The sequence below is a fragment of the Geobacillus sp. FSL W8-0026 genome (genome assembly GCF_037966255.1).
In the GTDB taxonomy this organism is placed as follows: Bacteria; Bacillota; Bacilli; order Bacillales; family Anoxybacillaceae; genus Geobacillus; species Geobacillus icigianus.
Map to the genome: position 1 here is coordinate 1,510,001 of NZ_CP150194.1, position 461,373 is coordinate 1,971,373.

The 461,373-nt window shown below is 51.9% G+C and carries 407 protein-coding genes, 16 tRNA genes, 2 rRNA genes, 1 other RNA gene, 32 pseudogenes, 1 CRISPR repeat array and 2 riboswitches (2 of these 461 only partly in view); of the genes and pseudogenes, 283 read left to right on the forward strand and 175 right to left on the reverse strand.

Annotated elements, in window-relative coordinates:
- From NST29_RS07640 to NST29_RS07670, 7 genes are all read left to right on the forward strand, one after another.
- A 23S ribosomal RNA gene (locus NST29_RS07640) occupies positions 1–1,784 on the forward strand (it extends 1,146 nt beyond the left edge of the window).
- Between the two features lie 174 nt (positions 1,785–1,958).
- Positions 1,959–2,030: transfer RNA gene (locus NST29_RS07645), tRNA-Gly, on the forward strand.
- A gap of 9 nt (positions 2,031–2,039) precedes the next feature.
- Positions 2,040–2,113, forward strand: a tRNA-Arg gene (locus NST29_RS07650).
- A gap of 102 nt (positions 2,114–2,215) precedes the next feature.
- Positions 2,216–2,286, forward strand: a tRNA-Gly gene (locus tag NST29_RS07655).
- Positions 2,287–2,476: 190 nt separating this feature from the next.
- Positions 2,477–2,553, forward strand: a tRNA-Arg gene (locus tag NST29_RS07660).
- A 721-nt stretch (positions 2,554–3,274) separates the two neighbouring features.
- Entirely contained in the window at positions 3,275–3,574 is a 300-nt protein-coding gene (locus NST29_RS07665) for a contact-dependent growth inhibition system immunity protein (protein ID WP_033018634.1), read from the forward strand.
- A 505-nt stretch (positions 3,575–4,079) separates the two neighbouring features.
- Positions 4,080–6,890, forward strand: a complete 2,811-nt coding sequence (locus NST29_RS07670) for a tetratricopeptide repeat protein (RefSeq protein ID WP_033018633.1) — start codon at positions 4,080–4,082, stop codon at positions 6,888–6,890.
- 368 nt (positions 6,891–7,258) lie between these two features.
- Here the strand turns inward: NST29_RS07670 and NST29_RS07675 are convergent, their stop codons facing one another.
- On the reverse strand, positions 7,259–8,500 hold the full coding sequence (locus tag NST29_RS07675) for an aminopeptidase (RefSeq protein ID WP_033018632.1): 1,242 nt from the start codon (positions 8,498–8,500) through the stop codon (positions 7,259–7,261).
- Between the two features lie 287 nt (positions 8,501–8,787).
- Between NST29_RS07675 and NST29_RS07680 the strand changes: the two genes are divergently transcribed.
- On the forward strand, positions 8,788–10,224 hold the full coding sequence (locus NST29_RS07680; RefSeq protein WP_033018631.1) for a sodium/proline symporter: 1,437 nt from the start codon (positions 8,788–8,790) through the stop codon (positions 10,222–10,224).
- 143 nt (positions 10,225–10,367) lie between these two features.
- Here the strand turns inward: NST29_RS07680 and hpaB are convergent, their stop codons facing one another.
- On the reverse strand, positions 10,368–11,813 hold the full coding sequence (gene hpaB / locus NST29_RS07685; RefSeq protein ID WP_033018630.1) for a 4-hydroxyphenylacetate 3-monooxygenase, oxygenase component: 1,446 nt from the start codon (positions 11,811–11,813) through the stop codon (positions 10,368–10,370).
- A gap of 534 nt (positions 11,814–12,347) precedes the next feature.
- Here hpaB and NST29_RS07690 point away from each other — a divergent pair.
- From NST29_RS07690 to NST29_RS07700, 3 genes and pseudogenes are all read left to right on the forward strand, one after another.
- Positions 12,348–12,632, forward strand: coding sequence for an autorepressor SdpR family transcription factor (locus tag NST29_RS07690; RefSeq protein WP_033018629.1), 285 nt, complete (start codon positions 12,348–12,350; stop codon positions 12,630–12,632).
- Between the two features lie 115 nt (positions 12,633–12,747).
- On the forward strand, positions 12,748–13,530 hold the full coding sequence (locus NST29_RS07695) for a YhfC family intramembrane metalloprotease (RefSeq protein ID WP_081917006.1): 783 nt from the start codon (positions 12,748–12,750) through the stop codon (positions 13,528–13,530).
- Between the two features lie 39 nt (positions 13,531–13,569).
- Positions 13,570–13,671 (forward strand): annotated as a pseudogene (locus NST29_RS07700) (glyoxalase); the annotation flags it as partial.
- A 50-nt stretch (positions 13,672–13,721) separates the two neighbouring features.
- Here NST29_RS07700 and NST29_RS07705 read toward each other — a convergent pair.
- Positions 13,722–13,907: a small acid-soluble spore protein H gene (locus NST29_RS07705; protein WP_031408827.1), complete on the reverse strand. Its 186-nt coding sequence runs from the start codon at positions 13,905–13,907 to the stop codon at positions 13,722–13,724.
- Between the two features lie 207 nt (positions 13,908–14,114).
- Here NST29_RS07705 and bioF point away from each other — a divergent pair, with 207 nt between their 5' ends.
- On the forward strand, positions 14,115–15,287 hold the full coding sequence (gene bioF, locus NST29_RS07710; RefSeq protein ID WP_033018627.1) for an 8-amino-7-oxononanoate synthase: 1,173 nt from the start codon (positions 14,115–14,117) through the stop codon (positions 15,285–15,287).
- 79 nt (positions 15,288–15,366) lie between these two features.
- On the opposite strand, the gene NST29_RS07715 is transcribed toward bioF, so the two are convergent.
- Positions 15,367–15,440: transfer RNA gene (locus tag NST29_RS07715), tRNA-Pro, on the reverse strand.
- Positions 15,441–15,988: 548 nt separating this feature from the next.
- On the opposite strand from NST29_RS07715, the gene glsA reads away from it, so the two are divergent.
- The 9 genes and pseudogenes from glsA to NST29_RS07760 all read left to right on the forward strand — a co-directional run bounded on the left by glsA (position 15,989) and on the right by NST29_RS07760 (position 25,231).
- Positions 15,989–16,960 (forward strand): glutaminase A, encoded by a 972-nt coding sequence (gene glsA, locus NST29_RS07720; protein ID WP_051985055.1) that lies wholly within the window; start codon positions 15,989–15,991, stop codon positions 16,958–16,960.
- Positions 16,929–17,333, forward strand: a complete 405-nt coding sequence (locus NST29_RS07725; RefSeq protein ID WP_033018624.1) for a hypothetical protein — start codon at positions 16,929–16,931, stop codon at positions 17,331–17,333. Before glsA ends, NST29_RS07725 begins: the two co-directional genes overlap by 32 nt.
- A 170-nt stretch (positions 17,334–17,503) precedes the next feature.
- Complete coding sequence (locus tag NST29_RS07730; RefSeq protein ID WP_339232889.1) at positions 17,504–18,925, forward strand: polymorphic toxin type 35 domain-containing protein; 1,422 nt, start codon at positions 17,504–17,506, stop codon at positions 18,923–18,925.
- Positions 18,926–18,927: 2 nt separating this feature from the next.
- Positions 18,928–19,362, forward strand: coding sequence for a hypothetical protein (locus NST29_RS07735; protein WP_033018600.1), 435 nt, complete (start codon positions 18,928–18,930; stop codon positions 19,360–19,362).
- 174 nt (positions 19,363–19,536) lie between these two features.
- Positions 19,537–19,782, forward strand: a pseudogene (locus NST29_RS07740) (transposase); the annotation flags it as partial.
- Positions 19,783–20,551: 769 nt separating this feature from the next.
- A complete protein-coding gene (locus NST29_RS07745) occupies positions 20,552–21,865 on the forward strand; it encodes an ABC transporter substrate-binding protein (protein ID WP_339232890.1) in 1,314 nt (437 codons plus the stop codon).
- Positions 21,866–22,047: 182 nt separating this feature from the next.
- Positions 22,048–23,355 (forward strand): sugar ABC transporter permease, encoded by a 1,308-nt coding sequence (locus tag NST29_RS07750; protein ID WP_339232891.1) that lies wholly within the window; start codon positions 22,048–22,050, stop codon positions 23,353–23,355.
- A 13-nt stretch (positions 23,356–23,368) separates the two neighbouring features.
- Positions 23,369–24,196, forward strand: a complete 828-nt coding sequence (locus NST29_RS07755; RefSeq protein WP_033018604.1) for a carbohydrate ABC transporter permease — start codon at positions 23,369–23,371, stop codon at positions 24,194–24,196.
- Between the two features lie 462 nt (positions 24,197–24,658).
- Positions 24,659–25,231 carry a DL-endopeptidase inhibitor IseA family protein gene (locus NST29_RS07760; RefSeq protein WP_051962687.1) on the forward strand — a complete coding sequence of 191 codons (573 nt, stop codon included), beginning with the start codon at positions 24,659–24,661 and terminating at the stop codon, positions 25,229–25,231.
- 625 nt (positions 25,232–25,856) lie between these two features.
- On the opposite strand, the pseudogene NST29_RS07765 reads toward NST29_RS07760, so the two are convergent.
- Together NST29_RS07765 and NST29_RS07770 are read right to left on the reverse strand one after the other, a co-directional pair.
- Positions 25,857–26,182: pseudogene (locus NST29_RS07765) on the reverse strand (IS982 family transposase); the annotation flags it as partial.
- Positions 26,183–26,254: 72 nt separating this feature from the next.
- Positions 26,255–26,328 (reverse strand) — tRNA-Pro (locus NST29_RS07770).
- A 207-nt stretch (positions 26,329–26,535) separates the two neighbouring features.
- Between NST29_RS07770 and NST29_RS07775 the strand changes: the two genes are divergently transcribed.
- From NST29_RS07775 to NST29_RS07825, 11 genes and pseudogenes are all read left to right on the forward strand, one after another.
- Entirely contained in the window at positions 26,536–27,798 is a 1,263-nt protein-coding gene (locus tag NST29_RS07775) for a NosD domain-containing protein (protein WP_033843651.1), read from the forward strand.
- Positions 27,795–28,328, forward strand: a complete 534-nt coding sequence (locus tag NST29_RS07780) for a nitrous oxide reductase accessory protein NosL (RefSeq protein WP_033018607.1) — start codon at positions 27,795–27,797, stop codon at positions 28,326–28,328. The genes NST29_RS07775 and NST29_RS07780 overlap by 4 nt, the downstream gene beginning before the upstream one ends.
- Before the next feature lie 36 nt (positions 28,329–28,364).
- On the forward strand, positions 28,365–29,174 hold the full coding sequence (locus NST29_RS07785) for an ABC transporter permease subunit (RefSeq protein ID WP_033843653.1): 810 nt from the start codon (positions 28,365–28,367) through the stop codon (positions 29,172–29,174).
- A complete protein-coding gene (locus NST29_RS07790) occupies positions 29,165–29,875 on the forward strand; it encodes an ABC transporter ATP-binding protein (protein WP_172418809.1) in 711 nt (236 codons plus the stop codon). The genes NST29_RS07785 and NST29_RS07790 overlap by 10 nt, the downstream gene beginning before the upstream one ends.
- A 702-nt stretch (positions 29,876–30,577) precedes the next feature.
- Positions 30,578–33,907, forward strand: coding sequence for a glycosyltransferase (locus NST29_RS07795; protein WP_081897293.1), 3,330 nt, complete (start codon positions 30,578–30,580; stop codon positions 33,905–33,907).
- 329 nt (positions 33,908–34,236) lie between these two features.
- A pseudogene (locus tag NST29_RS07800) lies at positions 34,237–34,412 on the forward strand (transposase); the annotation flags it as partial.
- A gap of 431 nt (positions 34,413–34,843) precedes the next feature.
- Positions 34,844–35,842, forward strand: coding sequence for a LacI family DNA-binding transcriptional regulator (locus tag NST29_RS07805; RefSeq protein WP_033843656.1), 999 nt, complete (start codon positions 34,844–34,846; stop codon positions 35,840–35,842).
- Between the two features lie 224 nt (positions 35,843–36,066).
- Entirely contained in the window at positions 36,067–37,146 is a 1,080-nt protein-coding gene (locus NST29_RS07810; protein WP_033843657.1) for a Gfo/Idh/MocA family oxidoreductase, read from the forward strand.
- 118 nt (positions 37,147–37,264) lie between these two features.
- Positions 37,265–38,014: a ThuA domain-containing protein gene (locus NST29_RS07815; protein ID WP_033843659.1), complete on the forward strand. Its 750-nt coding sequence runs from the start codon at positions 37,265–37,267 to the stop codon at positions 38,012–38,014.
- Complete coding sequence (locus tag NST29_RS07820; RefSeq protein ID WP_033843661.1) at positions 38,011–39,165, forward strand: Gfo/Idh/MocA family oxidoreductase; 1,155 nt, start codon at positions 38,011–38,013, stop codon at positions 39,163–39,165. The genes NST29_RS07815 and NST29_RS07820 overlap by 4 nt, the downstream gene beginning before the upstream one ends.
- Positions 39,166–39,283: 118 nt before the next feature.
- Entirely contained in the window at positions 39,284–40,255 is a 972-nt protein-coding gene (locus tag NST29_RS07825; RefSeq protein ID WP_033843663.1) for a sugar phosphate isomerase/epimerase, read from the forward strand.
- A gap of 723 nt (positions 40,256–40,978) precedes the next feature.
- On the opposite strand, the gene NST29_RS07830 is transcribed toward NST29_RS07825, so the two are convergent.
- Entirely contained in the window at positions 40,979–41,311 is a 333-nt protein-coding gene (locus NST29_RS07830) for a hypothetical protein (protein ID WP_033843665.1), read from the reverse strand.
- A gap of 68 nt (positions 41,312–41,379) precedes the next feature.
- Positions 41,380–41,841: a CBO0543 family protein gene (locus NST29_RS07835; RefSeq protein WP_033843667.1), complete on the reverse strand. Its 462-nt coding sequence runs from the start codon at positions 41,839–41,841 to the stop codon at positions 41,380–41,382.
- 236 nt (positions 41,842–42,077) lie between these two features.
- On the opposite strand from NST29_RS07835, the gene NST29_RS07840 reads away from it, so the two are divergent.
- Positions 42,078–42,404, forward strand: a complete 327-nt coding sequence (locus NST29_RS07840; protein ID WP_033843668.1) for a nucleoside triphosphate pyrophosphohydrolase — start codon at positions 42,078–42,080, stop codon at positions 42,402–42,404.
- Positions 42,397–44,844, forward strand: coding sequence for a DEAD/DEAH box helicase family protein (locus tag NST29_RS07845; protein WP_033843669.1), 2,448 nt, complete (start codon positions 42,397–42,399; stop codon positions 44,842–44,844). Before NST29_RS07840 ends, NST29_RS07845 begins: the two co-directional genes overlap by 8 nt.
- 419 nt (positions 44,845–45,263) lie before the next feature.
- On the opposite strand, the gene NST29_RS07850 is transcribed toward NST29_RS07845, so the two are convergent.
- The 3 genes from NST29_RS07850 to NST29_RS07860 all read right to left on the reverse strand — a co-directional run bounded on the left by NST29_RS07850 (position 45,264) and on the right by NST29_RS07860 (position 48,547).
- Positions 45,264–45,398 (reverse strand): hypothetical protein, encoded by a 135-nt coding sequence (locus NST29_RS07850; RefSeq protein WP_255358727.1) that lies wholly within the window; start codon positions 45,396–45,398, stop codon positions 45,264–45,266.
- A 721-nt stretch (positions 45,399–46,119) separates the two neighbouring features.
- Positions 46,120–46,584 carry an exosporium glycoprotein BclB-related protein gene (locus NST29_RS07855; RefSeq protein WP_231559826.1) on the reverse strand — a complete coding sequence of 155 codons (465 nt, stop codon included), beginning with the start codon at positions 46,582–46,584 and terminating at the stop codon, positions 46,120–46,122.
- Positions 46,585–47,446: 862 nt separating this feature from the next.
- Positions 47,447–48,547, reverse strand: a complete 1,101-nt coding sequence (locus tag NST29_RS07860) for a glycosyltransferase (RefSeq protein ID WP_033843673.1) — start codon at positions 48,545–48,547, stop codon at positions 47,447–47,449.
- Positions 48,548–48,872: 325 nt separating this feature from the next.
- Here NST29_RS07860 and NST29_RS07865 point away from each other — a divergent pair, with 325 nt between their 5' ends.
- Genes NST29_RS07865 through NST29_RS07880 form a run of 4 tightly spaced genes read left to right on the forward strand, consistent with a single transcriptional unit; the run spans position 48,873 to position 52,465 of the window.
- The gene (locus NST29_RS07865; RefSeq protein WP_033843675.1) at positions 48,873–49,502 is read left to right on the forward strand and encodes a YhbD family protein; all 630 of its coding nucleotides are present in this window, start codon (positions 48,873–48,875) and stop codon (positions 49,500–49,502) included.
- A gap of 3 nt (positions 49,503–49,505) precedes the next feature.
- Entirely contained in the window at positions 49,506–50,210 is a 705-nt protein-coding gene (locus NST29_RS07870) for a polymer-forming cytoskeletal protein (protein WP_033843676.1), read from the forward strand.
- Between the two features lie 5 nt (positions 50,211–50,215).
- Positions 50,216–50,938, forward strand: a complete 723-nt coding sequence (locus NST29_RS07875; RefSeq protein WP_033843678.1) for a polymer-forming cytoskeletal protein — start codon at positions 50,216–50,218, stop codon at positions 50,936–50,938.
- A 15-nt stretch (positions 50,939–50,953) separates the two neighbouring features.
- On the forward strand, positions 50,954–52,465 hold the full coding sequence (locus NST29_RS07880) for an MDR family MFS transporter (protein WP_033843680.1): 1,512 nt from the start codon (positions 50,954–50,956) through the stop codon (positions 52,463–52,465).
- A 517-nt stretch (positions 52,466–52,982) separates the two neighbouring features.
- On the opposite strand, the gene NST29_RS07885 is transcribed toward NST29_RS07880, so the two are convergent.
- Both NST29_RS07885 and NST29_RS07890 read right to left on the reverse strand, forming a co-directional pair.
- Positions 52,983–54,101, reverse strand: coding sequence for an acyl-CoA desaturase (locus NST29_RS07885; RefSeq protein ID WP_033843682.1), 1,119 nt, complete (start codon positions 54,099–54,101; stop codon positions 52,983–52,985).
- A gap of 334 nt (positions 54,102–54,435) precedes the next feature.
- Positions 54,436–54,855 carry an EamA family transporter gene (locus tag NST29_RS07890; protein ID WP_231559827.1) on the reverse strand — a complete coding sequence of 140 codons (420 nt, stop codon included), beginning with the start codon at positions 54,853–54,855 and terminating at the stop codon, positions 54,436–54,438.
- Positions 54,856–55,170: 315 nt separating this feature from the next.
- On the opposite strand from NST29_RS07890, the gene NST29_RS07895 reads away from it, so the two are divergent.
- The 12 genes from NST29_RS07895 (at position 55,171) to NST29_RS07950 (ending at position 69,073) form a co-directional block, all read left to right on the forward strand.
- Entirely contained in the window at positions 55,171–56,031 is an 861-nt protein-coding gene (locus NST29_RS07895) for a Cof-type HAD-IIB family hydrolase (protein ID WP_033843683.1), read from the forward strand.
- 1,349 nt (positions 56,032–57,380) lie between these two features.
- A complete protein-coding gene (gene csx2 / locus NST29_RS07900) occupies positions 57,381–58,706 on the forward strand; it encodes a TIGR02221 family CRISPR-associated protein (protein ID WP_033843684.1) in 1,326 nt (441 codons plus the stop codon).
- On the forward strand, positions 58,693–59,595 hold the full coding sequence (cmr1, locus tag NST29_RS07905) for a type III-B CRISPR module RAMP protein Cmr1 (RefSeq protein ID WP_033843685.1): 903 nt from the start codon (positions 58,693–58,695) through the stop codon (positions 59,593–59,595). The genes csx2 and cmr1 overlap by 14 nt, the downstream gene beginning before the upstream one ends.
- Positions 59,592–61,388, forward strand: a complete 1,797-nt coding sequence (cas10, locus tag NST29_RS07910; protein ID WP_339232897.1) for a type III-B CRISPR-associated protein Cas10/Cmr2 — start codon at positions 59,592–59,594, stop codon at positions 61,386–61,388. The genes cmr1 and cas10 overlap by 4 nt, the downstream gene beginning before the upstream one ends.
- A complete protein-coding gene (gene cmr3 / locus NST29_RS07915; protein ID WP_033019040.1) occupies positions 61,385–62,554 on the forward strand; it encodes a type III-B CRISPR module-associated protein Cmr3 in 1,170 nt (389 codons plus the stop codon). Before cas10 ends, cmr3 begins: the two co-directional genes overlap by 4 nt.
- A 457-nt stretch (positions 62,555–63,011) precedes the next feature.
- The gene (locus tag NST29_RS07920; RefSeq protein ID WP_033019041.1) at positions 63,012–63,518 is read left to right on the forward strand and encodes a hypothetical protein; all 507 of its coding nucleotides are present in this window, start codon (positions 63,012–63,014) and stop codon (positions 63,516–63,518) included.
- A gap of 21 nt (positions 63,519–63,539) precedes the next feature.
- The gene (gene cmr4, locus NST29_RS07925) at positions 63,540–64,529 is read left to right on the forward strand and encodes a type III-B CRISPR module RAMP protein Cmr4 (RefSeq protein ID WP_033019043.1); all 990 of its coding nucleotides are present in this window, start codon (positions 63,540–63,542) and stop codon (positions 64,527–64,529) included.
- A 23-nt stretch (positions 64,530–64,552) separates the two neighbouring features.
- The gene (gene cmr5 / locus NST29_RS07930) at positions 64,553–65,044 is read left to right on the forward strand and encodes a type III-B CRISPR module-associated protein Cmr5 (RefSeq protein WP_339232898.1); all 492 of its coding nucleotides are present in this window, start codon (positions 64,553–64,555) and stop codon (positions 65,042–65,044) included.
- Positions 65,025–65,909 carry a type III-B CRISPR module RAMP protein Cmr6 gene (gene cmr6 / locus NST29_RS07935; RefSeq protein WP_033019048.1) on the forward strand — a complete coding sequence of 295 codons (885 nt, stop codon included), beginning with the start codon at positions 65,025–65,027 and terminating at the stop codon, positions 65,907–65,909. The genes cmr5 and cmr6 overlap by 20 nt, the downstream gene beginning before the upstream one ends.
- Before the next feature lie 652 nt (positions 65,910–66,561).
- Positions 66,562–67,335: a type I 3-dehydroquinate dehydratase gene (gene aroD / locus NST29_RS07940; RefSeq protein ID WP_339232900.1), complete on the forward strand. Its 774-nt coding sequence runs from the start codon at positions 66,562–66,564 to the stop codon at positions 67,333–67,335.
- A 60-nt stretch (positions 67,336–67,395) separates the two neighbouring features.
- The gene (locus NST29_RS07945) at positions 67,396–67,962 is read left to right on the forward strand and encodes a shikimate kinase (protein WP_033019052.1); all 567 of its coding nucleotides are present in this window, start codon (positions 67,396–67,398) and stop codon (positions 67,960–67,962) included.
- A gap of 493 nt (positions 67,963–68,455) precedes the next feature.
- Positions 68,456–69,073, forward strand: coding sequence for a hypothetical protein (locus NST29_RS07950; protein WP_033019054.1), 618 nt, complete (start codon positions 68,456–68,458; stop codon positions 69,071–69,073).
- Positions 69,074–69,229: 156 nt separating this feature from the next.
- Here the strand turns inward: NST29_RS07950 and NST29_RS07955 are convergent, their stop codons facing one another.
- Positions 69,230–69,640, reverse strand: coding sequence for a hypothetical protein (locus NST29_RS07955; protein ID WP_033019055.1), 411 nt, complete (start codon positions 69,638–69,640; stop codon positions 69,230–69,232).
- A 345-nt stretch (positions 69,641–69,985) separates the two neighbouring features.
- Here NST29_RS07955 and NST29_RS07960 point away from each other — a divergent pair, with 345 nt between their 5' ends.
- The 3 genes from NST29_RS07960 (at position 69,986) to NST29_RS07970 (ending at position 73,602) form a co-directional block, all read left to right on the forward strand.
- Positions 69,986–72,028 carry a glycosyltransferase family 39 protein gene (locus NST29_RS07960; RefSeq protein ID WP_033019056.1) on the forward strand — a complete coding sequence of 681 codons (2,043 nt, stop codon included), beginning with the start codon at positions 69,986–69,988 and terminating at the stop codon, positions 72,026–72,028.
- A gap of 229 nt (positions 72,029–72,257) precedes the next feature.
- Entirely contained in the window at positions 72,258–73,220 is a 963-nt protein-coding gene (locus tag NST29_RS07965; protein WP_033019057.1) for a glycosyltransferase family 2 protein, read from the forward strand.
- Positions 73,192–73,602 (forward strand): GtrA family protein, encoded by a 411-nt coding sequence (locus tag NST29_RS07970; protein ID WP_033019058.1) that lies wholly within the window; start codon positions 73,192–73,194, stop codon positions 73,600–73,602. The genes NST29_RS07965 and NST29_RS07970 overlap by 29 nt, the downstream gene beginning before the upstream one ends.
- Positions 73,603–73,804: 202 nt before the next feature.
- On the opposite strand, the pseudogene NST29_RS07975 reads toward NST29_RS07970, so the two are convergent.
- From NST29_RS07975 to proB, 3 genes and pseudogenes are all read right to left on the reverse strand, one after another.
- Positions 73,805–74,104: pseudogene (locus tag NST29_RS07975) on the reverse strand (beta-eliminating lyase-related protein); the annotation flags it as partial.
- Between the two features lie 77 nt (positions 74,105–74,181).
- Positions 74,182–75,426 carry a glutamate-5-semialdehyde dehydrogenase gene (locus NST29_RS07980; RefSeq protein WP_033019060.1) on the reverse strand — a complete coding sequence of 415 codons (1,245 nt, stop codon included), beginning with the start codon at positions 75,424–75,426 and terminating at the stop codon, positions 74,182–74,184.
- On the reverse strand, positions 75,423–76,547 hold the full coding sequence (gene proB, locus NST29_RS07985; protein WP_033019066.1) for a glutamate 5-kinase: 1,125 nt from the start codon (positions 76,545–76,547) through the stop codon (positions 75,423–75,425). Before proB ends, NST29_RS07980 begins: the two co-directional genes overlap by 4 nt.
- 523 nt (positions 76,548–77,070) lie before the next feature.
- Here proB and NST29_RS07990 point away from each other — a divergent pair.
- The 14 genes from NST29_RS07990 (at position 77,071) to paaX (ending at position 90,805) form a co-directional block, all read left to right on the forward strand.
- Positions 77,071–77,277, forward strand: a complete 207-nt coding sequence (locus NST29_RS07990) for a hypothetical protein (RefSeq protein ID WP_131385675.1) — start codon at positions 77,071–77,073, stop codon at positions 77,275–77,277.
- A 92-nt stretch (positions 77,278–77,369) separates the two neighbouring features.
- A complete protein-coding gene (gene ilvD, locus NST29_RS07995) occupies positions 77,370–79,049 on the forward strand; it encodes a dihydroxy-acid dehydratase (protein ID WP_033019062.1) in 1,680 nt (559 codons plus the stop codon).
- Between the two features lie 629 nt (positions 79,050–79,678).
- Complete coding sequence (gene paaK, locus NST29_RS08000) at positions 79,679–81,004, forward strand: phenylacetate--CoA ligase PaaK (protein ID WP_033021308.1); 1,326 nt, start codon at positions 79,679–79,681, stop codon at positions 81,002–81,004.
- Positions 81,005–81,096: 92 nt separating this feature from the next.
- Positions 81,097–82,065 (forward strand): 1,2-phenylacetyl-CoA epoxidase subunit PaaA, encoded by a 969-nt coding sequence (gene paaA / locus NST29_RS08005; RefSeq protein WP_339232901.1) that lies wholly within the window; start codon positions 81,097–81,099, stop codon positions 82,063–82,065.
- Between the two features lie 12 nt (positions 82,066–82,077).
- The gene (gene paaB / locus NST29_RS08010) at positions 82,078–82,431 is read left to right on the forward strand and encodes a 1,2-phenylacetyl-CoA epoxidase subunit PaaB (RefSeq protein ID WP_033021312.1); all 354 of its coding nucleotides are present in this window, start codon (positions 82,078–82,080) and stop codon (positions 82,429–82,431) included.
- Complete coding sequence (gene paaC, locus NST29_RS08015) at positions 82,407–83,234, forward strand: 1,2-phenylacetyl-CoA epoxidase subunit PaaC (RefSeq protein ID WP_339232902.1); 828 nt, start codon at positions 82,407–82,409, stop codon at positions 83,232–83,234. Before paaB ends, paaC begins: the two co-directional genes overlap by 25 nt.
- Positions 83,235–83,378: 144 nt before the next feature.
- A complete protein-coding gene (paaD, locus tag NST29_RS08020) occupies positions 83,379–83,855 on the forward strand; it encodes a 1,2-phenylacetyl-CoA epoxidase subunit PaaD (RefSeq protein WP_031408971.1) in 477 nt (158 codons plus the stop codon).
- A gap of 24 nt (positions 83,856–83,879) precedes the next feature.
- A complete protein-coding gene (locus NST29_RS08025; RefSeq protein ID WP_033021317.1) occupies positions 83,880–84,191 on the forward strand; it encodes an EthD family reductase in 312 nt (103 codons plus the stop codon).
- The gene (locus NST29_RS08030) at positions 84,184–84,960 is read left to right on the forward strand and encodes an enoyl-CoA hydratase-related protein (protein ID WP_033021318.1); all 777 of its coding nucleotides are present in this window, start codon (positions 84,184–84,186) and stop codon (positions 84,958–84,960) included. Before NST29_RS08025 ends, NST29_RS08030 begins: the two co-directional genes overlap by 8 nt.
- Positions 84,961–84,973: 13 nt before the next feature.
- Positions 84,974–85,747, forward strand: coding sequence for an enoyl-CoA hydratase-related protein (locus NST29_RS08035; protein WP_033021321.1), 774 nt, complete (start codon positions 84,974–84,976; stop codon positions 85,745–85,747).
- Between the two features lie 16 nt (positions 85,748–85,763).
- Positions 85,764–87,281: an aldehyde dehydrogenase family protein gene (locus NST29_RS08040; RefSeq protein WP_033021323.1), complete on the forward strand. Its 1,518-nt coding sequence runs from the start codon at positions 85,764–85,766 to the stop codon at positions 87,279–87,281.
- Between the two features lie 303 nt (positions 87,282–87,584).
- The gene (locus NST29_RS08045; protein ID WP_033021324.1) at positions 87,585–88,448 is read left to right on the forward strand and encodes a 3-hydroxyacyl-CoA dehydrogenase; all 864 of its coding nucleotides are present in this window, start codon (positions 87,585–87,587) and stop codon (positions 88,446–88,448) included.
- 26 nt (positions 88,449–88,474) lie between these two features.
- A complete protein-coding gene (locus NST29_RS08050; protein ID WP_033021339.1) occupies positions 88,475–89,686 on the forward strand; it encodes an acetyl-CoA C-acyltransferase in 1,212 nt (403 codons plus the stop codon).
- A 261-nt stretch (positions 89,687–89,947) separates the two neighbouring features.
- Positions 89,948–90,805 (forward strand): phenylacetic acid degradation operon negative regulatory protein PaaX, encoded by an 858-nt coding sequence (paaX, locus tag NST29_RS08055; protein ID WP_033021341.1) that lies wholly within the window; start codon positions 89,948–89,950, stop codon positions 90,803–90,805.
- A 53-nt stretch (positions 90,806–90,858) separates the two neighbouring features.
- On the opposite strand, the gene NST29_RS08060 is transcribed toward paaX, so the two are convergent.
- Complete coding sequence (locus NST29_RS08060) at positions 90,859–91,413, reverse strand: gamma carbonic anhydrase family protein (RefSeq protein WP_033021343.1); 555 nt, start codon at positions 91,411–91,413, stop codon at positions 90,859–90,861.
- Between the two features lie 69 nt (positions 91,414–91,482).
- On the opposite strand from NST29_RS08060, the gene NST29_RS08065 reads away from it, so the two are divergent.
- From NST29_RS08065 to NST29_RS08095, 7 genes are all read left to right on the forward strand, one after another.
- Positions 91,483–92,433 (forward strand): DUF561 domain-containing protein, encoded by a 951-nt coding sequence (locus NST29_RS08065; protein ID WP_033021345.1) that lies wholly within the window; start codon positions 91,483–91,485, stop codon positions 92,431–92,433.
- Positions 92,434–92,619: 186 nt separating this feature from the next.
- Positions 92,620–93,762 carry a Glu/Leu/Phe/Val dehydrogenase gene (locus NST29_RS08070; RefSeq protein ID WP_033021347.1) on the forward strand — a complete coding sequence of 381 codons (1,143 nt, stop codon included), beginning with the start codon at positions 92,620–92,622 and terminating at the stop codon, positions 93,760–93,762.
- A 115-nt stretch (positions 93,763–93,877) separates the two neighbouring features.
- Positions 93,878–94,891: an ABC transporter substrate-binding protein gene (locus tag NST29_RS08075; protein WP_033021349.1), complete on the forward strand. Its 1,014-nt coding sequence runs from the start codon at positions 93,878–93,880 to the stop codon at positions 94,889–94,891.
- Between the two features lie 14 nt (positions 94,892–94,905).
- Positions 94,906–95,898, forward strand: a complete 993-nt coding sequence (locus NST29_RS08080; protein WP_033021351.1) for an ABC transporter permease — start codon at positions 94,906–94,908, stop codon at positions 95,896–95,898.
- Complete coding sequence (locus tag NST29_RS08085; RefSeq protein WP_033021356.1) at positions 95,873–96,667, forward strand: ABC transporter ATP-binding protein; 795 nt, start codon at positions 95,873–95,875, stop codon at positions 96,665–96,667. The genes NST29_RS08080 and NST29_RS08085 overlap by 26 nt, the downstream gene beginning before the upstream one ends.
- A gap of 40 nt (positions 96,668–96,707) precedes the next feature.
- Positions 96,708–97,778: a pyruvate dehydrogenase (acetyl-transferring) E1 component subunit alpha gene (gene pdhA, locus NST29_RS08090; protein ID WP_339232905.1), complete on the forward strand. Its 1,071-nt coding sequence runs from the start codon at positions 96,708–96,710 to the stop codon at positions 97,776–97,778.
- Positions 97,775–98,770: an alpha-ketoacid dehydrogenase subunit beta gene (locus tag NST29_RS08095; protein WP_033021360.1), complete on the forward strand. Its 996-nt coding sequence runs from the start codon at positions 97,775–97,777 to the stop codon at positions 98,768–98,770. Before pdhA ends, NST29_RS08095 begins: the two co-directional genes overlap by 4 nt.
- 168 nt (positions 98,771–98,938) lie before the next feature.
- Here the strand turns inward: NST29_RS08095 and NST29_RS08100 are convergent, their stop codons facing one another.
- Together NST29_RS08100 and NST29_RS08105 are read right to left on the reverse strand one after the other, a co-directional pair.
- Positions 98,939–99,463 (reverse strand): gamma carbonic anhydrase family protein, encoded by a 525-nt coding sequence (locus NST29_RS08100; protein ID WP_033021362.1) that lies wholly within the window; start codon positions 99,461–99,463, stop codon positions 98,939–98,941.
- A gap of 498 nt (positions 99,464–99,961) precedes the next feature.
- Entirely contained in the window at positions 99,962–101,131 is a 1,170-nt protein-coding gene (locus NST29_RS08105) for an IS256 family transposase (RefSeq protein WP_014194791.1), read from the reverse strand.
- A gap of 213 nt (positions 101,132–101,344) precedes the next feature.
- On the opposite strand from NST29_RS08105, the gene NST29_RS08110 reads away from it, so the two are divergent.
- The 5 genes from NST29_RS08110 to NST29_RS08130 all read left to right on the forward strand — a co-directional run bounded on the left by NST29_RS08110 (position 101,345) and on the right by NST29_RS08130 (position 107,286).
- The gene (locus NST29_RS08110) at positions 101,345–102,835 is read left to right on the forward strand and encodes a peptide MFS transporter (protein ID WP_033019399.1); all 1,491 of its coding nucleotides are present in this window, start codon (positions 101,345–101,347) and stop codon (positions 102,833–102,835) included.
- A 269-nt stretch (positions 102,836–103,104) separates the two neighbouring features.
- Complete coding sequence (gene ugpC / locus NST29_RS08115) at positions 103,105–104,205, forward strand: sn-glycerol-3-phosphate ABC transporter ATP-binding protein UgpC (protein WP_033019397.1); 1,101 nt, start codon at positions 103,105–103,107, stop codon at positions 104,203–104,205.
- Positions 104,202–105,143, forward strand: a complete 942-nt coding sequence (locus NST29_RS08120) for a sugar ABC transporter permease (protein WP_033019394.1) — start codon at positions 104,202–104,204, stop codon at positions 105,141–105,143. Before ugpC ends, NST29_RS08120 begins: the two co-directional genes overlap by 4 nt.
- Positions 105,140–105,952: a carbohydrate ABC transporter permease gene (locus NST29_RS08125; RefSeq protein WP_033019393.1), complete on the forward strand. Its 813-nt coding sequence runs from the start codon at positions 105,140–105,142 to the stop codon at positions 105,950–105,952. Before NST29_RS08120 ends, NST29_RS08125 begins: the two co-directional genes overlap by 4 nt.
- Positions 105,953–105,969: 17 nt before the next feature.
- A complete protein-coding gene (locus NST29_RS08130) occupies positions 105,970–107,286 on the forward strand; it encodes an ABC transporter substrate-binding protein (RefSeq protein WP_033019391.1) in 1,317 nt (438 codons plus the stop codon).
- Positions 107,287–107,583: 297 nt separating this feature from the next.
- Here the strand turns inward: NST29_RS08130 and NST29_RS08135 are convergent, their stop codons facing one another.
- Entirely contained in the window at positions 107,584–107,985 is a 402-nt protein-coding gene (locus NST29_RS08135) for a hypothetical protein (RefSeq protein ID WP_081917020.1), read from the reverse strand.
- An 874-nt stretch (positions 107,986–108,859) separates the two neighbouring features.
- Here NST29_RS08135 and NST29_RS08140 point away from each other — a divergent pair.
- The gene (locus tag NST29_RS08140; protein ID WP_033019386.1) at positions 108,860–109,843 is read left to right on the forward strand and encodes an MBL fold metallo-hydrolase; all 984 of its coding nucleotides are present in this window, start codon (positions 108,860–108,862) and stop codon (positions 109,841–109,843) included.
- Positions 109,844–110,056: 213 nt separating this feature from the next.
- Complete coding sequence (locus NST29_RS08145) at positions 110,057–111,034, forward strand: bile acid:sodium symporter family protein (RefSeq protein WP_033019384.1); 978 nt, start codon at positions 110,057–110,059, stop codon at positions 111,032–111,034.
- A 120-nt stretch (positions 111,035–111,154) separates the two neighbouring features.
- On the opposite strand, the pseudogene NST29_RS08150 reads toward NST29_RS08145, so the two are convergent.
- Positions 111,155–111,661, reverse strand: a pseudogene (locus tag NST29_RS08150) (rhamnogalacturonan acetylesterase); the annotation flags it as partial.
- Between the two features lie 87 nt (positions 111,662–111,748).
- On the opposite strand from NST29_RS08150, the gene NST29_RS08155 reads away from it, so the two are divergent.
- The 3 genes from NST29_RS08155 (at position 111,749) to NST29_RS08165 (ending at position 114,606) form a co-directional block, all read left to right on the forward strand.
- Positions 111,749–112,999: a lipase gene (locus tag NST29_RS08155; RefSeq protein ID WP_033843744.1), complete on the forward strand. Its 1,251-nt coding sequence runs from the start codon at positions 111,749–111,751 to the stop codon at positions 112,997–112,999.
- 528 nt (positions 113,000–113,527) lie between these two features.
- A complete protein-coding gene (locus NST29_RS08160; RefSeq protein ID WP_031409044.1) occupies positions 113,528–113,833 on the forward strand; it encodes a 4a-hydroxytetrahydrobiopterin dehydratase in 306 nt (101 codons plus the stop codon).
- Entirely contained in the window at positions 113,830–114,606 is a 777-nt protein-coding gene (locus tag NST29_RS08165; RefSeq protein ID WP_033019377.1) for a 3-hydroxybutyrate dehydrogenase, read from the forward strand. The genes NST29_RS08160 and NST29_RS08165 overlap by 4 nt, the downstream gene beginning before the upstream one ends.
- A 219-nt stretch (positions 114,607–114,825) precedes the next feature.
- Here NST29_RS08165 and NST29_RS08170 read toward each other — a convergent pair whose 3' ends face one another.
- Positions 114,826–115,353 carry a YceI family protein gene (locus tag NST29_RS08170; protein WP_033019375.1) on the reverse strand — a complete coding sequence of 176 codons (528 nt, stop codon included), beginning with the start codon at positions 115,351–115,353 and terminating at the stop codon, positions 114,826–114,828.
- Between the two features lie 163 nt (positions 115,354–115,516).
- On the opposite strand from NST29_RS08170, the gene NST29_RS08175 reads away from it, so the two are divergent.
- The 4 genes and pseudogenes from NST29_RS08175 to NST29_RS08190 all read left to right on the forward strand — a co-directional run.
- Positions 115,517–116,374, forward strand: coding sequence for a MurR/RpiR family transcriptional regulator (locus tag NST29_RS08175; protein ID WP_033019401.1), 858 nt, complete (start codon positions 115,517–115,519; stop codon positions 116,372–116,374).
- A 134-nt stretch (positions 116,375–116,508) separates the two neighbouring features.
- Positions 116,509–117,396, forward strand: coding sequence for an N-acetylmuramic acid 6-phosphate etherase (gene murQ / locus NST29_RS08180; protein WP_324699155.1), 888 nt, complete (start codon positions 116,509–116,511; stop codon positions 117,394–117,396).
- A 24-nt stretch (positions 117,397–117,420) separates the two neighbouring features.
- Positions 117,421–117,561 (forward strand): annotated as a pseudogene (locus NST29_RS08185) (PTS transporter subunit EIIB); the annotation flags it as partial.
- A 1-nt stretch (position 117,562) separates the two neighbouring features.
- Positions 117,563–117,772 (forward strand): annotated as a pseudogene (locus tag NST29_RS08190) (DUF871 domain-containing protein); the annotation flags it as partial.
- A 250-nt stretch (positions 117,773–118,022) separates the two neighbouring features.
- Here the strand turns inward: NST29_RS08190 and NST29_RS08195 are convergent.
- The 6 genes from NST29_RS08195 to NST29_RS08220 all read right to left on the reverse strand — a co-directional run bounded on the left by NST29_RS08195 (position 118,023) and on the right by NST29_RS08220 (position 123,440).
- Complete coding sequence (locus tag NST29_RS08195; protein ID WP_033019139.1) at positions 118,023–118,928, reverse strand: response regulator; 906 nt, start codon at positions 118,926–118,928, stop codon at positions 118,023–118,025.
- Positions 118,929–118,966: 38 nt separating this feature from the next.
- Positions 118,967–120,217 carry a sensor histidine kinase gene (locus NST29_RS08200; RefSeq protein WP_235207595.1) on the reverse strand — a complete coding sequence of 417 codons (1,251 nt, stop codon included), beginning with the start codon at positions 120,215–120,217 and terminating at the stop codon, positions 118,967–118,969.
- A gap of 216 nt (positions 120,218–120,433) precedes the next feature.
- Positions 120,434–121,084 (reverse strand): amino acid ABC transporter permease, encoded by a 651-nt coding sequence (locus tag NST29_RS08205; RefSeq protein WP_033019134.1) that lies wholly within the window; start codon positions 121,082–121,084, stop codon positions 120,434–120,436.
- Positions 121,085–121,100: 16 nt separating this feature from the next.
- Positions 121,101–121,754 (reverse strand): amino acid ABC transporter permease, encoded by a 654-nt coding sequence (locus tag NST29_RS08210; protein WP_031409063.1) that lies wholly within the window; start codon positions 121,752–121,754, stop codon positions 121,101–121,103.
- Positions 121,755–121,838: 84 nt separating this feature from the next.
- The gene (locus NST29_RS08215) at positions 121,839–122,684 is read right to left on the reverse strand and encodes a glutamate ABC transporter substrate-binding protein (RefSeq protein ID WP_033019132.1); all 846 of its coding nucleotides are present in this window, start codon (positions 122,682–122,684) and stop codon (positions 121,839–121,841) included.
- A gap of 27 nt (positions 122,685–122,711) precedes the next feature.
- Positions 122,712–123,440: an amino acid ABC transporter ATP-binding protein gene (locus tag NST29_RS08220; RefSeq protein WP_031409067.1), complete on the reverse strand. Its 729-nt coding sequence runs from the start codon at positions 123,438–123,440 to the stop codon at positions 122,712–122,714.
- 301 nt (positions 123,441–123,741) lie between these two features.
- On the opposite strand from NST29_RS08220, the gene NST29_RS08225 reads away from it, so the two are divergent.
- The 3 genes from NST29_RS08225 (at position 123,742) to NST29_RS08235 (ending at position 128,552) form a co-directional block, all read left to right on the forward strand.
- Positions 123,742–125,457: a sigma-54-dependent Fis family transcriptional regulator gene (locus NST29_RS08225; RefSeq protein ID WP_033019131.1), complete on the forward strand. Its 1,716-nt coding sequence runs from the start codon at positions 123,742–123,744 to the stop codon at positions 125,455–125,457.
- Positions 125,458–125,711: 254 nt separating this feature from the next.
- Positions 125,712–126,899, forward strand: a complete 1,188-nt coding sequence (locus tag NST29_RS08230) for an iron-containing alcohol dehydrogenase (protein ID WP_033019130.1) — start codon at positions 125,712–125,714, stop codon at positions 126,897–126,899.
- A 189-nt stretch (positions 126,900–127,088) separates the two neighbouring features.
- On the forward strand, positions 127,089–128,552 hold the full coding sequence (locus tag NST29_RS08235; RefSeq protein WP_033019129.1) for a CoA-acylating methylmalonate-semialdehyde dehydrogenase: 1,464 nt from the start codon (positions 127,089–127,091) through the stop codon (positions 128,550–128,552).
- 413 nt (positions 128,553–128,965) lie between these two features.
- Here the strand turns inward: NST29_RS08235 and NST29_RS08240 are convergent, their stop codons facing one another.
- Together NST29_RS08240 and NST29_RS08245 are read right to left on the reverse strand one after the other, a co-directional pair.
- Positions 128,966–129,472: an IS630 family transposase gene (locus tag NST29_RS08240; protein ID WP_235207594.1), complete on the reverse strand. Its 507-nt coding sequence runs from the start codon at positions 129,470–129,472 to the stop codon at positions 128,966–128,968.
- A complete protein-coding gene (locus tag NST29_RS08245; protein WP_324699148.1) occupies positions 129,459–130,022 on the reverse strand; it encodes a winged helix-turn-helix domain-containing protein in 564 nt (187 codons plus the stop codon). Before NST29_RS08245 ends, NST29_RS08240 begins: the two co-directional genes overlap by 14 nt.
- A 276-nt stretch (positions 130,023–130,298) precedes the next feature.
- Here NST29_RS08245 and celB point away from each other — a divergent pair, with 276 nt between their 5' ends.
- The 16 genes and pseudogenes from celB to NST29_RS08325 form a co-directional block, all read left to right on the forward strand.
- Positions 130,299–131,606, forward strand: a complete 1,308-nt coding sequence (celB, locus tag NST29_RS08250) for a PTS cellobiose transporter subunit IIC (protein WP_339232913.1) — start codon at positions 130,299–130,301, stop codon at positions 131,604–131,606.
- Between the two features lie 152 nt (positions 131,607–131,758).
- A complete protein-coding gene (locus NST29_RS08255) occupies positions 131,759–133,207 on the forward strand; it encodes a PTS mannitol transporter subunit IICB (protein ID WP_033843759.1) in 1,449 nt (482 codons plus the stop codon).
- A gap of 369 nt (positions 133,208–133,576) precedes the next feature.
- A complete protein-coding gene (locus tag NST29_RS08260; protein WP_033843760.1) occupies positions 133,577–135,670 on the forward strand; it encodes a BglG family transcription antiterminator in 2,094 nt (697 codons plus the stop codon).
- Positions 135,671–135,675: 5 nt separating this feature from the next.
- Positions 135,676–136,119 carry a PTS sugar transporter subunit IIA gene (locus NST29_RS08265; protein ID WP_033843761.1) on the forward strand — a complete coding sequence of 148 codons (444 nt, stop codon included), beginning with the start codon at positions 135,676–135,678 and terminating at the stop codon, positions 136,117–136,119.
- Entirely contained in the window at positions 136,119–137,279 is a 1,161-nt protein-coding gene (locus NST29_RS08270) for a mannitol-1-phosphate 5-dehydrogenase (protein WP_339232915.1), read from the forward strand. The genes NST29_RS08265 and NST29_RS08270 overlap by 1 nt, the downstream gene beginning before the upstream one ends.
- Positions 137,280–137,459: 180 nt before the next feature.
- A CRISPR array of direct repeats spans positions 137,460–139,220; the repeat unit is 30 nt; unit sequence GTTTTTATCGTACCTATGAGGGATTGAAAC.
- Positions 139,221–139,320: 100 nt separating this feature from the next.
- Positions 139,321–140,250 (forward strand): Rpn family recombination-promoting nuclease/putative transposase, encoded by a 930-nt coding sequence (locus NST29_RS08275; RefSeq protein WP_025039293.1) that lies wholly within the window; start codon positions 139,321–139,323, stop codon positions 140,248–140,250.
- Between the two features lie 278 nt (positions 140,251–140,528).
- Positions 140,529–141,776, forward strand: a complete 1,248-nt coding sequence (locus tag NST29_RS08280) for an RNA-guided endonuclease TnpB family protein (RefSeq protein ID WP_069304302.1) — start codon at positions 140,529–140,531, stop codon at positions 141,774–141,776.
- A gap of 270 nt (positions 141,777–142,046) precedes the next feature.
- Positions 142,047–143,087, forward strand: coding sequence for a tripartite tricarboxylate transporter substrate binding protein (locus NST29_RS08285; RefSeq protein ID WP_025039006.1), 1,041 nt, complete (start codon positions 142,047–142,049; stop codon positions 143,085–143,087).
- Between the two features lie 54 nt (positions 143,088–143,141).
- Complete coding sequence (locus NST29_RS08290) at positions 143,142–143,606, forward strand: tripartite tricarboxylate transporter TctB family protein (protein ID WP_020279064.1); 465 nt, start codon at positions 143,142–143,144, stop codon at positions 143,604–143,606.
- 13 nt (positions 143,607–143,619) lie between these two features.
- Positions 143,620–145,146, forward strand: a complete 1,527-nt coding sequence (locus NST29_RS08295) for a tripartite tricarboxylate transporter permease (RefSeq protein WP_020279065.1) — start codon at positions 143,620–143,622, stop codon at positions 145,144–145,146.
- 72 nt (positions 145,147–145,218) lie between these two features.
- Positions 145,219–146,817, forward strand: a complete 1,599-nt coding sequence (locus tag NST29_RS08300; RefSeq protein WP_339232918.1) for a sensor histidine kinase — start codon at positions 145,219–145,221, stop codon at positions 146,815–146,817.
- 72 nt (positions 146,818–146,889) lie between these two features.
- The gene (locus NST29_RS08305) at positions 146,890–147,576 is read left to right on the forward strand and encodes a response regulator (protein ID WP_339232919.1); all 687 of its coding nucleotides are present in this window, start codon (positions 146,890–146,892) and stop codon (positions 147,574–147,576) included.
- 61 nt (positions 147,577–147,637) lie between these two features.
- Entirely contained in the window at positions 147,638–148,573 is a 936-nt protein-coding gene (locus NST29_RS08310) for an AEC family transporter (RefSeq protein WP_014196016.1), read from the forward strand.
- Between the two features lie 520 nt (positions 148,574–149,093).
- Positions 149,094–150,110: a LacI family DNA-binding transcriptional regulator gene (locus NST29_RS08315; protein ID WP_339232921.1), complete on the forward strand. Its 1,017-nt coding sequence runs from the start codon at positions 149,094–149,096 to the stop codon at positions 150,108–150,110.
- Positions 150,111–150,127: 17 nt separating this feature from the next.
- The gene (gntK, locus tag NST29_RS08320) at positions 150,128–151,672 is read left to right on the forward strand and encodes a gluconokinase (protein ID WP_339232922.1); all 1,545 of its coding nucleotides are present in this window, start codon (positions 150,128–150,130) and stop codon (positions 151,670–151,672) included.
- Between the two features lie 134 nt (positions 151,673–151,806).
- Positions 151,807–153,144, forward strand: a pseudogene (locus NST29_RS08325) (GntP family permease); the annotation flags it as partial.
- 345 nt (positions 153,145–153,489) lie between these two features.
- Here the strand turns inward: NST29_RS08325 and allB are convergent.
- The 3 genes from allB to NST29_RS08340 form a co-directional block, all read right to left on the reverse strand.
- Positions 153,490–154,875, reverse strand: a complete 1,386-nt coding sequence (gene allB / locus NST29_RS08330; protein WP_055358144.1) for an allantoinase AllB — start codon at positions 154,873–154,875, stop codon at positions 153,490–153,492.
- A gap of 41 nt (positions 154,876–154,916) precedes the next feature.
- Positions 154,917–156,332 (reverse strand): NCS1 family transporter, encoded by a 1,416-nt coding sequence (locus tag NST29_RS08335; protein ID WP_061580988.1) that lies wholly within the window; start codon positions 156,330–156,332, stop codon positions 154,917–154,919.
- Positions 156,333–157,020: 688 nt separating this feature from the next.
- Complete coding sequence (locus NST29_RS08340) at positions 157,021–158,640, reverse strand: PucR family transcriptional regulator (RefSeq protein WP_339232923.1); 1,620 nt, start codon at positions 158,638–158,640, stop codon at positions 157,021–157,023.
- A gap of 162 nt (positions 158,641–158,802) precedes the next feature.
- Between NST29_RS08340 and NST29_RS08345 the strand changes: the two genes are divergently transcribed.
- The 16 genes and pseudogenes from NST29_RS08345 (at position 158,803) to NST29_RS08420 (ending at position 173,879) form a co-directional block, all read left to right on the forward strand.
- Positions 158,803–160,041 (forward strand): allantoate amidohydrolase, encoded by a 1,239-nt coding sequence (locus tag NST29_RS08345; RefSeq protein ID WP_055358533.1) that lies wholly within the window; start codon positions 158,803–158,805, stop codon positions 160,039–160,041.
- A 13-nt stretch (positions 160,042–160,054) separates the two neighbouring features.
- Positions 160,055–161,302: an ArgE/DapE family deacylase gene (locus NST29_RS08350; RefSeq protein ID WP_055357883.1), complete on the forward strand. Its 1,248-nt coding sequence runs from the start codon at positions 160,055–160,057 to the stop codon at positions 161,300–161,302.
- 458 nt (positions 161,303–161,760) lie between these two features.
- Positions 161,761–163,158 (forward strand): methyl-accepting chemotaxis protein, encoded by a 1,398-nt coding sequence (locus NST29_RS08355; RefSeq protein WP_339232924.1) that lies wholly within the window; start codon positions 161,761–161,763, stop codon positions 163,156–163,158.
- Between the two features lie 289 nt (positions 163,159–163,447).
- Positions 163,448–164,704 (forward strand): urea ABC transporter substrate-binding protein, encoded by a 1,257-nt coding sequence (gene urtA, locus NST29_RS08360; protein WP_062898667.1) that lies wholly within the window; start codon positions 163,448–163,450, stop codon positions 164,702–164,704.
- Between the two features lie 55 nt (positions 164,705–164,759).
- Positions 164,760–165,659, forward strand: coding sequence for an urea ABC transporter permease subunit UrtB (urtB, locus tag NST29_RS08365; RefSeq protein WP_339232987.1), 900 nt, complete (start codon positions 164,760–164,762; stop codon positions 165,657–165,659).
- A 9-nt stretch (positions 165,660–165,668) separates the two neighbouring features.
- Positions 165,669–166,726: pseudogene (gene urtC / locus NST29_RS08370) on the forward strand (urea ABC transporter permease subunit UrtC).
- A complete protein-coding gene (urtD, locus tag NST29_RS08375; RefSeq protein WP_339232926.1) occupies positions 166,701–167,465 on the forward strand; it encodes an urea ABC transporter ATP-binding protein UrtD in 765 nt (254 codons plus the stop codon). The pseudogene urtC and the gene urtD overlap by 26 nt, the downstream one beginning before the upstream one ends.
- A complete protein-coding gene (urtE, locus tag NST29_RS08380; protein WP_031409122.1) occupies positions 167,444–168,145 on the forward strand; it encodes an urea ABC transporter ATP-binding subunit UrtE in 702 nt (233 codons plus the stop codon). The genes urtD and urtE overlap by 22 nt, the downstream gene beginning before the upstream one ends.
- 80 nt (positions 168,146–168,225) lie before the next feature.
- Entirely contained in the window at positions 168,226–168,531 is a 306-nt protein-coding gene (locus NST29_RS08385) for an urease subunit gamma (RefSeq protein ID WP_031409124.1), read from the forward strand.
- 43 nt (positions 168,532–168,574) lie between these two features.
- Positions 168,575–168,901, forward strand: coding sequence for an urease subunit beta (locus NST29_RS08390; RefSeq protein ID WP_144974744.1), 327 nt, complete (start codon positions 168,575–168,577; stop codon positions 168,899–168,901).
- A 4-nt stretch (positions 168,902–168,905) separates the two neighbouring features.
- Positions 168,906–170,615 carry an urease subunit alpha gene (gene ureC, locus NST29_RS08395; protein ID WP_339232930.1) on the forward strand — a complete coding sequence of 570 codons (1,710 nt, stop codon included), beginning with the start codon at positions 168,906–168,908 and terminating at the stop codon, positions 170,613–170,615.
- 11 nt (positions 170,616–170,626) lie between these two features.
- On the forward strand, positions 170,627–171,073 hold the full coding sequence (gene ureE / locus NST29_RS08400) for an urease accessory protein UreE (protein WP_033019108.1): 447 nt from the start codon (positions 170,627–170,629) through the stop codon (positions 171,071–171,073).
- Positions 171,066–171,743 carry an urease accessory protein UreF gene (locus NST29_RS08405; protein WP_033019107.1) on the forward strand — a complete coding sequence of 226 codons (678 nt, stop codon included), beginning with the start codon at positions 171,066–171,068 and terminating at the stop codon, positions 171,741–171,743. Before ureE ends, NST29_RS08405 begins: the two co-directional genes overlap by 8 nt.
- 65 nt (positions 171,744–171,808) lie before the next feature.
- Positions 171,809–172,423 (forward strand): urease accessory protein UreG, encoded by a 615-nt coding sequence (ureG, locus tag NST29_RS08410; protein WP_031409133.1) that lies wholly within the window; start codon positions 171,809–171,811, stop codon positions 172,421–172,423.
- Complete coding sequence (locus NST29_RS08415; RefSeq protein WP_033019105.1) at positions 172,420–173,235, forward strand: urease accessory protein UreD; 816 nt, start codon at positions 172,420–172,422, stop codon at positions 173,233–173,235. Before ureG ends, NST29_RS08415 begins: the two co-directional genes overlap by 4 nt.
- A gap of 20 nt (positions 173,236–173,255) precedes the next feature.
- Positions 173,256–173,879 (forward strand): urease accessory protein UreH, encoded by a 624-nt coding sequence (locus tag NST29_RS08420; RefSeq protein WP_033019103.1) that lies wholly within the window; start codon positions 173,256–173,258, stop codon positions 173,877–173,879.
- Positions 173,880–173,990: 111 nt separating this feature from the next.
- On the opposite strand, the gene NST29_RS08425 is transcribed toward NST29_RS08420, so the two are convergent.
- Complete coding sequence (locus tag NST29_RS08425) at positions 173,991–174,470, reverse strand: GNAT family N-acetyltransferase (protein WP_033019102.1); 480 nt, start codon at positions 174,468–174,470, stop codon at positions 173,991–173,993.
- Between the two features lie 87 nt (positions 174,471–174,557).
- Between NST29_RS08425 and NST29_RS08430 the strand changes: the two genes are divergently transcribed.
- Together NST29_RS08430 and NST29_RS08435 are read left to right on the forward strand one after the other, a co-directional pair.
- Positions 174,558–175,919: a D-serine ammonia-lyase gene (locus NST29_RS08430; RefSeq protein ID WP_033019101.1), complete on the forward strand. Its 1,362-nt coding sequence runs from the start codon at positions 174,558–174,560 to the stop codon at positions 175,917–175,919.
- A gap of 15 nt (positions 175,920–175,934) precedes the next feature.
- A pseudogene (locus tag NST29_RS08435) lies at positions 175,935–176,454 on the forward strand (sugar O-acetyltransferase).
- A gap of 62 nt (positions 176,455–176,516) precedes the next feature.
- Here the strand turns inward: NST29_RS08435 and NST29_RS08440 are convergent.
- From NST29_RS08440 to NST29_RS08465, 6 genes are all read right to left on the reverse strand, one after another.
- Positions 176,517–177,167 carry a cyclase family protein gene (locus NST29_RS08440; RefSeq protein WP_033019099.1) on the reverse strand — a complete coding sequence of 217 codons (651 nt, stop codon included), beginning with the start codon at positions 177,165–177,167 and terminating at the stop codon, positions 176,517–176,519.
- 7 nt (positions 177,168–177,174) lie between these two features.
- The gene (locus NST29_RS08445; RefSeq protein ID WP_033019098.1) at positions 177,175–177,996 is read right to left on the reverse strand and encodes a carbon-nitrogen hydrolase family protein; all 822 of its coding nucleotides are present in this window, start codon (positions 177,994–177,996) and stop codon (positions 177,175–177,177) included.
- Position 177,997: 1 nt separating this feature from the next.
- Positions 177,998–179,371: a cytosine permease gene (locus NST29_RS08450; RefSeq protein ID WP_200878274.1), complete on the reverse strand. Its 1,374-nt coding sequence runs from the start codon at positions 179,369–179,371 to the stop codon at positions 177,998–178,000.
- 79 nt (positions 179,372–179,450) lie between these two features.
- A complete protein-coding gene (locus NST29_RS08455; RefSeq protein WP_033019096.1) occupies positions 179,451–180,911 on the reverse strand; it encodes an aldehyde dehydrogenase family protein in 1,461 nt (486 codons plus the stop codon).
- A 33-nt stretch (positions 180,912–180,944) separates the two neighbouring features.
- Positions 180,945–181,919: an agmatinase gene (speB, locus tag NST29_RS08460; protein WP_339232932.1), complete on the reverse strand. Its 975-nt coding sequence runs from the start codon at positions 181,917–181,919 to the stop codon at positions 180,945–180,947.
- A gap of 166 nt (positions 181,920–182,085) precedes the next feature.
- A complete protein-coding gene (locus tag NST29_RS08465) occupies positions 182,086–183,480 on the reverse strand; it encodes a sigma 54-interacting transcriptional regulator (protein WP_033019093.1) in 1,395 nt (464 codons plus the stop codon).
- Between the two features lie 160 nt (positions 183,481–183,640).
- Here NST29_RS08465 and gabT point away from each other — a divergent pair, with 160 nt between their 5' ends.
- The 4 genes from gabT to NST29_RS08485 all read left to right on the forward strand — a co-directional run bounded on the left by gabT (position 183,641) and on the right by NST29_RS08485 (position 189,794).
- Positions 183,641–184,987 (forward strand): 4-aminobutyrate--2-oxoglutarate transaminase, encoded by a 1,347-nt coding sequence (gene gabT / locus NST29_RS08470; RefSeq protein WP_033019092.1) that lies wholly within the window; start codon positions 183,641–183,643, stop codon positions 184,985–184,987.
- A 371-nt stretch (positions 184,988–185,358) separates the two neighbouring features.
- On the forward strand, positions 185,359–186,696 hold the full coding sequence (locus NST29_RS08475; protein ID WP_033019091.1) for an aspartate aminotransferase family protein: 1,338 nt from the start codon (positions 185,359–185,361) through the stop codon (positions 186,694–186,696).
- Positions 186,697–186,842: 146 nt separating this feature from the next.
- Entirely contained in the window at positions 186,843–188,252 is a 1,410-nt protein-coding gene (locus tag NST29_RS08480; RefSeq protein ID WP_033019090.1) for a sodium:solute symporter, read from the forward strand.
- Between the two features lie 105 nt (positions 188,253–188,357).
- Positions 188,358–189,794, forward strand: a complete 1,437-nt coding sequence (locus tag NST29_RS08485; protein WP_033019089.1) for an aldehyde dehydrogenase family protein — start codon at positions 188,358–188,360, stop codon at positions 189,792–189,794.
- 94 nt (positions 189,795–189,888) lie between these two features.
- On the opposite strand, the gene NST29_RS08490 is transcribed toward NST29_RS08485, so the two are convergent.
- Positions 189,889–191,349 (reverse strand): glycosyltransferase family 39 protein, encoded by a 1,461-nt coding sequence (locus NST29_RS08490; RefSeq protein ID WP_033019088.1) that lies wholly within the window; start codon positions 191,347–191,349, stop codon positions 189,889–189,891.
- Between the two features lie 176 nt (positions 191,350–191,525).
- On the opposite strand from NST29_RS08490, the gene NST29_RS08495 reads away from it, so the two are divergent.
- The 12 genes and pseudogenes from NST29_RS08495 to NST29_RS08550 all read left to right on the forward strand — a co-directional run bounded on the left by NST29_RS08495 (position 191,526) and on the right by NST29_RS08550 (position 200,516).
- Entirely contained in the window at positions 191,526–192,290 is a 765-nt protein-coding gene (locus NST29_RS08495; RefSeq protein ID WP_033019087.1) for an enoyl-CoA hydratase, read from the forward strand.
- 181 nt (positions 192,291–192,471) lie between these two features.
- Positions 192,472–193,488: a LacI family DNA-binding transcriptional regulator gene (locus NST29_RS08500; protein WP_033019083.1), complete on the forward strand. Its 1,017-nt coding sequence runs from the start codon at positions 192,472–192,474 to the stop codon at positions 193,486–193,488.
- A 298-nt stretch (positions 193,489–193,786) separates the two neighbouring features.
- Complete coding sequence (locus NST29_RS08505) at positions 193,787–194,263, forward strand: Gfo/Idh/MocA family oxidoreductase (RefSeq protein WP_235207593.1); 477 nt, start codon at positions 193,787–193,789, stop codon at positions 194,261–194,263.
- Positions 194,264–194,308: 45 nt separating this feature from the next.
- Positions 194,309–194,899 (forward strand): annotated as a pseudogene (locus tag NST29_RS08510) (IS4 family transposase); the annotation flags it as partial.
- A gap of 330 nt (positions 194,900–195,229) precedes the next feature.
- A complete protein-coding gene (locus NST29_RS08515; RefSeq protein ID WP_033019081.1) occupies positions 195,230–196,264 on the forward strand; it encodes a nitronate monooxygenase in 1,035 nt (344 codons plus the stop codon).
- Positions 196,265–196,367: 103 nt separating this feature from the next.
- On the forward strand, positions 196,368–197,555 hold the full coding sequence (locus NST29_RS08520) for an iron-containing alcohol dehydrogenase (protein WP_033019079.1): 1,188 nt from the start codon (positions 196,368–196,370) through the stop codon (positions 197,553–197,555).
- Positions 197,556–197,799: 244 nt separating this feature from the next.
- Complete coding sequence (locus tag NST29_RS08525; RefSeq protein ID WP_033019077.1) at positions 197,800–198,201, forward strand: thioesterase family protein; 402 nt, start codon at positions 197,800–197,802, stop codon at positions 198,199–198,201.
- 442 nt (positions 198,202–198,643) lie between these two features.
- Complete coding sequence (locus NST29_RS08530) at positions 198,644–199,045, forward strand: DnaA N-terminal domain-containing protein (protein WP_033019076.1); 402 nt, start codon at positions 198,644–198,646, stop codon at positions 199,043–199,045.
- Positions 199,046–199,057: 12 nt separating this feature from the next.
- Positions 199,058–199,414: pseudogene (locus tag NST29_RS08535) on the forward strand (MFS transporter); the annotation flags it as partial.
- Between the two features lie 54 nt (positions 199,415–199,468).
- Positions 199,469–199,591: pseudogene (locus tag NST29_RS08540) on the forward strand (IS701 family transposase); the annotation flags it as partial.
- Between the two features lie 162 nt (positions 199,592–199,753).
- Entirely contained in the window at positions 199,754–200,143 is a 390-nt protein-coding gene (locus tag NST29_RS08545) for a hypothetical protein (RefSeq protein WP_033017767.1), read from the forward strand.
- Position 200,144: 1 nt separating this feature from the next.
- Positions 200,145–200,516 carry a hypothetical protein gene (locus NST29_RS08550; protein WP_013399920.1) on the forward strand — a complete coding sequence of 124 codons (372 nt, stop codon included), beginning with the start codon at positions 200,145–200,147 and terminating at the stop codon, positions 200,514–200,516.
- 377 nt (positions 200,517–200,893) lie between these two features.
- On the opposite strand, the gene NST29_RS08555 is transcribed toward NST29_RS08550, so the two are convergent.
- Both NST29_RS08555 and NST29_RS08560 read right to left on the reverse strand, forming a co-directional pair.
- Complete coding sequence (locus NST29_RS08555) at positions 200,894–201,031, reverse strand: hypothetical protein (RefSeq protein WP_165570902.1); 138 nt, start codon at positions 201,029–201,031, stop codon at positions 200,894–200,896.
- Positions 200,991–201,206: a Fur-regulated basic protein FbpA gene (locus tag NST29_RS08560; protein ID WP_081916983.1), complete on the reverse strand. Its 216-nt coding sequence runs from the start codon at positions 201,204–201,206 to the stop codon at positions 200,991–200,993. The genes NST29_RS08555 and NST29_RS08560 overlap by 41 nt, the downstream gene beginning before the upstream one ends.
- 180 nt (positions 201,207–201,386) lie before the next feature.
- On the opposite strand from NST29_RS08560, the gene NST29_RS08565 reads away from it, so the two are divergent.
- The 4 genes from NST29_RS08565 to NST29_RS08580 all read left to right on the forward strand — a co-directional run bounded on the left by NST29_RS08565 (position 201,387) and on the right by NST29_RS08580 (position 205,577).
- Entirely contained in the window at positions 201,387–201,692 is a 306-nt protein-coding gene (locus NST29_RS08565; protein WP_033017766.1) for a MerR family transcriptional regulator, read from the forward strand.
- A gap of 282 nt (positions 201,693–201,974) precedes the next feature.
- Positions 201,975–202,832 carry a metallophosphoesterase gene (locus NST29_RS08570; protein WP_033017765.1) on the forward strand — a complete coding sequence of 286 codons (858 nt, stop codon included), beginning with the start codon at positions 201,975–201,977 and terminating at the stop codon, positions 202,830–202,832.
- A 227-nt stretch (positions 202,833–203,059) separates the two neighbouring features.
- Complete coding sequence (locus NST29_RS08575; protein WP_033017764.1) at positions 203,060–204,565, forward strand: Na+/H+ antiporter NhaC family protein; 1,506 nt, start codon at positions 203,060–203,062, stop codon at positions 204,563–204,565.
- Positions 204,566–204,629: 64 nt separating this feature from the next.
- Positions 204,630–205,577: an endonuclease gene (locus tag NST29_RS08580; protein ID WP_033843809.1), complete on the forward strand. Its 948-nt coding sequence runs from the start codon at positions 204,630–204,632 to the stop codon at positions 205,575–205,577.
- Positions 205,578–205,692: 115 nt separating this feature from the next.
- On the opposite strand, the gene NST29_RS08585 is transcribed toward NST29_RS08580, so the two are convergent.
- Complete coding sequence (locus NST29_RS08585) at positions 205,693–206,652, reverse strand: bile acid:sodium symporter family protein (protein WP_033843810.1); 960 nt, start codon at positions 206,650–206,652, stop codon at positions 205,693–205,695.
- A 224-nt stretch (positions 206,653–206,876) separates the two neighbouring features.
- On the opposite strand from NST29_RS08585, the gene NST29_RS08590 reads away from it, so the two are divergent.
- The 10 genes and pseudogenes from NST29_RS08590 (at position 206,877) to NST29_RS08635 (ending at position 217,969) form a co-directional block, all read left to right on the forward strand.
- Positions 206,877–207,098, forward strand: a complete 222-nt coding sequence (locus NST29_RS08590; RefSeq protein WP_033843812.1) for a FeoA family protein — start codon at positions 206,877–206,879, stop codon at positions 207,096–207,098.
- A complete protein-coding gene (gene feoB / locus NST29_RS08595) occupies positions 207,098–209,092 on the forward strand; it encodes a ferrous iron transport protein B (RefSeq protein WP_033843813.1) in 1,995 nt (664 codons plus the stop codon). Before NST29_RS08590 ends, feoB begins: the two co-directional genes overlap by 1 nt.
- Positions 209,093–209,107: 15 nt before the next feature.
- Positions 209,108–209,257 carry a FeoB-associated Cys-rich membrane protein gene (locus tag NST29_RS08600; protein WP_108209760.1) on the forward strand — a complete coding sequence of 50 codons (150 nt, stop codon included), beginning with the start codon at positions 209,108–209,110 and terminating at the stop codon, positions 209,255–209,257.
- A gap of 412 nt (positions 209,258–209,669) precedes the next feature.
- Entirely contained in the window at positions 209,670–210,269 is a 600-nt protein-coding gene (locus NST29_RS08605; RefSeq protein ID WP_033843814.1) for a DUF5317 domain-containing protein, read from the forward strand.
- Between the two features lie 197 nt (positions 210,270–210,466).
- A pseudogene (locus NST29_RS08610) lies at positions 210,467–212,267 on the forward strand (diguanylate cyclase).
- Between the two features lie 282 nt (positions 212,268–212,549).
- A complete protein-coding gene (locus NST29_RS08615; protein ID WP_033843816.1) occupies positions 212,550–213,302 on the forward strand; it encodes a DeoR/GlpR family DNA-binding transcription regulator in 753 nt (250 codons plus the stop codon).
- Entirely contained in the window at positions 213,299–214,210 is a 912-nt protein-coding gene (pfkB, locus tag NST29_RS08620; RefSeq protein ID WP_339232936.1) for a 1-phosphofructokinase, read from the forward strand. Before NST29_RS08615 ends, pfkB begins: the two co-directional genes overlap by 4 nt.
- A gap of 24 nt (positions 214,211–214,234) precedes the next feature.
- A complete protein-coding gene (locus NST29_RS08625) occupies positions 214,235–216,106 on the forward strand; it encodes a fructose-specific PTS transporter subunit EIIC (RefSeq protein ID WP_339232938.1) in 1,872 nt (623 codons plus the stop codon).
- A gap of 132 nt (positions 216,107–216,238) precedes the next feature.
- On the forward strand, positions 216,239–217,105 hold the full coding sequence (locus NST29_RS08630) for a permease (RefSeq protein ID WP_307898361.1): 867 nt from the start codon (positions 216,239–216,241) through the stop codon (positions 217,103–217,105).
- A gap of 15 nt (positions 217,106–217,120) precedes the next feature.
- Positions 217,121–217,969 (forward strand): TIGR03943 family protein, encoded by an 849-nt coding sequence (locus NST29_RS08635; protein ID WP_339232939.1) that lies wholly within the window; start codon positions 217,121–217,123, stop codon positions 217,967–217,969.
- A gap of 43 nt (positions 217,970–218,012) precedes the next feature.
- Here the strand turns inward: NST29_RS08635 and NST29_RS08640 are convergent, their stop codons facing one another.
- Positions 218,013–219,020: an MBL fold metallo-hydrolase gene (locus NST29_RS08640; protein WP_014195934.1), complete on the reverse strand. Its 1,008-nt coding sequence runs from the start codon at positions 219,018–219,020 to the stop codon at positions 218,013–218,015.
- Positions 219,021–219,110: 90 nt separating this feature from the next.
- On the opposite strand from NST29_RS08640, the gene NST29_RS08645 reads away from it, so the two are divergent.
- The gene (locus NST29_RS08645; protein WP_014195933.1) at positions 219,111–219,512 is read left to right on the forward strand and encodes a secondary thiamine-phosphate synthase enzyme YjbQ; all 402 of its coding nucleotides are present in this window, start codon (positions 219,111–219,113) and stop codon (positions 219,510–219,512) included.
- A 126-nt stretch (positions 219,513–219,638) separates the two neighbouring features.
- Here the strand turns inward: NST29_RS08645 and map are convergent, their stop codons facing one another.
- Together map and NST29_RS08655 are read right to left on the reverse strand one after the other, a co-directional pair.
- Complete coding sequence (gene map / locus NST29_RS08650) at positions 219,639–220,388, reverse strand: type I methionyl aminopeptidase (RefSeq protein ID WP_014195932.1); 750 nt, start codon at positions 220,386–220,388, stop codon at positions 219,639–219,641.
- A gap of 263 nt (positions 220,389–220,651) precedes the next feature.
- The gene (locus tag NST29_RS08655; RefSeq protein ID WP_014195931.1) at positions 220,652–221,956 is read right to left on the reverse strand and encodes an ATP-binding protein; all 1,305 of its coding nucleotides are present in this window, start codon (positions 221,954–221,956) and stop codon (positions 220,652–220,654) included.
- A gap of 269 nt (positions 221,957–222,225) precedes the next feature.
- Here NST29_RS08655 and NST29_RS08660 point away from each other — a divergent pair, with 269 nt between their 5' ends.
- From NST29_RS08660 to NST29_RS08675, 4 genes are all read left to right on the forward strand, one after another.
- Positions 222,226–224,592 carry an immune inhibitor A domain-containing protein gene (locus NST29_RS08660; protein WP_339232941.1) on the forward strand — a complete coding sequence of 789 codons (2,367 nt, stop codon included), beginning with the start codon at positions 222,226–222,228 and terminating at the stop codon, positions 224,590–224,592.
- Between the two features lie 159 nt (positions 224,593–224,751).
- Positions 224,752–224,997, forward strand: a complete 246-nt coding sequence (locus tag NST29_RS08665) for a hypothetical protein (protein WP_062898637.1) — start codon at positions 224,752–224,754, stop codon at positions 224,995–224,997.
- Between the two features lie 208 nt (positions 224,998–225,205).
- Positions 225,206–226,000: a uroporphyrinogen-III synthase gene (locus tag NST29_RS08670; protein WP_339232943.1), complete on the forward strand. Its 795-nt coding sequence runs from the start codon at positions 225,206–225,208 to the stop codon at positions 225,998–226,000.
- 384 nt (positions 226,001–226,384) lie between these two features.
- Positions 226,385–226,912, forward strand: coding sequence for a hemerythrin domain-containing protein (locus NST29_RS08675; protein WP_021322595.1), 528 nt, complete (start codon positions 226,385–226,387; stop codon positions 226,910–226,912).
- 217 nt (positions 226,913–227,129) lie between these two features.
- On the opposite strand, the gene narI is transcribed toward NST29_RS08675, so the two are convergent.
- Genes narI through NST29_RS08695 form a run of 4 tightly spaced genes read right to left on the reverse strand, consistent with a single transcriptional unit; the run spans position 227,130 to position 233,585 of the window.
- Entirely contained in the window at positions 227,130–227,834 is a 705-nt protein-coding gene (gene narI / locus NST29_RS08680; RefSeq protein WP_339232944.1) for a respiratory nitrate reductase subunit gamma, read from the reverse strand.
- Positions 227,810–228,385: a nitrate reductase molybdenum cofactor assembly chaperone gene (gene narJ, locus NST29_RS08685; protein WP_339232945.1), complete on the reverse strand. Its 576-nt coding sequence runs from the start codon at positions 228,383–228,385 to the stop codon at positions 227,810–227,812. Before narJ ends, narI begins: the two co-directional genes overlap by 25 nt.
- Before the next feature lie 54 nt (positions 228,386–228,439).
- Complete coding sequence (gene narH / locus NST29_RS08690; RefSeq protein ID WP_021322596.1) at positions 228,440–229,909, reverse strand: nitrate reductase subunit beta; 1,470 nt, start codon at positions 229,907–229,909, stop codon at positions 228,440–228,442.
- Positions 229,899–233,585: a nitrate reductase subunit alpha gene (locus tag NST29_RS08695; protein WP_339232947.1), complete on the reverse strand. Its 3,687-nt coding sequence runs from the start codon at positions 233,583–233,585 to the stop codon at positions 229,899–229,901. The genes narH and NST29_RS08695 overlap by 11 nt, the downstream gene beginning before the upstream one ends.
- Before the next feature lie 171 nt (positions 233,586–233,756).
- Here NST29_RS08695 and NST29_RS08700 point away from each other — a divergent pair, with 171 nt between their 5' ends.
- The 5 genes from NST29_RS08700 (at position 233,757) to yidC (ending at position 240,553) form a co-directional block, all read left to right on the forward strand.
- Entirely contained in the window at positions 233,757–234,260 is a 504-nt protein-coding gene (locus NST29_RS08700) for a metal-dependent hydrolase (RefSeq protein ID WP_339232948.1), read from the forward strand.
- Positions 234,261–234,347: 87 nt separating this feature from the next.
- The gene (locus tag NST29_RS08705; RefSeq protein WP_014195917.1) at positions 234,348–235,100 is read left to right on the forward strand and encodes an alpha/beta fold hydrolase; all 753 of its coding nucleotides are present in this window, start codon (positions 234,348–234,350) and stop codon (positions 235,098–235,100) included.
- Positions 235,101–235,246: 146 nt separating this feature from the next.
- Positions 235,247–239,407 (forward strand): tetratricopeptide repeat protein, encoded by a 4,161-nt coding sequence (locus NST29_RS08710; RefSeq protein ID WP_339232950.1) that lies wholly within the window; start codon positions 235,247–235,249, stop codon positions 239,405–239,407.
- Between the two features lie 85 nt (positions 239,408–239,492).
- The gene (locus NST29_RS08715) at positions 239,493–239,759 is read left to right on the forward strand and encodes a hypothetical protein (RefSeq protein WP_011231313.1); all 267 of its coding nucleotides are present in this window, start codon (positions 239,493–239,495) and stop codon (positions 239,757–239,759) included.
- A 44-nt stretch (positions 239,760–239,803) separates the two neighbouring features.
- Positions 239,804–240,553 carry a membrane protein insertase YidC gene (yidC, locus tag NST29_RS08720; RefSeq protein WP_339232952.1) on the forward strand — a complete coding sequence of 250 codons (750 nt, stop codon included), beginning with the start codon at positions 239,804–239,806 and terminating at the stop codon, positions 240,551–240,553.
- A 57-nt stretch (positions 240,554–240,610) separates the two neighbouring features.
- On the opposite strand, the gene NST29_RS08725 is transcribed toward yidC, so the two are convergent.
- Positions 240,611–240,895, reverse strand: a complete 285-nt coding sequence (locus tag NST29_RS08725) for a hypothetical protein (RefSeq protein ID WP_014195913.1) — start codon at positions 240,893–240,895, stop codon at positions 240,611–240,613.
- A gap of 124 nt (positions 240,896–241,019) precedes the next feature.
- Between NST29_RS08725 and NST29_RS08730 the strand changes: the two genes are divergently transcribed.
- Positions 241,020–241,571: an isochorismatase family cysteine hydrolase gene (locus NST29_RS08730; protein WP_014195912.1), complete on the forward strand. Its 552-nt coding sequence runs from the start codon at positions 241,020–241,022 to the stop codon at positions 241,569–241,571.
- An 86-nt stretch (positions 241,572–241,657) separates the two neighbouring features.
- Entirely contained in the window at positions 241,658–243,127 is a 1,470-nt protein-coding gene (locus tag NST29_RS08735; protein ID WP_014195911.1) for a nicotinate phosphoribosyltransferase, read from the forward strand.
- Positions 243,128–243,270: 143 nt separating this feature from the next.
- Here the strand turns inward: NST29_RS08735 and pepF are convergent, their stop codons facing one another.
- On the reverse strand, positions 243,271–245,127 hold the full coding sequence (gene pepF / locus NST29_RS08740) for an oligoendopeptidase F (RefSeq protein ID WP_014195910.1): 1,857 nt from the start codon (positions 245,125–245,127) through the stop codon (positions 243,271–243,273).
- 93 nt (positions 245,128–245,220) lie between these two features.
- On the opposite strand from pepF, the gene NST29_RS08745 reads away from it, so the two are divergent.
- Both NST29_RS08745 and NST29_RS08750 read left to right on the forward strand, forming a co-directional pair.
- On the forward strand, positions 245,221–246,111 hold the full coding sequence (locus NST29_RS08745) for an aldo/keto reductase family oxidoreductase (RefSeq protein WP_339232955.1): 891 nt from the start codon (positions 245,221–245,223) through the stop codon (positions 246,109–246,111).
- Between the two features lie 12 nt (positions 246,112–246,123).
- Positions 246,124–248,280: a DNA topoisomerase III gene (locus NST29_RS08750; RefSeq protein WP_061912125.1), complete on the forward strand. Its 2,157-nt coding sequence runs from the start codon at positions 246,124–246,126 to the stop codon at positions 248,278–248,280.
- On the opposite strand, the gene NST29_RS08755 is transcribed toward NST29_RS08750, so the two are convergent.
- Both NST29_RS08755 and NST29_RS08760 read right to left on the reverse strand, forming a co-directional pair.
- Positions 248,262–248,432 (reverse strand): hypothetical protein, encoded by a 171-nt coding sequence (locus NST29_RS08755; RefSeq protein ID WP_156102716.1) that lies wholly within the window; start codon positions 248,430–248,432, stop codon positions 248,262–248,264. The two genes, NST29_RS08750 and NST29_RS08755, sit on opposite strands and share 19 nt — an antisense overlap.
- Before the next feature lie 98 nt (positions 248,433–248,530).
- Positions 248,531–249,412, reverse strand: coding sequence for a glycerophosphodiester phosphodiesterase family protein (locus NST29_RS08760; RefSeq protein ID WP_033843832.1), 882 nt, complete (start codon positions 249,410–249,412; stop codon positions 248,531–248,533).
- Between the two features lie 503 nt (positions 249,413–249,915).
- Between NST29_RS08760 and rraA the strand changes: the two genes are divergently transcribed.
- The 20 genes from rraA to cobO all read left to right on the forward strand — a co-directional run bounded on the left by rraA (position 249,916) and on the right by cobO (position 268,770).
- Positions 249,916–250,401, forward strand: a complete 486-nt coding sequence (rraA, locus tag NST29_RS08765) for a ribonuclease E activity regulator RraA (RefSeq protein WP_033843833.1) — start codon at positions 249,916–249,918, stop codon at positions 250,399–250,401.
- 59 nt (positions 250,402–250,460) lie between these two features.
- Positions 250,461–250,656: riboswitch (cobalamin riboswitch) on the forward strand.
- A 185-nt stretch (positions 250,657–250,841) separates the two neighbouring features.
- Positions 250,842–251,249: a (2Fe-2S) ferredoxin domain-containing protein gene (locus NST29_RS08770; protein ID WP_033843834.1), complete on the forward strand. Its 408-nt coding sequence runs from the start codon at positions 250,842–250,844 to the stop codon at positions 251,247–251,249.
- Complete coding sequence (locus NST29_RS08775; RefSeq protein ID WP_081897211.1) at positions 251,246–251,989, forward strand: energy-coupling factor ABC transporter permease; 744 nt, start codon at positions 251,246–251,248, stop codon at positions 251,987–251,989. Before NST29_RS08770 ends, NST29_RS08775 begins: the two co-directional genes overlap by 4 nt.
- A 4-nt stretch (positions 251,990–251,993) precedes the next feature.
- Entirely contained in the window at positions 251,994–252,287 is a 294-nt protein-coding gene (locus NST29_RS08780; RefSeq protein WP_033843835.1) for an energy-coupling factor ABC transporter substrate-binding protein, read from the forward strand.
- A complete protein-coding gene (locus NST29_RS08785) occupies positions 252,271–252,999 on the forward strand; it encodes a CbiQ family ECF transporter T component (protein WP_033843836.1) in 729 nt (242 codons plus the stop codon). The genes NST29_RS08780 and NST29_RS08785 overlap by 17 nt, the downstream gene beginning before the upstream one ends.
- Before the next feature lie 5 nt (positions 253,000–253,004).
- Complete coding sequence (locus NST29_RS08790) at positions 253,005–253,820, forward strand: ABC transporter ATP-binding protein (protein ID WP_339232957.1); 816 nt, start codon at positions 253,005–253,007, stop codon at positions 253,818–253,820.
- The gene (gene cobJ / locus NST29_RS08795; RefSeq protein ID WP_033843837.1) at positions 253,810–255,528 is read left to right on the forward strand and encodes a precorrin-3B C(17)-methyltransferase; all 1,719 of its coding nucleotides are present in this window, start codon (positions 253,810–253,812) and stop codon (positions 255,526–255,528) included. The genes NST29_RS08790 and cobJ overlap by 11 nt, the downstream gene beginning before the upstream one ends.
- A 454-nt stretch (positions 255,529–255,982) precedes the next feature.
- Positions 255,983–256,816 carry a sirohydrochlorin chelatase gene (locus NST29_RS08800; protein ID WP_033020763.1) on the forward strand — a complete coding sequence of 278 codons (834 nt, stop codon included), beginning with the start codon at positions 255,983–255,985 and terminating at the stop codon, positions 256,814–256,816.
- 15 nt (positions 256,817–256,831) lie between these two features.
- On the forward strand, positions 256,832–257,608 hold the full coding sequence (gene cobK / locus NST29_RS08805) for a precorrin-6A reductase (protein WP_033020764.1): 777 nt from the start codon (positions 256,832–256,834) through the stop codon (positions 257,606–257,608).
- A 179-nt stretch (positions 257,609–257,787) separates the two neighbouring features.
- Positions 257,788–258,435, forward strand: coding sequence for a precorrin-8X methylmutase (locus NST29_RS08810; protein WP_033020766.1), 648 nt, complete (start codon positions 257,788–257,790; stop codon positions 258,433–258,435).
- A 6-nt stretch (positions 258,436–258,441) separates the two neighbouring features.
- Entirely contained in the window at positions 258,442–259,560 is a 1,119-nt protein-coding gene (locus tag NST29_RS08815; protein ID WP_033844907.1) for a cobalt-precorrin-5B (C(1))-methyltransferase, read from the forward strand.
- Complete coding sequence (locus tag NST29_RS08820) at positions 259,526–260,731, forward strand: bifunctional cobalt-precorrin-7 (C(5))-methyltransferase/cobalt-precorrin-6B (C(15))-methyltransferase (RefSeq protein WP_033843841.1); 1,206 nt, start codon at positions 259,526–259,528, stop codon at positions 260,729–260,731. The genes NST29_RS08815 and NST29_RS08820 overlap by 35 nt, the downstream gene beginning before the upstream one ends.
- The gene (cobI, locus tag NST29_RS08825; protein ID WP_033843842.1) at positions 260,728–261,429 is read left to right on the forward strand and encodes a precorrin-2 C(20)-methyltransferase; all 702 of its coding nucleotides are present in this window, start codon (positions 260,728–260,730) and stop codon (positions 261,427–261,429) included. Before NST29_RS08820 ends, cobI begins: the two co-directional genes overlap by 4 nt.
- Entirely contained in the window at positions 261,426–262,214 is a 789-nt protein-coding gene (cobM, locus tag NST29_RS08830; RefSeq protein WP_339232961.1) for a precorrin-4 C(11)-methyltransferase, read from the forward strand. The genes cobI and cobM overlap by 4 nt, the downstream gene beginning before the upstream one ends.
- Positions 262,201–263,373 carry a cobalt-precorrin 5A hydrolase gene (locus tag NST29_RS08835; protein ID WP_339232963.1) on the forward strand — a complete coding sequence of 391 codons (1,173 nt, stop codon included), beginning with the start codon at positions 262,201–262,203 and terminating at the stop codon, positions 263,371–263,373. The genes cobM and NST29_RS08835 overlap by 14 nt, the downstream gene beginning before the upstream one ends.
- Entirely contained in the window at positions 263,319–264,683 is a 1,365-nt protein-coding gene (locus tag NST29_RS08840; protein ID WP_339232965.1) for a cobyrinate a,c-diamide synthase, read from the forward strand. The genes NST29_RS08835 and NST29_RS08840 overlap by 55 nt, the downstream gene beginning before the upstream one ends.
- On the forward strand, positions 264,676–266,178 hold the full coding sequence (locus NST29_RS08845) for a cobyric acid synthase (protein ID WP_033843845.1): 1,503 nt from the start codon (positions 264,676–264,678) through the stop codon (positions 266,176–266,178). Before NST29_RS08840 ends, NST29_RS08845 begins: the two co-directional genes overlap by 8 nt.
- 240 nt (positions 266,179–266,418) lie before the next feature.
- Positions 266,419–267,477: a nicotinate-nucleotide--dimethylbenzimidazole phosphoribosyltransferase gene (gene cobT / locus NST29_RS08850; protein WP_172418558.1), complete on the forward strand. Its 1,059-nt coding sequence runs from the start codon at positions 266,419–266,421 to the stop codon at positions 267,475–267,477.
- A complete protein-coding gene (gene cobA, locus NST29_RS08855) occupies positions 267,474–268,244 on the forward strand; it encodes a uroporphyrinogen-III C-methyltransferase (RefSeq protein WP_033843846.1) in 771 nt (256 codons plus the stop codon). Before cobT ends, cobA begins: the two co-directional genes overlap by 4 nt.
- Positions 268,225–268,770 (forward strand): cob(I)yrinic acid a,c-diamide adenosyltransferase, encoded by a 546-nt coding sequence (gene cobO, locus NST29_RS08860; protein ID WP_033843847.1) that lies wholly within the window; start codon positions 268,225–268,227, stop codon positions 268,768–268,770. The genes cobA and cobO overlap by 20 nt, the downstream gene beginning before the upstream one ends.
- Before the next feature lie 43 nt (positions 268,771–268,813).
- Here the strand turns inward: cobO and NST29_RS08865 are convergent, their stop codons facing one another.
- The 3 genes from NST29_RS08865 to metA form a co-directional block, all read right to left on the reverse strand.
- The gene (locus NST29_RS08865; protein WP_172418557.1) at positions 268,814–268,963 is read right to left on the reverse strand and encodes a hypothetical protein; all 150 of its coding nucleotides are present in this window, start codon (positions 268,961–268,963) and stop codon (positions 268,814–268,816) included.
- 152 nt (positions 268,964–269,115) lie between these two features.
- Positions 269,116–269,211: a YjcZ family sporulation protein gene (locus tag NST29_RS08870; protein ID WP_081897213.1), complete on the reverse strand. Its 96-nt coding sequence runs from the start codon at positions 269,209–269,211 to the stop codon at positions 269,116–269,118.
- A gap of 203 nt (positions 269,212–269,414) precedes the next feature.
- Positions 269,415–270,323: a homoserine O-succinyltransferase gene (gene metA, locus NST29_RS08875; RefSeq protein WP_033843848.1), complete on the reverse strand. Its 909-nt coding sequence runs from the start codon at positions 270,321–270,323 to the stop codon at positions 269,415–269,417.
- A 118-nt stretch (positions 270,324–270,441) separates the two neighbouring features.
- Here metA and NST29_RS08880 point away from each other — a divergent pair, with 118 nt between their 5' ends.
- The 16 genes from NST29_RS08880 (at position 270,442) to NST29_RS08955 (ending at position 282,625) form a co-directional block, all read left to right on the forward strand.
- Complete coding sequence (locus NST29_RS08880; RefSeq protein ID WP_033843849.1) at positions 270,442–270,954, forward strand: hypothetical protein; 513 nt, start codon at positions 270,442–270,444, stop codon at positions 270,952–270,954.
- 63 nt (positions 270,955–271,017) lie between these two features.
- The gene (locus NST29_RS08885) at positions 271,018–271,509 is read left to right on the forward strand and encodes a glutathione peroxidase (RefSeq protein WP_033843851.1); all 492 of its coding nucleotides are present in this window, start codon (positions 271,018–271,020) and stop codon (positions 271,507–271,509) included.
- A 3-nt stretch (positions 271,510–271,512) separates the two neighbouring features.
- Positions 271,513–272,667 (forward strand): conserved virulence factor C family protein, encoded by a 1,155-nt coding sequence (locus tag NST29_RS08890; RefSeq protein ID WP_033843852.1) that lies wholly within the window; start codon positions 271,513–271,515, stop codon positions 272,665–272,667.
- Between the two features lie 140 nt (positions 272,668–272,807).
- Positions 272,808–273,245 (forward strand): BrxA/BrxB family bacilliredoxin, encoded by a 438-nt coding sequence (locus NST29_RS08895; protein WP_033843853.1) that lies wholly within the window; start codon positions 272,808–272,810, stop codon positions 273,243–273,245.
- A 148-nt stretch (positions 273,246–273,393) separates the two neighbouring features.
- Positions 273,394–273,525, forward strand: a complete 132-nt coding sequence (locus NST29_RS08900) for a YuzL family protein (RefSeq protein WP_081897296.1) — start codon at positions 273,394–273,396, stop codon at positions 273,523–273,525.
- A 346-nt stretch (positions 273,526–273,871) separates the two neighbouring features.
- A complete protein-coding gene (locus NST29_RS08905; protein ID WP_081897297.1) occupies positions 273,872–275,056 on the forward strand; it encodes an LL-diaminopimelate aminotransferase in 1,185 nt (394 codons plus the stop codon).
- 15 nt (positions 275,057–275,071) lie between these two features.
- Entirely contained in the window at positions 275,072–275,656 is a 585-nt protein-coding gene (locus NST29_RS08910; protein ID WP_033843857.1) for a YpjP family protein, read from the forward strand.
- 99 nt (positions 275,657–275,755) lie between these two features.
- Positions 275,756–276,457, forward strand: coding sequence for a toxin (locus NST29_RS08915; RefSeq protein WP_033020844.1), 702 nt, complete (start codon positions 275,756–275,758; stop codon positions 276,455–276,457).
- A 145-nt stretch (positions 276,458–276,602) separates the two neighbouring features.
- Complete coding sequence (gene thyA, locus NST29_RS08920; RefSeq protein ID WP_033020788.1) at positions 276,603–277,397, forward strand: thymidylate synthase; 795 nt, start codon at positions 276,603–276,605, stop codon at positions 277,395–277,397.
- Between the two features lie 13 nt (positions 277,398–277,410).
- On the forward strand, positions 277,411–277,905 hold the full coding sequence (locus NST29_RS08925) for a dihydrofolate reductase (RefSeq protein WP_033843859.1): 495 nt from the start codon (positions 277,411–277,413) through the stop codon (positions 277,903–277,905).
- A 113-nt stretch (positions 277,906–278,018) separates the two neighbouring features.
- On the forward strand, positions 278,019–278,468 hold the full coding sequence (locus tag NST29_RS08930; protein WP_033020791.1) for a YndM family protein: 450 nt from the start codon (positions 278,019–278,021) through the stop codon (positions 278,466–278,468).
- Between the two features lie 215 nt (positions 278,469–278,683).
- On the forward strand, positions 278,684–279,955 hold the full coding sequence (ilvA, locus tag NST29_RS08935) for a threonine ammonia-lyase IlvA (RefSeq protein WP_033020793.1): 1,272 nt from the start codon (positions 278,684–278,686) through the stop codon (positions 279,953–279,955).
- A gap of 95 nt (positions 279,956–280,050) precedes the next feature.
- Positions 280,051–280,302 (forward strand): YpmP family protein, encoded by a 252-nt coding sequence (locus tag NST29_RS08940; RefSeq protein ID WP_033020845.1) that lies wholly within the window; start codon positions 280,051–280,053, stop codon positions 280,300–280,302.
- A 138-nt stretch (positions 280,303–280,440) separates the two neighbouring features.
- Complete coding sequence (locus NST29_RS08945; RefSeq protein WP_033020794.1) at positions 280,441–281,013, forward strand: SCO family protein; 573 nt, start codon at positions 280,441–280,443, stop codon at positions 281,011–281,013.
- Between the two features lie 72 nt (positions 281,014–281,085).
- The gene (locus NST29_RS08950; protein WP_033020795.1) at positions 281,086–281,886 is read left to right on the forward strand and encodes an SGNH/GDSL hydrolase family protein; all 801 of its coding nucleotides are present in this window, start codon (positions 281,086–281,088) and stop codon (positions 281,884–281,886) included.
- 136 nt (positions 281,887–282,022) lie between these two features.
- Positions 282,023–282,625, forward strand: a complete 603-nt coding sequence (locus tag NST29_RS08955) for a YpmS family protein (protein ID WP_033020796.1) — start codon at positions 282,023–282,025, stop codon at positions 282,623–282,625.
- Between the two features lie 122 nt (positions 282,626–282,747).
- Here NST29_RS08955 and NST29_RS08960 read toward each other — a convergent pair whose 3' ends face one another.
- On the reverse strand, positions 282,748–284,115 hold the full coding sequence (locus NST29_RS08960) for an RsmF rRNA methyltransferase first C-terminal domain-containing protein (protein WP_033020797.1): 1,368 nt from the start codon (positions 284,113–284,115) through the stop codon (positions 282,748–282,750).
- Between the two features lie 28 nt (positions 284,116–284,143).
- A complete protein-coding gene (gene plsY, locus NST29_RS08965) occupies positions 284,144–284,737 on the reverse strand; it encodes a glycerol-3-phosphate 1-O-acyltransferase PlsY (RefSeq protein WP_033020798.1) in 594 nt (197 codons plus the stop codon).
- Between the two features lie 175 nt (positions 284,738–284,912).
- Between plsY and NST29_RS08970 the strand changes: the two genes are divergently transcribed.
- Both NST29_RS08970 and NST29_RS08975 read left to right on the forward strand, forming a co-directional pair.
- Positions 284,913–285,338 carry an OsmC family protein gene (locus NST29_RS08970; protein ID WP_033020800.1) on the forward strand — a complete coding sequence of 142 codons (426 nt, stop codon included), beginning with the start codon at positions 284,913–284,915 and terminating at the stop codon, positions 285,336–285,338.
- A gap of 361 nt (positions 285,339–285,699) precedes the next feature.
- Positions 285,700–287,322 (forward strand): 5'-nucleotidase C-terminal domain-containing protein, encoded by a 1,623-nt coding sequence (locus tag NST29_RS08975; protein WP_033020805.1) that lies wholly within the window; start codon positions 285,700–285,702, stop codon positions 287,320–287,322.
- A 154-nt stretch (positions 287,323–287,476) separates the two neighbouring features.
- Here the strand turns inward: NST29_RS08975 and pepT are convergent, their stop codons facing one another.
- A complete protein-coding gene (gene pepT / locus NST29_RS08980; protein WP_033020806.1) occupies positions 287,477–288,712 on the reverse strand; it encodes a peptidase T in 1,236 nt (411 codons plus the stop codon).
- 406 nt (positions 288,713–289,118) lie between these two features.
- On the opposite strand from pepT, the gene NST29_RS08985 reads away from it, so the two are divergent.
- Entirely contained in the window at positions 289,119–290,339 is a 1,221-nt protein-coding gene (locus tag NST29_RS08985) for a threonine synthase (RefSeq protein WP_172418556.1), read from the forward strand.
- A gap of 94 nt (positions 290,340–290,433) precedes the next feature.
- Positions 290,434–290,566, forward strand: a riboswitch (FMN riboswitch).
- Between the two features lie 154 nt (positions 290,567–290,720).
- Entirely contained in the window at positions 290,721–291,305 is a 585-nt protein-coding gene (locus tag NST29_RS08990; protein ID WP_244319365.1) for an ECF transporter S component, read from the forward strand.
- Positions 291,306–291,382: 77 nt separating this feature from the next.
- Here the strand turns inward: NST29_RS08990 and NST29_RS08995 are convergent, their stop codons facing one another.
- A complete protein-coding gene (locus NST29_RS08995; protein ID WP_172418554.1) occupies positions 291,383–292,000 on the reverse strand; it encodes a sulfite oxidase-like oxidoreductase in 618 nt (205 codons plus the stop codon).
- Positions 292,001–292,544: 544 nt separating this feature from the next.
- Here NST29_RS08995 and NST29_RS09000 point away from each other — a divergent pair.
- The 9 genes and pseudogenes from NST29_RS09000 to NST29_RS09040 form a co-directional block, all read left to right on the forward strand.
- Positions 292,545–293,231, forward strand: coding sequence for a DUF969 domain-containing protein (locus tag NST29_RS09000; RefSeq protein ID WP_061912129.1), 687 nt, complete (start codon positions 292,545–292,547; stop codon positions 293,229–293,231).
- Positions 293,232–294,191, forward strand: coding sequence for a DUF979 domain-containing protein (locus NST29_RS09005; protein ID WP_061912130.1), 960 nt, complete (start codon positions 293,232–293,234; stop codon positions 294,189–294,191). It abuts the gene before it with no gap.
- 32 nt (positions 294,192–294,223) lie between these two features.
- Positions 294,224–294,871, forward strand: coding sequence for a pyroglutamyl-peptidase I (gene pcp / locus NST29_RS09010; RefSeq protein WP_061912131.1), 648 nt, complete (start codon positions 294,224–294,226; stop codon positions 294,869–294,871).
- A 458-nt stretch (positions 294,872–295,329) separates the two neighbouring features.
- Positions 295,330–295,920 (forward strand): TetR/AcrR family transcriptional regulator, encoded by a 591-nt coding sequence (locus tag NST29_RS09015; RefSeq protein ID WP_197055022.1) that lies wholly within the window; start codon positions 295,330–295,332, stop codon positions 295,918–295,920.
- Positions 295,921–296,168: 248 nt separating this feature from the next.
- Complete coding sequence (locus NST29_RS09020; RefSeq protein WP_033843015.1) at positions 296,169–297,356, forward strand: IS701 family transposase; 1,188 nt, start codon at positions 296,169–296,171, stop codon at positions 297,354–297,356.
- A 103-nt stretch (positions 297,357–297,459) separates the two neighbouring features.
- On the forward strand, positions 297,460–297,951 hold the full coding sequence (locus NST29_RS09025) for a tetratricopeptide repeat protein (protein WP_131385688.1): 492 nt from the start codon (positions 297,460–297,462) through the stop codon (positions 297,949–297,951).
- Entirely contained in the window at positions 297,924–300,176 is a 2,253-nt protein-coding gene (locus tag NST29_RS09030; RefSeq protein WP_339232970.1) for an MMPL family transporter, read from the forward strand. Before NST29_RS09025 ends, NST29_RS09030 begins: the two co-directional genes overlap by 28 nt.
- The gene (locus tag NST29_RS09035; protein WP_033017628.1) at positions 300,173–300,451 is read left to right on the forward strand and encodes an SDR family NAD(P)-dependent oxidoreductase; all 279 of its coding nucleotides are present in this window, start codon (positions 300,173–300,175) and stop codon (positions 300,449–300,451) included. Before NST29_RS09030 ends, NST29_RS09035 begins: the two co-directional genes overlap by 4 nt.
- Before the next feature lie 6 nt (positions 300,452–300,457).
- Positions 300,458–300,601, forward strand: a pseudogene (locus NST29_RS09040) (DUF6044 family protein); the annotation flags it as partial.
- 183 nt (positions 300,602–300,784) lie between these two features.
- On the opposite strand, the gene NST29_RS09045 reads toward NST29_RS09040, so the two are convergent.
- On the reverse strand, positions 300,785–301,417 hold the full coding sequence (locus NST29_RS09045; RefSeq protein WP_061912254.1) for a DUF2238 domain-containing protein: 633 nt from the start codon (positions 301,415–301,417) through the stop codon (positions 300,785–300,787).
- A 508-nt stretch (positions 301,418–301,925) separates the two neighbouring features.
- Between NST29_RS09045 and NST29_RS09050 the strand changes: the two genes are divergently transcribed.
- From NST29_RS09050 to NST29_RS09120, 15 genes are all read left to right on the forward strand, one after another.
- Complete coding sequence (locus NST29_RS09050; protein WP_223812045.1) at positions 301,926–302,015, forward strand: putative holin-like toxin; 90 nt, start codon at positions 301,926–301,928, stop codon at positions 302,013–302,015.
- 339 nt (positions 302,016–302,354) lie between these two features.
- Positions 302,355–302,471 (forward strand): 5S ribosomal RNA (rrf, locus tag NST29_RS09055).
- Between the two features lie 8 nt (positions 302,472–302,479).
- Positions 302,480–302,554 (forward strand) — tRNA-Val (locus tag NST29_RS09060).
- Between the two features lie 4 nt (positions 302,555–302,558).
- A tRNA-Ala gene (locus NST29_RS09065) sits at positions 302,559–302,630 on the forward strand.
- 7 nt (positions 302,631–302,637) lie between these two features.
- Positions 302,638–302,720: transfer RNA gene (locus NST29_RS09070), tRNA-Leu, on the forward strand.
- Positions 302,721–302,737: 17 nt separating this feature from the next.
- Positions 302,738–302,830: transfer RNA gene (locus NST29_RS09075), tRNA-Ser, on the forward strand.
- A 162-nt stretch (positions 302,831–302,992) separates the two neighbouring features.
- Positions 302,993–303,065: transfer RNA gene (locus NST29_RS09080), tRNA-Thr, on the forward strand.
- A gap of 10 nt (positions 303,066–303,075) precedes the next feature.
- Positions 303,076–303,157, forward strand: a tRNA-Tyr gene (locus NST29_RS09085).
- Positions 303,158–303,175: 18 nt separating this feature from the next.
- Positions 303,176–303,249: transfer RNA gene (locus NST29_RS09090), tRNA-Ile, on the forward strand.
- Positions 303,250–303,627: 378 nt separating this feature from the next.
- Positions 303,628–303,927, forward strand: coding sequence for an ATP synthase subunit B (locus NST29_RS09095; RefSeq protein ID WP_031409465.1), 300 nt, complete (start codon positions 303,628–303,630; stop codon positions 303,925–303,927).
- A gap of 51 nt (positions 303,928–303,978) precedes the next feature.
- The gene (locus NST29_RS09100; RefSeq protein ID WP_339232972.1) at positions 303,979–305,643 is read left to right on the forward strand and encodes an AarF/ABC1/UbiB kinase family protein; all 1,665 of its coding nucleotides are present in this window, start codon (positions 303,979–303,981) and stop codon (positions 305,641–305,643) included.
- Positions 305,644–306,080: 437 nt separating this feature from the next.
- Positions 306,081–306,500 (forward strand): CoA-binding protein, encoded by a 420-nt coding sequence (locus tag NST29_RS09105; protein WP_033019880.1) that lies wholly within the window; start codon positions 306,081–306,083, stop codon positions 306,498–306,500.
- A 160-nt stretch (positions 306,501–306,660) separates the two neighbouring features.
- The gene (parE, locus tag NST29_RS09110; RefSeq protein WP_339232065.1) at positions 306,661–308,598 is read left to right on the forward strand and encodes a DNA topoisomerase IV subunit B; all 1,938 of its coding nucleotides are present in this window, start codon (positions 306,661–306,663) and stop codon (positions 308,596–308,598) included.
- Positions 308,599–308,654: 56 nt separating this feature from the next.
- Entirely contained in the window at positions 308,655–311,090 is a 2,436-nt protein-coding gene (parC, locus tag NST29_RS09115; RefSeq protein ID WP_033019876.1) for a DNA topoisomerase IV subunit A, read from the forward strand.
- A gap of 2 nt (positions 311,091–311,092) precedes the next feature.
- Complete coding sequence (locus NST29_RS09120; RefSeq protein WP_033019875.1) at positions 311,093–311,437, forward strand: PilZ domain-containing protein; 345 nt, start codon at positions 311,093–311,095, stop codon at positions 311,435–311,437.
- Between the two features lie 370 nt (positions 311,438–311,807).
- Here the strand turns inward: NST29_RS09120 and NST29_RS09125 are convergent, their stop codons facing one another.
- Positions 311,808–312,533 carry a MerR family transcriptional regulator gene (locus tag NST29_RS09125; protein WP_033019871.1) on the reverse strand — a complete coding sequence of 242 codons (726 nt, stop codon included), beginning with the start codon at positions 312,531–312,533 and terminating at the stop codon, positions 311,808–311,810.
- A gap of 596 nt (positions 312,534–313,129) precedes the next feature.
- On the opposite strand from NST29_RS09125, the gene treP reads away from it, so the two are divergent.
- The 7 genes from treP (at position 313,130) to NST29_RS09160 (ending at position 322,580) form a co-directional block, all read left to right on the forward strand.
- Entirely contained in the window at positions 313,130–314,545 is a 1,416-nt protein-coding gene (treP, locus tag NST29_RS09130) for a PTS system trehalose-specific EIIBC component (RefSeq protein ID WP_033019869.1), read from the forward strand.
- Positions 314,546–314,654: 109 nt separating this feature from the next.
- Entirely contained in the window at positions 314,655–316,346 is a 1,692-nt protein-coding gene (gene treC / locus NST29_RS09135) for an alpha,alpha-phosphotrehalase (protein WP_033019867.1), read from the forward strand.
- Positions 316,347–316,368: 22 nt separating this feature from the next.
- Complete coding sequence (gene treR / locus NST29_RS09140; RefSeq protein WP_033843872.1) at positions 316,369–317,082, forward strand: trehalose operon repressor; 714 nt, start codon at positions 316,369–316,371, stop codon at positions 317,080–317,082.
- Positions 317,083–317,288: 206 nt separating this feature from the next.
- On the forward strand, positions 317,289–318,701 hold the full coding sequence (locus NST29_RS09145) for a Na+/H+ antiporter NhaC family protein (RefSeq protein ID WP_033019787.1): 1,413 nt from the start codon (positions 317,289–317,291) through the stop codon (positions 318,699–318,701).
- Positions 318,702–319,130: 429 nt separating this feature from the next.
- Entirely contained in the window at positions 319,131–319,574 is a 444-nt protein-coding gene (locus tag NST29_RS09150) for a thioesterase family protein (protein ID WP_033019786.1), read from the forward strand.
- A 110-nt stretch (positions 319,575–319,684) separates the two neighbouring features.
- Positions 319,685–321,184 (forward strand): aminotransferase class V-fold PLP-dependent enzyme, encoded by a 1,500-nt coding sequence (locus tag NST29_RS09155; protein WP_033019785.1) that lies wholly within the window; start codon positions 319,685–319,687, stop codon positions 321,182–321,184.
- Positions 321,185–321,404: 220 nt separating this feature from the next.
- On the forward strand, positions 321,405–322,580 hold the full coding sequence (locus NST29_RS09160; RefSeq protein WP_033019784.1) for an acyl-CoA dehydrogenase family protein: 1,176 nt from the start codon (positions 321,405–321,407) through the stop codon (positions 322,578–322,580).
- Positions 322,581–322,680: 100 nt separating this feature from the next.
- Here NST29_RS09160 and speE read toward each other — a convergent pair whose 3' ends face one another.
- From speE to nsrR, 3 genes are all read right to left on the reverse strand, one after another.
- Positions 322,681–323,556, reverse strand: a complete 876-nt coding sequence (speE, locus tag NST29_RS09165; protein WP_033019783.1) for a polyamine aminopropyltransferase — start codon at positions 323,554–323,556, stop codon at positions 322,681–322,683.
- 53 nt (positions 323,557–323,609) lie between these two features.
- Positions 323,610–323,765 (reverse strand): FAD-binding protein, encoded by a 156-nt coding sequence (locus tag NST29_RS09170; RefSeq protein ID WP_131385691.1) that lies wholly within the window; start codon positions 323,763–323,765, stop codon positions 323,610–323,612.
- A 91-nt stretch (positions 323,766–323,856) separates the two neighbouring features.
- Entirely contained in the window at positions 323,857–324,303 is a 447-nt protein-coding gene (gene nsrR / locus NST29_RS09175) for a nitric oxide-sensing transcriptional repressor NsrR (protein WP_033019782.1), read from the reverse strand.
- 172 nt (positions 324,304–324,475) lie between these two features.
- Between nsrR and hmpA the strand changes: the two genes are divergently transcribed.
- The 7 genes from hmpA (at position 324,476) to NST29_RS09210 (ending at position 332,108) form a co-directional block, all read left to right on the forward strand.
- Complete coding sequence (hmpA, locus tag NST29_RS09180; protein ID WP_033019773.1) at positions 324,476–325,711, forward strand: NO-inducible flavohemoprotein; 1,236 nt, start codon at positions 324,476–324,478, stop codon at positions 325,709–325,711.
- A 483-nt stretch (positions 325,712–326,194) separates the two neighbouring features.
- Positions 326,195–327,097 carry a formyltetrahydrofolate deformylase gene (gene purU / locus NST29_RS09185; protein WP_033019770.1) on the forward strand — a complete coding sequence of 301 codons (903 nt, stop codon included), beginning with the start codon at positions 326,195–326,197 and terminating at the stop codon, positions 327,095–327,097.
- A 114-nt stretch (positions 327,098–327,211) separates the two neighbouring features.
- Entirely contained in the window at positions 327,212–327,586 is a 375-nt protein-coding gene (locus tag NST29_RS09190) for a helix-turn-helix transcriptional regulator (protein WP_033019768.1), read from the forward strand.
- Between the two features lie 130 nt (positions 327,587–327,716).
- Positions 327,717–328,592, forward strand: coding sequence for a MoxR family ATPase (locus NST29_RS09195; RefSeq protein ID WP_033019766.1), 876 nt, complete (start codon positions 327,717–327,719; stop codon positions 328,590–328,592).
- Positions 328,593–328,602: 10 nt separating this feature from the next.
- Complete coding sequence (locus tag NST29_RS09200; protein WP_339232067.1) at positions 328,603–330,513, forward strand: hypothetical protein; 1,911 nt, start codon at positions 328,603–328,605, stop codon at positions 330,511–330,513.
- A 17-nt stretch (positions 330,514–330,530) separates the two neighbouring features.
- Positions 330,531–331,775, forward strand: coding sequence for an oligoribonuclease (locus NST29_RS09205; protein ID WP_339232988.1), 1,245 nt, complete (start codon positions 330,531–330,533; stop codon positions 331,773–331,775).
- Positions 331,776–331,913: 138 nt separating this feature from the next.
- Positions 331,914–332,108: a hypothetical protein gene (locus NST29_RS09210; protein ID WP_033019761.1), complete on the forward strand. Its 195-nt coding sequence runs from the start codon at positions 331,914–331,916 to the stop codon at positions 332,106–332,108.
- Positions 332,109–332,526: 418 nt separating this feature from the next.
- Here NST29_RS09210 and NST29_RS09215 read toward each other — a convergent pair whose 3' ends face one another.
- From NST29_RS09215 to NST29_RS09250, 8 genes and pseudogenes are all read right to left on the reverse strand, one after another.
- On the reverse strand, positions 332,527–333,705 hold the full coding sequence (locus NST29_RS09215) for a type II restriction endonuclease (RefSeq protein WP_033843874.1): 1,179 nt from the start codon (positions 333,703–333,705) through the stop codon (positions 332,527–332,529).
- The gene (dcm, locus tag NST29_RS09220) at positions 333,692–334,681 is read right to left on the reverse strand and encodes a DNA (cytosine-5-)-methyltransferase (protein ID WP_033021830.1); all 990 of its coding nucleotides are present in this window, start codon (positions 334,679–334,681) and stop codon (positions 333,692–333,694) included. Before dcm ends, NST29_RS09215 begins: the two co-directional genes overlap by 14 nt.
- 150 nt (positions 334,682–334,831) lie before the next feature.
- Positions 334,832–336,850: an ABC transporter ATP-binding protein gene (locus NST29_RS09225; RefSeq protein WP_033021838.1), complete on the reverse strand. Its 2,019-nt coding sequence runs from the start codon at positions 336,848–336,850 to the stop codon at positions 334,832–334,834.
- Entirely contained in the window at positions 336,847–338,607 is a 1,761-nt protein-coding gene (locus NST29_RS09230) for an ABC transporter transmembrane domain-containing protein (protein WP_033021840.1), read from the reverse strand. Before NST29_RS09230 ends, NST29_RS09225 begins: the two co-directional genes overlap by 4 nt.
- 218 nt (positions 338,608–338,825) lie before the next feature.
- Positions 338,826–338,876, reverse strand: coding sequence for a YrzI family small protein (locus NST29_RS09235; RefSeq protein WP_231559896.1), 51 nt, complete (start codon positions 338,874–338,876; stop codon positions 338,826–338,828).
- A gap of 342 nt (positions 338,877–339,218) precedes the next feature.
- Positions 339,219–339,791, reverse strand: a complete 573-nt coding sequence (locus tag NST29_RS09240) for a Uma2 family endonuclease (RefSeq protein ID WP_033021842.1) — start codon at positions 339,789–339,791, stop codon at positions 339,219–339,221.
- A gap of 301 nt (positions 339,792–340,092) precedes the next feature.
- Positions 340,093–340,386 (reverse strand): annotated as a pseudogene (locus tag NST29_RS09245) (YdeI/OmpD-associated family protein); the annotation flags it as partial.
- Positions 340,385–340,807, reverse strand: a complete 423-nt coding sequence (locus tag NST29_RS09250) for an NUDIX domain-containing protein (RefSeq protein ID WP_033021844.1) — start codon at positions 340,805–340,807, stop codon at positions 340,385–340,387. The pseudogene NST29_RS09245 and the gene NST29_RS09250, both read right to left, overlap by 2 nt.
- 478 nt (positions 340,808–341,285) lie before the next feature.
- Between NST29_RS09250 and NST29_RS09255 the strand changes: the two genes are divergently transcribed.
- Both NST29_RS09255 and NST29_RS09260 read left to right on the forward strand, forming a co-directional pair.
- Entirely contained in the window at positions 341,286–342,026 is a 741-nt protein-coding gene (locus NST29_RS09255) for an ABC transporter ATP-binding protein (protein WP_033021847.1), read from the forward strand.
- 156 nt (positions 342,027–342,182) lie between these two features.
- Positions 342,183–342,953, forward strand: a complete 771-nt coding sequence (locus NST29_RS09260) for an ABC transporter permease (protein WP_033021849.1) — start codon at positions 342,183–342,185, stop codon at positions 342,951–342,953.
- A gap of 42 nt (positions 342,954–342,995) precedes the next feature.
- On the opposite strand, the gene NST29_RS09265 is transcribed toward NST29_RS09260, so the two are convergent.
- From NST29_RS09265 to uvsE, 3 genes are all read right to left on the reverse strand, one after another.
- Positions 342,996–343,421 carry an NUDIX domain-containing protein gene (locus NST29_RS09265; RefSeq protein ID WP_033021851.1) on the reverse strand — a complete coding sequence of 142 codons (426 nt, stop codon included), beginning with the start codon at positions 343,419–343,421 and terminating at the stop codon, positions 342,996–342,998.
- Positions 343,422–343,611: 190 nt separating this feature from the next.
- The gene (gene katG / locus NST29_RS09270) at positions 343,612–345,822 is read right to left on the reverse strand and encodes a catalase/peroxidase HPI (protein WP_339232069.1); all 2,211 of its coding nucleotides are present in this window, start codon (positions 345,820–345,822) and stop codon (positions 343,612–343,614) included.
- Between the two features lie 378 nt (positions 345,823–346,200).
- Positions 346,201–347,166 carry a UV DNA damage repair endonuclease UvsE gene (gene uvsE / locus NST29_RS09275; protein ID WP_061912076.1) on the reverse strand — a complete coding sequence of 322 codons (966 nt, stop codon included), beginning with the start codon at positions 347,164–347,166 and terminating at the stop codon, positions 346,201–346,203.
- 398 nt (positions 347,167–347,564) lie between these two features.
- On the opposite strand from uvsE, the gene NST29_RS09280 reads away from it, so the two are divergent.
- On the forward strand, positions 347,565–348,047 hold the full coding sequence (locus tag NST29_RS09280) for a hypothetical protein (RefSeq protein WP_033022565.1): 483 nt from the start codon (positions 347,565–347,567) through the stop codon (positions 348,045–348,047).
- Positions 348,048–348,263: 216 nt separating this feature from the next.
- On the opposite strand, the gene NST29_RS09285 is transcribed toward NST29_RS09280, so the two are convergent.
- Positions 348,264–348,839, reverse strand: coding sequence for a hypothetical protein (locus NST29_RS09285; protein WP_339232071.1), 576 nt, complete (start codon positions 348,837–348,839; stop codon positions 348,264–348,266).
- Positions 348,840–349,008: 169 nt separating this feature from the next.
- Positions 349,009–349,647: a hypothetical protein gene (locus tag NST29_RS09290; RefSeq protein WP_033022575.1), complete on the reverse strand. Its 639-nt coding sequence runs from the start codon at positions 349,645–349,647 to the stop codon at positions 349,009–349,011.
- Positions 349,648–349,845: 198 nt separating this feature from the next.
- On the opposite strand from NST29_RS09290, the gene NST29_RS09295 reads away from it, so the two are divergent.
- Positions 349,846–351,702, forward strand: a complete 1,857-nt coding sequence (locus tag NST29_RS09295; protein ID WP_339232073.1) for a hypothetical protein — start codon at positions 349,846–349,848, stop codon at positions 351,700–351,702.
- A 52-nt stretch (positions 351,703–351,754) separates the two neighbouring features.
- Here NST29_RS09295 and NST29_RS09300 read toward each other — a convergent pair whose 3' ends face one another.
- From NST29_RS09300 to NST29_RS09310, 3 genes are all read right to left on the reverse strand, one after another.
- Positions 351,755–351,880, reverse strand: a complete 126-nt coding sequence (locus NST29_RS09300; protein WP_268746100.1) for a hypothetical protein — start codon at positions 351,878–351,880, stop codon at positions 351,755–351,757.
- Between the two features lie 378 nt (positions 351,881–352,258).
- The gene (locus NST29_RS09305) at positions 352,259–353,707 is read right to left on the reverse strand and encodes a PH domain-containing protein (protein WP_033022580.1); all 1,449 of its coding nucleotides are present in this window, start codon (positions 353,705–353,707) and stop codon (positions 352,259–352,261) included.
- Positions 353,697–354,179 (reverse strand): PH domain-containing protein, encoded by a 483-nt coding sequence (locus NST29_RS09310; RefSeq protein ID WP_033022582.1) that lies wholly within the window; start codon positions 354,177–354,179, stop codon positions 353,697–353,699. Before NST29_RS09310 ends, NST29_RS09305 begins: the two co-directional genes overlap by 11 nt.
- A 215-nt stretch (positions 354,180–354,394) precedes the next feature.
- On the opposite strand from NST29_RS09310, the gene NST29_RS09315 reads away from it, so the two are divergent.
- Positions 354,395–355,768 (forward strand): amino acid permease, encoded by a 1,374-nt coding sequence (locus NST29_RS09315; protein WP_061912081.1) that lies wholly within the window; start codon positions 354,395–354,397, stop codon positions 355,766–355,768.
- A gap of 480 nt (positions 355,769–356,248) precedes the next feature.
- Here the strand turns inward: NST29_RS09315 and NST29_RS09320 are convergent, their stop codons facing one another.
- The 4 genes from NST29_RS09320 to NST29_RS09335 are packed head-to-tail and all read right to left on the reverse strand — an operon-like array spanning position 356,249 to position 359,159.
- Positions 356,249–356,815, reverse strand: coding sequence for a YdhK family protein (locus tag NST29_RS09320; protein ID WP_033843878.1), 567 nt, complete (start codon positions 356,813–356,815; stop codon positions 356,249–356,251).
- A 49-nt stretch (positions 356,816–356,864) separates the two neighbouring features.
- On the reverse strand, positions 356,865–357,071 hold the full coding sequence (locus NST29_RS09325) for a hypothetical protein (RefSeq protein WP_172418429.1): 207 nt from the start codon (positions 357,069–357,071) through the stop codon (positions 356,865–356,867).
- A gap of 31 nt (positions 357,072–357,102) precedes the next feature.
- The gene (locus tag NST29_RS09330) at positions 357,103–357,783 is read right to left on the reverse strand and encodes a response regulator transcription factor (protein WP_033844918.1); all 681 of its coding nucleotides are present in this window, start codon (positions 357,781–357,783) and stop codon (positions 357,103–357,105) included.
- Between the two features lie 2 nt (positions 357,784–357,785).
- Complete coding sequence (locus NST29_RS09335; RefSeq protein ID WP_033843879.1) at positions 357,786–359,159, reverse strand: ATP-binding protein; 1,374 nt, start codon at positions 359,157–359,159, stop codon at positions 357,786–357,788.
- Positions 359,160–359,357: 198 nt separating this feature from the next.
- Between NST29_RS09335 and NST29_RS09340 the strand changes: the two genes are divergently transcribed.
- The 3 genes from NST29_RS09340 to NST29_RS09350 all read left to right on the forward strand — a co-directional run bounded on the left by NST29_RS09340 (position 359,358) and on the right by NST29_RS09350 (position 362,760).
- Entirely contained in the window at positions 359,358–361,448 is a 2,091-nt protein-coding gene (locus NST29_RS09340) for a DNA topoisomerase III (protein ID WP_061912082.1), read from the forward strand.
- 269 nt (positions 361,449–361,717) lie between these two features.
- Positions 361,718–361,915: a hypothetical protein gene (locus tag NST29_RS09345; protein WP_033022588.1), complete on the forward strand. Its 198-nt coding sequence runs from the start codon at positions 361,718–361,720 to the stop codon at positions 361,913–361,915.
- Positions 361,915–362,760 carry a serine/threonine-protein kinase gene (locus NST29_RS09350; RefSeq protein ID WP_061912083.1) on the forward strand — a complete coding sequence of 282 codons (846 nt, stop codon included), beginning with the start codon at positions 361,915–361,917 and terminating at the stop codon, positions 362,758–362,760. Before NST29_RS09345 ends, NST29_RS09350 begins: the two co-directional genes overlap by 1 nt.
- Positions 362,761–363,042: 282 nt before the next feature.
- Here the strand turns inward: NST29_RS09350 and NST29_RS09355 are convergent, their stop codons facing one another.
- The 7 genes from NST29_RS09355 to chrA all read right to left on the reverse strand — a co-directional run bounded on the left by NST29_RS09355 (position 363,043) and on the right by chrA (position 369,444).
- On the reverse strand, positions 363,043–363,828 hold the full coding sequence (locus NST29_RS09355) for an ABC transporter ATP-binding protein (RefSeq protein WP_061912084.1): 786 nt from the start codon (positions 363,826–363,828) through the stop codon (positions 363,043–363,045).
- Positions 363,825–364,904, reverse strand: coding sequence for a nitric oxide synthase oxygenase (locus NST29_RS09360; RefSeq protein ID WP_033022633.1), 1,080 nt, complete (start codon positions 364,902–364,904; stop codon positions 363,825–363,827). The genes NST29_RS09355 and NST29_RS09360 overlap by 4 nt, the downstream gene beginning before the upstream one ends.
- A 53-nt stretch (positions 364,905–364,957) precedes the next feature.
- Positions 364,958–365,122 carry a hypothetical protein gene (locus NST29_RS09365; protein WP_197055023.1) on the reverse strand — a complete coding sequence of 55 codons (165 nt, stop codon included), beginning with the start codon at positions 365,120–365,122 and terminating at the stop codon, positions 364,958–364,960.
- A 156-nt stretch (positions 365,123–365,278) separates the two neighbouring features.
- Positions 365,279–367,408: a YhgE/Pip domain-containing protein gene (locus tag NST29_RS09370; RefSeq protein WP_033022592.1), complete on the reverse strand. Its 2,130-nt coding sequence runs from the start codon at positions 367,406–367,408 to the stop codon at positions 365,279–365,281.
- Between the two features lie 93 nt (positions 367,409–367,501).
- Positions 367,502–367,936, reverse strand: coding sequence for a DMT family transporter (locus NST29_RS09375; protein ID WP_339232074.1), 435 nt, complete (start codon positions 367,934–367,936; stop codon positions 367,502–367,504).
- 301 nt (positions 367,937–368,237) lie between these two features.
- Positions 368,238–368,498 (reverse strand): chromate transporter, encoded by a 261-nt coding sequence (locus NST29_RS09380; protein ID WP_235207638.1) that lies wholly within the window; start codon positions 368,496–368,498, stop codon positions 368,238–368,240.
- Positions 368,425–369,444, reverse strand: coding sequence for a chromate efflux transporter (gene chrA / locus NST29_RS09385; protein WP_339232076.1), 1,020 nt, complete (start codon positions 369,442–369,444; stop codon positions 368,425–368,427). The genes NST29_RS09380 and chrA overlap by 74 nt, the downstream gene beginning before the upstream one ends.
- 77 nt (positions 369,445–369,521) lie before the next feature.
- Here chrA and NST29_RS09390 point away from each other — a divergent pair, with 77 nt between their 5' ends.
- Entirely contained in the window at positions 369,522–370,025 is a 504-nt protein-coding gene (locus tag NST29_RS09390) for a QueT transporter family protein (protein WP_033022634.1), read from the forward strand.
- A 107-nt stretch (positions 370,026–370,132) separates the two neighbouring features.
- Here the strand turns inward: NST29_RS09390 and NST29_RS09395 are convergent, their stop codons facing one another.
- From NST29_RS09395 to NST29_RS09430, 8 genes and pseudogenes are all read right to left on the reverse strand, one after another.
- Complete coding sequence (locus NST29_RS09395; RefSeq protein WP_033022595.1) at positions 370,133–370,390, reverse strand: hypothetical protein; 258 nt, start codon at positions 370,388–370,390, stop codon at positions 370,133–370,135.
- Positions 370,387–371,388: a multidrug resistance efflux transporter family protein gene (locus NST29_RS09400; protein ID WP_033022597.1), complete on the reverse strand. Its 1,002-nt coding sequence runs from the start codon at positions 371,386–371,388 to the stop codon at positions 370,387–370,389. The genes NST29_RS09395 and NST29_RS09400 overlap by 4 nt, the downstream gene beginning before the upstream one ends.
- A 550-nt stretch (positions 371,389–371,938) precedes the next feature.
- Positions 371,939–372,224, reverse strand: a pseudogene (locus tag NST29_RS09405) (ethanolamine utilization protein EutJ); the annotation flags it as partial.
- A gap of 64 nt (positions 372,225–372,288) precedes the next feature.
- Positions 372,289–372,693, reverse strand: coding sequence for a MaoC family dehydratase (locus tag NST29_RS09410; RefSeq protein WP_033022601.1), 405 nt, complete (start codon positions 372,691–372,693; stop codon positions 372,289–372,291).
- Positions 372,690–373,139 carry a MaoC family dehydratase N-terminal domain-containing protein gene (locus tag NST29_RS09415; protein WP_033022602.1) on the reverse strand — a complete coding sequence of 150 codons (450 nt, stop codon included), beginning with the start codon at positions 373,137–373,139 and terminating at the stop codon, positions 372,690–372,692. Before NST29_RS09415 ends, NST29_RS09410 begins: the two co-directional genes overlap by 4 nt.
- A gap of 18 nt (positions 373,140–373,157) precedes the next feature.
- Positions 373,158–373,922: a 3-oxoacyl-ACP reductase FabG gene (gene fabG / locus NST29_RS09420; RefSeq protein ID WP_061912094.1), complete on the reverse strand. Its 765-nt coding sequence runs from the start codon at positions 373,920–373,922 to the stop codon at positions 373,158–373,160.
- Positions 373,923–373,957: 35 nt separating this feature from the next.
- Positions 373,958–374,438: pseudogene (locus tag NST29_RS09425) on the reverse strand (acyl-CoA dehydrogenase family protein).
- A gap of 349 nt (positions 374,439–374,787) precedes the next feature.
- Positions 374,788–375,309, reverse strand: a complete 522-nt coding sequence (locus tag NST29_RS09430; RefSeq protein ID WP_339232079.1) for a hypothetical protein — start codon at positions 375,307–375,309, stop codon at positions 374,788–374,790.
- A 128-nt stretch (positions 375,310–375,437) separates the two neighbouring features.
- Here NST29_RS09430 and NST29_RS09435 point away from each other — a divergent pair, with 128 nt between their 5' ends.
- On the forward strand, positions 375,438–376,028 hold the full coding sequence (locus tag NST29_RS09435) for a TetR/AcrR family transcriptional regulator (protein WP_033022608.1): 591 nt from the start codon (positions 375,438–375,440) through the stop codon (positions 376,026–376,028).
- Between the two features lie 371 nt (positions 376,029–376,399).
- Here NST29_RS09435 and nfsA read toward each other — a convergent pair whose 3' ends face one another.
- Entirely contained in the window at positions 376,400–377,149 is a 750-nt protein-coding gene (gene nfsA / locus NST29_RS09440) for an oxygen-insensitive NADPH nitroreductase (RefSeq protein ID WP_031409645.1), read from the reverse strand.
- A gap of 373 nt (positions 377,150–377,522) precedes the next feature.
- On the opposite strand from nfsA, the gene NST29_RS09445 reads away from it, so the two are divergent.
- On the forward strand, positions 377,523–378,659 hold the full coding sequence (locus NST29_RS09445; RefSeq protein ID WP_033842531.1) for an IS110 family transposase: 1,137 nt from the start codon (positions 377,523–377,525) through the stop codon (positions 378,657–378,659).
- 319 nt (positions 378,660–378,978) lie between these two features.
- On the opposite strand, the gene NST29_RS09450 is transcribed toward NST29_RS09445, so the two are convergent.
- The 3 genes from NST29_RS09450 to NST29_RS09460 form a co-directional block, all read right to left on the reverse strand.
- Positions 378,979–379,071 (reverse strand) — tRNA-Ser (locus NST29_RS09450).
- Positions 379,072–379,080: 9 nt separating this feature from the next.
- A tRNA-Ala gene (locus tag NST29_RS09455) sits at positions 379,081–379,153 on the reverse strand.
- Positions 379,154–379,162: 9 nt separating this feature from the next.
- Positions 379,163–379,236, reverse strand: a tRNA-Pro gene (locus tag NST29_RS09460).
- Positions 379,237–379,499: 263 nt separating this feature from the next.
- Here NST29_RS09460 and NST29_RS09465 point away from each other — a divergent pair.
- Positions 379,500–380,264, forward strand: coding sequence for a hypothetical protein (locus tag NST29_RS09465; RefSeq protein ID WP_033843884.1), 765 nt, complete (start codon positions 379,500–379,502; stop codon positions 380,262–380,264).
- Positions 380,265–380,278: 14 nt separating this feature from the next.
- Positions 380,279–380,749 (forward strand): hypothetical protein, encoded by a 471-nt coding sequence (locus NST29_RS09470; protein WP_033843886.1) that lies wholly within the window; start codon positions 380,279–380,281, stop codon positions 380,747–380,749.
- 144 nt (positions 380,750–380,893) lie between these two features.
- Here NST29_RS09470 and NST29_RS09475 read toward each other — a convergent pair whose 3' ends face one another.
- The 9 genes and pseudogenes from NST29_RS09475 to NST29_RS09515 form a co-directional block, all read right to left on the reverse strand.
- Positions 380,894–381,874 carry an ABC transporter permease gene (locus NST29_RS09475; protein ID WP_033843887.1) on the reverse strand — a complete coding sequence of 327 codons (981 nt, stop codon included), beginning with the start codon at positions 381,872–381,874 and terminating at the stop codon, positions 380,894–380,896.
- Positions 381,867–382,781 (reverse strand): ABC transporter ATP-binding protein, encoded by a 915-nt coding sequence (locus tag NST29_RS09480; RefSeq protein WP_033843888.1) that lies wholly within the window; start codon positions 382,779–382,781, stop codon positions 381,867–381,869. The genes NST29_RS09475 and NST29_RS09480 overlap by 8 nt, the downstream gene beginning before the upstream one ends.
- Positions 382,781–383,572 (reverse strand): SGNH/GDSL hydrolase family protein, encoded by a 792-nt coding sequence (locus NST29_RS09485; RefSeq protein ID WP_033843890.1) that lies wholly within the window; start codon positions 383,570–383,572, stop codon positions 382,781–382,783. Before NST29_RS09485 ends, NST29_RS09480 begins: the two co-directional genes overlap by 1 nt.
- A 15-nt stretch (positions 383,573–383,587) precedes the next feature.
- Positions 383,588–383,893, reverse strand: coding sequence for a transporter suffix domain-containing protein (locus NST29_RS09490; protein ID WP_033022624.1), 306 nt, complete (start codon positions 383,891–383,893; stop codon positions 383,588–383,590).
- A gap of 519 nt (positions 383,894–384,412) precedes the next feature.
- Positions 384,413–384,742 (reverse strand): annotated as a pseudogene (locus NST29_RS09495) (MBL fold metallo-hydrolase); the annotation flags it as partial.
- Positions 384,743–384,747: 5 nt separating this feature from the next.
- Positions 384,748–385,632: a sulfite exporter TauE/SafE family protein gene (locus NST29_RS09500; RefSeq protein WP_033843895.1), complete on the reverse strand. Its 885-nt coding sequence runs from the start codon at positions 385,630–385,632 to the stop codon at positions 384,748–384,750.
- 467 nt (positions 385,633–386,099) lie between these two features.
- The gene (glnA, locus tag NST29_RS09505) at positions 386,100–387,458 is read right to left on the reverse strand and encodes a type I glutamate--ammonia ligase (RefSeq protein ID WP_033843896.1); all 1,359 of its coding nucleotides are present in this window, start codon (positions 387,456–387,458) and stop codon (positions 386,100–386,102) included.
- A 225-nt stretch (positions 387,459–387,683) separates the two neighbouring features.
- The gene (locus tag NST29_RS09510; RefSeq protein ID WP_033843897.1) at positions 387,684–388,073 is read right to left on the reverse strand and encodes a gamma-glutamylcyclotransferase family protein; all 390 of its coding nucleotides are present in this window, start codon (positions 388,071–388,073) and stop codon (positions 387,684–387,686) included.
- Positions 388,074–388,331: 258 nt separating this feature from the next.
- Positions 388,332–388,895, reverse strand: a complete 564-nt coding sequence (locus tag NST29_RS09515; protein ID WP_033844920.1) for a thioredoxin family protein — start codon at positions 388,893–388,895, stop codon at positions 388,332–388,334.
- Positions 388,896–389,090: 195 nt separating this feature from the next.
- On the opposite strand from NST29_RS09515, the gene NST29_RS09520 reads away from it, so the two are divergent.
- Together NST29_RS09520 and NST29_RS09525 are read left to right on the forward strand one after the other, a co-directional pair.
- On the forward strand, positions 389,091–390,095 hold the full coding sequence (locus NST29_RS09520; protein WP_033843899.1) for an LLM class flavin-dependent oxidoreductase: 1,005 nt from the start codon (positions 389,091–389,093) through the stop codon (positions 390,093–390,095).
- A gap of 4 nt (positions 390,096–390,099) precedes the next feature.
- Entirely contained in the window at positions 390,100–390,747 is a 648-nt protein-coding gene (locus tag NST29_RS09525; RefSeq protein ID WP_033843902.1) for an MOSC domain-containing protein, read from the forward strand.
- Between the two features lie 103 nt (positions 390,748–390,850).
- Here NST29_RS09525 and NST29_RS09530 read toward each other — a convergent pair whose 3' ends face one another.
- The 9 genes from NST29_RS09530 to NST29_RS09570 all read right to left on the reverse strand — a co-directional run bounded on the left by NST29_RS09530 (position 390,851) and on the right by NST29_RS09570 (position 401,893).
- Entirely contained in the window at positions 390,851–392,650 is a 1,800-nt protein-coding gene (locus NST29_RS09530; RefSeq protein WP_033843903.1) for an ABC transporter ATP-binding protein, read from the reverse strand.
- Positions 392,634–394,370 carry an ABC transporter ATP-binding protein gene (locus NST29_RS09535; RefSeq protein ID WP_033843905.1) on the reverse strand — a complete coding sequence of 579 codons (1,737 nt, stop codon included), beginning with the start codon at positions 394,368–394,370 and terminating at the stop codon, positions 392,634–392,636. The genes NST29_RS09530 and NST29_RS09535 overlap by 17 nt, the downstream gene beginning before the upstream one ends.
- A gap of 494 nt (positions 394,371–394,864) precedes the next feature.
- Complete coding sequence (locus NST29_RS09540; RefSeq protein ID WP_033843906.1) at positions 394,865–395,311, reverse strand: STAS domain-containing protein; 447 nt, start codon at positions 395,309–395,311, stop codon at positions 394,865–394,867.
- Positions 395,311–395,481, reverse strand: a complete 171-nt coding sequence (locus NST29_RS09545; protein ID WP_156102720.1) for a hypothetical protein — start codon at positions 395,479–395,481, stop codon at positions 395,311–395,313. The genes NST29_RS09540 and NST29_RS09545 overlap by 1 nt, the downstream gene beginning before the upstream one ends.
- Positions 395,474–395,917, reverse strand: a complete 444-nt coding sequence (locus NST29_RS09550; RefSeq protein ID WP_339232081.1) for an ATP-binding protein — start codon at positions 395,915–395,917, stop codon at positions 395,474–395,476. Before NST29_RS09550 ends, NST29_RS09545 begins: the two co-directional genes overlap by 8 nt.
- 13 nt (positions 395,918–395,930) lie before the next feature.
- Positions 395,931–397,370, reverse strand: coding sequence for a SpoIIE family protein phosphatase (locus NST29_RS09555; RefSeq protein WP_339232082.1), 1,440 nt, complete (start codon positions 397,368–397,370; stop codon positions 395,931–395,933).
- Between the two features lie 216 nt (positions 397,371–397,586).
- On the reverse strand, positions 397,587–398,690 hold the full coding sequence (locus NST29_RS09560; protein WP_033020662.1) for a GerAB/ArcD/ProY family transporter: 1,104 nt from the start codon (positions 398,688–398,690) through the stop codon (positions 397,587–397,589).
- A gap of 375 nt (positions 398,691–399,065) precedes the next feature.
- Positions 399,066–400,271: a Ger(x)C family spore germination protein gene (locus NST29_RS09565; RefSeq protein ID WP_033020660.1), complete on the reverse strand. Its 1,206-nt coding sequence runs from the start codon at positions 400,269–400,271 to the stop codon at positions 399,066–399,068.
- Positions 400,268–401,893, reverse strand: coding sequence for a spore germination protein (locus NST29_RS09570; protein ID WP_033020658.1), 1,626 nt, complete (start codon positions 401,891–401,893; stop codon positions 400,268–400,270). Before NST29_RS09570 ends, NST29_RS09565 begins: the two co-directional genes overlap by 4 nt.
- Before the next feature lie 129 nt (positions 401,894–402,022).
- On the opposite strand from NST29_RS09570, the gene NST29_RS09575 reads away from it, so the two are divergent.
- Complete coding sequence (locus tag NST29_RS09575) at positions 402,023–402,250, forward strand: hypothetical protein (protein ID WP_033020657.1); 228 nt, start codon at positions 402,023–402,025, stop codon at positions 402,248–402,250.
- Between the two features lie 41 nt (positions 402,251–402,291).
- Here NST29_RS09575 and NST29_RS09580 read toward each other — a convergent pair whose 3' ends face one another.
- The 4 genes from NST29_RS09580 to NST29_RS09595 form a co-directional block, all read right to left on the reverse strand.
- A complete protein-coding gene (locus NST29_RS09580; protein ID WP_033020656.1) occupies positions 402,292–403,998 on the reverse strand; it encodes a multidrug ABC transporter permease in 1,707 nt (568 codons plus the stop codon).
- The gene (locus NST29_RS09585; protein WP_033020654.1) at positions 403,973–404,872 is read right to left on the reverse strand and encodes an ABC transporter ATP-binding protein; all 900 of its coding nucleotides are present in this window, start codon (positions 404,870–404,872) and stop codon (positions 403,973–403,975) included. Before NST29_RS09585 ends, NST29_RS09580 begins: the two co-directional genes overlap by 26 nt.
- Complete coding sequence (locus tag NST29_RS09590; protein WP_033020652.1) at positions 404,838–405,245, reverse strand: GntR family transcriptional regulator; 408 nt, start codon at positions 405,243–405,245, stop codon at positions 404,838–404,840. Before NST29_RS09590 ends, NST29_RS09585 begins: the two co-directional genes overlap by 35 nt.
- A 159-nt stretch (positions 405,246–405,404) precedes the next feature.
- Positions 405,405–405,758 carry a hypothetical protein gene (locus tag NST29_RS09595; RefSeq protein WP_339232085.1) on the reverse strand — a complete coding sequence of 118 codons (354 nt, stop codon included), beginning with the start codon at positions 405,756–405,758 and terminating at the stop codon, positions 405,405–405,407.
- 694 nt (positions 405,759–406,452) lie between these two features.
- Here NST29_RS09595 and NST29_RS09600 point away from each other — a divergent pair.
- Positions 406,453–406,758 (forward strand): annotated as a pseudogene (locus tag NST29_RS09600) (MFS transporter); the annotation flags it as partial.
- A 107-nt stretch (positions 406,759–406,865) separates the two neighbouring features.
- Positions 406,866–408,158 carry a HAMP domain-containing sensor histidine kinase gene (locus tag NST29_RS09605; RefSeq protein WP_339232087.1) on the forward strand — a complete coding sequence of 431 codons (1,293 nt, stop codon included), beginning with the start codon at positions 406,866–406,868 and terminating at the stop codon, positions 408,156–408,158.
- A gap of 151 nt (positions 408,159–408,309) precedes the next feature.
- Here NST29_RS09605 and NST29_RS09610 read toward each other — a convergent pair whose 3' ends face one another.
- From NST29_RS09610 to NST29_RS09640, 7 genes are all read right to left on the reverse strand, one after another.
- Positions 408,310–408,516: a DUF6501 family protein gene (locus tag NST29_RS09610; RefSeq protein ID WP_033020648.1), complete on the reverse strand. Its 207-nt coding sequence runs from the start codon at positions 408,514–408,516 to the stop codon at positions 408,310–408,312.
- Positions 408,517–408,635: 119 nt separating this feature from the next.
- Positions 408,636–408,839: an NETI motif-containing protein gene (locus NST29_RS09615; protein ID WP_033020647.1), complete on the reverse strand. Its 204-nt coding sequence runs from the start codon at positions 408,837–408,839 to the stop codon at positions 408,636–408,638.
- A 104-nt stretch (positions 408,840–408,943) separates the two neighbouring features.
- The gene (locus NST29_RS09620; RefSeq protein WP_081917044.1) at positions 408,944–409,093 is read right to left on the reverse strand and encodes a DUF2639 domain-containing protein; all 150 of its coding nucleotides are present in this window, start codon (positions 409,091–409,093) and stop codon (positions 408,944–408,946) included.
- Positions 409,094–409,336: 243 nt separating this feature from the next.
- Positions 409,337–413,749, reverse strand: a complete 4,413-nt coding sequence (locus NST29_RS09625; protein ID WP_339232088.1) for a hypothetical protein — start codon at positions 413,747–413,749, stop codon at positions 409,337–409,339.
- Positions 413,733–414,479, reverse strand: a complete 747-nt coding sequence (locus NST29_RS09630; protein WP_033020644.1) for a DUF6063 family protein — start codon at positions 414,477–414,479, stop codon at positions 413,733–413,735. The genes NST29_RS09625 and NST29_RS09630 overlap by 17 nt, the downstream gene beginning before the upstream one ends.
- Positions 414,476–415,978 carry a hypothetical protein gene (locus NST29_RS09635; RefSeq protein WP_033020643.1) on the reverse strand — a complete coding sequence of 501 codons (1,503 nt, stop codon included), beginning with the start codon at positions 415,976–415,978 and terminating at the stop codon, positions 414,476–414,478. Before NST29_RS09635 ends, NST29_RS09630 begins: the two co-directional genes overlap by 4 nt.
- The gene (locus NST29_RS09640) at positions 415,960–416,976 is read right to left on the reverse strand and encodes a Wadjet anti-phage system protein JetD domain-containing protein (RefSeq protein ID WP_339232089.1); all 1,017 of its coding nucleotides are present in this window, start codon (positions 416,974–416,976) and stop codon (positions 415,960–415,962) included. The genes NST29_RS09635 and NST29_RS09640 overlap by 19 nt, the downstream gene beginning before the upstream one ends.
- Before the next feature lie 100 nt (positions 416,977–417,076).
- Here NST29_RS09640 and NST29_RS09645 point away from each other — a divergent pair.
- Positions 417,077–417,178 (forward strand): annotated as a pseudogene (locus NST29_RS09645) (transposase); the annotation flags it as partial.
- A gap of 62 nt (positions 417,179–417,240) precedes the next feature.
- On the opposite strand, the pseudogene NST29_RS09650 reads toward NST29_RS09645, so the two are convergent.
- A pseudogene (locus NST29_RS09650) lies at positions 417,241–417,784 on the reverse strand (IS701 family transposase); the annotation flags it as partial.
- A gap of 671 nt (positions 417,785–418,455) precedes the next feature.
- Here NST29_RS09650 and NST29_RS09655 point away from each other — a divergent pair.
- The gene (locus NST29_RS09655) at positions 418,456–419,010 is read left to right on the forward strand and encodes a hypothetical protein (protein WP_324699065.1); all 555 of its coding nucleotides are present in this window, start codon (positions 418,456–418,458) and stop codon (positions 419,008–419,010) included.
- 250 nt (positions 419,011–419,260) lie between these two features.
- Here the strand turns inward: NST29_RS09655 and NST29_RS09660 are convergent, their stop codons facing one another.
- Positions 419,261–420,139, reverse strand: coding sequence for an IS982-like element ISGsp1 family transposase (locus NST29_RS09660; protein WP_011232378.1), 879 nt, complete (start codon positions 420,137–420,139; stop codon positions 419,261–419,263).
- 224 nt (positions 420,140–420,363) lie between these two features.
- Here NST29_RS09660 and NST29_RS09665 point away from each other — a divergent pair, with 224 nt between their 5' ends.
- Positions 420,364–421,113, forward strand: coding sequence for a S8 family peptidase (locus tag NST29_RS09665; RefSeq protein WP_339232989.1), 750 nt, complete (start codon positions 420,364–420,366; stop codon positions 421,111–421,113).
- Positions 421,114–421,225: 112 nt separating this feature from the next.
- Here NST29_RS09665 and NST29_RS09670 read toward each other — a convergent pair.
- A pseudogene (locus NST29_RS09670) lies at positions 421,226–421,557 on the reverse strand (transposase); the annotation flags it as partial.
- Between the two features lie 227 nt (positions 421,558–421,784).
- Positions 421,785–423,443, reverse strand: a pseudogene (locus NST29_RS09675) (IS1634 family transposase).
- Positions 423,444–423,778: 335 nt separating this feature from the next.
- Between NST29_RS09675 and NST29_RS09680 the strand changes: the two are divergent.
- Positions 423,779–423,963 (forward strand): annotated as a pseudogene (locus tag NST29_RS09680) (transposase); the annotation flags it as partial.
- 316 nt (positions 423,964–424,279) lie between these two features.
- Here the strand turns inward: NST29_RS09680 and NST29_RS09685 are convergent.
- The 12 genes from NST29_RS09685 to NST29_RS09740 all read right to left on the reverse strand — a co-directional run bounded on the left by NST29_RS09685 (position 424,280) and on the right by NST29_RS09740 (position 436,363).
- Positions 424,280–425,989: a DHA2 family efflux MFS transporter permease subunit gene (locus NST29_RS09685; protein WP_033843926.1), complete on the reverse strand. Its 1,710-nt coding sequence runs from the start codon at positions 425,987–425,989 to the stop codon at positions 424,280–424,282.
- A 10-nt stretch (positions 425,990–425,999) separates the two neighbouring features.
- Positions 426,000–426,638: an HlyD family efflux transporter periplasmic adaptor subunit gene (locus tag NST29_RS09690; RefSeq protein WP_033843927.1), complete on the reverse strand. Its 639-nt coding sequence runs from the start codon at positions 426,636–426,638 to the stop codon at positions 426,000–426,002.
- A gap of 3 nt (positions 426,639–426,641) precedes the next feature.
- Positions 426,642–427,082 carry a MarR family transcriptional regulator gene (locus NST29_RS09695; RefSeq protein WP_033843929.1) on the reverse strand — a complete coding sequence of 147 codons (441 nt, stop codon included), beginning with the start codon at positions 427,080–427,082 and terminating at the stop codon, positions 426,642–426,644.
- A gap of 184 nt (positions 427,083–427,266) precedes the next feature.
- Positions 427,267–427,455, reverse strand: a non-coding RNA gene (ssrS, locus tag NST29_RS09700) — 6S RNA.
- Positions 427,456–427,518: 63 nt separating this feature from the next.
- Positions 427,519–429,072 (reverse strand): acyl-CoA carboxylase subunit beta, encoded by a 1,554-nt coding sequence (locus tag NST29_RS09705; protein WP_033843931.1) that lies wholly within the window; start codon positions 429,070–429,072, stop codon positions 427,519–427,521.
- A gap of 153 nt (positions 429,073–429,225) precedes the next feature.
- Positions 429,226–430,008, reverse strand: coding sequence for an enoyl-CoA hydratase (locus NST29_RS09710; protein WP_033843932.1), 783 nt, complete (start codon positions 430,006–430,008; stop codon positions 429,226–429,228).
- A gap of 11 nt (positions 430,009–430,019) precedes the next feature.
- Positions 430,020–430,919, reverse strand: coding sequence for a hydroxymethylglutaryl-CoA lyase (locus NST29_RS09715; RefSeq protein WP_033843933.1), 900 nt, complete (start codon positions 430,917–430,919; stop codon positions 430,020–430,022).
- A gap of 194 nt (positions 430,920–431,113) precedes the next feature.
- Positions 431,114–431,326, reverse strand: a complete 213-nt coding sequence (locus NST29_RS09720) for an acetyl-CoA carboxylase biotin carboxyl carrier protein subunit (protein WP_033843934.1) — start codon at positions 431,324–431,326, stop codon at positions 431,114–431,116.
- A gap of 22 nt (positions 431,327–431,348) precedes the next feature.
- On the reverse strand, positions 431,349–432,701 hold the full coding sequence (locus NST29_RS09725; RefSeq protein WP_339232090.1) for an acetyl-CoA carboxylase biotin carboxylase subunit: 1,353 nt from the start codon (positions 432,699–432,701) through the stop codon (positions 431,349–431,351).
- A gap of 64 nt (positions 432,702–432,765) precedes the next feature.
- Entirely contained in the window at positions 432,766–434,400 is a 1,635-nt protein-coding gene (locus tag NST29_RS09730) for an AMP-binding protein (RefSeq protein ID WP_033843936.1), read from the reverse strand.
- 59 nt (positions 434,401–434,459) lie between these two features.
- Positions 434,460–435,602 carry an acyl-CoA dehydrogenase gene (locus tag NST29_RS09735; protein ID WP_033843937.1) on the reverse strand — a complete coding sequence of 381 codons (1,143 nt, stop codon included), beginning with the start codon at positions 435,600–435,602 and terminating at the stop codon, positions 434,460–434,462.
- Between the two features lie 134 nt (positions 435,603–435,736).
- Entirely contained in the window at positions 435,737–436,363 is a 627-nt protein-coding gene (locus NST29_RS09740) for a TetR/AcrR family transcriptional regulator (RefSeq protein ID WP_033843938.1), read from the reverse strand.
- A 381-nt stretch (positions 436,364–436,744) separates the two neighbouring features.
- On the opposite strand from NST29_RS09740, the gene NST29_RS09745 reads away from it, so the two are divergent.
- Positions 436,745–436,993 carry a hypothetical protein gene (locus NST29_RS09745; RefSeq protein ID WP_033019930.1) on the forward strand — a complete coding sequence of 83 codons (249 nt, stop codon included), beginning with the start codon at positions 436,745–436,747 and terminating at the stop codon, positions 436,991–436,993.
- 6 nt (positions 436,994–436,999) lie between these two features.
- Positions 437,000–437,134, forward strand: coding sequence for a hypothetical protein (locus NST29_RS09750; protein WP_268746086.1), 135 nt, complete (start codon positions 437,000–437,002; stop codon positions 437,132–437,134).
- Positions 437,135–437,183: 49 nt separating this feature from the next.
- On the opposite strand, the gene NST29_RS09755 is transcribed toward NST29_RS09750, so the two are convergent.
- The gene (locus tag NST29_RS09755) at positions 437,184–437,975 is read right to left on the reverse strand and encodes a GNAT family N-acetyltransferase (protein ID WP_033019933.1); all 792 of its coding nucleotides are present in this window, start codon (positions 437,973–437,975) and stop codon (positions 437,184–437,186) included.
- 138 nt (positions 437,976–438,113) lie between these two features.
- Here NST29_RS09755 and NST29_RS09760 point away from each other — a divergent pair, with 138 nt between their 5' ends.
- Positions 438,114–438,371 carry a DUF6154 family protein gene (locus NST29_RS09760; protein ID WP_033019935.1) on the forward strand — a complete coding sequence of 86 codons (258 nt, stop codon included), beginning with the start codon at positions 438,114–438,116 and terminating at the stop codon, positions 438,369–438,371.
- A 143-nt stretch (positions 438,372–438,514) separates the two neighbouring features.
- On the opposite strand, the gene ilvA (NST29_RS09765) is transcribed toward NST29_RS09760, so the two are convergent.
- Positions 438,515–439,723 carry a threonine ammonia-lyase gene (gene ilvA / locus NST29_RS09765; protein ID WP_033019960.1) on the reverse strand — a complete coding sequence of 403 codons (1,209 nt, stop codon included), beginning with the start codon at positions 439,721–439,723 and terminating at the stop codon, positions 438,515–438,517.
- Between the two features lie 380 nt (positions 439,724–440,103).
- Here ilvA (NST29_RS09765) and NST29_RS09770 point away from each other — a divergent pair, with 380 nt between their 5' ends.
- Entirely contained in the window at positions 440,104–441,366 is a 1,263-nt protein-coding gene (locus tag NST29_RS09770) for an ATP-binding protein (protein ID WP_033019936.1), read from the forward strand.
- 98 nt (positions 441,367–441,464) lie between these two features.
- A complete protein-coding gene (locus tag NST29_RS09775) occupies positions 441,465–442,832 on the forward strand; it encodes an MATE family efflux transporter (protein WP_033019937.1) in 1,368 nt (455 codons plus the stop codon).
- Between the two features lie 126 nt (positions 442,833–442,958).
- Here NST29_RS09775 and NST29_RS09780 read toward each other — a convergent pair.
- The 4 genes and pseudogenes from NST29_RS09780 to NST29_RS09795 all read right to left on the reverse strand — a co-directional run.
- Positions 442,959–443,105, reverse strand: a pseudogene (locus NST29_RS09780) (putative peptidoglycan binding domain-containing protein); the annotation flags it as partial.
- On the reverse strand, positions 443,092–443,247 hold the full coding sequence (locus NST29_RS09785; RefSeq protein ID WP_153017137.1) for a DUF1028 domain-containing protein: 156 nt from the start codon (positions 443,245–443,247) through the stop codon (positions 443,092–443,094). The pseudogene NST29_RS09780 and the gene NST29_RS09785, both read right to left, overlap by 14 nt.
- 108 nt (positions 443,248–443,355) lie before the next feature.
- Entirely contained in the window at positions 443,356–443,502 is a 147-nt protein-coding gene (locus NST29_RS09790) for a YjcZ family sporulation protein (RefSeq protein ID WP_081897218.1), read from the reverse strand.
- 33 nt (positions 443,503–443,535) lie between these two features.
- The gene (locus NST29_RS09795) at positions 443,536–443,634 is read right to left on the reverse strand and encodes a YjcZ family sporulation protein (RefSeq protein WP_011231081.1); all 99 of its coding nucleotides are present in this window, start codon (positions 443,632–443,634) and stop codon (positions 443,536–443,538) included.
- A 60-nt stretch (positions 443,635–443,694) separates the two neighbouring features.
- On the opposite strand from NST29_RS09795, the gene NST29_RS09800 reads away from it, so the two are divergent.
- On the forward strand, positions 443,695–443,862 hold the full coding sequence (locus tag NST29_RS09800) for a hypothetical protein (protein ID WP_156102723.1): 168 nt from the start codon (positions 443,695–443,697) through the stop codon (positions 443,860–443,862).
- Between the two features lie 206 nt (positions 443,863–444,068).
- Here the strand turns inward: NST29_RS09800 and NST29_RS09805 are convergent, their stop codons facing one another.
- The 3 genes from NST29_RS09805 to NST29_RS09815 all read right to left on the reverse strand — a co-directional run bounded on the left by NST29_RS09805 (position 444,069) and on the right by NST29_RS09815 (position 445,749).
- Positions 444,069–444,155, reverse strand: a complete 87-nt coding sequence (locus tag NST29_RS09805) for a YjcZ family sporulation protein (RefSeq protein WP_153017139.1) — start codon at positions 444,153–444,155, stop codon at positions 444,069–444,071.
- Between the two features lie 91 nt (positions 444,156–444,246).
- On the reverse strand, positions 444,247–444,579 hold the full coding sequence (locus NST29_RS09810) for a Loki-CTERM sorting domain-containing protein (protein ID WP_231559835.1): 333 nt from the start codon (positions 444,577–444,579) through the stop codon (positions 444,247–444,249).
- Positions 444,580–444,870: 291 nt separating this feature from the next.
- Positions 444,871–445,749: a cation diffusion facilitator family transporter gene (locus tag NST29_RS09815; RefSeq protein ID WP_172418547.1), complete on the reverse strand. Its 879-nt coding sequence runs from the start codon at positions 445,747–445,749 to the stop codon at positions 444,871–444,873.
- Between the two features lie 187 nt (positions 445,750–445,936).
- Between NST29_RS09815 and NST29_RS09820 the strand changes: the two genes are divergently transcribed.
- The gene (locus NST29_RS09820; protein ID WP_033843945.1) at positions 445,937–446,659 is read left to right on the forward strand and encodes a class I SAM-dependent methyltransferase; all 723 of its coding nucleotides are present in this window, start codon (positions 445,937–445,939) and stop codon (positions 446,657–446,659) included.
- Between the two features lie 381 nt (positions 446,660–447,040).
- Here NST29_RS09820 and NST29_RS09825 read toward each other — a convergent pair whose 3' ends face one another.
- The 3 genes from NST29_RS09825 to NST29_RS09835 form a co-directional block, all read right to left on the reverse strand.
- Positions 447,041–447,931: a M15 family metallopeptidase gene (locus NST29_RS09825; RefSeq protein ID WP_033843946.1), complete on the reverse strand. Its 891-nt coding sequence runs from the start codon at positions 447,929–447,931 to the stop codon at positions 447,041–447,043.
- Between the two features lie 41 nt (positions 447,932–447,972).
- Positions 447,973–448,683 (reverse strand): purine-nucleoside phosphorylase, encoded by a 711-nt coding sequence (deoD, locus tag NST29_RS09830; RefSeq protein WP_033843947.1) that lies wholly within the window; start codon positions 448,681–448,683, stop codon positions 447,973–447,975.
- A gap of 282 nt (positions 448,684–448,965) precedes the next feature.
- Entirely contained in the window at positions 448,966–449,373 is a 408-nt protein-coding gene (locus NST29_RS09835) for a hypothetical protein (protein ID WP_033019945.1), read from the reverse strand.
- Between the two features lie 112 nt (positions 449,374–449,485).
- Between NST29_RS09835 and NST29_RS09840 the strand changes: the two genes are divergently transcribed.
- Positions 449,486–449,644 carry a hypothetical protein gene (locus NST29_RS09840; protein ID WP_165570926.1) on the forward strand — a complete coding sequence of 53 codons (159 nt, stop codon included), beginning with the start codon at positions 449,486–449,488 and terminating at the stop codon, positions 449,642–449,644.
- Positions 449,645–449,766: 122 nt separating this feature from the next.
- On the opposite strand, the gene NST29_RS09845 is transcribed toward NST29_RS09840, so the two are convergent.
- Together NST29_RS09845 and NST29_RS09850 are read right to left on the reverse strand one after the other, a co-directional pair.
- Positions 449,767–449,931, reverse strand: a complete 165-nt coding sequence (locus NST29_RS09845; protein ID WP_165570927.1) for a hypothetical protein — start codon at positions 449,929–449,931, stop codon at positions 449,767–449,769.
- A 153-nt stretch (positions 449,932–450,084) separates the two neighbouring features.
- A complete protein-coding gene (locus NST29_RS09850) occupies positions 450,085–450,402 on the reverse strand; it encodes a hypothetical protein (protein ID WP_033843948.1) in 318 nt (105 codons plus the stop codon).
- Between the two features lie 159 nt (positions 450,403–450,561).
- Here NST29_RS09850 and NST29_RS09855 point away from each other — a divergent pair, with 159 nt between their 5' ends.
- On the forward strand, positions 450,562–451,668 hold the full coding sequence (locus tag NST29_RS09855; RefSeq protein ID WP_033843949.1) for a DUF2515 family protein: 1,107 nt from the start codon (positions 450,562–450,564) through the stop codon (positions 451,666–451,668).
- Between the two features lie 48 nt (positions 451,669–451,716).
- On the opposite strand, the gene NST29_RS09860 is transcribed toward NST29_RS09855, so the two are convergent.
- Positions 451,717–451,896: a YozD family protein gene (locus tag NST29_RS09860; protein WP_033019951.1), complete on the reverse strand. Its 180-nt coding sequence runs from the start codon at positions 451,894–451,896 to the stop codon at positions 451,717–451,719.
- A gap of 129 nt (positions 451,897–452,025) precedes the next feature.
- Here NST29_RS09860 and NST29_RS09865 point away from each other — a divergent pair, with 129 nt between their 5' ends.
- Entirely contained in the window at positions 452,026–452,154 is a 129-nt protein-coding gene (locus NST29_RS09865) for a hypothetical protein (RefSeq protein WP_255358704.1), read from the forward strand.
- Here the strand turns inward: NST29_RS09865 and NST29_RS09870 are convergent.
- From NST29_RS09870 to bioB, 3 genes are all read right to left on the reverse strand, one after another.
- Entirely contained in the window at positions 452,120–452,767 is a 648-nt protein-coding gene (locus tag NST29_RS09870; RefSeq protein WP_033019961.1) for a hypothetical protein, read from the reverse strand. The two genes, NST29_RS09865 and NST29_RS09870, sit on opposite strands and share 35 nt — an antisense overlap.
- A gap of 153 nt (positions 452,768–452,920) precedes the next feature.
- The gene (locus tag NST29_RS09875) at positions 452,921–453,154 is read right to left on the reverse strand and encodes a YozE family protein (RefSeq protein ID WP_033019954.1); all 234 of its coding nucleotides are present in this window, start codon (positions 453,152–453,154) and stop codon (positions 452,921–452,923) included.
- Positions 453,155–453,401: 247 nt separating this feature from the next.
- Positions 453,402–454,415, reverse strand: coding sequence for a biotin synthase BioB (bioB, locus tag NST29_RS09880; protein WP_033019957.1), 1,014 nt, complete (start codon positions 454,413–454,415; stop codon positions 453,402–453,404).
- Positions 454,416–454,765: 350 nt separating this feature from the next.
- Here bioB and NST29_RS09885 point away from each other — a divergent pair.
- The 3 genes and pseudogenes from NST29_RS09885 to NST29_RS09895 form a co-directional block, all read left to right on the forward strand.
- Positions 454,766–454,942: pseudogene (locus tag NST29_RS09885) on the forward strand (IS110 family transposase); the annotation flags it as partial.
- Positions 454,943–455,070: 128 nt separating this feature from the next.
- Positions 455,071–455,351: pseudogene (locus NST29_RS09890) on the forward strand (IS701 family transposase); the annotation flags it as partial.
- Positions 455,352–455,595: 244 nt separating this feature from the next.
- Positions 455,596–456,144, forward strand: coding sequence for a hypothetical protein (locus NST29_RS09895; protein ID WP_051985128.1), 549 nt, complete (start codon positions 455,596–455,598; stop codon positions 456,142–456,144).
- Positions 456,145–456,271: 127 nt separating this feature from the next.
- Here the strand turns inward: NST29_RS09895 and NST29_RS09900 are convergent, their stop codons facing one another.
- The 5 genes and pseudogenes from NST29_RS09900 to NST29_RS09920 all read right to left on the reverse strand — a co-directional run bounded on the left by NST29_RS09900 (position 456,272) and on the right by NST29_RS09920 (position 460,235).
- Positions 456,272–456,472, reverse strand: coding sequence for a transposase (locus tag NST29_RS09900; protein ID WP_235207659.1), 201 nt, complete (start codon positions 456,470–456,472; stop codon positions 456,272–456,274).
- Positions 456,473–456,759: 287 nt separating this feature from the next.
- Positions 456,760–457,473, reverse strand: a pseudogene (locus NST29_RS09905) (AAA family ATPase); the annotation flags it as partial.
- 81 nt (positions 457,474–457,554) lie between these two features.
- Positions 457,555–458,593: pseudogene (locus NST29_RS09910) on the reverse strand (DUF4277 domain-containing protein).
- 284 nt (positions 458,594–458,877) lie between these two features.
- The gene (locus NST29_RS09915; RefSeq protein ID WP_011232378.1) at positions 458,878–459,756 is read right to left on the reverse strand and encodes an IS982-like element ISGsp1 family transposase; all 879 of its coding nucleotides are present in this window, start codon (positions 459,754–459,756) and stop codon (positions 458,878–458,880) included.
- A 35-nt stretch (positions 459,757–459,791) separates the two neighbouring features.
- Entirely contained in the window at positions 459,792–460,235 is a 444-nt protein-coding gene (locus NST29_RS09920) for a DUF4288 domain-containing protein (protein WP_339232099.1), read from the reverse strand.
- Positions 460,236–460,594: 359 nt separating this feature from the next.
- Here NST29_RS09920 and NST29_RS09925 point away from each other — a divergent pair.
- Positions 460,595–461,373, forward strand: a pseudogene (locus tag NST29_RS09925) (IS701 family transposase); it runs 407 nt beyond the window's last position.

Genomic DNA, 461,373 nt, shown 5'->3' on the forward strand with positions numbered 1-461,373 from the left:
GCTCACTGGTCGAGTGACTCTGCGCCGAAAATGTACCGGGGCTAAACGTGCCGCCGAAGCTGCGGGATGACCGTTGGTCATCGGTAGGGGAGCGTTCTAAGGGCAGAGAAGCCAGACCGGAAGGACTGGTGGAGCGCTTAGAAGTGAGAATGCCGGTATGAGTAGCGAAAACAGAGGTGAGAATCCTCTGCGCCGAAAGCCTAAGGGTTCCTGAGGAAGGTTCGTCCGCTCAGGGTTAGTCGGGACCTAAGCCGAGGCCGAAAGGCGTAGGTGATGGGCAACAGGTGGAGATTCCTGTACCACCTCCTTCCCGTTGGAGCGATGGGGGGACGCAGGAGGATAGGGCGAGCAGGCGGCTGGAAGAGCCTGTCCAAGCAGTGAGGCTGGCCAGTAGGCAAATCCGCTGGCCGGAAGGCCAAGCTGTGATGGCGACGGAGTCATCCGGAAGTCCCCGATTTCACACTGCCAAGAAAAGCCTCTAGCGAGGGAAGAGGTGCCCGTACCGCAAACCGACACAGGTAGGCGAGGAGAGAATCCTAAGGCGCGCGGGAGAACTCTCGTTAAGGAACTCGGCAAAATGACCCCGTAACTTCGGGAGAAGGGGTGCTCTTTCGGGTGAAGAGCCTGGAAGAGCCGCAGTGAAAAGGCCCAAGCGACTGTTTATCAAAAACACAGGTCTCTGCGAAGCCGAAAGGCGACGTATAGGGGCTGACACCTGCCCGGTGCTGGAAGGTTAAGGGGAGCGCTGAGCGGAAGCGAAGGTGCGAACCGAAGCCCCAGTAAACGGCGGCCGTAACTATAACGGTCCTAAGGTAGCGAAATTCCTTGTCGGGTAAGTTCCGACCCGCACGAAAGGTGTAACGACTTGGGCGCTGTCTCAACGAGAGACCCGGTGAAATTATACTACCTGTGAAGATGCAGGTTCCCCGCGACAGGACGGAAAGACCCCGTGGAGCTTTACTGCAGCCTGATATGGAATTTTGGTATCGCTTGTACAGGATAGGTGGGAGCCTAAGAAGCCGGAGCGCCAGCTTCGGTGGAGGCGCCGGTGGGATACCACCCTAGCGGTATTGAAATTCTAACCCGCACCCCTTCAGCGGGGTGGGAGACAGTGTCAGGTGGGCAGTTTGACTGGGGCGGTCGCCTCCCAAAAGGTAACGGAGGCGCCCAAAGGTTCCCTCAGAATGGTTGGAAATCATTCGGAGAGTGCAAAGGCACAAGGGAGCTTGACTGCGAGACGGACAGGTCGAGCAGGGACGAAAGTCGGGCTTAGTGATCCGGTGGTTCCGCATGGAAGGGCCATCGCTCAACGGATAAAAGCTACCCCGGGGATAACAGGCTGATCTCCCCCAAGAGTCCACATCGACGGGGAGGTTTGGCACCTCGATGTCGGCTCATCGCATCCTGGGGCTGTAGTCGGTCCCAAGGGTTGGGCTGTTCGCCCATTAAAGCGGTACGCGAGCTGGGTTCAGAACGTCGTGAGACAGTTCGGTCCCTATCCGTCGCGGGCGTAGGAAATTTGCGAGGAGCTGTCCTTAGTACGAGAGGACCGGGATGGACGCACCGCTGGTGTACCAGTTGTCCCGCCAGGGGCACCGCTGGGTAGCTATGTGCGGACGGGATAAGCGCTGAAAGCATCTAAGCGTGAAGCCCCCCTCAAGATGAGATTTCCCATCGCGTTAGGCGAGTAAGATCCCTCGAAGATGACGAGGTCGATAGGTCCGAGGTGGAAGCGTGGCGACACGTGGAGCTGACGGATACTAATCGATCGAGGGCTTAACCTAGAAAAGTGGAGGACCCCGCCGATCGGCGAAACGCGCTGGAGGGTCTGCGAGGAGGCTATGCCGCCATAGCAGGACCGAAGCGTCGCGAGCCGATGGCGGCCGGAGCTAGACAGTACGAAGCGCGGCTTCTTCCGACGGTTATCTAGTTTTGAAGGAATGAATTTCTCTCATGATGCGGAAGTAGTTCAGTGGTAGAACACCACCTTGCCAAGGTGGGGGTCGCGGGTTCGAGTCCCGTCTTCCGCTCTCAATGATGCGCTCGTAGCTCAATTGGATAGAGCATCTGACTACGGATCAGAAGGTTAGGGGTTCGAATCCTCTCGAGCGCGTCCGATCAACTTTGTAAAAAGGTATTGACAAAATAACTGTTAATGATTATATTTTTATTGCAACCCTTCCTCTTGGTTGTGAGGACAAATTAATGAAATCATGCGGGTGTAGTTTAATGGTAAAACCTCAGCTTCCCAAGCTGAAGTCGTGGGTTCGATTCCCATCACCCGCTTTTCTTTATTTAAAGAAACGGTGAAGGATGTCAGGCCATCACTTGCATTGCATTCCCGCAGCTCAGCGAGATAGAGCAACGAGCGAGACATCCTCGAATGGGCTGCGAGTTGCCCCGACGCATCGTGCTTCTTTGTGTGAGCTGGTAGAGGAAGGGGCAGCGATGAAGATTAGAGTGTCATCTTGGTTATGTCCCAGTAGCTCAGTAGGATAGAGCAGCGGCCTTCTAAGCCGTCGGTCGGGAGTTCGAGTCTCTCCTGGGACGCCACTTACATACGATTGGTTCGGGTTAACAGTGCTGAAACCCTTGATATGACCGCAAATGCGGTCATTTTTCATTTTTTGGGAATCCCGAAAAAACGATAGAATCCGAAAAAATCTTGTACGGCTATTACGCTTTTTAGGCAGGGTGAAAAGGGTGCATACAGGAAAGCAAAAGAGGAAGTTAAACAAAGACAGGCTAAAATGCCGGAATTTATTAAAGAGACGGGGAGAATAAGGCAATATCTTCGTGAGCAAATTACTCCGCTTGATGAAAAAACAAAGGAGCATTTGCGTTGGCCTAGTGTATGCACATCAGATTTTGCACGACTTGGATGTTAAATTGAACGGGACGAAGACGTGCAAATTCAGGATGAGTTCATACTATCATGGTGGCGAGAATCGTCCAGAACTACGGAAATATATCAAACAAAAAACGGAAGAGAGCGCCCACTTTCTTGGAATGAACAAAAAAGCAAGAGGTGATACGGAATGAATATCGTTGCAATCAGAATATTTTTACGCTTGCAGCTCTCGCGACATTAATCAAAACAGCGCTAGAGATTGAGGAAATGGTCGCGAAGTGCAAGCGTAAGAAACAAAAAAGCGATAAGCTAACGAGGGGGGAAGGTTACCGCCAACCTCACCCTCTCAAGAATATTATATCCGTTCTTCCACACAAATTCCATATGAAATAGGTAAAAAAACGAAAGTAAGAGGTGTAAGAGATGGATATAAGAAAAGAGTTTGAGACCCTCCAGTATTTTTTCGATTCATATTATAATCAGACATTTTTCGATGCAAAATTAGAAGATAAATTTTTAGAATTTCTTAATGAAGAACCTAAATGGGTACCAAAAGCTCTAAAACAGGAAATTCAAAAGTTAGAACAAATATATAATAATAAAGATCTTGAGACATGGAAAAAAATAGAGGAACTAGTGCATGAAAATAGTATGCGATATTTTCCATACGAAGATGGTAAAGAGTTTATTGAAATAGCTAGTAAATTATTAAAGAATGTGTAATGTTACAGATTAGAATAATGTTAAGCCTACCCGCTTTGCGAAGCCTCCTTTTTATCCCTATCTCTTCAAGCGGTTTCTTCAGTTTCATAGGGATCAACATAGGTTAGGTGGAACGGAAAATTTCCATGGGCAGCGTGATCTGCCCTCCACCCGGGGATGAAAATCCGCGTCAGTTCAGCATTTTCACAGAAAATTCAACGGGCAGCGTTTTCCCTCCATCCAGGGCTGAACATCACGCGCCAGTGCGGCCTTTTCACGGAATACTGGAAAGAGAAAAGGCGGATCGCTCCGCCTTTTGGTACGGGATAGACGAACATGCCATTCATCCTTGAACTAATAATTTTGGGAGACAGGCAGTTTGATTTGGGCCTGAATTCAAATTTCTCGTTTACCGCAACCGCAGAAGCTTTTTGTCTTGCAAATGAAAACAAATTGAAACGTTCATGGTCGTGAAAGTTTGTTAAAATGTATAGGATAGAAATAAAATGACCAAACAAGCCATACAATGAACATGCATGGCAAATCAGTAAGTCGGGTGATGGACATGGAGTTTGAACAACGGCTTGTTCATAAAACGTTTTATGAAACGCTAATTGACGAAGGGGAGGGCGATGTGGTTGGCGCGCTCGGCGACGTTTTTTTCGCCGCGCACCGCGATGGCGCGGATCTATCGTCCATTCGCTTTGCCCAAGGGGAAGTCTATTTTCATCGCCGCGATTATGAGGCCGCCATTTTTAAGTGGGAAAACGTTCATAACGAGCTGCGCCCATGGGCGCAAAAGAACATGGCGGACAGCTACTATGAGCTCGGGCAGCTAAGAATGGCTGAGGAGCTGTACCGTTCGGTCGAGACGGAAAGTGAGACGCTTCAAGCGGAGCTCATTTTGTGTTTGTTTTCCCTCTATCGCGAGTTGGGGGAAACAGAAAAGGCAGATGAAATGGTCAAGCGCGGCGTGACGTTGTATCCGGATTATCCGAACATGACCGAATGGGCGCGCGCCTTTTTCGAGGAGCAAGGTGATTGGGAAAGCGCCATTGAGCTCGCTTTGGGGGAGGCGGTGCGGACTTCATCGCGGCGCTGGGCAGACATTTTGACCGGTTATGTGGAACAAGGACATGCGCGGACGATGGCGCCGGCGCGGTTTTCACGCTGCCTAGCGCTGTTGTATGAAACGGATCGCGTAAAGTTTGAGCGGCTTGTGCAGGCGCTATGGAACGGTTATCGAGATGGAGATCTCTATTTTTCGTGGCTCGCGGAGTGGAATCGCCTCGATGATGAGTTGGCGCTAGGTCGAGACTATGAGTGGAAGAGGATTCCTGCTCTTTTGGCCGAGGCGTACGAAGGGTTAATGAAAGGACCGTATCGATGGAAAGAGCTCGTGGAAGTGATCCCGCCGCTGTTAAAAAGCTGGGTGAATATGGCGGAAGGTTCCGCGGCGGCGGTGGCTGCGGCTGCCTTGTTGGCGTGGAGCGAGAAAGTTCCCGAGGCGTTTGCCGAAGACATCATTCGTGATGCGGCCAAGCGGCTTATGGGAACAAGAGGAAAAACACGGGAAGCAGCGCTAGCCCTGTTTGAAGAAATGGCCGAATGGGCAGAAGCGCAGCGGGCGGGGGCTCATTTCCGATTTCGCTGGCTCATGCGGCGCCTAGCGGATGCGCAAGGACATTGCGTGTTGATTGCCGGGGCGTCGCGCCATGAGCGGTTGGCGTTTTTGCGGACGCTGGTTGGTGAGGCGGCGCTGGCGGCGCCATCTGCCCCGGTGCTCGTGTGGAAACACGGGGAAGAAGCCGAAATAGTGAAAATCAGCGATGAACAGTTTACGGTTTTCTCAAACATTGAAGAGTTTCAACAAGCATCAGGAGGTCGCGGAAGCCGGTTCCCCGATGATGCGGTCATTGAATGCACAGCTCCGTTTTCCCTTTTGCCGCAGGGAGTTTCCTTGCTCGATATCGGTCCGCTTGGCGGGCGCGCTTCCTTCGACCATGAGGCGCTGATCTCTATTGCGCTTGCCGATAGCGTTCTTTTTCTTCTAAACGGAGACGATCCGTTTTCCAGTGTTGATGAGCAGCTGGTATTCCAGCTGCGCGAACGGATTCCGCAGGCGCCGATTCACTTTTTGCTTCCTCCAGGAGACGGGATGGTCGATGAGCAGGAGACAATGAGTATTGTTCGGGAAATAGAGGCGCATATCCGCACGGTTGTTCCGGAAGCCAATGTCATCGTTTATTCGCCGCATGCCCCAAGCCGCAGCCAGCAGCAAACGCTCGTTGACTGGCTCGGCGAATTGGGCCGTCATCGGTCGATAGAGCGTCGGGAAACGGCGCTATTAGCGACGATCCGCCAGTTCATTGCTCATTTGTTCCGGCAGCGAGCGGAGGCGGAAAGCCGGTTGGCCGAGTCGATTGTCTGGAAAAAAGAGATGGCGGCCAAGCTGAACGGGGCGATTCATCAGCTCGGTGATCAGCAAGAAGAAAAGACGGCGAGGATCGTCAAATCGTTCCGCGCGGTGTTGGAAGAGACGCGGACGGCTTTGGCAACGGCGATTCCCGACATGTTGCGCCAAGCGGCTGACTTCGTGGACGACGACAGCGATTTTGCCCGTCTTCACCTTGAGTTGAATGAGCGGGTGAACGAGCGGATTCGCGCCTATATCGACGGCGAGGTGCTGCCGCGGTTGCATTGTGCTCTAAACGAGTGGATTGCTGGAGCCGAGGAAGAATTCAATGAATGCCAAGCGTTTTTATATGAAATGGCCGAAGGATTGAATGCCATGTTTGGCGAGGAACGGCTGAAGCTTGAATGCGATTTTCGCCTTCTCGCCGATTGGCGGCGCGATACGGATCGGTTGATCAACGGAGTACAAATAGATAAGGTGAACGTGTTTTTGCGGAGAACGCCAAGTCAGCTGCTGTTGAAAGGGGCGGGCAAACTGCTCGGTGCGTTTCCGCAAAATAAGGCGATGCTCGCGCAAAGGTATCGACAGTGGATGCAAACGCAAGATTATAGCGATGTGGCGGAAACGGTCGCCCAGCAGTTGCTGATGCCGTTTGCATGGTTTGCCAAATCGCTTGAGCGCGATATGGCTCGGTTTTTCCAAGCGCCATCCGCCGTTTTAAATGAAACGTTGGAACGGTTGGAGCTCGAAACGGTCGCCCAAGAAAGAGAATTAAAACAGATGCGCACCCATCCGGAGGCGTACCGCGACCCGCTCGTTCTCTTTAGCATTCGTTTGCGGCAATGCGAGCAACTGGCGCAGGCGGCATCGGCCGCTGTGCATTTGCGGCAAGATATAAACAACCCTATCGGTTCGCTTTGATCGTTGCATGTGAATCCGTGCTGGAATCGAATCAGGCTGCACCAACGGTCGGGTCTGCCCGCCTGTTGGACGCAGCCTGATGGCTTAGGAGGCCGGTGATTTCATCATGGGTACGGCTTGACGATGTTATTTCTCAATGAGAAATACTTTATTGCATCGATCGTGCTTTTCGTTCCCATTAATGAAGGGAATCAACCGTTTTTCACCAGCCTTTTAGAAGGCGGTGATTTAATCCTAGATACGGCTTTGCAATGGCATTTCTCAACTAGAAAAAACCTGATGCATCGGTCCTGCTTTTCACACGCTCTCCCATTAATGAGGGGAATCAACCGTTTTTCACCGGCCTTTTCGAGTGAAGGGAAACCAGCTTACGACAATTCGAACGCCCAGTTGCCGCGGCGGAAAATCGGTTCGCGCTTGCCGTCTTTCGTGACGCCGTCGATGTTCAGTTCGGCCGAGCCGATCATAAAGTCGACGTGGACGAGGCTGTCGTTGACGCCGCGGCGGTCAAGCTCTTCTTTGGACAGCGCCGCGCCGTTTTCGATGTTCGTCGGGTACGCTTTGCCAAGCGCAAAATGGCAAGCGGCGTTTTCGTCAAACAGCGTGTTGTAAAAAATGAGATTGGACAGCGATACGGGCGACTGATGCGGCACGAGGGCGACTTCGCCGAGGCGGCGCGCCCCGTCATCGGTGTCAAGCAAATGCTTGAGCGTCTCATATCCTTCTTCGGCGCTGAAGTCGACGACTTGACCGTCTTTAAAGGTCAGCGTAAACCCATCGATGACGTTGCCGTTGTAATTGAGCGGCTTCGTGTTGCGGACGGTGCCGTTGACGCCGTCTTTATGCGGCATCGTAAACACTTCCTCGGTCGGCATGTTCGGGTTGAAGCGCACTCCGGTTTGGCTGGTCGCGGCGCCGCCGTGCCAAACGTGTCCGTCGACGAGCTCGACCGTGATGTTGGTGCCCGGCGCTTCGTAAACGAGCTGTTTGTATTGCTTGTTGTTTAAGTAAGCGACGATGCGGGCGAGCCGATCGTTATGTTCGCGCCAAGCCGCGATCGGGTCCTCCTGGTCGACGCGGACGATGCGGAAAATCGCTTCCCATAATTTGTCGATGGCTTCTTCATCACGCAGATCGCCAAATACTTTTCGCGCCCATGCGGCCGTCGGGACGGACAGGAGCGACCAACAGTTCCGGTCGGCCATGATGGCGCTCCGGTAGTTGGCGAGCGCTTGGGCCGCTGTTTTATTGGCGGTCGCGATCCGCTTCGGATCGACGTCTTTCAATAAGTCCGGGTTCGGGGCGTAAATCGACAAAAAGGCCGCTCCTTGTTCGACGAGCTCTTCCATCGCTTTGGCCCGCCACATCGGATATTCGGAAAACGCTTCCTCAGGGGCGTGATGAAATTTGATGTATGTAAGCGCCTCATCGTTCCACTCGACATACACGTGTTTCGCCCCGGTTTCGTACGCCGTTTTGGCGATTTTGCGGACGAGCGGCGCCGCCTCGAGCGGGGCGTTGACGAACAGCGTCTGCCCAGGCTGAATGTTGACGCCGACTTTCACGGCCAATTCAGCGTATTTGTTTAGCTCGTTTTCCCAGCGATCCATATCGTTCACTCCTTTTTTTGGTGTCAAGTCCACTTTATTACATAACGTTGTTTTTTGCAACTTTTTGAACAGCGAGAGGGAAAGGTGACAACGAGTGGAGCAAGAATTTCAGCATAAACCGCTTCTCATCATCATAATGATAGTAATGAACCAAATAATTCAGAAGCTGCACTTTTCTTGGCTGTACCGGCATTGTCGTCTTCGTTCGATGGCAATGCCGGTTTTTTACGGGGGAAACGGCGGGCGGCGGTGTCGTGAGATGAACAAGATCACGAGGGGGAGAAACGATGAATGGCGTCATCTTAGCGGAGCTCGTGCTGTATTGTCTTGTGATGGCGGCGCTTGGTTATTGGTATGGAAAAAAAGAGATGAGCCATAGCGATTTCTTGCTTGGCGGAAAAAAGCTTCCGGGTTGGGCGCTCGCTTTTTCTGAGCGGGCGACAGGAGAATCGGCGTGGCTGTTGCTTGGCTACACGGGGTTTGTGTTTGCGAGCGGTCTTTCTGCGATTTGGGTGGCGGTGGGCATTATCATTGGCATCGTCTGCGCTTGGCTTTTTTTGGCCGACCGGTTTCGTCAAGAGGCGGAGCGGTACGGTGCGCTGACGTTGCCCGGCTATTTGGCGAAACGGTTCGGCGCGCACGGGCAAACGATTTTATGGCTTGCGACCGTCCTTATTTTTAGCTTTATGATGTTTTATTTTAGCGCGCAAATTGCCGGAGCGGGCAAGACACTGTTTGCCGTGTTTCATATCGATCCGCAGCTTGGCATGGTCATCAGTGTGGCGATTGTCATTATCTTGTCATACACCGGTGGGTTCGTCAGTGTCGTTTGGACGGATATGATTCAAAGTATGCTCATGCTGGCGACGCTCGTGATTTTACCCATTGTGGCGTTCGTGGAAATTTATAGTGGTGGCTTGTCGATCAGTGAAGCGCTTCATCACGCGAAGCCGGGCCTTGATTCATGGACGGGGGGAGTGACCGGTGTTGCGCTTGGGCTATTGTTGTTTAACAATTTTGCTTGGTTTTTCGGCTATCTGGGTGGACAGCCGCAGCTGAGCGTCCGCTTCATGGCGTTGAAAGACGCCCGCGAGGCGAAAACGGCCAAAACGGTGGCGATCATTTGGACGCTGCTGGCCTATGGCGGCGCGTTTTGCATCGGTCTTGCGGCGATTGCCCTTTATCAGGGCCATTCCTTTCCCGACGTGGAAACGGTATTGCCGCATATGGCGCTCGATTTGTTGCCGCCGTGGCTCGCGGGGGTATTGCTGTCGGGCATTTTGGCCGCCATCGTGACAACGGCCGATTCGCAGCTGCTGGTGATCACGAGCGCCATTAGCGAAGACATTGCCCGGCGTTCTTTGCGCCTTCGTCTGTCGGAAAAGCAGCTTGTCGCGCTTTCCCGCGCGGTGGTGGTCATCGCTGGACTGCTCGGTTTGGTGCTGGCGATAACATCCGAGTCGCTTGTGTATTTCATTGTCAGTTGGGCATGGGCTGGAATCGGCTGCACGTTGTCACCGGCGATTTTGCTCTCTTTCTTCTGGAAGCGGTATTCCGGTATCGGCGTCATCGCCACGATTCTGGCTGGGTTTTTCAGCACGGTTATCTGGATTTCCTCGCCGCTTGAGGCCATCATCAGTTCACGATTTACGACGTTTGCCATTGCGCTGGCGGCCGGGGTGCTGTTCAGCTTGTTGTTTCCCGACCGTCAGCGGACGATGTGATCGATCACGTGTCCATTCGCATGAGGGTGTCCCGAAAGAGGCGGGACACCTTTTTTCTGGACGGAACGCTTGATGATCTCCCGCCTCTTTGAAGAAAAGGCGGGCGTTTCGGCCAGCCCGGTGCGGTGGTTGTTGCCGTTTTGTCAACGTTGTTCGCTGTCTAAAAACCGTCGCACCATTTGGGCGCATGCTTCCCGGTCGCAGCGATGGTAAAAAGTTGTTGCAAACCGGGCTGGATCGCCGAAGAAAAACCGTTCGTACAGCGTCTGCCGCGTCCCGAAGGCGCTCATCGCCAGATCCCAGGCGAAGCGGAACAGCTGCACCCGCTGTTCGGCTGGAAGCGTCGCTGCCTGCAAATACCGGTCCAAATCCGGGCGGAGCGGGGAAGAAAAGTCTGCTTCCGTCGGCAGGCAGACAAGCCCGCTGGCGCCAAGCAGCTGAACGATGTCGGCAAAGCGCGGGTACAAGCGCGGATACAAAAAGGCGGCAGCGTAAAGCGGGGCAGGATCGGGCACCATGGTGCCGCGCCGGTCCGGTTTCGCGTGGAGCTCGGCGGCGAGAAGCATCCCCCGCAGCGCTTCAAGGGCGGCGGCGATTTCCCCGATTTTTTCTTGCACATGCTGGTATCCGCCAATTTGGATGGATTCGCTGAGCAGCTCCACCGTTCCAAGGAAAAATTCAGTTTTTACGATGCGCCGCGCCAGCACTTGGTGCAGCAGCATAATGGCCAAATGGGTTTCTTCATCCAGCTCTTTGGCCATCCATGCGTTTTTGTAGAAAAAGATCCGATCCCACGGAACGAGCACATCATCAAATACGACAACGGCGTCGATTTCATCAAAGTGCGCGCTGAGCGGGGCGTCAAACGAAGAGGCGCCAGCGGCAAAAGAAGGGCGGCAGATGAACTTCAACCCCGGCGTGTTGCTCGGAATCGAAAACGCGTACATGTATTCATCGCCAAGAAGCGTCCCGCCGGCCGGCAAAACGAGAAGTTCGTCCGTCATGCCGCCTTGAGTGGCGAGCAGGCGCGCGCCTTTGATGACAAGTCCGTCTGTCGTTTCGCGGATCACTTTGGCGGCGATCGGCTCGCCGTCTTCTTCCATATAGCCGAGGGAACGGTTCACTTGCGGGTTGACAAACGTATGGGTGAATGACAAGTCGTTGTTGATCGCCCGCTCATAGAGGCGTTCAATATGTTCGGCGTAGGACGGGTGTTGCTGCCCGAAAAAATCGGCCGCGGAAGCGAGCGCCATCACAGCGGTGTTCATGTAGTCGGGAGATCGCCCCATCATCCCCGCTGTCAAGCGCGCCCATTCTTGGAACGCCAAGCGCCGGTGTTCGAGATCGTCTTTTGTCGTCGGCCGCAAAAACGCCGCGCCGGCCAGCTCCCCCGTCGATGTGCGGAACGTCAGCACCGGCTGTTTGTTTGGATCGTGCTGGGCGTCATATAAGCGCGCTTGGCTTCGCATCACGCCGGCAAAAGCCGGGTGTTCCGACAGCTTTCCCTCGACCTGAGCGCCGTTGATCCATACATTCGACCGAAGATTATCAATGCGCTCGATATATTGGGTTCCGTTACTAATGGCCATAGTCTCCATCTCCTTTTTCCGTAAAGACCGTTTATGGCCATTGTATGCGCGCCCAGAAAAAAGGGGGACCATGGTGGAGAATTTGCGGCAATGAACAGGCGAACTGATGGTGAAAAAAGCGAGCGCTTGCTCGCCGCTTGGCCGGCAAGGTTTTAACGAAAGTCAGTGGGAAGACAACAAATAATGACTGCTTCCTGCCGTTTCTTCTCGTCTTCGCATTTTAAAGAAAGTCAGTGGGCTAAACCCCACGTTACCATCGATTCGGGGGCGCCTAGCTGCGCGCCCACCTTTCCACTGATATCTACGGGGAAAACGGGAAAAGGCATTGACAGTCGAATGACAATGGAATATTCTTTGATTAATAGAAAATTGTTTATCGGATACTTAGATGTTTTCCTAACTATCTAACTATATACGTATGCATGTATGAAAACTTGTTCACATTGGCCCATACGAGGCAACGCCGACGCTCTTCCGGTGTCTTCCTAACTCCGTAAGACGCATCGAAACATCGTTCACAAGGTGGGATGACCATTGTCGTTCAACGAAGCGTTTAAAGCGATTGCTGATCCGACGCGCCGGAAGATTTTAACGTTGCTGCGGGCAGGAGAGCTGACGGCAGGAGAAATCGCTTCGCATTTTGCTATGCAAAAGCCAAGCGTATCGCATCATTTGAAAATTCTCAAGCAGGCTGATTTGGTGCAAGACCGGCGCGAGGGACAGCATATCTACTACTCTCTGAACACGACGGTGTTTCAAGATTTGCTTCGCTGGTTTTACGATTTTGTCGAAAAGGGGGAGGGACATGATGAACGTTAGTCGGCTGACGATCGTGTCATCGTTGTCGGCAATTTGTATCTCATCATTCGATCGTTTCTTTATGAGCAGCAAGAACAACGTAATCGTTCATAAATAAGCGGGAGGGGGAGAGGTCATAGGAATGATCGGTGTGGCGGTGCAGCTCGCCATTTCACTGTTGGTTCCAGTTGGTCTCATATGGTACGGAAGAAAAAAAGGATGGCTTTCGTGGAAAGCGCTCGGCATCGGTGCGCTGATGTTTCTTATGTTTTCACAAGTGTTGGAAAAAGCGCTTCACATCGCTGTCCTTGAACCGGGACGGCCGGCGCTGAAAGGGACAGACAACGTTTGGCTCTTTGTGTTGTACGCCGCGCTGGCTGCCGGCGTGTTTGAGGAAATCGGCCGTTATGTCGGGTTTCGCTGGCTGTTGAAACAAAACCGGACGTATGGCGACGGCCTGTCATTCGGGCTTGGGCACGGCGGGGTGGAAGCAGTGCTGCTTGGCGTGTTTGGCGCTGTGAACACGATTGTGCTTCTGATTTTAATCCGAACAGGCGTCTTCGACAAAACGATTGCCCCATCGCTTTCCATCGGGCAGGCGGAGCTGATCAAGGAACAAGTGCTGCACACGCCGTTGGCGATGTATGTGGTTGGTGGCATAGAACGATTGTTTGCTTTGGCGGTGCATGTGGCGCTGTCGCTCCTCGTTTTGCTTGGCGTTCGCCAGCGCCGGTTCCGCTATGTCCTGTACGCGATTTTGCTTCATGTGGCGATGGACGTCTTACCGGCGCTTTATCAAGCGAAAGCCGTCACCAACATTTGGATGATCGAAGGCGGGCTGCTCATTTGGGCGGTTGCGGCGGTTTCGTTCATCCGCCGGATCAAACCGGCGTTCGCACAGGGGGGAGAGGAACGATGATTCGTATCAAACAAACAGCTTGATCATGTGCAAATTTGCATGCCATTTGGCGCTGAGGATGAGGCGCGGGCGTTTTATACGGATGTGCTCGGTTTTCAGGAAATCGAAAAACCTGAGTCTCTGCAGGCAAACGGCGGACTTTCGATTAACAAACACGCGGGAGAAAGGACGATCCCTTTCTCCCGCGTTTTTTATGACGAATGCTCCTCTAAGCTGGCGACCGGTACGCTTTGTTTTTGATTCGGATTGTCAAGCGGATGGATTGTTGCCATTCCTTTTTGCTGGTCGACATGCTCAATGTAAATGCGCTGGCCGTTGTATGTGACGTTCGCCATCACCGGTGATGAGGCGATCTCTTGCGCCCGACGGACATCCATTTCTAATACCTCCTTTTTTGCCGATAACACGTATAGTATGACATGTCTGCGGTTGGACTATGCATGGAGTCGAGGGTGGAAATCAATAATTAACAGAACTATGTGCTAAATAATCAACAAGCGAAACTGACCATCTTTTCCTAGCCGATTCGCGGTTTTTAATGTAAACTATTTTTTATAAAAAGTTTACATATAAGGGGGATAGGGATGAAAACCGAACTAATCGCCAAACTGCACGAATGGGAACAAAAAGCGCAAAAGCGCCAGCTGCGCCGAGCACAAACCTCAGGCGCTTCGGTCATCCTGAACGGAAAGCCAATGTTAAATTTAGCGTCCAATAATTATTTAGGGTTGGCGGATGACCAGCGGCTCATTGAAGCGGGCTGCGAGGCGATGCAAAGATACGGGGCTGGGGCAGGGGCATCGCGGCTCGTCGTCGGCAACCATCCGCTCTATGAGCGGGCCGAAGCCGCGTTGAAACAGTGGAAACAAGCGGAGGCTGCGCTCATTTTCAACAGCGGTTATACCGCGAATATCGGTGTGCTGACGGCGCTCATTCGCCGCGATGATCTCGTCTTTAGCGACGAGTGGAACCATGCAAGCTTAATTGACGGGATTCGCCTGAGCAAAGCCACCTGTTTCCGCTATCGACATAATGACGTCAATCAGTTGGAAGCATTATTAAGGCAATCTCCGCCGGGCAAACGAAAATGGATCGTCACCGATGCTGTTTTTAGCATGGACGGCGATCTGGCGCCATTATCGGAGCTTGTCGAGTTGAAACGGCGCTACCGCGCGATATTGATTGTCGATGAAGCGCACAGCGGCGGGGTGTTTGGGCCGAACGGCGAAGGGCTGCTTTGTCATTTCGGGCTCGAGAAAGAAGAAGATGTGATCGCCATCGGCACTTTCAGCAAAGCGCTCGGCAGCTTCGGAGCGTATGTCACCGGCGAGCCGTGGCTGATCGACTACTTGATAAACAGCGCTCGCAGCTTCATTTTTACGACCGCCTTGCCGCCTGCTGTCCTTGCTGCCAATGAAGCGGCCATTCGTATCGTCCAATCCGAGCCGGAGCGGCGCGAGCGGCTGCACGCCTTCAGTGAACGGTTCCGCACGAAACTGACACAGCTCGGCTTTGACACCGGCGGCAGCGAGACGCCGATCGTTCCCGTGATCGTCGGTCCGAACGACCAAGCTGTGGCGATGAGCGAGTCGCTGCAGGAAGCGGGCCTTGCCGCCATCGCCATCCGGCCGCCGACCGTCCCTGAGGGAACGGCGCGCATTCGCTTTTCTATCACCGCCGCCATGACGGCAGAAGATGTTGATGTGGCTGTTGACCGTATCGCTTGGGCAGGAAGGCAGATCGGGTTGATTTCATAGGGAAAAACGGCGTTACGAGAAGGAAATGGGTGAGAGAACAAAAAAACCAGCCGGATGTTTTTCGGCTGGTTTCCTTCGATCGGGATGACAGGATTTGAACCTGCGACCCCACGCACCCCATGCGTGTGCTCTACCAAGCTGAGCTACATCCCGAAGAGGTTGGTCAGACATACTTCATTATACAAGAAAAACAGGATAAGATCAATGGCTAATTTTTCATGAAGGCAGAAAAAGATGCCATTGAAAGTTGGCATGGACTTTTTCCTTTGATCATGGAAACAAGATTGTCGCAAACGATTTGATGTTCCCATGACGGGGACGGGGACATGTTGATGGCTTCTTGCATGCTCCTCACCTCTTTTTTATTATACTTGAAACCGTTCTCCTTTGCCTACAACGAGGTTGTTGGAGAAAGACGATGGATGTCTATGTGCTCGAAGAAAGGAGATTCCGCCATCAAGGGATGTATGTTCGCGATGAGACGATTCCTGTCCCCCCCCCTTTCCCGGATTTGCGATCGATTTGAGAAACATATTTGCGGAGGGGAACAAGAAAAACGGCTGTTGTTCAAACAGCGGAGGCAACTTGAGGGGAGCAGGGCCGTTATTTGCCGGCGGTCCGCTTGGCGAGGGCAAAGCGCTCCCGTTAGTGAACCGTTTGGGCATAGAAACGGAAAAAATAGGCGATACTAACGATCGGTGATGCTTGTGTACAATCAAGAAGAACTGGCCCGCTTTGTCGAAGAAGCGAAGCCGTACGCCTGCTATGGCAAAGTGGCCGATTATATTCCCGCTCTAGCCAAAGCGAATCCGAATGAACTGTCAGTCGCCGTTTACACCCCGGACGGCGAAGTAGTAAGCGCCGGCGATGTGACGGTGAAAGTAACGCTGCAAAGCATTTCCAAAATTCTTGCCCTCGCCCTTGTGTTGATGGATCACGGAGAAGATGAAGTGTTCCGCAAAGTTGGCATGGAGCCGACGGATTATCCGTTTCATTCCATTGCCAAGTTAGAGGAAAAACCGGCCAAGCCGCTGAATCCGATGATTAACGCCGGCGCGCTTGTCGTCACGTCGATGATTGAAGGCGGCTCGGTGCCCGAACGGCTGAACCGGTTGTTGGCGTTTGTCCGCCGTCTTGCTGGCAACGAACACATCTCGTACTCCGACGAAGTGGCCCGCTCCGAATTTGCAACCGCGTTTTTAAACCGGTCGCTTTGCTATTTTTTGAAGCAACACGGCATTATTGATGAAGACGTTGAAGAGTTGATCGACTTGTACACGAAGCAGTGCGCCATCGAAATGACGTGCGTTGACTTGGCGCGCATCGGCTTGGTGTTCGCGCTTGACGGGCGCGATCCGCATTCGGGCAAGCCGCTCATGCCGCTCGATGTCGCCCGCATTTGTAAAACGTTCATGGTCACGTGCGGCATGTACAATGCGTCGGGTGAATTTGCCATCAAGGTCGGCATTCCGGCGAAAAGCGGCGTCTCGGGCGGCATTCTCGCCGCCGTGCCCGGGCGGTGCGGCATCGGCATTTTCGGCCCGGCGCTTGACGACAAAGGGAACAGTCTAGCCGGGGTGAAACTGCTCGAGCGGCTGTCCAAAACGTATTCATTAAGCATTTTTGGAGGAGGGAATGACGTTGAAAACGTTTACGGTCCAGTTTCACCGTGAAGATGATGTGGAAGCGATGAACGTCGGCAAGTTGAGCCAAGAGGATTTTGACAAGGCGACCGAAGGCGGAACGCGGCATTTGTTTGATCTTGACACGAACATCGGCTATTTTGTCTTTTTCGATGCCGAGGATCGCGAAGGTAACGTGTCGTATTTAATGCTTCAATACGAAGAAGATAGCGAAGACCCAAGCGCGTGCTACAGCTTTGAGCTGAAAGACTTTTATGAGTTTATGGCGCTCTACTTAAACGACCTCGAATTCGCGGAAGAAGAGGAAATGACGGAAGACGGCGAAGAGGAATACGGTCCGATTCACCATTTGGCGCATTTGCTGTATCATGTCGTTGAGGAAGGAAAGGTGGTCGAGGTATAAAAACCGGGCGCGCGCCGCTCGTTTCGGGGAAAGGCCGGACAGGGGTCACCGGTTACGGGAAGTGATAGAGGGGGCGTTTCAGCCCATACCCGTCAAGGTTACCGGTAGAAAAACTTTAAGACGAGACTCGTGTGATAGGCTTGGATCGTGAACCAAAGCAACGGACGTTGATGCCGGCCAAAGAAGTAAAGAAAGATGTCGTGCACATCAGCCGCGAAGCGAGAGAAGCGTTTCATCACGCGGAAAAGAAAGCAGAACAAGTGGTCAAACATGCGACGCACAATGTGAAAAAAGCCGAGAAGGCCGTGCATCAGGCGGTGCATCAAGTTGAAAAGACAGTCGAACACGCGGCCAAAGAAGTAAAGAGAGATGTGGTGCACATCAGCCAAAAAGCGAAAGAAGCGTTTCATCACGCGGAAAAGAAAGCGGAACAAGTGGTCAAACATGCAACGCACAATGTGAAAAAAGCCGAGAAGACCGTGCATCAAGCGGTGCATCAGATTGAAAAGAGAGTTGAACACGCAGCCAAAGAAGTAGCGAAAGACGCGGGGCATATCGGCCATAAGGCCAAGGAAGTATTTCAGCATGCAGAAAAGAAAGCGGAACAAGCTGTACAGCATGTGGCCCACGATGTAAAAAAGGCCGAGAAGGCGATTCATCGAGCGGCTCACCACATAGAGCACAAACTCGGACACGAAATCAAAGCTTTAGCGAAAACCGCTGATCGCGGCGCACACAAAATAGAACAGAAAGCAGAGCATATCGCGAAACAAACCGTTCATGATATAATACATGCAGGAGAAAAAGTCGAACAAACGGCTCGGCAAGTAGCGAAGAATGCAGAAAAATCATGGCATGGATTGACCAAACACCCCATTGAAAGCACAGTGGAGTTTGTGAGAGGAGCGGGAGAGGCGGCTTTACAGGACGTGACATACAATCTGGCACACCGTCCTTATCACAGTCCGCATCCCGTCGCCTACGAATGGGGACAAATGACAGGACACGCGGTATCGACTGTAGCCGGAGTAGTCGAAACAGCCGGGTCCATCCCTTTAGCCGCAGCCGGGATCGCCCTTAGCGGCACGGGAGTAGGAGCGGCGATCGGAGCTCCAGCCACTGCCATCGCTGTTGCCGGAGCCGCTCATGGAGCCACTTTAGCGACAACAGGAAGCTCCCACTTCGTCCAACACGCGAACGAACTGTACCAGCGAATGAGCCGGGGCGAACGGGTCTCGGAGAAAGCGGTTAAGGGGACGGACGAAGCTGAGAGGCTTGCTAAGGGTACGGGTAAAGTTAAGCTATTGCCTTCTTCTAAAGTACACGATGCAATAGAGAAACTTAACAGTAATCAGATAAAGCATATTATAAATGGAAGTAAAAAATCTAATCATCAATGGGAAAAACTTGTACCTGATAAGAATTGGGGGAAAATAAAAGAAATTATCATCGATGTAATGCATAATGGTGCAGACATACCTTATAAATCTGTTTCTTCTAGAGTTAAAATGGTTAATGAACAATTGGTGCAGGTGACATACAAAAAACTACCTGATGGAACAATAAGAATATCTGATGCGTGGGTGAAATAACTATGAAGGAAAAGATAAAGCAATTAATAACAACGGGTGATTTTCAAAAAGCAAAAGAATATATTGAGAGTGAAGATAGAAATGCTTTAGAGCAAGTTGTTCTTGAATTAGGATTTGATGAAGAGAGTATAAGTGCTTATTCATTTGTCTGTTATTTGATAAATAATAATGAGACTGCATATTATCATTACTTAGCTTCAGAGTTATTAAGTACTGCATTTTGTCATTTACCAGACGCTTACGCAAGTGCATTATACCATGCTAAAAGAGCAGTTGAATTAAGCCCTGAAGATGTTAGCTTGAAAGAACATTTGTTGTTATTCCATGAAATTCCAGAAAAGTTAATTAGTAAAGAAGAAGCGAAAGCAATTGCTCAAGAAATATTAAAAATAATGCCAAATAGCGAAGCTGCAAAAAATGTGTTACACAATGCATAAATTTAAACGGGGTGTCCCAAAAGGATTGGGATACCCTCTTTCGTTGCTATATATACGTACTGACTGCTTCTACCACACTATATGTTGTGCCTATCTTGAAGGCAGACAACCTTTTGGGTCAGCTCCTTTTTATAGGGTGTGTAGTGCCGAATAACTCCCTTTGTAGTACAACATATTCATCGTTTCACTAATTCCGACAAACTCGCAAGATATGCAGGTATAGCCCCTGTCAGAATGGGTTCGCGCAGCAAGGAAACTATTCAGAAAAGCAAACAAGGAAACAGGAAATTATACACTATCTTTTATAACTTGGCTGTTCAACAAATACATATTTGTAAAAGCAGTAAAACTCCTCGAAATCCTTTGTTTTACGAGTATTATCAGAAAAAGCTAGCAGAAGGTAAAACCAAACAACAAGCTTGACCCCGAGTTCGAGAGTGGCTAGACAAACAAAATGCCTCTCATCCCTTGATAGATCAAAGGGACGAGAGGCATATTTTGGCATACTTCGGGCATGTATCTAGGAGACCGGTGATTTAAGGGGACAAGCCGCTTATCAAGACCATTTCTCAAATAGAAAAGTCTTGTCGCATCAGGATTACCTTTCAAACGATCCCCCATTGCTCAAAAGGAACAACCGTTTTTCACCGGCCTTCTAGGAGGCTGGTGATTTCATCGTGGATACGGCTTTACCATGTCATTTCCCAATTAGAAAAGCCTTGTTGTAGGGGTCCTGCTTCTCATTCATTTTACCATATAATGGCGTTTCAGCCCCTTTTTCTTTGTTGGCAAGATAAAAAAAGAATTTAGGGACTTGACGAGCGATTTTGCAACAAGGTAAGATAATTTTGTAATCGATTACATAGAAAATTTATCCGAAAAAGTCGGAAGGCGCGCGCGACCTAGACAGGTGGCGTTGGCGGAAAAGCTGGGCGCGCCAAGCGTTCCTTGCCCCTAGCTGCGGCAGCGGCGGCAAGGGGCGGCAAGGGGCGGCAAAACGAGGGGAATGTGACACTTTGATGTAATCGATTACAAAGCATCGTTGTATAGACAAGAAGCCATGGTTGCCTAGGCGGAAAGCGGTAGATGTTTCATCAAGGAGGTGGTTCGTCAGTTCGAAGCCGCATTGATGCGAGAAGTGAATTGACGATTGGACAACTCAAACAAAGGCAAAGGGGGAGAAACAAAGATGAAAAAAGTTTTGAAATCATCCGCGCTTTTGTTAGCGCTTACGATGGGGCTCGCGGCATGCTCCGGCGGCCAAAGCGAGAGCCAGACGGGCCAAGACAGCAAAAAAGAAGCAGGAAACACGGGCGAGTCGGAAAAAGTGAAAATTGTCTATGCCCGCGGCCAAGATTCGACGAAAGCGACCGAAAAAATCATCGAAGCGTTCGAAAAAGCGCATCCGAACATCAATGTTGAATTTCGTGAAATGCCGGCTGACACCGGGAAGCAGCATGATGCTTACGTTACGATGTTAAATGCGCAGTCATCGGAAATCGATGTCATGGATCTTGACGTCATTTGGCCGGCGGAGTTTGCACAAGCGGGTTATACGCTGCCGCTCGACCGTTTTATTGAGAAAGACGGCATTGACCTCAGCAAATACAACCAAGGGGCGCTTGCGGCCGGCAACTTTAATGGCAAGCAATGGGCAATGCCGAAATTTATTGACACCGGTATGCTGTTTTATCGCACCGACCTCGTGCCTGAGGAGAAAGTGCCGAAAACATGGGATGAATTGTTAAAGACGGCAAAAGAGCTGAAAGGAAAAGGCGGCACGAAGTTCGGTTATTTGATGCAGGCCAAGCAGTATGAGGGGCTCGTCTGCAACGCGGTAGAATTTATCGCTTCGTATGGAGGGAAAATTGTCGACGAAAACGGCAACGTCGTCGTCAACAGTCCCGAAGCTATTAAAGGTTTGAAAAAAATGGTCGAAATCGTTCAATCGGATGTCGTGCCGAGCAACGTGACAACGTTTATGGAACCGGAATCCCATACCGCGTTCATTGAAGGGCAGTCGCCGTTTATCCGCAACTGGCCATACCAGTACGCTTTAGCCAACGATCAAGAGCAATCGAAAATCGTTGGCAAAGTCGGCGTCGCGCCGCTTCCAGCCGGCGACAAAGGGTCGGCTGCTGCGCTGGGCGGCTGGATGACCGCCATTAACAAATATTCGAAACATCCGAAAGAAGCATGGGAATTTGTCAAATTTATGACGGGGCCGGAGGGGCAAAAAATTTCTGCGATTTATGGCGGTTTAGCGCCAACGCTTCCGGAATTGTTTAAAGATCCGGATGTCTTAAAAGCCAATCCGTTCTTTGCGGAAGAAGGATTTGTCAATGCGTTGAACGCCGCTGTGCCGCGCCCGGTCGTCCCGAACTACCCGGAAATTTCGGAAATCATCCAAATTAACGTATCCAAAGCGCTGGCCGGGGAGCTGACGGTCGAACAAGCTGTGGCCAATATGGAAAAAGAAATGAAAGCAGCCTTGAATAAGTAAGGCGAATGACTGGGCCGGCGCGCCGCAGCCGATCCGAATCCGGCCAACGCCGGCCAATGCCCCATCAGCCAAACAAAGAACGCAATTTTGTTTGACCATTTTCGGTTCATTAGCCTTCAGGCCGCCATCTGCCCGGTGCTGAAGGCTAATATCCTTTTCCAAGCAGAAGGGAGAGAACAGCGATGAGGAATGAAAAGCGAATGGAGCGCCTATTAGGCTATTCGCTTGTCGCGCCGGCCATGCTGCTCATTTTGGCGATTGCCATTTGGCCTGTCATCCAGTCCTTTTATTACAGCTTGTTCGACTATCGGCTCAACGACCCGACCAAATCGTCGATTCACTGGAGTTACAGCCTCGATCTGGAAGGATATCTACAAAACTATCCGTTCCTCAAAAGCGCTCTTAAGCAGGAAATGGCGGCTGCGGATGGACAAACGAAACAAACGTTGGCGCAAATCGAACAAAAACTCGCGAAACTGGACGAGGCGATCCGTTCCAACGATCAAGTGGCGAAGCAATATGACAAAGTGAACGAAGTGCTCGACAATTTCGAGACGCCAAGCGATGAGCTGAAGATCGCCGAGCTGGACAAACAGACGGCCGAGCGGCTGACCGACACGGTTCATGATGTCGTCCGAGCGCTGAAGGAGATGAAAAAAGCGGGCGAACTGCAGCAGGCGGATAAAGTCGTCGGCTTGGCCGAAGGGCTCGAAGGGGTCGTGATCGAGCCGAACTTTGTCGGCCTCAAGCATTATAAGGACAGCTTCAGCGACATGCGCTTATGGAAGGCGTTATGGAATACGACGTTCTTTACGGTGGTGTCGGTCGCCATTGAGCTAGTGTTAGGGCTCGGAATTGCGTTGCTCATCAATAAGGCCTTTTTTGGACGAGGGGTGGTGCGGGCGACGATTTTGATTCCGTGGGCGATTCCGACTGCCGTATCGGCGCTGATGTGGAAATTTTTATATGATGGACAAAACGGCATTGTCGCCAAATATTTCGAAACGGTCGGCCTTGTCGACCGGATGGGGGATTTGTTGACGACGGAAGCGGGGGCGATGTTTGCGGTCATTTTTGCCGATGTATGGAAGACAACCCCTTATATGGCGCTTTTGCTGCTGGCCGGGCTGCAAACGATTCCGAGTTCGTTGTATGAAGCCGCCTCGATCGACGGGGCTACCAAATGGCAGCAATTCACCCAAATCACGCTGCCTCTGTTAAAATCAAGCATTTTAGTCGCATTGTTGTTCCGCACGCTCGATGCGTTCCGCGTGTTCGACCTGATTTACGTCTTAACCGGCGGAGGGCCGGCGAACTCGACGGAGACGATTTCGATTTTAGCGTATAAAGTCATGTTCTCGCAGACGAATTTCGGCGCGGGATCGGCGCTGGCTGTGATTGTCTTTCTTTGTGTCGCCATCATTTCCATGATATACATCCGCTGGCTTGGAAAAGACTTATTGTCCGACGGCGCCGGCGCGAAACGATAAGCGGGGTGAGATGATGCAGAAAAAAGCAGGGCCTCTCTTTTATCTCTTCCTACTCGTATTCGTCTTTTTTGTCATGTTTCCATTTTTATGGGTGCTGCTTAGTTCGATTAAGCCGCTCAGTGAACTGTTTGGCGACAAAGCGTTTAATTGGTTTACGAGCCATCCGACGTTGAAGTCGTATGTATCGGTTTTTGTCAATTACCCGTTTTTGCGCTACTTATGGAACAGTACGGTGGTGGCGACGATCACGACCGTGTACACCGTGTTTGTGGCCGCATTTGCCGCTTACGCCATCGCGCGGTTACAATTCAAGGGCAAAACCGTCATTCTTGGCCTTGTGTTAGCGGTATCGATGTTTCCGCAAATTGCCACTATTTCGCCGATTTACATGTTTGTGAAAACGTTCGGGTTGACGAACAGCTACTTAGGATTGATCATTCCGTATACGACGTTTGCGTTGCCGTTGTCGATTTGGCTGCTCGTCACCTTTTTTCGCAAAATTCCGTTTGATTTGGAAGAAGCGGCGAAAATGGATGGGGCGACGCCGATGCAGACGTATTTTAAAGTTATTTTGCCGCTTGCGGTGCCCGGGGTGTTTACGACGTCCATTCTCGTCTTCATTGCCGCGTGGAACGAATTTTTATTTGCCTTGACGATCAATACGGCGGAAAAATACAAAACCGTTCCGGTCGGCATCGCCATGTTCCAAGGCCAGTATACGATCCCGTGGGGCGAAATTTCCGCGGCGACCGTGGTGGTCACTGTTCCGCTTGTCATAATGGTGTTGCTGTTCCAGCGGCGGATTGTATCCGGGCTGACATCCGGCTCGATCAAAGAATAAGGACAAACCGAAAAAGGGGCTGGCCCAAAAGGCGATCTCCCCTCCAGAAAGGCACAACCTATAAGGGTGACATGAGGGGGTCCAGTTCTTTTGGGACGCCCTTTTCTTTGTCCCGTTGACGACGGAAAGGAACACGAAATCCGTCAGTGTTGATGAATGAAGCTGGAAAGGAACCTAACGCGAACTTCGGCACGGCGAACGAACGGAGACCACGGCCGATTCGTAGGTCGGAACGAAACGCCCCTAAAGGGCTGGTGAACCACCGCTGATTCCCTTCATTAATGGGAGAATGAGTGAAAAACAGGACCGATGCAACAAGGTTTTTCTCATTGAAAAATGAGATGGGAACGCCGGATCCGCAAAGTCTTGACTGACTCCCTCGTTTTTTCTATCTTTTAGGATGCGACGAGATGTGATATAATTAATCAAATTGAATAGTCCAAGTGAAAGGAGTATAGAAGTATGAAGAAGAAAATATTAGCAGGTTGTTTAGCTGTTTCTTGTGGTTTACTTTCAATTCACCCTGTTATGTCGGTGCCTGTTTTAGCCGCTGTTGTAAAACAAAAAGAGGCAGATCCTACACGAATCACGGCACTTAACGAAAAGAATCTCATTTCGTTAATAGTAGAAGCAGAAAAACGTTATTTTTATGCTGATGGAGGCGGTAAAGGGGAAACAAAAACCTTTTATATAAAAAAAATACAATATAGGTATCTTTCTGTTGATATCGGCACAAGAAAAAAGCTGCTTGAATACTTGATGATGACATTCACCAAAGAAGCTAGTGAATCATATATAAGAAAGCGCTTTATTGAATACAAAGGAAGAATGGCGCAAATCAACGCGGATACAGGAAACAGTTTGGAATTTAAGAAAACAACAGCCAAATTGATTAAAAGCTCTTCGACATCTAAGGAATATCAATTATCGGTCCCATATTCTGATAACCAATCAAAACCAGAAAGGAAAATAGTAAAGCTAAAGAAAGTAAACGGTGTATGGCGAATTGCTACGCCGCCGGAAATACTTTTTTGACGTAATTTCCGACAGAAGTCGCACACCTTAAGTGCAGGGCAACGCCCAATGAGTTGAAGGCTGGTTGTTGATAGAAGATGGATGTGTGGTCATCTAATGTTCGAACGAACGGCTGCGGAGCGAAGGAAAGCGTAAAGGATTTTGGTGTGTGGCTTACCGTTCGGCGAAGCAGATCGTTCACATCAATAAAAAACGTTTTTGCACATTCTTGCAGAGCCAATTCTTCCCTTCTGCAGAATGTGCACGTTTTATATGGAATAATCTTAAATGAAGCCGTTGGTTTTTAGGACAGAGTAAAATCCTACAATTTTCGTATTGATCGTCAAGAGGCTAGTGTAAAACATTGAAAGATGGCATTCCTCTTGAGTTCCCAATCTCTCGAACATGCCCTCTTATATCTTCATTGTAAAACTTTGCTTTTCTTGTTTCACATCGACCTCTTATTGAGAGCAGGAAATGCGTGTCTTGTCCATACATGGTGATCATTCTTTACCGCTACCCGTGGTGCTATATAAGTTGCAATAAAGAATTTCCGATTTTTCGTTGAGGGTTTCATCTAAGTACAAGCCGATATGAGAGTAATCAGCGGGATGTAAAATAAAATTTCAACTTATATAGTTGAGCGCTAGCGCTCAACTAGCCCGAGTGTTACAAGTGAATACACCAACAAGATGCCATCGAGTGCCACTTCAAACCCTGAAATCGAATTCGCACGAATGTCTGCCATACGATACTGGTCCAATAAGGACGGAGAACACCGTTTTCATCACTTTCCGTTTTTGTTTGAGCCATTTTTCTCCCATGATTCCGATGGGCGGTGGTTCTGATTTTTGTGAGATGGCGTCCAAAAAGCGATTTGGTACTCTTTTGCCGTTCACTACTGATGAAGCCTTTGTCACCTAAGTTATAGGGATGAGGAACTGGAGTCATGACGGTTTCAGCAGTCATTTTCATCACCGACCTCATAGGAAAACGCCATGTGGAAAAACACGAGCCGGACGTTTTTCAGCTGGTTTCCTTCGATCAGGATGACAGGATTTGAACATGCGACCTCATGCATCCCATGCGTGTGCTCTACCAAGCTGAGCTACATCCCGGAGTGGCATGTCGGACATAAATAATCAGACAAGAAAAACAGGACAAGATCAACGATTAATTTATCATTTTGCACAGTGCGTATCATTGAAGAACCAAACTAATGTCATGAGTATCGATTTTTGCTCGTTGTCAACAAATTGACAAATCAACTTCATTATTTTCACAAAATGGTTTGGTATTGTAAGTTCAAGAAGGGGGGGAGGAAGATGAGAACGCTAGGGTGGATCTGTTTTTTTGTGTTTGTTTTGCCGTTATCTGTACATGCTAAAGAGATCCAAACTATCATTGATCAAACACCTGACTACGGGATTGTGAAAATGGCTAGCGGGGTCTATGATGAATCATTGATACTATCGAAACCGCTTACGTTAGAGGGAGTAGGGAGGGTGACGATCCGGTCGTGCCGTTTACCGGCTGTAGTTATTACTGGTCACCATGTTGTGTTGCGAAATATAATGATTCAACAGTGTAGGAGAGCTGAAAGCGCTGCACTAGTTGTAACGGGTCATGACCACATCATTGAATATGTACAAATAGTTGCAGCCAAACGAGGTATACAACTGAATCAAGCAAGCAGAACATCTATTGCTCATTGTCTCATTCGAGGGACAAGACAAGAGAACGGCATTGACTTATGGGACTCATCCCAAAACATCATAAAATACAATACAATTAAGCAAGTAAAAGATGGGATCTACATAGAGAACAGCAATAAAAATGAAGTGAACGCCAATTGTATTCATAATTCTCGGTACGGTATTCATGTCATGTTTTCGGACGATCTTATGATTAAGAGAAATTTATCTGAGCATAACCTCGCAGGTGCCATGATAATGGGAACGAAGCGGACGGTGATTGAGCACAATTCATTTCGTCAAAACAATCGTCATGTCCATTCCCAGGGTCTTCTTTTATATAATGCGATGAAAACAAGTGTTACGAAAAATGTCATTGCTGCGAATCGTGTTGGCGTTTATGCTGAGAATGCTTACAATGTCCAACTTACAGGAAACTATTTCCTCCGCAATGCGATTGGGATGCAATGGAATATCTCGAAAAAAAATTATATAGCGGACAATTCATTTGTTGGTAATGTTTATGATGCACAGGCCATTCGATGCTTCAACAATACCATCATCCATAATTATTGGGATACTTCGTTGAAACTCGATCAAACAGGCCGCGGATTTAGCGCCATTCCGTATCGGGCTGATCCCTTTTTTTTGGCACTGACGGCAAATGTGCCTGAGTATCAGCTGTTTTTTCAGGCACCAGGCATGCTTGTTTTACAAAAACTATTGCGTAGTCCTGATGACGAAGTGATGATTGATCATGCTCCGCGAATGAACGCGTTGAAAATTGAGCAAACACATCGTTTATCCACTGATCCATTAAACGTAAATAGGATGAGTTTGGTAATGATAGTTGGAAGCATTAGTCTACTAATTATGGGGAGGAAACGCGGATGAGAAAAATATGGATTTTTTCTATATTGATGATCATGTTGTTCATGATGAGCGGTTGCAGTCAAAAAGCGAAACCAGTTGCGATTGATGAAAAAAATGATAAATGTGATACCTGTCATATGGAGGTAGGAAATAATTCGTTTGCGACAGAATTAGTGTTAAAAAACGGAAAAACGCTTAAGTTTGATGATATCGGTTGTATGTATGCATGGGTGAATGAACATAAAAAAGAAAAAATCAATACGATGTTTGTTCGAGATTACAAAACAAGCGCTTGGCTAGAAGCAGACAGCGCCACGTATGTATACGATAAAAACATTCACACGCCAATGGCTTATAATGTTATTTCATTTCAAGATGAAAAAGCGGCCAAACGGTTTATCCAAAACAATGGTGGTACGCTTCTTACGTATGATCAATTAGCGCATCATACATGGGAGAGAAATAAAGAGATGATGATGAAAATGAAACACAAAAAAATGAAGCATGGAAAAAAGGAAATGAACAAACATGACAATCATATGGGCAACTGAGCGACAGTTGTCCTTTTTCTGTCGGGAGGAGATAAAATGAAAACGATCGCGCGGTTGGAGTGGCGGCTGGTCATGCGGCAACATTCCTCCTACGGATTCATTTTATTATGGGTCGTAGTACTGTCATTATTGTTTTTTATTGCACGAGATACTATAGATTTTGCTGGCTATACGAATATGACAGCAACGACTGCCAATATGATGCTTTATTTGTTGCCGCTATTTATGTTGATTTCTGGTTCATTTACCATTGCGAGCGAGATCGAAAACGGACAATGGCGGTTGTTGCGAACGTATCCGTTGTCACCTGCGGCATATATAGCTGGAAAGTGGTTGGGGCAATGGTTTGGACAGATGATTTTGTTTACGCTTAGTTTTGGCCTGAGTTTGATGTTTAGCCTATCGACGGGTGTGGCGTTACCGATGAAATGGATCATTGTGTTATATCGTTTTTCATCGGCTTTGATTGCCTTTTTTCTTATGATTGGCTTAGCGGTCGGTTCATTCGTTTCGACTCGATGGCAGGCGTTGATCGTCTCTGTTAGCATTTGGTTTTTATTTGTTATGATCTGGCCAACAATGTTGATTGCCGTGTTGAATGTCGTTCCTTATCCGTTCATTGCTCCTTTGTTAAAAAGTGTAACGCTTTTGAATCCGGCGGAAGTAGTACGAGTAGCCTTTGTCGTACAAATGGGAGGAAGCGCTGTTTTTGGACAAGTGTATGATCATTTACTTGGGCAATGGCAGAAGCCATTCGGCTTCATTTTGTTGGTGTATGCCACGATCTATGGTAGTGCAATATGGCTTATTGCCGCGACGCAATTGGCAAGGAGGAGATCGATATAATGGGACTGAAGGTAGGAAAAGTGACGAAAAAATATAAGCAAAAACTAGCGCTTCTGTCCGTATCGCTTCAAGTGGATCGAGGGGAATGCTTGGTGTTGTGTGGAGGAAATGGGGCCGGAAAAAGCACGCTCCTTCAGATTTTAGCAGGTGTGCTTTCTCCGACCACCGGTACGGTAACGCTTGATGGAGTATCACTACACGAACATCGCGAAGCGTACATTTCACAAATCGGATATATGCCTGATGATTTTCATGCTCGATCAATGATAACCGTGCAAGAGTTTTTGGCTTTTTATGCGTCATTGCGGAACGCTTCAGCAGCACAGGTGGAAGAAATACTGCATGACATAGGGCTAGAAAAACATAAAAAAGAATGGATCAAGCAGTTATCAAAAGGAATGAGACAGCGCTTATTATTGGGACAAGCGTTGTTAGGAGAGCCAACGCTTCTGCTCCTTGATGAGCCGACAAACGGTCTTGACCCGTTTTGGATCGATCAGTTTATCGATATGTTGAAGAAGAGAAAGAAGAAGGGAGGGATCATCGTGTTTTCAACACATATGATGGACGTGGCCGCTGAAGTAGGTGATCACATATTGTTTATGAAAAATGGTGAGATTGTAAAACAAATCGATACCAGTCACGTCTGTGACAAGGAGAAAATGATAGTGCAACTTTTAAACTGGCATCGGAAGATCTAGAGGGGCGGTGAAAAAACGCTGTTTGCCTTGATCGATGATGGAACGCGTGAACATAGAAGCTGATGCAGCCGGTTTTTCTATTTGAGAAACGATTGCGAGAAGCGGTTGTGTGAGTAAATCACCGCCCCCCTAGGAGGCTGGTGAAAACGGTTGTTTCTGTTGAGCAATGGGGGGATCGTTTGAAAGGAGATCCTGATGCGACGAGGCTTTTCTATTGGAGAAACGGACTTGACAAGCGGCTTGCTCCCTTAAATCACCGACCTCCTAGGAGGCTGGTGATTTAATCTTGGATCCAGCTCTGGAATGTCACTTCTCAACTAGAAAAACCTTGGTGCATTGATTCTGCTTTTCGCATGTTCTCCCATTGATGAAGGAACTCAGCTGTTTTTCCCCGCCCTTCTAGCAATTGAGTGATGTACCGGTCAACGTATTTATATCGATTGGCTCATAAAAAATGTCCATGGACAGCGCGATCTGCCCTCCACCCGGGGATGAAAATCTCGCGCCAGTGTGGCATTTTCACCGAAAAGATGGTTTTTATCATTTTCTCATGAAAGATTAACGCAATCAGAATCAATCTTACTAGATATTTTTAAGTCATTCATGCTATACAAGAGGATGTATCGCAGCCCGAATGGTTACGTAGAACCATTCAAAGTATTTTGGCCGGAAAAGGGAGTGAAACTCTAGGTGAGAAAGAACATGCATCCTCAAGAAGCGGTGTCTCCATTGATTTTTTATGATGCGAAAGGAAGAAGGAAAGTAATCGTTAAGGCCGTGCTTTTTGTGAGCATCATCGTTACTGTCATTGTTTTCTACGCTTTCTTTCGCAGCATTTTTTCGCCCATCCATCTTCCATATGAAAATGTCTTTCCAACAACTACTAAAAAAATGATTTCGTCAGATGAAAAGATTGGTGATTGGCAATTACAAGAAGAATTAAAACTAGACAAAAACCGTAATTATCACCATTGGAAACAGTGGAAACAAAACGCAGATCATAGTAAACCTAATGAAGTTTACGGATTTTACGTTAATTGGGATGAAAATAGCACGTCTTCGTTAAAAGATCACATCCGTTCGTTAACAGTGTTAGTTCCTGAATGGTATCATTTGAATCGAGATCTTACAATTACTAGCGAAAAGAGAGCGGATATTGTCAAACTAGCCAAAGATCATCATGTCAAAATTGTTCCTTTAATTAATAATTTTACTGCCGAAAGTGCAGGGCCAGATAGTTCTATCGTAGATCGATTGTTGCGAGCCCCTACTGATCAGCAAAAACAAGTTATCGCGAATTTAGAGAAACAAATTGAGGACAATCACTTCGCAGGTGTAAATATTGACTTTGAATCCATCCCTGTACAAGATCGACAAGCATTGACAAAGTTTATGAAGGAGCTTGCTTTTGCGTTTCATCAACACCGTTTGCTTGTAACGCAAGATGTGCCGGCCGATGACCGTGCTTTTGATTACCGCGCTTTGTCTAAAGAAGTAGACCGCCTCATTGTCATGATGTATGACGAACATTATACAGGAGGAGACCCAGGTCCAATCGCTTCTATCGGATGGTTTCAACATACGCTCGAACATTTACCCATTCCTCCGGAAAAGCGAATTATTGCTCTTGGAAACTACGGATATGACTGGACAATTGGCGGCAAAACTCCAGCGGTGTCGCTCACCTTTTCTGATATTATGGATATCGCCGGTGATGGAGATTTAAAAATTAAATGGGATAAACTGAGTGAAAACCCGTATATTGAGTATGAAAATGGAAAGGACAAGCATATCGTCTGGTTTTTAGATAGCGTGACTTTTTATAATGAAATGAAGCTAGCGTCTGAGAACGGCACAAGAGGATTTGCGCTTTGGAGAATAGGGGCAGAGGATCCAACTGTGTGGGAATTGTTAAAGAACGGTGTAAAAAAAATCAGTCTGTTACGCACAATTCCTAGCACGGATCGGGTCGCTTATTCCGGAAAAGGGGAAATATTAAGAGTCGTTCATGTGGGGCGAAATGGCTCAAGAGAATTTCATCTGGATCCAAGCGGGAATCTTACTGATGAAAGATATCAGTCATTTCCATTATCCTATGATGTTGAGCGATATGGGCAACCAAAAGAGAAAAAAGTAGTCTTAACATTTGATGACGGTCCAAATCCTAAGTACACGCCGGAAATTCTCGACATTCTGAAACAGTTTCATGTAAAAGCTGACTTTTTTGTCGTTGGAGAAAATGCTGGAGAATATCCCGATATAATGAAAAGGATGTATAACGAGGGGCACGAGATAGGTAATCATACGTTCACACATCCGAACATTGCTGAGACGTCTCCGCTGCGTACAAAGCTAGAGCTAAACGCAACCCAGCGGCTTATCCAAGAAGTGACCGGCCATTCTACGGTGTTGTTTCGGCCGCCGTATGAAGCGGATGCAGAGCCTTATTTAGCGAGTGAAATACTGCCGATTTTGCGTGCACAAAAGATGAATTATATTATGGTTGGGGAAAAAGTAGATCCGCAAGATTGGACCCGGCCAGCTGTGAAAGAAATAGTGAAGCGTGTGGTCACTCCGATATTGCGTGGAGAAGGAAACGTTATTCTTCTTCATGATGCAGGAGGGGACCGGACTCGTACAGTGGAAGCACTGCCAATCATTATAAAAACGCTCAGAGAGCATGGATATCGCTTTGTCACTATTGCTGGGCTATTAGGAAAAAAACGCGACGATGTAATGCCGAGTGTGTATTCTTATGATGCATTATGGCTACCGTATGATCGAGCTGTTTTTTCTGGAATGGAGTATTTTACAAAGATAGTAACAATTATCTTTTACGTTACTATTGGATTAGGGATTTTTCGTTTGTTATTTTTCGTGTATTTTTCGTTTAAACAAAAAAGAAGGAGTCAATCTCACTCCATAACAGATGATCAGCCTTTGGTCAGTGTTGTCATAGCAGCGTATAACGAAGAAAAAGTAATAGGCAATGCAATCCATTCGATACTGGCCAGCGACTACCCGTCCTTAGAAGTGATTGTAGTGGATGATGGTTCACGCGACAACACCGCTAAAGTTGTCGGAGCAATTGGCCGTAAGTATCCGAATGTCCACTTAATTCAAAAAGAAAACGGTGGAAAAGCTTCTGCGATCAACCGAGGATTTCTAGAAGCACGTGGAGATATTATCGTTTCATTAGATGCGGATACAATTCTTGCGCCTAATGCGATTTCGTTGATGGTCCGTCACTTTGCCGATCCTCATGTTGCCGCTGTTTCTGGAAACGTAAAAGTGGGAAATCGGCGCAAACTACTTACTGTATGGCAACATATTGAATATGTTACGGGCTTTAATTTAGAACGCAGGGCATTTGATGAGTTGAACTGTATTACTGTTGTGCCGGGTGCCATTGGAGCATGGAGAAAACAGCTAGTGAAACAAGTAGGATATGTAAGTGAAGATACATTAGCAGAAGATACAGATTTGACATTAACCCTTTTGCGTCAAGGATATCGAATTGTTTATGAAGATCAAGCATACGGCTATACTGAGTCTCCAGAAGATGTAAAAAGTTTAGTTAAACAGCGATACCGCTGGTCGTATGGTACGTTGCAGTGCTTATGGAAGCATCGAAAAGCGCTGTTTAATCCAAAGCATAAATCGTTAGGATTTATCGCTTTGCCGAATATGTGGATATTCCAATTTTTGTCGCAGTCTGTCTCTCCCTTCGTTGATTTATTGATGGTGATTAGTTTGCTTAGTAACCATCCGTTCAAAGTATTAGGATTTTATCTTCTATTTGTAGCCATTGACTTGTTTGCTTCGCTTTTTGCTTTTTCGTTAGAAAAAGAAAATCCCAAGCCGCTGCTTTGGTTGGTAGTGCAACGGTTTATTTACCGTCAGATAATGACATATGTTGTCATAAAATCCATTCTGTCAGCCATTCAAGGTGTTGAGGTAGGGTGGAATAAGCTAAAACGATTCGGTAGTGTTGAACGATCGTTTAGTCAAAACAAAACATCGATCTCTTAGATTAGTAATGATTACTGCGAGGCCGAGCCGTAGGAAAAGCTGTGAACAGGCTTTCTGTGGCTTGGCCGTTTTCGAATGCTCCTAGTGGGGGGTGAATCGAACCCGAGTTCGACAGTTTTGAGGTCATTTTAGGCAAACGAAAATGGCCAAAATGCTGCAATATCAAGGATTTCATGATGCAGATCCTAGGAAAAAACGCTGAATTTCATAGGCACACGACTTTCCTACTTTAACTTTTAAAATGGATGGATATTGGTTATAATATAGGCATGTACACACGACGAGTCACACCAAAAAAGAACGATGGAATCACCTTAGCTTACCTCCATCATGAATCGTGACCGAACGTAAGGGACGAATGCGAACGTCTCATGCTTGGACATTTTTCTTCAAAAAACGGCGACCTTGGTCAACAACCGAACTGACGGCCAAACAAGCGCAACTCTTTGTAGCTCTAGGGCTGGAGCCTCCTCCGAAGATTCTAGGCATTCATCCTCGCACCTAGATACACGCCCAACGTATGCCCAAATGCCTCTCGTCCCTTTGGTATCAAGGGATGAGAGGCATTTTGTTTGCCTAGTGACTGTCGAACTCGGGTCGAAACGGGCGATGAAAAACCGCTGATTCCCTTCATTCATGGGAAAATCAATCAGTGAACAGCAGGATCGATGCAGCAAGGCTTGTCTCATAAGTCCGGTGAAAAACGGCTGCCACGAGCAACTCAGCGGCATTTCGCCAAAAAAAGAAGGCTGATGTCGCCGGTCTTTTCTAACTGAGAAATAGATCGACATCATAAAAAAACGTTTTTTGTCAAGTACATTTTGCCCTAAATCACCAACGTTCTAAGACAGATGGAAAAAACAATGCTTGACAACCAACCAGCCTTTTCGATACGATGGAGATGTAATCGATTACATAGATGAGAGGACAAAACGAATGGCAAGCATAAAAGATGTAGCGAAACGGGCGAACGTGTCGACGGCGACCGTGTCGCGCGTGCTGCGCAACGCTGGCAACGTCACCGAAGAGACGAGGCAGCGCGTGCTCGAAGCCATTGAAGAGCTGAACTACCAGCCGAACGTGCTCGGCCGGTATTTGCGTCGCATGGAAACGGAAACGGTGCTCGTCGTTGTGCCCGATATTACGAATCCGTTTTTCTCGAAAGTGTTGCGCGGCATCGAAGCGGTCGCTCTCGAGCACGGCTATCAAGTGCTGCTTGGCGATACGCAAAACGATGCCCGGCTTGAGGAGCAGTATTTAAATGTGTTGCCGCAGCGGCAAGTCGACGGGATGATTTTTTTGACCGCCCGCATCCGCAAAGAGCTGATGGAAGAGATGGCGCGGCAGTTTCCGATCGTCCTCGCGTGCGAGTATTTGGAAGGGACGGACATCCCGACCGTGTCGATCGACAACATTAGCAGCGCCCGCAAGGCGACAGAACATTTGATTCGCCTTGGCCATCGCCGCATCGCCCACCTGTCCGGGCCGATGAACATCATTTTGAGCCGCGATCGGCTGCGCGGCTACTACCAAGCATTGGCGCAGCATGACATCGATGCCGATCCAGCGCTCGTGCAGGAAGGCGATTTCACTTATGAATCCGGCTATAATGTCACATTGAAGCTGCTCGCTCTCGAAGAGCCGCCGACGGCGATTTTCGCCGCCAACGATGAGATGGCCATTGGGGCGATCAAAGCGGTTCGCCATCGCGGCGGCCGTGTTCCGGATGATGTCGCTGTCGTCGGGTTTGACGATATTCAAATGGCCTCGATTTTTGAACCGAGCCTCACGACGATCGCCCAGCCGATGTTTGAAATCGGCCAAAAAGCGATGGAACTTTTGCTTCAGCTGATCGAAGGGGGCGATGTCGGCCGCCGCCAGTTTGTGTTGCCTGACCGTCTCGTCGTTCGCGATTCATGCGGGGGAAGCGCTTGAAGGAGTGAAAGCGCTCCCCTACAACAGCCGGGCTCGGCTGTCTCGTTTTTGGTGATGTAATCGATTACATCGCAAGCGATGCTGCTTCAGATGATAAGCAACAAAAGAGGCTGATCGTCGGAAAAGATGCATGGGCAGCGCGCTCTGCCCTCCACCCGGGGATGAAACTTGGGTCAGTTCGGCATTTTCATCAGAAATAAAAGGAAAGGCAAGGGGGAAATCATATGGAACGCGCACGTCCAATCCGCCTCGGATTGATCGGGGCTGGCGGGATTTCCAAAGAACATCTTCAAGCGGCGCTCAAACTTCCGGAGCGCGCCGTTTTGCAAGCGATTTGCGACGTCAACGAGCAGGCGGCCGCGGAAAAAGCGAAAACGTACGGCATTCGCGACGTGTACGGCGACTACAAAGAGCTGCTCGCCTCGCCCGATGTGGATGCGGTCATCATCACGGTGCCGAACTTTTTGCATGCCCGAGTGGCGGTCGACAGCTTGCGGGCCGGAAAACACGTGCTTTGCGAAAAGCCGATGGTGACGAAAGCGGAAGAGGCGGACGCCATCATCCGCGCCCGCGACGAGTCGGGAAAACAGTTTATGGTAGCGCTCAACAATCGATTCCGCCAAGCGGCGCAATGGCTTCATGAGCGAATCCAATCCGGCGCGTTCGGCGAGATTTATTACGCGAAAACAGGCTGGGTGCGCCGCCGCGGCATTCCCGCATGGGGGGCATGGTTTTTTGACCGTGAGCGCTCCGGGGGCGGCCCGCTCATCGATTTGGGCGTCCATATGCTCGATGTCACGCTCTGGCTGCTCGGGAATCCGAACCCGGTTGCCGTGACCGGGAAAACGTACGCCAAATTCGGCCCGCGCCATCAAGGAGCATGGCCGGGGACATCGTTTGTGCCGAACGCTGCATATACGGTCGAAGATTTTGCTTCCGCGTTCATCCAGCTCGAAAACGACGCGACGGTGCTCCTTGAGACGAGCTGGGCGTCGCACATTGAAGAAGAGCGGGCGTATGTCGAGTTTCTCGGCACGGAAGGCGGCGTGCGCTGGGAGTGGAATGTGGCCGGCAACCGCCAAGAAGTGAAATGGTTCCGCAATGAATCCGGCGTCCCGGCTGATGTCACGCTCCATTTTGACGATCAAGGCGAACGGGTGGCGCTACTTGACCATTTCTTAACGAGCATCGCCGAGAACACAACGCCGCTTTGCACCGCTGAGCAAGGGCTTACGATCGCCAAAGTGTTGGAAGCGATTTACGAATCGTCTGAACAAGGGCGGCAAGTCCGCCTCGAATGGTGAGAAACGCTCCATGAATCGCGCTGGCGTCCCAACGAGTCGCGAACATGGAGAAACATTCCAAAAAACACTCCGCCTAGCCGCGTACAGGCAGGCTGAAAAAACAAGGGGGAGCGAACGGATGACCACACCGATCCGCGTCGTCGTTTGGAACGAATTTCGCCATGAAAAAAAAGATGAACAAGTCAAAGCGATTTATCCGGAAGGGATGCATGCCGTGATCGCGAGCTACCTGGCTGAAGCCGGGTTTGACACGGCGACCGCTGTGCTCGACGAACCGGAGCACGGCTTGACCGACGAGGTGCTCGACCGGTGCGACGTCCTCATCTGGTGGGGGCATATCGCCCATGATGAAGTGAAAGATGAAGTGGTCGAACGCGTCCACCGCCGCGTGCTCGAAGGAATGGGGCTCATTGTCCTTCATTCCGGCCATTTCTCGAAAATTTTCAAAAAGCTGATGGGGACGACATGCAATTTAAAATGGCGCGAAGCCGATGAAAAAGAACGTCTCTGGGTCGTCGCCCCGGGCCACCCGATCGTCGAAGGGATCGGGCCGTACATCGAGCTCGAGCAGGAAGAAATGTACGGCGAGTTTTTCGATATTCCGGAGCCGGACGAAACGATTTTCATCAGCTGGTTTGAAGGCGGGGAAGTGTTCCGCAGCGGCTGCACGTTCACGCGCGGGAAGGGGAAAATTTTCTACTTCCGCCCTGGCCATGAAACGTACCCGACGTACCATCACCCGGACGTGCTGAAAGTGATCGCCAACGCCGTCCGCTGGGCCGCGCCGGTCAACCGCGGGGAAATCGTCTTCGGCAACGTCAAGCCGCTGGAACCGATCAAAGCGAAACAAGGGGGAGTGACGCTGTGAAACCGATCAATGTCGGCATCATCGGCACCGGCTTTTCCGCTTCATCCCATATCGAGGCGCTCCGCCGCTTGCCGTTGGTGAACATTGTCGCCATCGCCTCAAGCAGCCAAGAAAAAGCGGAAGAAGCCGCGCGCCGGTTCGGGATTCCGAAAGCATACGGCGACTACCGGGCGCTGATTGACGACCCGGACGTGGAAGCGGTCCATAACTGCACGCGCAACGTCTTGCATTTTCCAATCAACAAGGCCGTGCTCGAGGCGGGGAAACATTTGTTGTCGGAAAAGCCGCTCGCCATGGACAGCGAACAGTCGGCCGAACTGAAACAACTGGCGGAAAAAAGCCTAGGTTTGAGCGCTGTCTGCTTCAACTACCGCCATTATCCGCTTGTTGCTGAGGCGAAAGAGCGGCTCGCCCGCGAAGCGAAGCGCGTCCATTTCGTCTATGGCGGCTATGTGCAAGATTGGCTGCTTTATGACACCGACTACAACTGGCGGCTCGACCCGGCGCAAAACGGCCCGTCGCGCGCCATCGCCGACATCGGCTTGCACTGGTGCGACACAGTGCAATACGTGCTCGGCAAATGCATCGTCGAAGTGTTCGCCGATTTGCGCACCGTCCATCCGGTTCGCTACAAGCCGAAACAGGAAGGAAGCACGTTTACATCCGGGCGCGCTCAAGACGCTGAACCGGTCCAGATTGATACGGAGGACGGCGGCAGCGTGCTCGTCCATTTTGACGACGGCACCCACGGCGCATTCACGATTTCCCAAGTGAGCGCCGGCCGGAAAAATCGGCTCTATTTTGAAATCGCCGCCGATGCCATGACGCTCGCTTGGGACCAAGAGCACCCGAACCGTCTCTGGGTCGGGCGCCGCAACGGCCCGAACGAAGAAGTCGTCCGCGACCCGGCGCTTTTGTCGCCGCGCGCCGCCTCGCTCGCCCATTACCCGGGCGGCCATGAAGAAGGCTGGCCGGACGGGCTGAAAAACTTGTTCCTGGACTTTTACAGCGCCATCAGCCGGAAACAGCGCGGCGAGGCGCTCGGCGAGCTACCGTTCGCGACGATCGCCGACGGCCATCATACGATGACGATCGTTGACGCCATTTTGGAAAGCCACCGGACGAAACAATGGGTGCGGGTGGCGGAATAAACAGCGTTGGTTTGGACGCCGCCAGCACGGGCGCGAACGGCGCGCCAAAACGAAATGAAACGTTGGGGCCGGCCGCCGACTGACCGGCCCTACACGGCAAGAAGGGGGAGAAAAACAAATGAAAGTAGGCGTATTTACCGTCTTGTACCAACAGTTGCCGTTTGAAGACATGCTCGACAAAGTGGCCGCGATGGGCATTGAAGCCGTCGAGCTTGGCACCGGCAATTACCCGGGCAGCGCCCATTGCGATCCGGACGCCCTGTTAGATCAGCCGGACAAAATCAAGGCGTTGAAAAAAGCGGTTCACGACCGCGGACTTATCATCAGCGCGCTCAGCTGCCACGGCAACCCGCTCCATCCGGACAAAGCGTTTGCGAAACAATCGCATGACACGTGGCGGAAAACGGTCAGGCTCGCCGAGCAGCTCGAAGTCCCGGTCATCAACGCCTTCTCCGGCTGCCCGGGCGACCATCCCGGTGCCAAATATCCGAACTGGGTCACGTGCTCCTGGCCGCCGGATTATCTGGAAATTTTAAAGTGGCAATGGGACGAAGTCGTCATCCCGTACTGGCGCGAAGAAGCGGCGTTCGCCAAGGAGCACGGCATCACGCAAATCGCCTTTGAAATGCATCCGGGCTTTGTCGTCTACAACCCGGAAACGCTCCTCAAACTGCGCGAGCACGTCGGCGAAGCGATCGGCGCCAACTTCGATCCGAGCCACCTGCTTTGGCAAGGCATCGACCCGGTTGAAGCGATCAAACTGCTCGGCCGCGAAAAAGCGATTTTCCACGTCCATGCGAAAGATACGTACTTGGACGAAGCGAACATCCGCAAAAACGGCGTGCTGGATACGAAGCATTACAGCCAAATTCTCGACCGCTCGTGGGTGTTCCGCACTGTCGGCTACGGGCAAAGCGAAAAACGGTGGCGCGACATCGTCAGCGCCTTGCGCGCCGTCGGCTATGACTATGTGCTCTCCATTGAACACGAAGACATGCTCGCCTCGATCGACGAAGGGCTGTCCAAAGCAGTGGCGCTCCTCAAACACGTGCTGTTCAAAGAAGAACTGCCCGAGATGTGGTGGGCATAAACAGAAGGCGGCAAGGAACAGGGCTCTTTGCCGCCGATCGTTTTTTGCGCTAGAAGGTCGGTCATTTAGTGCAAAATACTACCGATTTTATCTGTTTCTCAATTAGAGAAACCTTGCAGAGCGAGCTTTCTTTTCTGAATGAAAATGCCGAACTGGCGTGAGATTTTCATCCCCGTGTGGAGGGCAGGCCGCGCTGCCCATGGATCTTTTTTGAATGAAAATGCCGCCGATTCGTGTGTGACAGCGGTTTCCCCACCCTCCTAGAAGGCCGGTGAAGAACGGCTGTTTCTTTTGAGCAATGGGGGAGCGTTTGAAAGGCGATCCTAATGCGACAAGGCTTTTCTATTTGCGAAATGAGCTTGATAAGCGGCTTGCCCCTTCAATCCCCCTCCTAGAAGGGTGGTGAAAAATCGCTGATTCCCTTCATCAACGGAAGAATGATTGAAAAGCAGGCCGGATACAACAAGGTTTTTCTAATTGAGAAATGACATTGGAAAGCTGTATACCCCGTTAAATCCCCCTCCTAGAAGGTTGGTGAAAAAACAGCTGGTTCCCTTTATCAATGGGGAAATGCGTGAAAAGCAGGACCGATGGATTAGGGTTTTTCTAGTTGAGAAATGCCGTTGCAAGGCTGTATCTAGGATGAAATCCCCCCTCCTAGACACGCCTTCCTAGAGCCGCTCGCGTTCTCCCGAAAAGGGGCGGAGCGATGGGGCTACGCTCTTACCCAGCGAGCGCCGCTTGGCGGCGAATGCGCCCTTTCATGAACAGAAGCTGATGTCCGTCGACGGTCAAATCGATCATCGCCCCGGCGAGCACCTCGTGTTCCGACTTCCGCTCATTCGCCTGCAAATACGCGACCCGATACCACTTTCGCCCGTATTCAAAGTACATGTACCGCCCGCGGCGGAAATCGATCCAAAACTTCACCGTCTCCCCATTGACCGTCTTCCAGACATACCCCCACGCCCGGTCTTGGCGAATTGGCGCCATTTTCGGGCGCGCTGAATTGACCGCTTCGTAGTACAACCGATGTTTCACGTCAAACAGCATCACGATTTCCCGTCCCCTTTCCAATAGGCTGATACTTATATGTATAGCCCTTCACGAAAAAATAGACATGCCTATTTCTCCGCCTTCCCTATTACCCGTCCCGCAAGCAGCCGGACGGCGAACGTTAAGAAAAACATGGTGACGAAAGAGTACCCCCATGTCCAGTGGCGGTACTCAATCAAATCCGTATACCGCTCAAATACTACCTCTACTCCCGTCAACACCGCCGCATACCCCGCACATTGCGCCGCCACGCCCAACCAGCCCGAACGCCTTGATGTCGCATACACATAGACGCTAACGACCGGATAGAGAAGATATTCAAAAATGACACTATTGTCCGTATAAGCGGCCAAAAACCGAACTGGATACTCGAGCAGCCCAGCCCCAGCCACGATCGCGCCAAAAAAACTCGCCGCATACGCATTGAGCAAAAACGAGATCGACACTTCCCGCAACGACAACAAGCGGAAACTAAACAAAAGCAATCCGATGCCCATTGCCACGAGCAGCCAAAGAACGAGCCATTCCATACAAGCCTCCACGCACAGAAACTGTCGACTTTACCCCAATCACGTTGAGTTTCCTTTAGTATGGCACGGAGGAGGTGGGAGTATGTGAAGTTTTTGGCCTAGCATTTTATAACACACAGTTGATTTAGCCAGAAACAAATAGTCCTTAGGACAAGGGTCTTCTGCCTGTTCTTTCTATGAAAAAAAGGCGAGATTTTGTAAAATAATCGTATAGTCTCGTAGATGGAGGAATGGATATGCCGATATACAATAAGCTCGTTCGCGACCGCATCCCAGCCATTATCGAACAAGCCGGAAAAACGTTCACTACTCGCATACTCGACGCGGAAGAATATAGGAAAGAACTACAGAAGAAAGCGTTTGAAGAGCTTGAGGAGTATGTTCAGTCAGCGACCGACGAGGCCGCCCTCGAAGAGCTTGCGGATGTGTTGGAAATTATTCGTGCCTTAGCCGCATGTCATGGCGCTTCGATCGAACAAGTGGAACAAATCCGGACGAAAAAAGCAGAAGAGCGCGGCGGCTTCCGTGAAAAAATTTTTTTAGTCGAGGTTCATGATGAGTAAAGTCGAGTTGATTTCCCGGTGGCTCATTGACAAGCTGCAGGAACAAATAGGCCGCTCATCGACGATATACATATTGACGTCGTTTGCCATGAAATCCGGTGCCCGCCTATTGAAGGACAGTTTGCGGGTAGCGGCAGAGCGGGGTGCAGACATCAAAATTTGTGTTGGCGATTATTTGTTTGTCACCCAGCCGGAAGCGTTGCGTGAACTGATTTCGATTCATCCTGACATCGAAGTGCGCCTGTTTAGAAGTGATGGGATTTCGTTTCATCCGAAGGCTTATCTGTTTGAGGACAGCAAACAAGGCTACTTTATCATCGGGTCTTCTAATTTATCTCATTCAGCTCTCACAGACGGCATCGAGTGGAATGTGGGGCTGGATAAAAGTGTTGATGAAGATGTATTTGCTGAAGCGATGGAGCAGTTTTTAAAGCTGTTTTACGCTCCGGAAACGGTGGCGGTCAACGCCGAAACGATCGCTGACTACGAAAAACAGTATCAAGATAATCACCAACGCCATCCCAACTTATCTCGTACATGGGCTGAGAGAGAGGAAATCGAGTTAATGCTTCCGTCGGAAACGGAAAAGAAGCAAGATGGAGAGACGGCGGACAAGGCCGATGTTGTTCATGAAACGACGGCGCCCTATGGAACGATTCAGCCGCGCTTTGCCCAAGTTGAGGCATTGGAGCGGTTGGAAGCGGCCTATGAAGAAGGATACGATAAAGCCATGGTTGTCATGGCGACCGGGTTGGGAAAAACATACTTGGCCGCTTTTTTTGCCCGCCGTTTTTCGCGAGTGCTGTTCATCGCCCATCGCGAGGAGATTCTTCGTCAGGCAAAACAATCGTTCGAACGTGTGATCCCGGCTCGAACGGCGGGTATATACGACGGCAATCAAAAAGACGGAAATGCGGATATGGTGTTTGCCTCGATCTTTACGCTGAGCATGAAAAAACATTTGCTTTCGTTTCGTCCTGACTCATTTGACTTGATTATTGTCGACGAGTTCCACCATGCGGCGGCTCGCTCATATGAGCGCGTCCTTCACTATTTCCGGCCGGAGTTTTTGCTTGGTATCACCGCCACCCCAGATCGGAATGACAATAAAGATGTGTACGCGATTTGCGATGGAAACGTTGCCTACCGCATAGACTTTATTGAAGCAGTGCAGCGCGGTTGGCTTGCGCCGTTTCGCTATTATGGTGTGTACGATGACACCGATTATTCGCAAATCAAATGGCTCGGCAGCCGCTATGATGAGAAAGAATTGCTTCAAGCGCAGCTTCGCGAGGAGATGGCGGAAAACATTTTGCGAGCATGGGAGCAATATAAGAAAACAAGAACACTTGTTTTTTGTTCATCGATTCGGCAAGCCGATTTCTTGTGTGAATATTTCCGCCGCCATGGCTACCGAACGATCAGTCTTCACTCGAAGCAAACAGACATCCCGCGCCAACAGGCCATTGCCATGTTGGAACACCGTGAACTGGACGCTATCTTTACCGTCGACTTGTTCAATGAAGGGGTCGATATTCCTTCTGTCGATACCCTTTTGTTCGTGCGGCCGACGGAATCGTTGACCGTCTTCACCCAGCAAGTCGGGCGTGGCTTGCGGCTGTATGAGGGCAAGGACTACTGCGTGATTATTGATTTAATCGGAAACTACCGCAATGCTGATATCAAACTGCGCCTGTTTGATGCACAGCGGGGCGAAACGAAGAAAAAAGCGAGGGAATCCGTTGTGCCAACGGTTCCGGAACCATGCGAACTGCATCTTGATGTCCAAGCCATCCATCTTCTCGAGGAGATGCAGAAAAAACGCCAACCGCGCAAAGAACGGCTGCTGGCCGATTACAGACAGCTCAAGCAAGAGCTTGGACGTCGTCCGAGCTACATGGAGTTGCACTTACACGGCAGAAGTGAAGCAGCGGAATATAAATCAGAGTTTAAGTCGTATTTTGGCTTCCTTTATTGGGCCGGGGAGCTGTCAGATTTAGAGAAGGAAGTGTTTCTCAAGCATGAACCGTGGCTTGTTGAGGTTGAGCGGACGGTAATGTCGAAAAGTTATAAAATGGTTGTCTTAAAAGCCATGCTCGAGCGCGGACCTTCGGGCTGGCATGAGCCCATCACTCCGCAACAAGCGGCACCGTTCTTTCACCAGTATTTAACAGAAAAAGAATACCGGAAGCGCATCGATTTTTCCGATGGGGAAACGAAATGCCTTTGGGAGTACGATGAGGAAAAGGTAAGCAAACTGATCGCCCGCATGCCGATGACGAAATGGAGCGGCAGCTCAAAGGGACTGATTTCTTTTGTAAACAATGTGTTTGCGCTCCAATTTTCCATCGCCCATGAACATGAAGAAATGTTGTACAATTGGACGAAAGAAATTTGCGAGTATCGGTTGCATGTGTATTTTGAGAGGAAGGAGAAATGAAAAAATTGATATATACACGTTGTTTCATTGAATGTTAAAAATCTGCAGTGAACCTCATTTTGATGGATAAATGGGGAAAACCTTGATTTATCAAGGAAAGTACCTCATTATTTGTATAACATGGAAAACACGATTACCGCTTTACTGCAAAATAAGGTATAATGGGCTGTGTAGGCGATACCCCAAATTGCCTACTGCATCAATAATTTTGCTTTGTAGTCGACAGGGGTTTTGTCTGAACGTAGAGGAATTTAAACAAAAGATTGTTTTCATACAAAACAGTTTATTGCAACTCACATTTCACACCCTAGCAGAATGGAAAGAAAGAACTTTTTATTTCGTTTTTCAAAATACCATTTCGACCAACACGACTAGCGATGGCAATCCTTTTTTACCATCGCTAGTCGTTCCGTATGACGTTACACGTCAATGCTCTCGTCCATGCCCAATCCCTGCAGGGTCCTTCGCTGATCAGGGGTGAGCGCTTTCCCTAACGCGCGTTGGATGTGCCCATCCGGCAGCTCCAGTAGGACGACTTTCACATACCGGAACAACTGAAAGATCGCCTGATCGGGCGGGCGGGTCAGTTTCCGGTATCCCAAGCCCTTTCATAGCGGCCGCTCAAGATATCCAAGTGATTAGACCGACAACGTCGCTGGCTCGAGTTGGGCATTGTGGATTCACGGGAACCAGATGATCAATCAACTGTGGAATGTCAAGATCCTTGAACAGGGTGCTTATTATATTCAAATAAGAACTTTCATAAATGGCCCGAATTCGAACGTCCATGATGGGCAAACTCCTTTGCTTTCCTTGGGTGTCAAAAACATAAATTTCACTTCATTTCCAAAAGAAGTATCCCGCCTCAAGAAAACGTGAAGGATGCACCCAATGAGGAGGCGGGAGATGGATGTTGGTAGGCTTTCATCAATGAATAGGATCATCTATGGGTAGAACGGATGTCTTTGGAACGAAGGGAAGCGGAACGTGTTCTGGTGTGCGGGCTTACCGTTCGACCGATATGCACAAGTCGCTTGAAGCCCCCGCCACTAAGCGAAGCGTAGGTGGCCGGGGCACAGAAACTTGGCCACAATGATTTGAACGTAATTATGGGTTGTCATCAAAAATAGCGCAAATGGTGTGAAGCCAATGGAAGTTTGGATGATTGGGTCGGCGAACAACGGGTAAGATCATTCTGGTGAAGTGAGCGGCAAACTATTTTCTCTGTCTTGCTGCAGGACGACGAGTAAAGATGTGGCCAGCGGCACATGAAATCTAATTAATGGCTACCCCTGCTCCAGCGTATCCAGTGACAGAAGCGGCGATAGAAAGCCCGGAAGTGGTGGTGAAAAATACCATGAGTAATCGATCTCCCGTATTAACAGGGATGTTTAATCCTGTGACAATTCCTGCGGCATTTTGCGGTGCGGAGATTGGGAATGTAATGATTGGAGCCAAGGTGACGAACGTGCTGGGAAGGGGAGAAAATACGTTGCTAGATGGGGAAGTAGCGATATAAAGTTGAGCGCGAATTGTAGCTGTTCCTAAAAGTGCTGTGCCTGTGGTAGCCGAAAAGTTAGCTGCTACAGCGGTAATGATTCCAGAGCGTGGAACAGTAAAAGCGATGTTGGATGTGCCGCCGAGGTTTATAGTTCCTCCAATTAAACTGATGTTGGAAGTTGCACTCCCGAAGCCAATTAAGCTCGCTGTATCGGCTAAACCTGCTACGGTAGCAGTCAAGACCACAGTGTTTCCAGATGCAAATGGGATGATGGCGCCAGCACCAGCAGGCCCTGTGGGTCCCGTGGGTCCCGTGGGTCCAGCAGGTCCTGTGGGTCCCGTGGGTCCAGCAGGTCCTGTGGGTCCTGTGGGTCCAGCAGGTCCCGTGGGCCCCGTGGGTCCAGCAGGTCCTGTGGGTCCCGTGGGTCCAGCAGGTCCTGTGGGTCCTGTGGGTCCAGCAGGTCCCGTGGGCCCCGTGGGTCCAGCAGGTCCCGTGGGTCCTGTGGGTCCAGCAGGTCCCGTGGGCCCCGTGGGTCCAGCAGGTCCCGTGGGCCCCGTGGGTCCAGCAGGTCCCGTGGGTCCTGTGGGTCCAGCAGGTCCCGTGGGTCCTGTGGGTCCAGCAGGCCCTGTGGGTCCCGTGGGTCCTGTGGGTCCAGCAGGTCCCGTGGGCCCCGTGGGTCCAGCAGGTCCCGTGGGCCCCGTGGGTCCAGCAGGCCCTGTGGGTCCTGTGGGTCCCGTGGGCCCTGTGGGTCCCGTGGGCCCTGTGGGTCCAGCAGGCCCTGTGGGTCCTGTGGGTCCAGCAGGTCCCGTGGGTCCAGCAGGTCCTGTGGGTCCTGTGGGTCCTGTGGGTCCAGCAGGCCCTGTGGGTCCTGTGGGTCCAGCAGGTCCTGTGGGTCCTGTGGGTCCCGTGGGTCCCGTGGGTCCTGTGGGTCCTGTGGGTCCTGTGGGTCCCGTGGGTCCTGTGGGTCCCGTGGGTCCTGTGGGTCCTGTGGGTCCATATAATTTTATGATTGGCGTCTGGATACAGCATAAAGGGGAAAGACATTTTATCCGAATAGGATGGCGGTTAGACAAATAACAAAACCTCCTTATCATTAAAGTGTTATTGATCCGTTTGAGGGAACGTACTATGGATAGAAAGGATAGACTCTAACAAGCATTGATTGTGCAGCACGTCTGGATGATCGGGAACATATTCCTTGGCTTTTTCATTATGTTTGTATGCCAGTTCATATTCACCTAAATAGAAGTAGCATACACAGAGTTGCAAGTGGGGAAGCCAAGTCCAGCAAGCGTGATGAATGAATCCCCAGCTGTCGGAGGGTATCGTCAGTTGAGTTGCTAAATTATACCAGAACACTGCAAGGCGATATTTTTTCTTCTTGAGAAAATAGTAACCTAATCGGCAGCAACACTCAGCGCGGGGGGTGTCGTATTCAAAAGATTGGTACACATATCGTAGCGCTTGTTTTTCATCTCCAAGTGCATAAAAACAATCCGCTAGTCTTCCACAGGCTGCGATGCAATCTTCCACCCATCCTTTTTTTGTTTGCAAAAATTGTTCATAATATGAGATAGCTCGCTCATATTGTTGTTGGTCGAATAGCTCATTGGCGAAGTAAAACAAATCCCTTGGTGATAGTTCCTTTCCCTGTGCTAGTTGTTTTTCGTAAATTTTTAAATTTCGATCGGAATGATTATGAATTGGTTGATGAAGCACCGTGATGTCACTGTTAAGAATCTTTCCCCATACTTCTAAGTATTCATGAACCATGCCATGCCATCTGAAATGATTGGAACGCTTGACTAGACGGTTGCGCCGAACGCTGGAGATGGTTGTCCCGCGTTCATCTCTGGCTAGGCTGTAGATCATAGTTACAGAATCGATATCAGATGGAAGTGTGCATTTCAATGAAAGAAATTTTTCTTGGTCTTCGCTCAATAGCACGTCGTCAGCATCCAACCAAAAAATATAATCCATTGTAGCATGAGAAAACGCGAAGTTTCTGGCGGCGGAAAAATCATCATTCCAAGGAAAATCGATGATTCGCGCTCCGTAGCCTTGAGCGATTTCTTTAGTGCGATCAGTGGATCCTGTATCCACAATAATGATCTCGTCCACTAAATGTCGAACGCTATCTAAACAGCGGGCAAGCACGCTTTCTTCATTTTTGACAATCATGCAAAGGCTGATGGTGATCATCCATCTTGCACCTCTCTTTCAACGATGGATAACGGTGTGTTTAATCATATGAAACGTACAACAAAGTGCTTATGCGAATGCCATGTGTGATTTTGGAAATCGGGAAATGGGCTAGACCGTGAGGGGATACATGTGGGAGTGGAAAGGGGAAGACTCAGGCATAATGTCCTATACGTAAACATGAAAAAGAAAGGGTGTCCCGTCCAATTTTCTTGTCTTGATTGTCAGGTGAGGCGACAATGTTTTTTGGAAAGGATGATCTTTTTTTATTTACAACGTAACAATGTTATGTTACATTTATGGTTGTGAGGGAGGTGAGCTGCTCATGGAACAGGAATTGATTTCGAAAAAAGAACTGCTTGAGCTGACCGGCATTTCATACGGTCAGCTGTATCGCTGGAAGCGGAAAAAGCTGATTCCGGAAGAATGGTTTATTCGCAAATCGACATTCACTGGGCAGGAGACGTTTTTTCCGAGAGAAAAAATCTTGGCTCGCATTGAGAAAATCAAGGAGCTGAAGGATGAGCGGTCTCTCGATGAGTTGGCGGCGATGTTTGCCCCTGATCCGGCGACGGTCGTCATGACGAAAGAAGAAATCGTAAAACGTCACATTGTTTCGGATGTCGTGCTGCAATTATTGAACAACCAGTTGAGCGATCGAAACGACGTTTCGTTTGTGCAGCTTCTTTCTCTTTATCTTGTTGATCGGCTGCTTCTTTCCGGCGAGATCAGCATGGAAGAGGGAAAAACCATATGGAAGATGTTTGAGAGCCATTATCCAAAACTGCAAGGAAAATCATGCGAGCTGATCGTCCTCCGTAAAATGGGAGTGGCGACTTGCTTTTTGGCGGAAGGGGCAGTCAACTTGTACATCGAAGAAGGAGCAAAGCTCGCAGCGCGGCTGCATGTGCCGGCATGCATTGAAGAGTTAAAGCTGAAGCTTTCGGAGGGATGAGAAATGGAGCGGCGTGATTTGGTCATTGCCGGAACGGGGCATGCGTCCGGCGGGCTGTACAGCTTGGTGAAATTATCGGGGAATGGAAAGCTGTATGGCGATCTCGATTGCTTGGAGATGCAAGTGCAAGGAAATGCGACCGTCGAAGGAAGCGTGAAAGCCAACAACGTTCATATTGCCGGGAAAGGCCATGTGACAGGTGGGATGGAGTGCGAGTGGATGAAAGTGAGCGGGAGTGTGAAAATTGGAGAACATGTGCAATGCCAGGAGGCGACGGTTCGCGGCCACGGCTTGGTGAAAGGCTCATGCACGGCGGAGACGATCCGTGTCCATGGCGAGCTCGACGTTGGCGGTGACTGTTCGGCCGAGCGGATGGAGGTCGAAGGGCATTTCTCCGTTGGCGGGCTGTTGAACGCAGGCTATATCGAAGTAAAGCTGTTTGGTCCGAGCCGCGCTACGGAGATCGGCGGGGAAACGATTATGGTAAAGAGGCAAGGAGGTTCGCTGTTCAAAAAATGGTTTTTTCCAGCGGAGTTGACCGCCGATGTGATCGAAGGGGATGTCATTCATCTCGAACATACTACGGCGAAAACGGTGCGCGGCAACCGCGTGACGATCGGGCCGGGATGTCACATCGAGCGGGTCGAGTACCGAGAAGCATTGGAATGCGATGAAGAGGCGAAAATCGGAACCATAGAGAAAGGGTGAGAACGATGGCGGCGAGAAATTTGACCATTAACGGATCGGCGTTTTCGGGCGGCGGCACGTTCCATCACGTGACGGTCCGCGGCGATGCGACGATTCGCGGCGATGTCGAATGCGACCGCTGCAAAGTGTTTGGCTCGGCAGACATGAAAGGAGCGCTCACCGCCCGCCAGCTTCGCCTGTTTGGCCAAGCGAACATCGACGGTCCTGTGCGTATGGAGAAAATGGATGTGTTCGGGGAAGCAGACATTCGCGGCCATGCCCATCTGCAGCATCTTCAGCTGCGCGGGATGGTGCAGGTGGAGGGGAACGTGGAAGCGCATGCGATTCGCGGCTATGGCGAGCTGTCGGTGTCGGGAAGCTGCGAGGCGGAAAAGGTCGCGTTGACCGGCGTCGTGCGAGTGGGACAGACGCTGAATGCCGAACAGGTGGAATTGTCGCTCTATTTTGCCGACAGTTCGGTCAAGGAAATTGGCGGCCGGACGATTTCCGTCAAGCGAAACAAAACGTGGAACGCCATTCACTGGCTGACGCGTTTTTCTTCCTTATCCGCCACGTTGGAGGCGGACACGATTGAAGGCGATGAGATTTATTTGGAATATACGAAAGCCGCGATCGTCCGGGGAGAGCGGGTGACGATCGGCCCCGGCTGTGAGATCGGGCTTGTTGAATATCGGGAGGCGTTTGCCCAAGACGAACATGCCATGGTGAAAGAAAAAAGACAGAGGTAGAGGGAGAGGGAACGGATGAAGAATAAGGAAACGAAAACGGGATTGGTCGTGATCGCGCTGTTGCTCGGCATTTTTGTCGCCTCGATGGACAATACGATTGTGGCCACAGCGATGGCGACGATTGTCGCCGATTTGGGCGGGCTCAAGCAGTTTGTTTGGGTGACGTCGGCGTATATGGTGGCCGAGATGGCGGGGATGCCGATTTTTGGGAAATTGTCCGACATGTACGGACGGAAGCGATTTTTCTTATTTGGCATCATCGTGTTTTTAATTGGGTCGGTGTTGTGCGGCATGGCGCAAACGATCGTGCAGCTCAGCATTTTCCGCGCCATTCAAGGCATCGGTGGCGGGGCGCTCGTGCCGATCGCGTTTACGATTATGTTTGACATTTTCCCGCCGGAGAAGCGCGGGAAGATGGGCGGGCTGTTTGGTGCGGTGTTTGGCTTGTCAAGCATCTTTGGCCCGCTGCTTGGCGCGTATATCACCGATTATCTCAACTGGCGCTGGGTGTTTTACATTAACATTCCGCTTGGGATTGTCGCGTTTTTCTTGCTTTGGATCTACTACCGCGAGTCGCCGAAGCATGCGAAGCAAAGCATTGACTGGCTTGGCGTGATGACGCTTGTTCCGGCGATCGTCTGCCTGATGTTTGCGCTGGAGCTTGGCGGCCAGAAGTACGCGTGGGACTCGGCCGTGATCATCGGGTTGTTTTCGGCGTTTGCCTTGCTCTTTCTCGTGTTTTTGTATGTAGAAACGAAAGCGCAAGAGCCAATCGTCTCTTACCATATGTTTCGCGAGCGCCTGTTTGCGTCAACGACGTTGGTCGCCTTTTTCTCCGGCGCGACGTTTGTTGTCGCCACCGTGTACATCCCGATTTTTATCCAAGGGGTGACGGGCGGTTCGGCGACGAATTCCGGATTGATTTTGTTGCCGATGATGCTTTCGACGACGGTATCAGCCCAGCTCGGCGGCTTTTTGGCCGGGAAAACGAGCTACCGCAACGTGATGTTCGGGTTTATGTTGCTGTTTACGGCTGGGATCGGGCTGCTTGGCACGATTGATGAGCATACCACGCGGCTTACGGTGACGTTGTACATGATGATTGTTGGGTTAGGGGTTGGAGCATCGTTTTCGGTGCTCGGCATGGCGGCGATCCACCATTTTTCTGAAGCGGAACGGGGAGCGGCCAGCTCAACGAACTCGTTTGTCCGGTCGCTCGGCATGACGGTCGGCATTACCGTGTTTGGGATCATTCAGCGCAACTTGTTCACCGATCAATTGGCCGAGCAGTTTCGCGGCATGGCGCAAGGGGCCCATGGAGCGAATATGCACGATCCGCGCGCGATGTTGTCGCCGGAAGCGCGGGCGCACATCCCGGCCCCTGTGCTCGACCGTTTGACCGAAGCGCTCGCCTCGTCGATTGCCGATACGTTTTTATGGGCGCTCCTCCCCGCGGCGCTGACGATCGTTTGTGTGCTGTTGATGTCCAACGATCGGCTCGCTGCGCCAATGAGGATGAAAGAGTAAGAGAGGGGGAAAAGGGTGTCTCAAACGATGCGGGACACCCTTTTCATCTAGGAGGCTGGTGATTCACTTGCGCAACCGTTTCTTGAGTAGAAAAAACTTGTTGCGTCAGCCTCTATGTTCACGCGTTCCATCATCGATCAAGGCCACCAACCTTATCGGCAAGTAGGAGAAAGGAAAGAGGGGGCCTACAAGCGGTGAGCCCCCTCTTTTTCACTGCCTATCTGTATCCGCTCCACCAAGAAAACGTGTCTCGGAAGTTGTTGATTTAATCTTGGATACAGTTTTGCAATGTGATTTCTCAATTAGAAACCCCTTGTTGCGTCGGTCCTGCTTTTCATGTGTTCTCCCATTGAGGAAGGGAATCAGCGGTTTTTCATCAGCCTTCTTGGCCGCATGTCGCGGTCGTTTCGCCCGGTTGCAGATCGGCTTGCGCCCGCCAGCGCTTTCCCCGGCGGCGGGTGCAGCGGCATCGGGCGCTGATGATTCCGGGAATGGCACATCGTTTGGTGAGCGGTTTTTATGCCTTGCCCGCTCCGGACGCGTTTTTCCATTTTGCCTTCCGGGTCGCCGGCGATGCTTCGGCGTCTTCTTCCCGCCTGCGGGGCGCGATCTCATCGGGATCGAGTCCGTTGCCAAGCGTGCCGTACACATGACCTTGCTTCGGTTCGATGAGCTCATTGTGCTCGTAGTAGACGCGCGGCGTTTTCCAAAGCGCGGCCAGCGCTTTGGTCATCGGCATCTCGTGGTAGCGGTCCGGCCACATCTGTTTGATCTGCTCTTTCACGAGCGGGTAGTATTTTGAGCTCATCGCCGGAAAAAGATGATGTTCGGTATGATACGAGAAATGGAAGTGGAGAACATCCACCCACTTCGGCACGGTGACCGACAAGCTGTTCGCCAACGGGTCGTTGACCGGCACCAACGGATTGAGGCGGTGGTTGGTCGAAATGTAGCCCATGACGATCATGTTGGCGACAAGCAGTGGAAGCAAAAAGGCGAATAGCCACTTTTCCCAGCCGACAAGCCATAACAACCCGATCCACGTCGTCCACGGCAAGAGAAATTGACATAGGACAACGATGCGATTTTTCCAGCGGAAGTCTTGCCAAAACAAAACGAGCATCCGAATCGAGTGGACGGTAAACATCACCGACAAGGAGGCAAACGCGAAACTAGCGCGAACTGGGAACGGAATGCGGTAAACCCAGCGAAGCAGGCGGCTTTTCGCCAATTGTTCCATGCTTGGCCAGGCGTCAGGGTCTTTTTCTTCATGTTGGGTATGCACATGGTGGGTGGCGTTATGCCATTTTCGCCATAGCTTCGGCCCGGTGCAGAGCGGCCAAAAGGCGAGCGCCCCGAGAAGATCGCGCAGCCACGGCGTTTTGACGACCGTGCCGTGCAAAATTTCATGGCCTAAAAATCCTAGCGCCGCAAAACTGAAACCGAGCACAATGGAAATGAGGAGGTTCCATACAGGATGGAAGTCGAAAAGGGACACAGCGAGGATGCCGCCAGTGACTACCAGCAAATAAGCCAAACCTCCCAACAGACGGGATCGCACAGGCTGAAACGCTTTTTTCGGCAAATGCGGGGAAATTTTCGCCGCATACCAGCCGAACGGGTGAAAATCATTCATTCAAAAATCTCCTTCCACATCACTCTTCGCTCGATGTGCCGCGCGATCATGCAAGCGCGGGTTCATCGCCGCGACCATTCATTAGAATGAAGGTGATCAAATGCCGAGTGGCTTTTCATCATAGTGAAGACCATCATATCATCTTTTCCTTCGTCCTGTCTATAAAAAAGTAAAAAAATTGTGGCACCAAGCGAGAATGAGGCGTTTCTCCGTTAAACGGCGGGCTCGTTCGCGGAGCTTGGCAGGGGGTGGAGAGGAGGGCTAGGGCGCATCGTTCCCATGATGGCCGGCTGGCAGCCGGGAGGGAAGACAAGGCGCCCGCGAGACGGACGGGCTACAACATCATCAGCAACGTCCCCGCGGTGATGAGCAGCACCCCGATCACGACCTTTGCGGAGAGCGGTTCGCCGAGAAACATCGCCGCAAACAAAATCGTCAGCACCAAGCTCGATTTGTCAATGGCCGAGACGCGGGACACATCACCGATTTGGATCGCTTTGTAAAAACAAAGCCACGACAATCCGGTCGCCGCCCCGGACAAACATAAAAACCACCAGCTCTTGGGAGAGATCGATTTGATGCCATGGTGGGCGCCGGTCAACCACACGATGGCCCACGCGAGCACAAGCACGACCGCGGTGCGAATGGCGGTCGCCAAGTGAGAATTGACGTTTTCAATCCCAATTTTCGCCAGCACCGATGTCAACGCCGCAAACACCGCCGCCAACAAGGCGTAAACGATCCACATGGGCATCCCTTCGCTTTCATTGAGAATTTTTTTCATCTATTATACTATGAAAAGCGGGCAGATTTCACGTTTTTGCCATCACTTTGGTATAATAGGGGAGCGCCTATGAGGACGGCTCTAGGAGGCCGGTGATTTCGTGCAAAATACTACTGCTTCCACCTATTTCTCAATTAGAGAAACCTCGTAGAAACAGCCTTCTTTTCTGAATGAAAATGCGATGATTGGGGTGTGACAGCGGTTTTTCACCAGCCTTCTAGTGGAAAGCGAGCCCTTGGTTTACGGGCCGCGGTGTGGAGAACAGCGAAAGAGAGGGATGGATCGATGCTTATTGCCTTAGATATGGATGGAACGCTATTGAACGGGGAGGGGAAAATCAGCGAACCAAACCGAAAAGCGATCGCAGCCGCACAAGCGCAAGGCCATATCGTCGCCATCGTCACCGGCCGGGCGCGCAAAGATGCACTCGCCCCGCTTCGCGAGGTGGGGCTCGTCTGCCCGATCGCCAGCTTAAACGGGGCGATCGTCACGCTCGAAGACGGCACTGTCATCAGCGAGGCGCCGCTTGAGCGGGCGACGGTCCGCCCAGTGCTTGAGTGGGTGCGCGAACAGGCGGACTTGTATTGTGAGACGTACACGGGCGATGCGGTCTATGTCGGCTTGCATAACCGCGCTCAGTGGGAAGCGCTCGCTTCGGAGATGGCCGAGGCGGCGCCAGAGGTGAAATGGCTTGTGAACAAACAGTTCCAGCAGGCGCGGGTGACGTACGTCGACGACATCCGCACCGTGTGGGACGACCCGGAGCGGGTGATGTATAAGCTGCTGATTTTCGCCCTTGACCGCAAGCGGCTTCTTGATGCGGCGTCCCGTTTCGCCCTGCTCCCCGGCGTCACGGTCACCTCGTCACATCCGCACAACATTGAGATGAACAACGAACGGGCGACGAAAGGGGAGGCGCTCAAGCAACTCGCCGCCCATTACGGCATCGATATGCGCGATACGGTCGTCTTTGGCGACAGCCATAACGATTTGTCGATGTTTGGGGTGGCGGGCTGCCGCGTCGCCATGGCCAACGCCGCCCCCGAATTGAAAGCGAATAGTGATTTCGTCACCCTCTCCCATGAGGAAGACGGCGTGGCCGTGGGGCTTGAGCGGGTGTTGGCGCGGCGAGGAACAAGCCGATGACCTTCCCTAGCTGCACACCCCAAAACAGCCGCAAAAACGGCAGGGGTGTGCAAGCCTCTTTTTCTTTCGATTCACGAAACATGGTATTGATAGATCAATAGTTTGAACGTTTGACAGATTCGGTCAGCTGTACAAGTTGACATAATCAATTTTTATGATTTGAGGGGATGTGAGGGGTTTGCAAAATGGCCTCTTGCCGCCTTAGAAGGCTGGTGAAAAACAGCGATCGCCCCTAGCTGACGTCGGATGACGTGAAACGAGAAGCTGATGTCGCAAAGTTTCTCAATTCGAGAAACAAGGCGGTGAAGCAACCTGTTCCTTTTGTCACCATCCTTTTAAAGAGTCAAGGGTAAAATGAAGGTGCTGTTGAAAGTAGTGGGCTTCGTGGAGAGGATTCTTTACCCCTTCGAAAAAATGCTAGAAGGTCGGTGATTTAAGGGAGCAGGCCGCTTACCGACCTCGTTTCTCAAATAGAAAAGCTCTGTCGCATCGGTATCACGTTTTACACCCCCCATCGTTCAAAAGAAATAACCGTTTTTTCCTAGCCTTCTAGAAGGCCGGTGAAAAACCGCTGATTCCTTTCCATCAATGGGAGAATGAGCGAAAAGCAGGACCGATGTAACAAGGCTTTTCTAAATGAGAAATAACATTGTAAAGCGGTATCCACGATTAAATCACCAGCCTCCTAGGGAATGTTTCCCCGGTTTGTCCTCAGTTGACGCTTCACGCGGGATAAAGCCGCAGGAGTCTTGAATCGTTAACGCCTTCACCTGTTTCACGTTCGATCCCTCCTAGGTTCAAAGATGTGTCGTTGGCTTGTTAAAGTGTACAGTTCCGTAAGCTGATGGGCTTTCGCTTATGCTTAGGCATGTTTATTATGTTAATGTCCTCCGCGTAATGGCGATGGGGTGTATCTACAAGCTTGAAAGCAATATGGACAGACTTTTGCTTATGAAACAGCGACAAACTTAGACGCCTTATTTTGCCTCTAAAAGAAGCGGGCTGTTACGTCGACTTTTGGTGATGAGAGATGGAAAATGGGGAAGATTCTCCTAATTTGACACAAAAATAATTAAAGAATAGTGAAAATTAACTTTTTTTATGGTATGATAACCATGTCAATCTAGAAATTTCTTTGTGTGGAAGAATTGCCCTTGTGCGATGCAAGCAAGTTTTGAGGTGGGTTTGACTGTGTGGAGGGCAGAAGGTGATTAATGTTCTCTGCACCCCGCTGTTCGATTGTGTACATAAGGGATGGATGCGGCAAAGTAACTTATGATAATTAGAAATTCTGTATTTCCTTGGCGTTTGACTATGAGAGACTCCAAGGGCGGCAGAGGGGGAGAAGAATGATCAAATTTTTATCCTTTTTAGGGACTGGTCGTTATTTGTCTGGCGTATACCATCTCGAAGGAATCAAGTCAGAGACAACACCTTTCGTGCAAAAAGCAGTATTGGATATATTGCGGCAGCAAGGAATCATGGTTGACCGTGCGTATATTTTCGTCACAGAAAAAGCGGAAAGCACAAACTGGGCTGGTTTAGCTTCTGAATTAGAGCAGCTGCGCAAGCAAATGGACGGCTTTCGATATGACGCGGTGCGTATTCCGACAGCGGTATATCCGCAAGAAGTATGGGAAATGTTTGAAATCGTGACGAACGTGTTGGAAGAGGAGAATGAGGTGATTTTTGACATCACCCATTCATTCCGCTATCAGCCGATGTTGGCGCTTCTTACTCTTCATTACGCCCGGATTACAAAACGTGTAAAAGTGTTAGGAATCTATTACGGGTTGTTTGAACAGGAAAACGGGGAACATCCAATCATTGATTTAACGGCCTTTTCCGATATGCAGGACTGGGTGACGAACGTATACTCCTATATCCAGACAGGCAATGCCAACGCTCTGAGTCAATGGGTGTTGGAGCGTGGAAAAATGATCCGAAACCAGGAAAAAAGGAGTACTGAAGATTTAAGCAAGTTAAATAGCGCCACCCAGAAACTTAAAGAACTGACAAGTGCGCTGCAAGCGAGCCGTGCTCCGTTAGTATCGAAAATAGCAATGGAAGCGTCCCAATCATTAAAAGAGTTGCAGGAAGTCAGCGGCAGCTTGCGGCCGATGTTCCGTCCATTGAAAGTGCTGTACCAAAAAATGGAGGAAGATATTAGTGACTTGGCTGTTCAAGACGACATCTTGTCTGGTTTGGCTGCGATTGAGTGGTGCATCAACCATGGGCTCACACAACAAGCATATACACTTGCCAGTGAACTTTATACAACGGCCATATGTTTGAAATATAAATGGAATCCATATGGCAAAAAGGAGGAGGGGGAAGAGATCAGTAAGAGAGAGTTAGTCGATCGGGCGTTGACTGCCGCGATGAAAATTATTGAAAAGAAACGTTCAATGGATCAATACCGCGAACAATATCGTGATGAGAAATATTTGTCACTGATTGAAATGGTGCTTTCACATAGACCGTTGCTTGATATATTGCACAAGATCAGAGATTATCGCAATGACTTGAACCACGGCGGATGGCGACCGGCTCCGTTGTCAAGCGAAACGCTAGAGAAGAAAATAGTGGAACTGTTCGGCCAATATCGCTCTCTGTTGTTGGAATTTTGGCAAAATCATGTTGAAAGCGGGGAGAACAATCTTGCTGCAAAATGAGTATACGTGTGAAATAATTACGCCGCTTGTCGCTAAGGGAGCCGACAAGAGCATACTGGAACTTCGCGCCTCGGCTTTGAAAGGGGTGATGCGATTTTGGTGGCGGGCGTTGCATGGCCATCTTTCGTTCGAGGAACTGCGAAAGAGGGAAGGGGAACTATTTGGAGAAAGCGGCATGAGCCAATCCCCATTGACTGTTCGTGTTTGGAGTATTTTTCCTAGCGGAGAGACGTATTTACTTCCGCACAAAAAGCAGGTGAGAACGAGAAGTTACAAGTGCGGCCAGTCGTTCAAGGTGGTGTTGAAGGCAAGAAAACATCTAGAACTATATGATCGGCTATTCAAAATAGTTGTTCTGCTTGGGGGATGGGGGATGCGAAGCCGGAGAGGATTTGGGAGTATAACGATTAGGAAAATAAATGGGAATCCCTATGCCTTACCGAGCGACTTGCTAGGCATTAAGTGTTTGCTAGACGATTTTTATGACAAATCAGGCATCGCAAGGCCGATGATCGATGTGCGGGAGTCTGCCATTGTTGTTTCATCTAACCGCGATAATCGGTTTCCTTATATTTCATCTAACCGCGATAATCGGTTTCCTTATATAAAGATGATTGAAGTAGGGGATGTGTGGACAAATGCTGATTCCCTCCTCCAAAGGATTGCTCAAAGTGCCAGCGATCATAATCACGAACATAAAAGAATTGCTAAGTCCGGCCGTCGTTTTGCTTCCCCTATCGTCGTTTCAGTTATTGAAGATCATTCCTGTCAAGTTAATCGGAGCGGCCGGTTGCGGCCGATTATTACGACATTGAATTCTGTTCCACCTTTTTCTTTAAAAGGGGAGGTGGATCAGTTCCAAGCATTCAAGGAGGCGATTTTGACATGAACAGATCCCTGCTTTATGTGACCATCGGCCCGGTACAGAGTTTTATCGAGCAGGCACGGAAAACACAAGATCTTTATATTGGCAGCTTGCTTTTGTCGCATTTGTCGCAAACTGGGATGAATTTGATCCGTTCCCAGTATGGGGGGACGATTATCTTTCCCAATCCAGAGAACGATTCTGCTCCCAATCGATTTGTAGCCAGCCTTTCTGGGCATTATTCAATCGATGAAGTAGGTGGACAAGTCGAGCGGCATATTCACGAAGAGTTTATGAGAATTGGCAAAAGCTTGATTGGACCGGATAAACTCTCGTTTTTTGTGTCTGATTCCTTTCGACAGTCGTATTTTGAACAGCTAGAAGCTCATCTGCAAATTTTCTGGGTCGGTATCCCGTATGATGATTATCATCGCTCATATGCCAAGCTGGAAACATTGATGGGGCAGGTAAAAAACATCCGTCCGTTCCGCCAGATTGAGGAGCAGGGAAGAAAATGCAACTTGACGGGGGAACACAATGTATTATTCTATCGTAATCCGAGAGTGGATAAAGAAGGAAAGAGAAAGTTTTTTATCCCGGAAGAAGCGATCCCTTTAAATGGGGAGCGATACGTTTCCTATATCCGTGAAGGGGAGTATTTAGGAGCTCTTGGTTTTATTAAACGGTTTGCCTTTATGGATGAAGCATTCAAAAACAAGAAGATCCAATTTCCATCGACTGCTAAGGTGGCCATGCTCGACATCTTGACAGATGAGGAAATAGAAAACGATCATATCGATTATGCATATGTATTTGACATACTAAACGAAAATCCACCAGCTAACGACATCACCGAGCAGCAGCGCAGGGAAAGCGATAAGCTCATTCAACGGTTGAAAGCAGAGAAGAAGCGACCGAACCCATACTATGCCATGATCGTATTTGACGGTGACAGCATGGGAGAGTGGTTCGGCGGGGGGAAACTCGTGCATAAAGAGCAGCTTGAAGCGTTCCAGGAAAAGTTTACGTTTTGCCTAGGGGAATACGCCAAATGGGCGAAACGATATTTGAACGGGTCAAGAGGAAAAACGGTGTATGCCGGCGGGGATGATTTGTTTGGCTTCATCAACCTCGGCTGTCTGTTTGAGGTCATTGACCAACTGCGGCAAGAGTTTGACAGGCAAGTGAACCAAAAGTTGCAGGGGGAGTTTGAGCTGAGCGGGCAGCTGACGTTTACGGCTGGCATCTGCATCGGCCATTACAAAGAACCGCTTGCAGATGTCGTCAGAGGAGCTCGTTATGCAGAAAAAATAGGAAAAAAAGTTGAACCGAAACGCCCCGATGAACAAGAAAAAGATGCTTTTTGCATCAGTGTTTTGAAAAGAAATGGGGAACATCTGATTTCAGCACTGAAGTGGGGCGTCTCCAGCCAAGAAAATGAAAGCACACCTCGATTGTTGCAGCAAATTCTTGCTTTAATGACAAAACATTTTTCCGATACGTTTTTGCAAGTGTTGTCCCGTGAATTGTTTGCCTTCACCCGGAAACCATTCCGGGGAATGATGGAGGCGGAGCTGAGAAGGCTGCTCAACCGAAGTTTCAAAAAGGTAGACGGGGTGTCTAGAGAGGAGACTGTTGAAGAGTTGCTCTCCCTGCTGATGAAATTGTGGAAGATCAGCGACTATCTTCCGACAATCAACCAAAAAGCAGTCGGAGTGCAGACAGAGAATCATTCGATTTTGAATTTTATAAATACACTGTATATCCTTTCGTTCCTTAAACGACATCAAGCTGATGGAAAGGGAGACGGGCAATGAGAGTTCTCATTCAGCCGCTTGACCTTCTCTTTGTCCGGGATGGGAAGCCGTTTTCGATGGGGGAGGATGTCACGGCTCAAAGCGTTTTTCCACCGCCGCCTAGCACGTTTTATGGGGCGTTGCGCAGCGCCTATTTTGGAACGAATCCAAATGAATTCACCCCCAGGCAGCTCAACACCGACGATGATCCTACTGTTTCACTGACGGTCAGGGGAGTGCATGTATATGACGTGGAAAAAAAGCACTTTATTTTTCCGATTCCGTTAGATCTCGTCATTAAGGAAGATGACAGCGAGAGGCAAGCATATGAATTACAAATGAAAGAAAGGAATTTTTCTTCAAACTATCCGTTTCGAACGATTCTCGCCCCGCCGGATGAGCAAAACATGTACCGCTCGGCAGAAGGAAAATACATAAACGAAAAAGAGTTAAAAAAATATTTGCAAGGTTTAAGAAACAATGAGCATATTCGTTATTTGCCTCCGGAAGAGGGAGCGGATGAACAACCTATAGCCAAAACGGAAATGAAAATCGGCATTGCTATCGACCGCCGAACGAGAACAGCGGAAGAGTCCAAACTTTACCGTATGGGGATGAAGCGCCTTCATCCAGCCTATCGTTTTTTCGTTGATTTTGATGGGCTCGATGGGTTAAAAGATTCAGGACTGCTTCGTTTGGGGGGAGAAGGAAGAACGGCCTTTTACTCAAAAACGGAAATCGAGCCGCCTACGTTTGCGTGGCCTGACTATCATCCGAATTCTTCGTCCTCTCCCTCTAGGCAGCTCTTTAAGCTGTATTTTGCTGCTCCTACTTACTTTGCCAACGGTTGGCTGCCAAGTTGGATTGATCCGGAAACGATGTCCGGTGAATATCAGGGAATCAAGCTCGACTTGGTGACGGCCGCTGTCGGCAAGTACATGGCGCTTGGCGGATTCGATATGAAGGAGCGTTATCCTAAGCCGATGCGGCGTTTTGTTGGTGCAGGGAGCGTCTATTATTTCGCTGTTTCGTCTGAACACATCGAAGAGGTGACCACGATCTTTCATGATCAATGCATATGCGATGAGCCCCAATGGACAAAGCCAACATACGCTCAACAAGGGTTTGGTCTTTGTTATGTCGGAAAGGTGGCGGCCAATGAAACGGATGAGACATCGGTCGTGTAGATGAAGGGAGTTATGAGGAGAAATTTGTAAACTCTAGAAGGGCAGTGATTTAAAGGGAAATACTGCGCTCTAACAGTGTTTCTCAAATTGAAAAAACCTTGTAACGTCATCATTTCATTCCTTGTAATTTCCCACAAATCGATCGAATCTGTTATTTTTCACCAGCCTTCTAGGAGACCGGTGATTTAAGGGGACAAGTCGCTTATCAAGCCCGTTTCTCAAATAGATAAGCCTTGTCGCATCAGGATCGCCTTTCAAGCGTTCCCCCATTGCTCAAGAGAAACAACCGTTTTTCACCAGCCTCCTAGCGATTGATTGGAATACGTTTGAAAAGTATGCGAGTGTAATTAGGGATTTACACGCAGGAATCGACGCTTGGGAAGAGTACAAACGAAAGCATAACATTAGCTACGACTTCAGTGCTTGTATTTCTACGACGGATGGAAAAGACGCCTTCTTGAATGCGATTGGCGAAATGTTTTATCGCATATATCAAAAGTTTCAACTCGTTTACGTCTTGCAAAATGGCCCGTTCTCGCAAGACGAGGCTCATCGGAATCGTCAAATTTTGCGTCAAGAAATAGGAAAACTGATATCCGCTTTAACTAACTATATCAAAAGCAATGGTTTAACAAAAGCAACAAAAGAAGAAATCGTTCAACGCATGACGATGCCAGAACAAACAGACGGAAAGGATGCGGGAGAGCTTGTTCACGCCTGCCGCCCAGGGGACGAGCATTTTATTTTTAAAGCCCCGCGCTCGGGCATAGAAGTGCGTCTGTTGTATTCGTTTGATTATGACCATATCCAAGAAAAGCTTACGAAAGTGGTCATTTATGATTTTCGCGTTGGCCAATTTAATCATAGCAGTTATATTAAGGAATTCCGCACATTTTATCAACTTAACAAAGATCGTGAGTTAATTCCGTATTTGCTTGAGCCAAATAACTATATAACTCAATGAACTAGGAGGAGTTCAGTTAAGATGTATCAGTTAGCGAAACCGTTAATCTTCATCAGTGCAACCCCATCCCATGTTGGGGCGGGGACGGACTTAGGAGTTGTCGATTTGCCAATTCAACGGGAACGTTACACGGGATTTCCAAAGTACGAGGCTTCCAGTGTGAAAGGCAGCCTGAAAGATGCTTTTTATGCATTAGCCGCTAAAAGCAAGGAAGATGTGGCGGATCGTGCCGAACTTCAGCACCCGAATGGCCGATTCGGCAAAATAAACAAGCAAATGATTGAAGATGTGTTTGGAAAAGATGAACAGGCGGATCACGCTAGCGCTATTGCGTTCACCGATGCCCGAATTTTATTGTTTCCGGTCAAATCGCTGAAACATGTGTTTGTTTGGATTACGTGTCCGCAAATTCTCAGCCGTTTCAAACAGGAAATGCAGCTATGCGGGATTGACCTTTCCACATATGACCACAACCTCGAGGGAACAATCCCTCAAGGAAGTGATTTGATCATATCGGGGCAGGGGGTTTTGCTAGAGGAGTATTTGGTCAACGTTCAACAGAGCGATGAGTGCACCAAATGGGCAAACTGGTTTTCAGAGAATCTATTTCCTTCCTCCGATGAGTATCAGTATTGGCGCAATAAATTAACACGCGATTTAGTCATCGTTCCAGACGATGTATTTCGAGATTTTGTCATGTTGTCAACCGACATCGTGACAAGGGTGAGAATCGACCGGAGTAAAGGAATTGTCAAGGAGGGGGCTTTATTTACAGAAGAGTATTTGCCAGCTGAATCGGTTCTTTATTCACTGGTGATAGCCTCCCCTGTTCTGAAATCGAAAGACGAGGGGCTGTCTGATGAACGATTCGCGAGCGCGCAAGGGGTGATCGATTTCTTTGCACAGTTTTTGCCGAGAGTCATTCAAATCGGTGGCAATGAAACGATTGGCAAAGGGATCACTCGCACTCACCTTATCGAAGACGGCAGGAAACAGACGATTGAGGTCTAGTGAGAGAAGAGGGAGGAAATAAAGTGAGCAAGCTCATTGATATCGAACAAGAACGGGCGAAATTTGCCTACGATTGTGCGAGCTTTGGCATTTCCATTGCAGAGGAAAAGAAAGCGTACAATGATGAGTATTATTTTGATGAGAACTATGCATCTTACGTAAAAAAGATCCCGGCATTAATCAAAACGAACGGACTCAGCGCCACGTTTGCTTATGTATTTGCTAAAAGAAAAAAGGAAGACAAGAAACAAAACGGAACGGTAAAACTACCTGGAAGCAAAGATCATCCGAAAAATGCATACGATTTAATTTACGAGCAAACGCGGCGATGGCTGGCTGACAATCCTGTCGTTTCTTTCCCAGAGTTGAAGAGAAAAGACACGGAGCTTATGAAATTGCTGCTTTCTTTAAATTCCGAACAATATCGCCAAGTAACGTTAGAAATTTTGCGCCTTTTCCAATGGTTGCGTCGTTTCGTCGAGGGAGTGAAGTTAAGTGGTAAAATACCGTCCTAATGAAAAAAAAAATAAAAAACGGAATGACGCAAAGAAAAACGAGCAGATGTTTGTGGAGCGACTTTGTCTGCCAGCAGATACAAGAAGAGTATTGGTTACCGAAAATGATATTTTTTCATCAGGAGCCGATAATTATTGGCTTCAGTATCATCGGCTCGTTGAACAGCCTAATGACCAAGAAAAGGAACGACTACGTCCCTCAGTCTTCCACTTTAAGCCTGCTTTCCAACAGGAACTGTTTGACAACTTGGTCAAACGTCAAAAAAAGATCATTGCAGATAGTGGATGGGAAAGTCAATGGTTTCAAGTCAGTTTTGAATGGCGGCTGGCTCTCGGTTTAGGGGATGCATCTGTCTATGAAACATCCATTACCCTGCATCCGTTGTATGGGTATCCGTATTTGCCGGCTCAGGCCATTAAAGGCGTTTGCCTCTCTTATATGATTTTTGAATATTTTGATGGCGAGGAGAAGAAAGCGGAACAATCCCAAGCCTTCCGTTTCCTTTTCGGCGATCAAGACGAGCAGGGGAGTGTCATATTCACGGACAGCATCCCTGTGCAAATACCAAAAATCAAAGAGGACATCATTAACGTTCATTACAAAATGTATTACCAACAGCAAAAATGGCCTGTAGACTATGATACACCATCGCTTGTGTCATTCCCTGTCGTCGAGAAACCGAGATTCCAGTTTGGCGTTCTGTTGAAAGAAAATGTGACATTTACTGAAGAGCCATTTAGAGACGAAACAGCCACCCAGGTATTGAAGAAGCTTGTTTCCGGTGCATTTTCCGAGCACGGAATCGGCGCAAAAACGGCTGTCAATTACGGATACGGAATCGCGCAATCGATAGAAGGATGGTAAAAAACCAGTATCTCACCCTGTCTGGGGCGCTTGGAAGGAATGGGAAGTGTAGCTGGTCAAATCGGATGACGTGAAACGGAGAAGCTGATGTTGCAAAGTTTCTCAATTTGAGAAACAAGGCGGTGAGGCAACCTGTTCCTTTTGTCACCATCCTTTTAAAGAGTCAAGGGGAAAATGAAGGTGCTGTTGAAAGTAGTGGGCCTCGCGGAGAGGATTGAAACAAAAGACCTCTTTCTCTATGCTTGCAATCTTTCTTTTTTGTTGAAAGAATTGGGCCTCGCGGAGAGGATCTAAATCGGCCATCCCGCCGGATTGCTTGACAAAGGATAGCGCATTTTTCGGCGGTTTGGTCTATGGAACACCTAGGAAGGGCGATGTTGCCGTTTTCTTGGGTGTTTTTTGTTTGGCTGAATGGCTGTTGTGTCACTGTGCGGAGGATGTTCGGCTTGCGCAACGGGCGGGAGTTGGCTTATGATGAAGGAAAGATGACATATCACCGTGTTGGCGATCAAGCAATTGGTGAATGACCGATTGGGTGACGCATGGCCACACGGTTGATGATGAGCGGACGATCTTCGTTTGCGGAAGTTGGTCTTTTCAACGGCTGGCCGCCGTGTTGGATTGGGCAAGGTGATGAATGGGGGAGCGATGAATGGGGATTTCAGCGAACGTGATCAAAGTTAGAAATGTCATCATTGGCGGCGATAAACCATGCCTTTGCGCGCCGGTTGTCGGGGCGGATGCAGAGCAGGTGCTGCGCGAGGTGGAGGAGGTTTGCCAAAAGAAGCCCGATTTGATCGAATGGAGGGCCGATTTTTTTCATCACATCGGCGATCAAGAGCGCGTGTTGGCCGTAGCGAACGAGCTGCGGCATGTGGCGGGAGACATTCCGGTTTTGTTTACCATCCGTTCGGAGCGGGAAGGAGGGCAGCCGATTCCGCTTGATGAGGAGGGAAAGCGGCAATTAATGAAAGCGGTGTGTGAAAGCGGAGCCATCGATCTTATTGACTGCGAACTCGCTTACGGGGAGTGCATCACCGACGTGCGCCGCGTCGCTCATGATTGCGGGGTGCGGCTTGTTGTCTCGAGCCACCATTTCGATGGTACGCCGCCGGAAGAGGTGCTGGTGGACATGATGCGTCGAGCCGCGCAGAGCGGTGCGGATATAGCGAAAGTGGCGGTCATGCCGTTGTCGCCGGAAGATGTGCTTGTATTGCTTGAGGCGACGCAGCGGGCGCGGTGGGAGCTTTCCATTCCGCTCATTACGATGTCGATGGGGGGATTAGGCGCGATGACGCGGCTTGTCGGATGGCTGTTTGGTTCGGCGGTTACGTTCGCCGTCGGCCAACAAAGCTCCGCTCCAGGGCAAATCCCGATCGAAGACGTGCGGGCGGTGCTGTCGGTATTGCAAAAATATAGCCGTTGATTTGTTGTTACATACGGGAAGACGATGAGATGCTGGCTGAAGGAGAAAGGGGAGTTCATCGTGAACAGGCAAACCGCCATCCCGCTCCGCGAGCGGAACATCATATTGATCGGCTTTATGGGGGCGGGAAAAACGACGATCGGGCAGCTGGTGGCGAAAAAGCTGTACCGCGATTTTATCGATGTCGACGCGGAAATCGAGCGGCGGCAAGGGATGTCGATTCCGGAGATCTTCGCGCAAAAAGGGGAAGCGTACTTTCGCAAGGTGGAGCGCGAGATAATCATCGATTTATGCACGAAGACAAGGTTGAAAATTTTATCGCTTGGCGGCGGTGCATATTTGCAGGAGGAGGTGCGGCGCGCCTGCCTCGCTCATGGGATCGTCTTTTTCCTTGACTTGTCATGGGATCAATGGAAAGAAGAGCGCCTGCCGCTCATTGTCGACAGCCGGCCGGTGTTGAAAAATAAAACATTGGAAGAGGTAGAGCAGCTGTTTTTCCAGCGGCAGTCGGCTTACGCCCTCCATCATTCCCGCGTGGTGCTGAATGAGCTTGAAGCCGAACAGGCGGCCCAGCAAATCGTCGAGTCGATCAAATGGACGTGGGATGTATATGAACCGAATCGATAGATGGTCATGACGAAAAGGCAGGCTCTTGTCGGGAGCTTGCCTTTTCGTGTTGGATGGCCGCGGCGAGAGCCGGTGGCGGAGCGGGAATCTGACGGTAATGATGCAGGCCGACTTCGTGCCTCGGTTGGATGGCCGCATCGAAAGCTGGTGACGGAGCGGGAGAGGCCGGCGTTGTCATCGCGGTTTTTCCAATAAGCGGGGTTGGCGGGCGCGGTCAAAGCGGTTCGGGGGCCAGATCCGCTTGTCCTCGCCTTGCGTTCAGTCTCGCATCCTTGATCGGCAAGGGTGTGGATGTGAGTGATGGACGGACTCGTTTCTCAAGCGAGGCCTGTTTCGGTGTTGGGGATCGGACATGGGGCGCGTTCAGCGAGCGGGGGAGGACGAACGGCCCGGCGTTTCTTTTCTTTTTTGGACAGAAATGCCTGTTTGTGCTTGCCGGACAAGCGCTCCTTTTGTTATAAGGAAGATACCGGGTGTGAGGGAGAGTGGGGAGATGGAGAAAAGGGCGTTCCGCTGGCTTTATGTGTATATTGTCTTGGTGGTGCTGCTTCTGTCGGCGCCGTATTGGCTTTGGTGGCTGAAGCCGGAAACGAAGCTTGAGCTGCTCATTGTCGATGATACGGTGCCGGATCGGTCGTACCGCGAGCACCAAGGGCTTGTTTGGCTGCTCCGGGCGCAAAAGTACGTGCACCGGAACGGTAAGACGTATGATGCGGCGCGCGATTATGTCGGATTTGTGCCAAAGGGCGGCGGGGCATACGAAGTGCGCCCGCTTCCGAACACGATGGATGGCTATGATGCCGTGTATGTCGCCGACACGTACGGCGTCTATGAAGAAGAATTTGTTCGCCAGCGGACGGACGGAGCGCGGTCGGCGAAAGTGCACGGCGGGCTGGACGGCATCCGCCTTGGCGTGTACGTCGCCGACGGGGAGCGCTCATTTTCGTTCCCGGCGCTGGAAGGGAATGTGCTGCCGGCTCGGCAGTTTTACACGTACACGTGGCCGACGTGGGAGACGCCGCGCTACCACGAGCGGCTGAAGCCGTCGTATGAAGCGATGAAAGCGGCGTTTTCCGGCGCGGACATCGCCAAGCGACAAGGAAACGAATAAGAAGCACGCCCCGCAACATTGGCCGCTGTTCGACACAACGATGATCGATCAAGGCGGTTGACTGTCCAAAAATTTGGCAAGCACGAGACAAAAGCCCAACCGGCCGTCAAGCAAAAAACATGCTGGCGGCCGGTTGGCTTGTTTCTTTTTCAGTTTTCAGGAGATTTCGTTTTGTTCAGCCCGGGAACGGAGTTTTCGTTCATGTTGGAGAGTTTTGCGGGCGAGGAAGTCAACCGTTTCCTGCGTTTCCGACCATTCAAGGCGCCAATAGTTCATTTTCGTTTCCAAGCGCTCAAATCGAGCATCCGTGCGCTTTTCCAAATCCAAAAGTTTTTGGTGCAACCGGTCTTCCGTCTCTCGAATTTTGGCATACAGCCGATTTTCGGTATCCTGAATCTCGGCGCGCAATCGGTCTTCTGTTTCTTGAAGTTCAGTACGTAATCGGTTTTCTGTATCTTGGATTTCGGCGCGCAATCGCTCTTCCATTTCCTTCATTTGTTGACGGAGTTGATCGGAATGCAAGTCAAGCGCCTTTAGAATTTGTTGCACGATCGTTTCGCCTTCCATGAGTTTCACCTCCTTTACCTCTGATCATAGCACATGGCCGGCATCGGGAAAATGAAAATCTAGTCCACTCGTTTCATTTTTTCACCAAACTTTCACCAACATTATGTAACGTAACTATAGAAAACGGGTGATGATAAGAAGCATGTTGCACAGGCTCATTCGAGTGTGACGTGCTGTCAGACGAGAGTGATGATAAGAAGCATGTTGTATCACCCCCTTGTTTTTCAAATGAAGAGACCTTGGGTGGGATCGGCTTCTCGTTCCATGTCATCTGGCGTCGGTTAAGGGGCATCGCTGCGGTTCCCCCTTAGTAGAAAAAAAGAAAACGAGAGAAAGGGAGCGTTCATGAAGAAAAAACAATGGAAATTGGATGGATGGATCATTGCAATCATAGCTTGGTCGGCTTTTTTGCATCTCTATCAAATAGGAAACAGCGGTTCTAACGTCTATTACACAGCAGCGGCGAAAAGCATGGCGGCAAGCTGGAAGGCGTTTTTCTTTGCCGCCCTCGACCCAGAGGGATTTATTACCGTTGATAAGCCCCCAGTCGCTCTTTGGTTGCAGGCGCTCAGTGTGAAACTGTTTGGCGTTAGTGATTGGAGTGTTTTGCTTCCGGAAGCGGTGGCGGGGATCGCGGCCACATGGATGATTTATGTCATCGTCCGGCCGTGGGCCGGACAGACAGCGGCGCGGTGGGCAAGTTTCGCCTTTTCTTGCACCCCGGCGTTCGTCGCTGTGGCGCGGACGAACAATATTGATGCCGTTTTGGTGTTCACATTGCTCTTTGCGACTTGGATGCTGATGAAGGCGGTGATGACGCAACGATGGACGTGGCTGGTTGGCAGTTTTGCGGTCGTCGGCATCGGATTCAATATGAAAATGTTGCAGGCGTACATGGTGCTCCCGGCGTTTTACTTATTTTACTGGCTCGCTGGGCGGGGGCCGTGGAAAAAACGGGCCGGGCATTTACTGGTGGCGACGATCGTGCTGCTTTCGGTTTCGCTTTCGTATGCAGCTGCGGTAGCGCTGATTCCTGCTGACAAGCGTCCGTATATCGGGGGCAGTCAGACGAATTCTGTGTTAGAGTTGGCGCTCGGATATAACGGAATTGAGCGGTTGACCGGGGAAGCTGGACCGGGTGGCGGAAAGGGGAGGGCGGATGTTAATGGCAACGCGCAGCCACCTGCTGATGACAGGGTACCGTTCAACGGCAAAGCAGGGACGGCGTTTCCGGATGGGTCAGGAGGCGAGCCGCCAACGGTGGGCAGTCAACTGCAAAGTCCGCCATCTGTGCCTAGAGGTGGGATGGGTGGCATTGGTGGCGGCGAGATTGGTGACCCGGGCGTCTTTCGTTTGTTTCAGCTGCCGCTTGCCGGACAGGCGAGCTGGCTGTTGCCGTTTGCGGGCGTCGTAGCGATCGGCTTGGGAATAGACGTATGGCGACGCCGGCAGATGACTTCGTTTCATCAATTCTTGCTCTTTTGGTTCGCCTGGCTTGGTCCGATGCTCGTATTTTTTAGCATTGCCGGATTTTATCACCGCTATTATTTAAGTATGCTGGCGCCGGCTATAGCGGTATTAGTGGGAGCGGGAGGAGCGATGTTGGCGTCCAGCGAACGGGGGACGAGATGGTTGTTCCCGGCCGCCTTGGTGGCGACGTATGCGTTTGAAGGATGGACAGCTTGGCAGTACCGTAGTTCGTTCTCCCCAGTATGGCCGCTCGCTGTCGGATTTTACGGACTTGCAATGGTTTGCCTTTGGTTCGCGATGGAAGGCCGCGAGCATGTGAGGCGGATCGTCTATCGAGCGGCGCTCATTGGCGTGCTGGCATTGCCGGCCTATTGGTCGCTGACGCCAGTGCTATATGGGACAAACAGCACCATTCCATACGCTGGACCAGATTTACAACGAGATAGAGGCGCGCCCATGCCGACAGCCGCGATGCCGGATGGACAAGAGGAGCGTTCGCTGAGAGGAGAGACGGGCCAACCTGGCGATGGAGCGGGGCGGTGGCAAACTTCGCGCTCGTTGACAGCGTTAGTGTCGTATTTGGAGCAGCGTGCGGGTAAAGCCAAATATTTAGCGGCCACCATCCGCGCGACCGAAGCGGCGGAGTTGATGCTTCACACCGATCGAGCGGTGATGGCGATGGGCGGATTCGGCGGAACGGATCCCGTACTAACGCCGAAGAAGCTAGAGAAAATGGCTCGCAACGGTGAGGTGAAGTATTTTCTCCTTTCCGGTGAAGGGCGAGGAAATCAGGAGCTTGTTCAATGGATTCAAACACATTGCAAAGAAGTTCCATTTTCAGAATGGAGTGGCGGAGAAAAGGCCTTAAACGGTGGAATGGAGCGCAGAGAAATGACGCTCTACGTATATAACGGATAAAGGGCTCGAGAAAAACAGCCGACATCCATCGCTGTTTTCATTAGTAGAAAAGCGTTTTTTATGGGATTCTCTATTAAAATAATTGAAGCTGATTCAAGCCGATCATTGGCGGGTGATCTGCTTCGTAGCCGAGGAAATTCATAGAGGAAAACGTAAAGCAGCCGGTGGCAAAATTGGTGAGGGTGTTCGTAGCCGAAGAAATTCATAGAGGAAGCAAGGAGGGAAATCAATGGCGACCTATTCTGTCATTATTCCTGTCTATAATGAAGCGCTTGTGATCCGTGAGACGTACCGACGGCTGAAAACAGTGATGGAGCAAACAGGTGAGCCGTACGAATTGTTGTTTGTGAATGACGGCAGCACCGATGGGACGCTCGATATCTTGAGGGAACTGGCCGTGAAAGATGAAACGGTGAAGTACATTGACTTCTCCCGCAATTTCGGCCATCAAATCGCGATTACAGCAGGAATGGATTACGCCTCTGGCCAAGCTGTTATCATCATTGACGCCGACTTGCAAGATCCTCCTGAACTGATTTGGGACATGATCGCGCGATGGAAAGAAGGGTATGATGTTGTCTATGCCCGGCGCGTCAAGCGGAAGGGGGAGACGTTGTTCAAGCGATGGACAGCGTATGTGTTTTACCGCTTGCTGCGGGCAGCGACCGAGATCGACATTCCCACTGATACCGGCGATTTTCGTCTCATTGACCGGAAAGTGTGCAATCAGTTACGCTATATGAGGGAGCGAAATCGTTTTGTCCGCGGGCTTGTCAGCTGGGTCGGTTTTCGGCACATAGCGGTGGAATACGAGCGAGAGCCGCGGCTGGCTGGGGAGACAAAGTATCCATTGAAAAAGATGATTCGTTTTTCGTTAGACGGCATTACGTCTTTTTCGCATAAGCCGCTCAAATTGGCGAGCTGGCTTGGGTTTGCTTTGTCGGCGGCAAGTGCAGTCGGCATGATGGCGGTATTGTACTTGAAGTGGTTCACCCATTCGACCGTGGCCGGATGGGCATCGCTGTTGATGGTCATGCTGTTTTGCAACGGAGTGACGATGACGATGCTTGGGATTACCGGTGAATACATCGGCCGCATTTACGATGAAGTGAAAGAGCGGCCTCTGTATATTGTCAATGAAACATGGGGAGTCGGAACGAGACATGAACGAAAGCCTTCCTACATTCCGTAAAGAAAAACAAGCCTTATGGCGGTTTGCCGTCGTCGGGGTGGGCAATACGGCGGTCGACTTCGCTGTCTTTTTTCTGCTCACCGCCGCAGGCGTTCCTGCGGCCGCGGCGCAAGTCGCTTCTTATGGCGCCGGGGTGGCAAACAGCTACGTTTGGAACCGGCGCTGGACGTTTCAAATGAAGCAAAGGGCGAATATCGGGGAACTGCTTCGGTTTCTTGCCGTCAACGGGCTGTCGCTCGGAGTGTCGCTTGTCGTCTTGTTGGCGGCCGAACGGCTCGGCCCGCTTTGGCTCGCGAAAGGTGTGGCCACGGTCATGGGCATGGCGGTGAACTTCGTTGGCAGCCGCTGTTGGGTGTTTGCGGCACCGCGAAGCGAACGTTGACAGAAAGCAGGGAAGGAGGACAACGAAAACGACCCGAAAGCCATAGGCGGTCCGGGTCGTTTTCTGGTTAGGAGGGACTGTAAAGGAAAACGATATTTTCCCAAGTGTACTGCTTTTCAGAAAAAGGAATAAAGGTGCTTCCAAATCGGGAAGCGAGGCGGTCGACCATTGTTTCAAGGGCAATGATGCCCGGCGCAGCCAAGACGCCGGCGAGCGCCGCTGCTGCTCCCGCCTCAGACAAGAAAATGTGCGATTCGGCTTCCAATATCACCTCATCTCCCGGGCGGCAATGCGTCAAGATGGCGACTTCGTTTCCTTGCGTGCCGCTTGTGACGAACAAGGCGTCTTCTTTTCCAAGCATTTTGGCCGCCAACGCTTCTCAACGGTTGACGGTCGGATCTTCGCCGTATACGTCGTCACCGACTTCGGCTTCTGACATCGCCCGGCGCATCTCTGGCGTCGGTTTGGTCACGGTATCGCTGCGAAAATCAATGAACGGCATCGTGGCCCCCCTTCTTTCCTGATCGTTGTGTGCATCGAAAGAACGGGAGTGCAGGGGGTCCCGCTTCCCGCCTTTGGTTACACGGTTCGAATTTGCCCGGTCCCGTACACGAGCGATTTCGTTGTCGTGATGGCCACAAGCCCCATCGGCCCGCGGGCATGCAGCTTTTGGGTGCTGATGCCGATTTCCGCCCCGTAGCCGAACTGTTCGCCATCCGTGAAGCGGGTGGACGCGTTATGGTACAAGACCGCCGCGTCGACCGCTTGGAAAAAGCGGCGGACGTGCGCCTCGTTTTCGGTGATGATCGCTTCCGAATGTTTCGTCCCGTAGCGGCGGATATGCTCGATCGCTTCATCGACATCGGCGACGAGTTTCACGGCTAAAATCGGCGCCAAATATTCCGTATGCCAGTCTTCTTCTGTCGCTTCGTTGACAAACGGATGCATAGCGGCAAGGCGGCGGTCGCCGCGCAGCTCGACGCCGCGAGCGTGAAGCGCCTCAAGCAGCTCGCCGGCGTGCGGCCACTGTTCGTGAATGAGCACCGTTTCGACGGCGTTGCAGACGGACGGACGCTGCAGTTTGGCGTTTACGACGATATCGACCGCCATCGACCGCTCGGCTGATTCGTCGATGAAAATATGGCAGTTGCCGACACCGGTCTCGAGCACTGGCACGGTGGCGTTTTCGACGACCGAGCGGATCAACCCCGCTCCGCCGCGCGGAATGAGGACATCAAGATAGTCGTTGAGGCGGAACATGCGCTGGGCCGTTTCCCGGCTCGTGTCTTCGAGCAGCTCAATGGCGGTTTCCGGGATGGCCGTTGTGCGAAGCGCCTCTTTCATGACGGCCACAAGCGCTTTGTTGGAATGAAGCGCCGATGAGCTGCCACGGAGCAAGACGGCATTGCCCGTTTTTAGGCAAAGGCTGGCGGCATCGACCGTCACGTTCGGGCGCGCCTCATACACCATGCCGATCACCCCAAGCGGCACGCGCACCGTTTGAATGCGAAGCCCGTTCGGCCGCGTCCATTCGGCTACGATTTCCCCGACCGGGTCAGGCAATGAAGCGACTTGGCGGACGCCACCGATGATTTGATCGATCCGTTCATTCGTGAGCTGCAGCCGGTCAAGCAAAGCCGGCGACAGCCCTTGCGCGCGGCCGGCGGCCATATCGTTTTCGTTTGCCGCCAAAATGACGGCCCGTTCGCGGTCGATGGCTTGGGCGATCTGTTCCAATGCCGCGTTTTTTTCTTCGGTAGACAGCATGGCTAACGTGTGTGCCGCCGTTTTCAACCGTTCGGCTTTTTCCAGCAGTTCGTTCATCTTTGGACACGCTCCTTTCGCAAAGTGACCCAATTGTCGCGGTGGATGACTTCCGGGCGGTGAAGGTAAGAGTATTGCCGGGCCTCTTCGCTCGGCCGCCCTTTCACTTTTTTCAAATCGGCGGCGGCGTAATACACTTGGCCGCGGCCGATGGTAATGCCTTTTTCATTGACGACGTCGACGACATCCATCGCATGGAAGTCGCCGGAAACGGCCGTGACGCCGGCGGGAAGCAAGCTTTTCCCGCGCACAAGCAGCGCTTCCTCGGCGCCGCTGTCAACGGTGATCGTGCCGGAAACGGGGGCGTGATAGGCGATCCATTGCTTGCGCATTTGCATTGGTTTCGGAAACGGAACGCCGATGTACGTACCGTCGCCTTTTCCAGCCAAAATATCGGCGAGCTTTTCTTTGCCGCTTTCCGTGCCGATGAAGACGCTGACACCGAACGAGAGCGCTTTTCGGGCGGCCAACAGCTTTGAGCGCATGCCGCCGGTGCCGACCGCTGAGCCGCTGTCGCCGGCTGAGGCGAGCATCTCGCTTGTAATCTCCGGCAAAAAGGCATACTTTTTCGCCTGCGGGTTCGTTTTCGGATTGGCGTCGTACAGCCCGTTAATGTCGGTGAGCAAAACGAGCGCATCGGCGTGCAAAAAGCCGGCGACCAAGGCGGAAAGCATGTCATTGTCGCCAAACGTCAGCTCCTCAGCGGAAACCGGATCGTTTTCGTTAATGACTGGGACGGCGCCGTGCTCAAGCAATGTCGTGATCGTCGTAAACAAGTTGCGAAACCGCTCGCGGCTGTAAAAATCGCTGCGCGTCAACAACAATTGGGCGGCGGTGAAGCCGAATCGGGCGAACGCCGAACTGTACGCCTGCATGAGCAGGCTTTGTCCGACGGCGGCGGCCGCCTGTTTGCCGGCGAGCGTCGTCGGCCGCGCCGGGTAGCCTAACGGTCCGAACCCGGCCGCGACCGCCCCCGAAGTGATGAGAATGACGTCATGGCCAAGCTGTTTCAGGTGTGCCATGGCTTCGACGTGATCATGAAGTTTGTCAAGGCATAGGCCGCCTTTTGGATCGGTGAGCGAGCTGCTTCCGATTTTGACGACGACGCGCTGCCGTTTCATGGCGTTCCCTCCTTTGCGAGTTTTGCCGCTGTCGATTCCATTGTTGTTTGCCGCCCGTTGGAAAGGCGGCCAACAAAAAAAACGCTTCTCCTCCTTTGGCAAAAGGACGGAAAAGCGTTCCGCGGTACCACCTTTTTTGGCGCACAAAGCGCCCACCTCTGGCCTATAACGCAGGCATGCGGCTTATGTTTGCATAAGCGGCCGTCTAGGGCAGGTTCAACCGGCTTCCCGCGAGGAACCTTCCAGCCTATGGGTTCCACTCTCTGGCGCGTTCCCTCGGTTTACTAGTCCCGTGCCGTTCCCGTTGATCCATTGTCATCGTCCAGAACGATAGATAGTTTGTAAGAAATTATGCCGGCAAATTCGGCTGTTGTCAAGAGAGAAGGAAACGGAACGATCAACGCAGCGCAAACCGCTCGTTGTCCTCCATCGGGAAACCGGGCGACCAATGTGTTCCGTGCCGCCTTCCCCGCTTGCGGCCGTTGTCCTCCGCCGGGAAACCCGGTGACCGCCGTTCCGTTGGGTGGAAGCATGGAGAAAAAGCGCAAACCGTCTTTATTTCCCAGCGAACGCTGGCCATGGTACGAACAGCATTTTCACCAGCTTTTCCGGTCTGTTTGGCGAGGCGATCGGGATACAGCCGCTTTCGCTGGCGCAAAGGAATGGCGAACGGCCGGAGCTTGGCTGGGAAGCGGCGCTGCCGCTGACTTGGATTGCAGGCAGCAAATGAAAACGTATTCAAAATAAAGATAATTGTCTTTCTATTAGAAAAAGTGGTACAATACTAGCAACCTAGCACTTTGTACGATGGAGGGACAACAGATGAAAAAACGGCGCAGTGACATGATCAAAAAAGGGTTTGACCGTGCTCCGCATCGGAGTTTGCTGCGGGCGGCTGGCGTGAAAGACGAAGATTTTGACAAACCGTTTATTGCCGTGGTCAACTCGTACATCGACATCATTCCGGGGCACGTCCATTTGCAAGAGTTTGGAAAAATCGTCAAAGAAGCGATTCGCGAGGCGGGCGGCGTCCCGTTTGAAATGAATACGATCGGCGTTGATGACGGCATTGCGATGGGCCATATTGGGATGCGCTATTCGCTTCCGAGCCGGGAAATCATCGCGGATTCGATTGAAACGGTCATTTCCGCGCACTGGTTTGACGGTATGGTGTGCATTCCCAACTGTGACAAGATTACGCCGGGGATGATGATGGCAGCGATGCGGCTCAACATCCCGACGATTTTCGTCAGCGGCGGGCCGATGAAAGCCGGTGTCACGAAAGATGGGCGCAAAATCTCGCTTTCGTCCGTGTTTGAAGGCGTCGGCGCGTATTTGGGTGGAACGCTCGATGAAAAAGGGTTGGAAGAGCTCGAACGCTACGGCTGTCCGACGTGCGGGTCGTGTTCCGGCATGTTTACCGCCAACTCGATGAACTGTTTGGCTGAAGCGCTTGGGTTGGCTTTGCCGGGCAACGGCACGATTTTGGCGGTCGACCCGGCGCGCAAAGAGCTCGTCCGCCGCTCAGCGAAGCAGCTCATGTATTTGATTGAGCATGATATTAAGCCGCGCGACATCGTGACGGAAAAAGCGATTGACAACGCGTTCGCGCTCGATATGGCGCTCGGCGGCTCGACGAACACGGTGCTGCATACGCTGGCGATCGCCAATGAAGCGGGCATTGACTACTCGCTCGAGCGGATCAACGAAATCGCCGCCCGCGTGCCGCACTTGGCGAAGCTCGCACCGGCCTCCGATATTCATTACATTGAAGATTTGCACGAAGCCGGCGGCGTCTCGGCGGTGCTGAATGAATTGGCGAAAAAAGAAGGGACGCTGCATTTGGATACGCTGACCGTCACCGGCAAGACGCTCGGTGAAAACATCGCCGGCTGTGAAGTGAAAAACGATGACGTCATTCGGCCGATTGACAACCCGTATTCGGAAACGGGGGGCCTCGCCATTTTGTTCGGCAACTTGGCTCCGGACGGTGCCGTCATTAAAACGGGCGCGGTTCAAGGCGGCATTACCCGCCATGAAGGCCCGGCGATCGTCTTTGATTCGCAGGAAGAGGCGCTGGAAGGCATCGCCAGCGGCAAAATCCAACCGGGTCATGTCGTCGTCATCCGCTATGAAGGGCCAAAAGGCGGTCCAGGCATGCCGGAAATGCTGGCGCCAACATCGCAAATTGTCGGCATGGGGCTTGGCACCAAGGTGGCGCTTGTGACCGACGGCCGCTTCTCCGGCGCCTCGCGCGGCCTGTCGGTCGGGCATGTGTCTCCGGAAGCGGCGGAAGGCGGCCCAATCGCCTTCATCCAAGACGGCGATATCATTGAAATCGACACAGTGAAACGGACGATCAACGTCAAGCTGTCCGACGAAGAGCTCGAACGGCGCAAAGCGAACTGGAAAGGCTTTGAGCCGAAAGTGAAAACCGGGTACCTCGCCCGCTACTCGAAACATGTCACCTCGGCGAGCACGGGCGGGATTATGAAAATTTAGTAGTTTGTCGTATGGATGGATCGAAATCCGTTCACGCAACGCTTCTGAGGATGATGAAAATTTAGTGGTTTGTCGTATACCGCGTTCGCTTGATAAAGCGCGGCAAGATGTCGAGGAGATGATGAAAATTTAGCAGTTTGTCGCCTAGCAGAGGCGGAAGCGCATATGATCACGAAGGGGATCCAGCCGTTGACGGATCCCCTTTTTTATTTTGTCGCGCCGATTTCACGATATGAAAAGCGTATTCGACTATATAAGTTGCAATTTGGGTTTACATGGCATTGTTCAATCTTCTTGTCACCGTGCCAGCTTGTCAGGTGATAAAGCCGGGACATGGAGGTCGGAAATTCTTTATTACAACCTATATCGTATGAAGCACGGGAGCGCCGCAAACAACGCCTTTGGCGCGGACTTCGGCTGCGGGGCGCCTGTTTCTGCGTGCCTTTGTCAGAAACGAAGAACCGAAAGCGGCTGCTTTTTTCTTGGCGGATGAAGGCAAAAACGATATTGACATTTTATAATATTTAGACTATTTTAAGATTAGATATGATATTTTATATATATTACGTTTATATAACGTTATATATTTTTGTATTTTTGGAAGCGCTTTAAAAAGGAGGGCGGAAACGATGATTTTCCATGACATCGAGACGGCTGCACGCTGGGAGCTTGAGGCGCTCCAGCTCGAGCGGCTGCGGGTGACGGCAGAGCGGGTGTATGCGCGGGTGCCGTTTTATCGGCAACGGTTTGATGAATGCGGAGTGAAGCCGGAGGACATCCGCACGCTTGAGGATGTGCGCAAACTCCCGTTTACGACAAAGCGGGATTTGCGGGACCATTATCCGTTTGGTTTGCTCGCGGTCGATCTTTCCCAATGTGTCCGTGTGCACGCTTCAAGCGGCACGAGCGGCAAACCGACGGTGGTCGCTTACACGAAGAAGGACATTGAGCACTGGGCCGATATTGTGGCGCGGGCGATTGTCATCGCGGGCGGAAAACCGGGGGATGTGATTCACAACGCCTATGGATACGGGCTGTTTACGGGCGGGCTCGGGCTGCATTATGGCAGCGAGCGGCTTGGCGCCGTGACGGTGCCGGTATCCGGGGGCAACACCGACCGGCAAGTGATGATCATTGAAGATTTTCAGCCGACCGTCATTTGCGCCACGCCGTCCTATGTATTGAACATTGCCGAACGGATGAAGGAGCTGGGCAAAGATCCGCGGCAAACATCGCTCAAATACGGCATCTTCGGGGCGGAACCGTGGTCCGAGGAAATGCGGCGCACGCTTGAAGAAACGTTTGATATGAAGGCGTGCGACATTTACGGGCTGAGTGAAGTGATCGGCCCGGGGGTGGCGATGGAATGCCACGAAGCGCAAAACGGCCTCCATATCGCCGAGGACCATTTCCTCGTGGAAGTGATCGACCCGAACACGCTCGAGCCGGTGGCGGAAGGAGAAGAAGGAGAGTTGGTGTTTACGAGCTTGACGAAAGAGGCGTTTCCGGTCATCCGCTACCGGACGGGCGACATCGCTTCCGTGACGAGAGAGCGGTGTGCTTGCGGGCGGACGACGGCGCGCATGTCGCGGGTCAAGGGGCGGGTTGATGATATGATCATCATCCGCGGCGTCAACGTGTTCCCGTCGGAAATTGAACACCATCTGCTTCGTGTCTCGGAACTGGCTCCGCACTATCAGCTGCACCGTCTCCGAAACGGACATTTGGAAGCGGTGGAATTGCATGCCGAAGTGACCGAGCAATTTTACGGTGAGACAGGCGGAAAGTTGCAAGGGGAAGCGGTCGACCGACTCATCCACCGCATTCAAGCGCTGCTGAAAACACACTGCCTCATTTCGATCGACGTTCATCTCCATCCTCCAAAAACGCTCCCGCGCTCGGAAGGAAAAGCGGTGCGTGTCGTTGACCGGCGCGGACAAGAGCATGCGGTGTAACGATTGAAAAAATAGTTGCTAATTTTATAACGTTAAAATATAATAACGTTAAATAAACGTTATATATTATGATTTTAACAGGGGGAGGAAGGATGGCAGCGATGATGACGTTCACCCGCCTGTCCAATGAGGAGAAATACGAACGGTTTATGCAGCGCATCGAGGCGGGGGAAAAGATCGAAGCCGATGACTGGATGCCGGATGAATATCGAATGACGCTCATCAAGCTGATTGCGATGCATGCGGTGAGCGAAATTATGGGAGCGCTTCCGGAAAAAGAATGGGTGCCGAAAGCGCCGTCGCTGCGCCGGAAGCTTGGCATCATGGCGAAGGTGCAGGACGAGATGGGGCACGGCCAGCTGCTGCTGCGGGTGGCAGAAGATTTGCTGGCGCCGCTTGGGAAAACGCGGGAAGATTTGATCGAAGATTTATTGAACGAACGGTTGAAGTTTCATAACGTGTTTCATATGCCGGCGCCGACATGGGCGGACGCCGGGTTGATCGGGTGGCTTGTCGACGGGGCGGCGATTATGACGCAGACGAATATGCTGGATGCCTCATACGGACCGTACGCACGGGCGCTGAAGCGCATTTGCGCCGAGGAAGTGTTTCACGCCCAGCACGGCGAGTCGATCATTTTGGCGCTCGCCGAAGGGACGAAGGAGCAGAAGGAGATGCTGCAAGAGGCGCTCAACCGTTGGTGGGAGGCGTTGCTCATGTTTTTCGGCCCGCCGACGGCCGACACGACAGGAACCTCGAAGCAAGACATCACGATCAAATACCGCATCCGCACGAAAACGAATGAACAGCTGCGCCAAGACTTTTTTACAAAATATGTGCCGCGCATTGGGGCGCTTGGTCTGAAGATTCCGGATGAGACAATGCATTTTGACAAAGAGAAGGGCCAATGGATTTACCGGCAGCCGGACTGGGAGAAGTTTAAACAAATCATTCGCAACAATGGTCCAAAATCGCAAGAGCGGCTGGAGCTGCGGCGGACGGCATATAAGCAGAACGCCTGGGTGCGCGAGGCGCTCAGTGCGGTGCGGACGGCCGGATGAGGAGGGATGGCCATGGCGGGGAAAGAACAAGGATTTTATCAAGTGTTTGAGGTGTTCAGCCGCAAAGCGCCGGATGCACCGATGCAGCATCAATTCAGTCTGCTTGCCCCCAATGAGGAGATCGCGCTCGTGATGGCGCAGGAAAACTTTATGCGCCGTGAGCCGGTCGCTGACCTTTGGGTCGTAAAGCGGGACTATATCCGGCGGATGAGTGAAGACGAAAAAGCAGCGCTCAAGCGGCTTGACAACAAAGATTACCGGCTGACGCGGGGATATGGGGATTTGAAAAAGCGGTGGCGCAAATATGAACAACAGGCGTTTGACGAAAAAGAAATTTTGTCATGGAAAGGCGAGATTCAACGATGAGTGAAAAGCATGTCGATGCGAACGGCCGGGAGGCGTTGACGGAGCTGTTGTTCCAGCTGGCCGACGATGACTTTTTGCTTGCCTACCGCGGCTCGGAATGGCTCGGCTTGGCGCCGCATATTGAGGAGGACATCGCGTTTTCTTCCATCAGTCAGGACACGATGGGCCATGCGGCCATGTATTATCAGCTGCTTGAACATCTTGGCTGTGGATCAGCCGACGAACTGGCGCACGCCCGCCCGGCTTCGGCCCGGCGCAATGCGGTTTTGCTCGAACGGGCGAACGGCCCGGGGCATTATTTGCGCGAACCTCGCTATGATTGGGCGTTCACCGTTGTTCGCCACTATTTTTATACGCAGGCCAAACGCGTCCGTCTCGAATCGCTGACCAAAAGCAGCTATGCCCCGCTCGCGGAAGTAGCGGCGAAAATTCAAGTGGAGCTGCACTACCATTTGCTTCATTGGCATACGTGGTTTGTCCAGCTGACGAATGCCCCTGGGGAAGCGCGGACGCGAATGACCAAAGCCATTCAAGACGTGGCCGCTGATTTTGCCGGTGTGTTGACGCTCGGAGCGAAAGGAACGGACATGGTGCGGTGGGGGCTGATTGATGAGGAAAAGGTGCTGACCGAAAACACCATTGCCGCGCTGGCGCCAGCGTTTGCCGAAGTGGGACTTGAGTGGCCGATGCCGTTTGGCATGAAGCATGGCAACGGCCGCAACGGCGAACATACGCCCGATTTGGACGAAGCGCTGGCAACGTTGTCAGAAGTATACCGCGCCGTCCCGCATGCGATATGGTAATGCCGGAGCCGCTGTTTGCCAACGTGCGGCGTTGGGCGTGACGCCTCTTGATGACGGACGAAGTGTTTGTTCAAGGAGCAAAACGGTGCACTAGGCAGCCCAAGCGGGAAAGCGGCAGCGGGTTGGAAAATGTGAGGGAGAGCCATGACAAATGAAGAGGTGTGGAAAGCGTTAGAAACGGTGAAAGACCCAGAGATTCATTCGATTAGCATTGTCGAGCTTGGGATGGTGGAGCAGGTTGACGTTCGGGATGAAGCAGTCTCGGTCTGTTTGCTGCCGACGTTTCTCGGCTGTCCGGCGCTTGATATCATCCGCACGCGGGTGGAGGAAGCGGTGAAGCAAGCAGGGGCTTCGGCGGTGACGGTTGAGTTTCTCCGCCATCCGCCGTGGACGTCCGATCGGATCAGCGAAGCCGGACGGGAGCGGCTGAAGCAGTTTGGCATCGCTCCGCCGCCGCGGCAAATGCCGTCAGGGGCGTGGCAAGTCGAGTGTCCGTATTGCGGGGCGGAGCGGACCATCATGGAAAATTTGTTCGGCCCGACCGCCTGCCGCAGCATTTTCTACTGCAAACAATGCAAAAATCCGTTTGAGGCGATGAAGCCGGTATTGATTTCGGGATAAGAAAAGGGAAAGGAGACGTTCGTGATGTTTAAAATGATTGCCTTGTACAAACAGCCGAAAGATAAGGAACAGTTTGACGCCCATTATTATGGAACGCATGTGCCGCTGACGGAAAAAATTCCTGGCCTCCGAAAAATCGAGGTGACGAAAATTACCGGGACGCCGATGGGGACGGAAAGCGAGTATTATTTGTTGTGTGAAATGTATTACGACAGCCAAGAGGCGTTCCAAGAGGCGATGAAAACGAAAGAAGCGAAGGCATCGGCCAAAGATGTCATGTCATTTGCCGGCGATCTCGTCACCTTTATGGTCGGTGAGGAAGTGGAATATGAGTGAGTGGACGTTCCTTGCGGTGCGGCAAGAGGGAGCGGTTGGCGTCATTGAACTGGCCCGCCCTGATGTGTTGAATGCGCTCAGCCGTCAGATGGTGGCGGAAATCGTCGCCGCCGTCGAATCGTTCGACCGGGATGAAGCCGTGCGTGTCATTGTGCTCACCGGACGCGGGCGGGCGTTCGCCGCTGGGGCCGATATTCAAGAGATGGCGGACGATGACCCCATTCGTCTTGAGTGGCTGAACCAGTTTGCCGATTGGGATCGCCTGTCCCTCGTGAAAACGCCGATGATTGCCGCTGTCAACGGCTTAGCGCTCGGCGGCGGCTTCGAGCTGGCGCTGTCATGCGATTGGATCATCGCTTCGGCCGCAGCGGAATTCGGTTTTCCAGAAGTCAACCTCGGCGTCATGCCAGGAGCGGGAGGCACGCAGCGGCTGACGAAGCTCATCGGGCCGAAGCGGGCGCTCGAGTGGCTTTGGACCGGGGCGCGCATGTCGGCGAAAGAAGCCGAGCAGCTAGGGATTGTCACCCGCGTCGTCAGCCCGGAGCTTTTAATGGAAGAAACGATGCGGTTGGCCGGGCGTCTCGCTGAACAGCCGCCTTTGGCTCTTCGGCTGATCAAAGAGGCGGTGCAAAAAGCGGTCGACTACCCGCTGTATGAAGGCATGCAATTTGAGCGGAAAAACTTTTACCTATTGTTCGCCTCGGAAGACCAAAAAGAAGGAATGGCGGCCTTCCTCGAAAAACGAAAGCCGCGCTTCCAAGGAAAATAAGGGGGGGCGTCCGATGTCCGAAACGATCCGTTATGAAGTGAAGGGGCAAGTCGCCTGGCTGACGCTCAACCGCCCGGATCAGCTCAATGCGTTTACGGAACAAATGAATGCGGAAGTGACAAAGGCGCTGAAGCAAGCAGGAGCGGATCAAAACGTCCGCTGCGTGGTGATCACCGGCGCCGGCCGAGCGTTTTGCGCCGGCGAAGACTTGAGCGGCGTGACGGAAGAAATGGACCATGGCGACGTGTTGCGCACCCGATACGCGCCGATGATGAAAGCGCTTCATCATCTGGAAAAGCCGGTTGTCGCCGCGGTGAACGGAGCGGCGGCCGGCGCGGGCATGAGCTTGGCGCTGGCGTGTGATTTCCGGCTTCTCTCGGAAAAGGCGAGTTTCGCTCCCGCGTTTATTCACGTCGGTCTTGTGCCGGATGCGGGGCATCTGTACTATTTGCCGCGCCTCATCGGGCGGGCAAAGGCGCTTGAGCTTGCGGTGCTCGGGGAAAAAGTGGCTGCCGAGGAAGCCGTTGCTCTTGGGCTGGCCACCAAGGTGATTCCGCTCTCGTCTTGGGAAGAGGAAGTCAAGCAGTTTGCCGAGCGGCTGGCGGCCATGCCGACGAAGGCGATTGGACTGATCAAACGGCTGCTTCGCGAAAGCCAAGAAGCGACGTTTGACCGCTACCTCGAACGGGAAGCGGAATGCCAGCGCATCGCGGGATTGACATCCGACCACCGCGAAGGCGTTAAGGCATTTTTTGAGAAACGGAAACCGATTTTCCAAGGAAACTAAGCAAGGGGGAAAAACGATGGCGACTGTCAAGCAAAAGAAAATGGAACCGATGCCGACGAAACGCGATTTCTATCATTTGATTATCAATGGGGAGCGGGTCGAAAGCGCCGCGGGCGAAACGTTGGTCGTCACCAATCCGGCCACGGGCGAACCGGTCGCTCGCGTCGCCAAAGGGACGCGCGAGGATGCCGAGCGTGCGGTGCAGGCGGCGCGGCAAGCGTTTGACCGCGGGAAATGGCGTCATTTTCCGGTGCAAAAACGGGCGCGCATCTTATACCAAATTGCGTCCATCATGCGCGAACGTTTCAATGAATTGGTGGAGTTGGAAATTTTGAATACCGGCAAAGCGTTGTCGGCGGCTCAAGGGCAAGTGATGCAGGCGATTGAAGACTTTGAATTTTTCGCTGGGGCGATCATTGGGCACCGCGGGGCGGTCAACCCGATGCCGGGGGCGTTTCACAACTATACAGAAAAGGAGCCTGTCGGCGTGTGCGCCCAAATTATTCCTTGGAACTATCCGCTCATGATGGCAGCTTGGAAAATTGCACCGGCCATTGCCGCGGGATGCTCGGTTGTCGTCAAACCAGCGTCGCTGACGCCGCTCACCTGCCTTGTGCTGGCGGAAATTTGCCATGAGGCTGGCGTGCCGGAAGGGGTCGTCAATGTGGTGACAGGCGCCGGAGCGGAAGTGGGGGACGATTTGGTCGAACATCCGCTTGTCGACAAAGTGGCGTTTACCGGATCGACGCCGGTCGGGAAGGAAATTATGGAGAAAGCGGCGAAAACATTAAAACGGGTGACGCTCGAGCTGGGTGGCAAATCGCCGAGCCTTGTGTTTGCGGACGCTGATTTGGAAGCCGCTGTCGCCGGCTCATTGTTCGGCATTTTCTACAACAGCGGCCAATCGTGCGAGGCGCGCTCCCGTTTGTATGTGCATGAAAGCATCTATGATGAGTTTATGGAAGCGTTCGTGGCCAAAACGAAACAGCTGAAGCTCGGCGATCCGTTTGATGCCGGCACGCACGTGGGAGCGATCATCAGCCGCGGTCAGCTCGAAGTGATCGATGAGTATGTGCAGTCCGCGGTCGCTGATGGAGCGACGATCGCCGCCGGCGGAAAAGAGGCGGTCGTGGCCGGCTTTGAAAACGGTTACTGGTATGAACCGACGATTTTGACGAACGTGAACCAGCAAATGAAAGCGGTTCGCGAAGAAATTTTTGGACCGGTTGTCGTCGTGATGAAATTCCGCGATGAAGCCGAAGCCGTTGAATTGGCGAACGACAGCGACTATGGACTGGCCGCCGCGATTTGGACAAAAGATCATGGCCGCGCCGTTCGTGTAGCCAAACAGCTGCGTTCCGGCATTGTCATGGTCAACAGCCCATTCTCCGCTTTCCCAGGCACGCCGTTTGGCGGCTACAAACAGTCCGGATTTGGGCGCGAGCTGTCTGTCGAGGCGCTTGATTTGTACACCGAAACGAAAAGCGTGCTGTCGTATTATGGTCCGCGTCCGCTTAATCCGTTTGGCGTCTAAGGCTTTTCACCGTTTTGCATTTGTCACGATACGAGAGCGTGTCGCGTCCTTGGAAGCAGCGTCCAGTTTGTCGCCCTTGCAGGCAAAGGCCGGTTAGGGCGAGCGATGGAGAGATACGTCCGCCCGATTGATGCGTTTCCATTTTTGGTGGCGGGCGGCCATGGGGCAGATCTATCTGGCTATCGAGCACCCCGTCGCTCGTGATGGGGTGCCCATTCATTTGGCGGCGTCCGCTGCTTGGTGAAAGGCACACCGGCTTGAGGCATCCGCCATGATATGCGAGAGCAGGAGAGGGGGAAGACGATGATCGAACGCCTTGTTGTCGTCGGCAGCGGCGTGATGGGGAGAGGCATTGCCTATGTCGGCGCTGTCGGCGGATTCCAGACGATCGTAGTGGACATTCAGCAAGAACAGTTGAAGAGCGCCCAGAAAGAGATTGCTTCGCTGTTCGAACAAGCCGTTGCTCGCGGGAAATTGACCGACAGCGAGCGGCAAGAAGCCGAGGCGCGCCTGTCGTATTCGCTTGATTTAGCGTCCGCTGTGCGCGATGCCGATTTGGTGATCGAGGCGGTGCCGGAAAAGCTTGAATGGAAAAAACAAGTGTTCGAGACGATGGACGCCCATGCGCCGGCGTCGTGCTATTTTGCGACGAATACGTCCACCATGAGTCCGACCGAAATCGGTTCGTTTACAAAGCGGCCGGAGCGGGTGATCGCCATGCACTTTTTCAATCCGGTCCATAAAATGAAGCTGGTGGAAATCATTCGTGGCCTTGAGACGAGCGACGAGACGGTGCAAGTGGCGAAAGAAGTGGCCGAGCGAATGGGGAAAGAGACCGTTGTCGTCAATGAATTTCCGGGATTCGTCACCAGCCGGATCAGCGCCCTTGTCGGCAATGAAGCGTTTTACATGTTGCAAGAAGGGGTCGGGACGCCGGAAGAGATCGACAAGGCGATCAAGCTCGGCCTCAATTTCCCGATGGGGCCGTTTGAGCTCGCAGATTTAGTCGGGCTTGATACGCGACTGAACAACTTAAACTATTTGCACGAAAAACTCGGAGAAAAATACCGCCCGGCGCCACTTTTGGAGCAATACGTCAAAGCGGGGCGGCTCGGCCGCAAAACCGGCCGCGGCGTCTATGACTATACGAATCGGGAAAACAGCTAATCCGCGAGAAAAGGAAGGGAGAGAACATGGGCAGAGAAGTCGTGATTGTCGATGCCGTGCGCACCCCGATCGGCCGCTATAAAGGGGCGTTGAAAGACGTACGGCCGGACGATTTAGCCGCCGTTGTCATCCGGGCGCTCATGGAACGCAACCCGAACGTGCCGCCGGAGCAAATCGACGATGTCGTATTGGGAAACGCGAACCAGGCGGGGGAAGACAACCGCAACGTCGCCCGCATGGCGGCGCTGTTGGCCGGGCTGCCGATGGAGGTGGCGGGGGTGACGGTCAATCGGCTGTGCGGTTCGGGGCTTGATGCGGTCAATTATGCGGCGCGGGCGATTTTGGCCAATGAGGCGGACATCGTGATCGCAGGCGGCGTGGAAAGCATGACGCGCTCTCCGTTTGTGATGGCCAAACCGTCAAGCGATTTTCCGCGCGGCAATATGGAGATGTACGACACGACGATCGGCTGGCGCTTTATCAATCCGAAGATGCACGAAATGTACGGCACCGACAGCATGCCGCAAACGGCGGAACATGTGGCGAAGCGATTCGGCATTGCACGCGAGGCGCAAGATGAGTTTGCTTACGAAAGCCAAATGAAAGCGAAACAAGCGTTCGAAACGAACCGGTTTGCCGATGAACTCGTGCCGGTCGTTTACCACGACCAAAAAGGCAACCGGATCGTTGTTGACAAGGATGAACATCCGCGCCCGGATACGACGTTGGAGAAGCTGGCCAAGCTGCCGCCGCTGTTTGAAAACGGCACCGTAACGGCTGGCAATTCCTCGGGCATTAATGACGGGGCGGCGGCGCTGTTGTTGATGAGTGCCGATACAGCGAAAGCGCTCGGTTTAAAGCCGTTAGCCAAATACGTAACGTCCGCTGTCGCCGGCGTGGAACCGGCGGTGATGGGAATCGGCCCGATTTTTGCGACGCGCAAAGCGCTGCGGCGCGCCGGGCTGTCCATCGATGACATTGGGCTTGTCGAGCTGAACGAGGCGTTTGCCTCGCAAGCGCTGGCATGCATCCAGCAGCTTGAGCTTGATCGGGCGAAAGTGAACGTCAACGGGGGGGCGATTGCGCTTGGCCATCCGCTTGGCGCGAGCGGCGCCCGCATTTTGACGACATTGATTTACGAAATGCGAAAACGCGGTGTCACCTACGGCTTGGCGACGATGTGCATCGGCGTCGGCCAAGGAATCGCGACGATGGTGAAAAACGCCGATGAACGGTGAGAGCGCTTTGCCTTGGTTCGGCGGAAAGGCTGGTTATGTTTCAGACGACGACCCGTCATCCAGCCAGCTCAAATGATGCCTGTCTAAGTTAGATGAAAATACCGAAGCTGTGGCCGCATGTTTTTATCTCATCGAGAGCCGCCTGCCTTTTTAGTGGTGCGGTTCTTTTTTTATTCCTTTTGTTTTTTCGTCCGTCTTGCCAGCGTGATAAAAGTTTGTTACGATTATAGTTCGAAAACAAGATAAAGGGAGCTTCGTCAGATGAATACGCGCTCACTCATTTTCACGATTTACGGCGACTACATCCGCCATTATGGCGGCGAAATTTGGATCGGCAGCTTGATCCGCCTTCTTCGCGAGTTCGGCCATAACGACCAAGCGGTGCGGGCAGCGGTGTCGCGCATGAGCAAACAAGGCTGGATTCGCGCGGAAAAGCGCGGCAACAAAAGCTACTATTCGCTCACGGAGCGCGGCGTCAAGCGGATGGAAGAAGCGGCGCGGCGCATTTACAAAACGCGCCCCGAGCATTGGGACGGGAAATGGCGCATTCTCATCTATACGATTCCTGAGGATAAGCGGCATTTGCGCGATGAACTGCGAAAGGAACTTGTTTGGAGCGGATTCGGCACGATTTCCAACAGCTGCTGGATTTCACCGAATAATTTAGAACAACAAGTGTACGACTTGATCGACAAGTATGACATCCGCCCGTATGTCGACTTCTTTCTTGCTGAATACGATGGACCGCATACGAATAAGCAACTTGTGGAAAAGTGCTGGAACTTAGAAGAGATCAACCAAAAATATGAACAGTTTATCGCGGTCTACAGTCAAAAATACGTCATTGACAAACATAAAATTGAGCGCGGCGAAATGTCGGACGCGGAATGTTTTGTCGAGCGGACGAAGCTCGTCCATGAATATCGAAAGTTTTTGTTCATCGACCCGGGGCTGCCCGAGGAATTGTTGCCGAATGAGTGGATGGGAAGCCATGCGGCCGCCTTGTTCAACGATTATTACCAACAACTCTCAGCACCAGCCAGCCGTTTTTTTGAAGCGGTGTTTCAAGAAGGAGCGGAGCTTGGCAAAAAGGAAGAGGAAGCATGTTCGCTTGAATGAACACGGATGCACGGCGGAAGTTCCGTCGTGCATCCGGTGGACAAGCGGCGGACTCAAAGCGCCTCGCCGCTCGGTGAAGGGCTGTGTTGTTTCATGCCGGTCAACTCGTTTCGATACTCTTTTCCTTTTTGGACGTATGTAGCCACCGACAGCTCAATGAGCGCCAAATCGCGGTCCGTCAATTCGCGCACCACTTTCCCAGGCGAGCCGATGACCAGTGAACGGGGCGGAATTTTTTTGCCGGATGGAATGAGGGTATGGGCGCCAATGATGCACTCCTCGCCGATTTCCGCCCCATCTAAAATCGTGGAGCCCATGCCGATGATCGAGCGGCAGTGGATCGTGCAACCGTGCAGCACCACGTTATGTCCTACTGTCACTTCATCTTCCACCACAAGCGGAGAGCCTTCGTACAAATGGCACGTCGTATTGTCTTGAATGCTCGTGCGCGCCCCTATCGTGATCGGTCCTTCATCGCCGCGAAGCACGGCATTGAACCAAACCGTCGACTCCGCGCCGATGGTGACATCGCCAATCACGCGGGCTCCCGGCGCGATGAAGGCGGTTTCATGAATGCGCGGTTTTTTGCCTTTATACGGATAAATCATTCCCATCCCCCCAAGCATTGTGATATAGTTATAGTAAGTATAACACATTTTTCACGGAGTGGGAACAAAATGAATGATGTTTGCCGTTTGCTTGGCCTTCGTTATCCGATCATTCAAGGGGGGATGGGCAACATCAGCAACGCCGAGCTGGCGAGCGCCGTATCGGAAGCGGGGGGGCTTGGAACGATCGGGGCAGGAACGATGCCGCCCGCTGAGGTGGAGGCGCTGATTATCGAAACGAAGCGGCGCACGAGCCAGCCATTTGCCGTGAACATCCCGCTGCAGGTGACGCCGCACGCTGCAGAGATCGCCGAGCTTGTCATCAAACATCAAGTGCCAGTCGTTTCGCTTTCCGCCGGCAATCCGGCGCCATGGATTCCGCGTTTTGCCGAAGATGGCATCAAGGTGATCGTCGTTGTTGCCTCGGTCCAGCAGGCGAAAAAAGCCGAGGCGGCTGGGGCGGATCTCATCGTGGCCGAGGGATATGAAGCGGCCGGGATTAACTCGCCGCTCGAGCTGACGACGATGACGCTCATCCCGCAAGTCGCCAGCGCTGTCCGCGTTCCGGTTATTGCCGCCGGCGGCATCGGCGATGGGCGCGGGCTGCTTGCCGCGCTGGCTCTCGGCGCCCAAGGGGTGCAGCTCGGCACAAGGCTGGTGGCCACGAAAGAAGCGCCGTTTCATGAAGCGTATAAACAGCGGCTTGTCGAGGCAAAGGAAAATGAAACGGTGATTGTCGGCCGCTCGGTCGGGCGCATTCGCCGCGTCATGCGCACGCCATATGCCAAGAAGCTGCTCGCGTATGAACAGCAAGGCATGCCGCTCGAGCAGTTTCAAGAATATACATCGGAGGAGCGCCATCGCCGCGGCGCGCTTTCCGGCGATTTCAGCGAAGGATTCATCAACGCGGGGCAAATCGCTGGCCTCATCGATGACGTGCCAACGGTGGCCGAGCTGTTTGAGCAAATGATGACGGAAGCGAAAAGGCAGTGGCAATCATTATCCAAGCAATTTCGCTGATCGAACGAAGACGCCTGTCAAGCGGCGTCTTTTTTTGGCGATGAAAAATTGGTTGACAGAGGATTGACACTAATAATGAACACCGTTACTATAAAAATAGTATTACGTTATTTTAACGTGATAATATTTTTTGTTATATTAACTTGAAAACGCTTTCAAGCAGTAAAGCAAAGGAGAGAGGAAGAAGTGAATATCATGTTGTCTGCAAATGAATCACAAACTTTGGACCTGTTTTTTCAAATGCGTGAACATGAACAAGTGGTGTTTTGTCTCGATGAAGCGACCGGTCTAAGGGCGATCATTGCCATTCATAGCACGGCTCTTGGGCCGGCGCTCGGCGGCTGTCGGATGCATCCGTATGCCACGACGGAAGAAGCGCTCGCCGATGCGCTTCGGCTGTCAAAAGGGATGACGTATAAATGCTTGGCTGCTGATGTCGATTTTGGCGGCGGCAAAGCGGTGATCATCGGCAACCCGCGCAAAGACAAATCACCCGAGCTGTTTCGTGCCTTCGGGCAGTTTGTCGAGTCATTAGGCGGCCGGTTTTATACGGGCACAGATATGGGGACGACGCCGGATGATTTCGTGCACGCGCTGAAAGAGACGAATTGTATTGTCGGCGTTCCAGAAGCATATGGCGGAAGCGGAGACTCATCGGTGCCGACCGCCGCGGGCGTTGTTTACGGCATTCAGGCGACGAACGATGTGGTGTTCGGCAGCAAGCACTTGCATGGCAAAACGTATGCAGTGCAAGGACTCGGAAAAGTCGGAAAAAAAGTGGCGCTTCGTTTGCTTGAAGAAGGGGCGGATCTGTATGTGTGCGATTTGAACGAAGCGGCAGTGGAAGAGGTCGTAGCGTACGGCAAGCAAATCGGGGCGTCCGTCAAACCGGTAAGCGGAACGGATATTTATCGCGTCGAAGCCGATGTGTTCGTCCCGTGCGCATTTGGCGGCGTCATCAACGATGAAACGATCGCCGAGCTGCGGGTGAAAGCGGTCGTTGGCTCGGCAAACAATCAGTTGGCTGACAAACGCCACGCCCGCATGTTGAAAGAAAAAGGCATCGTGTATGCCCCTGATTATATCGTCAACGCCGGCGGGCTCATTCAAGTGGCCGATGAACTGTATGGAGCGAACAAAGAGCGGGTGCTTTCGAAAACGAAGGCGATTTACGATACGCTGCTCGCCATTTATGCGCGGGCCGAATCAGAAGGAATGACAACGATCGAAGCAGCCGACCAATTTTGTGAAGAGCGGCTCGAAAAACGCAAACGCCGCAATCACTTCTTTACACATCAAAAGCGACCCAAATGGGTTGTTCGTCACTAAACGAACCATTAGCTCATTTTGTTGATTTATTTATCTGAAAATATATACTATGCGAATTTAAAAGTTTATTCAGATAATCATTAATTGAAAATAAAGGAATGGGGAGGATCTATTCATGAACATAGCCATCAGACGCTTGACCATCCCGCTCATTCTTGGAGTTTTGGTGCTCTCAGGCTGTGAGGGAGAAAAGGAGGTGGCGACGAACGGTGTGAAAGAAAACGGAAAGCAAAAAACGTTTACGATTGGCGTCACCCAAATCATTCAACATCCGTCGTTGGACGCCGCCTTCAATGGATTTAAAAAGGCGCTTGAAGACGGCGGATTGAAAGAGGGAAAAAACGTTCGGTACCATATTCAAAATGCCCAAGGCGACATGAACAACAGCCAAACGATCGCGAATAACTTTGTATCGGACGGAGTTGACCTCATTTTTGCCAACTCGACTCCGAGCGCGCAAAGTGCGCTCAATGCCACGAAAGACATTCCAATTGTGTTTACATCTGTGACGGATCCGGTCAGCGCCGGTTTAGTCCCAGCCATGGACAAAGCAGGGGAAAACATCACGGGAACAACGGACAGCCATCCCGATGCGATTGGCAAAACGATTCAATTCATCGATGAGCAAACGGATGCGAAAACCGTTGGGCTTATTTATAACGCAGGCGAACAAAACTCAGTGGCGCAAATTGAAAAAGTGAAGGAAGCGGCGAAACATACGGATTTGAAGTTGGTGGAAGCCTCCGTTTCGACCACAGCCGAGGTGAAACAGGCGGCAGAGTCGTTAGTTGGCAAGGCAGATGTGTTTTACATCGTGACGGACAACACCGTTGTATCTGCCATTGAATCGGTTGTCAGCGTTGCCAATGAGAAAAAAATCCCTGTTTTTACGGGAGAGCTCGATTCATTAAAACGAGGTTGCTTTGCGGCGTACGGGTTTGATTACTACGATATCGGCTATCAAGCGGGGCAAATGGCAGTCGCCATTTTAAAAGGAGAAGCCAAACCGTCAGAAATCAAACCAGAATATCCAAAAAAATTAAAATTGGTGATCAATAAACAAGCAGCGGAAAAGCAAGGAATCAAACTGAAGCCTGAATGGGACCAAATGGCAGAATACATCGAATGAAAGGAGGAACGGTTTTGTTGACGGCAATGACAGGAGCGGTGGAATCAGGGCTGATTTATGCCATCGTGGCATTAGGCGTCTATTTATCGTTTCGTATTTTAGACTTTCCGGATTTAACGGTGGACGGCAGCTTTGTGACCGGGGCTGCGGTGGCGGCGACGTTGATCGTCAATGGGGACGATCCATTTATGGCGACGTGTCTGGCCCTTTTCGTTGGATTCGCTGCAGGGTGTATGACCGGGCTTCTGCATACGGCGGGGAAAATCAATCCGCTTTTGTCGGGCATTTTAATGATGATCGCGCTGTACTCAATCAATCTTCGTATCATGGGACGTTCGAATGTACCTCTTTTAAATCAAAAGACCGTCTTTACAACCATTCAAGAATGGGGGACAACGTGCGGACTTGACTCAGCCGCAGCGAAAACATGGGGGATTCTCCTGTCGATGACGTTGCTTGCTCTTTTATTTAAATGGTTCACAGACTGGTTTTTGCAGACGGAAATAGGGCTTGCGATTCGGGCGACGGGCGATAATCCGCGCATGATTCGCAGTCTGTCGGCGAACACCAACTTGCTCATTGTCTTCGGGTTGGGCCTTTCTAATGCCATGGTTGCGTTCTCGGGGGCGCTGGTTGCCCAGTACGGCGGGTTTGCCGATGTCGGGATGGGAATCGGCATGATCATCATCGGTTTGGCTTCTGTGATTATCGGCGAAGCGGTATTTGGAACGAAAACGATCGCGCGAGCCACGCTTGCCGTGATTGGTGGAGCGATCATGTACCGCATTGTCGTGAGTCTCGCTTTGCGCGTCCAATTTCTCGAGACAGGGGATGTGAAGCTCATTACGGCATGCATTGTCATTTTGGCGCTCGTTGTCCCGCAAATGGCTCGTCAACAAAAAGAGAAAAAACGCAAAGAAGAAAAAAGACGGAATCGGGCGCAGGTGATGGCCGTGGCCGCAACAGGAAAGGGTGAGGCGGATGTTGCAGTTAAAAAGGATTTATAAAGTGTTTCACGAAGGAACGCCTGATGAAAAGATCGCGCTCCAAAACATTCATTTAACGCTTCGAAAAGGCGATTTTGTCACTGTGATCGGCAGCAACGGAGCAGGCAAATCGACCTTGATGAATGTGATTTCAGGAGTGTTGTTTCCTGATGAAGGAACGATTTGGATTGACGGTCAAGATGTCACCATGATGCCGGAATACATCCGCTCCCGTTATATCGGAAGGGTGTTTCAAGATCCGATGGCCGGAACGGCGCCAAACATGACGATCGAGGAGAATTTGGCGATGGCGTATACACGCAATCAAAAGCGCACGCTCCGCCGCGGAGTGACGAAAAAACGGCGCGATGAGTTTCGCGAGTTACTCTCCACCCTTCATCTCGGTTTAGAAAACCGCCTTCAGGCGAAAGTCGGCTTGCTCTCGGGCGGAGAGCGGCAGGCGTTGTCTTTGCTGATGGCGACGTTTACCGAACCTGCCATTTTGCTGCTCGATGAACATACAGCGGCCCTCGATCCGGCCAGGGCGGAGTTGATCACCAACTTAACAAAAGAGATTGTGGAGCGATATCGATTGACGACCTTGATGATCACCCATCATATGCAGCAAGCCATCGATTTAGGAAACCGTCTCATCATGATGGATAAAGGGCAGATCATTTTGGAAGTGGATGAGAATGAAAAGAAACGCTTAACGGTAGAAAAGTTGCTCGCGGAATTCCAACGCATTCGCGGGGAACAGCTCGTGAGCGATCGTGCGGTATTGAGCTGATGGATCGGCCATTCGACACCATGGAGAGGAGGAATAGGATATGGAACTCGATTTTCCGATGGTGCAAGTATTGAATGAAGAAGGAGCGATCGTGCAGCCTGCATATCGTGAACAAATCACGAAAGAATTGACGATGTCGATGTATCGCCATCTGATTCGCACGAGAATGGTTGACCGAAAATGTGTCAGCCTGCAGCGGCAAGGGCGCATCGGGACATACGTGCCGTACGAAGGGCAAGAGGCGTGTCAAGTCGGAAGCGCTCTTGCCCTCAACGACGGCGATTGGATGTTTCCGACTTACCGCGATCATGGAGCGATGATGACGTTCGGCCGTTCCTTAACGCAAACGCTTTTATACTGGAAAGGTCGGACGGAAGGGTGTGTTCCACCTGAAGGGAAAAAAATCGTTCCGCCGAGCGTTCCTATTGCTACGCAACTCCCTCATGCAGCGGGGGCGGCGTGTGCTGAAAAATGGAAGGGGACGAAAAATGCAGTGATTGTGTACTTTGGTGATGGAGCGACATCGGAAGGAGATTTCCATGAGGGATTGAATTTTGCGAGCGTTTTCCACGCGCCTGTCGTCTTTTTCAACCAAAACAACCAATATGCGATTTCCGTTCCGATGACCCGTCAGATGAAGACAAAAACGATCGCGCAAAAAGCGTTGGCGTACGATATTCCCAGCCTTCGCATCGATGGAAACGACGTGTTTGCTGTGTATTTCAAAACAACTGAGGCGCTCGAGCGGGCGAGAAATGGAGAGGGGCCAACGTTAATTGAAGCGGTGACATGGCGTTATGGCGCCCATACGACGTCCGATGACCCGTCCAGATATCGCGATCAGGAGGAAAGCAAGAAACGGCGTGAAACAACCGATCCAATCAAGCGGGTCGAGCGCTTCATGCAGCGGGAAGGGTGGTGGGATGAAGAATGGGTGAATCAAGTGCAAGGGGAAGTGAACGCCGAAATCGAGCAGGCGGTTGCGGAAATGGAACGTTACCCAAAAGCCAATATGTCGGACATGTTTGATTTTGTGTTCGCCCAACCGACATGGACGATTGCCGAGCAGAAAGAAGCGTATCTTCAGTGGAAACGGGGGATGGAAAGATGATCACCAAAGCAGGCGTCAAATCGCTCACCATCGTGCAAGCGGTCAATGATGCGCTTCGCACCATGCTCAAAGAGCGTGAAGATGTCATTCTGCTTGGGGAAGACATCGGAAAAAATGGCGGTGTGTTTCGCGCGACCGAAGGATTGCTGGAGGAATTTGGCGAGGAGAGGGTGGTGGACACGCCGCTAAGCGAAGCCGGATTTACGGGTGCGGCGATTGGAATGGCGCTGAATGGATTTCGTCCTGTCGTCGAAATTCAGTTTTTAGGTTTTATCTATCCAGCCTATGAACAAATCATGACCCATGCGGCGCGCATGCGTGCGCGGACAAGAGGGCATTTTACCGTGCCCTTGGTCATTCGCGCTCCGTACGGCGCGGGCGTGCGAGCCCCGGAAATTCATTCGGACAGCACGGAAGCGCTGTTTACCCATATGCCGGGAATCAAGGTCGTCTGTCCCGCGTCGCCGTATGACGCCAAAGGGTTGCTCATCGCCGCGATTGAAGACCCGGACCCTGTCCTCTTCTTAGAACCGATGCGCAGCTATCGCGCGTTTCGCGAAGACGTTCCGGAAGGAAAATATACGGTTGAAATCGGCAAAGGAAAAAAACGGCGGGAAGGGGACGACGTGACCGTCATTGCGTGGGGGGCCATGGTGCCCGTTGCGATGAAGGCGGCGGAAGAAGCGGAGAAAAAAGGGATTTATGCCGATGTCATCGACTTGCGTACGCTTTATCCGCTTGACAAGGACCTCATCGCCGAGTCGGTGCAAAAGACAGGGAGAACCGTGATCGTTCAGGAAGCGCATGCAACGGGTGGATTGGCTAATGACGTTCTTGCTGTCATCAACGATACTTCGTTTTTCTATCAAAAAGCGCCGGTTGAACGGGTGACGGGATTTGACGTTCCGGTGCCGTTTTTCGCTTATGAAGACGATTATTTGCCAACGCCAGCGCGCGTTTTGCATGCCATTGAAAAAGTGATGAACTTCTGAAAATGGAAGCAAAACCGCGTGATGAGTGTGGAAGTTGATTGTGCAAAACGCGGATGAATCATAAACGAAGAGCCATGCCCTCTGGCTGGCTCTTTTTCTTTTAACGATAAGGTGTACAGACAGATGGCTGTGAATATCGTTTTTTGTGCAACCAGCTGTGTTATGGCGTTATTGCCGATGATTGGCCAGCTGTTCGCGATACTCTTTTCCTTTTTGAACGTATGTATCAATCGACAGCTGGATGAGCTCAAGGTCTTTGTCCGTCAGCTCACGCACTACTTTTCCAGGGGAGCCGATGACGAGCGAGCGGGGCGGAATCTTTTTGCTGGATGGAATCAATGTGTTGGCGCCGATGATGCATTCTTCGCCGATTTCGGCTCCATCTAAAATCGTCGATCCCATGCCGATGATCGAGCGCCGGCGGATCGTGCAGCCGTGAAGGATTACATTATGACCGACCGTCACTTCATCTTCCACAACGAGCGGCGATCCTTCGTACAAATGGCATGTTGTATTGTCTTGAATGCTCGTCCGTGCGCCGATCGTAATCGGCCCTTCATCGCCGCGCAACACGGCGTTAAACCAAATCGTCGATTCCGGCCCGACGGTGACGTCTCCGATCAAATAGGCGCCGGGAGCGATGAAAGCAGTTTCATGAACATTCGGACGTTTTCCGTTATACGGATACAGCATCTCCACATCCCCTTCCGTCGGTGATCGGTATAGCAATAAGTATAACACGTTTCGTACGAGAACGGAAGCTTGCCTAAAACCAGATGCTACGTCTCGCTCATAGGTAACATCCTTTCTTATGCTACCAATTAGGATTTAGAATGCGGTGGAAGCAAGAAAAAAGATAAACGGTGTTGTTTAGGAAATCATGGTTCCTTGTCATTGATGATACATGGATCCACGAGGATTGAAAAAAGCGTTTCCTTGAACGAAAAAAAGAAACGGGAAAAATCCTTCCGATACCTTTATTTTAAAATAATAGTATTTTTTTAATTTTGTTGGTTTAGCAATGGGTACCGTCAAGAATTTTGTGTAATGTAAATGGGGTAGGGTTTCTCTGAAATGGATTTGAATTGATAGGGGACTGATTTTCTCCACACAGGAGACTGAATATTCAGTCTCCTGTGTGGACAGAGGAAATCCCCTTTCTTTGCTTATTTGTTTATTTACAATATTTGGTTAATTGTAGCGTTCTTCAAACATTCGTTGAAGGGCTTCATGCGCTTCGGCAAATCCTCGTAACTTTCGCCCTGCCCATTTCTCATTAAAATCTTGAATGGTCAAATACACGACTTTTTCAGCGGCTTCTAAACTGCTCAAACTGTTCATCGGCTTTAGGCGTTTCCGAATCTCCTTGATCGTTCGTTCGATGGCATTCGTCGTGTAAATCACACTTCGAATACTGCTTGGATAATCCATAAATGTAAGGAGGACATCCAACTCATTGGCCCAAGATTGAACTTCTCTTGGATATTTGCTGGACCATTTCGACTCAAACTGTTGAAACATCTGTAACGCTATCTTCTTATTCGGGGCGCGATAAATCAGTTTGAGATCCTCTGCCACTTCAAATTGATCTTTTTTCCGAACACGATGTAAGGTATTACGTACTTTGTGAACGACACAACGCTGCACATCGGCTTTCGGATAAACCGAGCGAAAAGCTTCCTCCAGCCCCGGAAGACCATCGAATACGCCCAGAAGCACTTCCTTGACGCCTCTTTGGTAGAGGTTTTGAAGAATTTCTTGCCATACATAGGCACTTTCTTGTCCTCCCACAAAGAAATCAAGAATTTCGCGATATCCTTCTTCGTTCACCCCTAACACCACATAAATGACTTCTTTCTCCACGGTTTCGCGACGAAGTTTTACGTATAAACCATCCAAATATAAGACCGAATAACGCTGATGTAGAGGACGATTGTGCCATTTCTCGATGTCTTCCTTCACGACATCGGTAATCCGGCTGATCGTCGCTGGAGAATAAGCATTTCCTAGAATTCGTTCGATAAACTTGCCAATTTCCCGTGTACTCATGCCACTTTGATACATCCTAATGATGGCTTCCTCCAGCCAGCCGGTGTGGCGTTGATAAGGGGCAAACAACTGTGTTTGAAATTCCCCGTTTCGGTCTCTTGGAACCAAAAGACCCTCAATCCGGCCATATTGCGTATCTAGATTTCGCTGATAGTAGCCGTTTCTCATATTCGGCGTTCCAGCCTGTTCGATTTCGAGGAAATGTTTGATTTCTTCCCGCATAATCAGCTCTAATTTTTCCTTCACAAACTGACGAATGACGCTTTCCAGTTGATTTGCCCAGTCGACATTCGGTATATTTCTTTTAGACATAGGTAGGGTACTCCTTTCTCTGGAATGTGTTTTTGTCCAAATCAGAGAATACCCTACCTTTTTTCTTTTGATCTAGTAAAATGCTTTACACAAAATTTTATACATCATCTAGCAATGAATGTTTGAGTAAATATCATACAAAAAAATTTTGACAATATAAACATAATGAATTATTATTATTAAAGAATTTATAGAAGGGGTAGGTTAGTTGTGATGGTATCTCTTGATAAAAAAGAAATCGCTTCCAGTGTTCCTCAACGGGGGTTTTTTGGTCACCCGAAAGGACTATTTACGCTCTTTTTTACTGAGTTTTGGGAGCGTTTTTCGTACTATGGCATGCGCGCCATTTTAGTGTATTACATGTATTATGAAGTGTCGAAAGGCGGGTTGGGGCTCGATGAGCATCTAGCGCTCGCGATCATGTCGATTTACGGGGCGCTTGTGTACATGTCGGGAATCATTGGCGGCTGGCTTGCCGACCGTGTATTCGGTACGTCGCGCGCGGTCTTTTACGGCGGCCTTCTCATTATGGCTGGCCATATCGCGTTGGCCGTTCCGGGCGGGGCGGCGGCGCTGTTTGTGTCGATGGCGCTCATCGTTCTTGGCACCGGGTTGTTAAAGCCGAACGTCTCGAGCATTGTCGGCGATATGTACAAGCCTGGCGATGACCGCCGCGACGCCGGGTTCAGCATTTTTTACATGGGCATCAACCTCGGGGGGTTTTTGGCTCCGCTTATTGTTGGCACAGTGGGGATGAAATACAACTTCCATCTCGGTTTTGGGCTCGCTGCTGTTGGTATGTTTCTTGGGCTAGTTGTGTTTGTGGCGACAAGAACGAAAAATCTTGGGCTGGCCGGGACGTATGTCCCCAACCCGCTGACGCCGGAAGAAAAGAAAAAAACGGCGGCGGTCGCCGGGGGCGCAGCGGTCGTGATTGCTGTGCTGCTCGCGATTTTGATTCCCAACGGTTGGTTTACGGTGGAAACGTTTATTTCCCTTGTCGGTATTTTAGGCATCATCATCCCGATCATTTATTTTGTCGTGATGTACCGCAGCCCGAAAACGACGGCCGAAGAGCGGTCGCGCGTCATCGCCTACATTCCGCTGTTTGTCGCTTCGGCGATGTTTTGGGCGATTCAAGAACAAGGGTCAACCATTTTGGCGAACTATGCAGACAAGCGTACGCAGTTGGATGTAGCAGGCATCCACTTGTCGCCTGCATGGTTCCAGTCGCTGAACCCGCTATTTATCATTATTTTGGCTCCGGTGTTCGCGTGGATGTGGGTGAAGCTCGGCAAACGGCAGCCGACGATCCCGCAAAAATTCGCTCTTGGCCTGTTGTTTGCCGGCCTGTCGTTTATCGTTATCCTCGTGCCTGGGCATTTGAGCGGTGGTGAGCTCGTCCATCCGATTTGGCTTGTGTTGAGCTATTTCATCGTCGTGCTCGGCGAGCTTTGCTTGTCGCCGGTCGGTCTGTCGGCGACGACGAAACTCGCCCCGGCGGCGTTTTCGGCGCAAACGATGAGCCTTTGGTTTTTGTCAAACGCGGCGGCGCAAGCGATCAACGCCCAGCTCGTCCGCTTTTACACGCCGGAGAATGAAACGGCGTACTTTGGCACGATCGGCGGGGCGGCGCTCGTTTTAAGCTTGATCTTATTCGCCCTTGCGCCAAGCATCCAGCGGTTGATGAGAGGGGTCCGATAATTGGGCGGATGGTTGCCGCTGTTTAGGAAGACAATCGTATTTAAAGACAGGACGCTCTGCGTTGGCAGGGCGTCTTTTTTATTGCCCTCAACATAAGTCCCAGTGACAGCTTAATGAACCGTGTGCCGGAGAACGAGAGGAGGAACTTTGAAGTGGTAACGTAGGGGATTTCATTACGAAATATTTACATAAATCAAAACGTACGTTCAGACTGTATTTACAAAAATGGATTACGATGGAATAGAAAACGGAAAAAGAGGAGGAAGGCAATGGCGTTTCTTGAGCTTATTGACGTGACGAAATCGTATGATGGCAAAAAGCAGGTTGTGGAGAATGTGAGTGTGGCGATTGAATCAGGGGAGTTTTTTGTGCTTGTCGGCCCATCGGGATGCGGTAAAAGCACGCTGCTGCGGCTTATTGCTGGCCTTGAATCGCTGACGTCCGGTTACATATTGATCGACGGGCAGGTAGCGAACGATTGGCCGCCTCATGCGCGCCGATTGTCGATGGTTTTTCAAAACTATGCGTTATATCCGCATTTGACCGTCGAGCAAAACATGCGCATCGTTTTGCAGGCGCAAAAGGTGCCGAAAGAAGAGCAAAGGCGCCGTTGCCTAGAAGCGGCGGAAATGCTCGGGCTGACGGATGTATTGGGACGAAAACCGCGGGAACTGTCGGGAGGACAGCGCCAGCGCGTCGCTTTAGGGCGGGCGATTGTAGCGAGAACGCCGCTTTGCCTAATGGACGAACCGCTCTCCAATTTGGATGCGAAACTGCGAGCGACCATGCGTGTTGAGCTCCGCCGTTTGCAGCGGCAGCTCGGCATGACGGTGATTTACGTCACCCATGACCAAACCGAGGCCATGACGATGGCGGATCGGGTCATGATTTTGCGGGCTGGGCATCCGCAGCAAGTTGGCGCCCCGCTTGACATATACAATCATCCGGCCAATACGTTCGTGGCTTCGTTTGTCGGAACGCCGCCTATGAACTTGGCAGAGGCGCACGTGCTTGAACATTCGCTTCTTTTGCAAAACGAGCGCCCCGTTCGCTTGATGCGCCGCCCTTTGCCGAAGACAGAACGGGTGACGATCGGCCTTCGTCCGGAGCATATTCATCGGGTAGCGCTCGGGGACGGGCATGTAACGGCTAGCATCGTCCATGTAGAGCGGCTTGGCAGCGAAACGCTTGTAACGTTTGAATTGACGAAACAAATTCATTGGACGGCGCGTTGGAGCGGACAAGCAAATGTGACTGTCGGCGAAGTGGCGTCATTTTCGTTTGATGAACATGCCCTCCACTTTTTCGATGGCCACAGCAAGCGGATCGGGCCGCCGACGAGAAGAGAAGAGGAGGCATTTGAGCGATGAATGACCGGGTTTCATCCCCCATGCCATCAGCATGGCCCGTTCCAACCCAGCCGACGGTGCGGCGGACGGCGATGAAGGCATGGATGGAAGGGATGGTCTATCTTTTGCCTTCCTTGCTGTTGTTTGGCGTCTTTCTGTTCTATCCGTTGGCAAGAACGTTGTACTTAAGCATGTTTTCTACGAATTACCAAGGAGCTCCCATCCGTTTTGTAGGTTGGGCGCATTTTGCCGCCCTGTTTCAAGATGAATCGTTTTGGCACAGTGTAAAGACGACGTTTTTCTTTGCCGCCCTTACCGTTCCGACAACGGTCGCCATTGCTTTCTGCCTAGCGCTGCTCGTCCATGAAAAGCGGAAAGGAATCGGGATCTTTCGAACATTGTTCGCTTCGACGATGGGAATGAGCGTGGCCGTAGCTTCTATTATTTGGATGTTTATGTACAACCCAGCCATCGGGATCATGAACCGCTTGCTGTCTGCGCTTGGCTTTCCCGCTGTTTCGTGGCTCCTTGATCCCGATACGGCGTTGTATGCGGTGGCGATCGCAACGATATGGATGAATATTGGTTTCACCTTTTTGTTGTTGCTGGCCGGCCTGCAAAACATCGATCCGTCCTTGTACGAAAGCGCGCGCATCGCTGGACTTAGCTATTGGCGCCAATTATGGACGGTGAGCGTGCCGCTGCTATCGCCGACTTTGTTTTTTGTCACGACCGTCTCGCTCATCCAAGCGCTGCAAACGTTCGGACAAATCGACTTCTTAACGAAAGGCGGGCCGGTGGATGCCACCAATGTGTTCGTGTATGCCATTTACCGGGAGGCGTTCGTCAACTATCAGTTCGGTTTCGCCAGCGCCCAGGCGATCGTACTGTTTGTCATCATCGCCGCGATTACATTTTTGCAGTTTCGGTTTGCCGAGAGGAAGGTGCATTATCAATGAAAACGGTCCGGTTTGTTGCTTATTATGGGGGGCTATGCATATGTTCAGCGCTTCTTTTATTTCCGATGGTCTATGCTCTGTTGATGAGCTTTATGGATAAAGCCGATATCTTTGCTGGGCGCCTGTGGCCTGAGCGGTGGGAGTGGACCAACTATCAAGCGGCGTTCAAACAGGCGCCGCTCGGGTCGTATTTGCTCAACAGTTTGTTTGTCGCTTCCGTGATCACGATCGGTCGCCTGATCGTTTCGAGCTTGGCTGCTTTCGCTTTTGTGTTTCTCCGCTTTCCCGGCCGCGATGCCTGGTTTTACATTTGCATTGCAACGATGCTCGTTCCGTGGGAGGCGACGGTCATTCCGAATTTTTTAACGGTCCAGCAGCTCGGTTGGACGAACCATTATTTCGGATTAACGATTCCCTTTTGGGCGATGGCGTTTGGCATCTTTTTATTGCGGCAACAGTTTCGCCAAATTCCTTACGAGCTGTATGAGGCGGCTCGTCTGTCCGGCATCGGGAATTTCCGCTTTTTTTGTCACATTGCGTTGCCGCTTTCCAAAACCGGCTTGGTGACACTGGCGGTTTATAGTTTTTTGGATGCTTGGAACATGTACTTATGGCCGCTGCTTGTCACGAGCGATGATCGCGTCCGCACTGTGCAGATCGGGCTGAAGCAGCTGCAGACGCAAGAAATGGCGAACAGTTGGGGCGTCGTCATGGCAGCGGCCGTTGTGGCGATGCTGCCGACATTGGTACTGTTGTTTGTCGGCCAGAAGCAGTTGCGTAAAGGATTGATGCAAGGGGCCATCCAATAACGGGGGAGGAGAACAACGTGAAAAATGTTTTGCTTGGATTACTACTCGCTTTCGTATCGATCATCGCTGGATGTTCAAGTGTGGATTCCAAGGGGGAGACCGCCAATCGAAAAACGGAAGTGGTGTTTTGGCACTCGATGAGCGGGGATTTGCAGCCGGTGTTAGAGGAAATTGTCAACGATTTTAATCAAACTCATTCAGACATTGAGGTCAAACCTGTGTTTCAAGGTACATATGAAGAAGCATTGACGAAATGGAACGCGGTGGCCGGAACGAAAGAAGCGCCGACGATCATGCAGACGTTTGAAGTCGGGACGAAGCATATGATCGACAGCAGGCAAATCGTTCCGGTACAAACATGGATCGACAAGGACCAGTACGACGTTTCGCAATGGGAGAAAAACATTGTTCGTTATTATACAGTCAACGGGCGAATTTACTCCATGCCGTTCAACTCATCGACGCCGGTGCTAATTTACAATAAGGATGCGTTCCGAAAAGCGGGGCTCGATCCCGAAAAACCACCGCTCACTTACAGTGAACTGAAAGAAGCGGCGAAAAAGCTGACAAAGAAAAGCGGAAAGGAAACAAAACAATATGGATTCTCGATGTTGAACTACGGCTGGTTTTTTGAAGAGATGATCGCCGTGCAAGGCGGATTGTATGTCAACCATGACAACGGCAGAAGCGCGGATGCCACCGAAGCGGTGTTTCATGGACAGGAAGGAAGACGAGTGTTTGAGCTGATCCGCGATATGTATCGGGACGGCACGTTTTATAACGCCGGGCAAAATTGGGACGATATGCGCGCGGCGTTTCAAGCAGGAAAAATAGCCATGTATTTGGATTCATCGGCCGGCCTCAAGTCGCTAATCGACAACTCACCGTTTTCGGTCGGGGTTTCGTATTTGCCCGTTCCGGACGGGATTGAGCGCCAAGGGGTGGTCATCGGCGGCGCTTCTCTTTGGATGATGAAAGGAAGCAGCGAGAAGGAGCAGAAAGCGGCTTGGGAGTTCATGAAATACGTAACCAGTCCTTCCGTTCAAGCCAAGTGGCACGTGCGCACAGGGTATTTTGCCATCAATCCCGCCGCCTACGATGAACCGCTCGTTAAAGAAGAGTGGAAAAAGTACCCACAATTGAAAGTGGCTGTTGACCAGCTCCATGAAACGAAGCCGACGGCGGCGACTCAAGGGGCGCTCATAACGGTATTTCCGGAATCGCGCCAACACGTAGTAAAGGCGATGGAGCAGCTATATGAAGGGGTAGATCCGCAAGAGGCGCTCGATCAGGCGGCTAAGGAGACGAATCGGGTATTGCAAAAAACCAATTGATCGAATGGTCATATGGAGATGCAAACAAAGCCACACAACATTTACCGGTGTGGCTTTGTTTATCGTCCGAATTCGTTCTTTTGCTGGCCAAAGGCTGGATGGACGTCGAAACAACCATCGCAGCCCAAGCGATGGACCGAGCCCGGAGAGGATATGATAGCTCGCATCGTAAAGTTGGCAGCCAAACAAAAAGCGAAAGGAAGATGTTCGCTTAGACTATTGTGCTCCTGAAACGCCTTGACGGAATTGACGAACGAGCCGCGGAAGATGTTCACTTAGACGTGCTCACCATGCCTGCTAGTTTGCCGCCTTCAACAAGTGGATTTCCTCTTCCACCCGCGCGATGCGGCCAAGTTGATAATCAAGACGCTGATGAATGAGGGAGATGTCTTCTTTGGTCGCCATGTTTCCGCGAATGTCGACGACTTCGCCGCGAAGGTTGGCAATTTCATGGCGCATGCCGTCTTGAATGCTTCGCTGCTCGAGTTGATTGTCGCGGATGGCTTTGATCATCTCCGTATTTTCTTTTGTTTGCTCTTTTAGCCAGCGCAGTTCTTCTTCTTGTTTGTCCATCCGTTGTTCAAGCCGATCCATGCGCCGTTCGAGCTTGTCTACCTTTTGTTTCACGAGCTGGATTTCCTGTTTCATGGCATCCATGTCTTTTTTCATAGTATCCATGTCTTTTTTCATGGCATCCATATCTTTCTTCATGATGTCCATGTCTTTCTTCATGATGTCCATATCTTTCTTCATGATGTCCATGTCTTTTTTCATGATGTCCATGTCTTTTTTCATGATATCCACGTCTTTTTTCAGCGTATCGACATCTTTTTTCAACGTATCGACATCTTTTTGAAGGGTGGCGATGTTTTGCACGACCGTTTGCAAATTTTGTTTGACTCCGGTCATGTCGTGAACGAGATGCTGCACGAGTTCTGTCAATTGACGCAACAGTTGTTCCTCCATCAGGAAAGGCAACCTCCTTGATCCGATTTGGTGAGTGAAAGGGCATTTCCGACAGTGCAGTGGAAGGGATGTGTGAGGTGTGAGAGTGAGGAAGGAAATGCCTGTGAGGCCATTATATCACGAAACATGGAAGCCATCACGCAAAAAAATTTGCTAGTCAGAAAGGAAAGAACGGGAAAAGTGTCGAAGGATATACAAAACGGCAGGGAAAAAGATAGGAGAAGGGATATGGACGTACAGGGAAAAGAAAGAGGCAGAGTAGTCAGTTTTGCCGACAGAAGAGGCGTACAAATGACCAGGAGAATGATCAATCGCGTTCACCGGACTTGTAAACGTCTCACAGCTTCAGACCACAGGTTGGCCATACTTGAGCAACAGACATTGCACTCTTCTTGACAACACGCTGCACATCCTCGCGCGCATGTCATTTCCGAAAGAAGTCTCCCAAGAAACGTGAAAGGCACAACTCTGGCAAGCAGGGAAGGCGATTATCGATTGGCCAACACCGTCCGATCTTCCATCCATTGAACGAACAGCTTTGAATTGAAAGAATGGGTAGAACATCCCAGTTCTCAAGAAATGGCGAAAGGCAAGGGGAGGGGAAGAAATGGCGTCTACGCTGGTGGAAACGATCGGGGAGGGGATGTACCGTGTTCCGATTCCCGTCCCGTTTCCGATGAAATATGTCTACTGTTACGTATGCCAGGAGGCAGACGGCTGGAGTATTGTGGACGTTGGGTTTCGCGATCGCGAGGCGATGCGCGCCTGGGAGTCAGCGTTTCGAGAGCTGGGAATAAAGCCTCGCCATGTTCGTGCCATTTATCTTACCCATTTTCATCCGGATCATTTTGGCTTGGCTGGCTGGATGCAGCAGCAAACCGAGGCTCCTGTGTGGATCAGCGCGCCCGATTATCACATGGCAGAACGGGTCTGGGGGGAAGAAGGCATCCAAGCAGGCGAGGTGGCGGCTTTGTTTCGCCGCCATGGTGCGCCAGAGGAACTGACAGCGCAAATGGAGAAAGACATGTGGAAGCTGTCGATGCGTGTGAGTCCGCTCCCGGTGCTCACTGTCTTGGACGCTTCCGACATTGTGCTTGGACAGCGGCGGTGGACGATTGTCCCGGTTCCCGGTCATAGCGATGGACTCATCAGTTTTTATCAGCCCGAATTGCGTCAATTGGTCGCGTCGGACCACGTGCTTGATCGCATTACCCCGAATATTGGTGTATGGCCGGGAGCCGACCCGAACCCGTTGCAGCAATATTTCACTTCTTTGCGCAAAGTCGAGGAGTTGGAAGTGGATATCGCTTGGCCTGCCCATGGCGGGGCCATCCACCAGTTTCGCGAGCGGGTCAGCGCTATTGTCCGCCACCATGGACAGCGGTTGCAAGCCATAAAAGCGCTTGCGACGGCTCGGGTAACCGCCTACGACATCGCGCGGCGTTTGTTTGACCATAAGCGATTGAATCCGACCCAATGGCGATTGGCGATTGCCGAGACGCTCGCGCATTTAGAGTATTTAGTATCGACTGGAGAATTGGAAAAAGAGGAGTATCAGCACGTCGTCTTCTATCAGCAACCCGTTCGCTGACTTGGCTGGCGCTGTGATGAAGGACCCTTAAGAAGCAAACAGGCGAAATCCAGCAAGCGAGCGTCATGTCGGAAAGTGGACGGCAACAAGCGGCTAGGTTCATCGTTGTCTGTCGGTTTCAGGGAAAATATCCCTCTATGGCGCGATAGTGGTATATAATGAGAACGTGTAGATTAGAAGATCAGGGAAGGGCCGAATGAGGAGATGAAACCGATGTGGCAATCGATCAACCGTCGGCTTGAGAAGGCGCTGCCGTTTCTTACGCCGGCGAGTGTGGCAACCGGCGTCTGGCTAGCGGACGAACTGCACCGCTATGCCGCACTTGTGCCATGGCTGTTTGCGTTCATGACGTTTAGCGGCAGTTTGCGCTTGCGCTTGAACGATTTGAAAGCAGCGCTGATCCATCCTGCTCCGATCGTTGCGGCGCTGTGCCTCCTTCACTTTGTCATCCCGCTCTGGGCGTTTGGGCTTGGCCATCTGTTTTTTGGCAGCGACCGTTTGACGGTGGTCGGGTTTGTGTTGGCGGCTGCCATTCCGACCGGGGTGACGAGTTTTATTTGGGTGTCGCTCGGCCGCGGAAACTTGGCGCTTGCCCTTTCTGTCATTTTGATTGATACGTTTTTATCGCCCATCATTGTGCCGCTGACATTGCTTGTATTAGCCAAAAGCGTGGTCGAGCTCGACGTGGGTCAGATGATGCTCGGTTTGTTTTTGATGATTATTTTGCCGTCATTCGCCGGCATGTTCGCGAGCGAACGGCTGTCTACTCAAGCGAACGAGCAGTTGGCGGCGGTGCTGTCGCCGTTTTCCAAGCTGGCGCTGGCGTTTGTCGTCATGATCAACAGCGCGGTCGTTGCCCCGTATTTTGGCCGTGTTGACGCCCGGCTGTTTTTCATGGCGTTGCTCGTCTTGGCGATCGCGAGCTCCGGTTATGTTCTTTCTTGGATGGCGGCCCGATGGCTCGGGTTTGCCCCTTCGGATATTATTGCGTTAACGTTTATCGGCGGAATGCGTAACATTAGCGCCGGTGCGGTGCTGGCCATGACCTATTTTCCACCGCCAGTGAGCGTGCCGGTCGTGCTCGGCATGCTGTTTCAGCAAGTGCTTGCGTCCCTATACCACCGCTTGTTGAACAAAATGTACCATTCACCATCGAGCGGCAAAGCGCCATACGTCGGAAGCGCCCGGTAGAGATGGAAAGGGCAGGTGGTATGCTGGCTATCAGACAGCGCCTAGCGGGAGTAAAAAGTGAAAAAACACCCGTCCTAGGTGGGGCGGGTGCGGGAAAAAGCAGGTGAGGTGCTGCCGGCGTTACGGCGTTTCAGCGCTGAGGCGGTCTAGTGATCGCCTGGCTGAACGGTCTCGTATAGGTTCTCGTTCCGGTGAACAGATGAGGTGGCGGCGAAGAGGAAGGTTGAGTTCGACAATCCCTTCAGCGACGAGCCGGGCGATTTCTTTCGCCCCCCGCCGGTGAAAGTGGGTGTTGTCTTTGATGCCGTTTGGGTAATTACGGTGTTCGCCCGGCTCAAGCCATAAAAAGAGCCGTTTCGTCTGTTCCGGGCCGAGCTGTTCAAACCGTTGTCTGCTTTTGGCCGCCAAATCGATGACCGGCACGTGCTCTCTCTCCCCAAGTGCCTTCATGGCTGCAGGATAAAGTCCATGCGAGTTGAGCGCCCGCCCATCCGCAGAAAAGCGCCGCCGCTCGACCGAAGTGATGAGGACGGGAATCGCTCCTTTCATCCGGGCGCCGTCAATATATTGTTTTAAATAGGCTTGGTAAGAGGGGAACGGTTCGGTGTAACGCGCTGGCTTGTTCATGTCGAAATCCCGACAATTGCGGGGATTGAAGGGGAATGGTTTTATAGATAAAATATTCAGGTAATTCAGAATGATGGGGGGAGCATAATGAAACGCTGTCGGGTTCTGTTTCTGTTGCTCGGATTATGGTTTGTGTTCGGCCTATCGGTCGCGGGAGGGCGGGCCGAAGCGGCAGCTTCGCGCGCCAATGATGCCCCCATCGTGCTTCTCCACGGTTTTACCGGTTGGGGAAGGGACGAAATGGTTGGATTTAAGTACTGGGGCGGCGTGCGCGGCGATATCGAGCAATGGTTGAACGACAACGGTTATCGAACTTATACGCTGGCGGTCGGACCGCTCTCAAGCAATTGGGACCGAGCGTGTGAAGCGTATGCTCAGCTTGTCGGCGGGACGGTCGATTACGGGGCAGCCCATGCGGCAAAGCACGGTCATGCGCGGTTTGGCCGCACGTATCCCGGCCTGTTGCCAGAATTGAAACAGGGCGGCCTCATTCATATCATCGCCCATAGCCAAGGAGGACAGACGGCCCGCTTGCTTGTCTCACTCCTAGAGAATGGCAGCCAAGAAGAGCGGGAGTACGCCAAGGCGCACAATGTGTCGTTGTCACCGTTGTTCGAAGGCGGCCATCGTTTCGTGTTAAGCGTGACGACGATCGCCACTCCTCATGACGGAACGACGCTTGTCAATATGGTCGATTTCACCGCCCGCTTCTTTGACTTGCAAAAAGCGGTGCTGAAAACGGCGGCTGTCGCCAGCAATGTGCCTTACACAGACAGCGTGTACGACTTCAAACTCGACCAATGGGGACTGCGCCGAAAGCCGGGTGAATCGTTCGACCATTATGTGGAACGGCTCAAGCGCTCCCCGGTTTGGACGTCCACAGATACCGCCCGCTACGATTTATCCATCCCCGGCGCTGAAGCGTTGAATCGGTGGGTGCAAGCGAGTCCCAACACGTATTATTTGAGTTTTTCCACCGAGCGAACGGAGCAAGGTGCATGGACCGGAAACCATTATCCGGAGCTCGGCATGAACGCGTTTAGTGCGGTCGTTTGCGCTCCGTTTCTCGGTTCGTACCGCAATCCGGCGCTCGGCGTTGACGATCGCTGGCTTGAAAACGACGGCATCGTCAATACGGTTTCGATGAACGGTCCAAAACGTGGGTCGAGCGATCGAATCGTGCCGTATGATGGGACAATACGAAAAGGGGTTTGGAATGACATGGGAACGTACAATGTCGATCATTTGGAAGTCATTGGCGTTGACCCGAATCCGTTGTTTCCGATTCGTTCCTTTTATTTGCGCCTTGCCGAGCAGTTGGCAGGCTTGCGGCCTTAAAACAAGCGTTGGGCGAAAAAGCCATCCCGATCGGATGGCTTTTACTGTGAAAACTCGCCGGTGTATCGTGATTTTCATGCTTGGGTGGAGGGCAAAGCGTTGCTCATAGATCTTTCGTGAACATGCGCTGCCTTGATCCGTCATTTTTATGCGAAGCTATATAAGTTGAAATTTTATTTTACATCCCGCTGATTACTCTCATATCGGCTTGTACTTAGATGAAACCCGCAACGAAAAATCGGAAATTCTTTATTGCAACTGATATAGGAAGCAAGGGCTTATGAATGTTTTTTGCGGAGCAAGCTCTTAAGCTGTATGACGGCCGCGGATGTCCGATGGTATAATAAGGGGAAAGCAAGCGGATGGGGAATGGGCGCGAAGCCGATCGAGCGGCAAAAGAACGGTATACGTTTATGGCAAGTGGGATGGAAGGTGGAAGATCATCAACGGCGCGCCCTACAACATGACACCAGCTCCTTCATTTGTCCATCAGTATTGCAAAGGAATCATAGAAAGTGAGGGATCACAGTGCGGTTAACCGAAGAGGAAGTGCAAGCGCTGCTTGCCAAAGCAGACGGCTGGAAGCTCACCGACGAGCGATGGATCGTGAAAAAATACCGCTTTCAAGACTACTTGCAAGGCATTGAGTTCGTCCGGCGAATCGCCGCCATTTCCGAAAACGCCAATCACCATCCATTCATTTCCATCGACTACAAGTTGATCACGGTGAAGTTGTCTTCGTGGCGTGCGAAAGGGTTGACGACGCTCGATTTTGACTTGGCGAAGCAGTATGATGAGGTGTATGAGCAGATGAAGCAGGGGGAAGGGGAATGATGGTGCATCGCACAGCCCTCGTCACCGGAGCGGCGCGGGGGATCGGCTATGAAGTAGCGAAAACGTTGGCAACCAACGGCGTGAACGTCGTGCTTGCCGACTTGAAGCAGGAAGAGGTGGAACAGGCGGCAGAGTCGTTGCAGCAGCTAGGTTGCGAGGCCGTCGGCGTCAAGTGTGATGTGACGGCGGAAGAAGAGGTGAAGCAAACGATCCATGAAACGGTCAAACGGTGGGGGCGCCTCGATATTGTCGTGAACAACGCCGGTTTGCAATATGTCGCCAATATCGAAGATTTTCCGACCGAGAAGTTTGAGCAGTTGATCCGCGTCATGCTCGTCGGCCCGTTTTTGGCCATTAAGCACGCGTTTCCGCTGATGAAGGAGCAGCGCTACGGCCGCATTATCAACATGGCGTCGATCAACGGGTTGATCGGGTTTGCCGGAAAAGCCGCCTACAACAGTGCAAAACACGGGGTAATCGGCTTGACGAAAGTGGCGGCGCTAGAAGGGGCACCGTACGGGATTACGGTGAACGCGCTTTGTCCGGGGTATGTCGACACAGAACTCGTCCGCAATCAGCTCGCTGATTTGGCGGCGACAAGCAAGGTGCCGCTTGAGAAGGTGCTCGAGGAAGTCATTTACCCGCTCGTGCCGCAGCGGCGGCTCTTGTCCGTTGAAGAAGTCGCCCATTATGTTCTCTTTTTGGCAGGCGAACAAGCGAAAGGCGTCACTGGGCAGGCGGTTGTGATCGATGGCGGATATACGGCGCAATGAGGCGAAACAAAATGTTGGCATCGCACAGCGGTTTCGTTTCAAAGCCGAAAAGGGTTGACTCTGAAGGTGATCCGCCAGAACATGTGGTCGAAATGGTTTTGTGCGCGTCTTATTAGGAAAAGGGGATTCGCCTTCAATGCAGCATCGTGTTGTTCGATGTGTATATAGCCGCAAAAGAAGGTGTCCCGAGGCAACGGGACACCTTCTTCGCTAGGCCGCTCAGCTGAGGGCGAACTCAAAGCTGGCGTTGAGTTTTACCTCTTTTCCGACGAGGAATCCGCCAGTTTCGAGCGCGACGTTCCACACCAATCCGTAATCTTCACGATTAATCGTTCCTTCGACGTCAAAGCCGACGGTGATGCCGCCGGTAAGCGGGTTTTTCACTTGACCGTTGTATTCGACTTTGAACGTTTCCGTTCTCGTCACGCCGCGAATCGTCAGCTGTCCGGTCACTTCGTATTCAGTGTCGGACCGTTTGCGCACCGAGTCGCTGACAAAGGTGATGGTCGGATAGTTCTCGACGTCGAAAAAGTCGGCCGAGCGGAGGTGGTTGTCGCGGTCGGCGTTTTTCGTATCGATTGAAGCGGCATCAACTGTTACCTTTACGTTCAGCGACTCCAGTTCATTCACATCGCCTTGTACGTCGACGTCAAAGTTGGTAAATTCCCCTTTTGCTTTGGAAATCATCATATGCCGGACTTGAAAAGTGATCGAGCTGTGCGCTTTGTCAAGTTGGAATGTCGTCATTGTTCTCCCCCTCTTGGTTACTTCATCATCCCATCATTATCATAGCAAATATATATCTTGAATTCAAACATTTTTTTATTCAAGTTTTTTGTGGTGTAGAGTCCAAAGGGATATCCATGATAAGATGGAAATAGCAACAGTGGCCGGAAAGGATGGGACCATGATGAATGAAATAGGGATCTTAGCGAAAATCGAACAGCAGCTCGAGCAATTGTCACCGGCGGAACAAAAAGTGGCTGCCTATCTTCTTCGTCATGCGGAGCTGATTCCGACGATGACCACCAAAGAGTTGGCGCGGGCAGCTGATACAAGCGAGGCGAGTGTCGTTCGCTTTTGCAAGGCGATCGGCATCGGCAGCTTTCCGGGATTGAAGCTGGCGCTTGCCCGTGAGTTGGCGATGGCGGATATGAACATTAATGATTTTTCCATCATTGACAAGCCGAATGCGCCGTATGAGCTGTTTATGAAAGTGACCTATGTGAATAAGGCGGCCATTGAGGCGACGACGACAACACTCGATAAGCGCGAGTTAGAAAAAGCCGCTGAGGCGATGATCAAAGCCAAGAAGATGGTTTTTTACGGAGTAGGCGGCTCCGCGGTCGCAGCGGTGGACGCTAGTTATAAGTTTACGAAGCTTGGCTACATGGCGGCAACATCGCCTGATTTTCATACGATGCTGCCACTGGTGGCCCATTTGCAAGAAGGAGATGTGTTCGTGGCCATATCGACGTCAGGGCGGACGAAAGATGTATTGGAGATCGCCCGGTTTGCCAAAAAGCAGCAGGCGACGGTCATTGCCATTACAAAGCTTGATCCTTCATCACCGTTATATAAGGAAGCGGATATTCGACTTGCGCTGCCGGACGTTGAGCAAGATCATCGCATTGGCAGTATGGCATCGAGAATGGTGCAGCTCAACGTGATCGATGCCTTGTATTTGATTACGTTCCATCGGGTGGGAAGCCGGGTCATTGAACGATTTCATCAAACAAGAGAAGAAGTGGTGCGGTTGCGGAGGTAAAGCGGGCCTGAGACGGGCCCGCTTTTTTTGTGGGAATGTTTCAAACAAAAAAGAATACATTGATATTTTATTTCATAAATTTATAATATAATTATGAAATATAATTTCTTAAAACGTGCAAAGAGGTGACAAAATTGCTTGAACATCTTGCGACAGAACAACGAAACGAAAAAACGAAACATTTGGATGAAATGACGACAAAAGAAATTTTGCACGTCATGAACGAGGAAGATCAGGCCGCAGTTGCCGCAGTAGCTGAGCAACTTGATTGTATTGAAAAAGTCGTCCATCTTGTCATCGCCGCATTTCGGCGCGGCGGGCGGTTGATTTACGTCGGGGCGGGGACGAGCGGCCGGCTCGGATTGCTTGATGCGGTCGAATGCCCGCCGACATTTGGAACTGAACCGTCCATGGTGCAGGCGGTCCTTGCCGGAGGACCGGAAGCGATTGCGAAGGCGGTGGAAGGAGCGGAAGATGATGAAGAGGCTGCTGTTCGCGATTTACAGGCAGTCGGCTTGACGGAAAACGATGTTGTCATCGGCATTGCAGCAAGCGGCCGAACGCCATATGTGATTAGCGCCCTTCGTTATGCCAAACAAATCGGGGCATCGACCGGAAGCATCGCCTGCAATAAAGGAGCCCCCATCAGTCAGTATGCCGATGCGGCGGTGGAAATCGAAACAGGGCCGGAAGTGTTGGCTGGTTCAACGAGGTTAAAAGCTGGGACAGCGCAAAAAATGGTGCTCAACATGATTTCTACGGCAGCGATGGTCGGTATTGGCAAAGTGTATGGGAACTGGATGGTCGATGTACAGGCGACAAATGAAAAGTTAAAAGAGCGGGCCAAGCGCATTTTAATAGAGGCGACAGGAGTCAGCGCCGAAGAGGCGTCCCGTTATTATGAACAGGCCAAAGGGGAGGTGAAAACGGCGATCGTGATGATTTTGCGCCAATGCGGTTATGAAGAGGCGAAAAAACGACTGCAACAAGCAAAGGGGTTTGTGCGTAAAGCGCTTGAATAACGAAATAAGGGGGAGAGAACGATCATGACTCGAGAACAACAAATCGCCATATCGATACTTCAGTACGTTGGGGGAAAAGAAAACATCATCCGCATTGCCCATTGCATGACGCGGGTGCGCGTGTCGCTGCGGGATCCGGGCAAAGCGAACATGGACGCCTTAAAAGTTGCAGCCTCTCCCCCCGGTGCCGCGTCGGGCAGGCCGCATCACGATCGATAACGAACGTTATGGACGGTATGCCGGTGAACTGCAAATGACTTTGGTTGACCTCCCGCCCGATGACAGAGTCAATGTGATCGGTGAGGTGATTGAGGAAGATGTATCGCTGCTTCGCTTCGTTCATGGCGGCCGCCGCTTTTGTCTCATTCGTTGGTAGCAGGAAGACTCCATCGGTTGCTAGCGTGATGAAGATCTGATTCTTTGTCGCACCTAGAAGGCTGGGGAAAACGGTTGTTTCTCTTGAGCAATAGGGGAGCGTATGAAAGGCGATGCTGATGCGACAGGGCTTTTCTATTTGAGAAACGAGGTTGGTAAGCGGCCTGCTCCGTTAAATCACCAGCCTCCTAGGGGCAACGAGGGCAAGCCGATGGCCTGCCCTCGACCTTGAAAAGGCGTATCATCACCCGCTAGATTCGTTTCAGTTCGAGAAAAAAAGCGGTTAAAAACTTGCGCACATTCATGCGGCATTCCGTCTCGTTCTGGCCTCGTTCGAGTTCTTTCATGCGCCGGCGGATGTCCGCAAAATCAAACAGTCTGGGCGCGAAATGCTCAAACGTCGGATTGGTGTAATCGGTGAGGCCGAGGGAGGCGAGATGGGTGAACGCCTGCAAGACAAGCCGACGGATGCGCTGTTCCATCGCTCGCGCTTCTTTGCTTGTTTCCACAGGCGACAGTCCATATTCCCGCCTAACGAGTTCCGCGTACAGCTCTTTCAACGGTGGCAGTTCCCGCACTGGACGGCCTTTTGCTTCCTGTTCGGCCAGCCAGCGCATCACAAGAAGCACATCCGCGCTGCCCGCCTCGCCGGCGACGCCAAGAAGAAGGAGAAGCTGCTCGGCCTGCTGTTCAATGGCGGCTTGGTTCGGAATGGATTCACGAGCGGCCGACGGCGGCTCAAAACCTTTCAGCACTTGGCGGATCGACTCGAGCGAACGGATAGCTGACATATGATCGGCGACCCGCTTGAGCACGGACAGCACTTCGTAGCGGTTGATCGGTTTTTGAATGTACGTGTCGATGCCTTGCAAATAGGCGTGGCCGATCATTTCTTTGTTTTCGACTTGAGAAATCATGATAAAGGTTCCGGCAAATCCTTCTTCCCGCAGCGCCTTGATCGTTTGAATGCCGTCGCGCCCCGGCATGAGTAAATCAATGAGTACGACATCGACGTCAAGCAAATCGGCGGTGCGGACGTTCAAGCCATCTTCAGCGCAGCCGACCACCTCGCCGAGCCCCGATTCATGGATTAACTTTTCCAGCATCTTTCGGACTGCGGGGTCGTCTTCGATGAGAAAAAAGCGAAGTCCTCCCATCCCTTTGTTCTCCCCTTTCTTGATGGTGCCGCGGCCGTTCAAAAATGTGCCCCTTGCGGCGGTACAGGTGGATGCTCGTTCTGAAAGGCATCGGTTTGCGCCTGCAGTAGGCGGGACGTCGGAACAACGAAGCGAAAGACGGTCTGGCCGGGTTCGCTTTTGACGAGCTGCAGATGACCGCCGAGCGCCTGGGCGATGTCACGGGCATGGGTCAGTCCAATTCCTGTGGATGGATTGCCTTGGTGGTCGTATTTCGTCGTAAAGCCTGGTTGGAAAATCCAGGCGATATCATCAGCGGAGATGCCGGGGCCGTCATCTTCCACTTCGATGACCAACCCGTTTCCTTCCAAGCGCGCCCGCAGTTCGATCGCTCCGTTTTCGCGAATGGCTTCGACCGCATTGGACACCAAATTGTTCAATACGGAAAGCAGTGGATAGAGCTGATCAGTGGTCAAGTCGATCTGTCCGTGATAGGAAAACGTGATCGCTTTTCCGGACAGGCTGGCGTATTTTTCATTGGCACGAATCACCATCGCGCACAATTCGGTGATGGGAATGCGCCCCCTTCCTGACTGGCGGCCGATCAGTTTGGACAGACCGGCGAAAATGCGCTGCATATCTTTTTTTGTTTCATGAATATGTTCGGCAAGGTCGAGGGCGATGCGCGGTTCAACCGGTTTGCCTTCCACAAGGCGCGAGTACAGATCATAACTTTGGCGCGTCATGTCTTCCATGAGCGCCATCGATTTTTGCAAGTAAACCATCTCTTCGTAAAGCCCGCTATTGACCATCATCAGCCGCTCAAGCTCTTCTTTTCTTGCCTCGGCCAGCGAGCGGACATGTTTGGTTACCCACATATTGTAAACGCCAATGACACAGAAACTGCGCAAAATGGCAAACAGCGACAGCACGACGAGCATGTGGCCGCTAAACAGGAACGATTCTCCCATTCCATAGCGAATGGCAAGCTCGCAGCCGTTGGCGAGAAAGTCCAGCGCCGCTCCCATCACTCCTGCGCGGATGGGCGCCGCCATTTGCCGGCGAAAGTGAACCATGGCCGCCATAGCCGCAAAGCTGATGTAATATCCGGCAGCCGGAAGGTGAGTCCATAGGCTTTCTGATGCGGAGGTTTCCCCCGTTAAGATGTCGAGAAAAACGCGAAACCCGACGACCACCGCTCCGGTGCTTACGCCGATGACAAGCGGGGGAAGGGAAGAAAAGGCGACCAACCCAAGAACAAAAACGGCGCTGCCGAGCGAGACGCGAAACGGGCTGTCAAACGGGTTCATTTTCATTTCGCCCAGAAACGCGGTCGCCGAAAGCAAAAGCAAAAGAAGCCAAACAGGTTCTTTTTTCGCGAGTGTCAGTGGACGTCACCGCCTTTGTGAAAGTCATGGCCTAGTTTGCAACTCTATTATATAACAGAAAAGCGAAAACAACGGCCTTTTTTCAAAGATAGCAAGAAAAAACCGTATGCCCCAGCTGAAGAAGGGGATACGGTTCCATCACCGCTGGCGGTATTCCAACCGCCGCGAGACGAGTGACAGCGAATAGTTGACGATAAAATACATGAACGCAACGAGAAGAAAAATCGGAATGACGAAATTGACGTTGCGCCCGTTAATGATTTGCGCATGGTTCATCAATTCGGGCAAGGAGATGACAATGGCCAGCGATGTATCTTTTAATAAGGAAATAAACTGGCTGACGATCGGCGGCACCATGCGTCGCAACGCTTGTGGCAAAATGATGTACCATAACGTCTGCCCATACGTAAGCCCCGATGAACGCGCCGCTTCGATTTGCCCTTTATCGATCGACTGCAGGCCGCTGCGGACAATTTCTGACAACATGGCCGATTCAAAAATGACCAAGGCCGAAATGGCTGCGTATAGTTTATCGAGCTTCAAGCCGACTTCCGGAAGGGCGAAATACGTAAAGAAAATGATCAAGAGCAGCGGCAAATTCCGGATTGTTTCGACCAGCACGGCGAGCAGTTGAGAAAGCACCGGGATTTTTGTGTAGCGAATGACCCCGATGATAATGCCGAAGATAAAACTCAAAGCAATGGAAATGAACGCCACTTCCAATGTGACGAGAAACCCTTGAAGCAAAAACTTCAAATGGGCGGGCGTGTAGGCACCGGCAAAATCCATGATGCACCCTCCTTTCCTACCGCGCCTTGAGCAGCCGGCGTTCTAAGTAGCCGACACCAAGGCTGAGCGGGATCGTTAAGACGAGGTAAAACAAGGCGACGAAAATATAGACGTCAAAGGTGACGAACGTTTTCGAGGAAATGAGATCGCCGAAATACATCAAATCAAGCCCGGCAATGACGCCCAGAACGGACGAATTTTTTACCAAATTAATGAACTGATTGCCAAGCGGCGGAATGACGATTTTCACCGCCTGCGGCAAGATGACGTAACGCATCGCCTGCAAATAGGTCAACCCGGACGAGCGCGCCGCTTCCATTTGTCCTTTCGGCACTGCTTGGATGCCCGAGCGGATCGCTTCGGCAATAAACGCAGCCGTATACACCATCAGCCCGAGCGTTCCGGCGGTAAACGAGTCAAAGCGAATGCCGATGGCGGGCAAGCCCATAAAAAAAACGAAAACGATTAAGACAAGCGGAATGTTGCGGATGAATTCTACGTACGCCGTTCCGATCCAATTGAGCGGACGAATCGGCGCGATGCGGAAAATGGCGATGATGGTCCCAAGGGCCAAGCTGCCGATGAGAGCCAGCACGCTGGCTAAAATCGTATGGCCAAATCCTTGCATATACAAATCCCAATGTTCCACCAAAATGGAAAAGCGCAGCACGGCGATCAGCCTCCTTTCTTCGCTGAATGAAGGGCTTTGGGCAAACAGGTGGGCGGAGGCGTTCCGCCCACCGTGTTTTGCCTGTCATTGTTGCGGTTTTTTGCCGATCCATTTTTCGTAGATCTTATCGTATTCGCCGTTTTCTTTAATTTCTTTTAAGTATTCATTGATGACTTGCAGCAGTTCTTTGTCCCCTTTGCGGACGGCGATGCCGTACGGCTCTTCGGTGAACGTTTCATCAAGGACGCGGTAGTTCGGGTCTTGTTTCGCCATCCCCCAAAGCAGCGCGTTGTCCGTTGTCAGCGCATCGCCTTGGCCGGCTTTTAACGCGGTAAACGCTTCGGCGTAGTTTTCAAATTCAAGCACGTTGACTTGCGGCGCTGCTTTGCGGATGTTTTCCGCCGATGTCGAGCCTTTCGCCGTCAGAACGGTCATGCCTTTTTTCAAGTCTTTCACGCTGTTGATCGGGCTGTCCTTTTTGACGAGCAGCGATTGCCCCGCCATAAAGTACACATCCGAGAAATCCACTTCTTTTTTCCGTTCTTCATTGATCGTCATGGTGGCGATAATGGCGTCAATTTCCCCGTTGTTCAGCATCGGGATGCGCGTTTTGGATGTCACTTCTTTCAATTCAATTTTGTTTTCATCGCCGAGAATTTTTTTCGCCAACCCTTTGGCAATATCGATATCAAATCCTTCCACTTTGCCGGTTTCCGGATTTTTCAATCCAAATAAGTTCAAATCGTATTTGACGCCAACGACAAGTTTGCCGCGTTGTTTAATTTTTTCAAGCGTATTGGTCGATTTTGCCGTTTTGGACGATGTTCCGCCTTCTCCTTTGTCCGTCGTGCTGCAGCCTGTCAAGGCGATAGCGCTCAATAAGGCCGTTAAGGCGACGGTAATCCACCATTTCCATGCTTTCTTTCTCATGAGAAAACCCCCTTTGATTGACCGGAATTAATGGTTTAAAATGCGGCTTAAAAAGACACGCGCCCGTTCCTCTTTCGGGGCCGCGAAAAACTCCTCAGGCGGCGCTTCCTCTAAAATGCGCCCTTGATCCATAAAGACGATGCGATCGGCCACCTCGCGGGCAAACCCCATCTCATGGGTGACGACAACCATCGTCATCCCTTCTTTCGCCAGTTGCTTCATGACATCCAACACTTCGCCGATCGTTTCCGGGTCAAGCGCCGATGTCGGTTCGTCAAACAGCATGATTTTCGGTTTCATCGCCAATCCGCGGGCGATGGCGACGCGCTGCTGCTGGCCGCCGGAGAGCGCGGACGGGTAAGCGTTTGCTTTATCTGGAATGCCGACTTTTTCGAGATAATACATGGCGATGTCATTGGCCTCTTTTTCCGACATGCCGAGCACTTTGCGCGGCGCCAACGTGATGTTTTGCAAGACGGTCATATGCGGGTATAAGTTGAAATGTTGGAACACCATGCCGATATTGCGCCGCAGTTCATTGATGTTGATCTGTTTGTCATTCACTTTGACGCCGTCAACGATCAACTCGCCGCTTGAGATCGTCTCGAGCCGGTTGATGCAGCGCACAAGCGTGCTTTTGCCTGAGCCGGATGGCCCGATGATGACGACGACTTCTCCTTGGTTGATCGTCAAGTTAATGTCTTTGAGCACATGAAAATCGCCGTAGTATTTGTTGACCTGGTGGAAATAAATCAATATCCCCCCTCCTTTGTGACAAATTTGTGAATGTTTTTCGAATTGATTGTAAATATGCGTCTACGAAAATCTACGGAAATCTACAAAAAATTTTGCTTGTTTGCAAAAAATCATCGATTCCAACACTTCTTGCCAGCTTGCGGTTTTCACGAAAAAAAGGTCCATGGGTAGCGCGGTCCGCTCTCGACACGGAGATGAAAATGACTGCTTGCTGACGGGATTTTCACGAAAAAAAACAGAAGGATTTTTTGAGGCCAGTAGCGAACGGTACGTGAAAAGGGAACAGGGAAGGGGGATCACGATGACGGTGGGTCATGGCGCATCAGTGACCCTTGGCCGCCATCAAACATTGCAGCAGGCGGCTCAGTTGCTGGCGACGCACGGGATGGACGCCGTTGATGTCGTCGATGAATGCGGGGGCTCGGTCGGCCGATGCACGTGGCGGATGCTGCTATGGGCGGTGGCGCATGGAATGGATCGCATGATGACAGTGGAAGATGTATTGGCGGCATGTTCGATCGATGGCGGGACGGAGCCGAAAGAGGACGGCACGGAAGCACCCGACGCCAAAGAGGATTCAAAGGCAACGGCCGAGCTTGAACGACTGCGGCGTGAGTTGGAAGAAACACACCGCTTGGCGGAAACGATGAAAACGGTGCTGGATGCGGCGTATGAAGGGGTCGTCGTCGTTGATGGAGATGGCGTCGTTCGGGAAATCAACCGGGCGTACTGCCAGTTCCTCGGCATCCGCCGAGAAGACGCGATCGGCAAGCATGTGACGGAAGTGATCGAAAATACTCGTTTGCATATTTGCGTGCAATCCGGCATTCCAGAGCGGGGATATATTCAAAAAATTTACGGCCAGCCGATGGTCGTGCACCGCATTCCGATTTGGCGTGACGGCGAAGTCATCGGGGCGATCGGCATGCTCATTTTCCAAGGGGTGTCGGAAGTGTACGAAATTTTCCGGCGCCTGCAAGAGCTGTCGCGCGAGGCAAGCCGGAAGGAGAAAAACGGGACGGCAGCGCCAAAACAAGAGGCGGCCACCTCCGCCGCCGTAGGAGTGGAGCGCATCATCGGCCGCCATCCGACGATTGCGGCGGTGAAACAAATGATTCAGCGGGCGGCGCGTGTGCCGTCGACCGTGTTCATTACCGGCGAAAGCGGAACGGGGAAAGAGGTTGCGGCGCGAGCGATCCATGAGGCGGGTCCGCGTGCGGACGGGCCGTTTGTCAGTATCAACTGCGCCGCCATCCCGGAAGCGCTTTTGGAAGCAGAACTGTTTGGCTATGAGGACGGAGCGTTCACCGGTGCGAGAAAAGGGGGGAAACCGGGCAAGTTTCAGCTTGCCCATGGGGGGACGCTGTTTTTAGATGAAATCGGTGATATGCCGCTTGCGATGCAGGCGAAGATGTTGCGCGTGCTTGAGGAAAAGAAAGTGGAAAAAGTGGGCGGGGTATCGGGGACAGAGGTGGACGTGCGCATTATTGCCGCGACGAACAAACCGCTCGAGGAGATGGTGCGAGGCGGAACGTTCCGGGAAGATTTGTTTTACCGCCTGAACATTATCCGCATCCATCTCCCGCCGCTGCGTGAGCGGAAGTCGGATATCCCCGCCCTCATCGCGCATCATATGGAACGGCTTTGCCAGCAGTATGGGGTTGGGGGGAAATCTTTTTCAAAAGAGGCGATGGAAGTATTGATCGGCTATTCATGGCCAGGCAACATTCGCGAGCTGGTCAATGTCATCGAGTGGCTCATTAGTATGGTGGAAGGGGAGAAGATTGAGCGCGAACATTTGCCTGCCTATTTGTCCGCCATTCAGCCGATGGCGGCATCTATGTCATATGGCGGTGCGAACATTGCCGACCGGTGGAAAGAAATGGTCTACCAATCCGAACGCGAACGCATCGCTGCCGCCCTTGTCGCGGCGAACGGCAATAAGGCGGAAGCGGCGAGGAGACTCGGCATTCACCGATCTACATTATATGAAAAATTAAAAAAGTATGGATTTTGAGCGTTCTCCGCTGAGAAGGGGGGTTCTCGGTCCATGATGATCAACAACGGCAGACTGACCGTTGTTTCTTTTTTGTTGAGGGGAAAAGGGTGTCGGGAGAATGTCGGGTAATGTAGGGGATGTGTAGGTAAAGTGTGGGTGGGATTCCGTTAAGGAGATGGAAAATTCCTAATCATAACACGTTTCTAGTTTGGCATAAAGTTTGCATATAGAAGATATTGAAAACGATATCAAAGGAAGAGGGTGACGGAACAATGTACGAGCTGTTGGTGCCGAACCGGGTTATTTATGGGTGCGAAACGTTTCGTGAAGTCGGCGGGCAAGCGAAAGCGCTCGGGTCGAAAGCGTTCATTGTCAGCGATCCGGTGATGGAGAACATCGGTCTGGTCGCCCGCTGTGAACAATATTTGCAGGAAGCGGGGGTGCCATTTGCCAAGTATACAGGGGTCGACAAAGAACCGACGGATGTCCATGTAAATGAGGCGCTTGACGTCTGCCGGAGCGAACGATGTGACGTCATCATCGCTCTTGGCGGCGGCAGCAGCATCGATGCCGCGAAGGCGGTGGCAGTGATGATGACGAATGAGGGAACGATCAGCGACTATGTTGGCAACGCTAGGATGTTCACGAAAAAACCAGTGCCGCTCATCGCCATTCCGACGACGGCCGGCACCGGTTCCGAAGTGACGAAAGTGACAGTCATTATTGATACGAAGACAGACGTCAAAATTATGATTTCCCAGCCGGCGCTCCTTCCGGCCGTGGCGATCGTTGACCCGCTTCTTACTGTCTCATGCCCGCCATCCGTCACCGCGGCGACCGGTGTCGATGCGCTTTGCCACGCGATCGAGGCGTATATTTCCCGACGCGCCCATCCGGTGACCGATGTGTTGGCGCTATCCGCCATTGAGGCGATCATCGGTCATTTGCGCCGGGCGTACGAAAACGGTCAAGACATCGAAGCGCGGGAGAAAATGGCGATCGCGGCGATGAAGGCCGGCATGGCGTTCTCGAACGCCTCGGTGACGCTCGTGCACGGCATGTCGCGGCCGATCGGCGCGCTTTTCCACGTGCCGCACGGCGTGTCCAATGCGATGCTGCTGCCAGGGGTGCTTGAATTTACAAAAGACAGCGCCAGAGAACGGTTGGCGGTGATTGCCCGGCTCATCAACCCGCAGCTGAAGGACGTTTCTGATGCCGAAGCGGCCGATGCGCTTGTTGAAGAAGTGAAACAGCTTTGCCGTGATTTGCACATCCCGAATATGAAAACATGGGGCATTGACAAAGCGGCATTCGACAAAGCGGTTGATAAAATGGCGGCTGATGCGCTGGCAAGCGGCAGTCCAGCGAATAACCCGAGAGTGCCGACGCACGAGGAAATTGTGGCATTGTACCATTATTGTTACGACTATGAGTACAACACGAAAACCGTCAGTTCGTGAATCAGATGGCGATTGCAGGACGCATGACAGCGGCCAGCCGCAAACAGACGGCAAAGGACGCCGCTTTTTGGAAGCGTTCAGCTTGCCAACTGTTCCCGCACAAGGCAGCATTCGCCGCTGAATCGATCACGCTTGTGCGCGTTCATGAGCCAATCTGTCGAAAAACCGATGAGAAAGGTGGTTTCATTCATGAGTTCTGTCACCGAAACAAAAACATTGAAAAACTTCATTGCCGGCCAATGGGTCGCTTCGACATCCGGAAAAGAAGAAATCGTGCCGAACCCGGCGACGGGAGAAGTGTTGGCCAAAGTGCCTCTCTCTTCGCGCGAGGAGCTGGATGCGGCGGTGGCGGCTGCGAAGGAAGCGTTCCGCGAATGGCGGAAAGTGCCGGTTCCGCGCCGCGCCCGCATTTTGTTCCGCTACCAGCAGCTGCTTGTCGAGCATTGGGAAGAGTTGGCTAGAATGGTGACGCTAGAAAACGGCAAAGTATACGAGGACGCGTACGGCGAGGTGCAGCGCGGCATTGAATGCGTCGAGTTTGCGGCAGGGATTCCGACGCTCATGATGGGGCAGCAGCTGCCGGATATCGCGACCGGCATTGAATCGGGCATGTATCGCTATCCGCTCGGCGTCGTCGCTGGGATTACGCCGTTTAACTTCCCAATGATGGTGCCGTGCTGGATGTTCCCGCTCGCCATCGCTTGCGGCAATACGTTTGTACTGAAGCCGTCCGAGCGGACTCCTATGTTGGCCAATCGTCTGGCGGAGCTGTTCACCGAAGCCGGCCTGCCGCCGGGAGTGCTGAATATTGTCCACGGAGCGCACGAGGTCGTGAACGGCATTTTAGAACATAAAGACATTAAAGCCGTCTCGTTCGTCGGCTCGCAGCCGGTTGCGGAGTACGTATACAGGACAGCCGCCGCCCACGGCAAGCGGGTGCAGGCGCTCGCCGGTGCGAAAAACCATTCGATCGTTATGCCGGACACCGATCTTGATCTGGCGGTGACGAACATCATCAACGCCGCCTTTGGTTCGGCGGGTGAGCGGTGCATGGCGTGCTCGGTCGTTGTCGCTGTCGGTGATATCGCTGATGAGTTGGTGGAGCGGCTCAAACAGGCTGCTGACCGCATCCAAATCGGCAACGGGCTTGACCAAGGCGTCTTTTTGGGCCCGGTCATCCGCGAGGCGCATAAAGAACGGACGATCAAATACATTGAAATCGGCGAAAAAGAAGGCGCGCTCCTTGTCCGCGACGGCCGCCGCGACTCGGCGACAAGCGGCAAAGGCTACTTTATCGGCCCGACGATTTTTGACCATGTCAAGCCGGGCATGACGATCTGGACGGATGAAATTTTCGCTCCGGTTCTCTCGGTCGTCCGGGCCCGCGATTTGGACGAAGCGATTGAGATCGCCAACCGGTCGGAGTTCGCCAACGGCGCCTGCATTTACACCGACAGCGCCAAAGCGATCCGCCAGTTCCGCGAAGAAATCGACGCGGGCATGCTTGGCGTCAACGTCGCCGTCCCCGCGCCGATGGCCTTTTTCCCGTTCTCGGGCTACAAAAACTCGTTCTATGGCGACCTTCATGCCAACGGCCGCGACGGCGTCGAGTTTTACACGAGAAAGAAAATGGTGACGGCGAGATATCAGTAAGCGAATGATGAAGAAAGGGTGTCCCAAATGTAGCAGGGCACCCTTTTTTACTACATATGTCCCTCCTCTCACCACTACTCATTTATTCTAGTTTTTTAATGGAGGTACCGTTGAGTTAGACTCTTTTCGCGAAAATTCTAATTTGGTGAGTGGCGATTTTCGTGCCCGGGTGGAGCACAGAAGGTAGCCCATAGGTCTTTCGGTGAAAATCCCGTGCCGGTGAACAGTGATTTTCATGCTAGGCGGGAGCGAAATTTACTCATGGATGTTTTGGATCATGTTTGCTTCTTTCGAGTTGTTTTTATGTTTGTTGAGGCATGGAATACAAAAAAACAAGTAAAGATGTCCATAGTTAAAGGGTGTTTAGCTGTTCGGATGCTATATAGATGCACCTTGAAAAGTTCATTTCTCGATTACGCTGCACACCCCAAGCGTTGCAGCACTTCCCCGGGGCGTTCATGAATGTAGTCCACAAACCGGGCAATGGCTTGGGCGATATCGTTTCGATCGTTGTGAAACACATTGGCGATGAGGGTGTCTTTCAGCCATTTCCACAAGCGTTCGATCGGATTCAGTTGCGGAGAATACGGAGGAAGGGAAATGAAGTGAAAACACGGTCCTTCTTCCCGCAAACACTCTCTCACCATTTTGGCATGATGAATTCGGGCGTTATCCAGCACCAAGACGATGAACCGATCCGGGCAACGCTCGTTGAGAACTCGCAGGAAATCCAAAAACGTTGTCGCGTTGGCCGCCCCTGCTGGATGAAGAACCGTTTCGCCATCATGGACGTGAACCGCGCCAAACAGCGATACGTGGGCATGATGGCCGAACGTCGGCACTTGCTTTTGACGGCCAACCTCCGACCATGTCGCACGTAGCACATGATACGACCGGATAGGCGTTTCATCGATGTACAACAGGACGGAATCCGGATCGATTACGTTTTTTTATCAGATCCATTTGTCTCTCGAAGTTTTTTTGCCGGTCCGGGTCCCCTTTTGCCAACGTGTAGGTCGGCCGGGTCCAAGAAAGCCCTTTTCGATGCAAGAGTTTTCGCAAGGCTTCGCGGGAAATGGAGATGCCATAACGGTGGTGCACATAGGATTGAAGGATCTTCGTATTCCACGCCGAAGCGATGTCCCAGCCCAGCTCCGCAGGGGTCGTGGTCAACACGAGGTGTTTGACCTCTTCCTGCTGTTCTTCGGTGAGAAACGGCTCCCGCAAAGGGGCAACATCCCGATGAAGCAGGAGTTCAAGACCGCCTTCGTTAAACAGCGACACATAATGGGAAACGGTTTGGCGGCGCACATGGACCATGGAAGCAACCTCTTTGCCCAACGATCCTTCCATGACTAGGCGGACGGCCATCACGCGTTGGCGGAGAGGAGCGTTTTTGATCTTCCGTTCCTGCTTGCGGAGTTTCCGGGGCGTCCATCCGTGATGGTCGGTGATTTTGAGACGTTTCATGCCGAATTCCGCTCCTTTCCCATGCTTTTCCTTAGGAGCAGTATCACCGGAGTGGGCACCATTTATACGAAGGTGAATCTTTTAATGAGCATGTATATAGATTGCCTTCAGAGATTATTAAAAGATGTCAACAATGCTCAGGACAAAATTGTAATATTTAGCAATCATAATTGTAAGCGTTTTATTATAAAATTCTACGTGATAAGGATATGATTGGTAGAAGTGTTTGTTGGGTTATGGGTATGACCAGACTATAAAGAGTAGGGAGGCGAATACATGAATACGTTCATGAGATTTCTAGATGAAAAGTTTATGCCTGTTGCGGCAAGGGTAGGAGAACAGCGGCATCTACAGGCGATCCGCGATGGTATCATTATGACAGTCCCTTTAGTCATTATTGGATCACTTTTCCTGATCATCGCCTTTCTTCCTATTAAGGGGTATGAATCATTTATGTCAAGCTTGTTTGGGGGTAACTGGCAAAAAAACCTACTTTACCCGGTTGGTGCGACATTTGACTTGCTTGCTATATTTGTAGCTTTTGGAGTTGCCTATCGACTGGCTGAAAGATATAAATTAGACTCAGTATCCATTGCGATCGTTTCAGTCGCCTGCTTTCTGTTAGCGACACCTTACAAAATCTCCTTCACTCCTCCAGAAACAGACAAAGTTTATCAAGTCGATGGAATTCCAACTGCACTAACGGGGAGCAAGGGAATGTTTGTCGCTATTATTATCGCTATTTTAACAACAGAAATTTATCGTATTGTTGTCAAGAGAAATATGGTCATTACGATGCCAGCCGGTGTACCCCCAGCTGTAGCTAGGTCATTTGCTGCCTTGTTACCAGGGATGGCGGCCATAATAACCGTTTGGTTGTTGCGGTTGTTGCTTCAAGTTACCCCGTTCGAAAACATGCACAACATTGTCTTCACTCTCTTAGGAAAGCCTCTTTCTCTCCTTGGAGGTTCGTTGGCCGGGGCCGTTATCGCAGTGGTTATCGCGCAGATGTTGTGGGTAACAGGCATCCACGGACAGGCCATTGTGTGGGGAATTATGTCGCCTGTTTGGTTGGCGCTTGTAGATGAAAATCGGCTTGCCTTTACGTCCGGAAAAGAAATCCCCCATATCATAAATGTTCAGTTTATGGATATCTTTTATTCTATTGGAGGTTCAGGGACAACACTCGGTTTGGCACTCTTGCTTTTATTTAAGTCACGCAGCAAACAGGTAAAGCAACTAGGAAGGCTGGCAATTGCCCCGGGATTGTTCAATATTAATGAACCAATTATTTTTGGGCTGCCTATGGTGATGAATCCGGTTATGATGATACCGTTTATTCTCGTTCCAGTGGTTATTGTTACAGTTTCGTACTTTGCAATGGATTTAGGTTTAGTCGCAAAAACAGCTGGAGTGATGGTCCCTTGGACAGCACCTGTAGGAATAGGGGGATTTCTAGCTACGGGGGGTAAATTTTCAGGAGCGGTATTGCAGTTATTCAATGTGGCTTTATCAGCAACATTATATTATCCATTTTTTAGAATATGGGATAACCAAAAATATAAAGAAGAACAACAATCTTAAATATAAATTCAAATTGACTTCATATTCATCGCATGTGTTTTTTTTAAAGTGTCAACAACCCCCTTGACAAAGTCGCGTTTACTTCTCATTGAAGGCCGGTTGTAAGCGTTTTAAGATAAAGGTACAGTCAAACAAAAAGGAGGAACAGACTTATGACGCATACAACCGGAAACGAAACAAGCTTCCGTGTGAAGGTTCAACGGTTTGGTGGTTATTTGAGCGGCATGATTATGCCAAACATCGGAGCGTTTATCGCCTGGGGGTTGATCACGGCGTTATTTATCCCGACCGGCTGGTGGCCGAATGAGACGTTTGCCAAGCTGGTCGGGCCGATGATTACGTACTTGTTGCCGCTATTGATCGGGTATACGGGCGGCAAAATGGTGTACGACGTCCGCGGCGGTGTCGTCGGGGCGACAGCGACGATGGGGGTCATCGTCGGTTCGGAAATCCCGATGTTTTTAGGCGCGATGATCATGGGGCCGCTCGGCGGCTATGTGATCAAAAAAGTGGACGGCCTCTTCCAAGGAAAAGTGAAACAAGGGTTCGAGATGCTTGTCAACAACTTCTCGGCCGGGATTGTCGGCGGCGTGTTGACGTTGCTCGCCTTTAAAGGGGTGGGCCCGATCATTTCTTTGATTAGCCAAACATTAGCGGCAGGGGTCGAAAAAATTATCGCTTGGCACTCGTTGCCGCTGGCGAACATTTTCATCGAGCCGGGGAAAGTGCTGTTCTTGAACAACGCGATCAACCATGGGATTTTAAGCCCGCTCGGCGTCGAACAGGCAGCGCAAACCGGGAAATCGATTTTGTTCCTGTTGGAAACGAACCCTGGGCCAGGACTTGGCATTTTGCTGGCGTACTGGCTGTTTGGCAAAGGGATGGCGAAACAGTCGGCGCCAGGGGCGGTGATTATTCATTTCTTAGGCGGGATTCATGAAATTTACTTCCCGTACATTCTCATGCGTCCGATCTTGATTTTGGCGGCGATGGCCGGTGGAGTGAGCGGAGTGTTCACGTTTACGGTATTCCATGCCGGGCTGGTGGCTGTGCCGTCGCCGGGAAGCATTTTTGCCTTGCTTGCGATGACGCCAAAAGGAAATTACCTCGGCGTGCTCGCTGGTGTGTTCGTCGCCGCAGCGGTGTCGTTCCTTGTCGCGTCGGTTTTCTTAAAAGCGGCGAGGCAAAACGAAGAGGAAGAAGATTTGGCGAAAGCGGCGGAGAAAATGGAGCAGCTGAAAGGGAAAAAGAGCCAAGTCGCTGCCGCGCTGCAACAAAATGAAGCGGCTTCGCCAGCGGTGGCTCAAGCCGTTCCTAGCCGGGTGAAAAAAATTGTGTTTGCCTGTGATGCGGGAATGGGGTCGAGTGCGATGGGAGCATCGATTTTGCGCAATAAAGTACAAAAAGCCGGCCTTGATATTGAAGTCACGAACACGGCGATCAATCAGCTGCCGGCCGACGCCGATATTGTCGTCACCCACCAAAATTTAACCGACCGGGCGAAAGCGAAACTGCCGAACGCGTATCATGTGTCGGTGGAAAACTTCCTCAACAGCCCGAAATACGATGAGTTGATCGAGCAATTGAAAAAGAATGCCTAAATCTTGAATAGAACGCAGGGGAGTCATGGTCCCCTGCGTTTTTTCATCAGAAACAGAAGAAGTTCTCTGCGTCTCCCGTTGGCGCAGGCGGTGGGAAGATGTCATTGGTGAAGGCTCCCGCCCGGATTTGTCTTTGACCGTGCTGATGAGCTCGGCCGTGGATCTGCCCCTATCTTTGTCGTAGGCGGTCATGCGTCTGGAACAACGGAACGTATGACCAATTAAAAACTGTCAACAATAACAATGACGAAAACGAAACATCTATTCATTGTCACATCAAGAAAAAAGCCCTTACAATAAGAAATGGAAAGAAGATCAAACATTTTAAACGTGTCAACAGTATGGCCCTAGGATCGGAGGTGAACAGCGATGTACGTATCGGCACGGGAGCGAAAGCTGCTTGAGCGTTTGTTGGCCGATGAACGGGAAATGACGGTCGGCGAACTGGCTGAGGAGCTGAATGTCAGCGTCCGCACGATCCACCGTGATTTGCAAGGCCTTGAGTCCGTTTTGCGGCGCTACGGGCTCGAGTTGGTGAAAAAAGCGGGAGTCGGCATTCGTGTTATCGGGGAAAAGAAACAGAAGCAGGCGCTGGCTGTAGAGCTGCTTCATCTTTCTCATCGTGAATATACGCCGGAAGAGCGGCAGCTGATGATTTTAATCGCCTTGTTGGAAGCAGACGAGCCGGTGAAACTCGTCTCATTGGCGAATGACCTAAACGTTACGGTCGCTACGGTCAGCTTGGATTTGGATAAACTGGAGAAAACGGTTGAAGCGTACGGGCTTTCGCTCATTCGCAAGCGCGGGTACGGCGTCGAGCTTACCGGTTCTGAATCGGCGAAACGGCGCCTCATTGGCGAACTGCTATTTCGCCATGTCGATGAACACGAATTTTTGGCGCTGATGAAAGAGACGATCCAGAGACGGCCGGACGACCCACTCGATACGGTGGCGGAAAAACTGCTCGGGCTGGTCGACCGGAAAAAGTTGGCCGTCATTGAACAACAAATCGCGCAGGTGAAAGAAACGTTCCCGTTTACGATGGCCGACAGTTCGTACATCGCCTTCGTCGTCCATTTGGCGCTCGCCATCGAGCGCATCAGACGGGGGGAAGCGATTCATTTCGACCCGCGTGATTTGCAGGCGCTTCAGGCGACGAGAGAGTATGAAATTGCGGAAGCGCTGGCCGAATCGTTAGAAAGAGCGTTTGGCATTGACATCCCCAAAGAAGAGATCGGCTATATGACGATGCACTTAATGGGAGCGAAATGGCGCAGCCGCCAAGGAATGGTGATGGAGGAGCCGAGTTTGGCCATCGGTATGAAAGCGCAGCAGCTCATTCGTTTCGTCAGCCGCGAGCTCGGTGTCGATCTGTCCGCCGACCGGGCGCTATACGAAGATCTCGTCGTTCACTTGAAACCGGCCTTATACCGACTAGAACACGGGATGGGGGTCGCCAACCCGCTGCTTGATCCAATTAAGCAAGACTACGCGGAACTGTTTGCGATTGTCGCCGCCGGAACGAAGCAGCTGTTTGGCGATGTTCCGGTGCCGGAGGAGGAGATCGGCTATTTAGTGCTTCATTTTGCGGCTGCACTCATGCGCGAGAAAAAAGGCTGGCGGGCGCTCGTCATTTGTTCAAGCGGGCTCGGGACGGCAAAAATTTTGGCGACAAGGCTGAAGAAAGAGATTCCGGACATCGCTGTCATCGAACAAGCGTCCGTGTTTGAATGGAAAACGAAAGACGTAAGCGCGTACGACCTCATCATTTCCACCGTGCCGCTTGCGGAGGAACACGGCCCGTATTTCATCGTCAGCCCGATGTTGCGGGAGGAAGAAGCGCGGGCGATCCGCGCGTTTTTAGCGCGAAAATCGGCCGCTGTGGCGAAACCAGTAGAACGCGGGCAAGACGCACAGCCTAACCGACAGACGCTGAAAACGATGAAAGCCATCAGGCGCATCAGTGAGACGATCATCGGCATGTTAGAAGGATTTTCGCTGCGGGTCGTTAAGCACTGCACCGTTCACGGGCTCTTGTCCGACGCTTGCCGCCGGCTTGAACAAAGCGGCGTCATCGTCGATGCCGAAGCCGTCATCGGGGAGCTGCGGCGGCGGGAGTCGCTTGGCGGGCTCGGCGTCCCTGGCACGTCGCTCGCGCTTTATCACGCCCGCAGCTTCGCGGTCCTTCGCCCTTCGCTGACGATGTATCGGCTTGATGAGCCGCAGACGGTGGCAGGCATGGACGGGAACCCGATGGAAATCAACACTGTTGTGCTGCTTCTTGGCCCTGCTGATGCAGACGAGGAGACGCTTGCTGTTTTAAGCCATATCAGCGCGCTGTTAGTCAAAGATGAGCAAAGCATCACCGTCTTGGCGCACGGCGATGAGGAACAAGTGTATTCGCTCATTAGCACCCACTTGGAACAATTTTTTGATCATTATTGGACATCGGCGAAGGAGTGAAATGTATGTTGACCCATTCAATTTTAAACAAAGAAAACATTGTGCTAAATGCACAACCAAAAACGAAAGAAGAAGCCATTCGCCTAGCCGGCGACGTGCTCGTCAAGCAGGGGTATGTTGATCCAGCCTATGTGGACGCGATGCTGGAGCGGGAGGAACTGACCTCCACCTATATCGGCAACAGCGTCGCCATCCCGCACGGAACGGAAGCAGCGAAATCGCTCGTTAGGCATTCCGGCATTTCGATCGTGCAAGTTCCGGGCGGTGTTGACTTTGGCGGCGGCAACGAGGCAATGATCGTCATCGGCATTGCCGGCAAAGACGGGGAACATTTAGATATTCTTTCGAAACTGGCGCTTGTTTGCGCGGAAGCGGACCATGTCGCCGCCATGGCGAACGCCAAAACGGCCGAGGAAATTCTTGCGCTGCTTCATGAGGTGAACGGCTAATGCGGGCCGTCCACTTCGGCGCCGGCAACATCGGCCGCGGCTTTATCGGCAGCCTACTGGCGGCGTCGGGATATCAGGTCGTGTTTGTCGATGTCAACGAACAAATCGTCCGTTTGTTGAAGGAGCGGGGAGCGTATCGCGTCATCGTTGCCGGCGAACGGCAGGAAGAACAGTGGGTGCGCGGCGTTTCCGCTCTCAACAGCCAAACGGAACGGGAACATGTCATGGAGGCGATCGCGGCCGCCGACCTCGTGACAACTGCGGTCGGCCCGCACATTTTGCCGGCCATTGCGCCAGTCATCGCCGCTGGGCTCGAGCGGCGCTTCACGGTTCATCAGCAGCCGCTTCACGTCATTGCCTGTGAAAACATGATCGGCGGCACGGAAACGCTGAAAATGCACGTCTTTGCCCATCTTTCCACGGCTGGGCAGCAGCTGGCAGATGAAAACGTTGGTTTTCTCAACTGCGCGGTCGACCGCATCGTGCCGAATCAGACGAATGACGATCCACTCGCTGTCACGGTGGAACCGTTTTTCGAATGGACGATTGAAACGCGAAACGTCATCGGCACTGTTCCGCCGATTCAAGGGGCTCATTTTGTCGCTGACTTAGAGCCGTATATCGAGCGCAAATTGTTTACGGTCAATACCGGCCATGCGTTGGCCGCTTACTTAGGGTATCTGCGAAACTACAAAACCGTCCAGGAAGCGATGAACGATGAAGGTATTCGATTGAATGTCGAGCAAGCGCTCAGTGAGTCGGGAGCCGTCTTATTGAAAAAGCACGGATGGCATGAGGAAGAGCACCGTTCCTATATCAAAACGACGATCGGGCGTTTCACCAACCCGTCCCTTTCCGACGATATCGTCCGTGTCGCCCGTTCGCCGATCCGCAAGCTCGGGCCGAACGACCGGCTCATCGCTCCGGCGACGCAATACTGCACACTATTTGGCAGCGTTCCTGCTGGTCTCGCCAAAGGAATTGCCGCGCTGTTGCGCTTTGATGATGCGAGCGATGCAGAAGCCGCCGCTCTGCAACAAACGATCGCACACCACGGAATCGAAGGAGCGCTTCGGCAATACGCGGGGCTTGAGAGTGCGCACCCGCTTGTGGCCGCGGTGAGGGAAGAGTACGGGAGAATGGAGAAAAACAAAAGCTGACCGCCTTTCAAATGTCGTCGACCTCCAATCGTGCAAAAACCCCGGGGGATCGACGACAATATTTTTTTGCGTCAAAATCCTACAACCAACACGGCTCAACAGTATTGACAGAATTTTTGAAACGTGATATTCTGAAAACAGCCAAAAGGGGAAAAGCTTGATTTTATGCGAATGGTTTGGGTTTTTATCGTACCTATGAGGGATTGAAACATGTATGGTGCCGGTACAACGGTCCGCAGCTACAAGGTTTTTATCGTACCTATGAGGGATTGAAACTATACATACACAGCCAAACAACGCAGCGAAGCAGTTGTTTTTATCGTACCTATGAGGGATTGAAACTTTATTATATTCTCTTTATATTTTTCAGACAACAGTTTTTATCGTACCTATGAGGGATTGAAACGCCATCCATGATATACAAGTAGTTCTTCATTAGGCAGGGTTTTTATCGTACCTATGAGGGATTGAAACGACATTAATTCATATCTTGTTTCCATTTCATTTACGTTTTTATCGTACCTATGAGGGATTGAAACACGAGACAATGAAGATTGATTATAACGGGCGGCTGTGTTTTTATCGTACCTATGAGGGATTGAAACCACCGGAAGAGTGGCTAGCGGCTTTGTAAGAAAACCGCGTTTTTATCGTACCTATGAGGGATTGAAACAAATAATCCTCATACGCATCATCCAATTCACGTAAATGTTTTTATCGTACCTATGAGGGATTGAAACATTTTCAGCGCTCGTTGGACCCGCTCCACGTCCTTGCGTTTTTATCGTACCTATGAGGGATTGAAACGCAGCCCCGTAGAGGCGTTCGAATCGCTCCGGAGGGTTTTTATCGTACCTATGAGGGATTGAAACCTCAAATACACCAAACACAGCAAGAAACGTCGGAAACAGTTTTTATCGTACCTATGAGGGATTGAAACTAAAGCGTCTGAAAGCCGTTTTTTCGCGCCTTTACGTTTTTATCGTACCTATGAGGGATTGAAACGTTGCTCCGGCTATTAGTAAATGTGGGGCTTTTGTTAACGTTTTTATCGTACCTATGAGGGATTGAAACTTCAAATGATTTCCGACACCTTGTCATCAATAAAGTTGTTTTTATCGTACCTATGAGGGATTGAAACGCAACGGGATCACACTTTGTAAAACATGTCACGATAAGGTTTTTATCGTACCTATGAGGGATTGAAACTCCCCTCTCCTTTTTGACTAAAATAGCGATCAAGAGTTTTTATCGTACCTATGAGGGATTGAAACCCCGATTTGCAGAGAGACTAATAACATTTTGCCGTCATAGTTTTTATCGTACCTATGAGGGATTGAAACGCAACGGGATCACACTTTGTAAAACATGTCACGATAAGGTTTTTATCGTACCTATGAGGGATTGAAACAATTGGTGAAAGCTAAAGTGATTGAACCGCAAACGTTTTTATCGTACCTATGAGGGATTGAAACCTAGCACAAAAAATTGAAGAGGAGGAAAAAGTGCTATGGTTTTTATCGTACCTATGAGGGATTGAAACTTGACGGCGACGGAGTAGAACAGTACCTCATGAACGCGTTTTTATCGTACCTATGAGGGATTGAAACTTGAGCAAGTACCGCGCCCCGCAATCCCGATACATTCGTTTTTATCGTACCTATGAGGGATTGAAACCACAATGACTGCCTGTCGATTGTAAAGCGCGGACTTGGTTTTTATCGTACCTATGAGGGATTGAAACAATGGGGAAGCAGGGGAAGCGGCGGACATTTTGAAGTTTTTATCGTACCTATGAGGGATTGAAACGCTCTCGCTCAAACAACGGGTCTTTGCGCCAGTTGGTTTTTATCGTACCTATGAGGGATTGAAACATCTGTTCAACAGTTAAATCACGTGGTACAGGAATACGTTTTTATCGTACCTGTGGGGGACTGAAGCGCTATACAGTACGGTACAACTTTTTCTGTCCCCGATGCAGGATTTTCACCCCCTGCTTGCGAATGGATAGAATTGAACACGTTCAAAGAGGGGTGATGGAATGGCTATTGACCACGACCGGTTGTTTAAAGAACTGATCCAAACGTTCTTCGAAGAGTTTCTTCTCCTCTTTTTTCCCGACATGCATGAACACATTGATTTCAGCCATTTGTCCTTTCTGTCCGAAGAACTGTTTACCGATGTCACGGCAGGTGAAAAATACCGCGTCGATCTATTAGTCGAGACGAAGCTGAAAGGGGAGGATGGGCTGATCATCGTTCATGTGGAGAATCAAAGCTACGTGCAACCATCGTTTCCAGAGCGCATGTTTATCTATTTCAGCCGTTTGTTTGAAAAATACCGCACCCGCATCGTTCCGATCGCTGTCTTCAGCCATGACACCCTCCGCGAAGAACCGTCCGTGTTCTCAATCGAGTTTCCCTTTGGCGACGTGCTGCAGTTTCGCTTTTTCCCGGTGGAGTTGCGCAAGAAACATTGGAGAGACTATATCCGGCATGACAATCCGATTGCGGCTGCCCTCCTTGGCAAAATGGGGTATACTGAAAGTGAGAAAATTGAGTTGAAAAAAGAGTTTTTGCGCATGTTGGTGCGATTGGAGCTGGATGAAGCGAGGCAACGGCTCTTGTTGGGCTTTTTTGAAACGTATGTGAAGCTGTCGGAGGAGGAAGAGCAACAACTGCAAAGAGAGGTGAAGGAGATGGAAACGACAGAAAAAGAGAAAATGTTGGAGCTGATCATTTCCTATGAGCAAAGGGGAAGAAAACAGGGGTTGGAAGAAGGAATTAAACGCGGGATTGAACAAGGGATCAAACAGGGAATGAAACAAGGAATGAAGCAAGGAATGAAGCAAGGAATGAAACAACTGATCCGCAACATGGCGCGCAAAGGAATGAAGGTGGAAGATATTGCTCGGTTGGTGGATCTTCCAGAGCAAGATGTTCGGGAATTGCTTGAAGAGCAGGGAAATTAAACACAAGAGGCGGCTATCTAACGAGGACGGTTGGCGGCGACAAAAGAGGCAGATGAAATCATTGATTCGTAAGTGATAGATTGTAAAAAAACGGATGATTGTCCTGTCACATAAAATATGTACTGTACCAAAGTTTTATCTTAATTAGGCGAGAAGACTCCCACTTCAACGAAGCGAAGCGGAGTAAGTGGGAGATGAATCGCCTTAACTATATTTTGCTGAAAATAGGATAGATTCAGTAAAATATAGTATAATATAGTTAGATGGGAGGTGAAAAAATGTATTTTTGTATCAAACAACAGCTAAATGGTTTGACCAAAGAAGAATACTTGACTCTTCGAGAACTGTGCCATATTGCCAAGAACATGTACAACGTCGGATTGTACAATGTCAGACAATACTATTTTGAACACAAGGAATTTCTTAATTATGAGAAAAACTATCATCTTGCAAAAACTAACGAAAACTATAAGCTGTTAAACAGCAACATGGCACAGCAAATTTTAAAAAAGGTCAATGAAGCCTTTAAATCTTTCTTTGGTTTGATCAGTCTTGCCAAACAAGGAAAATATGACCACAAGGCTATCAGTATTCCAAAATATCTTAAAAAAGATGGCTTTCATTCACTGATCATTGGCCAGATTCGTATAGACGGCAACAAATTCACGATACCGTATTCTCGCCTATTTAAAAAGACTCGCAAGCCTATCACGATAACGATTCCGCCTGTGTTACTGGACAAAAAGATTAAGCAGATTGAAATCATTCCTAAGCATCATGCCAGGTTCTTTGAGATTCAGTACAAATATGAAATGCCTGAAGATCAAAGAGAATTAAATGACCAAAAAGCACTGGCAATTGATTTAGGATTAAACAATTTTGCCACTTGTGTCACATCAGACGGCAGATCATTCATCATTGATGGGCGGAGATTAAAAAGTATAAATCAATGGTTTAACAAAGAAAATGCCAGACTTCAAAGCATAAAAGATAAGCAAAAAATCAAAGGCACCACTCGTAAACAGGCTTTGCTTGCTATGAATCGCAATAATAAAGTGAATGATTATATCAACAAGACTTGCCGTTACATCATTAACTACTGTATTGAAAATCAAATTGGCAAACTTGTCATTGGCTATGCGGAAACATGGCAACGCAATATTAATCTAGGAAAAAAGACAAATCAAAACTTTGTCAATATTCCTCTCGGTAACATAAAAGAAAAACTAGAATATCTTTGTGAATTTTACGGCATTGAATTCTTGAAACAGGAAGAATCATATACGTCTCAAGCCAGCTTTTTTGACGGCGATGAGATTCCTGAATATAATGCCGACAATCCAAAAGAATATAAGTTCAGCGGCAAACGTATTAAGCGCGGCTTGTATCGAACAAAGTCTGGCAAACTCATTAATGCTGATGTCAATGGCGCATTAAACATCTTAAAGAAAAGTAAAGCTGTAGACCTGAGTGTCTTATGCTCTAGCGGCGAAGTGGACACGCCTCAAAGAATAAGGATTGCTTGAAGCAGTCAAACTTCTTTGGAAGCCCCCACTTCAAATTTTCGCTAGAAAATTAAGTGGGGGTAGTTCACGTACCGTCTGCTTTGAAGGCTGGCGGTCTTTTTTTGCTTTGAGACTCCAGCGTTCCGCTAGGTGCTTGATATCAGGTCTGATTATACCTCCATGAACAAAATGCACAAAATTCATTTTATTTTCAAAAACTTCACGCTCATCCCGCGGCATGGTAAGGTTGTGATTGAAAACGTTATCAAAAAACAAGGGGGCAAGGGAGAAATGAAGAAAACGAAATGGTGGGGATTGCTCGCCGCAGGGATGATGACACTGGCTTTGGCGGCCTGTGGGGGCAATGAATCGGCGGGGTCGAAATCATCCGGTTCGAACTCTGGCTCATCGGCCTCAAACTATCCGACGAAGCCGATTACGATTGTTGCTCCGTCTGGGGCGGGCGGCGGCTGGGATTTAACGGCCCGCGCGATTACGAAGGTGTTGGATGAGACGGGGCTCGTCAAACAGACCATGACGGTTGAAAACAAACCAGGCGGCGGCGGGGCGGTCTTTATGGCCGAATACGCCACCCAAGATGTGAAAAACGATTACAAACTATTTGTCAACTCCCCGCCAATTATTATCAACAACTTGAAAAAAGAAGGGAACAGCCCGTTTGGCTACAAAGACACGACACCGCTCGCCCAGTTGACGAAGGACTTTGGCGCGATTGTTGTGAAGGCGGATTCGAAATTTCAAACGTTAACCGACTTGCTTAATACCATTAAACAAGATCCGAAATCGGTCACGGTAGCCGGGGGATCGGCGCCAGGTTCGATGGATCATTTAGTCGCGATTTTGCCGATCTATAAGTCGGGCATCGATCCGAAATCAGTCAAGTATGTTTCGTACGATGGCGGCGGGGAAGCGATGGCTGCGCTGCTTGGCGGCAATGCCGATGTGATTGCAACGGATGCCTCTTCTGTTGGCGAATATCTCAAAGCCGGCAAAGTGCGGGTGTTGGCGGTTTCCGCTCCAGAACGCCTCGGCGGAGTGCTGAAAGACGTGCCGACGTTGAAAGAGCTTGGCATTGATGCGGAATTTACGATTTGGCGCGGGGTTTTTGGGCCGAAGCAAATGTCCCGAGAGGCAAAAGCGTTTTGGGAAGAAACATTGAAAAAGTTGTCTGAACACGAGAAGTGGAAAGAAGAACTGCAAAAACAAGGCTGGGCGGCGGAATATCGCAATTCGGACGAATTTACGAAGTTTTTGCAAGAGCAGGAGCAGCAAATCGGCGACCTTCTGAAGTCGCTTGGCATGCATAAATGAAGCAAGGGGGAAGAACATTCTTCCCCTTTTTTGTAAAGAACAGGAGGAAGAACCATGAACAAAACGGCTGATCGGATCGCGGCGGTGGCATTCTTGGCGGTTGGTTCCTTGTTTATGGCGGAAAGCTTGCGCCTATCGAAAAGCGCCTACGGCAGTGCGGTAGGACCGAACGTATTTCCGTTTTTGCTTGGACTTGTTCTGGCATTATTAAGCATCAAGCTGTTGTTTGAAACGAGAGGCTATAAGGATTATAAGGATTCAGTGGGAGAGAAGCCGCCGCGGCAGTACAAAAAGTTTCTCATCATTTTCATTGCTGCTGTTTTCTATGCGACGTTGCTTGAAACGGTTGGGTATGTAATCACGACGTTTCTGTTTCTTGTTATCGGCTTTCAAACGATGGAAAGAGGGGCGCTATGGAAGTCGATCGCCATTGCGGCTGGCTTTTCGCTTGGCGTATATGGCCTTTATGTGAAGCTGCTGCAAGGAACATTGCCAAGCTGGCCGATTTGGTTCCAATGAAGGGAGGGGCATCATGAGCACACTATCGTTTTTGCTTGACGGATTTCAGACAGCGCTTCAGCCGCATAACTTGCTGTTTGCCTTTATCGGGGTGTTGATCGGCACAGCGGTCGGTGTGCTTCCTGGGATTGGCCCGATGAGCGGGGTGGCGTTGCTTATTCCGGTGACGGCGTCGATGACGTCCGGCCTTAGTCCGGAACAGGCGGCAGCCAGTTCGATTATTTTGCTCGCCGGCGTGTATTACGGGGCGATGTATGGCGGTTCGACGACATCGATTTTGTTAAATACGCCTGGGGAATCGTCATCGGTTGTCACAACGCTGGACGGCTATCAAATGGCCCGGCAAGGAAGGGCGGGGGCGGCGCTTGCCATTGCCGCGATCGGTTCCTTTGTCGCCGGAATTGTTTCGCTAATCGGCCTCGTCTTATTGGCCCAACCGTTGTCGAATGTGGCGCTGAAGTTCGGCCCGGCTGAATATTTTTCGCTCATGCTGCTCGGGTTGGCGGCGGTGAGCGGACTGGCTGGCAAATCGATGACGAAAGCATGGATCATGACAGTGTTCGGCTTGTTGCTTTCCACGATTGGGCTCGACAATGTTTCCGGCGTGGCTCGCTTTACGTACGACATTTCCTATTTATATGGAGGTCTCGAGTTTTTAACCGTAGCGGTCGGGCTATTTGCGTTAGGAGAGGTATTCAAGTCCATTCTCCATCATGAGACGAACGACGGGGACATCGCCAAAATCGGGCGCGTGTTGCCGACGAAAGCGGATTTGAAAGAAAGCGCGGGGCCGATCGCCCGTGGGTCGCTGCTCGGTTTTTTCATCGGGGTGCTGCCGGGAGCCGGGGCCACGTTGGCATCGTTTTTCTCCTATATTCTTGAAAAGAAAGTGAGCAAACATCCGGAAAAGTTCGGGCAAGGGACGATCGCCGGTGTGGCGGCGCCGGAGTCGGCGAACAACGGGGCTTCTGGGGGCGCAATGATTCCGCTTTTGACGCTGGGCATTCCTGGTTCAGGGACGACAGCGATCCTCATGGGTGCACTCATTATGTACAACGTCCAGCCAGGTCCACTGTTGTTCGATGAGCATCCAGCTGTCGCCTGGGGATTGATCGCCAGCATGTTTATCGGCAACGTCATGTTGCTCATTCTCAACATGCCGCTCGTCAAAGTGTTCGCGAAAATTATCCAGACGCCGACGAAATATTTGTTGCCGCTTATTATTGCCATTTCCGTGTTCGGTGTGTATGCGGTGCAAGTGACGACGTTTGATGTGTTCCTGTTGCTGGCGTTTGGTCTGCTTGGCTACTGGCTTGCAGAGCACGACTATCCATTGGCACCGCTTGTGTTGGGGCTTGTTCTCGGGCCGATGATCGAAAACAATATGCGCCGGGCGTTGACGGCATCAAACGGGGACTATCTCGTTTTCTTTGAAAAGCCGATTTCGCTCGTCTTGTTGGTCATTGCCTTTTTATGGATTGCCGTGCCGTTTGTCATGAAACTAAGAGGAAAATCGGTCGTCATCAACGAAGATATGTAATAATAGAAAGAAAGACGTTCCGCCTAACAGGCGGACTGTCTTTCTTTATTTGCTGTTTGGGGAGCGAGCCCTATGAAGCTTCAGACACGGTTAATGGTCATTATTTGTTCATTGTTGCTGCTGGTGATCGTGGTTTTAACGTTTTTGTTTCAGCATATGTTTGCGACGACGCTCAAACAACAAATTGGCATGCGAGCGCTGAATGTGGCCGAGACGGTCGCGTCGACTCCGCTCGTGCGCGAGGCGTTCCGCGACCCGAATCCGTCAGTGCGCTTGCAGCCGTTTGCCGAACATATTCGCCGAAAGACAGGGGCGGAGTACGTAGTGATTGGCAACCGTAAGGGAATCCGCTACGCTCACCCACTGCCAGATCGGATTGGAAAGCATATGGTAGGGGGCGACAACGGCGAAGTGCTGAAAGGCAAAGCGATTATTTCCGAGGCGGTCGGTTCGCTTGGTCCGGCGATCCGGGGAAAAGCGCCGATTTTTGATGAAAACGGACATGTGATCGGCATTGTTTCGGTTGGTTTTTTGCTAGAGGATATTCAGCGTACAGTATGGTCGTATCGTATGAAGATGTTTCTCTTCTCCGTTTTTGCCCTCTTTCTCGGAGCGGTGGGTGCAATGGCGATCGCCAGCACGGTGAAAAAATCGATTCATGGTCTTGAACCGGAAGAAATCGGTTTGCTCTACCAAGAAAAGCAGGCGATTTTAGAAGCGATTCGCGAAGGAATTGTGGCCATCAATCAAGAGGGAACGATTACAATGGTCAATCAAACCGCGTTGAAGTTGCTTGGGTATGAGAACGAACGCGGTGTATTGGGAATGCCTATCTTACAGCTTATTCCCCACTCGAGGTTGCCTGAAGTCATTCGGACGGGACAGGCGGAATTTGACGATGAAATGGTGTTAGGTGAAGAAACGGTCATTGCGAACCGAATCCCGATTAAGGATAAAACTGGGCGTGTCATTGGAGCGGTGTCGACGTTTCGCAACAAATCGGAGCTGTATCGCCTCACAAAAGAGCTGTCCCAGCTCCGGGTGTACGCGGATGCGCTGCGGGCGCAAACACATGAATTTTCCAATAAGCTGTATTTGATCTCTGGGTTGATTCAACTTGAGTCGTATGAAGAAGCGCTTGAGCTTATTACGAAAGAAACGAACTTACAACAAAATATCATTCGTTTTGTCATGAAAGAAATCCCGGATTCGATCATCGGCGGGCTGCTGATTGGCAAGTTCAACCGCGCCCATGAGCTGAAAATCACCTTTGAAATTGATCGGGAAAGCAGTTTTCGCGATGTGCCGCCATGGATTGATCGCGACCATTTGGTGACGATTATCGGGAATTTGTTGGATAACGCCATGGAAGCGGTCCTCCACAACGGAAAAGAAGAGAAACGAGTGACCATTTTTTTGACCGACCTCGGCGATGACTTGATTATTGAGGTCGAGGATAACGGATTAGGCGTTGATCCGGATGTGGCGGAACGGATATACGACCGCGGCTTTTCGACCAAAGCCAACGGCCTCCGTGGGTATGGGCTTGATCTTGTCAAGAAGGCGCTGGCGATGCTTGGTGGGCAAATCACCTACCAGTCGAAACAAGGAGAGGGAACGGTGTTTACCGTCATTATTCCGAAGCGGTCGGGCCGTGCCAACCCATGCTGAAAGAAAGCATTTCCCATAAAAGGCCTCTACACCTTTATGCATCAATATTTCGGAGGGAGGGAAGCAGGGGGGATGATTCGTGTACTTATTATTGAAGACGACCGCCGCATCGCTGAAATTAATCGGCGCTTTGTCGAGAAAGTGAATGGGTATGAAGTGGTCGGCATTGCCACGAACGCCGAAGAGGCAAGTGAATTGACAGAGGTGCTGCAACCCGACGTGTTGTTGCTTGATGTCTATTTTCCGGATATGAACGGCCTCTCTTTTTTAAAATGGGTTCGGGAACGCTTTTCCAATATCGATATTATTATGATCACAGCAGCACGAGAAGTGGATGCCTTGAAACAAGCGCTGCATGGCGGGGTGTTTGATTATATTATCAAGCCGATTATGTTTGATCGATTTGCCGAAACCTTGCATCGATATAAAGAATATTATGATAAAATGCAGCAGTGGATGAAAGAAAAAGAGTGGATCGATCAAGAGGATGTCGACAAACTGATCGGGCGGGAGGCCCCGGTTAGGGATCAGCCTATGCTTCCAAAAGGCATTCAGCCGCTAACCCTTGAAAAAGTGCTGATGGTTGTGAAACGGTGTCAAGATGGAGTGACGGCCGAAGAAGTCGGACGGCAAATTGGCACAAGCCGGACGACCGCCCGTCGATATTTAGAATACCTTGTCTCCACGGGACAAGTGCTAGCCGATATTGTCTATGGATCGGTCGGACGTCCGGAGCGGATCTATAAGAAAAGAGGATGAGCGAGATCCGTTTCAGAGAATAGCGGCTTCCGTATGCATAAAGAAAGCGGGGGAAAACATCTTGTACATTTTTGTGAGTATCTTGCTTCAAGTCATGATTCCGATGTTGCTGATCGTCGGCTTGGGAGCAGGGCTTCACCGTTTCTTTCGTCTTGACCTCAATACATTATCCAAATTGAACATGTATGTCCTGCTGCCGGCAGTCGCATTCATCAACGTGTACGACAGTGAGTTGAATGGAAAGGTGTTAGCGGCTATCTTAGGGTTTCTTCTGTTGCAAAACGGCGGGCTGATGGTTTTGAGTAGGATCATGGCGAAACTATTCAAACTGGAGCGAAGTATGGCAGCGGTGTTTCAAAATACGGTTGTGCTGAACAATTCTGGCAACTTCGGCATTCCTGTCAGCCAGCTGGTGTTTCACCAACATCCGCTCGGGGCGACGATTCAAATCATCGTGACCATTTTTCAAAACTTCTTGACCAATACATATGGAGTGTATCAGTTCGTGTCAGGAAACGGGAAAAGTGGGAAATGGGCTGCTGAGATATGGAAAAATCCCGTTCTTCACGCGCTGTTGTTCGGTGTGGTCTGCCGATGGCTTCACGTCCCAATCCCATCATTTTTATGGACGCCGCTTCGGCGGGTTGCCGACGCGTTTTTAGCCATCGCCCTCTTTACGTTGGGGGCGCAAATCGCCTACGCCCGTTTTAACGCCTTGCCGCCGCTTGTGTATGCAAGTGTGTTTGGGCGTCTCGTTTTGTCGCCGCTGTTGGCTGCGTCTTTGATCTTTCTATTAGGAATTGATGGAGTGACGGCTCAGGCGTTGCTCATTGCTAGTTCCTATCCGTGCTCGCGCAATACGGCGCTGTATGCACTCGAGTATGACTGCCACCCAGATTACGCCGCCCAGGCGGTGTTGGTGTCGACTTTGTTGAGCGCCATTACCGTTACAGGCGTTGTGTATGCGGCCCGGCTGTTGTTTCCGATCGCTGGATGAAAACGAGGGCAAGCTGTCGTCGACTCCCAATCATGCAAAAATCATGGGGGGATCGACGACAATGTGCTTTCGTGTCAAAACCCTACAGCTTACATTGCAGGTTCAGTTAGAAACAGCTACCATACTTTAATGGCAGGTGCAAGTACATCTTTTGGTGATGAACCAATATCGGCTCTTCACCACAAGTTGTACTTGAGATTTTAAGATAGGTATGCATAGGAAAAATAGAGGGTGCAAAAAATGCGAATGTTCCTGTATGGTAAAGGTGACCAAACCAACCCATTGGAGGAACATTCGCATGTATTCTCCGTTTATCAAAGAACTCATCGATTGACCAGACGTTTTGATTCAAAAGGTGCGAAAACGAAGAAGAACGTTGGATTTTCGAACTTTCTCTGACGCTTTAGGATTTCAATCCAAAACTATTGTAAACCGCTTTCATTTGGTTTATAATAAAGCTAAACCGGTTTATGAAAACGCTTTTGAACTAAATCGATTTAGTACGAGAGAGGGATCCCTTTTGAAAAAAGTAACGATGGCCGATGTCGCGAAATTGGCCAACGTTTCGAAAAGTACGGTGTCACAATACTTAAATAAGCGCTATGAGTATATGAGCGAGGAGACGAGAAAACGCATCGCCGAGGCGATTGAAGAGCTTGGGTATCAGCCGAACATCATCGCCCGCAGTTTGAAGCAAAAGACGACAGCGACCATTGGCGTGATTGTTTTTAATATGCTTCATATGATGACAACGCAAGTGCTGCACGCCATTGAAGAGGAATGCCAAAAGCGCGGGTTTCAAGTCATTGTCTGCAATTCCGACGATGATCCGGATAAGGAAAAAACATATGTTGATACGCTGCTGGCGAAGCAAGTGGACGGGTTGATCGTGTTTCCAACAGGGAAGAACGAGGATGTCTATCGCCGTCTTGTCGAGGAACGGTTTCCACTTGTGTTTGTCGACCGGATGGTGCCGGGAGTGGAGGCAGACAGCGTGCTGCTTGATAATGCAGGTGCAGCGGAAATGGCGGTTCAGTATTTCGCTTCCCAGGGCCGCGATCGGATTGCGATTGTCACCCCGCCGCTTGTCTCTTACAACGTGCCGCGGATGGAGCGGTTGGAAGGGTTTCGGGCGGCTATGGAGAAAAGGGGATTTGAAGTTGGCGATCAAAACGTCATCGCCGCTGAACCTGCCGCGCTGCCTGGGGAGCTGAAGAAGCGGTTCATGGAATCGGAGCGGCCGAACGCCTTGTTTGCGATTAACGACTTGACGTTAATGGGCGTTTTGCGGTTTGTGAAAGACGCAGGGGTTCGTGTGCCGGATGAGGTGGCGATCATCAACATCGATGATGTACCGTTTGCCGACATTTACACGCCGGCGCTGACAACCATCGCCCAGCCGACGTTTGCGATGGGGAAGAAAGCAGCTGAGCGCGTGTTTGAACAAATGAAAGCGAAAAAAGCCGACGGTCCGCGCGTATTTCGTTTCTCCCCGGTATTGATGGAACGGACATCGATCAAACGGGAGAAGGCATGAGGAAGGGAGGAGAAACGATGGCGATTTATGGGGACGTCGTCATTGGGATTGATATTGGAACGACAAGTACGAAAGCGGTCGTGTTTGACGGGCGGGGGAAGGTGCTGGCTTCTCACGCTGTCGACTATCCGATCATCCAGCCGCATCCGGGATTTGCCGAGCAGGATCCCGATGAACTGTTCGCGGCGGTCGTTCAAGCGGTCGGGGCGGTGACGGTCCGCCACGGCATCCGCCCAGAACAAGTGAAAGCGATGGGTTTGAGTGCGGCGATGCACTCGATTATGGCGCTTGACGAGTCGGGCCGGCCGCTCACCCGCCTCCTCATCTGGGCGGACAACCGAAGCGTGGCTCAAACGGAGCGGCTGTGGAAAGAACAGAACGGGCTTGATATTTATCGGCGGACGGGGACGCCGATCCATCCGATGTCGCCGCTATCGAAATTGCTTTGGCTCAAGGAAGAGCAGCCGGACGTATTTCAGCAAGCACGGCGGTTTGTGTCGGTGAAAGATTACGTGTTGCACCGTCTGTATGGCGACTATGTCGCTGACCATTCCATGGCATCGGCGACGGGTTTATTCCGATTGGACACGCTCGATTGGGACGAGGAGGCGCTCGCCCTTGTCGGCATCCGCCGCGAGCAACTTCCGCGGCTCGTTCCCGCCACGCATATTATGACTGGCATGAAAAGAGAATGGGCGGAAAAAATGGGAGTCGCTCCGGATGTGCCTGTTGTCGTCGGAGCAAGCGACGGCGTGCTCGCCAACGTCGGCGTCGGGGCGGTGCTCCCAGGTGAAGCGGCCATCACGATCGGAACGAGCGGGGCGGTGCGGACGATTGCGGCAAAACCGACGACCGATGAAAAAGGGCGGACGTTTTGTTATGCGTTGACGCCCGGCTATTGGGTCGTCGGCGGACCGACGAACAACGGCGGCATTTTGCTTCGCTGGCTGCGCGACGAGTTCGGCGCCCACGAGCGGGAAGTGGCGAAAAAGCTCGGCATGGATCCGTATGACTTGTTGACGAAATACGCGGAACGCGTCCCGCCGGGGGCGGAAGGGCTTGTGTTTTTGCCGTTTTTGTCGGGCGAGCGGGCGCCGTACTGGAATGCGAACGCGCGTGGGACGTTTTTTGGCCTTGGCCTTCATCATAAGCGCGAGCATTTCATCCGCGCTGTCATGGAAGGCGTCTGCTTCAGCATTCTCTCGGTCGCTTTAGCCATTCGCGACGTCACGGGGCCGATGTCGGAAATCCGCGTCTCGGGCGGATTCGCCAAGTCGCCGTTTTGGCGGCAAATGCTTTCTGATATGCTCGGCAAACCGCTCATCGTGCCGCAGACGCACGAGGCGTCGGCGCTGGGGGCGGCTGCGGTGGCGCTTTACGCGTTAGGCGAGCTGCCGTCGCTGGAAACGGTGAAAACATGGATCGACACAACAGCCCGTCATGAACCGAAGGAAGAACATACGCTCATTTACGCTGAACTGTTTGATTTGTATGCCCGCTTGTATGAGCGGTTGAAAGAGGAGTTTAACATCATCGCCGCGTTTCAGCGGCGGAGTGGGTAAAGGGAGGAAGACTAAATCGATTTAGCTGGCTATGATCGGGCGCTAAATCGATTTAGCCCTTTCCTTCAAAGATCTGAAAACGTTTGCTTTGTTCACTAAATCGATTTATCTCAAAGATAAAGGGGGAGCTTGTGATGGAAATCGCCATTGTTGTTGCTGCTATTATCGTGTTATTATTGCTCATTACTATGGCGAAAATGCATCCGTTTGTCGCACTCATTTTAGTGTCCGTCGGCGTCGGACTGGCGATGGGGATGCCGCTTGTCGCTCCGTCTCCAGAAACGCCGGGGATCATTGATTCGATTAAAGCGGGGCTTGGCAATACGCTTGGCTTTTTAGCGATCGTCTTGGCGCTCGGGACGATGCTCGGCAAAATGATGGCCGAATCAGGCGGCGCCGAGCGCATTGCGAAAACGTTGATCGACCGCTTTGGCCAAAAACGCGTCCATTGGGCGATGATGGTCGTCGCCTTTTTAGTCGGCATTCCGGTCTTTTTCCAAGTCGGGTTTGTCTTGCTTATTCCGCTCGTCTTTACGATCGCGATGGAAACGGGCATTTCACTTGTGACGATCGGCATTCCGCTTGTCGCTGGTTTGTCTGTCGTGCATGGGCTTGTCCCGCCGCACCCAGCCGCGATGGCGGCAGTCGGCATTTTTAAGGCGGATGTCGGAAAGACGATTCTCTATTCAATCATCGTCGGTCTGCCGACGGCGATCATTGCTGGGCCGCTGTACGGAAAATGGATTGGCTCGCGCCTGTATAAAAAAGTGCCGGCGGAAATCGCCGAACAGCTTGTGCAGCATAAAGAAGCACGTGAACTCCCTGGCTTTGGCAATACACTGTTTACAATTTTGCTTCCGGTCATTTTGATGTTGATTGCCTCTGTCGCAAACGTGACGCTTGATCAAAAGTCAGAAGCGGCGAAAGTGCTGCGCTTTATCGGCGACCCGATTGTTGCGCTCTTGATCGCGACGGTTTATTCGTTCTTCAGCTTAGGCTACGCCCGCGGCTTCAACCGCGACGCTGTCTTGAAATTTGCCAACGACTGCCTCGGCCCGGTCGCGAACATCCTGCTTGTCATCGGGGCGGGCGGCGCATTCAACAAAGTGCTGCTTGATTCCGGCATCGGCGAACAAATCGCTGAAGTGGCGAAACACTCGCACTTATCTCCGTTCCTGTTAGGCTGGGGCATCGCTGCTCTCATCCGCGTGGCGACCGGGTCAGCGACTGTGTCGATGATGACTGCTGCTGGCATTGTTGCGCCGATTGCCGCCACCATGCCGGGTACGAACGTGGAACTGCTCGTCTTGGCAACCGGAGCCGGATCCTTGATCTTGTCGCACGTCAACGACTCCGGCTTCTGGATGATCAAAGAATATTTCGGCATGACCGTCAAAGAAACGCTCATGACATGGACGGCGATGGAGACGATTATTTCGGTGGTGGCGTTTATTTTCGTCTTGCTGTTGAATGTGGAACGACACCCGCCCTGCATCGTTAAGGGGCGGGTGTTTATATTGTCCATAGCTTTCTGCAACCATTGCCTTTGCTTTGCTATCCCTCTAAAATTATTAGACGAGTTTGATGTCGGCCTGTACAAAAGGTGTATTGGAATGGTCGAAAATGGAGCAATCGCATACAAGCGAGCAAATAGATTTGTCATTTGAAATCTAAAAGGCCGCTGATTTAACGGAATGGCTCAACAGTAAGGTTTTTCTATTTGAGAAACTATGCGACACCTGTTCCTTTCTTCACGCAATAACCCTCGATTTAAGGAACAAGGTTGTTTTGCACTAGCCTTCTAAAAATGCACTCATTTACCCTATGCTTTGCAATGTTTTTCTGCTTCTCAGCAACTGTCCAACCGGTTTTCCCAAAATGCCTTTTTCAACGTCGTAGACGAGATGACCACGAACAAATGTTTTTGTTACTTGGCAATGGATGGTGCGGCCGATATACGGGCTATGCTTATGGCGGTAGTATAAATGTTCGTCAGACACAGTATAGGACCGGTTCGGATCAATTAGGATGATGTCAGCGTCCTTCGATATAGCAATCTCGCCTTTTGTCGTTAGATTGAACCGTTTGGCCGGATTCGTCGCAATCATCCGGGCAAAAAGAGGAACTGGAACATGGCGCCTTTTGACGGCTTCGTCAAACATTAAGTCCACAGTGTTTTGGCAACCGGAAATCCCGCCCCAAACTTCAAACATATTATTGGTATTGCTCTGTTTCATTTCCGGTGGGCATGGAGAGTGATCGGATGCCAACATATCAATTTTTCCTTGTTTCAACGCTTCCCATAGTTTTTTCTGTTCTGCTTCATCCCGCAAAGGGGGAGCACATTTGGCGATAGCGCCCAGCTCTTCGAATTGTTCGACCGTCAATGTAAAGTAATGCGGGCATGATTCAAGCGTGACATCCTGGCCTTCGTTTCGTGCTTTCACAATTTCTTCGACCGCTTCTCTGCTGCTGATATGGACAAAATGCAACTTGCATCCCGTCTCTCTTGCGAATAACAAGGAGCGTTTCACCGCCTCTACTTCTGCAATAACGGGGCGCGAGTCGACGTAGTCTTTGGCCGTCACTTTTCCTTGTTTTATTTTTTCTTCAGCCAGGCGATCTGTGATCGATGGGTTTTCAGCATGAATTAATAATACATGGCCCAGTTCGGCTAATTTCTTCATCCCTTGATAGAGCGTGTAGTCGTCTACGTTTTTAAAATCGCCGGGGATGTCGCTGCCACAAGTGGATAGAAAACATTTGAACGCGACGACCCCGCTATCGGAGAGTTCTTGAAGATGAGCGAGGTTTCCAGGGATGAGGCCGCCATGAAAAGCATAATCTATATAGTTTTTCCCCTCGGCTGCCTTGATCTTTAACTCTAATGCCTCTTTTGTGGTAGTTGCAGGAAGGGCATTTAAAGGCATGTCGACATAGGCGGTCGTGCCGCCGGCGGCGAGCGCCATGGATCCCGTTCGGAATCCTTCCCATTCCGTGCGTCCGGGTTCACATATATGAACGTGGATGTCAATCATGCCGGGCAGCACGTATTGTCCTTTAGCATCGACGATTTCTGCGCCGTTCCCGTTGATCTCTTCTCCGATACCGCAAATTTTTTCGTCCCGGATGGCAATATCAGCCTTTTTGACTTCATCATGGAAAACAACCAGCCCGTTTTTTATAATAAGATCAAACTGCATATGCGAACCCTCCTTGATAATTTAAATATTATTAATTATATTCAGAATTTTTTCGGTGCAATATCCTGATCTTCTACTTCGAAGATCGTTCCCTTTTTGAATTTCGAATCTTTAAAAGCGAACTTCATAAGAAGGAAATAAGCAATTCCAGCCACAACAAAGCCGATGATCCATGCCAAATCCACTTCGATAAACGCTGCGCCAGCACCAATAAACATAGCGAGGATTGCGGCTGGATTATACCCGGCAAATGGGCCGTCTTCTTTGTATAAATCTGAAACATTCACTTTTTGTCTTCTCAATATATAATATTCAACTAATAATATAGAAACAATCGGCCCTAAAAACGCAGAATAGATGAGAATGAATATTCCTAGACCTTTAGAGGATGAATCTTGTACGAGTACCCAAGGAAATGAGCATAACGCAAGCAATCCGGTTATGGCTACAGCCGGTTTATACTTTAGTTTTGTCAGCAACTGAATGACATAGGTGGGCGGAACAATATTGGCAACCATATTCACCCCAATAGACCCGAGAATAATAAACGCGGATACAAAGAATGTAATGTATGAGTTGTCTACCACAATCGCAAATGCTTTAACCGGATTGGCGACACCAGTTGCGGAAGCAAGCATGGCACCGATTGTGAGGGTCAAGCCGTATGCTGCAAAAATGGGCAAAAAGTATAAAAAGCCACGTTTTGTGTTGCTAATGCCGGGCTTCAATTCCCGCGAGTAGTCCGCGGCGCTTAAGAAGATTGCTGCATAGTTGCCCATAAACATCATGATAAAGGCAAAGAACGGCAATCCCCATGACCCTTCTGTATGCACCCATTTTTCGACAATCACATTGCTATATGATGTAAGAAGAACAACAAATACATAGATAAGGGCTAATCCAATGACAACTGATACGACGGTTTCCACCCATTTAATAGCGTGAAAGCCATACAGTGAAAGTACAATTTGCACGATTTGGAGTACCACAAAACAGATGGCTACGTTGTCAAAAGATCCGCCTGTGATAATCTTCATAATTTCGTTCAGGGCGGTACCGCCGATCCAGCTTTGGAAGCCGTACCAAACGATGGCCGGGATGCCTCGGCAAAGGGATGAAATGACAGAGCCTTTCAGGCCAAAGGACATTCTGAGCTGCACCACATAAGGGATTCCCGTTCTGTACCCGAGTCGGTCATTTAAGGCGAAAATGGTTGAAATAATCCCGATGGCAATAATTGCGGCGGCAAAAGTTTGGAAAATGTTAAGTGTAGCTGTCCCAGCTACTATCAAGCTAGCTCCAAGTGTCATATTGCCCAGGTTGACACCGTCGCCAATCCACATAAAAACGTAACTTAGCGGTCCGACTTTTCGATCTCTATCGGTCTTTGGCTGCAGTGATTCATCTACATGTTCCGCAAGTTGAATCACGGATTCCACATTTGTATTTACGGACATTGTATTGTCAACTCCCTCTAGAAATATTGATGTATCAAGGCTTGATGCCCTCTCAGGGGCGTCAAAAAATATTTTTTTGACAAAACACCCTTTTTTTGAATGTTTGTGCATTTCTGCTGTCATTGTCTGTTTTTTGGCCAAGGTCGCCTAACATAAAGATAAGAAAGAGGCGAGCCTATAACGGCCAGCCAGTAGCGACAATCGGAAAACTCATTCTCCCTCATTCATCAGTGCCATGTGCTACACGTTCACTTGATTCAGTATGATTGAGGGATGTAGCCGCCTTGGATCTTCCAGTCATAGATTAAGAAACGAACTTGTTTCAAGTATTATGAATTGGTGAATGTTGCACGTTTTCAATCCATAGACGACACAACATGGCGTCAACGTACATTAAACATACAAACGGTGAGAAGAACGACTTTCTAGGTTCACGATTCACGATCTGCCCCCTTTTTTCATCACATTTGGTGTTACTTTATATAACATATTAAAACGCGGAGATGGCAATGTCATTAGTCAACCTATCCAATCTTTACTTAAAGGAAAAGTTAAGGTGCATAATGTAAATTTATCTGTTGTTATTAAACCAATATCGGTATTTGTCAAAAAATATAACAATGATAATTTAACACTATCCCCGAGAGAGCTCCCGCCTTCGAATAGAGTGCAGGCGGGAGAGATTCATTTACAGGTGAAGCAGGTGTTTGATCCGAAAAGCTAGGCGGAGGCGGAATGTCGTCTCAGGATCTTTCAAATCTTTCTGGATCAGTTCTTCGCATTTTTCCAGTCGATAAATGACTGTATTCCGGTGAACATATAGTTTTTTCGCAGTTTCTGAAATTTGTCCATGGTTTTCTAAAAACACGAATAACGTTTGTAACAACATATCCCGTTCATTTGTTGAAGAAAGAGCCAACTTTTGAAATGTTTCATAATAGAAGGTTTTTAAATAATCCGGAGGAATCATTTGCAATAGTTCGGAAATGTCTTTTCGGCGATAAATTTGGATGAACTGGTGATGGTTTGCTAATTGGCCGATTTGCAACGCTTCTAATGCTTCTTTAAACCCTTTTTGCACGTCTAAAAATTGTGTGCATAAGTTGCTAACACCAAACGAAATGGTTCGATTGTATGTGTTCTTAATTTTGTACTGCAATTCTTTCAAAAATGGAAAAACGGTTGTGTGGAACTCGTTCCACGATTGGGAGATCGGAAATAAGGAAACGCATGTCGTTCCTTTCACAAAATGATGAACAGATGGAAAACAAACCTTCGTTTCGTCTTCGATCCATTCAAAAATCATATCTATTTCCTTCTGTGATTGGATGAAACTCAACGATGCTAGGTTCTCATCGAGCTTGCCAACGACACAAACATATGGCTGTTCATTTTCAATTTGGAATTCTTTGGCTTTTATCACGATTTCTTCTTGCGAGTGGAAAGCCCCCTCTATGATGTTGTTAAAAAATTCATTGCGCACTCTTTTTCCGTACTGCTTCAATGCTTTTTCTTTCATGAACTCAAAAGCGATAACGTTGGTTGCTTGTTCAACCGTTAAAACAAGCGATGGTTTTGAAAAAGGAATTGTTCCTACGATGATTAAGCAACCGCTTTTCTCTTCGTGAGTATAAATTGGGAAAGCAGAAAAAGTTTTTTTATTGCCTAATAGCGAAAAACAAGAATAGGGTGTTTTTTGCAAAAACAGGCGATATCCGTTTTTATGCAGATCTGTTAAATCCACAAGAAGATGGAAATCAGGATGCGATGAACTGATGACGCGAAGGTATTTATCTAACAATAGAACAGGATGGCGAATAATAGACGATAAGTTTTTTAATAAAGAAGAAATGCCTTTTCCGCTCATAATATGCTCGGTAAACTTTTGATGGGTTTCAATCGCTTGCAACAGCTCGTTTGTTCGTTTATCAAGAATACGGCTTAATGTTTGCGTAACGACGTCGCCTAAGGCGATATGAATAGGCAGTTCGATAAGAGGGAATTCCATTTTATTCGCAAAAGCAAGCACCTCATGCGGAATTTCATGTAAAAAGCGTTTTGTTTTGATAGCAAGTCCTGCGCATTGTCGATTGACCATGCTTTGGACTAATTCGAGCAAATCGTTCGGTTTATCCTTTAAGTGGTAGGCGGTTGTGACAAGCAGCTCGTTTGGTTTTAAGTAATCAGCAATATCGGGGGCGTCCATCATGTTCACGCTATATACTTCGCGGTCTTTTCCTTTTTGTCCGGCTACTAATCGAGCTGACTGGAAGGCAGGGACTGAGCGGAATAAATCAGAAATTTTCATTAGCGTTCGCGCTCCTTTTTAGTCAAGTTGTATAAAAAAGTGTTGAATTTATAGCGATTTTACCAATGAATATCTTTCAATGGCAAGATAAAATAAAATCTATATTACAAGTCTTGCGATCTTTTATGACAATTCATGTTTTTAAGCAGAGGTGTACAGCAAATGACGATGCCTAATCTGCAAGTCGATCCTAGCCGAATTGTACAGAGAATTGAGGAGTTGGCCCGGTGCAGTGCAACAAAAGTAGGAGTGACACGCCTTTCATTTTCCGAAGAAAGCGAACGGGCTAATCAATTGGTCGCTCAATGGATGAAAGAGGCAGGAATGGATGTTAGAAAAGATGGAATGAACAATCTGATCGGCCGATACGAAGGGAAAGATCGCGATGCGCCGATTTTGCTTGTCGGATCGCATCTCGATTCAGTTGTTGAAGGCGGAAAATATGACGGCATTCTTGGGGTCGTAGCGGCGATTGAGGCTGTTCATACACTGCATTGGCATGGCATACGGCCCAACTGCTCTATTGAAGTCGTCGGTTTTTCGGATGAGGAAGGAGCAAGATTTCATACGACACTGCTTGGAAGCCGGGCGATGACAGGCCATCTTCGTCCGGAAGAACTGTTGGCCAAAGATGACCAGGGAACGACGCTAGCGGAAGCGATGGAACAGCTCGGGATGAATCCGCATCACTATCGCGCCGCTGTCCGGGATCCTCGCACCATTCGTGGCTATATTGAACTACACATTGAACAAGGGCCGGTGCTCGAGCAAATCGGCCAAGCGTGCGGAGCGGTGTCTGGCATCGCTGGACAGTCGAGGTATACGTTTCGGATCGAAGGAAAATCAGGACATGCGGGTACGGTTCCTATTCAATGGCGGAAAGATGCGCTTGCCGGAGCGGCGGAAGTCATACTGGCAGCCGAACAAATGGCGAGCCAATGTGATCAGCTGATGATGACAGTAGGGAAATTATCTGTGTTTCCGGGCGTAAGCAATGTCATTCCTGGAGCGGTGGAAGGGACGGTTGATATTCGTTCCATTGATGATGAATTGCGGAAGAGTGCGATCAATGAATTCGTAAGGAAATGTGAAAATATTGCCCAACGACGGGGACTCGTTTGCCGATTTACGGAAGTGATGGATTCTCCGGCTGTATTATGTTCGGGTCATCTCACAAATGTGATTACCGATGTCTTAAAAGAGCACGGAATGGCTCCGGTTAAGCTTGTCAGCGGGGCTGGGCATGATGCGATGGCGTTAGCTTCCATTACCGATGTGGGCATGATTTTTGTACGATGTAAAGATGGACTGAGCCATCATCCGGACGAGTTTGTGTCTGTGGAAGATATTGAAACAGGCACGAATGTTTTATTAGATGTCATTCGGAAACTAACAGCATAAAGGAGGCCGTATTATGCTATCTCACGAGAAACAAAACATAATCGATTGGATCGAGATGGAGAAAAAAGAAATTATTGAATTTCTCCGCGAGTTGGTCGCCATTCCTTCAGACAATCCACCTGGTGATTGCTATGCCATTGCCCAACATATCTATAAGCGGTTGCAGCAATTTTCCTTTTATGATGCCGAGCTGCTGGAGGTGGAGGCCGAGAAAGTAAGGGAACGAGGGATGATACGGGTAGCGAACGTCGTAGCAAAAACGACGTTTGGATCTGGCGATGGCCCAGAAATTGTCCTCAACGCCCACGGGGATGTCGTAGCCCCGGGGCTTGGCTGGACGTATGATCCGTATGGCGGGGAAATTGTCGACGGGAAAATATACGGGCGCGGAGCAGCGGTATCGAAATCGGACATTGCCGCCTATACGTTTGCAGTCATGGCACTTCGGCAAGTGGGTGAAAAGCTTTCGGGGACCGTCTCGCTTGCCTTTAACTTTGATGAAGAAACAGGCGGAGAAATTGGCCCGAAATGGATGATAGAAAACGGGTATATTCAGCCGTCTATGGCGATTTCAGCTGGATTTACGCATTCGATTGTCAACTCTCATAACGGTTGCCTTCATCTTGAAATTCGCACGAAAGGCAAGTCGGCCCACGCAGCGGCGCCATATACAGGGTATGATGCCGTTGAGGCGATGACGGGCGTATTGCAGGCCCTTTATGCTTATCGGGAAACGTTGCAACAGAAACGTTCGGTGGTTCCGGGGATTGATTCCCCTACTTTAGTTGTCGGGTTGATTTCGGGGGGGATTAACACGAACGTTGTGCCTGACCAATGCGCTATTCGCATTGATCGCCGCTTGATTCCTGAAGAAGACGGAGAGCAAGTGGAAATGGAGATTCGACAGTTAGTCAAACGGGCAGCCGAGCGCTATGAGGGGATTGAAGTAGAATGCGATCGAATTCTTTTGGCCAAAAGTTTTGAGCCGACACCGTCCGATTGCCCGCTCATTCAAACGCTTGTGGCAAATTGGAAGGAAATCATGACAGGAGAACCAGAAATTCATGGAATTCCGCTCTACACTGATGCACGGCACTTTGCGGAAGCGGGTGTTCCGGTTGTACTATTTGGCGCTGGTCCGCGCACGTTGCTTGAAGCGAACGGCCATCGGGCGGATGAACACGTTCGGATAGATGATTTGATTGCAGCAACCAAAATCGTGGCTCTTACGTTGTATGACTTGTTGCGGAAAGAGGAGTAAACGAGTCCGTCTTATCAGCGTGGAGCAGTTCGGAATAGTATTAAATAAGGGAAAAGGCCATCACGCGGAGGTTTCTTGCTCAAGAGTATCCGTCGTTTTTTGAAAAGCCGGTTGACTTCTTCATGCTATAGAAGTGGAGAGATAAACTTAGTCAGAAAACGGTGAGGAAAGGCAGGCGAAAAGGGGCTGGCCCAAAAGGGGAATTTTCCTCAAACAAAACACGACATATTGTTTCTTTTCTTAGTGATTGCTTTATGCCTATATACAGTAATAAGAAAGGGTGTTCCAATCCTTTTTGGGACACCCTCACTTTTTTTGTACGCTTGGTATGGTGCGGCGTTACAAAAGAAAAGTCTTCAATGGAGGATGGTGAGTGCCTATCATTAGTTGAAAGTTTGTTTTGTATTCATTTTATGTTATAATCATGTAATAAAATATTACATAAGGAGTGACACTCATTGATTTTTGCGAGACGTGCGGAACGAAAAATAAAGCGCGAACTGGATCAGCCTCGACGTGAGGAAACGCAGGGAGGACCGCAACAAATTGCAAGGCAAATTGTTGTGGCGGTTGATCAGCTCAAAGCAGCGATGGAACAGATGAAGATGGCGGCACTTTCGCTGAATGACATTTCCGATTCAAGCCGGAATAGTGCGGCAGAGCTGATGGACCATAGCGAGAAAACGGTGGAGTATACGGAAAAAGTGGCGAACAAAATGCGAACAATCGAGGAGGCGGCTAGGGAAATCGCTGCATCTTCGCGTGATATGTATGCGAGCAGCCAGCAGTTTTCCGAACATTGGCTGCATTCATGGAATTCATTGGAGACGTTGCAAAAAGAAATTCGAACACTGCGCTCCCACCATGAAACGTTATTGGAACAAATGGACCATCTCGTTCATCATTCGCGACGCATCAATGAAATTATATCAGCGATCGGCGAGATTTCGCAGAAAACGAAAATTTTGTCGCTCAATGCCAATATTGAGGCGGCTCGTGCGGGAGAACATGGGCGCGGGTTTGCGGTCGTCGCGCGGGAAATCGGCATGTTGGCGAATCAAACGTCGGAAGCTGTCCAGCAAACACAGGATATTTTGTCCCTTATTCAACGCGAAATCGCAGCGGCAACCGATATCGTTCGCGAAGAAACAAAGCAAATCGATGTCGAAGAGAAAGAAATGGAAGCGATTATGTCGTTCCTTCATTTGCTGCAGCGACAGCTGAATGATATGACGGACCTCGTCTCCTCTTCTGTCCGGTCAGCGTCTGGGCAGTCGGACAGCGTGAAAGAAATCGCCGTTCTCCTAGAAGAAATCGTGCAATTGAGCCAGGAAAATCAACGGTTTGTCGAGCGAGTGACGGCGGATATGAACGAACAGCATGAAAGCGTCGAACAGATTTTGCGCATTAATGAAGCGCTGCAAAAGACAGCGGAGGAGCTGCAGCAAACGGTCGGACGTGATTGGATGAGAGAAACGATTTCTGTCGATGATGCGGTCGTGAAAAACACGATTCAGAAACTATCGGCTTTGCTTCAGTCAGCTCCGTTGGAACAAATGGATGAGGCCATGCATCAACGCGTGCTGGATCGATTTTTATCTGAGAATGGAGAGATTGAGGCTGTCTGGTCGAATCGTCTTGATGGGGCGTTTGTCTATTCGAATCCGCCGGCGGGCTTGGTCAACGCCAAAGTCCGGTCGTGGTTTCAGGAAGCTTGTAGAGGAACAGTGTATGTTTCCGATCCGTATGTATCGGCATTGACGAAACATCTTTGCGTCACGGTGTCCGCTCCCATTAGGGATCATAACGGTCAAATTGTCGGGGTCATTGGAGTGGATTTGTCGCTTGTGAAATGAACGCTGCCCCAAAAAGGTGCATGTGTGCCTTTTTGGGGCATGTTTTGTTTTTCGACCTGGCTGATTGGTCGAAAGATGATTGATAATAAATATAACAAAAATATGTAATAAAATATGACAAATATGTTGAGTCCGTGAAACGTGGGCCTTATACTGCTAATCAAGAACAAATCCTCAACGTGGAGAACATGCATCGCTTTTGAGGAACAAGGGAGGGATGCGCTCTTTTAGATGAACGAGGGGCAGGAATTCATCGATGTTTCAAATGAATAGGGGGAAGGGTGTGCGAATGAAACCAGCATTCATGTGGAAATTATGGCTGCTTTTATGCGTCAGTGTTTTTGCTCTTGGGGGATGTGCGGCGTCATCAGCAGTGGATCAAGCCAAAAACGAGAATCAAAATGATTCATCTTCGGCTGGCAAAGAAGGGGATGTGGTCAAAGTAGGAATCCTGCACTCGTTAAGCGGAACGATGGCCATCAGTGAAGTGTCGCTGCGCGATGCCGAGTTAATGGCCATTGAGGAAATCAATGCATCGGGCGGGCTGCTCAGCAAGAAGATTGAACCGGTTGTGGAAGATGGAGCGTCCGACTGGCCGACATTTGCCGAAAAGGCGAAAAAATTGCTGCAAAAAGATCAAGTGGCCGCCATTTTCGGCGGTTGGACATCGGCGAGCCGCAAGGCGATGCTTCCGGTTGTGGAGCAAAACAATGGGCTGCTTTGGTATCCGGTGCAATATGAAGGGATGGAGTCGTCGCCGAACATCTTTTACACTGGGGCGACGACGAATCAACAAATCGTTCCAGCGGTCAGCTGGCTCTTGAAAAACCGCGGCAAGACGTTTTTCTTGCTTGGATCGGATTACGTCTTTCCGCGGACAGCGAACAAAATCATCAAGGCCCAGTTGAAGGCCGAAGGTGGGCAAGTGGTCGGGGAAGAATATACGCCGCTCGGCCATACCGATTATAGCACGATTATCAGCAAAATCAAACAAGTGAAACCGGCTGTCGTCTTCAATACGCTCAACGGCGATAGCAATGTCGCCTTTTTCAAACAGTTGAAAGACGCTGGCATCACACCGAAAGACGTGACGGTGATGTCCGTCAGCATCGCGGAAGAAGAAATACGCGGGATCGGGCCGGATGTGTTGGCTGGTCACTTGGCTGTGTGGAACTATTTTCAGACGACCGATACACCGGAAAATAAGGCGTTTGTACAAAAGTATAAAGAAAAGTACGGGCAAGACCGCGTGACCGATGATCCGATTGAAGCGGCGTATACGGCCGTTCATTTATGGGCCGAAGCGGTGAAAAAAGCCGGTTCCTTTGATGTGGATCAAGTGAAAAAAGCTGCGGCCGGCCTTGAATACAAGGCGCCGGAAGGAACGGTGAAAATTGACGGGGAAACGCAACATCTATGGAAAACGGTGCGCATTGGCGAAATCCAAGCGGACGGACAATTCAAAGAGTTATGGAATTCCGGCCAGCCGGTGAAGCCAGATCCGTATTTAAAGAGCTACCCATGGGCGAAGGGATTAAGTGAATAGTTCACTTGGAAGGAAGGGGTTTCCTTCCTTCTCGCCCAGCGGACATGAGAGGGGGATAGCGATGTTCATCGACCAATTATTCAACGGGCTGAGCCTCGGTTCAATTTTGCTTTTGATTGCCATAGGGTTGGCGATCACGTTCGGGCTGATGGGTGTCATCAATATGGCGCACGGTGAATTGATGATGGTCGGAGCGTATACGACTTATGTGATCCAACAATGGTTTGCCAACGATATGCCGCACTCGGCAGGACTGTATTTTGTCGTTGCCATTCCGTTGTCATTTTTGATCGCCGCTCTGCTTGGCTGGGGGTTGGAAAAAAGTTTAATCCGTCATTTGTATCGCCGTCCGTTGGACAGTTTGTTAGCGACATGGGGGATCAGTTTGATTTTGCAGCAGACGGCCCGCCTCATCTTTGGGGCGCCCAACGTGGCCGTTGTGCCGCCAAGCTGGCTCGATGGCGGAATCCGCTTGTTCGGGGCGGTGTTTCCGTATAAACGGTTGTTTATTCTTTGTCTTGTGTTGGCGATCGTTTTCTTTCTCTATCTGTATTTAATGAAAACACAAACTGGCCGACGCATTCAAGCTGTTACCATAAACCGGTCGATGGCGGCCTGCCTCGGCATTGCCACGCAAAAGGTCGATGCTTACTCGTTTGCCATCGGTTCAGGGTTGGCGGGAGTGGCGGGATGCGCGTTGACCTTGCTTGGGCCGATCGGGCCGACGATCGGCACTTACTATATTGTCGATGCGTTTATGGTCGTCATTTTAGGGGGAGTAGGAAAACTGGCCGGGACGCTGCTGGGGGCATTTGGCATTGGCTTGATTTCGACGTTCGTCGAGTATTCCACAAGTGCCACTATGGCCAAAGTCATTGTGTTCGTTTTGATTATTGCGTTCTTGCAATGGAAACCATCCGGTCTTCTTAACGTGAGAACGCGGTCGCTTGATTGAGGGGGGAGCATGGTGAATCAACGTTGGGGATACTGGCTGTTTTTTGCCGCCTTGTTTCTTGCGCCGTTTTATTTGACTGAGTTTCGCTTGTCCCTGCTCGGCAAATTTCTTTGCTTGGCCATCGTGGCGGTCGGCATCTCCCTCATTTGGGGTTATACCGGCATTTTGAGCCTTGGCCATGGGGTGTACTTCGGATTAGGCGCTTATTGCATGGCGATGTATTTGAAGCTCGAAGCTTCGCGAGGGCATTTGCCTGATTTTATGGAATGGAGCGGCGTACGCGAACTGCCCTGGTTTTGGAAGCCGTTTTCGTATCCTATGGTGGCCATTGCCGCCGCGATCGCTCTTCCTACGTTGCTAGCTGCGCTATTAAGCTATTTCACATTTAAAAATCGGATTAAAGGCGTCTATTTTTCTCTTCTCTCCCAGGCGGTGGTCGTCGTATTGGTGACATTGTTTATCGGCAAGCAAGAATGGACAGGTGGAACGAACGGCTTGACCAATTTTTCAACTGTATTTGGTTTTTCGCTATCATCGCCGCTCACGCAAATCGTTTTGTATTGGCTGACAACAATCTGTCTCGCTCTCATTTTCGTCGCGGCGCGCCGCTTGACGTCCGGACGATTGGGGAAGGTGCTTATCGCGATTCGCGACGCGGAAAACCGGGTCCGTTTTTTAGGATTCAATCCGACCGTCTATAAAGTGTTTGTGTATAGTTTGTCGGCAGCTTTTGCCGGGGTGGCCGGAGCGTTGTTTGTCCTGCAAGTCGGGCTCATTTCCCCAGAGATGATGGGGATTATTCCTTCAATTGAAATGGTGTTATGGGTGGCTGTCGGCGGACGCCACTCGCTCATGGGCGCGATCGTTGGCGCGATTGTCATGAACACGGCGAAAAGTTTTTTAAGCGAAAATTATCCCGACCTATGGTTGCTTTTGTTAGGCGCGCTGTTTGTCGTTGTTGTGTTATTCGTGCCGAAAGGATTGGCGGGCATTTATGAATCGCTCGTTGCTGTTCGCATCAAAGCAAAAAGGGGCATGAACATGAAGCCCGTGTTGATGTGTCGTGATGTGATTGTTGACTTTGATGGATTTCGCGCTTTGCAAGGTGTTGATCTCGCCGTTTACCCTCATGAAGTGCGGTTTTTGATCGGCCCGAATGGAGCGGGGAAAACAACACTTCTCGATGTCATTTGCGGACGGACGAGAGCGATGGACGGTCGAGTGATGTTTTTCTCCCATGACATCACGAAACAGCCGGAATACGAGATCGTGCAAATGGGGATTGCCCGGAAGTTTCAAAGCCCTTCCATTTTTCCGTTTTTGACAGTATGGGAAAATATGGAGTTGGCCATTCGTCAAGATCGGCGCCTGCGTTCTGTTTTGCGGGCGAAGCGGACCGAAGAAGAGGAAGAGATCATGGCAGCCCAACTAGAGAGAATGGGATTGCTTGATGAACGTCATCGCTTAGCCGGCACTCTGTCTCATGGACAAAAACAGTGGTTGGAAATCGGCATGCAACTGATTCAGCGTCCGCAACTTCTCCTATTGGATGAGCCGATTGCTGGCATGAGCGCAGCGGAACGGGAGCGCACGGGGGAATGGCTTCATGAAATTGCTGAACATTGTGCGGTGATCATTGTGGAGCATGATATGGACTTTGTCCGCCGCTATTCGAAACAAGTGACGGTGATGCATGAAGGAAAAGTATTGTGCGAAGGCTCGATTGATGAGGTGCAGCAAAACGAACAAGTCATCGATGTGTATCTTGGAAGGAGGAAAAACGCATGTTATGTCTCCGGAATGTAACCGCTGGCTATGATGAAAGTGTTGTGCTCGATCAAGTTCGCATGGACATTCCTCTCAGCCGGGTGACAGCGGTGTTAGGCAGAAATGGGGTCGGCAAAACGACGTTGATGAAAACGATCATCGGGTTGATTCGCCCGATGTCAGGCGTGATCGAATGGGAAGGAGAAGATATCACGCGATGGCCGCCGGAGCGGCGGGCGCGGGCAGGGATCGGTTATGTGCCGCAAGGGAGGGAAATTTTCTCTGCGCTGACAGTGGAAGAAAATCTCCTTCTCGGGTTGGAAGCGCAGGCCGAGAACGTCCGTCCTCAGCCGATCCTTGAGGAAATATATGCATTATTTCCAGTCTTAAAAGAGATGCGCCAGCGAAAGGGAGGGGATTTAAGCGGCGGACAGCAACAACAGTTGGCCATCGCCCGCGCGTTAGCCGGCGAGCCGAAACTGCTCTTGCTTGATGAACCGATGGAAGGCATTCAGCCGTCGATCGTTGAGTTGATTCATGATGTGATTATGAAAATCGCCGAAGAAAAGCAGGTCGGCATCGTGTTGGTCGAACATAACGTGGAGCTGGCGTTTTCTTGTGCCGATCATTTCTATATTTTGGATTGCGGCACTGTCGTGGCGAAGGGGGATGTCGATGAGGCGGATTTGACTTATATTCAATCGTTTCTTGCTGTTTAAGCCACAGGCCGCGGGTTAGCGATGAGAGATTTCTTGAACCTGCGAGAATAGGTGGGGACATTTAAGAGGGGGAGAGATGAGTGAAACTGACTCCGCGCGAACAGGAAAAGCTGTTGATCGTCGTGGCCGCCGATTTGGCGCGCCGCCGGAAAGAACGAGGATTGAAACTGAATTATCCGGAAGCGGTGGCGCTCATTACGTATGAGCTGTTGGAAGGTGCCCGCGACGGACGGACGGTGGCGGAGCTGATGCAATACGGCGCAACGATTTTGACGCGGGACGATGTGATGGAAGGAGTTGCTGACATGATTGAAGAGATTCAAGTGGAAGCGACGTTTCCCGACGGTACGAAACTCGTCACCGTCCATCAGCCGATCCGGTCGTAACGACGCCGGTCGATTCAATGAAGATGGATAAAGGAGTGGTCCTATGATCCCAGGAGAATATCGATTGCGTGACGAACCGATTGTTTGCAATCGGCAGAAACCAGTCACGAAACTGACGGTCATCAACCGCGGCGACCGCCCGGTGCAGGTTGGTTCCCATTTTCACTTTTTTGAAGTCAACGCATTTCTTGAATTTGACCGGCAGGCGGCGTATGGAAAGCATTTGAACATTCCAGCCGGGACAGCGGTTCGTTTTGAGCCCGGAGATGCGAAGCAAGTAGAGCTTGTTCCGTTCTCCGGCGAACGCCGGGTGTACGGATTAAACAATATGGTCAACGGCCTCCTTGATGGCAGCAAGAAGGGAGAGTAAGAGAATGAGTTTTTCTATGTCAAGACGGCAATACGCGGATATGTTTGGGCCGACGACTGGGGACTGCATCCGGCTAGCGGATACGGACTTATGGGTTGAAATTGAGCATGACTATACGGTTTACGGCGATGAAGTGAAATTCGGCGGTGGGAAGGTGATTCGCGACGGGATGGGGCAACATCCGCTCGCAACCCGCGACGAAGCGGTCGATTTAGTGCTGACGAATGCTGTCGTCGTTGATTACACTGGCATTTACAAAGCCGATATCGGGATCAAAGACGGGAAGATCGCCGCTATCGGCAAAGCTGGGAATCCGCTGTTAATGGACGGTGTCAATATTGTCATCGGCGCCTCAACGGAAGTGATCGCGGCGGAAGGAAAAATCGTGACCGCCGGCGGGGTCGACGCCCATATCCATTTCATTTGCCCGCAGCAAATCGAAACAGCTTTGTCATCCGGCATTACGACGATGATTGGCGGCGGGACCGGACCGGCGACTGGAACGAATGCCACGACGTGCACGCCGGGAGAGTGGAACATTTACCGGATGCTTGAAGCTGCTGAAGCGTTCCCAATGAATATCGGTTTTTTAGGAAAAGGCAACGCATCGGCGAAAGAACCGATCACTGAACAGGTCTGCGCTGGAGCGATTGGGCTCAAACTTCATGAAGACTGGGGAACGACGGCGGCGGCGATTGACGCATGCTTGCAGGTGGCCGATGAGTACGATGTGCAAGTCGCCATTCATACGGATACATTGAATGAAGGCGGGTTTGTCGAGCATACGCTAGAGGCCATTAACGGGCGCGTGATTCATACATACCATACGGAAGGAGCCGGAGGGGGGCATGCGCCCGATATTATGAAAGTTGCCAGCTTCCCGAACATTTTGCCTTCTTCCACGAATCCGACGCGGCCGTATACAAAAAACACGCTTGATGAGCATTTGGATATGCTAATGGTGTGTCATCATTTAGATCCATCTGTTCCAGAAGACATTGCGTTTGCCGATTCGCGCATTCGCAAAGAAACGATCGCTGCTGAAGATATTTTACACGACATCGGCGCGTTCAGCATGATCAGTTCCGATTCCCAAGCGATGGGGCGCGTTGGGGAAGTCATTTTGCGTACATGGCAAACGGCGGACAAAATGAAAAAACAGTTTGGCCGCTTGCCGGAGGAAACGGGGCGGGGCGATAATGTCCGCGTCAAACGGTATGTCGCTAAATACACGATCAATCCAGCCATTACTCATGGGATTGCCGAATATGTCGGTTCGGTGGAAGTCGGAAAATTCGCAGATTTGGTCGTTTGGCATCCCGCTTTTTTCGGGGTCAAGCCTGAGCTCGTCATCAAAGGCGGGATGATCGCCTACAGCGTGATGGGCGACCCGAACGCCAGCATTCCGACGCCGCAGCCCGCTCTGTACCGCCCGATGTTCGCCAGCTATGGCGCCGCCATCGCGAAAACGTCCATCACCTTTTTATCCAAAGCGGCGCTTGAACGTGGCATTCCTGATAAGCTGGGGCTGCAAAAAACGGTGAAACCGGTCGGGAATATTCGCCGTTTATCGAAAAACGATATGGTGTTCAACAACGCCATGCCCCACATCGATGTTGATCCGCAGACGTATGAAGTGAAGGTCGACGGGCGGCTCATTACGTGCGAGCCGGCCGAAGTGGTGGCCATGGCGCAACGATATTTTCTTTTTTGAGGTGATGGCAGATGATTATTGAAACGATTGTCGGCAATATTCAAACCATCTCTTCTCTTCCCCCGCATATTGAACGGGTGTACATGGCGAGCGACGATTTAGTGAAGCGAATCCAGCGGGTCGTGACCGATCATGGGCGGGAACTTGGCATTCGCCTAAAGGAAGCGAAAGAATTGGCGGATGGAGATGTATTGTGGATGGATGACTATAACGCGATCGTTGTTTCCGTTCTTCCTGAGGATTTGCTTGTTATAAAGCCGGTTTCGTTGAAACAAATGGGGGAGATCGCTCATCAGCTTGGCAACCGCCATTTGCCCGCCCAATTCGAGGAAGGGGAAATGCTTGTCCAATACGACTATTTAGTCGAAGAGCTGCTCAAACAGCTGCACATCCCGTACAAGCGGGAAAAACGGAAAGTAAAACAAGCGTTTCGTCATATCGGCCACCGCCATGACTGACCAACAGCTATTGTGGCTGTTGCAGCTCTCGGATTCGAATTTTCCATCTGGAGCATTTTCCCATTCCTTTGGGTTTGAAACATACATGTACAATGAGCAAATTTGTGATGCCAAAACATTTCGTCAATCACTTATCGTTTACATTCAAACCCAGCTGACGTATACGGATGGATTAGCGTGCCGGATCGCCTATGAGCAGTTGAAAGCCAACAGCATCGAAGGACTGCAACGGTTGAACGAAACGCTGTTTGCTCTCTGCCTAGCGAAGGAAACGCGGGAAGGAACGAGAATGATCGGAGAGCGTTTATGGAAACTTTGCCGCCACATTTATTCGGTCGATGAACTCGATGAGATCGTACAAACGAAGCAGTCCATTCATCCGGCTATCGCGTTTGCGGCAGTCGGTCGCAAAATCGGGGCAACCAAACAAACGACGGTGCTGACGTATTTGTTTACTTCTGTACAAACGATGGTGCAAAACGCGGTCCGCGGCATTCCCCTCGGCCAAACGGACGGGCAACAGCTGCTCGTCATGGTGCAGCCATATTTGATTCATGCCACGAACATCATCGAGATGCTCGGCGAAGAGGAGCTCGGGGCGGCAGCCATTGGCTTAGAAATCGCGCAAATGCAACATGAACGCCTTCCGGTCCGGTTGTTTATGTCATAATACTGGACAAACAAAAAAGCGCCTATTTGGGTTGGAATGAAAAACGAAGAAGGGGGAATATCATGATCGAACCGGTACGAATCGGCATCGGCGGCCCCGTTGGCGCCGGCAAAACGATGCTTGTCGAGAAACTGACGCGGGTGATGCACCACCGCTTTAGCATCGCGGTCATTACGAATGATATTTATACAAAAGAAGATGCCCAATTTTTAATTAAACATAGCGTTCTGCCGGAAGATCGGATTATCGGCGTCGAAACGGGCGGGTGCCCACATACCGCCATTCGCGAAGATGCATCAATGAATTTTGCAGCCATTGATGAACTGAAGCGGCGCCATCCGGATGTTGAGCTCATTTTTATCGAGAGCGGCGGCGATAACTTGGCGGCGACCTTCAGTCCGGAGCTTGTTGATTTCTCCATTTACGTCATCGACGTCGCCCAAGGGGAAAAAATACCGCGCAAAGGCGGACAGGGGATGATTAAGTCGGATTTGCTCGTGATTAATAAAATTGATCTTGCCCCTTTCGTCGGTGCCAGTCTGGAAGTGATGGAACGGGATGCCAAAGCGGCGCGAGGGGCGAAGCCGGTCATTTTTACAAATTTAAAAGAAGAGATCGGGCTTTTTGACGTTGTGGATTGGATCGAAAAACAGGTGCTGTTGGCAGGGTTGGACGAATGAGCTGGACGGGGCGTTTGCAATGCACAGCGGTCGTGAAAGACGGCCGCACTGTCATTTCTGACACTTATAATGAAGGAGCGCTGAAACTGATGCGCCCTGTTTATCTCGATTCTGCTCATCCGACATTATATCTTGTTCACGTTGGAGGAGGATACGTCAATGGCGACCGCTACGAGATCAATATGAAGTTAGAGTCTCACGCCAGATTGATGGTGACGACACAAGCGGCGACAAAAGTATACAAAACCCCGTATGCGCCTGTTGGGCAATATACGCAATTTTCCTTGGGTGATGAAAGTGTTCTCGAATATTTTCCCGATCCTCTCATTGCCTACGAACAAGCCCGTTTTATCCAAGAGACCGTCGTTCATGTAACAAGCCGTTCGACATTTATGTATGGGGAGATCATCACGCCGGGTTGGTCAGAGAGCGGCCAACTGTTCCGCTACGATTGGATTCGTTCGAAACTGAAGGTGTATCAAGACGAGGCGCTCGTTCTGTTTGATCATCTGTACTTGGATTCGCGGCAGCACTTAACGAGCATGCTGCAGCTTGGCGGCTATACGCATGTCGGATCATTGGTGGCTCTTTCTCCGTTCATCACAAAGGAAGTGTTAGAACAGTTCAACCAATTCATGGAAGAGATGCCGCAAGAGGTTCGCTGCGGTTTTTCAGCGGCAGCCGTTCCAGGCTTTTCTGTACGTATATTGGCGTATGAAACATCGGCCATCGAAGCGATATTTCAACGTATCCACCAGTTTATTCGCCACCAATGTGGTGAGAAAGCGCCAGTTTGCTGGAGGAAATATTGACAAGAGAAAGGAAGAAGACAATGGGAACGATATGGCCTGTGCTCTTGTTTGGATTGCTGCTAGGAATGAAACATGCGACAGAACCGGATCATGTTATTGCGGTTTCTACGATTGTCAGCCGAACAAAAAAACTTTCCCTTTCGTCGCTGGCCGGCATGTTTTGGGGAATCGGCCATACGTTGACGCTGCTCATCGTCGGGATGGCGATGATCGCTTTTGAGCGACAAATTCCTGAACGGGTTGCTTCTTACCTTGAAATGGTCGTTGGCGTTATGATCGTCATTTTAGGAATTGCCAGTTTTCGCTCGCCAATGAGCATGGATCATCATCGCCGTGGCGATATTCATCATTTTCATATCAAATCGACATTGATCGGCATTGTTCATGGTTTGGCCGGAAGTGCCGGAATGGTGTTGTTGACGATGACGACGGTCAAAGGAACTTGGATGGCCTTTTCCTTTATTTTGCTTTTTGGCTTAGGGACGGTCATCGGCATGATGTTGTTCACCACACTTCTTGGCGTTCCGTTCGTTTGGATGAAAGTGAAACGGCAAGCCATAAGCCAATGGATGGTGAAAACCGTCTCCCTCATTAGCATCGCCTATGGAGTATATTACATTTATCATATAACCACCGAGCTTTAATACTCCTAGCGACTAGCTTCATAGGTGAGGAGTATAAAATATTGAAAGAAGCACTAGCCTTGGGAGAAGGCTGGTGTTTCTTTTTCAAGAAGACGTCATCATTGCACCGTGTCACCCTAGTCGTTTCACAAGCAATAGCTCATCCCGAATCGGAATGCCCTCAGCGCTCATCAGCGGAATGCTTGGCTTGATTTGCCGCGCCTTGTCGACGGCGTTCGGAAAGACATTTACGATTTGATAGCCGCGCTTTTGGTAGAAACGAAGTGCATGCAAGTTGTCATTCGTCGTGATCAGTCGAACCACGGTGCACCCTTGTTGCCTCGCCCATGTTTCTGCCTCATGCAAAAGGGCGCTGCCGACGCCGCGGTTTTCCATTATGCTGTCTAGCGAGATGATCTCGCATTCGTTTTTGCGAATAAGGAACGTAACAAGTCCGATGATTCGTTTTCCATTTTCAACAGCCGCAAATCCGTCCAGCTCGCTGCAGTCATAAACACCAGTCGACACTACCATTTGTGGACTTCCCCAATGTTCGATAAAAAACTGGTTGACTAGAGCGCGGTCTAATTGTTTTGTTGGGACGATGTTCAAGACCGTTTTCCTCCCCTATACCAGCGATTCACGTTTTCTATTATACTGGAAGTAGATGCTTTTTACATATGGATGAGGAGGAAAGACATGGAGAACCGAATCGTAGCGGGGAAAACGATTCGACAATGGATGAGGGAACTTCCGTTGTTGGAGAATATGATCAGAACAGAAGAAGTGTTTTGGCCGAATCCAAACATTTGTTCATTTGATCAAGCCACCCGACATCTTCCGCTCGGTGAACGCGATGTCAAGGAAGCTGAAGAACGGTTGGCGCGCTTTGCCCCGTATATCGCCAAGGCGTTTCCGGAAACGCGGGACAGTGGCGGAATCATTGAATCGCCGCTAATAAAGATTCCGAAAATGCAACGGTATTTGGAAGAGATGAGCGGGCAGCCGATTGAAGGGGAAGTATGGCTCAAATGCGACAGCCATCTCCCCATCTCCGGATCAATCAAGGCGAGAGGGGGGATTTATGAGGTCTTGAAACATGCCGAAGACCTCGCGCTCGCAAACGGTTTGATTTCCATAGAGGATGACTACGCAGTCTTCGCTGACGAGGAGTTTCGGAAGTTCTTTTCCCGCTATTCGCTTGTCGTTGGTTCAACGGGAAATTTAGGCCTGAGCATCGGAATCATCGGCGCGCGGCTTGGATTTCATGTGACGGTGCATATGTCGGCGGACGCGAAACAGTGGAAGAAAGATTTGCTGCGAAGCAAAGGGGTGACGGTGGTCGAACATCTCACCGATTACAACAAAGTGGTCGAAGAGGCGAGAAGACAATCGGCTGAAGACCCCGCCTCGTATTTTATCGATGACGAGAATTCGATTCATTTGTTTTTAGGATACGCGGTGGCGGCGTTGAGGTTAAAGCAACAGTTAGAAGACAAGAACATCATCGTCGATGAAGATCACCCGCTGTTTGTCTACCTTCCTTGTGGAGTTGGCGGCGGACCGGGCGGGGTGACGTTTGGTTTGAAACTCGTGTACGGGGATCATGTGCATTGCTTTTTCGCCGAGCCAACCCATTCGCCTTGTATGCTGCTTGGGCTGATGACGGGTGAACACGATCGCGTCTCGGTGCAGGAGTTTGGCATAGATAACCGAACCGAAGCCGACGGGCTGGCCGTCGGCCGCCCTTCGCGACTGGTCGGAAAGATGCTCGAACACGTCATCAGCGGCGTCTATACAGTGGATGATTCCACCCTTTATCGGCTGCTCGCGGCGATGATCGATACGGAGGAGATCCGCTTGGAACCGTCGGCATTGGCAGGGGTCGCAGGGCCTGTTCGTTTGTGTCAAGACCAAGCAGCGCGCATGTATCTCGAGCAGCACCATTTGACAGAAAAAATGAACAAAGCCACCCATATTTGCTGGGCCACAGGCGGAAGCATGGTGCCGAAGGACGTGATGGATGCTTACTATCAGGAAGGGAAACGTCGGCAAGGGTGATGCCGCCGAAAGAGCATGACGGCTTTTTCGGCCGATCCGCTGCTTGTGAAAGAGCGGGCGAGACGGCTCGTTCGCTTATATTAATGAAACATTGGAAACGGAATATGAAAAGCGGGTTCAATTGTTAAGGGAACTGTTCGGCTCAACAGGAAAACAGCTGTACATCGAGCCGAACTTCCGCTGTGACTATGGGTATAACATTCATGTTGGCGAACATTTTTTCATGAACTTTGATGGCGTCATTTTAGACGTCTGTGAAGTGCGGATCGGCGATCATTGTTTTATCGGTCCCGGCGTGCACATTTATGCGGCGACGCATCCGCTTGACCCGCACGAGCGGAACAGCGGCCGCGAATACGGGAAACCGGTCACTATCGGGGATAACGTTTGGATCGGCGGACGAGCTGTGATCAACCCAGGTGTCACGATCGGTGACAACGCTGTCATCGCCTCAGGCGCTGTCGTGACAAAGGACGTTCCCGCTAACGCGGTCGTTGGCGGAAACCCAGCGCGAGTCATCAAGTGGATAAAATAACTAGAGAGAGGGCGCCCCGCATCGAAGAAGATACGGGGCGTTTCGTATGTCCGATCGACTGGTCACCCCCATTGCACCGCCACCGCCCGAACAGGCGAGCCGTCGCCGCTGGGCAAGGAAAGGGGCAGAGCGATAATGTATGGGTCATCAAAATCGATTTGATCGAAGTTGGTGAAGTTTTCCCCGATCACCCCGTTGGCGCCGAGAATAAGTTCATGAGCGCGAAACGAGGAACCATCCGACGGATCGATGTTCAGGGCATCGATCAAAAACGTGCGAACGCCCCGTTCGAGCATCGCTTCAATGACATCCGGCGCGACGTACGGGTGGCGAAAATACTGCTCCGTTCCGACGTACGACGACCAGCCGGTGTGAAACAAAACGATCATTCCCGGCGACAGCTTCGGCATATACACGGCAGCATCCGCCATCGTCACCGCTTCCCCTTCCGTTTTCCCCGTGGCATCGATCACAACGCCGCGGCCGAGAAAATAAGAGAGCGGCACGTCATCCAACCGCCAGCCGTGCTCGCAAAAATGGAACGGCGCATCGACATGGGTGCCGCTATGCGAACCGAGCACAAGGCGGCTGACATGGTAGCCGTCAGCGGCGAACGTGGCCGCCGGTTCGATGTGCGGCTTCGGATCCCCGGGGTAAACCGGAGTTTGGGCCGTGATCGGCATGGAGAGGTCGATGAGTTTTTTGATGATCATTTTCTCGTCATTCCTTCCAAGTCCATTCTCGGTAAAGGTCTGTCCGTCGTTCGTCCATCATTGTATAAAAGTTTTTCTTTAACTCTTGGCGTTGGTTGTGATCGATCATTGCGTGTATGATTTCTTCCCGTTCGTCCATGTTGGCTGCGGCTATTTCACTTCCATCCGGCCCATAAATAGAGGATAAACCAAAGAAATGGAAAGAAGAAGGCCGTCCGATTTGATTGCATGCAGCAACATAAACCGTATTATCGATCGCTCTGGCCATGGCTAATTTTTGAAACGGTGCATGAAATGGAGATTCCCAAGCACATGGAACGAGAAGAAGCTCGGATCCATGGACGGCTAGGTATCTTGCTAGTTCCGGAAAAGCTAAGTCCCAACAAATCATCAGACCGATACGGCCAAGGTCGGTATCCACCAGCACCGGCTCGGCTCCCGAAGAAAACCAGGCTTTTTCAAAAGGAGTCAAGTGGATTTTTCGGTAATTTCCGATACATTGTCCATTGGGATGAATCAACATAAGAGAGTTGTATATATTTTCTATATCGTCCTTTTCAACGTATCCGTAAGCAATGTACAATTGAAATTGTTGGGCCATCCGGCTCATATACTGGAACGTAGACCCATCAGGTGTCTCAGCCAGTTCTTTTAGTACTTCTGACAGTACATAACCAGTAGTGCAAAGTTCCGGGAACAGAAGAAGGCGGACATTAGGGAACTGTCGTTTGCACTCATTGATGATCACTTTCATTTTGGCCAAGTTGGCGCCAATATCACCAGTTACTGATGCCATCTGCGCCAACGCGATGTCAAACGATAGGTTCATATCATCCCTCCAGTTTAGTAGGAGATTCAAGTTCGACAGAATTCATGTTTGCAGCGATTTGTTTTGTCCATCTCATCAACACAAAATAAACCGTCCCTGATAAAAGAAATGTCAGCATGGTGGAGCCGACGGCAAGCGGATGAATGTACGTAAAATAATAGGCGAAGACAGCTCCGACGATATAGGTGAAGTAGGCGGCGATGTTGACTCCTTTTTGATAGCGATAGTGACCTTTTGTATCGTACAAAATATCTTCAGCATCATATACCCCTTTTTTGATAAAAAAGTAATCAACGAGCACAATCGCAAACACAGGAATGAACAACGTGGCAATCAGCATAATGAAGTTAAAGAACTGAGACATTAGCACTTCTTTCAGCAAGGCGCCAAGTGTGCAAATCACTCCCATGATCAATGTCGGTTTCCAAAAGCCTGCGCGTGGGAAGATGTTCATAAACGACATCGTGGCGCTATATAAGGCCATGACATTGGTCGAGAGTACAGAAAAGAAAACGACGATGGATGAGATCAATCCAAACCCGTAAGCGGCAAGGAGAATGGTAGGATCATACGTCCTTTCCATGTTGGAGGCAATGCTAAAGCCGCTGACGACAGCGCCGAGCCCCATTGCGACAATGGAAGCGACAAGATAGCCAAAATACGTTCCCCAAAACCCGCTTGTTTCTGAGCGGCAGTTGCGATTGAAATCGCAAACCGTCGACATCCAAGAAAAGGCGGTGGCGACGACGATGTCAAAGGCGATGATCGTGGTGATGGATGGATGCTCGCTCAATTTCATTTCGACGAGTGTTGAAATGTCGTAAGTCGTAAAAATTTTGTAAAAAACGAGGAACGATAAAATCAGCATAGCAATCGATATATATTTCTCTATCCGTTCCACACCTCGGTGGCCAAAAATTGTAATGACTACAACAAGAAGCTCTGTCAAGATCACAAATAGATTAATATTACTGTATCCAGTGGTGTAATGAACGGCATAATTCAGACTAAGGCCAGCCATATAGGCTTGAATCCAGCTCCAGCCGATTAAAATGATGGTGTTGACAAGGGCGGGAAGGATGGCTCCTTTTTGTCCAAAGGCCGCTCTTGTGATCACCATTGTAGGGAGCCCGGTGCGGATGCCGATGTTTCCGGTAAGGGCGAGCGGAATAGCACCGATCGCCGAACCGACAATGATCGCCAGCATGGCGTTGGAAAAGGAAATGTCAGGAACAAACATCATACCCGTCATGACAGTCGTAATCACCACATTTGCCGCAATCCAAAGGGTAAACGTGCTAAAGAAGTTCATGCTTCGTTCGTTCATCGGGGTGGGGCGAATATCATCATGGCCCAACCGTTCTATCCATTTCATGATGATCGGTCCTCCTTGTTTTTTATATTTTTAATATTCAGAATAATAACCTTACACTGATTTCGTCCTAAGGACGAAATCAGGAGCGTGATGGATACCATCCGAGTGGTTTGCCGTGTTGGCTGATGTTCACATGCTTTGTTTCCGTAAAAGCGGCGAATCCTTGCGGCCCAAGCTCCCGACCGATTCCGCTTTGTTTCATGCCGCCCCAAGGAGCATCGACATAAGGAGTGTGATAACTGTTAATCCAAATGGTTCCAGCTCTCAATTTTCCGGCGATTTGTTCCGCCCGTTCGAGATTGCGGCTGAATATGCCAGCTGCTAGTCCGTATATTGTCTCGTTCGCCAGGCCGATGGCTTCGTTGTCATGTTCAAACGGTTGCAAAGTAATGACAGGACCAAAGATTTCTTCTTGGACGATACGCATGTCTTGACGGACATGGGCGAAAACAGCAGGGGTGAGATAATACCCCCGTTCCTTGATTCGTTCTCCACCCTGTAGCAGCACCGCTCCTTCCTGCAAGCCAATCTGGATATATGTTTCCACTTTTTCTAAATGTGAGGAGCTGATTAGTGGTCCCATCTCCGTGTTTTCCGCGAAAGGATCGCCAATACGGAGGGAAGCCAGTCTTTGGGTTAGCTGATCAATCAACGAATTATAAACACGCCGTTGTACAAGAATGCGCGAAGCAGCCACACACACTTCCCCTTGATTGAAGAAGGAGGCAAACAGTGCCCACTCGACGGTGCTAGTAAGATCGGCATCGTCAAAAATGAGCAGCGGGGATTTTCCGCCGAGTTCCAAAGACACTCGCTTCAACCCACGAGCACATTGTTCGTAAATCCATCGTCCGGTTTTCGTTCCGCCAGTAAACGATATTTTTTCCACATCAGGATGTGTCACTAATGTTTCTCCAACCGGCGAACCACTGCCAAGCACGAGATTAAACACGCCCGGCGGGAGACCGATGGAATCGATCAGCTTCGTCAGCTCTATGAATGATAGCGGCGTCAGTTCTGATGGTTTAAATACCACTGTATTTCCCGCCGCAAGCGCCGGGGCCAATTTCCATATCCCCAATAAGAGGGGGAAATTCCAAGGCACGATGAGAGCGCATACCCCGATCGGTTCCTCAATGACTTTGCTTGTCGTGCCATCGGTTCTTTTCTTTTCCTCGATGGTCCGTTGCTCAACAAAATCGGCGTAGTAACGGAGGCATTGGATCGAATCACTGACATCGAGGCGCGATTCGCGAATCGGTTTCCCTGTATTCAACGTCTCAATGGCAGCGAATGTTTCCGCGTTCTGTTCCAACAAATCAGCCAGTTGCCGAAGGACGGCCATTCTTCTTGCCGGATTCGATGGCCAATCGGTGTATTGAAAGGCATGACGGGCCGCTTGGATTGCTTCTACTGTTTGTTGTTGGGATGCTTCATTGATTTCTATGATGACTTCCTCATTCGAAGGATTGATCACCGCCCTTTTTTCTCCTTCTCCTTTGTACCATTTTCCGTTGATATACACATGGTCCTGAGCCATTGAAAGCCGCTCCTTTTTGTTTGTGACATGTTTTTAGGATGTTGTCGTTGTCGATAGGTTGTTGGCCTGTGACCGCTTTTTCTTCAACGCCACAAGTGTAATCATCTCATACATAATCGCAGAAGCCAATAGAGCGGTCACTTCTCCGCTGTCGTAAGCAGGCAAAACTTCGACGAGATCAAACCCGACAATATTTAGTCCATCGAGTCCCCTTACGTATTCGAGTGCCTCGTAGCTGGTTGGTCCGCCCACTTCCGGTGTGCCAGTCCCCGGGGCAAAAGCAGGATCGACAAAGTCAATATCGTAAGAAACGAAAACCGGTTTGTCACCGACGCGTTGATGGATGCGGCGCATTACTTCCGAAAAGCCCATTTGCCGGACCTCTTTCATCGGAATGACTTCAAAACCAAGCCGTCGGGCGTCCTCGATATCATCAGCACTGTAAAGCGGTCCGCGCATCCCGACTTGAATGGAATGATCCACATCAAGCAGCCCTTCCTCGACAGCGCGGCGGAACGGCGTGCCATGCATATATTTTTCTCCGTAGTAATGGTCCCACGTGTCGCTATGCGAGTCAAAATGAACGAGCGCGATGGGGCCAAAGCGTTCGTAAAAAGCCCGCAAGTGTCCCAATGTAATGGAGTGATCGCCGCCCATCAGAATCGGAACGATATCTTTCTTCAACAATGGTCGCAGCTCTTCGACGATACGATCATACGTGCGCAACGCATTGCCGGGAATGACATCAATATCCCCGTAATCGACGCCGGAACAATAGGCAAAAATATCAATATCCATATCTGGATTGTAAGGGCGAAGCAAGACAGAGAAATTGCGAATGTGCTGTGGGCCATATCGTTGTCCGGTTCGGTTTGATGCCGCGGTGTCAAAAGGAACGCCAACTATGACAAAATCGACATCGTCTGTTGTTTTGATCTGTTCCAACCGCATAAAGGTGCGAACCCCACAAAAACGGGGTGATTGGGAAGAATCTTTCGGTTGATACATGTCAAGACCTCCTTGGGCAGTGAAAAATGGTTCGCGATGGTTTTAGAAGCAAAAAGTGTGCCAAAAAGGGGAAGCAGACAAGAAATACGCAAACAAGGCTGCTTTTACGTCCATCCTTGCTTGCGTATGTTCAAAAATGAGCGAACGCTTCATTCAAAGATGAATCTTAATTCGTTTTTGAATCAACACCGTATTTTTTCAGCTTTCGTACGACCGTTGGCTGGCTGATGCCAAGATAATCAGCCATCTCGTATGTTGTTTTGCACTGTTTGGCTGCACGCAGGAGCCATTGCCGTTCCACTTGTTCAATGGCTTCTTTTAATGTCGACGGTTCGTTCCGTTTTTCCAACGATTGATGGGGAGTGATCACCTCTGGATATTTCTGGATCGAAAAAGGAAGATATTCCGGATAAATGGCTCTCGTTTCAGAAGTAATGACTAACCGTTCGATCATATTCTCCAGCTCACGCACGTTGCCTGGCCAGTCGTACTGAACGAGATGGTCGACAATGGATGGATGAAAGTATTTATCCATTTGATATTTTTGGTTGAATTTTTTCAAAAAGTATTGGGCCAGCATGAAAATATCTTCTTTTCTCTCACGCAAAGAAGGAACGTAAATCGGAATCACATGCAAACGATAAAATAAATCTTGGCGGAACTTTCCTTGCTTCACCATCTCTGCTAGGTTCTGATTTGTCGAGGCGATCAGGCGAAAATTGACCGTTCGTTCTTTAATCCCTCCAACACGTATGACTTTTTTCTCTTGCAAAACTTTTAGCAGTTTCGCTTGCATCGAAAGGGGAAGCTCGCCAATTTCATCAAGGAAGAGAGTTCCTTTGTCGGCCAGTTCGATCAGCCCCGGTTTTCCTGTTTTTTGCGCACCGGTAAAGGATCCTTTTTCATAGCCGAACATTTCCGATTCAAACAGTGATTCAGGAATGGCGCTGCAGTTGACCTCAATAAACGGTTCATTCCGCCTCGGGCTATGGAGGTGAAGGGAACGGGCGAATACGTTTTTTCCGACTCCAGACTCGCCGAGGAAAAGAACCGTCGCGTCCGATTGGGCCACGCGGTGCACGAGCTTCCAAATTCGTTCCATCGCCTTGCTTTGAATAACGATATGTTCCGGCTTCAACTCCTCTATTTCCATTTGATAATGTTCCATCTGCTTTCTCAGCTTTTCATAGTCTTCTTTCAAACGCTCTAACTCTGTTAAATCATGGGAAAAACTGATGATCCGGACAAGGCGGTTTTGGTGGTCAAATACAGGCACGCCTGTCGCCATGACAACTCGTCCGGTGGCGGTTTGCTGCATCAATTGGACCTCTTTTTTCTCCCGTAATACTCTCGCTGTAACTGAAGGGCAAAAGACGTTTTCTTTTTCTAATTGATAAACCGATTTTCCGACTAAATAAGAGACGTCCTTTCCGTATATGGACAAGCAATTCGGGCTGGCGCGAAGAATGATCCCGTTTTCGTCTGCGATCACAATATTGTCGTTTGATGATTTCAATATCGCGTCCAACTCGAATTCCAAAACATCAGCTGTACGGTGCATACTTTCCCTCCTAGCAGTCTGTGAGGCTTCTATTACTAACTTTATCAAAGAGGCGAAAAAATCCTTTTTCCTTGTTATATGATTTTGCATGAAGTTTTTGGCATGTTTTTTGCATATCTAAAAAGATGGATCATGATACACAATGGGACGGAGGGAGAAGATGAAGGCAGAAACAAAAAAATATATCCAAGTAAAAACAGCGATTCCGGGACCAAAAGCAAAGGAGCTATTAAGAAAAAAAGAACAGAATGTTCCGCGGGGACCGTTTAACACGGTATCGACGTTTGCGGTAAAAGGAGAAGGAGCGCTCTTAACCGATGTGGATGGAAATACGTTTATCGACTTGGCCGGGGCGATTGGAAGCCTCAATGTCGGCCATTGCCCGCCGAAAGTGGTGGAAATGATCCAAAAACAAGCGGAGCAGTATATTCATCCGTGTTTCCATGTGATGATGTATGAGCCGTATATTGAGTTGGCCGAGACGTTAAACCGCATCACGCCAGGTGCTCATCATAACAAAACCTTTTTCTTGAACAGCGGGGCAGAAGCAGTCGAAAATGCCGTCAAAATTGCACGAAAGTATACAGGGAGAAAAGCCATTCTCTCTTTTGAAAGAGGGTTTCATGGGCGAACCTTGTTGGCGATGTCGCTGACAAGCAAAGTGAAACCATATAAATTTGGTTTTGGACCTTTTGCCCCGGATACGTACAAACTTCCGTATCCCTATTATTACCGAAAACCAGCAGGCATGACCAACGAGGAATTGGACGCCGAGCTTTTGCGGCGGCTTGAGGACTTTTTTCTCTCAGAAGTCCCGGCGGACGAGGTAGCTGCCATCATTATGGAGCCTGTGCAAGGAGAAGGCGGGTTTATTGTTCCGTCAAAAACATTCGTTCAAGGGGTCAAACAAATTTGTGAAAAATACGGGATTTTGTTTATCGCCGATGAGATCCAGACCGGATTTGGACGAACAGGGAAGATGTTCGCCATTGAACATTTTGACGTTGTGCCTGATTTAATAACCATGTCGAAGTCCATCGGAGCGGGTGTGCCGATCAGTGCGGTGACGGGAAGGGCAGAAATCATGGATGCACCCAATCCGGGAGAAATCGGCGGGACATACGGGGGCAGCCCGCTTGGTTGCGTGGCCGCTTTGGAAGTGATTCGCATGTTGCAACAAGAAGGATTGGTAGAACGGGCCAATGACATTGGACAAATCGTTATCAATCGGTTCAGACAGCTGCAGGAGAAGTATGAGGCGATCGGGGATGTACGGGGACTTGGGGCTATGGTGGCCATCGAATTTGTCACTGACGCAAAGACAAAAGTACCGAATAGGGAATTAACGGCCGCCATTTTGCGAGCATGCCATCAACGTGGTGTCATCATCATGAGTGCGGGCCTATACAGCAATGTCATTCGTCTATTAACGCCGCTTGTCATCACAGATGAACAGCTGGAGGAAGCATTGGATGTCATCGAAGAGGTCATTGCTGAATTGGCGTGATCAGTGGTTCCTAGTCAAACTACTTGTGGAAACTTCGTGATGCAGTCGAAAAAGTGATGGCGATATTATCTTTTTGAGACCGTGCCACCTTTTTGTGGTGCGGTTTTTTGATTTGAGACTTTCTACTCCGAGAGAATGTTTTCTGAAGGAAGAGCAATCCGTGTCGATTCAAAAATAAATTATTTGATTTAACAATGAATTAGATCCGTTGTGGAATTCTAAACAAAGCTGTCATGATAGGAACCGGTTAAAACAGAGGGATAGAATCAACGATTATAATTAACTAAAAATAAAGAATAGTTTTAAAGGTGGCACAGAACTTGCAAATCCGTTTTCGATGAACAAAATGGCTTGGCTGAAGGGGGATGTACATGACACAAGGCAACTGGCTACCTCTCTTTCACAAAATGCATGATTTGCTCGCGCCAACGATGGCGAAAGACCACCCGAATTTGCCGGTTGTGAAGGAAGAAGGATGTTACTATTACGGACTGGATGGAAAAAAATATCTTGATTTCACTTCCGGTATTGCTGTGGCCAATACGGGTCATCGCCATCCAAAAGTCGTGCAGGCTATCAAAGAGGCCGCAGACCGCCTGATGCATGGGCCGAGCGGTGTCATCATGTATGAATCAATTTTGCGTTTGGCCGAAGAGCTGACAAAAATTTTGCCGGAAGGGCTTGACTGCTTCTTTTTTGCCAACAGTGGAACAGAGGCGATTGAAGGAGCAATCAAATTAGCGAAACATGTGACACGACGACCATACGTCATTTCGTTTACCGGATGTTTTCATGGCCGTTCGTTAGGGGCGCTTAGTGTCAGCACATCGAAAAGCAAATATCGGAAATACTTGCAGCCCAACGGCTTGACGTACCAACTTCCATATGCTAATCCAAAACATTGTCCGGTAGGAGAGGATTCTGATGTGTACTTCGCTCGTAAGCTTGAACAGGATGTAGAGTCCTTGTTTGCCCATCAAGTGACTCCGGAAGAAGTGGCGTGCATGATTGTCGAGCCAGTGTTGGGAGAAGGAGGATATATCGTTCCTCCGAAAGGATGGCTGCGCAAAATAAGGGAAATTTGTGACCGCCATGGTATTTTGCTTATTTTTGATGAGGTGCAGACAGGATTTGGGCGCACAGGGGAATGGTTTGCCGCTCAAACATTTGGCGTTACCCCAGATATTATGGCCATTGCGAAAGGCATCGCTTCTGGGTTGCCGCTCAGCGCAACAGTTGCTTCGAAAGAATTGATGAAACAATGGCCACTCGGCAGCCATGGGACAACGTTTGGCGGCAACCCCATTGCATGCGAAGCGGCGCTAGCAACTTTAGACGTATTTAGGGAAGAAAAATTGTTGGAAAATTGCAGGGAAGTTGGGGAATACGCACGCAAAAAACTGGGATTGTTAAAAAGGAAGCATCCCGTCATTGGAGACGTGCGTTCGATCGGTCTGATGATCGGCATCGAGATCGTCCACCCGCATACTCGCGAACCGAATGGGGAGGGAGTGATGAATATTTTGAATCGTTGTCTGCACAAAGGTGTTCTTTTCTACCTATGCGGCAATCAAGGAGAAGTGGTCCGCATGATCCCACCACTGATCGTGACAAAAGAACAGATTGATGAAGGATTAAGCATGTTCGATGAGGCGTTGACCGAATATGAAGAGGAAATCGGTGTGCATTCGTTCGCTTCTGGAAAATGAAAAAAAGAGGGAGGCACATGTCGATTACCATTTCGATACTGGATGTATTCACCAACTGATGTCGTGTCGTTGAAGGAATGTTTGCCTTTTAGGAAAGGATCGCGAAGGACATGAATTTGTGATTATAAGAGGATGGGGGAATGGGTATGAACGCACTAGATACTGGAGTTCTCTTATGTTATTTTCTCGTATTGATCGGCGCAGGGATTTTGGGGGCGAAGCGGGCGAAGACGGCTGAAGATTTTGCGTTGGCAGGCCGCAATCTTGGATTATTTGTTTATCTTGGCTGCCTGTCTGCTGTGATTTTGGGAGGCGCCTCAACGATCGGGACAGCAAAATTAGGGTATCAATTTGGGATTTCAGGTATGTGGTTTGTGTTTATGATTGGTTTGGGCATTGCTGTGCTTGGCCTGTTTTTTACAAACCAAATTTATGGCGCCAACGTGACGACCATCAGCGAACTGCTTGGCCGCCGTTACAATCAGGAAACGCGTTTGATCAGCGCGTTGGTGGCAGCGATCTATACGTTGATGGTTTCGGTAACACAAGTCATTGGGATGGGCACAATCATTCATGCGGTTTTAGGTTGGAGCATGACCGTTTCGATGTTAGTTGGCGGGGGGATCGTGTTGTTTTATACGATTCTCGGAGGAATGTGGAGCGTGACGATGACGGATATCATTCAGTTTATCGTCATGACTGTTGGCATTTTCCTCGTGATGCTGCCGATGAGTTTGTCCTATGTCGGTGGATGGACATCACTTTTGGACCGATTGCCAGCGTCACATTTTGATCTGACATCGATGGGATGGGCAAATATTTTTCAATACTTCTTGCTCTATACATTAGGAATGGTGGTATCACAAGATATTTGGCAACGGGTGTTTACGGCCAAAACACCGAACATTGCTCGAGGTGGCGCAGTATATGCGGGTCTTTACAGCATCGCTTATGCCGTGGCGTTAAGCGTCATTGGCATGTGCGGGGTGATCGTTTTTCCGAATATAAACGATCCACAAAACGTATTTGCCAATATGTCATTAGAGATTTTGCCGCACGGCTTGTTAGGGCTCATTTTGGCCAGTGTATGTTCTGCTCTTATGTCAACGGCCTCCGGAACATTGCTTGCCTCATCTACTCTGTTATCACATGATATTTTGAAGCAATATTGGTTTCAGAATATAAGTGATCGACAGTTTGTCCTATTATCCAGAATGATGACGCTAGCAGTGGGGATTGTCGCCATTATCTTTGCTATTTGGATTCAGGATGTGCTTGTTGCATTGGATGTCGCCTATGCCATTTTGTCAGGCGCCATTTTCGTACCAGTGATTTTTGGTTTCTTTTGGAAGCGAGCAACGGCGAAAGCTGGCTTTTACTCTATCGTTATTAGTTCCATCGTTGTGCTGGTTGGTTTAGCGATGGAGGGATTAAGCTCAACCTATCCGATTATATATGGAATTGGGGCGAGTATCGTTTCGATTGTGATTTTTTCCTACCTTTTCCCATCCGCCAATCTAAAAGAGGAGATAGAGGATCAGCAACATGTCCTATAAATGGATCAGAAAAGAGGATTCTAACAAATTTGCGACGAAATAAAAAGTGTTATTAACACAGGCAATGTTTGGATTGCAAATACTAGTTAGGGAAAGGATGAGAACATGGTGGAAAGAAAAAAACTATACATCAACGGCGAATGGCGGGAAGCGAAGTCTTACACCGAACTGAAATCACCGTATTCACGCGAGACGATTGCCGAAATTCCGATGGCTACCGAACAAGAAGGTGATGAGGCGATCGCCGCGGCGTATGCGGCGCGGCAGACGATGGCCGCCATGCCGGCGCATGAACGGGCCGCTATTTTAGAGCGGGTCGTCGAACAGTTGAAAGAGCGGCAAGAAGAAGCGGCGAAGTTGATCGCCTTGGAAGCCGCCAAGCCGATCACCACGGCGAAAGGGGAAGTCGCCCGCACGATCCAGACGTATACATTCGCCGCCGAAGAAGCGAAGCGCATCCATGGCGAAACATTGCCGCTTGATGCGGCGCCGGGCGGGGAAAACCGCATCGCCATCACCGTCCGTGAACCGATCGGCGTCATCGGAGCGATCACGCCGTTTAACTTCCCGATGAACTTAGTCGCCCATAAACTTGGTCCGGCTATCGCTTCAGGCAACACCGTGGTGTTGAAACCAGCGAGCCAAACGCCGCTGTCGGCCTACTTTATCGCCGAGCTGTTCGAGAACGCAGGCTTGCCGAAAGGGGCGCTCAACGTCGTCACCGGAAGCGGCCGCACGGTCGGCGACCAAATCGTCGCCGATCCCCGCATCAGCATGATCACGTTCACCGGCAGCCCGGAAGTGGGCATCGCGATCCGCAATAAAGCAGGTTTAAAGCGGGTGACGTTGGAGCTTGGCTCGAACTCCGCCGTCATCGTTGACGAGCAGGTCGATCTTGATCGCATCATCCCGCGCTGCGTATTTGGCGCGTTCACGTTCCAAGGGCAAGTGTGCATTTCGCTCCAGCGCATCTATGTCCATGAAAAACGCTATGACGAGTTCGTTGAAACATTCGTCGCTGCCGCGAAACAGTTGAAAACAGGTGACCCGCTCGATCCAGCAACGGATGTGTCGGCGTTAATCACGCCAAACGATGTCGATCGCGCGCTTGCTTGGATTGAAGAGGCGAAACAAGGCGGCGCGAATGTCGTCCTTGGCGGCGAGCGCGACGGCAACATTTTGCTTCCAACGGTCATTGTCGATGCCCAACCGACAATGAAAGTGTCATGCCAAGAAGTGTTCGCCCCGATCGTCTTGATCAACCGTGTCCGCTCGATCGACGAAGCGATTGCGCTTGTCAACGACTCGCGCTACGGTTTGCAGGCGGGCATTTACACCGATAACGTCCATACCGCGTGGAAAGCGGCGAAGCAGCTGCACGTTGGCGGCGTGCTCATCAACGACATCCCGACGTTCCGCGTCGACCATATGCCGTACGGCGGCGTGAAAGAAAGCGGGTTCGGCCGCGAAGGGATCCGCTATGCGATCGAAGAAATGACGGAGTTGAAGTTGATTATTTTCAACGAGAATGAAGCGAGATGAGAAGAAGAGGGAATAGAATTTTATCCCAAACACTTTTCACATAGAAAGAATGGTTGCGCAGCCTTGGAGAGAGTGATACCCCAAGGCTGCCTGTTTATGCTTGTTTCTCTAAAATATATCCCCAACGGTTCGAGGCGAGAACAGACAAGTGGTATTTATGCTCGAGCTGTTTGCTAAACCATGCTTTTTTCACGAGAAGCAGGCTTCGATTCGTATGCAAGAACGTTTTCAGCCCTCCATGCCGAGGTTTAAGGTCATTCGCCAGCTTTGCCGTTAAGACCGCATTTTGCGGCCAGTGATCTTTCCGATGCAATGGATGGTACATAAAGAGTTCGTACCCGTGAACAGGCATTTGGGCGGTCTGCTGAAGTAATGCCAGTTCCCAATTTGGTTTCGGATGATGAATATACTTTTGAATATTCATTTCGTAAAACGATGCGACAAACAACAGACCGGCAAGCAACAACCCACGTGCTCTCCACGTTCCTTTTCTCCACAATTGACTGGCGCAAATGCCAATCAGCATACAAAGCGGTGGGTAAACAGGGAGAATGTACCATCTGATTTTCGTCTTAGCTAGGGTAAACATGAGAAGCGGGACGCAAATCCATACTAAAATCCCGACCACATCCGCTTTCAAACGATGATTCGCTTGATCAAAGGTTAAAAGACGAACGTCTTGTATATAGCTGATGACCATGATGCCGATCAAGAGTGCGAGCCACCAAAAGAAAAAATGAACAAGAATGATGCCGTAGTAGGTTTCATCGCCAATATGACCCTCAATAGGCCGGGAGGAGCGTAACAACAAATCATAGGCGATCATTTGCTTCAAAAACCGCCATCCATCATAGTGGTAGCGGGCAAGAACCCAAGCGAGCACAGGAACAGCGAAACTGAGGGCTGCCCTCCACCAAGCGCGCCAATGAAATGCCCCCCATTGTCGAGTAAGTAAGAAATACACAGCCATGATCAACAAAATGTTCCCTGCATGCCAACTTTTCGTTAAAAAAGCGAGTGAACAGGCAAGGCCAGCTGCATACAACCATCGCGTCTGCCGTCTGGCCGACAGCAAAGAAATGATGGATAACGTAAAGAAAAATACAAAGAGCGAATCTGCATCTCCTGTGCGAGCGCAATGGTTGAGAAGATATTGGGTGCTAGTCGACAAGGCAAGCAATGATATGATAGCAGCCATGCGGCCAAATCGTTTTTTCATAAATAAAACAATGACTATAGCCATGAAGATCGCGCAAACGCCAGACATCAGTCGCAAGCCAAGAGCGTTCAGCCCAACCAACTTATAACCAACCATAATAGCCCAATAACTAAGGGGAGGTTTTAAATTCCAGTAATCAGGGTGGCTAAGATATGTGTTGACGATAAAATTTCTATTTTTTAACATTTCATAAGCATTGACGCCATGTCGCGCTTCGTCCCAGCTGGAAATAGGGAATTTTCCGAGATTATAAAAGACATTGTAAACCATCATAGAAAATATCAATCCCGCCAATACATAAAACGACACGTTTCGCAAATAGCCTGTCTTTCTCATTATACCGACCCCTTCATAGGCAAACGGATGTAATAAAGTAACGCCGTGATAGAACTTATTACAAATCAATGAATATGTCAAGCACTGATGTTTTCACAATATTTTTGTTAGCTGCAAGGAGTTAAGAGCCTCTATAGAGAATGAATAAATGAATCATCATTCAGAGGGGGAGAGCAATGGAAACAGTTGTGCTGACATTTGACCAAAACAAAGCAATATTGGAACTGAACCGCCCGCAGTCACTCAATGCGATGGATGGACAAATGTTAACAGAACTTGTCGGCGCATTGCGGCAAATCGAAGAAAGTGATGCTTCGATCGTCGTCATCCGCGGCAAGGGAAGGGGATTCTCGGCAGGCGGCGACATTAAGACGATGCTTTCCGTGAATGACCCGAGTCAATTTCAGACGGTGATGAACACGATCCAAGAGATGATCATGCGATTGTATACGATGCCGAAAATCACTGTTTCGCTCATCCATGGGCCCGCTGCTGGCCTTGGGTTCAGCTTTGCGTTGGCAAGCGATTACCTGATCGCTACAAAAGAAGCACGCCTCGCCATGAACTTTATCGGCATTGGCCTCGTCCCTGACGGCGGCGGGCATTTCCTCTTGGCGCAGCGCGTCGGTACGGCAAAAGCAAAACAGATCATTTGGGAAGGAAAACCGATGAGCGCCGACGAAGCGCAGCAGCTGGGCCTCGTCGATTTCGTTGTCGATCATGAGGAGCAAGCGGAACAATGGATCGCCTCCTTGCAGGAAAAACCGCTCCAAGCCATGATCGCCACGAAACAGCTGTACGTCGAGCAAACAAAGGCGGACTTGCTTCGCGTCCTAGAGCTTGAAACCGACGCCCAACAGCGCATGCGGCAAACCGAAGATCACCGCGAAGGCGTCCGCGCCTTTTTAGAAAAACGGAAACCGGTGTTTCGGGGGAGGTAGGAGAAACGACGATATTTTTGCTTAAAACCGGTCAATTCAGGCCGGTTTTTATATGGGCTTCATTTATTATGAAATCGAAAAAAGCATTGAAAGAAAGTGGAAAAAGAATTAGAATAACATTAAAAGGGCAAGCGCTTTACTTAACAAGGTTAACTATAATCAATGGAGAGATTGGTAAACGATGAAAGTGACAATCTACGATGTAGCGAAAAAAGCTGGTGTATCTATTTCAACGGTATCAAGAGTGCTCAATAATACGGGACGTATAAGTGAAAGAACGAGAAAAAGAGTCCTTCGAGTAATGGAAGAGTTGCATTATCAACCGAGTATGGTCGCCTCGGCGTTGACCGGGAAGCGGACAAGAACGATTGGCCTTGTCATTCCTGATGTAGCAAACCCGTTTTTTTCTGAAATCGCTAGGAAAGTGGAAGATCGAGGAAGAGAACAAGGGTTTAACGTTCTGATGTGCAATACGGATAACAACCCGGAGACGGAAGAAATGTATCTTTCTTTGTTACGTCAAAAAAGCGTGGATGGCATCATCATCGGAACGACAACGAACAATTATACAATGATCAAAGAGTTGTTGGAAGAGAATTTCCCTTTGGTTTTTATTGCTCAAGATATCCCAGAGCTAGCCATTAACGTAGTGAGAGTTGATGATTTTTTAGGAGGGTATCAAGCCGTCTCGCATCTTGTTTCCCTAGGTCATCGACAGATCGCGATCATGCTAGGGAATTTAAGTCGCACAAGTGATAAATACAGATTGCAGGCCTATCAGCAGGTGCTTCAAGAGAACGGCTTGAAATGCGAAGAATCTTGGATTGTATATACGGACTATTCGATGGCTGATGGAAAAAAGGCGGCGATGGAGCTGTTGCAGTCGACCCCAAGGCCGACAGCGATTTTTGCCTGTTTTGATTCTCTTGCCGTTGGCACTTATCAGGCGGCCAAAGAGTTGGGACTCCGCATTCCCGATGATCTGTCAGTGGTTGGATTTGATAATACGATTTTATCGGCCATTATCGATCCACCGTTGACGACAGTCGCCCAACCTATTGAACAAATGGGAAGGCAAGCGGTTGACCTGCTAATCGCCCAAATTGAAGAGACCAATCATACGAAACAGCGGATCATTTTGCCGCCTCATCTAGTGGTAAGGAAATCGGCCTGTCATATCGCTAAAGTGAAATCGTAAGGATGTGAGCAGATTGTTTTTATGGAATAATAGATGTTACTGGAGAAAACGTTGAATTTAATGAGAAGAACAGCTGTAAGTAGCTGTTCTTTTATTTTTTAATAAAAATTCTATAAATTTAGAAAAAACACTTGATAAAATAATAGGTTGAGGGTAAAATAAAAAACAAAAGGAAAGCGCTTGCTCAAAAAGTTCGATGGAGATTAGATTGCACTATTATTAATGGACATGATAACCATTGTTTTCGATGTATTAGAAAGCGCTTCCCTGCTACAACGGAGATGAGGAGGAGAAAATAATGACTCGGGTGAAAGTAGGGATTTTGGGAGCCGGAGGGATTGCCAAGGTACATACGTCGATCCTAAAGAAAGATGAGCGGGTTCAAATTATTGGGGTAGCGGATATTGTGGAAGAAAGAGCCGCTTCATTGGCGAAGGAAGCCGGGGAAGCAAAAGCGGTCAAAAGCCTCGAGGAATTATTTGATCTTGGTGTAGATGCTGTTTACGTGACGACGCCAAACACGATGCATGTTGAGCCGGTACTAAAATGTCTGGAAAACAATGTGCATGTCTTCTCAGAAAAACCGATGGCAACTTCTTTGGAGGGGGCAGAGCAGATCAGGCAAGCGGCTGAACGATCAAAGGCGATTTACAACTTGGGAATGAACCGCCGGTATGCGTCGGTGTATAAAAGAGTCAAGGAATTGGTTGATTCCGGGGAGGTAACCCATAGCCATCAAGTTAAGAAAACAGGAATAAATCTATGCCTCATTTGACCATCCTTTTGAAGACTTCATCATGTCTTAGAAAGGGTGGTTTTTTTGAAGACGTCCTTATCTCTCCAAGAGGAATGGCATTGTTTTTTAGAGGGATTACGAAGCGTGTTATCGTGTGATGAGCTGGAACAGATGGCCTGAGATCATCGATTTATTCAACGAAAGGGGAAGTTGCGCGCCCATGATTTCGTGGCACTTTGCACATTTCTCCAGGAAGAAGGCGGTCAAAAATCATTGGTGCAGCTCTGCAGTGCTCTAGCTCTTAAGCAAAACACCTCTCTGAGTGCGGAAGGGCTCAATCAACGGTTTCATGAAAAAGCGGTGAGTTTCCTCAAAGCGGTGTTCGAAAAACTGCTGATTCATCAGACGCAGGAGGCCCGTCACGTGTGTCAAAGACATTCGCTGTTTCGCCGGATTCGCATTCTCGATTCCACGTCGTTTCAACTGCCTCCTGAGATCCAAGGGATTTACGAGGGATGTGCGGGGCCTAGGGTGAAAATTCAGTTAGAATATGAATGGCTAGAAGGGAAGGTTCTCCATGTGGACGTCGAAGATGCCCGTCATCATGACGCCGCCTACGGAGCGTCCCTTCGATCGACCATTCAAGAAGGAGACCTTTGTTTGAAAGACTTAGGAGGACGGTGATTATTAGTACACACCGATTCCTAGAAGCATTTCTCAAATAGAAAAACATTGTATCATCAGCGCTTCTTTTCACACGTTCATCCAAGGCCTACGAAAAACAACTGCTTCGCTGGATGGGCGAGCAGCCGAAAGGGATAAGGTTACGGTGTCGCAAGGTTTTTCAATTTAAGAAAAGCTGTTAGGAGCAACATTTCCCCTTACATCGCTGTCCTTCTAGACATATTGATTCACTAAGAGGCAGGAATTCCTTGGGCGGAGCACGAAAGAGTAAAGAAGTCAGCGAGGATACGGCAGTTACGGATAGGAGAGGGGAGATCAATCGTGTTTTCTACACTTCCCGTCCCCATCATCCAAGCACCGATGGCAGGCGGCGTGTCAACACCTGAACTGGCCGCGGCGGTGTCGAATGCCGGAGGGCTTGGATTTTTGGCTGGCGGGTACAAGACGGCGGAAGCGATGAGGGCAGAAATTCACAAGCTGCGGGCGCTAACGGATCGTCCGTTTGGGGTGAATGTGTTTGTGCCGGGGGATAAAACGGTGGATGAAAAGGCGCTCGAACGCTACCGCGCCGTATTGGCGGCTGAGGCGGAACGGCTCGGCGCAACAGTCGGCGAGCCGAAATGGGAGGACGATGATTGGGAAGCGAAACTGGATGTGCTGCTTCAGGAGCAGGTGCCGGTCGCGAGCTTTACGTTTGGCTGCCCGGACAAAGCGGTGATCGCCGCCTTGCAGAAAGCTGGGTCGTTTGTAATCGTGACGGTGACATCGGTGGAAGAGGCCCACATTGCATCTGAAGCCGGCGCGGACGCCCTTTGTGTGCAAGGGGCGGAAGCGGGCGGGCATCGCGCGTCGTTTGGCAACGATCCAAAGCAGGATGAGGCGATCGCGTTGTTCCCGTTGTTGGCCGACGTGCGCGCTTCGGTTCGGCTCCCGCTTGTGGCGGCGGGCGGGATCATGGACGGGCGCGGCATCGCGGCGGCGCTCAAAGCGGGGGCGAGCGCGGTGCAGCTCGGGACGGCGTTTTTGCGCTGCCCAGAAAGCGGGGCGCATCCGCTCCATAAGCAAGCGCTTGCCGATCCGCGGTTTACCGAAACGGCTGTGACACGGGCGTTTACCGGCCGGCCGGCGCGCGGGCTGGCGAACCGCTTTATGGCCGAATATCGCGATCTAGCGCCGGCGGCGTATCCGCACGTGCACCATATGACGAAGCCGCTGCGCGCTGCCGCCGCCAAGGCGGGCGATCCGGAGCGGATGTCGCTTTGGGCTGGAGAAGGATACCGGCTGGCGCGGGAACTTCCGGCGGTGGAGCTTGTCGAGGAACTGAAGCGGGAGCTGGAGGAGGCGCAGGGCCGCTAAATTAGCCCTTGCATTTGTCTGATGGAAAAAGCGGGTCGCGTCGTTTTGAGCGAGTGTCTAAATGGCGCTGTTTGATCAACGAATAGAAAGGATGGGGAGAACCATGACTGTAGCTCGCATTGTGTTTCCGCCGCTCAGCCATGTCGGCTGGGGGGCGCTTAAGCATTTGGTTCCGGAAGTGAAGCGGTTGGGAGCGAAACAAATTTTAGTGATTACTGACCCAATGCTTGAGAAAATCGGCCTTGTCGAGCAAGTGACGTCTCCGCTCCGGCAAGCAGGGTACAGTGTGCACGTCTATACCGACGTTGTGCCCGAGCCGCCGCTTGCGACAGGGGAAAAGGCGGTGGCGTTTGCCCGCGATGGGGAGTTCGATCTTGTCATCGGCGTCGGTGGCGGTAGCGCGCTCGATTTGGCAAAACTGGCCGCTGTTTTGGCGGTGCATGACGGTTCGGTTGCCGACTACCTAAACTTGACGGGAACGCGGGCACTCGAGAAAAAAGGGCTGCCGAAAATTTTGATTCCGACGACATCAGGCACCGGGTCGGAAGTGACGAATATCTCTGTCTTGTCCTTAGAAACGACAAAGGATGTCGTGACGCACGATTGCTTGTTGGCTGATGTAGCCATCGTCGATCCGCAGCTGACCGTTTCCGTTCCGCCGCGGGTGACGGCCGCAACCGGGATTGATGCGCTCACCCATGCGGTCGAAGCGTACGTGTCGGTCAACGCGAGCCCGACATCGGATGGGTTGGCGATCGCGGCCATGCGCCTCATTTCTCGCTCATTGCGCAAAGCGGTGGAAAACGGAACGGACAAACAGGCGCGCACGGATATGGCGAACGGTAGTTACCTAGCGGGTTTGGCGTTTTTCAACGCCGGGGTGGCCGGCGTGCATGCGCTCGCGTATCCGCTCGGCGGGCAGTTTCATATCGCCCATGGCGAATCGAACGCCGTGCTTTTGCCGTATGTGATGGGCTACATCCGTCAAAGCTGCACGAAACGAATGGCTGATATTTTAAACGCGCTCGGCGGCAACTCGAGCTTTTTGTCCGAAGTGGAAGCATCATATCGGTGCGTCGAGGAACTGGAACGGCTTGTCGCCGACGTCGGCATTCCGAAGACGCTGGGCGGATTCGGCATCCCGGAAAGCGCGTTAGAAAGCTTGACGAAAGATGCTGTCCAACAGAAACGGCTGCTCGCCCGCAGCCCGCTGCCGCTGTTGGAAGCCGACATCCGCGCGATTTACGAAGCCGCGTTTGCCGGGACGATCGTCGAACCGAACCATGAATAAGGAAGAAATACAGGGGCTGTTGGTTGGCTCCTGTATTTTTTGTTTGGAAAGCGAAAGTGGTTTTCCATGTTTAGGTTTACGGCTTTTTTCGCTCAAAAGGCAACATTTTCCGCATTTTCTTGACGGTGAAGAAGGAATTTTCGCCTCTTGAAGCGAACGAATATACATCAATCGTCTCGATTCGACAAAAAGAGAACGACAGCGAACTGGAATACATTTGAGGTGTTTTTAGGGAGGAAAGAGGATGTTTACGACGGTCATCACGCCGCGCGTGTCGGAAACGGACGGTGTCGGTCATATTAACAACACGACGGTGCCTGTTTGGTTTGAAGCCGGTCGGCATGAAATTTTCAAACTGTTTACGCCGGATTTGTCGTTTCGGCGCTGGCGGATGGTAATCATTCGCATGGAAGTCGACTATGTCCATCAAATGTATTACGGACAAGATGTGACAGTGTACACCGGTATTGAGCGTATTGGCAACACAAGCCTGACGATTTATGAGGAGATCCATCAAAACGGGGTGGTTTGCGCCAAAGGACGGGCGGTGTATGTCAATTTCAATTTTGAGACGGGACGTCCTGAACGGATTCCGGATGACATTCGCAGCGCATTGCGTGAGCATCTTTGGCAGCCGAACGAATAGGGAAGAAGGGGGCTGCTCAAGAGGTTTTGATCCGCCTTCTAGAAGGCTAATGAACCGATGGTTACCGGACGCCAAGCAGCGGCATCTTGTCCAAAAAAAACGGATTCGATAAGGTTTCTTTCGGTGAAAAATAGTGACGTCTGGCCGTATGTTACCCAACATGCCCCGCTTTCTAGAAGGCTGGCGATTTCATCGGGGATACGGCTTTACAATGTGATTTCTCAACTAGAAAAACTTTGTTGCATCGGTTCTGCTTTTCACTCATTCTCGATTAATGAAGGGAATCCGCGGTTTTTCACCAGCCTTCGAGGGGAGCGAGTGGTGAACTTCGCCCATAGCGCGACGCAAACGTCATGTTTTCTCATCACGAATTCTTCGTTTTGCATCGTTTCGCTCTGTCACTGTTGAGTGTGGCCTATTTTTAACGGAAGGAGGAGGAGCGGTGAAGGAACATTTATGGGAGCAGGTCAAAGCTAAGCTCGCGCAAAAATTGTCTGGCGCCTCTTTTGATGCTTGGTTCGCATCGACGTCCGCGACGGTGGATGAAGACTGGCTGATTATCGAATGCGTGAACGAGATTCAATGTGAATGGCTGCAAATCAGATACGGCGAACTGATCGGCGAGACGGTGCGCGAGGTGTTTGGCCGCGATATGCGCATTTTCGTGTCCGTCTGCGGCGAGCGGCAGCAAATCGAGAAGCGGCTTGAACAGCGGCACGGGGTGCCGATTACGTTCCGGCAATATATGACGCAGTTGGAGAAGCAAGTCGATGAGCTCGAACGGCGCGTTGACCATTATTCACGAATCATCGATGAATTGCTTGCTTCGCGGCCGATCCACTGATGGTGGCGATGAGCGGTTTTGCTTGCGTTCATCGGCGCATTGCCGCCCCTTTTTATCGTGTTTGGATTGATGGTCGTTCTTTTCCTTTGCTTTGGTGCGGCAAACGGTGCTTTGTTCCAAGTCGTTCCAACTTGGTTTCCGAAAGAAGTCGGATTGCTGACCGGCATCGTCGGGGCGGCCGGCGGGTTGGGAGGGTTTTTGCTGCCGAACGTGCTCGGGGCGATGAAGCAGTGGCTCGGTTCCCCGGCATACGGATTTTGGCTGTTTGCCATTGTTCTTGGAGGGGCTATGCTGACGGCGCGCCGTTTACAAGCGCAGGCGGTTGAGGATGTCCCCCGTGCGAACGGTATGGTGGAGCGATCCGGATAAAAGGCTGCAATCAAACAACAGACGGCGAAAAGGTGTCCGGAGCTTAGGGACACCTTTTCGTGTAAACTGGGGTTGCTTCGATCGCGGAAAGGTCAGAGCATCGCCCAGTTCATCAATGACGACGCGAAGCAAGATATATCCATTGATGTGATTAAAAAACAGCTCTATGTCGCCTAGGGGATACCCTGTTTGTCTCTTAGGGCATAGAAATTACTGTAATGAAAAATGTTCATCTACAGAAATGAAATATAGGCCGTAAATAAATGTGTTGTTTTTTGTGTAAACTTACGTGTATAATATAGATGATAATGCATATACTAAAGATAAGGAGGATGGAAAGTGGGGGTTCATACATTGACAAAAGAACAATATCCTATTGCCAATACAAACACATTGAATTTTTTGAAAACTAATGTTTTAAGTGTTACGGATATTTCTAGAACAAAAAAATTATCAGAAATACTTGATCGTTTTTCAAATGGAGTCTCAGATGAGGTATTTGTTATTCAAAATGCAAAAAAGAAAGATGCATTGGCTGTAATCGTCGATATAGATTATTTTAAGCAACTGCTTCAAATAAAAGAAGTTGTAGAAGAAGCGCTTGATCAAATTGTTATGGAAGAGGCATATGCACGTAAGAATAAACCTGTAAATCAAACTTTATCAGATATTTTTGATGAAGCAGATATTAATGTAAACGAATTAATGAAATTATTAGAGGAAGATTGATGTGAAAACACTTGAAGATTTGCAGGAGCTTATTTTAGAAAAATATAACGTTGAACTGAGGTTTGTTGAGGATGTAAAGCAAGATATTAAAGCAATTAATAAAGGACATAGACAAACCGTTTTATTAGAAATTTTAAGAAGGGCAAAGCAAGGCCCCTTATTTAAGCCGGATGGAGTTGCTGAATCGTTACATGGGGACTTGCATGGTTTTGCAAAGATTAAGTCAAAGTCACTAAATATTAGAATTATTTATCGCCCAGTTGAAGGACAACCGATCAGAATGGAAATAATTGCAATAGGTCCTCGTGATAAGAAAAAGGCATATCGAATGGCTGCGGAACGTTTACAAAAATTCTTCATGGAAATGGATTAGATACAGACTTTCACGTAATTTCCGACAGAAGTCTCCCACCTCGAGGAATGTGCTAGGCAAAGCTCAATGAGTAGGTGGGAGAGGAATGTCGGTTGGCGATCTCCGACGGATGTGGTCATCGATTGTTCGAACGGACGCCTTCGGAGCAAAGGAAAGACGTAAAGGTTCTTTCATGTGTGGCTTATCGTTCGGCGAACACGCTTGAAGCCTCCACCTCTAAAGGGGAGGTGATTTAAGGAAACAGGCTGCTTACCAGCCTCGTTTCTCAAATAGAAAAGCCCTGTTGCATTAGAGCATCTTTCACACGCTCCCCCATTGTTCAAAAGAAATAACCGTTTTTCACCAGCCTTCTAAGCGAAGCGTAGATGGAGGGCGGTTCACAGTCGGTTTTGGAAAAAGCGGAGCAGCTCCTCAGCGCGGTTTCCGACCAGTTGAATCAGCTGTTCAAACATGGCGTCGCGCTGCAGATCGAGCTCAATGATGCGTTTCGCCAGCTCGAGCGCTTTTTCGTTCATGGAACTGGCCCCCTTTCATGGTCCAAATGGGTCTAAATCGTTCGTATTCGCGGCGCAATTCCTCTAACGTCCAGTGTTCGAGCTGTGCTGGATCATCGGTCAAACCCACTCGCAGCAGGTGGTTAATATAAAACTGTTTTTGTTGTTTTACTGCCTGTTGCATCCATTTCCCCATGTCGCTCCCTCCCTGTTTTTACCTTTACGATACCACCTTTTTCTTTAGTGTACAGCGAATGTGTTAAGCACATTTACAGGAAATTTAAAAAATGTGTTAATTTTATTTACAAAAGTTAACGAGATACCATGATTTTTTGTATAATTGCGTTAGAAAATGTAACGTATAGAGGTGAGGAAGATGACTGCTCATCCACAAGAGGATCATTACAAATATAAAAAAGTCATTTCGATCGGTGTCGTCAGCGAACTGACCGGGCTGTCGCAGCGGCAAATTCGTTATTACGAGGAACGGAAGCTGGTGTTCCCTGACCGTTCCAAAGGAACTCGCAAATATTCATTCGCCGATGTGGAGCATTTGATGAAAATTGCTAATCAACGCGAGGAAGGTGTATCGACTTGGGAAATTCGTCAAGAGATGACGAAAGAGCTGCGCGAGCGAATGTTAAAAGGGCAAATGAACGCCCATTTTCGGAGGCGTTCGTGAAAATCCTACCTTTCAAAACAATGGGCTGTGGAAAAAGTTGGCTTGGAGGGCAGGGGCAAACCTGCTGTTTTCCTTGATCAATGGTGAATCCCGGCTTGAATATGTCGTGGAGGGGAATGGCGGACGACGCGACGTTTCATTTTTCGCGTCCGCCCGCCGAAGTATTTGGTGATGTCAAAAGAAAAGCTGGTTTCGCTCTACGGTTGCCATCTTATCCACTAACTCCCTCTTTCTTCTCTCCTCCATTTCACTATAATGGGTATCGAGGGAGGAGAGAAGACGATGACCATCTTTTTTGGCGTTCTTGCCATCTTGTTATTGCTTGCTTTCATCATTCGTAAAGCCCACCGCAACACGTATGAAGCGGTTTTGCATAAAGTCCAAGTCGGCGGCTGTCCAGAGGGTGGGGACGGAGCCCTTCGGATTTTGCAGCTGTCGGATTTGCATCTTGAAAAACTGTCAATCACCCCGGACGATGTATACAACAAGCTGAAAGACGAAGCGATCGATTTGATCGCGTTGACGGGCGACTTTTTGGACCGTGAGGAAAGCATCGCCAAGCTCGGTCCGTATTTGGCTGCGCTCAATGCATTGAAACCGACGTACGGCATGTATGCGGTGTTTGGCAACCATGATTACGTGCTTCAAGGTGAAGCGTTTGAGCGCTTGAGAGCGACGCTTGAGGCGCACGGCTGCACCGTCTTGCAAAACGAGACGAAAACGATCACGGTCAACGGTCAAACCGTCAATATCATTGGCATCGATGATTTTTACACGGGGCGCAGCGACATCAAAAAGGCATACGCCGGCGTGAAAGACGGCATCAACCTCGTGTTGACGCACGATCCAGACATCGTGCCGCATATGAAAGATTATCATTTTGATTACTTGCTGTCGGGTCATTTCCACGGCGGGCAAATTCATTGGCCGAAGCCGTACCATTTGGCGAAAATGAGCAAAACGCTCACCGAGCGGAACATGATCAAAGGTTATCATGAATGGGAAGGAAAACCGTTTTATATCAACGAAGGGCTTGGGCAAACGGGAGTGAACATCCGGATCGGCTCGAAGCCGGAAGTGACGCTCCACGTCATGGCGTTGCCGCCTGTGGCGGGAACGGAAGCGGTCAAGGCTGTCTAAATGGGCAGCTTTGGCCGCTTTTTCATCGCTATGGGAAACGCGTCTTGCGCTGAAGCTTGTATTCATCGCAGAACGTTTGGCGCCGGCAGTAGGACCGTCCCTTAGCCGAACGGGAAGCGGCAGCGAAATATGGTTAACATCTAGGCGCGAGCGACAAAGATTGATGGCGGGCTGAATAGAAACGAGAAATCATTCCCATAATTTTAGAAAGAAAGGAGTGGTAGTGTATGGAGCCGTCGTGGAGAGCGCTGTTGCCGTTTCTCGTTGTCATTCCCGTTTCGATTTGGACGAAGCAAGTGATTCCCGGTCTGTTTGTCGGGCTGTTGGTCGGAAGCTATTTATTGACGCCGTCGCTGCTCGGCGGATTGCGAACGATGCTTCATTACGTCGTCGATAACTTGATGCAGACGAACAACATTCGCATCATCATGTTTTTATACGTGTTTGCCGGTCTTGTCAGCATGATCAAATATACCGGGGGAATCAAAGGGTTCGTCCATCTCGTCAGCCAAAAAGTGAAATCGGCCAAAGCGGCCATGCTGCTGACGTGGATCTCGACGATGGTGACGTTTAGCGACCCTGATTTTCGCATCGTCACCGTCGCGCCGATCATGAAGGCGCTGCGCAAACGGCTTGGGCTGTCGTCCCAGCAAATCGGCTTTGCCATTGAGGTGACCTCCAACCCGGTTGTCGCGCTCATCCCAATTGCCACCGCGTTCGTCGGCTATATGGTGTCGGTCATCGACAAGGCGCTTGATACGGCCGGCATCGGGGCGGAGCCGTACATCGTGTACGTCCGCAGCATTCCGTTTAACTTTTTCTCGTATGCCATTCTCGCCGTCGGGCTGTACTACAGCTTTTTTGTCTACTCGCGCAAAAAACAGGCGGAGATCAGCAAAGAGCGGGGGGGAAAGCCGATCGAGCGTTGGGATCCGCGTTTGGCGCTCGAAATGGCGGAAGAACAGCGACCGGCTGACCATCCGCCCAACGAAGCGCAAGGGGAAGAAGGAGACGCGATGCAGACATGCCCGCGCGCGTATCAAAAAGAAACGCCGGTCAAGCCCTGGAATTTGATCGTTCCCCTTTCGATCGTGCTCGTTTTGACGTTGTTTTTAAGCTGGTGGGACGGTCACCGCGGGGCGAGAACGTTTTGGGAGGCGTTTTTGCAAAGCGATGCGCTCGGGGCGATGTTGGAGGCGCTTTTGTTTACGGTCATGATCACCGTTGCGTTCTTCCTTTGGCAGCGGTTTCGCTTGACGGATTTGTTGACTCATTTTGTCAAGGGCGGCAATGAACTTATGTCTGTCATTTTGATGCTGGCGCTCATTTGGGCGCTGTCAGCTGTGGCGGAGGATTTAGGGTTTTCGCAATACATTACGGGCCATGTTAAAGAATGGATTCCGCCGTTTTTTGTCGCCCCGATTTTGTTTTTGCTTGGCGCCGTCATTTCCTATTTCATCGGCTCGTCGTGGGGGACGTGGGGGATGTTGATGCCGCTTGGCGTAACGCTCGCGAGCCAGTCAGGAGCGAACATTTTGCCGGTCATCGGCGCGGTGTTTGCGAGCGGGACGTTCGGGGCGTTCGCGTCGCCGCTCAGCGACAATACCGTGACGCTGTGCACCATTTTGGATTTGCCGGTGATCGAGTATGCGCGCACGAAGCTGGTTCCGTCGCTCATCGCCGCCGGCATCGCCGCCGTTTTGTTCGGCGCCACGTCATTTCTTTTGCATTAGCGCTGCTGTCGCCTCTCCTCCTTTCGTGATACACTAAAAGAAAAAGGAAGAGAGGGGAGCGGCGATGGGGGAGACGGAACGGCAGCTTGACGAGCTCAGCCGATGGCAAACGGAAGATGTGGCCGCGCAGCTCGAGCCGTTGCACGAGCGGCTCGCTCTGGAGGACGCGTATTACCAGGCCGCCGAAGATGAGAGGGCGCGCGCCCGATATTATCGTCATCTGCCGCTTGACGGGGACGGATGGATGTTGTTTGTCCGCTATCACGAACTGGTGGCGCGTACCCATAAGCGGCGGCTGCCGTATTTTTTCAGCAAGGACGAATATTTGTACACATGGGTCGACTTGCAGCCGGACGGAACGGTGCGAAGCTTGTACTCCGGCGAGCGAAAAGACCCGAAGATGTTGATCGTCCAAGATGTCGAAACGATGAAACGGCGCTACGATGAATTTCGCCAGTTGTTGAAAAACATGAAGCATGGGCTCGGCGATGTGCACGAGCGGGTGAAAACGATCGAGCAGCAATGGAAATTCAACGCTGAACATGTCGTGCCGCAGTCGTGGTTTGGCGCCCGCGAACCGATGAAAGGCGATTTGCATCATTTGTTCGTCTGCCAGCCGGATTGCAACACGATGCGGTCGAATTTTCCGTATGCGGATTTTCCGTTTTACAATCCGGAAGACCCCGGCGAGCAAGTGCAAAACCGTTGCGGCGTTGCCTATAACGGCTATTTCGAGCCCGAGTACGGCAAAGGGACGGCGGCAAGGGCCATGCTGTACTTTCTGCTTCGCTATCCGAAGGCGATCGCCAAGTCGTTTCGGCGCAAAATCGATATTCCGCTCCTTGTCCGTTGGCACGAGCAATTTCCGCCGACGGTGTATGAACATCATCGCAACAGCGCGATTTTTTTCATCCAAGGCAACCGCAACCCGTTCATTGATTTCCCCGAACTGGCGGGGCGAATGGTGTTTCCGTTTGAAGGGACGATGGCAAACGGAGCGTTGTCTGAATAGCGCCTAGCCGCTTGAGCATGGCGGTGAACAAAAAAGCGGCGCCCGGAAGACGAGCGTTTCTGCCGGGAGGCCGCTTTTTTGTTTCCTGCCGTTGGACAAGGCACAAGAGGGAAGGTTAAGCGGAAACCGTCTTGCCATCCGGTGGTTGGCGGTCCGCTTGTTTGCGGAAGTATGTGGCGACCATCGGGCCGGAAATATTGTGCCAGACGCTGAAAATGGCGCTCGGAACGGCGGCGAGCGGCGAAAAATGGGCGGTCGCCAAGGCCGCGCCAAGCCCGGAATTTTGCATGCCGACTTCGATGGAAATCGCCTTTTGTTTGGGCGGTGACAGGCGAAACAGTTTGGCAAACCAATAGCCAAGCAGCAAGCCCAACCCGTTATGAGCAACGACAATAAGGAAGATGAGCAGGCCGCTTTTGGCAATGGCCACTTGGTTTTGCCCGACGACGGCGGCGACGATGGCCACGATGGCGATGACCGAAACGAGCGGCAACGCCGGGATGCATGCTTTGACTTGCTTTTGGAACAGCGCCTGGGCGATGAGGCCTAAAACGATCGGAATGAGCACGACTTTGACGATCGACCAAAATAAGGCCGCGGCCGATACGGACAGCCATTTCCCGGCGAAAAGCAAAATGAGCGAAGGCGTCAAAATCGGCGCTAAAATCGTCGAAACAGACGTGACGGCGACCGACAGAGCCGTATCTCCTTTTGCCAAATACGTCATGACGTTGGACGCTGTTCCGCCCGGGCAGCAGCCGACTAAAATAATGCCGAGCGCCACTTCGCGCGAAACCGGCAGAAAGTAAGCGAGCAAAAACGCGACAAGCGGCATGATCAGAAACTGGGCAACGACGCCGATCAACACATCAAGCGGACGTTTGAATACTTCTTTGAAATCATCTGCTGAAAGCGTCAATCCCATGCCAAACATCACGATGCCTAACAGCGGCACAATATACGGGGCGATCCACGTAAACGCGCCGGGGACGAAAAAAGCGAGCGCGCCGAACAGAAGCACCCAGATCGCAAACGTATTGCCGACAAAGTTGCTGATTCTTCCTAGTGTATTCACTGTACTCACTCCTTGAACAAAGATGGGAAAGATATACAAGAAATTATATACATTTTTTGAAAAGTTCAACTAATGAATCGCCAAATTTTGAAGAAACGTTGACAATATGGAGTCGCTGTGAAAAAATTCACTCCCTTTTTCTTCAGTTGTGCTATGATAGGAATTGAGAAAAAGAATCATTATTGGCATCAATAAGCGTAGACAGGGAAATAGGGGGAAAGACGATGGTGCTGACCGATTTGCATAAAGGAGAGACAGCCTTCATCGTCCGTTTGGCTGTTGACAATGAGGCACTGAAACAGCGCCTCCTTCATCTAGGGGTCAAAGAAGGAAAAAGAGTGCGGTTAAAAGCCGCGATGCCGTTTGGCGGACCGGTGATGATCGAAGTCGACGGGCAGGCCATCGGCTTGCGGCGCAAAGAAGCGTCGGCGATTGAGGTGAAATGATGGCGTACGTAGCGCTGTTTGGCAACCCCAATACTGGCAAAACGTCATTGTTTAACTGTTTAACCGGCTCTTATGAATATGTTGGCAACTGGAGCGGAGTGACGGTTGAGAAGAAAGTAGGAGTGCTTCGCCAGCACGGTGTGCCGGTCGTCGATTTGCCCGGCCTTTACTCGCTCCAGCCGCTGTCCCGTGATGAAGGAGTGGCGACTGATTTTTTATTGACCGAGCCGTGTTCAGTGATCGTCAATATCGTTGACGCGTCGCAACTCAAGCGCAACTTACATTTGACGGTTCAGCTATTGGAATTTGGCCGGCCGCTCATCATCGCTTTGAACATGGTCGACGTCGCAGAAAAGCGCGGCATCAACATCGATGCCGCCAAGCTGTCACGCCATCTCGGCGTCCCGGTTGTTCCGGTCATTGCGCGGACGGGAAAGGGGATAAAGGAGTTATCACACACCATTTTGTCGACAAAAGACGGACGCCATTCCAGCATTTTTATTGATTACGGCATCGAAGTGGAACGCGCGATTCGCCGCATTGCCGAGCAGCTGCCGGATGACGTGCCGGGAGATAAGCGCTGGATGGCGCTGCAATTTCTAGAAGGAAACGAGCGCATCGCCGCTTATTTGCGCAACCGTTGCGATTTGTCACTGCTTGTAGCGATTCGCACGGAGACGGAACAGGTGCTTGGCTGCCCGGTGGCTAAGCGTATTTATGAAGCGCGCGACCGCTGGATCAGTGAAACGATCGCGGCGGCGGCCATCGAGTTTGCGCCAAAGCCGCTGACGTTAACGGAAAAAATCGACGCGGTGGTGACAAACCGTTATGCTGGGCTGCCGATTTTTTTGGCGCTGATGTATATCGTGTTTATGCTCACGTTCAACTGGCTCGGCACGCCGCTTGCCGATCGGCTTGACGCCTTTTTCTCCGGGCCGCTCACCGACTGGCTGTCGCGCTTGCTTGATTGGGCGGGAGCATCGCCGTTTATCGAAGCGCTTGTGTTGGATGGCATTGTCGCCGGGGTCGGCGGTGTACTTGTATTTGTGCCGCAAATTTTCATTTTGTTCTTTTTCATTTCATTGCTGGAAGACTCCGGATACATGGCGCGCGTCGCGATGGTGATGGATCGAATCATGGAAGCGATTGGGTTAAACGGCAAAGCGTTTATTCCGATGATTATCGGCTTTGGCTGTAACGTTCCTGGAGTGATGGCGGCGCGCACGATCGAACAGCCGAAAGAACGGCTGTTGACGATGTTGCTGTTGCCGTTTATGTCGTGCTCCGCCCGCTTGCCGGTGTACGCGTTGTTTGCGGGGACGTTTTTTGTTCGCGAACAGGCGCTTGTCGTCTTTTCGCTTTACGTGCTTGGCATCGTAGTAGCCTTAGGGCTGGCCAAATTGTTTTCATCGGCCGTATTCAAAAATGAAAGCTCGCTCTTTGTCATTGAATTGCCCCCATATCGTGTGCCGCAGGCGCTCACATTATGGCGCAGCACATGGGAGAAAGGGAGAGGGTTTGTCCGCAAAGCCGGAACGTTTATTTTCGGCGGCTCGGTCGCCATTTGGCTGTTGACGTATATCGGGCCGCATGGGGTTGGGGTCTCAATGGATGACAGCCTGCTGGCGGCCATCGGCGGGATGATTGCGCCGCTGTTGGCGCCGCTTGGTTTTGGCGCTTGGCAGGCCGGGGCTGCGTTAATTACCGGCTTTTTGGCGAAAGAAGTTGTTGTATCAACGATGAATATTATTTATCACGTCCATGAGGCGGCCGGATTGAAATCGGTGATCACGTCCCATTTCACTTCGCTGTCGGCATTTAGCTTTATGGTGTTTGTCCTTCTATATACACCATGTTTAGCGACGGCAGCGACGATCCGTAAAGAAACCGGATCGTGGAAGTGGATGCTGTTGTCGATCGGCGTTGCCTTAACAGTCGCTTATATGTTGTCATTTGTTGTTTACCAAGCTGGAATGATATTCGGTTTTCAATGAAAGGAGGAGAAGATGATGATTGCGAATCTCGTCATTGGCGGTGCGATTTTCTCCTATGCTGGGTGGACGCTAGTCCGTCACGTGAAAAAAAGCGCCAAAGGAAGATGCGCTGCATGCCATGCGGCCGACCGCTGCGCTGGCAGCTGCGGACCAGAGCGGCAATGATCGGCAGGGGAACGGATTCCTGATGGTGATCGGAATCCGTTTTCTTGATTGTTCGACGGAAGACGTTCCTGTTGTCTAAGTGGGTGGTGAAAAACGGCCGTCACACACGAATCGGCGGCGTTTTCATTCAGAAAAGAAACTTCGCTCTGCAAGGTTTCTTTAATTGAGAAACGGATAAAATCGGGTAGTATTTTTCCTTAAATTACCAACCTTCTAGATGCACATTACACTGTTTTGTCGCTTTTTTTGCGAAAAACAATGAAGCCAAGGGAAATAAGGCGATATTTATTAAAATTTTTTCACAGTTAGGACGAATAGCCTATTTACATGGGATGAAAAAAACGGTAAAAATAGAAGTGAAGACGTTGGTTTTAGAAAAGATAGAAAATTCGGTGTATAAGGGGACGGCGTTATGGTTTACGATGGAATCATCTTGTCGTTGTTGATCGGCTGGTTTCGCGGCGGCAGCTTGAAAGGGCTTGCTACTATGAAACTGCGCGGCGGTTGGTTGTTTCCACTGCTGCTGGTGGTGCAGATGGTCATCTTTTTCCTTCAGGAAAACGTGACATGGATCGCGAAAATAAGCAATGAGATTTTTCTTCTCGTCTACATCACCGGGCTTGTCTTTTTATGGCTCAACCGCCATCAACCAGGATTTTCAGTGATTTTCGCCGGCGTGCTGCTCAACTTTATCGTGATGGCTGTCAACGGCGGGCGAATGCCGGTATCCGTCGAAGCTGCGCAATTTCTTGGCCGCGAATACATTGAAGCGTTAAAAGCCGGTCTGTACGGCAAGCATCAGGCGATCACATCGGACACGTTGCTGCCGTTTCTCGGCGACATCATCCCGCTGTCTCCGCCGTACCCGCGCCAACAAGTCATCAGCATCGGCGACGTTGTGATGAACGTAGGGGCGTTCGTCTTTATCCAGCATCTGATGCTCAGCGCACCGCGGCATCGAGCAGATGATGCGGAGAAAGAAACCACGACCGCTCCTGCGATCAACAAATAAATCCAATTTTTAAGGAGGAGAAGAAAATGAAAGTCAAAGCAAAACAAGTGTTGATCAATCTCTTTATCCTCGGTTCGGTGATTGTGGCGTTGACGTCGGGTTATAGATTTGGAAGCTAAAATCACCCTCTATTTTTTCCTTATTTTTTCCTTTCTGTATATAAAGATTATAGAATAAAAATGTGAGTGATTATTATTATGAATTTTACAGTAAAATGGCAAGGTAAAGTATATCTGTGTTTCATTACTCTAATAACGCTATTTATTTTCTGGGCGGAGGATGTTTTTGTGACTCAATCTTCTATCATCGGCAGTTCTTTTACTTAGTTACTTTTCAATTCATCTTCCGCCAAAAGATAACTCATTTTCTATGGATTCGGCCATTTATTTAGCTGTTGTATTTTTATATGGTATTGATATGGCACTAAAGGTTTTGTTTATCAGTATTTTAGTAGAATTTTTATATAAGCGGAAAATGGAGTGGTGGAAGCACTTATCCAATTTCTCAATATACTCATTAATGATTGCTGGATCATATTATTCCTTTCTATTTTTTGGTGGGGATATTGGTGAAATTAGAACAGATAATCTGTTTCCTTATGTGGCTAGTTTGTTAACATACTTCATAGTAAATATAACTTTAATCTTTACTTTTTTCTTTTTTTTAGGGCGCGTTTATAGAGGGGCATTTAACTTAGGGGTGTTGCTAGAATCAGTAGTAGGTTATTTAGTAACTTTAATATTATCTTTAGTTTTAGCCATCTTACTTACCAAGGAACAATATTTTGGACTATTTTTATTTACTATATTAGTTATTGTATTTTCAGTTGTTTTTCGTAAATTTTTATACTTACACCAATTAGTATCCAACCGTGCCAACAAAGACCACCTCACCGGTCTTTGTAACCACGGCTATTTCAAAGAAACGCTCAAGCAACAGTTCTCCGACTGCAAGGTGCTGAAGCAGCCGCTGACGTTGGCGTTTCTTGATCTGGACGATTTTAAAAAATATAACGATCGCAACGGCCATTTGCAAGGGGATCGGTTGTTGACGTTTTTTGGAAAGCTGCTGCAAAACGCGGTAGAGGGGACCAACTTTACGGTTGCCCGCTATGGCGGAGAAGAGTTTGCCATTTTGATGCCCAATACCATAAAGGACGAGGCGTACGTGTTTTTAAACCGGCTGCGCAAGGAAGTGAACGATACATATTTTGAAGGCGTTGAGCATATCCCGTACCGTTGTTTGTCGTTTTCGTGCGGCATCGCCGAGATGGAAAAGGATATGTATGAAAGCGAGGAGCTAATTCATCGAGCCGATCAGGCGCTCTATTATGCAAAAGCGCAAGGAAAAAATAACGTGCAGCTGTACGATAAGCATCATATGAGATTGGATGAAATTCGTTTTAAACAAGATTTGGAAGCGCTCGAGCAACAAGTGAAGTTTTTCCTTTCAAAAGATGTGTATACATACCGCCATAGCAAACGAGTGTTTAAATATGCGCTTGAGTTTGGCAGCCGTCTCAGCGAGTTGACTGACCATGAGCGGCAGACCTTGATCTTGGGGGCGCTGATTCACGATATCGGCAAAATCGAGGTGCCGCGCGATATCTTAAATAAGCGCGGAAAGTTGGAAAAGCATGAATGGGAAATTATTAAAAAACACGTGACGTGGGGACGCGAAATCGTAGCGGAGGAGAAGCGGTTTGATGACCTGCTTCCGCTGATTGAGCTTCACCATGAGCGGTATGATGGAAGAGGATATCCGTACGGGCTGAAAGGGGAAGAAATCCCAAAATTGGCCCGCATTTTGTGTATTATCGACTCGTTTGACGCCATGACGACGGAGCGGCCGTATCAGCCGACGAAAACGTTTGAAGAAGCGCTTGAGGAAATCAAACGTTGCGCGGGGACGCAGTTTGACCCGGTATACGCGGCGAAGTTTATCGCGTTTGTTCGTGAACATTGTTTGCCGCTGATGGAACTGCAACAGTTGGAGTAGAGGGAGGCACTTGCCGATGGCAAGTGTTTTTATTTTTTCGGAAGCGGTTTGCCCTCCACTTGACCATGAATTATGACCGTTTGCCAATAGGATGTCCGCCGAAAGTTTCCAGTGGTAGTTAGAAGAACATCGGTTTGGAAACGGAATGTTGATTGATTTTGATTGGTTTGTTTTTATTTTTGATTGATATTGATAGAAATTGAATGTTTTTGATTGATTTTTTCTCGCCTTTGGCGTATGATAGAGCTGTAAGCGATATCGCCCTTCACGGGAGGTGGGAACGTGTTGACCGAAGAACGCCACCGCCTCATTTTGGAGCTTTTGGCGCAAAAAGGGGTCATCAAGCTGCAAGAGCTCGTTGACGCGACCGGAGCGTCGGAGTCGACGATTCGCCGCGATTTGACGCAGCTTGAAAACGAAAAGAAGCTGCGCCGCGTGCACGGCGGGGCGGCGTTGTTGCAGCAAAAACGTGAAGAGTTAAGCGTGTCGGAAAAATCGCTGAAGTATATCGAAGAAAAACGGCGAATCGCCGCCTATGCGGCCAGCTTGGTGCAAAAAGGGAACTGCATTTATTTGGATGCGGGGACGACAACGTGGGAAATGATCCCGCACTTGGCGGGCAAAGAAGTTACTGTTGTTACGAACGGTGTGATGCATGTCGAGCGGTTGCTTGAGCATAACGTGACGACGTATTTGATTGGCGGCATGATCAAGCCGAAAACGAAGGCGTTGATCGGTCGCGGCGCTATCGAGTCGCTGCGGCAGTACCGCTTTGACCAATGCTTCATCGGCGCCAACGGTGTTCATTACGACTACGGGTATACGACGCCGGATCCGGAAGAGGCGTTGGTGAAATATACGGCGATGCAGCTGGCGCAACGCGCGTATGTGCTGGCTGACCATTCAAAGTTGAATGAAAGCGCGTTCGCGAAAATTGCCGATTTGCATGAGGCGGTTTTGATTACCGATCAGTTGGATGAAGATTGGCAGCAGTGGTATGAGGCAAAAACGACGGTAGAGGTTGTGACATCATGATTTACACGTGTACGCTCAATCCATCGGTTGATTATATTGTCCATATGGATGAACTGCGCGTCGGTGAACTGAATCGCGCTTTGAAAACGTTGACATTTCCGGGTGGGAAAGGCATTAACGTGTCGCGGGTGCTCAAACGCCTCGGCGTCGACAGCACGGCGCTCGGGTTTGCCGGCGGATTTACCGGCGCGTTTATCGAAAGTGAGCTCCGGAACGAAGGGATCGCGTGCGATTTCGTTCACGTTCCCGGCCCGACGCGCATCAATGTGAAGCTAAAAGCCGGGCTTGAGACGGAAATTAACGGTCAAGGCCCGGTGATCTCCAGCGAGGAGGTGAGGCGGCTGATCGCGAAAATCGCAGCGCTTTCCGCCGGTGACGTCCTTGTGTTGGCGGGAAGTGCCCCGCCTTCGTTGCCAGTGGAGGCATATGAACAGCTGGCTGCGGAGGCAGCGAAGCGGCAGGTCCGTCTTGTCATCGATACGAGCGGTCCGGCGCTCGAGGCGCTGCTCGCCTGCCGGCCGTTTCTTGCCAAGCCGAATCACCATGAGCTGGCCGAACTGTTTGGCGCTGCTGTGCTGACGAAAGAAGAAATCATCCTCTATGGCCGCCGGTTGGTTGAAAGAGGAGTGGAGCATCTCATCGTCTCGATGGGCGGCGCGGGGGCGTTTTACTTCGGCCGGGAAGCAACGCTGTTTGCCGAAGCGCCACAAGGAACGGTGAAAAATTCGGTCGGGGCGGGCGATTCGATGGTCGCTGGATTTTTGGCCGCCTGGGCGAGCGGAACATCCATTGAGGAAGCGTTCGCTTACAGTGTCGCCGCCGGAAGCGCGACCGCGTTTTCGGAAGATTTATGCACGAAAGAGGAAGTCGAAGCGCTCGTCGACCGCGTCCGCGTCGCACGTTTATAGGAGGAAATAAAGGGGGGCGTACAGATGAATGTCACGGATTTGTTAACAAAGGAAACGATGATTCTTGAACTTCGGGCAAAGACAAAAGAGGAAGTGATTGAAGAGTTGGCCGCGAAACTCGCCGAGGCGGGAGCGGTCAGCGATATGGAGGCGTTCAAACGGGCGATTTGGGCGCGCGAAAAACAAAGCACGACCGGCGTTGGGGATGGCGTCGCCATTCCGCACGCCAAAACGGCGGCGGTCAAGCGCCCGGCGGTGGCGTTTGGCCGTTCGGCTGCCGGCATTGATTACGAGTCGCTGGACGGCCAGCCAAGCCATTTGTTTTTCATGATCGCGGCCCCGGAAGGCGGGGAACAGACGCATTTGCAGGCGTTGGCGAAACTATCGTCGCTGTTGATGGATGCCTCGTTCCGCGCCCGGTTGGAGCGTGCTTCGGATGAAGAGGAGATCCTCCGTTTGTTCAAAGAGAAAGAGAACAAAGAGGAAGAACCGTCTCTGCAAGGCGCGCCATCTGGCGGCCGACGGAAAGTGCTGGCGGTGACCGCTTGTCCGACAGGAATCGCTCATACGTATATGGCCGCTGATGCACTGAAAGCGAAAGCGGCGGAAATGGGGGTGGCGATCAAAGTCGAGACAAACGGCTCCGATGGAGTGAAAAACGCTCTGACGGCGCAGGAGATTGAAGAGGCAACGGCGATCATTGTCGCAGCCGATAAACAAGTCGAAATGGACCGCTTCAACGGCAAACACGTCATTCAAGTGCCAGTCGCCCAGGCGATTCGTCAGCCGGAGAAGCTGATCGAGCAGGCGTTGCGCCAAGATGCACCGATTTATCGGGCGAGCAGCACGGCGCGAGGCAGCGCGGGAGCGGCGAAACCGCGAACCGGTTTTTACAAGCATTTGATGAACGGTGTATCGAATATGCTTCCGTTTGTCGTCGGCGGCGGGATTTTGATTGCGCTTTCCTTCACCTTCGGCATTAAAGCGTTTGATCCGAAAGATCCGTCGTATCATCCGTTTGCCAAACTGTTAATGGACATTGGCGGCGGCAATGCGTTTGCGTTAATGGTTCCTGTGCTGGCTGCGTTCATCGCCATGAGCATTGCCGACCGGCCGGGGTTTGCGCCGGGGATGGTCGGCGGTTTTCTGGCGGCGAACGGCGGGGCGGGTTTCTTGGGCGGATTGATCGCCGGCTTTTTGGCCGGGTATTTGGTCGTCGGGCTCCGGAAACTGTTCAGCCGCTTGCCGCAGTCGCTTGAGGGGATTAAACCGGTGCTGCTCTATCCGGTATTCGGTATTTTCCTCACCGGCATCATTATGATGTATGTGGTCATCGATCCAGTCAAGGCGTTGAATGAAGGGATGAAACATTGGCTTTCCGGCATGGGCACCGCAAACTTAGTGCTGCTTGGTGCGGTGTTGGGCGGCATGATGGCGGTCGATATGGGCGGACCGATCAACAAAGCGGCGTATACGTTTGGGCTGGCGATGATTGAAGCTGGCAACTTTGCGCCGCATGCAGCGATTATGGCTGGCGGGATGGTGCCGCCGCTCGGATTGGCGCTGGCGACAACGTTCTTTAAAAAGAAATTCACGAAAGCCGAGCGGGAAGCCGGAAAAACGTGCTATATCATGGGCGCTTCGTTCATTACCGAAGGGGCGATTCCGTTTGCCGCGGCTGACCCGGTGCGGGTCATTCCATCGATTATCGTCGGATCGGCCGTTGCGGGAGCGTTGACGATGTGGTTCCATATCGGGCTGCCGGCGCCGCACGGAGGGATTTTCGTCATCCCGATCGTCAAAGGCAGTGCATGGCTTTATATATTGGCTATTTTGATTGGTTCCATCGTAACCGCATTGATGGTCGGGTTGTGGAAAAAAGAAGTGGAAGAATAATAGAAGAAGAGGCGTTTCGCCAAAGGCGGAGCGCCTTTTTTGTTATGGAGTTTGCTATTTTTCTTACCAAATTTTCATGACAATGGTCATTTATCATGATAAAATGAACGGTTGTAAATGAGAGGAGAACCCATGATGAACACGTTTTTGCAGCTGAATACGATTTTTATCAGCATATTGATTGAATCATTGCCGTTCGTTGTGCTCGGGGTGTTTGTTTCCGGAGTCATTCAAATGTTTGTCAGTGAAGAGGCCGTACAACGGTGGGTGCCGAAAAACCGCCTTTTGGCCATTGTTTATGCCACATTGCTTGGGGTGTTTTTCCCTTCATGCGAATGCAGCATCGTGCCGATCACTCGGCGGCTCGTCGCTAAAGGGGTGCCGCTTTACGCGGCCGTGCCGTTTATGTTAACGGCGCCCGTCATCAATCCGGTTGTGCTGTTTTCGACATATATCGCTTTCGGAAGCAGTTGGACGATGGTATTGTGCCGGGCGCTATTCGCTTGCGCCGTCGCCGTCGCTGTCGGCGCCGTGATGGCGATTCGGCATGAAGGCAGCGAGTTGCGCCATGAACGGCGCGAGATGCCGATGATGCCCCGTACTTGGAAAGAGAAAATCGTTGGCACCCTGCGCCATACGATCGATGAATTTTTTGCGACCGGGAAGTATTTGATCATTGGGGCGTTCATTGCTTCGGCGATGCAAACGTATGTGAAAACGTCGGCGCTTGTGGCGATCGGCAATGGGAAAGTGGCGGCCTCTTTGGTCATGATGGCGCTCGCCTTCGTGCTGTCGCTCTGTTCCGAGGCGGACGCATTTATCGCCTCGTCGTTTCAAAGCACGTTTCCGTTTCACGCGCTGGCAGCGTTTCTCGTTTACGGGCCGATGCTCGATGTGAAAAATACGCTCATGTTGTTTCAGTCATTCCGAGCCCGGTTTGTGTGGAAACTGATTTCCTATATCACGTTGTTTGTGTTTGCCGGATCGCTATTGATCTAGCAAGGAGGTGGCGGCATGATTCGCATGTATATTTTGCTTGGGTTTGCGTTTTTGTTTTTTCATTTATATATTACTGGAGAGTTGAGCAAATACATTAATATGCGGTATTCGTATATTTCGTTTAGTGCGATGTTTGTGTTTGCTTTTTTAACGATCGTGCAATTTGTGCTGGCAAGCCGCAACGAGGAACCGCACGATCATGGGGAAGAATGCTGCGGCCATCATCATCATGAGCCGTCCGCGCGCTGGAAGCGGGCGGTGAATTACCTTATTTTTGTTTTTCCGCTTGTTTCCGCCTTCTTGTTTCCCGTTGCGACGCTGGATTCTGAAGTCGTAAAGGCGAAAGGGATTCATGTTCCTGGGATGGCGGCTGACGGCAGCGATCCGTTTGCCCAGCGGCAGTTTTTGCGTCCGGATACGAGCATGTATTATGGGCGGGACGATTATCAAAATGCCATGGAAAAAGAGCTGAAAAAATACGGTCGTCTTGCTCGCTTGGAGTTGAATGATCAAAACTATTTAAATGCCATGGAAACGATTTATCAGTTTCCCGGTGCATTCGCCGCCCGCGACATTGAATTCACCGGGTTTGTTTACCGTGAGGAAACGACGCGCGCCAATGAGGCGTTTCTCCTTCGCTTTGGAATCATTCATTGTGTTGCGGATTCAGGGGTGTACGGGCTGCTCCTTCAGTTTCCAAAGACGGTGCCGCTGCAAAATGATGAGTGGGTTCATGTGAAAGGCACGTTATCGACTATGTATTACCAGCCATTTCATCTGACGCTCCCGTATGTCAAGGTGACGTCATGGAAGCGGGTGGAAAAGCCGAAGGAGCCGTACGTATACCGCCAATTCAATGAATAAGAGCGAGCCGCGGACTGGCTTGCTCTTTTGGATAAAGTTGCGCTCATTCCTTTTGCCGCGCTTGTTTCACCATGGTGATTGCGCTTGTTTGGCTGAACGAATTGTCGAATTGGGAAAGGGCCGTCAACGCTTGGGCGGCATCGATCACCTCGCCGAGCTTCAAGCAAAGCAAGCGCTCCTCTTCCAACCCGCGCCGCCGCCACTCGGTCCATAGACGGTCGAGCGCTTCTTTCGGCGTATCGTCCGCGAGGCGGAACGCCCCGTAATGCATCGGCACAAACAGCCGGGCGCGGCAGTCCAAAAACGCCTGCACCGCTTCTTCCGGTGTGGTGTGCTGCGGCCCCATGAACCATTCCGGTTCGTACGCGCCGATCGGCAAGAGCGCATAGTCGATGGAAAAGCGTTCGCCGATGTCGCGAAAGCCGCGGAAGTAGCCGCTGTCGCCAGCAAAATAAACCGTCGGTGCGTCGTCCGCTTCAATGACCCACCCGCCCCAGTGCGACGTATTCGTATCCCAAAGCGTTCGCCGCGTCCAATGTTGGGCGGGAACAAATGTGAGCGATACGCCGTGAAAGGAGGCCGTTTCCCACCATGACAGTTCGGTGACACGGCGATAGCCGCGGCGGCGGAACAAGCGGCCGAGCCCCTCGGGCACGAATATGTGCGGGTCACCGTGCAAACGGCGGAGGCTGCCGAAATGCAAATGGTCATAGTGGCCGTGGGAAATGAGCACAACGTCCACGGGCGGCATCTTGTCAAGCGGAACACCAGGAGCCGTCAAGCGTTTGGCCGCGCCCATCCAATTCGCCCAGACGGGATCGGTGACGATGGTGATGCCATGAAGTTGAACGACAAAGGTCGAATGGCCGACCCAGCAGAGCTGCGGCCGTCCGTTCGGCTTCTGAAGCCGCTCGTATTGAGGCGGTGAAACATGCGGCACGACGTAGGACAAATCTTTTTGTTTTTGTTTCCGCTCCCGCTGCCAGCGGCGGAAATCGGCCCATGTTTTGTGCGTCGAGACGCCGTCTAAGTTTTCATAGCGCTTGGCCAATGATTTCTCACTCCATTTTTTGTATTATATTATTTAGAGTAGCAAACCTTTTTTGCGAAGTACAAAATGTTTGCCCAGGTGGTGGAATGTATGCTTCGTTCGTTTACAATCCGCACGGCAAAGCGGGATGACATGATCGACATTACTTCATTCGTCGAGGAGACGGTGCGCCAGGCTAACGTGACGGAAGGGATCGCTGTCGTTTATTGTCCGCATACAACGGCTGGCATCACCATTAACGAAAACGCGGATCCAGATGTCAAGCGCGACATGATGCGCCGTTTTGATGAAACGTATCCGTGGGAGCATCCGCTTGACCGCCATATGGAAGGAAACACGGCCGCTCATATGAAAGCGAGCACGGTTGGCGCGTCGCAGCACGTCATTATTCACGAAGGCCGGCTGCTGCTTGGACGCTGGCAAGGTGTGTATTTTTGTGAATACGATGGGCCGCGCCAGCGGACGTTGTATGTGAAGGTGATCGAAGGTTAGCAACCATAATTTTATTATGTAAACAAAAGGAAAAGAATAAGGCGGAGAGACGATAGATAGGTTAGCAAGAAGTTTGGGCGAATTATGGATAACCCCCGGACAAAGTGTTTTGTCCGGGGGTTACCGTTACGCCGGCGTCGTTAAAATGAGCGGCCCGTTTTTTGTAATGGCGATCGTATGTTCATATTGCGCTGAATACGAGCCGTCGATCGTTCGCGCCGTCCAGCCGTTCGGATCCATTTTGCTTTGCCATGCCCCCATGTTGACCATCGGTTCGATCGTGATGACCATCCCCTCCTTTAAACGCATCCCTTTTCCTTTTTCGCCGAAGTGGGGGACATACGGCTCTTCGTGAATCGTCGGGCCGATGCCGTGTCCGGTGAAATCGCGTACGACGGAAAAACCGTGCGCTTCGACGTACGTTTGAATGGCGTGGCCGATGTCGCCGATCCGATTGCCGAGAACGGCTTGCTCGATTCCTTTATAGAGCGACTGCTCGGTGACGTTAAGCAGCTTTTCCACGTCTTTGCCGACGTCGCCGATGGCGTACGTCCAGGCGGAATCGGCGAGCGCTCCGCGCAAATTGACGACAAAATCGATCGTGACGATATCGCCTTCCTTGAGCGGCTCATTGCGCGGAAACCCGTGGCAAATTTCATCGTTAATGGAAGCGCATGTCGCATACGGATAGCCGCGGTATCCTTTTTGTTCCGGTTTGGCGCCGTATTTGGCCAAAAACGTTTCAACGAACCGGTCGATTTCCATCGTTGTGACGCCCGGTCCGATGCGTTTGGCGATCTCTTGATGACAGGCGGCGAGCAGCTTCCCCGCCTCGCGCATCAATTGAATTTCCCGTTCCGTTTTGACGTGAATCATGCAACTGTCTCCTTTTCCCTCGATGTGTTTCGCTTCGATAGTATTGTAGCAGAAACCGCTGTGATGTTAAACTAGGGCGATCCGTTCGCAACTGGGGATCTATTCCTGAATTTTACCCAAAAATAGTTTACTCATCTGTGCGAAGGGCGGCTAAAGGAAAAGATGCCCAGACCAAAAGAAAAGGCCCTTTGATGGCTGGGCATACAGGATATCGATATGTTGACCTTTGTTCACAAGAGCCCTTGCGGCTGGTCTTCGCTATATCATAAGGCGGCAAACAGCTGTTTTTCTTTATCAGAAATCGTTGAGGAAGAAGGAGACGGTGCGAGCGGCAAATAAATCGACACCGTCGTTCCTTTATGTATTTCGCTTTCGATGCGAATCGTTCCGTTCATCGATTCAATGATGCGGTAGACGACCATCATTCCGAGCCCCGTGCCTTTGACGCCTTTCGTCGTAAAATACGGTTCGCCAAGCCGTTCGAGCTGTTCTTTCGTCATGCCAACGCCGGTATCAGCGATGCGGATGAGCACACGTCCGTTGTCAATGGAGACGTATACTTGCAACGTCCCGCCGTTAGGCATCGCTTCGATGGCGTTTTTCATTACATTGAGCAAACATTGACGGAATTTTTCGCGCTCACCGATGACGGAAAATGGGGCAAGCGTCGCTTGAATATCGACGCAGCTCATATTGGCGAGCGGGCGGAGGATGTCAATGACTCGCTCGATTTCGAGCTTCACGTTCAGCTTTTCCGGCGTCTCGGGCGCCGGCTTGGCAAACGTCAAGTAATCGGTGATGATCGCTTCAGCTCGGTCAAGCTCCTCAATGGCGATGCGCGCATACTGGCGTCGTTTGTCGGCAGCGAGCGGCTGCTCTTCGATCAGTTGGATAAACCCACGCGCCGCGGTGAGTGGGTTGCGAATTTCATGAGAGATGGAAGCAGCTAAATGGGTGACGGCTTCCATTTTCTCGGCGCGAATCACTCGTTTGCGCAGCGCGATGTTATGGTGCACCATTTCCTGAAACGAACAAACGATGAGCATGCTGATGGGCTGTACAAACAAAAAGATAAGCGCAACGGAAGGCGGAGGAGAAACCGCAGCAGCCATCCACTCCGCTATGGCGACGGTCAATAGGCCAGAGCCGAAGCTGAGCGATGCAGCGAACAGCGTGCGCTGTTTGGTTGGCAGCTCGACAAACCGTTTTGTCAATAAACTGCTTGTTGCAGCGATGGCGATGGAAACGACGACGGTGACGAAGACGCCAGCTCCGCCGAACAGCGAGCGGTAGGCGATCGCCGTAAACGCTAAAACCGTCGCCGCCCCCGCTCCGCCGTACAAACCGCCAAGCCACAGAGGAATTTGCCGCAAGTCGAAGATGAAATCGCTCTCTGTTCCGACCGGGAGGGTGATGCATAACATGATCACGACGGCGTAACAAATGGTCGGCAAATAAAGGCGGAATCGTTTTGGCCTCTTCTCCTGCTCCGTACAGAGGGGAACGAGGAACACCGGCAGAAGGATGAAAAACAAGTTGAGCAAAAAGTCTTTGAAAATATTCAGCATCGCGGCACCTTCTTTCCCATCGTCAAGCTGCATAACCAGAATTTCTACAAAAACTGCGAATATATTACATTGTAACTGGAAAACTGTCTGGATGTTAAGGTGAAATCGATAGCCTTTTTTTGCTATAAATCTCGTTTTTTCGACAAATATAGGTAAAAAGAACTATTTTGTTCTTGATAAAAAATACCCTTTATTTTTTTATATTATTCTATAATATTTTAATTGTATATATTTTCTATCAACCTTTTATTTGATATGGAGGGATATTTTTGAAAAAACGGTCGATTCCATCACTTGTTGCGGCGCTGTCGCTCGGCATCGGGCTGTGGGCATCTCCGGCGGAAGCGCCGAAAGCGGCTAACGCCCCCGGCATTCCAGCTGTGAAGCAAGGGGGACCGGTCGATTTTGCGATTGCCAATGAGGAAAAGCTGGCGGAAATGTTGAAACGGAGCGGAAAGCTTCGCGCTGATGCGACTCCTGCTGAGGTGGAACAAGCAGTGCGCGACTATTTGCGGCAAAAGGCGATTCATATGCCGCGGGGAAAAGGAGAATTATACGATAAAGAGGCAAAGCGCGCCGAGGCGATGCAGGACGGACAGCAGACAAATGGCGTGCTGAACGGGAAAGGGAAAAAGCTCGGACAATCGAAAACGGCTTCCGTGCCATCCGTCAAGCCGGAGCCATGGAACGGCGGCAAGCGGGTCGACCGTGTACTCGTTTTGCTCATCGAGTATCCGGACTTTCCGCATAACAACATTCAGCCAACTGAAACGGATATGTATTATAAAGATTATACACGCGAACATTATGAAGATATGATTTTCGGCGGCGATGACGGCTATTACGATGGACCGAATGGCGAGAAGCTTATCTCAGTAAAAAAATATTATGAAGAGCAATCAGGCGGCAGCTATTCCATTGAAGGAAAAGTGGCAGGCTGGTATCAGGCGAAGTATCCGGCTAAATACTATGGCGGAAATGTACCGGCGCCGGATGGCAATGACGTCAATCCACGGGCGCTTGTGCGCGAAGCGCTGGCGGCAGCCGCCCAGGATCCGACCATTGATTTGCGTGAGTTTGACCAAGAGGATCGCTACGATTTAGACGGCGACGGCAATTATCGCGAACCGGACGGTTTGATTGACCATTTAATGATCATTCACTCCAGCGTCGGAGAAGAATCGGGCGGCGGTTCGCTCGGCGGCGATGCCATTTGGTCGCACCGCTGGAATTTAGGATCGGTGTACCGCATTCCGAATACGACGACGGATGTGCCGTATTGGCGCGGCCAACTGGCGGCTTACGATTATACGATTGAGCCGGCTGACGGGGCGGCAGGAGTGTTTGCTCACGAATACGGCCACGATTTAGGGCTGCCGGATGAATACGATACGATTTACTCCGGTCTGGGCGAGCCAGTTGCCTATTGGTCGATTATGTCAAGCGGAAGTTGGGCGGGACGCATTCCGGGCACCGAGCCGACCGGCTTCAGCGCCTGGGCGAAACAGTTTTTGCAGTCGACCATGCCCGGCAGCAACTGGCTGAGCGGAACGACCGTTGAGTGGAACGAAGTAACGCCAAACGGTGTTGAAGTCGTGCTCGATGAAGCGAACACGAAAGGGACGAACAACGATGCCGTGCGCATCAACTTGCCGGACAAAGAAACGGTCATCACGACCCCGCCAAGCGGTGCGTATGCCTATTTCTCCGGCAGTGGAAACAACTTAGATCATACGATGTCAACGACGATCGATTTGACGAGAGCGTCCAAGGCGACGCTGGCATTTGATACATGGTATGCGATTGAGAAAGACTGGGATTATGGGGCGGTAGAAGTAAAACCGCATGGCAGCAACGAATGGACAACAATTCAAGGAAACATTACGACGACCAACAATCCGTACGGGCAAAACCCGGGCAACGGCATTACCGGTACGTCAAACGGCTGGGTGAAGGCGGAATTTGACTTGTCGGCCTATGCAGGACAAACGATTGACCTTCGCTTCCATTATATCACTGATGTAGCGGTGTCGGAAGCTGGCTGGTATGTTGACAACATTCAAGTGACGGCAGATGGAACAATCGCGCTCACAGACGACGCAGAGGGCGACAGCGCTTTCGCGTTGGACGGTTTTGCGAAAAGCGACGGCATCGCGCGCTCGAAGCATTATTATTTGCTTGAATGGCGCAACCACCGCGGCGTCGATGAAGGGCTCGCCCATATTTTGCGCGGCGACCGGCTTCTTTCGTACGATCCAGGGCTTGTCGTCTGGTATGTGGATGAAGGCTATGACAACAACTGGACGGGCGTCCATCCGGGCGAAGGGTTTCTTGGCGTTGTGGATGCCGACCAGCATACGTTAAAATGGTCGGGCAATACGACAGCGTCGACTCGCTATCAAGTGCACGATGCGGCGTTCAGCCTGCAAAAAGGAGCCCCATTCCGCGTGGCAATCAATGGCTCACAGCTGATCGACAACGATACATCGCCGACGCCGGTGTTTGACGACAGCCGGTCGTATGACAATAAAGGGGCCGTCGACGCCGGCCGGAACGTGCCCAACTATGGCCTAAAAATCCGCGTCATCGGTGAAAGCGCTGACCGCACGGCAGCGCGTGTGTTGATCCACCGCTGACCACCTCCAAAGGCGCACGGAACATTTCCGTGCGCTGAACATTTATCGACACGGTTTGTCATCCCTTCGTCGAATTTGTTGATTTTTCTTTCCCCCTTTTTTCCGCTTTTTCCGTTTATAATCATAAGTAGGATCGGATGAGAAGGGGGAACAATCAGAATGGAATGGTATGAACAGCTGTCGGCGTGGATTGCCGAGAAGCAGCCGGTGCGTGTAAAAACCTATCAAGGGGAAGCGGTCGTGCTGCCGGTCAAGCTGTATCAGGACACGCGCAAACTGTTTGTTTACAACCGGCAAATGCGTCTAATGGACATTCCGTTGGACCGGATCATTTCCGTCGAGCCGACGCGCATCATCGGTTCCTTTGACCGTCGGGGAGAAGAGGCCATGGTACATACTCGTTGAACGGAGGGCACGCGTCTTTGGGCGCGTGTTTTTTGATGGTGGTCGGCTGTTTCTGCCTGCGGTCTGTTCTGTTGCGCTGGGCTCTATACCCAATGAAGGCGGCATTCGCGTTGCGATGTGCCAGGGAGCGGAATGGTTTTTGTTGCATAGGCAAAGACCATCTTTTAGAATGGAAAGGACGAACGACTGACCATAAGGGGGAAGGGACATGCATGGCAAACGGATTGCCTTGTGCGCGTCACGCAAACTGGACGAAATGACAACGCTTATTGAAAAGCAAGGAGGAACGGCCATCATTCGTCCGGCGCAAGGGACCGTCTTTTCAAAGGGAAGCGAACTGGGAGAGGAAATGCGAACCGTCATCGCCATGCGGCCGGACTGGATCGTATTTACGACGGGAATCGGCTTTGAGGCGCTGTTGGAAGCGGCCGACCGGGAGGGAATGGCTGCCCAATGGCATCGAACGATCAAGGAAGCGAACGTGGCTGCCCGCGGCTATAAAACGGTGACGGCGTTGAAACAAATCGGCGTCACCCCGGTGGCCGCAAGCGAGGACGGGACGACGAAAGGGTTGATTGCTGCTCTTTATGGGCACGACTTTGCGGAAAAAAACGTTGTTGTACAGCTGTACGGCGATACCGCGCCAGCCTTGAAGCAGTTTTTTCTTGAACAAGGCGCTTTGTATACGGAATTGTTGCCATACCGGCATATCGCTCCGGATGAGGAGACACTGGCGACATTGTATAAAGAAATCGTCGGGCGCGAAGTCGATGCCGTCTGTTTTACATCGGCGATGCAAGTCCGCTTTTTCTTTTCGTTCGCCCGCGAGAAAAAAGAGATCGCACCGCTGCTTGACGCGTTTCGCACCGATGTCGTGGCCTGCGCCGTTGGCAAAGTGACAAAAGAAGCATTGGAAGAAGAGGGAGTCGATCGCGTCATCACCCCGGAACATGAGCGGATGGGAGCGATGATTGTGACGCTTGCCCGTTATTTTCAACAATAAGCCCTGTTGAGGGTTGTTTTATATCAATTGTCCAACCTGCTATATAAGAGATCATCTTTTTGTTAAATGTTTTATATTATGTGTTTCATCAAAAATGCTAAACTGTTTATTTTTGTCACAGTTTTTCGAACATTTTCCGCTTATAATAAAACTGGGTATGTATTTTTCATATGAAAGGGCGGGGCGAGCATGAAACGAAGCTCATTCCAGCAGATGGCGAGCACGGTTCGGCGGGGATTTGCTACGGCGCGTCGCTCATGGGGGCGAGCGTGCTGTTTTTTTTTGCGCTTGCCTGTCGGCGGTGTGATATGACTCACAACGATGGAGATGCTGCACACAGTATAATGGAAACAACGGACGGATCATAAAAAGGAGGAATTGATGATGCATTCATTTTGCCATATGGGCGGCCCTGAAGGGGTGAAATTATGCGCCGGTCTGGCGCAATTAAAACAAGAACACGGCCCGCTGCGCGCTCAAATGGAGCAGCTGCTTGCCGCAGCGGAGGCGATCGGCCGCGGGGAAAATGACCGCAACTGGCGTGAGCCGCTCGCTGATTTGAGAGAAAAAGTTGAATCGTTCGTCGCCGCCCTAGATCCGCATTCGGAGCGGGAAGAAGGCGTATTGTTCCCAATGATGGCTCGGTACATCGGGCGGACGACCGGCCCTATCGCCGTTATGGAATACGAACACGAACAGGCGAAAACGCGCCTTTCCATGTTTTTAGAAAAGACCGCCCAGCTGCCGGAGAACATCGACAGCAGGCAGGCGTTGACGCTTGCCGGCGCGGTGATTGAGGCGTATCATATTTTGGATGAGCACTTCATGAAAGAGGAGAACGTGCTCTTCCCGATGGCCGAGCAGTTGTTGTCCGATGCGGAGAAAGAGGAGCTGTTTGCGCGCATTAACTAAGTAACAAATGGAAAACAGGATGCCCCAAACGACGGGCATCCTGTTTTTTATTATTGGTTCATTTGTTGGCAGGTTGTTATGCGATCGTTAGGGTATGCGGAAGCGCACGTTGTTTCGTTCCCGCCGCCGTTAAAGTTGACAGGCCGGCTGTTAGGCAATCGGTTTGCCCCCTCCGCCTGTTCAGTTTAGGGTTCCTGATGTGACGCCCGCCGCTCGCTTACTTGGCGCGGTTGACCGGCTCTGCTTGTTTTGGCATTCGCTTTCGATAGACGACGTAGCTGCGCTGCAAGTAGCGGAGCGGGAAGCTGAATACGTGAACGAGACGGGTGAACGGCCAGACGGCGAACAAACCGAATGCAGCGAGAATATGAATCTGAAACCAAAGCGGCACCGCTTCCATATAAGCTGGGTTCGGACGGAACGTAAGAAGGCCGCGAAACCACGGGCCGATTGTCGTCCGGTAATCAAACCCGCGCGAATCGATGTTCAGAAACGTCGATGACAACCCGCTGGCGATCACGACAAGCAAAAATCCGAGCGCGACCCAGTCGCCGGTGCTGCTTGTCACCCGTACGCGCTTGACCGTCAAGCGGCGGCGAAAAAGGATCACGAAACCAACGAAGGCCGCCAAACCAGCGGGAATGCCGCCCGCCAAGGCGATGACGTGGTACATCTCCTCCGTAACGCCTAACGCCGTGTAAAACGGTTCCGGAATGAGAATGCCCATCACGTGGCCGACAAACACGAACAAAATGCCCCAGTGAAAGAGAAGGCTTCCAAGGCGCAACTGCCGTTTTTCGAGCAGTTCGCTTGATTTGGATGTCCAGCCAAACTGGTCGCGCTGGTAGCGCCAAATATGGCCGGCGATAAAGAGCACAAGCGACAAATAAGGAACGATCACCCAGAGAAATTGGCTAACCATGCCGTTGCACCTCCTTTCGGGAGCGGCGTCACGCCGAGTTGAGTGAATGTGTGATTGAGCGCGTCAAACAGCTGTGCATACGGGCTGCCTGCCGCTGCCAGCCGGTCGCCGATTTCGCGGATATGGCCGGCATAATCGGCGAGCAAGGCGGTCGTATGCTCTTGATCTGCATAGGCCATCCATTCAAGCATGAGCGGCAAGTAGTCGGGCAGCTCGTGATCGGAGACGGCGAATCCGGCCGCCTCGTAGCGCGCTTTTAAGGCAACGAGTTCGATTCCGCGCTCCCGCTGCTCGCCGTTTGTCATATACGTCAAGTACAAATTCGTTTTTTTGCCGAAATCAAATGTTTCGACATATTGCTCCATCCGCTCTCGAGCCGGGGTGACCGCGAGCTGTTCGGCCACTGCCAAAAGCGGCGCGCGGACGGTTTCATCGTCAAGCGAGCGGATGGCGTCTAGGCAGTCAGGAAGCGATTCGGCCCACTGTTCGTCCGGGTAAGACAACAAATACGATACACATAGAAAGACCGTTTGTTGTTGTTCGCTGTTCATCGTAAATCCTCCATTTCATTATTGAAGGGGGCGGGGCTCGCCTTCTTTCTCCTTTTACAGCGTGCCGCAAGCGCCCGGGCCGCCGGCAAATGCAAGCCCGCAGCTGCCTTGTTCGGCGTAGAGGTCAGCGACTTCTTCGCGGTGCGATGCTGGAATGACGAAGCGGTCTTCGTATTTGGCAATCGCGAGCAAACGGTACATCTCTTCAATGTCTTCACGGCTTAAGCCGAGCGATTCAATGAGGCGGATGTCCGGCTGTTTGTTCGTTTGTTTCGCCCGCATGTATGAGCGCATGGCCGCCATTTTTTTCAATGTCGTGCGGATGTGCGCCGTATCGCCCGCCGTCAGCAAATTCGCCAAATATTCGATCGGAATGCGCATTTCATCAATGGCCGGGAAGATGTCATCGGCGCTCGCTTGGCTTCCTTTTCCTTCGATCGTATTCATGATCGGGCTCAGCGGCGGAATGTACCATACCATTGGCAGCGTCCGGTATTCCGGATGCAGCGGCAAAGCGATTTTCCAGTTGACGATCATTTTGTAAATCGGCGAGCGCTGCGCCGCGGCGATCCATTCGTCCGGGATGCCGGCTTCTTTCGCGGCGGCGGCGACGGCTGGATCGTTTGGATCAAGGAAAATATCAAGCTGGGCGTGGTACAGCTGTTTCTCATCTGTGACGCTCGCCGCTTCTTTCACTTTGTCAGCGTCATACAGCATCACACCGATGTAACGGATGCGGCCGACGCACGTTTCCGAACAAATCGTCGGCATGCCGGCTTCGATGCGCGGGAAGCAGAGCGTGCATTTTTCCGCTTTGTTCGTTTGCCAGTTGAAATACACTTTTTTGTACGGACAGCTTGTGACGCAATACCGCCAAGCGCGGCAGGCGTTTTGGTCGACGAGGACGATGCCGTCCTCGTCGCGTTTGTACATGGCGCCTGACGGGCAGCTCGATACGCATGACGGATTGAGGCAATGCTCGCAAATGCGCGGCAAGTACATCATAAAGACATTCTCAAATTCCGCTTGGATCGCCTGCTCCATTTTGACAACGTTCGGATCACGCAAACCGGTGATATGGGCGCCGGCCAGATCGTCTTCCCAGTTCGGCCCCCATGACAGCTCCATCCATTCGCCGGTGATGCTTGATTTCGGCCGCGCCACTGGCTGGTATTGTTTTAGCGGGCTGTTCGTCAACGTTTCATAGTCGTAATTCCACGGTTCGTAGTAATCGTCGATCGTAGGCTGGTACGGATTGTAGAACAAGTTGACGAGCCGCATCGCTTTCGAGCCGGATTTGAGCCGCAGTTCGCCGTTTTTCAACTCCCAGCCGCCTCTATACTTCTCTTGGTTTTCCCATTGTTTCGGATAGCCGATTCCGGGTTTCGTTTCAACGTTGTTAAAGTACATGTATTCAGCGCCGGGGCGGTTCGTCCATGTGTTTTTGCACGTGACGCTGCACGTATGGCAGCCGATGCATTTGTCCAAATTCATCACCATGCCGACTTGCGCTTTAATCTTCAAGCCAATCAACCTCCTCGAGTTTGCGGATGACGACGTACAGGTCGCGTTGGTTGCCCGTCGGTCCGTAATAGTTGAATCCGTAGCTTAACTGTGCATATCCGCCGATCATATGCGTCGGCTTTACGTGGATGCGCGTCGGGCTGTTGTGCGTGCCGCCGCGGTTGTTTGTCAGCTTCGTGCCCGGCACGTTAATATGGCGGTCTTGCGCGTGGTGCATAAACGCCATGCCGCGCGGCAGCCGGTGGGAGACGACGGCGCGGGCGACGACGACGCCGTTTTCGTTGAAACATTCGATCCAGTCGTTGTCGTTGATGCCGGCTTCGGCCGCATCATCTTTGTTCATCCACACGGTCGGCCCGCCGCGGAAAAGCGTCAACATCGGCAAGGAGTCGAAATACATGCTGTGGATCGACCATTTGTTATGCGGCGTCAAATAGTTCAAGATGACTTCCTTTCCGTTTTCTTTCGGGCGTTTGTTTGAAAACGGACGGTGCGGCAACACCGGCTTGAACGTCGCCATCGTTTCGCCAAACTCGCGCATCAGTTCATGATCGATGTAAAACGACTGCCGGCCGGTCAACGTCCGCCACGGGATGAGCCGTTCGACGTTCGTCGTAAACGGCGAGTAGCGCCGCCCGCCTTTTTCAGAGCCGCTGAACGCCGGCGAGGTGATGACCGTTTTCGGCTGGGCGGTGATTTGTTCAAACGTAAAGCATTCTTCCTCGCGTTCTTTCGCTAAATCGGCCAATTTCAAATCCGTCTTTTTCTCAAGCGCCTCCCACGCTTTCACCGCCATTTTGCCGTTTGTAGTTGATGACAGCGTCAAAATCGCTTCAGCCGCTTTTTTCGCTTCGCTGATATCCGGGCAGCCGTCGGCGATGGAAGCGCGCCGGACAGTGCCGAGCCGGCGTTTCAACTGTTCATACTCGTCTTTCGCTGACCAGGCAATCCCTTTTGTGCCGATCGGCTGGCGGGCGACGTTCGGACCCAGGGCGGTCATTTGATCGTAAATGAGCGTATAGTCGCGCTCGATGACATGAATGTTCGGCATCGTTTTGCCCGGAATCGGTTCAGTTTCGCCTTTGCTCCAGTCTTTCACTTCACCGAACGGCTGCGCCAGCTCTTGCGCCGTATCGTGCAACAGCGGAGTGGCGACGACTTCTTTCATCGGCTTTAAGCCGGCTTGTTTGGCGACATCAGATACGGCTTTCGCAAGTGATTTGAAAATATCCCAGTCCGAGCGCGCTTCCCAGAGCGGAGGCACGGCTGGATTGAACGGATGGATGAACGGATGCATATCCGTGCTGCTTAAGTCATGTTTTTCATACCATGTCGCTGCCGGCAGGACGACATCGGAGTAGAGCGCTGTGCCGGCCATGCGGAAGTCCAAGTTGACAAGCAGATCGAGCTTGCCTTCCGGCGCTTCATCGCGCCAGCGGATTTCTTCCGGGCGCAGGCTGTCGCGGTCATCGTTTAACAAGCCGTTCGTCGTGCCAAGCAAATGTTTTAAGAAGTATTCGTGCCCTTTGCCGGAGCTTGAGATTAAGTTGGCGCGCCAGACGATCAAGTTGCGCGGAAAATTCGCCTCGTTGTCCGGATCTTCGATCGCAAACTGCAATTCTTTCTTTTTCAGCTGTTTCGCGACGTAGGCGCCGATCTCTTCCGGCGTGCGGGCTCCATGGCTTACTGCTTCGTTATACAGCTCGATGCCGTTTTTGTTAAACGTCGGGTACGACGGCAGCCAGCCAAGCCGCGCGGCCAAGACGTTGTAATCGCCAGGGTGTGAATAGCGCGCTTTTTTGGCCAGCGGTGAGATGAGCTCATCGACCGGCCGCTCTTCATAGCGCCATTGGTCGGTCGCAAAGTAAAAGAATGACGTGCCGTTTTGCAATTTCGCTGGTCCGACCCAGTCGCGGGCGGTGGCGATTGTCTGCCATCCTTCCACCGGCCGCAGCTTTTCCTGCCCGACGTAATGGGCCCAACCGCCGCCATTCACCCCTTGGGCGCCGACGAACAAGACAAGGTTCAAGACGGCGCGGTAAATCGTATCGGAGTTGAACCAATGGTTGATCCCGGCGCCGACGATGATCATCGACCGGCCGTTTGTGTCGATCGCGTTGTCGGCAAACTCACGGGCGATTTTCACGACGAGTTCGCGGTCGACGCCGGTGATCGCTTCTTGCCATGCTGGCGTGAATGGCACCTCGTCATCGTACGAGCGGGCGACTGTGCCGCCGATGCCGCGGTCAATGCCGTAGTTGGCCAAAATCAAATCATAGACGGTCGTGACGTAAACGTCTCCTGTTACGGTTTGCACTTTTTTCACTGGAACCGCGCGTTCGATCGTTTTTCCGCCCTCAGCGGTGAAATATGGAAGCTGGATCGAGATGACTTCATCTTCGCTCCCTAAAAACGACAGGCGTGGCTCAAGCGGCTGTTCTGTTTCCTCATCAACAAGACGCAAGTTCCATTTTCCTTTGTCTTCCCAGCGAGCGCCGATCGTTCCATTCGGCACGACAAACGAGTCGGTGTTTTCATCATAGATGACCGGCTTCCATTCGGCATTGTTCGTTTGTTTGCCAAGGTCTTTCGCCAACAAGAAGCGGCCGGCCGTCCATGTGCCGCCGTTTTGTTTTAAGGTGACGACAAACGGAAAATCGGTGTACGTTTTGGCATATCGTTCAAAATATGGAACGGTCCGTTTGACGTAATATTCGTTTAAAATAACATGTCCCATCGCCATCGCCAAGGCGCCGTCCGTCCCTTGCTTCACCGACAGCCAGTCGTCGGCGAATTTTGTCGACTCGGCGTAATCTGGGCTGACGGAGACGACTTTCGTGCCGCGGTAGCGCACTTCGGCTAAAAAGTGAGCGTCCGGAGTCCGGGTGAGCGGGACGTTCGAGCCCCAGGTGATGATGTAGCCGGCGTTGTACCAGTCGCTTGACTCCGGCACGTCCGTTTGGTCGCCCCAAATTTGCGGCGACGCCGGCGGCAAGTCGGCGTACCAATCATAGAAGCTTAACATCGGCCCGCCCATCAGCTGCATGAAGCGCGATCCGGCGGCATGGCTGACCATCGACATGGCTGGAATCGGGGAGAAGCCGACGTTGCGGTCCGGGCCGTATTTGACGACCGTATACAATAAAGAAGCGGCGACAAGCGTCAATGCTTCATCCCAGCTGACGCGCACGAATCCGCCCTTCCCGCGCGCCTGTTTGTAGCGCTTCGCTTTTTCGCGGTCTTCAACGATGCTTTTCCACGCCTCAAGCGGGTTGTTTGGATGATGGGAGAGCGCCTCGCGCCACATGTCAAGCAAGATGCCGCGGACATACGGGTATTTGACGCGCAGCGGGCTGTACATATACCATGAGAAGCTCGCGCCGCGCGGGCAGCCGCGCGGTTCAAAGTCCGGCATATCCGGCCCGGTCGACGGATAGTCGAGCTGCTGTCCTTCCCAGGTGACGATGCCGTTTTTGACGTAAATGTTCCAGCTGCACGACCCCGTGCAGTTGACGCCATGGGTCGAGCGGACGACTTTGTCGTGCTGCCAGCGGCGACGGTATGCATCTTCCCAGGCGCGGTCGCCGTAGGTTGTTTCGCTATGGCCGTCGGCTTGGCGCTCGATCGGCCGAATATATTTGAAACGGTTGGTGAGCGGAGATCGTTTTCGTTTCATTTGCTTCACTCCTTATTAGCGTTGTGTACTTTTAACTATAGCCATGATGTCAATAACGCGATGTTAACTTTGTCACACTTGGCATCATTGTCACAAATCCGTCAAAAAAACGAACGAATATTCTTTTCTGTGGTATAATGGGGAAAACGATAAAAGTTTGAGGGGATTTCGTTGCGATACTCCAGCCATGTCATTGCCACATTATGCCTCGGCGCGGCGGCGGCCGCGCATACAAAGCTGCCGTTTACCGCCGCCTATACGGCGGGGCTTGTCATCGGCAGCCTTCTTCCTGACATTGACGAGCCGTCGTCATACGTCGGCCGCCGTTCGTTCGGCGTCGCGGGGAAAGTAAAAGAAGCGTTCGGCCATCGCGGCATGACGCATTCGCTCATCGTCTGGGGGGTGCTTGCCGCCCTCGTCTGGCGCGACTCGGCGTCGCCGTTTACCGCTGGGCTCGTGCTCGGCTACTTGTTTCATATTGTGGAAGACTTTTTTTCTGTTCAAGGGGTGCCGCTGTTTTGGCCGTTTTCGTCCAAGCGGTGGAAAGTGCCGCTCTATCGGACGGGAAAAGGGATGGAGAAAGCATTGGTTGGCATCGCTTGGATCGCATTCGTCTATTTTGGCGTCAACGGCTTGTTTCACGAATGGTGGTGGTCATGGTTGTCGATGTGGTAACGGCGTCCGATCAAAAAAAGGAAAAAAGAGGTGCGGCGGCGAATATAGTGAGAGGAACGGATTTGACTAGATAAGGGGGAGAGGAAGATGAGCGAACAATATCCGGTGCTCTCGGGCGCCGAGCCGTTTTACGCCGAAAACGGGCCGGTCGGGGTGCTGCTCGTGCACGGATTCACCGGCACGCCCCACAGCATGCGCCCGCTCGCTGAAGCGTATGCGAAAGCCGGCTATACCGTTTGCCTGCCGCGCTTAAAAGGGCACGGAACGCATTACGAAGACATGGAACGGACGACGTTCCACGATTGGGTCGCCTCGGTCGAAGAAGGATATGGATGGCTGAAACAACGATGCCAAACCATTTTTGTCACCGGGCTGTCGATGGGCGGGACGCTCACGCTTTATTTGGCGGAACATCACCCAGACATCTGCGGCATCGTGCCGATTAACGCCGCTGTCGACATCCCGGCCATCGCCGCCGGGATGACGGGCGGGGGCGAGCTGCCGAGGTATCTGGATTCGATCGGTTCGGACTTGAAAAACCCGGATGTGAAAGAGCTGGCATACGAGAAAACGCCGACCGCTTCGCTTCTTCAGCTGGCTAGGCTGATGGCACAGACAAAAGCGAAACTCGATCGCATCGTCTGTCCGGCGTTGATTTTTGTCTCCGACGAAGATCACGTCGTGCCGCCGGGAAACGCTGACATCATCTTTCAAGGCATTTCATCGACGGAGAAAGAGATCGTCCGCCTCCGAAACAGCTACCATGTGGCGACGCTCGATTACGACCAACCGATGATTATTGAACGGTCTCTCGAATTTTTCGCCAAGCACGCCGGATAAAACGAATCGGTATATGGCTGATCCTGTTCAAAGGAGAGGCCATTTTTTGTTTGTCGGTATTTTTGTGAAAAAAATATGTGGCTGTTTTGCCGGGCTTGTTCTACACTTAATAAATAGCTAGAAAAAGAATAAGGGAGTTTCTTTGTATGAATCATATCAAACCGATCGCATTGCTCGTTGAAGAAAAACGAATCGTGGATGCCCTTGCCCAGGTGCGGCCGCATTTAGAAAACATGGGATTGTTTCAATGGCGGCCGCTCATGGCTTCGTGGGACGAGATCGAACCGTTTCGGACGCTTGTCCGCCTGTTCGACTACGCGCTTATGTACCGGCATAGCGGGCTTGTCGCCCGGTACGCCCACCGGAAGTTCAACACGCTGCAGACGCTTGCGTGGTTGTGCGACGAATGGCTCGATCAACGCCGGCCGCTCGATGTGGAAGAGGCGCTCACTCCGCGCCTGACCGCCGCGCTCGAAGGCCGGGTGGAGGAGCCGAGGGAAGCGATCGCCCGGGCGGCGTTTGCGTTGGTGCGCGCTTTATTGGATATGCAGCGGATCGATGAGGCGCACGAATGGATGGATGTGGTTGCCCGCTATGAGACGGCGCCGATGCATGACAAGTGGGGCTATTTTTATATCGAGACCGGCGACCGGAAGCGCGCCGAACAGGTGATTCGCGCCGGTCTCGACGACTCGGAGCGCGGCGATATGTGCTATTTGCTTCTTGCCGATTTGTATGCGCTCGATGGCCGCCACCGCGAGGCGCTTGCCGTTTTGGAAGAAGGAAAGCAGCGTTTTCCGCAAGTGTTAGCGTTTTACGCTGAGCGCGTGCGCCGCCTGCGCGATGTGCGCGCCTACCGCGAGGCGCTCGCGGCGATGGAGGAGCTTGACCGCCTGAATCCGCTTCATATGCATCGCCGTTATTTCGCCCATTTGCGCGCCGAACTGTATTACCAGCTTGACGAATGGGAGAAGCTTGAATCGCTTGTGAAAGCGGAGCCGCAGCTTGAAAAAACGCCGTACGCCCGAGCGCTTGGGCGGCAAAGGAAACGGTCGGTGGTGCTGCCGCTTGTGCCGGTCGTGCAAAAGCATAACTATTGCGTGCCGGCAAGTTTGGAAATGATGCTTCGATTGCTTGGCTCCCCCCGTACGCAGGATGAAGTGGCCCAACATATTTTTGATGTGCGCGGATCGAAATTGTCGACGACGGTTCATTATTTGGAAGAGCTTGGCTTTGTTTGCCGCTTTTTCGTCGGCTCGCCGCTTCGTTGGAAGCGGCTGATTGATGAGGGCGTTCCGGTGCTGTTAAGCGTCGATTATGAACAGTCATCGCACGTGCAGGTGTTGTTTGGCTATGACGAGCGGCTTGGGGCGTTGTACGTGCAAGACCCGAATCTATTTGATCCGTTTGTTGTTTCCGAGGACGAGCTTGCCAAATGGTATGCAGGGACGCATTATTTGTCGATTGTGGCGCTTCCCCGGGAAAAAGCGGCGCTCGCCGCCGAGCTCCCCGAAGAGGAAGACCGCTATTTCCGCGAATTGCATGCGTTGGCCGAAAAGATGGATGAGGACGAGCAGGCGCATTTCGACGCGTTTGTCGCCTTTTTGCGCAAGCATGAGCACATCCCGTACACATGGCTGTATGTCATGAAGCATTTTAGCAGCGATGAGGCGAAGCCGCTTGTGTTTGATTACACCAGGCGCGTCTTGAGCGAGTATCCCGAACATAACGACTTGCTGCTGATGGCGGCGAAAGCGTATGTCTACACGCAAGAAATGGAGAAGGCTGAAGACGTGCTCAAACGGGTGAAAGGAAAGGCACAAAGCCCGCTCTACCATTATTTGCGCGGCCGAATCGCCTTTTTTGCCAGCCGCTACGAAGAGGCGGCTCGCTATTTTCGCACCTCGCTCCAGTTGGACCCAGATCAGCCGGAAGTGTGGAGCTATTTCGGACTCGCCTCGGCGTACGCCGGTCATATCGAAAAAGGGCTCATCTCTTCGCGCGTAGCGGTCAGCTTATATCCGGGCGATTTGTTTATCGAAACGAACCATGGTGTGCTGTTGTTCCACGCGAAGCGGTTTGCCGAAGCGCGCGCCTGGTTTGATCGTCTTGTGCGCCGCGAACGGCGGGATGCCCAGCTTTGGTATGAGCGGGCCCGCTGCGATCGGGAGCTCGGCCGCCGGCGCAAGGCGGAACGCGGCTTTTGCGTCGCCAAAGCGCTCGACCCGCAGGAACCGTACCCGTATTTGATGTTGGCTGACTTGTATGATGACGACGGTGATCGGGAAAAAGCGAAAGCGGTGTTGGAAGAGGGATTGGCCGCCGCCTGGCGGTTGGCGCCGCTTTACGTCCGCCTTGGCGATCTCTATATGGAGGAAGGAGAGGCGGAACAAGCGGTTTCGTGCTACGAAGAGGCGATCCGTCATGACCGCGATGACGTGTTCGCCCATCTCGGCTTGGCGGCCGCCCTTGCAGAACGCGGGGATATGGATGAAGCGCGTCGATATGTGATCGAGCAGCGCGCCCGTTTTGCCGCCAACAGCGAATATTGGCTGAACGCGGGAAGATGGCTTGTCGCCCATGGGTTCGCCGACGAGGAGGAAGGACGCGAGACGGCGCTGTCGTGGTTGGAAGAAGGGTTGCGTCTGGCTGAGTTTGAGGCGGAAGAAGCGTACGAGTTTTACCTTGATCAGCTGGCAACGCCGTCTTTAGAGGAACGCGGCCGGGCGTTTTTAGAACAGCTTGTCTCAGCTCGCCCGACACTCGTTTCGGCCCATTCCGCTCTCGGCGCCCTTTATGAACGGCAAGGACGGCCGTCGAAGGCTATGGATTTGTACCGCGAAGCTGCCGCCATGGGCCATGCGCTTTCCCGCTTTCGGCTCGCGGAGCTGTGCGCCTCACTTGGACGCCACGAAGAGGCGAAACAACAGTATGAGGCTTGTCTCAAAGCCGATCCATCGTTTGTCCTTTGCCATTTTCGCTTAGCTGCGCTCTATGAGGCAGAAGGAAACGAAGAGCGGCAGCATACGCATTTGCTTCAGGCGGTCCGCCTTGCCCCGAAGCGTGTCGATATGGAGCAGCTTGCCGCGATTGCGGAGCCTTCCGCGCTTCTCCGCGCGTTGGCTGATGCCCGTCCGCATGCAGGGGAGGCGTGGTATTACGACAGTCTTGGATATGTCTATGGAGCGCTCGGACGCCGCGATCAAGAAAAGGCGGCGGTCGAGAAGGCGCTTGCTCTTGACCCGGATCACAGTGAAGTGCTTCGTCATTACGCGAATGTGCTTAGCCGGGAAGGACGCACGAAAGAGGCAATCAAGCTGCTCGAGCGGTTGATGGTGCGCCATCCCGACGATGAATCGTTGTATTCGGCATATGTCGCCTTATTCCCGAAAACGATGCGCGGCTTAGGGAAGCTGCGCCACCGGCTGGAGCGGCTGAAGATCGGCCGTGAGGCGAAAAGCGTTGTTTATCGGAATGCGGCCGCCGCTCTCCTTCCGTATTTGGAAGAGGAACAGAACGAAAGCGACGAGCCGGTGCGGTGGTGGACAAAAGCGAAAGAATGGATGGGCAGGTTTTCCTTGTTTTCGATCGTCATTGATTTGTATGAGGAGGCGATTCGCCTCAATCGCAGCGATGCGGAAGCCTATGGGCAGCTCGCCCGCCTCTATGCGGCGATCGAGCTGGAGGACGATGCCATCAAAACGTGGCGCCGAGCGCTCGCCCGCGTTTGGGATCCTTCATTGGCGCGTGAATTCGTCGAACACTTGTTGAAGGCCGACGATGAGAAGAAGCGCCAAGAAGCCAAGCGGTGGCTTGAACGGCTAGTGGCTGATGACCCGGACGATGTCGAACTGCGCGTGTTGCAGGCGGTCGTTTGGCTTCAAGAAGGGCAGCACGAGAAAGCCGAGCGGCAGCTGGAGGCGATCGTGGCGGAAGAACCGCTCGCCCGTGAGGCGCTCATGTTGCTTGGCGAACAGTATATGGAAACGGGCCGCTATCAGGAAGCGGCGGCGCTTTGGGAGCGCTACGCCGATTGGTATCCTGAGGATGAAGAGCTGAATATGCAGCTCGCGGCTGCTTATGAAGCGGCAGGGCACATTGAGCGGGCGTTGGCTGCCATTGAACGGTGCGTCCATATGGCCAAAGATGCTCGACTTCGCTACGAACGAGCCCGCTGTCTCGCGCTGCTTGGACGCTTCGATGAGGCGAAGCAAGAGCTTGAGGCGGCATTTTCGGCTGATGAAAGCGGAGAGCTCGCCATGTTGGCGGCTGACGAGCCGGCATTTCACCGCTTGGAGCGGATGTGATCAATTGTTGCTTTTCTTTTGATGGAAAGTTTGCTATTGTATGAGAAGAGAAGATGGACGGGGCAAAAGGGGGTGGACGGGACGCATGGAAGCGCCTATTGATTTGCTTGTGTATATGTCGCTTGTCGGCGCGTTATGGATCATCATGAAAGGGTATATGGGCGCACATCGGACAGCGAAATCATTGTTTTACGAGCCGGCGTTGGCCTCGGTTCGCGAGCGGGAGGCGGGAGGAGGCGCCGAACGAGCGGCGCTTCCATGGCGCCCGCTGTTTTTGCCGCAGCGGCGGAAAATTCCCGTTCGGGAACGGACAAGCCGAACGGATGAGGATGGAAGGCCCTTTCCTTTATGATGAAACGGCATGATTTTGCAACATGATAGTAAGGAGGGCTTTTCATGAAAAAATGGGTATTGGTGCTGCTTGGTGCAGTCTTGCTTCTTTCCGGCTGCAACCGCAACGAACCGATCGACGAACATAGCCAAGGCATTTGGAACCATTATTTTGTCTATCCAATGTCGAAGCTTCTTTTGACGCTTGGGCACTGGTTTGGCGACAATTACGGCATCGCCATTATCGTGCTGACGCTCATCGTCCGCTTTTGCTTGCTGCCGCTCATTTTGAAGCAGTTCCGCGCATCGATCGCCATGCAAAAACTGCGCCCGGAGCTTATGAAGCTGCAAGAAAAATATAAAAGCAAAGACCCGGAAACGCAGCGCAAGCTCCAGCAAGAAATGATGCAGCTGTACCAAAAGCACGGCGTCAATCCGGCGAGCGGCTGCCTGCCGGTGTTAATTCAAATGCCGATTTTTATGGCGCTTTATTACGCGATTTCGCGGACGCAAGAAATTAAAACCCACTCGTTCCTATGGGTCGAGCTTGGCCACCGCGATCCGTATTTCATTTTGCCCGTTTTGGCGGCGTTGACGACGTTCATCTCGCTCCGCCTCTCGCCGTCGATGGCCGAAGAACAAATGCCGCAAATGGCGATGATGTCGTACATCATGCCGGTCATGATCTTTATCGGCGCCAGCTCCGTCCCATCGGCGCTGTCGCTCTATTGGGTTGTCGGCGGTTGCTTCTCGATCATCCAGTCGCTCATTTTGCGCAGTCAGCTGAAAGCGGCGAAAGCGGCGGAAAATAGCTGACGGATCAGTGAAAATCCCGCGCCTGCTTCAAGCAGGCGCGGGATTTTCGCTTTGCGCTTATGGTTGCGCCGCTTTGTTGATTTGATTCAGCTGATAATTGTTGAACGGCACCCAACGGAGAGGCTCAGTGTAGCTGATCATGCGAATCCGGTTTGACGCAAATTTATTCAGGAAGACGACGGATAAACCGACGGCAAGAAGCACGAGCAAAAAAACGATATTGAAAAAAAGGGGGATCATATCGGCATATCCTACTTTCTGTTTTTGTAAATATTCGTAAAAACCATTCGTCAGAAAGGAATCACTTTTCCGCTGAGCGATGGAAGGCGAGTTTTGCATCATCGGCTCGCTTTCTTATGCAATCTTCTGCTTGCCCAGATTTTGCATGCTGGAGTAGAGTAAAAGTATAGCAGCGGCAATGTACAGCAAGACCCGTTTGTTAGACAAACACGCAGGAGGGATTTTCATGAAGAGAGCACTCATTAACATCGACTACACCGTCGATTTTATCGCCGATCATGGCGCGCTCACATGCGGGAAGCCGGGGCAGGCGATTGAAGAAGAACTTGTACGGGTGACGAAACAGTTTATCGATCGTGGAGATTTTGTTGTCTTCGCCATTGACAAACATGTGGCGGGAGATCACTACCATCCGGAAACGAAGCTGTTTCCGCCGCATAACATTGAAGGGACGGAGGGCCGAAAGCTGTACGGGGAGCTCGAAGAGGTGTATCAAGCAAATAAGCATAAAGACAACGTCTACTGGATGGACAAAACGCGCTACAGCGCGTTCGCCGGGACCGATTTGGAGCTGAAATTGCGCGAGAGAGGCATCACGGAAGTGCATTTGGTCGGCTGCTGCACCGATATTTGCGTCCTCCATACGGCGGTCGATGCATACAATAAAGGCTTTCGCATCGTCGTCCACCGGCGGGCGGTCGCGAGCTTCGACGCGGCGGGACACGAATGGGCGCTCCGCCATTTTCGCCATACGCTAGGCGCAGAAATAGTGGAATAATGGAGAAAACATGATAGAATAGACGATGAACGTTCTTTTTCTCCATTCGGCGGCGCAGTCATTCGTATGTTGGAGGTTGCACATTCATGAAAAAATATGCCGATGACAGTTTGATGCTTCATACGGACTTATATCAAATCAACATGGTCGAGACGTATTGGGAAGATCGTATGCATGAGCGCCGCGCTGTGTTTGAAGTGTTTTTCCGCAAGCTGCCGTTTGGCAACGGCTATGCGGTGTTCGCTGGGTTGGAGCGTGTCATTCAGTTTTTGCAACAGTTCCGATTTTCTGACAGCGACATCGACTATTTGCGCCAAGAACTTGGTTACCGCGACGACTTTTTAGACTATTTGCGGACGCTTCGCTTCACCGGCACGGTCCGTTCGATGCGCGAAGGGGAAGTGGTGTTTGCCAATGAACCGATTATGCGCATCGAGGCGCCGCTCGCCGAGGCGCAGCTCATCGAAACGGCTATTTTAAACATTATCAATTTCCAGACGCTCATCGCCACGAAAGCGTCGCGCATTAAGCATATTCTCGGGAACGAACCGGCTTTGGAGTTCGGCAGCCGGCGGGCGCAGGAGATGGATGCGGCGCTTTGGGGGGCGCGCGCAGCGTATATCGGCGGGATTGAGGCGACATCGAACGTGCGCGCCGGGAAGCTGTTTGGCATTCCGGTCGCCGGAACGCACGCCCATTCGATGATTCAAGCGTATCAGGATGAATACACCGCCTTTTTGAAGTATGCACGCCGTCATAAAGACTGCGTATTTCTCGTCGATACGTACGATACGTTGAAGTCCGGGGTGCCAAACGCCATTCGCGTCGCGAAGGAGCTGGGCGACCAAATCAACTTTATCGGCATCCGCATCGACAGCGGCGATCTCGCCTATTTGTCGAAGGAAGCGCGGAAAATGCTCGATGAAGCCGGATTTCCGAACGCGAAAATTTTCGCCTCGAACGATTTGGATGAAGATACGATTTTAAACTTGAAGTCGCAAGGGGCGAAAATCGATGTGTGGGGGATCGGCACAAAGCTCATTACGGCGTACGATCAGCCAGCGCTCGGCGCCGTGTACAAAATGGTGGCGATTGAAAACGAACGCGGTGAGATGGTCGATACAATCAAAATCAGCGGCAATCCAGAGAAAGTGACGACGCCGGGGCTGAAGCGGGTGTACCGCATCGTCAACAAAATCAACCATAAAGCGGAAGGCGACTACATCGCCTTAGAGAGCGAAAACCCGCAGCAAGAAGAGCGGCTGAAAATGTTCCATCCGGTGTACACGTTCATCAGCAAATTCGTCACCAATTTCGAAGCGCGTGATTTGCATGTGACGATCTTCGACAACGGCCGGCTCGTGTATACGTCGCCCCCGCTTCCGGACATTCAAGCGTATGCGAAAGAAAGCTTGCGCTTGTTTTGGGAGGAGTACAAACGGACGCTCAATCCCGAGCAATATCCCGTCGATTTGAGCCAAGCGTGCTGGGACAATAAGATGGAAAACATCCGCAAGGTGAAAGAAAAAATTGCAGGCGCATCTTTAAGTGAATAACCGCCTTGGCTGCGGGGCAAGCGCATGGTGTCGCTTTGCGCGCGATCGACCGCCTTAACCGGTCCGGCGCGTTGCAGCGCAAAGCGATATTCTTTTTTCCGCCGCAATAACAAAGGTGTCCCGAACGGCGCGGGACACCTCTTTCATGTAGACCGCTGACGGTTTTGGCTTGGCAGCTGTCGATCGAGTTCGTCAACGAGTTCGGCGAAATGACCTAAGACCCGCTCGATCGGTTCGGGGCTTGTCATATCCACTCCGGCTCGCTTGAGCAGACGGATCGGGTCATCGGATGCGCCGGAGCGCAAAAATTGTTTGTACCGCTTCACCGCCTTGCCGCTTGTATCGGTTTGGATGTCGCTCACAATGGTGTACGACGCCGCGAGCGAAGTGGCATATTTGTATACATAAAAGGCGTCATAAAAATGCGGGATGCGCAGCCAGCCGTGCGCGGCGCCGGGATCGGCGGCGTACGCCGGGCCGTAATACGTTTTGAGCAGGCCAAGCCAAAGATGGTTCAGTTCGTCCGCTGTCAGACTGCCGCCTTGGCGCACTTTGTCATGAATCATCCGTTCAAATTCGGAATACATCACTTGCGTGTACAACGTGCCGCGGATTTGCTCGATTTGTTCGATGAGCAGGCGGAGTTTTTCTTCTTTTGTTTTCGCCTGTTTGTACAAATAATCGAGCATGAGCCATTCGTTCGCGGTCGAGGCGACTTCGGCGGTGAAAATCGAATGACCGGAATAATGGTACGGCTGCGCGCGGTTCGTGTATACGGAATGCATGGCGTGCCCAAGCTCGTGAGCCATCGTCAATACGCCATCAAGCGAACCGTTGTAATTGAGCAAGATGAACGGATGGGTGTCATACGCTCCCGTGTTGTAGCCGCCGGTATATTTTTTCGGGCGCGGGAAGACATCAAGCCATCGTTCTTGAAACGCTCGGTGCACCTGTTTGATATAGTCGGCGCCGAGCGGCTTGAGTCCTTCCACTATGAGCGTCTTCGCCGTTTCGACCGGAATCGGTTTCATTGTTTCGCCGACGAGCGGCACGTACAAGTCATAGCTATGGACGCGGTCAAGCCCGAGCGCGCGCCGCCGCAGTTCGACATAGCGGTGAAGCGCCGGCAAGTGGCGGCGAGTGGCGGCGATCAAGTGATCGAACACTTCCTTTGGTACGTCATCGGCGGCCAGCGCGGCGGCAAGGCCGGATGGATAGCGGCGCACGTTCGCATACAATTCATCCGCTTTGACCGAGGCATACAGCGTCGCGGCTGCGGTTTGTTCCATGGCTTCATAACTTTTGGCTTTCGCTTCAAACGCCGCCTTTCGATAGCGGCGGTCCGGGTGCTCGAGCATGGCGGCGTATTGGTCGTCGGTCAATGTCACTGTCTTTCCGTTCGGCATCTTGACAGATGGCGGCTCGTAATCGCCGCGGGCGGCGTGGTCATAAATGTTCTCCGCTTCGCCGAGCGCCGGCGATAGTTTCGCGAGCAGCTGTTCTTCGCGTTTCGTGAGCGTATGCGGCTTTTGCTCACGCAACTCATGGAAGTAATAGCGGTACGCTTTCAGCGGTTTGCTTTTTTGGAGCTTCCTGAGCGTCCGCTCGGGTAGGGCGAGCAGTTCCGGCTCGATAAACGCTGTTTTCGCCGCATATTGGGCGGCGAGCGCTTCCACTTTTGCCCCGAGCCGGGCCGCCGTTTCATCTTCAATGTTGATATCGCGTTTTAAATGGGCGTAAAGCGACAGTTTTTCGAGCTTGCGGGCCGTTTGTTCGTTTAGGGCGAACAGTTTGGCGATCGTCTTCGCATCGTCAAGCTTCCCTTCAAACGCCGCCAGTTTCGGCAAGGCGTTTTTCACCGTCTTGTAGTCGCGCATCCATTCGTGTTCGGATGGGTAAATGTCGGCCACATTCCATTCGTATGCAGTTTCGGCGGCTGATGTCGGCCATGGGGAGGCCAAAAGAAGCACGGCGGCGAGCCCAAGAAGCCAGCGCTTCATATCATCACGTCCTTTCCGTTTTTTCCTCTTGTTGGTAGTATGCGCAAGCGGAACGATTTTAGCCAAAACCAAAAAAAGAAAGGGAGACGATCAATGGAACGAATCCGTTTAGCGGACGATTTGACTTTTTCCCGCCTCATTCACGGCTGTTGTCGGCTTGCGGACTGGGGCTATTCGCGCGAGCAGCTGCTCGGGCTCATTGAATTTTGTCTTGAGCGCGGCATTACGACGTTTGACCATGCTGATATTTACGGCGACTACACGTGTGAATCGCGCTTTGGCGAAGCGCTGGCGTTAAAGCCAAGCTTGCGCGGTCAGATCGAGATTGTGACGAAATGCGGCATCAAGCGGCCGCCAAAATACGGGATGAAATTATATGATACAAGCAAAACCCATATCATCGCCTCGGTCGAGCAGTCGCTCGCCAATTTCCGCACGGATTATATCGATGTCTTGCTCATTCACCGTCCGGATCCGTTCATGAATCCAGAAGAGGTGGCCGAGGCGTTTTGCCAGCTGAAACAGGACGGAAAAGTGCGCTATTTCGGCGTCTCGAACTTTAAACGTTCGCAGTGGGAAATGCTTCAGTCGTATTTGCCGTTTCCGCTCGTGACCAACCAAATCGAAGTATCGGCGTATCGGTTGGAAAATCTTGAAGACGGCACAGTTGACCTTTGCCTTGAGAAGCGCGTTCCGCCAATGGTATGGTCGCCGCTCGCCGGTGGAGCGATTTTTTCCGCTGACGATGACCGGGCGGTGCGGCTGCGCGGGACGCTTGAACAAGTGCGAGGCGAAGTGGGCGCTGAGACGATCGACGAAGTGCTGTACGCGTGGCTCCTCGTTCATCCAGCGCGGATGATGCCGATTGTCGGATCGGGAAAACGAGAACGCATCGAGCGGGCGGTGCGGGCGCTGTCTTTGCCGCTTTCCCGCGAGCAATGGTTCGCCATTTGGCAAAGTTCCATGGGGCATGAGGTGCCATAAGGGGAGAAGCCGATGAAAGTCATTATTGCGGAAAAACCGGACCAAGGGGCGACGCTCGCCTCGATTTTTCAGACGAAAAAACGGCAAGGCTATATCGAAATTTTGCCGAATGACTTGTTTCCGGATGGGGCGTATATGACATGGGCGATCGGGCATTTGTTCCAGCTCGCCCCGCCCGAGCGGTACCGCCCGGAGTGGAAACGGTGGACGCTCAACACGTTGCCGATCGTCCCGGAACGGTTCGAGTATGAGATCGAAAAAGCGAAGGCGAAACAGTTTCAAGTGATTAAGGAGTTGCTGCGGAAGCCGGAAGTGACGGAAATCATCCATGCGGGAGACGCCGGGCGCGAAGGGGAGCTCATTGTGCGCAACGTGATCCGCCTGAGCGGCGTTAACAAGCCGATCAGGCGGCTTTGGCTGTCATCGTTGACCCCAAAGGCCATTGCCGAAGGATTTCGCCGCCTGCTCGATGAGCAGACGACGCGTCCGCTCTATGAAGAAGCGTACGCCCGCGCCTGCGCGGATTGGCTCGTCGGCATGAACGCTTCGCGCGTGTACAGCTTGTTGCTGAAAGAGCGCGGGATGAACGATGTATTCTCCGTCGGGCGCGTGCAGACGCCGACCTTGGCTCTTATTGTCCGGCGCGAGCGGGAAATCGAGCAGTTCCGCTCGGAGCCGTTTTGGGAAGTCATCGCTTCGTTTGTCATCGGCGACAAGCGCTATGAAGGAAAATGGACGGATGAAAACGGTCAAACGCGTCTTAAGGACGAGGAGATGGCGAAACGAATCGCGGCCTTTTGCCGCGGGAAGCGGGCGGAAGTCGCCGACGTCCGCACCGAGCGGAAAACGTATCAGCCGCCGCTGTTGTTCAACTTATCGACGCTGCAGGCGACAGCGAACAAGCTGTACCGCTTCTCGCCGAAAAAAACGCTCGATGTGCTGCAATCGCTCTACCAAAAAGGAATCGTTTCGTACCCGCGTTCGGATTCGATGCATGTGACTAGGGGAGAGGCGGAAACGTTCCCGGCCATTTTGCAAAAACTGTCGTCGTTTCCGGCGTACGCTTCGTATTTTCCGCTGCCGCGGCCGTCGATTTTACAGAATAAACGTTATGTAAACGAGAAAAAAGTGACCGACCACTACGCCATCATCCCGACGGAACAGGTCGTTGACCCGGAGAAGCTGTCGGCCGACGAGCGAAACGTGTACGATTTAGTTGTCCGCCGCTTGATCGCCGCCCACCACCAAGCGGCGGTCATGGATTATACGACCGTCACGACGTTGGTTGACGGTCGGGCTCGCTTCGTTTCGAAAGGAAGGCAGGTTGTTGACGAGGGGTGGCGCACCGTCATCCGTCCGCATGAGGAGGAGAAAGACGCGGTGCTGCCGCCGCTCGAGCGGGGCGAAGCGGGGGAGGCGGCCGCTGTCAAAGTGAAAGAAGGGAAAACCGAGCCGCCGAAACGGTATACGGAAGGCGAACTCATCACCTTGATGAAAACGGCGGGAACATTTTTGGACGATGAGGAGCTGGAAAAAGTGCTCGCCAAAACGGAAGGGCTCGGCACGGAAGCGACAAGGGCGGCGATCATTACGATGCTGAAGGAACGAAAATACATTGAAGTCAAAAATAACCTCGTCTATCCAACGGACAAGGCGAAAGTATTGATCGAGGCGCTTGGCGGCACGATTCTCGCCTCGCCGGAAATGACAGCGAAATGGGAGCAGCGCCTAAGCGAAATCGGCGAAGGAACGGCCTCGCCCGCCGCGTTTATGGAACAGGTGAAAAAGCTGGCGCAAAAAGTGGTCGCTGACGCCATCGCTGCCGCCCCAGCTTGGAATTTTAACGGGGTCGACACCGCCTCGATCCAGCGGACGAGAACGAAAAAAACGATCGGTGAGAAGCTCGGGCCGTGCCCGCTTTGCGGAGGGACCGTCATCGACAAAGGAACGTTGTACGGTTGCGACCAGTACGCGAAAACAAAATGCTCGTTTACGATCGCCAAACGCATTCTCGGCAAATCGATTTCGGCGGCCAATGTAAAAAAGCTGCTGGCAAAAGGAAAAACCAATGTCATTAAAGGATTCAAAAAAGGCGGAAAAACGTTTGACGCTGTCCTTGTGTGGGATGAAAACGAGAAGAAATTGTCGTTTCAGTTTCCGAAGCGGTAATGAAGGCAACAGAGGAAATAGGGGGCGGGGCGCTTGGCGAAAGGGCGGACCGATGGCGTCCCGTCCTTTTTTGCCGGTTCCTCCGTTTGCGGCTCTTGAATCCGTTCCATCAGCCGCTCCGGCTCGCTTAGCGCGGCGGCCTCCTTTTTCATAAAGGATACACCGAATCGGATCAGATGGAAACGATTTCATTTTTAAACAATAATAATATTATGTAAACTAGAATCCCGGCTTTCTCCTTGAAGGCTAGTCAATGGTCGGGCGGCCGGCGGCAAGCGGCGATGCGAGCCGGGCGGTCGGGATAGTCGGTAAAGATCCCGTCCACGCCCATGGCGCATAGGCGCGCCAGATCGTGCGTTGCATTGACGGTATAGACGTGGACGATGAGCCCGCGGCGATGGGCGGCGCGCACTCGCTCTTTGGTGACGGCCGAAAGCGGCAAGCCGATGCCATCGGCGTAGGCGGCGATTTGTCTCAGCCGTTGATCGTCCCAATGTTGCGCTTCCCTTCCGTCGATTAATTGGATGAGCGGAATGCCGCGCGGAATGAGCCGGCGCAGCGCCTCGAGGCTTTTTCGGGAAAACGATTGAAACATGACGCGGCCGGGGCGCAACATGTGATGGCTTTGCAGCAGGTGCGCGACGGCCTTTTCGATGCCGGGCTGTTTCGTTTCGATGTACAACGGGGCTTCCACACGCTCCGCTTTCAACATCTGAATGACCTCATCAAGCGTCGGGACGCGCTCGCCGGCAAAGCGCGGAGCCAACCACGAGCCAGCATCCAACTTTTTGAGCTCACGAATTGAAAAATCGCTGACCTGCCATGGCGATCGGCGCGGATAAACGGTTTCGGCGTTTGTCGTCCGAGCGAGTGTGGCATCATGCAAAGCGACGAGCTTCCCGTCTTGGGTGGCCCGCACATCGACTTCGATATAGTCGGCCTGCATGCGGGCGGCGAGGCGGTAGGACGTGAGCGTATGCTCCGGCGCGTGTCCGGATGCGCCGCGGTGGGCGATGATGATCGGTTTCGGGGCGACGGACGGCTGTGCGGCGGTTGATGCGGCGAGGCCGAGCGGCAGGCACAATAACCACAACACATGAAGCCATTGGCGGAGGGCGGCGGTTCGGCGCAACGTCGTTCCCCCCTTTCTCTTTGCATTATACTTTATTGAAATGAAGCGATTGTGAAGCGATGGTAAAGATGTGGTGAAACGCACGGGACATGAATCCTTATTTGTATTTTGCTTCCTTTTGCAAAATGGTATGCGTTTTGATTCGAACGGGGAGGGTTGTTGCTGCCTACTGTAAGTGCCAACAAAGACGTTGGGCTATAGCCAAGCGGCAAGGCAACCGACTTTGACTTCCGTGATGCGCTCGTTCGAATCCAGCTAGCCGAGCTGAATGGCCGGACGGGGCGGCTTTTGCCGCGTAGCCGGCAGGCAAAAACGGCTTCCGCCATGTCGTGTGGGGCCGTTTTTTCGTTCGCCGGACAGCGAGGACGAGCCAATACGTTCAACGTCTAGTTTAGCAAAACTCCACATCTTTTTCAAATATAAACAGCGCCGCAAAAAAAAGCGTAGTCAGCAGGACTTTGGCGAATGGTGGCGAATGCAAAAAGGGAAAGGAGAGAGCGACAATGAAAACAGCCGATTTATGCGATCAATTTTTAGACGAGCTGCAAGTATGCGAGGTGCCGTTCCAATCATATGGCGGAAAACAGATGTTTTCCGGACCGATTGCGACAGTTGACGTGTTGGAGGACAACGTGCTTGTCCGCGAAGCGCTCGAGACCGTTCCAGCGGGGACGGTGTTGGTTGTCGACGGAAAAGGGTCGCGCCGCGTTGCGTTATTCGGCGACCGATTGGCACAAATCGCCTGCGAGAGGGGGCTGGCTGGCGTCATTATCCATGGCTGCATCCGCGATTCCGCAGAAATCGGTGCGATGCCGATCGGCGTCATGGCCATTGGCACGTGCCCGGTCAAAAGCCGAAAAGAAGGAAAAGGCGCCCGCGACGTTGCGCTCGAGTTTGGCGGTGTGCGTTGGGAACCGGGAGCGTATGTGTACGCCGATGCGGACGGCATCGTCGTGGCCTGCGCCGATTTGTCGGCAAAAAACGGTTGACGGTAGCGTTTTGCTTGTACTACGATGGAGACAGATGCTTGTTCCATGACAGTGTAGATATGGTGAAGAACCCACAAGGTGCCTGAGCTCGTCAAACCGGCTCGGGTGAAAAAGGGAAGTCCGGTGAAAATCCGGCACGGTGCCCGCCACTGTGATGGGGAGCTTTGCGGCAACAAGTCACTGAAGAGAACTTCGGGAAGGCGCCGCAAGCGATGATCCTAAGTCAGGAGACCTGCCTTGTTTGGGTCGGACGGATGCCTACGGGACTATAGGCAGACGTGCGGGAGAATGAGGGCTGCATAAGGCCTGTTTGGGTCGTTTAAGACTTTTTTGTATACATTTTTCTGCACCTCTGCTGTAGAGGTGCTTTTTCTTTTGCCTGAAACCTGCTCGTCTGTCTGCATCTGAATTCTATCATTCTAGCCAAAAGGGGGGATTCGATGGCGACGTGGGATTTGCGGGGAATGAGGCATCATTTGTTCATTTGCAACGGCGGGACGTGCCTCCGTCATGGCGGGGAGGAAGTGACGCTGGCGGTGCGCGAAGAGATCGCCCGTCTTGGTTTAGACGATCTTGTTCATACGACACGAACGCGCTGCAACGGCCGCTGCCAGGATGCATGCGTGATGATCGTCTATCCGGATGGCGTCTGGTACCGAGAAATGACGCCGGAAAAAGCGCGGGAGGTGGTGCGCATCCATCTTTGTGAAGGGGCGCCGATTCGCGAATGGGCGACGTATGAGTTTGATGAGGAGGCAGGATGCAAATGGGCGCCAGCAGGGGAAAGCGAGGCGCCGGTTGGGAAGCGGAAAACGGCCAATGAACCGAAGGAGGCGAATCGACAATGATGCGAACAAGCCGTTGGGTTGTCATCGCGGCGCTATTGACAAGTTACTTTTTCTTGACGAATGAACAAGACGCGTACGCCATGCACATTATGGAAGGATTTTTGCCAGCGAAATGGGCGCTGTTTTGGTGGGGATTGTTTCTCCCGTTTTTCTTGGTTGGTTTACGTCGTCTCGTCCGCACGCTGAAAGAGCATCCGGAGCAAAAGCTGCTCATGGCCTTGGCTGGGGCGTTTACGTTCGTCCTGTCGGCGCTGAAAATTCCGTCCGTCACGGGCAGCAGTTCCCACCCGACCGGCATCGGCTTCGGGGCCGCGTTGTTTGGGCCGTGGGTGATGGTTGTCATCGGCACGCTAGTTCTTCTGTTCCAAGCGTTGCTGCTTGCTCATGGTGGATTGACGACATTGGGGGCGAACGCTTTGTCGATGGCGGTCGTTGGGCCGCTGGTTGCGTTTAGTGTGTATCAGCTGCACCGGCGCGGTCTTGTTTCACATCGAGTGGCGCTGTTTTTAGCTGCCTGTTTGTCGGATTTGGCGACCTATGTCACTACATCCGTTCAATTGGCAGTCGCGTTTCCAGCACCGGATGGCGGCGTGCTCGCTTCGTTTTTAAAATTTGCCGGCATTTTTGCCATCACTCAAGTGCCGCTGGCGGTGACGGAAGGCATTTTGACGGTGATGGTCTGGAACTGGCTCGCTTCATACCAAGCTTCTCCGCTATTTGAACGGGAAAAGGGGGCGTGATTCGATGAAGAAAAACCTGTGGCTGTTCGCTTTCGTATTGGTGTTGATCCTTCTTCCGCTTTGGTGGGCGCGCGGCTCCGAATTTGGCGGCACCGATGACCAAGCGGAACGGGCGATTCAAACGCTCGCTCCGCATTACCGGCCGTGGTTTGAATCGATTTTCACCCCGCCGGGCGGCGAAGTGGAAACGCTGCTATTTTCGCTGCAAGCCGCCCTTGGCGCCGGCGTCATCGGCTACGTGATCGGCCTGTATAAAGGGCGGTCGGAACGGAAGAACGGGCATGATTCGCGAGTTTGATCGGTTCGCTTACGACAATCGGCTGCGAACGTGGCGAGCGGAATGGAAGCTGGCGATGGCGGTGATCTTGTTGGTGCTTGGGATGATAAGCAGCTGGCGCGAACAGTTGCTCATTATGGCCGGGATGACGTATTGGATCATCGGTCGCGCCGGTGTACCGCTTTCGCTGTATGGAAAAGCAATGGCCGCCGCTTCAGTTTTTTTAGGAGTCAGCTTATTGACCATGGTCATTTCTATTTCCCTTCCCTTTCATTTGTCTATTTCCTATAGCCAGCTGCGGCCGGCCGCTGAATTGGCCGTGCGCTCGTTGGCGGCGTGGTCTTGTTTGTTTTTCCTTCTAATCACTACGCCGGCGCCGGAATGGTTTGCCGTCCTGCGGCGTTGTCGTCTTCCGGCGGCGGTTATTGAGCTTTGTTTTTTGATGTACCGCTTCATCTTTTTGCTTGAGCAGGCGGCGGCTGAGCTGTGGCTGGCGTTGCGCGCCCGCAACGGGGGAACACATTGGCGGCATGGGGGGATGCTCATGTACCAATTGTGGCTGAAGGCCGGGCAATCGTACGAAGCGCTCGGGCGTGCGCTTACCGCTCGCGGAGGAATCGACTCGTTTGTCTATCGGCATCAGCCGTTGGACACAAAACCACATACCATTGATATGGCGGCCGGCGCCGCGTTAATCGGGCTGCTGCTCGGCATGGTTTGGTGGAAAGGGTGAAAAAGGTGCTGCTACGGATGGAACAAGTGCGCTATGCTTACGATTCCTCGCGCGATGTGCTCAACGGGGTTGATTGGGAAATTCCAGCAGGAAAAAAATGCGCGCTCATCGGCGCAAACGGCTGCGGCAAAACGACGCTGTTTCTTCATTTGAACGGATTGCTGCGGGCACGGTCGGGCGCGCTGTATTGGAAAGGGAGCAACATGTATGAGCGCGGGGCCGATTGGCGGCGCTGGCGGCGTGAAGTCAGCCTCGTTTTTCAAAATCCGGAACATCAGCTGATTGCGCCGCTCGTGCGCGATGAATTGGCGATTAGCCTCGCTCACGCTGGGTTCAATGAAGAACAGATGAGAACCGCTTTGTCGGCGCTTGTTGATGAATACGGACTCGGTGATTGGCTCGATCGCCCGACCCACCAGCTCAGCCTCGGACAGAAAAAGTGGCTGACGCTTTGTTCGGCGATGGCGACAAAGCCGGACTTGCTTGTGTTGGATGAACCGACGGCGTATTTGGACCAGCATCAAACGAAACAGTTTTTGCGGCAAATCGATGTCATTCATCAAAGGGGAACGACCGTCCTTATCGCCACGCACGACATGGATTTCGTCTGGCAATGGGCCGATTGGGTCACCGTCATGCACGAAGGCCTGATTGTCAAGCAAGGACCGCCGGAAGACGTTTTTGCCGATCGCCGCCAGCTGCTCGCGGTCCGTTTGGACGTGTCGCTGTTTGTTCGGTTCTGGAAGGAGTGGGGGCCGAAGGAAGTTTCGATGCCGCGGCCATGGCCAGAAGAACAAGGAGGGGAAACGCATGGGAGGTAAGTTGTTGATCGTCGGCTTCGGACCCGGCAGTGTTGACCATATGACGAAGCGGGCCCGCGAAGCCATTGAAGAAAGCGACGTCATCATTGGCTACAAAACATACATTGAGCTGGTGCGCGATTTGATCGCCGGAAAGGAAATCATCAGCACCGGCATGACCGAGGAAGTAAGCCGCGCCCAAGCGGCAGTGAAGTGGGCCGAGCGCGGCAAGACGGTGGCCGTCATTTCCAGCGGCGACTCCGGGCTGTACGGCATGGCGGGGCTCGTCTACGAAGTGTTGATTGAAAAAGGCTGGACGAAAGACGATCCGATTGAAGTGGAAGTCATTCCGGGCATTTCCGCCATTCACTCGTGCGCCGCTTTGCTTGGGGCGCCGATTATGCACGATGCGTGCACGATCAGCTTGAGCGACCATTTGACGCCGTGGGAGCTGATTGAAAAGCGGCTCGAAGCCGCGGCGGCGGCCGATTTTGTCATCGCGCTTTACAACCCGAAAAGCGGGCGGCGCACGCGACAAATTGTGGAAGCGCAGCGCATTCTGCTTCGCCACCGGGCGCCCGAGACGCCAGTCGGACTAGTGAAAAGCGCGTACCGCGAACGCCAGCAGATCGTCCTCACCGACTTAGCCCATATGCTTGATCATGAAATCGGCATGTTGACGACGGTCATTATCGGCAATTCAACGACATTTGTTCACGATGGGCTCATGATCACACCGCGCGGCTATCAGCGCAAATATCATTTGACCGCGGCCGTCCAGCCGCTCAAGCCGCATGAGCGGCTGCGCAAAGAAGCGGAGCCGTGGGCGCTCGAACAGACGAAGCCGTTGAACGGTGGCCCCGTTCTTGAACCCGCCAGCGAGCCAGAGACTGAGCGACCTCGTGTTTCGGTGCCATCCGCGTCTTTACCTCTCTCTGCTTCGAGCGTCCCTCTGCCGGCGGCGGCCCGACAGGCGAAGGAGTCGGGGTCGGCCATACCGCCTGTCGACCGTCCCATGGCGGCGAAAGAAGTTGCCGAAGACGCGCTCGCTGCCTTGACCCACCGGTCTATGCGCCCAGCCCCGGTGCTGTTCGAGGCGGCCGTCAGTCCGGGCGTGGCCAATAAACAGTTCACTCCCGAACAGCTTATCGTGCTCGCGGAAGTGGTAGGGCCGGATGGAAAGATGACTTACACTCCGGACCATTATATGAAAATTGAACGGTTAACAGAGGATCCGGCTGGGCTGACGGCCCGTCTTGTGGCCGCCGGACTGACAGTGATGCCGGTCGGCGAGGTCCTGACCGTGAAAGCGTGCGATTTTTGTGACGGGGAGAAAAAAGACGCCATTCCGTACGCGGAGGAATTGGCGCGGAAATTCGGGGGCATGGCGTTGCCGAAAGAGTTGAAGCTCGGCGTCAACGGCTGCGGGATGGCGTGCTACGGCGCGGTGCGCGAAGACATCGGCATCGTGTATCGCAAAGGAAAATTTGATTTGTTTTTAGGAGGAAAGACGGTCGGCCGCAACGCTCACCCTGGCCAGCTTGTCGCCGAGGGCATTCCAAAAGAAGAAATCATTACCGTCATTGCTGATATTATTGAATACTATAAAGAACACGGTCATCCGAACGAACGGTTTCATAAGTTTTTCGCCCGCGTCAAGCAAATCGGTCCGTTTCGTCACGAAGAAGCAACGGCCGCTGCTGTGGAAACGGCCGCCTGCGGCGACTGACAACCGCAAGCCGTTTCCGACGGCGGCGGAAACAGCGGCCGGCTTCGTTGCCGCTTGCGTTAGAAGGTCGATGAAAAACCGCTGTCACACACCAATCGGTGGTGTTTTTATTTAGAAAATAAAGTATATTATTAAATATTTTGGTTCATCACCACAACGTGTACTTGACAGACGTTGCACTTCTCTGAATAGGTGTAAGCAAAACATGATTGGTTTCCTGTTCTTTCGTGGATGCATCAGTAAGATGTGTGATGGAAAAATCAAGTACAACTTTTGGTGAAGAGCCAATATTTTTCTTGTTGATAAATAAATGGAATAAGTGGTATATTAAACAAAATTATCAATCTTCTAGTTTTTTAACTTGAGAAACGCGGTTAGGAGCAACATTTTCCTTACATCATCGTCCTTCTAGAAGGCAGGAGGCGAGCCAATACATGAAGAAGGAGAGAAAACGATGAAAGCCATTTTATTTGTCGGCCATGGAAGCCGCGATCCGGAGGGAAACGAACAAGTGGTGCAGTTTGTTGAGCGGCTGCGGCCGCGCCTTGCTGCTTCCTTTCATGTCGAAACGTGCTTCCTTGAATTTGGCCGTCCGTCGATCGGCGAAGGAATCGAACGGTGCGCGGCGGCCGGGGCGACGGACGTCGCGGTCATTCCGCTCATTTTATTGCCGGCTGGGCATTCGAAGCTCCATATTCCAGCGGAAATCGACGAAGCGAAAGCGCGCTATCCGCATATCACGTTTCGCTACGGCCGCCCCATCGGCATTCATGAGCAGACGTTTGCCATTTTGCGCGACCGGCTGCAGGAAATCGGCGAGCGTCCGGAACAGCCGGGCGACGGAACGGCGGTCATTTTGCTCGGCCGCGGCGGCAGCGATCCAGACGCGAACAGCGATTTATACAAAATCGCCCGCTTGTTTTGGGAACAGACCGATTATTCGCTCGTTGAGCCGGCGTTTATGGGCGTGACCACCCCGTCGCTCGATGATGCCGTTCACCGCTGTTTGGCGCTTGGGGCGAAACGGATCGTCATCTTGCCGTATTTTTTGTTCACCGGCGTGCTCATCAAGCGGCTTGAGCGGCAAGTGGCGCAATACCAAGCTGAGCACTCGCATCTCTCATTTGCGCTTGCCGGCTATTTCGGCTTTCATCCGAAGCTGGCTGACATTGTGCTCGACCGGCTCGAGGAGGCGCTCGGGCAAACAGCGGCGATGAACTGTGATGTCTGCCAATACCGAATTCACGCCGCCCATCACCATCACCACCATCATCACCATCATCATTGAAAGGGGGAAGCAGTGATGATTTTGTTGTTGGCTGGAACAAGCGATGCCCGCGAATTAGCGGTGATGATTCAGCACGCCGGATATGACGTGACGGCGACCGTCGTCACCGATCACGCTGCGGAACAGTTGCGAGCCGCGGGCATTCGAACGTACGTCGGGCGGCTGGACGCCTTTCAGCTGGCCGAACTCGCCAAAGCGGAAGGGGCGAAGGTGATTGTCGACGCGAGCCATCCGTTTGCCGAAGAGGCGTCGAAAAACGCCATGCAGGCGGCAGCGGAGATGGATTTGCCGTACATCCGCTATGAGCGGCGCGAGACAGCGATTGCCTCGGAGCGGGTGACATTTGTCGACAGCTATGAAGAAGCGGCGGACTTGGCGGCGGAAAAGGGCGGCGTCGTCATGCTCACCACCGGCAGCAAAACGCTTGACATTTTCGCCACTAGGCTCATCGGCCGCCCGAACGTCAAGGTGATCGCGCGAATGCTGCCGCGCAAAGACAATCTTGATAAATGCGAGCGGCTCGGTTTTTCCCAAGAGCAGATCGTCATGATGCAAGGGCCGTTCACCAAAGAGCTCGACCGGGCGCTGTACCGCCATTTTGGCGTCACGGTCGTGGTGACGAAAGAAAGCGGCAAAGTCGGGTTTGTCGATGAGAAAATCGCCGCCGCCGAGGAGCTCGGCATCGATGTCATCGTCATCCGCCGTCCGCGCTTGGCGTACGGCATTGTGCATCACGAGTTTGCCGGCGTGCTGGCGGCATTGAAAGAGCGCGTTCCGCTCCCCGCGGGCTGAGGCGCGCCGCCCAAACGTCCCGCGCGGCGGCAAACGATTGCCGCCCGCGCGCTTGTCTTCATTTCCTTCGTTTCTGCAGCGACAGGAAGCGGTTCGGCCTTCATTCTCTTCTTCGCCGCGGCGGGGAAAAGAGACGGAACGCACGTGTGGATATGGAAAAAGGAAAGGAGCGAGTGAGCATGGAATTTCATACAACATTTCGCCCGGTGACCGTCCAACCGGAACAGATCGAAGCGCGCAGTTTCCAAATCATTGACGAGGAGATCGGCGAGCACTCCTTTACGGCTGAGCAATATCCGATCGTCCAGCGCGTCATTCACGCCTCGGCTGATTTTGAGCTCGGAAAAAGCCTTCTCTTTCATCCCGACGCCGTTCGCGCCGGCATTGACGCCATTCGCAGCGGCAAGCTTGTCGTTGTCGATGTGCAAATGGTGCAAGCGGGCGTCAATCAAGCGCGCCTTGCGAAATTCGGCAGTTCGGTGCGCGTGTATATTTCCGATGAAGATGTTATCGCTGAAGCGAAGCGGCTCAATACGACGCGGGCGATCGTCGCCATGCGCAAAGCAGTGAAGGAGGCGGAAGGCGGCATTTTCGCCATCGGCAACGCCCCGACCGCGCTGCTGGAGCTCATTCGTTTGATCAAGGAAGGAAAAGCGCGGCCCGGATTGATCATCGGCTTGCCGGTCGGATTTGTGTCGGCGGCGGAGTCAAAGGAGGAGCTCGCGAAACTCGATGTGCCGTTTATTACCAACCGGGGGCGCAAAGGGGGAAGCACGGTGACCGTCGCCGCTTTAAACGCTTTATCGCTGTTGGCCGAACGGGTGTGACGGGCGATGGGGGCAAACAAAACGCTGCGGGAAGGGTACACGACCGGATCGTGTGCGACGGCGGCAACGAAAGCGGCTCTCACCGCGCTCGTTACCGGTCAGGTGCAGACGGAGGCGACGATTCGGCTGCCGATCGGTCGGGTCGTCACTTTCGCTGTTGAATCGTGCGTGATCCACGGCGCGACGGCGACCGCGGCGGTGGTGAAAGACGGCGGCGATGACCCGGATGCGACGCATGGCGCCCGCATCGTTGCCACCGTTTCTTGGGCGCCGGAGCCCGGAGTCCATCTTGACGGCGGAGAAGGGGTCGGGCGGGTCACGAAGCCGGGATTGCCGGTACCGGTCGGCGAAGCGGCGATCAATCCAGTACCGCGCAAAATGATTCACGAAGCCGTCAACGAAGTGCTCGCGCAACACGGCGTTGACCGCGGGGTGAACGTCGTCATTTCCGTGCCGGGCGGCGAAGAGATTGCGAAAAAAACGTTGAATGCTCGTCTTGGGATCATCGGCGGCATATCGATTTTAGGAACGCGCGGCATCGTCGTTCCGTTTTCCACCGCCGCTTATCGGGCGAGCATCGTGCAGGCGCTGCAAGTGGCGAAGGCGAACGGCTGCCGCCATGTCGTCATTACGACCGGGGGACGGAGCGAGAAATACGCCATGCAAGAATATCCCCATTTGCCGGAAGAAGCGTTTATCGAAATGGGCGATTTTGTCGGATTTACGTTAAAGCAGTGCAAACGGCTCGGCATGGAAATGGTGTCGATGGTCGGCATGATGGGGAAGTTTTCCAAAGTCGCCCAAGGCGTCATGATGGTGCACTCGAAAAGCGCGCCGGTTGACTTCGGTTTTTTAGCAGCGCTCGCTCGACAAGCCGGGGCTTCCAAGGAGCTGGTTGACGCCGTGCGAGGGGCGAATACAGCGGCGCAAGTCGGCGACATGATGCAAGAAGCCGGCTGCACGAAGTTTTTCGAGCTGTTGTGCGAAGCGTGCTGCCAGGCGGCGCTCAACGAAGTCGGGGGCGGCTTGAACGTGGCTGTGTCCATTTACACGATGAACGGACAACGATTAGGAAAGGCGGTGCTGTTGGATGGCGACGATGAAGTTGATCGGAGTGGGAGCTGACGGGCCAGCGAGCCTTCCTGAGCTGTATCGACGCTGGATTGACGAAAGCGAATTGCTTGTCGGCGGCGAACGGCAGCTGGCGATGTTTCCGGCATATGAAGGAGAAACGATCGTGATTCGCAGCGGGCTGAGCGAGCTCGTCGAGCGGCTCCGCCATGAAACGCGCAACACGGTCGTGCTCGCTTCCGGTGATCCGCTTTTTTACGGAATCGGCAGTTATTTAGCCGGCAAACTGCCGATCGAAGTGTATCCGGCTGTCAGCTCGGTGCAATGGGCGTTTGCCAAAATGGGCGAGTCTTGGCAAGACGCGGTGTTCCTCAGCGTCCATGGCCGGCCGTTAACGGGCTTGGCCCAACGGATTGACGGGAGGCGCAAAGTCGCGATTTTAACGGATGAGACAAATTCACCAGCCGCCATCGCCCGCTACTTGCTTGCATACGGCATGACCGAGTATGAGGCGTTTGTCGGCGAGGAGCTCGGCGGGCCGAATGAGCGGTGCCGGTTTTTCAAGCTAGAAGAAATGGCGGAAGCCGAGTTTCTTCCATTAAATATAGTCGTGCTGCGGAGGACGGCGCCCAGTCCTTCTTGGCCGCTCGGCATTGAAGATGATGAGTTTTTCCAGCGCAAACCAGACAAAGGGTTGATTACGAAAAAAGAAGTGCGCGTGCTCAGCTTGAGCGCTTTGCGTTTGCGCCCGGACAGCGTCGTCTGGGATATTGGCACGTGCACCGGTTCGGTCGCGATTGAAGCGGCGAAAATCGCCCGCGACGGGGCGGTGTTCGCCATTGAAAAAAATGAACATGATGTGGAAATTTGCCGGCAAAACTTGCGCAAATTCCGCGTCGACATCACGCTTGTGCACGGCAAGGCCCCTGATCGGCTTGATGGGTTTGCTGATCCGGATGCCATCTTTATCGGCGGCACGTCAGGGGCGATGGCGCCGCTGTTGGACGTCTGTGCGAAACGGCTGAAGAAAAACGGGCGCATCGTGATCAACGCGGCGACGGTGGAGACGCTTGCCGAAGCGTGCGCCGCTTTGCGCGAGCGCGGGTTTCAAGTGGACATTACGCTGGCGCAAGCATCGCGCAGCAAACCGATTTTGGACTTGACGCGCTTTGAGGCGTTAAACCCGGTTTATATCATCGCGGCAAAACGGGAGGGAGACGAATGACCGGCACATTGTACGGCGTTGGCGTCGGCCCCGGCGATCCGGAGCTCATGACGGTGAAGGCGTATCGCCGCCTGAAAGAAGCGGACGTGATCGCGTATCCGAAAAAGGGACGGCAAAGCAAAAGTTATGCGGAACAAATCATTGATGCGTATTTTGCCCCAGAGGAAAAACGGCGTCTCGGCTTGCATTTTCCAATGACAAAAGACCCAGCAGTGCTTGAGCCGAAATGGAACGAGGCGGTGGACGCCATCTGGGCGGAACTGGCGGCCGGACGCGATGTGGCGTTTGTGACCGAAGGCGATCCGCTGCTGTACAGCACGTTCATCCATTTGATGCGCGTGATGGAACAGCGTTATCCAGAAGCGCCGATTGAAGTCATCCCAGGGGTCAGCTCAGCGAACGCTGCCGCCGCTCGGCTGCGTTGGCCGTTGGCGGATGGGGATGAAACGGTGGTGATCGTGCCGGCGCGCGACGATTACGAGGCGATGAAAGCCGCGCTTCTTCGACACGATTGCGTCGTTTTTTTTAAGGTGGCGAAAGTGATCGATCTCCTGCTCGACTTGCTGCGGGAGCTCGATTTGCTTCAGCGCGCCGCCGTCATCACGAAGGTGACGTCCGGCGAGGAAGTGGTGTGGAACGTTGAGGAATTGGCTGGCGCGTCGCTCGAATATTTGACATTGATGGTGGTGAGAAAGTGAAGCTGTATATCGTAGGGGCGGGGCCGGGAGCGCCGGACTTGATCACCGTCCGCGGCGCCGAGCTTTTGGCTGCGGCGGATGCCATTTTTTACACCGATTCGTTGGTGAGCGAGGAATTGATTGAACGCTACCGGAAGCCGGAAGCGGACGTTTTTCATACCGCCGGCATGCATTTAGAAGAAATGGTCGCGGCGATGGTGGAACAAGCGAAACAAGGCCGGCTTGTCGTGCGTGTCCATACCGGTGATCCATCGATTTACGGGGCAACGCTTGAGCAAATCGCTTTGTTGAAAGAAGAAGGAGTGGAAGTGGAAATCGTCCCCGGCGTCAGTTCGGCGTTTGCCGCCGCCGCCGCTGTGCAGGCTGAACTCACCGTTCCGGAACTGACGCAGACGGTCATTTTCACGCGCGCTGAGGGGCGGACGCCGGTGCCGCCGCGCGAACGATTGGAAGAGCTGGCCAAACATCATTGCACCCTCGTCTTGTTTTTAAGCGCGACATTGGCGAAAAAAGTGAGCGCGGCGCTGCTTGACGCCGGCTGGAGCGGCGATACCCCAGCAGTGATCGTCTACAAGGCGACATGGCCGGATGAGCGGATCATTTGCACGACCGTCGCCGCTATGGCGGAAGAGATGCGCCGTCATCGAGTGACGAAGCACGCGATTATGCTGATCGGTTGGGCGCTTGACCCGTCCGTTCATGAACGTGGCTACCGTTCGCGCCTGTACGACCGCACGTTTACGCACGGATACCGGAAGGGGGAAGGACAGCGTGAACAAGATTGAGGAACACGGACGATATGCGGTTGTCGCCATTACGAAGCATGGGGTGGAGACTGCCCGTCGGCTGGGCCGCACCCTAGCTGGAGCAGACGTCTATTATACGGATAAGTTTGCTCGCGGCGACGAACAAGAACAACAGATTCGCCTGTTTTCCGGCAACGTCCGGGCGCTGTTGCCGGAACTGTTCGCCCGCTATGACGGCCTTATTTGCCTCATTTCGCTTGGCGCCGTCGTGCGGATGATCGCCCCGCTCTTAAAAGACAAAAAGACCGATCCGGCGGTCGTTGTCATCGATGATAAGGCGGAGCATGTGATCAGCGTGCTGTCTGGTCATTTAGGCGGGGCGAACGACTTGACGCGGCGCGTCGCTGCGATTCTTGGCGCCCGCCCGGTGATTACGACCGCTTCTGACGTGCAGCAGACGATCGCCGTTGATTTGTTCGGCCGCGAGTTTGGCTGGGAATGGGAGTCGGATGCCAAGCTGACGCCGGTGAGCGCTGCGGTCGTGAACGAAGAGCCGGTGGCGATCGTGCAAGAGTCCGGGGAACCGGATTGGTGGCCGGAGGGGCGGCCGCTGCCGAAAAACATCACCGTGTACGGCTCAATCGCGGAGGCGCTTGCCGCCCGTCCGGCGGCCGCGCTCGTGGTCACTCATCGTCTGCTTGAGCCGGATGAAGAGGCGATTTTGCAAAACGGTGTGCTGTACCGCCCGAAGGTGATCGCCCTTGGCATCGGCTGCAACCGCGGCACAGCGGCTGATGAAATCGAAGCGGTCATCCTCGAGACGCTCCATGAGCTGCGTTTTTCGCCCAAAAGCGTCAAAGCGGTGTGCACGATCGATTTGAAAAAAGACGAGCCAGGGCTTCGCGAAGTTGTCGGCAAATACGGCTGGGAGTTCGTCACGTACACGCCGGAGGAGCTGAACGCGGTGCCGATCGAAGCGCCGTCCGAGACCGTCTACCGCTACACCGGCGCGTATGGGGTGAGCGAGCCGGCGGCGAAATTGTACAGCGGGGCCGAGCGGATGGCGCTCGTGAAAAAGAAAGCGGGCAATGTGACGATTTCGGTGGCGTTGATTCGCCATAGACGAGGAAAGGGGAGCGAGTCATGCGACGATTGGTCATCGCCGCCCCGGGAAGCGGCGCCGGCAAAACAACGGTGACGCTCGGCTTGATGGCGGCGCTGAAGCAGCGAGGCTATACGGTGCAAGGGTTTAAATGCGGCCCGGACTACATCGATCCGACTTACCATACGGCGGTCACCGGCCGGCCGGCGCGCAACTTGGACAGCTGGATGATGGGAAGCGAAGCGGTCAAAACGGTGCTCGCCAACGGCTGTCAAGGAGCGGATATCGCCATCATCGAGGGTGTGATGGGGCTGTTTGACGGGAAACAGCCGCTCTCGGATGAAGGATCGACGGCGGAAATTGCCGTGCTGACGCAAAGCCCGGTGCTGCTTGTCGTCGATTGTTCCGGGATGGCCCGCAGCGCGGCCGCCATCGTTCGCGGCTTTCAGACGTTCCGTCCCGACGTGCATATTGCTGGCGTATTTGCCAACCGCGTTGGCAGCGAAGGGCATTTTCGGCTCGTCAAAGCGGCGATTGAGCAGATGTGTGGAATACCGGTCGTCGGCTATTTGCCAAAAGCGGAAGAGCTGACCTTGCCGGAGCGCCATTTAGGGTTGGTGCCGTCCGTAGAGCGGGGGGAGCTCGACTCGTTTTTTGCCGAACTGGGAAAAAAAGTGATGCGCACGATCGATTGGGAGTTGCTGCTTTCCATCGCCGAAGCGCCGGCTTTCGGACCGTCCGCGCCGCTCATTCGCCCCTCGCGGCCGTATCGGGCGCGCATAGCGGTCGCGAAAGATGCCGCGTTTCATTTTTACTATCCTGAAAATCTAGAAATGCTTTCGGCCTGCGGCGCGGAGCTAGTCTACTTTTCCCCGCTCGCCGGCGAACCGCTTCCTGATCGGGTGAACGGTTTGTACATCGGCGGCGGGTTTCCGGAGGAGTTTGCCGACCAGCTCGCGCGCCAGACGGCGGTCAAGCAGTCGATCCGCGCCGCCATTCGGAGCGGGCTGCCGACGCTCGCCGAATGCGGTGGGTTTATGTTTCTCACGGAACAGCTTGTCGCGACGGACGGCACGGCTTATGAGATGGCCGGCGTCATCCCGGGGCGGGTCGTGATGAAAACGAAACTGGCTGCTCTTGGATATCGTGAAGTGCACGGAAGAAAAGGAAACTTTCTTTTGCCGGAGGGAGAACAGGCGCGCGGCCATGAGTTTCACTATTCCGTGTACGAACCGCGGGGCGAGACGCCGTTCGCTTATACAACGAGCGGCCGGAAAGGAACGAAACCGGACGGGTATTTGGCGCACCGGCTCGTTGCCGGCTATGTCCACTTCCATTTTGCGTCCGCACCGATGATGGTTGAGCGCTGGCTCGCTGAATGCGAGAAGGTGACGATCTATGGCTAAAGCGCTGCCCATCATGTTTCAAGGCACCCATTCCGATGCCGGTAAAAGCGTCATCGCCACCGCTTTTTGCCGGCTGTTTGCCCAAGCCGGCTGGAAAACGGCCCCGTTCAAGGCGCAAAACATGTCGCTGAACGCCTACGTTACGCCGGACGGGAAAGAAATCGGACGGGCGCAAGGCATTCAGGCTGAAGCCGCCGGTGTGCCGGCGCGAGCGGAAATGAATCCGATTTTGCTGAAGCCAAGCCGAATGAATGAATCGCAAGTGGTTGTGCTCGGCCGACCGTACGCCACCATGCCGGCGATGGCTTACCGAAGTGAATTTTTTGAGCAAGGATTGGCCATCATTCGCCAGTCGCTTGACACGTTAATGAGCGAGTATGAGCGGATCGTCATCGAAGGAGCGGGCAGCCCGGCCGAGGTGAATTTAAACGACCGTGAGCTCGTCAACATGCGCGTCGCCCGACTTGCCAACGCCCCGGTCGTGCTGATTGGCGACATTGAGCGGGGTGGGGTGTTCGCGAGCCTCGTTGGAACGTTGACGCTGCTGGAACCTAGGGATCGAAAGCGGGTCATTGGTGTGATCATCAACAAGTTCCATGGCGATCGGTCGCTTTTGCAGCCGGGCCTCGATTGGTTTGAACGTTACACCGGGGTGCCGGTGCTCGGCGTCGTTCCGTACTTGCCCGATTTGGCGATCGATGCCGAAGATTCGCTGGCGCTAGAGCGTTTCGCCGCCTCATCCGGTGGCGAGCGGGCGATTGACATCGCTGTCATCCGCTGTCCGAAAATCGCCAATTTCACCGATATTGACCCGCTGCTCGCTGAACCGGATTGCCGCGTCCGGCTAGTGACGCACGCCGCCGAGCTTGGCGAGCCGGATGTCATCGTGCTTCCCGGCAGCAAAAACACGATCGAAGACCTCGTGTACATGAAACAGCGCGGGCTCGCCTCCCGCATCGCCGCGCTTGTCGCCGAAGGCAAAACAAGGGTTGTCGGGATATGCGGCGGCTATCAAATGCTCGGAGCGGTCATCCGCGATCCCCATGGGGTCGAGACATCGCTTCCCGAGGTCAAAGGACTCGGGCTGTTGCCGATCGAGACGACGCTGGAGCGGACGAAAGTGACCGTTCGTTCGAAAGCGGTGCTGACATGGAACGGGAACCGATTGGCCGTGCAAGGATACGAGATTCATATGGGGCGCTCGACACCGCTTGCCGGCTATGTTCCGCTGATGGAGGACGATGGGGGCCAGATGGGGGCGAAGCGCGACGATGGCCGCGTTCTCGGCACCTATATGCACGATTTGTTTCATAACGATGCGTTTCGCGCCGCGTTTTTCAACGACATTCGCAAGGAAAAAGGGCTGTCGTTATCGGAACCCGTCCCGTTTCGCGCTCTCAAGGAAGCGGCGTTTGACCGGTTAGCCGCCCACGTTTGCCGACATGTGGCGGTCGAACGGATCGAACAGATAATGCGGCAATTTCAGCATGAGTAAGCTCTGAAAAACGAGGCGCTCGCATGACTGACCCGCGCTTCGACCTTTGCGGTTTTCCGGAGTCCGGCGCCGGCGAAGCGAGCCCGGTCGCACGCTTGAGGCAGGAAGCGGAAAGCAAGTGTTGTTCGTTCGTTTCTTTTCCCACGGCACCGGCTGAAAATAAAGGCTTTTGCGCTCTCGCAATCCTAGATGAGAAAGGAGGAAGCGCCTATTCCCGTGAAAAGGGAGGATGGCGCGTCCATGATGAACGTTTCCATCCCGCCGATCCGCCGCGAAATGGCGGAACAAGCCCGTGCTTATATTGATCAATTGACCAAACCGCCCGGCAGCCTTGGCCGGCTTGAAGACATAGCGGCTGAGCTCGCCGGCATGACAGGGGAGCTTCTCCCGCGCGTCACTCCGCCCGGAGTGCTTGTGTTTGCGGCCGATCATGGCGTGGCTGCCGAAGGGGTATCGGCCTATCCAGCTGAAGTGACAGCGCAAATGGTGTCCAATTTTGCCAACGGTGGAGCGGCCATCAACGTCTTCAGCCGGCACATCGGCGCGTTGCTTCAGGTGATCGATGTCGGTGTCGCCGCACCGATCGTTGATGAACGCGTGATTCAGAAAAAGGTGCGCCCGGGGACAAACAATTTCGCCATCATGGAAGCGATGACGATGTCCGAGGCAGAACAGGCGCTTCATGTCGGCTACGAGCAAGCGGTGTCCGTCATTGGCCAAGGCGGTCGCACGCTCATTGTCGGCGAGATGGGCATCGGCAACACCACCGCCGCCAGCGCCTTGTTGGCCACCTTGACCGATGAGCCGCTTGAACGCATTGTCGGCAAAGGAAGCGGGATTCGGGAAGAGAGATTGGCTCATAAACGGGACGTCATCCGTCGAGCGCTTTTGCTTCATCAGCCGGATCCGGCGAAGCCGGTCGAATGGCTGGCGAAAATCGGCGGGCTGGAGATCGCGGCGATGGCTGGAGCGATGTTGGCCGCAGCGGAGCGGCGCATTCCGATCTTGCTTGATGGCTTTATTTGCACGGTGGCTGCCCTTGTGGCCCGCCAATTTGCCCCCAACGTCGCAGAGTATATGATCGCTGGTCATCGTTCGCAAGAGCCGGGGCACGACATCGCTCTTCGCTTGCTTGGCAAAGAGCCGCTGTTGGATTTGCGCATGCGGCTTGGCGAAGGAAGCGGAGCCGCTGTGGCGTTCCCGCTCTTCGTGGCGGCAACCGCCATGGTGAATGAGATGGCGACGTTTGCGTCCGCGGGCATTTCGACAGGGGAAAAGAAAGGGGAGAAACAAGCATGACCGTCGGCAAAGTGTATTTGGTCGGCGCCGGGCCGGGGGATGAAAGGCTCATCACGGTTTACGGCCGCGAATGCTTGGAACGGGCGGACGTTGTCATTTACGACCGGCTCATCAACCGGAAGCTGTTGCACTATGCGAAGCCGGGCGCCGAGCTTCTTTACTGCGGCAAGGAGCCGGGAAAACATGATACGGTGCAGGAACAGATCCATGACTTGCTCGTTGACCGCGCGCGTCAAGGCCAGACGGTCGTCCGCTTAAAAGGCGGCGATCCGTGCGTCTTTGGCCGCGTCGGTGAAGAGGCGGAAGTGTTGGCGAAAGCCGGAATTCCGTTTGAAATCGTTCCAGGGGTGACATCCGGCATCGCGGTGCCGGCGTACGCTGGCATTCCCGTCACTCATCGCGATTACGCCGCCTCGGTGGCGATGGTCAGCGGCCATCGGAGCGAGCGGATCGACTGGGAGGCGCTCGCCCGCGGCTGCGATACGATCGTCGTGTACATGGGAGCGGCTAACTTGCCGGATATTTGCGGCCGGCTGCTGGCGGCCGGAAAGCCAGCGAATACGCCGGCGGCCATCATCGAATGGGGGACGACGGAGCGGCAGCGCACGGTAGCGGCGCCGCTTTCGACACTGCCAGACGAGGCGAAAAAAGCGGGCATTTCCCATCCGGCCATCATCATCATCGGTGAGGTCGTTCGTCTGCGTGAGACGCTCCAATGGTTTCCGGAGCGGCAAGGGGGCATGGTCGATGCCGACGCCTCGTCGTAGCGGGCGGGTCATCGTTTATACCGGCGATGGAAAAGGGAAAACGACGGCCGCCTTGGGTTTGGCGTTGCGCGCCGTCGGCCGAGGAATGCGAGTCGCTGTGCTGCAGTTTATCAAGTCGCCTGAGCGCACGTACGGCGAGCAGTTGGCGTTGCGGCGTCTCGGTGTCGAGGTGCGCCAGCTCGGCGCCGGCTTCACATGGACGAAAACGCCGGAAGTGCACCGCGAAGCGCTGCGGCGCGCTTGGGCAGTGACGAACGAGTATGTCCATTCCAACCGGTATGACGTCATCGTGTTGGATGAATTGAACAACGCCGTGGCGATTGACCGGTTTCCGATCAGCGACATCTTATCAGTCAATGATGTGCTGGAACTGATCCGCACCCGTCCGCCGGCGCTCCACCTTGTCATCACGGGCCGCGCGGCGCACCCCGAGCTGATGGCGGCCGCCGATATCGCCACGGAAATGAAGCTAGTGAAGCACGACTATGAACAAGGGACAACGGCGATGAAAGGAATTGAATTTTAGTAGCACAAAAAAGCGGCGCAACCAAGGCCGCTTTTTTTGCAGGTTAGGCATGTTCATCGGTTTTGTCATGTTGGGCTTTGTTTTGCCGCCGCCCTTTGCTGTTGTCACCGGAAACCGGGCCGTCGAGCAGCGCCATCGGATCTTGCGTCGGCGTGTTTTGATTCCGGCTTCCTTTATTTGGCCGCTTCGTCATCGCCGCCACCTCCTTTTGCGCCGGGTTGCATCATTAGCATCCGCCTCTCAACCGATTTTATTCGCGAACGCAAAAAAACGGGGCAACGCCATCAGCGGCGTTTCCCCGTCGTTCGTTCGGATGCTGGCAAACAAGCGGCCAAGGCGAACAGGTTAGTAAGCGTAACCGCCGAAAGCGGCACCGACAATAATCAACAAAATAAACAAGACGACGATCAAGGCAAATCCGTTGCCATACCAAGCGCCCATCCCGATTCACCTCCCCATCAAGCCTACCATATGATATGCCGCATCGGCGTGAATGACTGGGGGAATTGTCGATAGGTGACGAAAATGAGAAAAACGCCTTGCCAGAACAGCGAAGGCGTTTTTTCGACATGTTCTTTCTTTTCGCGGGCGAGCGCGGCATCGTCCGGGTGGCCAAACGAGCCGCTTTTTCGCCGACATGCCGCTTATTCCCACTCGTAAGGCGTCTCTTGATAAACGTAATAGTTCAGCCAGTTGATCAACAGCAAATTGGCGTGCGAACGCCATGTATTGAGCGGCATCTGGCTCGGGTCGTCATTCGGAAAATACGATTCCGGCGGTTGGATGGGCAGCCCTTTCGCCAAGTCCCGTTCATACTCTTCTTTCAGCGTTGTGGCGTCATATTCCGGATGGCCGGTCAAGAAAATTTGCCGGCCGTCGTTTGAGGCGACGAGACAAACGCCTGCTCGTTCAGCCATCGATAAAATCGTCAGCTCTGGCACCTTTTCGATGTCTTCGCGCTTGACATCCGTATGGCGCGAATGCGGCATGCGAAACACATCGTCGAAGCCGCGCAACAGCTTAACGTTTTTCACTTCCACCGTATGGTTGAACACGCCGAAACATTTTTCCGGCAGCGGATATTTCGGAATCCCGTAATGGTAATACAAGCCGGCTTGCGCTCCCCAACAAATATGTAACGTTGAAGTGACGTTCGTTTTCGTCCATTCCATAATGTCCGTCAATTCATCCCAATACGTCACTTCTTCAAACGGCAGTTGTTCGACCGGCGCTCCGGTGATGATCATCCCGTCAAATTTCCGATGGCGGATTTGCGGAAAAATGGTATAAAATTGATCCAAATGATGTTTGCTTGTCGTTTTCGGTTCATGGGTCGCCGGGCGCAAGAAGGTGATGTTCACTTGCAGCGGCGAGTTGCCGAGCAGCCGCAGCAGCTGCGTCTCCGCTTTTTCTTTTTCCGGCATCAAGTTTAAAATGACGATGTTAAGCGGGCGGATGTCTTGTGAGTAAGCCCGTTCTTCGTCCATGACGAAAATGTTTTCCTGTTCGAGTATTTCCTTGGCCGGCAAATCCTTTGGAATGTTGATTGGCAATGGTGTCCCCTCCGTTTCGGTCTCGCTATTAAATATCTTAATTATAAAAACTTTGTCAACATTCTTCAATGGCTTTTTTGCTCTGAAACCGCTTGCGAATCAAAAGGAGGGATGGCAATTGGATCCGACGGCGTTTGACAATTTAAAAACAGTGCTGGAAGGGGCCGTGTACGACGCGGACTTGCAAGGGCGTATCGCCGTCGTCGACCGCCGCGATCTTGTCGATTTGGCTCGTTTGTTGCGGGAGTACGCCATTTCATTTCGGCTCAATGATGCGCCGGATCCGTTCGTCGTCTGCACTGCGCGGCTTTCGCTCGATTTTGCTGAGCTGGCCAACGAGCGGCTCTATCGCGGCCAAGCCGGCTGCCGACTCGCTCTTTTGTTTGCCCTGCCGGTTCGCCGTTTGTCCGTTTGTCCGTTCATTGAAGGAACGTTGCGGACGATTTGGGGACGGGAGCGAATCATCCGACAAACGCTCCGCTTCCCATTTCCGCATGAACGCGGTCCGTATGAAAATGAAGTCGCGGTTGAGTTTGCCCGCCTCATTTATGAAGAAAATGCGGCCGATTTGCCGGCGATGGTGCCGTATATGATTTCGTCGCTCGAGCAGCTGCAATCGTTCATTGACTAGCAGCGATGCAAAAAGTGGAATGAAACGATAAAATCCGTTATGATGAGGATGAGGTGAAAAATCATGAGTGTATATCAATTTAGCGCCAAAACGATTCGTGGTGAGGAACAACCGCTTTCCGTCTATCAAGGCAAGGTGCTGTTGATTGTCAACACGGCGAGCCGTTGCGGTTTTACGCCGCAGTATAAAGAACTGCAAGAGCTATATGACGACTATCGCGATCGCGGGTTTGTGGTGCTCGGCTTTCCGTGCAACCAGTTCGGCGGCCAAGAGCCGGGGACGGAAGAGGAAATTGAGCAATTTTGCCAGCTCAATTACGGCGTGACGTTCCCGTTGTTTGCGAAAGTCGATGTAAATGGCGATCACGCCCACCCGCTGTTTCACTATTTGAAAGAGCAAGCGCCGGGGGCATTAGGAACAAAGGCGATCAAATGGAACTTTACGAAGTTTTTGGTCGACCGTAACGGCCAGGTTGTCGCTCGTTTCGCCCCGCAAACGAAGCCGCACGAGTTGAGAAAGGAAATTGAAAAGCTGCTGTCAAACAAGGAGGGGTGACGTTTGCGCATTCAAGCGATTGAACCGACGCCAAGCCCGAACACGATGAAAATTTTGCTTGACGAAGAGTTGCCACCCGGCATGCGCCATAACTATAAATCGGACAACATCAGCGAAGCGCCGCCGCTTATTCAAGCATTGCTGCGCATTGACGGGGTGAAAAGCATCTACCATGTCGCCGACTTTTTGGCGATTGAACGCCATCCGAAATACGACTGGCGCGACATTTTGGCGAACGTGCGCAAAGTGTTCGGCGAGGAAGCGGATGACGGCGCCGCGGCCAAGCCGAAAGGAAACGAACATTTCGGCGAAGTGAAAGTGTTCGTGCAAATGTTGTACGGCTTGCCGATGCAAGTCAAGCTTGTCGACGGGGAGCGCGAGCATCGCGTCGGGCTGCCGAAACCGTTTATGGACGCGGTCATTGAGGCGCAAAAATACGCGGGAAATGTCGTGCTTGAGCGAAAATGGGTCGAAAAAGGAGTGCGCTACGGCACGTTTGAGGAAATCGGCCGCGAAATCGTCGATGAGCTGTCGGCCGCCTATCCGCCCGAGCGGCTCGAGCGGATCGTCAACATGTTCCGCCGCGGCGAGCAGGAAAAAACGGCGCAAAAGCGGCCAAGCCTCAAAGTGACGAGCGAGATGCTTGATGACCCGGACTGGCGCAAACGGTATGCCGCGCTCGAACAGATGGCTGAGCCGACCGAGGACGATATCCCGGTGTTGGCGAAGGCGCTTAAGGATGAAAAAATGGCCATCCGCCGTTTGGCGACCGCGTATCTTGGCATGATCGGCGGCAAAAAGGTGCTTCCGTATTTGTACGAAGCGTTAAACGATCCGGCCGTTGCGGTCCGCCGCACCGCCGGCGACTGTTTGTCCGACATCGGCGATCCGGAGGCCATTCCGGCCATGATCGAAGCGCTAAAGGACGAAAGCAAGCTCGTCCGTTGGCGCGCGGCCATGTTTTTGTACGAGGTCGGCGACGAATCGGCGCTCGCGGCGTTAAAAGCGGCGGAAAACGATCCGGAGTTTGAAGTGAGCTTGCAAGTGAAAATGGCCATTGAACGGATCGAAGGCGGTGAAGCGGCGAAAGGGTCGGTTTGGAAACAAATGACCGAAAGCCGGAAAAAAGAAACAGAGGCGGAAAAAGAGGTTGACTGAAGAGGCCGGTGCTGTGGGGAAGCATGCCGCTTTCCGGCATCGCTGGTTTTGTCCGGGCCGGCCGCCGTCTTCGTTGCTTTTCTTGCTTGAAATGTAGTATGCTGATGACGCGATCACGATGAGATGGAGGGATGATGGTCATGTCGATGGCGTACGAAGACTATATGCGCCAGCTCGTGCAACCGATGCGCGACGAGCTCGTCCGCGCCGGCTTCCGCGAACTGCGCACGAGCGAGGAAGTCGAGCAGTTTATGGAACAAGTGGAAGGAACGACGTTTGTTTTTGTCAACTCGGTGTGCGGCTGTGCGGCTGGATTGGCGCGTCCGGCGGCGACGCAAGCGGTGCTGCAAAGCGAGAAAAAGCCGGATCATTTGGTGACGGTGTTCGCCGGTCAAGATAAAGAGGCGACGGCGAAAATGCGCGAGTACTTTGTCGGCTATCCGCCGTCCTCGCCGTCGATGGCGCTCTTAAAAGGAAAAGAAGTCGTTCATTTCATTCCCCGTGAAGAGATTGAATTTCATTCGTTAGAAGAGGTCATGGCCAATATTGTCTCCGCTTTTCAAACGCATTGCCGCTAATGGCCGATGCGTCCGCCTCTTTGCCGCCGGGGCCGCCTCGCGGGCGGTTGGGTGCGCCGGCATCCGCTCCCGAACAGGCGCGCCGTCCTTCTTCGCTTTCGCATACGGAGGCGCGCCGCCGGGAACGATAAAGACGGAGGTGATCGGCGTGCCGAAGCGGAAAAAAGATCGTTCGAAAACGGGCATCAGCGCCCCGGACGTCAGAGGACAAGGGACGACACAAGCGGAAACAGGCGCTTATGAGCTTGACTCCGCCCGCAAAAAAACGAAAGTGGACTAAAAAAGGAGCTGACCCAAAAGGTCGCCTTCCTTCCAGACAGGCACAACATATCGTGTGGCAGAAGCAGTCAGTACGTATATATAGCGAAAAAGAGGGCGTCCCGGTCCATGGGGGACACCCTCTTTTTCTTTGCCCCTGTTAGGCATTGGCGATGCAGCTGTAAATGAAATACAACAACGTAATGAGGCTGGCCGCAAAAAAGATCGTATTCATACCCCATTTTCCCGCCTTTCTGTCTATATTTTCCCCTTGAACATATGGTACACTATTCATATAACCATAGTATATACCAACGAAAGCAAAAAGGAAAAGCGGTTTTTGTCTTGGCAAGGGGAGAGGAATGGCGATGAAAAAAGCGAAGCGAATGGCCGCGTTTTCGGCGTCTGTGTTTGCCGAGCTTGCGGCGTATCGAAAACAGCGGCATCATCTTCACGACGAATGGATCGATTTAAGCGTCGGCAGCCCGGATTTGCCGCCGGCGCCGTTTGTGCGCGAGGCGCTCGCTCGCTACGCTCATGAACCAAACGCGTATGGCTATACATTAAAAGGCATTCGCGAGTTTCATGAAGCGGTCGCGGAATATTACCGGACTTCGCACGGCGTCACGCTCGATCCGGAAACGGAAGTGACGTACGTCATCGGGTCGCAGGATGGACTTGTGCATTTGCCGATCGTGTTCGCCGACCCGGGCGATGTGATTTTGCTGCCGGATCCCGGGTATCCAGCGTACGCCGCGGGAGTGGCCATGGCGGAGGCGGAGCCGTATTTTCTGCCGCTTAAGGAGGAAAACGGATTTTTGCCCGACTTGGGAGCCATTCCGGAAGAGATCGCCAAACGGGCGGTAATCATGTTTTTGAACTTTCCCGGCAACCCGGTGCCCGCGATGGCGACGGAATCGTTTTACCGCGAAGTAGTTGAGTTTGCGAAACGCTACAACGTGCTTGTCGTCTCCGATTTTGCCTACGGCGAGCTGTATTATGACGGAAACAAGCCGGTGAGTTTTCTTTCTGTTCCAGGCGCAAAGGACGTTGGTGTGGAGATCAATTCGTTGTCAAAAAGCTACCATATGGCCGGCTGCCGTGTCGGCTACGTATGCGGCAATGCCGAGGTGATCCGCGCCTTCGCTGAATTCAAATCAAATTTGGATTACGGCATTTTTTGGCCGATTCAAAAGGCGGCTGCCGAAGCGCTTCGTGACGGCGCTCCTTTTTGCGCCCAAACTCGCGCCATCTACCAAGCGCGCCGCGACGCCCTCGTTTCCGGGCTGGCCGAAATCGGTTGGCACGTGGACCGTCCACAAGCCGGCATGTTCGTGTGGGCAAAAATTCCGGACGGGTTTACATCGCTGTCGTTTACGAACGAACTGATTGACCGCGCCGGCGTCGTGGTGACGCCTGGGCATGCGTTTGGGCCGAGCGGTGAAGGGTACGTGCGCATCGCTCTCGTCCAGCCGGAAGAAGTGTTGCGCCGGGCGGTGGCGAAATTAAGCGCGACCGGCTTGTTCGCGTCTTCAGCCGCTAGGCGGCGGTAACGGGAGGTGAAGGCGATGAAACTGCCGACTTGGCTGCGAAAAGCGCTTGTTGCCGCCATTACCGTTTCCACGTTTGGACTTGTCACGCCGCCCGCCTCATTGCTGGCTGCCAAAGAGCCGCCGTCAGACGATGCCTCGTCTCCTGATTGGCAACACAATCCAGTCGGTCGTGCCGATGAAGCCGGCTCCTTGACGCGCGCCCAATTCATTGAGCAGACGATCGAAAAGGCCGCTACCCAGTCGCATGAAAAATTCGGTCGCAAAATCGCTCCGGTTATTGAAGATGAGTTTCGCACCGTCATTTTGCCGCGCATCGAAACGGTGATCGCTGAGCTTGCCGAGCGTTATCCGGAAGACGAACTCCGCTATTTGGCGGTTTCAGAAAATCCGTCCGGCGGGCAAGGGGAACGCATCTTTCATTTGTATCGGTCCGATACGGGGGAAGATCTGCTCCGCTTTCACGTCCGCCGCGAGCATCCGCCGCAAGACGGCTATTGGTTTCAGTTCCACTATCACACTTGTGAGGACGGCTTTCAAGCCCACTATGAGCTTGGGAAAATTTACTGGTCCAAAAATACGCCGCCGAACTGGCGCACCTAAGCGGTTCGCGGTTCTTTCCTAATTTTGCGCGTTTTTCCCCGCTTCGTTCTATGTTATGATTTTCATAGATTGAAAGAAAAAGAAGCGGGGGAAACCATGATGAAACGGCTGCTTATGAGCTTGCTAGTGGCGCTGTTTGCCGTTCCGCTTCTGTCGCTCTCACCGTACCCGGCCGCACATGGCGTGCTGCTCAACGAAAGCGGCTTGAAGGTGCGAACGATTCCGTCGCACGATCTGCTTGGCCGCATCGTCATCGTGCCGGAAGCGGACTTTTCTGCCGCTCAAGCCACCAAGACGATTCGCACGCTTGCCCGCATTGATCGCGCCATTTTGGAGCAGGCGGCTGCTCATCATATTTACATCCAGCTGGTGACGGGCCCGATCACGAATGAGCCGACCGCTCGTCACTTGCGCGGGAAGACGCCGCGCGGCTATGCGCCGGGATCCAAAACATGGGATGAGGTGCCGGGGCTCGGCGGATCGCAGTTAGTGCTCGTCCGCCTCGGCCATAGCGAGAAAGGAAAAGGGCACGGCTCGGTCAATTTGGAGCTGCATGAGTTTGCCCATTCGCTTGATTCCATCGTTTTTGACGGCATTCACCGTTCAAGCGCCTTTCAAGCGATTTGGCGGGAGGAGGCGCCGCGGCTGTTTCCGGGCGAGTCTTATTTTTTAACGTATCCCGAGGAGTATTTCGCTGAATCGTTCGCCTATTACTACGCCAGCGATGAAACGCGGGACAAGCTGCGGGCGTTGGCCCCGAACACGTATGCATTCATCCGTCGGCTGGCGGAGCGGGGCTAGACCAACACGTCGCCCGCTTGCAAAAGATCGGCGCAACCGGTCATGCGGCCGATAGAGCAAGCCCGTGTTTTCGCCGCGGTGTTTTGCGCGAAAAATCGTTGCTTGCTGCCGTCCTTATGGTATGATAAAGCGTGAGGTGAGGACATTGCGGCAATACTTGCAGCTGTTGGAAGATATTTTGGAAAACGGCGTCGAAAAAGAGGACCGGACCGGCGTCGGCACGCTGTCGGTGTTCGGCCGCCAGCTGCGCTTTAACTTGCAGGACGGATTCCCGCTCGTGACGACGAAAAAGTTGCATATCCGCTCGATCATTTATGAACTGCTCTGGTTTTTAAAAGGCGACACGAATGTCCGCTATTTGCAGGAAAACGGCGTGACGATTTGGGACGAGTGGGCGGATGAAAACGGCGACCTCGGTCCCATTTACGGCGCGCAATGGCGGTCGTGGAAAGGAGCGGACGGGAAAACGATCGACCAGATCGCTTGGGTCGTTGAGGAGATCAAGCGAAATCCGAACTCGCGCCGGCTGCTCGTGAGCGCTTGGAACGTTGGAGAGCTGGATAACATGAAGTTGCCGCCGTGCCATTATGCGTTTCAGTTTTATGTGGCGGGCGGCCGGCTGTCGTGCATGTGGCAGCAACGTTCCGTCGATACGTTTTTAGGCTTGCCGTTTAACATCGCCAGCTACGCGCTGTTGACGCACATGATCGCCGAGCAGTGCGGACTTGATGTCGGTGAACTCATTTTCACCGGCGGCGACGTCCATTTGTATAAAAATCATCTTGAGCAAGCGAAATTGCAGCTGACGCGCGAGCCGCGCCCGCTCCCGAAACTCGTCATTAAACGGAAGCCGCCGTCCATTTTCGATTACGAATACGACGATTTCGAAATTGTCGGCTATGACCCGCATCCGGCGATACCAGCGCCGGTGGCGGTGTAAAGGAGCGAAAGCGATGATCTCGCACATTGTCGCGATGGCCGAAAACCGGGTGATCGGCAAAGACAACCGGCTGCCGTGGCATTTGCCGGCCGATTTAGCGTATTTCAAACGGGTAACGATGGGGCATGCCATCGTGATGGGGCGCAAAACGTTTGAAGCGATCGGCCGCCCGCTTCCCGGCCGGGAAAACATCGTCGTCACGCGCAACCCGCAGTTTCGCCCGGACGGTTGCGTTGTGCTTCATTCGCTCGAAGAGGTCAAGCAATGGATCGCGGCGCGCCGCGATGAAGTGTTTATCATCGGTGGGGCCGAATTGTTTCGGGCGACAATGCCGATGGCCGACCGGCTGTATGTCACGAACATTTTCGCCTCCTTTCCCGGCGATGCGTTTTATCCGCCCATCCCTGAACAAGAGTGGCAAGTCGTCTCCTGTACGCCGGGAATCAAAGACGAAAAAAATCCATATGAGCACGCCTTTCTCATTTATGAGCGGAAAAAAGCGGAATGAGCGGAAAAACAGGGCGCTTGTTGCCAAACGGCAAGGCGCCCTGTTTGCATAGAAGCGGGGCAAAAAAGACACGATAACGGTATACGAACGATGCTTGGAAATGGAGGAAGACGATGAAGCATATCGTTCCGTTTGTCGTCAAGTTGGCCGCTTGGAGCGTCGTCTTGTTTTCGATATTTACGATTTTTAATGCTCCGCTCTCGTTGATTTCAGTCATGACGATCATCACGGCGCTCGTTTCCTACGTCATCGGCGATTTGTTCGTGTTGCCGCGCTTCGGCCATTTTGTCGCCGCCGCTGTTGACGTGCCGCTTTCCTTTTTGCTTATTTGGCCGGCCAGTGTGGCCCTCATTGCCCCGTCCGTCAACATGGCGTACGGCGCGTTTTTCAGCGCCTTGGCCATCGGGGCGGTCGAAGCGTTTTTCCATCTGTATATGGAAAACCACGTGCTTGAAGAAGCGGGACGGGAGGAGGCGCACCGGTGGTATGATGAAGGAAGATGGGCGATGGAGTTGGCTGAAGAGGAAGAATTTGATCAAGATCGAGATCAAGATCGGCGGTAGCGCCGGTCTTTTTTTGTTTGGCGGCCGGCGAACAACTGTTTTCTTTGGAAGACGTGCCGTTGTTTCGCGCCAACCACCTACCGAGGCGGGACCGCACGGATGAGGCATTCGCTCGCCCCGGCACAAAAACTTTTCGAAAATTCCCTTTTCTTTTTGCGAATTTGTGATATAATCTACAAATCAAAGACAACTTAGAAAAGAAAGGGAACGAGAGCATGGAACAGCAACTGAAACGAAAGCAAGGAGCGGTATACGTCGAGGACATTTTGATCGCGTACCACACGCTCAAAGATGTCGTTTTCCATACGCCGCTGCAAAAAAACCCACTCTTGTCCGAACGTTACGGGTGCAACGTTTATTTGAAGCGTGAAGATTTGCAAGTCGTCCGCTCGTTTAAGCTGCGGGGCGCGTACAACCGGATGAAGCATTTAACCGATGAGGAGCGGCGCAACGGAATTGTATGCGCCAGCGCCGGCAACCATGCCCAAGGCGTGGCTTACTCGTGCCGGGCGCTCGGCGTGCACGGGAAAATTTATATGCCGGCGACGACGCCGCGGCAAAAGGTGTCACAAGTGCAGCTGTTCGGCAAAGACATGGTCGAGATCGTCCTTGTCGGCGACACGTTTGACGACTCATACAACGAGGCGGTGAAATGCGCGGAAGCGGAAGGGCGTGCGTTTATCCACCCGTTTGATGACGAATACGTTATCGCCGGACAAGGGACGATTGGTGTCGAGGTGCTGAACGATTGCGACGAACCGATCGACTTTTTGTTCGCCAGCATCGGCGGCGGGGGGCTGATGGCCGGGCTGGGAACGTACGTGAAAAGCATTTCTCCGTCCACCAAAGTCATCGGCGTCGAACCGGCCGGCGCCCCGTCGATGAAAGCGGCGCTCGAGCGCGGCCATGTCGTGACGCTTGCGGAAATCGACAAGTTCGTGGACGGAGCCGCGGTCAAAACGGTCGGGGACAAGACGTTTGCGTTATGCTGTGGGGTGCTGGATGACATCGTCGTCGTTCCGGAAGGGAAAGTGTGCACGACGATTTTGGAGTTGTACAACGAAAACGCCATTGTCGCCGAACCGGCGGGGGCGTTGCCGATCGCCGCGCTTGATTTTTACAAGGAACAAATCCGCGGCAAAACGGTCGTCTGCGTCGTCAGCGGCGGCAACAACGACATCGACCGGATGCAGGAAATTAAAGAGCGCTCGATGATTTACGAAGGGCTGCAGCACTATTTCATCGTCAACTTCCCGCAGCGGGCCGGGGCGCTGCGCGAGTTTTTGGATGAGGTGCTCGGGCCGACCGATGACATCACCCGGTTTGAATACACGAAGAAAAACAACAAAGAAAGCGGCCCGGCGCTCGTCGGCATCGAGTTGAAACGGCGCGAGGACTACGCCCCGCTCATCGAGCGGATGAAGAAAAAAGGCTTCCCGTTCCAAGAAGTCAACAAAGATCCGAACTTGTTCCATCTGTTGATTTGACGAAAAAAGTCGAAATCCATTCACTCATTCCGACATACTTTTTCACCAGATTGGTGTATAATATAAATAAATCGGTGAAAAAGAGGATTGATATTTTGCTGTTCAAAAGCCTCGAGTTTCAAAACGCGTATGGACAGAAAGTGAAGGTTATCGAAATTCCTGTATTGGAGGAAGAGAACACGTACCGATTTATGATTCAGCTGCGTTTAGAGGCGTTTATTGCAAACGTGTACCGGTCGAGAACGAACCGTTCCGTTTACTCATTTCGCGAGCATTTGAAAAAAGTGTTGAAATGGCCTGTGTATGAACAGATCTTTCAAGAAACGGTGCTCAAGCACAATGCGTAGTTGTTTTGCCCCGCGGCAAAACAACTTTTTTTTGGTGGGATTTTAACTCGTTTCGTTATATAATGAAAAGCGGGACGAAGACCGTGCTTGAAGAGAGCCCGATGAAGTGATTCAACGATGGAAAGGAACGGATCATTGATGTGGAAACGGATGATCATGATCGCTGCCGTTTGCTTGCTTGCTTCGTGCGGCAAAACGATTCCCGATGCGAAAAACTGGCCCGTCGCCGACTTTACGTTTGTCGATCAGTCCGGTCAGCCATTTGGGCTGCGCGATTTGAAGGGAAAAGTATGGGTGGCCGATTTTATTTTTACGAACTGCGAAACAGTTTGTCCGCCGATGACGGCTCATATGGCGAAATTAAAGAAAATGGCAAAAGAGAAGGGGCTGGATGTGGAGTTTGTCTCGTTCAGCGTCGACCCGGAAGTGGATACGCCGGAAAAACTGGCCGCTTATGCGAAACAGTTTACCGATGATCTATCAAACTGGCATTTGCTGACTGGATACAGCCCGGCTGAAATTAGCGAGCTGGCGCAAAAAAGCTTTAAAACGATCGTGCAAAAGCCAGCCAATGACGATCAAGTCGTCCATGGCACGAGCTTTTATCTAGTCGGTCCGGACGGCAAGGTGGTCCAAACGTACAACGGGGTGCAGGATGTGCCGTACGACACCATTTTAGAGCATATTGAGATCGTGCAATCGTCGCGATAACGCCAAAACGGCGCGGCCGTTTGGCGTTCTTGGCGCCGATCCCCTGTTTGCGGCAAAAGGCAGGTGTCAAACATGAAACGATGGGGATGGCTGATGGCGCTGATGGTGCTGCTCGCTGGCTGCGTCGCTTTTCCGGCCAACGGGAGCTTGAAGCGTCCAGAAGAGGCGGCCGCCAAGCAGCAGCGGGAGTCCAAGCCGCCGCCAAAGGATCTTTACGTTGTCGCTTTCGGCGATTCACTGACCGAAGGGGTCGGGGATCAAGAGCGAAAAGGTGGATATGTCGGCCGTCTCGTGCCGCTGCTTTCCGCGGAGGATGGCGTGCGGACAGTGACGGTGGCGAATTTCGGCAAACGCGGCCGGCGTGTCAGCGAATTGGCGCCGGTCATTGACGCCCATCATAAAGAATTGGAACGGGCGAATTTGATTTGGTTGACGATTGGCGGCAACGATGTCATGAACGTTGTCCGCTCGCACTTTTTTGATCTGTCGCGCGAGCGGTTTGCCCAAGCAAGCGAAACGTTTGCCGCGCGGCTCGACCGTCTGATCCGTTCGCTGCGCACGCTCAATCCGGACGCGGTCATTGTGCTTGTCGGCCTATACAATCCGTTTTCAAGCACGCTGCCGAACGTTCCGGAAATCAATGATGTCATCGCGGAGTGGAATCGCACCAGCCAGGCGGTGCTGTCGGGCTATCCGCGAACGGTCTTTGTGGAGATTCAGGACATTTTTGCCGGCCGCGACGATTTGCTTTACCGCGATGAATTTCATCCGAACGCAGCCGGATACGAGCAAATCGCCCGCAGGGTGCATCAAGCCTTGCGTGAACGAAAAGATTGGTGGTTGGACAGGAACAACCGTCTAGAGGGGCGGTGATTTCAGGAAGTATGTCGCTTCCCGGCATCATTTCTCAAAAAGCTTTGTCGCCTCGCGACTGCTTTTCACACGTTCCCTCGTTGATCAAGGGAAACGGCGGTTTTCCACCAGCTTTCTAGAGTAAGGAGCATCGATGATGAATTGGAAACGAGCGTTTTGGATCTTGGCTGCCGTGAACGCAGCGGTCATCATGCTGGCCGCTGTTTGGCTGTTTCAGCCATCGCCAGCGGTGAAGCGGCCGGCGCGTCCGAGCGCCGAGGGAGCTACGTTTACGGTATACGCCAAAAAAGCGCATTTGAACGCGGTCATTCACGATTATTTGACGAAAAAAACGAAAGATCACCCGCTGTCATATCATGTTTGGCTAGCCGACCGCGTCTATGTTTCGAGCGACATCCCCATTCTTGGCCGCCGCGTGGAATTGGTCGTCTCGTTTGTGCCGAAAGTGGTGCAAGGGGGGAATGTCGAGCTGACCGAGCCGGTCATTTTGCTTGGCGACTGGAAGCTGCCGGTGACATACGTGCTTAGCTACTTGCAAAAGCACGCCCCGCTCCCTGACGAAGTCGCCATTGACCCGGAGAAGGCGCGCGTCTATGTGGCGCTCAATGACATTCGCTTTGGCAACGGCTATCAAGTGGCGGTGAAAAACATCGATTTGGCCGCTGACAAAATTGTGTTTACGTTGACGATCCCAACCAAGTCGTCCAAAAACGGAAACGAAGGGTCTCCCGAGCGGTGAGACCCTTGGTTCGCTGCCGTGTTTTTGCCTATATAACAGAACCGATGCAACATCAAACGATGAAATCACCAGCCTCCAAGGAGAGCGGCGGCTTTTCAAACGCGTTCTTCATTTTTGGGCGCCTACCCCAAGCGCAGGCCTTTCGGATAAAAGTTTTTCACCGTTCCTTTCACTTCTTTCCCCCAGGCGAATGGAAATCCATCCACGGTCACGAGCAGCCAACCGCGGTCGCCGCCGGTGGACAGCGTCTCCCCGCGCCAATAGCGGACGATTTCCTCGCTTGTGCTTGCCAGATCCAGCACATGTCGTGCTTCTTCCGCCCGAAGCGCCAAGGCGAGGGCATGGTTCGGCTCAAACCGTTCCTTTTTCGCCTCGCCAAGATGGAGGCCGACGCGAACGACTTTTAAGCCGGATAAATCAGGGCAAGGATCGGGCAAAACGGACACATGGGTTCCAAAGGATACGAACACGCCGCTTCGTTCTGTTCGCAACGCTTCTTGTTCAAACTGGCGATACAGGCGAAGAACCGTTTTTGGCGCGTTCGATTTCGCCCACCGCCCCCGCCACGATGGGGTGGGCCGCTGCTTTTGCAGCTTGGCGATAAAGTGCCCTTCCCCTTTGACGCGGTGCGGCCAAAGGCGGGCGGTGTGCGCGAGATCGGATCGCTTCGTTTTCGTCCACTCCGGCCGCCCCGGCTCGATGCCGCCGATTTTCGCAATCGGCAACAACCGCAAATCTTCGTACGTCTCAAGCAGCCATTCAATCGTTTGTTCGTTTTCTTCGGGGGAGAACGTGCACGTCGAGTAAACGAGAATGCCGCCCTCTTTCAGCATCGCATAAGCGCTTTGCAAAATGCGGCGCTGCCGGGCCGCGCATTCTTCTACGTGCGCTTGGCTCCAAAACGAAGCCGCCTCTTCCTCTTTGCGAAACATTCCTTCACCCGAGCACGGGGCATCGACTAAAATTTTGTCAAAAAAGCCAGGGAACCGCTCGGCGAGCGTTTCCGGCGCTTCATTGACGACCACGGTATTGGTCAAGCCAAGCCGTTCGATGTTTTCGGCCAGCGCTTTGACCCGCTTCGAATGAATGTCATTGGCGACAAGCAGTCCCTTGTTTTCCATCATGGCGCCAAGCTGGGTCGTTTTCCCACCGGGGGCGGCGCACAAGTCGAGCACCCTCTCCCCCGGGGCAGGGCGGAGCGTTTCGGCGACCGCCATGGCGCTCGGCTCTTGGATGTAGTACAGGCCGGCCGCGTGGTATGGATGTTTTCCCGGTTGTTCATTCGGGTCATAATAAAACCCGGTCGGGCAAAACGGCACCGGGGAAAGGGAAAAGGGCACCGCTTTTGCCCGGGCGTCCGGGTCGATTTTCAACGGGTTGACGCGCAAGCCGTTCGTTTTCTCCTCGCGTTCATAGATAGCCAAGAACGCGTCGGCTTCTTGTTGAAGCAGCGTTCTCATTTTTGCGGCAAACGCTTCCGGCAACTTCAATGCAGCCAAACTCCTTTCTTGATTTCCGTCATGCGCCTTTTTTTGGCCATTTGATCTTCGGCTCGGTGTTGTTCAAAATGCGTTGAATGTTGGCGCGATGGCGATAGAAGATAAACGAGGCGAGCAACAACACCGCCACCGTCAACGGAATATCGTCTGTGAAAAAGACCGTATACACGACCGCATACAGCGCAGCGGCCATCGATGACAGCGAGACGTAGCGCGAAATCGCCAAGACAACAAGAAACACGGCGATGAGCGACAAAAAGAACAACGGGGAATAAAACAGCATCACCCCGCCCGAGGTCGCCACCGCCTTGCCGCCGCGGAACTTGGCGAACACCGGATACATATGGCCGACGACAGCGACCGCCCCGGCTAACAGCGGATGAACAGGGACGGAAAAAAACATCGGCAAGCTCGCCGCCAACGTTCCTTTTAGCATGTCACCGACAATGACGATCGTTCCCGCTTTCGCCCCAAGCACGCGGAACGTGTTCGTCCCCCCTAGATTGCCGCTTCCATGTTCGCGGATGTCGATTCCGTAGCCAATTTTCCCGACAAGAAGGCCAAACGGGATCGAGCCAAGAAGATAAGCGAGAAGCAAAATCAGTGCAGTCATGAAGCCCAACACCCTTTACTCAACAAGTTTGTGCATGTTTCTATTTTATCATGTGCGGCCAAAAACGGTAGACAGGAATTTTGCATTTCAAGGACATAGCCGCTAAACTGAAAAGAAGAAACGGGCTGTCGGCAAGTTCGTCCGACTCCGGGCAGATGAGAAAGGAGCGACCTTGATGAAAACGACGGTTGTATGGAACGGAAACATGTCATTCAGCGGCCAAAGCGCCTCCGGGGTGACGATCCCGATGGATGCCGCGAAGGATGTCGGCGGCAACGATTCGGGCGCGCGGCCGATGGAGCTGTTGCTTCACGCCTTGGCCGGCTGCACCGGCATTGATATCATCCTGATCTTGCGCAAAATGCGCCTAGAGGTCCGGGCGTTTTCGATGGAAGTGGAAGGAACGCGGGCTGAAGACCACCCGAAGCGGTTTACAGAGATTCATATCCATTACGCCCTTGAAGGCGATTTGCCGGAAGAAAAAGTCGTCCGCGCCATCCGGCTGTCGAAAGAAAAATATTGTTCCGTCTCCCATTCGTTACACGCCGCCATTACGGCGAGCTATTCGATCAACGGCGTGCGCGGGAAGGAGACGATCTAACAAGGAAAAGGGTTTGGCGTTCATGGCCGTTTCGTGTGGCATAGCGCCGGATAACCATATGATGAACAAGGTGTTCCGATCGTTTGCGGGACACCTTTTTTGTTAGAACAGATAATGGTGATCAGTCGTTTGGAAGGAGACGACCGGCATTCGCGTTGCTCCGTTAAACAATCAAAACGCCGTCGGATAAGATTACAGAGGTTGTTCGAAAAGGCCTGTCTGACGGCCTTTGGTGGACAGCCTCTTTTTCTAATTTACAAAAAATTTACAAAAAAGAATCCTTTTGTCCCTATTATTCTACTTATTCATAAAGATATAATCGGTAGATGAAGGAAAGATACACAGGGAAGGAGAGGAAACGATGAAGGGTTCGGAACGGTGGGGAAAACGGATGTTGTCGGCATTGGCGGCAGCCGCTGTATTGGCGGCAACGCCGGTTGGGGCGGCAGGGAACGGGAAAAGCAAAGGAAAGCCGCCTGCTTCTTCGCACCGTTATATTGAGGTGCAGCTTCTTGGCATCAACGATTTTCACGGCCAGCTCAACGTGACGAGAAAAGTCGGCGGGCGAGAAGTCGGGCGAGCGGATTATTTGGCCGCTTATTTGAAACAGCGGGAGGCAGAAAACAAAAACACGCTGCTCGTCCATGCCGGCGATGCGGTCGGCGCCAGCCCGCCGGTATCGGCGCTGTTGCAGGACGAGCCGACGATCGAAGTGCTGAACAAACTCGGCTTTGACGTCGGCACGCTTGGCAACCACGAATTTGACGAAGGAGTAGCGGAAATGCTCCGCCTGATCCATGGCGGGTATCACCCGGCGACCGGCGATTTCGCTGGGGCGGATTTTCCGTACGTGAGCGCCAACGTCGTTGACAAAGAAACGAAACAACCGATTCTTCCGCCGTACGTCATTAAGCGGGTCAACGGCATGCCAATCGGGTTCATCGGGGTGACATTGACAGATACACCATCGATCGTGACACCAAGCGGCGTCGCTGGGGTGGAATTCATCGACGAAGCGACGGCGATTAACAAAGCCGTGCGGGAACTGAAGAAAAAAGGGGTGCGCACGATCGTCGTTCTCGCCCATAACCCAGGCGCATCCAATCCGGATGGAACAAACGCAAGCGGAGAAATCGTCGATATGGCCAACAACATCGACGATGAAGTCGATGTGATTTTCGCCGGTCATAACCATGCCTATTTAAATGCGGTGGTGGACGGCAAGCTGCTCGTTCAGTCGTATTCGTACGGCACGGCGTTTTCTGATGTCGATTTGAAAATCGACCCGCGCACAAAAGACGTCGTGGCCAAACAAGCGGAAATCGTGACGACGTATCATGACGGCATCACGCCGGATCCGGAAATCCGGGCCCTCGTCGAAAAATATGAAGCGAAAGTCGCACCGCTTGTCAACCAAGTCGTCGGCACGGCGGCTGAAACGATCACCGACGAGCAAAACGCGAGCGGCGAGTCGGCTTTGGGCAATTTGATCGCCGATGCCCAGCGGGCGGCGATGAACACCGATTTTGCCTTTATGAACCCGGGCGGCATTCGCGCGGATATTGAACAAGGTGAGGTGACGTGGGGAGAGCTGTACAACGTTCAGCCGTTCAACAACCAGCTCGTGAGAATGACGCTCACCGGCGCGCAAATCCGCGAGCTTTTGAACCAACAATGGCAGCCGACCCAAACGCGCATGCTGCAAATCTCCGGCCTCCGCTATACATGGAGCGCCAGCAGACCGGCAGGGAACAAAGTCATCGACATTCAGCTTCCTGATGGCACACCGCTCAATCCGAACGGCGAGTACACGGTGACGGTCAACAGCTTCCTGGCTGATGGCGGCGATGGGTTCACGGTGCTGACGCAAGGGACGAACCGTGAAGTAGGGCCGGTCGATTTGGATGCCCTCGTCTCGTACATTCGCGGCCTTGCGCAGCCGTTTTCGGCGCGGATGGAGGGGCGGATCAACCGCCTTCCGTAACACGTGTTGACTCAAGGCGAACGCTCGCCAAGCGAATGAAGAAGGTGTCCCCCAAAGGCCCGGGGACACCTTTTTTCGCTGCGAATGGCGGGGTTGCTGCCGCTTGTGATCGGACGACCGAAAACAGATCGTTCAGGCGATTGGTTTCCACCGCTCAAGATGATTTTTGCTCGAATAGCTTGATGATCTCGATGATCACTTCGGCCGCTTTCACCATATTGTCGGCGGAAATGTATTCGTAGCGGCCGTGGAAGTTTTCGCCGCCGGCGAAAATGTTCGGCGTCGGCAGTCCCATATAGGAGAGCTGCGACCCGTCCGTGCCGCCGCGGATCGGTTTCACCTTCGGCTCGATGCCCAAGTTCGTCATCGCTTCGTGGGCGATGTCAACGATATGGCGCACCGGTTCGATTTTTTCGCGCATGTTGTAATATTGGTCGTTGATTTCGAGCGTGATTCGATCGGTTCCGTATTTTTGGGCGAGCGAAGCCGCGATGTCTTTCATGTTCGCTTTCCGCGCTTCAAATGACTCGCGGTCAAAATCGCGGATAATGTAATGGAGCTTCGTTTCCTCTACATTGCCTTGGAACGAAAGCAAATGGTAAAACCCTTCATATCCTTCTGTATGCTCAGGCGCTTCGTTCGCTGGCAGCTGTTGCTGGAACTCCATGGCGATTTTGATCGAGTTGATCATTTTTCCTTTCGCCGTGCCCGGATGGACGTTTTTGCCTTTGATCGTGATTTTGGCTTCCGCCGCGTTGAAACTTTCGTATTCCAATTCGCCGAGCGGCCCGCCATCGACCGTGTAGGCAAATTGGGCGCCGAATTTGGCGACGTCAAACTTGTGCGGCCCGCGGCCGATTTCTTCATCCGGCGTAAAGGCGACGCGCACTTTGCCGTGTTTGATGTCCGGATGCTTGATGAGGTAGTGCATCGCCGTCATAATTTCCGCGATTCCCGCTTTATCGTCGGCGCCCAATAGCGTCGTTCCGTCTGTCGTAATGAGCGTATGCCCTTTGTAGTGGGCAAGCTCCGGGAAATCGTTGGGCGACAAGATGATGCCTTGTTCCTTATTTAACACGATGTCGCCGCCGTCGTACGAGTCGATCAATTGCGGGTTGACGTTGGCCCCGGTAAATTCTGGCGCGGTGTCCATATGAGCCAAAAAGCCGATCACTGGCACGTTTTTGTCCGTATTGGCCGGCAATGTCGCCATCACGTAGCCGTTTTCGTCGACCGTCACTTCTTCCATCCCGATCGCTTTCAGCTCCTCGACCAGCATGTTCGCCAACTCCCATTGTCCTTGAGTCGACGGGCACGTATCGCTTTCTGGATCGGATTGAGTGTTGACTTTCGCGTAGCGGATGAAGCGTTCGATCAGTTCCTGTTTCATGGATTCATCTCCTTATGTACAAGTTTTTTTGAATGAGCGAATCATTCCGCCGATGCAGTAAGAAAAAAGAGGCGGTTCCCGTTTTATTTTACCATAGGCGGCTTCAAACGGTAAAAAAAGAGGGGACCATTTCCATGCCCAATAATGGATGTGATCCCCAGCATTCACCGGGGGGATCAACACGAGGATCGTCTTAAAAATTTTATACCGCTAAACTTGAGGGGATGGGGACCATTTCCTGCTTGGCGCTATGGTGCCCCGAAGTTGGCGTACGGCCGCTGCCATTACAGGCGCCGGTGACAGAGGACGGATGGTATAATGAAAAGGCCAGTGCCTCGTTAGAAACGCGAACGTAGGTGCTTTCTGCCTCGGGCGGATGAAACAAACGGAAAGGAGAAGCCAAACGATGCGATTCAACTATGTGTCCCATCTATATTGCCCCAAATGTGCACGTACATATGATGTCGATCAAGTTCATCAACTTTGCGAATGCGGCTCGCCGCTTTTGGTCGCCTATGATTTGGAGGCGATGCGCCAAGAAGGGGTGAGGGAAGCGCTTAAGGAACGCGAACCGAGCCTATGGCGGTATCATGAGTTGCTTCCGGTGAAACGCCCGGAACATATCGTGTCGCTCGGTGAAGGGATGACGCCGCTCGTGCCGATGCCGCGCTTAGGGAAGGAAATCGGCATTGAAGCGCTGTACATGAAAGACGAGGGGGTTATTCCAACAGGGACGTTTAAAGCCCGCGGGGCGGCGGTCGGAGTTTCCAAGGCGAAAGAACTGGGCGTCAAACAGCTCGCGATGCCGACCAACGGCAATGCGGGAGCGGCGTGGTCGCTGTACGCAGCGCGGGCGGGCATCCGCGCGACGGTCGTCATGCCGGTCGATGCGCCGGAACTGACGCGCAAAGAATGCGCCATCGCTGGGGCGGAGTTGTATTTCGTCAACGGCCTCATCAGCGACGCTGGGCAAATCGTGGCGAAAGCGATCCGCGAATACGGCTGGTACGATGCTTCTACATTAAAAGAACCGTACCGGATTGAAGGAAAGAAAACGATGGGGCTTGAGATCGCCGAGCAGTTCTCTTGGCAGCTTCCGGATGTCATTTTGTACCCGACCGGCGGCGGGGTCGGAATCATTGGCATTTACAAGGCGTTCAAAGAACTGAAAGCGCTTGGCTGGGTGAGCGGCAAGATGCCGCGGCTGGTCGCCGTGCAGGCTGAGCATTGCGCGCCGATCGTGAAGGCGTGGAACGAAAAAAAGCGCGAATCGGAGTTTTGGCCGAATTCCCATACGGTGGCATTTGGCATCAATGTCCCGAAAGCGCTCGGCGATTTCCTTGTGCTTGAGGCGGTGTATGAAACGGACGGCTGTGCGATTGCGATCAGCGATAAGGACATTTTAGCGGAACAGCGGGCGGTGGCGAAACTGGAAGGGGCGTTCATTTGTCCGGAAGGGGCGGCGGCGTTTGCGGCGGCCCGTAAGCTGCGCGAGAGCGGCTGGATTCGCGACAGGGAGACGGTCGTCGTACTCAACACGGGGACGGGATTGAAATACGCTGATTTGATTCAAGTCGCCCCGCCGGTGCTCGAGCGGGGGGATGAGCTACCAAAGGAGAATGGATAAATCGATGGAGTAGGATAACGTGGAAAAAAATGATAGACAAACGAAAAGAGATATTGTATACTAAATTCATCGGAATAATAAAAATGAATAAACGATTCATCTTCGGGGCAGGGTGAAATTCCCGACCGGCGGTGATGAGGCGCTTGGCCTCTCAGCCCGCGAGCCGCAAGGCAGGATCCGGTGCGAGTCCGGAGCCGACAGTATAGTCTGGATGGGAGAAGATGAAGGTTTGCCGGCGTTTGGCGTCATTCGCCTGACGCTTCGTTGAGTTCGCCCTTTTTCTCCCTTACGCCCTTGGGTTTAAGGGAGTTTTTATTGGCGTCCCCGCTCGGCAGCCTTCTTCTTGTGAGGATGAATCACGAGAAGGAGAGGAGAACAAGCGTGAAATTCATCAACACCCGCACCTTTGTGGCTGTCGGGATTTTGAGCGCTGGTGCGTATTTGCTTATGATGCTCAATTTTCCGCTTCCACCGTTTCCGAACTTTTTGCTAGTCGATTTCAGCGACATCCCGGCCCTTTTCGCCGCGCTTTTGTATGGCCCGCTTGCCGGCGTGCTTGTGGAACTGCTGAAAAACGTGCTGAACTATGTTCTCGTCGGCAGTGCCACCGGCGTTCCCATCGGACAGATCGCCAACTTCACGGCCGGGGTGGCGTTCATTTTGCCTGTTTCCTTTATTTATCGAAAAGCGGCATCGAAAAAAGGCATGCTGCTTGGACTGGCGGCGGGAACAGCGACAATGGTTCTGATCATGAGCGTGCTGAACTACTACGTTTTTTTGCCGGCGTATACGCTTTTTCTCGGCGCTCCGGCGATGAGTGCGCCGGAAACAAAAGCATTGGTCATTTCTGCGATTTTGCCGTTTAACGCGGCAAAAGGAGTGCTTATGGCGGTTGTGTTTATGCTCCTCTTTCTGCGCCTTCGCCCGTGGCTACAAAAACAGGCTGTCGCACGCCGGGCAGCATAGCGAAAAAACGAGGGGTTCTGTTCCAATCCCTCGTTTTTTCATTTCTGCTGTCGATGAGTGGGGAGATTCGATTCTCTTCACCAAAACCGAAACTTGGATACCGATTCGGCGAACCGCTCTTCTTTAAACGGATTGGCGGTCATCGAATACCCGCGCTCTTCCCAGTAGCCCGGCTCGTCCTTTTTCATGAAGCGGATGCCGGACGCCCATTTCGCCCCTTTCCATAAGTAAAACGTCGCCGGTGGAATAAAGCGGAGCGGATAGCCGTGCTTCGGCGAGATGTCTTGCCAATCGTGATGCTTGTCTTTCCAGCGGTAGACAAACAGTGCATCATCGCCCATCAACGCGTCAAGCGGCAAGTTCGCCGAATAGCCAAACCGGTCGCCGTTTAAGTAGCCGTAAATTTTCACGTATTTGACATCGGGATGCAGCTCCACAAAGCGCAAAAATTCGCGGAAGGCGATGCCTTCGAACGTCGTGTCGAATTTCGACCACGTCGTTACGCAGTGCATATCCACGGTCGAAATCGTCTTCGGCAGCCGCATCACTTCCTCATATGACAGCGACACTTCCTCTTTCACGTCACCGAACAGCCGAAAATTCCACGTCGCTTCATCAAATGAGTATACGTCTCCTTCGTGCAAAATCGGCCATTTTTCCGTTTCAAATTGGCCGGGAGGGAGTTGTTTCGACATAAGCAGCCACTCCTTTATGATTGATGATCGAACATCGGCGCAAGGGAAGCGAACAGACGTCATTTTCCTTTGGTGCGGCCATTGCCGACCACCGAGTGGACCGAGGATCATGCTCATCGGTTTTGTCGGCCGGCATGACGTCCGTTGTTTTTCGGTGGCAACGGCTTCTCCCCGCATCGAGCATCAGGGCTGGAAGATCCAACGCGGTTCTCCCTGTTTTTCCATTATATCATATCCGAGAAGAAAGGATGGGCGCTTCCGTTTTTCTGACGTCGAGGAAGCGGAGGTTGGCGAACGTAAAGATGGAGAAAGGAATGGCGGAGTCATTTTGCCATGAAGCCAAGTTGGATACGGAATATTTTTGTCAATATTTATTGATTTTCTACTTTTCCTAATTATATAATGATAATAACAAATTTGAAACAGTCGTTCCGAAATTCGGAACGAAGGTGGGAGGGAGAGGCTGGCGAAGAAAGGGAAGGCAAAGGTGTGATGAGAGCATGGACAGCGAAATCAGTTACGTCGAAGGGGGAAAAAGAAGAACATGGTGCTTATTGGTGTTGCGATCGTGATCATCGGTTTTATCATTCGCATCAATCCGCTGCTTGTTGTCACTTTGTCTGGATTGGCAACAGGACTCTTCGCCCATCAATCGCTCTATGAGATTATTGAACAATTTGGAAAGGCGTTTACAACCAATCGATATATGGCAGTGTTCATCGCCACTTTGCCTGTCATTGGTCTTTTGGAACGGTTTGGATTGCGCGAACAGGCCGAACATGTAGTGTCAAACATCAAGGCGGCGACAACCGGACGCATTTTGACCGCGTACTTAGTCATACGGGAAGCGGCTGCCGCGGCTGGACTCACTTCCTTGGGCGGACATGCCCAAATGGTTCGCCCACTTGTGGCTCCGATGGCAGAGGGGGCGGCCGAGGCGAAATACGGAACATTGCCGGATCGCGTCCGTGACGACATTCGCGCCCATGCGGCAGCCGTGGACAACATCGGACTGTTTTTCGGCGAAGATGTGTTCATTGCGATCGGGGCGATTTTGTTGATGAAAGGATTTTTTGATCAAAACGGCATTCCGTCTGATCCGCTGCATATGGCGTTATGGGCGATCCCAACTGCCGTAGCTGCGTTGATCGTGCACAGCTTCCGCCTTCATCGGCTGGACCGCTCCCTTCACAAGCTTCTCCATCGGGAGAATGGAAAGGGGCGAGCATAAATGTGGCTGTCAATGGAAGCGGTTTACATATTCTTAGGAATCGTTGTCACGTTAGGAAGCGTCTGGACGTTTGCCGACCGAAGCAACCCGAAACGCCTCACATCCGGGCTGTTTTACTTGCTTTACGGTGTGACGTTATTGTTTGGCAGCGTCATCCCGCCTTTTTATACAGGGGTGCTAGTCCTCATCATGGTGGCTATTGTAGGATTCGGAGGATTGAAGCTGGGAAAATACGAAGAAGCATCCCCGGAAGAAAGGCAGCAACATCGCCAGCGTTTGAACAACCGCCTGTTCATCCCGGCGCTGTTGATCCCGATCTTGACTGTCATCGGTGTAACTTGGCTGAAAAATTTCAAAATCGGAGGCGCGTTCCTTCTCGATCCGAACAACTTTACTCTCGTATCATTGGGAGTGGCGACGTTCATGGCGTTGCTCATCAGCATGGCGATGACTCGGTCGACTCCGTTTGCAGCGGTCAAAGAATCGCGTCGGCTGCTTGAAACGATCGGTTGGGCCGCCCTTTTGCCGCAGATGTTGGCGACGTTAGGAACGATCTTTACAACAGCCGGGGTGGGTGCCGCTGTTTCCGAGTGGATCAGTACCATCATTCCGACTCATTCGCTGTTTTGGATTGTTGTGTCTTATTGCGTTGGCATGGCATTGTTTACCATGATCATGGGCAATGCTTTTGCCGCCTTCCCCGTTATGACCGCTGGAATCGCGGTCCCGCTGCTGATTCAACAATTTGGCGTCGACGCGAATCATGTCGCCGCTCTCGGGATGTTTTCCGGCTACTGCGGCACGTTGATGACGCCGATGGCAGCGAATTTCAACATCGTTCCCGCCGCTTTGCTTGATCTACGAGATCAACATCATGTCATTCGCGTGCAAGTGCCGACCGCGCTCATTCTTTTGGCGTTTAACATTGTGGCGATGTATGTGATCACGCTCATGGACTGATAAAGTCATGATCAAAAGGGGATGAAGATGCGATGAAAACCGTACTTGTGACCGGATTTGCGCCGTTTGGAGGAGAAACGGTGAATCCATCGCTAGAGGCGATCAAGCCATTCGCCGGTTGGAAAACCGATACGTATACGGTTGAGACAAGGGAGATTCCAACGGTATTTGGCAAAGCGATTGAGACGTTGTATGCCGCGATGGAAGACGTGGTTCCTGACCTTGTCATTTGCGTTGGTCAAGCGGGAGGACGGCCTGATCTTTCGATTGAAAGAGTGGCGCTCAATGTGAATGATGCGCGCATTCCGGATAATGAAGGCAATCAGCCGATTGACACGCCGATTGTTCCGAATGGTCCGGTCGGTTATTGGTCCACATTGCCGGTCAAGGCGATGGTCCATGAATTAAGACGACACGGTATACCGGCTTCCGTCTCGCATACGGCTGGAACGTTTGTGTGCAATCACCTGTTTTATGGACTCATGCACTATATCGCTGAGTCGCAACGGCCCATTCGAGGAGGGTTCATCCATATCCCGTATTTGCCGGAACAAGCCGCCCGTCATCCAGGGCAGCCGAGCATGGCGTTGGAAACGGTGGTGAAAGGATTGCGGATTGCGATCGACGTCGCATTCCGGCAGGAGGAAGATATCGCAACGAGCGAAGGATCGATCTGTTAAGGAAAGAGCAGCGAGCGCCGCATCGGAAACACGAACGGTGCTGTATCCTTCACCTCTCGGCATCAATCGGGCCAAGCAAAAGCGATCGCCATCGAGGGGGAAGGCGAAGCGGCCATCGCCACCGCGAACGTTTCGCCTATGCCTCCTGCTGTTCCAAGCGTGCGTTTCAGCGCCCGGCCTGATGGATCGTTGCGACGATGTGTTCTCCAGAGGGAAAGATCAACGCAAGGGATCAATCCGACAAGAGTATCCTAATTAAAACGAACGGTTCCGACCAACGCGGAGCCGTTCATTTTTTATCCTCAGGCGACAGCAGCAGGAATCATTTCCTTCCTCATTGCGCACACCGTAATAATATTAAGAAGATAAAATATCATGAAAATGTTAATAAAAAATATGTTGACAACATTTAAAAAAATTTTTTATTATATGGGTGACTAGTCACCCAAGGAGGTGAAATGAAAATAATAAATCAAAAAAGAAAAAAAGAAGAAATTATTGAAGTGGCTGCTAGAGAATTTGCAGAAAAAGGGTATGACGGCGCAAACATTAATGAAATTGCAATAATGGCTGGTATCGGAAAGGGAACAATCTATCTTTACTTCAAAACAAAAAAAGATCTTTATCTCGAAACTATTCGAGCAATTGTTGATAGGTTTAATGAGATGTCTGAGCAGATTGTTTCCATGGATTTAAATCCATTTGAAAAGCTTAAGCTTGTTATTGAGACGTTCTTCCAGCTGGAACGAGAAAGCATTTCCTACTTAAAGCTGTGGTCTCGACATCAATTCCAACATAATCCTGTCTTTCCTGAAGAAGTATCAAAAATTTTTAAAGACTTGCGGCAGCCATTATGCGAAATTATTGAGGAAGGTGTTGAGAAAGGAGAGTTTTCAACCCCTTACCCAACTGTCACAGGTTACTTTATCCTATCGTTAATCGTAATGCTAATGCCAAACCTTCAACGTCCGAATAGTGTACCTTTGGTTCAGGAGGAAGAACGCATACCCTTTATCTTAGATACTGTGCGAAAATTGTTACAGAAATAGGGAGGTTACTCCCTCTCTATTTCTAAATAATTATGGGTGAACGGTCACCCAATAAAATGTAGGAGGTTGCTACAGAATGGAATGAAATTGGAATACGGCAAGGCTTAACCTACCCAATTTCTCCAAAGTTACTGTAGATGAGCAAATTTGCTAACATAAATTGACAGCTAAACAAAAAAGGAGACATGAACCCAGCTCCTTGAGTAAAATAGATGTGCTCAAACTACCCGCAAGGAGGTTCATGTCTCATGAATAGATTAGCACATCATCAAGGAATCCACAAGTTTTTCATGACGCTGGGATTGGCGCTTTATTTCTCGAAACCGGTCATCAAGCATCTCGTTCATATTGTGGATGCCTTGACTACCAAGGGATTTTCGGGAACATTGACCGATGTCCATCACTGGAGTTTTCATCCCAATCATCGAACCACGCTCAGCCATTTTTTCACGAAAAGCCCTTGGGATGAAGAGACGTTGCTTCGCAAACTCCAGCAATGGATCCTTCATCGCATCCAGCGAATCGCCAAACAGGAGAATCAACCCCTTTTTGTTTCGATTGATGATACGATTTGCCAAAAAACGAAGCCTTCGTCACGGGCTGCCCGCGCCATTCAAGGGTGTGATTGGCACTACTCGCACAAAGATCATCAATCCGTTTGGGGGCATTCGCTCGTTTGGCTGATGGTGCATACTTTCTCGCAAGCGTTCCCGTTCGCCTTTCGTCTGTATGACAAGACGGCGGGAAGAAGCAAGATCGACCTAGCGATCGAGATGCTTTCCTCGCTCAAGGGGAAACGGGCTCAGCCGGTGTATGTGCTCATGGATTCGTGGTATCCGTCCCAAGCGCTCATCGAAGCCTGCCTGAAACAAGGATTCCATGTCATCGCCATGCTCAAGACGAACCGGATTCTCTATCCGAAAGGTATCGCCATCCAAGCGAAGAAGTTCGCCCGCTATATCGAGCCCAACGACACCCGCCTCGTCACGGTGGGGAAGGAGCGTTACCGCGTGTATCGCTACGAGGGAGCGATCCATGGCCTCGATGACGCGGTGGTGCTGCTGGCTTGGAAGGCGGATGAACCGATGACGCCAGATCATCTCCATGTCGTCTTGAGCACCGACCGGGAGCTAGGCGATGAAGAGATCTTGCGTTATTATGCCCAGCGCTGGACGATCGAATGCTTTTTCCGGCAGGCCAAAGACCAGCTGAAGCTCGATGGGTACCGTGTTCGTCACATTCGGGCGGTGAAACGGTATTGGGCCGTGGTGCTCTTAGCCTGCGTATACAGCATCGCCGAATCTCAGCAAGACCTCTCTTCCGGCCTGGAGCTTCTTCGGTCTCGGAAAGGGCACAGCGTCGTCGAGTTCATCTACGATGCCGCGAAGCAAGATATTCCCATTGATGTGATCAAAAAACAGCTCCATGTCGCCTAAGGGGTCCCCTGTTTGTCTCTTAGGGCATGGAAATTATTGTAATGAAAAATGCTCATCTACAGCAAAGTTATTATTTTATCGTGCAAAGTATATTGCGGAGGAAGTGCTAAAGACAAATCCTGAACTTCCACGGGCGCATTTTGAATTAGGAAGGGCCCTTGGTCGTTTGGCTCTTCTAAGTAATCCGGTTAAAAAGATTTTTTTGGCTTTTAAGTCAAAAAGAAGATTTGAAATGGCAATTCGTTTAGATCCCAAATTTGCACATGCTCACTATGCTCTAGGTATGTGGTATCTTTCCATTCCAAAGATGTTTGGTGGGGATCCGAAAAAGGCTTTGGCCCAATATCAGCTAGCAATGCAATTGAATCCAGAGGAAATCTTTTTATATATGGGACTTGGACAATGTCAATTAAAACTTAACTTGATTGAAGATGCAAGAAAAACTTTCCTGCGTGTTCTTGAATTGCCTTCAATTTGTCCTGAGGATGACAGAAGAAAGCTAGAAGCTATGGTACAGTTATTAAGAATTGAGCCTTACACAAAATTTGAAAGAGGGTTGATATATTCATGTTTTACTGGCTTGCAAAATGGGTGACTAGTCACCCAAAGAAAATTATATTCTTTTGGATTCTTTGTTTATTGTCATCTATTAGCTTTGCACTCAAATTACCGAACGTGTTGACCGCTGGAGGGTTTAATGATCCAAAGAGTGAATCAATGAAGGCTCAAAAAATCCTCGAGGAAAATTTTAGTAACCAGTATCCACAGCAATTACTCATTGTAATTAAGAGCAGTCGGTACACTGTCGATGACCCCAATTACGAAACAGCTGTAAAACGGATTGTGAGTGTCGTACGTCAGAACTCAAAGATAGAAAATATTGAAAGCTATTACGATCATAAAAATGATGCTTTTATAGGGAAAGATAAGCACAATACATTCCTAGTCCTTGGACTAAATATGAGTGAAGATGAAGCCGCTAACTTTGTTCCAGTATTAAGTAGACAACTAAAAGAGAAAGTAACGGGGTTAGATGACTACCAATGGTGGGTTACTGGCGGACCAGCGTTAAGTTATGCACTGAACGATGCAACGAAAAAAGATTTGTCTTTTGCTGAAATGATTGCATTTCCTGTAATGATTGTTATCTTATTACTGGTTTTCCGAACAGTAGCTTCTACTGTACTTCCGCTGTTGATGTCCGCGTTTGCGCTAGTGATTACGATGGCAATTGCGTATTTCTTTGCGAAAGATTATACGATGAATATACTTCTTCAAAATGCAGTGAGTATGATCGGATTAGGAGTAATTGTAGATTATGCATTGTTTATCATTAGCCGTTATCGTCAGGAGTTAGAACATCACAGTACTGTTGAAGCGGTGCAGCGAGCTATCGTTTCAGCTGGACGATCTGTTTTTTTCTCTGGAGCTACTGTTGCTATATCGCTTTCTTCATTGTTTTTGCCAAACATCATGATTTTTAACTCCATTGCACTTGGCGGTGTAATCGTGGTCACAATGGCAGTACTGGTGGCAATTACACTTTTGCCAGCTCTTCTAACTCTTATGGGACCACGTATTCATTGGGGAAGAATACCATTATTTAAAGAACGTAAGCCTTCTAAATATTGGGAGAAAATTGCTGTACTCTTAATGAAACGTCCTGTTATTTTTTTAATTCCAAGTTTCATATTACTAAGTTTCATGGCCTATCCATCTTACAAGTTAAATATGCAGGTTCCTGTTGCTTCTGCTTCAATTCTTCCGGAACAAGATTCTGCTAGAAAAGGATTTGAAGTGTTAGCGGGGGACTTCGGTCAAGGAAATGTGTTTCCGATTCAAGTGGTCTTGAAGGCCAAGCATGGTACAGTACTATCAGATGATAATTTAAAAGCAATTGATCAGATTACGAACGATATTCAAAATTTCAATAATGTAGATAAAGTTGTTTCGTTAACAAACTGGAATATGGAATGGAAATTATCGAATTATCAACAGGCTTATAAAGCTTATGACAAACTTCCGGATTTCGTTAAAGACCAATTAAATAAACTGACTAATCATGATCGGGGGCATACAACGACGATATTGTTGGTATCACCGAAAACAGATGCTGACAGTAAAGCATCGCGCGAATTAGTTAGAAAAATACGGAATCTCTTAAAAGGAAATTCGACAAAAAATTTTGAATCTTATGTTGGAGGTCAATCAGCAATTGGAGTAGATTTTGATCAACGAATTTTCAACAATTTACCTATGATTATCGTTACGGTTTTTGTAATTTCTTTCGTGGTTTTGATAGTGTCTTTCCGATCAATTCTCCTTCCAGTAAAAGCGTTGGTATTAAACTCTCTCGTTACACTGGCTAGTATAGGAATGTTAGTAGCTGTTTTCCAACAGGGCAACTTCCGAGGAGCAATTAATTCTATTACTCCTGTTGTATTGTTTGCCGTTTTATTTGGTCTGTCTATGGATTATGAAGTTCTTATTATTAACCGAATTCGGGAGCTGAAAGACGAAGGGATTCCTACTATAGAAAGTATTGTAAAAGGTATTTCCGAAACCGCTGGTCTTGTTAATGGAGCAGCTGCCATTATGATTGCAGTGTTCGGTGCATTTGCTATGGTGAAAGTTGAAGTTGTTAAAGAACTGGGATTTGGTTTGGCAGTAGCTATTCTTTTAGATGCGACTGTAATTCGTTCCGTTCTAGTTCCTGCCATAATGAGAGTACTTGGCGAAGCGAATTGGTGGTTACCGTTCCGCTTTGCCGTCCCGATTCATAACCGAAAAAATGTAGAAACTGAGGAGGGATTATCTTGATCTACGCAATTGGATTTCCTAATTTTCAAGGTATAACATCAATTGAGACTGACAACCTAGAAGAAACTGAAAAAGTAGTCCAAGAAATCAGAAAAAATGGTGGGAGGGCGGAGTTGTTCCAAGCAGATGTTTCAAAAGAAACAGAGGCAGAAGCATTAATTGACTTTACTTGCGATAAATCCGGGCGAATCGACATATTGGTTAATAATGCGGGGGTTACAAAAGATGGACTTTTAATTAATATGTCCGTTGATGATTGGAACTATGTTATTTAATCTATGCTGTCGGCTTGGTACGCCTATTGGTTTTATAAAGGGTGGCTGCCGCTGACTGAGCGGTTTCATTTTTTAGATACGTTTAACTTCGCCCGCTTCCATTTTTTGCGTCCGCTCATCATATATGTGCAGTTTGCGCTTGCAATAAAAAACAGCGGCTTCCTCATTGGCAGTGGAAGCCGCTAGATGACGAGCCTAGAAGGCCGGTAAAAAAACCGCTGTCACACACGATTCGGCGGTATTTTCATTCAGAAAAGAAAGCTGATTATTCTAGGTTTATCCAATTGAGAAACAGATGGAATCAGCAGTATTTTGCACGAAATCACCAGCCTTCTAGCTGTGGGACTGATCCAACCGCACAAGCTGCCGGTCGTGCCACTTTGCGAGCAACCATAGAGCCACCAGCGTCCCGCTCAATGTACATAGCATATCCCATTGCGTGTCCCAAATGTCGCCTTGCGTGCCCAAAAAGTCTTTTGATGCCTTTCCCCCTTTGGAGATCATGGACACGAGCCATTCGATGATTTCATACAGGGCAGCGATGGCGAGCGACATGCTTGTGACGATCGTGAAAAGCCAAGCGCCGCGCGGCAGCAGGGTTTTCCGCAGCACGATCTCCCTTAGGACGATGGCGAACGTCCCCTTGAGGAAATGACCAAACCGATCGTAATGGTTGCGTTCGAAATGGAACGCCTCTTTGATCCAGTTGAAAAAGGGAACTTTGGAGTAAATGTAATGGCCGCCGATCAACATGAGGATCGCCAGCATGGCGATGATGACATATGACATCGTTGTCAGCGGAAAACGCCGGTATAGAGCGATCACCATCGCAAGCCCAATCAGCGCTGGGGCGACTTCAAGCGCCCAGACTGCATAGCTAGCCGGGCGAATGGCCGACCAGACAAACACGGCGGCGACAATCAGCAATAACCATCGATGCACGCGAGTCTGCCTTGCCTGCTCCACTTGTTTTCCTCCTTGGAACAGCGAGATTTGTCTATGGTCATTATTCGGAAAAACGCGGATTTTATACAAATCATTTTTCGAGAGTGGGTGATTGAAGGGAGAACGCCGCTTCATGGCACTATTTCTCAAATAGAAAACCCTTGCAGAAAGGTTAGAACACGACGGGAAGGCGAGGGTGCGGACTATTTCTTAAATAGAAAACCCTTGCAGCATCCGTTCTGCTTTCCACACGTTCGCTCATCGATCAAGGGAAACAGTTGGTTTTCACCGACCTTTTCGAGCGCCTGATGAAAACAGCGGAGTTTTCAAACGGTGATCAGAACTAGAAAGAAGGCGGAGAAGAGGCCAGCGAGGTAAGACAGGAGGTTCAGGTAGGGAAACATTCCTAATTTGCATTGAAGATACGAATGTATATTCGTATTTTCCGGATTTGATGGTATAATGAAACATGCATAGCCAGATGCAGGGTGGGCAGTGGCCACTCCCTGAATGAAAGGGGGTGGTGCTGATGGTGACGATTGCCGATGCGCTGACGCTTATGATTGCGTTTGCGTCGCTCGTCGTTGCGGTGATCGCCGTCGCAAAAGACAAAAAGTAACCCACCCTGCTAGGCCGAGGCGAGGGTAGGTTACGATGCCCGAAGCTTGGGCCACTGCGCTTCTTGCAGCGGCTGTGCATGCAGGGCATTGGTGGCCGCCAGTGCCCTGCTTTATTGTACGTTTCCGTTTCTTTTATTATACGCGCACAACGAAGGTGATGACAAGAACTTTCCAAAACGAGACGGCGCATATCGAAAAGAGGAAAAATGGTGTTGACTCTTTCGGTTTTTTATAGTAAATTTCATATTGTCGTTCCGATGCTCAAAGCATGAAAGAAAAAAGAGCAAAAAAACTTGACAAATATTTTGATTGGTTTATAATAAATATCGTCGCCATTGCCTAGTGGTGATAGCGGAGGGGAAACACCCGTTCCCATCCCGAACACGGAAGTTAAGCCCTCCAGCGCCGATGGTAGTTGGGGCCAGCGCCCCTGCAAGAGTAGGTCGCTGCTAGGCAATGCTGTGGAGTATTAGCTCAGCGGGAGAGCACCACGTTGACAGCGTGGGGGTCACTGGTTCGATCCCAGTATACTCCACCATCATGGGGCGTTAGTTCAGGGGGAGAACGCTTCGCTGGCAGCGAAGAGGTCAGGGGTTCAAATCCCCTACGCTCCATTTCCATGCGGTCGTGGCGGAATGGCAGACGCGCTAGGTTGAGGGCCTAGTGGGGGCGACCCCGTGGAGGTTCAAGTCCTCTCGACCGCATCGCTCCAAACAGTTACGGAGGAGTACCCAAGTCTGGCTGAAGGGGTCGGTTTCGAAAACCGATAGGGGTGTCACAGCCCGCGGGGGTTCGAATCCCTCCTCCTCCGCCATATAAAGTCGCATATTGTGCCGACTTCGCTCAATTGGTAGAGACGAGCATCGGCTTCATCGAATTAACTGCGAGTTGCCTCGACGCATTCGTCTTCCTTGAATAAGCGAGTAGAGGAAGAGGCACAAGCTTAACAACGAGTCAGCTTCTTGATCTATATTGTGCCGACTTAGCTCAATTGGTAGAGCAACTGAATCGTAATCAGTAGGTTGCGGGTTCAAGTCCTGCAGTCGGCATCGTCATTATGGAGGGGTAGCGAAGTGGCTAAACGCGGCGGACTGTAAATCCGCTCCCTTTGGGTTCGGCGGTTCGAATCCGTCCCCCTCCATTTTTATTCCCCATAAACGGGCCTATAGCTCAGCTGGTCAGAGCGCACGCCTGATAAGCGTGAGGTCGGTGGTTCAAGTCCACTTAGGCCCATCCGATATGAAAGACGGCAAGGGCGATCCTTGCCGTCTTTTTTCGTGAAAATCCCGCGTCCGTGAGTAGAGATTTTCATGCCTGGTTGGACGGGAAAGCGTTGCCCATGAATCTTTCTGTGAAAATGCGCCGCCTTGCATCGTCATGTTCATGCTAGGAGAGCTAGGCTTGCTCATGAACGGTTGCGGTGAGTCATGCGCGGCAGCGGGGGGTTCATGGCTTGAGGGAGAGGAATATCTCTCTGCGGCTGTTTTCTGTAAGCGATTTGACCGTCTGTTGGCGGGAGAAATAGGGAAAACCTCCCCGCTTTAGTCGCTCGCTCGACATGACCCGCCAAATAATGGTACTATAAAGGAAAGAGGAAAGGAGGAAAACGGCATGAGCATTTTGAAAAAAGGTTTGGCGTTCGGGCTTGGGCTTGCGATCGCTAGCAAAGAACAAGCGGAAAAGATCATTGATGAGCTGGTCAAAAAAGGGGAGTTGTCGCTTGACGAATCGAAGGAAGTGATCGATCAATGGAAACAGCAGACGGAGGCGCGGAAAACGGAAGTGCAGCGGCTTGTGCGCGAGCAAATCAAGCAGGTCATCGATAAACTGGACTTGGCGACAAAAGAAGACGTGCGGCAGCTCGAGGAGCGGATCCGCCGCCTTGAAGAAAAGGAACAAAGCGGGCAGTAAACCGATGCGGCCTGCCCGCTCGTTTTTTGCCGCCTTAGGAGAGATGTTCGGATGATCGGAAAACGAATGCGCCATATCGGAAGGTATCACGAGATCGCCGTCGCCTTGCTTCGGCACGGATTCGGGATGATCGTCGATGAACTCGGCTTTTCTTCGTTTCTTTCGCTGCCGCCGCGATGGAGAGCGGAGCAAGGAAAAACGGTCGCGGAGCGGCTCCGTCTTGTGCTTGAGGAGCTCGGACCGACGTTCGTGAAACTCGGGCAAATTGCCAGCACACGGCCGGATTTGATTCCCGCTCCGATCATCAGCGAGCTCGAAAAGCTGCAAGACCAAGTTCCGCCGTTTCCGTTTTCGGAGGTGCGCCGAATTGTGGAAACCGAGTTAGGCGATTCGCTGGAGAAGCTTTTTCGGTCATTTGCGGAAATCCCGCTCGCTGCCGCTTCGCTCGGGCAAGTGCATCAGGCCGTTCTCCCTTCCGGACAGGCCGTTGTGGTGAAAGTGCAGCGCCCACGGATTGCCGCGCAGATGGAGACGGACTTGGACATTTTACAAGATTTGGCCTTGTTGGCGGAACGGCGGCTCGAGTGGGCGGCATCTTACCGGCTGTCTGAGATCGTCGATGAGTTAACGAAATCGCTGCGGTTGGAGCTCGATTATACAGTCGAGGCGCGCCATGCCGAAACGTTTGCCCATCTATTTGCCGATGATCCGTCGCTGTATGTCCCGGGCGTTTTTTGGGAATATACAACGAAAAGGGTATTGACGATGGAATACATCGACGGCGTGAAGCTCGGGGAAATCGAGCGGCTGAAAGAGAGCGGCTATTCGTTACAAACGCTGGCCGAGCGCTTGGCTGCTTCCATGCTGAAGCAAATGTTCGAACATGGGTTTTTTCATGGCGATCCCCATCCCGGGAATGTGTTTGTGCTTCCCGGCGGCGTGCTAGCTTTTATTGATTTCGGCTTAATGGGGCGCCTCCGCCCCAATGTCAAGCATCACCTTTCCACGCTTGTCATCGCCTTGATGCGGCAAAACACAGATGGGGTGTTGAACGCGATTTATGGGCTGGGGCTTGTTCCGGATGAGGTGGATGAAGGAACATTGCGCGATGATATCGATGAGCTGCGGGAAAAATATTATCGCGTGCCGCTTAGTGACATCAGTCTCGGGGAAGCCGTTGAGGATTTGCTTACCGTGGCGTTTCGCCACGGCATTTGCATTCCAAGCGACTTGACGCTGTTAGGGAAAGCGCTGTTGACGGTCGAAGGGGTTGTGGAGATGCTCGATCCGCAGTTTCGCATCATCGATGTGGCCGAACCGTTTGGGAGAAAGTTGCTGAAAGAGCGGCTTCGACCTGATCGCGTAGTGGAAACGGCATGGAAACGGATTTTCGACTACGGCAAATGGCTGCTTCGCTTGCCGGACAGCGTAAAGGGATGGACGAAAATGATGCGGCACGGCAAGCTGCGGCTGGAGATCACGGCGCCTGATTTGGAAACGCTGCTGCGAAAGCTCGATCAGATGGCGAACCGGCTGTCGTTCAGCATCGTTCTTCTTTCGCTGAGCATCGTCCTTGCCGGGCTGATGATCGCTTCCTCGCTCGGGCGGCCGTCGACGCTGCTATGGAACATTCCTGCTGTTGAAATCGGATTGGGGGCGGCCGCTTTTCTATTTGGTTGGCTGCTTTATTCCATTTTTCGGTCGGGGAGATTTTAGCGTTTGTTGCCGGCTGCGTTCTTCCTTTTGCGCCGAGAAGGCCGGCGCTCCTACACGTGAAAAGGACGTTCATAAGAGAGCGGGAACCCCCGCTTCTTTCGATGTAGGATGAAAGCGAGCGCAACGATCGAACCCGATGGGACGGGGGCGTTGTCCGAACCGGAAATGGATGAGGGTGCGAACGCACCAACAATCCCCCGCTTTTTGGCGTGTGGAATGTCAAGCGGCTTTGGAAAACGAAAGCGGAAGACATCGTGGAGCCGGCTTTTCTGTCGATGTTTGGGCGGCACTGGCAGTGTTCATGGCTCTGCATGCCACTGGGAGGGAGCACCCAACGGCGATTTTTCGCTTCATTGATTAGAAGTTAGAAGGATTTTTCGTTACCCATCGCGAAACTAGTACAGCAAGAAGGAGAATCAAGGAAGGAGAGAACCCGGATGTCCATTGTCAACCCGAGCCGGGAGGAAATCGGCGCGATTTTGCGCAAGGCGAAACGGATCGCCGTGGTCGGTTTGTCCAACAATCCGGAGCGCGAGTCGTATATGGTGGCGAAAGCGATGAAAGACGCTGGCTACGAAATCATTCCGGTCAACCCGATGATCGACGAGTGGGAAGGCATTCCGGCGGTCGATCGATTGACCGATATTGACGGCCATGTCGACATTGTCGATGTGTTCCGCCGCTCTGAGCATTTGCCCGAGCTGGCTCGCGAGTTTGTGCAAATCGACGCGGACGTGTTTTGGGCGCAGCTTGGCGTCGTCAACGAAGAGGCGTATCGGTTTTTGAAAGAAAAAGGCTACACGGTCATTATGGACCGTTGCATTAAAGTGGAACACGCGCTCACCAGACGTGCTTGATCGATGAAACGGCCATCTTGTTCAAGATGGTCCTTTCGTTTTTTTCGTGCGTTTGTCTGATTTTGTCGGACCGCGTCAAAAGACGATGGACAGCCGGGCATTTTATGGTACAATAAAACAGAAACAGATGTTCTTGTTTTGGGTAGGAAGGGGTGGCGTTGTGGCAAAACAATCGGTGTATGAATATAACGAAGAGGCCATTCAAGTGTTGGAAGGACTTGAGGCGGTCAGGAAGCGGCCGGGGATGTACATCGGCAGCACGGACAGCCGCGGCTTGCATCATCTAGTGTATGAAATTGTTGACAATTCGGTCGATGAAGCGCTGGTCGGATACGGAAACTACATTTTCGTGCAAATACATAAAGACAACAGCATCACGGTTTTGGACGAAGGGCGCGGCATGCCCGTCGGAATGCACAAGCTTGGCAAGCCGACGCCGGAAGTGATTTTGACGGTGCTTCACGCCGGCGGCAAGTTCGGCCAAGGGGGGTATAAGACGAGCGGCGGTTTGCACGGAGTTGGGGCGTCGGTCGTCAACGCCTTGTCCGAATGGCTGGTCGTTACGATCCACCGCGATGGTTTCATCTACCAGCAGCGGTTTGAAAACGGCGGCAAGCCGGTGACGACGCTTGAAAAAATCGGGACAACAAACAAAACCGGGACGATCATCCAGTTCAAGCCGGACCCAACGATTTTCAGCACGACGGTGTTTGATTACGAAACGTTGAGCGAACGGCTGCGCGAATCAGCGTTTTTGTTAAAAGGGCTGAAAATCGAGCTCGTCGACGAACGAACCGGCATGCGCGAAGTGTTTCATTACGAAAACGGGATTGAAGCGTTTGTTGCGTACTTGAATGAGGAAAAAGATGTGCTCCATCCTGTCGTCTATTTTGCCGGCGAACAAAACGGCATCGAGGTGGAGTTTGCGTTCCAGTTTCATGATGGCTATTCGGAACAAGTGCTGTCGTTTGTCAACAACGTGCGCACGAAAGACGGCGGCACGCACGAGGCGGGGGCGAAAACAGCGATGACCCGCGTCTTTAATGAATACGCCCGCCGTGTCGGTTTGCTTAAGGAAAAAGATAAAAATTTGGAAGGAACCGATATTCGTGAAGGATTGTCGGCGATTGTTTCCGTGCGCATTCCCGAGCAGTTGCTGCAGTTTGAGGGGCAAACGAAAGGCAAGCTCGGGACGAGCGAAGCGCGTTCCGCCGTCGATGCGGTCGTCTCCGAGCAGCTGACATACTTCCTGCAAGAAAACCCGGACATCAGCGCGATGCTCGTGAAAAAAGCGATCCGGGCGTATCAGGCGCGCGAGGCGGCCCGCAAAGCGCGCGAGGAAGCGAGAAGCGGCAAAAAGCGGAAAGGGAAAGAGGCGGTGTTAAGCGGCAAGCTGACACCGGCGCAAGGGCGCAATCCGCTGAAAAATGAGCTGTACTTAGTCGAAGGGGATTCGGCGGGCGGCTCGGCGAAGCAAGGGCGCGACCGCCGCTTTCAGGCAGTGCTTCCGCTGCGCGGGAAAGTCATCAACACAGAAAAAGCGAAATTGGGCGACATTTTGAAAAACGAGGAAATCAATACGATCATCCACGCCATTGGCGGCGGCGTTGGGGCCGATTTTTCGCTAGAAGACGTCAACTACGACAAAGTGATCATTATGACCGATGCCGACACGGACGGCGCTCATATCCAAGTGCTGCTGCTCACGTTTTTTTACCGCTACATGCGTCCGCTCATTGAAGCGGGGAAAGTGTACATCGCCTTGCCGCCGCTTTACAAAATCAGCAAGAAAAGCGGCAAAAAAGAAACGGTCGAGTACGCTTGGACCGATGAGCAGCTGCGCGAGATCACGAAAAAAATGGGCCGCGGCTACACGATTCAGCGCTACAAAGGGCTTGGCGAAATGAACGCCGATCAATTGTGGGAAACGACGATGAATCCCGAGACGCGCACGTTGATCCGCGTCCGCATTGAAGACGCCGCCCGCGCCGAACGGCGGGTGACGACGCTCATGGGCGACAAAGTGGAGCCGCGCCGCAAATGGATCGAAACGCACGTCGCCTTCGGGCTTGAGGAAGAGCCGGGCTGGATCGGCTGATGGCGGCGTAAAGCCGCCTTTTTGACGCTGAGGTTCGTTCGGAAAGGAGAATGATGATGGCAGAACGATTGTTGGAATTGCCTTTAGAAGATGTGTTGGGCGACCGTTTCGGACGCTACAGCAAATACATTATCCAAGACCGGGCGCTGCCCGATGTGCGCGATGGGCTGAAGCCGGTGCAGCGCCGCATTTTGTATGCGATGTACATCGATGGCAACACGGCGGACAAGCCGTTTCGCAAGGCGGCGAAAACGGTCGGAAACGTGATCGGCAACTTTCATCCGCACGGCGATTCATCGGTGTATGAAGCGATGGTGCGGATGAGCCAAGAGTGGAAGCTGCGCAACGTGCTTATTGAAATGCACGGCAACAACGGCAGCATCGACGGCGACCCGCCGGCGGCGATGCGCTACACGGAAGCGCGCCTGTCGGCGATGGCCGCCGAGCTGCTTTGCGATATCGACAAGGAGACGGTGCCGTTCGTTCCGAACTTTGATGATACCGTAAAGGAGCCGACCGTCCTGCCGGCGATGTTTCCCAATTTGCTCGTCAACGGCTCGACCGGAATTTCGGCGGGCTACGCGACCGACATTCCGCCGCATGCGCTTGGCGAGGTGATTGACGCTGTTCTAATGCGGATCGACCGTCCCGATTGCACGGTGGATGAGCTGATGACCGTGCTTCCCGGCCCCGATTTTCCGACCGGCGGCATCATCCAAGGGAAAGACGGGATTCGCAAAGCATATGAGACCGGGCGCGGAAAAATCATCATCCGCGCGAAAGCGGCCATCGAACAGGCGAGAGGGGGAAAACAACAGATCGTCATCACCGAGCTCCCGTATGAGGTCAACAAAGCCTATTTGGTGAAAAAAATCGACGAGCTCCGCCTCGACAAAAAGCTGGACGGCATCGCCGATGTCCGCGATGAGACGGATCGGAACGGGCTGTCGATCGTCATCGAATTGAAAAAAGACGCCGATGCGGAAGCGATTCTCAACTATTTGTACAAAAACACCGACTTGCAGGTGCCATACAATTTTAACATGGTGGCGATCCACGAGCGGCGGCCGAAGCTGATGAGCTTGCCCGAACTATTGGATGCCTACATCGCGCACCGGAAAGAGGTCGTCACAAACCGCTCCCATTTTGAGCTGAAAAAGGCGAACGAGCGCAAGCACATCGTTGACGGTTTGATTCGGGCGCTTTCCATTTTGGATGAGGTGATCGCGACGATTCGCGCTGCAAGCGACAAGCGCGATGCCAAAGACCAGCTGATGGCTCATTACGGATTCACTGAAGCGCAAGCCGAAGCGATCGTGACGCTCCAGCTGTACCGGTTGACGAACACCGACATTACGGCGCTGCGTCAAGAAGCGGAAGAACTGGAGCGAGCGATTGCGGAACTTACGGCGATTCTCGCCGATGAAAAGAAGCTGCTTAGCGTCATCAAAAAAGAGCTGAAGGCGATGAAAAAGCGATACGCCGATGAGCGGCGAACGGTCATTGAAGAGGAAATCGAGGAGCTGAAGGTGAACGTCGAAGCGCTCATTCCGGCCGAAGACGTGATCGTCACAGTGACGAAAGAAGGATATGTGAAGCGGACGAGTTATCGTTCCTACAGCGCCTCCAACGGCCAGGATATCGGCATGAAGGAAACGGATCGGCTGCTTGGCCAACTGGAGATGAATACGACCGATGTGCTCTTGCTTTTCACCCGCCGCGGTTACTACTTATATTGCCCGGTGCACACGCTTCCGGACATTCGTTGGAAAGACGTCGGCCAGCATATTTCTCATCTCATTCCGCTTGAGCGCGATGACGAGCTGGTGGCGGCGGTGCCGGTATCTTCATTTGAAACGGCTGACCAGCTCGTGTTCGTGACCAAGCAAGGATTGGTGAAACGGACTGAGCTTGCTCAATATCAAGTGCAGCGCTACCATCGCCCGCTTGTCGCGGTCAACGTAAGAGAGGAGGACGAGGTCGTCGCCGTCTATCGGACGGATGGGCGCGGCCGTCTTTGGCTGGCGACGCACGGGGGGTATGCGCTTTTGTTTCCGGAAGAGGAGATCAGCCTAGTCGGTGTGCGGGCTGCGGGAGTGAAAGGCATTCAGTTGAAAGACGGGGATGTTGTCGTCGCCGCCTGCCCGTTTCCTCCTGATGGAAGCGGATGCCTTGTTGTCGTCACGCAGCGCGGGGCGGTCAAAAAGATGGCGCTTGCTGAGTTTGAGCCGTCATCGCGCGCCAAGCGCGGGATCAGCGTGATTCGTGAAGTGAAATCCAATCCGCATCGTGTCGTTGGCGCCGTTGTCGCTCGCGACGAGGAGCGAATCGGGTTGCGGACGGAAAAAGGGGTCGTCGAGATGGTGGAGGCCGCTTCGCTTCGCTTGTCCGACCGCTATGGCACCGGCTCATTTGTCATTGACATCGATGAAGCCGGGGCGGTCGTCGATGTGTGGAAAGAACCGCCGGCACGGATCAGCGAAGGGGGATAAAAATGAGGTTTAGACGGCAAGAACCGTTCCGCTACCAGTTTGGCCAGCCGCTGCCGGCAGAATTGACGGCGGCTGATGGCCGATATGAAGTCTTGGTGCATGACATCAGTCCGCACGGCTTGAAGGTGGAAGCAGATCGCCCCCTTCCGTTTTCCGGCGGAGGCTCTTGGGTGGACGTGTCGCTTGTTTTGGGCGGGGCTGCGTTGCGCGTCCGCGGTCAGCTCGTTTGGGAAAAGCCGTTTGCCCGCATTCACTATTACGGCGTCCGCCTCGACGTCACCAAACAGGAAGAAGAAGGGTTGATTGAAGCCATCAAACGGCATGTGGCGGAGAGCCGGCGGCGATGATGGGGGAATGCTATAAATTTTGTTTTACATCCAGCTCATCACTAGCCACTATCATATCAGCTTGTATTTAGATGAACCGAAATGAACAATCGGAAATTGTTTATTGCAACTTATAAAGAGGGGTCCCAAAAGGATCGGGTCCCCTCTTTCGTTGCTTTATATACATGCTGACTGCTTTTGCCGCATGATCGGTTGTGCCGCTCTTGAAGGCAGACAACCTTTTCGGTCAGCCCCTCTTTTTCATCTCTCCCATCGTCAATGAACGTTTCTTGTGCATCGTGCTGCTTTGGCCATCCTTTATGGCCCGCCGCTCCGTTTGCCGTTTTTGTTGGCGGAAACTTTTGTGCGCCACCGGAGCGAAACCGTTCTTTCACCAAAATTTCCACCATTTGTTGGCACGGGTGGCGGCACTGCTGGCCGCTGTTTGACGGAAGGACAAAACGAGTTCGCGGAACGCTTTCTCCCGCTCCAAAATGCGCTGCTCCAACCGTTTGCGCTCCTCCTCTTGTCTCGCTTTCTCTTCACGGCAGATCGCGACAACAGTTTCCAAATGTTCATGGAGCTGTTCGGTTTTTTGCTGCCACGCGTCTTCATAATCACGGAGCGAGCAGCGCACGGTTTCGGCGGCCGCGGCCGTTTGATCGGCGAGTGAGTCCAGCCGATTTTTTACCTCGCCCATCGCTCGTTCAATGGTGCGATTCGTTTCCTGTTTCAAAGCGCGGACAAGATCGTCTTTGAGCCGGGCCGCCAGCTGTTCAGCTATGTATGGCATCCCTTGATGCAACAGGCGCGGGGGATCAATGATTTCCCCTTCCATCACCGTTGTGTCCGTCGGAGCGGTTCGTTCGCCAGCCGGTTCGGCTTGTTGGGCGTCCAGCTGGTTAATCATGTCCGCTACTTCGGCCGGTCGGCGGCCGTCTTCCAGCCACGCGCGAATATGGCGAAACCGTTCGATCAGTTCGTCATTATACAGACGCGCTCCTCCCGGGGCGCGCGGGACGGTGATTGATCCGGCGAACTGTTTTTCCCACTGTTTTAAATCGCGGGCGGTGACTCCAATTTTTTTGGCTGCTTCGCGCAAGGTATACGTTTTCATGGCGTTGTCTTCATCCTTTCTCGCTTCGGTAGTGATTCACTATGTTTTTTCCCGTTTGGCTGTAGATTTTCCTGCTGTTTGACAAAAGATAACAAAAGAAGTGGAAATGGGAAAAGAACTCCCATCGGTTGTCGAAAAAGAAACATTCATATCGAAACGTGTTGACAAACTTGTATATACAAGATAAACTATGTTCAGGATGTATATACAAGTTTTTTGAAACCGATTGCTGAAAGCGATTTAGAAGGCAGGGAAGCGGTAAACTCGCTTGTTTTCCGCTAGGAGGCCGGTGATTTCGTGCAAAATACCGCTGCGTTCCACCCATTTCTCAATCGTAGAATCCGCTTTCTTTTCGGAATGAAAATGCCGAACTGACACGGATTTTCATCCCCGGGTGGAGGGTAGATCACACTGTCTATGAAACTTTTCTAAATGAAAATGCCGCTGATTGGTGGTGACAGCGATTTTTCACCAGCCTTCTAGAGAAACGCCGGAACATCAAGTTGTCGACAACCATCGATGGGCGTCTGGCGGCCGCTTTGCCGCTCATGTTTTCGCGCAATCGGAAGACGAGAAAGAAAAAGGAGGCATTCATCATGGGGGCATACCAACAAGCAGCCGCGCAAATTGTCGAAGCCGTCGGCGGCAAGGACAACATCGTCGCCGCTACGCATTGTGTAACAAGGCTTCGGTTTGCGCTCAAAGAGGAAGGAAACGTCGATAAAGAAGCGCTCGAGCGCATCGATGTCGTCAAAGGGGCGTTTTCGGCCAACGGCCAGTTTCAAGTCGTCATCGGCCAAGGGCTTGTCGATAAAGTGTATGACGATTTGGTTGAACTGACTGGCATCGGCCGGGCAACGAAGCAGGAAATCAAAGACGCGGCGGAAGCGAAGCTCAATCCGCTGCAGCGAGCCATTAAGACGCTCGCGGACATTTTCATCCCGATTTTGCCAGCGATCGTCACCGCCGGTTTGTTGATGGGGATTAACAACGTGTTGACAGGCCCAGGCATTTTTTACGAAGGGAAATCGTTTGTCGAGGTGCACAAAGAGTGGGCCGATTTGGCGAACATGATCAATTTGATCGCCAATACGGCGTTCGTCTTTCTGCCTGGCTTGATCGGCTGGTCAGCGGTGACGAAATTCGGCGGCAACCCGCTCTTGGGGATTGTCCTTGGTTTGATGCTCGTCCACCCCGATTTGCTCAATGCTTGGGGCTGGGGAGCGGCGAAAGAAAAAGGAGAGATTCCGGTTTGGAACTTGTTCGGCTTTGAAGTGCAAAAGGTCGGCTACCAAGGGCAAGTGCTGCCAGTGTTGGTCGCTTCCTACGTGCTGGCAAAGCTGGAGCTGTTTTTGCGCAAGCGCATTCCGGATGCGTTTCAGCTGTTGCTTGTCGCGCCGCTTGCGTTGCTCATTACCGGCTTTTTGGTGTTCGTCGCCATCGGGCCCATCACGTTTGCGATCGGCAACGCCATTACCCACTTGTTTGTCACGATTTTTGACACGGTTCCGGCGCTTGGAGGATTGTTGTATGGAGCGCTGTATGCGCCGCTCGTCGTCACCGGGATGCACCATACGTTCTTGCCGGTTGACTTGCAGCTGATCGCCAATACAGGCGGCACGTTCCTTTGGCCGATTTTGGTCATGTCAAACATCGCCCAAGGCTCGGCGGCGTTGGCGATGATGTTCGTCGCCAAAGACGAAAAGCTGCGCGGCTTGTCGTTCACGTCAGCGGTCTCGGCCTATCTTGGCATCACGGAGCCGGCGATGTTCGGGGTCAACTTGCGTTTCCGCTTTCCGTTTATTGCCGCGATGACCGGAGCGGCGATCGCCGGCATGTTCATCACGCTCAATCAAGTCATCGCTCCATCGATCGGCGTTGGCGGCCTGCCGGGCTTCTTGTCGATCGTGCCGCAAAAGTGGACGCCGTTCTTTATCGGCATGGCGATCGCGATTGCGGTGCCGTTTGTGCTGACGTTTGTTTTCGGCAAAGTGCGCAAAATCGCACGCTAACCGCTCGCCTTCATCGAGGCAAAGGATGCATTCGCTGGCATATCATTGGCCGCTCGCCAATGGTATGCTTTTCATTCATTGTTGAAGTCAACGAACGAGGTGAAGAGACGTGTCAACAACACCGTGGTGGAAAAAGGCGGTCGTTTATCAAATTTATCCGAAGAGCTTCCGCGATACGAATGGAGACGGCATCGGCGATTTGCTAGGCGTGATCGAGAAGCTCGATTACTTGAAAGAACTGGGCGTCGATGTCATTTGGCTGACGCCGATCTACGCGTCGCCGCAGCGCGACAACGGTTATGACATTAGCGATTATTTCCGCATTCATCCCGAATACGGAACGATGGACGATTTTGATCGTCTGCTCCGCGAAGTGCACGCGCGCGGCATGAAGCTGGTGATGGACATGGTCGTCAACCATACGTCGACCGACCATGAATGGTTTCAGCAGGCGCGCGCTTCGAAAACGAACCCATACCGTTCGTTTTACATTTGGCGCGACCCGAAACCGGACGGCGGACCGCCAACCAACTGGCAGTCGAAATTTGGCGGCTCGGCGTGGGAATACGACGAACAAACCGGCCAATATTACTTGCATTTGTTCGATGTGACGCAAGCCGATTTGAACTGGGAAAACGAAGAGCTGCGCCGCCGCCTTTATGATATGATGCATTTTTGGCTGAAAAAAGGGGTCGATGGCTTTCGGTTGGATGTCATCAACTTGCTGTCCAAAGACCAGCGTTTTCTAGACGATGACGGCTCGATTCCGCCGGGGGACGGGCGCCGCTTTTATACGGACGGGCCGCGCATTCATGAGTTTTTGCAGGAAATGAATCGCGAGGTGTTTTCCAAATACGACATCATGACCGTCGGGGAAATGTCGTCGACGACGATCGACCATTGCATTCGTTACACGAACCCGGAAAACCATGAGCTCAATATGACGTTTAATTTCCATCACTTGAAAGTCGACTACCCGAACGGGGAAAAGTGGGCGGTCGCTCCGTTCGATTTTCTCGCGTTAAAACGCATTTTGTCCGAATGGCAAGTCCGGATGTATGAAGGCGGGGGGTGGAATGCGCTCTTTTGGTGCAACCATGACCAACCGCGCATCGTGTCGCGCTATGGCGATGACGGGACGTATTGGAAAGAGTCAGCGAAAATGCTGGCGACGACGATTCATCTCATGCAAGGAACGCCATACATTTACCAAGGCGAAGAAATCGGCATGACCGATCCAAAATTCACCGATATTCGCGACTACCGCGACGTGGAGTCGCTTAACATGTACCGAATTTTGCGAGCGCAAGGCAAAAGCGAGCAAGAAGTGATTGACATTTTGCAGCGAAAATCGCGCGACAATTCCCGCACGCCGATGCAATGGGACGACAGCCCGCACGCCGGGTTTACATCCGGCACGCCGTGGATTCGCGTCGCCGACAACTACCAGCGCATTAACGTGAAACAAGCGCTTGCCGATCGTGACTCAATTTTTTACCACTACAAACGGCTGATTGAGCTGCGCAAACAGTATGACATCATTACAACCGGACGCTATGAGCTGCTGCTTGCGGATGATCCGCATCTTTTCGCCTATATGCGTCATGGCGATCGGGAAAAACTGCTTGTTGTCAACAATTTTTATCCTGTTGAAACGACGTTTGTGCTGCCGGAGGAGGCAGGCGCGAATGACTGTACGGGGGAATTGTTGCTCGCGAACTATTCGGACGCACCAACCGATTTCCGCTGCATGCGGCTGCGCCCATACGAATCGGTTGTTTATCTTTTGCGCCGGCCGTGATACAATACAAGCGGTGATTCTTATGCATGAAAACAAATATTTAGCCATTTATCACGATCTCGTTTCCCGCATCCGTCGCGGAGAATGGAAGGCGTACGACAAGCTGCCGTCAGAACACGAGCTCGCTGCGCGCTTCGAGACGTCGCGCGAGACGATTCGTAAAGCGCTCAATTTATTGTCTGAGCACGGCTATATCCAAAAGATGAAAGGGAAAGGCTCGATCGTGCTCGATGTCGGCAAATATGACTTTCCCGTATCCGGATTGGTCAGCTTTAAAGAACTGGCGCAGACGATGAAGCAGCCGGTGCGGACGATCGTCCATGAACTGGCCGTCATCAAGCCGGATGGCGAACTCAAACAGCAGCTGCGCGCCTCAAGCAAAGACGAAGTGTGGAAAGTTGTGCGCGTCCGGGAAATTGGCGGGGAGCGGATCATATTGGATAAGGACTTTTTCTTAAAAAAGCACGTGCCGCTGTTGACGGAGGAGATTTGTGAAGACTCGATTTATGAATACTTGGAAACAACGCTGCATTTACCGATCAGCTTCGCGAAAAAAGAAATGTCGGTCGATGCGGCGACGGAGGAAGACCGCCGCTATTTGGATCTCAACGGCGACGATCGCGTCGTCGTCGTCAAAAACTATGTCTATTTAAGCGACGCCACCTTGTTTCAATATACGGAATCGCGGCATCGGCTCGACAAGTTCCGGTTTGTCGATTTCGCGCGCCGGAAATGACAGCGCCGGGTCGTGCGTTCCCTAACCTAGGATGGCGGCCGCATGCTGCCACGCTGCGTCTTATGACGCGGCTTTTTTTCTTTTTCATTTCCTCAACCGCTTAATACTAAAATAAAACTATGTTCTAAATAATCATTGATAATCATAAACAAATCACATTATGGCTATCCTTGTTAACAACGGCATCGGAAAGGGGGGACACCGACATGGAAGGGACATGGTGGTCGCTGTTGCCGTTTCTTCTTATTATTCCGCTCGCTGTCTGGCTGAAAGAACTGCTGCCCGGCTTGGTGGTTGGTTTGCTCGTCGGGGCGTTTTGCCTCGAATGGTCGGTCATCGGGGCCATAGAGCGCGCGGTTTCCGCTATTGTACACGCCCTCGTCGATGATGAACATGTAAAAGTTGCGCTCTTTTTGTATTTGTTTGGCTCTCTGATCGGCATGATGCAAATTACCGGCGGGATCAAAGGCTTTGTCGAACGGCTTTCCGGGCGCATTCGCACAAAGCGAGGGCTGCTTTTTTTCGTATGGCTGACCGTGCCGGTAACGTTTTTTATGCCGATGTTTCGCATTATGTTGTTAGGGCCGGTGATGAAGGCGGTGCTCCGCCAGTTTCGCGTTGACCGCCGCCGCATGGCGTATATGATCGATGTCTCGACCGAACCGATCATCGTGCTGCTGCCGGCCGCTACCGCGTTTGTCGGTTTTATGACTTCCGTTGTCGACGGAGCGCTCGTGCAAAACGGAATTCGCGAATCTGCGTACGATCTGTTTTTACGCAGCCTTCCTTACAACTTGTTTGCCATCATTGCCCTGGCCATCGGCCTGTTGACGACGGTGCTCAACATCCGGATCGGTCGGCCGCCCGGCAAAAAAGGAGAAGGAACCATAAATGAGCTGCACGGGCTTGGGCTGCGCAAAGAGCTGTCGCTCATTGCCGGTGAACCGTTGCATCTGTTTGTTCCACTGGCGCTCTTGATCGTGCTTACGTTTGCCTTTTTTGCTTATGACGGTTGGCGCCGAGGAGCGGACAACTGGCTGGCGGCTTTTTCCCAAGCCGACGCGACATGGGCGATGCTTTTGGCGCTGTTTGTGACCCTTTTTGTTTCCATTCTGTTTTATGTATGGCGAAAGCAGTCACTCCCTGAACTGATCTATCATTTTTTCGCCGGTGGCAACGAGCTGATGGCGCCGATTGGCATGCTCGTGCTTGTATGGGCGGTCTCGGGGGTGGCCGGCGAGCTGGGGTTTGCCGCTTACGTATCGTCTACCTTCGCGACTTGGCTGCCCGGTCCGTTTGTGCCGGCCTCAGTCTTCTTAGCGGGCTCTTTTTTGTCGTACTTTATCGGTTCCTCATGGGGGACGTGGGGGATGTTGATGCCGCTCGGCGTGGCGCTGGCCCATGCGACCGGGGCGCCGCTCGATGTCACCATTGGCGCGGTGTTTGCCAGTGGAACGTTCGGGGCGTTTGCGTCGCCGCTTGGCGATACGACGATCACGACAGCGGCGATGATGGATATGGATTTGCTGGGCTACGCCAAGTACAAACTGCGCATTTCCCTCATCTGCGCCGGCCTGTCCTTGCTCGGGTACGCCCTTTTGCCGCTTTGGATCGGTTAGCCGGGCGGTTTGCCCGCCCGGCCATGCGGCATCGCTTCGATTCATCATCCAAAAGGGTGGTGAAACACGGCTGCCGCGAGCAAATCAGCTACACCTCAGCAAAAAAGAAGGTTGATTTCGTGCAACTTTTCTAACTAACAAACAGATGGAATAGCACGATTTTGTACGAAATCGCCGCCTCCTAAAAGGCGGGTGAAACACCGTTGATTCCCTGAATCCATGGAACAATGAGTGAAAAGCAGGATCGATGCAACAAGGTTTTTCTCGTTGAGAAATGACATAGTAAAGCCGTACCCACGATAAATACACTTCTAAAACAGTGTGCTAAATAATCAATTCAAAAAAATAAACAAGTTGCATCCAAACGGAAATCAAGCTATGATAAAAACAACATACTGACTAGTTGGTAGAGAAAGGGAGAGGAAAACCATGAAAACTCATACGATCACTGTCAACCCGCGTTTTTGCGAAACGGATGCGCTCGGACATTTAAGCAACATCAGCTATTTTATTTATTTGGAGGAAGCGCGGACCCGCTTGTTCGATGAGCTTAGCTACGGAGGAAGAACAGACGATTGGCATTTCATTTTGGCGTCCGCCAAATGCGATTTTGTCAACCAAGGATTTTTTGGTCGGCGGCTTCGCATCGAAACGAATATTTCGCGCATCGGCCACAAAAGTTTTCAATGCATTCATCGCATCGTAGAAGAAGAAACAGGAAGGCTCATCGCTGTTGGAGAAGCTGCCGTTGTCTACTTCAACTTTCAGAAGCAGACGAGCGAACCGCTTCCGAGCGATCTGAGGGCGCGGCTCGGTGAGTATCTTGCGTCCGCCGAGGAAACGGATCCGCCGGTTCGCTGCGGACGATCATAATCAAATATCCGCCAGCAAGGCGGATTTTTTTTGCCCATCCCTCATTTTCCAGACCAAACGTGCAAAGAGCCATATACTGATGAGTAGGTTGGAAAAAGGGGGGGATGATCATGGTGATTCGTGCGACGATCGGCAGCGCAACCTATACGTGCGGCGGCCAGCTCGAAGCCTATTTTCGGCCGTTTCGTGACGGAACGATCGGCCGCTTTCAGCCATTTTCCACCCCGTTTGGCGAACAGCGGCTCATTTATGCCGATTGGACGGCAAGCGGGCGACTGTACCAGCCGATTGAAGAGAAACTGATCCGCGAATTCGGCCCGTTTGTCGGCAACACGCATACGGAATCGAATGTCACAGGAACAAAAACGACGCTTGCCTATCAATATGCGAAAGAAATCATTAAACAGCATGTCGGTGCGGGAAAAGGGGACGTACTGCTCATGCAAGGAGCCGGTATGACGAGCGCTGTCAACAAACTGCAGCGCCTGCTAGGCTGGCGTGTACCGGAACGATGGAAACCGCGCTTGACGCTTGCCGATGACGAACGGCCCGTCGTTTTTGTCACTCACATGGAGCATCATTCCAATTTGTTGCCGTGGGTGGAAACGGTGGCCGAAGTGATAACCGTTCGGCCGACGGATCGGGGAGACGTCGATCTCGACCATTTGCGCGAGCTGCTTGAACGGTACCGCCATCGACCGCAAAAAATCGGCGCCTTCACCGCTTGCTCGAACGTAACGGGCCTAGAAACGCCATACCATCAATTAGCGAGACTTATGCATGAATATGGCGGGCTTTGTTTCGTCGATTTTGCCGCTTCTGCTCCATACGTCCCGATCCAGATGCATCCAGACGACCCGCTCGAAACGCTTGATGCTATTTATTTTTCACCGCATAAGTTTTTGGGCGGGCCGGGAAGCGCCGGCGTGCTCGTCTTTGATAGCCGGTTGTACAGCCAGCGTGCGCCGGACCATCCAGGCGGTGGAACAGTATATTGGACTGATCCATGGGGGCATTACGAGTATGTGGAAGCGATTGAAGAGCGAGAGGACGGCGGAACGCCGCCGTTTTGGCAAACGATCAAAGCGGCGCTCGCCATTCAGCTGAAAGAACAAATGAATGTAGCGAAGATGCGCGCTCGGGAAAAAGAGCTCGTTTCCCTTCTTCTACCGGCGCTGCAGGACATCCCTGGCGTTCATGTGCTCGAAGGACACCGAAGCGACAGGCTTGGCATTGTTTCGTTTGTGATCGAAGGACTTCACTACAATCTCGCCGTCAAGCTTCTCAACGACCGCTTTGGCATTCAGGCGCGCGGCGGCTGCTCATGCGCCGGGCCGTACGGCCATTATTTGCTTGGCATTGACCAAGAACAGTCAGCCGCCTTGCTTCAGGAGGTCAAAGGTGGAAACATCTTGGCCAAACCTGGCTGGGTGCGCCTATCGCTCCATCCGACGATGACCAATGAGGAAGTGTATACGATCATTCACGCCGTGCGGCAAATCGCTCGTCATGGCCAGCGTTGGCAGGAGGAATACGAATATGACGCGGCGAAAAATGAGTTTGTCCATCGCGGCGATGATCGGTATATCCGACATTTTTTCCTCGTTTGAACGTTGTTTTTGTTCCTTACCTTGGCCGTCTGAAAGCGAAGGCGGTTATTTTTTATGCCGTGGTTAAGAATATCACGAAGCATAAATGGATTTTATGAACAGAGGGCTTGTTCAGATATCTTGGGCATCGATGGCCGGCGTTGAAGCGTTTTTGTTTCTACCTTTCTCACCAAAACCGGTACAATGAAATCATCTCAACAACAAAAAGAAGGGGAGAACGATGAACGAATTGTACCATTTGTTGTTGCGAAACGAGCGGGAACGGAAACTGTACGAACGAGCGCGGCATCTTGCGGAGCGGTTTGCATCGCGGGCAGCAGATTACGATGAACGGGCCGAATTTCCGTTTGCCGATTTTGCTGATTTACAGGAAGCTGGATTTCTGTCCCTTACGATCCCCGTTGAATACGGAGGCCAAGGGGCGTCGCTTTATGAATGGGTGCTTGTGCAAGAAGTGCTCGCCCAAGGCAGCGGCGCCACTGCCTTGTCATTCGGATGGCACGCGAGCATTTTGATGCGTCTGTTTTTGCTCCGCCGCTGGTCGGAATCAACGCTCGCCCGCTTGGCCGAAGAAGTCGTCCAACACCACGCGCTCATTAACAGCGCCCATTCCGAACGGGCGACCGGCAGCCCCGCGCGCGGCGGAAAACCGGAAACAACGGCCGTTCTCCGCGATGGCCGCTTTGTACTCCGCGGGCGCAAAGCGTTTGCCTCGTTAGCTCCAGCGCTAGATTACGTGTTGATTTCGGCCACCATCGAAGACAGCGGCGATGTCGGCGAATTTCTTGTGCCGATGGGCGCCAAAGGCATCCGCATTGAACCGACGTGGAACACACTCGGCATGCGGGCGACGCGCAGCGATGACCTCGTCCTTGAGGACGTGGAAGTGGGAACGGATGCGCTCGTGGAAACGCTCGGGAAGCCAAACGAAACCGCACCGGCGCAAGGATGGCTGCTGCACGTTCCGGCTTGTTACTTAGGCATCGCCATTGCCGCACGCAATGAAGCGCTCCGCTTTGCGCAAACGTACCAGCCGAATACATTATCCCGTCCAATTGCCGCAACGCCTGAAGTGCAGCGAAAAATCGCCGACATGGAATGGCGGCTCGTCCATGCGCGTCATTTTCTCTATGCGGTCGCGGACCTATGGGATCGCTATCCGGAAAAACGAACCGAGATGAAAGAGGAGCTCGCCGCCGTTAAGCTAGTCGCCACGAATACCGCGCTTGAGGTCGTCGATGGAGCCATGCGCATCGTTGGCGGGCAAAGCTTGTTCGCTGACAGTCCGCTCGGGCGTTATTATCGCGATGTCCGCGCCGGGCTGCACAATCCGCCTGCCGATGACTTGACGCTCGCATGGCTAGCCAAACGCGCGCTGTCTGATAACAAACAATAAAGGGGCTCTTCATCAAGACAAAGAAAGGAACGCATCGCCGAAGACGCGGCAAGAAACAAAAAAGCTGTCCTTCACACATGAGGACAGCTTTCTGATCGAATTACTTCGCCGCAAGCGCCGAACGCAAAAATTCCGGCAAGGCAAAACATTGGCGAAAGACGGCGTCATTAACGTATTTCGTGTCGTTTGGAATCGCCGTTTGCGCCGGGAGATCAAGCGGCCGTTTCGAGCCGATCGTAAAGCTCCACAGCCCGCCCGGATACGTCGGCACGACCGCCGTGTACACGAGCACGTGCGGGAACAGTTCACGAATGTTGCGGTAGGTGCGTGTTAAAATATCCAAATGGAAAATCGGAGATTGGCTTTGGCACACCATGAGCCCGTCCTCTTTTAATGCACGGTGCACATTGGCGTAAAACTCCGGCGAAAACAGCGCTTCAGCCGGGCCGACCGGATCGGAGGAGTCGATCATCACAACGTCGTATACTCCTTCTTTTCCTTGTACAAACGCCACGCCATCGCCGTAAATAAACTGCACCCGCGGGTCGGATAAGTTGCCGGAGACGGCCGGTAAATGTTCTTTGCACGCCCGGACGACCTTTTCGTCGATTTCCACCATGTCGATGGTCTCCAAGCGGGCGTACTTGGCCGCTTCACGGGCCGCTCCACAGTCGCCGCCGCCGATGATGAGCGCTCGTTTGGCGTTTGGGTGGAACTGCAGCGGCACGTGTGTGATCATTTCGTTATAAATGTGACCATCGATCGAGGTCGTTTGCACGACGCCGTCAAGAACAAGCATGCGGCCGAAATCATACGAATCCAAAATCATGACATGCTGGTACTCGGACGGCTCGGCAAAGATCACCTTTTTGATGCGGTAGCTGATTTTTAAATTGTCGCGGTCATCTTCGGTGAGCCAGAGCTCCCCGTTGTCCCAATGTAAATAAGGTGGTAAGGCGTTTCCTTGGTGTTTCATTGTTACCTCCTTTAGTCTTGCGGATTTTCTCACACCTTTCTAATCTTAATATATTATGCGAAATGTGGCAAACAAAGGGGACGAGGTGCGTCCGCCGATGACTCGTTCGCGTTCAAATACAAGCGCGCGTGGCGGCAGCGGACAGGCTCCCAGGCGCAGGCAAGACCGGCCAGCCCAGAGCCGATAACAATCACTTCGTACCGTCTCATCGTTCTGTCTCCCTTCTCTGCGGCGATGCTTGCTTATAGTGTGCCTGTCAACAGACAAAATAACACTCTCCGCCATTCGGATGGAGAGTGTTTATCGTTTGCGCCGCTCCCCAAGCAAAGTGCGGAGCGACATCCGGTTTTCCAACAAATCGGCAAGCGTATACGCATCGAGCACGCGCAAAAAGGCCTCGAGCGCCTCGTGAAGAACGAATCGAAGGCGGCAGGCAGGCGTCAAGACGCACTCATTGCCGTGGGCGGCAAAGCACTCGACGAGCGACAAATTGTCTTCCGTCTCGCGGACGACCGCCCCGATGACGATCTCCTCAGGCCGTTTGGCTAGGCGGATTCCGCCGTTGCGGCCGCGGATCGTTTCGATGTAGCCAAGCTTGCCGAGCTCATGGACAATTTTGCTTAAATGATGCTCAGACAGCGAAAACGCAGTGGAAATCTCTTTAATGTTCGTTTTTTCTCCTTTCTCAAGCGTCCCTAAAAACAAGAGAACGCGCAACGCGTATTCCGTGTAGTTGGTTAACTGCATCTTCGTTCACAACCTTTTACACAACGTGATCGAATTTTATTGTATCATACTGCCTGCGCACGGGGAATTTTGAACAATTTGTTAAAGATGTATTTGAAATATTGCTTTTTTGGCATCGCCCGTGTTTGAATAAAGATGTATTAAAAATACATGTTTTTAAGGAGAGGAAAGCATGGCTGCGATTACGACTTTGCATCCGAAAACGATTGAAATCGTCCAATCGACTGTGCCGGTATTAGAGAAGCACGGCGAACAGATTACGAAACGGTTTTATGAACTCATGTTTTCCAATCATCCGGAGCTGCTGAATGTGTTTAACCATGCCAACCAAAAACAAGGGCGGCAGCAACGCGCTTTGGCGGCGGCGGTATATGCAGCGGCGCGCTATATCGATCGGCTTGACGCCATTTTGCCGGTCGTGCGGCAAATCGGCCATAAACACCGGAGCTTAGGCATCCAGCCGGAACAATATCCGATCGTCGGAAAACATTTGTTGCTCGCGATCAAAGACGTGCTGGGCGACGCCGCCACGGATGAAGTCATTGCCGCGTGGGCGGAAGCGTACGAAGCCATTGCCGCCGTTTTCATCCAAGTCGAGAAGGAGCTCTACGAGGAAGCAGCGGCCAAACCCGGTGGCTGGCGCGGATTTCGCCGTTTTGTCGTCGCCAAAAAAGGGAAAGAAAGCGACGTCATCACATCGTTTTATTTGCGGCCGGAAGACGGGGGTACCATCAGTGATTTCTTGCCGGGCCAATATGTGAGTGTCAAACTGTCGATTCCAGGCGAAACGTACACACACATCCGTCAGTACAGCTTATCGGACGCCCCGGGAAAAGGGTATTACCGCATCAGCGTCAAACGGGAAGGAGCGACAGCTGAAAAACCGGCCGGCATTGTGTCAAACTACTTGCATGACCATATCCAAGAAGGGGACGTGCTTGAAGTAAGCGCCCCAGCCGGCGACTTTACGCTTGATCTCACCAAAGAAACGCCGGTCGTCTTAATCAGCGGCGGCGTTGGCATCACTCCGCTTTTGAGCATGGCGAGCACGTTGGCCATCCGGCAGCCTCACCGCCAAACGACGTTCCTTCAAGCGGCTCTCAACGGCCGCGTGCAAGCGTTCGATCAAGAATTGCGAGCTTTAGCGGAAAATCCGGCATTTTCATATTACGTTTGTTACGAGTTTCCGTCCGATGAAGACCGGAAACACCCCCATTTCCGCAAAGAAGGGCGGATCGATTTGGAATGGATGCAAACGGTCATTCCATCCAAAGATGCTGACTTTTACTTCTGTGGCCCGGTGCCGTTTATGAAAACCGTCTATCGTGCGCTGACACAATGGGGTGTGCCGGAGGAGCGCATCCATTACGAATTTTTCGGCCCGGCCGGCGACTTGACGAGAGACTGATCAACCCAGCCACTCTAGATGGCTAGTGAAAAACGGTCGTTTCTCTTGAGCAATGGGGGAACGTTTGAAAGACGCTCCTGACGCGACAAGGCTTACCTATTTGAGAAACGGGCTTGATAAGGAGCTTGCTCCCTTAAATCGCCGGCCTTCTAGGAGGCCGGTGATTTTGTACAAAATACCGCCCCATCTATTTTCTATTAGGAAAAACCCGGTGAAACCCACCTTCTTTCTTTTTTGACGAAACGCCGCTCATTTGCTCGTGGCAACCGCGTTTCACCGGCCTTCCAAGGTAAACTGCCAGAACGAAAACCGACGCAAGCCGGAGCGAAATCGCCAAACGATAGGGGCGTTGCCCGCTTTACAAAAGGAGAGGTCCATTGAGACACTCTTCTTTTGTTTGTTAGAAACATTCCTTGTTGGCAAGCTCAGCAATTTTTTGTATGATGGAAATTAAGTCACAACAAGATAAAGGAGAGACATCGGATGAGCACATTTCGCCAACATCGCTGGCAATCGTTTTTGCAAACCTACGAACATCGCGCCCGGCTGCTCATTTCCTGCCCGGACCGTCCCGGCATCGTTGCCGCGGTCACCTCATTTCTTTATGAACAAGGGGCGAATATCGTCGAATCAAGCCAATACTCAACCGATCCGGAAGGCGGCACGTTTTTCCTCCGTTTGGAGTTTGACTGCCCGAACGTCGCCGCTCGAAAAAACGAGCTTGAAGCGGCGTTTCGCTCGATTGCCGCAGAATTTGGCATGACGTGGCGGCTCCGGCTTCACCGTGACATTCGGCGGATCGCCATTTTTGTCTCGAAGGCGGAACATTGCTTGCTTGAGCTGCTTTGGCAATGGCAGGCGGGCGAACTGATCGCCGATATCGCCCTTGTCATCAGCAACCACCCGGATTTGCGCGAAACCGTTGAGCCGCTCGGCATCCCGTACGTACATATCCCCGTCACGAAAGAGACGAAAGCTGACGCAGAAGCCGAACAAATCCGCCTGCTTCGCGACTATCGGATCGATACGATTGTGCTCGCTCGCTACATGCAAATTTTATCGCCGGCGTTTGTCGCTGAATTTCCAGGGAGAATCATTAATATTCACCACTCGTTTTTGCCGGCGTTTGTCGGCGCGCGGCCGTACGAGCGAGCCTATGAGCGGGGCGTCAAGCTGATCGGGGCCACGTCCCATTACGTCACCGATGATTTAGATGAAGGGCCGATCATTGAACAAGACGTCACCCGGGTGGATCACCGCCATCATCCCGACGATTTGAAACGGATCGGCCGCCTAATCGAAAAAACGGTGCTCGCGCGGGCGCTCAAATGGCATTTGGAAGACCGGGTCATCATTCACGGCAATAAAACGATCGTGTTTTATTGAAAGCAGGGAGGGAAGGATTTTTCCTTTCCCTCCTCGTATATGGTATAATGAACATAGAAACCGGAGAATGGCGAATCTTCCAATCGATGAGAAAAGCGGGGAAGGAGGAGCGGCATGGGAGAAAAACGAACGCCAAGCGGTTTTCTGTTAAAACAACGTGCGTTTTTAAAATTGTATTTGATCACGTTAACAGAACAAGAACGGCTGTACGGATTGAAACTGCTCGATGTGCTACGCCAAGAGTTTAAACCGTTCGGCTACCGGCCGAACCATTCAGAAGTGTACAAGGCGCTTCACGATTTGATCGAAGACGGCATTTTAAAACAAGTAAAGAAGAAAAAAGAAGGGATGAAATACCAAGAAGTCGTGTATTACCGATTCGCCGAGGGTGGGCAGGAAAAAGCGAAGCTATACAAACGCCAGCTAAAAGCAGAGCTTGACCGATGCGCGGCGCTCATTCGCAAAGCGATTGAGGACAACTACAGTTAGGGGGGCGCCGAGTTTTTTCTTTAATATAAATTTACATAATATAATTATGGTTGATTTTATTTGTTTTGCGTCCGAACCGTCGATCTAGTAGAATGAGAGGGGAAGATGGCAACAGAGAGGAAGACCACAAATGATCACATGGCCACCAGTAGTCGTAAAAGCGATCGAGACACGAACCGAGCAGTTCCGCCACGATCCGGATCGGGCGTTGATCGGATCGGGCGGGTATACGGCCGACGACGAGGCGATCGTACACGATGCGGCCGTCGCCCTGGCGCTTGGGAAAAACGTGCTGTTAAAAGGACCGACCGGGTCAGGCAAAACGCGGCTCGCGGAAACATTGTCCGCGCTGTTCGGCCAGCCTATGCACAGCATTAACTGTTCCGTTGACTTGGATGCCGAGGCGTTGCTCGGGTTCAAGACGATCGTGCATCAGAACGGCCAAGCTGTCATTGAGTATGTGCCCGGACCTGTGATTCAAGCGATGACCAAAGGGCATTTGTTATACATTGACGAAATTAATATGGCAAAACCTGAGACGCTGCCGATTTTAAACGGTGTCCTCGATTACCGGCGGCGGCTTACCAACCCGCTCACCGGCGAGGTCGTGCAGGCGAAACCGACGTTTGGCGTCATCGCTGCCGTCAATGAAGGCTATATTGGCACCGTTCCGCTGAATGAAGCGCTGAAAAATCGGTTCGTCGTCATTGACGTGCCGTATGTGCAAGGAGCGACATTAAAATCGGTGTTATTGGCGCAAACTACAGTAACGGATGAGGCGTTGATCGACCGTTTCGTCGCTCTATCGGCCGATTTGCTTACACAAGTGCGAAACGGACAAATCGCTGAAGAAGCCGCCTCCGTGCGCGCCTTGCTTGATGCTTGCGATCTGGCCGCATATATGCCGCCGCTGCGCGCGATTGAACGAAGCATTGTCGATAAGCTTGACGATGAGCGGGAGCGAGCCGCGGTGCGGAATATAGCTGAAACATGGTTTGAGGAGTAGGTGGCGGCGCATGGAACGATTCATGATGTTCGACGATCGGCCGATCGATTCGTTTTTGGTGATGCAGCTTTCCGATCTTGCCCGAACGCTCGCCCAGAACCGTCATTGGACGGTGGAGTTCGCCGCTCACTCCGGCGTGCATCTAACCCGGCCGATTGTTTACGTCAGCCGCTTTTGGGACGTCTATCCTGCTCACGAGAAAGAAGCGGCCATCAAAAGTGACGTCGTGCTGCGCCTTATTGGCACAAGGCGTCATACCGACGTCTCCGCCGTTCAGGCGTTCCGGCAAGCGGCCGACGCGCAGCCCTTGCCCAAACTGGCGAAACAGCTGTTTTCCTTCGCTGAAGATCTTCGTTTGGAAATGGTGTGCGAGCGGGAACGACCGGGGACGAAGCGATGGTTTCGGGTGCGCCGTCGCCTATACCGCCGCTATTTCGCCCAGCAATGGCAGGCGAACCAAACGCGGAGCGCCTTGGCTGATCAATTTTTGGCGGCTATGTATTTGCGTTTGACTGCCGACTCTCCCCTTGACGATGTGCCGCTCGCTCCGATGGCCGAGGAAGCGGTGCAAACCCGCCTGCAAACGCTATGGACACAATGGTTTGACGCTTCTTCGACCACTGAGGTAGCACAATGGGCATTGGCGCTGACGGAACTGATGAAACAGTCACTCCATAGCGATCTCGTCCACGACTACACATCGCTTCCCTTTGTCAGCGACGCTGGACAGGACGAACAAACGCTGACGATTGACGACATCAAACGAACGGATTCACTTGAAAACGATGATGCGCTCGCCGAGGCGAACGGGGAGGTCAAGCGGCAGACGCTGCCGACATGGCATCGAGAAACGAGTCGGACGGGTGGAAGCTTTCTCCGCTTTGAACTCGAGCGGGGAAGCCGAACAGGAATGATGGGCGATGGGGCAAGACCGGGGGATGACGGCGACCAAGCGCTCGCCATCGTTCAAGGAACGTCCCAACCAACGAATCGGAATGACTATGGCCTCGAGGCGCACGCCTCCTTTGACGATCATCCCCGCACCGGAAGCGGCGCGCCATACGGCGAGGCGAACCGCCGGGCTGAACTTGTGCTTCTTCCTTTCTCGCCGCCAAGTCCGGTCCATCTCGAGCAATACCGCGCCAAGCAGGCGGCGGTGGCGCCGTACCGGAAACGGCTCGTGCGCGTGATGGAGCAATGGCTTGAGCATCAGCGCAGCGCTTGGCGCACAAACTTGCCCGCCGGACGGCTGCGCAAACAGCTGGTGCCGTTTTTCACCGATGAGCGGCCGCGCTTGTTTTACAAAAAAGGCGAGCAAGCGCGGCGGTTTGATGCGGTATTCGGACTGCTCGTCGACTGTTCCGCCTCGATGCACGACAAAATGGAAGAGACGAAAACCGGTCTTGTCCTTTGTCATGAAGCGTTGAAAACGTTGCGGGTGCCGCATGCCATTGTGGGATTTTGGGAAGATGCGAACGAAGCGACCGCCGCTTGGCAGCCGAATTACATGCAAACGGCTGTATCGTTTCGCCGATCATTGGAGCCATCGAGCGGCCCGGCAATCATGCAGCTTGAGCCGCATGAAGACAACCGTGACGGATTGGCGATCCGCTGGATGACGGAACAGCTTCTTGGCCGTCCAGAAAGGCAAAAAGTGCTGCTCGTCTTCTCGGATGGCGAGCCGGCCGCATACGGCTACGAACAAAACGGCATCATCGATACACATGAGGCGGTCGCCGACGCGCGCCGTCGCGGCATCGAGGTCGTCAACCTCTTTTTAGGGCGCGGCGCCGATGACGAATCGACGCGGCGGACGGTGGAAAACATTTACGGCCGTTTTCGCGTCTTCGTGCCGCATGTCAGTGAACTCGCTGACCGCTTGTTGCCGCTTCTGAAAGCCTGGCTGCAAAAAAGTTTGTGACAGAAGGATGGGAAATGATGATCAAATTATTCACCGACAGCGACTTAGACGGCATCGGCTGCGGATTGCTGGCCAAGCTGGCGTTTACGGAAGTCAATATTTCATTTTGTTCCTATCGAAATCTTGATGAACGGGTTGCCCAATTTTTGCAAAGTGAAGAAGCGGCCGATGCCATGCTATGGATCACCGACTTGGCCGTCGGCAAGGAAGTCGAACAAAAGCTGGCCGAACGAGCCGAGCGCGGCGGTCATGTGCAAGTGATCGACCACCATGTCACGGCGCTTCATTTTAACCATTACCCGTGGGGATGGGTCGTACCGACCGGAGAAGATGGCAAAAAAACATGCGCCACCTCGCTTTTTTACGACCACCTTGTCCGCGAAGGGAAGCTGGCGCGAACGGAAGCGCTTGACGCGTTTGTCGAACTCGTCCGTCAATACGATACATGGGAATGGGAAGAGAACGGAAATATACAAGCCAAACGGCTTAATGATTTACTGACGATTTTAGGGCTCGACAGCTTCTGGGAGACGATGAGCGAACGGCTTTCTTCCGGCCAACCGTTCGCCTTAACCGAAACGGAAGAGCTGCTTTTGGATATGGAAGAAAAGAAAATTCAGCGCTACATCCGGCAAAAACAAAAGCAACTCGTTCAGCGCTGGCTTGGCGACTATTGCATCGGCGTCGTCTTTGCCGAGCGCCATATGTCGGAACTCGGCAATGTGTTATCGAAGCGATTTCCTCATCTCGATTTAATCGCGATGGTCAATATGGGGACGAAACATATCGGTTTTCGTACCACTCACGATGATGTCAACGTCGCTGAGTTCGCTCGGCAGTTCGGTGGCGGCGGCCACCCAAAAGCGTCCGGTTGTTTGGTTGATGAGACGACATTCCCGCTCTTTGTCATCGAGACGTTCCCGCTGTTGCCAATTTACGGCGATGCGGAACAAAACCAGCTGAACAAACGAGACGGAGCGGAAGGAACCTTTTGGACGAATCATCATGGTCAATGGTGGTTGAGCCGTCATACCGAGCAAGGCTGGATCGTATATGCTGATGAGGAAGGGGAGGCGCATGCGTTTCCAGATGAAGCTAGCGGCGAGCGTTGGCTAAAGCGGCAGTTTGCGGCCGGCCTTGCTCATGATGAGGCGGTGCTTCAGTTTTTAAGCACACGACTCGCTCGAGACAAAGCCGACATTCAAGCGGACTATCTGGCGGCTGTCAAGCAATACAAACAACAAACCGGCATCGAACTTTGATGCCGGTTTTCCTGTTCGGTCAATCCTTCACCATTTCGCGAGAGCGATACAGCAGAAAATGTTAACATAATTGTAACAGTTTTTGTGTTTAGGAAAAACAGGGTTTGATTATAATAAGTACATAGGGAGGTGAGGAAAATGAAACAGTATGTTTTTTCTTTCTACACAGTTCAAGGGAAGACGATCGTATGGGAAGAAGCCATTCCGGCGTCCGGAATGATGGAAGCCTTTTCAAAAGCGCAACAGTTGCTCATCAAACATAAGCGAGAAAAGGGCGTGCCGGTCCGCGTCAAATATAAAGGCGTTTGCTACCGTCATACCGATATCGCATGACAAAGAAAGGATGGGAACATGCTCTCCCTGCGACTATCGACACGCAACGGGTAACGTGCAGTGTTTCTTGGAAGTGACTCAAGAACACTGCACGTTTTTATATGTCAACCAATACGGACGAGCTCCCGTCGTCATCGCGCACGCCTGTAACCAGCGGAAATAGCCTTGCTATCATACGTATAAGACAAGTTCGTTCATGATAGAATACATGGGGATTTTTTTGCTTTGTCTCACTATCATGAGATTACTTTTATATGAGACAATCACTTATTTAACTTCCTATAATTTATATTATGTTAACTTATTGTTTTTCCGAAATCTCATGACCTCTTCCCTCCAGTGCCCATAAAATTATCCGGCACTTGTACTTGTATATATAATAAAAAAGAGCGGAAGAACCGCTCCCACAAACATTGTTTCAAGTTGTGTATTTTTCTTTTGCATAATGTATAAATTTATCAACTGTCCATATCTTTTCTCTATATTCTGCTGGATAGTACGAATGATAAGGTTTAGGAACAACTAGTATAACATTTTCTTCTTCCATTTCAGCGAGTTGGTTTACTGTAATTCCTTGCTGGAGTGTTAATAAATGCTTTACGTCTATTCGGTCTGCTTCATTTAATATCTGTCTCCATCTATCTTTACAGGTTGTTTTAGCACCTAAAAATATTAGGTTTTCGCTAGGAAATTTTTCATCAGCATAAGCCTCGTTTGATGGTAATATAAAATCTGGCTTTTTGTTTCCCTCTGATTTACCGGGATGGCTAAATGGAATTTTATGATAAGAAAGCAAAAAATCAGTATGATGTTCTAGCGATTTACCTGCTCGACTTTTTCTTCTGTTTAATGCACCGCTAGCAAATGCAAGAAGTGGATCTAAATCAAGGAATGGTTTTGTTAAATATTCCTTATATAAACTTCTTTCAATTGCTCGGAATATGCTGTATTCTGTTTTAATCCACTCAAGTAAAATTACATCTGGTGTAAACTTTTTCTTCCTATATATTTCGTGATGCAAATTCCTCGCTAATTCTGCAAGTTCAGTAGTTTCAGGGAAGTCATTAAAGAAAGAAACCTCTTCTTTAATCCTTCTTTCTAATTGTTGAGATAAATCTATATCTTTTCTATCCCCTTCAAGATATACGGCATTGTTATTTGCAAGGGATAGAGAAAATGTATTTATAAAACTTTCAATTTCTTCTTCTGTATCTAATATGTATACTTTATAATTTTCCGGATCCATTGGGATGAAAATAATAAGGTTCCCAACTTGCTGTTCTTTTTCAAAAGGTGAATTAGACCAAAATCGTGTAATTCTGTACTCATTTCGACTACCTCTTCCGTAGTAAACCACACGACTTTCGAAAGGATAATACTCATCAATATGTACTTTAATATATCTGTCTTTATTTTCCCCCTTAGCTCCTTCTTCCTCGAAAAAAAGACTCCATGCTTGTTTGGCTATATAAATGCCATCTTGATGCGCCCCAGTTAAATTTACATCATTCGGAGAAATAAATTTGCAATAAAAGCGGCCATATTTTTTAGCCGCCTCTATTGCTCTAGTTAATCGATCTGCTTCATTTTGTTGCATATTCACCCCGTCCCTCTTCCAGATTTTCTTCTATTAGTTCATCCCGCTCAATTGCTTGAATCATCTTTTCTGCGATAAGGCGAACAACAGGAACAGCAACACTGTTGCCAAATTGCTTATATGCAGCAGTGTTACTAACTACAATCTTAAAAGAATCTGGAAATCCTTGCAAGCGTGCACATTCGCGTGGAGTTAATTTTCTTGGATTTTTACCTTCTTGCGGGATAAGAATCTCTGAACCGTCCTTGTAGTATCTGGCAGAGAGAGTACGGGAATATGAATCCAAATTGGCTAACCCATAACCGAAACCATTTCCTTTTTTAGCATGTTTTTCTTTGTACGCTTGTAAGTATTCCCACAGTTTGTCGCTTAATGTGTATTTATCATCTACATTATCTTCCAAGATGCTTCTTAACGGCGGACCTTGTTCGGGTATTTTTGGAAACTCAAACTTAAGGGGCTTTTTAAAGCCTACAATATATATACGCTCCCGATTTTGAGGAACAAGCCCCTTTGCATTTAATATTGCATCGTAAACCGTATAACCTAAGTCGTTCTCCAAGACATTTTTTATTACTTTGTATGTTCTACCTTTATCATGACTTTTAAGATTTTTTACATTCTCCAATAGAAGAGCCTGTGGCTGCTTTTCCTTTAAAATACGAGCGATATCAAAAAATAAAGTTCCTTGAGTTTCGTCAAGAAAACCATGTGGTCTTCCCAAAGATTTCTTTTTGCTTACACCTGCAATAGAAAATGGCTGACACGGGAAGCCAGCGAGCAAAATATCATGATCAGGAATATCCTTGGCATCAATCTGTCTGATATCACCGTGTGGTTTCTCACCAAAATTAGCCATATAGGTTTCTTGTGCTTTTACATCCCATTCAGATGAGAACACACAAATACCGTATGGTTCGAAGGCAAGTCTCATACCTCCAATCCCTGCAAAAAGATCAATAAAACGATATAGCAAATTTGACACCTCCTTCGAACACTTGTCTGTCTTAATTATAGCAAATTTTATTGTGTAATAGTCGTTTAATAGAAGCAACACGAACGACAATTCCAAATGATACAACGCTCTGTTGCGGAAGGAAGCGCAAGACGGCTTCCTTCCTCTCGATTAACCCACTTTGATCGCGTTTTTTTCGCCTTGTTGCAGTTGATACATTTGATAATATTTGCCTTTCTTGTTCATCAGTTCGTCATGAGTGCCGCGTTCGACGATCGTGCCGCGGTCTAGCACAAGAATTTGATCGGCATTTCGAATCGTCGATAAACGGTGAGCGATGATAAACGTGGTGCGCCCTTGTTTTAACACATCGAGCGCTTGCTGAATGACCGCTTCCGTTTCCGTATCAATGTTGGCGGTTGCTTCATCGAGCACTAAAATGGCCGGATCGAATGCCAAGGCGCGGGCGAACGAAATGAGCTGGCGCTGCCCGGACGATAGCGTGCTTCCTTTTTCAATGACCGGTTCATCAAAACCGTTCGGCAAGCTTTTGAGCCATTGCTCCGCCCCGATGTCGCGAAGCGCTTTTTCGATCGTGCTGCGGGTAATGCGCGGATCTTGCAAACTCACATTGGACGCGATTGTGCCGGTGAACAAAAACGGATCTTGCAAAACGATCCCCATATGCTTGCGCAACATTTGTTTAGGCATCGTTTGAATATCGACTCCATCGATGAGGATGCGCCCTTTTTGAATGTCATAAAAACGGAACAATAGATTCATGATCGAACTTTTCCCGGAGCCGGTATGCCCGACGAGCGCCACCGTCTCTCCTTGCTTGGCCGTAAAGGAGATATTTTTTAACACATATTCGCCGTCCTTATACCCGAAATACACGTTCTCAAACACGACGTTTCCTTTGTAGCGCGGCATGTCTCCTTCGTACACCTCATCGCCGGGCTCATCGAGAAGCGCAAAGACGCGCTGGGCGGCAACAAGCGACTGTTCCAAGTTCGCCAACTGGTTCATCATCTCGGTCACCGGCTGGAACAAGCGGGTGAGATAATCTACAAACGCGTACAGCACACCCATGGAAATGGCTTGGCCGCTTAAAGAACCGCCCCCGAAATGCCAAATAAGCGCCACAAATGCCACGTTGCGGAGCACGCCGACTAAGTTATGCGATGTGAGCGCATTTAGGCTCAAAAGCTTATTTTGGTAGGTGAAATAGTCTTGGTTCAGCTCGTCAAACTCGCGCTCCGTTTCCTTTTGTCTGCGAAATGCTTGGATGATCGTCATCCCTTGAATCGACTCGTTAATCATCGCATGAATGTCGCTTAAGCGCGACCGGATGATCTGATTGTATTTCGACGCGTATTTCCGGTACACCTTCATCCATACGGCTAAAATCGGCAAGAGGAGGAGGCAGACGGCCGCCAAACGAACATCCAAAAGAAACAGCGCGATAAAAATACCGGTGATATAGATGCAACTTGTAAAAAATGTCGCCAATACCGTAACGTAGAGCTCGCGAACCGCTTCCGTATCGTTCGTCACCCGTGCGACGATTTTCCCGGCCGGCAAACGATCAAAATAGCGAATCGGCAGGCGTTGGATGTGCGCGAAGACGTCTTTGCGCATTTTTTGAATAATGCGATTCGCCGCCATCTGCAAGTAGTAGTGCTGTCCGTATTGAAACGCGGTCGCCGCGACGAGCAGGGCCATGTACAGACCTAGTAAGGACACGATACGGTCAATGTCCGGCTCGTAAAAACGCATGAGCTCTCGAACGGACAACTTTTTGGCTGGATATGAGACCGACTCGTCCCCGCGGCGAATCGTGAGGACGCCGTCTTGGACGGAGCGGTTGCCGTCCAAGGCGACAGCGCGGTCGACAAAATAGTAATGCCGCCCGACTTGCAAAATGCGCACTTCTTTCCCTTTTTCTTCTCCTTGTGCAAAATCGCGCTCCCGCTTATACCATTTCCCTTGATAAAACACGGCGTTGTTTCCTTTCGAAGCTTCGTGCCACGGAGACTCGATCCCTAAAATATGCTGGTCAATCACTCGTTTGGCGATCAACGGCCCCGTCAGTTCGGCAGCCACCGAAACCGCCAGCATGCACAAGGCGAACACCATCATGTTTTTATAGTGAAGGGCGTAAGCGAATAGCCGTTTTCCGACGTTCATAAATACACCCCGCTTTCTTCTAACGTCGCTGCGGCTTGTTGGCGAATCCATTGCTCGTAATACCACCCGTTTTGGGCGAGGAGTTGTTCATGCGTGCCTTGTTCGATCACTTTTCCGTCATCTAGCACGAGAATCCAATCGGCATGCTCGATCGCCGATAAACGATGCGTCGTGATGATCGTCGTTTTTCCGGCGCGCTCGCGGCGAATGTTTTCCATAATCGCCGCTTCCGTTTTCGCATCGACAGCGGACAAGGCGTCGTCTAAAATTAAAATTTCCGGATTCATAAGCAGCGCGCGGGCGATCGAAAGCCGCTGCTTTTGCCCTCCTGATAGCGCAATTCCTTTTTCTCCGACTAACGTATCGAGCCCTTCAGGAAGCATTTCGATATCGTTGCGGAATGCGGCTAAATCAATCGCTTTCTGGAATTCTTCGTCGGCCGCCTCTTTGCGTCCGAATACAATATTTTCTTTCACCGTTTTCGAAAATAGCACATGGTCTTGCGGCACGTAGCCAATCCATCCTCGCACCTGTTCCATTGGAATTCGCTCGAGCGGAACGCCTGAGACGGTAATGCGCCCTGTCCCTAGCGGATACTCCCGAAGCAATTGCTTCACAAGCGTCGTTTTCCCGCTCCCTGTTCGCCCTACGATGCCGAGCGTTTGCCCGCGCCGAAGCGTGAACGAGATGTTCGCTAAATTGGGGACGCTTGATGACGGATAGCGAAACCCGACTTGATCAAACACAATCGATTCGGGGATCTTAACCGATTGCGGCTCGGGATGATTCTGCACATCCGGAACGTAGGCGAGCGTTTCGTTCACGCGATCGAGAGAAGCGTTGCCGCGCTGCATCACGTTCATGAGCTCGCCGATGGCAAACATCGGCCAAATCATCATGCCTAAATAAACGTTGAACGAAACGAGTTCGCCGAGCGTTATTTCTTGATGGAACACTAAGTATGCCCCGTACCCTAATCCGATTAAATAGCTCAGGCCTACTAGCAGTTTAATCGTTGGATCAAAGAGCGAATCGATTTGCGCGACTTTCATATTTTTTTGATACACGTCTTCCGTCAGCGCGTGAAATCTCGCTTCATCCGCTTTTTCCTGCACATAAGCGCGAATGACGCGCACGCCCGAAATTGACTCGAGCACATAATCGTTCATGTCGCCAAATGCATCTTGCGCTTTTGTAAAGCGTTCGTGAATTTGTTTTCCGTACAGCTTCATCGCTGCCGCCATCACAGGCAGCGGCAGCAACGCCGCAAACGTCAGCTTCCAACTGATCGACAGGCCCATCGTGAATAAAATGACGAGCATGAACGCGCTTGAATCCACAAGCGTTAAAATACCGAATCCGGCCGTATTAGCGATCGCTTTTAAGTCGTTCGTCGCCCGCGCCATTAAATCGCCGGTGCGATTGTTTTCATAAAACGTCGGCGTCATGTTGAGTAAATGTTTCATCAAGCGGGAACGCATGCTTCGCTCTAATAAAAACGCGCCCCCGAACAGCTGATACATCCATATATAGTTCACGCCGTAAATGAATACCGTCAGCCCCATAAGCCCTCCGGCATATGCGATCAGCTTCTCCTTCGTGAAGCCGTCCGAATGTATATCGTCAATCGCGATTCCTAGCAACTTGGGCGGAATCGTTTCGAACAGGCCCCCCAACATTAAAAAGACAATGGCGATGACATATCGCTTCCAATGTTGCTTGAAAAACGAACGAAGCTTCCATAATACCGAAAACATATGGACTCAACTCCTTTATCGTTCAATGATCATCTAACCGCTCTCCATCTCTCCGGCTGGCAATGTGAACGGTGTCCATCTTATTTTCATTTTGCCTTCCTCCCTTAAAATTGTAGATTGCAAGCTTAAAACCATCGGTAAACGTAGCATTTCCGGTCCGTCATTTCTTCTTCCACTTGCTGCCGGATGAGCTGCTCCTGTTTGATTTCCTCCATCGTCTATGTCCGTCGCTCGATGGTAATGGTCACAAACAACAAATGGATCGTCATCGTCCCTCACCCCCTTTCATAAATAAAAGCCGCGGGTTTCCTAGAGTTCCCGCGGCGCAAAAACGCAAAAAAGCCGCAGGAAAAAACGATCTCCTTCCCGCGGCATTCGCTGTGCTGTTTAAGATGAAATGACCGTAACAGACTCGGAAGGTCGAATCGTTTTTCGTTGTTCCATTGTGCGCGTTGCTCGTTTCATCATTGCTTTCATGTTGTTCATCCTCCTTCCGAAATCATGTTACGAAGTCAATTGTATCCAAAAACGGTGAAGTTGTAAATGATTTTTCATGATTTTTATGAAACTTTGTGACATACTCCCCCATCTACGCTGACGCTTCGCGTTGTTTATGATAACCGCTGAAACACATCATGGAGGCAAACCTTTAAATCTGGATACAGAAAAGAAACGAGTACATCTCGTTCTCCAAATACTTCCCTTTTTTCATATGCTCCGTTATGCCACCCGTACACCTCCACGGTTCGATGCAGCGGATCAACCATCCAGTACTCTTTTACTTCAAACCGTTGATACAATTTGTATTTTTCATTTCGGTCTTTTAACGCCGTACTCGGAGACAACACTTCTACGATTAAATCAGGGGCTCCCACGCATCCCTTTTCTGTTATTTTCTCTCGGTTACAAATAACAGAAATATCGGGCTGCACTACATTTTTCGCGGATTTGTCATCAAGGCTTGAAGCGAATATGACATCAAATGGGGCCATGACCACTACACATCGTTGTTGTTGAAAATAATCCCGCAATGCCGCATACAACTCACCAACCATATACTGGTGAGCAAACGAAGGAGAAGGAGCCATGCTATATGGCACGCCATCAATCAATTCCCATTGTCCGTCCCATTTGAGATAATCTTCATATGTATAGTTGTGATTTGAAAACTCCGGAGTCGTCATCGCTCCTTCACTCCATTTCGTTTTTTATAATTATATACCGTAAATGAGCCAATTTCGCTAACTGTAACGCGATGAAAGTGATAAAATCTTTTTATATTCCGCATCGTTCGGTTTTCTAATTTCCATGCATGGAGTCCTCCTCGGGGGCAACACCGAAAACCATAGGTATTCCCTTTCAAGTGACATCATCAATTTTGTTTAATGGTAGATGAATGGTTTTCATGAAAAGAGAATGTCCTCCCAACCTTCTCTTACTCTCCCATAACGCGTTTGTGGCAATGGCGTTTCTGCGGGCAGAGTGTTAATCATGTAACCCTTTGCCGTCAAGAATGCGCTGGATATACTTTTCAATTCTCGCTTCGCACGTTTTCGATTGTTTCGCTCCGGAAAAATAAAGGATGTACGCTCTTTGCCGTCCGGGTGTCAGCGATTCAAACGCTATTTTTAAGGCCGGCATTTCGGCGAATTTTTTTTGAAGCTCTTCAGGAATTGGCTCTGGACTCTTTTTGAACTCCACTTTTAAGCCCGCTTTTTCAATTTCCATGGCTTCGTTAATATATGCTTTCAACACAGGTTCAAGCTCGATGCATTCTTTACCTCCATTCCGCTAACGAAAACACGCCGTTTTTTTCAAAATCGTATACAATCGTCGGGGGCAGCAGTTGACGCGCTTCATCCTTTGTCGCCCAGCAATAGTGGATATGTTCTTTCGAAAGGATGACCTCGTGCTGCTCGCTTGTGCATAAATACGTCAAGATGACGACTTGCCGCGTCGGATGGGTTTGGAACGTCGCAGCGTATAAAACTTTCTTCACCGTCACCGTCAACCCAACTTCTTCTTCAATTTCGCGAATGAGCGCAGCTTCTAACTCCTCACCAAATCGCATCCCCCCTCCGACCAGCTCCCATGTTCCGCCGCCTACTTCATCATCAGGCGCGCGCTGGACGATTAGCACGGTCCCTTTATGTAAGATCAACCCTTTCAAAACGACAACGATGTTCTTTCGATGTTCCATCCGCAGTCCCCTTCTTCTAGATTTTGCCCTCTACCCAATACTCTATATGGTTGAATTGAACAGATCAAGAAAAAACAGAAAGTAATGAATCGAATACGAAACAGTCGTTATATGCAGTTTATAGCGGCGTCTCTGTTCGCTCTCTCTGTTCTTTATCTAGCGGTGCGAAAACATGGTCATGCTTTAGAACATACGTCTGTTTTATTGTCGCTTACCATCGTTTTTCCGCTGTATTTAGCCGTTGTTTATCGAATGACGATCGGTCGGATCAAGTGTTCATGGAAAGAGATGGAACAGCACGATTTTGGACGAAACCACCGCCCCCTTTAGTGGATTCATTGCTCACGCAGATGGAAGTGATCATTTTTCAATATTTACATTCTTCTTTTTTATTTTATAATTATAACCAAAACCGGAAAATCAAGCTTTCTATAGCTCCACGCATTTTCGTTTATTCAGTTGAAAGGATTAGGTAAAGATGATCGTCGTGCAAAACGTCAACAAAATCTATCCGCCTCACCGCCACGTGTTGCGCGATCTCTCTCTCGAGCTGAATAACGGAGATCGGCTCATTCTTTTAGGGCCAAATGGGGCTGGGAAGACAACCTTAATAAAGTGCATCATCGGGCTTACTGCACCGGACAGCGGCCGTATTTACGTAAATGGGGTGGATGTTGTCCGCAATCCGAATGGTGCGCGCGAGTCGATTGCGGTCGTGTTTGAAGAAGCCGACAACTCCTATTCATATTTAAATGTCTTTGAAAATCTCTTGTATTTTGGTTTGTTAAACAAGTGGAGCCGTTACGAAGCGAAGCGAAGGGCCGAACAAATCATGGCCATGTTGAATCTGACCCCCTACGCGGATCGTCTGGCCCAAGCCCTTTCGCGAGGGATGAAACAAAAATTGGCGTTTGCGATCGCCTTAATGAAAGGAGCGCCGTTTTTGTTCCTTGATGAGCCGACTCTTGGCCTTGATGTTGAGTCGCAGCATCATATTCGAGCGCTGTTGACGGAAAAACACAACTGGTGGAACGCCGTCCTCATTACGACCCATGACATTCCGTTTGCCCACGCCGTCGGAAATCAATTTGTATTTATCAAAGATGGAACCATCATTTGGCGGGGAACAAAGGAACATTTTTCAACTCCAGCTGACCTGGAAACTCATTTTTTAGCGGCGATCCGTTCCTATCAATTCTCCCAAGAGGTTGGTGATTGAATAATGGAGGCCGCTTTGCAGTATTGTTTTTCAGATACTGTCGATGCGCAAATTCACGAACATCCATTGACAACCAAACAAAAATAGACAAACCTTACAAAATCAAGTCTTCTTTGATTCGGCAAATCCGCCATGTCGTCTAGGGAGGTGGGTTGATTGCTCCGGCAAATTTTTCGTGTTGTATCGGCGTCGTTTTTGAAAAAAAGAGCAGAGTATCGCCGATATTGGTTCGATTTTACTGTTGGGCTGATTATTAAATTTGTCTTTTTTTTCGGTACGCTGTACGCAAGCCCCATCCAGACGGGAAAAGAGGCGGCGGTCAAGCTAGCCGGTTTCAGCCTTTGGTACTTAAGCGCTCATTTGATCGCAAAGCTTGGCAACAGCGCAATCGAAGAAGCGTATCTCGGCACCGCAGAGCAAGTGCTTTCAACGAAGACTCTTCCATGGCAAATTTTGATCGGCGTGGTGGTCGCGGAAGTCGCGTTGTCGTTCGCGTGGGTGGCGCTTTTTTTCCTTTGTGCCGCCTTGATCATTGGATTTTCTGAAATTGTTTCGGGAGCATTGTCCATCGTAACGGAAATCGTCGTATTTGGTGGAGTAAGTCTCATCGGCATGACGGGGATCGGCGTGTTCATTTTAGGACTGTCACTCCGCTTAAAGCAAGTCGGGGCCGTTACTGAGGTGCTTCTTTACTATTTATTAATCTTCTCAGGGTTTTTTCTATCTTCGAATCGATTACCAGCCGCCTTTCATATTCTCAACGCCCTTTCTCCTCTTTCTTGGGCTGTACAAGGAATGAGCGCAGGATGGCGCGCGTTCTTTCCAGCGTTCGGCGTCTCGCTATTGTGGCTCGCCATCGGCTCATTCGTCTTAAGACAACAATGGAACTGGGCGAGGAAGAACGGAAAAATAGGAAGCTACGTATAACGAAAAGACAGGTTGAAGCGGCCCCCCACAGCTGATCGGTTCTTATATGTAATTCAATATCTCACGCGGTGCAAAATCATCGATGCTCTGCAATTCTTCCTTGCTCCACCATTTTACCTGTTGCCATGCATCCTTTTCGTCTTTCGTCATATTTTCGAACGATAATCTCGTATCCGATGGAATCATGATTTTGTAATAAATCTCTCGACTAACAAAAGGACCTTGTTTCCCATCGATCCATACATCGAGTTGGAATAGGGGTTCGCCGACAAGGTCGACAACAATGCCTAGTTCTTCGTATAACTCTCTTTTTAACGCTTCCGCCGGGGTCTCATTTTCTTCAATCCCTCCCCCTGGAGTCACCCATAACACCTTGTTTCCTACCACATCGCGAAATTCAAATCGCTGAAGAAGAATTTCATTCCGTTCATTGATGATCACGGCTCTAGAACATTGGCGTATCTTCATAAAAGGTGCCCCCCTATATCGATGATCGTTTTGATCGACTCATTCGTGTCATTTTATCATATTTCACCATATTTCCTCCAGCCCTTCCCCCATCGGTTTTTCCGGTGGGGAGAGCGGCGCTGCCGATCGAGCAGTTTTGTATGCCGCAAAAACAAGGCAGAGGGAATCCTCTCCCCCTGCCTTGTTTTCATTATCGAGCGGTGACCGATTCTCTTGCTTTTTTCACCAGATCAAAGCGGTCGGCGTTCATGATTTTCACCCACGCGTTGATGAAATCGCGGACGAATTTTTCTTGGTTGTCGTCTTGAGCGTAAAATTCGGCGTAAGAGCGGAGGATGGAGTTCGATCCGAAAATGAGATCGACCCGGGTCGCTGTCCACCGCACTTGGCCGGTTTTCCGGTCGCGGATTTCGTAAATGCCGCCGTCGGTCGGCACCCATTCATAGTCCATATCCAACAGGTTGACGAAGAAGTCGTTGGTCAACACCCCGATGCGGTCGGTAAACACGCCGTGGGGCAAATCGCGATAGTTCGCGCCCAACACGCGCAAGCCGCCAATTAAGACCGTCATTTCTGGACCCGTCAGCCCAAGGAGCTGCGCTTTGTCGATGAGCAGTTCTTCCGGCGGGACGCTGTATTCTTGCTTTTGATAGTTGCGGAAGCCGTCCGCAAACGGTTCTAATACGGCAAAGCTTTCGACGTCCGTTTGTTCTTGCGTCGCATCGCCGCGGCCAGGGAAAAATGGCACTTTGACATCAAAACCAGCGTCGCGGGCCGCTTTTTCAACCGCAGCGCTGCCGCCAAGGACGATCAAGTCGGCGATGCTTACTTTTTTCGGCAGTTCACGTTGGATGTCCTCGTAGACGGACAGCACTTTGGCGAGCCGCTCCGGTTCGTTCACTTCCCAGTCTTTTTGCGGCGCGAGACGGATGCGGGCGCCGTTGGCTCCGCCGCGCTTGTCGGAATGGCGGAACGTGCTGGCTGAGGCCCAAGCCGTTTTGACCAACTCGCTGACGGTCAGCCCGGAGTTCAAAATTTTCGCTTTGATTTCTTCGATTTCCGCTTCCGTCAGTTCGTAATCGACTTCTGGAATCGGGTCTTGCCAAATGAAGTCTTCTTCCGGAACTTCCGGACCGAGATATCTCGTTTTCGGCCCCATATCTCTATGGGTGAGCTTGAACCACGCCCGGGCGAACGCCTCGGCGAATTCTTCCGGGTTTTGGTGGAACCGGCGGGCGATTTTTTCGTATTCCGGGTCAAACCGCAGCGCCAAATCGGTCGTCATCATCATCGTCGGCACTTTTTTCGACGGGTTCTCGGCATCCGGGGCCAAGTCGTTTTCATCCGGGTCGACCGCCATCCATTGCCAAGCTCCGGCCGGGCTTTTCGTCAGCCACCAGTCATAGCCAAACAGCATGTCAAAGTACGACATATCCCACTGGGTTGGCGTCGGCGTCCAAGCGCCTTCAATGCCGCTTGTGATTGCATCGCTCCCTTTCCCTTTTCCGTAAGAGCTGATCCATCCCAGCCCTTGCGCTTCAATCGGGGCGGCTTCCGGCTCAGGACCGACGTGCGTGGCCGGGCCGGCGCCGTGCGCTTTTCCGAACGTATGACCGCCGGCGATCAAGGCGACCGTTTCTTCATCGTTCATCCCCATGCGGCGGAACGTCTCGCGGATATCGCGCGCCGCTGCTTTCGGATCCGGCTTGCCGTCCGGCCCTTCTGGGTTGACGTAGATTAACCCCATTTGCACCGCGGCGAGCGGGTTTTCGAGCTCGCGATCGCCGGAATAGCGTTCAGAGGCGAGCCACTCTTTTTCCGATCCCCAATACACGTCTTCTTCTGGATGCCAGACGTCAACGCGGCCGCCGCCAAACCCGATCGTTTTTCCACCCATCGATTCAATGGCGACATTGCCCGCCAAAATGAACAAATCAGCCCAAGAGATTTTGTTTCCGTATTTCTTTTTGATCGGCCATAACAGCCGGCGCGCTTTATCCAAGTTGGCGTTGTCCGGCCAGCTGTTTAACGGCGCAAAACGCTGCGTGCCTGTCGACGCGCCGCCGCGGCCGTCGCCGATGCGATACGTCCCTGCCGAATGCCAAGCCATGCGGATCATTAACGGCCCGTAATGGCCATAGTCGGCCGGCCACCAGTCTTGGCTTTCGGTCATCAGTTTCCGCAAATCTTCTTTTAACGCCCAGTAGTCCAGCTTTGCAAATTCTTGCGCGTAATCAAAATCTTCATCATGAGGGTTCGTCTTCCGGTCATGCTGGTGAAGAATGCTTACATTCAGCTGATTCGGCCACCAGTCTTTGTTCGTTGTCCGATTGGAAGATTGATTGGTGATGCTCCCGTGGTATGGGCATTTTGAAGCTTGTTGTGGGTGTTGATGTTCCATCTTCTCTTCCCCTTCCTGTTCAAATTGTCTTCCTCACGGTTGTTTTGGCAACCGATATTGATAATTACTATTACATTAAAATTATAATAAATTAATATTTAATAGTAAAGTGTAAAAAGTATTTTTTAGTATAAAATCTTTCTATATAAGTTGCAATAAGGATTTTCCGATTTTTCGTTGCGCGTTTCATCTAAGTACAAGTTCATTATGATAGAACGAGTCGAGTAATCAGCGGGATGTAAAACAAAATTTCAATTTATATATATTTGACCACACCATCCCATTCCATGAAGATGAACCATTCTCAATAAAGGAAATTTAAGTATTGACAAAAGTGCGTATGGCTCGCGGTCTGGATGATGATCGTCACGATCCCTGTCACTTCACATAAAAGCTCGCTCCGTCCATCCACTCAATTTCATCATAGCGCTTGAGGTCGCGCACAAGCTGAAACAACGCCTCATCTTTTTGTTTCGCTTCAATCATGCAGTCAAGCTGCCGGACGGTGCCTTTGATTTCCCGCAAAAAGCGGATGAACATCTCAGCATCGACAAAATCGTGATGGGCGCGGAACTGTCTGTCGCTCTTTGGGCTTGAGAGATGCATTTTCATCGGCAGCGGCGAGTGGCGCCATGTCGCCACGATCCGTTCCCAGTCTGGCCGCCAGTCTTCTTCGTCGTGATTGGCGAGATGGTGGTGCAAATCAAAAACGAGCGGCACGCCGAGTTTTTCGCATGCATAGAGAGCATCGCGCAGCGTAAACACCGTATCATCATTTTCAAACATGATCATTCGCTGCAACGAGATGGGGATGTACGCCCAATTATGGATCAGCTGCTCCAACGCCTTTTCTTTGTCGCCATACCCGCCGCCAAGGTGGAGCACGCAGCGGTGTTCTGCGTCAATCCCCATTCCGCGCAACAGTTCTCGATGCAGATGCAGCGTGCGCAATGAAGCGCGGAACACATCGGCATCAGGGGAATTGAGCACAACAAAATGCTCGGGGTGGAAATCAAGCCGCATCGGATACTCACGCAAAAACAGCGCGATCGATCGCAACGCTTCACGGATGGGAGCGAGATAATCCCACCCGTCTAGCTCTGGATGATTGGCAAGCGGAATAAGCCGCGAGCTGAGGCGGAAAAAGCGGATGTCATGCGCCTTGTTATGTTTGAGCAAGCGAAGGCAGTTTTCGACATTGGAGATGGCGATCCGCTCAAGCTTGCGAATCGCTGCCTCGCGATCGCGAATGGCGCGAAACTGCGCCGCGGTCATCGTTTGAGAGGGAGAGCAATGAGGGACATGCACGCTCATAGCGGCATAGCCGAGCCGGACAACGGTCATAACAATGTTCCTCCGTTCTATCCATCGATTGCCGCTGGTTAGTATACCCGACCTGAGCGCTGTTTATGAACGCCCCCTTTTTTCAAGAGTCGACCAATGACACATGGACAAGGGCAATCATACAAGCTATTCTAAGCCCAATTCAATAAGATAAATCAAACCATACAAAAGCGATGAGAGCGCATTGAATATTGAAGGAAAGCACATCATGATTAAGAAGGTGTCTGTCAATCCTCTTCTCCTGAAGATCCGCCTATCATCTTCTCTTCTAATTGGTTATTATCCCAATTTACATGAAATTCGTCGAAAAATAGTTATTCATCCGAATCATTTTTCTACAAATGATCATTTAATACATTAGTACCAAATATAAACTATTAGGAAAGGATGATAGATGAATGGTTTGTGTGTGCAATGGTGGATTATTCCCGCAGTTGTTTTTTACGCAGTCCTCAACGGATCTGCCCGTTACCATCCCCTTAACAGGAACAGCCGTCACAGAAGTGCTTCGTTTGCAGCCCATTACGACCCTCAGCGGTGATCGTGTCAAACTTGATTCGATGGTTGAATTGGAATTGGCCGTATTAGCTATCATCGCAGGCGTAACCTTGACAGGCATCACCTATCGCTTAGAACGTTCAACGAACGGGGGAGCCTTTACGCCTATTGCATCGCTTGATGTCGAATCTCTGCTTCCTGTATTAACAGCTGCCGCCAACACGACGCTGTTCCCGAACTTGACATGGGTTGATACACCAGGCGTGGGCACGCATGTGTATCGTATTGTTATTGAAACAAACGGTGCAATTCTATCGACTTTGTTAAGCAGCATCACAGCTGAAACTCGCGCCTTGAATGCTCTTGTTGTCAGAAACGCATAACGAATTAAAAAGGAGGGTGTCCCAAAAGGACCGGGACGCCCTCTTTCGTCATATATACGTACTGACTGCTTCTGCCGCACTATATGTTGTGCCTATCTTGAAAGAAGGCGACCTTTTGGGTCAGCCCCTTGATTTTGCTTTATTGCTCCGAACAATTTATGGAACACGAATCAATCAAGGCAGCAAAATCGGCCCTGCCGTGTAAGATGGATCAAGTCAAAGATGAATGATAATATGATTCAATGATCGAACCCCTTGGGGAAACTGTTGGCAGAAGAAGAATCCTTCCATTTTGTAGGTCATTGGTTCTTCCCCCATTTCGAGTTGGAATTGGAAATTAGAAAATGAAAGGCTTTGCCCTAGTTCAATTCGTGATGCTCGAGCCGGCTTTAACCAAAACTCCCCTTTCTCTTCCACCATTTGCTCCGCCTGTTCACTCATATAGTTCCACGATTCCATTACTAACGGATTAATACGTTGGTCATGCTGAATCCCTTCCCCTAATTTTGCTGACAAAGCGATGCGTTCCTTGGGGGTGACCCGTAAGCAGATGAAAGGATGGTCCAACGGGTTCGAACCCATATTGCGAATGATGAAGTTCGCCGCGACCGTCCCTTTATGTCCCTTTGCTTTCGGAAGCAATAATGAATAGGTGAAATAACAAATGGCTTGAATTCCATCATGCTTGTTCTGTTGAGGCAAATTTTTCATCTCTTTTAACGTTTGTTTGACAAGATGGAGCTCCTTCTCGATGGCCTGGATTTTACTTTCCATTTCCGCTAGACTGCTCATCTTATTCCCCCTTTTCCATCAATATGTACACTGCCTATTCTCATGCCTAAATGGAGAGCAAAAATGGATCATGGAACTTTTTGTGTGTAACGATTCTTTTACTAATGTTATATGTATAAAAAAAGAGGAGTGATCTCCTCTTTTTTGTGGGACAAAAGAAACCATCTGTTTACATCATCGTTGGAAAGACAGCTGGGCATTGCGGCGGGAAGACATCCACAGGACATTCTTCTTCGCAGATGATTTCCGGGCGAGGCTGGCAGAATCTTGCGGCGACTTCTAAAATGACTTCAAAGGTCACTACAATGCTTTGGCAAATTCTTACTGAAATAGTGGCTGTGATGGTATCTCCATTTTGGGTAAAGGCACCGACACGGCAAATATTAAATGTATTTTGCGTAGCATTGCAACACACCGTTGTGCCTTCTGGAGCACAAAGAATTACTTCTTCGCTGGTCGTGATCAATGCCGGGTTGCTTAACACCGTGACTTGAGTGCCAACTGCATTGGTTCCCACCACTTCTAAAACAACTTGAATGGTTTTGCTTAATGTAACCACCTGCAATGTGACCGGTTGATCCCCCACCACGCACTCAATATCGCGTCGTGGAGCATCTTCTGTACATTCTAAGAGGGTTAAGGAACAGTTCACCTGAGAGACAGTAATACCAGTCAGCGAACCAGCTGGGAAAGTAAAGGTAATATCTTGAGTGAGTTGCACGACGTGTGTCGTCCAGTCGTATACCTTACAAACTTGGATACATTCGCGATCAAATTGTTGAGCAAATTGCTCTAAATTAATGGGCATACACAATAACCTTCCTTTCATTCATTTTTTCAGGCTACTCTATAGTATGTTTCTAAATAAATATCGTTATGGTATTATAGCCCATTTATTGAATTGTAACCCAAAAATGAAATGTGTCATCATTAGAGCTGTTTTGCATATAATTGATTAAGGAACAGGCGTTTTTCCCAAAAAATAGAAGGGGAAAGGGGTGAAGGGATGGGCAGAGAGGATAAAACCGTTCAATTAGAACAAAAAATCATCCACCTAAAATCTGAACTCAGAAAATACAAAGCCCTGCTCGCTTCACTAGGATCGAATCAACAACTCGACCGCCTGAACGAACAAATCAACCAACTCATAATGGAAAATAACCAGCTGAACGAGAAATGCCAGTATTATCAGGATGCACTATCCATGCAAAACGCCGAGATCGAACGACTCTCAACCGCGTTAGAAAGACTGGAGCAAGAAAACCGCTCATTGCGCGATGAAGTGGGACAATTAAGAGAAGAGAAGGCGCACTTGCACAACCAGGCTCAAGCTTATGAACAAAAAATGGAATCTTTAATGGCAGAGGCAGAAGTGTTGAGACAAAAACAAGCCGAATGGGAAAAGGAAAAAACCAGCATGGAGGAACAACAGCGGTCGCTTGAACATGAACTCTCTGCCCAACGCTCATGGGTAGAGGAATGTCTTTCGTTCCAATCCACCTTACAATCATTTACATCTTGCATAGAAAGGATCGAGACGATGGAAACAGATTACGGTTTTTTGAAAGAACACAACGATAAAATTGGGCGAGACGTTGAAGAACTAAAAAAAGCCTGGTTCACGCAAAAACGGGAAACAGATGAACTAAAAGAGGAAGTGCGCACATTAATCAAGAAACTGCAAAGCATCGAGGAAAAGTTGTCTGAACTGGCGCGAGAGAAGCAAAAAGACCTTCTGGTGTTACAAAAACATATTTTAAATCAAGAAGTTGAACTGGAATCCATTCTAGAAAAGACCTCCCGCTTCTCAAAGGAAATCGACCACCTATCCAAACAAATTTCCGATCTTACAGAACAATGGAGCCTGAATATCAAAGAGTCTTCGGACAAAGAAATGGATGAATTAAAGGCTTTGTTATCGCAAGCGGTGCACTTGCTTATGTCTCAACATGAAGCACCCTGTGATGAGAAACCAATGAAAACGTCTGACTCTCAGAAACAGACAGACGTTAGAAAGAATGCAGACAATTCTATGTCAACAGCCAACAGTTTTTTAAAATTGCAGCAATTCATTGATGAAACGAAACAACAAATCGTTGTCTCACCTACAAAAAAGAAAGAGCATCATTTACTCCATCCGCCAACAGCCCATCTATCCCCTCAGAAATCGAGTCAGATCAAACGGGTGCGCATTGAATCCCATCCTTCTCATCACCATCGCCAGCCCTCTCGGCAGAAACCGTCGGAAGAGGATGATGACAAGCCTTCCAATCCAGCCATCTTAGCAGCATCATCCATCGATACACTTCATGAGTATTTGGCCCGTTACTTTTTCATCGATGATCAGAATGGGACCGAGTCTGTCCGGGAACTTAACGATGTAATGATCCAAGAGAAGGCTTCATCGGAATGGGAAGAAGGGCGGCCGGATGACTGGAAACCCGCCAGCGTCAGACTCCGAATCAATAATGAAGAAAACGAAAACCAAGCAGAAAAAAACATTGCAACTATCCAGACACAACCGGAAGCGAGACAGGCACACCATCAAGAAGTCGAATCACAGGAAGGATTCAAAAACAACCAAAGTGAGTCCAACCTATGGCCAAATCAATCGGCCGATCTTATTGCTCAACCGGAACCTAATCCCAATAGCGTGCATGCATCCGCTTTTTCAGCACAAGAGTCAGTTGAGCTCGCCCATCCAAGCGCCGATTCTCTTCTCCCAAGTGATCCTCTCCCTAACATCGAAGCGGCTCGACAGGAGAGTATCACTGACGAGAACGAACAGCTAAATGAAGAAGACAACAAAAGTAACAAATGGCGCTTTTTATCCTTGCTCAAAAAGGCTAAAATATTGCAATAGTTAAGATGAGAGGCTGGGACACTCCCCGCCTCTTCAACTTTGCCGCAAAACATCAATCTTCTTTTTGTAAAAACCCCATGCCGGCGAGCGGTGATTTTCGTCCCCGGGTGGAGGGCAGATCGCGCTGCCCATGGAACTTTTCGATGATCCGGCGGCGGAATTCATGTTCTGTTGCCATGTCCTTCCCCCTTTTTTTCTGTACCAGATCGTTTGTTCTCGAGAAACAGCCCCTTTTTCTACAAGCGGAAAGTCTTTTGGTGCCCAACGGGGTCGGTTTAGGAGGTTAGAATGTTCACAGTTTCCTCTGCCAGCCATGCAAAGGAAACACTATGCAGGACAGAATGCCTGAATACCTAGCCGTGAAAGAACCCAACGAGCATGTACCCGGCCACTCCCCAGATTATGAGCGTGGAAATCCGGTTCATCCACCGCAGCCCTCCCCCGCTGCCATCAAGGCGGCCAAACAGCCCCTCAAAGCTAACCCGTGATATGAAAAATGCACGCTGCGGCAAAATGGGCCCAAACGCAAAAATGAACGCATGAAGAAAGGCCTTCATTACGTTTCGTTGCTCCTTTCCCCTTGCAGCCAGCGATAGATCGAAGTGGCATCTTCTTCATCCACATCCACGACACGGGAGTAAGTGCCGACCGGCATGACGGAAGCCGAGATCGTCGCCAACTGTTTTTTTCGTTGCCACCATGTCGTTTCGATTTCCAACGATTGGACGTGGCGCTTGAACAAATGCACGGTCGTTCGCCGAAACCAGCCGCTGCGGAGAGACAGCTGCTTCGAGGAAAGCGCCCAGCCGGCGGCTCGGTAGCGCCGCGCCCCGATCCACGCGGCGAGCGGCAGCACAAGCAACAGGACCGCTCCCCACGGACGCTCCATATACGCGACCACTCCAACCGGAATCGTCAACCAATAAAGCGGGCGAAGCATGTACCGGCTTTTTGCCCGCCGAGGGAGCGGCGAAAGTGGCACATCGAGGCGATACTCGGGCAAACAAGCTTGAACAATCGGTACGACGCGATGCTTTTTGACCAGCGGACAGAGAACGACTTCCCCTGCTGGTCCGCCATCAAGCGCCCCGCCGGCATGAATGATGGATACAGAGGCGTATCCGAAAAAACGTCGCAGCCAACTCTCATGAATGACGACACCTTGGACGCGGTCAACAGGGACGGACACTGCTTTTCGTTCCAACCATCCGCGGGCAATCACAATGGTATCTTCTTGTTTCCGCACGACAAACGAAGCGTACCGAATCATATTTTGCACGATGGCTACCCCATAGGCGGCCAAGAGAATCGACAAGATCAATAAAGCAATATACCACCGTCCGTGTCCGTTCCATGTCGACTGAATATCACGGACAAGCGCCTCATAAGGAATAAAGTCGCTAAACTGCGACAAAAACGCACATAAAGCGGCGACCACGCCGAGCGCCCCACCGCTTGTCAATGAGGCGATCCAAATTTCTTTCATCGTTAACGTAAACAACGGGGACGGCGGGCGATGGGCGGCTGTTTCCGGCTCATTGACGTGTCCATTCCTGTTTTTCGCTCGTTCCACGCATTGTTGCAGAGCGCGAGCTTCTTTTCGGGCGATGGCGCGAAGAATGACCTCTGCTTCTCCCGGAACATTCCCCGGCGTTTCTACGTGTACTTGAACCACTCCAGCGATGCGCTGCCAGATTCCTTCCGTTATGGAAATTCCGTGAATGCGCTCCAACGGAATGGAACGTTTTTTGCGGACAAACACGCCTTCTTCAACGACCAAGCAACGGTCATCCCACTCATATGTAAAACGAACCCAAGAAAGAACGCCCATGACAAGCGTATAGATGAGGGCAGCCAACGGCACAAGAATATCGTTCCATGAAAACCCATGGCGACTGCCGGCGGCCACAATGACAAGAAGAGGGGCGATCATATTTTTCAATTCTTTTCCCACCCCAGCCATAATGGCAATCGGATGGAGGCGGTGTTTTGCTTTACGCGTCATTGTCATCCGCCACCTTCGCCCACTCGGCGATCAAACGGCAAAGCTGTTCGGCTTCGTCCGCCGGCAGCGCGGGAATCTCATGAGCAGCCGCGGCCGTAAACACAGCGATGGAAGCCAATCCATACCGCTTCAGGAGCGGGCCTTGTCGCACATCGACATACTGAACGCGAGTCATCGGAATAAGCGTTCGCTTCGTCGACCAGACCCCGCGCTGGATGTCGATTTCTTCTTCGCGAATGGCGTAACGCCACCGGCGCTGGCGAAGCACAGGCACCCATCCCACCCCTAAGACCACTTCGATCAACCAGATGCCGGCTAACATCCCCAAACACCATTTCGGGGCATGAAAGCGCGCCAGTATCCAAGCCATTCCAACAATGACGGCGCCGGAAACCAATGCCCCCAACGCTCCGGTCCACCGCCACACGGTGATGGCTTTTTCCGAAATCGGTTTACCGCTGTTGCCAAGCATCTTACCAATCTCCTTTTCGCAAGTTCAAAGCCTGTTTCCAGTATAACAAAACATTTCCACATTGACGACGTGTTTTTTTCGCGAACCATTGACAGAAAAACAAAACTATTATATTCTAAAACTATCTTTTTTACTTAACTACATAAAAGCAAAAAAGCAGCAAAGTAAAAAAGCGCATCATAGAATGAGCTTTGTGTCAGAAAGGTTGTGTCTGTATGAACCATTCCCGCCCCTCATTGCAAAAAGGGCTGTTGCCCCGCCATGTGCAGCTAATGGCGCTCGGCGGCATGATCGGCACGGGCATTTTCAAAGGGAGCTCTGATACGATTCACATGGCCGGACCGAGCGTTGTTCTTACGTATCTTCTCGGCGGCGCGCTGTTGTTTCTCATTATGGCCGCCTTAGCGGAGATGGCCATCGCCTATCCGGGCGAAAACGTTCAACATTTGATCCGCCGGGCATTCGGCTTTCGCTGGTCGTTTCTCGTCGGGTGGCTGTATTGGGCGAACTGGACGTTGGTCACGGTCGTCGAGCTGCTGGCGGCAGGCAGTTTTTTGCGCTATTGGATGCCGGCGGTGCCGCTTTGGCTGCTCGCTCTTAGCTGCGCGCTGTTTATCATCGCGCTGAACTTGTTTCCGGTTCGCTACTATGGGGAAGCAGAATTTTGGCTCGCCGGGTTGAAAGTGGCGGCGCTAGCTGTGTTCATCTTGCTTGGGGCCGGCATGTGGTTCGGCGTGATTGAAGGAGCGGACGGAAACCCATGGAGCCGTTATGCGACGTACGACGACTGGTTTCCGCATGGGATCGTCGGCATGATCAGCGCCTTGCTTGTCGTCATGTTTTCATACGGCGGAGCCGAGCTGATCGGCGTAGCGGTGACGGAGATGAAAGACGCCGACCGGGTGCTGCCGCGGGTGATCCAAACGACGATATGGCGGGTCATCGGCTTTTATGTGCTGCCGATCGCCATCATTTGCGGCATCATGCCATGGAACGCCGTATCAGCGGAAAACAGCCCGTTCGTCCAAGTGCTCGAGGCCACCGGCATTCCAGGCGCCGCCCATGTGATGAACGCTGTTTTGCTTGTGGCCGTCTTATCGGCGGCCAATACGGGGGTGTACGCGACGTCTCGCTTGCTCTTTTCGATGGCTGAGCAAGGAGAAGCGAGCCGCCGCTTGTTGCGGACGACGCGACACGGGGTTCCGCTTTACGGGATGGGAATGGTCGCCGTCTGCATCGCTCTAGGGGTCGTTGGCGCGTACTTGGCGCCGGGGCGGATCATCGGCGAGTTGATGGCGATTCCTGGGTTTACGGTGCTGATCGTCTGGATGATGATCGGCGCGGCCCAACTGAAACTGCGGCCGCATTACGACACGAATCCGTTTTTTTGCGTCAAAGCATTTCCGTACACGACAATCATCGCCGTCGTGTCGCTCGGCGCGATTTGGGTGAGCTTTTTATTTCAGCGCGATCATCGAATCGGATCGGTTCTTTGCCTTGTGATCTTGGCGGTTCTGTCGATATATGGGGCGAGCAAAGAAAAGCAAAGCCGGCGGTCGGAACAAAACACCAATGAACAATCGTCCTGAATACGAGTGCGGGAAAACAGGTGCTTGTGCCGTTATGGCCGGCGCCTGTTCTCTTATCGTTCCCCGCTGGTCTCCCGCCATTTCTCCCATGCCAACCAACGACCGCCATGCCAAACGCCAAAATCAGCGCCTGCTCATCCACTCGCCGCTCGGCCCATAAACGATACAAACTGACCGCGGCCCCGTATACGAACCAACCGAGGCAAAACAACCGTGCCCCCAGCCAAAACCATTTCATCGTTTTTCTCTCCCTATTCATATTCTCCTCCTCCGAAAGAGGAGGATTTTCTCGCTCACACTTTCTGCCATCGAAAAGACGCTTGATGTCATTCTACCTTGATGCCCATAAAAAACAACAGGGATGCCCCTAAGGCCCTCCCTGCCGTGCAATGGACAATGTTGGTGCACCGAATCATGGAAAAGGGGCGTCTCGCCGCTTCGGAACCCCTTGCTTGTGCGGATGACGCCAAGGTCGATTCCTTATTTCGCCGGCGACAGTTCATCTTCGGTCACCCATTTATGGTTGGTCACTTGTTCGCCGGTCTTTGTATCGATGTAATCGACCATATACACCGTCGTTTGTTGGACGGAGTCGATGACGGCTTTCGCGCCTTTCATCCCCTCCATATGGTCGGCACTCAAGACGACTTCGTCTCCCGGCTGGAACTTGTTGTCACCGGCATTTTCGATTTCTTCGTGAATGACCCATTTATGATTCTTGATCGGAGGACCACCTGTTGTTGGCGTATACGTCACGGTATAGACAGTCGTGTTAAACGCCCCGGAAACAGTCGCTTCCGCCCCGTTCATCCCTGGCATATGGTCGGAGTGAATGATGACTTTGCTTCCAACCGGATAGGCTGGCTGTTTCGCTTCCTTCAATCCAGCCGGCACCTCTCCTGAACCCGAGTGGTTCATTCCCTCATGACCGGTGTGAGAAGCCGTATTTTCTTTTGACATTTGGTTGTCGTCTGCACCGGTGCAGGCGGATAACAAGAGCGCTGCCATAACCGAAGTGGTCCCTAGCAACATTTTTAATTTTTTCATCGTTTTCACCCTCCTTGCCTTGTTAGCATACCCGACATTTGTGCAGATTTTATGGAGATGGTCTTGATTGGGCAAAAAGCGGCGGCCGTGCACGGTCCAAAAACCGGGCCAAAACCCGAAAAACGGTCAATTTGGCGGCAGTCAAAAAGGCGCTTGGGACGACCTCGAGCACACTGATCGTCACATTACAGGCTAGACTCAAGAAGTACGCCGCTTCGCCGTATGCTTGAAGAAACTCAATCATCCGTTCTTCCATTTGCCCCAAACGCCTCTCTTTTCGAAAATGGTTATGACTTGTGCCCGTTCCATTTGTAGCCAACGCCCCACACCGTCTGCAAATAGTCGTCCGCGGGGAACCCCGCTTTACGCAATTTTTCCCGAATGTTTTTCATGTGGGAGTCAACGGTTCTTTCTTCTGTGTCAGCGAGATAACCCCATAGCGATGCAATGATTTGCCCGCGGCTGAACACTTGATTCGGGTGTGTTAACAACAGCCCTAAAATGGCAAACTCTTTCGGTGTCAGCGCAATCGGTGTTTCTCCGTAGCGAACCGTATGTTCTTGTTCATCCCACACAAGCCCGGCCGCGCGAATGGCGGAATAGTTGCCGGCTGTACGGCGCAGCACCGCTTCAATGCGTGCAAGCAACTCCGCTTCATGAAATGGTTTCGTCACATAATCGTCCGCTCCGATTTTCAATCCTTGGACAATATCGGTCGGCTCGTCGCGGGCGGTGACCATCATGATCGGAACATCGGAAAATGAGCGGATGCGGCGACACGTTTCCCATCCGTCGAGTTCTGGCATCATCACATCGAGCAGCACCAAATCGGCGTGATGATGCCGCAAATAGTCAATAGCTTCCGCGCCCGAACGCCGCTTCACGCAGCGGTAGCCGTTCGGCGCTAAATACAATTCCAATAAATCCAGCATCCGCTCTTCATCATCGACCAACAACAACGTATACATCGTCATCCCTCCGGCAGCGTCATGAGGATGGTCGTTCCTTTTCCTTGTTCACTTCGAGCGGCGATCGTTCCCCCGTGCGCCTCGACGATTTCTTTGGCAATGGCCAAACCGAGTCCGGTCCCGCCGCTTGTCCGCGATCGCGATTTATCAACCCGATAAAACCGCTCGAAAATCCGGGGCACGTCTTCCGGCGGGATGCCGACCCCTTGATCGGAAACGGCCACGACGACCTCGCGTTTTTGCGGATAGACGGCAATCTCCACCGTTGTGCCAGGAAACGCGTATTTCCGCGCGTTGTCGAGCACGTTGATCATCACTTGCTCAAACCGCTCCTGGTCGATCTCCGCTGTGACCGAACCGGGGCACTGACACACAAGCGACAGCGATTTTTCCTGAAACGCCGGGCGCAGCTTTTCGCATAGTTTGGCAAAAAATAAACAAAGATCGGTCGGTTGCGTTTCGATCTGGAACGAGTGCCGCTCGAGTTTAGCTAGTTCAAACAAGTCTTTCACCATTTTTTCGATCTTTTCCGCCTCTTCATAAATGATCGTCGCGTATTTGATTCGCTCGTCCTCGGCAAGGTGCGGCCGTCTAGCGATGTCCGCGTACCCTTTCACATACGTCAGCGGCGTGCGCAATTCATGGGAGATGCTCGCTAAAAATTCGCTCCGTTCTTGTTTCAAATACGCTAAATCGTTCGCCAGCGTTTGAATGGCTTTGCCTAACTGCGCCAGCTCATCGTCTCCTTTCACTTCGACGCGCACGGAAAAATCGCCTCGGCTGAGCGCTTCGGTCGCCCGCTTCATGCGAAGAAGCGGCATCGTGATGGCGCGGGAGAAAAAGGCGATCGTCATCATCGTAATCGCCACGGACAGCACACCGACGACAACAAAATGATGCTTCAGTTTATATACCATCGTCCGAATCGAGCGAGTGTCTTGAAACATATACACATATCCTCTTGTTTCGCCCTTGATTTGAATCGGGCTGACAGCGGCGATATGAGACGCCCGCTTCCAATCGGTTTCGACCATCATGCCTTCGCGGGGAATGGAGCGCCCGTAAGTCAACGGAATCAGTTGCCTCGCAAACGGGACGATGCCGCTAGACGCAGATACAATGTGGCGTCTAGCATCGGTAATGACGACATCGGTTTCAGCTTCGGACTCCATCATAACAACATGCTCAACCGTTGTGCGATCGTAATTTTTTTCCAGCACATTGCGATGGCTGTTTCCCCGCGCCAGAAGCTGCGCGAATTCTTCCTCGATGCGCGCGTGAACAAGCGTCGCATAGAGGGAAATGAACAGCACCAGTTCCACGGCCAAAACAAAGGCAAAAAACAGCAGGCCAAGTTTCCAAGAAAGCTTTCGCACGTGATTCTCTCCTTATCGATCAAAACGGCATGGTCGTTTCACCTTTTCTATTTTACCTTGAACATGTGCAGAAAGTATGGACAAGCTTGCCACATCGTTTCGTTAGGAACCAAGCCTAGCGGATGCGTCTTTTTCTTTCTTCCATTATACTAATAAACAGACCGCACTCAGTGGGAGACGACAGAAAGGAGTTTTTTTATGAAATCGCTCGTGTTAGCGGAAAAGCCGAGCGTCGCCCGCGACATTGCCCGCGTGCTCGGCTGCAAAGAAACGCATAAATCGTATATGGAAGGACCGCGCTACATCGTCACGTGGGCGCTTGGGCATTTGGTCGAACTCAAAATGCCAGAAGACTATGACCGGAAATACGAAACGTGGCGGCTCGAGGATTTGCCGATTATTCCGAAACAAATGGGCTTGAAAGTGATCCGGCAAACGAGCTACCAGTTTCGCGCCATTGAACATTTGGCCAAACGCCGCGATGTGAAAGATTGCATTATTGCGACCGACGCCGGCCGCGAAGGAGAGCTGGTCGCGCGCTGGATTTTGCAAAAAATCGGCTGGACGAAGCCGATTTGGCGTTTATGGATTTCGTCGCAAACCGATCAAGCCATCCGCGACGGGTTTCGCCAGTTAAAGCCCGGGGCGCAGTTTGACCGGCTGTATGAATCAGCCGTCTGCCGCGCCGAAGCCGACTGGCTGATCGGGTTGAACGTGACGCGCGCCCTAACAACGAAATACAACGACCCGCTCTCGGCCGGGCGCGTGCAAACGCCGACGCTGGCGATGATCATCGAACGCGAGCGGGAGATTCAATCGTTTGTGCCCGTTCCGTATTGGACGATTCATGCCCGCATCGGTTCGGTTACGGCGACATGGGAACGGCACGGCGGGAAGCGGCTGTTTGATCAAGACGAGGCCAACGGGCTGATGGCTCGTCTCAACGGCCAGCCGGCGCGCGTCACATCGGTCAAGCGGAAACGGAAAAGCGAACCGGCCCCGCTGCCATATGACTTGACTGAGCTGCAGCGGGAGGCGAACAAGCGGTTTGGCTTTTCGGCGAAAAAGACGCTCTCGGTGTTGCAGCGGCTGTATGAACAGCACAAGCTCGTCACGTATCCGCGCACCGATTCTCGTTATTTGCCAAGCGACATGGCATCGACGATGACAGAGCGGCTTTCGGCGATGAAATCAGGGTATGAGGACATCATTGCTCCGCTGCTTGCCAAGGGCAAGGTCAAAGCGGCCCATCGGGTGTTTCAAGATGACAAAGTGACGGACCACCACGCCATCATTCCGACCGATGAACGGCTCGACCTCGGGAAGCTGTCGGCCGATGAGCGCAAGCTGTATGACATGATCGCCCGCCGCTTTTTGGCGCTCTTTTACCCGCCGTATGAATATGAAACGACAACCGCCACTTTCGAAATCGCCGGCGAGACGTTTGTCGCCCGGGAAACAGCGGTCGTCAACGCAGGGTTTCGAACCGTTCTTGGCAAGGAAGAAACAGAAGTGAAACCGACACCATTCCATCTATCGGAAGGCCAAACGCTCGCACCGGTGCAGCTTGAGATGGAACGATCGTTCACCGAACCGCCGTCCCGTTACTCGGAGGCCGACTTGCTCGCGCAAATGGAGAAATACGGGCTCGGCACGCCGGCGACAAGAGCGGACATCATCGAGCGGCTCGTCGAAACGGAAGTCGTCGAGCGGAAAGACGGCCGCTTTTATCCGACGAAAAAAGGAAAACAACTGATCGAGCTCGTCCATGAGGAACTGAAATCGCCGGAGTTGACCGCCCGCTGGGAGCGGGAACTCGAGGCCATCGCCCGCGGAAAAGGGAATCCGAAACAGTTTTTGGCCCACATCCGCCGGCAGACGGAGCAGCTTGTCGCCGAAATCAAGCAGAGCGAGCGCGTATACAAAGCGCCGAACCTTACCCAGCTCACTTGCCCGGAATGCGGCGCGCTCTTAAAAGAGCGGAAAACGAAAGACGGGCGGATGCTCGTCTGCTCGAATTTATCATGCCGCTACCGGCGGAGGCGCGACCCGAAGCTCTCGAACCGCCGCTGCCCACAATGCCATCGGCGCATGGAAATGCACGAAGGGAAAGCCGGGCTCTATTTCCAATGCCGCCCGTGCAACGTCGTGGAAAAAGCGGAAGAAACGAAACGCACCACCACGAAAGGAACGGAACGGGCGCTGCTCAAAAAATACAGCGCAACGAACGAATCGTTTGGCACCAATCTCGGAGAATTGCTCAAGCAGGCGCTTGAAAACAAAGAATAAGCGCGAAAAACCATTTGCCTCCCTGCCGAAAGACGTGGTGGAAAAAACATCAGCGCCGAACGAACCGCCAGCCGCACCAACGCTGGCGGTTCTTATTCGAAAACGAATGGCGCGGAGCATCGCTGCTGCGGTTCGATGGATTTGCCTACTGAAGCGGATTGGCCTCCCTCTCTCACAACGCGGGCGGATGAATGAGCGATCGGCAACCGAAACTTTCTTTTTGCGGTTCCGTATATATAAGTAAAACCTACTGTAAAGGAGCGATCATGATGTTAAAGAAGTTGTTCAAAGCGTTGTTGGGCCAGCATCATCACTCGTCGCACTATAAAAAGCATTATAGCAGCAGCGATTACCACCATTACGGCCCGAAATATCATTCGCACCAGCACCCGTCCCAGTACGGTCATCACCATTACAAAAAGAAGCATCATAGCGGCAGTTTCTTCTCGAGCTTCTTCGGCAGCTGATGAAGCGATTCATGGAACGCCACCCGCTCGTCGCCCGCTGGTTTGACCGGCCGCATCGAAGCGGTGAGATCGTTCACCGCCGCTATGAAGTGATCGAAGAGCTCGGGATGGGCAGCTACGGCATCGCCTACAAAGGGCGCGATCATGACACTGGGCGCCTTGTCGTCATCAAACAGGCGCGGCGGACAAAAGGGGAAGACGGCCGCCGCCTGCTTCAGCGCGAAGCCGAAATGCTCGCGCGCTTGCGCCACCCGCAAATTCCGATGCTGCATGACCGATTTGTGGAACGCGGACAGCCCTACCTCGTGATGGAGTATATCGACGGGGAGACGGTGGAAGATCACATTTTTCACCGCGGGGTCACGTACACGGAACGAACCGCGTTTCGATTGTTGCTTGATGTGCTTGACGTTGTACGGTTCATTCACGCTTTGGGCATCGTCCATCGCGATTTGCGCATTCCGAACATCATTTGGCGGCAAGGAACCGTCTTTGTCATTGACTTTGGCTTGGCGTGCTATATCGGCGAATCAGCGGAATGGCGCGACGACGATCCGCTTGAAAAGCGGCTGCGGCGCGAACCGCATCCGCGAAGCGATTTTTATGCACTGGGGCATTTCACCTTATTCTTGTTATATTCGGCTTACGAACCGACGAGCGAGGAGGAAAAAAGCTGGGAGGAAGAGCTGGATCTGTCTCCGAAAGCTCGGGCGATCTTGCGGAAAATGTTGCAGCTGGATGCGCCGTATGATCACATCAACGAGCTGATGATGGATGTCAGGCAGCTATTGGCTGAGCGCAGCCAGGCGCAAACGGTCAAAGCAGGAAATCCAACAAGCATATGAATGGGGGATCAAGCGAAACATTGACACGTTGAATGTATCGGATCAATTGTACCGACACAATGTTCAGCAATGGAAGCAGCGGGAACAAAGCGGCCTCATCCCATTAAAGAAAAACACCATTCGAAACATTTCCGTCCATCTTTCCATCAACTCTTCCGGCAAGGAAAAACTGGATGATCGTGCAGGTAACTAGATGGTTGTTACATGCTTTTCGCATTTTTATGGTTGGAGGGGCTCCTGATATGGTCTTCACACCTTAGGGAGCCAGTAGTCCATCCATCTTCAACGTCCCAGCGATACCCACGGCCGGCCGTGTTCCCAATGAACACGAATCGGAAGACGAAACGCTTCGGAAAGCCGTTCATTGGTTAATACGTCCTCTTTTCGTCCCGCGGCGGCGATGCGCCCGTCCTGCAAAAGCAGCACATGGGTGATCGATTCGACAATTTCTTCAATATAATGGGTGACGTATAACACGTGGCACGACCGGGCGGTGATTTGCGTCATCAAGGATAAAATGTCTTCCCGCGCCAATAAGTCAAGGCCAACGGTCGGCTCGTCCAAAATAAGCAGCTTCGGGTTCGCCATCAACGCTCGAGCGATCAATGCTTTCCGCTTTTCCCCTTGGGAAAGCGTCCCGTATGGTTTTCCCCTGACCGCTTGCAAACGGAACGCTTCCATGAACGATTCCACTTTCGCCCGCTCGTGATCGGTGACAGCATCATACAAACCAATCGTCGCAAACGTGCCGCTGAGGATGACATCTTCAACCGTCTCGGTCTGCAGCGTGTCGTGAAATTGATCAAGGAGCGAGCTGCTGACAAACCCAATATGCCGTCGCAACTCCGGCAGACTCGCCTGTCCAAATCGATACCCTAATACTTCCACTTCCCCGCGCGTCGGGTATTGATAGCCTGTGACGATGTTAAGAAGCGATGTTTTCCCGGAGCCATTGAGGCCAAGAATCGCCCATTGCTCGCCTTCTTTCATTTCCCAATCGATTTCATGCAAAATCGCGCGCGTCCCCCGCATCCATGACACGTTGCGCATGCGGATGATGACGGTCATTGTCCCTCTCCCCTTTGTGGTTCATATGGACGATCTTGATCGAAAAAGTTGGGCAACATGGTCGTGTTGTCATACGACCGATGAAAAATGTGCGTTGTCGCCGGAGACAATGGCGGAATCAGCCATGTCCAGTCGCCGGTGACATGGCGCCCGGCTGCGTTTTCTTGCTGTTCAAACAACTGAAATTGGCGCGCGGCGGTATGATGATCAACGATGCTGACGCCCGCCTTTTTGTAGGAATATAAAACAGCGATGTTCCATTCGACCAACGCCTTATCTTTCCATAATGATGCGTTGGAGCTGGTGTCAAGCCCCATGCAAGAGGCCACTTTCGGAAGCATGTTGTAGCGATTGTCATCGGCAAAATTGCGGGCGCCAATTTCCGTGCCCATGTACCACCCGTTAAACGGTGCGGCCATATAGCTAATGCCGCCAATTTCTAGACACATATCTGAAATCATCGGGACGGCGTACCATTTTACCTGCAGATCGCGAAACCACGGAAACTCTGGGTGTTCGATTGGCACCTCCAGCACCAATTCTTTCGGAATCGGTGTCCAAACAGGCTGTTGGCCGCCTACTTGGATCACCAAAGGAAGCACGTCAAAGGGCGTCTTTTCCCCCTTCCACCCAAGCTGTTCACAGGCGCGAGTGAAAGTGAGGGAGGATGGGTCGCCGATCATCCCTTCTTCAGTTTCATAACCGGCATACCGAATTAGTTGATGATTCCAAATGCGCACTTCCCCATTTGGACGGAAGATCGTGATCGCAGGCCGGATTTTCCCCCCATTGGTCGCAAACTCAATATGATGGAACAGATAAGAAAACACCTCGTCAACAGTCGCTGCCTCTCTCGCATCAATGACATGGAGCGATTGCCAAAACAGGCGACCGATGCAGCGATTGCTATGCCGCCAAGCCATCTTAGCCCCGTAGCTTAACTCTTCGTACGTATGGCTATATGTGCCGGTTTGTTCCACTTCCCAGCGGATTTCGTTCAACCGCCGCTTCATTTCTTTCTCACTTTTTCCAAGCTCCCGATAGCTTGCCGTAATAAACTGTTCCGCTTTTTTCATCAATGGCCGATCATGCTGTCTCCGCTTTGGTTGTTCCGTATTCTTCTCGCTGTTTACCATGTATGCTTCTTCTTCCTCCATTTTCCATAACCGAAACTCTTCGCGGTCATTCCGATGCCGATGAGGAGACAAATGCCCCCGACCCACCACATTTGCTCAACCAACATCGAAACGGCAAAAAAAATGAGCGCGAAACCGAGCAGTCGATGGATCAACATGATTCTCTCCCCTTTTCCCCTGCGTGGAACGCCCTTCCATCGTGCGACAGCCATACTATTGCTGCAAGCTGTCGCTCCCGCGGGGCAACTGAGAATGGAGCAACGCTCTCCCCCTCTATTGTAGCAGATGCTTTCAAAAGAAAGGAACAAAAATTTTCAATGAAACAGCCCGCTTCGAACGACTTTTTCCTTTAGCGCGCGCATCCATGGACCCAATGGCCCCTTCAGCAAAAGTCCAGCCAAAAGCGCGGCGACGGCAAATAGGAGAAGCCGCTTGACATCATGCTCGACATTTTCCCATACGATCCCGCCGACTGCCTCGCGCATAAAATCGATGGCATAAGTAAACGGCAGCCAAGGGGTGAACTGTTGGAAGAACGGAGGGACGAGCTCGACCGGATACGTGCCTCCCGCCCCGGCAATTTGCAAGACGAGCAGCACGATCGCCATCGCTTTTCCAACATTTCCGAACAAGGAGACAAGCGAAAAAACTACCGCCATAAAGACAAAGCCGCACAAAAGACCAAACGCCATGAACCATCCCGGTTCACGGACGAAAATATTCGGCAAGACAAACGCCGATCCCGCTGTGACGACCATCACCTGCAAAGCATTCAACGTCCAAAATGTCAACAGCCGTCCGACATATCTTTCTCGCTCATGCGCTTCCGAAAACGAAGAAGGTTCGGTCGACAAGACGGAAACAAGCAACAAACACCCTACCCATATGGCTAGGACCGTGTAAAATGGGTTCATGCCTGAACCGTAGTTCGGCAACGGGAACAAGCGGAACGTCTGCACATCAACCGGATGGGCTAAAAACGCCCCTTTCGCCCGAGGATCTTGTTTCAACAGGCGAATCAGTTCATCGATGTTCGTTTCACTTTTTATTTTCGAGAGAAAAGCGGCCAGCTCGCGAACTTGCCGGGAAAGAAAGGGATATTGAGCGCGAGCGGTCTTCAGCGCTTGCTGGGCGGCCGCCAAATCACGGTCGGTCGTTGCCAACCATTGCTTCGCTTCATTTAACTCTTGATTCATGCGGAGGAGAGTTTGCTTCGCCTGATGCACTTGCTTCTCCGCTTGATCCCATTTCGCTCGCAACAACGGCAACAACCGTCGGCGATAGGCTTGATCAAGTTGCTGCGCCTGCGCGTCCAATGAATGGAGTTGTTGACGCAGCTCATCGATTTGTCTTTCGGCATCTGTCGGATGCTGTCTCACTAGTCGGGCAGATTCTTGAACCGATGCCAATGTCCGCTCGATACGGCTCACGGCGCGCTCGACAAGTTGCAGCGAAGAAGGCTCGACAGCCCCCTCCCACGTTCGCAATATTCGACGCAACCGCTGAACCAACGAGTCGGCGTCTGTGGCAGCCTGTTCGACAAGAGTTGCCCAGCGCGCCCGCGTTTCCGGCGTATCGGGAAGCTGCGGCGTCTGTTCGGCAAAGGAAAGAGGAAAGGAGCGGAGCGTCTCAACCGTCATTTCCACCGGCTTTTCCCATAAGGAAAAAGAAGACCGGACTTGCGTGAACATCTTCTCAATGTGGTTCATCCATTCGAAACCGCGTTGCACCGCGATTTTGGCGTCCGGCAGAAGCTCGCGGCCTGTACGAATCAATGCTCTCGCCTCCCTTACATCGCGATCCAAAGCTTCCAATTGGCGCTCAATTACCGGCAATTCATGTTCGAGACGAAAAACGAGCGCCTCAACGCGGCGAATGGCAGGAAGTTGCTGTTCTAGCGTCACTCCCGCTTGACGAAACAAGGAAAACAACGCGGTGTTCACCACTCTTGCAAATTCATCGCTGACTTGCGCTGACAACGTGCTTGCTCCGCGTTCGGTGATTTTGGGGGCGATAGCGTTTTGTTTGTCATTTTCATAATAGTAAATCACCGCCCTCTGCGGACGCTCTTCGACTACAGTTGCCAATTTAGCGGAGAAATCAGCTGGAATGATGATCGTCGCGAAGTACGCTCCACTCTCGACGCCTTCCATTCCTTGTTTCCGCGTGACAAATCGCCACCCTAACTGATGGTTCGTTTTTAAGGTGCGGATGATCTCATCGCCAGCGTGAAACCGGCGACCGGCGAGCTCCGCCCCGCGGTCTTCGTTCACTACGCCGACCGGTAAATGCGCTGTATGAGCGTAAGGGTCGATCGAAGCCTCTACATTGATCCAAGCGTAAAGCGACGGGAGAATAATCAGACCAAGAGCCAAGGTGGCAGCCACCCAGTTGGTCATGAGATGTTTCAAGTCGTTCACATAAATGCGCCATGCTTGTTTCACTTTGATCCGCTTCCTTTTCTTTTCAGTCGATCATGCTGTTGTTAGTATGAGCGGATCATGGGAAAATGAAACCTACCTAGCCCATCCTGCTGTTCATTTGCGAAAAAAAAGCCAAAGCGCCAAAAACAGAAACCCCATGGCGGCGAAGCGCGTCAGGTCAAACGGGATGCGCTGTCCGCCGAACAATCCGAAATGATCAACAAGCGAACTCATCACGAGCTGTCCGGCGATCACGGCCACCAATGAATTGGCAACGCCAAGTTTCGGAACGATGAGCACCATAACAAACACGTAAAAAGCGCCGAGAATGCCGCCCGTCAGCTGCCATTTCGGCACGGAAAACATGGCGATGAGCTCGCCTTTTCCGAAAAACAACTGCACGAAAAATAAGACGATCGTTCCGATGAAAAACGAAACGAACGCCCCTTCAAGCACCCCGACCCGTCTGCCGAGGCCGCCGTTCACCCCCGCCTGTACGGAAACGGCCATCCCGGCCGCTAAAGCCATCGTCATCCATAACCACTTCATCCACCTTTTCCTCCTTTTTCTCTATCCTCTTTGCTGGACATACGTCCGATTCAAGCCAAACACGCTCTTTCTCGCGAACAGGAAGCGAAAAAAGCGATGAAAAGGAGCCGGCCGCTTCCTCGTCTTGTCGCCCCGTTAGGAAACGTTCTGGCATCGGCTTTTCGTTTTCCATCATCGGCCATGAGGCAGAGACGAGCGCAATGAGCCTTTATCAAGCTTCGAACGTCAGCGGGCGAACGTGGATCGATAGAGAAGCGGCTCTGAAACGCAACCAATGCCCTCTGTCCGTTAGCGGCCAAAATCAACCGAACAGCACGCGAATCCAGCCGCCGATGAAGGAAACGAGAACAACCGCCCACGCCGGCCACTTCCAGACGGCAAGCAACAGAAAGGCGCCGAGGGTAAAGGCAAAATCGGCCGGCTCGTTCACCGCCTTTGTCCAAATCGGATCATACAGCGCCGCAAGCAAAATCCCGACGACAGCAGCGTTAATGCCGGCGAGCGCCGCTTGGAAGCGCGGCTGATGGCGAAGCCAGTGCCAAAATGGAAACGCGCCGAGCACAAGCAAAAATGAAGGGGGGGAAAATGCCGATGGTAGCGACAAGCGCGCCTTTCCAGCCGAACGCAACCATGCCGATGTACGCAGCCAAGGTAAACAGCGGCCCCGGAACGGCCTGCGCGGCGCTGTAGCCAGCTAAAAATTGATCGGCGGTGACCCAACCCTTGCGGCACCACTTCCGCTTCCAAAAGCGGCAGCACGACATGCCCGCCGCCAAACACGAGCGCCCCCCCGCTTGGTAAAAGCTGTCAAACAGCGCCCGAAGCGGCGAATGAACCCAAGCGTGGGCAAGCGGCAGCGCGACAAGCAGCACGGCAAACAAGGAAAGCAACAGAAAACCGGTGGAACGGCGAATGAAAGGCGTGATGCCCACGGAAGTCGGCTCGACGGTTTGGCGACGTCCAACCGCGCCGATGGCCCCGGCGATAGCGATCACCGCCGCTTGGCTCCATGCCCCCGGCATGAGAAGCACGGCGATCGCCGCTGCGGCCGCAAGCGTGGCCTCCAAGCGGTCGGCAGCGAATTTGCGCGCCATCTCCCATACCGCCTGCGCGACGACCGCGACAGCCGCCAACAGCAAGCCGTGCATCCAGTCCGCCTCTTCCCACGAAGCATGTTGCAGCCAGACGGCAACCAAACTAAGCGCAACCGCCGACGGCAATGTAAACCCTAGCCAAGCCGCCAGCGCCCCCCAGACGCCGGCGCGCATCAGCCCGATGCCGATGCCGACCTGGCTGCTGGCCGGGCCAAGGAGAAATTGGCAAAGGGCGACGAGATCGGCGTACGTTTTGTCCTCGATCCATTTTCTTCGTTTCACGTACTCTTCATAAAAATAGCCAAGATGGGCCACCGGACCGCCAAACGACGTCAAGCCAAGGCGGAGCGCCGTGATCCCGACCTCAAAGACGGAGCCTCGTCGGTCTCCTGCCCGTTGATCCTTTTCAGTCATGGATCCTGCTCCTTTCGTTCACGAGATGGTCATGCTACAATCATATCATCATTCACGAGAGGAGAGGAGAGAAGATGATGAACGTTCGAACGATGGCGACCAACGGTTTGATCGCCGCCGTGTACATCGCGGTGACGGCGCTCATTCAGCCGTTTGGCTTTACGAACATTCAGTTTCGCGTATCAGAACTATTGAATCACTTAGTCGTATTTCGCCCAACATACGCCATTGGCATCGTGCTTGGGGTCTTTTTCGCCAATTTATTTTTCTCACCGATCGGCGCGTATGATCTCGTATTCGGCGTCGGCCAGTCGGTGCTGGCGCTTCTGATCACGATCGTTTCCATGCGCTATGTCAAGAACGTTTGGGCGCGTATGGCGGTCAATACGTTGTCGTTTACCGTCACGATGGGTCTTATCGCCCTTGAATTAAAGCTCGCGCTCGGTTTTCCGTTTTGGCTCACATGGCTGACGACGTCCATAGGCGAATTTGTCGTTATGGCACTCGGCGCGCCGATCATGTACGCTGTTGGCCGCCGCTTAGCGCGGGAGCTGTTCAATTCCTCCCATCAAAACCGGTAGCCGCCCCCTTGCGCCTTAGGGGGCTCGCTTCATTCGAAAGGCGCATTCCTCGTAGGCCCGCAAGGAAAGCCTTAATCAACCGTACGGGCTTTCCATATCCATTTTGATTACGGCATCGAACGAACAGCCCATTCAATGACCAGCGACATCACAGCAAGCAAGATGACTCTCGCCGTCGTGATCTTCAGCGCCCTTCGCCATCTTGGCGGTAGACCCCGCCCCGCCCGAAGAACAGCAAGGCCGACCGCGATTCCGTCCACCCACATAAAAAAGCCGGCCGGGGTGACAAGTTGGCGCCAATCGCTGATCCAAGCGTAGATGATAAGCATCTGGCAGACAAGCAGAACGCATACGATGATTCTCACGGTTCTCCCCCCGCCCGATCGAGGCGCCGCGCTGTTGAAATGGGCAGCGCCGGACGTTTCACCGTTCTTGTCGATTCGAAGCTATGCCAGCAAATCCCGATGATGATGATGGCCAAACCAACGACCGCCCATCCGTTTGGAAGCGGAGTGGACAAGAACAGTACTTCACCGATGACGGCAAACATGACTTCCGCGGACTGCGTCGCTTCCACAGCGGCCAGTTTTCGCTCGTTCCCTTTGGCCCGATCGGTAGCGATAAAAAACAATGTCGTCGCGATGACCCCGGAACTCATGGCCACGATGAACGACTGCATCGTTTGCCCCACCGACGGCGTCCCTGATGTCAGCCAGCCCATCAACGCGACCACCAGCCAAAACGGCAGACTGGCCATCGTCATCCCCCATACGCGTTGAAACGCATCAAGGCGCCCGGCACAATGTTCGATCATCTTCCGATTGCCAAGCGGATACGCAAACGCCGCAACCAACACCGGAAAAACCCCTAGTACCATTTCGCTCCATGTCAGGTGACCGGCTTGCTGGAACTGGATCAGAACGACGCCGAACAAAATGAAAAGCGAAATGAAAAGCGCCCGTTTTTCAATCGGACGGCGTACGGACATCGTTCCGTTTGGCGTTTCGATAGTTTTCGTAAACAGCGGGCTAAGCAGAACACCAGCCACAATCGTGCACTGCCATGTCCCGGCCACAAGCCACCCCGGCCCATAGGCAGCCGCATAAGTGAGCGGCGCGTAAAACAAGCCGAATCCGACCGTCCCCCAAGTGATCCACACCCGCGGATGGCGCTTCATGTCCTGCCAAACCGGGCGAATGTTGCGGCGGAACAGAACGATAACAAATAGCAGCGGCGCCATAAAGAAAAAGCGAAGCGACGAACTCCACAGCCAGCTGCCACCGGCCAGCTCCATGGATCGATTCAAGATGAACGTGACGGCAAAAAAGAACGAAGCGATAAGACCGATGGGTATTTCCCGCATCGCTGGTCTCTCCCCTTGTTTGATCGTATTCGCTAGGTGGCGGAATGACTTTATTTTATCGTATTATTAGGAATTTTTCTATTTGTTTTGTTGATTATTTAGAACATAGTTTTGTTAGATTATTATGAAGAGGGAAACCAACCGAACATGGTTGCACCGAGCGACAATCCGATCAACATGGTATTCATTATTGATATTGACTCTCCTTCCGATCCAAAAAACGTCCAAGCCTTGATGGAACACGTTGAACGTGTCTGCCCGGTCAAAGACACCTTGAGGGGCATGCCTACAGTAGTCATAACACTGAAACGGAAAAGATCCACGGGGAGCGCGATCTGCCCTCCATCCGGGGATGAAAATCCACGCCAGTTCGGCATTTGCACAGAAAGGCTGCCTGGAAAAGTCTCGTGATGATCTTTCCAGACAGCCTCTGTATGGCTTATCCGTATGCCGTTGTGCGTTTTACGGCTCCTGCACAAAGCAGTCCCATGGAAAGTCTGGTGATCGGATTCCTCTGCTTGTCAATCTGCATCGCTGATGATTGTTGGATTGTCGGCAAGGCGGCGAGTTTCTTACCGAAATTCTTCATGAGCATTATTGGTAAACGTCGGGATGTAGCCGTCATAACGCGGCGGAATGCGGACGGTCAGCTTGTTGCCCGTTTGAGTAATTTTCCGCTCGCTCGTATACGCCGCGATGATGAAATTGTCCGTTGGGTTGAACACTTCCAGCGCCATGACGCCGCCGCTGTGCGGGGTGAAAATGATCGGCGTATGATGCTCTTGCACAAGGCGTTTGGTGTTCACCGCTGTTTCGTTCGGCAAATATTCCTCCTCCTTTTTCAGCGTTCCGTCCCGCGGCTTGGGAAGCGGGCCCCCACCTCATTCAGTGGAAAAACCCTCACTCATACAGCGCAAAAACTAGTTCGCCTTTGACGACATCCTTCCCGTGTTGATTGACGGCGGCGACCGCAAAGCGGATCGTTTTCTCATCCTTTTCTTTGACCGTCGCCGTCAATGTGACGACATCGTTTAAAAACACCATCGATTGAAAGCGAACGAAATAATCTTGGACAAACCCTTCTTCGTAGTACGGCGTAAACAGCTTTACCAAATTTCCCATCGTCCACATGCCGTGGGCGATAATCCCGGGTAGACCGGCTTTTTTCGCCTCTTCATCAATCGTATGGATCGGGTTGTAATCGCCGGAGGCGCCGGCATATTTAATCAAATCAAGCCGGGATACCGGCGGAAGCGTCACTTCGGGAAGCGATTGCCCCACTTGCCATTCGCGAATCGTCGTCATACGCTCATCGCCTTTCTTACCGCTTCATTGATGATGATGGTCGAAGTTGATGTGAAAACAAGGTTCCCTTCTGCGTCTTCGCCGTTGTTGGCGATCACTAAAAAGCCGAGCTGTCCCATGCTGCTTTGCTTTTCATAGTAATCTTTTACTTCGGCGTAGCAGTACAGCTCTTCGCCGACAAACAGCGGACGCTCGTAATGGAAGCGCTGCTCGCCGTGAATGAGCCCTTTTGCCGGCAGCTTCAATCCTTCAATGACGCCGTAGTCAAACACGCGCGGAAACGTCGGCGGGGCGATATTGCGCCCGTAGCGCGACCGTTTTCCTGTTTCTTCATCCCAATATATCGGATTCGGATCGCCGATCGCTTCGGCAAATTTTTTCACCGCGCCGCGTTCGACGACGTTTTTGATTTTCTTTGACCGTTTGCCGATCTCTCCTTGGTACATCGTCCGCCCTCCTCGCCTTCAACATTTCGGGCCGCCGGCGACATACAGCACTTGGCCGTTGACAAACGACGATCGCTCATCGGCGAAAAATGCGACCGCGTTGGCGATATCTTCCGGGCGGCCGCTGCGTCCGACCGGGATGGTGGCGACGCTTGCCTGAATGAGCTGCTCAAACGAAATGCCGAGCCGCTCAGCGGTTGCTTTCGTCATATCGGTTTCAATAAACCCTGGAGCGACGGCGTTCGTCGTGATACCAAATTTGCCAAGCTCAATCGCCAGCGTTTTTGTAAACCCTTGAATGCCGGCTTTCGCCGCCGAATAGTTCGCTTGGCCGCGGTTGCCGAGCGCTGAGGTCGATGAAATGTTGATGATGCGCCCGTATCCTTTTTCAACCATATATTTTTGCGCGGCGCGCGCGCAGTAAAACGCCCCTTTCAAATGGACGTCCATGACGGTTTGCCAGTCGTCGTCGGTCATTTTAAACAGCAAGTTGTCGCGGATGACGCCGGCGTTGTTGACGAGAATATCGAGCGAGCCGAATCGGTCGACGACCTCTTGCATCGTTGTTTCCACATGTTCGCGGTCGGTGACGCTCGCCACTTTGGCGTAAACGTCATACCCTTTTTCCCGCAGCTCGGCGGCCGTCGCTTCAAGCGCTTCGGCGTTTAAGTCGATGAACGCCACCTTGGCCCCCTCTTCCGCAAAGCGGGTGACAACCGCCTTGCCGATGCCGCGGCTCCCCCCGGTTACAAATGCCACTCTTCCCGCAAATCGTTGGCTCATTTTTTTCTCCTCCTTTTCGGTAACGCTTTCATTTTTTAGAGAAACTGCCCGAGTTTGACGTGTCCTTTGATTAAGTTGCGGGCGATAATGAGGCGTTGGATTTCATCCGTGCCGTCATAGATGCGCCATAATCTCGCCTCACGATACCAGCGCTCGATCGACAGCTCTTTCGTATAGCCCATGCCGCTGTGAATTTGTATGACGCGGTCGATGACGCGATTGCCCATGTTGGCGCCAAACAGCTTCGCCATCGAAGCCAAATGGCGGTTGTCCTCCCCTTGATCGAGCGTAAACGCCGTGTTCAACACGAGCCATTTCGCCGCTTCCTTCGCCTTGAATTGCAGCTCTTTCCTTCGCCTTGAATTGCAGCTCTTTTAATTTTTCTGGCGCAAGCCCCGGCTTTCCTTCCCGCTCGTTGCGCAGCACTTCGTTTTCGAGCGGGATCAGCTCCTTCTCGACAAATTTGCGAATCGCTTTTTGCACCATGCGCTGCTCATCGGTTAAGCGCAAATGCATCGTGAATCCCCTCCGTTTTCTGTTCGCCTTTCCGCCCTGCTCCACCCACTTAAAATACCAACCGGTTGGTATGTTACCTCTATTATATTCAAATGTTCTGAAAAGTACAATACTTTTTGCGCTTTTTGTCCAACGAGAAAACGTTCCCCGTTGGCGCAAGGGTTGTAAATCAAGAGGCTTCGCTTTTCAGCCGAGGTGGTCCCTAAAAGATCGGGACCCCTCTTTCTTCGCTATATACGTACTGGCTGCTTCAGCCTCTCTATGTTGCGTCTATACGGCAATCGTCTTCGCCTCGCGAATCCATTGCGCCAATCGCTCGATCAAACTCACGGCATTCCTCTCCCTTTCTCTACCAATTTCTTGGTTTGGCCAGTATCTCCTTCGGTTCTTTTCGCGGCCATACGGTATAGCTGAAACTCCAGACAAAATCAACCACCAAAACCAACGTCCAACGGCCTGCCATCATCAACAGTTCTTTCGCTTTCGACATATCGCCTACGAACCAAACCATAGCCAACAAAATCGCTTGACCGATCGCCCAAGCCCTCAGGTGACGATACCACCCTAGGCGTTCGTGCTTGGCATGCTCCTTTCCGAAGAGAAGAGATTTTTTCGGCCTAGGCATTTTCAAAAAAAGGTGAACAAACTGATGATCTGCCCATTGGATCATGCGACGTCCATACACAACGGACACAGCGATATAAACAGCTGCCAATGAATGAGATAACTTCGCTGTCTGCCCGTGCGCTAAGTCTACAACCGACACAACTAGTAAAATAAGATCTGCCAAAATGGTGCATAAAAAAAGGCATACACTGGCCATTTTCCATTTTAACACATAACGCGTGAACAATCCCGATATGACGAACACCCAAAACAGCACTTCACATGCGATAATCAGCCAACCAATGATATGGACCGCCTCCTTTTTAATACATTTGTATCAAAAAAAATAGTAACACAATTGTATTAAAAAAACAACTGTGTTACACTGGATATATGCCCAAAATAGTCGATCATGAAAAGCAGAGGAAACGAATTGCAGAAGCGACATGGACCGTGATCATGCGGGACGGGATTGAAAAAGCAACCGTGCGAAATATCGCTAAAGAGGCAGGAATGTCTGCCGGGGCGCTGCGCTATTATTTTACTTCGCAATCCGAGTTGTTAGCCTTTTCGATGAAGCTTGTCTCTGAACGGGTGCGGGAGCGGGTTGAGGCCATCCCTCCCTCCATCCCGCCCCTTGAAGGAGTCAAGCGTTGTCTCCTTGAACTTCTGCCGTTAACCGATGAAACGAAAAAAGAAATGGAGGTGTGGCTTGTTTTTACACAAAGGGCACTTTGGGATCCCGCGCTCCAACCACTGAGCGAACAAATATACCATCAGTTGCGAACGGCCATGAAAAGGATGCTTGAACTGTTGCGCGATCTCGGGCTGTTAAGGTCTGATGTGTCGATTGAGTTGGAAACAGAGCGCCTATACGCATTGGTTGACGGCTTAGCGATGCACGGCATCATGCAATCTGGCAAGCTATCTCCTTCAAAAATCGAAGAAATTATCGAATATCACTTACGCTCCATTTGCCGTTAAGACAAATGGAGCGTAGCTTATTTTGGTCCTTAACAAAACGGCAACCGTCAAACGACGACAAACAAAAGACAGGTGATCTTGCCGCTTTCTCTTCGATGGAGCACCGACTCAGGTTACTCTTGCCAAAACATCCATACATAAGTGTTACGCATCGGCTATTTGGCCAGCCGTGGGAAAAGAAAAAACAGCGACAAGCAGGCTGAAAGTCCCCCTCCCGATCATTCCAACTGCGGAATAAACGTCGGCATGACCGGGATGATCAAGCCGACGTCGATAAACATCAACAATAGATTCTTCACCTATCTATGAGCATGGCTCCTCGTCTCTTCAGCAACAGATGCCTCTTTCCCTCATTAAGCTGAGCTAGTCCACTACCGTAAATTAAACCCTTTCCCCTCGACAAATTCTTTCATGTACATCCGGACCGAGCGGCTCAGCATATCGGCCATCTGCCCCGTCCATGTATCGCGGCGGCGTCCGTTTGTCCGCTGCTCATAATACGCCGAAACCGTGTCATTGTAGCGCTGCAACTGTTCGAGGAACGGAGCGCGATCTTGGTTGTATTCGTCCTCATGATAAACGTGCGCAAACGGCAGCCGCGGCTTGCGGTCCGGCGTTTGCGCCGGATAACCGACGGCAAGGCCAAACAGCGGAATGACTCGTTTCGGTACGTTTAAGAGCGCACACACGTCCGGCAAGTTGTTGCGCAATCCGCCGATATAGCAGATGCCAAGCCCCATCGACTCGGCGGCAATGGCGGCGTTTTGCGCCGCTAACGCGGTATCGATGAGCGCCACCATAAACTTTTCCGTGCTCTCAAGCGACGGGATCACGTCTTTTCCTTCAAGCTCCCCGATGAGTTCATGGCGGTGAAAATCGGCGCAAAAGACAAAGAAATGGCCGTTGTGCTCGACATAAGACTGATTTCCCGAAAGCTCGGCGAGCTTCCGTTTTTTCTCCGGATCTTTCACCCCAATGATCGAGTACGCCTGAATGTAGCTTGACGTCGACGCCGCTTGGGCGCATTCAACGATCGTGCGAATTTGTTCATCCGTGAGCGGCCGATCTTCGAAGCGACGGATCGAACGATGTTGCAAAATCGTTTCGATAACGGGATTCATCTTGTACACACCCTCCTGTGCAATGAGTAGCTTGCCATCGATGATTATCATACCAAAAAAGAGAGAGCCGAAAACACGTCAGTCCTGCATTTTCACGGAAAAGATCCATGGGCAACGTTTTGCCCTCCACCCAGGGATGAAAATCCCCCTTTTCTTCCCATAATGAAGAATAGGCGCAAACAGTTCAACAGGACGTTATGCTTAATGGTGGCTTAGACCCTGTACGGAAAAGTGTTTGAATCCACTGGGTGCACCACCCATTGTCCGCCCTTTCCTGTGATAGAGGAAAGGTGACGACGAACGGAAAACTGCCGCATTTCTCCCGTGGATTCGCTGTTTGCGCACTCGATCATCGAAAAGGAGGATTTTCATCATGGATGTCATCTATCCTCGCTGCGCAGGATTGGATGTTCATGCCGAAACCATCGTCGCCTGCGCGCTATGGGAAGAAGATGGACACATTCAAAAGGACATTCAAACCTTCTCCACGTTCTCGAAAGGACTTGGCGACCTGCTTGAGTGGCTCGAAGAACATGGCGTTACCCATGTCGCCATGGAATCCACCGGCGTGTATTGGAAACCGGTCTTTGCCTTCCTCGAGGGCTATGTCGACTTGACACTGGCCAATCCGCAGCGGATCAAAAATGTCCCGGGAAGAAAAACCGATGTCTCTGACGCCGAGTGGATCGCCAAGCTGCTCCGCCATGGACTCATTGAAAAAAGTTTCGTCCCCCCAGCGGATATTCGCGAATTGCGGGATTTTACCCGCCTCCGCAAAAAGTGGGTCGGACAGTTGAGTTCAGAGAAAAACCGGATTCAAAAAGTGCTGGAGTCTTCCAATGTCAAACTGGGCTCCGTCCTCTCGGATCTCTTCGGCGTTTCCGGACGAAACATCCTTGCCCGGCTGCTCGAGAAGGGATACGTGGACAAGGACGAGCTGGATCAATGCCTGCGCGGCAGGCTCAAAACGAAAAAGCAGGCGGTGTATGATTCGCTGCTGGGCACCTTGACCGAACACGAGCTCCGTCTCCTTCGCCTCTTGTGGAAACACGTGGAGGAATTGGAGCAGTTAATCGAAGAAGTCGACCAGCACATCGACCGCCTGCTCGAGCCGTATCGGGAGGAAGTGGACTTACTGATGACCATGCCTGGAATCAAAAAACAAACCGCCGCCGTCATCATCGCCGAGATGGGAACCGACATGAGCGTCTTTGAAACGCCGGAACGGGTGGCTTCATGGACGGGGTTGTCCCCCGGCAACCATGAAAGCGCCGGAAAGCGAAAGAGCACGCGTACGACTAAAGGCAATCCCCATCTTCGATCAGCGTTATGCGAGGCGGCATGGTCAGCAGCTCGATCCAAGACACATCCCTTGTCCCGAAAATTTTGGTCGTTGGCGGCCCGATGCGGGAAGAAAAAAGCCCTCATCGCCACGGCTCGACGAATGTTGGTGATCATCTTTTGCATGATCTCCCGCAAAGAGTCGTTCCGCCAACCACAACTTATCTAGTATAGCCAACAGGCAGCCAGATCATACGAGATGTCCGAAAATCGGGCACCTCTGCTTTCCTATTGCCTTCTTTGGCCATTTTCAGTATACCCGCACGGATCAGGAGCGTATACAGCACTCACCCAGTGGTGGGGATTTTCACGGAAAAGATCCATGGGCGGTGATCGGCCCTCCACCCAGACATGAAAATCTCGCGACAGTTCGGCATTTTCACGGAAAGGAAGTATGGCATGTTTTGAAACAGTCAAGCACACCTTGTGGCAAAGAGCGCAAAACAAAAACCTGCCGGAAATCGGCAGGTTGACGTTCCTATGTACAATGGCGGAGGAAGAGGGATTCGAACCCCCGCGGGCTGTGACACCCCTAGCGGTTTTCGAAACCGCCCCCTTCAGCCAGACTTGGGTATTCCTCCGTACGAAAATGGAGCCTATCGGATTCGAACCGATGACCTCCTGCGTGCGGGGCAGGCGCTCTCCCAGCTGAGCTAAGGCCCCAAGCAAGGATCGGGAAGACAGGATTTGAACCTGCGACCTCACGGACCCGAACCGTGTGCTCTACCAAGCTGAGCTACTTCCCGTTGATTGCTTACCCTTGCGACAATTTTTATTTTATATGAACCTCGCAAGAAAGTCAATGATTTTTTATCATTTTCCCCCACCGCCCGGGCTTGACGGGTTTTCCACCGCCTGTTGCATAGCGGCCACCCTTTTTTTCCTATACTAAAAAAAACGGCGATCGGACGCAGCGCGGAAACGTTCCATGGTCAACGGTTTCCCCTCCACCTAGGGACGAAAACGACCGCTTGCTGCACGACATGTTCGCGGAAAAGGGGGAGAGCCCATGAAATTCATCCCGCCGGCGCGGCGCAAACGAGCATATTTGTCGCAGTTTACCACCACCAACCTCCATTTGCGCCATCCGCTTGTCGTCGCCTTTTTTTCCTTTTCGTTTCCCGGATTCGGCAATTTGATGCTGCACCGTTACGCCACGGCTTTTATTTTAATCGTTTGGGAGCTGTTTATCAATACAAAAGCGCACGTCAACGCCGGAATATTGTACTCGCTCCTCGGCGATTTCGAAAAGGCCAAAGCCGTTCTTGATGAGCGATGGCTGATGTTTTATGTCGCCATTTACATATACGGAATCTGGGACAGCTATCGCGGCGCCGTTGACATGAACAAGCTGTATTTGCTCGCTGACCGGGAAGACGCACCCATTCCCCCGCTGCGAATGGGGGGATGGGACATCAATTACTTGGACAAACGTAAGCCGTGGCTAGCGCTCGCTTGGTCGGTGCTCGCCCCCGGCCTCGGCCATTTGTACGTTCATAAGGTGATTGCTGGTTTGTTTCTGTTCGGCTTTACCATTATCGTTTCCTATTTTGCCCGCTTGCCCGAAGCGATCATTTATACGCTCACCGGCCGCTTTGATGAGGCGGTGCGCATCGTGAATATGCAATGGGCGCTGTATTTGCCTTCCATTTATTCGTTTGTCTTCTACGATGCGTACGTTTCAGCCGTCGAATACAACAAGCTGTTTGAAAAAGAGCTGTCCAACTATTTGCGCCGCCGCTGCCAACCAAAACCATTTCGATGGCCTATTTGATCAGGAGGCTTTCTATGATTGTCGTTGCCACTTTTGAAAACCATTTGTTCGTCGAGCTGGTGATTTCCGCTTTGCGCGAAAAAGGAGTTCCCCCACACCATCTGTTCGCCGTTCCGCTTGACGGCCGCCCGGAGCCGCCGCAGCTGTTAGATACGATCCACCGCGCGGACGGCTTGAGCTTTCTCGATCTAGCGGCGATTTTCGGGACTTGTTTCATGCTACTTGGTTCGATTTACGGCTATGTATTAACATGGGGACCGATCATTTGGGGGGTGATCGGGGCGGTGGTCGGCATCTCGCTCGGCCTGCTGTTGAAATGGGGGCTCAACCGAAACACGGCGCGCCGCCAAACGAACAGGCGCGCGGAAATCGTTCTCCTCATCCGCTGTGATGAAACGCAGTGGCCGATGATCGAGCGGCTGTTATGGAATCATCATGCGCTCGGCCTCGCCGGCATCGACGATGAAAAGAGAACGCGCCAATGACAGTCGCCATGCCGCACGCAACATGGGATGCTAGCGCGCCTCGCTTTGTCGACGTATCACGCCTTCCCGTTTTGGTCCGCCCGATGCCGGCGGCCTACCTTTCCCGTTTTAGAAAATTCACCGCTCCCATCGAGGTGCAACCTTTTAATACACGTCGCGCCGTGCAAAGACAACAAAAGCGACAGCGAGAGCCATAAGTCCCCACACGGCCAGCACCGTCATGGAAAAGCCGAGCGTCATTCCTTCAATCGGAGGAGCGGCGCCTTTCAAGTAATCGGTGAGCCGCAAATTGACCATAAACAAATACTTTGCGGACTGCCATGACGACACCATGTTCGACAAAATGGCGCCCGAAATGAGAGCCGCCAGCATCACTCCCATCACCGCCGCTGTGCTCCGAAACAGAACGGAAAGCATCAATGTCAACGTGCCGACGACCGTGCTGACAAACGCGGCTAACCCCAACTCCATCAAAATGTATTTCCATTGCGGAATCATATGCACGTTATCCGTATTCAAGTCCTCGCCTTGGGAAACAAAACCGGTCAACAACGGCAAATGAAAGCCGCCATACCCGAATACAAGGCCGGAGATGGCATACGACAGCACCGCTGTTGTCAGCATAATAAACGACACGGACAGCAGCAAAGCGATATATTTGCTAAGCAGCACTTTCCACCGTTTCACCGGCCGGACGAGAAGCAGCTTGATCGTTCCGGCGCTCGCCTCCGAGGAGACAAGATCGGCCGCCACCACCATGACGAGCAGCGGCAAAAACAAGTCGATGGCGTTTTCGATAAACGTGCGCATAAACGTCGGCGCCCCCGGGGCGGACGGATTCACGTTGTGCTCTAAGTAATACTGTTGCTGCTTGAGGCGGATTTGTAAATATTTGCGCCACTCCTCGGACATGCTCGGCGACTGGAGGCGATTTTGCAAGTCGACGATTTGCTGCTGCAGCTGCGTCCGCCAGTCGGTCGTGCCGAGCCGTTTTCTCAACTCTTCCGTCTCCCGATATTGAGCATATGTAAACAAGGCGACGAGCACCGCCACAATGGCGGCGATCACCCATAGCCGCTTTTTGCGGACGATTTTCAACATTTCATTGTACACAAGCTTACTCAATCGTTTCGCCCCCTGTCAGCTCGATAAATAAATCTTCGAGCGTCGGCAACCGCGGTTCAATGTGAGCAACCGCCACGCCGGCACGGACGAGCTTGGCGTTCCAAGCAGCGAGCTTGGCCGGTTCATACGGCGTGATAATCCCCTCTTCATCCGCCCGCAGCACCTCCGTCTCCTCAGCGAGCAGCGCCTGCGCCCGATCGAGCGGAGCCGCTTTCCAGACGACGCGCGCCTGTTCGTTTAACAGCCGCTCGACTGTATCAACAGCTAGCAGGCGCCCTTTCGCCATAATAGCGACGCGATCGCACATGAGCTGAATTTCGCTTAACAAATGCGAAGAGACGAGAACACTAAGCCCTTCCGTTTCCGCCAAAAAGCGGATGAAGGCGCGCATTTCACGAATGCCGGCCGGATCAAGGCCGTTGGTCGGCTCATCCAAAATAAGCACCTTCGGCTTCCCGAGCAGCGCTTGCGCTATGCCAAGCCGCTGCCGCATGCCGAGCGAATACGCGCTTACCCGGTCGTGAATGCGCTGCTCGAGCCCAACGAGCTTCGCCACTTCCATGATTCGATCGGCGCCGATTCCCGGCATCATACGGGCGAAATGTTCAAGGTTTTCCCATCCGGTTAAGTACGGGTACATTTCCGGATTTTCGACGATGCAGCCGATTTGGCGGATCGCCTCGGTAAACTCGCGGTGAAGATCATACCCGCCAATCATCACCGTCCCCGACGTCGGGCGAATGAGCCCAACGAGCATGCGGATCGTCGTCGTTTTGCCCGCGCCGTTCGGCCCTAAAAAACCGAACACTTCCCCTTCGTGCAAAGCAAACGAAACGCCTCGGATAATTTCTTTGCCGCGGATCGTTTTCCGCAGTTCATGGACCGCTAGTGTCACCGGTTTCATCATCAGCGATTCTCCTCCGTCAGCGTAATCAGCGAAGCGACACGCTCTCCGATTCGTTTGTATCCTTCTTGGTTTGGGTGGAAATGATCGCTGTACAAATAGTCGTTGACGTGCAAAGCAAACAAATCAAACGTCGGCACCGCGACGACGTTCGGATAGCGGGCCGCCACTTCCGCCGCGACAAAATTCCAGTCGCGGACGACGGCGGACGTGCGTTTGGCATCGCCGAAATCGCTGAACGGGTTGTATAAGCCGATCGCCAAAATGACGGCATCGGTGTTGAAGCGCCGAAGCATGGCAAAAATGCGGTCTAGGTTCGCCGCATACTGCCGTTTTGCCGCGTTCAGCTCTTTTTCATTCAGCCGAAGCGCTTCCCCGCCCCGAAACAGATCGTTGCCGCCGATCGTCATGACGATCAGATCGGCCATGGCGATTTGCCGCTGAATCTCAGGTTGGCCGAGCTGGCGAAGCAAGCCATCGGAGCGCAGGCCACGAACCGCCAAGTTCGTAACGCGAATCGGCGCCTCCGTCTGCTTTCGCAGCTCATCGACCATATAGCCGACATACCCTTTGCCGCTTTCATCGCCCGTCCCCCGCGTCAACGAGTCGCCTAAAGCGACGATATCGATATCACCATCGCCCTTCTTTGCCCCGTGGACCGAAGGCTGCGTTTGCCCCGGGGGCTTAGAGGGGGGAGCGAGCTGGTCTTGCACGGCCAACACGAGCCCGCCAAGCCAAAGCGCTGCTGACATAGCGGCAGCCGCAATCACAAGCCCCACAACGCCCAGTCGCATACCATTCACCTCATTTCATTTGCTTTGTCGCTGCCTTTCACCATCGGTTTCAGCATCGTTAGTTTGCTCCGGCCGCCGTTTCATTCGCCAACGTTTTGGATTCCAGTACTTCCTCAGCTTTGCCGCCGCTTCCTTTCCCACCAGCCATGCTCCGGCCCAAAACAACATCTCGGCGAGCACAACGGCGCTCGTCACCGCCCATGCTTTGACGGAAGCGGAAAACGGTAAAAATGGAGCGATCGGCGGAACGACCCAAACAACGAACGAGGCGATGATCAGTCCGACACCGATGCGCTGCCTAGCGGACGGCTTTCGCTTCACTCTTTCGCCCCCTTTTGCCTGAATGCCAAAAGCAAACACTCACGTATTTCCACTCTAACATATTTATCCTTGTTTTCCAAAACGGTTCGCTTGGCTTCCCATGCGCGCCGGCGAAAAGGAGAGCTCGCTTCAACGCCGTCCGCCCGCAGCATAGGGCAGAATCGAAGAAGAGGGTGTTCCCAAAGGATCGGAACACCCTCTCTCATCGCTATATATAGACTTCCATGACAAAACATTTTTATCACCATCGGAAGGATGAAAATGTCCTTATGTTGAATGCTGTAACTTTACTCATTTTGGAATTCAGGTGTTTTCAGGATAGATACTAAACCCCCTCTCCACACTATATGCTGTGTCTTTCTTGAGAGGAGATCGCCTTTTGGGTCATTCCCCCATGATTTACTCGCGCAATCGCTTCTCGGAATCGTTTCCTAAGTAGAAAAAAACTTGTTACATCGTTCATACGTTCGATCATCGTCCAAGGCAAACGGCTGTTTTTTACCAACGTTCTAGCCGAACCGCCTCTTGCAGCTGCGGATAAAAAACGCCGATCGTATCACCGGTGAACACCCCACCGCTGTATGAATCATAAATCGAAAAGTGGTGGTTCGCATGCCCCGGCGTATCATAAAAGGTAAGCGTCCGCTCGGCGCTCAGTGCGAGCGTCTCTCCATCCTCCTTCACGATCACCCGTTCTTCCGGCACCGGAACAATCGGAGCAAAGAGCGCATCAAATTGGGCGCCGTACACCGCCTTCGCTCCGGCGATGAGACGCGATGGGTCGACTAAATGCCGCTTCCCTTTCGGATGGACGACGACCGTGGCGTTTGGGCAATGCTGAAGAAGCAGCTCGGTTAGGAAGCCATCTCCTTGCTCGCCACTCCTTTCCGTCCATTCCGTACAGCCAAGATCACCGCCGCTGCCCAGCCGATCACGATGAGACTATAAACGGTCGGATACACGGATGCTGGCGCCTCCCAAGCGTGCAGAAGCGTGCGGACATTCGTCAAAATGATGAGACCGCCAACTAGCACCCCAAGCAAATGGGACGGCAGTTTGCGCACAAGCCAAGCGGCAATCGGCGCGGCGATGATCCCCCCCGCCATCAGCGTCAACACCCAATACCAGTTGACCTGCTCCCAGCCGAGAGAAATCGCAAATCCGATCGTCGCCGAGAGCGCAACGGCAAATTCGGACGTATCGACGGTGCCAACGACCTTGCGCGCCTCCATGGTCCGATTCGCGAGCAGCACCGGCGTCGCAATCGGCCCCCAGCCCCCTCCCCCAGTGGCGTCAAGAAACCCGGCTACCAAACCGAGCGGGACGAGCTGTTTGTTCGACCATTGTTTTCCCGAAGCCGATGGGGCGCGGCCGTTCAATACCAAGAATCGATAAATAATGTAAAAGCCAAGCACCAATAAAAACAATGAAACGTACGGTTTGATCAAATCTCCCGGCAAGTTGCTTAAAAAGCAAGCACCGACAAACGCGCCGACCGATCCGGGAATAATCAGCTTCACCACCATGGCGCGGTCGACGTTGCCAAATTTCCAATGGGAAATACCGGACGCCGCCGTCGTCGCCACTTCCGCCAAATGGACGGACGCTGAAGCGACGGCCGGGGCGATGCCGAACGTCAGCAAAAGCGTCGTTGAAGTGACGCCGTACGCCATCCCGAGCGATCCGTCAATGAGCTGAGCAATCAATCCTACAAACAGAAACACAATCAATTTTTTCATGATTCTCCCTCCGTTTACTATAGTTAAGCATGTTACTTATATTTAAATCCAACTATTCATAGTTGTCAACTATGATTTTTACAAAAATAAAACAATTCATTCCCTCCCCATCATCCGGCTCTCCATCAAAAGCCGGACTCGATTTTATGCTTCCAAGAAAGAAGAGAAAACAAATCATGTTTTGTATACACTTGTCCGGTGAAGTAAACCGTCTGTCAAGTCCATATTATGGTGATGAACTTGACCGAATCACAACGAAATACAAAAGGGAGGCGGGGTCTGTCAAGTCCATATTGTGGTGACGAACCTACCATCCGTTGTGAACAAAAAAAACATAACAGCAATCCTCAGACCGAAGCCGCATCGAACGAAAAAAGGCGCTCTGCGCTTTGCCCAGAGCACCTTTGACAACGAGGCCGCCACCGCGACCGCTTCACCGGATGGCGGCCTGCCGCTCCATCATCCGCTTAAAACTTTCCTTGGTATCGTTCGATTTCCCACGCATGAACCGCCGTGCGGTAGCTGTTCCATTCGTCTTTTTTCATCGCCACGTATTCATGGAATACATGCTCGCCGAGCGTCGCACGGCCGATTTCGCCGTCTTCGAACGCCGCGATGGCAGCGCCTAAGTTTTCCGGCAAGTTGTCGATGCCAAGCACCGCGCGGCGTTCTTCTGACATATGGAAAATGTCTTCGTCAATCGCCGCTGGAGGCGTCAACCCTTTTTCCACGCCGTCAAGGCCAGCCGCTGCGATGATGGCGTAAGCCAAGTACGGGTTGGCTGACGGATCTGGGCAGCGCAGCTCAACGCGCGTCGCCATGCCGCGCTTCGCTGGAATGCGAATGAGCGCCGAACGGTTGGAAGCCGACCACGCGATATAGCAAGGCGCCTCATACCCCGGCACCAGCCGTTTGTACGAATTGACAAGCGGGTTGGTCACAGCCGCAAAATGTTTGACGTTTTTTAACAAACCGGCGATAAATTGGTACGCTGTAGCTGACAACTGATTGGCATCGTTCGGGTCAAAGAACGCGTTTTCTCCGTCTTTGAAGAGAGAAATGTTGACATGCATCCCCGAACCGTTGATACCGAACACCGGCTTCGGCATGAACGTCGCGTGAAGGCCGAATTTGCCGGCGATCGTTTTAACGACCCATTTGTATGTCGTCGCGTTATCGGCCGCCCCGAGCGCGTCCGCGTATTTGAAGTTGATTTCATGCTGGCCTTCCGCCACCTCATGGTGCGACGCTTCGATCGTAAAGCCCATCGCTTTTAAGGCGCGGTAAATTTCAAGGCGAACGCGTTCCCCTAAATCTTTCGGGGACGGTTCAAAATAGCCGCCGTTGTCATGAAGTTCAAGCGTCGGGTTGCCGTGTTCATCCGCTTTGAACAAGAAAAATTCGAGCTCCGGGCCGACCGAAATCGTGTATCCTTTTTCCGCCGCCCGCTCAACCGTTTTTTTCAGCACGTTGCGCGGATCGCCTTCAAACAGCGTGCCGTCCGGGTTGGTCACCGAGCAAAGGAAGCGCGCTTCTGCATAACCTTCTTCCACCGTCCACGGCAACACCGCGAACGTATTCAAATCCGGCAACAAGTACAAGTCAGAACGATTGATCGGTGAAAATCCTTTGATCGACGAACCATCGAACATGATTTTTCCACCGACGACGTCATCAAGCTGCTCGGCCGTGACGGTGACATGCTTTAAAATCCCTTCAATGTCGACGAACTGCAAATGAAGCAGCTCTACATTTTTTTGTTGGATCGTTTCTTTGATTTGCTCCAACAGCCCCGTTTGTGTAGAGGAAACGAACAAATTCGACATGTTACATTACCTCACATTCGTACGTTTATTTTTCTAACATGCTTTTATTATAGAAAAAGAGCCGCCGTTTGGCAACCCTTTTTTCATTAATTTTTCTGTATTTTTATAACGGTTTTTGGAACCGTTTACAAAACAAAGTGCGAAAACGCGGATGTTTATACAAAAACGAAACAGCTTGCGAAACGATGTTTCCTGCAAGCTGTCCTTTGTCATCCGCCATCAATGTTACATGTTCTCCTTGCGGTGTCGCCATGATCCGGACGGGATGAGCGGCAAACCGACCGCTTTTTCCGGCCGATAAACGTACACATATCCTTCGAGCGGTTGACAGACATCGCGAACCCATACTCGTTCGTATTCATTGTCGTCCCGTCCTTCCCCGTAGTCTTCAAGCTCATCCATCGCCTTGAGCCCCTCTTCCGTCACCGTCAGCCATTCCCCCTCCACTTCCCCCTCTTCTCCGAGCACAAGCGCGGGGTACAACCCGACGTTGTATAAACGGCCCTTGACTTTTCCTGGGCGTACGTCGCGAACGTACGGCGCCGCGATAGGGTGATTGTCCTCACCCGTCAGCAGTGTTCCGTACACAAACACCCGATATCGTCGTTCCGCCATCTTCTCGCCCCTCCCTTTTGTTTACATAATAATGATTATGAAAACTCAAAGGATGAAACAAAAACAATGGAAGCCCTACCTCTCATCCATCCTTGCCGCTCCGTGGCGGCGCCAGTGTGAATTTGTTGAGCGATTGGTGGCGCAAAAAAGCCGTGTCGGCTGCATCCGCTGAGCAACGACACGGCGGTGACAATTTCGTAACGAACGAATGGTGCTTTTCTTAGCATATCTGTTTGAGTATGAAATGTCAATCATTTTTTACGACGATGGTTTCCATTTAATGCTGCAGCCGATGCTCGGCTTTTGGTGTTCCGGCACCGGACGACCCGCCAACAAAGCGTCCAGCGCGGCACGAATCGATTCCCCGGTCACCGGAATGCCGTTGCTTGGACGCGAATCATCAAGCTGGCCGCGGTAGACGCATTTCAGTTCGCGATCAAAAATGTAAAAATCGGGCGTGCAAGCCGCATCGTACGCTCTTGCCACTTCCTGCGTCTCATCGTATAAATACGGGAACGGATAGCCGAGTTCTTCGGCCACCTTTTTCATGTTTTCCGGCGAGTCGTCCGGATATTGTTCAACATCGTTCGAATTGATGGCGACAAACGACACCCCTTTGGGCATATAATCGTTGGCTAGGCGGACAAGCTCGTGCTGGACATGTTTGACAAACGGACAATGGTTACAAATAAACATAATGACGGTCGCCACATCCGACTTGACGTCATCTAGGCGGACAAGCCGGCCGTCAACGACGTTGGTCAAGGCGAACGGCGGCGCTTGTTTGCCGAGCGGGAACATGTTCGACTCGACAGCTGGCATGATGACCACCCTCTCTCTCCTGTTTTCTTCCTCATTATACCAAAGAACCGCTCAGCATGCATCTTTCATCGCTTGGTGGCCCGGCAGGATCGGTTTCTGACTCGCCGCGCCGGGCAAATCGATGGACAAAACACAGCGAACGGGAGCATAATAAGAACTAACCATTTTCAGCTGACAAACAGAGGGGGAATGATGATGCCGCTCGAACTCAGCGTCCTTGACCAATCGCCGATCGCGAAAGGCACAACGGCCGAGGAGGCGCTTGCCAACACCGTCCGGCTCGCCCAGTTTGTCGAAGAACTCGGCTACAAGCGCTTTTGGGTGTCCGAACATCATGACACGAACAGTCTCGCCGGCTCGTCGCCAGAAGTGCTGCTTGGCTACATCGGAGCGAAAACATCGCGCATCCGCATCGGCTCCGGCGGGGTGATGCTGCCGCATTACAGCGCCTATAAAGTGGCGGAAAACTTCCACGTGTTGGCCGGCTTGGCGCCCGGGCGCGTCGACTTAGGCGTCGGGCGGGCGCCCGGCGGCATGCCGCGAGCGACGATGGCGCTTCATGACGGAAAGCAACGTCCGATCGATCGCTATCCAGAGCAAATTGACGAGCTGCTTGGCTACCTGCATGATGCACTCCCGCCCGTGCATCCGCTTTATGGCGTCAAAGCAACGCCAATCGTGCAGTCCCCTCCGGACGTATGGTTGCTCGGCTCAAGCTCGGAAACGGCGAAGCTGGCGGCGGAAAAAGGGCTGCCGTATGTGTTTGCCCAATTTATTAACGGCGACGGCGGCGAAGCAGCGATGCGCTCGTATCGCGAGCGGTTTGCGCCGTCCCCGTATCTGGACAAGCCCCGGTCGATGGTCGCTGTCTTTGCCGTTTGTGCAGAAAGCGAGGAAAAGGCGGAATGGATCGCCGGCAGCCTCGATTTGACGCTGCTGATGATTGAGCAAGGGATGGCGGTCAACGGCATTCCCGCACCGGAGCAAGCGGCAGCGTATCGATACAGCCCATACGAACGCCAACGGGTGGCGGACAACCGGAGGCGGATGATCGTCGGCAGTCCGGCGCGCGTCAAAGACGAGCTCTACCGGCTAAGCGAAGCGTATGAAACAGACGAAATCATGCTTGTTACGATTACATATGATTTCCACGACAAACTCACTTCGTTTCGGCTGATCGCCGAAGCGATATGGGGGTGAACTGATGCGGATCGTTTCTATTAATGTCGGAACACCGAAAACGCTCGACATCAACGGTCAGCCGCTCGTGAGCGGCATTGACAAAACCCCAGTCGCCGGGCCGGTGGCCGTCGGCAAACGCCATTTAGCCGGAGACGGCCAAGCCGATCTTGTTCATCACGGCGGCGAAGACAAAGCGATTTGCGCGTATCCATCGGAGCATTTTGCCTACTGGGAGCGGCACTATGGCCGGCCGTTTGCGGCCGGGGCATTCGGGGAGAACTGGACGCTTGCCGGTTTGACCGAGGATGAGGCGTGTCTGGGCGACATCTATGCGGCCGGCACGGCGCTCGTGCAAGTGTCACAGCCGCGCCAACCTTGTTCGAAACTCGCTTTGTTCCATCAGCTTCCTGGATTGCCGAAAGCCGTCATTCAGACAGGGAAAAGCGGATTTTACCTGCGGGTGCTGAACGAAGGCGTCGTCGAGCCGGGGGCAGCGTTGCTCCTTGTTGAGCGCGGCCAAGGAGCGTTGTCGATCGCCTACATCAACCGCATTTACTATCATGAGCGGGACAATGTCACCGCCATGGAACAGCTTGCCTATCATCCGGCACTGTCAGCGAGTTGGCGGGAAGCGTTTCTTCACCGTCTCGCCGCTCAGACGGAGCCGTAACCCCTTTCCGCTGGCGCAGACCGCCCGCTGCGCGCGGCCTGCGCCCAATGCCTCCTTCATCCGCCTGTGCCGCTCGGTTCTATCTGCCGACCGATTCGTTTCGCTACGCCCGCTGCCTGCCGCGCTCCCAATAGCGGCGGTACAATTCGAAATAAAATCCTTTGGCCTCAAGCAGCTCCTCGTGCGTCCCTTGTTCCACGACTTTTCCTTCATTCAATACGAGAATGCGATCGGCGTTTTGCACCGTGTTCAACCGGTGGGCGATGACGAAGCACGTTCGGCCGGCCATCAGCCGCGCGAGCGCTTCTTGAATGCGCACTTCCGTCACCGTATCAATATTGCTCGTTGCCTCATCCAAAATCAACACGGCCGGATCGGCGATCATCGCCCGGGCGATGGCCAGCAGCTGCCGCTGTCCTTGGCTGATTCCGCCGCCGTCCGCCGTCAAAACCGTATCATAGCCGTTCGGTAATTTCGTGATGAAGGAATGGGCGTTCGCTTTGCGCGCTGCTTCCTCCACTTCCTCATCCGTCGCCTCGAGCCGGCCGTAACGGATATTGTCGCGAATCGTTCCCGCGAACAAAAACGTATCTTGAAGCACAAACGCCATATGGCGGCGCAAGCTCGCCCGTTTGATCGTCCGGCTGTCGCGCCCGTCAATGACAACAGCCCCCGCATCCGGATCATAAAAGCGGGCTAACAGCTGAAGGACGGTCGTTTTGCCCGCTCCCGTCGGACCGATGAGCGCAACTGTTTCTCCCGGAGAAACGGAGAAGTTCACGCCGCGAAGCGCGGGGCGCTGCTTGTCGTAGGAAAACACCACATCGCGAAATTCGATGCGCCCGTGAAGCCGATCGATCTCTTCCGCTTCCCCCTCATCTTCCTCTTCTTTTGGCAAATCGAAAATTTCCAACACCCGTTCGGCGCCGGCCAATGCTGACAGAAGCGTATTCCACTGGTTCGCCAAATCGTTGAGCGGGCGGGTAAACTGTCGGGCGTATTCGACAAACACGACAATGGTGCCGACCGAGATCATCCCTTTGACCGCCAGCCATCCGCCGACGCCGGCGATCAAGGCGAAACTAAGGTTGTTTAAAAAGTTCATCAGCTTCGGAATAAAGCCGGAATACGTCTGCGCCCAAAATCCCGCTTGTTTCAGCTCGATATTTTTGCGCACCACTTCCGCTGTCATCCGCTCTTCTTGGGAAAACAGCTTCACCACTTTTTGCCCTGACAAAGCTTCTTCAATCAATCCATTCATCTCGCCAAGGGCGCGCTGCTGCTCGCGAAAGCGCACTTGCGTCCGCCGCGTAATCCAACGCATGCCGGCGTACATGAGCGGCACAACGACCAGCGTCACCGCGGTCAAAACGAGGCTTTTGAACACCATGACGGCGATGGCGCCCGCGAGCGTCAATGTGCTCGAAACGACTTGAATGACCGTGCTGTTGAACGTCTGGCTCATATTGTCGATGTCATTCGTAATTCGGCTCATCAGCTCACCTTGCTGGCGGCGGTCAAAAAAGGAAATCGGCAGCTCATGGAAGTGGCGGAACAAGCGGGCGCGAATCGCGTGCACCGTCCGTTGGCCGACGGCGATCATCCAATAGTTTTGTAAAAACGTCGCCGCCCCCAAAGCGGCATAAATCGCCAGCAGAAACAAAAGCGTTGTGAGGAAGCCGTCCGTTTTCCTCTCAACAATATACACATCAATCGCCGAACCGATGACATACGGTCCGGCCAGCGCCAGCGCCGTGCTGGCGACCACCATCCCCAACGCAGCAAGCAGCTTTCGCTTTTGCGGAGCGATAAACGTCCAAAGGCGACGCAGCGTGCCCATGCTGCTTTTGGCTCGCTGACGCCCCGGTTGCCGCGCCCCATGGGGGCTATGCCGTAGTGACATGGCTTTGTCCCTTCTTTCCTTCCTGCGTGGCGACGATCCGCCGGTACAGCTCGCTCGCCGCCAGCAGCTGTTCATGGCTTCCTTGTGCGGTGAGACGGCCGTCTTCCAACAACAAAATCGTATCCGCCATCATCGCCGTGCTCACCTTCTGCGTCACGATGACCATCGTACAAGCATAGCGGCGAAGCGCGGCCAGCAGCTTCGCCTCCGTGGCGGCATCAAGCGCGCTCGTGCTATCATCAAGCAACAGAATCTGCGGCCGGCCGACAAGCGCGCGGGCGATGGCCAAGCGCTGCTTTTGCCCGCCCGACAAATTGACGCCTTTTTGGCCAACGACCGTCTCGTACCCATCGGGAAACGTGGCGATCGTTTCGTGAATTTGAGCGGCACTTGCCGCCTCGACCAGCTCTTCCATAGTCGCCTCCGTCTTGCCAAAGCGAAGATTATCGGCGACGGTGCCGGAAAAGAGCAGCACCTCTTGCGGAACGAAGCGAACCGCCTCGCGCAGCTGCTTCGCCGGCCACTCGCGCACGTCGACGCCGTCGATCAGCACCCGGCCGGCACTCGGCTCATACAGCCGCGGGATCAGCTGAAGAAGCGTCGATTTCCCCGCTCCTGTCGCCCCTAAAATGGCGACCGTCTCTTGTGGGCGAACGACAAACGACACGCCGGAAAGCGCATCGCGCCCGCTGCCCGGATAGCGAAACGACACGTGTTCAAAGCGAATCTCCCCGCGCTTGGCGGCAGGGGGCTCGACGGTATGGCCGCCGTCCGGCTCGCTTGGCGCGTCAAGCAGTTCCGCCAAACGAGCGGCGGACGCGCGCGCCCGCGACCACGCCATCGTAATAAACGTGAACATCGAGAGCGCCGCCGTCGCCCGCGTAGCATAGTTGACCACCGCGACGACTTGCCCAGCGCTCGCCGTTCCCGCCTCAACGTCATGACGGCCAAAAAACAGCACCGCGACGATGGCCGCATTCATGACAAACAACAAGACCGGGGTGATCGTTTCCACTAGGCGAAACACGCTGATGGTTCGCTCCATCAGCGCATCGTTCGCCCCTAGAAACCGCCCTTGTTCATACTCGTTTCTCACCCACGCTTTAATGAGGCGCATGCCGGCCAAATTTTCCCGCATCACGCCGTTCACCCGGTCAAGCGCCCGCTGAACGGCAGAAAACGACGCGCCTGCCTTTTTCATCACCCACAATAAAAACGCTGCTGACAGCGGAACCGCCACCGCCAGCACGAAAGCAAGCCGGGCCTGAACGACAAACGCCATCCCGACGCCGAAAATGACAAGCAGCGGCGCACGCAAGGCAATGCGCAAGCTCATAAACAGCATGTTTTGCACTTGAGTGACATCATTGGTCATGCGGGTAATCAACGAGGCCGTCGACAGCTGTTCGATCCGCGCCAGTGACAGCGATTGGATTTTCGCAAACAACGTCGTGCGCAGCGCAAACCCATATTCCTGGCCGACATAGGCAGCAGCAAACGAGTTGGCGATGCCCGCGGCAAACGCTAAAAACGATGCGCCCAGCATCACGCTTCCCCACGTAGCGATGGCGGTCAAATCCCGGTTCATCACGCCCTCATCAATGATTTTGCCCATCAAGAGCGGCTGCCACAGCTCGATGACCAACTCCGTCAACATCAACAGCCAAGCTACCGCCATCCATTTCCTGTGCGGGCGCAAATAAACAAGCACCTGCCGCATGTTGTGCCACTCTCCTCTCCACTTTGCGGCGCCGAACCGCCATTGATTTCTCGCCCTTGATTTTATTCTAAACCCGAAATATTGTTTTGACAACGAAGACGTGCGCGGAAAAAGGAACGGCGACCGATCAAGGCGGATGGCCTTCGTTCCCCCCATGGTGACCCGACGGCCAACGGCACGGAAAAAGAGGGTGTCCCAAACGGACCGGGACGCCCTCTTTCATCGCTATATATACGTACTGACTGCTTCTGCCGCACTATATGTTGTGCCTATCTTGAAGGAAGGCGACCTTTTGGGTCAGCCCCTTGACATCAAGCACGATGGACGGCGCCGCGATAACGCGCCACAAGCTTCTTCCGTCCCCATCCTATCGGAGTGGGGCTTCCATGCTTCCCGCACACCAGCGCGGGTCTTCCGTGTTCCCCGCACGCTGGCCTCCCCTATTTACCGCCCTGTTTCCTTGAAAAACGACCGGAAAGCGCGCGGCTCTGAGATCAGCCGCTTCCATCTCCGCCTTCCGCCCGCCGCTGTTGCCACGCCTCTAGCAACACCGCCTGCTCGATCGGTCCGGGGGAAGACAGCGGCGCGAGAGCGAGCACTTGCTGTTCATCGGCGGCAATCGGGAGCAACCGATTCAATTTGGCGATGAGCAAAATTTTTTCGATCATGGCGTTTTCCCGGACGACAATAGCCATGGCACGACCGGCGCTAACTACTCGTTTAAAAAAGCGGACAAGAAGCGCCAGCCCGGTGCTGTCCAAAAATTGGAGTCCGCTTGTATCGACGATGACTAGCGGATGTTCAACGGCGGCGGCCGCCGCCGCCAATTTTTGTTCCGCGGCGAGCTGCGTATGATAGGCGAGCCGCCCGGTGAGCACGACACAATCGTATGCAGGTTTTGCAATCCGTTCCAGTTCAAACAAAAATCGATGCTGTTCCATCATATCCCCCTATCGTTGGCCAGTCTCCTTCCATCCGCGCCATCCGCCCACCAAACATCGGTGACCCGCTTTTCCTTTCCCATCAAACGGCGCAAGGAGGCACCTAGCACGTTCGGGCGCCCTTTCCGATGAAAAAACAGGCCGGTTGCCCGCCGCGTGTTTTCATCCATCGCCGCCCTCCCAGCCCGCCTTTCGCTTCATGGCCATCACGAGCACCCGGCGGCCATCCGGCCGCTCCATCCACGCCATCGCGTCCATCGCCTCGCGGATCAACAGCAGTCCGCGCCCCGATTCAGCGAGCAGCACATCAGCGAGCGTCATGCCAGCAAGCCGCTCAATCGTCTCCAATGAGATGCCGTCACCTTCTTCTTCCACCATCACTGTCACATCGTCAGCAGTGACAAAAAAGGAAAGCGAAATCGTTCGGGAGCCGTCCCCTGCCCGCTTGGCCTCCTTCACCGCATTGACCACCGCTTCATGCACCGCCAGCACAAACAGATCGGCATCGCGGACGGCCAAGAGGCGCGCAGCTTGTTTAGCGATGAAATCGAACCACTCAACCGCCTCTTCGCCCGCTTGGCAAGACACAACCCAACTCAGCCACACGTCCGCCCCCGCCTCACCCGCGGAGCGTAATCGACAACAAGCAAATGTCATCCGCCGGAGCGGCGAGCGGGGGACCTTCATTCATCAGCCGTTCAAGGAAGCGTTTATCCGGCAAGTGGCGGCACATTTGCGTGCAAGTGCGGATCGTTTCCATGCTTTGCAAAATGGACGGCTGAATTTCTTCTAAAATGCCATCGGTGTACAAAAGCAGGCGAGCCTGCTTGTCATAATGAACGACCCCTTTTTCAAACGGCAAAGAAAACGGGCTGCCGATCGCCAAACCGCCTTTGTCCAACTCTTGGATGCTTCCGTCCTCAAAAACGAGCAAGCCCGCTGGGTGACCGGCGTTTGTATATTCAATTTTGCGCTCTTTTGTGTCAATCACCAAATAAATCATCGAGAACAAGTAGCGAATGTCATATACTTCCTCTGGAAACAAGGATTGCACGTGCTTCTCGAGCTCGCTCGCCACCAAAACCGGATCAACGACGCGAACGATCAACCCGCGCAGCAGCGAGCGAAGCAGCATGCTCACCAAAGCCGACGAAATGCCATGACCCATGACATCAATGACAATGACGCCATAACGGTATAAATCAATTTGATAACAAGCGTAAATATCGCCCGACAAATCGTCGGATGGGATATAAACGGCCTCCATCGTCACCGTCTCGTTTTGGATGAGCGGCGTCAATAAGTTTTGTTGAATTCGTTTCGCCAATTCAATTTGCCGGCGATGCTCGGTCTCTTTTTGCTTCCGCCTCGTCACATCTTCCGCCACCATGACGTACCCATGAAAACTGGAAACAGGAATGATCGTATACGAAACATCAATCGGCACACCATCACGGCGCTGCGCCACTCCCTCGCCGCATTGCGGTCCGGCGGACGGAAACGGAAGCAACGTTTCGCCGCCACGAAACAGCGTCCAAACCGGACGACCAACCGCGTCTTCCCGCCGCCACCCGAACAGCCGCTCCGCTCCTTGTCCCCAATCTTGCACAGTTCCATCCCGAGCCAGCAAGACAACGGCAAACGGCGCGGACGCGTAAACGGCGTGCAACACATCAGCTGGCTGGAGGACGTCAACCGGCGACACAGCAGCACGCTCCACAAACTGCCAAAGAAGCCATTCCCCATCGCGGCTCCACAGCAGCGAAACGCGCATCCAACTCGTATAGATCCGCCCGCTTTTTGTCATATGACGCGCTTCTCCTTGCCAACAGCCCTCTTGCCGCACGCGGCGGATGATATCGTCAAACCGAGCGGCCGACCATCCGGCGGAAAATAAACTGGCAACCGGCCGGCCGATTAACTCATCTTTGGAAAACTCAAGACGTGCAGCTACCCGCTCACTGACCGCCAAAATCAAACATTGGGAACTGGTGATGACAATGCCTTGATTCAACTGCCCCGCATCTTGCTGATCGATCGCCTGTACGTTCACCTTCACTGTCGTTCAACCCTTTTTCTTCATAATCAGTCTGTCGCCCTCAGCTGACCCCAGCTTCGCGAAACAAAGCGCGCCGCGGCGCCGGACTTCCTCCCTTGATCGCACGGCGCAGCCGCCTCATTGTTCCGGTCAGGAACAATAGCGCTATTGTTCCCTATTCGCTATAAGCGGCTCTTTTCCTGCTTCCGTTTCCAAAAATCATTTAGTCCGTTTGTCTTATTTTGTCGGCTGGCTGAATCGTCGACGAATCGTGGCGATGACAAGCAGCGACACCGGAATGATGACTTGCAGCGGAACATGCAAATAAAACGTGACGATTTTCAATCCTTCATGAATGTGCTCAATATAATTGTTGGCAATAGCGACCGACAACAATAGGACGAGCAGCCCGAGCGGATAGACGAGCCGCTGATGGCTTGAAACCCCAAACAAGTGAGCCGCCCCAACCACTCCGGCATAAAAAAAGACGGAGATTTTAAAAAACCCGCCGATGATGAGCGCGATCATAAACAACACGTCAAGCCGCTCTAAAAAATGAGCCACTTGCACGCGGCGGATCGTGTCCAAGAGCGGAAACGATGAACGCGACACCGCATCAGGACCGAGGACAGCGATATTGATGGCCATAATGATCGCCAAATTGATGCCGCTTAGCACCATTCCCCCTAAGCCCACGCGCTTCACTTTGACCGGATTGTTCATATACGGAAACAACATCGTAAAGACGATCATTTCACCGAACGGAACGTACAGCGTTTCGGTCCAGACCGTCTTCCACACCCGCCCCCAACCTTCCTCCAACACCGGCTGCAACTGAGTCACATCGACCAACCCTGAAACAAACACAAGAACAAAGCCAGCGAGCGCCAACAAGTACAACACCGTCAAAAACAGCTCGCCGGTGCGCGCCAACACTTCAATTCCTTTATAAACGCCGTACATGACAGCGAGCGCCATAATGGCGTTCAGCACAAACAACGGCGTTTCCGGGTAAGCGAACGTCAACAGCAGCTCCCCGAAATCGCGCAGCACGCGGGCGGCAATATAAAGAAAATACGTAATATACACAACCGCCAACAGCTTGCCGAGCGGCGCCCCGACGATTTGCGGCAAATAAGCGGTCAGCGGCTGATCGGGATAGTACTCGAACAGCCGGCGATAAACGAAAAACAACAGCAGGCCGAACACCAACCCAAGCAAAATGGCGATCCATACGTCTTGTTTCGCATCCACCCCAAGGGGAATGACGATGGCGCTGCCATGTTCAAACAATACAATCAACACAAACAATTGACGCGCGTTGATTTTGACGGATTCCAACCGACTTTCACCGCCTTTGTTCTAGAAGGCCGGTAATTGAAGGGGGATGCTTACCAGCCTCGTTTCTCAAAAATAGAAAAGCGTTGTGACATCGGCGCTGTTTTCCACCGATTGTCCATCAAGGAAAACAACGGTTTTTCACCGCTCGTCTCAATGACGGGTGATTTAGGGTAAAATGCTGCTGATCCCACCTATTTCTCAATTAGAGAAGCCTTGCAGAATCAACTTTTCTACGAAAATGCTGAACTGGCGCAAGATTTTCATCCCCGGGTGGAGGGCAGATCACACTGTCCATGGATCTTTTCTGAATGAAAATGCCGCCGATTGGTGTGTGACAGCGGTTTTTCACCGGCCTTTTAAGGTGTCGTACAGCCGTTATTCTTCTATATATGGTCGATTCCGCAGCCCGGTGCGGCGAATGTACAGATCAGCCGTGACGGTGACGTCCAGTTCGGGAAAATAGCGGTCGTGCCACTCTTTCTCAATCTTTTTCCATAAACGCGGGTCAGCGCGATGAACCGCTTCGCCAAACCCGAACACATCGGTTCGTTCCCGCTGGGCCGTTTCGATGGCTTTGGCCACCTCCTGCTTGACGCCCCGTTCGAATTGCTTTTCTAAACGAAATAGGACGCCGGTGTCGGCTAAGTTGATCGGAACGCGCGCCTCGCTGATGTCGCCTTCCGCCTTAATATGAACGAGAATGGACGGCTGACCATTTTTTACGTCGGCTTCCACATTCGTTTTCGCTCGTACGATCCGATAGCCGATCGCTTCCCGTTTTCCTCCCCACGGAATAGTAAGATTCGTTTGGTGAATACGGTCAAGCACCCACATTATGCCTCTTGCCGTGGGTCCGTCAGCCCAGCCAATCAGGCGAGCATGTTTAAACAGCGCCAACCCTTTCAATGTAACGCGGGCGTCAGGCACGGATGACTGCACGTTTTTTTGCCGCTTCCCTTCCTTCGGGTTCCCTTCAATGACTACGCCGGTAACGACCGGATTTCTTCCAGGCGAGGCCAAACTGCGAATCGCCCACCATACATCAGCGTTCATCGTCTGTCCCCACGCCAGTTCTGAAAACTCGAGCGTTTTAATAATTTTGTTGGCGGAAATTTTATCAATCGGCGTTAACACTGAAAGCGTGTCTTTCGCCGAATGGCCGCGGGCGATCACTAAGCGCGCCGTCGTTCGAAACTGCTGATTGCGCTCCAAGGCATCGAACACCCCGTCCATCCCTTCGCGCGCCACTTCTTCTCCGACGACGACCAAGTTCGTATGGGCGTAATACAAAAGGCGCGAGACTTTTTCCGACGCTTTCCGGCTCGCCTCGACCAAGCTGTCCCCGGTTGAGGTATAAATCGACACCGGCACTCCGGCTGCCCCGCCGCCGCGCTGCACCGCTCCAGCGACGTTGCCTGGGTTGACGACTTGAAAGGAGGCGAGATACTTGCCGTCTTCCGTCTTATCCAAACCAACCGCAATGACAAACGCCAAATCGGTCAGCTCTTTTTTACTCCAGCAGCCCGAAAGCAAACAGACGCAGACAGCAAACGGCAAAAACACGGCGAGCGGCCGTTTCATGACTCGTCCCCCTTCTCTTGGCGCGATGGCGCCGGTGGCTGTGGCTTTTGGCCGCCCGATTGGCGGACAATGTTCTTTTGGTTAATCAAGCGCGGCCGCTCGCGGAACATCCATGTCGGGACGCGGAACAACGTGTCACCGGTGTTCGAAGGAATGAGCGGAGCGAGCGGCGACATATACGGAACGCCGAACGACCGCAAACTGCATAAATGAATGACCATAATCAAAAGCCCCATCATAATGCCGTAAAATCCAAGTATCGCCGCCAAAAACATCAAGCCAAAGCGGATCAGCCGCGCCGAGATGGCGATGGCAAACGACGGCGTGGCAAAGCTGGCAATTGCCGTAACTGAAACGACGATCACCATCGCTGACGATACAAATCCCGCCTCCACTGCCGCCTGGCCGATGACTAACGCCCCGACGATCGACACCGCTTGGCCGACGGCGCGCGGCAAACGGACACCGGCCTCGCGCAGCACCTCAAACGTCACCTCCATGGCCAGCGCCTCAACAAACGCCGGAAACGGTACGGATTCACGCTGAGCAGCGATGGCGATGACGAGCTGGGTCGGGATCATCTCTTGGTGAAACGTCGTCGCCGCGATGTAAATGGCCGGGGCGACAAGGGAGATAAAAAAAATGAGCACGCGCAAAAAACGAAGGGCCGTCGCGATGTCAAACCGGGCGTAATAATCTTCACCGACTTGAAAAAATTGAATAAACAGCGCCGGTGCCACGAGCACAAACGGCGTTCCTTCCACAAGAATCGCGACTCGACCTTCCAGCAAATTGGCCGCCACTACATCTGGCCGCTCCGTATGATACACTGTGGGAAATGTGGTAAACGTCTGGTCTTCAATCAGCTGTTCGATATAGCCGGACTCGAGCACGCCGTCAATGTCAATGCGGGCAAGACGCTTCTTCACTTCGGTCACAATGTCGTCATTGGCGATTCCTTTCACATACATGATGGCGACATCGGTTTGCGTCACCGTGCCGATTTGCATCGTCTCCAGCCAAAGGTTCGGGTTTTTGATGCGGCGGCGAATCAGCGCCGTATTCGTGCGCAACGACTCGGTAAACCCTTCGCGCGGGCCGCGGATGGCGATTTGGGTTTGCGGTTCTTCAATCGAACGGTATTGCCCGCCTTTTGTGCTCGCGCTAATGGCCAACGCCGCTCCATCGAGCAAGAGAATCGTCGCTCCAGAAAACAGGTTGAAAAACAGCCGCTTCCAGTCACTGACTTGCTCGATGCCGCCGACTGCGGCGAGCTTTTTTTCAATCCATTGAATCCGCTCCTTTTCCTCGAGCGGGAGCGGAAACGACGCCGTAAGGAGCGGCAGAAGCAAAAACTCGTATACGTTTTTTTCATCGACGAGCCCGTCGACAAAGACGATGGCCGCTTTCATTTGCGTTTCTTGGCCGAGGGAAAAACGGCGAATGACGATATCGCTGCTTTCGCCGGTCGCCCGCCGAATGATGTCGATGTTCACGGCCAGTTCAGGTGACAGCGGCTCTTCTAGGACGTCCGCCGCTTCGCCGCTATGGTCGGCCCCTTCTTGCTGCACGCCGTCGTTCATCCGCTCCTTTTGCCGACGCATCCCCCATTGAAACAGCATAGTCCTTTCCTCCTCGCTCCATATCGCGTTTATCCTCCATTATAGGCAATCCGCCAAACGTGTATACGGGGATGCATCATTTCTCCCTGGCCGGAGAACACTAAACGAAAAAGCGGCAGGTGGCTTGCATTGAAAGTCGTCTTCCTCTCCCTCGCCTTTTGGCTGCTGTTAGGTGGAACGGCAATAGGAATGGACTGGCTCCTAGGATTAACGCTGCGACAATCGCTGCATAACGTGCTCAATCCGTTTCGCGTGATGGAAGCGCCGGAGCTGTTTCTTTTGTTTTTATTCATCGCCTTTTGGCTGCTTGACTTGCTCACCGTATGGCTTTGGCGGCGAAAAAAACCTTCCTCTTGACAAAATAGCGGACAAGCGCATGCGCTTGCCCGCTCTCATCGCTACTGTTTGATTTTGTGCCATACGTTTCGCTGTTCGAGCCATTGACGAACGTGCGTGTGATCGGTGGTGAACGCAGTCGAGAACATGTCGCCGTCACTTTGCAACAGTTCGATTTCCCCCTGTGCCTCTCTTCCACCACCAAGCATCGCTTTGACCGGTTCATTCCATAAGTCTTGCTTCAGCGCTGCAATAAATGATTCAATTTCTTTTGGGTCGGCCAAAACTAGCACGGTGTTTCCTGTACTTATGTTGCGCAGCGTCACTTGCCGGATCGGCGAGTAGCCGCTCGGACGAAGCAATATACAATATTGCTGTTTATACTCTTTTGACTCCATGATGCGGCGAAAATGATCCATGTACGGCTCGACGGGGACATCATAACGGCGAAGGAGACGCGTCCCGTCTTTGAGCACGTAGCCGATCACCACCGGCTGAGTTTGCTCAAACCGCGATGGGCGCGGCTTGTCGTGCACCAGCTGCTGATGAAACGCCCGCACCGCTTTCATATTGTCTTTCGTGCGCAAAAACTGATCGTACTCCTCGAACGAGCGGCCGATTAGCTCAGAATGGCGGAAGTTGGTCGTCGACTGACCGAAGTAAACTTGCTGGATCTCAGACAATTCAGGAACGCGCTGGCCGTATCCGAATATATCCAAATGAATCAACCATAACGCCGCCGCCATGATCGCCACAAACCCAACATACCCTTTCCACCGCCGGAAAATCCGCCATGTTTTGGCGATCACCATGCAGGCGATCGCGTAGCCCAACAACGAAAACGCTAGGTAGCCAAACAGGAGCCAACTCGCTTCGCTCTCCACTCCTCCGAAATAAAAGCCGCCAAGCAGCCATGAACACACCGCCACTCCGTATACAAACAGCGGGCGGAACGCCGGAAACGCCATCGCCTGCCCGGCTGTCTCGGTCGGCCGTCGCTCATACAACCAAATCGCGAAGCCAAAGAGGAGAAGCGCCAACAACAACATCCCCCCCGCTTCGCCTGCCTCCATCGATCGATACCCTAACATCTCATAGCGCAGCGGAATCACAAGCCGTTCCACATCAATCGATAAATAATAATCATTCGGAAATCCCGGCAATAATAGCGATAAATTGGTATAAATCAACACAAGAATGCCAGCCGGAAAGACAAGAAGAATATTCGTCAACACGACATGAATCACCGATTGGCCGACGAGCACTCCCACGGCGATGGAAAAAGCAAAAATCACCGTTTCCACCGTTACCGTCTCACCGAACCAGCGCCATACGTCCGCTGCGTTGATCGGCCACGGCAGGTCCAACCCAGCCAAGCAGCCGATGGCAACAAGCGCAGTGAGCAAAAGCGGCACCGCTACCATGAGCCAACCGAACACGATTTGGCTGGTGAGCAGTTCGGTGCGGCGGATGGGCAAACTGTGAATAAAGTCGGCCGATCGTTTATCATGCATATAGCGAAGAACGCCGGCTGCCGCCAGTATCGGAACGAGCCAAGCGATCAACGTCTCAAATCTATTCGATATGTGGTACACGTTTTCCCACTGCGGCACGTTGCCGACTTTCGGGTCATATTGCGAATAGGCAAGTGCGATCGGCAGCACGATCGCTGCCATCCATAGCAACCAATGAATGATGGCAATCCAGCTGATCTGACGAAGATTTTGCGTCCATACAGCGCGGTTAGCCGACCACCGTTTCGCAGACATGAGCGGCACCCCCCATTTCATACATAAAAATTTCTTCGAGCGACAGCGACAGCACATCAAAAATCAGGGGATGAAACGCGCGAACTGTCTCCTCTACGCGCCGCTTTTCGCCGCGCACGACCAAAATCACGATGCTGCCGCGCACTTCGCGGTGAACGATCTCGAGACGTTCGGCCAGTTCATCCGGAAATCCATCGCGAAACGCCAGCTGCAGCTTATGCACACCGGCGCGCAGCTCATCCAAATCGCGCTCCAGCTGCACGACACCGCCCGCCATCAACCCGACCATGCTGCACAAATCTTCGAGCTCGCGCAGATTGTGCGATGAGATGACGACGGTCATCTCCCGTTCGACCACCTCATCAATCAACAATTGTTTGACGTGGCGGCGAACGAACACGTCGAGCCCATCGAGCGGCTCATCCATAATGAGCACATCCGGCCGCACGGAAAAAGCGAGCCAAAAAGCGGCCTGGCGCTGCATCCCTTTCGAAAACTGATGGATTTTTTTGTTGACATCCAATGAAAACGCCGCGCGCAGCTCCGTAAACCGCTGACGGCTGAACGACGGATACACTTGCTCATAAAAATCGGCCATCTGCTGAATCGTTGCCTGAGGAAAAAAATAGACGAAATCCGGCAAAAACAAAATGCGCCGCTTGACTTCTATATTTTCCCACACCTCATCACCGTCGACGGTAATCGTCCCGCGGTCTTGGCGGAGAATACCGGCCATCAATTTTAACAGCGTCGTTTTTCCCGCGCCGTTCGGTCCAAGCAGCCCGTAAATCGCCCCTTTCGGCACGGTCATCGTCGCCCCGTTGACGGCGGGAAACCGGTCAAACGTTTTCGTCACGTCTGCGAGTTGAATCATCGCTCTCCCTCTCTTTCTCCCCTTCTATGATCCATTGCCATAACTGCTCGTTCGTCACTCCTAAAAATCGCGCCTCTTTGACAAGGCGGACAAACTGTTCGTAAACGGCAGCGACCGCTTCCGCATTCGGTTCTTTCGGGCGCGGCGCGACGAAACTGCCTTTTCCCGGCAGCGAATAAATCCAGCCGTCGCGCTCGAGTTCACGGTAAGCCTTTTGAATCGTGTTTGGATTGACCATCAGCTGTTTCGCCATCGCCCTGACCGACGGCAGCTGGTCGTGCGGTTGCCATAGTTCGCGAACGATCATTTCTTTCATTTTTTCCATCAGCTGCTCATAAATCGGCTGTCGGCTTCGTAAGTCAAGCTCAAACATCTCCCCTCCTCCTCCCGTTGTCATTACCGTACTATTACCAATAGTACACACAAAGTAAAAAAAGAGCAAGCACTTTTCCATAAAATAAGAAAGAGGCATCCGGGGATTCTTTCTTCCTCTCATTCCGGCGCCGTCCGCCGCTATGTTGACCGTTGCAGCTTATCGGGCTGATACGTCTGCACAACCAATCCATCCCCTTTTGGCTCGCATACTCAACGAAAAACAGCATCGCTCTCCAAAGGAGGATATGTACCAAAGGTGAATATGGTCGTCATACAGCGCATTGCCGAGCAGCTCGCCAAGGACAAGGGCTGAGATAAACGTAAACGGGCTCATTTGGCTGATCAGTTTTTTGCCGGCGATTGTAACGACGGCGAACAACAGAATCAAGCCGGTCACCAATTCGATAGTCAGATGAAACCACTTTATACCGCGCCCCCTTGAAAGGTAAAATTCGTTAAAAGCAAGGGCGGTTTTCTTTTGTCTCCGTCGCCCTTGACGACTCTTCCGCATCTCTGGTGGGTGTTAGTCAAGAGCGAATCGGGCTCTATATACCCCTCGATGCTCAATGGGATGATCTGTGTGGAGTTTTCATAGACCTTTTGGCGCTACCGTGCCGTTGCTGTTCGCCCTTTCTTCGTATTGTGCCCCTGTGCGATTTGAGAAGTTTTGCTGTTTATTTTGCGTTCGCACCGACAAATTCTGGATTTTCACCACCAAATGTACTTGACAAAAAAATTTTTCGTGATAAGAATGTCAAAAGACTCTTCACCTTCATCACGTACCTGACTTATGCAACCAAGAAAGAACAGGAAATCAATCATGTTTTGCATACACTTGTGCAGAAGAAGTGAATCGTCTGTCAAGTACATGTTGTGGTGATGAGCCGTCAAAAAGATTAATTACCATTTTTTGTTATCTTCCGTTCAGTCGGGACTTATTATATCATGTTTTTTTTCAAAAAGTCAAGTACATCTTTCCGTGATGAACCTAAATTCTCCGCAACTGAAAACGCGCTGTCTGTGAGCGTTCGTCTGTCCATCAGCGCATCTGGAAAAGAAAAACTGAATGTTCGCGCCGGCGATTGAAAAGACAAAAACGAGGTCACCTTGCCTGCACCCGCGCCAGGAAATGGGGCTTTTTCCGCCGGTGAAGATCAAGTATAATTAGCCATATTAAGACCGATTTTGCGGAACGGGGGAGAATGATGAACGCTCATACGGAACGAACGAGCGCCGCCAACATGACGCTCTATCCGATTTTGTTCGCCATCAGCCTCGGACACTTTTTGAACGATGCCATGCAGGCGGTCATCCCGGCGCTCTTTCCGATTTTGCGCTCGATGATGGAGCTGTCGTACACCGCAATCGGCTGGATTGCGTTTGCGCTGAACATGACGTCGTCGGTCATGCAGCCGGTCGTCGGTTTTTAGACGGACCGGCTGCCGTCGCCGCGTTTTTTGCCGCTTGGTATGGCGGCGAGCTTGCTCGGCATGGCCGGGCTCGCCTTGGCGATCTGGCTGCGAACGACGAGAAATGACAAAACTATTTTCTTTTCAACCGATTTCCGGCTTTATGAATGAAGACCGAATGAGGTTCAAGTAGATTAGGGGATCGTTCTATGGCGGGGCTTTATATTAATCAACACGTTTTGAACAATTTATTTTATATTTTGGTCGGCGTCTTTGCTTTTTCGTTTATTTATGACCATAGCGCAGCCATCCGGCGCCGCCTCCTTTACAGCCGGGTGCTGCTTGGCGCTTGCCTGACGTTGGCGGCAGTGTTATGCATGAAGTTCCCGATTTACATCGACCCGGCATGTGTCCACGATTTCCGGCAAGTTCCGTTTTTGCTCGGAACGCTCTATGGCGGAAGCGCGGTCGGGGCGGTGCTGTTGACTATGCTCATGTTGGCGCGCACGATTTTGTACGGCTTTCAGCCATTGACATTGATCGTTTACGCCATTATGCTGGCGGCTGCAGCCGTCGTCTCGCCGCTGTTTCGCCGCCTGCCCCGCCCCAGCAAGCTGTTTACTGCGCTTGGGCTGACGTTTTTGTTGGCGGTGCTCACCACCTTTGTCGCTGTCGTGATCGCCGATTTCCAAGTGACGAAACCGTATATCATTTACTTCATTCTGATGCCGCCGTTTGTGATGATGTTTGCGGTTTATTTGATGGAAACGCTCCACGAAGCACAGCTCGCCCGAGCCGAGCTAATGAAAATGGAAAAAATGGAGATTGTCAGTCAGCTGGCCGCCAGCATTTCCCATGAAATTCGCAACCCGCTCACTGTCGTCAAAGGGTTTATCCAGCTGCTGCAAACCGGGCCGCTGCCGCGGGAAACCGAGGAGCGATACATCCGGATCGCCTTAGAGGAACTGGAACGGGCGGAAGCGATCATTCGCGATTATTTGACGTTTGCCAAGCCGGCGCCAAAAGAAACAGAACCGATCGATGTCGCCATCCAGCTTCAAAAAGTATTGCAGATGATCGCGCCCATGGCCCATATGCACTCGGTCAGCCTTTCTTCCTCGCTTGACCATGGCATCGTCATCGGGAACGTGCAATATTTCCAACAATGTTTTTTGAATCTGTTCAAAAACAGCATCGAAGCGATGCCAAATGGTGGAACGCTCCGCGTGACAGCGGAACATCGGGGAACCGCCGTCGTCATCACCGTTTCGGACAACGGCGTTGGCATGACAAAAGAGCAAGTGCGCCGTTACGGCGAACCATACTTCAGCACGAAAGAAAAAGGAACGGGTCTTGGCGCCATGGTTGCGGTTAAAATTATCGAACAAATGGGCGGGACATGGAACATTGAAAGCGCCGTCCAAAAAGGCACGACGCTGACGATCACCTTGCCGGCCAGCCGGGTGCAGCCGCCGACAGCGGAACGAAACGCACCCGGCTGAGCGACAAAACGAGGGTGTCGCAACTGAATCCGGACACCCTCGTTCGTTGCTATATACGCGCTGACTGCTTTTTCCACCCGATATGTTCGCCTATCTTGAAGGCAGCCGACCTTTTCGGTCAGCCCCGTTTGGTTGTTCGGCATCGGCGCGATCATTGAACTTCTTCGAAATAATCTTTGTAAAACCCGCCGACTTTTCCGCTGTTGTCCACGACAAAATAAAACTCGTCCGTTTCGTTTTTCACTTCGTACACCTTACCCGGCGTCAATACGTTGCTGACCATGTATTTTTCCGCATTCGTATGGACGCATTTCACTTTTTTGATCGTCGGCCGGGTCGCCCATGTGTAATGGATCATGGCGTCATCTCCTTTTTCATTTATGCTGCTTCCTCTACTATTGTAACTGCCGCCCCCTTTCCTTGCAACGTTCCGCGCCCAGCCGGCCGCCTCGCCGTTGGCGGCAGCGGACAGCCGTGCTATAGTGGAACTGTATGCACACTCGCCAACAACGAGGTGATCATGTCTGAAAGGAGAGATGCTGATGTTTTTGCCTTCATTTCGTTTAGACGGAAAAACGGCAGCTCAACGCGGCGGATGGGGCGGTATCCTTCTCGTTTCATCCGTTCTAAACAGGCGGCAATCGTTTCCCCTTCCGCTACGGTAAACCGTTTTTTCTTCATTCCGTTCGGCGTTCGTTCCTTTTCCGGCCAAACGACCGGTGCGCCTCCCTCCTTTCCTTTGTTATTTTGCCCGAAAAAAAGAAGCCGGATGCTTTCTGTCCGGCTCAGCGCGTCTTTTGCGCATATTTTCGGTACAACCCATACAATTCCGTCGCCTTGTACGTCTCGATTTTTTTCCGCCCGACCGGATGGCGGGCGATGCCTGCCTTTTTCAGTTCGGCGACAAGCCATCCTTTCGATCCGACATGCGCCATGGGCGCTCCCTCCTTTTGCTTGGCTTGTCTTTATGTATATGCGCCTACACAAAAGTTGAGAACGCCCTAGGAGATCGGTGATTTAAGCGAGCAGGCTGCTTACCAACCTCGTTTTTCAATACAAAAGCCTTGTCACATTAGGATTGCCTTTCAAACCTGTCGAACTCGGCTTCGTTCATGTTGGAAGGGAGAAGAAGCTTTCCGCACACGCTTATATTCCCTTTCCGTTGCGGAATGGTCTCTCTAAAACAACTCCAACTGCTCCGTTTCGCCGAGCCGTTCGAGCGATTTCGGGGCGTGGTCTTGGAAGTAGGCATGATGGATCCATTTTTCCTGCGTCATGATTTGTTTGTTCGGGTCGGACGACGGGCGCAGGCGGCAGCTGTAAATGATCGGGAAATAATCGCGGAGAAACTTCCCTTCCGCATGCGCCGTCAACGCGATAATTTGAAAGCCGAGCTGTTCGGCGATAAAGAACACCGGATTTAAGACGTGGTCGCTTGACGCTTTTCCGAATGGGTTGTCTAAAATGACGGTGCGATGGCGCTTCATCGTCGGTTGGAGGCGCTGTTTTTTCTCGGCGACGTAATTGAGGATGCCTAAAAAGAGCGTCATGTTTTTGCTCCATTTTTCGCCTCCAGACCAGACGTTGCTTTGCTCCCACGAGTATGAGCGCGTCGTCACTTTGTTGTCGTTCGTCACTTTGCGGCAGTTCACTTTCATGCCTTCGTTGTTCATGACGATTTGGAGAAGTTGCTTCGATTGCAGCCACATTTCGATTTCCTTCCGCACTTTCGCTTCATCTTGCTGGCCGTGTTCGTTTAAAAAGCGCTCAGACTCAAGCTGATGCAACATCCATTCAATATGGTTGCGGATGCGCGCTTTTCCGACTTCTTCTTCCCACTCCGGAATGGTAAACGTGAAAATGCGCTTCCATTCGTCCCCGACTTTGACTCTCGTCTTGTTCGGAATTTGCCTCAATTCTTCGACCAATGTGCGCAAATGCGTGTGGATATGGTTGATAAAAGCCTGCAGCTCGGCGTCTTTTTGCCGGATATGTTCATTCGCGTAGTTCGTCGCGCTTTCGACGCTTTTCATCATATGTTTCTTAAAGCTGATAATGTCTTCGTACGTTTCTTTATGCTCAATTCCATTAATTGCCATTTGTTGCATTTTCATATCTTGAATCGACGTGCGGCAAAACTCCCGAAACGACCGTTTGGCGCGCTCGACGCGCTCTTTTGCCGCTTCGACCGCTTGTTTTCCCGCCTTTAAGCTTTCCGTGACCCCTTCGATGAAGCCGCGGCGGTCGTATGAAAATGCCGTCGCTTCTTCCGCGCTCAACGATAAGGCGGCGATCGTCGGCGCGTTGAAATGATGCACCTCTTTCGCTACTTCCAGCTGACGCGCCGCCTGCTCGATGCTTTTCATCTCTTTGGCAAGGCGCTCGCGTTCTTGTTCGAGAAACGCTTTCCGCTTTGCGAGCGCTTCTTGTTCCGCTTCCAACTGCGCGGCGATGTCGGCAAGCGGCGCAGCGAACGGCCACCGCGCCTCATTCGGGAATTTTTCGCGAAACTGCTGCTCTTTCGTTTGCACGACGCCGCTTTGCCGCTCTTTGCGTTTTAAAGCCTCTTGCGTCCTTTGTTTCAGGCGCTTTAGCGTTTCTTGAACCGACGCGATTTGTTCCTCCAGCCGTTCGAGCCGCTGCGCGCCGTCGCTTGGAAACGTCCTCGTTTCGTCAAGGTCGGGACGCTTCTGTTTCAGCTTGTTGATTTCGTTTGTCAGCCTGTCAATCTCGTTTTGTCGAAACTCCCGCTTCGTTTGCCACTCGCTGTACGTCGTTTCAATCCCTTGAATTCGCAGCTTCCATTGGTCAATTTTCGCGCGAATGACCTCTTCGCTCTCCCGTGAGTAAATCGGCGCAAGAGAGCGGAGCGACCGATAGTCGTAGTTTTGTTCAACGGCGCGGCGCTGGGCTTCTAACGACCGAAGGCGCTCTTTCAATTCTGTTTTTTGGGCGCGCGCCTCTTCAAGCCGGGAGCCGAGACGGGCGATATCTTTGGCAAGCGCCGCTAGTTGCTCGTCGAGCGCTTGCGCTTGTTTCCGCGCTTCTTGCACTTCTTTTTTATATTGCATATACTGACCGGCATCCTTGATTTTGTCGCGCCATCCGCGCCATTCTTCCTCGTATTGGCCGATGAGCGATCCGGCTCGCTCGAGATGGGCGCGGCATTCATCGATGCGGGCGTTTTCTTTGTCGATCGCAAGCGTCAATTGTTCAATGCTGCGCAACCGTTCGGCGTGCTCAGCGCGGAGCGATTCGACCGCTTCGTACGGGTGGGCCGCCAAAAACGCGCGCCATGCTTGTTGCGCGTCTTGCCAAAGCCTCAGCTCCGCTTCTTTCTCTTGACGGCGCTGCGTCATGTCGCGGGCGCTTTCGCGGATGCGTTCTTTCCAAGCGCCAAACAAGGCCGGATCGCTCGCTTCCTCCCAATAACGCGGCGCGATCCATTCATGCGGCATGCCCGTCTCTTCCACGCGCGCCGCCTCATCCGTCGACAGCACGACGATCGGCAGCTGCAAGCGGTCGTTCATTTGCCGCACTTTTTGCACGAGCCGCTCTTTTGCTTTCGCTGTCGTCATGAGCGCCGCCGGCCAGAGCGGAAACGCCTGCTTGTTCGCGCGTTCGTCTTCTGTAAGCGACTGCAAATATTCAACACCCGTCGCGACGAAATCAAATTGGTTTTTCCATGAAGCAAGCTGCTCTGCTAAAAACGGGTCGGCGAAAAAGACGTCTTGTTCGCCGTATGCATCGTGAAGCCGCGACACGATCCGTTCTTGCACTAATAGCGCTTCTCGCTCTTTCATTCTTTTTTCGATTTCTTCCTGAAGCCTCATCCGGATCGTCTCTTCTTGGATGTAGACGCTATCCAGTGCGGCCCATTGCGGACGAAGCGAGGCGAGCGTCTGAATGAGCGCTTGCTCTTCGTTCTCAAGCGTTTCGAGCCGCTGCGCCAGCGCCTCGCTCGCCGCCTGCTGCTTCGCCCATTGCTTTTGAAGCGCCTCTTTGTTCGCTTCCGCCGCCCGTTCCGCTTGCTTGGATTGCTTCATCTCTTGGCGCAAGCGGACGATTTCTTCGTCCAACCATTGTTCGCGCTCGATCCATTTTCCCATTTCTTCCTCGACCGACTGCTGCGACGGATTCGCCAATAGGCGCTGCTTTATAGACTCCATGTCTTTTTCTCTTGCATCGATGACGCTTTGAATGCCAGCCCGCTTCTCGCGCGCCTCTTGCGCCGTCCGTTTGAGGGTTTCGATGTCTTTCGTCCATTGTTCGATTTGCGTTTGAATCGGATTCAGTTCATAGCGCACACTTCGCTCCTCTTGGCCGATTTTCTCAAGCTGCTCCATAAAATAACCAAGAAGCGCGCGGCGCGCCATTTCCAATTCTTCTTCACAACGAGCGAGCGTCTCGTCGTCTTTCCGCTTCGCCATCTCCGCCTCAATATAGGCAAGCGCTTCTTCATGCCGTTTTCGCGCTTCTTTGTATCCGGCAAGCCGCAGCGAATCATAGTCGCGCTCAAGGCGCCAAAGTTCTTCTTCCTTTTCTTTCTCTTGCGCTAACGCCCATTCATATTCGCGTTCCAGCTCACGCAAACACGCTTCTTCCACTAACACGTCATACGTCGCTCGCTTTTGGCGGTGCGCCGCTTCCGTTTGCCTCCATTCTTCCCATTGGGCGGCGTTGTTGTTTAGCTCGTTTTCGCCCGCTTGCTTTTGCTGGAGCGTCTCCAGCCATACCCCTTTGGCCCGTTGCTTCGCTTTCGTATACGCGAGCTCTTGATGGTGGAACTCCTCATACGTCTCCACGTATCGCTCGAGTTCTTGCTGGATCAGCTTGTTTTCTTCAATCGTCTCTTTCAATGTCTTATAATGTTTGAAACTGGCAAGCTGCTTTTCAAACATGTCGGCAAACAGTTTCGCGTCATGGCCGACGATCGCGCTCTCGACAATCGGAATGAGCAGGCGGTCAAACAGCTGGTTCGTGCTTTTGCATTCGTCGAAAAACGCTTCGACGCCCCCTTCCGTGCTGTTGATTTTCACGACGCTTTCCCATTCGCTCTCAATAATATGGTACTGCTCTTCAAGAAACGCCTTGTATTCTTTAATGGTCGCAAACGTGCGCGCGAACATCGATTTCGCTTTCATATCATGATAGTAATCTTGCATTTCGCCCCGTTCCGCCGGCCGCTTCCCGCCTTTTCCTTCGCGCACAAACGGGATGCCTTCAATGCCGTGCGGGTCGTTCGCGTTGTATTCGTAAACGTAGCGGAGCGAGTCGAGTCCGTTGTTCGTCATAAACAGCGACACGGCCGTTACGACGTACCGGCGCGGTTTGTCGTTCAACAGCCATTCAATCGCGATATGCGCCGGCGCGTTTTCGAGTTGAAGCGTCTGTTTGATTTTTCGGTCCGCTAAATCAACATGCGGCAAGATCGCTTGCAGCACCGTCTGGATCAACACCGTTTTGCCGCCGCCGTTTTCCAGCAAAATCGCCCCGTTATGTCCGTCAAATCGGAACATTTCATCGTTGTACCGCTTGCGGCCTTCTTCATATACGACGTTCGTCAGCCGAATTTTACTGATCGCTGGCATCGTCCCTCTCCCTTTCCAATCCGTAAATAAACTCGAAAATCCCGCGGTTGTACTCGACTTCCATGAAAAAGCGCTGGATGATCGTTTTCGCTTTTTCTGTCAAAGCGACTTCATCGTTGCCGATGTCGACCACAAGCTCTTGGTCGATTAAAAAGCGCCGTGCCACATCGAGGAAGCTGAGGCGGCTAATCGTTGCGCCGCTTTGCCGTTTCGCCGTCTCTTTAACATCGTCCATCGCCTCCCATTTTTCAATGATGAGGCTCCAGTTGTATGAAAACTCTTGCTCAAATTGTTTCAATTCGTCCGGATCGTGCCGCTTCAATTGGTCGATGCGCTCTTGCACAAGGCGCACCCATTCGTCCATCGCCAAAAAGTTCCGCGTCGGCTCTGGGCTTTGATACGTGTCGTAAAAGCTGCCGAACAACACGAGAACGGCAAAATAAAGCAAATACAAATCGCCGTTGGTGGCGCCGGCGCGAAGATAATGGCGCTTGATCCAATCGTTGCTTACATGAAACGGCGACAGTTTCGTGCGCGGCACGAGAAACAACCGTTCGCTCGTCAACACGATGACGCAGTCGACTTCGCGGCTGAACGCATCCAACAGCGCGCGGATTTCATCATCGCTCTTATAAAGCTGCACCGCCTGCGCGCCTGCCACTCCTTGCCGCGCAAGTGCCGTATACAATTGAAACGCCTGCATGACTTTTTGTTCTGGATAGTTTCTCATCGTTCCCTCACCGTTATAATCATGTCTTGAATCGAAAACCGCTCGCATCGGCGGATGATGCGATCCGCTTCTTGCACCTCGAGCACGCGCCCGCCAAGCAAAGCGAGCGCCTCGCCGAGAAGCGCGCTTCCTTCTTCCCCTTCCATGCCTTGCTCGACGGGAGAGCGCTGGTGCATCAAGATCCAAAAATCGTAAAACGAGCGCTGTTCATACAAATGCGACTGCCCGATGTCGTCCAAATAATCGAAAAACGCGGCGAGCGTGCCCGCGCGCTCCTGCTCGTGCGCCTTTAAAAACAGTTGCATCAACTCTCTATATTTCGCTATGAGCCATGCGCGATACCGATCGCCCCCTTCGGCCTCTTCCGCTTCTAAAAAACGCGGCCCCGCCTTTTCTTTGCGCTCTTCGGTAATGTTTTGCTCGGCGAAAATCGCCATCGGCGACCAAACCTTGTTTTCTTCCACCTTTAAAAATGGATGAAGCACCCCTTTCATCGCCTCAAGCGGGAGCGGAGCCGAAACGATGCGCGACACGATGTCTTGGTCGAAATTAAACGAATGGAGCCCCGTATAATAAAGCGATTCCTGCGCCGTCACAAGCGTCGTATTTTTTAACGAAAGCGCCTTATCTAGGAGCGCCGAATGCGCGTAATGCACCGATTCTAACTCTCTGGCAATTTTGAGCACAAGCTCATACGTCTTCCCTTCTTTTTGGTGAATATCCCGGGCATATAGGCGCTCTCTCGTGTCGTTCACGAATTCGCGCAGCTCCTTAAACTCCTCGTCCTCGCGCGCAAGCCGGCTGTAAATGTCGTCCAAAAGCTGCTTGTACCGCTCAAATGTTTCTTCGGAAATAATGCTTCGCTGAATTTCATGCTTCAGCCGCGTCATGCGATCTTCGAGCGTTTCAACGTCGATGCGCATTTCGTTGATTTGTTTCAACGCCGCGGCGAACTCCCCTTTTTCCAGCTGCTTGCGCAACATGAGCTGGTTGATCGACAACTGAAACTCGCTGTAAAACTCTTTCGTCGCAAACACAAGCTCCAACCCGTCTTCATCGAGCGTATAATATTGCGTGTTCGTTTTCGCATCAAAACCGTGCGCTTTTAAAAGTGAATATTCGATCGCGCTCTCTTCGCGCCGTTCCCAATCGTAAAACGGATAGCTCCGCTTTTTTCCCGATGTCGGGCGGAACGTTTGAATAATCGTCCGCGCCAAATGTTCGCACGCTTCGTCATCCAATGCGTACACGTTTTCCGTCAATTGTTTTAAAAACGCCGCGAGCTGCTTAACTCCTGCTTTATACTGCCGCATCAGCTTTTGTTCGAAGAAAAAGAGGAGCGTCAACAGCCCGAGCCCTTTCATGTCAATCGGCTGCCCGCCGAGGTCGGCAGAGCGCATTCGTTCAAGGTCCAAAAGCGGGCTAAAAAGCGCCAGCCGCCTCATGCGCTCGCGATAGCCGTCTGTGACCCCTGCCAATTCTAGCTTGTCCACTGCCATTCCCTCCAAATGTGCTGCAATTCCCGCGTTTTAAGCGTCTCTTGCGGATAATACAGGCCGGAGGCGAGCAGCTCGCAAAGCCGCTCTCGCTCATCGGGCGCAAAATAGGAAAGAAACGAAGCAAGCGCCTCCGTCCGCTCTATTTGATACTCTTTGCCGCGCGCCGGTTCTTTTTGCAAGCATGCCCGATAAAACGGAAGCGCGGGCAAAGCCGGCTTCTTTTGAAACAGCGAATGCCAAATCGCCACCCCTTCGCGGTCGATGTCCCCGAAATAATAAAAGCGATGGTCGGCTTTCACCGGATATTGCAGCGAGAATTGAGCGATGCTGCTGATGACGGTTTTTCCTTTCCCGTAAATGAGCGTCGAAAACACGGTATCCAAAAGCGCGGGCAACAGCGCTTGGTACGTCGTTTTATTTTCGACAATGAGATGAAGCTGCACCGCTTGCGCCATGTTCCCTGGATGGACGGCGAACATGAGCGGATCGGAAACGGGGATGATGCGGAGGCGATCGAAGAGGCCGATGCGCTCAAGCACCTCCCTCCCGCCGCCTTCCGTAATCCATTTCTCATCGCCGACCAGCTCCATGCTCCGCTCCGGCGCGGCCACGGCCTCGTGAGGAAGCGAATGCGTGTTCAAATAGTCGTCGATTTGCACAATAAACGGTTTGTCCCGCTCCCAAACGGACGGGTCTTTGCCGTAATATGCGTCAAGCTGAATCGCCGGATGAAGCCGATTTTGCCAGCGCTGCAGCTCGCGGTAATAATCTTCCATCAAGCGGTGTTTATGAATTCGATATTGAAACGCAAGCGACGGCGTCCGCGTCGTTCGCCCTCTTGCCTTTACCATCTCAAGCGTCCCGTCCGCCTCGAGCCCGAGCACGATTTCGGCAAACGCTTCGTACGTGCGTGCAAAAGGCTTTATGAGCTTCTCAAGCTCCACAAGCGAAATCGTCCGCTTTGGAAACGCCACCAGCCGCTTTTCGATTTGTTCCAACGTCGCGTCACTCCCACAAACTGGATTCTCTTTTTATTATACAAGAAAGGAGAAAGGGCGTATATGAATGATTCGCGGCAAATTTAAGAGAAATTCATAAGATGAAGACGGCATCCCGTTTTACGGCGATGGGCACAACGGCAATGTGCCGGACAAAACGTGGAATCCCGAGGGGCTCTCCCGTGTCCATGAACAGCTGAAGTAAGCCAAGATCCATTGACGTGGCGGATTCCGCTGCGATGACGAAAGACACACTGACACTCTTTTGCTTCTTCTCGTCGCCTTATCATAGAGACAAAACGCTTCCGTGAAGGTGTACACCATCCGCCAAACGAGCGAATGCCCTCAGACGGATGGATGATCATTGTGCGAGTAGTGCCAATCACACCCTTGAATGGCGCGAACAGCCCGTGACGAAGGCTTCGTTTTTTGGCAAATGGGATCATCCATCGAAACAAAAAGGGGTTGATTCTCCCGTTTGGCCAGACGTTCGATCTGGCGAAGGATCCATTCTTGCAGCTTCTCAAGCAGGTTTTTTCTCGTTCCAAGAGCTTTTCGTGAAAAAATGGCTGAGCGTGGTTCGATGATTTGGGTGAAAACTCCAGTACCGGACATCGGTCAATGTCCCCGAACATCCCTTGGTACAGGGCGTCGACAAGATGAACGAGAGGCTTGATGACCGGCTGCGAGAAATCAAGCGCCAGTCCCAGCATCATGAAAAACTTCTGGATTCCTTGATGATGTGCTCATCGATTCCTAAGACATGAACCTCCGTGTGGGTAGTTGGTGGCACATCGATTCTAACCAAGGAATCGAGTTCATGTCTCTTTTTTGTTTAGTTGTCAATTTATGTTAGATAATTTGCTCATATACAGTTAATATATTACTTTTTAACCATTGATTCGTAAATATGTTTTGAACCAATATATACTGCATGGATAGATAAATACATAAGGAACAAAAACAAGGAAACATAAAGACGACCTTTATCAGTCATTACAATTTCATTAGACACAAAACAATAAATCAAAACATAAAGATAGAAAAAGGCTAGCATCAGAAACGCTTCAGAAAGAAAACCTATAATTCCTTTCATGCGTTTCAAGATGAGAGAAAAAATCGTATCTACCACCCCTGTTATGACTAAAACAGTTAGGAAAAATTTCAGGATAATTTTGATAGACGAAAAGGTTCCAGACGAATTAATACGGACATCGTTTGTCAACGAAATAAGATGCATAACTGAATAAAAAAGTAGGAAAGGCAATGAGATAATAGCTAAGCACATGAAGGACACAACGGTTATTGCAAAGATGTGGTCGAAAACAGAATATTTATTTTTTTTCATACCCAAAATTCACCCTTTTTAAAAAAAAATATACATTGGATAATAAATATTTATGTGATATAATAAATATTTATGTGATAATATATATAATACATGGAATAAAATACTATAAATTTGAGGAGGTTTCAATTATGAAAAAGAAAACTTTAATGAAAACAGTAATTTTTGCAGCTTCATTTTCTGTTTTATGTACTACTTTCACACCTCTCTCATCCGCTTTTGCAGCTGAAAATGATAATACAGTAGTAGTTAATAATGAAGTAACAAATGAAATACCTGAATCTCTAGTAGAATATATAGAAATTGAAGGAGTCCCTAATACTGTAGAAGATACTAGAGACTTTATTGGGTATGCTGCAACTACAGAGGAATTTCAAAGCCATATCGGTGAAGAAATAGCTCAAGACGATGTAGCTCATGCTTCGGGAGTCGTAGGCGGAACATTAAAAGCTATTAAAGCATTTGGTTGGATTTGTCGAGTTGGTGGAAAAACTCTAAAATATACTCTTAAACCTCTATCTCCTTCTAAAGCAAAATTAGTTGATCAATATGCTAGAAAAATAGCCTATGCAACTGAGAGATTAGACTCGGCAACAAAATCAGCATTAATTTCAGCGTTAAAAAAAGCAGGGGTTCCTGGTAAAACTGCTGATGCTTTAGCGGAAATTATTTTATGGCTAGTGTAAATTAAAGACAAAAGTTAAATTAAAGATGACTCAGATGTTAAGAACAATTTGGGTCATCTCCCCTTTTTTAGTATTCAATAATACTTAAAATTATTAGTAAGGGGGGCAAGACCATACTAAAGAAAATTTTCTCAGGAGCTCTGTTACTAACAATCATTTTATTAATTTCCTCTTTTTGTTTAAATAATTTCAAAAGCCACGATAATCTGCAAAAAAAAAGAAGTTGCTAACCCGTGGTGCTAGTTGAGCGTCAGCGCTCAACCAGCCCTAGTGTGACCAAGGAATAAGCCAACAAGATGCCATCGAGTGCCACTTCAAACCCGGCAATGGAATTCGCTCGAATGTCGGTGATCCGGTATTGGTCTACGAGAATCGAAAACACCGTCTCGATGACTTTGCGTTTTTTCCTGATCCATTCTTCCCATGCCTTGGATGGGCCGTGCTTTTGATTGTGTCGAGACGGTGTCCAGAACGCGGCTTGGTGTTCTTCGTACAGCTTTTCTCGAAGAGCGTGGCTGATGTACCCTTTGTCCCCAAAGTTGTAGGGATGAGGGATTTGAGTCATCACCGTTTCAGCGGCTTTGACGTCGTGGCAGGACGCTTCCGTCACGACATAGCCCATGGCCAGCCCTTGATTGGTCACTTGAAGATGCAGCTTGAAACCGTAGTACCATTGCTTTTTGGAAGCACAATACCCCATATCCGCGATCCCTCGAAATCGCTTGACGCGCTGCATTCTCACGGGATGGCACAACGGAAGAGGCAAGCTGTCGACGACCGCATAAGCATGGTGTTGGCCACGTTTCGCCAGCTCATGACGGATCCATTTGATGGCGAAACCAAGCGCTCGGCAGCGGCGGTTGTATCGGGAGCGTTCAAGAAACGAGCCGTTTGTGAACAAATTTCCCGTGACAAAACGATGCCAGGCTCGTTCGGAAGAAAAGCCCAGCAGCTTCCCCAAAAGGTGAACCGCCATGACCACTTCGTCTTCTTGCTTGACCAAGTGACGGTTGCGGCGATGAAGATACATTTGAATCAACGACAGTTGGGCAGAAACAAAACAGAAAATAGCGGCATATTGTTTTTGAAGTTTGGCTGGATCTGTAGTAAAATGAAAGTGCTCTTGCATGGGGGATCTCTCCTTTCGAATGTTGGGTGACACTTTCATTCTACTGGAGATCCGCCAGCAAGGGCTATTTTTATGCTTGTCTGAGTTTTATCTAGCACCACGGGTAAGTTGCTAATTTAAAAATAGAGCACAGAGGAGACCGTGATTTAAAATACAAGCAAACTATTACGTGGGGAGTTAAAGACACAGTAATAAAAAAAATAAATGGTAATACAAAAGATATAATTAAGGTTGCAGTTCTAGATAGTGGTATTAACAAAAATCATCCAGATTTAAAAGAGCAAGTTGTTAAAGAATTCAATGCAATCAACCCTCAGGAACCAGTAATAGATAAGTTAAATCATGGAACAGCTGTGGCAGGAATCATTGCTGCTAAGGATAATTCTATTGGTATCAAAGGAGTTGCTCCAAACGCAAAAATATATTCAGTAAAGGTGCTGAATGATGATGGAGAGGGTACTATAGATAATATTATTAGAGGTATTAACTGGTGTATTGATCAAAAAGTTAATATTATGAACATTAGTTTTGGGTTTAAATCTAATAATCCAGAATTGAAATCAATTATTGACAAGGCAAGGAATTCAGGAATTATTATTGTGGCATCAAGCGGAAATAACTATATTAGAGAGGTTGATTATCCGGCTAGATATGAAAATGTCTTTTCAGTTGGCTCTATTAATAAGGAACATCAAAGAGTTAGGTTTTCTCCTAGAGGAAAAATCGATTTTGTTGCTCCTGGTAGAGGGATATTATCTACAAACAACAAAAATGGTTATTCACTATTTGAGGGAACATCTTATTCAACCGCTTTTATAAGTGGTTTAATCGCTTTATACATGACTGACAATCCAGAATACAAAATATACCAAAACCAAGATAAACTAATTAGATTATTACAGGTTAAATCTTTGGATCTCGGCGTTAAAGGTAAAGATAATGTATATGGATATGGACTTTTACAATTTAAATAATAGGTGTAAAGAAGGAATACCTCCAGTTCGACAGTGACTAGGCAAACAAAATGCCTCTCATCCCTTGATACCAAAGGGACGAGAGGCATTGGGGCATATTTTAGGCGTGTATCTAGGCGCGAGGATGGATGCCTAGGACCTTCGGAGGAGGCTCCAGCCTAGAGCCGCAAAGAAGTGAGCCTGTTTAGTCGTCAGTTCGGTTCGTTGCTCAAGGTCACCGTTTTTGGAAGAAAAATGTCCTAGCATGAGACGTTCACATTCGTCCCTTACGTTCGGCCACGATTCATGGGTTCGAATCTCCACGATCCGAACCAGCAAGAGAGCAAGCCAGCTGAGCAGCACGTGCGCCCGAATGCGATCTTCCAAGCGATGATACATAGGCCGCAATTCCAATGTGGACTTCAATGTCCGGAAGGCCTGCTCGATATCCACCAATTGCTTATATGTAAATTAGCACATTATTTCAGGTGAATTCCGAAATAATGTGCAAAATTTTTGCCGATTATTCCGCCCGAGTTCGACAGTTTTGAAGTTATTTTAGGCCTCACATTTCGCACCCTAACAGGGTAGAAAGAAAAGATTTTTTATTTCATTTTTTAGAATACCATTTCGACCAACACAACGAGCGATGGCAATCCTTTTTTTACCATCGCTAGTCGTTCCGTATGACGTTACACGTAAATGCTCTCGTCCATGCCCAATCCCTGCAGGATCCTTCGCTGATCAGGGGTGAGCGGTTTCCCTAACGCGCGTTGGATGTGCCCATCCGGCAGCTCCAGTAGGACGACGTTCACATACCGGAACAACTGAAAGACCGCCTGACCAGTCGGGCGGGTCAGTTTCCGGCCTCCTGCGCCCTTTCATGGGCGCTCCGGGGTGATGAACGGACGCACCCGGCGCTGGAAGACGCGGTAAATGGCCAAGGCCAACAGAAACAAATCACCCAATACCGCGACCCGTTCTGGTTTTTTGACGTAAATCTCATCTGTAAAGAACGGGTCTTTCAAGAAAGAGAAGTTCATCTCCACGGAGATTTGGCCTTTATACAACTTCAAGATCTCTTTTGCCTCCATCGGTTGACCCTTCCATTCCTTCGGAACGGTCGTAACAAGGACAAACCGGGACGCTTTCCGTCTCGCCTGTTCCCAAGCGTTGGGGTCGAATTCGACGCCAAGACGCACGAAATACAGCGTCTCCATCTCGGGTTCTGCCCCTTTTTTCGGTCGTCCGCGCCGTTTTTTCGGGCGCACGATCTCTTCGACTGCGGCTTCCACCCGATGAAACTGGGGGCGAAGGGACGCCTTGAGGGAGGCCAAGGCTTGTTCGACGTCTGCCCGACAAGAGAAGGGGTGGCGTTCCCAACGGGCTTGTTCCTCGCGAAGAAGCTCCGCTTCTTTGGTCCGCTCTTTGTCGAGCGTCTTTCCTTTTCGCTGGTCGAGCGCGCTCGATTCGACGACGATCAGCCGAACCGGATGGCCTTCATAAGTCGAGGCCGTTTCCCATACCCGATACGTGGCACCGTTTTTCTCCGCCAGCGTAAAGGGGTCGCTCCATGGGATAGGAGGCGAATCGGCCTCCGCCAATACCTGTTTCACGATCCGAAGCGATGAAGGGCCTCGCGTGATCAAAAAGGCGTTGGCGGCCTTCGTTTGCGTCAGTGTATCTTTCGTCATCGCAGCGGAATCCGCCACGTAAATCCATTCGTCTTGGATCTTGGCTTGCTTCAGCTGTTCATGGACACGGGAGAGCACCTCGGGATTTCACGTTTTGTCCGGCACGTTGCCGTCGTGCACATCGCCGTAAAACGGGATGCCGTCTTCGTTGCCGATCAGCCCGAAACCGATCTGTTTTTGCCAACGATGGTGCCGGTTGTAGCCATGCGTGATCTGCAGGGCCTCTGACGAGACCGATTCATACGCGCCGTAAACGGTCTTGTCCGTCGTATCCGCGTAGAAAACGCGAAGAGAGAGGCCTTCTTTCTTGTCGATCTGCACGAGGCAAGACGAAAGGACTTGATGGATATTCGCCTCATACAGTCGATCCAAATGACGCGCGACGGCATCGTCGTTGAACCAAGACGGATCCAGCCCTGGCCGAATCAGCTTCGGCAAATCGATGTCATGCGCCCATTGTTCCAAATGAACGAGCGCTTGCCGGCCGCTCAAGATATCCAAGGTGAGCAGACCGACAACGTCGCTGGCTCGAGTTTGGCATTGTGGATCCACGGGAACCAGATGATCAATCAACTGAGGAAGGTCAAGATCTTTGAACAGGGTGCTTATTATATTCAAATAAGAACTTTCATAAATGGCCCGAATTCGAACGTCCATGATGGGCAAACTCCTTTGCTTTCCTTGTGTTTCAAGGTTTTATTCGACAGGAAGATAAAAAAATCCTCCCGATTTTTGTCGAGAGGGTGCGAAATGTGAGTTAGGCAAATGAAAATGGCCAAAATACTGCAATATCAAGGATTTCACGATGCGAGTCCTAGGGAGCTGTTGATTTAAGGGACAAGCCTTTTATCAAGCCCGTTTCTCAAATAAAAAAGCCCTGCCGCATCAAGATCGTCTTTCAAACGTTCCCCCATTGCTCAAGAGAAACAACCGTTTTTCACCAGCCATCTAGGAAAAAACGCCGAATTTTATAGGGAAACGATTTATTAGACATGTACATACGACGAGTTACACGCAAAAACAAGGATGGAACAACCGTAGCGTATCTTCAGCTTGCTCACAACGAATGGGATCCGAAGGCCAAAAGGTGAAAGCGAAGGGGATGGATTCGTTTGGGCGCGAAGACGAAGCGGATCGCGCTGTCTTGGAGCGTCTGGCCAAAAGTATTTCACGATTCCTTTATTGAAGACTGATTATCCAAAATCTTTGGCTAACACCGACAGAAATTCATCTCCCACTGATCGTTGGGCTACGCCCTTCACACGCTTGAAGTGGGAAACTTCTTGATGTTCGTCGCCTTAGGGCCCTCGTTTCCGCAAATAAAGAAGCGGCCATACAAAGCCGCTTCTCTATTCCCCGCTTATAAGGTCGGTGAAAAGCCGCTGTCCCAGTCCAATCAACGGCATTTTCATTCAAAAAAGAAAGCTGATGCAAAGTTTCTCTAATTAAGAAATGGTGGGATCAGTAACATTTTACACGAAATCACCGGCCTCTTATGCTGACGGGGATTTCTGTTTTTTTCCTTTTAAGAAAAACGCCATGACGAGCGCCACCACCGTTAAGCCAGTCGCGACGAAAAAGGCGTCGTTGATTCCTTCCACCGTGGCGCGCTGTTGCACCAAACCGTACAGCAGCTGGGCAATGGCGTCATCGCTCGGGATGACTTGCTTCAGCTGGCTGACGAGCCCCATAAAGAACGGATCGTTTTCCGTCATTTCATTGCGGTACGTTTCGACATGAAACTTGGCCCGGTTGGACATGATCGTCACCAAGAACGCCGTTCCGAGCGAAGCGGCCACTTGGCGAATCGTATTCGACATGGCCGTGCCATGGCTGTACAGATGGCGCGGCAAGGCGTTTAACCCTTCGGTCATGATCGGCATCCCGAGCATCGACATGCCGAACATTCGGAAAATGTAAAGCCAAATCAAATGGCTGTATGGCGTATCCATCGTCAGCTTGCTGAACTCCCACGTCGTCACAGCGGTGATGATCAAGCCGACAATGGCAAGCAGCCGCGCGCCGATGCGGTCAAACACCCAACCGGAAATCGGCGACATGATCGCCATGACGATCGCCCCCGGCAGCATGAGCAAACCAGCATCGAGCGGCGTAAAACCGCGCAAGTTTTGCAAATACACGGGAAGCAAAACCATCGCGGCAAACATCGCCATATTGATGACCGAACCGATGACGGTCGCCAACGTAAATACGGGGTAGCGGAACACGCGGAAATTAAGCACCGGATGTTCCGAACGGAGCGATCGCCATGTGAACATGATGAGAAACAGCACGCCGATAACGAGCGACACCACGACCTCCGTCTCGCCCCAGCCTTTGCTGCCGGCCTCGCTGAAGCCATATAAAACGCCGCCAAACCCGATCGTCGAGTAAATCGCCCCTTGCACGTCCAGCACCGGATTGCCTTTACGCGGCGTATGTTTCAGCCAGACGGAGGCAAGCACAATGTCTACCAGCGCGATCGGCAACACGACGTAAAACAGCAGCCGCCATGTGTAATGCTCGACAAGCCAGCCGGAGAGCGTCGGCCCGATCGCCGGCGCAAACATCATGGCGATTCCCACCGTTCCCATCGCCACCCCGCGGCGTTCCGGCGGGAAAATCGACAACATAATGACCATCATCAGCTGCATAATAATGCCGGCGCCCACCGCTTGCGTCAACCGCCCGGCAAGCATGACGGCAAACGACGGAGCGATCGAGCAGACAAACGCGCCGATAGCGAAAAACGACATGCCCGATAAAAACAGCCGTTTCGCTGGAAACTTGGCGATTAAAAACGGGCTGATCGGGATGAGCACCCCGTTGACAAGCATATAGCCGGTCACGAGCCATTGAATCGTCGACGTTTCGACGTTGAAATCTTGCATCATATGCGGCAAAGCGACGTTGATTAACGTCTGGTTCAAAATGGCGACAAACGCGCCGAGCATGACGGTCGCCACAACCTTGCCGCGGCTCCCGATCTCCCCGAGGCCGCTCGGTCCGCCGCCCGCCGCAGGACGTTCCCCTGCTTCCGTCGAAAGCGGCGGTCTTTCCGTTTCCTCTGCCGGCTGAACGCGACGGTCGGCCGCTTCGTCCTTTGCTTTCATCGCCGCCCGTCCGCGCCGGCGCAGCGCGATATTGGCGGCCGCCAAAATGAAAACGGCAAATATGATATAGCCAATGACAAAAGCTGTCATCATCGATCACCTACTTATGAATGCGGACGGTGACGTTCATGCCCGGCACAAGTCCGGCTCCGCTATAGTTGTCAATGGAAATCGTCACCGGGATGACTTGGGTCACTTTCGTGTAGTTGCCGGTTGCGTTCGAGCTTGGCAGCAGGCTGAACGTATTCGCTGTCGCGGTTCCGATTTTTTCGACTTTGCCGCTGAGCTTGCGATCCGGATAGGCGTCCACATAAATATCGACGTCTTGCCCGGCTTTCACATCTTCAATATCCGTCTCTTCAATATTCGCCGTCACCCACAAATCGTTCAAATCAAACCCGCGAACGAGCGGCGTCCCCGCAGCGACAAACGAGTCTTTGACCGCATTTTGCTGGGCGATCGTCATCCGATGCGGCACGGTCACCGGCACCGTCATTTTCCCGTCAGACACCGCACCGATTTCTTCCCCGGCAGAAAACGTTTTTCCTGTCTCTCCCCGCCAAGATGTCAGCTTTCCGGACAGCGGCGCAACAACCGAGATCACTTGGCCGTCAATGCGGGCGTTGTCCGTTTTAATGTAGTTGGTCGTTTCATTGATATAATAATAGGCGGCAAATCCTCCACCGACAAGCAAAATGAGCACAATGATATTGAATACGAGCAAACGTCTGACGTTCAACGCTCATTCCTCCTCAAGCAAAATCGTTTTGATTTTCTCATGCAGCTGCAAAAATTGTACGATTTCTGCCTCTGAAACCCGTTCCTCGACGAGGCGAAGCCGCCGGCGCAGCACCGACTGCTCGCCGAACGCCAAGGCGACAATTTCTTTCCCTTTTTCCGTCAAGCTCAAAATGACCGCGCGCCGATCTTGTTTCGACGGCTCGCGAACAACAAGGCCGGCGCCGACGAGCCGGTCGACCGTGCCGCTCACATTGCTGTTGCTTAAATTGAGCTTTTCCGCCAAATCGTGAAGGCGAATGTGTTCCTTTTTCATCAGCGTGTACAGCACGACCAGTTGCACTTCCGTAATCCCAACACGGGCGGCGTCTTCACGAATGAGGCGATACAGCGCCTTTTGCGTCCGAAACACCGCGTACATCAAGTCACGACTTGTTCCTTCCATCGCTTCCCTCCTTTCGTTCATCCCTCAAATAGTTTCAATACGAATTATTTCTACACGAAATATGATTATAGCACGGAAAACGAAAAAAGCAACTATATTGTTCCCGATTTTTTTCAACTCATCACCCTGCGGCGCAAAGAAAAAAGCGCCCCCGTTTGGGACGCCTTTGTCTGTCGCTGGCAGAATCCGCGCCGCAGTTGCCGTCGGCTGAATGCAGTTTCTCAACCACGCTCCACCAAGTGGGTGTTCGCAGAAGCGTTCCTGTCGTCCTCCATCACGAATATTGAGGCGTGACATTCCCGCTCCGATGTAGAACTCCCTTTTTATTGCCATCGGTTGAAACTTCATTCTACAACGCACAACGCAGCAACGGATTGGTGATTCTTATCATACACGATGTTCTTTCCGTTGGCAAGAGGGACAACCATCCATTTTTTCAAACAGGATACACCCCGTGCTTCCGCTCAGAAAAGACCATATACTTGGACCTATAGGCTTCAAATCGACGAATCAGCTCGTTGCGCAACTCGTTCGGCGCCACGATTCCATCGACGACGAGCTCGGAAGCGAGCCGATAAATGTCGATATCGCGCCGGTATTCCTCGCGTTTTTGTTCGACAAATGCTGTCCGCTCTTCTGGCGGCAGCTCGGCGATTTTGTTGGCGTAAACGGCGTTGACGGCTGCTTCCGGTCCCATGACGGCGATTTGCGCGTTCGGCAGCGCCAAACAGCAATCCGGTTCAAACGCCGGCCCAGCCATGGCGTACAGTCCGGCCCCGTACGCTTTGCGGACGATGACCGAAATTTTCGGCACCGTCGCTTCCGACATGGCGGCGATCATTTTCGCCCCATGGCGGATAATGCCGGCCCGCTCAACTTTCGTGCCGATCATAAAGCCAGGGACGTCGGCCAAAAACAAAAGCGGGATATGGAACGCGTCGCAAAGCGTGATGAATTTCGCCGCTTTATCAGCCGAATCGTGGAACAACACGCCGCCTTTGACGCGCGGCTGGTTGGCGATGATGCCGATCGGCTGGCCGGCAAGGCGCGCCAGTCCGGTAATGATTTCCGGCGCAAACAGTTTTTTGATTTCACAAAACGATCCTTCGTCAATGATCCGCTCAATCAAATCATACATGTTGAACGGCGCATTTTGATTGTCCGGTACAATGTCTTCGATCGTTTTGTCAAACGATTTCGGCGGTTTGGCCTCGACCACCGGCGGCTTTTCGCTGTAATTGGACGGAAAATACGACAAGTAACGGCGCGCATAGGCGATCGCTTCTTCTTCCGTTTTCACGAGCACGTCGCCGCAGCCGGAAACGGTGCAATGCATGCGGGCGCCGCCCATCTCTTCGAGCGTCACTTTTTCCCCGATCACCATTTCCGCCATCCGCGGCGAGCCTAAGTACATCGAGGCATTGCCTTCCACCATGATGACGATATCGCAAAACGCGGGAATATAGGCGCCGCCGGCGGCTGATGGACCGAACAGCAGGCACACTTGCGGCACTTTGCCGGACAGCTTCACCTCATTGTAAAAAATGCGCCCCGCCCCGCGCCGGCCGGGGAACATTTCCAGCTGGTCGGTAATGCGGGCGCCGGCCGAGTCTACCAAATAAATGAGCGGACAGCGCAGCTTTTCCGCCGTTTCTTGGATGCGAATGATTTTTTCGACCGTGCGCGCTCCCCACGAGCCGGCTTTGACGGTCGAATCGTTCGCCATCACGCAGACCGTGCGGCCGTTGATTTTGCCGATGCCGGTCACCACCCCATCAGCCGGCAAATCGCCCGCCAAACAGTTGGCAAACAATCCGTCTTCCACTTCCAAACCGTGATCAAGCAGCAAATTCAGCCGCTCGCGAACAAACAATTTCCCTTGGGCCGCATTTTTTTCATGATATTTTGGCGCCCCGCCTTTCTTGATCTCCGCCGCTCTTTTTTCCAGCTCCGCGGCGAGCGTGTCGTGTTGGTTGGCTGTTTCCTTCATCTCGCTGTTTCCCCTCCTTGTTTTGATGGATCTGGCTGTTCCATCCCGCGTGTTCGTCTGGAACAAGGTTGGATGCCGTGCCGGATCCCCGCGAAAAGCCGGGGCGGCGAAAACGCGTTGTGCGGCTTCCGTCCCCTCCTCGTCTAAGCGGGCTTACTCGCCTTTGTACACCGGCTTCCGCTTTTCTTTAAACGCCTGCAACCCTTCCAACCGGTCTTTCGTCGGAATGGTCGCCTCATAGGCGAGCTGTTCAATGGCAAGACCGGTCTCCAAATCAACGTTAAATACGCTTTGGATCGCCCGTTTCGCCTGACGGACGGCAATCGGCGCGTTTTCGGCGATTTGCCGGGCCAATTCAAGAGCACGATCCATCAGCTCGGCGCGCGGCACGGCGTATTCGACAAGGCCGATGCGCTCCGCCTCTTTGGCGGTGATGCGCTTGGCGGCAAAAATCAATTCTTTCGCTTTTCCGATGCCAACAAGGCGTGGGAGCCGCTGCGTCCCCCCCGCTCCCGGAATGATGCCGAGCGACGTTTCCGTCAGCCCGAGCTGGATGTCGTCGGCAGCCAACCGGATGTCACAAGCTAGGGCAAGCTCCAACCCGCCGCCAAACGCCGAGCCGTTTAAAACGGCGATGACCGGCTGCGGCACTTTCTCCACCTCGTTGATCGTTTTGCTGATTAAGGCAACGGTTTGCCGCACTTCCGTTTCATTCATCCCGGCCCGCTCTTTCAAATCAGCACCGGCGCAAAACACTTTGTCTCCGGCTCCGGTCAGCAGGACAACGCGCACGTCTTTGCGAAATTTGATCTCCTGAAAGAGCGTGCCAAGCTCAAACAGAAGCGCTCTGGACAGCGCGTTGGCCGCTTCCGGACGGTTTAAGGTCACAACGGCGATGCCATGTTCTTGTGCTTCAAACGATACAAGTGTGCCCACGTGTTTCCCCCCTATGATCGAACCGTTTGCAAATAGCGGCTCGGAAGCGGGCGGCCGATTTTGTCGCGGATAAACAAAGCCGCTTTCGTCAGCCGCTCGACATCGATGCCGGTGTCAATCCCCATGCCATGAAGCATATACACTAAATCATCGGTGGCGACGTTTCCCGATGCCCCTGGGGCGTACGGGCAGCCGCCGAGGCCGCCGAGCGAGCTGTCAAACGTCGTAATCCCCATTTCCATTGACACTACAATATTGGCGAGCGCCGTCCCTCTCGTGTCATGGAAATGCATCGCGATCCGATCAACCGGAAAACGGCGGAGCACCTCGGCAAGCACCTCTTCGACTTGTTTGGGCGTCGCCACGCCGATCGTATCGCCAAGCGACAGTTCGTCAACCCCCATCACCAGCAGCCGGTCGGCGACCGTGAGCACTTGATCGACGGGGACCGCCCCTTCATACGGGCAGCCAAACACGGTCGAGACGTAGCCGCGCACCGTTTTTCCGGCTTGTTTTGCCGTCTTCACAACCGCTTCAAGCACCGGAAACGTGGCGGCGATCGTTTTGTTAATGTTTTTTTCGTTGTGCGTTTCGCTCGCTGACATGAAGACGCCGACTTCATCCACCCCAGCGCCAAGCGCCCGCTCAAGCCCCTTTTCGTTCGGGACGAGCGCCGCATACGTGACGCCGTCTTTGCGGCGGATGCCGGCTGCGACTTCGGCAGCATCGGCGAGCTGCGGAATCCATTTCGGATGGACGAAGGAAGTCACCTCAATGTACGACAGCCCCGTTTCTGACAATAGGTTGATCCAAGCGATTTTATCGGCGGTTGCGATCGGCGCTGCTTCGTTTTGCAGGCCGTCGCGCGGGCCGACTTCTTTGATCGTCACCTTCGCCGGCCATCGGCTCATGCGCTGCTCCCCCTTTTCGCTTCATCTCCGCCGTTTTGTCGTTGACCGTGTCAAACGGCTCCCTTCCCTTATCGTTGGCGGGTGTTAGTCAAGGACGAATCCGGCTCTCCCCATCCCCCTTGATGCTCAATGGGGTCGGTGTGGAGTTTTCATAAAACGTTGGACGCTACCTGTTGGCGGAACCGTCTGCTTCCCTACTCGATCTCAACGAGCACGTCGCCTTCGTTCACGAAATCTCCTTCTTGCACATGAATGTGCTTCACAACCCCAGACGTCTCAGCGGCAACTGGAATTTCCATTTTCATTGATTCCAAAATGACGACGTCTTGCCCTTCTTCAACGCGGTCACCGACGGTAACGACAATCTTCCAGACGCTTCCGGCCATCGTGGCGGCAACTTGCTTCATCGTTTCTTCCTCCGTTTCTGCTTCATTTTGTTTTCGTTGGCTGCCAATAGTTGGCGAGAAAATCGGTCGTCGTATCCCCGGCACGGAACGCCGGATGGGACAATACGGCTTCCAGCAGCGGAATGTTCGTTTTAATCCCTTCGACCCGATAGTCGCGAAGCGCGCCGAGCAAGCGTTCAATCGCCGTTTGTCGATCCGGACCTTTCGCAATCAACTTCGCGATCATCGGGTCGTAAAACGGCGTGACCGTGATGCCGCTTTGAACCGCTGTTTCATGACGAATCCATTCGCCCTGCGGAGCCGAAAACGCCGTAATACGGCCGGGCGACGGGTAAAACGTGTTCGGGTCTTCGGCATAAATGCGCACTTCAATGGCGTGCCCGTCGCGGCGAATGGCTTCCTGCTGATAGCGGAGCGGCGCGCCGGCGGCGATGCGCAGCTGCTCTTCGACGATGTCGATGCCGGTGATCTCTTCCGTCACCGGGTGCTCGACTTGCAGCCGGGTGTTCATTTCAAGAAAATAAAAGCGTTTTTGTTCGTCGACCAAAAATTCCATCGTGCCGGCGTTCGCATAGCCGATGTAACGGGCGGCGCGCACGGCGGCTTCCCCCATCTTCCGCCGCGTTTCTTCATCCAAAAACGGCGACGGTGCTTCCTCCACCACTTTTTGGTGGCGGCGCTGGATCGAGCATTCGCGCTCCCATAAGTAAACGCAGTTGCCGCGCCCATCGGCGAGCAGCTGAATTTCAATATGGCGCGGGCGTTCAATATATTTTTCAATGTACATCGTCCCATCGCCGAAAAACGAAGCGGCCCGCTTTTGGCTCCCTTCAAACGCTTGGCGCAGCTCCGCTTCGTCGCGGGCGATGTGCATGCCGATGCCGCCGCCCCCGGCTGATGCCTTCAGCATGACCGGATACCCAATCGAAGCCGCCGCCTCCGCCGCCGCATCGGGGCTGTCCAACGCAAACGTGACGCCTGGAACGATCGGGACGCCGGCTTTTTCCATCGTCCGCCGCGCTTCGATTTTGCTGCCCATCGCGGCAATGACGTCCGCCTTCGGGCCGATAAAGACGATTCCTTCCTCCTCACAGCGGCGGGCGAACGCCTGGTTTTCCGAGAGCAGCCCGTAGCCGGGATGGATCGCCTCTGCTTTCGCCGCTTTGGCAACCTCAATGATTTTTTCGATATTTAAATAGCTTTCCGCCACGCGCGGCTTGCCGATCAAATATGCCTCATCCGCCAGCTTGACGTGGAGTGAATCGGCGTCCGCTTCCGAGTAGACGGCGACCGTTCGGATGCCGAGCTTTTGGCACGTGCGGATGACGCGGACGGCAATTTCGCCGCGGTTGGCAATCAACACTTTCGAAAACATGGTCTCACCCTTTCACGAAAACTGAGAATGCCGCCGGGCGGTTTCGTCCGCCCGGCGCGGCGGGTTACGTCGTCAAGCCGAGGCGCTGTTTCGCCATTTCTCGCAGCTTGAATTTTTGAATTTTCCCGGACGCTGTCATCGGGTATGAGTCGGTAAATTCGATGTAGCGCGGGATTTTATGGCGGGAGATGTTGCCGCGGCAAAACTCGCGAATTTCCTCGGCTGTCGCTGTTTCCCCGTCCTTTAAGATGATCCACGCCATCACTTCTTCGCCGTACACTTCATCGGGCACGCCGACGACTTGAACGTCCAAAATTTTCGGATGTTTGTACAAAAACTCCTCGATTTCGCGCGGATAAATGTTCTCCCCGCCGCGGATGATCATATCTTTCAGCCGGCCGGTGATGCGGCAGTAACCGTTCTCATCCATCGTCGCCAAATCGCCGGTATGCAGCCAGCCATCTGCGTCGATCGCTTCGTTGGTCGCTTCCGGGTTGTTGTAATATCCTTTCATGACATGATAACCGCGCGTGCACAGCTCCCCTTGCACGCCGCGCGGCACTTCCCTGTTCGTGCCCGGCTCGACGATTTTCACTTCCACGCCCGGCAAGGCGCGGCCGACCGTTTCGACGCGCAGCTCAAGCGGATCGTCGGTGCGCGTTTGCGTGATGACCGGCGACGCTTCCGTCTGCCCGTAGGCGATCGTAATGTCTGTCATCCCCATTTTTTCGATGACCCCCTTCATCACTTCGACCGGGCAAGGGGAGCCGGCCATAATGCCGGTGCGCAATGATGACAAATCGTATTGGTCGAAATCCGGGTCGTTCAGTTCGGCGATAAACATCGTCGGCACGCCGTGGAGCGCCGTGCACCGTTCCGCCGCCACCGTCTGGAGCACCCGCTTCGGATGAAACTCGACAACCGGCACCATCGTCGCCCCGACCGTCACGCAAGCCAACGTGCTCATCACGCAACCGAAGCAGTGGAAAAACGGCACGGGGATGCAAAGGCGGTCTCCTTCGCCAAGTCCCATGCATTGCGCGACTTGGTGAGCGTTGTTGACGACGTTGTAATGCGTCAACATGACCCCTTTCGGGAATCCGGTCGTCCCGGACGTGTATTGCATGTTGATCACATCGTGTGGGTCGAGGCTCGCCATCCGTTCATCGAGCTCTTCTTCTGACACGTCGTGCGCCATCGCCAAGATGTCGTTCCATGTAAACATGCCCGGGTACCGTTTGTCGCCAAGAAAAACCACGTTTTTCAGCTTCGGCAGCCGTTTCGATTGCAGCTGTCCGGGCGCCGACGTGCGCAATTCGGGAACGATTTCATATAAAATATCGATATACGACGAGTCGCGATATTGCTCAATCAAAAAGAGCGTCGTCGAATCGGACTGGCGAAGCAAATACTCAAGCTCGGCCGCGCGGTAGTTCGTATTGACCGTCACCAACACCGCCCCCATTTTCCCGGTCGCAAACTGGCAAGCGATCCATTCCGGAACGTTCGTCGCCCAAATGGCGACATGCTCCCCTTTTTCGATGCCAAGCCGCATCAAGCCGCGCGCGACGAGGCGGCAATAGTCGTTCAACTGTTGATACGTCAGACGCAAGTTGCGGTCGGCGTACACGACCGCCTCGCGATCCGCATATTGCCTGGCCCTCTCTTCCAACAATTTCCCCACCGTCACCGTCAACATCGGCCTTCTCCTCCCCTTTGTCCGAATTCACTGTTATGGATATGCGCATCGTTCCGCTTTTAGCATCCGAGTTGGCGAGCGATGACGAGCCGTTGAATTTCCGATGTGCCTTCGCCGATTTCCATGAGCTTGATATCCCGCAAATGGCGCTCAACGCCGTACTCTTTCATGTAACCATAGCCGCCGTGAATTTGGATCGCCTGATTGCAGACGCGAAACCCCATTTCCGACGCGAACAGCTTGGCGAACGACGCTTCTTTTGTAAACGGTTTCCCTTGATCTTTCAACCAAGCCGCCTTGTACACCATATTGCGGGCAAGCTCAATTTCCATCGCCATGTCAGCGAGCTTAAACTGAATCGCTTGAAACTTGGAAATCGGCTGGCCAAACTGAATGCGTTCTTTCGCATATTGAAGCGCTTTCTCAAACGCCGCTTGCGCGATGCCGACGGCTAAAGCGGCGATCGAAATGCGGCCGCCATCAAGCGTGTACAAAAACTGGTTAAACCCTTTTTGCGGGTCGCCTAAGACGTTTTCTTTCGGCACGCGGACGTTCTCGAAAACAAGCTCACACGTATTGGACGCGCGCACGCCCATCTTGTCGTAACTCGAACGGATTGTAAATCCTGGGGAGTCAGTTGGCACGATGAGAGCGGTGATGATGTTTTTGCCGCGCGCATCTTTGCCTGTCACAGCGGTGACAATGACTTGCCGCGCGTATTGGGCGTTCGTGATCCAGCATTTTTCGCCGTTAATGACATATTCATCGCCGTCGAGCACCGCCGTTGTGCGCGTGCCGCCAGCGTCGGACCCGGCGTTCGGCTCGGTGAGCCCAAAAGCGCCAAGCGTCTCTCCTTTGGCCATCGGCACGAGCCACGTTTGTTTCTGCTCCTCTGTTCCAAAGTAATAAATCGGACTCGCCCCAAGCGACACAGCGGCCGCGTAGCTTAGCCCGGTGCCGCCGCAGGCGCGGCCGATTTCCTCAACGGCGATGGCGTACGAAATCGTATCGCCCCCGGCGCCGCCGTATTCTTCCGGAAACGGCAGGCCCAACAGCCCGAGCTCGCCCATCTTGCGGAACACATGCAGCGGAAAATGCGCCTCTTCATCCCATTTCGCCGCGTATGGGGCAATTTCCTTCTCGGCAAAGTCGCGAACCATTTCTTTAATCATTTGTTGCTCTTTTGTTAATGAAAAATCCATCTTGTCCCTCTCCCCCATAAAAGTGTTCTATAAGTTTAAACCGACTAGTCGGTTTTGTGCAAACGACGTAGCCGCAAGCACCGCAGTAAAAACGCTTTCAAAACCGACTAGTTGGTCTGTAAGCGGTGCGCGGATCATTCCGCGGCGGGCGGCAACAAAAACCGCGCCGCTGTTGGGTTCTCCGGTGTGCGGAGCACCGCATGCAAAATGAAGTCAGCGAAATACGCCGCGATCTCCTCAATCGACAGCGGACCGTCCGGATTGTACCATTTGTACGTCCAGTTGACCATGCCGATGATCGACATGCCGGCAATTTCCACCGACAGTTCCGGACGAAATTCCTCGGCTTCAATCCCCTCGCGGATGACGCGAAAAATAATTTGTTTAAACTCTTCGCGCTTTTCATTGATCGGTTCAGCATATTCCGGTTTTAAGTACGTGCTTTCCTGATAAAAGACGGTAATATGTGGTTTATATAAATGAAAAACTTTTACAAATGACTGAACGATGGCGTACAAGCGCTCGGTCGGCGTTGAACAGCTTTCATACGCCTCCTGCGCTTTGGTCAGCGCATACGTAATAAAGACGTCATGAATATGGTACAGCAACTCGTCTTTCGATTTAAAATTATGGTAAAACCCGCCTTTGGACGTGTCACTTTCGGCAACGATGCGATCGACCGTCACGCCGTGGTAGCCGTACTTTTCAAACAAATGAAGCGCGGTGTCGATAATGCGGTCTCGAAGCGGTTTCTCTGCCATAACAGTCTCCTTCGTCTGAGCTGTAAAACATTTCGGAAAAAGCAAAATCTTCTTCTTGTTTATTAAGATACTCGACTCGGGCTGTCATTGTCAACAAAAATCGTTCGGCGCCCAAAAGCGAAGCGTCTTTCGCCGCCTCCGCATCGGGCAAGATGCCTCTTCTAGGAGACCGATGATTGAAGGGAGCAAGCTGCTTACCAAGCCCGTTTCTCCAATAGAAAAGCCTTGTCGCCTTAGGATCTCCTTTCAAATGATCCCTCATTGCTCAACAGAAACAACCGTTTTTCACCAGCCTTCTAGCCGCACAAGCAAAAAGAAAGCGGTCGCTCCGTACATAATCACGACCGTTTTTCCAAAAGATAAAACCGGAGGTGGTTTCGCTTGGAACCGATGCTATGTCCAAACTGCAAAACGAACCGGACGCGCTTTCACCTCATCGAGCAACACCCGCGGGCGGTCAAGCTCGACCCGCACACCGGCGACATTGAGCATGAATACACAAACGAAGCGCTCGAACCGTTCCATCTCCCGTATCGCGGCCCGAGCTACCGCGTCCAATGCGGCGTCTGCGGGCTGATCGAAGATGCGGATATGTTCATTCAGCGCGCTAAATCGTCTCCATTGGGGTGATTCCATATGGCGAACAAAAAACAAACACCTTCTTCCATCGTTGACCAAAAACAGCTCGTCAACGACAAGGCGAAAGCGATGCGGGAGCGCGGCGATCAGCACATCCGCCGCGGCACGCCGAACGGCGCAGACGGACAATAAACGCCGGCTTGCTTCTGCGCAGAAGCAAGCTGGTTTCCGCTTTTCGTTGCTAGCGGTACATCGCCCACAGCCCGATATCGCGAAACCCAAGGCGGTGGTAAATGCGCCCGGCGGCTGGATTGTCGTAAAACAGGCACGGCATCTTCCCTTCAGCAAACAAATCGCAAACGAGCTTCGCCACGATGGCGCTCGCGTACCCTTTTCCTCGATGTTCCGGATCGGTGCAGACGCCGACGATCATCGCCGACAGCGAATTTTCCGCCGTTGTCGATGCCGCCGCCACCATCTTGCCATCTTGTTCAATATAATACGTTCTCGCTGAATTCGTTTCCATCCCTTTCACCAGCATATCGCGGGATGACGGCCTCGTCTCAAATTCGGCAATGCGGCCCCGCAAGTCGAGAATCCGGTCGACATCGGCCCATCCGGCTTTCTTGACGGCGAACGCCCCGTTTTCTTGGCGGGCGTATTCATCCGTCCGGCACTCGCAAAAGTAAAGCGTTCGCTTCGTCCCAAGCGGCAGCCGCCCTTCGAATTGCCTAGCAACTTCCTCTTTGCCGGACAGCTGAATGGACAAAGACGAGCCGGCCGTCTCGCGGATGAGACGAGCAAAGCCATCGGCATCAAAATCGCCAGGCGCGTACAGAATGTAGGAATCGTAATAACGGAGCAGCACCGCCTTCAGCGAGCCGTTGCCGTCAAACTGCCCCCAGACAGCCTGAAAATCGGCGTCATAGCCGAATGACTCAATATCGCCGATAATAAACAAGTTGAACGACGGGTCTTGCTGTAAAAATAAAAACACTGGCTCATGGTCTTCCTTCGTTAACCGACGAATCATGACGCTCCCCCGCCTTTCGAATGATATTTTTTCCATGGTACGATAGCATATATCCGTTGTCAATGGCCAAAAACACGGCCAGCCTCGGCCAACTGCGAAGAAAAGGAGGAAGTCCGCCCTTCACAAGCAGGGGCGGGCATGCGTATGAAGTTGATCGACGATCTGTACGACTATTACAAAGACCGGCTGACCGGAGATGAAGAAGACGCCGAAGCGGTGGCGATGTCGATTTTAGACGAGCTTGACCGCCGCCATGTGCTCAAGCTGATCAATGAGATGAGCGATGAAGAGCTGCTTGGAATGTTTGGTTTGTACGTATTCGAAAGCTTGAAAGCGAAAATGGCCAGCGAAGGCCTCGGCGCGACGCGGCCGCAACATGTGCCGGGCGTGCATTGAAAAAGCGGCTGTCCCTCGGTACAGACGGCATCATCTGACCGGGGCAGCCGCCCTAGCGGAGACGCTTTAGCGCCTGCTCGGGACGGTTTCAGGCACAACCGCCCGTTCGAACAAAGGGGGCGTACGATCTTCGCGCGGCCGATTCAACGGGAAAATTGCACATCATATCCTTTTTTCAACAGCACTTGGTAAATTTGCTGAATATGGTCTTCGTTTTTCGTCTCGAGCGAAAAGTGAATTTCCGCCTGACCCGGCAGCACTTTGGCGCCGATGCGCTGATGATGAATGGACATAACGTTCGCCTCGAGCTCCGCAATAATGCGCAGCAGTTTGTTCAACTGGCCAGGCTTGTCGGAGATGACCGTTGTAAACGTAACGAATCGCCCGGCTTCGACCAGCCCCCGCTCAATGATGCGGGAAATCAGCGTTACATCGACGTTGCCGCCGCTGAGCACAGCGGCGACTTTTTTGCCGCGAAACGGCAGCTTTTGATATAACAATGCCGCTACCGGGCAAGCGGCCGAACCTTCGACAAGCAGCTTGTTCCGTTCCAGCAAGTAAAGCATCGTCCGTGAAATTTCCGCCTCTTCCACGCAAACGACCCCATCGACGTATTGTTCGATATATTGGTACGTAAGATTGCCTGGCTTTTTCACCGCGATGCCATCAGCGATCGTATCGGAGGCGGCGATGGCGACCGGCTGTTTATGGCGGATGGCCGCCGTCATGCCCGGGCAAGCCGACGACTCGACACCGTACACGTCAATTGACGGCTTCAGCTGTTTTAACGTAAACGCCAGCCCCGCAAGCAATCCGCCGCCGCCGACCGGACAAAGGACAACATCCACATCAGGCAGCTGCTCAATCAACTCTAAGCCGATCGTTCCTTGGCCGGCGATGACGGCCAAATCGTCAAACGGATGAACAAACGTCATGCCCCGCTTGCGCTGCAGCTCGAGCGCATACTCAAGCGATTCATCGAACACATCGCCATGCAAAACCACTTCCGCCCCATAGCTTTTCGTCGCTTCGATTTTGCTGAGCGGCGCCCCTTTTGGCATGACGATCGTGCACGGAATATGGAGCATGCTGCTCGCATAGGCCACCCCTTGAGCGTGGTTGCCGGCCGAGGCGGCGATGACGCCGCGCGCTCGCTCTTCATCGGTCAGCGACATGATTTTGTTGAACGACCCCCGCACTTTAAACGAACCGGTCTTTTGCAAATTTTCCAGCTTCATGTATACCTCATTGCCGGACAGCCGGCTGAACGTTTGCGAATGCTCCAAGGGCGTTTCGTGAACGATACCTTTCATTTTCGCCCTCGCTTGTTCAATGTCTTTTAGCGTTAACATCAAGAAACCATCCTTTCTTTCTACTCCGGCGAGCCGTCTTTTTTTCCGCCGCATGGTGCGAAGGCGCTTCCATCGCTTGCCCCCGGCGGCACAGTTTTTCGATCTCAACACGAGCGCGCAGGCAAAAAGACCGACCGCTTCCCGCAGCGCTGCGCCGAAAACAAGCTGCGAACGCCTCCGCCCACCATGATTATACCGTAAACGGCTCACCGCTTCACATCCCTGTAGTTAGTTTGAGGTTCAGTTTCATTGATTATTTAGAACATAGTTTTATTTTTTAAGAAAGTCCGTTTTCGAATAGGCAAATAGAGCGGAATTTGCTAATATGGAAGAAGGGAATGCGGAACGCGAAACCATGTTTGGCTAAGGGGTTTGAAAGCATGAATGACCAATGGGCAAGCCAGCGCATCAACGAACTGGAGCGGAAGCTGCGCGCCTATGAGCGGCTCATGGAGCAGCTTCCGTTTCCGTTCACATTCGTCGACTACGAAAATGGGGTCACGATCGAAAAAAAGCGGGGGGCCGGCCAACCGCACCTTGTCTTCATTCCTCCGATTCCGCAAAAAGAGGCGGAATGGCGGTGGGACATCGACCTGTACCGCGACGTGCCGTTTGAAAAAATAGAAGCGTTTTTGACACCGCTGCTTGACTTGGTCCCGCATCATATTGTTTTCGTCGATGAGCGCGGCATCATCACGCTTTGCAATTTGCAGGCAGCGGCAGACACCGGCGTCGACCGCGACGCGATCATCGGCAAACATATTCGCGAGCTGCTGAAGCTGCCCGATGAATTGATTGCAACGATCCACTCGCTCGAGAAACGCGAGCCGCTTTACAACTATGAGGTGCTTGATCGTTTTTACGGCATCGTCAACACCCGCTTTATTTATAACGATGACGGATCGATCAAACGGGTCATCAGTGTGTTCCAGTCGCTCAGCATGATGAAAGAGACGGAAAAATTAGCGGTCGCCGGGCGGATCGCGGCGGGCATCGCCCACGAAATTCGCAACCCGTTGACGACCGTGCGCGGCTACTTGCAGCTGTTGAAACACGACTTGCCTGACCGAATGGCCTCGCTCGTCGAACGCCTTCTCATCCCTGAGCTTGATCGGGCCAACGGCATTATTACAGATTTTTTAAACATCGCCAAACCGGCCGATGTCAAAATGGAAACTTTCCATTTGCACCGTTTTTTGCGCGAAGATGTTGGCATTCTCTTGCAAAGCGAAGCGCTGCTCCATCACGTGAACGTCCATTTTGATCTCGATGGACAGCTTGACGACTACGAAATGAACGGCGACCGCCGCCAGCTTTTACAAGTATTTTTAAACTTGTTTCGCAACGCGATTGAGGCGAAAGTGAACAAAACGATGAACGTCACGATTCGCAGCCGGAAAAGGCCTCATCTCGTTCAGCTGAGCTTTTGCGACGACGGGCCCGGCATTCCTCCGTCGGTCATCGGCCATATTTTTGACCCGTTTTTTTCAACGAAAGAAACAGGAACAGGACTCGGCTTATCGCTGTCCAAAAAAATTGTTGAATTGCACCGCGGAACGATGAAAGTGCAAAGCAGCCCGGCGGGGACATGCTTTATGATCGAATTTCCGCTTCACAACCGGCCGCCGTTTTTTTCGCCCTAACCCGTTTCGCGACGGGCTGCGGCCGCGCTCGAGAGATCGGGAACATGGAGGATTTCGCACAATGTTCCGTTTTTTCACAGACGGAAAGGAGGGTCATCATGGCAGCATCGGTTCCCGTAGATCACAAATGGCGACGTTTGTTCGCTTTGTTTCTTCCTATTTTCGTTTCCCAGGCCGGTCAGTACATGATGAACGTGGCTGATGTCGCGATGTCGGGACACGCGAGCGCGGAAGATTTGGCCGGCGTGGCGATCGGCTCAAGTTTGTGGGTGCCGGTATTTACCGGCATCGGCGGCATTTTGCTCGCGTTGTCTCCGATCGTTTCCCAGCACTTCGGGGCCGGACGCCACGAAGACATCGCCCACATTGTCACACAAGCGCTTTATTTGGCGGCTGCGCTCGCTGTGATCATCGTTCTCGTCGGCGCCGGCGTGGTTCCGCTCGTCTTACGGTCCATGACCTTGGCAACACATGTTCAATTCATTGCCGCTCATTATTTGCTGGCCTTGTCGTTGGGAATCATCCCGCTTTTTCTTTATTCGGCGCTGCGCCATTGGATCGATGCGCTTGGGCAGACGAAAGTGACAATGTGGATTACGCTCACGGCTCTGCCGATAAACGTTTTGTTTAACTGGCTGTTCATTTACGGGCATTTCGGGTTTCCTCGCCTTGGCGGCGTCGGCACCGGCTATGCAACGGCGATAACGTACGCGTACTGTTTTGCAGCCGCCGCCTTCGCCGCTCTGAAGTTTCGCCGCTTGTCGCGATACCGCGTGCTCGCTCGTTTTTATCGGCCTTCATGGGCCGCGTGGAAAGAGCTGCTTAAAACGGGGGCTCCGATCGGGGCAGCCATCTTTTTTGAAACGAGCATTTTTGCTGCTGTGACGCTCCTAGTCGGGCGATTTGGCGCGGAAACTGTCGCCGCTCACCAAAGCGCGATGAATTTCGCGTCCTTGCTGTATATGATCCCGCTCAGCTTGTCGACAGCGCTGACGATCGCCGTCGGTTTCGAGGCGGGAGCGAAACGCGAAGAAGCAGCAAAGCAATATTGCCTGATTGGCCTTGGCCTCTCGTTGTCAGTCGCCGCCGCTGCCGCCCTGCTTCTGTTTGTTTTCCGCGGCAGCATCGCGCAGCTGTACACCAACGATCCGACCGTAGCAGCGTTGACAAAAACGTTTTTGTTGTACGCTATTTTCTTCCAATTTTCCGATGCGATCGCCGCTCCCATTCAAGGAGCGCTGCGCGGCTATAAAGAGGTCAAGGCGGTATTTTGGTCCGCCCTGCTCGCCTACTGGGGGATCGGGCTTCCGGTCGGCTGGGCGCTCGCCTCGCTGACTGACGCCGGGGCGTTTGGCTACTGGATCGGCCTCATCGCCGGATTGGCTGCCGGGGCGCTCTTTCTCAGCTTCCGCCTGCGGGCCGTCTGGCGCCGCCACGGAAATCGGCGCACGCCGCTCGCCTCGTAAGGCAGAGGCGCCCGGGCCGCGGCCTATCAACAAAGCGAAGGATGCCCATCATTCGGGGCATCCTTCATTGCGACGATGTCAAAACGGACAAGCCGCCAAACGTTCCGGTTGACAACCGGCTGTTGTTTAGTCCGCCGCCTTTGGCGACGGCTGTTGTTTCATATAGGCGAGCACGTCAAGGTCGATCTTTCCCTTTTCCAGCTCGCGCTCCTCAAAATTTTCCGTATGTATATACGTCGTCAGTGCCTGATGGAGCGCCTCATCGTCCGCTGCGCACGCCGCCGATACCTAAAAATGTTGACTGAACAGCGATGCCGAGCTCCCCCGTCGCCGGATCAAAGGCGACAATCGAAAACGTCGCCACTACGTCTTTCGGAATGCGTTTCATGTTCTCACCCTCCACGTTGTGTTGCATTTTGCTTCTTCTTACAAATTCTTCTCTCCCCCTCGACCTTCCTGCCTATGACAAAAGGGGAAAGCTGCCGTTGTCCGGCCGCTTCCCCCTCGCTTGCTCATCATCCGCTTAGCACCAAGTGGCTCCGACGATAATGAGCAAAATAAACAAGACGACGATCAACACGAACCCATAGCCGTAGCCAGGATAGCCGTAGCTAGGATAGCCAAAGCCGTAGCCACCGCAGCCCCAGCCCCCGTAGAAGCCGTATGGCATTTTCGTCACCTCCTTGCTAGCAGGTGGAGCTCATCAATAGACCCAACCACCGATACATGCGCATCCAACAATAATTAACAAGATGAACAGAACGACGATCAGCGCAAATCCGCCGCCGTAAGCTGCACCCATTTGCCAGCACCTCCTTCGTTTTTGTACTAGTAGACTATTCAAAAATCAGGAAATGGTTAGGTGTTTCAGCAAAAATGGGTATTTGTCGCGCATGGCGACGAGGAAAACATTTCCAAGCAAAAGAGCATTGCCCAAGATCGAGCGTCATTTGCCGCCCATGGCAATAAGAAAGACGGCCCGTCCACCGGGCCGCCGTTACGCTTGCAGCGAATTTCGCTTCCTATATAGCCCCTGCCTAATTTTATCTATACAAAAGTCCGGCAGGCCACAACAAAACGGGGCGGCACCCGTCCCCGCTTCCTTGCGGCTTTGCTTGGCCGCGCTGTTGACCTGTTTTCCGTGAAAATGCCGAACTGGCGTGGGATTTTCATCCATGGGTGAAGGGCAGATCGCGCTGCCCATGAAACGTTTCTGTTTTTCCATGTTGCCGCTTATCAACCGACACAAGCACAACCGACAATAATCAATAAAATAAACAAGACGATCACAAGTGTATAACCGCTGCTGACAAAACCGCTCATGGCGGGCACCTCCCTTATGGATTGACGGGACCATCATATGCGCCCGCCCGCCCAAATGGCCGGGCAAATGCCCATTTTTCCGGCAAAACCCTTATTTTTCTGTCGTTCCCGTCTCCCCCCACCAGCCTTTTCGTTTGAAATAGAGGGCGATGAGCGCGGCGACAGTGGCCATAAGGAGCAATGCGAGCGGATAACCGTATCTCCATTTCAGCTCCGGCATGAACGTAAAATTCATGCCATAGACGCTGGCCATAAACATCATCGGTAAAAAAATGACGCTCTCGACGGTTGGGATGTCCGTTCCATCGATCAGCCGTTTTTGGGCGAACGGGTGGAGCGACCATGACGAGAGAAGGCGCTCTAAATCCGGTTGGGATGCGGCGGTGAAATGGAGCCAGCATGGACCGGTTGCCCGCCGGCGCATAGCGCCTGTATGCCTCATCGACTGCCGGATGAAAGTGTTGTTGCATCGCCATCCATTGACGTCCTTTCTGTCATAAACCGTTCTAATCTGTTTGCTGGTTGCGAAAAAACTAGTCGTCAAAGGCGAGGATGGCTTCTACTAGGCCGCGGCGCGCCAACGGACGATTTTCCATCACCACCCGAGCTTCGCCGCCACCATTTTCTCGTTCGGATCCGTGCCTTTTCCTTTTTTTCTCTTCAAGGGAGCGCCGCCAACCGTAGCGGAAGCGATAGACAAACCGTCCGGCCTGATCTAACCTTGCCGTTCTGCGCGCGATTGCGGCTCAACGTGAACGTGCGTAGCTTGGATGTTGTGGCGCTTTTTCATTAAGCGCTCCACCTCGTCGGCGATCTCATGGCTTTTCGCCACCGTCAAGTGCGAGTCGACGCGAATCGTGACTTCGAGCACCACCTCATTGCCAAGCAAGCGAGCTTTAATATCGGCGACATCGCGAACGCCGCCAACCGCGGCGATTTCGTCTCTATACACCGCGAGCTTCCGCTCATCAAAACCGTCCGTCAGCGTATGCGCCGTATCGACAAACACGTCCCATGCCGTCTTGCAAATGACCGCGCCGATGACGAGCGCCGCCAATGGATCGAGCCACGGCCATTCGAAGCGGGCGCCGATGACACCCACGGCCGCCCCGACGCTTACGAGCGCGTCCGACAAATTGTCTTTTGCCACCGCCGCCAGCGCCGCGCTGTTCGTCTGGCGGGCGAGCCGCCGATTGATGGCGTAAATGCCCGTCATCAGCGCCGCTGAAACAGCAGCGGCCGCCGCGGCCAACGGATCGGGCACCGCCGTTGTTTCCTCTTGAAACAGCGAGCGGGCGCCGCCGGCAATGACATCGATGCCAATCGACATCATCAAAAAGGCGGCCAGTAGGGAAGAGATGTTCTCCGCGCGCGAGTGTCCGTACGGGTGGTTGCAATCGCGCGGTTTTCTGGCGATTTTCATGCCGACATAAACAGCCAAAGAAGCAATGATGTCGCTGAAATTATTCCAACCATCGGCTTTCAGTCCATCCGAACCGGCCGCCTCCCCAACCAGCAGCTTGCCGGCGGCAAGCAAAAGATAGACGACGATGCTCAAGAACGCCCCAGCCTCGGGCCGCTGTTTCCATTCCATATCCTTCACCAACCTAACGAATCTGATCGTTGCATGTATCAGTGTACCAGCTGAGAGGCGGTTGGGTCTACAGCAAGAAAATTTCCTTGCTGCACAAGTATAAAGACAAGCAAACTTTTTTTCCTAAAGGCAAAAAGAAGGGCGCCGGCGTATGATAAACTAAATCGAAGCGAAAGGAAGGAAGTCGATGCCTTCGTACTTGGATTGGCTGGCGGACATGGGAATTGACGGTGCCCATCCCGGCGGCTTTGAGTTAACAAAACAAATCTTACGTAAACTTAATATTGACCGCGCCACATCCGTGCTCGATGTCGGGTGCGGAACCGGTCAGACAGCCGCGTATATCGCCAAGCAGTATCGGGCGGACGTTGCCGCCATTGACCTCCATCCGACGATGATCGCCAAGGCCCAACAGCGCTTCGCCGCCCTGAAAGTTCCCGTCCAGCTGCAGCGCGCATCCGTCGAAGCGCTGCCGTTTCCTGCTGAAACGTTTGATCTCGTTCTTTCTGAATCGGTGCTCGCCTTCGTGTCCCTAAAAGAAGCGCTCGCCGAAATCCGGCGCGTGCTGAAACAAGGCGGCACATTCATCGGCATTGAAGCCTGCCATCAACGGCTGTCAGCCGCCGAACAGCAACGCATCGCCGCCTTTTACGGCTTTAGGCAGCTGTTGACGCCGGCGGAATGGAAAGAGGCGCTTCGTCAGAGCGAATTCCGTTGCCGGCATTTTTCCTATGCAGCGGCAGCAGAAGCGCCGCCCAACGCTGCCCCGATCATGATCGCCTTTCCGCCGGCGCCAGAAGCGGAACGCATATGGCAGACGCATCAACAGTTGACCGCTCAATTTGGCGATCGGCTTGGCTATTGCCTTTTTTGGTGTGAAAAGCCGCTTTCCGACGCTCTCTCCCAATGAACGACCTGCGCGCGAAGGCCCATGCTGCGCTGCCCGCGACAGCGGAGACGTCAAGCAGCAAGGGGAGAGGAAAAGAACGCGCTGTACAGCCGTTTCCCGCGATGCCGGATCGGTCAAAACGGCGGCGCCTCTCTAGCCGACGCGCGCCGCCACCTGACACCGGCGCTGCCGCGGCGTTTGGGCTCAAGAGGCGCCAAAGAGCTCTCCACCGCTGATCAGCGCGAAAAAGAAAGAGGTTCCGCCATGAGCGGAACCCCTTTTTCGTGAATTCACACGCCAAACGCGACCGGTTCTGGAAGGGCGGTGATGTAAGGAAATAACATGGCAAACCCGTATCTAGGATGAAATTCCCATCCTCCTAGACATCTCCACCGCGGCTGGCTACACTTTTTTCACCATTCGAAAATATTCTTCGAGCGTCAAGCCGCGCTTTTTCATCACCGCTGCTGCCTTTTTCCCGACATAACGGATGTGCCAAGGTTCATACTCGTAACCGGTCACCGCTTCCTTTTCTTTCGGATAGCGGATGATAAACCCGTACTCGTGCGCATGGGCGGCAACCCATCTCCCTTCTTTGGTCGCGCCGAACGCCGCCGTCAGCTGATAACCGGCCGAACGGCTGCTAATGTCCACAGCCAAACCAGTCTGATGTTCGCTTTGCCCCGGGTGGGCGACAGCTTGAACCGCTTGTTTCTCACCTTTTTTCCGCACTTCTGCAGCAAAAATCTCCTGCTGCCGCTCATACGACCGATAGGCGGACACAGCCACCAGCTCTACGCCGGTACGGCGGGCGGCGGCAAACATTTCCTCCAAGGCCGCCGCCGCTTCCGCTCGCATATACCGCTTTTCCGCCTTCGGGTCGGCAAAGGAAAACGGCACGCGCGGCGCCACTAAATCGGCCGGCTTATAGCCCGGTGGAAGCGACTGCTCTTTATTGACAAGCACCAAAATGTTGTCCGGATTCATGATCACTTTTTGTCCGTTTTGCACTTTGACGACATTCCAATATTTCTCCTCAAGCTGCAAGTCAGGAGCGGCCGGATGAGGGGAATGTGAGGATGCCCCCGGCTGACCGCCATTCGCTGCCGGCGGCGTCCCGCCGTTTGGTGGGCTTTTTGGGCCGTCTGGCGTTTCCCCTGATCGATCGCTCGGCGCCGCACTCACCGGCGGCTGTCCCGACGAGCCGGCCGTGTGGTGATCGGCGCTTTCCCCTGCTTGACAGCCGGCGAGCAATAAGCACGCCAGCATTGCCGCTTGCCATGGCTGTTTCATCGATTTTTCCCCTTTTCGTTCGAGGCCGCTTCCACACCTCATCACACGCCGCTGCGGATGGCGGCCTCCAGTGCTACTTCCATCATATCATGAAACGTCGTTTGCCGTTCTTCGGCGGTCGTTTCCTCACCGGTGAGAATATGATCGCTCACAGTCAGCACAGACAGCGCGCGGCAACCGAACTTGGCCGCCAGCGTATAGAGCGCCGCCGTCTCCATCTCGACCGCCAAGACGCCATAGCGAGCCCACGTTTCCCAGTTCGGCTCATCGTTGTAAAACATATCAGCGGTAAACACATTGCCGACTTTGAGCGCCAGCCCTTTTTCAACGCCCGCGTCATAGGCGGCCCTCAGCAACTGAAAGTCAGCGGTCGGCGCATAATCGCGGCCGCGGAAAATGAGCCGATTCATGTTCGAATCGGTCGAAGCGCTCATCGCCAAAATGACGTCGCGCACGCGCACATCCGGCTGAATTGCCCCGCACGTTCCAACGCGGATGAGCGTTTTCACCCCATAGCTTTGAATGAGCTCGTTGACATAAATGGAAATGGAAGGAACACCCATGCCCGTTCCTTGCACTGAAATGCGGTGCCCTTTGTACGTGCCCGTAAACCCGAGCATGCCGCGCACTTCGTTATAGCATACCGCTCCCTCAAGGAACGTTTCCGCGATGTATTTGGCGCGCAGCGGATCGCCCGGCAACAAAATGCGCTCCGCAATTTCCCCTTGTTTTGCTCCGATGTGGACGCTCAACGGAATTCCTCCTTTTGATGATCTCATCAGTCGATGCTCTCGTTTATCATATCACATCTTTGCGAAAAATGGCAGTCCTCGTTGAGAGTAGCGACAGCGGCGGGCGGGCACACGATGAAGGCCGGCATCAGCGGGAAAGGAGGGGCAGGAACGATGAAAAAGAAACTGGAGCAAGCCGTTGAATACGCCAACAAAACCAATCCGTCATCCAAATCGAACAACCAACCATCGACATCCAAAAAGGGAAAGACAAAATTTTAAGGGAGAGCCGCTCTCCCTTTTTCAAGATGTTTTGGAACGACGGTCATCGCCGCGATGACGGCGCGCCAAATATCGTTCGTTAATATACAGCACTTTTTTGTCTTCGCTGCGCGTATATTTTTTCTCGCGCTCGCGCCATCTAGCAGCGAGCCAGCAGGCAAACAAGTAAAGGGGCAAGACAAGCTGCATCGCACCGGCGAACACGTACCAAAAACCGCTGATGTCCGCCAAGTCGCGCAAATAAATGCCGATGCCGCTCCACCGGTAATACGAAGCCGCGACGACAGCAGCGATGACGACAATATTGACGGCATGGAGAAACGGAACGTTCCTCCAGCGGAACAACACCCGCTCGACTTGCCCTTTCAGCCAAAGCAACCCTGCGATCAAAGCACCGCATAATAGCAGCGATAACGCTAGTGCGGTCATCGTTTCGTCCCCTTCCTTCTTTTTTGCGCGCCCGCCTGCAAACATTTTCCGCCGATGAACCGCCGCCAGCCCGCATACACTACCAATGACAACGGTTCAAGGAGGGAAAACAATGGGCAAAAAGCACCGCAATCGCATCAACGGGCAGAAAAAGAACAACCATATCCCAAAGGAAGCGTTAATCGCTGAAGACGCCGCGCACGCCAAAGAGTACTCCGCCGCCGGCGGCCGGAAAAACGGGCCGGGTCATCACCAGCATCCAGAATCATAGCCAACCGCGGAGGTGTCCTAAAAGGACTGGGACACCCTCTCTCATCGCTATATAGAAGCACCAGCCGCTTCCTTGCCACAATCGTGTCTTTCTTGAGGGGAGGTCGCCTTTCCGGTCGGCCCCTATTGCGATTCCGCCGGTTCGGTTTCATCCCAGGCGAGCGTGACGACTCTCGTATAGTCCCCGCGCTCGATCTCTTCTTTCGTCGCCGGTTCGTTCAGCTCCTCGTCGTCGTCGATGCCCGGCGCCACTGTCGGCACGTCACGCCGCTGACGGCGAAATTCCATCGCCTTCGCCCCCTTTCCTTTCTTATCCGTTCCCTAAAGCGCCGGGCTTTATTCGACATTTTTCTTTTATTATACCATTTTCGCTCGCAGCAGGCGACTATCTTTTTGAATATTCCGTCAACAATCGTCTTAGCGTTCAATATGAATATTCCGTCAACAAACCGCTTGACGTTCGACTCGTTTCCAGCCGTCAGGACAAAGGCGATAGTACGTTTGTCCTTTCCGCCCTTCATCAATCAAGACGATATCCCCCGTCCCCATAAATCGGGCTTGGCAATGTTTCGGCATCAAGTCGGCAACATTGAACGTCCGATAGATGATCGACAGCGCCTCATCGTGGCTTGATGCCGTCACCGTCAGCCGGCACACTTGCCGATAGCCTTTTGGCTCCCCGCAACGCGGCGTTTGAAAAACGACGGCCTCGTACACGCGTTTGCTCATCCATCTCCGTTTCCCCCAGAAGCGAACCATCGTTTTCCTCTCCTTTCCCCTATAAATCGGTCGTCTGTATCTTATACTATTGGTGACTGCCAATGTCGATTCCTTCAGCAAAACCGCCCGTCTTTTGTCGAAAGGATATCCATTGGACGAAATCAAAGCCCTTCTACCCATCGAAAGGAGAGACGATCGATGCCCTTTCATCCGCTCGATTGGCTGCGCCACCCGCTGCAGCATGCCTATCGCTCTTTTTTGTACCGCCATCCGGTCCGCCTCGCCGACGCCGGTTTGCTTCACGAACTGATCGCTCGCCGCGCCGCCCGGCCGCCTCGCCCCGCGCGTCCGGAAGAGGAGGCGATCATCGCCGCCATCCGGCGGGCGACAGCGGAACAAAACCGCAACAACGTCACGCGCACCGCCGCTTACTTGGCCATGTTCGAGCGCTATCCCGAACTGCACTGGGCGCTTTTGGCCCATCTTGTCTCACGCAACGGCGGCTGGAATATGACCGACTTGCGCGGCGGTTTGCTGCCGCGCTTGCTGTCGAACGAAATGATCGCTCCCCTTTTTCTGTTTTTGGAGCGGGCCAACGCGTTAATTTTTCATGACGCTTATCCGCAGCTTCTGCTGTATGCGGAAAGCAAGCGCAGAGGAACGCCGCTCTTTCACCTGTTGCCGGCATTGGGCGTGTCCTCGTTTATGCAGCCGCTGTGGGAACTTTTTTGGCACACCGGGGACGCCCCGCTTCTCACGGTCGCCTTGATCGTGAACGAACAATACTACATCCAGCTCCGCGTCGTCGAGCACCCGTTTTTCCGCGCCCGCGTGCTGTCAAGCTGGCCGTTTATCGTCGAGCAATGGCTTGGTTTCAACGATGTGCTCATCCCGTTTGAGCAAAACGGCCGCGTCAATCTAGCGGGCACGACGGTGCGTGATTTCATCGATGTCCACCACCGCATTCATATCGGCAAAACGCTGTACAGCTTGCTTTTATTCGATGCTCGGCTGTTTCGCGGCGCTGTTCGGTTTGCCCGCCGCGTCCCTCATAGCGGCTCCCGCGCTGATTTTTGGCCGCAGCGGTTTACCGCCGACCGCGGCGGACACCGCCTTTACAGCCCAACGCTGGAATCCGTGTGGCCCGATCTCATTCATTCGTTTTCCGATCAGCGCGACTGGTTCACGGATCATACGATCATCCGCGCCCTTGAAACGCTTCCGCTCCCGGCTTCCGGCGACATGACCGGCCGCTACGAGCGGCATTTGGCCATGATGAAAGCCGCCGCTCAGGCAGCCGAGTGAGCTTTCCTCATGGCTTTCTTTCGCCAAGACGACAAAAACGACGAGCTGTCACTCGTCGTCGACATCGATTTCCTCATCAATCAGGCATTTTTCCAGCAAATAGTCAAACGTAATGTCAGCCAGTTCCGCAAGTTCCTCTTGCGTTGGCACAAATCCGCGGCGGATCAGCTGTTCATAAAAAAACTCCGCGATTTCTTCCGTGTCGATCACCACTTCAATTTCCTTCACTGCCTCTCGCCCCCTTTGTAATGTTGTATGTCACGGCTTTCTCCTTTATGTCAAAAATGACGCTGTTCTATCTTCGTTCTCTTCCCCATATGTATGTATTGACCATACGAAAACATGGAGGCGAAACCGATGGACAAGCCAACAGCGGCGGACAAAATGATGGAAACAGTCGTCAACGGGCTCGGCGCACTGGTCATGTGGGCTGGCGTTCCTTATTTTCTCTTCATCCTTTATCAGTTTCTATGTTTTGGTGATTGACGATCGTTCGTAGACGTTGGACAACCGTTTCCATCATTTGTTTATATTGTTCATCCCCGAACCATTCGTACAGCGCTTTATAATCATTGTACACATCGAGCAGTTCATCAACAGACGGCCCGCTGCTTCGGTTGTCGGCCGGCAGCGGCCAAAGTGCTGGCATCGCGATGACAATATCCTGCACGAGCGTGACGGACGTCTCTTCTCCTAGGGCCACCGGAATAATGTCTTCAAGCGGCACTTCAATCTCCCATCCGTCCGTCAACCGCTTCAACTCGTAAATCGTCTCTTCCCATCCTTCCCCGTAGTAGCGGTAAATTTCCGTCCGCACGCCGACGACTTTAAACAAATGGCCGCCATAATCACGGACGCGGACGATCTCGCCAAGGAAAAACGGCAGTTCGATTTCGACCTCCTCGACGATCCATAAATCACCGGCAAACTCGGACAAGGCAACGAGCGCTTGCTCAGCAAACAAGCTATGGCTATGGTTGATTTCATATAAAAACGTGCCGTCAACCTGCTGAATGCCGGTGACGGTTCCGACCGTTCCGTACAATGTGTTGACGACGACATCGCCAATGGAAAACTTCGGGCGTTTCGGCGCGCTCATCGGCATCTCCCACCCTTTTGAACAAATGGTTAGTATAGTATATGCAAGGCAAACGAGGTGGACACCTTCTGGCGCGCGGAAAAAGACGTTGTGAAAGCGCTCCCATAAACAAAGCGGGAACGCCTCCTTACGATGCGGCGACCGCCCCCGCTGTCAGCGGGCTCGTGGCGACGCCTCATACACAAACTGCTCCCACAGTTCATCAAAGACGGCCATGCTTTCCAAATAATCGCCGTTCAACTCTAAATAGCCGCTTAGCTCTTCGTAATCGACCGATCCTTTCGGAAAACTATGGTCAGCATACGCCCCGTTCGCAAAACGAACGATCGGGTCTTCCGCATGCCCATAACGGAAACGCAATAAGTAGCGGTAAAATGTTTTTTCCATATTCCCCCATTCCTTTCCTTTCTCTTTGTTGCTATTATAATGAGCGCCGAACGGTTTGTGAAGTCGTTTTTTGCCTCTCGTATTGCCATCGTACGCAACAAGCGCTTTTTTCATGCCAATGATGGGCCGACCGGCAGCGCCAGCGGAAACGGAAGTTGGCCATTCGGTCCGCTAAGCGCGGGCAAAATAGGTGCGGGGCGTGAAAAAAGACGCTCCCGGCAACAAGGAAGCGTCTTTCCATCGTCCTTTATATCCATGCCTTTTCGCCGACTTCGGCCTGTGGCACCGGGGCAAACTCTATCTCAAATCCAAGGTCCTCAAGCATCTGATAGTCTGCCGATTTTTCTTGTCCGGCGGTCGTCAAATAGTCGCCGACAAAGATCGAGTTGGCGGCATACAGCCCGAGCGGCTGGAGCGAGCGCAAATTCACTTCCCGTCCGCCGGCGATGCGGATTTCTTTTGTCGGGTTGATATAGCGGAACAGCGCCAGCACCTTCAAACAGTAGCGCGGGTTCAGTTCGTTCGTCCCCGCCAGCGGTGTGCCGTCAATCGCATGCAAAAAGTTGATGGGAATGGAGTCGGCGTCAAGCGCCCGCAGGCTGCGCGCCATGTCGACGACATCTCGCTTCGTCTCTTTCATGCCGATAATGACCCCGGAACAAGGCGAAATCCCGGCTTCTTTCACCGTTTCCACCGTCCGCACCCGATCGTCATATGTATGGGACGTCGTAATGTTCGGGTGGTGCTCTTTCGACGTGTTGATGTTGTGATTGTAGCGATCCACCCCCGCCTCTTTCAGCCGCGCAGCCTGCTCCGGCTTTAAGATCCCCAGGCAGGCGCACACTTTCAGCCCAAACCGCTCCTTAATTTCCTTGACCGCAGACACAACGATGTCGATCTCTTTATCGCTTGGCCCGCGCCCGCTTGCCACGATGCAGTAGGTGCCAATTTGCAGGCGATACGCCTCTTCCGCGCCGCGAATGAGCGTTTCTTTATTGACCATTTTATACGTTTGGACCGGCGCGGTTGAAATCGATGATTGCGAGCAATATCCGCAGTTTTCCGGACAGAGCCCGGACTTGGCGTTGATGATCATATTCAGTTTCACTTTGTTGCCGTAATAGGCGCGGCGGATGTGATACGCCCCTTGCATTAAGGCAAGCAGCTCCTCATCCGGACAGTCGAGAATCGCCAGCGCCTCGTCATCCGTCAACTCATGCCCTGCTAACACGCGTTCTGCCAATTCCATCCAATTCCCCATCGTTCCGCTCCCCTTTCCACTTCGTTACATTTATCGTAGGGCACGGCGTGGAGTTTTGTCAACCTATTTAATGATTAAGTTTACTATTTTCACAAAAAACACCCATGATTAAATTTTACTCCTCACCTAGGCATGAAAATCCATTTCTCCTTACCATAATGAATGATGAATGCAAACAGTTTGAAAAGACGTGCTTTTTAATAGTGGTTCGACCCTGTGCAAAACTGTTTGTGTCCATTGTGACTGATAAATAAAACTGAACAGAATTCAATTAAATGAACCTCCCCCACCTACACTTCGCTTAGAAGTGGGAGACTTCTCGGGGGGATATGTTAAATCCACATTATTATGAAGCGACATGGACGTGATCGCAATGGAGGAATCAACCGTTGTCGGCGAAATTTAGGTCATTGGTGGCTCGCTGGGGAAAGAAAAAAGCACTCGTTGCGATCGCGCACTGAATGCTTGTCACCATTTACTGCATGCTTTCCCGAAAAGAACTGTTTCGAAAGCCACAAGTAAATTAGTATACTGTAGATGAGCAAATTCGCTAACATAAATTTACAAACAAATAAAAAAGGAGACATGAACCCGATTCCTTGGTTAGAATCGATGTACCACCAACTACCCACAAGGAAGGTTCATGCCTCATGGTTACTACGCCCAATGCTGGACGATCGAATGCGTTTTCCGGCAGGCCAAAGACCAGCTGAAGTCAGGTGGTACCGTGTTCGCCACGTTCGGGCGGTGAAACGGTATGGGGCCGTGGTGCTGTTCGCCTGCGTATCCAGCATCGCGGAATCTCAACAAGACCTCTCTTCCGGACGGGAGCTTCTTCGGTCTCGGAAAGGGCACAGCATGGTTGAGTTCATCGATGACGATGCAAAACAAGAGATTCCCATTGATGTGATCAAAAAACAGCTTCATGTCGCCTAAGGGTACCCTGTTTGTCTCTCAGGGTATGGGAATTACTGTAACAAAAATACTCATCTACAGTTATACAAAAAGTTATCAATATTGGCTCTTCACCAGTACTTGATTTTTTCATCACATACCTTGCTTATGCATCCAAGAAAGAACGGGAAACAAATGATGAAGCGTACTGTCTGTCAAGTACATGTTGTGGGGATGAACCTTAATATTATATTTTTACTAAATTTTGATTGTTAGGGGGGATGTTATGCGTCCAAAAAAAAGAGTTGGCCTTATTGTTCCTGCCGGAAATACAACAATTGAAGTGGACTTCTATGAACACCTTTCACAAGTAGCAACTGTGCATGCAACAAGAATAGCAGGTCCTAGTGGTGTAGAATCGGAGGAAGGAATGGACCTGTTCAATTTACATATCGAAAGAGCTGCTAATGAACTTGCTCGAGCTAAAGTGGATGTAGTGGTCTACGGTTTCACAACCGGGAGTTTTTACAGAGGTCAACAATTCACTCAAGAACTTTTGAATCGAATATCTAAAACGGCAGGTGTTCCCGCTGTAACTCCTTCTTCAGCAATTCTTAAGGCTCTACATTTTCTTAATGCTAAACGAATTTTCATAGTAACTCCTTATACTGTCTGGAATAATACAGTTTTGATAAACTATCTCCAAGAAACGGATTATAAAATTGTTGGATTGAAAGGGGATAGTCGGAACCCAGCGCAAGCAATGAAAACACCTCTATGGAACCAAGAACCTGAGGAAATTGTTGAACATATTTCGGCTCTAGAAGGCTGGTGAAAAAACGCTGTTTGCCTTGATCGATGATGGAACGCGTGAACATAGAAGCTGATGCAACCGGTTTTTCTATTTAAGAAACGATTGCGAGAAGCGGTTGCGTGAGTAAATCACCAGCCTCCTAGGCGTTTCAGCATTTTCTCGGGTGTAGTCCACCAACCGGGCAATGGCTTGAGTGATATCGTTTCGATCGTTGTGAAAGCACATTGGCGATGACGGTGTCTTTCCGCCATTTCCACAAGCGTTCGATCGGGTTCCGTTGCGGAGAATAGGGAGGAAGGGAAATGAAGTGAACACACGGTCCTTCTTCCTGCAAACACACTCTCACCATTTTGGTAATTCGGGCGTTATCCAGCACTAAGACGATGAACCGGTCCGGGGCTCCTTTCGCCAACGTGTCGGTCGGCCGGGTGTAAATTAGCACATTATTTCAGAATCCCTTTTTCAAATTATTTCAGGCGGATTCCGAAATAATGTGCAAAATTTTTGCGGATTGTTCCGGATTTTGCACATTCTTTCGGAACGTTTGCACGCTCTTTCAGATGAAGATTTCCAGCGCGCCTGGTGGACCGATGGAAAAGAGAAAGCACAAAAGAGGCCGATTCGGCCCCTTTCGTGCTAATACCCCATTTCCTCTGTGGCCATACGTACCACTTCTTCGTCAATGACGTCCTTTCTCAGCTGATACCCGTACAGCAGGCATGTCGTAGCCAGCGTGTTGATCACCCGAGGCCATCCCTGCGACTGCAGGGCAATCGCCTCTAACGCCGATGGAGTGAAGATCGGATGCTTCGCCCCGGCCTGTTTCATCCGATGCTCGATGTAGCCCGCCACCTCCTCCTTCTCGAGCGGTCCCATCCGGCATCGCATGATGATGCGCTGGTCGAGAGGGCGGTGCTGATTGAGCCGCAGCTTCCCCTGTAAATGGGGCAGCCCGGCTAACATCAAGACAAAGGGGTTGGTCGAATCCATCTCAAAGTTGAACAAGATCGCGATGTCCTGTAAAAAGGCATCCTTCGCTAAATGCATCTCGTCCAATATCAACACCGGTGTGATCCGCCGTTCATGATACAACCGCTCAATGGCTTGCTGGATTTGGCGAAAGAGATCCACCTTGCGATATTTCGGTTCTTCCCCCAACCCAAGGGCCAGCCCGCGGTAAAAATCCATCACGCCTCCGGTCGATAACGGGAAGTAGACCACGTGATACAAAGAAGGGGACAACGATTCTTTCCACGCCCGAAGGGCGAATGTCTTGCCCGCCCCCGGTTCTCCGGTCAACAGCCCGATTCCCCGGGTTCGTTTCACGTACTCCAGCGCCCGCAGCGATTTCGTTTTTCAGAATAACATTTCGACCAACACAACGAGCGATGGCAATCCTTTTTTTACCATCGCTAGTCGTTCCGTATGACGTTACACGTAAATGCTCTCATCCATGCCCAATCCCTGCAGGATCCTTCGCTGATCAGGGGTGAGCGGTTTCCCTAACGCGCGTTGGATGTGCCCATCCGGCAGCTCCAGTAGGACGACTTTCACATACCGGAACAACTGAAAAATCGCCTGCCCGGTGGGTCGGGTCAGTTTCCGGCCTCCCGCGCCCTTGAATGGGCGTTCCGGGGTGATGAACGGACGCACCCGGCGCTGGAAGACGCGGTAAATGGCCAAGGCCAACAGAAACAAATCACCCAATACCGCGACCCGTTCTGGTTTTTTGACGCAAATCTCATCCGTAAAGAACGGGTCTTTCAAGAAAGAGAAGTTCATCTCCACGGAGCGTCAGTGTATCTTTCGTCATCGCAGCGGAATCCGCCACGTAAATCCAATCGTCTTGGATCTTGGCTTGCTTCAGCTGTTCATGGACACGGGAGAGCACCTCGGGATTCCACGTTTTGTCCGGCACGTTGCCGTCGTGCACATCGCCGGAAAACGGGATGCCGTCTTCGTTGCCGATCAGCCCGAAACCGATTGGTTTTTGTCAACGATGGTGCCGGTTGTAGCCATGCGTGATCTGCAGGGCCTCTGACGAGACCGATTCATACGCGCCGTAAACGGTCTTGTCCGTCGTATCGGCGTGGAAGACGCGAAGAGAGAGACCTTCTTTCTTGTCGATCTGCACGAGGCAAGACGAAAGGACTTGATGGAGATTCGCCTCATACAGGCGATCCAAATGACACGCGATGGCATCGTCGTTGAACCAAGACGGATCCAGCCCTGGCCGAATCCGCTTCGGCCAATCGATGTCATGCGCCCATTGTTCCCAATGAACGAGCGCTTGCCGGCCGCTCAAGATATCCAGAACGATTAGCTTGACGATATCGCTGGCTCGAGTTTGGCATTGCGGATTCACGGGAACCAGATGATCAATCAACTGAGGAAGGTCAAGATCTTTGAACAGGGCGCTTATTCTATTCAAATAAGAACTTTCATAAATGGCCCGAATTCGAACGTCCATGATGGGCAAACTCCTTTGCTTTCCTTGTGTTTCAAGGTTTGATTCGACAGGAAGATAAAAAAATCCTCCCGATTTTTGTCGAGAGGGTGCGAAATGTGAGACGTTAAGCAATTTCTCACATAGAAAAAGCCGATTTCCCCTCACTTCAAGGGAGAATCGGCTTCTTTATATTCAAAACAAACTCAATATATGTTTTTTGATATTTTCTTCTTTATTTAGGTTCGTCTTTTTTATCTAAGGCTTCCGGATAATACTGAATAATAACCCGTGGTGCTAGTTGAGCGTCAGCGCTCAACCAGCCCTAGTGTGACCAAGGAATAAGCCAACAAGATGCCATCGAGTGCCACTTCAAACCCGGCAATGGAATTCGCTCGAATGTCGGTGATCCGGTATTGGTCTACGAGAATCGAAAACACCGTCTCGATGACTTTGCGTTTTTTCCTGATCCATTCTTCCCATGCCTTGGATGGGCCGTGCTTTTGATTGTGTCGAGACGGTGTCCAGAACGCGGCTTGGTGTTCTTCGTACAGCTTTTCTCGAAGAGCGTGGCTGATGTACCCTTTGTCCCCAAAGTTGTAGGGATGAGGGATTTGAGTCATCACCGTTTCAGCGGCTTTGACGTCGTGGCAGGACGCTTCCGTCACGACATAGCCCATGGCCAGCCCTTGATTGGTCACTTGAAGATGCAGCTTGAAACCGTAGTACCATTGCTTTTTGGAAGCACAATACCCCATATCCGCGATCCCTCGAAATCGCTTGACGCGCTGCATTCTCACGGGATGGCACAACGGAAGAGGCAAGCTGTCGACGACCGCATAAGCATGGTGTTGGCCACGTTTCGCCAGCTCATGACGGATCCATTTGATGGCGAAACCAAGCGCTCGGCAGCGGCGGTTGTATCGGGAGCGTTCAAGAAACGAGCCGTTTGTGAACAAATTTCCCGTGACAAAACGATGCCAGGCTCGTTCGGAAGAAAAGCCCAGCAGCTTCCCCAAAAGGTGAACCGCCATGACCACTTCGTCTTCTTGCTTGACCAAGTGACGGTTGCGGCGATGAAGATACATTTGAATCAACGACAGTTGGGCAGAAACAAAACAGAAAATAGCGGCATATTGTTTTTGAAGTTTGGCTGGATCTGTAGTAAAATGAAAGTGCTCTTGCATGGGGGATCTCTCCTTTCGAATGTTGGGTGACACTTTCATTCTACTGGAGATCCGCCAGCAAGGGCTATTTTTATGCTTGTCTGAGTTTTATCTAGCACCACGGGTTGAATAATAATATCTTTATACGTATCTTCTTTCTTAGCGTGTATAAATCTTGAATAAATTTCTGTTCCGGTTTTAAATTCATCATCATTAAGCTCGAACGCATGTAATATATCCACAAATTTCCATCTTACCAATTGACCATAAGAATTTAAGTATTCGTGCTCTGATTGTTTAGCTTGCTCTTCTGCAATATTGTATGCTTGTTCGATTGTTTTTGCTTTAATAAGAATAATACTTTCTTCAAAAAGCTTTTTGTTATTGTCGTAGTAGTGTTCATCAATTTTATCGGGAAGTGGGTTTCCAAAGTGTATAGATTCAAATAATATTTTGACTGCGTACCAATTTATTTGAGACTCCTGTAAATTTGGTTCCATAAAAAATCCCCCCTCTATGAGAAAATAGTATTTAGAACCCTTAACCAATTCGCTTAAGGGTTCTAAATACGGTTTTAAATCCTAAAAAAATTATTTATCAAATCTCTTATCGGTTAACAATTTTTTAGCCTTCTTAGCATTAGGTACCCCCTTTTTAGCGTCTTTTTCAATTTCATCCAACGTTTTATCTAAATATTCTGAAGGAAACTCTCTTAATATTGATCCTTTCTTTTTCTTTGCTACTGTAGATGAGCAAATTTGCTAACATAAATTGACAACTAAACAAAAAAGGAGACATGAACCCAACTCCTTGAGTAAAATAGATGTGCTCAAACTACCCACAAGGAGGTTCATGTCTCATGAATAGATTAGCACATCATCAACGAATCCACAAGTTTTTCATGACGCTGGGATTGGCGCTTTATTTCTCGAAGCCGGTCATCAAGCATCTCGTTTACCTTGTCGACGCCTTGACGACCAAGGGATTTTCGGGGACATTGACGGATGTCCGGTACTGGAGTTTTCATCCCAACCATCGAACCACGCTCAGCCATTTTTTCACGAAAAGCCCTTGGAACGAGGAAAAACGGCTTGAGAAGCTTCAAGAATGGATTCTTCGCCAGATCGAACGCCTAGCCAAACGGGAGAATCAACCCCTTTTTGTTTCGATTGATGATACGATTTGCCAAAAAACGAAGCCTTCGTCACGGGCTGCCCGCGCCATTCAAGGGTGTGATTGGCACTACTCGCACAAAGATCATCAATCCGTTTGGGGGCATTCGCTCGTTTGGCTGATGGTGCATACCTTCACGCAAGCGTTTCCGTTCGCCTTTCGTCTGTATGACAAGACGGCGGGAAGAAGCAAGATCGACCTAGCGATCGAGATGCTTTCCTCGCTCAAGGGGAAACGGGCTCAGCCGGTGTATGTGCTCATGGATTCGTGGTATCCGTCCCAAGCGCTCATCGAAGCCTGCCTGAAACAAGGATTCCATGTCATCGCCATGCTCAAGACGAACCGGATTCTCTATCCGAAAGGTATCGCCATCCAAGCGAAGAAGTTCGCCCGCTATATCGAGCCCAACGACACCCACCTCGTCACGGTGGGGAAGGAGCGTTACCGCGTGTATCGCTACGAGGG

Excerpts from the sequence above, each read along its gene's own strand:
- NST29_RS07665 (WP_033018634.1), top strand. The coding sequence starts at position 3,275 with ATGGATATAAGAAAAGAGTTTGAGACCCTCCAGTATTTTTTCGATTCA.
- NST29_RS07670 (WP_033018633.1), top strand. The coding sequence starts at position 4,080 with ATGAACATGCATGGCAAATCAGTAAGTCGGGTGATGGACATGGAGTTT.
- NST29_RS07675 (WP_033018632.1), bottom strand. The coding sequence starts at position 8,500 with ATGGATCGCTGGGAAAACGAGCTAAACAAATACGCTGAATTGGCCGTG.
- NST29_RS07680 (WP_033018631.1), top strand. The coding sequence starts at position 8,788 with ATGAATGGCGTCATCTTAGCGGAGCTCGTGCTGTATTGTCTTGTGATG.
- hpaB (WP_033018630.1), bottom strand. The coding sequence starts at position 11,813 with ATGGCCATTAGTAACGGAACCCAATATATCGAGCGCATTGATAATCTT.
- NST29_RS07705 (WP_031408827.1), bottom strand. The coding sequence starts at position 13,907 with ATGGATGTCCGTCGGGCGCAAGAGATCGCCTCATCACCGGTGATGGCG.
- bioF (WP_033018627.1), top strand. The coding sequence starts at position 14,115 with ATGAAAACCGAACTAATCGCCAAACTGCACGAATGGGAACAAAAAGCG.
- glsA (WP_051985055.1), top strand. The coding sequence starts at position 15,989 with ATGCTTGTGTACAATCAAGAAGAACTGGCCCGCTTTGTCGAAGAAGCG.
- NST29_RS07730 (WP_339232889.1), top strand. The coding sequence starts at position 17,504 with ATGCCGGCCAAAGAAGTAAAGAAAGATGTCGTGCACATCAGCCGCGAA.
- NST29_RS07735 (WP_033018600.1), top strand. The coding sequence starts at position 18,928 with ATGAAGGAAAAGATAAAGCAATTAATAACAACGGGTGATTTTCAAAAA.
- NST29_RS07745 (WP_339232890.1), top strand. The coding sequence starts at position 20,552 with ATGAAAAAAGTTTTGAAATCATCCGCGCTTTTGTTAGCGCTTACGATG.
- NST29_RS07750 (WP_339232891.1), top strand. The coding sequence starts at position 22,048 with ATGAGGAATGAAAAGCGAATGGAGCGCCTATTAGGCTATTCGCTTGTC.
- NST29_RS07755 (WP_033018604.1), top strand. The coding sequence starts at position 23,369 with ATGCAGAAAAAAGCAGGGCCTCTCTTTTATCTCTTCCTACTCGTATTC.
- NST29_RS07760 (WP_051962687.1), top strand. The coding sequence starts at position 24,659 with ATGAAGAAGAAAATATTAGCAGGTTGTTTAGCTGTTTCTTGTGGTTTA.
- NST29_RS07775 (WP_033843651.1), top strand. The coding sequence starts at position 26,536 with ATGAGAACGCTAGGGTGGATCTGTTTTTTTGTGTTTGTTTTGCCGTTA.
- NST29_RS07780 (WP_033018607.1), top strand. The coding sequence starts at position 27,795 with ATGAGAAAAATATGGATTTTTTCTATATTGATGATCATGTTGTTCATG.
- NST29_RS07785 (WP_033843653.1), top strand. The coding sequence starts at position 28,365 with ATGAAAACGATCGCGCGGTTGGAGTGGCGGCTGGTCATGCGGCAACAT.
- NST29_RS07795 (WP_081897293.1), top strand. The coding sequence starts at position 30,578 with ATGCATCCTCAAGAAGCGGTGTCTCCATTGATTTTTTATGATGCGAAA.
- NST29_RS07805 (WP_033843656.1), top strand. The coding sequence starts at position 34,844 with ATGGCAAGCATAAAAGATGTAGCGAAACGGGCGAACGTGTCGACGGCG.
- NST29_RS07810 (WP_033843657.1), top strand. The coding sequence starts at position 36,067 with ATGGAACGCGCACGTCCAATCCGCCTCGGATTGATCGGGGCTGGCGGG.
- NST29_RS07815 (WP_033843659.1), top strand. The coding sequence starts at position 37,265 with ATGACCACACCGATCCGCGTCGTCGTTTGGAACGAATTTCGCCATGAA.
- NST29_RS07825 (WP_033843663.1), top strand. The coding sequence starts at position 39,284 with ATGAAAGTAGGCGTATTTACCGTCTTGTACCAACAGTTGCCGTTTGAA.
- NST29_RS07835 (WP_033843667.1), bottom strand. The coding sequence starts at position 41,841 with ATGGAATGGCTCGTTCTTTGGCTGCTCGTGGCAATGGGCATCGGATTG.
- NST29_RS07840 (WP_033843668.1), top strand. The coding sequence starts at position 42,078 with ATGCCGATATACAATAAGCTCGTTCGCGACCGCATCCCAGCCATTATC.
- NST29_RS07845 (WP_033843669.1), top strand. The coding sequence starts at position 42,397 with ATGAGTAAAGTCGAGTTGATTTCCCGGTGGCTCATTGACAAGCTGCAG.
- NST29_RS07860 (WP_033843673.1), bottom strand. The coding sequence starts at position 48,547 with ATGATCACCATCAGCCTTTGCATGATTGTCAAAAATGAAGAAAGCGTG.
- NST29_RS07865 (WP_033843675.1), top strand. The coding sequence starts at position 48,873 with ATGGAACAGGAATTGATTTCGAAAAAAGAACTGCTTGAGCTGACCGGC.
- NST29_RS07870 (WP_033843676.1), top strand. The coding sequence starts at position 49,506 with ATGGAGCGGCGTGATTTGGTCATTGCCGGAACGGGGCATGCGTCCGGC.
- NST29_RS07875 (WP_033843678.1), top strand. The coding sequence starts at position 50,216 with ATGGCGGCGAGAAATTTGACCATTAACGGATCGGCGTTTTCGGGCGGC.
- NST29_RS07880 (WP_033843680.1), top strand. The coding sequence starts at position 50,954 with ATGAAGAATAAGGAAACGAAAACGGGATTGGTCGTGATCGCGCTGTTG.
- NST29_RS07885 (WP_033843682.1), bottom strand. The coding sequence starts at position 54,101 with ATGAATGATTTTCACCCGTTCGGCTGGTATGCGGCGAAAATTTCCCCG.
- NST29_RS07890 (WP_231559827.1), bottom strand. The coding sequence starts at position 54,855 with ATGCCCATGTGGATCGTTTACGCCTTGTTGGCGGCGGTGTTTGCGGCG.
- NST29_RS07895 (WP_033843683.1), top strand. The coding sequence starts at position 55,171 with ATGCTTATTGCCTTAGATATGGATGGAACGCTATTGAACGGGGAGGGG.
- csx2 (WP_033843684.1), top strand. The coding sequence starts at position 57,381 with ATGATCAAATTTTTATCCTTTTTAGGGACTGGTCGTTATTTGTCTGGC.
- cas10 (WP_339232897.1), top strand. The coding sequence starts at position 59,592 with ATGAACAGATCCCTGCTTTATGTGACCATCGGCCCGGTACAGAGTTTT.
- cmr3 (WP_033019040.1), top strand. The coding sequence starts at position 61,385 with ATGAGAGTTCTCATTCAGCCGCTTGACCTTCTCTTTGTCCGGGATGGG.
- cmr4 (WP_033019043.1), top strand. The coding sequence starts at position 63,540 with ATGTATCAGTTAGCGAAACCGTTAATCTTCATCAGTGCAACCCCATCC.
- aroD (WP_339232900.1), top strand. The coding sequence starts at position 66,562 with ATGGGGATTTCAGCGAACGTGATCAAAGTTAGAAATGTCATCATTGGC.
- NST29_RS07950 (WP_033019054.1), top strand. The coding sequence starts at position 68,456 with ATGGAGAAAAGGGCGTTCCGCTGGCTTTATGTGTATATTGTCTTGGTG.
- NST29_RS07955 (WP_033019055.1), bottom strand. The coding sequence starts at position 69,640 with ATGGAAGGCGAAACGATCGTGCAACAAATTCTAAAGGCGCTTGACTTG.
- NST29_RS07960 (WP_033019056.1), top strand. The coding sequence starts at position 69,986 with ATGAAGAAAAAACAATGGAAATTGGATGGATGGATCATTGCAATCATA.
- NST29_RS07965 (WP_033019057.1), top strand. The coding sequence starts at position 72,258 with ATGGCGACCTATTCTGTCATTATTCCTGTCTATAATGAAGCGCTTGTG.
- NST29_RS07970 (WP_033019058.1), top strand. The coding sequence starts at position 73,192 with ATGAACGAAAGCCTTCCTACATTCCGTAAAGAAAAACAAGCCTTATGG.
- NST29_RS07980 (WP_033019060.1), bottom strand. The coding sequence starts at position 75,426 with ATGAACGAACTGCTGGAAAAAGCCGAACGGTTGAAAACGGCGGCACAC.
- proB (WP_033019066.1), bottom strand. The coding sequence starts at position 76,547 with ATGAAACGGCAGCGCGTCGTCGTCAAAATCGGAAGCAGCTCGCTCACC.
- ilvD (WP_033019062.1), top strand. The coding sequence starts at position 77,370 with ATGAAAAAACGGCGCAGTGACATGATCAAAAAAGGGTTTGACCGTGCT.
- paaK (WP_033021308.1), top strand. The coding sequence starts at position 79,679 with ATGATTTTCCATGACATCGAGACGGCTGCACGCTGGGAGCTTGAGGCG.
- paaA (WP_339232901.1), top strand. The coding sequence starts at position 81,097 with ATGGCAGCGATGATGACGTTCACCCGCCTGTCCAATGAGGAGAAATAC.
- paaB (WP_033021312.1), top strand. The coding sequence starts at position 82,078 with ATGGCGGGGAAAGAACAAGGATTTTATCAAGTGTTTGAGGTGTTCAGC.
- paaC (WP_339232902.1), top strand. The coding sequence starts at position 82,407 with ATGGAAAGGCGAGATTCAACGATGAGTGAAAAGCATGTCGATGCGAAC.
- paaD (WP_031408971.1), top strand. The coding sequence starts at position 83,379 with ATGACAAATGAAGAGGTGTGGAAAGCGTTAGAAACGGTGAAAGACCCA.
- NST29_RS08025 (WP_033021317.1), top strand. The coding sequence starts at position 83,880 with ATGTTTAAAATGATTGCCTTGTACAAACAGCCGAAAGATAAGGAACAG.
- NST29_RS08030 (WP_033021318.1), top strand. The coding sequence starts at position 84,184 with ATGAGTGAGTGGACGTTCCTTGCGGTGCGGCAAGAGGGAGCGGTTGGC.
- NST29_RS08035 (WP_033021321.1), top strand. The coding sequence starts at position 84,974 with ATGTCCGAAACGATCCGTTATGAAGTGAAGGGGCAAGTCGCCTGGCTG.
- NST29_RS08040 (WP_033021323.1), top strand. The coding sequence starts at position 85,764 with ATGGCGACTGTCAAGCAAAAGAAAATGGAACCGATGCCGACGAAACGC.
- NST29_RS08045 (WP_033021324.1), top strand. The coding sequence starts at position 87,585 with ATGATCGAACGCCTTGTTGTCGTCGGCAGCGGCGTGATGGGGAGAGGC.
- NST29_RS08050 (WP_033021339.1), top strand. The coding sequence starts at position 88,475 with ATGGGCAGAGAAGTCGTGATTGTCGATGCCGTGCGCACCCCGATCGGC.
- paaX (WP_033021341.1), top strand. The coding sequence starts at position 89,948 with ATGAATACGCGCTCACTCATTTTCACGATTTACGGCGACTACATCCGC.
- NST29_RS08060 (WP_033021343.1), bottom strand. The coding sequence starts at position 91,413 with ATGATTTATCCGTATAAAGGCAAAAAACCGCGCATTCATGAAACCGCC.
- NST29_RS08065 (WP_033021345.1), top strand. The coding sequence starts at position 91,483 with ATGAATGATGTTTGCCGTTTGCTTGGCCTTCGTTATCCGATCATTCAA.
- NST29_RS08075 (WP_033021349.1), top strand. The coding sequence starts at position 93,878 with ATGAACATAGCCATCAGACGCTTGACCATCCCGCTCATTCTTGGAGTT.
- NST29_RS08085 (WP_033021356.1), top strand. The coding sequence starts at position 95,873 with ATGTTGCAGTTAAAAAGGATTTATAAAGTGTTTCACGAAGGAACGCCT.
- pdhA (WP_339232905.1), top strand. The coding sequence starts at position 96,708 with ATGGAACTCGATTTTCCGATGGTGCAAGTATTGAATGAAGAAGGAGCG.
- NST29_RS08095 (WP_033021360.1), top strand. The coding sequence starts at position 97,775 with ATGATCACCAAAGCAGGCGTCAAATCGCTCACCATCGTGCAAGCGGTC.
- NST29_RS08100 (WP_033021362.1), bottom strand. The coding sequence starts at position 99,463 with ATGCTGTATCCGTATAACGGAAAACGTCCGAATGTTCATGAAACTGCT.
- NST29_RS08105 (WP_014194791.1), bottom strand. The coding sequence starts at position 101,131 with ATGTCTAAAAGAAATATACCGAATGTCGACTGGGCAAATCAACTGGAA.
- NST29_RS08110 (WP_033019399.1), top strand. The coding sequence starts at position 101,345 with ATGGTATCTCTTGATAAAAAAGAAATCGCTTCCAGTGTTCCTCAACGG.
- ugpC (WP_033019397.1), top strand. The coding sequence starts at position 103,105 with ATGGCGTTTCTTGAGCTTATTGACGTGACGAAATCGTATGATGGCAAA.
- NST29_RS08120 (WP_033019394.1), top strand. The coding sequence starts at position 104,202 with ATGAATGACCGGGTTTCATCCCCCATGCCATCAGCATGGCCCGTTCCA.
- NST29_RS08125 (WP_033019393.1), top strand. The coding sequence starts at position 105,140 with ATGAAAACGGTCCGGTTTGTTGCTTATTATGGGGGGCTATGCATATGT.
- NST29_RS08135 (WP_081917020.1), bottom strand. The coding sequence starts at position 107,985 with ATGGATGCCATGAAAAAAGACATGGATACTATGAAAAAAGACATGGAT.
- NST29_RS08140 (WP_033019386.1), top strand. The coding sequence starts at position 108,860 with ATGGCGTCTACGCTGGTGGAAACGATCGGGGAGGGGATGTACCGTGTT.
- NST29_RS08145 (WP_033019384.1), top strand. The coding sequence starts at position 110,057 with ATGTGGCAATCGATCAACCGTCGGCTTGAGAAGGCGCTGCCGTTTCTT.
- NST29_RS08155 (WP_033843744.1), top strand. The coding sequence starts at position 111,749 with ATGAAACGCTGTCGGGTTCTGTTTCTGTTGCTCGGATTATGGTTTGTG.
- NST29_RS08165 (WP_033019377.1), top strand. The coding sequence starts at position 113,830 with ATGATGGTGCATCGCACAGCCCTCGTCACCGGAGCGGCGCGGGGGATC.
- NST29_RS08170 (WP_033019375.1), bottom strand. The coding sequence starts at position 115,353 with ATGACGACATTCCAACTTGACAAAGCGCACAGCTCGATCACTTTTCAA.
- NST29_RS08175 (WP_033019401.1), top strand. The coding sequence starts at position 115,517 with ATGAATGAAATAGGGATCTTAGCGAAAATCGAACAGCAGCTCGAGCAA.
- NST29_RS08195 (WP_033019139.1), bottom strand. The coding sequence starts at position 118,928 with ATGGGAGGACTTCGCTTTTTTCTCATCGAAGACGACCCCGCAGTCCGA.
- NST29_RS08200 (WP_235207595.1), bottom strand. The coding sequence starts at position 120,217 with ATGAACCCGTTTGACAGCCCGTTTCGCGTCTCGCTCGGCAGCGCCGTT.
- NST29_RS08205 (WP_033019134.1), bottom strand. The coding sequence starts at position 121,084 with ATGGATTTTGCCGGTGCCTACACGCCCGCCCATTTGAAGTTTTTGCTT.
- NST29_RS08215 (WP_033019132.1), bottom strand. The coding sequence starts at position 122,684 with ATGAGAAAGAAAGCATGGAAATGGTGGATTACCGTCGCCTTAACGGCC.
- NST29_RS08225 (WP_033019131.1), top strand. The coding sequence starts at position 123,742 with ATGACGGTGGGTCATGGCGCATCAGTGACCCTTGGCCGCCATCAAACA.
- NST29_RS08230 (WP_033019130.1), top strand. The coding sequence starts at position 125,712 with ATGTACGAGCTGTTGGTGCCGAACCGGGTTATTTATGGGTGCGAAACG.
- NST29_RS08235 (WP_033019129.1), top strand. The coding sequence starts at position 127,089 with ATGAGTTCTGTCACCGAAACAAAAACATTGAAAAACTTCATTGCCGGC.
- NST29_RS08245 (WP_324699148.1), bottom strand. The coding sequence starts at position 130,022 with ATGAAACGTCTCAAAATCACCGACCATCACGGATGGACGCCCCGGAAA.
- celB (WP_339232913.1), top strand. The coding sequence starts at position 130,299 with ATGAATACGTTCATGAGATTTCTAGATGAAAAGTTTATGCCTGTTGCG.
- NST29_RS08255 (WP_033843759.1), top strand. The coding sequence starts at position 131,759 with ATGACGCATACAACCGGAAACGAAACAAGCTTCCGTGTGAAGGTTCAA.
- NST29_RS08260 (WP_033843760.1), top strand. The coding sequence starts at position 133,577 with ATGTACGTATCGGCACGGGAGCGAAAGCTGCTTGAGCGTTTGTTGGCC.
- NST29_RS08265 (WP_033843761.1), top strand. The coding sequence starts at position 135,676 with ATGTTGACCCATTCAATTTTAAACAAAGAAAACATTGTGCTAAATGCA.
- NST29_RS08270 (WP_339232915.1), top strand. The coding sequence starts at position 136,119 with ATGCGGGCCGTCCACTTCGGCGCCGGCAACATCGGCCGCGGCTTTATC.
- NST29_RS08275 (WP_025039293.1), top strand. The coding sequence starts at position 139,321 with ATGGCTATTGACCACGACCGGTTGTTTAAAGAACTGATCCAAACGTTC.
- NST29_RS08280 (WP_069304302.1), top strand. The coding sequence starts at position 140,529 with ATGTATTTTTGTATCAAACAACAGCTAAATGGTTTGACCAAAGAAGAA.
- NST29_RS08285 (WP_025039006.1), top strand. The coding sequence starts at position 142,047 with ATGAAGAAAACGAAATGGTGGGGATTGCTCGCCGCAGGGATGATGACA.
- NST29_RS08290 (WP_020279064.1), top strand. The coding sequence starts at position 143,142 with ATGAACAAAACGGCTGATCGGATCGCGGCGGTGGCATTCTTGGCGGTT.
- NST29_RS08295 (WP_020279065.1), top strand. The coding sequence starts at position 143,620 with ATGAGCACACTATCGTTTTTGCTTGACGGATTTCAGACAGCGCTTCAG.
- NST29_RS08300 (WP_339232918.1), top strand. The coding sequence starts at position 145,219 with ATGAAGCTTCAGACACGGTTAATGGTCATTATTTGTTCATTGTTGCTG.
- NST29_RS08305 (WP_339232919.1), top strand. The coding sequence starts at position 146,890 with ATGATTCGTGTACTTATTATTGAAGACGACCGCCGCATCGCTGAAATT.
- gntK (WP_339232922.1), top strand. The coding sequence starts at position 150,128 with ATGGCGATTTATGGGGACGTCGTCATTGGGATTGATATTGGAACGACA.
- allB (WP_055358144.1), bottom strand. The coding sequence starts at position 154,875 with ATGCAGTTTGATCTTATTATAAAAAACGGGCTGGTTGTTTTCCATGAT.
- NST29_RS08335 (WP_061580988.1), bottom strand. The coding sequence starts at position 156,332 with ATGTCCGTAAATACAAATGTGGAATCCGTGATTCAACTTGCGGAACAT.
- NST29_RS08340 (WP_339232923.1), bottom strand. The coding sequence starts at position 158,640 with ATGAAAATTTCTGATTTATTCCGCTCAGTCCCTGCCTTCCAGTCAGCT.
- NST29_RS08345 (WP_055358533.1), top strand. The coding sequence starts at position 158,803 with ATGACGATGCCTAATCTGCAAGTCGATCCTAGCCGAATTGTACAGAGA.
- NST29_RS08350 (WP_055357883.1), top strand. The coding sequence starts at position 160,055 with ATGCTATCTCACGAGAAACAAAACATAATCGATTGGATCGAGATGGAG.
- urtA (WP_062898667.1), top strand. The coding sequence starts at position 163,448 with ATGAAACCAGCATTCATGTGGAAATTATGGCTGCTTTTATGCGTCAGT.
- urtD (WP_339232926.1), top strand. The coding sequence starts at position 166,701 with ATGAAGCCCGTGTTGATGTGTCGTGATGTGATTGTTGACTTTGATGGA.
- urtE (WP_031409122.1), top strand. The coding sequence starts at position 167,444 with ATGTTATGTCTCCGGAATGTAACCGCTGGCTATGATGAAAGTGTTGTG.
- NST29_RS08390 (WP_144974744.1), top strand. The coding sequence starts at position 168,575 with ATGATCCCAGGAGAATATCGATTGCGTGACGAACCGATTGTTTGCAAT.
- ureC (WP_339232930.1), top strand. The coding sequence starts at position 168,906 with ATGAGTTTTTCTATGTCAAGACGGCAATACGCGGATATGTTTGGGCCG.
- ureE (WP_033019108.1), top strand. The coding sequence starts at position 170,627 with ATGATTATTGAAACGATTGTCGGCAATATTCAAACCATCTCTTCTCTT.
- NST29_RS08405 (WP_033019107.1), top strand. The coding sequence starts at position 171,066 with ATGACTGACCAACAGCTATTGTGGCTGTTGCAGCTCTCGGATTCGAAT.
- NST29_RS08415 (WP_033019105.1), top strand. The coding sequence starts at position 172,420 with ATGAGCTGGACGGGGCGTTTGCAATGCACAGCGGTCGTGAAAGACGGC.
- NST29_RS08420 (WP_033019103.1), top strand. The coding sequence starts at position 173,256 with ATGGGAACGATATGGCCTGTGCTCTTGTTTGGATTGCTGCTAGGAATG.
- NST29_RS08430 (WP_033019101.1), top strand. The coding sequence starts at position 174,558 with ATGGAGAACCGAATCGTAGCGGGGAAAACGATTCGACAATGGATGAGG.
- NST29_RS08440 (WP_033019099.1), bottom strand. The coding sequence starts at position 177,167 with ATGATCATCAAAAAACTCATCGACCTCTCCATGCCGATCACGGCCCAA.
- NST29_RS08445 (WP_033019098.1), bottom strand. The coding sequence starts at position 177,996 with ATGAACCTATCGTTTGACATCGCGTTGGCGCAGATGGCATCAGTAACT.
- NST29_RS08450 (WP_200878274.1), bottom strand. The coding sequence starts at position 179,371 with ATGAAATGGATAGAACGGTTGGGCCATGATGATATTCGCCCCACCCCG.
- NST29_RS08455 (WP_033019096.1), bottom strand. The coding sequence starts at position 180,911 with ATGGCTCAGGACCATGTGTATATCAACGGAAAATGGTACAAAGGAGAA.
- speB (WP_339232932.1), bottom strand. The coding sequence starts at position 181,919 with ATGTATCAACCGAAAGATTCTTCCCAATCACCCCGTTTTTGTGGGGTT.
- NST29_RS08465 (WP_033019093.1), bottom strand. The coding sequence starts at position 183,480 with ATGCACCGTACAGCTGATGTTTTGGAATTCGAGTTGGACGCGATATTG.
- gabT (WP_033019092.1), top strand. The coding sequence starts at position 183,641 with ATGAAGGCAGAAACAAAAAAATATATCCAAGTAAAAACAGCGATTCCG.
- NST29_RS08475 (WP_033019091.1), top strand. The coding sequence starts at position 185,359 with ATGACACAAGGCAACTGGCTACCTCTCTTTCACAAAATGCATGATTTG.
- NST29_RS08480 (WP_033019090.1), top strand. The coding sequence starts at position 186,843 with ATGAACGCACTAGATACTGGAGTTCTCTTATGTTATTTTCTCGTATTG.
- NST29_RS08485 (WP_033019089.1), top strand. The coding sequence starts at position 188,358 with ATGGTGGAAAGAAAAAAACTATACATCAACGGCGAATGGCGGGAAGCG.
- NST29_RS08490 (WP_033019088.1), bottom strand. The coding sequence starts at position 191,349 with ATGAGAAAGACAGGCTATTTGCGAAACGTGTCGTTTTATGTATTGGCG.
- NST29_RS08495 (WP_033019087.1), top strand. The coding sequence starts at position 191,526 with ATGGAAACAGTTGTGCTGACATTTGACCAAAACAAAGCAATATTGGAA.
- NST29_RS08500 (WP_033019083.1), top strand. The coding sequence starts at position 192,472 with ATGAAAGTGACAATCTACGATGTAGCGAAAAAAGCTGGTGTATCTATT.
- NST29_RS08505 (WP_235207593.1), top strand. The coding sequence starts at position 193,787 with ATGACTCGGGTGAAAGTAGGGATTTTGGGAGCCGGAGGGATTGCCAAG.
- NST29_RS08520 (WP_033019079.1), top strand. The coding sequence starts at position 196,368 with ATGACTGTAGCTCGCATTGTGTTTCCGCCGCTCAGCCATGTCGGCTGG.
- NST29_RS08525 (WP_033019077.1), top strand. The coding sequence starts at position 197,800 with ATGTTTACGACGGTCATCACGCCGCGCGTGTCGGAAACGGACGGTGTC.
- NST29_RS08555 (WP_165570902.1), bottom strand. The coding sequence starts at position 201,031 with ATGAACGAAAAAGCGCTCGAGCTGGCGAAACGCATCATTGAGCTCGAT.
- NST29_RS08560 (WP_081916983.1), bottom strand. The coding sequence starts at position 201,206 with ATGGGGAAATGGATGCAACAGGCAGTAAAACAACAAAAACAGTTTTAT.
- NST29_RS08565 (WP_033017766.1), top strand. The coding sequence starts at position 201,387 with ATGACTGCTCATCCACAAGAGGATCATTACAAATATAAAAAAGTCATT.
- NST29_RS08570 (WP_033017765.1), top strand. The coding sequence starts at position 201,975 with ATGACCATCTTTTTTGGCGTTCTTGCCATCTTGTTATTGCTTGCTTTC.
- NST29_RS08575 (WP_033017764.1), top strand. The coding sequence starts at position 203,060 with ATGGAGCCGTCGTGGAGAGCGCTGTTGCCGTTTCTCGTTGTCATTCCC.
- NST29_RS08580 (WP_033843809.1), top strand. The coding sequence starts at position 204,630 with ATGGGGGAGACGGAACGGCAGCTTGACGAGCTCAGCCGATGGCAAACG.
- NST29_RS08590 (WP_033843812.1), top strand. The coding sequence starts at position 206,877 with ATGGTGCTGACCGATTTGCATAAAGGAGAGACAGCCTTCATCGTCCGT.
- feoB (WP_033843813.1), top strand. The coding sequence starts at position 207,098 with ATGGCGTACGTAGCGCTGTTTGGCAACCCCAATACTGGCAAAACGTCA.
- NST29_RS08600 (WP_108209760.1), top strand. The coding sequence starts at position 209,108 with ATGATTGCGAATCTCGTCATTGGCGGTGCGATTTTCTCCTATGCTGGG.
- NST29_RS08605 (WP_033843814.1), top strand. The coding sequence starts at position 209,670 with ATGGTTTACGATGGAATCATCTTGTCGTTGTTGATCGGCTGGTTTCGC.
- pfkB (WP_339232936.1), top strand. The coding sequence starts at position 213,299 with ATGATTTACACGTGTACGCTCAATCCATCGGTTGATTATATTGTCCAT.
- NST29_RS08625 (WP_339232938.1), top strand. The coding sequence starts at position 214,235 with ATGAATGTCACGGATTTGTTAACAAAGGAAACGATGATTCTTGAACTT.
- NST29_RS08630 (WP_307898361.1), top strand. The coding sequence starts at position 216,239 with ATGATGAACACGTTTTTGCAGCTGAATACGATTTTTATCAGCATATTG.
- NST29_RS08635 (WP_339232939.1), top strand. The coding sequence starts at position 217,121 with ATGATTCGCATGTATATTTTGCTTGGGTTTGCGTTTTTGTTTTTTCAT.
- NST29_RS08645 (WP_014195933.1), top strand. The coding sequence starts at position 219,111 with ATGCTTCGTTCGTTTACAATCCGCACGGCAAAGCGGGATGACATGATC.
- map (WP_014195932.1), bottom strand. The coding sequence starts at position 220,388 with ATGATTCACGTCAAAACGGAACGGGAAATTCAATTGATGCGCGAGGCG.
- NST29_RS08655 (WP_014195931.1), bottom strand. The coding sequence starts at position 221,956 with ATGCTGAATATTTTCAAAGACTTTTTGCTCAACTTGTTTTTCATCCTT.
- NST29_RS08665 (WP_062898637.1), top strand. The coding sequence starts at position 224,752 with ATGGAATGGTATGAACAGCTGTCGGCGTGGATTGCCGAGAAGCAGCCG.
- NST29_RS08670 (WP_339232943.1), top strand. The coding sequence starts at position 225,206 with ATGCATGGCAAACGGATTGCCTTGTGCGCGTCACGCAAACTGGACGAA.
- NST29_RS08675 (WP_021322595.1), top strand. The coding sequence starts at position 226,385 with ATGCATTCATTTTGCCATATGGGCGGCCCTGAAGGGGTGAAATTATGC.
- narI (WP_339232944.1), bottom strand. The coding sequence starts at position 227,834 with ATGGTTAGCCAATTTCTCTGGGTGATCGTTCCTTATTTGTCGCTTGTG.
- narJ (WP_339232945.1), bottom strand. The coding sequence starts at position 228,385 with ATGAACAGCGAACAACAACAAACGGTCTTTCTATGTGTATCGTATTTG.
- NST29_RS08695 (WP_339232947.1), bottom strand. The coding sequence starts at position 233,585 with ATGAAACGAAAACGATCTCCGCTCACCAACCGTTTCAAATATATTCGG.
- NST29_RS08705 (WP_014195917.1), top strand. The coding sequence starts at position 234,348 with ATGAGCGAACAATATCCGGTGCTCTCGGGCGCCGAGCCGTTTTACGCC.
- NST29_RS08710 (WP_339232950.1), top strand. The coding sequence starts at position 235,247 with ATGAATCATATCAAACCGATCGCATTGCTCGTTGAAGAAAAACGAATC.
- NST29_RS08715 (WP_011231313.1), top strand. The coding sequence starts at position 239,493 with ATGGAAGCGCCTATTGATTTGCTTGTGTATATGTCGCTTGTCGGCGCG.
- yidC (WP_339232952.1), top strand. The coding sequence starts at position 239,804 with ATGAAAAAATGGGTATTGGTGCTGCTTGGTGCAGTCTTGCTTCTTTCC.
- NST29_RS08725 (WP_014195913.1), bottom strand. The coding sequence starts at position 240,895 with ATGATGCAAAACTCGCCTTCCATCGCTCAGCGGAAAAGTGATTCCTTT.
- NST29_RS08730 (WP_014195912.1), top strand. The coding sequence starts at position 241,020 with ATGAAGAGAGCACTCATTAACATCGACTACACCGTCGATTTTATCGCC.
- NST29_RS08735 (WP_014195911.1), top strand. The coding sequence starts at position 241,658 with ATGAAAAAATATGCCGATGACAGTTTGATGCTTCATACGGACTTATAT.
- pepF (WP_014195910.1), bottom strand. The coding sequence starts at position 245,127 with ATGAAGCGCTGGCTTCTTGGGCTCGCCGCCGTGCTTCTTTTGGCCTCC.
- NST29_RS08745 (WP_339232955.1), top strand. The coding sequence starts at position 245,221 with ATGGAACGAATCCGTTTAGCGGACGATTTGACTTTTTCCCGCCTCATT.
- NST29_RS08750 (WP_061912125.1), top strand. The coding sequence starts at position 246,124 with ATGAAAGTCATTATTGCGGAAAAACCGGACCAAGGGGCGACGCTCGCC.
- NST29_RS08755 (WP_156102716.1), bottom strand. The coding sequence starts at position 248,432 with ATGAAAAAGGAGGCCGCCGCGCTAAGCGAGCCGGAGCGGCTGATGGAA.
- rraA (WP_033843833.1), top strand. The coding sequence starts at position 249,916 with ATGAAAACAGCCGATTTATGCGATCAATTTTTAGACGAGCTGCAAGTA.
- NST29_RS08770 (WP_033843834.1), top strand. The coding sequence starts at position 250,842 with ATGGCGACGTGGGATTTGCGGGGAATGAGGCATCATTTGTTCATTTGC.
- NST29_RS08775 (WP_081897211.1), top strand. The coding sequence starts at position 251,246 with ATGATGCGAACAAGCCGTTGGGTTGTCATCGCGGCGCTATTGACAAGT.
- NST29_RS08780 (WP_033843835.1), top strand. The coding sequence starts at position 251,994 with ATGAAGAAAAACCTGTGGCTGTTCGCTTTCGTATTGGTGTTGATCCTT.
- NST29_RS08785 (WP_033843836.1), top strand. The coding sequence starts at position 252,271 with ATGATTCGCGAGTTTGATCGGTTCGCTTACGACAATCGGCTGCGAACG.
- cobJ (WP_033843837.1), top strand. The coding sequence starts at position 253,810 with ATGGGAGGTAAGTTGTTGATCGTCGGCTTCGGACCCGGCAGTGTTGAC.
- NST29_RS08800 (WP_033020763.1), top strand. The coding sequence starts at position 255,983 with ATGAAAGCCATTTTATTTGTCGGCCATGGAAGCCGCGATCCGGAGGGA.
- cobK (WP_033020764.1), top strand. The coding sequence starts at position 256,832 with ATGATTTTGTTGTTGGCTGGAACAAGCGATGCCCGCGAATTAGCGGTG.
- NST29_RS08810 (WP_033020766.1), top strand. The coding sequence starts at position 257,788 with ATGGAATTTCATACAACATTTCGCCCGGTGACCGTCCAACCGGAACAG.
- NST29_RS08815 (WP_033844907.1), top strand. The coding sequence starts at position 258,442 with ATGGGGGCAAACAAAACGCTGCGGGAAGGGTACACGACCGGATCGTGT.
- NST29_RS08820 (WP_033843841.1), top strand. The coding sequence starts at position 259,526 with ATGGCGACGATGAAGTTGATCGGAGTGGGAGCTGACGGGCCAGCGAGC.
- cobI (WP_033843842.1), top strand. The coding sequence starts at position 260,728 with ATGACCGGCACATTGTACGGCGTTGGCGTCGGCCCCGGCGATCCGGAG.
- NST29_RS08840 (WP_339232965.1), top strand. The coding sequence starts at position 263,319 with ATGCGACGATTGGTCATCGCCGCCCCGGGAAGCGGCGCCGGCAAAACA.
- NST29_RS08845 (WP_033843845.1), top strand. The coding sequence starts at position 264,676 with ATGGCTAAAGCGCTGCCCATCATGTTTCAAGGCACCCATTCCGATGCC.
- cobT (WP_172418558.1), top strand. The coding sequence starts at position 266,419 with ATGATGAACGTTTCCATCCCGCCGATCCGCCGCGAAATGGCGGAACAA.
- cobA (WP_033843846.1), top strand. The coding sequence starts at position 267,474 with ATGACCGTCGGCAAAGTGTATTTGGTCGGCGCCGGGCCGGGGGATGAA.
- cobO (WP_033843847.1), top strand. The coding sequence starts at position 268,225 with ATGCCGACGCCTCGTCGTAGCGGGCGGGTCATCGTTTATACCGGCGAT.
- NST29_RS08865 (WP_172418557.1), bottom strand. The coding sequence starts at position 268,963 with ATGACGAAGCGGCCAAATAAAGGAAGCCGGAATCAAAACACGCCGACG.
- NST29_RS08870 (WP_081897213.1), bottom strand. The coding sequence starts at position 269,211 with ATGGGCGCTTGGTATGGCAACGGATTTGCCTTGATCGTCGTCTTGTTT.
- NST29_RS08885 (WP_033843851.1), top strand. The coding sequence starts at position 271,018 with ATGAGTGTATATCAATTTAGCGCCAAAACGATTCGTGGTGAGGAACAA.
- NST29_RS08895 (WP_033843853.1), top strand. The coding sequence starts at position 272,808 with ATGTCGATGGCGTACGAAGACTATATGCGCCAGCTCGTGCAACCGATG.
- NST29_RS08905 (WP_081897297.1), top strand. The coding sequence starts at position 273,872 with ATGAAAAAAGCGAAGCGAATGGCCGCGTTTTCGGCGTCTGTGTTTGCC.
- NST29_RS08910 (WP_033843857.1), top strand. The coding sequence starts at position 275,072 with ATGAAACTGCCGACTTGGCTGCGAAAAGCGCTTGTTGCCGCCATTACC.
- NST29_RS08915 (WP_033020844.1), top strand. The coding sequence starts at position 275,756 with ATGAAACGGCTGCTTATGAGCTTGCTAGTGGCGCTGTTTGCCGTTCCG.
- NST29_RS08925 (WP_033843859.1), top strand. The coding sequence starts at position 277,411 with ATGATCTCGCACATTGTCGCGATGGCCGAAAACCGGGTGATCGGCAAA.
- NST29_RS08930 (WP_033020791.1), top strand. The coding sequence starts at position 278,019 with ATGAAGCATATCGTTCCGTTTGTCGTCAAGTTGGCCGCTTGGAGCGTC.
- ilvA (WP_033020793.1), top strand. The coding sequence starts at position 278,684 with ATGGAACAGCAACTGAAACGAAAGCAAGGAGCGGTATACGTCGAGGAC.
- NST29_RS08945 (WP_033020794.1), top strand. The coding sequence starts at position 280,441 with ATGTGGAAACGGATGATCATGATCGCTGCCGTTTGCTTGCTTGCTTCG.
- NST29_RS08950 (WP_033020795.1), top strand. The coding sequence starts at position 281,086 with ATGAAACGATGGGGATGGCTGATGGCGCTGATGGTGCTGCTCGCTGGC.
- NST29_RS08955 (WP_033020796.1), top strand. The coding sequence starts at position 282,023 with ATGAATTGGAAACGAGCGTTTTGGATCTTGGCTGCCGTGAACGCAGCG.
- plsY (WP_033020798.1), bottom strand. The coding sequence starts at position 284,737 with ATGACTGCACTGATTTTGCTTCTCGCTTATCTTCTTGGCTCGATCCCG.
- NST29_RS08970 (WP_033020800.1), top strand. The coding sequence starts at position 284,913 with ATGAAAACGACGGTTGTATGGAACGGAAACATGTCATTCAGCGGCCAA.
- NST29_RS08975 (WP_033020805.1), top strand. The coding sequence starts at position 285,700 with ATGAAGGGTTCGGAACGGTGGGGAAAACGGATGTTGTCGGCATTGGCG.
- pepT (WP_033020806.1), bottom strand. The coding sequence starts at position 288,712 with ATGAAACAGGAACTGATCGAACGCTTCATCCGCTACGCGAAAGTCAAC.
- NST29_RS08985 (WP_172418556.1), top strand. The coding sequence starts at position 289,119 with ATGCGATTCAACTATGTGTCCCATCTATATTGCCCCAAATGTGCACGT.
- NST29_RS08995 (WP_172418554.1), bottom strand. The coding sequence starts at position 292,000 with ATGTCGAAACAACTCCCTCCCGGCCAATTTGAAACGGAAAAATGGCCG.
- NST29_RS09000 (WP_061912129.1), top strand. The coding sequence starts at position 292,545 with ATGGTGCTTATTGGTGTTGCGATCGTGATCATCGGTTTTATCATTCGC.
- NST29_RS09005 (WP_061912130.1), top strand. The coding sequence starts at position 293,232 with ATGTGGCTGTCAATGGAAGCGGTTTACATATTCTTAGGAATCGTTGTC.
- pcp (WP_061912131.1), top strand. The coding sequence starts at position 294,224 with ATGAAAACCGTACTTGTGACCGGATTTGCGCCGTTTGGAGGAGAAACG.
- NST29_RS09015 (WP_197055022.1), top strand. The coding sequence starts at position 295,330 with ATGAAAATAATAAATCAAAAAAGAAAAAAAGAAGAAATTATTGAAGTG.
- NST29_RS09020 (WP_033843015.1), top strand. The coding sequence starts at position 296,169 with ATGAATAGATTAGCACATCATCAAGGAATCCACAAGTTTTTCATGACG.
- NST29_RS09030 (WP_339232970.1), top strand. The coding sequence starts at position 297,924 with ATGTTTTACTGGCTTGCAAAATGGGTGACTAGTCACCCAAAGAAAATT.
- NST29_RS09050 (WP_223812045.1), top strand. The coding sequence starts at position 301,926 with ATGGTGACGATTGCCGATGCGCTGACGCTTATGATTGCGTTTGCGTCG.
- NST29_RS09095 (WP_031409465.1), top strand. The coding sequence starts at position 303,628 with ATGAGCATTTTGAAAAAAGGTTTGGCGTTCGGGCTTGGGCTTGCGATC.
- NST29_RS09100 (WP_339232972.1), top strand. The coding sequence starts at position 303,979 with ATGATCGGAAAACGAATGCGCCATATCGGAAGGTATCACGAGATCGCC.
- NST29_RS09105 (WP_033019880.1), top strand. The coding sequence starts at position 306,081 with ATGTCCATTGTCAACCCGAGCCGGGAGGAAATCGGCGCGATTTTGCGC.
- parC (WP_033019876.1), top strand. The coding sequence starts at position 308,655 with ATGGCAGAACGATTGTTGGAATTGCCTTTAGAAGATGTGTTGGGCGAC.
- NST29_RS09120 (WP_033019875.1), top strand. The coding sequence starts at position 311,093 with ATGAGGTTTAGACGGCAAGAACCGTTCCGCTACCAGTTTGGCCAGCCG.
- NST29_RS09125 (WP_033019871.1), bottom strand. The coding sequence starts at position 312,533 with ATGAAAACGTATACCTTGCGCGAAGCAGCCAAAAAAATTGGAGTCACC.
- treP (WP_033019869.1), top strand. The coding sequence starts at position 313,130 with ATGGGGGCATACCAACAAGCAGCCGCGCAAATTGTCGAAGCCGTCGGC.
- treR (WP_033843872.1), top strand. The coding sequence starts at position 316,369 with ATGCATGAAAACAAATATTTAGCCATTTATCACGATCTCGTTTCCCGC.
- NST29_RS09145 (WP_033019787.1), top strand. The coding sequence starts at position 317,289 with ATGGAAGGGACATGGTGGTCGCTGTTGCCGTTTCTTCTTATTATTCCG.
- NST29_RS09150 (WP_033019786.1), top strand. The coding sequence starts at position 319,131 with ATGAAAACTCATACGATCACTGTCAACCCGCGTTTTTGCGAAACGGAT.
- NST29_RS09155 (WP_033019785.1), top strand. The coding sequence starts at position 319,685 with ATGGTGATTCGTGCGACGATCGGCAGCGCAACCTATACGTGCGGCGGC.
- NST29_RS09160 (WP_033019784.1), top strand. The coding sequence starts at position 321,405 with ATGAACGAATTGTACCATTTGTTGTTGCGAAACGAGCGGGAACGGAAA.
- speE (WP_033019783.1), bottom strand. The coding sequence starts at position 323,556 with ATGAAACACCAAGGAAACGCCTTACCACCTTATTTACATTGGGACAAC.
- NST29_RS09170 (WP_131385691.1), bottom strand. The coding sequence starts at position 323,765 with ATGAGACGGTACGAAGTGATTGTTATCGGCTCTGGGCTGGCCGGTCTT.
- nsrR (WP_033019782.1), bottom strand. The coding sequence starts at position 324,303 with ATGCAGTTAACCAACTACACGGAATACGCGTTGCGCGTTCTCTTGTTT.
- hmpA (WP_033019773.1), top strand. The coding sequence starts at position 324,476 with ATGGCTGCGATTACGACTTTGCATCCGAAAACGATTGAAATCGTCCAA.
- purU (WP_033019770.1), top strand. The coding sequence starts at position 326,195 with ATGAGCACATTTCGCCAACATCGCTGGCAATCGTTTTTGCAAACCTAC.
- NST29_RS09190 (WP_033019768.1), top strand. The coding sequence starts at position 327,212 with ATGGGAGAAAAACGAACGCCAAGCGGTTTTCTGTTAAAACAACGTGCG.
- NST29_RS09195 (WP_033019766.1), top strand. The coding sequence starts at position 327,717 with ATGATCACATGGCCACCAGTAGTCGTAAAAGCGATCGAGACACGAACC.
- NST29_RS09200 (WP_339232067.1), top strand. The coding sequence starts at position 328,603 with ATGGAACGATTCATGATGTTCGACGATCGGCCGATCGATTCGTTTTTG.
- NST29_RS09205 (WP_339232988.1), top strand. The coding sequence starts at position 330,531 with ATGATCAAATTATTCACCGACAGCGACTTAGACGGCATCGGCTGCGGA.
- NST29_RS09210 (WP_033019761.1), top strand. The coding sequence starts at position 331,914 with ATGAAACAGTATGTTTTTTCTTTCTACACAGTTCAAGGGAAGACGATC.
- NST29_RS09215 (WP_033843874.1), bottom strand. The coding sequence starts at position 333,705 with ATGCAACAAAATGAAGCAGATCGATTAACTAGAGCAATAGAGGCGGCT.
- NST29_RS09225 (WP_033021838.1), bottom strand. The coding sequence starts at position 336,850 with ATGAACGTCGGAAAACGGCTATTCGCTTACGCCCTTCACTATAAAAAC.
- NST29_RS09230 (WP_033021840.1), bottom strand. The coding sequence starts at position 338,607 with ATGTTTTCGGTATTATGGAAGCTTCGTTCGTTTTTCAAGCAACATTGG.
- NST29_RS09240 (WP_033021842.1), bottom strand. The coding sequence starts at position 339,791 with ATGACGACTCCGGAGTTTTCAAATCACAACTATACATATGAAGATTAT.
- NST29_RS09250 (WP_033021844.1), bottom strand. The coding sequence starts at position 340,807 with ATGGAACATCGAAAGAACATCGTTGTCGTTTTGAAAGGGTTGATCTTA.
- NST29_RS09255 (WP_033021847.1), top strand. The coding sequence starts at position 341,286 with ATGATCGTCGTGCAAAACGTCAACAAAATCTATCCGCCTCACCGCCAC.
- NST29_RS09265 (WP_033021851.1), bottom strand. The coding sequence starts at position 343,421 with ATGAAGATACGCCAATGTTCTAGAGCCGTGATCATCAATGAACGGAAT.
- katG (WP_339232069.1), bottom strand. The coding sequence starts at position 345,822 with ATGGAACATCAACACCCACAACAAGCTTCAAAATGCCCATACCACGGG.
- uvsE (WP_061912076.1), bottom strand. The coding sequence starts at position 347,166 with ATGACCGTTGTCCGGCTCGGCTATGCCGCTATGAGCGTGCATGTCCCT.
- NST29_RS09280 (WP_033022565.1), top strand. The coding sequence starts at position 347,565 with ATGGTTTGTGTGTGCAATGGTGGATTATTCCCGCAGTTGTTTTTTACG.
- NST29_RS09285 (WP_339232071.1), bottom strand. The coding sequence starts at position 348,839 with ATGAGCAGTCTAGCGGAAATGGAAAGTAAAATCCAGGCCATCGAGAAG.
- NST29_RS09290 (WP_033022575.1), bottom strand. The coding sequence starts at position 349,647 with ATGCCCATTAATTTAGAGCAATTTGCTCAACAATTTGATCGCGAATGT.
- NST29_RS09295 (WP_339232073.1), top strand. The coding sequence starts at position 349,846 with ATGGGCAGAGAGGATAAAACCGTTCAATTAGAACAAAAAATCATCCAC.
- NST29_RS09300 (WP_268746100.1), bottom strand. The coding sequence starts at position 351,880 with ATGGCAACAGAACATGAATTCCGCCGCCGGATCATCGAAAAGTTCCAT.
- NST29_RS09305 (WP_033022580.1), bottom strand. The coding sequence starts at position 353,707 with ATGACGCGTAAAGCAAAACACCGCCTCCATCCGATTGCCATTATGGCT.
- NST29_RS09310 (WP_033022582.1), bottom strand. The coding sequence starts at position 354,179 with ATGCTTGGCAACAGCGGTAAACCGATTTCGGAAAAAGCCATCACCGTG.
- NST29_RS09315 (WP_061912081.1), top strand. The coding sequence starts at position 354,395 with ATGAACCATTCCCGCCCCTCATTGCAAAAAGGGCTGTTGCCCCGCCAT.
- NST29_RS09320 (WP_033843878.1), bottom strand. The coding sequence starts at position 356,815 with ATGAAAAAATTAAAAATGTTGCTAGGGACCACTTCGGTTATGGCAGCG.
- NST29_RS09325 (WP_172418429.1), bottom strand. The coding sequence starts at position 357,071 with ATGGAAGAACGGATGATTGAGTTTCTTCAAGCATACGGCGAAGCGGCG.
- NST29_RS09330 (WP_033844918.1), bottom strand. The coding sequence starts at position 357,783 with ATGTATACGTTGTTGTTGGTCGATGATGAAGAGCGGATGCTGGATTTA.
- NST29_RS09340 (WP_061912082.1), top strand. The coding sequence starts at position 359,358 with ATGAAATCGCTCGTGTTAGCGGAAAAGCCGAGCGTCGCCCGCGACATT.
- NST29_RS09345 (WP_033022588.1), top strand. The coding sequence starts at position 361,718 with ATGTTAAAGAAGTTGTTCAAAGCGTTGTTGGGCCAGCATCATCACTCG.
- NST29_RS09350 (WP_061912083.1), top strand. The coding sequence starts at position 361,915 with ATGAAGCGATTCATGGAACGCCACCCGCTCGTCGCCCGCTGGTTTGAC.
- NST29_RS09355 (WP_061912084.1), bottom strand. The coding sequence starts at position 363,828 with ATGACCGTCATCATCCGCATGCGCAACGTGTCATGGATGCGGGGGACG.
- NST29_RS09360 (WP_033022633.1), bottom strand. The coding sequence starts at position 364,904 with ATGAAAAAAGCGGAACAGTTTATTACGGCAAGCTATCGGGAGCTTGGA.
- NST29_RS09365 (WP_197055023.1), bottom strand. The coding sequence starts at position 365,122 with ATGTTGATCCATCGACTGCTCGGTTTCGCGCTCATTTTTTTTGCCGTT.
- NST29_RS09375 (WP_339232074.1), bottom strand. The coding sequence starts at position 367,936 with ATGAAGTGGTTATGGATGACGATGGCTTTAGCGGCCGGGATGGCCGTT.
- chrA (WP_339232076.1), bottom strand. The coding sequence starts at position 369,444 with ATGACTGAAAAGGATCAACGGGCAGGAGACCGACGAGGCTCCGTCTTT.
- NST29_RS09390 (WP_033022634.1), top strand. The coding sequence starts at position 369,522 with ATGAACGTTCGAACGATGGCGACCAACGGTTTGATCGCCGCCGTGTAC.
- NST29_RS09400 (WP_033022597.1), bottom strand. The coding sequence starts at position 371,388 with ATGCGGGAAATACCCATCGGTCTTATCGCTTCGTTCTTTTTTGCCGTC.
- NST29_RS09410 (WP_033022601.1), bottom strand. The coding sequence starts at position 372,693 with ATGACGACGATTCGCGAATGGCAAGTGGGGCAATCGCTTCCCGAAGTG.
- NST29_RS09415 (WP_033022602.1), bottom strand. The coding sequence starts at position 373,139 with ATGTACCAAGGAGAGATCGGCAAACGGTCAAAGAAAATCAAAAACGTC.
- fabG (WP_061912094.1), bottom strand. The coding sequence starts at position 373,922 with ATGAGCCAACGATTTGCGGGAAGAGTGGCATTTGTAACCGGGGGGAGC.
- NST29_RS09435 (WP_033022608.1), top strand. The coding sequence starts at position 375,438 with ATGCCCAAAATAGTCGATCATGAAAAGCAGAGGAAACGAATTGCAGAA.
- nfsA (WP_031409645.1), bottom strand. The coding sequence starts at position 377,149 with ATGAATCCCGTTATCGAAACGATTTTGCAACATCGTTCGATCCGTCGC.
- NST29_RS09445 (WP_033842531.1), top strand. The coding sequence starts at position 377,523 with ATGGATGTCATCTATCCTCGCTGCGCAGGATTGGATGTTCATGCCGAA.
- NST29_RS09465 (WP_033843884.1), top strand. The coding sequence starts at position 379,500 with ATGAAATTCATCCCGCCGGCGCGGCGCAAACGAGCATATTTGTCGCAG.
- NST29_RS09470 (WP_033843886.1), top strand. The coding sequence starts at position 380,279 with ATGATTGTCGTTGCCACTTTTGAAAACCATTTGTTCGTCGAGCTGGTG.
- NST29_RS09480 (WP_033843888.1), bottom strand. The coding sequence starts at position 382,781 with ATGATGAAACCGGTGACACTAGCGGTCCATGAACTGCGGAAAACGATC.
- NST29_RS09485 (WP_033843890.1), bottom strand. The coding sequence starts at position 383,572 with ATGCGACTGGGCGTTGTGGGGCTTGTGATTGCGGCTGCCGCTATGTCA.
- NST29_RS09500 (WP_033843895.1), bottom strand. The coding sequence starts at position 385,632 with ATGAAAAAATTGATTGTGTTTCTGTTTGTAGGATTGATTGCTCAGCTC.
- glnA (WP_033843896.1), bottom strand. The coding sequence starts at position 387,458 with ATGTCGAATTTGTTCGTTTCCTCTACACAAACGGGGCTGTTGGAGCAA.
- NST29_RS09510 (WP_033843897.1), bottom strand. The coding sequence starts at position 388,073 with ATGGCGGAACGACGATATCGGGTGTTTGTGTACGGAACACTGCTGACG.
- NST29_RS09515 (WP_033844920.1), bottom strand. The coding sequence starts at position 388,895 with ATGCCAGCTGTCGAGTCGAACATGTTCCCGCTCGGCAAACAAGCGCCG.
- NST29_RS09520 (WP_033843899.1), top strand. The coding sequence starts at position 389,091 with ATGCCGCTCGAACTCAGCGTCCTTGACCAATCGCCGATCGCGAAAGGC.
- NST29_RS09525 (WP_033843902.1), top strand. The coding sequence starts at position 390,100 with ATGCGGATCGTTTCTATTAATGTCGGAACACCGAAAACGCTCGACATC.
- NST29_RS09530 (WP_033843903.1), bottom strand. The coding sequence starts at position 392,650 with ATGTCACTACGGCATAGCCCCCATGGGGCGCGGCAACCGGGGCGTCAG.
- NST29_RS09535 (WP_033843905.1), bottom strand. The coding sequence starts at position 394,370 with ATGCGGCAGGTGCTTGTTTATTTGCGCCCGCACAGGAAATGGATGGCG.
- NST29_RS09540 (WP_033843906.1), bottom strand. The coding sequence starts at position 395,311 with ATGGAACAGCATCGATTTTTGTTTGAACTGGAACGGATTGCAAAACCT.
- NST29_RS09545 (WP_156102720.1), bottom strand. The coding sequence starts at position 395,481 with ATGGATGAAAACACGCGGCGGGCAACCGGCCTGTTTTTTCATCGGAAA.
- NST29_RS09565 (WP_033020660.1), bottom strand. The coding sequence starts at position 400,271 with ATGAAACGGCCGCTCGCCGTGTTTTTGCCGTTTGCTGTCTGCGTCTGT.
- NST29_RS09570 (WP_033020658.1), bottom strand. The coding sequence starts at position 401,893 with ATGCTGTTTCAATGGGGGATGCGTCGGCAAAAGGAGCGGATGAACGAC.
- NST29_RS09580 (WP_033020656.1), bottom strand. The coding sequence starts at position 403,998 with ATGTCTGCGAAACGGTGGTCGGCTAACCGCGCTGTATGGACGCAAAAT.
- NST29_RS09585 (WP_033020654.1), bottom strand. The coding sequence starts at position 404,872 with ATGATTCAACTCGCAGACGTGACGAAAACGTTTGACCGGTTTCCCGCC.
- NST29_RS09590 (WP_033020652.1), bottom strand. The coding sequence starts at position 405,245 with ATGTTTGAGCTTGACTTACGAAGCCGACAGCCGATTTATGAGCAGCTG.
- NST29_RS09595 (WP_339232085.1), bottom strand. The coding sequence starts at position 405,758 with ATGCGGAAGAGTCGTCAAGGGCGACGGAGACAAAAGAAAACCGCCCTT.
- NST29_RS09605 (WP_339232087.1), top strand. The coding sequence starts at position 406,866 with ATGGCGGGGCTTTATATTAATCAACACGTTTTGAACAATTTATTTTAT.
- NST29_RS09610 (WP_033020648.1), bottom strand. The coding sequence starts at position 408,516 with ATGATCCATTACACATGGGCGACCCGGCCGACGATCAAAAAAGTGAAA.
- NST29_RS09615 (WP_033020647.1), bottom strand. The coding sequence starts at position 408,839 with ATGAAGAAAAAACGGTTTACCGTAGCGGAAGGGGAAACGATTGCCGCC.
- NST29_RS09620 (WP_081917044.1), bottom strand. The coding sequence starts at position 409,093 with ATGGCGCATGTCGGATCGAAAGGATGGCTTGTCGCCGAACTGAAAAAG.
- NST29_RS09625 (WP_339232088.1), bottom strand. The coding sequence starts at position 413,749 with ATGCCAGCGATCAGTAAAATTCGGCTGACGAACGTCGTATATGAAGAA.
- NST29_RS09630 (WP_033020644.1), bottom strand. The coding sequence starts at position 414,479 with ATGAGAAACTATCCAGAACAAAAAGTCATGCAGGCGTTTCAATTGTAT.
- NST29_RS09635 (WP_033020643.1), bottom strand. The coding sequence starts at position 415,978 with ATGGCAGTGGACAAGCTAGAATTGGCAGGGGTCACAGACGGCTATCGC.
- NST29_RS09655 (WP_324699065.1), top strand. The coding sequence starts at position 418,456 with ATGAAAAAGAAAACTTTAATGAAAACAGTAATTTTTGCAGCTTCATTT.
- NST29_RS09660 (WP_011232378.1), bottom strand. The coding sequence starts at position 420,139 with ATGCAAGAGCACTTTCATTTTACTACAGATCCAGCCAAACTTCAAAAA.
- NST29_RS09685 (WP_033843926.1), bottom strand. The coding sequence starts at position 425,989 with ATGACAGCTTTTGTCATTGGCTATATCATATTTGCCGTTTTCATTTTG.
- NST29_RS09695 (WP_033843929.1), bottom strand. The coding sequence starts at position 427,082 with ATGGAAGGAACAAGTCGTGACTTGATGTACGCGGTGTTTCGGACGCAA.
- NST29_RS09705 (WP_033843931.1), bottom strand. The coding sequence starts at position 429,072 with ATGAAGGAAACAGCCAACCAACACGACACGCTCGCCGCGGAGCTGGAA.
- NST29_RS09715 (WP_033843933.1), bottom strand. The coding sequence starts at position 430,919 with ATGAGCCGATGGCCGGCGAAGGTGACGATCAAAGAAGTCGGCCCGCGC.
- NST29_RS09720 (WP_033843934.1), bottom strand. The coding sequence starts at position 431,326 with ATGAAGCAAGTTGCCGCCACGATGGCCGGAAGCGTCTGGAAGATTGTC.
- NST29_RS09725 (WP_339232090.1), bottom strand. The coding sequence starts at position 432,701 with ATGTTTTCGAAAGTGTTGATTGCCAACCGCGGCGAAATTGCCGTCCGC.
- NST29_RS09730 (WP_033843936.1), bottom strand. The coding sequence starts at position 434,400 with ATGTTGACGGTGACGGTGGGGAAATTGTTGGAAGAGAGGGCCAGGCAA.
- NST29_RS09735 (WP_033843937.1), bottom strand. The coding sequence starts at position 435,602 with ATGGATTTTTCATTAACAAAAGAGCAACAAATGATTAAAGAAATGGTT.
- NST29_RS09740 (WP_033843938.1), bottom strand. The coding sequence starts at position 436,363 with ATGGCAGAGAAACCGCTTCGAGACCGCATTATCGACACCGCGCTTCAT.
- NST29_RS09750 (WP_268746086.1), top strand. The coding sequence starts at position 437,000 with ATGGCGAACAAAAAACAAACACCTTCTTCCATCGTTGACCAAAAACAG.
- NST29_RS09755 (WP_033019933.1), bottom strand. The coding sequence starts at position 437,975 with ATGATTCGTCGGTTAACGAAGGAAGACCATGAGCCAGTGTTTTTATTT.
- NST29_RS09760 (WP_033019935.1), top strand. The coding sequence starts at position 438,114 with ATGCGTATGAAGTTGATCGACGATCTGTACGACTATTACAAAGACCGG.
- ilvA (WP_033019960.1), bottom strand. The coding sequence starts at position 439,723 with ATGTTAACGCTAAAAGACATTGAACAAGCGAGGGCGAAAATGAAAGGT.
- NST29_RS09770 (WP_033019936.1), top strand. The coding sequence starts at position 440,104 with ATGAATGACCAATGGGCAAGCCAGCGCATCAACGAACTGGAGCGGAAG.
- NST29_RS09775 (WP_033019937.1), top strand. The coding sequence starts at position 441,465 with ATGGCAGCATCGGTTCCCGTAGATCACAAATGGCGACGTTTGTTCGCT.
- NST29_RS09785 (WP_153017137.1), bottom strand. The coding sequence starts at position 443,247 with ATGCAACACAACGTGGAGGGTGAGAACATGAAACGCATTCCGAAAGAC.
- NST29_RS09790 (WP_081897218.1), bottom strand. The coding sequence starts at position 443,502 with ATGCCATACGGCTTCTACGGGGGCTGGGGCTGCGGTGGCTACGGCTTT.
- NST29_RS09795 (WP_011231081.1), bottom strand. The coding sequence starts at position 443,634 with ATGGGTGCAGCTTACGGCGGCGGATTTGCGCTGATCGTCGTTCTGTTC.
- NST29_RS09805 (WP_153017139.1), bottom strand. The coding sequence starts at position 444,155 with ATGAGCGGTTTTGTCAGCAGCGGTTATACACTTGTGATCGTCTTGTTT.
- NST29_RS09810 (WP_231559835.1), bottom strand. The coding sequence starts at position 444,579 with ATGCGCCGGCGGGCAACCGGTCCATGCTGGCTCCATTTCACCGCCGCA.
- NST29_RS09815 (WP_172418547.1), bottom strand. The coding sequence starts at position 445,749 with ATGGAATGGAAACAGCGGCCCGAGGCTGGGGCGTTCTTGAGCATCGTC.
- NST29_RS09820 (WP_033843945.1), top strand. The coding sequence starts at position 445,937 with ATGCCTTCGTACTTGGATTGGCTGGCGGACATGGGAATTGACGGTGCC.
- NST29_RS09825 (WP_033843946.1), bottom strand. The coding sequence starts at position 447,931 with ATGAAACAGCCATGGCAAGCGGCAATGCTGGCGTGCTTATTGCTCGCC.
- NST29_RS09835 (WP_033019945.1), bottom strand. The coding sequence starts at position 449,373 with ATGACCGCACTAGCGTTATCGCTGCTATTATGCGGTGCTTTGATCGCA.
- NST29_RS09840 (WP_165570926.1), top strand. The coding sequence starts at position 449,486 with ATGGGCAAAAAGCACCGCAATCGCATCAACGGGCAGAAAAAGAACAAC.
- NST29_RS09845 (WP_165570927.1), bottom strand. The coding sequence starts at position 449,931 with ATGGAATTTCGCCGTCAGCGGCGTGACGTGCCGACAGTGGCGCCGGGC.
- NST29_RS09850 (WP_033843948.1), bottom strand. The coding sequence starts at position 450,402 with ATGGTTCGCTTCTGGGGGAAACGGAGATGGATGAGCAAACGCGTGTAC.
- NST29_RS09855 (WP_033843949.1), top strand. The coding sequence starts at position 450,562 with ATGCCCTTTCATCCGCTCGATTGGCTGCGCCACCCGCTGCAGCATGCC.
- NST29_RS09865 (WP_255358704.1), top strand. The coding sequence starts at position 452,026 with ATGGACAAGCCAACAGCGGCGGACAAAATGATGGAAACAGTCGTCAAC.
- NST29_RS09870 (WP_033019961.1), bottom strand. The coding sequence starts at position 452,767 with ATGAGCGCGCCGAAACGCCCGAAGTTTTCCATTGGCGATGTCGTCGTC.
- NST29_RS09875 (WP_033019954.1), bottom strand. The coding sequence starts at position 453,154 with ATGGAAAAAACATTTTACCGCTACTTATTGCGTTTCCGTTATGGGCAT.
- bioB (WP_033019957.1), bottom strand. The coding sequence starts at position 454,415 with ATGGGGAATTGGATGGAATTGGCAGAACGCGTGTTAGCAGGGCATGAG.
- NST29_RS09895 (WP_051985128.1), top strand. The coding sequence starts at position 455,596 with ATGCGTCCAAAAAAAAGAGTTGGCCTTATTGTTCCTGCCGGAAATACA.
- NST29_RS09900 (WP_235207659.1), bottom strand. The coding sequence starts at position 456,472 with ATGGTGAGAGTGTGTTTGCAGGAAGAAGGACCGTGTGTTCACTTCATT.
- NST29_RS09915 (WP_011232378.1), bottom strand. The coding sequence starts at position 459,756 with ATGCAAGAGCACTTTCATTTTACTACAGATCCAGCCAAACTTCAAAAA.
- NST29_RS09920 (WP_339232099.1), bottom strand. The coding sequence starts at position 460,235 with ATGGAACCAAATTTACAGGAGTCTCAAATAAATTGGTACGCAGTCAAA.